The sequence below is a fragment of the Bacteroidota bacterium genome, from assembly GCA_016714535.1.
GTDB lineage: Bacteria > Bacteroidota > Bacteroidia > AKYH767-A > OLB10 > JADKFV01.
In genome coordinates this window covers 288,358-749,730 of the sequence record JADKDR010000001.1, presented here as the reverse complement: position 1 = coordinate 749,730, position 461,373 = coordinate 288,358, and the positions used below count along the sequence as shown (strand labels likewise).

General features: G+C 37.9%; 364 protein-coding genes, 2 tRNA genes, 14 pseudogenes and 1 riboswitch. Of the genes and pseudogenes, 192 read left to right on the top strand and 188 right to left on the bottom strand.

The window, feature by feature from the left end:
• Positions 1 to 253: 253 nt before the first annotated feature.
• The 14 genes and pseudogenes from IPO27_03100 to IPO27_03035 all read right to left on the bottom strand — a co-directional run bounded on the left by IPO27_03100 (position 254) and on the right by IPO27_03035 (position 12,989).
• On the bottom strand, positions 254 to 1,033 hold the full coding sequence (locus tag IPO27_03100; protein ID MBK8845588.1) for a tail fiber domain-containing protein: 780 nt from the start codon (positions 1,031 to 1,033) through the stop codon (positions 254 to 256).
• A 161-nt stretch (positions 1,034 to 1,194) separates the two neighbouring features.
• Positions 1,195 to 1,764 (bottom strand): hypothetical protein, encoded by a 570-nt coding sequence (locus tag IPO27_03095; protein MBK8845587.1) that lies wholly within the window; start codon positions 1,762 to 1,764, stop codon positions 1,195 to 1,197.
• On the bottom strand, positions 1,761 to 2,090 hold the full coding sequence (locus IPO27_03090) for a hypothetical protein (protein ID MBK8845586.1): 330 nt from the start codon (positions 2,088 to 2,090) through the stop codon (positions 1,761 to 1,763). Before IPO27_03090 ends, IPO27_03095 begins: the two co-directional genes overlap by 4 nt.
• A 373-nt stretch (positions 2,091 to 2,463) precedes the next feature.
• Positions 2,464 to 3,069 carry a response regulator transcription factor gene (locus IPO27_03085; protein MBK8845585.1) on the bottom strand — a complete coding sequence of 202 codons (606 nt, stop codon included), beginning with the start codon at positions 3,067 to 3,069 and terminating at the stop codon, positions 2,464 to 2,466.
• A 227-nt stretch (positions 3,070 to 3,296) separates the two neighbouring features.
• On the bottom strand, positions 3,297 to 3,800 hold the full coding sequence (locus IPO27_03080) for an ATP-binding protein (GenBank protein ID MBK8845584.1): 504 nt from the start codon (positions 3,798 to 3,800) through the stop codon (positions 3,297 to 3,299).
• A gap of 13 nt (positions 3,801 to 3,813) precedes the next feature.
• Positions 3,814 to 4,809 carry a hypothetical protein gene (locus IPO27_03075; GenBank protein ID MBK8845583.1) on the bottom strand — a complete coding sequence of 332 codons (996 nt, stop codon included), beginning with the start codon at positions 4,807 to 4,809 and terminating at the stop codon, positions 3,814 to 3,816.
• A 301-nt stretch (positions 4,810 to 5,110) separates the two neighbouring features.
• The gene (locus IPO27_03070; protein ID MBK8845582.1) at positions 5,111 to 5,488 is read right to left on the bottom strand and encodes an HIRAN domain-containing protein; all 378 of its coding nucleotides are present in this window, start codon (positions 5,486 to 5,488) and stop codon (positions 5,111 to 5,113) included.
• Positions 5,485 to 6,033: pseudogene (locus IPO27_03065) on the bottom strand (transposase). The gene IPO27_03070 and the pseudogene IPO27_03065 overlap by 4 nt, the downstream one beginning before the upstream one ends.
• Before the next feature lie 242 nt (positions 6,034 to 6,275).
• A pseudogene (locus tag IPO27_03060) lies at positions 6,276 to 8,678 on the bottom strand (enoyl-CoA hydratase/isomerase family protein).
• A gap of 233 nt (positions 8,679 to 8,911) precedes the next feature.
• Entirely contained in the window at positions 8,912 to 9,796 is an 885-nt protein-coding gene (locus IPO27_03055; GenBank protein MBK8845581.1) for a hypothetical protein, read from the bottom strand.
• Positions 9,797 to 9,910: 114 nt separating this feature from the next.
• On the bottom strand, positions 9,911 to 10,309 hold the full coding sequence (locus IPO27_03050; protein ID MBK8845580.1) for a biopolymer transporter ExbD: 399 nt from the start codon (positions 10,307 to 10,309) through the stop codon (positions 9,911 to 9,913).
• Positions 10,310 to 10,316: 7 nt separating this feature from the next.
• A complete protein-coding gene (locus tag IPO27_03045) occupies positions 10,317 to 11,015 on the bottom strand; it encodes a MotA/TolQ/ExbB proton channel family protein (protein ID MBK8845579.1) in 699 nt (232 codons plus the stop codon).
• A gap of 286 nt (positions 11,016 to 11,301) precedes the next feature.
• Entirely contained in the window at positions 11,302 to 11,733 is a 432-nt protein-coding gene (locus tag IPO27_03040) for a nuclear transport factor 2 family protein (protein MBK8845578.1), read from the bottom strand.
• 128 nt (positions 11,734 to 11,861) lie between these two features.
• Positions 11,862 to 12,989, bottom strand: a complete 1,128-nt coding sequence (locus tag IPO27_03035; protein ID MBK8845577.1) for a glycosyltransferase family 4 protein — start codon at positions 12,987 to 12,989, stop codon at positions 11,862 to 11,864.
• 199 nt (positions 12,990 to 13,188) lie between these two features.
• Here IPO27_03035 and IPO27_03030 point away from each other — a divergent pair, with 199 nt between their 5' ends.
• Positions 13,189 to 15,273 carry a T9SS type A sorting domain-containing protein gene (locus tag IPO27_03030; protein ID MBK8845576.1) on the top strand — a complete coding sequence of 695 codons (2,085 nt, stop codon included), beginning with the start codon at positions 13,189 to 13,191 and terminating at the stop codon, positions 15,271 to 15,273.
• 495 nt (positions 15,274 to 15,768) lie between these two features.
• Here IPO27_03030 and IPO27_03025 read toward each other — a convergent pair whose 3' ends face one another.
• From IPO27_03025 to IPO27_03015, 3 genes are all read right to left on the bottom strand, one after another.
• Positions 15,769 to 18,846 carry a DUF4397 domain-containing protein gene (locus IPO27_03025; GenBank protein MBK8845575.1) on the bottom strand — a complete coding sequence of 1,026 codons (3,078 nt, stop codon included), beginning with the start codon at positions 18,844 to 18,846 and terminating at the stop codon, positions 15,769 to 15,771.
• Positions 18,847 to 19,192: 346 nt separating this feature from the next.
• On the bottom strand, positions 19,193 to 21,307 hold the full coding sequence (locus IPO27_03020; GenBank protein MBK8845574.1) for a T9SS type A sorting domain-containing protein: 2,115 nt from the start codon (positions 21,305 to 21,307) through the stop codon (positions 19,193 to 19,195).
• A 129-nt stretch (positions 21,308 to 21,436) separates the two neighbouring features.
• Positions 21,437 to 23,539 (bottom strand): T9SS type A sorting domain-containing protein, encoded by a 2,103-nt coding sequence (locus IPO27_03015; protein MBK8845573.1) that lies wholly within the window; start codon positions 23,537 to 23,539, stop codon positions 21,437 to 21,439.
• Positions 23,540 to 23,764: 225 nt separating this feature from the next.
• Between IPO27_03015 and IPO27_03010 the strand changes: the two genes are divergently transcribed.
• Genes IPO27_03010 through IPO27_03000 form a run of 3 tightly spaced genes read left to right on the top strand, consistent with a single transcriptional unit; the run spans position 23,765 to position 27,007 of the window.
• A complete protein-coding gene (locus tag IPO27_03010; protein MBK8845572.1) occupies positions 23,765 to 24,700 on the top strand; it encodes a polyprenyl synthetase family protein in 936 nt (311 codons plus the stop codon).
• 28 nt (positions 24,701 to 24,728) lie between these two features.
• Positions 24,729 to 26,234 (top strand): hypothetical protein, encoded by a 1,506-nt coding sequence (locus IPO27_03005; GenBank protein ID MBK8845571.1) that lies wholly within the window; start codon positions 24,729 to 24,731, stop codon positions 26,232 to 26,234.
• Positions 26,231 to 27,007 carry a class I SAM-dependent methyltransferase gene (locus IPO27_03000; GenBank protein MBK8845570.1) on the top strand — a complete coding sequence of 259 codons (777 nt, stop codon included), beginning with the start codon at positions 26,231 to 26,233 and terminating at the stop codon, positions 27,005 to 27,007. The genes IPO27_03005 and IPO27_03000 overlap by 4 nt, the downstream gene beginning before the upstream one ends.
• Positions 27,008 to 27,023: 16 nt before the next feature.
• Here IPO27_03000 and IPO27_02995 read toward each other — a convergent pair whose 3' ends face one another.
• From IPO27_02995 to IPO27_02985, 3 genes are all read right to left on the bottom strand, one after another.
• Entirely contained in the window at positions 27,024 to 27,434 is a 411-nt protein-coding gene (locus IPO27_02995; protein ID MBK8845569.1) for an EVE domain-containing protein, read from the bottom strand.
• A gap of 16 nt (positions 27,435 to 27,450) precedes the next feature.
• Entirely contained in the window at positions 27,451 to 28,194 is a 744-nt protein-coding gene (locus IPO27_02990; GenBank protein ID MBK8845568.1) for a hypothetical protein, read from the bottom strand.
• Positions 28,195 to 28,290: 96 nt separating this feature from the next.
• Complete coding sequence (locus tag IPO27_02985) at positions 28,291 to 30,327, bottom strand: Omp28-related outer membrane protein (protein ID MBK8845567.1); 2,037 nt, start codon at positions 30,325 to 30,327, stop codon at positions 28,291 to 28,293.
• A gap of 526 nt (positions 30,328 to 30,853) precedes the next feature.
• Here IPO27_02985 and IPO27_02980 point away from each other — a divergent pair.
• The 3 genes from IPO27_02980 to IPO27_02970 are packed head-to-tail and all read left to right on the top strand — an operon-like array spanning position 30,854 to position 34,088.
• The gene (locus tag IPO27_02980) at positions 30,854 to 32,371 is read left to right on the top strand and encodes a T9SS type A sorting domain-containing protein (protein ID MBK8845566.1); all 1,518 of its coding nucleotides are present in this window, start codon (positions 30,854 to 30,856) and stop codon (positions 32,369 to 32,371) included.
• Between the two features lie 12 nt (positions 32,372 to 32,383).
• On the top strand, positions 32,384 to 32,647 hold the full coding sequence (locus IPO27_02975) for a hypothetical protein (GenBank protein MBK8845565.1): 264 nt from the start codon (positions 32,384 to 32,386) through the stop codon (positions 32,645 to 32,647).
• Positions 32,634 to 34,088: a T9SS type A sorting domain-containing protein gene (locus IPO27_02970; protein ID MBK8845564.1), complete on the top strand. Its 1,455-nt coding sequence runs from the start codon at positions 32,634 to 32,636 to the stop codon at positions 34,086 to 34,088. Before IPO27_02975 ends, IPO27_02970 begins: the two co-directional genes overlap by 14 nt.
• 170 nt (positions 34,089 to 34,258) lie before the next feature.
• On the opposite strand, the gene IPO27_02965 is transcribed toward IPO27_02970, so the two are convergent.
• The 3 genes from IPO27_02965 to IPO27_02955 form a co-directional block, all read right to left on the bottom strand.
• A complete protein-coding gene (locus IPO27_02965; protein MBK8845563.1) occupies positions 34,259 to 35,224 on the bottom strand; it encodes a bifunctional methionine sulfoxide reductase B/A protein in 966 nt (321 codons plus the stop codon).
• A gap of 171 nt (positions 35,225 to 35,395) precedes the next feature.
• A complete protein-coding gene (locus IPO27_02960; protein ID MBK8845562.1) occupies positions 35,396 to 36,406 on the bottom strand; it encodes an SDR family oxidoreductase in 1,011 nt (336 codons plus the stop codon).
• Between the two features lie 63 nt (positions 36,407 to 36,469).
• Entirely contained in the window at positions 36,470 to 37,243 is a 774-nt protein-coding gene (locus IPO27_02955; protein ID MBK8845561.1) for a sulfite exporter TauE/SafE family protein, read from the bottom strand.
• A 118-nt stretch (positions 37,244 to 37,361) separates the two neighbouring features.
• Here IPO27_02955 and IPO27_02950 point away from each other — a divergent pair, with 118 nt between their 5' ends.
• The 6 genes from IPO27_02950 (at position 37,362) to IPO27_02925 (ending at position 47,071) form a co-directional block, all read left to right on the top strand.
• Positions 37,362 to 39,314: a histidine kinase gene (locus IPO27_02950; protein MBK8845560.1), complete on the top strand. Its 1,953-nt coding sequence runs from the start codon at positions 37,362 to 37,364 to the stop codon at positions 39,312 to 39,314.
• Entirely contained in the window at positions 39,307 to 40,053 is a 747-nt protein-coding gene (locus IPO27_02945) for a response regulator transcription factor (protein ID MBK8845559.1), read from the top strand. The genes IPO27_02950 and IPO27_02945 overlap by 8 nt, the downstream gene beginning before the upstream one ends.
• A 22-nt stretch (positions 40,054 to 40,075) precedes the next feature.
• A complete protein-coding gene (locus tag IPO27_02940) occupies positions 40,076 to 41,044 on the top strand; it encodes a hypothetical protein (GenBank protein ID MBK8845558.1) in 969 nt (322 codons plus the stop codon).
• A 38-nt stretch (positions 41,045 to 41,082) separates the two neighbouring features.
• A complete protein-coding gene (locus IPO27_02935; protein ID MBK8845557.1) occupies positions 41,083 to 41,985 on the top strand; it encodes a hypothetical protein in 903 nt (300 codons plus the stop codon).
• Positions 41,986 to 42,305: 320 nt separating this feature from the next.
• Positions 42,306 to 45,392, top strand: coding sequence for a tetratricopeptide repeat protein (locus tag IPO27_02930; protein ID MBK8845556.1), 3,087 nt, complete (start codon positions 42,306 to 42,308; stop codon positions 45,390 to 45,392).
• A gap of 38 nt (positions 45,393 to 45,430) precedes the next feature.
• Entirely contained in the window at positions 45,431 to 47,071 is a 1,641-nt protein-coding gene (locus IPO27_02925) for a hypothetical protein (protein ID MBK8845555.1), read from the top strand.
• Here IPO27_02925 and IPO27_02920 read toward each other — a convergent pair.
• Positions 47,054 to 51,343, bottom strand: coding sequence for a response regulator (locus IPO27_02920; GenBank protein ID MBK8845554.1), 4,290 nt, complete (start codon positions 51,341 to 51,343; stop codon positions 47,054 to 47,056). The two genes, IPO27_02925 and IPO27_02920, sit on opposite strands and share 18 nt — an antisense overlap.
• Positions 51,344 to 51,574: 231 nt before the next feature.
• Here IPO27_02920 and IPO27_02915 point away from each other — a divergent pair, with 231 nt between their 5' ends.
• From IPO27_02915 to IPO27_02890, 6 genes are all read left to right on the top strand, one after another.
• Positions 51,575 to 53,464, top strand: a complete 1,890-nt coding sequence (locus IPO27_02915; GenBank protein ID MBK8845553.1) for a gliding motility-associated C-terminal domain-containing protein — start codon at positions 51,575 to 51,577, stop codon at positions 53,462 to 53,464.
• A gap of 208 nt (positions 53,465 to 53,672) precedes the next feature.
• Positions 53,673 to 54,383, top strand: coding sequence for a T9SS type A sorting domain-containing protein (locus IPO27_02910; protein ID MBK8845552.1), 711 nt, complete (start codon positions 53,673 to 53,675; stop codon positions 54,381 to 54,383).
• 38 nt (positions 54,384 to 54,421) lie between these two features.
• Entirely contained in the window at positions 54,422 to 56,293 is a 1,872-nt protein-coding gene (locus IPO27_02905; protein MBK8845551.1) for a T9SS type A sorting domain-containing protein, read from the top strand.
• Positions 56,294 to 56,418: 125 nt separating this feature from the next.
• Positions 56,419 to 57,024, top strand: coding sequence for an RNA polymerase sigma factor (locus tag IPO27_02900; GenBank protein ID MBK8845550.1), 606 nt, complete (start codon positions 56,419 to 56,421; stop codon positions 57,022 to 57,024).
• A gap of 6 nt (positions 57,025 to 57,030) precedes the next feature.
• Positions 57,031 to 58,476, top strand: a complete 1,446-nt coding sequence (locus tag IPO27_02895; protein ID MBK8845549.1) for a hypothetical protein — start codon at positions 57,031 to 57,033, stop codon at positions 58,474 to 58,476.
• A gap of 32 nt (positions 58,477 to 58,508) precedes the next feature.
• The gene (locus IPO27_02890) at positions 58,509 to 59,108 is read left to right on the top strand and encodes a hypothetical protein (GenBank protein ID MBK8845548.1); all 600 of its coding nucleotides are present in this window, start codon (positions 58,509 to 58,511) and stop codon (positions 59,106 to 59,108) included.
• Positions 59,109 to 60,004: 896 nt separating this feature from the next.
• Here IPO27_02890 and sprA (IPO27_02885) read toward each other — a convergent pair.
• The 3 genes from sprA (IPO27_02885) to rfbB all read right to left on the bottom strand — a co-directional run bounded on the left by sprA (IPO27_02885) (position 60,005) and on the right by rfbB (position 68,671).
• Entirely contained in the window at positions 60,005 to 62,617 is a 2,613-nt protein-coding gene (gene sprA, locus IPO27_02885; protein MBK8845547.1) for a cell surface protein SprA, read from the bottom strand.
• On the bottom strand, positions 62,566 to 67,251 hold the full coding sequence (gene sprA, locus IPO27_02880) for a cell surface protein SprA (protein MBK8845546.1): 4,686 nt from the start codon (positions 67,249 to 67,251) through the stop codon (positions 62,566 to 62,568). The genes sprA (IPO27_02885) and sprA (IPO27_02880) overlap by 52 nt, the downstream gene beginning before the upstream one ends.
• 349 nt (positions 67,252 to 67,600) lie before the next feature.
• Positions 67,601 to 68,671, bottom strand: coding sequence for a dTDP-glucose 4,6-dehydratase (gene rfbB / locus IPO27_02875; protein ID MBK8845545.1), 1,071 nt, complete (start codon positions 68,669 to 68,671; stop codon positions 67,601 to 67,603).
• A gap of 510 nt (positions 68,672 to 69,181) precedes the next feature.
• On the opposite strand from rfbB, the gene IPO27_02870 reads away from it, so the two are divergent.
• The 11 genes from IPO27_02870 (at position 69,182) to IPO27_02820 (ending at position 80,104) form a co-directional block, all read left to right on the top strand.
• Positions 69,182 to 70,846 carry a hypothetical protein gene (locus tag IPO27_02870; protein ID MBK8845544.1) on the top strand — a complete coding sequence of 555 codons (1,665 nt, stop codon included), beginning with the start codon at positions 69,182 to 69,184 and terminating at the stop codon, positions 70,844 to 70,846.
• Entirely contained in the window at positions 70,843 to 71,289 is a 447-nt protein-coding gene (locus tag IPO27_02865) for a hypothetical protein (protein MBK8845543.1), read from the top strand. The genes IPO27_02870 and IPO27_02865 overlap by 4 nt, the downstream gene beginning before the upstream one ends.
• Positions 71,290 to 71,370: 81 nt before the next feature.
• Positions 71,371 to 71,580 carry a hypothetical protein gene (locus IPO27_02860; GenBank protein ID MBK8845542.1) on the top strand — a complete coding sequence of 70 codons (210 nt, stop codon included), beginning with the start codon at positions 71,371 to 71,373 and terminating at the stop codon, positions 71,578 to 71,580.
• The gene (locus IPO27_02855; GenBank protein MBK8845541.1) at positions 71,516 to 72,565 is read left to right on the top strand and encodes a T9SS type A sorting domain-containing protein; all 1,050 of its coding nucleotides are present in this window, start codon (positions 71,516 to 71,518) and stop codon (positions 72,563 to 72,565) included. Before IPO27_02860 ends, IPO27_02855 begins: the two co-directional genes overlap by 65 nt.
• A 240-nt stretch (positions 72,566 to 72,805) precedes the next feature.
• Positions 72,806 to 72,988, top strand: coding sequence for a hypothetical protein (locus tag IPO27_02850; protein ID MBK8845540.1), 183 nt, complete (start codon positions 72,806 to 72,808; stop codon positions 72,986 to 72,988).
• Between the two features lie 70 nt (positions 72,989 to 73,058).
• On the top strand, positions 73,059 to 74,546 hold the full coding sequence (locus tag IPO27_02845; protein MBK8845539.1) for a hypothetical protein: 1,488 nt from the start codon (positions 73,059 to 73,061) through the stop codon (positions 74,544 to 74,546).
• Positions 74,543 to 76,114, top strand: coding sequence for a hypothetical protein (locus tag IPO27_02840; protein ID MBK8845538.1), 1,572 nt, complete (start codon positions 74,543 to 74,545; stop codon positions 76,112 to 76,114). The genes IPO27_02845 and IPO27_02840 overlap by 4 nt, the downstream gene beginning before the upstream one ends.
• Positions 76,083 to 76,277 (top strand): T9SS type A sorting domain-containing protein, encoded by a 195-nt coding sequence (locus IPO27_02835; protein MBK8845537.1) that lies wholly within the window; start codon positions 76,083 to 76,085, stop codon positions 76,275 to 76,277. The genes IPO27_02840 and IPO27_02835 overlap by 32 nt, the downstream gene beginning before the upstream one ends.
• Before the next feature lie 440 nt (positions 76,278 to 76,717).
• Complete coding sequence (locus IPO27_02830) at positions 76,718 to 77,200, top strand: hypothetical protein (protein MBK8845536.1); 483 nt, start codon at positions 76,718 to 76,720, stop codon at positions 77,198 to 77,200.
• 52 nt (positions 77,201 to 77,252) lie between these two features.
• Entirely contained in the window at positions 77,253 to 78,386 is a 1,134-nt protein-coding gene (locus IPO27_02825; GenBank protein ID MBK8845535.1) for a hypothetical protein, read from the top strand.
• 83 nt (positions 78,387 to 78,469) lie between these two features.
• Positions 78,470 to 80,104, top strand: a complete 1,635-nt coding sequence (locus IPO27_02820) for a T9SS type A sorting domain-containing protein (GenBank protein MBK8845534.1) — start codon at positions 78,470 to 78,472, stop codon at positions 80,102 to 80,104.
• 215 nt (positions 80,105 to 80,319) lie between these two features.
• Here IPO27_02820 and IPO27_02815 read toward each other — a convergent pair whose 3' ends face one another.
• From IPO27_02815 to IPO27_02800, 4 genes are all read right to left on the bottom strand, one after another.
• The gene (locus tag IPO27_02815; protein MBK8845533.1) at positions 80,320 to 80,688 is read right to left on the bottom strand and encodes a hypothetical protein; all 369 of its coding nucleotides are present in this window, start codon (positions 80,686 to 80,688) and stop codon (positions 80,320 to 80,322) included.
• Between the two features lie 98 nt (positions 80,689 to 80,786).
• Positions 80,787 to 81,953 (bottom strand): aminotransferase class V-fold PLP-dependent enzyme, encoded by a 1,167-nt coding sequence (locus IPO27_02810; GenBank protein MBK8845532.1) that lies wholly within the window; start codon positions 81,951 to 81,953, stop codon positions 80,787 to 80,789.
• Positions 81,954 to 81,965: 12 nt separating this feature from the next.
• Positions 81,966 to 82,295, bottom strand: a complete 330-nt coding sequence (gldC, locus tag IPO27_02805) for a gliding motility protein GldC (protein ID MBK8845531.1) — start codon at positions 82,293 to 82,295, stop codon at positions 81,966 to 81,968.
• A gap of 29 nt (positions 82,296 to 82,324) precedes the next feature.
• Entirely contained in the window at positions 82,325 to 83,338 is a 1,014-nt protein-coding gene (locus tag IPO27_02800) for a hypothetical protein (GenBank protein ID MBK8845530.1), read from the bottom strand.
• A gap of 127 nt (positions 83,339 to 83,465) precedes the next feature.
• Between IPO27_02800 and IPO27_02795 the strand changes: the two genes are divergently transcribed.
• The 5 genes from IPO27_02795 to IPO27_02775 all read left to right on the top strand — a co-directional run bounded on the left by IPO27_02795 (position 83,466) and on the right by IPO27_02775 (position 88,297).
• Entirely contained in the window at positions 83,466 to 84,161 is a 696-nt protein-coding gene (locus tag IPO27_02795; protein MBK8845529.1) for a PorT family protein, read from the top strand.
• A gap of 114 nt (positions 84,162 to 84,275) precedes the next feature.
• Positions 84,276 to 85,949 (top strand): NAD+ synthase, encoded by a 1,674-nt coding sequence (locus IPO27_02790; protein MBK8845528.1) that lies wholly within the window; start codon positions 84,276 to 84,278, stop codon positions 85,947 to 85,949.
• 415 nt (positions 85,950 to 86,364) lie between these two features.
• Positions 86,365 to 87,069: a hypothetical protein gene (locus tag IPO27_02785; protein MBK8845527.1), complete on the top strand. Its 705-nt coding sequence runs from the start codon at positions 86,365 to 86,367 to the stop codon at positions 87,067 to 87,069.
• A gap of 2 nt (positions 87,070 to 87,071) precedes the next feature.
• A complete protein-coding gene (locus IPO27_02780) occupies positions 87,072 to 87,230 on the top strand; it encodes a hypothetical protein (protein MBK8845526.1) in 159 nt (52 codons plus the stop codon).
• Entirely contained in the window at positions 87,209 to 88,297 is a 1,089-nt protein-coding gene (locus IPO27_02775; protein MBK8845525.1) for a T9SS type A sorting domain-containing protein, read from the top strand. The genes IPO27_02780 and IPO27_02775 overlap by 22 nt, the downstream gene beginning before the upstream one ends.
• A 179-nt stretch (positions 88,298 to 88,476) precedes the next feature.
• Here the strand turns inward: IPO27_02775 and IPO27_02770 are convergent, their stop codons facing one another.
• The gene (locus IPO27_02770) at positions 88,477 to 89,859 is read right to left on the bottom strand and encodes a T9SS type A sorting domain-containing protein (protein ID MBK8845524.1); all 1,383 of its coding nucleotides are present in this window, start codon (positions 89,857 to 89,859) and stop codon (positions 88,477 to 88,479) included.
• 461 nt (positions 89,860 to 90,320) lie between these two features.
• Between IPO27_02770 and IPO27_02765 the strand changes: the two genes are divergently transcribed.
• Positions 90,321 to 92,747, top strand: a complete 2,427-nt coding sequence (locus IPO27_02765) for a transketolase (protein MBK8845523.1) — start codon at positions 90,321 to 90,323, stop codon at positions 92,745 to 92,747.
• A gap of 34 nt (positions 92,748 to 92,781) precedes the next feature.
• Positions 92,782 to 93,105, top strand: a complete 324-nt coding sequence (locus IPO27_02760; protein ID MBK8845522.1) for an aminoacyl-tRNA hydrolase — start codon at positions 92,782 to 92,784, stop codon at positions 93,103 to 93,105.
• A gap of 500 nt (positions 93,106 to 93,605) precedes the next feature.
• Here IPO27_02760 and IPO27_02755 read toward each other — a convergent pair whose 3' ends face one another.
• The 18 genes and pseudogenes from IPO27_02755 to IPO27_02670 all read right to left on the bottom strand — a co-directional run bounded on the left by IPO27_02755 (position 93,606) and on the right by IPO27_02670 (position 107,449).
• Positions 93,606 to 93,938 (bottom strand): alkylphosphonate utilization protein, encoded by a 333-nt coding sequence (locus IPO27_02755; GenBank protein ID MBK8845521.1) that lies wholly within the window; start codon positions 93,936 to 93,938, stop codon positions 93,606 to 93,608.
• Positions 93,939 to 94,242: 304 nt separating this feature from the next.
• On the bottom strand, positions 94,243 to 95,391 hold the full coding sequence (locus IPO27_02750; protein ID MBK8845520.1) for a lycopene cyclase: 1,149 nt from the start codon (positions 95,389 to 95,391) through the stop codon (positions 94,243 to 94,245).
• Positions 95,392 to 96,027: a carotenoid biosynthesis protein gene (locus IPO27_02745; GenBank protein ID MBK8845519.1), complete on the bottom strand. Its 636-nt coding sequence runs from the start codon at positions 96,025 to 96,027 to the stop codon at positions 95,392 to 95,394. It abuts the gene before it with no gap.
• A complete protein-coding gene (gene crtI / locus IPO27_02740; GenBank protein MBK8845518.1) occupies positions 96,024 to 97,511 on the bottom strand; it encodes a phytoene desaturase in 1,488 nt (495 codons plus the stop codon). The genes IPO27_02745 and crtI overlap by 4 nt, the downstream gene beginning before the upstream one ends.
• A 4-nt stretch (positions 97,512 to 97,515) precedes the next feature.
• The gene (locus IPO27_02735) at positions 97,516 to 98,217 is read right to left on the bottom strand and encodes a hypothetical protein (GenBank protein ID MBK8845517.1); all 702 of its coding nucleotides are present in this window, start codon (positions 98,215 to 98,217) and stop codon (positions 97,516 to 97,518) included.
• A gap of 45 nt (positions 98,218 to 98,262) precedes the next feature.
• Positions 98,263 to 99,195 carry a class I SAM-dependent methyltransferase gene (locus IPO27_02730; protein ID MBK8845516.1) on the bottom strand — a complete coding sequence of 311 codons (933 nt, stop codon included), beginning with the start codon at positions 99,193 to 99,195 and terminating at the stop codon, positions 98,263 to 98,265.
• A 90-nt stretch (positions 99,196 to 99,285) separates the two neighbouring features.
• Positions 99,286 to 99,747, bottom strand: coding sequence for a MarR family transcriptional regulator (locus tag IPO27_02725; GenBank protein ID MBK8845515.1), 462 nt, complete (start codon positions 99,745 to 99,747; stop codon positions 99,286 to 99,288).
• Positions 99,725 to 99,958 carry a hypothetical protein gene (locus IPO27_02720; protein MBK8845514.1) on the bottom strand — a complete coding sequence of 78 codons (234 nt, stop codon included), beginning with the start codon at positions 99,956 to 99,958 and terminating at the stop codon, positions 99,725 to 99,727. The genes IPO27_02725 and IPO27_02720 overlap by 23 nt, the downstream gene beginning before the upstream one ends.
• Positions 99,959 to 100,129: 171 nt before the next feature.
• Positions 100,130 to 100,906 carry a DUF2490 domain-containing protein gene (locus tag IPO27_02715; protein ID MBK8845513.1) on the bottom strand — a complete coding sequence of 259 codons (777 nt, stop codon included), beginning with the start codon at positions 100,904 to 100,906 and terminating at the stop codon, positions 100,130 to 100,132.
• Positions 100,907 to 100,925: 19 nt separating this feature from the next.
• The gene (locus tag IPO27_02710) at positions 100,926 to 101,579 is read right to left on the bottom strand and encodes a leucine-rich repeat domain-containing protein (protein MBK8845512.1); all 654 of its coding nucleotides are present in this window, start codon (positions 101,577 to 101,579) and stop codon (positions 100,926 to 100,928) included.
• Between the two features lie 73 nt (positions 101,580 to 101,652).
• Positions 101,653 to 102,136: pseudogene (locus IPO27_02705) on the bottom strand (hypothetical protein).
• 286 nt (positions 102,137 to 102,422) lie between these two features.
• Positions 102,423 to 102,569, bottom strand: coding sequence for a hypothetical protein (locus IPO27_02700; GenBank protein ID MBK8845511.1), 147 nt, complete (start codon positions 102,567 to 102,569; stop codon positions 102,423 to 102,425).
• A 121-nt stretch (positions 102,570 to 102,690) separates the two neighbouring features.
• The gene (locus IPO27_02695) at positions 102,691 to 103,527 is read right to left on the bottom strand and encodes a hypothetical protein (protein MBK8845510.1); all 837 of its coding nucleotides are present in this window, start codon (positions 103,525 to 103,527) and stop codon (positions 102,691 to 102,693) included.
• Between the two features lies 1 nt (position 103,528).
• Positions 103,529 to 103,675, bottom strand: a complete 147-nt coding sequence (locus IPO27_02690; GenBank protein ID MBK8845509.1) for a hypothetical protein — start codon at positions 103,673 to 103,675, stop codon at positions 103,529 to 103,531.
• Between the two features lie 307 nt (positions 103,676 to 103,982).
• The gene (locus tag IPO27_02685) at positions 103,983 to 104,225 is read right to left on the bottom strand and encodes a hypothetical protein (protein MBK8845508.1); all 243 of its coding nucleotides are present in this window, start codon (positions 104,223 to 104,225) and stop codon (positions 103,983 to 103,985) included.
• A 10-nt stretch (positions 104,226 to 104,235) separates the two neighbouring features.
• A complete protein-coding gene (cutA, locus tag IPO27_02680; protein MBK8845507.1) occupies positions 104,236 to 104,547 on the bottom strand; it encodes a divalent cation tolerance protein CutA in 312 nt (103 codons plus the stop codon).
• Positions 104,548 to 104,565: 18 nt separating this feature from the next.
• A complete protein-coding gene (locus tag IPO27_02675) occupies positions 104,566 to 106,002 on the bottom strand; it encodes an NADP-dependent isocitrate dehydrogenase (GenBank protein ID MBK8845506.1) in 1,437 nt (478 codons plus the stop codon).
• Positions 106,003 to 106,672: 670 nt separating this feature from the next.
• The gene (locus IPO27_02670; protein ID MBK8845505.1) at positions 106,673 to 107,449 is read right to left on the bottom strand and encodes a prohibitin family protein; all 777 of its coding nucleotides are present in this window, start codon (positions 107,447 to 107,449) and stop codon (positions 106,673 to 106,675) included.
• Between the two features lie 85 nt (positions 107,450 to 107,534).
• On the opposite strand from IPO27_02670, the gene IPO27_02665 reads away from it, so the two are divergent.
• Positions 107,535 to 108,458, top strand: coding sequence for a LysR family transcriptional regulator (locus tag IPO27_02665; protein ID MBK8845504.1), 924 nt, complete (start codon positions 107,535 to 107,537; stop codon positions 108,456 to 108,458).
• A 637-nt stretch (positions 108,459 to 109,095) separates the two neighbouring features.
• On the opposite strand, the gene IPO27_02660 is transcribed toward IPO27_02665, so the two are convergent.
• The 8 genes from IPO27_02660 to IPO27_02625 form a co-directional block, all read right to left on the bottom strand.
• Positions 109,096 to 109,557 (bottom strand): DUF2306 domain-containing protein, encoded by a 462-nt coding sequence (locus tag IPO27_02660; protein MBK8845503.1) that lies wholly within the window; start codon positions 109,555 to 109,557, stop codon positions 109,096 to 109,098.
• Positions 109,558 to 110,117: 560 nt separating this feature from the next.
• Positions 110,118 to 110,618 carry a hypothetical protein gene (locus IPO27_02655; protein MBK8845502.1) on the bottom strand — a complete coding sequence of 167 codons (501 nt, stop codon included), beginning with the start codon at positions 110,616 to 110,618 and terminating at the stop codon, positions 110,118 to 110,120.
• Between the two features lie 12 nt (positions 110,619 to 110,630).
• On the bottom strand, positions 110,631 to 111,062 hold the full coding sequence (locus tag IPO27_02650) for a hypothetical protein (protein MBK8845501.1): 432 nt from the start codon (positions 111,060 to 111,062) through the stop codon (positions 110,631 to 110,633).
• Between the two features lie 122 nt (positions 111,063 to 111,184).
• Positions 111,185 to 112,141 (bottom strand): aldo/keto reductase, encoded by a 957-nt coding sequence (locus IPO27_02645; GenBank protein ID MBK8845500.1) that lies wholly within the window; start codon positions 112,139 to 112,141, stop codon positions 111,185 to 111,187.
• A 449-nt stretch (positions 112,142 to 112,590) separates the two neighbouring features.
• Entirely contained in the window at positions 112,591 to 112,983 is a 393-nt protein-coding gene (locus IPO27_02640; GenBank protein ID MBK8845499.1) for an ACT domain-containing protein, read from the bottom strand.
• A gap of 1,068 nt (positions 112,984 to 114,051) precedes the next feature.
• A complete protein-coding gene (locus tag IPO27_02635) occupies positions 114,052 to 114,492 on the bottom strand; it encodes a T9SS type A sorting domain-containing protein (GenBank protein MBK8845498.1) in 441 nt (146 codons plus the stop codon).
• Positions 114,450 to 115,562: a hypothetical protein gene (locus IPO27_02630; protein ID MBK8845497.1), complete on the bottom strand. Its 1,113-nt coding sequence runs from the start codon at positions 115,560 to 115,562 to the stop codon at positions 114,450 to 114,452. The genes IPO27_02635 and IPO27_02630 overlap by 43 nt, the downstream gene beginning before the upstream one ends.
• A gap of 851 nt (positions 115,563 to 116,413) precedes the next feature.
• Entirely contained in the window at positions 116,414 to 116,866 is a 453-nt protein-coding gene (locus IPO27_02625; GenBank protein ID MBK8845496.1) for a GNAT family N-acetyltransferase, read from the bottom strand.
• Positions 116,867 to 117,463: 597 nt separating this feature from the next.
• Here IPO27_02625 and IPO27_02620 point away from each other — a divergent pair.
• The 3 genes from IPO27_02620 to IPO27_02610 are packed head-to-tail and all read left to right on the top strand — an operon-like array spanning position 117,464 to position 120,045.
• Positions 117,464 to 118,594, top strand: coding sequence for a cysteine desulfurase (locus tag IPO27_02620; GenBank protein MBK8845495.1), 1,131 nt, complete (start codon positions 117,464 to 117,466; stop codon positions 118,592 to 118,594).
• Positions 118,595 to 118,638: 44 nt separating this feature from the next.
• Positions 118,639 to 119,259 (top strand): threonylcarbamoyl-AMP synthase, encoded by a 621-nt coding sequence (locus IPO27_02615; GenBank protein ID MBK8845494.1) that lies wholly within the window; start codon positions 118,639 to 118,641, stop codon positions 119,257 to 119,259.
• 3 nt (positions 119,260 to 119,262) lie between these two features.
• Positions 119,263 to 120,045, top strand: coding sequence for a hypothetical protein (locus IPO27_02610; GenBank protein ID MBK8845493.1), 783 nt, complete (start codon positions 119,263 to 119,265; stop codon positions 120,043 to 120,045).
• A 13-nt stretch (positions 120,046 to 120,058) separates the two neighbouring features.
• Here the strand turns inward: IPO27_02610 and fdhD are convergent.
• The 9 genes and pseudogenes from fdhD to IPO27_02565 form a co-directional block, all read right to left on the bottom strand.
• Positions 120,059 to 120,875 (bottom strand): annotated as a pseudogene (fdhD, locus tag IPO27_02605) (formate dehydrogenase accessory sulfurtransferase FdhD).
• Positions 120,872 to 121,459 carry a molybdenum cofactor guanylyltransferase gene (locus tag IPO27_02600; protein ID MBK8845492.1) on the bottom strand — a complete coding sequence of 196 codons (588 nt, stop codon included), beginning with the start codon at positions 121,457 to 121,459 and terminating at the stop codon, positions 120,872 to 120,874. The pseudogene fdhD and the gene IPO27_02600 overlap by 4 nt, the downstream one beginning before the upstream one ends.
• The gene (locus IPO27_02595) at positions 121,456 to 121,950 is read right to left on the bottom strand and encodes a hypothetical protein (GenBank protein ID MBK8845491.1); all 495 of its coding nucleotides are present in this window, start codon (positions 121,948 to 121,950) and stop codon (positions 121,456 to 121,458) included. Before IPO27_02595 ends, IPO27_02600 begins: the two co-directional genes overlap by 4 nt.
• A gap of 2 nt (positions 121,951 to 121,952) precedes the next feature.
• Entirely contained in the window at positions 121,953 to 122,930 is a 978-nt protein-coding gene (locus IPO27_02590) for a hypothetical protein (GenBank protein MBK8845490.1), read from the bottom strand.
• A gap of 53 nt (positions 122,931 to 122,983) precedes the next feature.
• Entirely contained in the window at positions 122,984 to 123,379 is a 396-nt protein-coding gene (locus tag IPO27_02585) for a hypothetical protein (GenBank protein MBK8845489.1), read from the bottom strand.
• A gap of 751 nt (positions 123,380 to 124,130) precedes the next feature.
• Positions 124,131 to 124,843, bottom strand: a pseudogene (locus IPO27_02580) (DUF2071 domain-containing protein).
• Positions 124,844 to 124,894: 51 nt separating this feature from the next.
• Complete coding sequence (locus tag IPO27_02575) at positions 124,895 to 125,263, bottom strand: DoxX-like family protein (protein MBK8845488.1); 369 nt, start codon at positions 125,261 to 125,263, stop codon at positions 124,895 to 124,897.
• A gap of 9 nt (positions 125,264 to 125,272) precedes the next feature.
• Positions 125,273 to 126,694, bottom strand: a complete 1,422-nt coding sequence (locus tag IPO27_02570; protein MBK8845487.1) for a sugar transferase — start codon at positions 126,692 to 126,694, stop codon at positions 125,273 to 125,275.
• Positions 126,695 to 126,703: 9 nt separating this feature from the next.
• The gene (locus IPO27_02565; GenBank protein ID MBK8845486.1) at positions 126,704 to 127,561 is read right to left on the bottom strand and encodes a hypothetical protein; all 858 of its coding nucleotides are present in this window, start codon (positions 127,559 to 127,561) and stop codon (positions 126,704 to 126,706) included.
• Between the two features lie 242 nt (positions 127,562 to 127,803).
• On the opposite strand from IPO27_02565, the gene IPO27_02560 reads away from it, so the two are divergent.
• On the top strand, positions 127,804 to 129,051 hold the full coding sequence (locus IPO27_02560) for an ABC transporter permease (GenBank protein ID MBK8845485.1): 1,248 nt from the start codon (positions 127,804 to 127,806) through the stop codon (positions 129,049 to 129,051).
• 2 nt (positions 129,052 to 129,053) lie between these two features.
• A complete protein-coding gene (locus tag IPO27_02555; GenBank protein ID MBK8845484.1) occupies positions 129,054 to 129,398 on the top strand; it encodes a hypothetical protein in 345 nt (114 codons plus the stop codon).
• Positions 129,399 to 129,638: 240 nt separating this feature from the next.
• Here the strand turns inward: IPO27_02555 and IPO27_02550 are convergent, their stop codons facing one another.
• Positions 129,639 to 130,178: a DUF1572 family protein gene (locus IPO27_02550; GenBank protein MBK8845483.1), complete on the bottom strand. Its 540-nt coding sequence runs from the start codon at positions 130,176 to 130,178 to the stop codon at positions 129,639 to 129,641.
• 77 nt (positions 130,179 to 130,255) lie between these two features.
• The gene (locus tag IPO27_02545) at positions 130,256 to 131,935 is read right to left on the bottom strand and encodes a glutamine--tRNA ligase/YqeY domain fusion protein (GenBank protein MBK8845482.1); all 1,680 of its coding nucleotides are present in this window, start codon (positions 131,933 to 131,935) and stop codon (positions 130,256 to 130,258) included.
• 111 nt (positions 131,936 to 132,046) lie between these two features.
• Between IPO27_02545 and IPO27_02540 the strand changes: the two genes are divergently transcribed.
• Entirely contained in the window at positions 132,047 to 133,522 is a 1,476-nt protein-coding gene (locus IPO27_02540) for a hypothetical protein (GenBank protein ID MBK8845481.1), read from the top strand.
• A gap of 67 nt (positions 133,523 to 133,589) precedes the next feature.
• Here IPO27_02540 and IPO27_02535 read toward each other — a convergent pair whose 3' ends face one another.
• Positions 133,590 to 134,330, bottom strand: a complete 741-nt coding sequence (locus tag IPO27_02535) for a polyprenol monophosphomannose synthase (protein MBK8845480.1) — start codon at positions 134,328 to 134,330, stop codon at positions 133,590 to 133,592.
• Positions 134,331 to 134,661: 331 nt separating this feature from the next.
• Here IPO27_02535 and queA point away from each other — a divergent pair, with 331 nt between their 5' ends.
• From queA to murQ, 3 genes are all read left to right on the top strand, one after another.
• Positions 134,662 to 135,711 (top strand): tRNA preQ1(34) S-adenosylmethionine ribosyltransferase-isomerase QueA, encoded by a 1,050-nt coding sequence (gene queA / locus IPO27_02530; protein MBK8845479.1) that lies wholly within the window; start codon positions 134,662 to 134,664, stop codon positions 135,709 to 135,711.
• Between the two features lie 153 nt (positions 135,712 to 135,864).
• Positions 135,865 to 136,530 (top strand): 2-C-methyl-D-erythritol 4-phosphate cytidylyltransferase, encoded by a 666-nt coding sequence (gene ispD, locus IPO27_02525; protein MBK8845478.1) that lies wholly within the window; start codon positions 135,865 to 135,867, stop codon positions 136,528 to 136,530.
• 41 nt (positions 136,531 to 136,571) lie between these two features.
• The gene (gene murQ, locus IPO27_02520; protein MBK8845477.1) at positions 136,572 to 137,375 is read left to right on the top strand and encodes an N-acetylmuramic acid 6-phosphate etherase; all 804 of its coding nucleotides are present in this window, start codon (positions 136,572 to 136,574) and stop codon (positions 137,373 to 137,375) included.
• 112 nt (positions 137,376 to 137,487) lie between these two features.
• Here the strand turns inward: murQ and IPO27_02515 are convergent, their stop codons facing one another.
• Positions 137,488 to 137,868, bottom strand: a complete 381-nt coding sequence (locus IPO27_02515) for a VOC family protein (GenBank protein ID MBK8845476.1) — start codon at positions 137,866 to 137,868, stop codon at positions 137,488 to 137,490.
• Positions 137,869 to 138,155: 287 nt separating this feature from the next.
• On the opposite strand from IPO27_02515, the gene IPO27_02510 reads away from it, so the two are divergent.
• Genes IPO27_02510 through IPO27_02500 form a run of 3 tightly spaced genes read left to right on the top strand, consistent with a single transcriptional unit; the run spans position 138,156 to position 139,546 of the window.
• On the top strand, positions 138,156 to 138,716 hold the full coding sequence (locus IPO27_02510) for a sigma-70 family RNA polymerase sigma factor (protein ID MBK8845475.1): 561 nt from the start codon (positions 138,156 to 138,158) through the stop codon (positions 138,714 to 138,716).
• Positions 138,717 to 138,752: 36 nt separating this feature from the next.
• Positions 138,753 to 139,094, top strand: coding sequence for a hypothetical protein (locus IPO27_02505; protein MBK8845474.1), 342 nt, complete (start codon positions 138,753 to 138,755; stop codon positions 139,092 to 139,094).
• Positions 139,091 to 139,546, top strand: coding sequence for a hypothetical protein (locus tag IPO27_02500; GenBank protein ID MBK8845473.1), 456 nt, complete (start codon positions 139,091 to 139,093; stop codon positions 139,544 to 139,546). Before IPO27_02505 ends, IPO27_02500 begins: the two co-directional genes overlap by 4 nt.
• Before the next feature lie 494 nt (positions 139,547 to 140,040).
• Here the strand turns inward: IPO27_02500 and IPO27_02495 are convergent, their stop codons facing one another.
• The 3 genes from IPO27_02495 to IPO27_02485 form a co-directional block, all read right to left on the bottom strand.
• A complete protein-coding gene (locus IPO27_02495) occupies positions 140,041 to 140,859 on the bottom strand; it encodes a UDP-3-O-(3-hydroxymyristoyl)glucosamine N-acyltransferase (protein ID MBK8845472.1) in 819 nt (272 codons plus the stop codon).
• 82 nt (positions 140,860 to 140,941) lie between these two features.
• On the bottom strand, positions 140,942 to 141,700 hold the full coding sequence (locus IPO27_02490) for a hypothetical protein (protein ID MBK8845471.1): 759 nt from the start codon (positions 141,698 to 141,700) through the stop codon (positions 140,942 to 140,944).
• Positions 141,701 to 142,155: 455 nt separating this feature from the next.
• A complete protein-coding gene (locus IPO27_02485) occupies positions 142,156 to 143,472 on the bottom strand; it encodes a polysaccharide biosynthesis C-terminal domain-containing protein (GenBank protein ID MBK8845470.1) in 1,317 nt (438 codons plus the stop codon).
• A gap of 118 nt (positions 143,473 to 143,590) precedes the next feature.
• Between IPO27_02485 and IPO27_02480 the strand changes: the two genes are divergently transcribed.
• Together IPO27_02480 and IPO27_02475 are read left to right on the top strand one after the other, a co-directional pair.
• The gene (locus IPO27_02480; GenBank protein ID MBK8845469.1) at positions 143,591 to 146,155 is read left to right on the top strand and encodes a PKD domain-containing protein; all 2,565 of its coding nucleotides are present in this window, start codon (positions 143,591 to 143,593) and stop codon (positions 146,153 to 146,155) included.
• A 40-nt stretch (positions 146,156 to 146,195) separates the two neighbouring features.
• A complete protein-coding gene (locus IPO27_02475) occupies positions 146,196 to 147,653 on the top strand; it encodes a PKD domain-containing protein (protein MBK8845468.1) in 1,458 nt (485 codons plus the stop codon).
• Here the strand turns inward: IPO27_02475 and IPO27_02470 are convergent.
• Genes IPO27_02470 through IPO27_02455 form a run of 4 tightly spaced genes read right to left on the bottom strand, consistent with a single transcriptional unit; the run spans position 147,650 to position 150,932 of the window.
• Positions 147,650 to 148,534 carry a glycosyltransferase family 2 protein gene (locus tag IPO27_02470; GenBank protein ID MBK8845467.1) on the bottom strand — a complete coding sequence of 295 codons (885 nt, stop codon included), beginning with the start codon at positions 148,532 to 148,534 and terminating at the stop codon, positions 147,650 to 147,652. The genes IPO27_02475 and IPO27_02470 overlap by 4 nt on opposite strands.
• Entirely contained in the window at positions 148,524 to 148,877 is a 354-nt protein-coding gene (locus IPO27_02465; protein ID MBK8845466.1) for a glycosyltransferase family 4 protein, read from the bottom strand. The genes IPO27_02470 and IPO27_02465 overlap by 11 nt, the downstream gene beginning before the upstream one ends.
• A complete protein-coding gene (locus tag IPO27_02460; GenBank protein ID MBK8845465.1) occupies positions 148,796 to 149,641 on the bottom strand; it encodes a glycosyltransferase in 846 nt (281 codons plus the stop codon). The genes IPO27_02465 and IPO27_02460 overlap by 82 nt, the downstream gene beginning before the upstream one ends.
• On the bottom strand, positions 149,634 to 150,932 hold the full coding sequence (locus IPO27_02455) for a hypothetical protein (protein ID MBK8845464.1): 1,299 nt from the start codon (positions 150,930 to 150,932) through the stop codon (positions 149,634 to 149,636). Before IPO27_02455 ends, IPO27_02460 begins: the two co-directional genes overlap by 8 nt.
• 345 nt (positions 150,933 to 151,277) lie before the next feature.
• Between IPO27_02455 and IPO27_02450 the strand changes: the two genes are divergently transcribed.
• Both IPO27_02450 and IPO27_02445 read left to right on the top strand, forming a co-directional pair.
• On the top strand, positions 151,278 to 151,544 hold the full coding sequence (locus IPO27_02450; GenBank protein ID MBK8845463.1) for a hypothetical protein: 267 nt from the start codon (positions 151,278 to 151,280) through the stop codon (positions 151,542 to 151,544).
• A 34-nt stretch (positions 151,545 to 151,578) separates the two neighbouring features.
• Entirely contained in the window at positions 151,579 to 151,770 is a 192-nt protein-coding gene (locus tag IPO27_02445; GenBank protein ID MBK8845462.1) for a hypothetical protein, read from the top strand.
• On the opposite strand, the gene IPO27_02440 is transcribed toward IPO27_02445, so the two are convergent.
• Both IPO27_02440 and asnB (IPO27_02435) read right to left on the bottom strand, forming a co-directional pair.
• Positions 151,754 to 152,542, bottom strand: coding sequence for an FkbM family methyltransferase (locus IPO27_02440; protein MBK8845461.1), 789 nt, complete (start codon positions 152,540 to 152,542; stop codon positions 151,754 to 151,756). The two genes, IPO27_02445 and IPO27_02440, sit on opposite strands and share 17 nt — an antisense overlap.
• A 121-nt stretch (positions 152,543 to 152,663) precedes the next feature.
• Entirely contained in the window at positions 152,664 to 154,379 is a 1,716-nt protein-coding gene (gene asnB / locus IPO27_02435; protein MBK8845460.1) for an asparagine synthase (glutamine-hydrolyzing), read from the bottom strand.
• A 65-nt stretch (positions 154,380 to 154,444) separates the two neighbouring features.
• On the opposite strand from asnB (IPO27_02435), the gene IPO27_02430 reads away from it, so the two are divergent.
• From IPO27_02430 to IPO27_02340, 19 genes are all read left to right on the top strand, one after another.
• Complete coding sequence (locus IPO27_02430) at positions 154,445 to 155,395, top strand: NAD-dependent epimerase/dehydratase family protein (protein MBK8845459.1); 951 nt, start codon at positions 154,445 to 154,447, stop codon at positions 155,393 to 155,395.
• 71 nt (positions 155,396 to 155,466) lie between these two features.
• Positions 155,467 to 156,918: an oligosaccharide flippase family protein gene (locus IPO27_02425; protein ID MBK8845458.1), complete on the top strand. Its 1,452-nt coding sequence runs from the start codon at positions 155,467 to 155,469 to the stop codon at positions 156,916 to 156,918.
• Complete coding sequence (locus IPO27_02420; protein ID MBK8845457.1) at positions 156,915 to 157,997, top strand: glycosyltransferase; 1,083 nt, start codon at positions 156,915 to 156,917, stop codon at positions 157,995 to 157,997. The genes IPO27_02425 and IPO27_02420 overlap by 4 nt, the downstream gene beginning before the upstream one ends.
• Positions 157,998 to 158,001: 4 nt before the next feature.
• The gene (locus IPO27_02415; protein ID MBK8845456.1) at positions 158,002 to 158,868 is read left to right on the top strand and encodes an FkbM family methyltransferase; all 867 of its coding nucleotides are present in this window, start codon (positions 158,002 to 158,004) and stop codon (positions 158,866 to 158,868) included.
• Positions 158,850 to 159,833 carry a class I SAM-dependent methyltransferase gene (locus IPO27_02410; protein MBK8845455.1) on the top strand — a complete coding sequence of 328 codons (984 nt, stop codon included), beginning with the start codon at positions 158,850 to 158,852 and terminating at the stop codon, positions 159,831 to 159,833. The genes IPO27_02415 and IPO27_02410 overlap by 19 nt, the downstream gene beginning before the upstream one ends.
• Positions 159,834 to 159,838: 5 nt before the next feature.
• On the top strand, positions 159,839 to 160,468 hold the full coding sequence (locus tag IPO27_02405; GenBank protein ID MBK8845454.1) for an acetyltransferase: 630 nt from the start codon (positions 159,839 to 159,841) through the stop codon (positions 160,466 to 160,468).
• A gap of 60 nt (positions 160,469 to 160,528) precedes the next feature.
• Positions 160,529 to 162,469, top strand: coding sequence for a hypothetical protein (locus IPO27_02400; GenBank protein MBK8845453.1), 1,941 nt, complete (start codon positions 160,529 to 160,531; stop codon positions 162,467 to 162,469).
• A 39-nt stretch (positions 162,470 to 162,508) separates the two neighbouring features.
• Positions 162,509 to 163,405 (top strand): class I SAM-dependent methyltransferase, encoded by an 897-nt coding sequence (locus tag IPO27_02395; GenBank protein MBK8845452.1) that lies wholly within the window; start codon positions 162,509 to 162,511, stop codon positions 163,403 to 163,405.
• 2 nt (positions 163,406 to 163,407) lie between these two features.
• Complete coding sequence (locus IPO27_02390; protein ID MBK8845451.1) at positions 163,408 to 164,532, top strand: DegT/DnrJ/EryC1/StrS family aminotransferase; 1,125 nt, start codon at positions 163,408 to 163,410, stop codon at positions 164,530 to 164,532.
• 4 nt (positions 164,533 to 164,536) lie between these two features.
• On the top strand, positions 164,537 to 165,940 hold the full coding sequence (locus tag IPO27_02385; protein MBK8845450.1) for a hypothetical protein: 1,404 nt from the start codon (positions 164,537 to 164,539) through the stop codon (positions 165,938 to 165,940).
• A 25-nt stretch (positions 165,941 to 165,965) separates the two neighbouring features.
• Positions 165,966 to 167,804 carry an asparagine synthase (glutamine-hydrolyzing) gene (asnB, locus tag IPO27_02380; GenBank protein ID MBK8845449.1) on the top strand — a complete coding sequence of 613 codons (1,839 nt, stop codon included), beginning with the start codon at positions 165,966 to 165,968 and terminating at the stop codon, positions 167,802 to 167,804.
• A 95-nt stretch (positions 167,805 to 167,899) separates the two neighbouring features.
• Positions 167,900 to 168,823 (top strand): glycosyltransferase family 2 protein, encoded by a 924-nt coding sequence (locus IPO27_02375; protein ID MBK8845448.1) that lies wholly within the window; start codon positions 167,900 to 167,902, stop codon positions 168,821 to 168,823.
• Positions 168,820 to 169,506: a GNAT family N-acetyltransferase gene (locus IPO27_02370; GenBank protein MBK8845447.1), complete on the top strand. Its 687-nt coding sequence runs from the start codon at positions 168,820 to 168,822 to the stop codon at positions 169,504 to 169,506. The genes IPO27_02375 and IPO27_02370 overlap by 4 nt, the downstream gene beginning before the upstream one ends.
• A 4-nt stretch (positions 169,507 to 169,510) precedes the next feature.
• A complete protein-coding gene (gene rffA, locus IPO27_02365; protein MBK8845446.1) occupies positions 169,511 to 170,635 on the top strand; it encodes a dTDP-4-amino-4,6-dideoxygalactose transaminase in 1,125 nt (374 codons plus the stop codon).
• A 20-nt stretch (positions 170,636 to 170,655) separates the two neighbouring features.
• A complete protein-coding gene (locus IPO27_02360) occupies positions 170,656 to 170,961 on the top strand; it encodes a hypothetical protein (protein ID MBK8845445.1) in 306 nt (101 codons plus the stop codon).
• Positions 170,871 to 171,527, top strand: coding sequence for a DUF3473 domain-containing protein (locus IPO27_02355; GenBank protein MBK8845444.1), 657 nt, complete (start codon positions 170,871 to 170,873; stop codon positions 171,525 to 171,527). Before IPO27_02360 ends, IPO27_02355 begins: the two co-directional genes overlap by 91 nt.
• Complete coding sequence (locus IPO27_02350) at positions 171,475 to 172,572, top strand: GNAT family N-acetyltransferase (GenBank protein ID MBK8845443.1); 1,098 nt, start codon at positions 171,475 to 171,477, stop codon at positions 172,570 to 172,572. The genes IPO27_02355 and IPO27_02350 overlap by 53 nt, the downstream gene beginning before the upstream one ends.
• 226 nt (positions 172,573 to 172,798) lie before the next feature.
• Positions 172,799 to 173,713: a hypothetical protein gene (locus IPO27_02345; GenBank protein ID MBK8845442.1), complete on the top strand. Its 915-nt coding sequence runs from the start codon at positions 172,799 to 172,801 to the stop codon at positions 173,711 to 173,713.
• Entirely contained in the window at positions 173,710 to 174,306 is a 597-nt protein-coding gene (locus IPO27_02340; GenBank protein ID MBK8845441.1) for a hypothetical protein, read from the top strand. Before IPO27_02345 ends, IPO27_02340 begins: the two co-directional genes overlap by 4 nt.
• Positions 174,307 to 174,459: 153 nt before the next feature.
• On the opposite strand, the gene IPO27_02335 is transcribed toward IPO27_02340, so the two are convergent.
• The 6 genes and pseudogenes from IPO27_02335 to mgtE all read right to left on the bottom strand — a co-directional run bounded on the left by IPO27_02335 (position 174,460) and on the right by mgtE (position 177,696).
• Positions 174,460 to 174,654 carry a T9SS type A sorting domain-containing protein gene (locus IPO27_02335; GenBank protein MBK8845440.1) on the bottom strand — a complete coding sequence of 65 codons (195 nt, stop codon included), beginning with the start codon at positions 174,652 to 174,654 and terminating at the stop codon, positions 174,460 to 174,462.
• Between the two features lie 21 nt (positions 174,655 to 174,675).
• Positions 174,676 to 175,047, bottom strand: coding sequence for a hypothetical protein (locus IPO27_02330; protein ID MBK8845439.1), 372 nt, complete (start codon positions 175,045 to 175,047; stop codon positions 174,676 to 174,678).
• A gap of 3 nt (positions 175,048 to 175,050) precedes the next feature.
• Positions 175,051 to 175,494: a hypothetical protein gene (locus IPO27_02325; protein MBK8845438.1), complete on the bottom strand. Its 444-nt coding sequence runs from the start codon at positions 175,492 to 175,494 to the stop codon at positions 175,051 to 175,053.
• A gap of 207 nt (positions 175,495 to 175,701) precedes the next feature.
• Positions 175,702 to 175,857: a hypothetical protein gene (locus IPO27_02320; GenBank protein MBK8845437.1), complete on the bottom strand. Its 156-nt coding sequence runs from the start codon at positions 175,855 to 175,857 to the stop codon at positions 175,702 to 175,704.
• 203 nt (positions 175,858 to 176,060) lie between these two features.
• Positions 176,061 to 176,219, bottom strand: a complete 159-nt coding sequence (locus IPO27_02315; GenBank protein ID MBK8845436.1) for a hypothetical protein — start codon at positions 176,217 to 176,219, stop codon at positions 176,061 to 176,063.
• Positions 176,220 to 176,414: 195 nt separating this feature from the next.
• A pseudogene (gene mgtE, locus IPO27_02310) lies at positions 176,415 to 177,696 on the bottom strand (magnesium transporter).
• Positions 177,697 to 177,999: 303 nt separating this feature from the next.
• Here mgtE and IPO27_02305 point away from each other — a divergent pair.
• The 5 genes from IPO27_02305 (at position 178,000) to IPO27_02285 (ending at position 183,321) form a co-directional block, all read left to right on the top strand.
• The gene (locus IPO27_02305; protein MBK8845435.1) at positions 178,000 to 178,581 is read left to right on the top strand and encodes a glycosyltransferase; all 582 of its coding nucleotides are present in this window, start codon (positions 178,000 to 178,002) and stop codon (positions 178,579 to 178,581) included.
• Positions 178,530 to 179,183 (top strand): glycosyltransferase, encoded by a 654-nt coding sequence (locus IPO27_02300; GenBank protein ID MBK8845434.1) that lies wholly within the window; start codon positions 178,530 to 178,532, stop codon positions 179,181 to 179,183. Before IPO27_02305 ends, IPO27_02300 begins: the two co-directional genes overlap by 52 nt.
• 5 nt (positions 179,184 to 179,188) lie before the next feature.
• Positions 179,189 to 179,986 carry a glycosyltransferase gene (locus tag IPO27_02295; GenBank protein ID MBK8845433.1) on the top strand — a complete coding sequence of 266 codons (798 nt, stop codon included), beginning with the start codon at positions 179,189 to 179,191 and terminating at the stop codon, positions 179,984 to 179,986.
• A complete protein-coding gene (locus IPO27_02290; protein ID MBK8845432.1) occupies positions 179,952 to 180,410 on the top strand; it encodes a hypothetical protein in 459 nt (152 codons plus the stop codon). Before IPO27_02295 ends, IPO27_02290 begins: the two co-directional genes overlap by 35 nt.
• 115 nt (positions 180,411 to 180,525) lie before the next feature.
• Positions 180,526 to 183,321 (top strand): S8 family peptidase, encoded by a 2,796-nt coding sequence (locus IPO27_02285; GenBank protein MBK8845431.1) that lies wholly within the window; start codon positions 180,526 to 180,528, stop codon positions 183,319 to 183,321.
• Between the two features lie 13 nt (positions 183,322 to 183,334).
• On the opposite strand, the gene IPO27_02280 is transcribed toward IPO27_02285, so the two are convergent.
• The 3 genes from IPO27_02280 to IPO27_02270 form a co-directional block, all read right to left on the bottom strand.
• Positions 183,335 to 183,997 (bottom strand): nitroreductase family protein, encoded by a 663-nt coding sequence (locus IPO27_02280; GenBank protein MBK8845430.1) that lies wholly within the window; start codon positions 183,995 to 183,997, stop codon positions 183,335 to 183,337.
• A 111-nt stretch (positions 183,998 to 184,108) separates the two neighbouring features.
• Complete coding sequence (locus IPO27_02275; protein MBK8845429.1) at positions 184,109 to 185,134, bottom strand: threonine aldolase; 1,026 nt, start codon at positions 185,132 to 185,134, stop codon at positions 184,109 to 184,111.
• 42 nt (positions 185,135 to 185,176) lie between these two features.
• Entirely contained in the window at positions 185,177 to 185,872 is a 696-nt protein-coding gene (locus tag IPO27_02270; protein ID MBK8845428.1) for a L,D-transpeptidase family protein, read from the bottom strand.
• A gap of 83 nt (positions 185,873 to 185,955) precedes the next feature.
• On the opposite strand from IPO27_02270, the gene IPO27_02265 reads away from it, so the two are divergent.
• Genes IPO27_02265 through IPO27_02255 form a run of 3 tightly spaced genes read left to right on the top strand, consistent with a single transcriptional unit; the run spans position 185,956 to position 187,738 of the window.
• Positions 185,956 to 186,726 (top strand): polyphosphate polymerase domain-containing protein, encoded by a 771-nt coding sequence (locus IPO27_02265; protein MBK8845427.1) that lies wholly within the window; start codon positions 185,956 to 185,958, stop codon positions 186,724 to 186,726.
• A 3-nt stretch (positions 186,727 to 186,729) separates the two neighbouring features.
• Entirely contained in the window at positions 186,730 to 187,311 is a 582-nt protein-coding gene (locus IPO27_02260) for a DUF4956 domain-containing protein (GenBank protein ID MBK8845426.1), read from the top strand.
• A 52-nt stretch (positions 187,312 to 187,363) separates the two neighbouring features.
• Positions 187,364 to 187,738: a nucleoside triphosphate pyrophosphohydrolase family protein gene (locus tag IPO27_02255; GenBank protein ID MBK8845425.1), complete on the top strand. Its 375-nt coding sequence runs from the start codon at positions 187,364 to 187,366 to the stop codon at positions 187,736 to 187,738.
• Between the two features lie 6 nt (positions 187,739 to 187,744).
• Here IPO27_02255 and IPO27_02250 read toward each other — a convergent pair whose 3' ends face one another.
• The 6 genes from IPO27_02250 to IPO27_02225 all read right to left on the bottom strand — a co-directional run bounded on the left by IPO27_02250 (position 187,745) and on the right by IPO27_02225 (position 198,626).
• On the bottom strand, positions 187,745 to 188,467 hold the full coding sequence (locus IPO27_02250; GenBank protein MBK8845424.1) for a DUF2071 domain-containing protein: 723 nt from the start codon (positions 188,465 to 188,467) through the stop codon (positions 187,745 to 187,747).
• Positions 188,467 to 191,544, bottom strand: coding sequence for a glycosyl hydrolase (locus IPO27_02245; protein MBK8845423.1), 3,078 nt, complete (start codon positions 191,542 to 191,544; stop codon positions 188,467 to 188,469). The genes IPO27_02250 and IPO27_02245 overlap by 1 nt, the downstream gene beginning before the upstream one ends.
• A gap of 82 nt (positions 191,545 to 191,626) precedes the next feature.
• Entirely contained in the window at positions 191,627 to 192,358 is a 732-nt protein-coding gene (locus tag IPO27_02240; GenBank protein ID MBK8845422.1) for a hypothetical protein, read from the bottom strand.
• Positions 192,359 to 192,544: 186 nt separating this feature from the next.
• Positions 192,545 to 194,611 (bottom strand): hypothetical protein, encoded by a 2,067-nt coding sequence (locus tag IPO27_02235; protein MBK8845421.1) that lies wholly within the window; start codon positions 194,609 to 194,611, stop codon positions 192,545 to 192,547.
• 166 nt (positions 194,612 to 194,777) lie between these two features.
• Positions 194,778 to 197,240 (bottom strand): carbohydrate binding family 9 domain-containing protein, encoded by a 2,463-nt coding sequence (locus tag IPO27_02230; protein MBK8845420.1) that lies wholly within the window; start codon positions 197,238 to 197,240, stop codon positions 194,778 to 194,780.
• Positions 197,241 to 197,435: 195 nt separating this feature from the next.
• Positions 197,436 to 198,626 (bottom strand): PQQ-dependent sugar dehydrogenase, encoded by a 1,191-nt coding sequence (locus IPO27_02225; protein ID MBK8845419.1) that lies wholly within the window; start codon positions 198,624 to 198,626, stop codon positions 197,436 to 197,438.
• A gap of 342 nt (positions 198,627 to 198,968) precedes the next feature.
• Here IPO27_02225 and IPO27_02220 point away from each other — a divergent pair, with 342 nt between their 5' ends.
• From IPO27_02220 to IPO27_02200, 5 genes are all read left to right on the top strand, one after another.
• Complete coding sequence (locus tag IPO27_02220; protein MBK8845418.1) at positions 198,969 to 200,564, top strand: hypothetical protein; 1,596 nt, start codon at positions 198,969 to 198,971, stop codon at positions 200,562 to 200,564.
• A gap of 68 nt (positions 200,565 to 200,632) precedes the next feature.
• A complete protein-coding gene (locus tag IPO27_02215) occupies positions 200,633 to 200,956 on the top strand; it encodes a hypothetical protein (GenBank protein ID MBK8845417.1) in 324 nt (107 codons plus the stop codon).
• A gap of 56 nt (positions 200,957 to 201,012) precedes the next feature.
• Positions 201,013 to 202,320, top strand: coding sequence for an O-antigen ligase family protein (locus IPO27_02210; protein MBK8845416.1), 1,308 nt, complete (start codon positions 201,013 to 201,015; stop codon positions 202,318 to 202,320).
• Positions 202,274 to 203,353: a glycosyltransferase family 4 protein gene (locus IPO27_02205; protein ID MBK8845415.1), complete on the top strand. Its 1,080-nt coding sequence runs from the start codon at positions 202,274 to 202,276 to the stop codon at positions 203,351 to 203,353. The genes IPO27_02210 and IPO27_02205 overlap by 47 nt, the downstream gene beginning before the upstream one ends.
• Before the next feature lie 10 nt (positions 203,354 to 203,363).
• Positions 203,364 to 204,278, top strand: coding sequence for a hypothetical protein (locus IPO27_02200; protein ID MBK8845414.1), 915 nt, complete (start codon positions 203,364 to 203,366; stop codon positions 204,276 to 204,278).
• Here the strand turns inward: IPO27_02200 and IPO27_02195 are convergent.
• A complete protein-coding gene (locus tag IPO27_02195) occupies positions 204,254 to 207,373 on the bottom strand; it encodes a hypothetical protein (protein ID MBK8845413.1) in 3,120 nt (1,039 codons plus the stop codon). The genes IPO27_02200 and IPO27_02195 overlap by 25 nt on opposite strands.
• 50 nt (positions 207,374 to 207,423) lie before the next feature.
• The gene (locus IPO27_02190; GenBank protein MBK8845412.1) at positions 207,424 to 207,747 is read right to left on the bottom strand and encodes a hypothetical protein; all 324 of its coding nucleotides are present in this window, start codon (positions 207,745 to 207,747) and stop codon (positions 207,424 to 207,426) included.
• A 453-nt stretch (positions 207,748 to 208,200) separates the two neighbouring features.
• A riboswitch (SAM riboswitch) is annotated at positions 208,201 to 208,319 on the top strand.
• Between the two features lie 135 nt (positions 208,320 to 208,454).
• Here IPO27_02190 and mnmD point away from each other — a divergent pair.
• Both mnmD and metH read left to right on the top strand, forming a co-directional pair.
• The gene (gene mnmD / locus IPO27_02185) at positions 208,455 to 209,150 is read left to right on the top strand and encodes a tRNA (5-methylaminomethyl-2-thiouridine)(34)-methyltransferase MnmD (GenBank protein ID MBK8845411.1); all 696 of its coding nucleotides are present in this window, start codon (positions 208,455 to 208,457) and stop codon (positions 209,148 to 209,150) included.
• Positions 209,151 to 209,291: 141 nt separating this feature from the next.
• Positions 209,292 to 212,939: a methionine synthase gene (gene metH / locus IPO27_02180; protein MBK8845410.1), complete on the top strand. Its 3,648-nt coding sequence runs from the start codon at positions 209,292 to 209,294 to the stop codon at positions 212,937 to 212,939.
• Positions 212,940 to 213,112: 173 nt separating this feature from the next.
• On the opposite strand, the gene IPO27_02175 is transcribed toward metH, so the two are convergent.
• Complete coding sequence (locus IPO27_02175; GenBank protein ID MBK8845409.1) at positions 213,113 to 214,279, bottom strand: hypothetical protein; 1,167 nt, start codon at positions 214,277 to 214,279, stop codon at positions 213,113 to 213,115.
• Positions 214,280 to 214,527: 248 nt separating this feature from the next.
• On the opposite strand from IPO27_02175, the gene IPO27_02170 reads away from it, so the two are divergent.
• Positions 214,528 to 215,541 carry a hypothetical protein gene (locus IPO27_02170; protein MBK8845408.1) on the top strand — a complete coding sequence of 338 codons (1,014 nt, stop codon included), beginning with the start codon at positions 214,528 to 214,530 and terminating at the stop codon, positions 215,539 to 215,541.
• A 144-nt stretch (positions 215,542 to 215,685) separates the two neighbouring features.
• On the opposite strand, the gene IPO27_02165 is transcribed toward IPO27_02170, so the two are convergent.
• Positions 215,686 to 217,050, bottom strand: coding sequence for a dipeptidase (locus tag IPO27_02165; protein ID MBK8845407.1), 1,365 nt, complete (start codon positions 217,048 to 217,050; stop codon positions 215,686 to 215,688).
• 761 nt (positions 217,051 to 217,811) lie between these two features.
• On the opposite strand from IPO27_02165, the gene IPO27_02160 reads away from it, so the two are divergent.
• Together IPO27_02160 and IPO27_02155 are read left to right on the top strand one after the other, a co-directional pair.
• Positions 217,812 to 220,679 (top strand): gliding motility-associated C-terminal domain-containing protein, encoded by a 2,868-nt coding sequence (locus IPO27_02160; protein MBK8845406.1) that lies wholly within the window; start codon positions 217,812 to 217,814, stop codon positions 220,677 to 220,679.
• Positions 220,680 to 220,735: 56 nt separating this feature from the next.
• Positions 220,736 to 222,943 (top strand): T9SS type A sorting domain-containing protein, encoded by a 2,208-nt coding sequence (locus IPO27_02155; GenBank protein MBK8845405.1) that lies wholly within the window; start codon positions 220,736 to 220,738, stop codon positions 222,941 to 222,943.
• Positions 222,944 to 223,384: 441 nt separating this feature from the next.
• Here IPO27_02155 and IPO27_02150 read toward each other — a convergent pair whose 3' ends face one another.
• On the bottom strand, positions 223,385 to 224,884 hold the full coding sequence (locus IPO27_02150) for a T9SS type A sorting domain-containing protein (GenBank protein ID MBK8845404.1): 1,500 nt from the start codon (positions 224,882 to 224,884) through the stop codon (positions 223,385 to 223,387).
• Positions 224,884 to 226,113, bottom strand: a complete 1,230-nt coding sequence (locus IPO27_02145; protein MBK8845403.1) for a T9SS type A sorting domain-containing protein — start codon at positions 226,111 to 226,113, stop codon at positions 224,884 to 224,886. The genes IPO27_02150 and IPO27_02145 overlap by 1 nt, the downstream gene beginning before the upstream one ends.
• A gap of 440 nt (positions 226,114 to 226,553) precedes the next feature.
• Here IPO27_02145 and IPO27_02140 point away from each other — a divergent pair, with 440 nt between their 5' ends.
• The 9 genes from IPO27_02140 to IPO27_02100 are packed head-to-tail and all read left to right on the top strand — an operon-like array spanning position 226,554 to position 234,868.
• Complete coding sequence (locus IPO27_02140) at positions 226,554 to 227,540, top strand: AAA family ATPase (protein ID MBK8845402.1); 987 nt, start codon at positions 226,554 to 226,556, stop codon at positions 227,538 to 227,540.
• Positions 227,541 to 227,578: 38 nt separating this feature from the next.
• Positions 227,579 to 228,451, top strand: a complete 873-nt coding sequence (locus tag IPO27_02135) for a DUF58 domain-containing protein (protein MBK8845401.1) — start codon at positions 227,579 to 227,581, stop codon at positions 228,449 to 228,451.
• A 16-nt stretch (positions 228,452 to 228,467) separates the two neighbouring features.
• Positions 228,468 to 229,454, top strand: coding sequence for a hypothetical protein (locus tag IPO27_02130; GenBank protein ID MBK8845400.1), 987 nt, complete (start codon positions 228,468 to 228,470; stop codon positions 229,452 to 229,454).
• Between the two features lie 17 nt (positions 229,455 to 229,471).
• A complete protein-coding gene (locus IPO27_02125) occupies positions 229,472 to 230,458 on the top strand; it encodes a VWA domain-containing protein (protein ID MBK8845399.1) in 987 nt (328 codons plus the stop codon).
• A gap of 4 nt (positions 230,459 to 230,462) precedes the next feature.
• Entirely contained in the window at positions 230,463 to 231,521 is a 1,059-nt protein-coding gene (locus tag IPO27_02120; protein ID MBK8845398.1) for a VWA domain-containing protein, read from the top strand.
• A gap of 20 nt (positions 231,522 to 231,541) precedes the next feature.
• Positions 231,542 to 232,267 (top strand): tetratricopeptide repeat protein, encoded by a 726-nt coding sequence (locus IPO27_02115; GenBank protein MBK8845397.1) that lies wholly within the window; start codon positions 231,542 to 231,544, stop codon positions 232,265 to 232,267.
• Positions 232,268 to 232,276: 9 nt separating this feature from the next.
• A complete protein-coding gene (locus IPO27_02110) occupies positions 232,277 to 233,725 on the top strand; it encodes a protein BatD (GenBank protein MBK8845396.1) in 1,449 nt (482 codons plus the stop codon).
• A complete protein-coding gene (locus IPO27_02105; GenBank protein ID MBK8845395.1) occupies positions 233,650 to 234,132 on the top strand; it encodes a hypothetical protein in 483 nt (160 codons plus the stop codon). The genes IPO27_02110 and IPO27_02105 overlap by 76 nt, the downstream gene beginning before the upstream one ends.
• The gene (locus IPO27_02100) at positions 234,113 to 234,868 is read left to right on the top strand and encodes a tetratricopeptide repeat protein (protein MBK8845394.1); all 756 of its coding nucleotides are present in this window, start codon (positions 234,113 to 234,115) and stop codon (positions 234,866 to 234,868) included. Before IPO27_02105 ends, IPO27_02100 begins: the two co-directional genes overlap by 20 nt.
• Before the next feature lie 250 nt (positions 234,869 to 235,118).
• Here the strand turns inward: IPO27_02100 and IPO27_02095 are convergent, their stop codons facing one another.
• The 6 genes from IPO27_02095 to IPO27_02070 form a co-directional block, all read right to left on the bottom strand.
• On the bottom strand, positions 235,119 to 238,469 hold the full coding sequence (locus IPO27_02095) for a T9SS type A sorting domain-containing protein (GenBank protein ID MBK8845393.1): 3,351 nt from the start codon (positions 238,467 to 238,469) through the stop codon (positions 235,119 to 235,121).
• 68 nt (positions 238,470 to 238,537) lie between these two features.
• Positions 238,538 to 241,024, bottom strand: a complete 2,487-nt coding sequence (locus IPO27_02090) for a T9SS type A sorting domain-containing protein (GenBank protein MBK8845392.1) — start codon at positions 241,022 to 241,024, stop codon at positions 238,538 to 238,540.
• Positions 241,017 to 242,588, bottom strand: a complete 1,572-nt coding sequence (locus tag IPO27_02085) for a hypothetical protein (protein ID MBK8845391.1) — start codon at positions 242,586 to 242,588, stop codon at positions 241,017 to 241,019. The genes IPO27_02090 and IPO27_02085 overlap by 8 nt, the downstream gene beginning before the upstream one ends.
• Positions 242,589 to 242,614: 26 nt before the next feature.
• A complete protein-coding gene (locus IPO27_02080; GenBank protein MBK8845390.1) occupies positions 242,615 to 246,625 on the bottom strand; it encodes a hypothetical protein in 4,011 nt (1,336 codons plus the stop codon).
• An 86-nt stretch (positions 246,626 to 246,711) separates the two neighbouring features.
• Positions 246,712 to 248,262, bottom strand: coding sequence for a T9SS type A sorting domain-containing protein (locus IPO27_02075; protein ID MBK8845389.1), 1,551 nt, complete (start codon positions 248,260 to 248,262; stop codon positions 246,712 to 246,714).
• A gap of 15 nt (positions 248,263 to 248,277) precedes the next feature.
• A complete protein-coding gene (locus IPO27_02070) occupies positions 248,278 to 250,722 on the bottom strand; it encodes a hypothetical protein (GenBank protein MBK8845388.1) in 2,445 nt (814 codons plus the stop codon).
• 158 nt (positions 250,723 to 250,880) lie between these two features.
• Between IPO27_02070 and IPO27_02065 the strand changes: the two genes are divergently transcribed.
• A complete protein-coding gene (locus IPO27_02065; GenBank protein MBK8845387.1) occupies positions 250,881 to 251,525 on the top strand; it encodes a ribulose-phosphate 3-epimerase in 645 nt (214 codons plus the stop codon).
• Between the two features lie 371 nt (positions 251,526 to 251,896).
• Here IPO27_02065 and topA read toward each other — a convergent pair whose 3' ends face one another.
• From topA to IPO27_02045, 4 genes are all read right to left on the bottom strand, one after another.
• Positions 251,897 to 254,332 (bottom strand): type I DNA topoisomerase, encoded by a 2,436-nt coding sequence (topA, locus tag IPO27_02060; protein MBK8845386.1) that lies wholly within the window; start codon positions 254,330 to 254,332, stop codon positions 251,897 to 251,899.
• Positions 254,333 to 254,668: 336 nt separating this feature from the next.
• Complete coding sequence (locus IPO27_02055) at positions 254,669 to 255,526, bottom strand: dienelactone hydrolase family protein (protein MBK8845385.1); 858 nt, start codon at positions 255,524 to 255,526, stop codon at positions 254,669 to 254,671.
• A 3-nt stretch (positions 255,527 to 255,529) separates the two neighbouring features.
• Positions 255,530 to 256,735 (bottom strand): glycosyltransferase family 4 protein, encoded by a 1,206-nt coding sequence (locus tag IPO27_02050; GenBank protein MBK8845384.1) that lies wholly within the window; start codon positions 256,733 to 256,735, stop codon positions 255,530 to 255,532.
• On the bottom strand, positions 256,732 to 258,096 hold the full coding sequence (locus IPO27_02045) for an LptF/LptG family permease (protein ID MBK8845383.1): 1,365 nt from the start codon (positions 258,094 to 258,096) through the stop codon (positions 256,732 to 256,734). Before IPO27_02045 ends, IPO27_02050 begins: the two co-directional genes overlap by 4 nt.
• 157 nt (positions 258,097 to 258,253) lie before the next feature.
• Here IPO27_02045 and IPO27_02040 point away from each other — a divergent pair, with 157 nt between their 5' ends.
• Complete coding sequence (locus IPO27_02040) at positions 258,254 to 258,841, top strand: hypothetical protein (protein ID MBK8845382.1); 588 nt, start codon at positions 258,254 to 258,256, stop codon at positions 258,839 to 258,841.
• On the opposite strand, the gene IPO27_02035 is transcribed toward IPO27_02040, so the two are convergent.
• Positions 258,828 to 259,208, bottom strand: a complete 381-nt coding sequence (locus IPO27_02035; protein MBK8845381.1) for an SRPBCC domain-containing protein — start codon at positions 259,206 to 259,208, stop codon at positions 258,828 to 258,830. The two genes, IPO27_02040 and IPO27_02035, sit on opposite strands and share 14 nt — an antisense overlap.
• Before the next feature lie 256 nt (positions 259,209 to 259,464).
• Between IPO27_02035 and IPO27_02030 the strand changes: the two genes are divergently transcribed.
• The 8 genes from IPO27_02030 to IPO27_01995 all read left to right on the top strand — a co-directional run bounded on the left by IPO27_02030 (position 259,465) and on the right by IPO27_01995 (position 267,645).
• Complete coding sequence (locus IPO27_02030) at positions 259,465 to 260,109, top strand: SCO family protein (GenBank protein ID MBK8845380.1); 645 nt, start codon at positions 259,465 to 259,467, stop codon at positions 260,107 to 260,109.
• A 140-nt stretch (positions 260,110 to 260,249) separates the two neighbouring features.
• Complete coding sequence (locus tag IPO27_02025; GenBank protein MBK8845379.1) at positions 260,250 to 260,909, top strand: hypothetical protein; 660 nt, start codon at positions 260,250 to 260,252, stop codon at positions 260,907 to 260,909.
• On the top strand, positions 260,899 to 261,924 hold the full coding sequence (locus IPO27_02020; protein ID MBK8845378.1) for a cytochrome-c peroxidase: 1,026 nt from the start codon (positions 260,899 to 260,901) through the stop codon (positions 261,922 to 261,924). The genes IPO27_02025 and IPO27_02020 overlap by 11 nt, the downstream gene beginning before the upstream one ends.
• Before the next feature lie 91 nt (positions 261,925 to 262,015).
• The gene (locus IPO27_02015) at positions 262,016 to 262,507 is read left to right on the top strand and encodes a hypothetical protein (GenBank protein MBK8845377.1); all 492 of its coding nucleotides are present in this window, start codon (positions 262,016 to 262,018) and stop codon (positions 262,505 to 262,507) included.
• Positions 262,508 to 262,727: 220 nt separating this feature from the next.
• Positions 262,728 to 263,732 (top strand): hypothetical protein, encoded by a 1,005-nt coding sequence (locus tag IPO27_02010; GenBank protein ID MBK8845376.1) that lies wholly within the window; start codon positions 262,728 to 262,730, stop codon positions 263,730 to 263,732.
• Positions 263,654 to 265,633 carry a hypothetical protein gene (locus IPO27_02005; GenBank protein MBK8845375.1) on the top strand — a complete coding sequence of 660 codons (1,980 nt, stop codon included), beginning with the start codon at positions 263,654 to 263,656 and terminating at the stop codon, positions 265,631 to 265,633. The genes IPO27_02010 and IPO27_02005 overlap by 79 nt, the downstream gene beginning before the upstream one ends.
• Positions 265,634 to 265,684: 51 nt before the next feature.
• On the top strand, positions 265,685 to 266,671 hold the full coding sequence (locus IPO27_02000; GenBank protein ID MBK8845374.1) for a hypothetical protein: 987 nt from the start codon (positions 265,685 to 265,687) through the stop codon (positions 266,669 to 266,671).
• Between the two features lie 155 nt (positions 266,672 to 266,826).
• A complete protein-coding gene (locus IPO27_01995; GenBank protein MBK8845373.1) occupies positions 266,827 to 267,645 on the top strand; it encodes an energy transducer TonB in 819 nt (272 codons plus the stop codon).
• A gap of 1,145 nt (positions 267,646 to 268,790) precedes the next feature.
• On the opposite strand, the gene IPO27_01990 is transcribed toward IPO27_01995, so the two are convergent.
• From IPO27_01990 to IPO27_01980, 3 genes are all read right to left on the bottom strand, one after another.
• Complete coding sequence (locus IPO27_01990) at positions 268,791 to 269,828, bottom strand: 2-oxoacid:ferredoxin oxidoreductase subunit beta (GenBank protein ID MBK8845372.1); 1,038 nt, start codon at positions 269,826 to 269,828, stop codon at positions 268,791 to 268,793.
• A gap of 119 nt (positions 269,829 to 269,947) precedes the next feature.
• A complete protein-coding gene (locus tag IPO27_01985) occupies positions 269,948 to 271,792 on the bottom strand; it encodes a 2-oxoacid:acceptor oxidoreductase subunit alpha (protein ID MBK8845371.1) in 1,845 nt (614 codons plus the stop codon).
• A gap of 254 nt (positions 271,793 to 272,046) precedes the next feature.
• On the bottom strand, positions 272,047 to 272,760 hold the full coding sequence (locus tag IPO27_01980) for a pyridoxine 5'-phosphate synthase (protein ID MBK8845370.1): 714 nt from the start codon (positions 272,758 to 272,760) through the stop codon (positions 272,047 to 272,049).
• Positions 272,761 to 272,898: 138 nt separating this feature from the next.
• On the opposite strand from IPO27_01980, the gene IPO27_01975 reads away from it, so the two are divergent.
• From IPO27_01975 to IPO27_01950, 6 genes are all read left to right on the top strand, one after another.
• Positions 272,899 to 273,099: a hypothetical protein gene (locus IPO27_01975; GenBank protein MBK8845369.1), complete on the top strand. Its 201-nt coding sequence runs from the start codon at positions 272,899 to 272,901 to the stop codon at positions 273,097 to 273,099.
• A gap of 116 nt (positions 273,100 to 273,215) precedes the next feature.
• Positions 273,216 to 276,128 (top strand): T9SS type A sorting domain-containing protein, encoded by a 2,913-nt coding sequence (locus IPO27_01970; GenBank protein ID MBK8845368.1) that lies wholly within the window; start codon positions 273,216 to 273,218, stop codon positions 276,126 to 276,128.
• A gap of 163 nt (positions 276,129 to 276,291) precedes the next feature.
• Positions 276,292 to 276,816 (top strand): GNAT family N-acetyltransferase, encoded by a 525-nt coding sequence (locus tag IPO27_01965; protein MBK8845367.1) that lies wholly within the window; start codon positions 276,292 to 276,294, stop codon positions 276,814 to 276,816.
• Between the two features lie 111 nt (positions 276,817 to 276,927).
• On the top strand, positions 276,928 to 277,500 hold the full coding sequence (locus IPO27_01960) for a hypothetical protein (protein MBK8845366.1): 573 nt from the start codon (positions 276,928 to 276,930) through the stop codon (positions 277,498 to 277,500).
• Between the two features lie 188 nt (positions 277,501 to 277,688).
• On the top strand, positions 277,689 to 278,228 hold the full coding sequence (locus tag IPO27_01955) for a hypothetical protein (protein MBK8845365.1): 540 nt from the start codon (positions 277,689 to 277,691) through the stop codon (positions 278,226 to 278,228).
• A 72-nt stretch (positions 278,229 to 278,300) separates the two neighbouring features.
• Entirely contained in the window at positions 278,301 to 278,888 is a 588-nt protein-coding gene (locus IPO27_01950; protein MBK8845364.1) for a T9SS type A sorting domain-containing protein, read from the top strand.
• A gap of 72 nt (positions 278,889 to 278,960) precedes the next feature.
• Here the strand turns inward: IPO27_01950 and IPO27_01945 are convergent, their stop codons facing one another.
• Complete coding sequence (locus IPO27_01945) at positions 278,961 to 279,830, bottom strand: hypothetical protein (GenBank protein ID MBK8845363.1); 870 nt, start codon at positions 279,828 to 279,830, stop codon at positions 278,961 to 278,963.
• Positions 279,831 to 279,990: 160 nt separating this feature from the next.
• On the opposite strand from IPO27_01945, the gene IPO27_01940 reads away from it, so the two are divergent.
• The 4 genes from IPO27_01940 (at position 279,991) to IPO27_01925 (ending at position 285,410) form a co-directional block, all read left to right on the top strand.
• The gene (locus IPO27_01940; GenBank protein MBK8845362.1) at positions 279,991 to 280,455 is read left to right on the top strand and encodes a redoxin domain-containing protein; all 465 of its coding nucleotides are present in this window, start codon (positions 279,991 to 279,993) and stop codon (positions 280,453 to 280,455) included.
• Positions 280,456 to 280,468: 13 nt separating this feature from the next.
• Complete coding sequence (pdeM, locus tag IPO27_01935) at positions 280,469 to 281,125, top strand: ligase-associated DNA damage response endonuclease PdeM (GenBank protein ID MBK8845361.1); 657 nt, start codon at positions 280,469 to 280,471, stop codon at positions 281,123 to 281,125.
• 267 nt (positions 281,126 to 281,392) lie between these two features.
• The gene (locus tag IPO27_01930) at positions 281,393 to 282,817 is read left to right on the top strand and encodes a hypothetical protein (protein MBK8845360.1); all 1,425 of its coding nucleotides are present in this window, start codon (positions 281,393 to 281,395) and stop codon (positions 282,815 to 282,817) included.
• Positions 282,818 to 283,007: 190 nt separating this feature from the next.
• Positions 283,008 to 285,410 (top strand): TonB-dependent receptor, encoded by a 2,403-nt coding sequence (locus IPO27_01925; protein ID MBK8845359.1) that lies wholly within the window; start codon positions 283,008 to 283,010, stop codon positions 285,408 to 285,410.
• 88 nt (positions 285,411 to 285,498) lie between these two features.
• On the opposite strand, the pseudogene IPO27_01920 reads toward IPO27_01925, so the two are convergent.
• The 6 genes and pseudogenes from IPO27_01920 to IPO27_01895 all read right to left on the bottom strand — a co-directional run bounded on the left by IPO27_01920 (position 285,499) and on the right by IPO27_01895 (position 290,402).
• Positions 285,499 to 286,327, bottom strand: a pseudogene (locus tag IPO27_01920) (TPM domain-containing protein).
• Complete coding sequence (locus IPO27_01915) at positions 286,328 to 286,762, bottom strand: TPM domain-containing protein (GenBank protein MBK8845358.1); 435 nt, start codon at positions 286,760 to 286,762, stop codon at positions 286,328 to 286,330.
• A 20-nt stretch (positions 286,763 to 286,782) separates the two neighbouring features.
• Positions 286,783 to 287,301 (bottom strand): LemA family protein, encoded by a 519-nt coding sequence (locus IPO27_01910; protein ID MBK8845357.1) that lies wholly within the window; start codon positions 287,299 to 287,301, stop codon positions 286,783 to 286,785.
• Between the two features lie 115 nt (positions 287,302 to 287,416).
• Entirely contained in the window at positions 287,417 to 287,890 is a 474-nt protein-coding gene (locus tag IPO27_01905; protein ID MBK8845356.1) for a hypothetical protein, read from the bottom strand.
• A gap of 31 nt (positions 287,891 to 287,921) precedes the next feature.
• Positions 287,922 to 289,277 carry a tRNA lysidine(34) synthetase TilS gene (gene tilS, locus IPO27_01900; GenBank protein ID MBK8845355.1) on the bottom strand — a complete coding sequence of 452 codons (1,356 nt, stop codon included), beginning with the start codon at positions 289,275 to 289,277 and terminating at the stop codon, positions 287,922 to 287,924.
• Between the two features lie 12 nt (positions 289,278 to 289,289).
• Positions 289,290 to 290,402: an anthranilate synthase component I family protein gene (locus IPO27_01895; GenBank protein MBK8845354.1), complete on the bottom strand. Its 1,113-nt coding sequence runs from the start codon at positions 290,400 to 290,402 to the stop codon at positions 289,290 to 289,292.
• A 267-nt stretch (positions 290,403 to 290,669) separates the two neighbouring features.
• On the opposite strand from IPO27_01895, the gene IPO27_01890 reads away from it, so the two are divergent.
• From IPO27_01890 to IPO27_01840, 11 genes are all read left to right on the top strand, one after another.
• Positions 290,670 to 295,307: a hypothetical protein gene (locus IPO27_01890; protein ID MBK8845353.1), complete on the top strand. Its 4,638-nt coding sequence runs from the start codon at positions 290,670 to 290,672 to the stop codon at positions 295,305 to 295,307.
• Between the two features lie 103 nt (positions 295,308 to 295,410).
• Positions 295,411 to 297,030 (top strand): T9SS type A sorting domain-containing protein, encoded by a 1,620-nt coding sequence (locus IPO27_01885; protein MBK8845352.1) that lies wholly within the window; start codon positions 295,411 to 295,413, stop codon positions 297,028 to 297,030.
• A gap of 59 nt (positions 297,031 to 297,089) precedes the next feature.
• Positions 297,090 to 297,503 (top strand): hypothetical protein, encoded by a 414-nt coding sequence (locus tag IPO27_01880; GenBank protein ID MBK8845351.1) that lies wholly within the window; start codon positions 297,090 to 297,092, stop codon positions 297,501 to 297,503.
• 158 nt (positions 297,504 to 297,661) lie between these two features.
• Positions 297,662 to 298,825 carry a hypothetical protein gene (locus IPO27_01875; protein ID MBK8845350.1) on the top strand — a complete coding sequence of 388 codons (1,164 nt, stop codon included), beginning with the start codon at positions 297,662 to 297,664 and terminating at the stop codon, positions 298,823 to 298,825.
• Positions 298,780 to 299,493: an ATP-binding cassette domain-containing protein gene (locus IPO27_01870; protein ID MBK8845349.1), complete on the top strand. Its 714-nt coding sequence runs from the start codon at positions 298,780 to 298,782 to the stop codon at positions 299,491 to 299,493. The genes IPO27_01875 and IPO27_01870 overlap by 46 nt, the downstream gene beginning before the upstream one ends.
• Positions 299,494 to 299,533: 40 nt before the next feature.
• On the top strand, positions 299,534 to 300,418 hold the full coding sequence (locus IPO27_01865) for a MerR family transcriptional regulator (GenBank protein ID MBK8845348.1): 885 nt from the start codon (positions 299,534 to 299,536) through the stop codon (positions 300,416 to 300,418).
• 70 nt (positions 300,419 to 300,488) lie between these two features.
• Positions 300,489 to 300,563 (top strand) — tRNA-Val (locus IPO27_01860).
• A gap of 383 nt (positions 300,564 to 300,946) precedes the next feature.
• Entirely contained in the window at positions 300,947 to 302,425 is a 1,479-nt protein-coding gene (locus tag IPO27_01855; protein MBK8845347.1) for a T9SS type A sorting domain-containing protein, read from the top strand.
• A gap of 95 nt (positions 302,426 to 302,520) precedes the next feature.
• On the top strand, positions 302,521 to 302,925 hold the full coding sequence (locus tag IPO27_01850) for a hypothetical protein (GenBank protein ID MBK8845346.1): 405 nt from the start codon (positions 302,521 to 302,523) through the stop codon (positions 302,923 to 302,925).
• Positions 302,922 to 303,257, top strand: coding sequence for a hypothetical protein (locus IPO27_01845; GenBank protein ID MBK8845345.1), 336 nt, complete (start codon positions 302,922 to 302,924; stop codon positions 303,255 to 303,257). The genes IPO27_01850 and IPO27_01845 overlap by 4 nt, the downstream gene beginning before the upstream one ends.
• Positions 303,257 to 304,183, top strand: a complete 927-nt coding sequence (locus tag IPO27_01840) for a DNRLRE domain-containing protein (GenBank protein MBK8845344.1) — start codon at positions 303,257 to 303,259, stop codon at positions 304,181 to 304,183. The genes IPO27_01845 and IPO27_01840 overlap by 1 nt, the downstream gene beginning before the upstream one ends.
• A 33-nt stretch (positions 304,184 to 304,216) precedes the next feature.
• On the opposite strand, the gene lpxB is transcribed toward IPO27_01840, so the two are convergent.
• Entirely contained in the window at positions 304,217 to 305,311 is a 1,095-nt protein-coding gene (gene lpxB, locus IPO27_01835) for a lipid-A-disaccharide synthase (protein MBK8845343.1), read from the bottom strand.
• 8 nt (positions 305,312 to 305,319) lie between these two features.
• A complete protein-coding gene (locus tag IPO27_01830; GenBank protein ID MBK8845342.1) occupies positions 305,320 to 305,607 on the bottom strand; it encodes a hypothetical protein in 288 nt (95 codons plus the stop codon).
• Positions 305,608 to 305,920: 313 nt separating this feature from the next.
• Between IPO27_01830 and floA the strand changes: the two genes are divergently transcribed.
• The gene (floA, locus tag IPO27_01825; protein ID MBK8845341.1) at positions 305,921 to 306,898 is read left to right on the top strand and encodes a flotillin-like protein FloA; all 978 of its coding nucleotides are present in this window, start codon (positions 305,921 to 305,923) and stop codon (positions 306,896 to 306,898) included.
• Positions 306,899 to 308,031: 1,133 nt separating this feature from the next.
• Here floA and IPO27_01820 read toward each other — a convergent pair.
• A complete protein-coding gene (locus IPO27_01820; protein ID MBK8845340.1) occupies positions 308,032 to 310,311 on the bottom strand; it encodes a PQQ-dependent sugar dehydrogenase in 2,280 nt (759 codons plus the stop codon).
• 648 nt (positions 310,312 to 310,959) lie between these two features.
• Between IPO27_01820 and lpdA the strand changes: the two are divergent.
• Positions 310,960 to 312,349, top strand: a pseudogene (gene lpdA / locus IPO27_01815) (dihydrolipoyl dehydrogenase).
• 890 nt (positions 312,350 to 313,239) lie between these two features.
• Here the strand turns inward: lpdA and IPO27_01810 are convergent.
• Positions 313,240 to 316,593 (bottom strand): gliding motility-associated C-terminal domain-containing protein, encoded by a 3,354-nt coding sequence (locus IPO27_01810; GenBank protein MBK8845339.1) that lies wholly within the window; start codon positions 316,591 to 316,593, stop codon positions 313,240 to 313,242.
• Positions 316,526 to 318,244: a hypothetical protein gene (locus tag IPO27_01805; protein MBK8845338.1), complete on the bottom strand. Its 1,719-nt coding sequence runs from the start codon at positions 318,242 to 318,244 to the stop codon at positions 316,526 to 316,528. Before IPO27_01805 ends, IPO27_01810 begins: the two co-directional genes overlap by 68 nt.
• A 750-nt stretch (positions 318,245 to 318,994) precedes the next feature.
• Here IPO27_01805 and IPO27_01800 point away from each other — a divergent pair.
• The 3 genes from IPO27_01800 to IPO27_01790 are packed head-to-tail and all read left to right on the top strand — an operon-like array spanning position 318,995 to position 323,307.
• The gene (locus IPO27_01800; protein ID MBK8845337.1) at positions 318,995 to 319,867 is read left to right on the top strand and encodes a hypothetical protein; all 873 of its coding nucleotides are present in this window, start codon (positions 318,995 to 318,997) and stop codon (positions 319,865 to 319,867) included.
• A gap of 4 nt (positions 319,868 to 319,871) precedes the next feature.
• On the top strand, positions 319,872 to 321,869 hold the full coding sequence (locus tag IPO27_01795) for a T9SS type A sorting domain-containing protein (protein ID MBK8845336.1): 1,998 nt from the start codon (positions 319,872 to 319,874) through the stop codon (positions 321,867 to 321,869).
• A gap of 52 nt (positions 321,870 to 321,921) precedes the next feature.
• Positions 321,922 to 323,307, top strand: a complete 1,386-nt coding sequence (locus IPO27_01790) for a T9SS type A sorting domain-containing protein (GenBank protein MBK8845335.1) — start codon at positions 321,922 to 321,924, stop codon at positions 323,305 to 323,307.
• 51 nt (positions 323,308 to 323,358) lie between these two features.
• Here IPO27_01790 and IPO27_01785 read toward each other — a convergent pair whose 3' ends face one another.
• Both IPO27_01785 and IPO27_01780 read right to left on the bottom strand, forming a co-directional pair.
• Entirely contained in the window at positions 323,359 to 324,456 is a 1,098-nt protein-coding gene (locus IPO27_01785; GenBank protein MBK8845334.1) for a DUF1972 domain-containing protein, read from the bottom strand.
• Between the two features lie 292 nt (positions 324,457 to 324,748).
• A complete protein-coding gene (locus IPO27_01780) occupies positions 324,749 to 326,746 on the bottom strand; it encodes a tetratricopeptide repeat protein (GenBank protein ID MBK8845333.1) in 1,998 nt (665 codons plus the stop codon).
• A gap of 182 nt (positions 326,747 to 326,928) precedes the next feature.
• On the opposite strand from IPO27_01780, the gene IPO27_01775 reads away from it, so the two are divergent.
• On the top strand, positions 326,929 to 329,274 hold the full coding sequence (locus IPO27_01775) for a choice-of-anchor B family protein (GenBank protein MBK8845332.1): 2,346 nt from the start codon (positions 326,929 to 326,931) through the stop codon (positions 329,272 to 329,274).
• A 53-nt stretch (positions 329,275 to 329,327) separates the two neighbouring features.
• Here the strand turns inward: IPO27_01775 and IPO27_01770 are convergent, their stop codons facing one another.
• A complete protein-coding gene (locus tag IPO27_01770; GenBank protein ID MBK8845331.1) occupies positions 329,328 to 331,172 on the bottom strand; it encodes a PKD domain-containing protein in 1,845 nt (614 codons plus the stop codon).
• Between the two features lie 85 nt (positions 331,173 to 331,257).
• Between IPO27_01770 and IPO27_01765 the strand changes: the two are divergent.
• The 3 genes and pseudogenes from IPO27_01765 to IPO27_01755 all read left to right on the top strand — a co-directional run bounded on the left by IPO27_01765 (position 331,258) and on the right by IPO27_01755 (position 336,062).
• Positions 331,258 to 332,524, top strand: a pseudogene (locus IPO27_01765) (aspartate kinase).
• Between the two features lie 48 nt (positions 332,525 to 332,572).
• A complete protein-coding gene (locus tag IPO27_01760) occupies positions 332,573 to 333,634 on the top strand; it encodes a COX15/CtaA family protein (protein ID MBK8845330.1) in 1,062 nt (353 codons plus the stop codon).
• 67 nt (positions 333,635 to 333,701) lie between these two features.
• Positions 333,702 to 336,062 carry a TonB-dependent receptor gene (locus IPO27_01755; GenBank protein MBK8845329.1) on the top strand — a complete coding sequence of 787 codons (2,361 nt, stop codon included), beginning with the start codon at positions 333,702 to 333,704 and terminating at the stop codon, positions 336,060 to 336,062.
• Here the strand turns inward: IPO27_01755 and IPO27_01750 are convergent.
• Together IPO27_01750 and IPO27_01745 are read right to left on the bottom strand one after the other, a co-directional pair.
• On the bottom strand, positions 336,053 to 336,292 hold the full coding sequence (locus IPO27_01750) for a 4a-hydroxytetrahydrobiopterin dehydratase (GenBank protein MBK8845328.1): 240 nt from the start codon (positions 336,290 to 336,292) through the stop codon (positions 336,053 to 336,055). The two genes, IPO27_01755 and IPO27_01750, sit on opposite strands and share 10 nt — an antisense overlap.
• Before the next feature lie 7 nt (positions 336,293 to 336,299).
• A complete protein-coding gene (locus tag IPO27_01745) occupies positions 336,300 to 337,343 on the bottom strand; it encodes a hypothetical protein (protein MBK8845327.1) in 1,044 nt (347 codons plus the stop codon).
• Positions 337,344 to 337,464: 121 nt separating this feature from the next.
• Between IPO27_01745 and IPO27_01740 the strand changes: the two genes are divergently transcribed.
• On the top strand, positions 337,465 to 338,436 hold the full coding sequence (locus IPO27_01740) for a hypothetical protein (GenBank protein ID MBK8845326.1): 972 nt from the start codon (positions 337,465 to 337,467) through the stop codon (positions 338,434 to 338,436).
• Between the two features lie 10 nt (positions 338,437 to 338,446).
• Entirely contained in the window at positions 338,447 to 339,421 is a 975-nt protein-coding gene (locus IPO27_01735) for a serine/threonine protein kinase (GenBank protein MBK8845325.1), read from the top strand.
• Between the two features lie 32 nt (positions 339,422 to 339,453).
• On the opposite strand, the gene IPO27_01730 is transcribed toward IPO27_01735, so the two are convergent.
• The 12 genes and pseudogenes from IPO27_01730 to IPO27_01675 form a co-directional block, all read right to left on the bottom strand.
• Positions 339,454 to 339,606, bottom strand: coding sequence for a hypothetical protein (locus IPO27_01730; protein ID MBK8845324.1), 153 nt, complete (start codon positions 339,604 to 339,606; stop codon positions 339,454 to 339,456).
• 85 nt (positions 339,607 to 339,691) lie between these two features.
• Positions 339,692 to 339,907, bottom strand: a complete 216-nt coding sequence (locus IPO27_01725) for a hypothetical protein (protein MBK8845323.1) — start codon at positions 339,905 to 339,907, stop codon at positions 339,692 to 339,694.
• Positions 339,876 to 340,049 carry a hypothetical protein gene (locus tag IPO27_01720; protein MBK8845322.1) on the bottom strand — a complete coding sequence of 58 codons (174 nt, stop codon included), beginning with the start codon at positions 340,047 to 340,049 and terminating at the stop codon, positions 339,876 to 339,878. The genes IPO27_01725 and IPO27_01720 overlap by 32 nt, the downstream gene beginning before the upstream one ends.
• Before the next feature lie 116 nt (positions 340,050 to 340,165).
• Positions 340,166 to 341,355: pseudogene (locus tag IPO27_01715) on the bottom strand (pyridoxal phosphate-dependent aminotransferase).
• Positions 341,356 to 341,464: 109 nt separating this feature from the next.
• Positions 341,465 to 342,103: an NUDIX domain-containing protein gene (locus IPO27_01710; GenBank protein ID MBK8845321.1), complete on the bottom strand. Its 639-nt coding sequence runs from the start codon at positions 342,101 to 342,103 to the stop codon at positions 341,465 to 341,467.
• A gap of 62 nt (positions 342,104 to 342,165) precedes the next feature.
• Positions 342,166 to 342,981, bottom strand: a complete 816-nt coding sequence (locus tag IPO27_01705) for an NAD(P)H-hydrate dehydratase (GenBank protein MBK8845320.1) — start codon at positions 342,979 to 342,981, stop codon at positions 342,166 to 342,168.
• A gap of 30 nt (positions 342,982 to 343,011) precedes the next feature.
• Positions 343,012 to 343,650, bottom strand: coding sequence for an NAD(P)H-hydrate epimerase (locus tag IPO27_01700; GenBank protein ID MBK8845319.1), 639 nt, complete (start codon positions 343,648 to 343,650; stop codon positions 343,012 to 343,014).
• Positions 343,651 to 343,751: 101 nt separating this feature from the next.
• Complete coding sequence (locus IPO27_01695) at positions 343,752 to 344,444, bottom strand: exonuclease (protein ID MBK8845318.1); 693 nt, start codon at positions 344,442 to 344,444, stop codon at positions 343,752 to 343,754.
• The gene (locus IPO27_01690) at positions 344,441 to 345,025 is read right to left on the bottom strand and encodes a dephospho-CoA kinase (protein ID MBK8845317.1); all 585 of its coding nucleotides are present in this window, start codon (positions 345,023 to 345,025) and stop codon (positions 344,441 to 344,443) included. Before IPO27_01690 ends, IPO27_01695 begins: the two co-directional genes overlap by 4 nt.
• 15 nt (positions 345,026 to 345,040) lie before the next feature.
• Complete coding sequence (locus IPO27_01685) at positions 345,041 to 346,948, bottom strand: LTA synthase family protein (protein MBK8845316.1); 1,908 nt, start codon at positions 346,946 to 346,948, stop codon at positions 345,041 to 345,043.
• 75 nt (positions 346,949 to 347,023) lie between these two features.
• Entirely contained in the window at positions 347,024 to 348,586 is a 1,563-nt protein-coding gene (locus IPO27_01680) for an energy transducer TonB (GenBank protein MBK8845315.1), read from the bottom strand.
• Between the two features lie 197 nt (positions 348,587 to 348,783).
• Positions 348,784 to 349,719 carry a bifunctional riboflavin kinase/FAD synthetase gene (locus tag IPO27_01675; GenBank protein ID MBK8845314.1) on the bottom strand — a complete coding sequence of 312 codons (936 nt, stop codon included), beginning with the start codon at positions 349,717 to 349,719 and terminating at the stop codon, positions 348,784 to 348,786.
• Positions 349,720 to 350,139: 420 nt separating this feature from the next.
• On the opposite strand from IPO27_01675, the gene IPO27_01670 reads away from it, so the two are divergent.
• The 15 genes from IPO27_01670 to era all read left to right on the top strand — a co-directional run bounded on the left by IPO27_01670 (position 350,140) and on the right by era (position 367,045).
• Positions 350,140 to 350,601, top strand: coding sequence for a division/cell wall cluster transcriptional repressor MraZ (locus tag IPO27_01670; GenBank protein ID MBK8845313.1), 462 nt, complete (start codon positions 350,140 to 350,142; stop codon positions 350,599 to 350,601).
• 3 nt (positions 350,602 to 350,604) lie between these two features.
• Positions 350,605 to 351,504 (top strand): 16S rRNA (cytosine(1402)-N(4))-methyltransferase RsmH, encoded by a 900-nt coding sequence (gene rsmH / locus IPO27_01665; GenBank protein MBK8845312.1) that lies wholly within the window; start codon positions 350,605 to 350,607, stop codon positions 351,502 to 351,504.
• 10 nt (positions 351,505 to 351,514) lie between these two features.
• Positions 351,515 to 351,895 (top strand): hypothetical protein, encoded by a 381-nt coding sequence (locus IPO27_01660; GenBank protein ID MBK8845311.1) that lies wholly within the window; start codon positions 351,515 to 351,517, stop codon positions 351,893 to 351,895.
• Between the two features lie 91 nt (positions 351,896 to 351,986).
• On the top strand, positions 351,987 to 354,080 hold the full coding sequence (locus IPO27_01655; GenBank protein ID MBK8845310.1) for a transpeptidase family protein: 2,094 nt from the start codon (positions 351,987 to 351,989) through the stop codon (positions 354,078 to 354,080).
• A gap of 28 nt (positions 354,081 to 354,108) precedes the next feature.
• Positions 354,109 to 355,572 carry a UDP-N-acetylmuramoyl-L-alanyl-D-glutamate--2,6-diaminopimelate ligase gene (locus tag IPO27_01650; GenBank protein ID MBK8845309.1) on the top strand — a complete coding sequence of 488 codons (1,464 nt, stop codon included), beginning with the start codon at positions 354,109 to 354,111 and terminating at the stop codon, positions 355,570 to 355,572.
• Entirely contained in the window at positions 355,572 to 356,825 is a 1,254-nt protein-coding gene (locus IPO27_01645; GenBank protein ID MBK8845308.1) for a phospho-N-acetylmuramoyl-pentapeptide-transferase, read from the top strand. The genes IPO27_01650 and IPO27_01645 overlap by 1 nt, the downstream gene beginning before the upstream one ends.
• Before the next feature lie 24 nt (positions 356,826 to 356,849).
• Complete coding sequence (gene murD / locus IPO27_01640) at positions 356,850 to 358,187, top strand: UDP-N-acetylmuramoyl-L-alanine--D-glutamate ligase (protein ID MBK8845307.1); 1,338 nt, start codon at positions 356,850 to 356,852, stop codon at positions 358,185 to 358,187.
• Between the two features lie 15 nt (positions 358,188 to 358,202).
• Complete coding sequence (locus tag IPO27_01635) at positions 358,203 to 359,339, top strand: FtsW/RodA/SpoVE family cell cycle protein (GenBank protein MBK8845306.1); 1,137 nt, start codon at positions 358,203 to 358,205, stop codon at positions 359,337 to 359,339.
• 17 nt (positions 359,340 to 359,356) lie between these two features.
• Entirely contained in the window at positions 359,357 to 360,439 is a 1,083-nt protein-coding gene (gene murG / locus IPO27_01630) for an undecaprenyldiphospho-muramoylpentapeptide beta-N-acetylglucosaminyltransferase (GenBank protein MBK8845305.1), read from the top strand.
• Complete coding sequence (locus IPO27_01625; GenBank protein MBK8845304.1) at positions 360,439 to 361,773, top strand: UDP-N-acetylmuramate--L-alanine ligase; 1,335 nt, start codon at positions 360,439 to 360,441, stop codon at positions 361,771 to 361,773. The genes murG and IPO27_01625 overlap by 1 nt, the downstream gene beginning before the upstream one ends.
• Positions 361,774 to 361,815: 42 nt before the next feature.
• On the top strand, positions 361,816 to 362,679 hold the full coding sequence (locus tag IPO27_01620; GenBank protein MBK8845303.1) for a hypothetical protein: 864 nt from the start codon (positions 361,816 to 361,818) through the stop codon (positions 362,677 to 362,679).
• 30 nt (positions 362,680 to 362,709) lie between these two features.
• A complete protein-coding gene (ftsA, locus tag IPO27_01615) occupies positions 362,710 to 363,993 on the top strand; it encodes a cell division protein FtsA (GenBank protein ID MBK8845302.1) in 1,284 nt (427 codons plus the stop codon).
• A gap of 170 nt (positions 363,994 to 364,163) precedes the next feature.
• A complete protein-coding gene (gene ftsZ, locus IPO27_01610; protein MBK8845301.1) occupies positions 364,164 to 365,879 on the top strand; it encodes a cell division protein FtsZ in 1,716 nt (571 codons plus the stop codon).
• A 165-nt stretch (positions 365,880 to 366,044) separates the two neighbouring features.
• Positions 366,045 to 366,116: transfer RNA gene (locus IPO27_01605), tRNA-Met, on the top strand.
• A gap of 50 nt (positions 366,117 to 366,166) precedes the next feature.
• Positions 366,167 to 367,045, top strand: coding sequence for a GTPase Era (gene era, locus IPO27_01600; GenBank protein MBK8845300.1), 879 nt, complete (start codon positions 366,167 to 366,169; stop codon positions 367,043 to 367,045).
• A 300-nt stretch (positions 367,046 to 367,345) separates the two neighbouring features.
• On the opposite strand, the gene IPO27_01595 is transcribed toward era, so the two are convergent.
• Both IPO27_01595 and IPO27_01590 read right to left on the bottom strand, forming a co-directional pair.
• Positions 367,346 to 368,920 (bottom strand): choice-of-anchor B family protein, encoded by a 1,575-nt coding sequence (locus IPO27_01595; GenBank protein ID MBK8845299.1) that lies wholly within the window; start codon positions 368,918 to 368,920, stop codon positions 367,346 to 367,348.
• A 39-nt stretch (positions 368,921 to 368,959) separates the two neighbouring features.
• Positions 368,960 to 370,693, bottom strand: coding sequence for a carbohydrate binding domain-containing protein (locus tag IPO27_01590; protein MBK8845298.1), 1,734 nt, complete (start codon positions 370,691 to 370,693; stop codon positions 368,960 to 368,962).
• 222 nt (positions 370,694 to 370,915) lie between these two features.
• Between IPO27_01590 and IPO27_01585 the strand changes: the two genes are divergently transcribed.
• The 11 genes from IPO27_01585 (at position 370,916) to rplT (ending at position 383,091) form a co-directional block, all read left to right on the top strand.
• Positions 370,916 to 371,464 (top strand): TlpA family protein disulfide reductase, encoded by a 549-nt coding sequence (locus tag IPO27_01585; GenBank protein ID MBK8845297.1) that lies wholly within the window; start codon positions 370,916 to 370,918, stop codon positions 371,462 to 371,464.
• Between the two features lie 216 nt (positions 371,465 to 371,680).
• Positions 371,681 to 371,887, top strand: coding sequence for a hypothetical protein (locus tag IPO27_01580; GenBank protein ID MBK8845296.1), 207 nt, complete (start codon positions 371,681 to 371,683; stop codon positions 371,885 to 371,887).
• Positions 371,881 to 372,279 (top strand): nucleotide exchange factor GrpE, encoded by a 399-nt coding sequence (locus IPO27_01575; GenBank protein ID MBK8845295.1) that lies wholly within the window; start codon positions 371,881 to 371,883, stop codon positions 372,277 to 372,279. Before IPO27_01580 ends, IPO27_01575 begins: the two co-directional genes overlap by 7 nt.
• Before the next feature lie 17 nt (positions 372,280 to 372,296).
• Positions 372,297 to 373,457 carry a molecular chaperone DnaJ gene (dnaJ, locus tag IPO27_01570; GenBank protein MBK8845294.1) on the top strand — a complete coding sequence of 387 codons (1,161 nt, stop codon included), beginning with the start codon at positions 372,297 to 372,299 and terminating at the stop codon, positions 373,455 to 373,457.
• 319 nt (positions 373,458 to 373,776) lie between these two features.
• Positions 373,777 to 375,897 (top strand): tetratricopeptide repeat protein, encoded by a 2,121-nt coding sequence (locus IPO27_01565; protein MBK8845293.1) that lies wholly within the window; start codon positions 373,777 to 373,779, stop codon positions 375,895 to 375,897.
• Positions 375,898 to 375,970: 73 nt separating this feature from the next.
• A complete protein-coding gene (locus tag IPO27_01560; protein MBK8845292.1) occupies positions 375,971 to 376,612 on the top strand; it encodes a response regulator transcription factor in 642 nt (213 codons plus the stop codon).
• A gap of 341 nt (positions 376,613 to 376,953) precedes the next feature.
• On the top strand, positions 376,954 to 378,804 hold the full coding sequence (locus tag IPO27_01555; GenBank protein ID MBK8845291.1) for a tail fiber domain-containing protein: 1,851 nt from the start codon (positions 376,954 to 376,956) through the stop codon (positions 378,802 to 378,804).
• A gap of 585 nt (positions 378,805 to 379,389) precedes the next feature.
• Positions 379,390 to 381,318 carry a threonine--tRNA ligase gene (gene thrS, locus IPO27_01550; protein MBK8845290.1) on the top strand — a complete coding sequence of 643 codons (1,929 nt, stop codon included), beginning with the start codon at positions 379,390 to 379,392 and terminating at the stop codon, positions 381,316 to 381,318.
• 58 nt (positions 381,319 to 381,376) lie between these two features.
• On the top strand, positions 381,377 to 381,937 hold the full coding sequence (locus tag IPO27_01545) for a translation initiation factor IF-3 (GenBank protein ID MBK8845289.1): 561 nt from the start codon (positions 381,377 to 381,379) through the stop codon (positions 381,935 to 381,937).
• A 28-nt stretch (positions 381,938 to 381,965) separates the two neighbouring features.
• Positions 381,966 to 382,160: a 50S ribosomal protein L35 gene (gene rpmI / locus IPO27_01540; GenBank protein MBK8845288.1), complete on the top strand. Its 195-nt coding sequence runs from the start codon at positions 381,966 to 381,968 to the stop codon at positions 382,158 to 382,160.
• Between the two features lie 85 nt (positions 382,161 to 382,245).
• Positions 382,246 to 383,091: a 50S ribosomal protein L20 gene (gene rplT / locus IPO27_01535; protein MBK8845287.1), complete on the top strand. Its 846-nt coding sequence runs from the start codon at positions 382,246 to 382,248 to the stop codon at positions 383,089 to 383,091.
• Between the two features lie 671 nt (positions 383,092 to 383,762).
• Here the strand turns inward: rplT and IPO27_01530 are convergent.
• From IPO27_01530 to IPO27_01510, 5 genes are read right to left on the bottom strand one after another with little or no spacing between them, the layout of a single operon-like run.
• Positions 383,763 to 384,752: a MoxR family ATPase gene (locus IPO27_01530; protein ID MBK8845286.1), complete on the bottom strand. Its 990-nt coding sequence runs from the start codon at positions 384,750 to 384,752 to the stop codon at positions 383,763 to 383,765.
• Positions 384,753 to 384,754: 2 nt separating this feature from the next.
• Positions 384,755 to 385,963: a hypothetical protein gene (locus IPO27_01525; GenBank protein ID MBK8845285.1), complete on the bottom strand. Its 1,209-nt coding sequence runs from the start codon at positions 385,961 to 385,963 to the stop codon at positions 384,755 to 384,757.
• Entirely contained in the window at positions 385,960 to 386,742 is a 783-nt protein-coding gene (locus tag IPO27_01520) for a hypothetical protein (protein ID MBK8845284.1), read from the bottom strand. The genes IPO27_01525 and IPO27_01520 overlap by 4 nt, the downstream gene beginning before the upstream one ends.
• Positions 386,743 to 386,763: 21 nt before the next feature.
• Positions 386,764 to 387,654: a hypothetical protein gene (locus IPO27_01515; protein MBK8845283.1), complete on the bottom strand. Its 891-nt coding sequence runs from the start codon at positions 387,652 to 387,654 to the stop codon at positions 386,764 to 386,766.
• Positions 387,647 to 388,600 (bottom strand): stage II sporulation protein M, encoded by a 954-nt coding sequence (locus IPO27_01510; protein MBK8845282.1) that lies wholly within the window; start codon positions 388,598 to 388,600, stop codon positions 387,647 to 387,649. The genes IPO27_01515 and IPO27_01510 overlap by 8 nt, the downstream gene beginning before the upstream one ends.
• Positions 388,601 to 388,828: 228 nt before the next feature.
• Here IPO27_01510 and IPO27_01505 point away from each other — a divergent pair.
• Positions 388,829 to 389,780, top strand: a pseudogene (locus IPO27_01505) (DUF561 domain-containing protein).
• Between the two features lie 211 nt (positions 389,781 to 389,991).
• On the opposite strand, the gene IPO27_01500 reads toward IPO27_01505, so the two are convergent.
• The 20 genes and pseudogenes from IPO27_01500 to IPO27_01405 all read right to left on the bottom strand — a co-directional run bounded on the left by IPO27_01500 (position 389,992) and on the right by IPO27_01405 (position 416,675).
• Positions 389,992 to 391,413 carry a T9SS type A sorting domain-containing protein gene (locus tag IPO27_01500; protein MBK8845281.1) on the bottom strand — a complete coding sequence of 474 codons (1,422 nt, stop codon included), beginning with the start codon at positions 391,411 to 391,413 and terminating at the stop codon, positions 389,992 to 389,994.
• 467 nt (positions 391,414 to 391,880) lie between these two features.
• Positions 391,881 to 392,411: an ATP-binding protein gene (locus tag IPO27_01495; protein ID MBK8845280.1), complete on the bottom strand. Its 531-nt coding sequence runs from the start codon at positions 392,409 to 392,411 to the stop codon at positions 391,881 to 391,883.
• Between the two features lie 348 nt (positions 392,412 to 392,759).
• Positions 392,760 to 393,320, bottom strand: coding sequence for a nicotinamide mononucleotide transporter (locus IPO27_01490; protein MBK8845279.1), 561 nt, complete (start codon positions 393,318 to 393,320; stop codon positions 392,760 to 392,762).
• A 2-nt stretch (positions 393,321 to 393,322) separates the two neighbouring features.
• Complete coding sequence (locus tag IPO27_01485; GenBank protein MBK8845278.1) at positions 393,323 to 394,054, bottom strand: geranylgeranylglyceryl/heptaprenylglyceryl phosphate synthase; 732 nt, start codon at positions 394,052 to 394,054, stop codon at positions 393,323 to 393,325.
• A gap of 105 nt (positions 394,055 to 394,159) precedes the next feature.
• Positions 394,160 to 396,720, bottom strand: a pseudogene (locus IPO27_01480) (ATP-dependent Clp protease ATP-binding subunit).
• A 280-nt stretch (positions 396,721 to 397,000) separates the two neighbouring features.
• Entirely contained in the window at positions 397,001 to 397,180 is a 180-nt protein-coding gene (locus IPO27_01475) for a T9SS type A sorting domain-containing protein (protein ID MBK8845277.1), read from the bottom strand.
• A 17-nt stretch (positions 397,181 to 397,197) separates the two neighbouring features.
• Complete coding sequence (locus IPO27_01470; GenBank protein MBK8845276.1) at positions 397,198 to 399,111, bottom strand: hypothetical protein; 1,914 nt, start codon at positions 399,109 to 399,111, stop codon at positions 397,198 to 397,200.
• A 14-nt stretch (positions 399,112 to 399,125) separates the two neighbouring features.
• Positions 399,126 to 400,703, bottom strand: coding sequence for a T9SS type A sorting domain-containing protein (locus tag IPO27_01465; protein MBK8845275.1), 1,578 nt, complete (start codon positions 400,701 to 400,703; stop codon positions 399,126 to 399,128).
• Positions 400,704 to 400,892: 189 nt separating this feature from the next.
• Positions 400,893 to 401,129, bottom strand: coding sequence for a hypothetical protein (locus tag IPO27_01460; GenBank protein MBK8845274.1), 237 nt, complete (start codon positions 401,127 to 401,129; stop codon positions 400,893 to 400,895).
• Positions 401,130 to 401,179: 50 nt separating this feature from the next.
• Positions 401,180 to 402,520, bottom strand: a complete 1,341-nt coding sequence (locus tag IPO27_01455; protein ID MBK8845273.1) for a hypothetical protein — start codon at positions 402,518 to 402,520, stop codon at positions 401,180 to 401,182.
• A gap of 1 nt (position 402,521) precedes the next feature.
• Entirely contained in the window at positions 402,522 to 404,015 is a 1,494-nt protein-coding gene (locus IPO27_01450) for a T9SS type A sorting domain-containing protein (GenBank protein MBK8845272.1), read from the bottom strand.
• Between the two features lie 155 nt (positions 404,016 to 404,170).
• Positions 404,171 to 406,273, bottom strand: a complete 2,103-nt coding sequence (locus IPO27_01445; GenBank protein MBK8845271.1) for a T9SS type A sorting domain-containing protein — start codon at positions 406,271 to 406,273, stop codon at positions 404,171 to 404,173.
• Between the two features lie 4 nt (positions 406,274 to 406,277).
• Positions 406,278 to 407,849: a T9SS type A sorting domain-containing protein gene (locus tag IPO27_01440; GenBank protein ID MBK8845270.1), complete on the bottom strand. Its 1,572-nt coding sequence runs from the start codon at positions 407,847 to 407,849 to the stop codon at positions 406,278 to 406,280.
• 16 nt (positions 407,850 to 407,865) lie between these two features.
• Positions 407,866 to 408,006 carry a hypothetical protein gene (locus tag IPO27_01435; protein ID MBK8845269.1) on the bottom strand — a complete coding sequence of 47 codons (141 nt, stop codon included), beginning with the start codon at positions 408,004 to 408,006 and terminating at the stop codon, positions 407,866 to 407,868.
• 39 nt (positions 408,007 to 408,045) lie between these two features.
• Complete coding sequence (locus IPO27_01430) at positions 408,046 to 409,536, bottom strand: hypothetical protein (protein MBK8845268.1); 1,491 nt, start codon at positions 409,534 to 409,536, stop codon at positions 408,046 to 408,048.
• Positions 409,533 to 411,101, bottom strand: coding sequence for a T9SS type A sorting domain-containing protein (locus tag IPO27_01425; GenBank protein MBK8845267.1), 1,569 nt, complete (start codon positions 411,099 to 411,101; stop codon positions 409,533 to 409,535). Before IPO27_01425 ends, IPO27_01430 begins: the two co-directional genes overlap by 4 nt.
• 16 nt (positions 411,102 to 411,117) lie before the next feature.
• A complete protein-coding gene (locus tag IPO27_01420) occupies positions 411,118 to 412,590 on the bottom strand; it encodes a SprB repeat-containing protein (protein ID MBK8845266.1) in 1,473 nt (490 codons plus the stop codon).
• 333 nt (positions 412,591 to 412,923) lie between these two features.
• Positions 412,924 to 413,334 carry a hypothetical protein gene (locus tag IPO27_01415; protein MBK8845265.1) on the bottom strand — a complete coding sequence of 137 codons (411 nt, stop codon included), beginning with the start codon at positions 413,332 to 413,334 and terminating at the stop codon, positions 412,924 to 412,926.
• An 849-nt stretch (positions 413,335 to 414,183) separates the two neighbouring features.
• On the bottom strand, positions 414,184 to 414,945 hold the full coding sequence (locus IPO27_01410; GenBank protein ID MBK8845264.1) for a hypothetical protein: 762 nt from the start codon (positions 414,943 to 414,945) through the stop codon (positions 414,184 to 414,186).
• Between the two features lie 257 nt (positions 414,946 to 415,202).
• A complete protein-coding gene (locus tag IPO27_01405) occupies positions 415,203 to 416,675 on the bottom strand; it encodes a sodium:solute symporter (protein MBK8845263.1) in 1,473 nt (490 codons plus the stop codon).
• 200 nt (positions 416,676 to 416,875) lie between these two features.
• Here IPO27_01405 and recR point away from each other — a divergent pair, with 200 nt between their 5' ends.
• The 3 genes from recR (at position 416,876) to IPO27_01390 (ending at position 419,467) form a co-directional block, all read left to right on the top strand.
• On the top strand, positions 416,876 to 417,493 hold the full coding sequence (gene recR, locus IPO27_01400) for a recombination protein RecR (GenBank protein MBK8845262.1): 618 nt from the start codon (positions 416,876 to 416,878) through the stop codon (positions 417,491 to 417,493).
• Positions 417,494 to 417,622: 129 nt separating this feature from the next.
• Positions 417,623 to 418,441, top strand: a complete 819-nt coding sequence (locus IPO27_01395) for a 1-acyl-sn-glycerol-3-phosphate acyltransferase (protein MBK8845261.1) — start codon at positions 417,623 to 417,625, stop codon at positions 418,439 to 418,441.
• 99 nt (positions 418,442 to 418,540) lie between these two features.
• A complete protein-coding gene (locus tag IPO27_01390) occupies positions 418,541 to 419,467 on the top strand; it encodes a GNAT family N-acetyltransferase (protein ID MBK8845260.1) in 927 nt (308 codons plus the stop codon).
• Here the strand turns inward: IPO27_01390 and IPO27_01385 are convergent.
• Complete coding sequence (locus IPO27_01385) at positions 419,445 to 420,857, bottom strand: HAMP domain-containing histidine kinase (protein ID MBK8845259.1); 1,413 nt, start codon at positions 420,855 to 420,857, stop codon at positions 419,445 to 419,447. The two genes, IPO27_01390 and IPO27_01385, sit on opposite strands and share 23 nt — an antisense overlap.
• 254 nt (positions 420,858 to 421,111) lie before the next feature.
• On the opposite strand from IPO27_01385, the gene IPO27_01380 reads away from it, so the two are divergent.
• On the top strand, positions 421,112 to 421,753 hold the full coding sequence (locus IPO27_01380; GenBank protein MBK8845258.1) for a YihA family ribosome biogenesis GTP-binding protein: 642 nt from the start codon (positions 421,112 to 421,114) through the stop codon (positions 421,751 to 421,753).
• A gap of 3 nt (positions 421,754 to 421,756) precedes the next feature.
• Positions 421,757 to 422,539, top strand: a complete 783-nt coding sequence (gene surE, locus IPO27_01375) for a 5'/3'-nucleotidase SurE (GenBank protein ID MBK8845257.1) — start codon at positions 421,757 to 421,759, stop codon at positions 422,537 to 422,539.
• 352 nt (positions 422,540 to 422,891) lie between these two features.
• Here surE and IPO27_01370 read toward each other — a convergent pair whose 3' ends face one another.
• Positions 422,892 to 425,243: a fibronectin type III domain-containing protein gene (locus tag IPO27_01370; GenBank protein ID MBK8845256.1), complete on the bottom strand. Its 2,352-nt coding sequence runs from the start codon at positions 425,241 to 425,243 to the stop codon at positions 422,892 to 422,894.
• Positions 425,244 to 425,982: 739 nt separating this feature from the next.
• Between IPO27_01370 and IPO27_01365 the strand changes: the two genes are divergently transcribed.
• The 9 genes and pseudogenes from IPO27_01365 to IPO27_01325 all read left to right on the top strand — a co-directional run bounded on the left by IPO27_01365 (position 425,983) and on the right by IPO27_01325 (position 434,178).
• The gene (locus IPO27_01365; protein ID MBK8845255.1) at positions 425,983 to 426,633 is read left to right on the top strand and encodes a response regulator transcription factor; all 651 of its coding nucleotides are present in this window, start codon (positions 425,983 to 425,985) and stop codon (positions 426,631 to 426,633) included.
• A 39-nt stretch (positions 426,634 to 426,672) separates the two neighbouring features.
• Entirely contained in the window at positions 426,673 to 427,062 is a 390-nt protein-coding gene (locus IPO27_01360; protein ID MBK8845254.1) for a hypothetical protein, read from the top strand.
• 154 nt (positions 427,063 to 427,216) lie between these two features.
• Positions 427,217 to 428,206 carry a pyruvate dehydrogenase complex E1 component subunit beta gene (locus IPO27_01355; protein MBK8845253.1) on the top strand — a complete coding sequence of 330 codons (990 nt, stop codon included), beginning with the start codon at positions 427,217 to 427,219 and terminating at the stop codon, positions 428,204 to 428,206.
• 184 nt (positions 428,207 to 428,390) lie between these two features.
• Positions 428,391 to 429,386, top strand: coding sequence for a 6-phosphofructokinase (pfkA, locus tag IPO27_01350; protein ID MBK8845252.1), 996 nt, complete (start codon positions 428,391 to 428,393; stop codon positions 429,384 to 429,386).
• Positions 429,387 to 429,397: 11 nt separating this feature from the next.
• Positions 429,398 to 431,004: pseudogene (locus IPO27_01345) on the top strand (NADP-dependent glyceraldehyde-3-phosphate dehydrogenase).
• 26 nt (positions 431,005 to 431,030) lie between these two features.
• Positions 431,031 to 431,888 carry an N-acetylglucosamine kinase gene (locus IPO27_01340; protein ID MBK8845251.1) on the top strand — a complete coding sequence of 286 codons (858 nt, stop codon included), beginning with the start codon at positions 431,031 to 431,033 and terminating at the stop codon, positions 431,886 to 431,888.
• A gap of 799 nt (positions 431,889 to 432,687) precedes the next feature.
• The gene (gene ruvX, locus IPO27_01335; protein MBK8845250.1) at positions 432,688 to 433,125 is read left to right on the top strand and encodes a Holliday junction resolvase RuvX; all 438 of its coding nucleotides are present in this window, start codon (positions 432,688 to 432,690) and stop codon (positions 433,123 to 433,125) included.
• Between the two features lies 1 nt (position 433,126).
• Complete coding sequence (locus tag IPO27_01330; protein MBK8845249.1) at positions 433,127 to 433,687, top strand: peptide deformylase; 561 nt, start codon at positions 433,127 to 433,129, stop codon at positions 433,685 to 433,687.
• A gap of 2 nt (positions 433,688 to 433,689) precedes the next feature.
• Entirely contained in the window at positions 433,690 to 434,178 is a 489-nt protein-coding gene (locus tag IPO27_01325) for a shikimate kinase (GenBank protein ID MBK8845248.1), read from the top strand.
• Between the two features lie 18 nt (positions 434,179 to 434,196).
• Here the strand turns inward: IPO27_01325 and IPO27_01320 are convergent, their stop codons facing one another.
• From IPO27_01320 to IPO27_01305, 4 genes are read right to left on the bottom strand one after another with little or no spacing between them, the layout of a single operon-like run.
• Positions 434,197 to 434,946, bottom strand: coding sequence for a response regulator transcription factor (locus IPO27_01320; GenBank protein ID MBK8845247.1), 750 nt, complete (start codon positions 434,944 to 434,946; stop codon positions 434,197 to 434,199).
• Between the two features lie 28 nt (positions 434,947 to 434,974).
• Positions 434,975 to 437,245: a T9SS type A sorting domain-containing protein gene (locus tag IPO27_01315; GenBank protein ID MBK8845246.1), complete on the bottom strand. Its 2,271-nt coding sequence runs from the start codon at positions 437,243 to 437,245 to the stop codon at positions 434,975 to 434,977.
• Positions 437,246 to 437,248: 3 nt separating this feature from the next.
• Positions 437,249 to 438,664, bottom strand: coding sequence for a hypothetical protein (locus IPO27_01310; protein ID MBK8845245.1), 1,416 nt, complete (start codon positions 438,662 to 438,664; stop codon positions 437,249 to 437,251).
• 50 nt (positions 438,665 to 438,714) lie between these two features.
• The gene (locus IPO27_01305; GenBank protein ID MBK8845244.1) at positions 438,715 to 441,486 is read right to left on the bottom strand and encodes a TonB-dependent receptor; all 2,772 of its coding nucleotides are present in this window, start codon (positions 441,484 to 441,486) and stop codon (positions 438,715 to 438,717) included.
• 453 nt (positions 441,487 to 441,939) lie between these two features.
• Here IPO27_01305 and IPO27_01300 point away from each other — a divergent pair, with 453 nt between their 5' ends.
• From IPO27_01300 to IPO27_01280, 5 genes and pseudogenes are all read left to right on the top strand, one after another.
• A complete protein-coding gene (locus IPO27_01300; GenBank protein ID MBK8845243.1) occupies positions 441,940 to 442,137 on the top strand; it encodes a hypothetical protein in 198 nt (65 codons plus the stop codon).
• Positions 442,134 to 442,949, top strand: coding sequence for a phosphatidate cytidylyltransferase (locus IPO27_01295; protein MBK8845242.1), 816 nt, complete (start codon positions 442,134 to 442,136; stop codon positions 442,947 to 442,949). The genes IPO27_01300 and IPO27_01295 overlap by 4 nt, the downstream gene beginning before the upstream one ends.
• A 159-nt stretch (positions 442,950 to 443,108) precedes the next feature.
• Positions 443,109 to 444,326, top strand: coding sequence for a bifunctional 3,4-dihydroxy-2-butanone-4-phosphate synthase/GTP cyclohydrolase II (locus IPO27_01290; GenBank protein ID MBK8845241.1), 1,218 nt, complete (start codon positions 443,109 to 443,111; stop codon positions 444,324 to 444,326).
• A gap of 303 nt (positions 444,327 to 444,629) precedes the next feature.
• Positions 444,630 to 444,686: pseudogene (locus tag IPO27_01285) on the top strand (hypothetical protein).
• A 93-nt stretch (positions 444,687 to 444,779) separates the two neighbouring features.
• Positions 444,780 to 445,103 carry a hypothetical protein gene (locus IPO27_01280; GenBank protein MBK8845240.1) on the top strand — a complete coding sequence of 108 codons (324 nt, stop codon included), beginning with the start codon at positions 444,780 to 444,782 and terminating at the stop codon, positions 445,101 to 445,103.
• A 40-nt stretch (positions 445,104 to 445,143) separates the two neighbouring features.
• On the opposite strand, the gene IPO27_01275 is transcribed toward IPO27_01280, so the two are convergent.
• From IPO27_01275 to IPO27_01225, 11 genes are all read right to left on the bottom strand, one after another.
• The gene (locus IPO27_01275; protein MBK8845239.1) at positions 445,144 to 446,244 is read right to left on the bottom strand and encodes a hypothetical protein; all 1,101 of its coding nucleotides are present in this window, start codon (positions 446,242 to 446,244) and stop codon (positions 445,144 to 445,146) included.
• A 189-nt stretch (positions 446,245 to 446,433) separates the two neighbouring features.
• Entirely contained in the window at positions 446,434 to 447,822 is a 1,389-nt protein-coding gene (locus IPO27_01270) for a T9SS type A sorting domain-containing protein (protein MBK8845238.1), read from the bottom strand.
• A 119-nt stretch (positions 447,823 to 447,941) separates the two neighbouring features.
• Positions 447,942 to 448,097, bottom strand: coding sequence for a T9SS type A sorting domain-containing protein (locus IPO27_01265; GenBank protein ID MBK8845237.1), 156 nt, complete (start codon positions 448,095 to 448,097; stop codon positions 447,942 to 447,944).
• Between the two features lie 11 nt (positions 448,098 to 448,108).
• Entirely contained in the window at positions 448,109 to 448,990 is an 882-nt protein-coding gene (locus tag IPO27_01260; protein MBK8845236.1) for a hypothetical protein, read from the bottom strand.
• 608 nt (positions 448,991 to 449,598) lie between these two features.
• Positions 449,599 to 450,888 carry a T9SS type A sorting domain-containing protein gene (locus IPO27_01255; protein MBK8845235.1) on the bottom strand — a complete coding sequence of 430 codons (1,290 nt, stop codon included), beginning with the start codon at positions 450,886 to 450,888 and terminating at the stop codon, positions 449,599 to 449,601.
• A 112-nt stretch (positions 450,889 to 451,000) separates the two neighbouring features.
• Entirely contained in the window at positions 451,001 to 452,848 is a 1,848-nt protein-coding gene (locus tag IPO27_01250) for a hypothetical protein (GenBank protein MBK8845234.1), read from the bottom strand.
• A 2-nt stretch (positions 452,849 to 452,850) separates the two neighbouring features.
• Positions 452,851 to 453,858 carry a hypothetical protein gene (locus tag IPO27_01245; protein MBK8845233.1) on the bottom strand — a complete coding sequence of 336 codons (1,008 nt, stop codon included), beginning with the start codon at positions 453,856 to 453,858 and terminating at the stop codon, positions 452,851 to 452,853.
• 328 nt (positions 453,859 to 454,186) lie between these two features.
• Positions 454,187 to 454,534: a hypothetical protein gene (locus IPO27_01240; protein ID MBK8845232.1), complete on the bottom strand. Its 348-nt coding sequence runs from the start codon at positions 454,532 to 454,534 to the stop codon at positions 454,187 to 454,189.
• Positions 454,535 to 454,547: 13 nt separating this feature from the next.
• Entirely contained in the window at positions 454,548 to 456,098 is a 1,551-nt protein-coding gene (locus IPO27_01235; GenBank protein MBK8845231.1) for a pilus assembly protein TadD, read from the bottom strand.
• 97 nt (positions 456,099 to 456,195) lie between these two features.
• Positions 456,196 to 456,666: a GNAT family N-acetyltransferase gene (locus tag IPO27_01230; GenBank protein MBK8845230.1), complete on the bottom strand. Its 471-nt coding sequence runs from the start codon at positions 456,664 to 456,666 to the stop codon at positions 456,196 to 456,198.
• Entirely contained in the window at positions 456,663 to 457,457 is a 795-nt protein-coding gene (locus IPO27_01225) for a diaminopimelate epimerase (GenBank protein MBK8845229.1), read from the bottom strand. The genes IPO27_01230 and IPO27_01225 overlap by 4 nt, the downstream gene beginning before the upstream one ends.
• A 239-nt stretch (positions 457,458 to 457,696) precedes the next feature.
• Here IPO27_01225 and IPO27_01220 point away from each other — a divergent pair, with 239 nt between their 5' ends.
• From IPO27_01220 to rpsO, 4 genes are all read left to right on the top strand, one after another.
• Positions 457,697 to 459,139 (top strand): trypsin-like peptidase domain-containing protein, encoded by a 1,443-nt coding sequence (locus IPO27_01220; protein ID MBK8845228.1) that lies wholly within the window; start codon positions 457,697 to 457,699, stop codon positions 459,137 to 459,139.
• 230 nt (positions 459,140 to 459,369) lie between these two features.
• The gene (locus IPO27_01215; GenBank protein ID MBK8845227.1) at positions 459,370 to 459,888 is read left to right on the top strand and encodes a putative metal-dependent hydrolase; all 519 of its coding nucleotides are present in this window, start codon (positions 459,370 to 459,372) and stop codon (positions 459,886 to 459,888) included.
• A gap of 190 nt (positions 459,889 to 460,078) precedes the next feature.
• Positions 460,079 to 460,798, top strand: coding sequence for a hypothetical protein (locus tag IPO27_01210; protein ID MBK8845226.1), 720 nt, complete (start codon positions 460,079 to 460,081; stop codon positions 460,796 to 460,798).
• 164 nt (positions 460,799 to 460,962) lie between these two features.
• Positions 460,963 to 461,232, top strand: a complete 270-nt coding sequence (gene rpsO / locus IPO27_01205; GenBank protein MBK8845225.1) for a 30S ribosomal protein S15 — start codon at positions 460,963 to 460,965, stop codon at positions 461,230 to 461,232.
• Positions 461,233 to 461,373 lie beyond the last annotated feature (141 nt).

Sequence of the window (461,373 nt, the reverse complement as noted above, 5' to 3'; positions counted from 1 at the left end):
AAACCAATTTTATCATTGAATTTTTCATTAACGAAAACCTCCTGCGCTTACTTTTATCATCAGAATATTCAATTTTAAACACATATTAATTGTAAGTTTTGATTACAAGGTCGATATCCTTTGATGCATTGTCTATAATGAATATCCTAAGTTATTAACAGCTGGACTGTCTATTTGCGGTTTATTTGATTTTTTTTAACAAAACAAAAACATCTCGCGCTATAAACGCGAGATATTTTTATTTCTTGATGTACTATTTTGTAAGTATCATTTGCTTGCTATCTATAACCAAACCATCAATAAATAATGTATAGTTATAAATGCCAGATTGTAATTCACTGCCTTCAATAGTAATAGTATTTAATCCTTTCGATTGTATGTCAACAGTTTTCACCGTTTGTCCAGTGGCTGAATAAACCATCAATTTTGCTGTAACAGTTTTTGCAGGTATATACACCTTAATAGTTGTGTTTTGATTGAATGGATTTGGCGCATTCTGCTCTAACTTTGCTATATCAGATACAACTATATCAGTATTAGTAGCTTTTTCGTTGTGGCTTAAACAGCATTGCGATAAGTCCTTTTCCATTTGTGTAAGGCGATCTTCTAAGCCAACAATTCTGCTATCGCGCAATTTTATTTCTGTTTGTTGCTCTTGCATGCCCTTTATTAATACCGGAATTAAATCAGAATAAAAAACACCCAACTGCTCTGCTGGTATTTTGGTGCGCTCTCCGGTTATTTCATCGGTCTTATATTCCCAATCGCGCACAACCTCGGGCACTATCTTTTGTAAATCTTGTGCTAATAACCCCAATTTTGTTCCATCCTCTTGATTGTAATTCCATTGGTAAGAAACAGGATTCATTTTCATAATTTCTTTGATGCCATATTTCAATTGAGCAATTTTATCGCGGGCATCGGAGGTATTGATTACTCCATTGCAGGCATAAATTATATTCCAACGGTTGGTAGAGTTACCAATGCTACGAGCACAATTGGTGGTAGGAACCAAATCGGAATTGATAGACATAGTAAATGAACCACCATCAGTAAATTGTTCTACACTGCCAAAACCTAAATATCCGGAAACATCTAAATTACCTGTGCCTAAAAAGTTTTTAGAATTAATATTATTTGAAACATAAACATTTCTCCATCTTCTATCAACACCAACTGTGTCTCCTAAATCTCTTAAATTATCAATTGTAGGAACAAAATCAGAATTGATGCGATAGTATTACCCCCGCCATCTGATAATGTTTCAACAGAACCAAATCCAATAAAACCAGAAACGTCTAAATTGCCAGTTGCTGCAATATTTCCAACTACTTGCAATTCGGCAGTTGGTAGGTGCCAAGCCAACGCGATTGTCGTCCCTTGAACAACTAATGCGGCTGAACTCATATTGATATCACCTCCATCAGCGTTCAATAAATTTGAAACTGCCCCATTGCTTCGAGCCATAATTTCGTTGTCATCAATTACGATATTTGTTGAGCCAATTGCTCCGAATACTGCGTAACCTCCACTACCTAATTTGGCATCCGACCCTCCGGTAACGTGTAGCATTGTGGTAGGCGTTGTTGTTCCAATTCCAACTTTTCCTGAACTGCTTATAGTCATACGGGTAAGGTTGTTGGCATTGCGAAATTGAAGTGTGCCCGTGTTACCTGAATTAAATATAATACTTGCATAATCAGTGTTAGTTGGTTGACCAAACAGCACACCAGTTGAGTTTGCTGCTGGCGATAATAAATTCAAACAGCATTGCCATTATTTTGAGCGGAGATAACACCACTTGCATTGGGTGTCATAAGTACACCCGCATTTGCCCCACCATTTGCAACGTGCAAACGCACAGTGGGTGAAGTTGCAGAAAACAATGTTCCAATACCAAGGTTGCCCGAAGTATTAAGTACTGCCTGTTGCACATTGTTTGTTCGAATACGCAAATCTTGAAAACATGTAGTTCCAAGAAACTGTGTTCCTGTAGGGCAATTTCCGGTTACAGACCATTGGCCGTTGGCCTGGTAAGTGTAACTTGTAAGCATTATTGCCAATGCTAATTTTGAAATTTTGTTAAACATAACTTTTTTGTTTTAATTGTTTAGAAATTTGTTTTTAACTAATAAAAAATATTAAGAATTAAGTAACCGCGGTTTTGTTTTTAAATAATGATTGAACGAAACAATTTATGTTTCACTTTTCGCAGAACAAATATTAATAATGGTGCATGAAACAATGAGGCTAATAAGAACGGGTAAATATGAATCACAAGCGGCCGTAATTACCCTTTAGGTGTATTTTTTGTAATTCCATTTATGAGGTAAATCAAAAGAAACATTTATTTATACGGTTGAAGTAAGGAATGCAAAAAACTATTTTGCAAAAAGCATGGTCGCAATATTTTATTTGCACACAAAAGGAGAAAGCTTCATTCATATAAATAAAGTGTTTTTATTACCACCGTAGAAAAGAGAATGAAAACAAGCTAACTCTTGTAAGCCTTATTGATAGCATCGGTGCGGGTTTGCACTTGTAACAGCTGCAATTTCTTTGTATAGATATCCTTTGGCGAGGTGGTCTAATATCTCCTTTTTCTCTTGGTGTTAGGATTTCAATTTTTCGTTTGTTTTGTTTTTTATTTTGAAGTGATGCCACTACTCGCCTTGCTATTTCGCCACTCATGGGTGAGCCACCGGCCATCAGCTCCCTTATTGATTCCAGGATGGCAGCAGGCGATGTGCGCTTAAGTATATAACCTGTTGCACCGCCTTTCAATGCAGCGAAAATATTTTCATCATTATCATATACGGTGTACATCATAAAGTGTGTTTGTGGCATAAGTGGCTTAAGTTTCATCGTGCAGTCAATGCCACTCATGCCAGGCATGTTAATATCCATGATAATCACATCTATTTGTTTTGAAGGTAATTCGACTAAAGCCATTTCACCATTCTCAAACACATCCACACAGCTAAAACCCATTGAGCCGTCAATTAATACACGCAGGGCTTCACGTATTTCGTTCAAATCTTCAACTATAGCAACTCTGATATTATCCATGGAATCCCGAAAAATTATTTATGCAAATTAAAATAGTTAATGGCAGTAACGCAATAACCCTTTAGGGTGATAGGATATAATCTATACTGGTAATGGTATGCTGATGATGATAGTAATACCATCATGATTTTGTATTTGAAAGGTGCCGCCAAAACAGCAATTCGATCTTTCATGTTTTAATAAACCATTGCCTCCATACCCAAGTTTTTCCTGAATAGGGTTACAATTCAAGGACAATGCCTTCCATTATCACTAATAATGATCTTGAACCAATTATTATTACAACTAAAGCTGATTGACACTTGGGTGGCCCGGGCATGTTTCACAATATTATGACAGGCTTCATTTACCACTAAAAAAATATTTCTTCGCTGCTCGCCCGAAATGATGCATTGGGGAATTTCATCCGGCATGTTAATCATACAAACAATAGTAGTATTTTCAAATTGCTCGGCAATTTTCTGACGCATGTAAGCAATCAAATTTTTAAGATCATCATTCTTAGGGTTGAGACTCCATATTATCTCTTCAATTCGCAGCAAAGCATCCTGTGCCGATTCAGCAATACTATTCAGCTGCTCACCAAAGCCATTTTTACCTGCATTGATTTTCAGCACTTCGCTGAGTAATGCAATCTTGCTCAGATCGCTTCCAAGGTCATCATGCATATCGGCACTTATACGTTTGCGTTCGCCCATTACAGCTGCATGTTTTTCGGTAAGGAGCTTCAATTTCTGCCGTTGCCTAAATGTAAAAAGCCCCTGCAATAAAGACTGTCAGTAAACCAAATAAGATGTAAGCAAGATTACGTTCAGTATTTCTGCTTTCCTGCTCATCAGCAAGCAGTATAACTGCTTTGGTTTTTTCCTTTTCATTTAAAGTGGATTGAAATTGAGCCAGTTGTAATTGCGCCTTTTTATTTTCTATCTCAAGTGCATTGAGGTCAGCCAGTTTTTTCTGTTGATCAGCCTCATACCCAGCATTTATTAAATCGAATTCACGTTTTTTAATTAGCAATGCTTTGAGTTGATTCTCCTTTGATAACAGCTCAATTTCTGACTGCTTTTCCTTATTCTTATATTTTTCTTCAAGTTCCTTTACAGCAATGGTGTGCTTGGCAGTATGCAAACTGTCATTAAAATTTTTTGCTTTAACCAAGTGTTCATAAGCAAATTTATAATCGCCTTGTTTCAAATATACATCTGACGAAATTCCATTCAGTATGGACATTGAAAAAACCTGGTTCCTTTTAGTGGCTTCATCCAATCCCAGTTTGCAATAAATTGCAGCACTATCCAATTTGCCCATATCGCGATATACGCAACATAGATTCTGATAAGCAGGTATTATTTGCTCGTCATTTAATGATGCTAAAATTTCAACAGCTTTTAACGATGCAGCAATTGACTCAATATAACTTTTGGTATGCCATGTTACCACTCCAACATTTGTATATGCAGTGGCTATCCGTTTTTGCGAATTTGTTTGTAAAGCCACTTCAAGTGCCAATGAAAAATATTTTTCGGCACTGTCATACTGCTGCTGAATATCATAGCAAATAGCTATCCCCCTGTATCCGTTATAAACATTAACCGGCAGGTTATATTTTTTTCCATCAGCAATTAGCTGCTCGTTAATTGGAATGGCATCAGGGCAACTACCCGATTTGCGGTACATATCGGCCAGCCTATACATTGCCCATCCTTTTATATCTGGCTTATAAGCAAGTGCTGTATCCACTTTAGCAGGAGCATACTTCGCGGCATTGTGTTTGTATTAATATTTTTTTCTTCTCATTACCTGCATTATAAAGCAGGTTTTTAAGACTGTCAACATCAGGCTGGGCTAAGTAAATGATGAATTAAATGCAAATAATATTACAAGGAAAAAAGCGGGTATTCGATTCTCGGTTCTATTAAACATTGGCATGTGGTATAAATGCGACTGTAAAGTATAAAATAAAGAATTAACATTGCTTGACTTTCAAATATGCTTCTCAAACTCACAATTCTCATCACACTCAATTCGTGCTATGGAATTATCAGAAAGTTTGATGCTGTGGTAGCGAGGTGTTTCTAAATGTGTTAAGCATAATGCTTCGGATTGATTTGCTGCTTTCAATTTTTTCTTTCAAAACATAAATGGCAATGGCAACCTGCTCCCAGTAAGCTGCTTCGGTTTTGAGATGTGTTATTTCTACCATCATTTGTGGCGTGCCAATATCAATTAACCGCGCCAGCATTTCATTGCTTTCAGCAGGCACGAAACCGATTTTCTTTGAATTGAAATGCAAGGCAACGGCAAACTCATCGTGTTTGTTACCGGGTTCGCGAACCAGCTCAAGCATACCCCCCCGCTGGCGCGAGCTTGTAGCTCGTGCCGCCAAATAATTTAACTTCCCATTACCAATATTTATCATTCAATTAGGGTAATTTTTACCAGTCCTTTGCCCTCAGAATAATCGATAGCACTGCTATCTCTCCAATGCAGCGCCTCAATTACAAAGCCTGATTCAACAGGGTTTTGATGTATATAATTTATTTTTTGGTCAAACACTTCGTTGCTCCATAATTCAATCGGTTGGTTATGTTGCTGCCAAAATTGTCTACCAGTTATATTGGTGTTTTTTTTACCGGCTCTTTCCATCATCCACAACATCCATTCTTTTCTGCTTTCCTGAATATTCTCTTCCATTGCAGTTTGTATTTTCTTTGATGTGTGCGTTTTAAATTCCTTTAATAATTTACCAGGATTGTTGAGACTATCAGAAAAAAAATTAGATGCAGATGACTCGGCATTAAACACCACGTATATATTTTCATTCCTTTGTTTTCAGTACAATAATTTAAACTTTTGATAATAATATTGGTATAGCAGTCTTATTAATACATCCATCCAATATACTTTAGCAAAACTCACGAAGTAAATCCCGCTTGTATAATGAAATTTATATTTTCTACTCAAAGTTTTTCAATATTAATTACGATATAATGAGGCACGAGCTACAAGCTCGCGCCAACAATGGAAAGTTATATTTTTCTACTCAAAGTTTTTCAATATTAATTACGATATAATGAGGCACGAGCTACAAACTGGCGCCAGCAATTAGGACTTAGCAATGCCAGACAAAAATAAAAAAATTGGCCTTAAATACTATTCGTTTTCAGGTCAAAATTGGAAGGATGAAAAAAAAAGAATTGGAGGCATTAATTGCGCAGAGGCTTTCCGGTAGTCAATATGCTTTTTATACGTTCAAGAGTTTTACGTGTGCCACAGAGCGAAAGAAAGGCCTCTTTTTCAAGTTCAAGTAAATAGTTTTCTGATACCAGCGAAGGTGAAGAAAGGTCGCCACCACAAAGAACATAAGCAAGTTTTTCAGAAATGAGTTGGTCATGATCGCTTATATAATTGCCTGCACGCATATTGCCAGCGGCTGCGGTAATAGCTCCAAGTCCCTGTTTGCCCAATACTCTGATATCCTTTCGAGGGGTAAGTGGCTTATATCCTTCATTCATTAATTCAAGCACTGCACGTTTAGCTTCGCTAATTAATAATTCTTTATTGATTACAATTTCATCCTGACCGGGCCTGTACAATCCAAGATCGAAAGCCTCGTGTGCCGAGGTCGAAACCTTGGCCATGGCTATGGTCATAAATCGCTCCTTCAGATTATTGATTTCGATATCACCATCGATAAATGAATCGCTAAGCCTTAAAGCAAACTCTTTGGTGCCTGCCCCAGCGGGAATGAGACCAACACCCACCTCAACAAGTCCTGTATACGTTTCGGCAGCTGCAACTACTTTATCGGCATGCAGGCTCATTTCGCAGCCTCCGCCCAAATTTAAAGCAAAAGGCGCAACCACTACCGGAATGGATGAGTACCTGATTCGCATAGTCATTTGTTGAAATGCCCGAACAGCTAACGCTATTTCGTCCCAGTCTTGCTCTATTGCAAGCATGTATACCAATGCAAGATTGGCACCTGCGCAAAAATTTGTTCCTTGATTTCCAATTACCAATCCTCCAAAATCCTTTTCTGCCAACTCAATCGCCTTGGCTACGCCTTGTAAAATTTCGCTGCCTACCGTATTCATCTTGCTATGAAATTCACAGCACAATACATCATTGCCTAAATCGATAATACTGCAACCTGCATTGCCCCATATTTTTTTAGAAGGCCGCAAATAATTTAGAGTAATATGATTTTGCTTCGACTTTATTATCTGCTGTGTTTTGCTTTCAGGCATGTAAGCGCATTGGCCATCAGCACGTAGTGAATAAAATGTATTGATACCACTTGCCAGCATGTCGTCTACCCATTTGCCGTAAGTGATTTTCTTTGATTGCAATAATTCGCAAATAGTTTTAACCCCAAGTATATCCCACATTTCGAATGGACCCAACTCCCAACCAAAGCCTGCCTTAAGCGCACTATCAATAGTTGCAGGGCTGTCCGAAATTTCGCCAACACGTAAACTTGCATAATGGAATAAGTTGAGCATTAACGTTTGAAAAAATTGACCTTCTGCTCCGGGAGTATTAAAAAGTAGTGGCAACCGTTCGGCCCTTGATCGATATTTTTAGTTGCGTCAAGTGCAATTAATTTGCGCTTCGTTTGTGCTTATATGCTAACGTTAAAGGTCGAGGCTAAGGATTTCACTCTTACCTGTTTCGCTTTTCTGTTTCTTATAAAATCCTTGTTTTGCTTTATCACCTATCCAGTTATTTGCAATCATTTTGCTGATAAATTCCGGCAATTCGAAAGTTGCTTTGTCATCATCAGCTATTAAATTTTTACTTAAGTCATTAGCCACACGCACTAAGGTATCTAATCCAACCACATCGCAGGTGCGAAAAGTAGCTGACTTAGGTCTGCCAAGTACTGGCCCTGTTAATTTATCTACATCTTCAACCGAGAAATCAAAATTTTTCATTTGATGAAATAAATCCATGATTGCAAAAACACCTATCCGGTTTGCAATAAAGGCGGGTGTATCGTTACACAATACGGTTGTTTTACCTAATTGTTTTTCTCCAAACTCTAATAAAAAGGACGTTACATCGCTTGTTGTTTTTTTAGTTGGAATAATTTCAAGTAAGGGTAAGTAACGTGGTGGATTAAAAAAATGAGTGCCTGCAAAATACGCTTGAAAATCTTCACTTCTGTTTTCGATGAGCAAGTGAATTGGAATTCCTGAAGTGTTGCTGGTAACTATGGTTCCTGGTGTACGGTACTTTTCAACTCGTTCAAAAAGCGATTTTTTTATCTCCAAGTTTTCAACCACTACCTCTATTATCCAATCGCATAATCCAATGTCTTTGAGGTTATCGTCAAAGTTGCCGGTATTAATACGTTGCGCAAAAGCTTTTTTGTATAAGGGTGATGGGTTTGATTTTATGGCAGCTTGCAAGGCATCATTCACTATTCGGTTTCTAAATACTACTGCTGTTTCGTTTATCCCATTTGCTTTTTCTGCTTCACTTAATTCACGCGGAACCACATCGAGCAGAAAAACCTGCATGCCAATATTTGCAAAATGACAGGCAATGCGACTTCCCATTACACCTGAACCTAGAACGGCAATTTTTTTAATTCTTTTTTTCATACTGCAATAATAGGCAAAACCCAACAAGTTTTAGAACATCTATTAATGCTTCTAAAAAAACTAAAGGCGCAATAAAAATATTGACTAATAAAAATTTTTAGCATCATCATGAAATGAAAGATAATTCGCTTACCTTTAAATAAATTGCAATTTAGGAGGCTAGAATTTTTTTAGTAAAATAAAAAGTGTGTTGAAAGCGAATAGCTAAAGTTGTGTGAAGCTATAAAGTATGATTACTTTTTGTATTTATAAACAAAGGTAATGGTGCCTTTTTGTAAAATATTGTCAGGATTATTGGTTACATCAAATTGACATTCCAAAGCCTTCAGTTTGCTAAGATCATATAAACGTTTTGAGGTAGTGGTAGAGCCTTGTCCACCGGGCACTGCCGACACGACTTTGCCATTTTTGTCAACGGTTATTTCAACTACCACAGTGCCGGTTTCTTGCGAATTGTCGGTCACATTGGGGCGCTTCAAAATTTTGCGGCCTTTAAGGTTAACATTAATACCAGTGCCACCACCACTGCCAGGGCCAATTCCATCACCGTTGCCTCCACCAATTCCATCTCCTTTGCCACCTCCATTACCATCACCATCTCCCGATCCTTGTCCATAGCCGCCAAACGGATTTCCATCTGCAGTGCCTTGCACTCCGGTGCCGGTGCTTGCGCTTCCTTTAGAGCCACCATCTTTTTGCTTGCCTGGATACAGAGCTTTTGCTTCCACTTTAGGCTGAGCTACAACGGGCTTTGTCGTTACTATGGGCTTCTTTACCGGTGGGGTAATTACAGGTTTTACTTTTTCCTTTGGTTTTTCGGGCTCATCAATTGATGCCGACTCCTCATCGTCTTGCGTTAGTATTTCCTCGTCAGGCACAGTTTGATTGACTGCCGTTTCTGGTTGAATGGTTTGTGGAGCAATATCGGGACTAGAAGGAGGCTCGTTGCCACTTGCAAGTTCTACGTAGCCCAAGGCACCACCACCGCCACCACCACCGCCAAAAGGTGGTATCGTAGTATATAGCTTTAGAATGAATAATAGAATTAACATTAACGTCACCACTATGGTGGTTAATATTGTTGAGCGTTGGCGTATTTGAGTGTCAGTAAGAATCATGATTTATTATTACAGATGCATTCTTTAATTGCTTTTCATACCGCAAGGTAATTTATTTTTTGAGTTTGATCTTTTTTTTGTTCAAGTTAACGGTTACCATATACGATTGCTTTGTTATTTCGCACTGTTGGTGGCCAGTACCATTTTTATTTTTAAACGGTTTCCAATATCAAGTATGTCAACCAGATTTTGCACCTGAATAGACTTGTCTACTTTTAATATTGCCGTGGGATCGGTTTGACCTGCAATTTGCGCTGCAATGGTGGCTTCCAATTGTTCCAAAGGAACAATTTGATTATTTACGGCATATTGTAAGTCTTCGCTAATAGCAATGGTAATGGGGTGCTTTACCTGCTGAGAACTTGTTTTGGAATTAGGCAATAGCATTTTCAATACATTGGGAGTTGCCATTGTTGCAGCTATAAGGAAAAATAACAACAAAAAGAACATGATATCGTTAAGCGAGTGACTATACACTTCGGAGGCTATTCGGTTTCTTCTTCGCAGGTTCATGATTTATTTATTTTACAGGTTCTTCTAGTAAATCAATAAATTCTACTGCATTTATTTCCATTTTATTTACTACTCGGTCTATCATTAGTATTAGGTAATGATAGGCTGCATATGCACATATGCCTACCAACAAGCCTGCTGCGCTTGTAATCATTTTAATGTATAGCCCTCCCGAAATGGTGTTAATTTCAAGGCTGTTTTGAAGCGAGATTTGATAAAATATTTTTATTACCCCGAATATGGTTCCTAGAAATCCAAACATGGGGGCAATACCAGCAATGGTTCCAAGTATTCCCAGGTTTTTTTCCATTTTATAAATTTCAAGCTTGCCAACATTTTCAATAGCCCCTTCTATTTCGCGTATCGGTCTTCCAAGGCGCATTACTCCTTTTTCAACCATACGTGCTACGGGAGAATTTGTGTTTTTGCATAACGACCTGGCAGCATCTATTTTATTGTTGTGCACATAATCTCTTATTTGATTCATAAAGTTCATGTCGATATTACTCGAGCGTCTGATGGTAAAAAAACGTTCGAAAAAAATGTAAATGGCAACTACCAGCAATAGCGCAATAGGGATCATGATGGGCCCGCCTTTCATAGCTACTTCAAGGTAGGGCATTGATTGCTCCTGCACCGGAGCAGTAGCTGCAGTATCTGCTGCATTTGCAATTGTATTCAGTTGCAACAAAATGGAATTTATCATCGGCACTTAATTTATTTTATTTTCCAAAATTACCTTTAGTGGATGGTAGGTTTTTTGCCGATAGTTATATTTATTAACAGTGTGATGTTAGTGTGATTGAACGCGGTTAATGCCTGCTTTATTGTTTTCGAAAAGTTGGTTTGACTAAATATTGGTTTACAAACAACTACAGCTTTATGCCACAACGCTCGTTTTTGTTTTCTTAAACAAGAGCATTTTTACGTTTTGAAAACTCAAAACAAATTAGGAAGTGATAGTTGTGATCTTCGTTTCGTAATTGACCAAATCACGAACTATGGTCGGTTACAATTACCCATTTCGAATCAATTTTTTTCCATAACAATGTGTAATAGCCACTTACAGGTTTTTCTTCGCGCTCAAGTTTCCATTTGCCTACAACATAAGCATGTTGTTCGTTTAAAACTTCTACTTTCAAGATTTCAAAACTCAATAGCCCCATTGTTTTTTTATTCGGGTACGATTTTTTATAACGCTCCAGGCAAGGTTTCCATCCATAGGTTATTCCATTGCTACCAATAAAAGCCAGGCTATCATCTTGCCAGTAGCCTATCATAAATTTTTCTAGGTCTCCTTCGTTCCATGATTTTTCCTGCGCTTTCATTATGGCAATTATTTGGTCGCTATCAGATTTGTTTTGTGCATGCACATAGGCTATGCTAACAATAAGAAGGAGCAAGGCAAGTTTGATTTTTTTCATTTCTTTTATTCTTAGTTTAAAATGGAAATTATTCGATGATAACCGATAACTAAATTAGTGCATATCATTTTGAGATTGATTTAAAGTGCAAAGCGAGGTTAATTGCGCCATAGTTTATGAAACCAATATTATGCAATAGATTGATGAAATAGCCTGAAAAAATCATAGTGCTGTCGCGCAACAATTTCCCAGGTATAGGAGCCCGCAACTTTGTTGTAGGAGGCTTGCGACATCAACGCGCGCTTAGATAAAGGTAGATTAATAAAATCCACAATTGACCGATAGAGTTGATCCTGATTGTTTTTTTGAATTAAATATCCATTCGATTTATCAACCTGCGTAGAGGTAGCACCCACATCGCTTACAATTATCGGCATGCTATGTATCATAGCCTCCAGCACCACGGTAGGCATGCCTTCAAACAATGTTGGGAAAACAAAAATGTGGCATTCGCGATATAGTTTTTCGAGCAATAAATCATCAGCAAAACCATGATAAATTACGTTTGGCAATGCATAAGCTGATTTAAGGTTTTCGTACAATGGGCCTTTGCCAACCAGGTTGAATTCGCATTTATGTTGATAGCCATTTTTGTTAAGCTTACTTATAACTTTAAGCAAAACATCAATGCCTTTATTATGCGCAAATCGTCCTACAAATAGAAAGCGCATAACCGGTACCGAATAATCTTTGCTTGCATAAGGCCTATGTGCAACGGCATTCGGAATAGTGATAATTTTTTCTTCCGGCACTCGTGCCTGGGTTACCAATACATCTGAAAGCCCGCCACCTAACGATATAATTTTTGCAGCATATTGAAATATCTTGTTTTGGTAAATGCGCAATGGGTAAGTTGAGATTTTATCACGAAGTGTTAGTCCTTGGTAAGGCTCTAATCCATGCGGATTGATAATGGTTTTATATCCCACCTTTTTAATGCCTGAATACACGGCAAGGCCTTGAGCATAGATGATGTCAGGATTTATTTTTTCAACAATTTCCAACACAGTTTTGGAGTATCTGGCACAATTAAGTGCATATACCTTGGAGTTGAATTTTATATCGATATCATATTCTTTGATAGCCGGATTGTTAAATACCAGTTTATCGGTATGTGGATGAATAACGCTGATTTCTAAATCATATTTACGTGCAAGTTCTTCTATCAGAAGCCTTGAATGACGCTGAATTCCGCCAACGTTTAGTGGAAAAATCCCATCGGTGCAAAAGGCAATATGTAATCTCCGGCTGTCCATATTGAACAAAAAGGCGAAAGTAGAAAGGATTTAACTCATTCACTATCAAAATCAAACCACTGCCCCCGTTTTTAAAGTCAATTCCGTTTTTGCTTATCAACAAATGACAAGTTTTTGGGAAAAAGCAAAAATAATTTTGAAATGATGCAGCTTTTTCGACTATATTTGAATCTTATTGCCATAGACCTAGTTTGTAAACATGCCCCTGCAACAAACAATTGCCTCAGCAATTAGATTTTTTTTGATTGCTGTTATTGCCTTTTTTTCAGGTAATCTGGAGAGTATTGGTCAATGGAAACCTGTGACATCGCTATATGGAGGCAATAATCTTTGCATGGATAAATATGGTGATTTATTAGTTTGCGCTATTGAATATGGGGGAGTTTTTGTATCGACAGATAATGCACAGTCATGGAAAAAAACGGTTGTTCAACCATTGCCTTCATTAAAAACAAAAGCTTGGGCAGCCATAGAAGGTGCTAAAATAATTGTTGCTAACGATGCCAATAGTCTTAACATTGCATTAAGTCAGGATACCGGTAATACATGGCAATATCTTAATTTCAACAAGCAGTTGTATGATTTAGCATTGTTTAAAGGTCGCCTCGTTATTACTGATTTGTACGGGGTGCATACATCTTTTGACAATGGCAGCAGTTGGATAAATGATAGTATTGGTATTGGCCCTTTTTATATTGAAGAGTTTGAAGACCGCATTTATATTATACAACAAAGCACAAACCCGGGGAACCGTATGTATGAAACCAATGATACTTGCCAAACCTGGATTAACCGAAACAGTATTCCGGCTAAGTATGAAACCATTACGAAATCCGGTGATACCATTATTTGTGCTGATAGCTATTCACAAATGTATTTTACTTACAATAATGGTGTAAACTGGAATTCTTATACCATGCCGTTTACGCATATTAATAGTAATAGCGAACTTCACCTCAATGCCGGTATGCTCTATCTTGCCCATGGCGATTCATTGTTTTCATCTATAAATGCTGGCAATACCTGGAATTTTATTAAAGTGTTCAAAGGGTTGTCGGCCACTCAATGCTTGCCTTCGAACGGTGAGTTTTTTATCAGTTCGCAGAATCATGCTGTTGTTAAGTTTTCTTATAATACAATTAACCTGGGAGTATCGGCTCAAGGTATCAATTGCATTTATGTACGCGAAATTCTTTGTGTTAGCGATACCTTTCTTGTAGCAAATGGAAGCAATCTGTTATACCTTTCATTTGATGGTGGAATGAATTGGAATGTGCTTATGCCTGCTAATAATCGCGAATATCTTAATGGACATTTCGCAATGGACTCGAAGCAGATTCTGGCAACTTACAAGCATTACGTTTACAGAACATTTAATTGGGGAACCACGTGGAGTTTAATTGATAGCGTGCCCGGAAAATCAATTATTAATAAAGCCGTTATTCATGGTAATGATGTGTACTATGCAACTACCGGGGGTGTTTATGTTTCCAAAAGCGCAGGGTTGTTTATGACCAAACTTGGTTCCATAACCAAGAATATTCTAAGCATAGATTCGCACAAGAGTTTTATTTACATATCAACCCATAATAAGGTTTACAGAACTGTCGCAGGTGGTACTGGCGTTTGGAAATCTATTGATAATGGCCTGCCGTCTTCTCACAATTTTTATTTTATCGATTCTAACAAAGATAAAGTATACATGGGCGGCAACAAAGGTATATACAGTTGCACTACACCTGATACCTTCTGGTCGTTTACTGGAATGAAAGGACAAAATGTATTTGACTTGTATGGCAGAAACGATGAGATTTTTGCTTCGTCCGGTAACCGTAAAATTACCTTGTTACCAGATACCATAGGAGGCAAATGGCAGGAAATTAATTATGGAATAACGAATAGCATTTTTACTACCTATCAGATTGCGGCTGGCGAAAATACTTTGATGATGGCTGGGGGATATTTTACACGGGGTGTTTATATTCGTAACATATGGGATGTGATTCCTACTTCAATTGTTTCGTATGCCTATCAGAGTAATTCGTTGATGTGCTATCCTAATCCTACCAATGGAGAAATTACTGTTATGCTTAAGCCTGTTAATAGTGAAGGCCTAATTACAGTGTTAGATATACATGGAAGATATATTATTACCAGGGAGGTAAAAGCCAACTACGCCAATTCAATAGATCTTGACTTAAGCCATCTTGCTTCGGGAGTTTACAAAGTTATTTACACTGCTGACCAAGTGCAGCAAACAGCCAACGTACATATTCTAAAGTAAAGGCAGTTAACTTTCGTTAATTATTTTCGTCCATTCAAACCTACGCTATTAGTACTTGTTTGTTTCTTTATTTTCAACTAAGTGTTTGTCAGTATCCAATTCAAATTGCAATGGTCACACCTACTGAGCAATTGAGATGGACAATACTATCAATAAAGATGGTGATCGGAAAATTGGCTTTAAGGGGGGGGGGGGGGGGGGGGGGGGGGGGGGGGGGGTCCCTTTCATTAAGTAGATAAAACAAGTTGTTGAATCTAAAACAGGCTCAAATATTGAACGTTGGTTTAGCAGTAAAAAATTACAGCTGCAACCTAGCTAAGCGAAAATTTTAGGAAGAGATACTGAGGACTAAAATTACCTAATCTTGAAATAACAGTAAGTGAAAAATGCCAAACTATTTTTTTGCAAAGGTCAACAACCTTCTTACACTATTGAATTACTTTCATCAAAGTAAATCAACCTATAATGCAAAATTCAATAACAGGAATTGAATTTTTAGTTTTTTATAATGCGCTTGCTGAAATGATTGTTACCAGCAACTACCGAAATACCATAAATACCTGAAGGCAGCGTTTGGATATCTAATTTTAATATGTTGCTTGCGGTTTCAGTTTCTGACTTAATGATTTTTCCGGTTAAGTCATAAAGCGAAATGTTTATGATGCCTTTTATATTTTCAGGAATAGAAATGAAAATTTCCTCGTTGGCAGGATTAGGAAAAACCACAATATCACTTTTTGATAAGGCTTCATTGATTCCTGTAAATAGTTGTAATGGGAAAGTAAATCCATCAGGCATGGTACACCACAAACCAAATGGAAAACCATTTTGGTTAACACTTGGATTGTTGTATCCAGTTGTATAAAGTACTCCACTCATTCCACCAAAGGCTTGAAAGTCGGCTATAAAAGTTGCAAAAGCAGTAGTGCTATTCCAGGGAGTAGCATCAAATAAATACTGTCCTGCCGGCAATGACACATAGTTATCTACATCACTATATTTAATATCATTATTTAAAATAGTAATTGATTGAGCTGCAATATCAATAGCGCCTAAGTCGGTAGTAGCGTGCAAAGTGCGGAAATCAAAATTTCCTGCTTGAGTCGATTTTTCGCGAAACCCATCATGTAACCAAACATCAAAAGCTATTGTACGTCCATCGGGGTTTAATGCAAAATTACTGGTATCAACCATCCCGCTTGCCATGGCAACATATGACTTGCCATTTTCAAGAGTAACCTTTCGGTTTAAAAAAATATCATTGCTATCTACACTGTTTTTAGGTGCTATTCCAACTTCAAACTCAACATTTGCAGCTAATGCAATAAAAGGGGTAGCAGAGTGATAGGGGAAATTATCTACCAGAAGCAAGGTTTTGTTTATGTAAATATCAACGCTATCTAAGCTTGGATCTGACGAATTATGAATAACCTGTATTTTAGCTTCAGCTATTTCGGGCAAAGGAATTACGGTGCCATTAGGAAAAACTAACCAAAGACCCAACGGTTCACTTTGTCCGGGTGCCGTGTTGTCTATAAAGCCGGATGCAATTATAATTACAGCCTGACCACCTAGTGCAGTAATATCAGCTTCAAAAGATTTTAGAATAGAATTGTTATTGTTCTCAGGAGTTATATCAAGAATGTAACGTGCTGTATCGAGCGAATTATATCCGCTAAAGCTTCCATATTTAATATCGTTTACCAACACCGAAAAACTGCGGGGTAAAACATCAACCCCAGCTGCATCGGTAACCCCATGAAATACATTAACATCAAGTTTTGCCGGATCTATTCCCAATTCGCGGGCATCATTTATACGATAAGCTGCCAACGAAATGTTGTAGCCGTTTGGGTTTGGATTGAACGTGCCAGGATTAATTAATCCTGATACTACCACTGCATAATTTTTTGCTGCATCAAATGTTATTTGAATATTTTTTACAGTATCTAAAACCGAAGTACTGTTTGCAGGGGCAATACCAATATTGGTTAATAAGGCTGCACCTAGGTCAGTAAATGGCGTGGCGGTATGATAACCAAAGTTATCATATGCAAGTATGCTGTTAACATACACATCAACTTGTGCTGCTGCAGGATCAGAAGCATTATGTATCAATTGTACTTTTGCAACTTGTCCTGTATATATGGGCAGCTTAACTACATTTCCTGCCGGGGTTGCCATATATAAACCAAAGGCATTGTTTGCTTGATTTGGTGCTAGTGTATCCATAAAGCCGGAGGCAAACACAGTTACACCATTATTCGTATAAGGATTAAGGTCAGCAATATAGGATTCATAGATGTTTGATGAGTTGGCACCTTCGGTTACATCTATTACATACGTATTTGGTGCAACCGATACGTAACCTGATGTATCTCCAAAACTAAGATTATCGGCAAGGTTGCCTATAGTACCTATCATGTCTAAATTGTAACCATCTGTGCTTCCATGAATGGCAGTAACATCAACATTGCCAAGAACTAACGATGCTATACGTGCTTCGTTTTTTCTTATTAATTGAATAGTGGTGCTTTTTCCATCGGGATTAGGAGCATAATTAGCAGGGTTAATTACTCCACCCAGCATCACTGTATAGTTTCCTTCAGGAAGATTCAAGGGGAAATTTCTAAACGTGTCGGCAACACTATTGCTGTTGCCATATCCTAAACCCAAATTAATATCAAAATCGGCAGGCAGGTCAAGATAGGTACTTGCATTACGATAGCCGATATTATTTAATATGCGTTCCCCATTGATGTATATATCAGCTACTGGCAAACTCAAAGCAGGACTATTGTGAATGAATTGAAAATTGGCTTTTTTCATAATAGGAATTTCGGTCACTGTTCCATTGCTTAGTACCATAAACAAGCCTAGAGGTGCGCCATTTTCATTTATTGATGGATTGCGAAAACCGGATGTAAAAATTATTGCTGCTGAACCAACGTAAGGTGATAAATCGCTAAGTGCAGAATAAAAAGGAGTTTTGGTAGTCAGATAAAAAGCAAAATCAAAAACCATTTTGCCAGGCACGAAAGATATATAAGGTGTAACGTCTTTATAAATAAAGTCATTAGCAAGTTGAGTTTGATAGCGCGAATATGCATCGGAACGCGAAACATCCGTGCAGCCTTGATATAAGATTATATCCATTTCGTTAGCATTTAAAGCCTGGTTGCGCAATCCTGTTACAAGGTCTACCTTCAATCCTATTCCTACAAAATTCGTATTTGGAGCATATTTGTTAAGGTGATAAACACCATTGATAAACGCGGCAACGCGGTCATTTGCAGTTAAGGTAATAGTGCTTTGCTTAATGGTGTCGTTAACAGAGGTGCTATTATCGTATGCTATACCAATATCAATTGCAACTCCCGATGAAACCTGGAAAAATGGAGTAGCCGAACGATACGCAAGGTTGTCGTAAGCTAATACCCCATCTACGTAAACATCAATTGAGGCTAAATCAACATCGCCTGAGTTATGCACTATTTGCAAGTTTGCTTGTGAATATAAGGTGCCCGAAGCGAATAAAAAAAGAAGTGCGTTCAGTAAGATTTTGTTTTTCATTTTGTGTTTGATATTTTCAATTATAATTTAAATTCAGGTTTCGATTTCGGTTTGTTTAAGCTAAAATTGCTTAAATCAAAATGTGTTAAGCTATCGGTTTATAGGTTTATTTTGGAACCGCGAATATCCTACAAATAGCGGAAAATAAAAAGTATTGGTGAAATTTATTGCATATATTTGTGTTATCAATTCATGCAACAGTTAAAACTATTTAGGTTGTCCAAACTAATCCTGCTACTTTGCCTTATAATAGCGGTAAGTAGTTGTAAGTTATTTAAGAAAAAATGTGATTGCCCTAAATTTGGTCATCAAAAACCATCAGAAATTAATCGGCATAGTTAGCTCATTAATGTTGGCAAGAGTTTTCAGTATCAAAACTTGAAATGGCAAATTTTTGTGTAAGCATTAGTTTTTTGCCATCAGTCACCCTTACTATATACAATCCATCACTACAATTATGCAAATGCATGTCATGCGTGTTAAGGCCTTCGGTTAACCGAACATTGGGATTATGTTCTATTATTTTACCCTGCAAGTCGAAAACATCAATAGTTGCATCCACATCCTTCTCTGTTGTAATTTTCAATGTCTTATGATGCGATTCGCCATTAGGTAAAACAGCAAGTTGTAAGTTTTTTTCGTTCATCAGTGTTGTCCATGAACGACTGCTGCTGCTTCCAAATACAATAGGATTGCTGCATACATATATTTTTCCTGTATTGTCAGTAACAGTTACTCTAACAAATGACTCTTGCGACCGGTCTATCATAGGTGGGTTGTTAGGATTAAACACAACATCTTTGGCCAGATAAGTTACATTTATTCCAGATTGAATTAAGCCATGCGTATATCTAAAAGTTGATCCCTGAAGTGGGGTTGTCATTACCACATTCAATGGAGCCGTTATAGGATTTAAACCTACAAAACGATCGCCCATATAGGCGCTATCTATATTAAAATAAAAGTTCCCATCCCACTTAATACTGTTACCAAAATATAACCGGCCTTCTTTCATATTCCTTATTAAATCTTCGGATGCATTGGTTTCGCTCCATACCCATGTATTTAAAGGGTTTTCATTGTCGAACCAGTTGCCTCCATGGCGGTCTCCTACCGCATTTGCGTATAAAAATAATCCGTTTGCAGTTAACTTGTCCCAAAGGCTTATGTGATGCGCTAAATCGCATTGTCCTCTAGCTTCATAACCAACTTCCATTAAGTCACAATCAAAGGCATTTACACTCAGTATGTAATTGGCAGTTTGATCGGTATACGTGTCTTGCCAGGAATTCTGTCGCACGGTGAGCCTTGCAGTGCCAAATGGATGGTTGTAGCATGTAATCCCACCGGCATCTTTCACTTTACTTGTAAATGCATTTACGGTGCTTGATTTATATAAAGTGCTGTCATGCATGAATTTCTGGTTGCTTACACTGTCAGCAACAAAACCATTGAAATGTGTTTTGCTATTATTCAAATAAGTAAATGAAAACTCCGATCCAAAATAATTCTTTACCGGGTATTCGCTATCGTATTTATTGCCAAATGTTTGAATAGCATCCCATTGAAATATGCTTGACTTGCGAGTTGCACTTATTGCCATATCGCTAAATTCGGCACTTACTGCCATACCACTTTTAGCTTCAACACGAGGACGATAGTCGCTTATTACATTATCAAACCCATCTTTAAGATAAGGTGCCAGAACACTAAAATCAACGGTGATTGAGGTGAGTACTCCATTACTGATTGGTCTGTTTACAATCACTGTCATACTATCATTGGTATAGGTTGCTGAGGGCAAACCCGCAGGAATAAAATTAAATATCACTTGTTGTTGCTGATTGTTGCCATTGTAATTGTGATAGTTTAAAGGAATGATGAATTGAACTTTGGTATTGATGGTGCTTGTAAGGCCACTTACCTTTACTTTGAAGCTAAATAGGGGGTAGCTTGATAATGGCCTTACCCATAAATTTGTGCCGGTAAGTAAGCCATCTTTTGAACGTGGAAATCCTTCGAGATAACATTTATTTCCAGATAAATCAGAATTAATACCCATGGTAAGTTTCGTGCCCGAACCCGCTATGTTATAAGTGCCAGTTCCTATAAAGTTATTAAACTCCCATCTGTTTGGTGTTTGGCCATTATTAGAACTTAAGCCGGTAATCTGAAATGTGGAGCTTTTAAAAACTGCATTTGCAAAGCTAAAAGTAGCCGTTTTATATTGATGATAAGAGTGCATATGTTCGCTCCACCAAACAACATCTGTATTGGTTTGGCTCGCATAGTAGTTGTGAAACTGCATGGACCCTGGTAAATCATTCCCATTATGATTACTAATTCCATGAATATGCATTTGCACACAAAACGGATTTTTGATTGAATAAGGATTTTGGCAATAGCAAAATATATGTATAGCAAATAGCAAAGTTGCTAATGTAACTTTCTTTTTAAGCATAGATGATAAGTTATTCGATGTGGCGCCAAAAATATAAATTAAGTTTATTGCTCAACTACCTTTAAATGCACAATTTCTATCTTTATTTTGACTAAATATATTCAAAGAATTTCAAAAAACGCACCGCTGTTAGTGCCTACATGGAGTTGCGGGATTATGTCGCGCAATGGTCATCTTTGTTGAGGCTTCGTAAGCGGCTGATTTGTAATGCACTAGGTAAATGCCTTCGATAATATTTTGCAATGACATTTCAATTTGACTGGTTCCTTTTGGGACATCTAAGTTGTTTATTCTAAACACCTCTTTGCCTTGCAAATCTACAATTGAAACATCCGCTTTTTCTTCAATTATTGAATTTATAGTAAGGGTCTTATTATTTACATCTACCGTTGGCTGTACCGAAATCTCTACCGCTACATGAGATGTTGCACAGTTTCTATCTGGTAGTTCATTAAAATAAATTATCGGATTAGAAACCAGGTAAACTTCGCCTGTATTATCTGTTACTGTAACATAAACAAATCCGGGTTGCGATCTATCAATAACAGGTAGTTGGTTTAATGTAAATGTTGAGTCTTTGGCAAAGTACTTTACATTTAATCCCGGTTTTATTTTACCATGTGTGTATTTAAAAGTAGAACCAGGCAATGCGTTGGTAATAATCACTTCCAACGTGTCAGGGTTATTTTTGTACGATATGTTTTTATCTCCCATAAAGTTGTTTCCAATCTTTATATAGAATCGTCCATCATACTTAATATTATTGCCAAAAAACATTCTGCCTTTTTTTATACTTGATATCAGATTTTCAGAAGTTCTGTCGATGCTGAATATCCACGTGCTTAAAGGATTCTCATTGTCAAACCAATTACCACCATGACGGTCACCTACTGCATTTGCATACATAAAGAGTTCATTGGCATTCAATTTATCCCAAAGTTGAATGTGATGGGCAAGGTCGCAATACCCGCGCGATATATATCCAATCTCAATCATATCACAATCATTGCCATTTACGCTTAATATATAATTGGCAAAAACATTAACCAGCGAGTCTTGCTGTACATCAGAAAGTACATTGTATCGCGCTGCGCCAAATGGATGATTATAACTTACAACTCCACCAGCATTTTTTATTAAGGAAATAAACGAGGAAGCCGTACTGGCATTATACACGGTGCTATCATGCATAAAATCTGCATTGGCTGCACTTTCAGGTACAAACCCATTAAAGTGTATATAATTGTTTTGAACAAAATTAAAAGAAAACTCAGAGCCGAAATAATTTTGCACCGCATATTGTGTCTTGTAATTATTGCCTAGTTGTTTTAGCCCATTCCATTGAAAGGTGTGACTTTTTTTATTCGAAGTAATTTGGATGGCGCTGAAACTTGCCGAAACCGTATCTTTATTTTTTGCTTCTACTAAAAGTCTATAATCGCCAATTGTATTGTCTTTGCCATTCTTAAGATATGCCGCCATGCTTGCCATATTAATGGTGATGGTTGTATCTATGTTGTTTCTGACAGGTACATTAACGGTTACCGTATTACTATCCGTGCTCAGGCTATAAGTGCCAGCTGCTCTGATGAAATTATAAACAACCTTTTGCCTTTTGGCGCTGCCATCGTAATGGTGATAACTAAGATAGACTATCAATTTTATTTTGGTAGAGGTTGTGGCATTAAGCCCACTTGGCTTAATGTTAAAAGTTATAACAGGTTCTGATAAAAGTGTACGACCAAACTCATTGGTGCCTGTTAACGGCCCATTTCCACCACGTGGAAATGCCTCCATAAAACAGCGCTTGGTTCCGCTCTCGGCACGTAACGCTAAGTTAATTTTTGTGCCTGATGCGCTTACGTTGTAAGTGCTTCCACCTATATATTTGTTAAACTTCCATCTATCAGGAAAACTGGCCGTAGGTGCTGTTAGCCCTTGCAGCTCAAAGGCGTTGCTGTTAAAGGTTGCTCCGCTAAAGTTAAATAAACTGGTATTGTACTGATGATAAGCATGCATATGATCGCTCCACCATATTACATTGGTATTGGTTTGAGTGGCATAGTAGTTATGATATTGCATACTGCCAGGTAAATTATTGCCATTGTGATTGCTTATTCCATGAATATGCATTTGTACGCAATTCGATTTAAGATTAGTGAATGGGTTTTGCGAATGCAAAACGCAACTATTATAAGCAATCGCTAATATAACTAAACTGGCTTTTTTCATTGGTTTGATACAAAATTTAAGTTGCTGCTAATTTAGATATAAATTGCGGTTCAATGCAGCTATGTGCAATATTGCGTATGCATACCAATTGCTGATTTCCTGAAAAATGACAGTTTTATTTATTTTTATGAAAGCATCTACGTCATAGTATTTACATTTGACCACCTATAAATATTTTGTGTGGCGCTGCATATCGATCAAATAAAAAAACCAATTGAAAAGGAAATGCTTGATTTTGAAAAAAAATTCAAGCTTGCTATGCAGAGCAAAGCGCCATTGCTGGATAAGATTATGCATTACATCGTGCAGCGCAAAGGCAAACAAGTTCGCCCTATGTTTGTATTTCTTACTGCGGGAATGTGCGGAGGCATTAACGAATCTACCTTTGATGGTGCATCACTTATCGAGTTGTTGCATACCGCTACCCTGGTGCACGATGATGTGGTAGATGACAGCAACATGCGCAGAGGTTTTTTTTCTATCAATGCATTATGGAAAAATAAAATTGCTGTGCTCGTGGGCGATTATTTGCTTGCCAAAGGATTGCTTCTTAGTGTTGAGCGTAAGCATTTTCATTTGCTAGAAATTGTTAGCAATGCTGTGCGCATGATGAGCGAGGGCGAACTCCTTCAACTTGAAAAAGCACGCAATCTGGATATTGACGAAGAAGTGTATTACACCATCATTAAAAATAAAACGGCTTCACTTATAGCTTCCTGCTGCGCCATTGGCGCAGCAAGTGCACAGAAGGAGAACCCTGAACTTATTGAGCGTATGCGCGAGCTTGGCGAAACCATTGGTATGGCTTTTCAGATAAAAGATGATATGTTTGATTATGAAAAAACTAATAAAACAGGGAAGCCGGTGGGTATCGATATTAAGGAACGAAAAATGACCTTGCCGCTAATTTATACCTTGAATAAAGTGCCACGCACCACCCGCAAACACTTAATTAATATTGTGAAAAATCACAATACCGATGCCACTAAGGTTGAAGCCGTAATAAACGAAGTAATGCAAAGTGGAGGTTTCGATTATTCGGTAAATAAGATGAATGTGTTTACGACCAAAGCAAAATCTATACTCCATGCTTTTCCCGAGTCAGAATACAAAAACTCGCTAATCAACCTAATTGATTTTACCATTATGCGTACGGTATAAAATTTATTCCGATACATTTGCGTTACACATGATGAAAGAGAAGGAAATGAAATTTAAAGCTATTATAGTCTTATCAAGTATTTTGGTTTTGCTTTTTTTACATGCTTCATTATGTGCTCAATCATTTAATATTTCGCCACAGGCTTATGATGATGATGGATTTGAATTTATGCGCGTATTAGGCAGTACCAGCAATGGAGTATATGTATTGCAAAGTAATATTTCGCTTGATAAAGGTTATAATCGCCTTGGTTTTAAGTTGCGCAAAAGCAGGGTGGTGTTTTTTAATTTTGATGCAAAGGAAAAGTGGCGATTGCCCATTGATATCGAATTTGAAAACAGTACCCTTATGGGTATAGAATTATTTAACAACCAGCTTGTGCTGGCTTATACCCAAGAGTTGAAGAATGACAATTATCGAATCAACTTTCACCTTATAAATGACAAAGGCAAAATAAATAAAGATACGCTCCATCGCTTACAAGTTACCCTTGCAGATAGCCGTGCCATTGACCGAATTTTACTAACACGTTCCTCCGGCAATAATTATTTTGTTGTTTCATTACAGGCTTTCGAGCGCAGCAATCAAACCTTTCACTTCTATGTGTGTGATACAGGATTGCAACAATTTTCTCATCATACCATTGCTATCGGACTCGATGAGTCACATTATATCCCCGATGCATTTGATGTTTCCAATTTTGGCGATGTGGTGTTAACAGGTGTTGAAAGCCAGAACAAACGAATTCGTGATGATCGAATGAATGATAGTGCAAAGTATGTTTTGCATATTTCTCCTGCAGGAGGAGATAATAGTATTGCTTATGAATTTGTTGCAGCGAGTAAAGTTATTCACGAAGCATCAGTAACTTTTGATAACAAAAACAGGCAAGTAGTTGTGGTTGGCTTGTATGTTGAATCCACTGGTGAAAGTGCAAGCGGTGTAGCCTTAGGCAGATTTTCAGTAACCACTCCTGCACCGGTACAAATCACTTGCGCCCGGTATATTGAAAATCCACTAGCTGCAAGAAGCCGCGAAGAAGGCATAGGTCAATTTACGATTGATAAAATAATATTACGCAACGATGGTGGCGCTCTCCTAATCGCTGAAAATTTCTTTAAAGAAGAATTTCAGTATTACGATTATTTTACGCAAACCTTCCAACATCGTTTCGAGTATCATTACGATAATGTGGCCATTGTATCCATTAACAAAGATGGAAGTATTGACTGGGCGCGGAAAGTAAAAAAGGAACAAAACAGCACCAACGATGGGGGAGTGTATCTCTCATATGCTACTGCTAATAGCTTTGGTAAGATAATGATTTATTACAATCGCGATTGGGTTCGCAATAATGAAGTAATTGGTGCAACCATCAATAATATCGGAGAACTTGCCGATACGGATGTTTTTAGGGGCATAGACAAGGTGTTGATTTTGCCACGCGAATCAAAGCAGGTAAGTATTGATCAGGTAGCTGTGCCAATCATTGAAAAGAAAAAACTAAAGCTTGCCATTGTAACATTTGAATGAATGCATTACAAAAACTACTTGCTTATTTAAGCTATTGTCGCAAAGCAAATGGAATTCATGCGGCACAAAGCAAATTTATTTACAATTTTCTTCAAGCTGTTTTTTACGATCATAATCCGTATCCCGATTTTGAATTAATTGAGCATGCACGTAAGCAGATGTTATGTAACGCTGCGAGGATAAATGGAAAAAGTATTGGAGCTACTCCCGGAAAAGATTTAGGCAGCGTAAGTCAACTGGTAAGCCGCACTGCCAAGCCCCAAAAATATGGTCGCTTACTTTATAACCTGATGCAATACGTAGCTCCTGCAACCGTGGTGGAACTTGGCACCGGAGCAGGCATTAGTACTTTTTATTTGGCTGCAGCACGCCCCCTTGCATCCGTTATTACGATAGAAGGAGTTAAAGAAATTCAGCAAATTGCAATTGAATATGCTCACCGTCTATCATTGCATAATATTACTTTTATACATAATGATTTTGATATAGCCCTTCCAAAATTGATGCAGGAAACGCGTACAGTGGACCTTGCATTTATTGATGGTAATCACACTTGTAAGGCTACCCTGCATTACTTCGATTTATTGCTAAGTAAAAAAAATGAAAAGAGCATATTTGTTTTTGATGATATTAACTGGAGTAAGGATATGCAACAATCATGGAAAATTATTAAAGCACATGAACAAGTAACTTTGTGTATTGAATGTTTTCAAATGGGAATGGTGTTTTTTGACAAAGCACTAAGCAAGCAGGTTTTTACTGTTCGCTATTAATGTTAAATAAAAAGTGCTACGCTCCCATGTTTACAATACAGTCAAATTCATCTTTTGCTAAAGGCATTACAGATAATCTTCCAATTCGTACAAGCGCAATATTTTGTAATTTTTTCTCTGCTTTTATTTTTGATAGCGGTACACTGTTTTTTAATTTTTTATGTGATGTAAGTTCTACCGCTACCCATTTACCTTCATTATCTGTTGGGTCAGGAAAGGCAGTACGTACAACTTTTGCAATGCCCACAACTTCCGTAGCATCCATGCTGTGGTAATATAAAACCAAATCATTTTTTTGCATACCATTAAGATGAATGCGTGCTGCATAATTGCGCACTCCATCCCACACCGTGCATCCATCGGCAGCAAGTTGATCATAACTATATACACTTGGTTCAGACTTTACAAGCCAATGTTTGAGTGCCATTAAAATTAATTTTACGTTACAGTTTTCTAAAATAGCCTTGAAAAAAATCTCCGCCAAAAAGTGATTGTACTTTTTCGGGCTTGTCGCTAAAGAATTCATCACATGCGGGCTTCACGCCTTTATTGATGTTCCAGAGCGAAGGGTTGTTAGTTTCTGCATAATCAACCAACACACAAACTGCATTAGTACTCATACGTGGATATACATGTTGAAGCAAATGCTTAATAACATTTTTATGATCGTCAGGATTACCTCCAAAGCCACAGTCAATATTTGCAAAGCAAATGCTATCAGGTAATTGAGCCGGAATAGTTTTGTAGAAATCTCCTTCGTGCAAATGCGGCATTGCTATATTGTATTTTTTAAAACTGTCTACGAATGCTTGTTTTGCATCTTTTTCGCCTAGTGCAGAATAAAAACTATCGTAAGCATGCAATTGCACCTGTGGATTATAATGCTCAATTATTTTTTTGAGCAATACTGTTGTCTGTCCATTGAAACAGCCAAGGTCGCACACATCTCCAGGCACATTAAATATCAGATTGCTACTGAGCAAATGAAAAAGATTCATGCGCATTTCGCGGGTGGTCATTTCACCGTACTGGCAAGGATGCTTAAGCTGCATCTTCGAATTCATAGCACCCAGCACCTTATTTGCCAATTGCATTTTTCTGCTGCCCTTGCCATTCCAATTGAACATCGTTGCTATCACATTGCCATCCATTGGATTGGTGCGAGTCGTTCTCGTATCAGTCATCATATTATCTAATAAATAATTGTTTTATCATCATACATCAAAGGAAATGATTTTATCATTTCGTACGGTCAATGATTTATGCAAAAAATAATTGAGTTATTAACGCTGCATTATTACAACACGGCCTTGTTTAGTTCCTGTTTTGGTTACACCACGCATGGTATAAACTCCGGTTGGTTGATTACTTAAATTTATAGATAGGATATTTAAAATTGTTGACAGCCCTTGCGCTTGCCATACCACCCTGCCTTGATTATCATAGATTGTAACCTCAGAAAAATTTTCGCCTTTAATAGTAAAATGGCCATCCGTTGGGTTTGGAAAAACTATCATATCATTCTCTCCTAACTCCTGCAAGTCAGCAGCAATAGTAGTAGATGCTGCATTTAATATTTTTCCGGTTGAATAGTCTTGCACCCATGCTATCATGTTTATTTTGGTTTCGTCATATGCCAGAGGCAATGTATAAGTAAAGGTGTGCGTATATATGCTATCAGCTTTAGGATTAAGAGGCAGGCTGTTAGCCTGCCCATCAAAATCTCCGAGTAAGGCGCGAGCCACATGGTGATATTGCATTTGCGAGGCTGGCACCGGATTGCTATCAAGTTGCCAATTGTGACCCGCTCCTACGAGTGGCTGGTTTTGCGACATAAAACTATAGTAATTCACTTGCGCATAACCTTGAGTAAGGGCTGTTACTTCATTTTCTGTAATAGCAGCATTAAACCGATAGTCACCATCAAGCGAAATAGTAAATTTAGAATGTACATTCATGGTAACAATTCGTAACGAAGCATTGTAATTAGTTGTCATCCAAACTTCGCAGTAAGGGGTGTCGGTAATGTGTTTGTTGTAGTAGGTCAAAAAATCAGAAGGATCAATATCCAGATCATTGCGATCTACCATGCCACTGGGTATATTGGTTATAAGCGGTAAGAAAGCAGAGTCGTAACCCTGCACTACCATTGGGTCGCCATTATGCACAGCAATAGGAAATGCAGTTGCCGGAAATTGAGTGCCTAAGTTGTACATAGCCACTATGCCCTTAGGGCAATAGCCACACCAAGTGCCTGTTAATTCTTCAAACACAATTTTTTTTGGTGCCAGGTAACTGAAAGTGTAAATGGTATCATGTAACGTATCGTCTGCTTGCACCAAATCGCCTGCAAGTTCTATCCAGCACGTGATAGGATTTATTTGCGCATCGTATATGGTTACCGGTATAATATGTGAAATATTCAAATAGGTACCGGGCAAAATATTCAAGCTAAATTTTTGATCGCTAAGTGTAAGGCTATTATATTTATATTTAATAGTAATAGAGTCTATCGTGTTTATTCCTGCATTGTAAATTTTCCATGTAGTAGTTTCATTGGTCGGTATCAATGCGCTGTTTACAAGGTCTAGTTTTTCTAATGCTGCCTGCCACTGTGGTTGTGTACCTTGTATAAATTCGTAATAGGTATTGTCTGTAATAAAAATGCCGCTGCCTGTGGTGCCATTAATTAATGGCGAACCCGCTACACTTATGGCCGTGTTGGAATTAATCTGCAAGCCAACCGTTAATTCTTGTGCGCATCCTCCATTGCGTTGATCAACAATAAAAATTTTATTTGTTGTTTCTTCCAGCACAATGGACCAAAAAACATAACAGCCATTTGCATTGGATGTATATGAGTTGAATGAAATCCAATGTTGTCTATTAGGTGTGGTACCTAATGTGCGTGTTACAATTTTATCATTGCTGCCTGTGCCGGCTATACCCCATAAGCATATAGCATTATCAGGAATTAATGCAGATGGCAATGTTGAATTTTGATAGGATGGTGCAGTCATTAAAGTAAGTGTATCAAAACTAACTATGCCAGATGTGGATACGATGTAAGAGCCAAAAGATGTTCCATTAAATATAAAATTAAATGGAAGAGGTTGTATTGATGACCAGGCAGGTGTAGCAGCATTTCCATTATGTATAGATAACCATGCTGGATGTAGCCCAAAGCCATACAAATTTTCGTTTTCGTTGTTGACCAAACCCGGATTTTGACCTGTATTAATATGTGGCAAATAGTAATATTGCGCCATGGTGCTTTGCACCATGCACACAAAAAGGAAAAACAAAAACCGTGGTTTCATGAAAATCAAAGATACGAAATAATTGGTTTGAAAAACAGGAAGCGAGTCTTAAACGGAGTGGATATTGATTTAAAATAAAATTTATTTTTTATCTTGTCATGAAATAAGGCCATAGCAAAAATTTGAATTTATTTAACAAGGAGTATAAGCACAAAGCGAAGAAGAATAAGGAATGGTTTTGTTCGAAAAGGTTTGTGAAGATATTACTTAGGAAAAGTTTTCTGTTTAAAACTTTACTTGACATAAATAGATTTTTTTGTAAATAACTTTTTTATCTTTGGAATAATAAAGTTCCTCTATTTTAAAACAATTTAAAACTTTATCGCTATGGAAAATTCAACAATTGGCCAAACAAAGGTTTTGGCCTATACATTTTTATTAGATACTGAAAACGGGCTGAACCAACAGGCAACAGGCAACAGGCAACAGGCAACAGGCAATTAAAAATAATTTTTAACATAAAGGCTCGTGATTAATATCATGAGCCTTTTTTATATTTAATAATTAAAATGAAATTTCTTTTCTCATGTTAGTATTATTAGTTGGCTTCCAGCAATTATGCATATCGCAATTAAGCAATAAATGGATTTTGGGATATGAGAGTTGGGGTGGGAGCCCATTTGGAAATGTAAACATGGATTTTAGCAACCACCATTTTGATTCGGCATATTTTTTTTATCGCGATATGAATTTCGAATTTGCTAATGCCAGTATATGCGATAGCAATGGTACACTTTTGTTTTATACCAATGGTGTATACATTGCCAATGCCCAAGATGATACTATGCTAAATGGCAGCGGTCTCAACCCAAGCTGGTACACAACTCAATGGAATTATTATGGGTTAAAAATTCCACAAGCCGACTTAATAATTACAAAACCTGGTAGTGATAGTTTGTATTATTTGTTTCACGAAACCAACGATATTGATATTTTTTATAGACCAAATTTTTTATACTATTCCATTATAAATATTAAAAGTGATAGTGGTGAGGGTGAGGTGATAGTAAAGAATAATATTTTAATATCGGACACATTAGTTTCTGGATGCCTCACTGCAACCAAACATGCCAATGGCCGCGATTGGTGGCTTGTTGCACCAGAGTACGGCAACGATGGTGGTTATTATGTTTTGCTAATAACACCAGATACTATTATTGTAAATCATCAAAATTTTTATTTGAATCATTTAGGAATTGGCCAAGCTTGTTTTTCGCCTGATGGTAGTAAATATATTTGGAATCAAACTTGGGATCACACATATTTTTATGATTTTGATAGATGTACTGGTTTACTAAGTAATCCTCAATACTATTTGTATATAGATAGCTTTTATTGGATAGGTAGTTCTACTTCACCTAATTCAAGATATGGCTATGTTTCACACGGCCCATACATATTCCAATTCGATTTGCAGGCAAGCAACATGGCAGCCAGTCTTGATACGGTTGCTGTAAACGATGGTTTTTATGACCCTAACCCACCGTGGCCAACCTCTTTTGTATTGCATCAACTTGGCCCCGCTGGTAAAATATATATTAGTACTGGTAATGCTACTTTCTCTTTACATGTAATAGACCAACCAGATAGTGCAGATACCTTATGCAATGTTTTACAACATTCCTTGTCGCTTGGTAGGTTTAATGTTACTATACCCAATTTTCCAAATTATGATTTGGGGCCTTTGGCGGGGAGTCCTTGCGATACGCTTGGGTTAAACCTCACCCCAGCCCTCTCCAAAGGAGAGGGAGCAATACGACTTGCGCCCAATCCTGCCAATAATTCTTTTTACATAAAGTATGATATTCCTACAAATGAGAATTTACTTTTTGTGCTGTACGATAGTTATGGTAAAGAAGTTATGCGCAAAAATTTGTATGGGAGTTTTAAAAATTTGTTGGTGCATACGGAGCAATTGGATAATGGTATTTATTTTTGGCGGGTGGTATCTGATAATAACTCCAAAAGCCAGCCGAGCATAGGTAAGCCCCTTCAGGGGTTTGGGGTGTATTGTGCGAGCGGAAAAATTGTTATCTTGCACTAAGGAAAATATGAAATGATGCCATTTAATTCTTTAAGAAAAACCTTTTTGCACGTAACGTATATTGTTACCGTTGTGTTTTGTTTTCAATTTGAAATTGATGCACAGAATAAACTTCAAACAAAACTTTTAATTCAAGACGTTTCACAAGCGCAACAAAATATGCACAAAATGATGGGCACAAAAACTGAATCCATAGCGGGTGGTGAAAACACCAACCGAAGGCAAATGTTTAATCATTACACTTCTATTTTGTATTTATTCTATGCATATTTTTAGTCAAGGTAGAAGTAATTATTGGCCATTGGGATATGCCAGCTACTCAGTAGATACAAATTTAGGTGGCATGACTGTTGAATACCCTAATAATTCGTTTTATTTATACAAGCACCCACGTTGGCTATATGCTAGCCGAGCAAATGCAGCCATAAGCAACGATACGGGAGCCATTCTTTTTTATACAAATGGTGTTTATGTAGCAAATGCAAAAGATGACACAATGAAAAATGGAAGTGGGCTAAACCCAAGTGCCTATACAAATACTTATTATATCGGTGGATTATTTATTCCACAGGGCAATATTATTATTCCCAAACCCAATAGTGATAGTTTGTATTTTTTGTTTCATGAAACCATTGATTTTCCGCTGCCTTTAAATAGGCCAAGATACCTTTATTGTAGTACTATAGATATGTCATTAGATGCCAACAGGGGCGAAGTCATTATTAAAAATGAAATATTAATCGATGATACATTATTTGTTGGAGGAATTACAGCCTGTAAGCATGCCAATGGACGCGATTGGTGGGTTTTAGTGCCTGAAAGTAGAAATCAACTGCAATTGGGGTACTATGTTTTGAATATACAGCCAGACACTATAATCATTGCAAGTCATTTAAATTTTCCAGTAGATAGTGCACAAATAGGCCAAGCATGTTTTTCGCCAGATGGCAGCAAACTTATTTTAAGCTACATTCAAGGCTGTGCTTTTTTTGATTTTGATAGGTGCAGTGGCACATTAACATTAATTGATACCATTGTTTATCCTACTAATTCCTTTAGCATTGGCGCAAGTGTTTCTCCTAATTCAAGGTATGCTTATGTAAATCTTGATGCTATCAATATTTTGCAGTATGATTTGCAAGCTGCAAATATACCTGCAAGCGAGGTAACTGTTGCTGTATATGATGGTTTTCAGGCGCCATTAGGAATCAATACTGTATTCGTATTGCATCAAATAGGAGTGGATGGTAAAATTTACATTACTACATCTACTGGCACATTTGCTATGCATGCAATAGAAAACCCAGATAGTGGTGGGCTTGCTTGTAATGTAAATCAACATGCAATTATTTTGCCTCGGTACAATTTTTCAATCCCCAATTTCCCCAATTATGATTTGGGAGTGTTGCCGGGGAGTCCTTGTGATACCTTAGGGCTTTCACTCCTATCTCCCACGGTAGAGAGGTTGGGGGTTAGGTTGTTTCCTAATCCTGCAAACAATTCTTTCTATATAAAATACAATATCCCTACCAACGAGAATTTACTTTTTGTGTTGTACGATAGTTATGGCAATGAAGTATTGCGCAAAAATTTGTATGGCACTTTTAAAAATTTGTTGGTGCATACGGAGCAATTAAATAATGGGATTTATTTTTGGCGGGTAACTTCAAATAAAAATGAAAGACGCGAGAGTGGAAAAGTTGTTATCTTGCGTTGAAAATAAAAGCAAAAAAAAGTGCAAAAAGCAGGAGGCCAAAATACTTTTCACTAGCGGGACACGAGCGAGTGCAAAGAGCGCACTATTGCTTGAATACAAGCGCAGCGCATTACCCCTCTCCTTAAGGAGAGGGGTAGGGTGAGGTTTGGTCTGCTTTTACTTTAGAATTTTTATCTCTTTATCCTCTCCTTAAATACTTTTTCAAACTTAGCAATCTTAGGTTGAATAACCATGCGGCAATAGGGCTCTTCTTTATTTTGGCTAAAGTAATTCTGATGATAATCTTCGGCCTTATAGAAAACTGAAAATGGTGCTACCTCCGTTACAATTTTCTGATCATATACCATCGCTTTGTTCAGCTCGTCAATTATTTTTTCTGCACTTTCTTTTTGTTCAGGGGTGCGATAATATATCGCACTACGGTATTGTGTGCCAACATCTGCACCTTGTCGGTTGAGTGTGGTAGGGTCGTGCACGGTAAAAAACACTTTAAGTATTTCTTCGAAACTTGTTTTATCAGCATCAAATGCAATTTGCACTACTTCGGCATGGCCGGTAGTGCCATTGCAAACCTCACGGTAGGCGGGGTTTTTAATTGTGCCTCCGCTATATCCTGACTCTACACTTATTACGCCATCCAGCATTTGATACACGGCTTCTACACACCAAAAGCATCCACCGCCAAGTGTAACGGTGTCCATATTAGTTGAGGTTAATTCTTTATTAGTAGCAGCAACAAATTCTAGCGAGAGCGAGTTTACGCAATAGCGATTTCCGGTCTCGGTTGGCCCATCGTCAAATATATGACCAAGGTGTCCTCCACATGTACCACAGGTAATTTCGGTGCGTGTCATACCATGCGTACCATCGGTAGTTTGCACAATCTTGCCGCCTTCAATTTCACGATCGAAGCTTGGCCATCCACAATGAGAATCAAATTTCATTTCATCGGTAAATAGTTCGTTGCCGCAACCTGCACATGTATAAACACCTTTTTCTTTATTCATCAGCAGTGCCCCGGTAAAGGGCCTTTCGGTTCCTTTTTCGCGCAGTATATAATATTGATCTGGAGATAGCTGTTTCTTCCATTCAGTTTCTGTTTTAGTCACAGTAGGTGCATTTTTATTATTTTCCATTTCGACTTTATTGTTTATTACTTCTTCCTGCTGGCAGCTTGCGTTTAGCGCAAGCAGCATCATCATTGTATAAAATTTTATAACACGCATTTTTTCTTCAGTTTTAAAGATTAAGACGTTTATAAGTCTTAATACTTACATACAAACGGAAATCTATGGATTAAGGTTTTGTTAAGCCTGCAATTTGTTTCCAAAGGTGGCTTCAAACCATTGATATGTAATTCGCAATCCTTCGGCCATATCAAATGATGGGTTGTAAGCCAGGTGTTTCCTGGCCAAGTCGACCGAAGCAAGAGAATGCTTAACATCTCCTGCACGCTCTTCACGATACACAGGATTTTGCGTGCTGCGTGCAATGGATTTTAGCATCGTAAACAATTCGTTGAGCGATGTGCTTTTTCCAACAGCAATATTGTAAACACGTGTAAAAGCATTATCATCAGTAGCGCAAAGTGCTCGTATGTTTGCTTGAACAGCATTAGCTACAAACGTAAAATCGCGGGTGGTACTACCATCGCCATTAATAAAAACAGGCGTATTGTGCAGCAGGCCGTTCATAAAAATGGGAATTGCCGCAGCATACGGTCCGTTTGGGTCTTGCCGTGGTCCAAATACATTAAAGTAACGTAGGCCAATGGTTTTAATGCCATACGTAAGGCCAAAAATGTTTCCATACAATTCGTTGGTTAATTTGCTTACGGCATAAGGCGATAGGGGAGTGCCCAGATCCGCTTCATGTTTCGGTGATGCTATACTATCACCATATACCGAGGATGAACTTGCGTATACAAATCGTTGCACGTTAGCCTGACGGGCCGCATTTAGCATATTGATAAATCCGGTGGCGTTGGCATTGTGCGTTGCTAGCGGGTTTTCAATAGACCGTGGCACAGAGCCTAATGCAGCCTGATGCGAAATTAAATCAACACCAGCGCATGCCCTATGGCAATCATGGTAGTTAACTATATCTCCATGCATGTATTCGAAATTGGGATGTGAACGAAAAAGGTCAATATTCTTTTGAAAACCATTTGACAGATTATCAAGCACACGCACTTTTTTTGCACCGTGGTGCAAAAGGTATTCTACAATATTGCTTCCAATAAATCCGGCTCCTCCGGTAACTAATATTGTTTTGTCTAACAGATAAGATGTGTGATAAATTTCTTTATATAAACTCATATACAATGATGTTAAAAAATTCTTTGCTAAACTATTAAAGATTGTGCGAATTTATAGCTTAAATTAAATTAATCCGGCTCCAAGACAAAGAGAAATTACCAAAAGCATTATCGCAACAAAGCGCTGTAAAAAGGTGATGGTAATCTTCTTTAATAATTTATTACCCAAAATGGCGCCCGCTATAGCAGCCATAGCAGCACCAATTATTAATGGAATGTTTTGTAGTAATTCAGGTTTTAAAAATTCAGCCGAGTAAATGCTTAGTCGCGATATGTCTACACATGTGCTGATGACACACGTAGTGCCAATAAACGCCTGTTTGCTTATTCCTGTTTTAATTAGAAAGGCGCTGCGCAGGGCGCCCTGATGTCCTGATAGCCCTCCAAAAAAACCACTTATAAATCCTCCGGGTACAAGCCATTTTTTTCCAAACTGCATTTTCTCGAAGTAAGGAATTACATCCATCAGCGAAAAAATTACAAGCAATGCGGCTATTACTAATTTTAAAACTGTTATCTGAAACAAATGGTCACCGATTGAATAAGAATGTATAACAGGCATATGAGAAATTTTGGTGAGCAGCCATGCACCCATAAGGGCACCGGCAACTGCAGTAATTCCAAAATAGAGCAAAATCTTTTTGCTCGCACTTTTACCTACCAGAAAAATTTTAAAAATATTATTAATTAAATGAACAATGCCGGTAAGTGCAATGGCAATCTCGACCGGAAAAAATAACATAAACACGGGCGACAATAAGGTGCCGAGTCCAAAGCCGGAAAAGAAGGTTAAGAGCGATGCTCCAAAAGAGGTTATACAGATTATAATAAATTCCATAGCGTATTTACAAGGTAAAAGTAAGCCAATTTTGAAAGCAAATATAGAAATGGTATTTTCGTGCATGCCATTTAAAATCATTCTTCTTATTGCTTTCTTATTGTTGTTTAAATGTAGTATGCTACACGCTCAAACCGAAACGTATATTGATTCGGTTTTAGATGTTGTTTCAAATACTAGCAATGATTCTGCAAAGGTTGTAATCATGACCTTTCTGGCCGATCGTGTTTTGCAATCGAATAAGGAGCTTTCACGGGCGCTCATTGATTCTGCTAAGCATATTAATGCTAAATCAGGAAACATGTTTGCCTATTTAAATACGCGAATTAGTCAGGGTAATCTTTTTACTTTAGAAGGCAAAATGGATTCGTCAATTAGTTGCTTTGTTGAAGTAATGCAATACAAAGGCAAAGTTGAATTTGAAATTTTAGTAGCACGGGCGCAAACTAACTTGGCCAATAATTACCGGCAACAAGGCAATCTGAAAACGGCATTAATTAATTACCTTGAAGCAGAAAAGTACTATGTACGAACCAATAATATGAAACAACTTGCACAAATATATACGAATATTGCGGGTTTGTTTTTTGATTTAAACGATCTTAAAAAGGCGCTTGATTATGATTTTAAAGCACTAGAAATTGCCAAACAAATTGGATTAACCCTTCAGCTTTCGCAGTTATATAATAATGTTGCTTCGGCATATGGCGAAAGCAACAATCACGATTCAGCCATGTATTACTATCGAATGGCTTTGCAAACAGCCGAAAAATTTGAAAATCTTGATGGGTATATCATGGCAACCCAATCAATAGGAATAGAATACTATGAAATGGGAATAATCGATAGCGCACTTATGTACCTCAGCAAAGCAAAAGAAATCTATGATAGGCAAGAATATTATGATGAATCGTTGGTAGTAGTTTATGAATACCTTGGGCTATGTGAGCTAAAGCGAAAAAATTATAATAAGGCATTGCATTATCTTACCATAGGAGATTCAATAGCAACTGAAGTTGGTTTTATTATTGATAGAATAGAAATAAAGAAAGCACTAAAGGAAACCTATGCTGCTATTGGAAACTGGCAGGAAGCCTACAACGTACAACAAGCATATGTTGTGTTAAATGATAGTTTGCAACGCGATGAAAACATTCGCATTACCCGCGAACTCGAAAGGAAATACGATACTGCCAAAAAGGAAAAGGAAAACATTGAGCTACAGGCTAAAAATGACATTCAGCAATCGCAATTAAAATCAAGGAATCGAATTTTGCTGGCAACAGGGATTGCAGCGCTTCTACTGTTATTGCTATGCTACTTTATTTATAGAAATTATCAATTCGAAAAAAGGCATTCGTCAATCCTTGATAAACTGAACGCTACACTTATAACCCAACGGGACGAAATTTTGCATATCAATCAACTATTGCAGTTAAAAGTATTGCGTACCCAAATGAATCCTCATTTTATTTACAACTGTCTAAATGCTATAAACAATCTTGTAACCAAAGGTGAAAATGAAAAGGCTAGCAATTATCTGGTACGATTTGCCCGCTTATTAAGAATGATACTGGATTGTAGCGATAAGGCATTTATTGATCTTGATGAAGAGGTTAAGTTTTTAGATTTATATCTTTCGCTGGAGTCGATGCGTATGGGTAACGATTTTCATTATTTCATTTCCATTACAAAAGAGTTGCAGGATGATGATATTTCCATTCCTTCGTTGCTGGTGCAACCTTTTATTGAAAATGCCATTTGGCACGGACTGCTTACTAAGGAAGGAGAAAAAAATTTGCATGTACAATTTAATTCTGTGAGCAGTAATGACAAGATAGAATGCATCGTAACTGATAATGGCATTGGTCGACAGCGGGCAGGCGAATTAAGACAGCTAAAGCATGGCATGCATCATGAAAGCAAGGGAATAAAGATCACACAGGAACGTATTGCCCTCTTAAGCTATCAGATAAAGGATGATGTATCGGTAACCATAAGCGATTTAAAAGACGATGCGCAACATACCTCTGGTACTAGGGTTAAACTAATTTTGCCGGTAAATGGATAAACCAATTGATATACTTATACTGGATGATGAACGCGATGCGTGGGAATACTTACAATCGATGCTTCGCATGCAAGTGCCTGATGTGGGCAGGCTGTTAGCAACATCGTCTATGGATGAGGCCTCCGAGTTTATGATTCATGTAAAACCTCAATTACTTTTTCTAGATGTGGAAATGCCTGGAATGAATGGGTTTGAATTTTTGCGTATGCAAAAGGAAAAAAACTTTGGTGTGATATTTACAACTGCCTACAGCAAATATGCCATACAAGCCATTCGTTTTAGTGCCATTGATTTCTTATTAAAGCCTGTGCAAGTGGACGAATTTAAAGATGCGGTGCAACGTTTTCGCAATGCCATGCAACACAGCCCTTTACTTGAGCGATACAGCCACTTATTTGAAAATCTTGCTAAAACAAATGAGAGAGAATTCAAAATCTCGCTCACTAAAAGCAACCGTCAATTCCTGATAGCACCTGCCGATTTTTTTTATTGCACGGCAGATGATAATTATACGCGCCTGTATTTAATTGACAATACCGAATTTTTATTGTCGCGTACCTTGCGCGATATTGAAGAAATGCTTACTCCGCACGATTTTATTCGTATTCATAAGTCAACACTGGTAAACAAGCATAAAATACAATCGCTTTCTAACGAACGCATACTCACACTGGAAAATGGTGTGCAATTAGAAGTATCGCGAAGACGAATTGCCCAAGTGCGTGAATTATTAATTTAGTTTTGCAACCCATTCAAAATATATGATAAGCAGAATAAAAAAAAGATTTCGTGTAAAAGCAGATAACGATATTGGTTTTGGTACGCACGTATTGGAACAGGACCGTTTGCTAAATAAAGATGGAACCTTTAATGTAATCCGCAAGGGAATTCCTTTTTTCGACCGTTTTAATTTTTACCACTTGCTCATTTCTATTTCCTGGGTTCGGTTTATTACAGTGCTCTTTTTGGGTTATGTTTTTATCAATTTGGCATTTACAGTAATCTACTTTGCAATTGATACCAATGAGTTTGCAGGTTTAGAGTATAGTAATGCATTTACAAGATTTAAAGAATTGTATTTTTTCAGCACACAAACATTTACTACGGTTGGTTATGGAAGAATCAACCCGGTAGGTGGTTTTGCAAATCTTGTATCATCAGTAGAATCGTTTACCGGCCTGCTCGCTTTTGCTTTGGCAACAGGGCTTTTATATGGGCGGTTTTCAAGACCAAAGGCAAATTTCAGATTTAGCGAAAATATTCTAGTGGCACCATTTAATAATGGTACGGGGTTAATGTATCGCGTTGCAAATGTTTACAATCACCAATTGATTGATGTAGAAGCTCAAATTAATTTTACAGTAATACGCGAGGAAAATGGTGTTAAAGCAAGAAAGTATTTCAACTTGCCTTTGCAATTAAATAAGGTGTTGTTTTTTCCTACAAGTTGGACGGTCAATCATGTAATTGATGAAAGCAGCCCATTGTATGGTATGACTATGGAAGACTTTATTGCTGAAGAAGCAGAGTTCCTGATATTGATGAAGGCTTTTGACGAAAATTTTTCGCAAAGTGTTCATTTGCGATATTCCTATAAACATACAGAACTAAAGGTAGGAGCAAAGTTTACAAGTATGATGGATGAACCACGCAATGGCAAACAAGTAATGGATTTTAACAAATTGAGTAATACGATAAATGCTCCTTTGCCGTTAGTAATTGATATTTAATCTTTATTTTTGCCCGAAATTTATAAACCAATAATATTATGAAGAAAACACAAATTTTCAATCTTTTAGTAATTATTATGTTACTTGGCATTCAATTGATAAATGCGCAAGACATTATTGTAAAAACAAACAGAAAGGAAATTAAGTGCAAAGTAATTGAAGTAGGATTAGAAGAGATCAAGTACAAATTTGCAAATGACAGCACTAGTCCAACTATGGTAATTGCTAAAATGGAAGTGTATAAGATTAAATTTGAGAATGGACAAGTTATGGATTTTAAGGCGGACGAATACGATGTAAACCAAAGTGTTGAGTTGCGCGATTATGACAAAGCACTAAAGCTCGATTTTTTTTCGCCTTTGTTGAGGCACCTTACACTTGGGTATGAGCAAAAAATAAAGGTAGGCCTTAATTTTGAAGGCAAACTTGGCCTTATTGGCCTGGGAATTCCAAATGAAAGGCGAACCAACCTGATTGGATTTTTTATTAATCCGGGGATAAAATTAGTGGGCAAAAGCAGCACCTATGTTGAGAGTGGAAAAAAAAGAGCACACGCCTTAGCTGGTGGATATATCAGGCCTAACTTTACTTTCGCCTACCATCATTTTGACAGACGATTTGATACCTATGATGTCTTCAATGGTGAACCCTATCAAAGCAAAGCGTATCGTGTAAACGTTTACAACTATGGGCTTGGCGTAGATTTTGGATTTCAAAGCATAGTGGCTGGTAGATTTGTTACTGATTTTTTCTTTGGACTCGGTTACTGTTACCAAACTAATAATCTCGAAAAAATTTACAGGGATGCCGAACAAAATAATGATTACTACGGGTTAATACAGCCGGAATACGAAACCTACAATCATAACTATTTTACATTTGGTAAAAAATTTCCAATGACCATTCGTGGCGGGTGGATGATTGGTTATCTCATTGACTAAAAAAAGCCTTTAACGGCTACCATATACGTTTCTGACAAGCGGGGAATTGCTTTAGCAATTCCCCGTTTGTCTTTTTACTACCTTTTGATATTATGTTGGGCAGCGTATGCTTATTCACATAAAGTTTCCGAAATAAAAATATTAATCATACTAAAGAGATGTTGAACGAAGCAGCCAATTTTGACTGCGGGTGTGTATTGTGTGAAATGCCTGATTTATCAAAACTTTAATGTTCATAAAAACCCTGAAAGCCATAATAATTAAAGATTGCAACACGTTTGATACTATTAATTTTGAATCCATTGTAAATTATGCGATCAATGAAATGGTTAACCCTGATTTTGATGTCAGTTATGCTGACAGGCTACGCGCTATATGGCCAGCGTACACCCTATTTTTCTGAAGATGAAAAACACTTTAGGTTAGCCATTGAGCTGTATGAAAAGGAAAAATACAGCGCAGCACGTATCGAACTTGCTAAAGTAATAGAAAGTAAACGCTATGTTCCTGAGCAGTTACGGGTAAATGCAAAATTTTATAATGCAGTATGTGCATATGAGTTGTATCACCGCGATGCAGAAAAATTACTACTTCAATACATGGTTGATCATCCATCTGAAACAAGAGTTAGTACAGCCTGTTTTTATACCGGATTATTGTATTACCGCGAAAAAAAATGGAAGAGTGCTGCCGACTATTTTGATAAAACGGAAGTAGCTGATTTAAGTGGCGAGCAGGTTTCAGAATTTTATTTCAAAAGTGGCTATTGCTATTTTATGAAGGCCGATTACCTTAAAGCGGCTGCCGCCTTTAGGCAAATAACAAATGGCGGCAGCAAGTACACCAATGCCGCCAAGTATTACTTTGCCTATATCAGTTACTTGAATAAGAACTACGAAACAGCATTGGAGCAATTTGCCAACCTGAAGGGCACCGAACCATTTGCCTTATCAGTAATGAATCACATAGTAAACATTCACTACATGCTTGGCAAATATGATCTAGCAATCAGTGCAGGTAACGAAGCGTTGCAGACTCCTGGATTTCAGAACACCACCGATATCAAGCATTTGATGGCAGAATCTTACTACCGCAAAGGGGACTATAAAGATGCAGCTGAGTGGCTGGAGAAATATCAGCAAGCTTCGAAAACCCTTACGCGCGATGATCTGTACAAGCTTGGCTATTCGTACTATAAGGGAGAAAATTTTGCAAGCGCAATTGTTAATTTTCAAAAGGTAGTTAACCTGAATGATACCATGGCACAAAATGCATATTATCATTTAGGCGATTGTTTTTTGAAAACAAAAAACAAACAGAGTGCGCGCAATGCATTTCAGTTTGCAAGTAAACAGAACTTTGTTCCCGAAATAACTCAGGATGCGCTGTATAATTTTGGTAAGCTTAGCTTTGAGTTAGGCTTTCAGCCCCAAGCTATCAATACCTTTATGGAGTATCAGAAAAAATACCCCGGCTCTAAAAACAATAACGAATGTAACGAATATTTGGCGCAACTGTACTTGCAAACCAAAAATTATAAAGAAGCCCTCTCGCTATTAGAAAAAATAAAGGAAAACAACCCACGTATGCAACAGGCATATCAAAAAGTTGCTTACTACCGAGCAAACGAGTTATATAATGATGGCGACTATCCTAAGGCAATTGCTTTGTACGAAAAGGCCATTGTAAATAATGTAGATGCAAGCCTGGCATCGAATGCAATTTATTGGAAAGCTGAAGCATTATACAAGCAGCAAAAATATCCTGATGCCATCAAGCAATTCAGAACCTTTGTGTTTTATCCGTCTGCTGTTAGTCTATCCAATTATAGCAATGCGTTATATGACCTGGGTTATTGCCATTTCAAAACAAAAAATTGGGCCGAAGCAAGCGACTGGTTTCGCAAATACCTGAATAATAAAATGAGCGCTGATGATAGCCGCTCAAGTGATGCCATGGTCCGCATAGCCGATGCCGCTTTTATATTGAATAATTATCCGGTTGCCATTGAGTATTATACAGCAGCTATAAAAAATAATAGCAACGCCTCTGACTATTGCCTTTTTCAACGCGGTATGATTGATGGAATAAATGATAATCACGAAATCAAAATATTCACCATGCAAAACCTAGTTGAAAATTATCCTAACTCTACTTATTTAGATGATGCCATGTACGAATGTGGAGATGCCTACTTTGTAAATACCGATAATCAAAATGCGTTGATACAATTTAATAAGTTGATTGATAGCAAAAAGGAAAGTTCATATAAAACAAAAGCTCTTTTGAAAAAAGGACTTATCTATTTCAATCAAGGTGAGAATAAAGTTGCTTACAATACTTTTAAAACAGTAGTAGAAAGTAATCCCAAGTCGCAGGAAAGTATGGAGGCGCTTATGCAAATGAAAAATATTTCGGTAAAGGAGGGTAACCCGGATGCCTTTATCGCATTTATGAATGAGTTGCCGCTGCCCAAAGCAAGCGATGGTGTGCAGGATACGCTCTACTTCGAAACTGCTCAAAACTTTATCGAAAAACAGGATTATCCGAAAGCGCTGGAATCGTTATCGTCTTATTTACAAAAGTATCCGAACGGAGTGTTTGCAAGAGAGGCAACCTATTACAAAGCCGAGTGTTTGGTAAAAGAGAACAAACTAGAGGAGGCACTTCCTCTGTATGAAAAGATTTTAGCAGGTAATAAAAGCGGATTTACCGAGCGCTCATTATTCAGAGCCGCTGCTATTCATTTTAAAAACAAGAACTATTCTAAATCGCTGGAGCAATTCAGTTTGCTGGAACAAATTGCAGAGTATAAAGATAATATTATTGCCGCCTATGCGGGTCAAATGCGCAGTTGTTATTACCTTGATAATTATGATGGTGCTATTACTGCTGCACAAAAGTTATTGAAAACCGAAAAGCTGAGCCCTGAGTTAGGTAACGAGGCCCATTTAATTTATGCCCGATGTGCAGTTGCACGTGAGGACTATGCAGCCGCGCAACGTGAATATGCCGAGGTCGAAAAAATTGGTAACAGCGAGCGTGCGGCCGAAGCCAAGTATCACCTGGCTCTTATACAACATCTGCAAAAAAATTATAAGGAAGCCGAAAAGCTGGCGTATGTTGTAATTAACCAGGTTCCTAGTTATGATTTCTGGATAGCTAAAAGTTTTATTCTTCTGGGCGACAATTATTATATGCAACGCGACACATTCCAGGCCAAGTCTACTTTAAAAAGTGTACTTGATAATTATAAAGCTGCTGCAGATGACAAGGAGGATATACTTAAAATAGCCAATGAGAAATATCAGTTTATCATTAATCAGGAAAATAATATTTTCCGCAAGGAAGATAATGATACAATAGAATTTGACAGCGATTCGGTGTCTACCGATGGACAGCAATAATGGTTAAGCAAATGCATTTTAAAATAGTGATCTACAAAATGAAAAGAGTAATAAATATAACTGCTGCATTGTTAACTATAACTATGTATGTTGCTGGGCAGAAAACCGGAAATGATTTGGGTGACGAAACCATTGTGATCGATAAGGGCTATAAACCTCAGTTGGCAGATGGACTTAAAATAAGTGATTCGCCTAAGAATGACACTGCCGTATCTATTGCACCAAAACTTACCTACGAAATTTCTAATATTCAAAGCGAAACCAACTTTCAGATAACTCCTTTAAAGCCTGTTAGGGTAAAGGAAGATAATATCAAAGAGTTATATCGTGGTTTTATTAAGGCGCAATATGGATATCCTGGTTTTACGCAGGGAGATTTTGCCTACAATGCCTTACGGAGCAAAGAGTTTGATGCAGGTATTCACATTGGGCACCTGGCTGGTAAAGGGAGTATAAAGGGATATGGTTTTCCAGGCTTTAGCAACAATGTAATAGACGCAACCGCGGCAAAGTTTATGGAGCAAGCTGATTTTAGAAGCAACATTGGTTATGTGCGCGACTTGTATCATTATTATGGATACGATGGCGAGCAAACCATTTATAGCAAGAAGGAAACTCGTCATATTTTTAATACCTTTTTTGCAAATGCAGTTTACAAAGCTCGCCCCGATGACAGCGAATCGCTAGACTATACTGCCCGAATAGATTATTATAACACACGTGATAATCTCAATGCCAATGAAAATAATTTTGGCATCAATGGTGAGATTGCAAAGCCTATAGGCAAAGGCAAAGTTGGTGGTGAGATTGCACTTTTGTATAATAAAATAGATCAAGTAATAACCACCTATTCAACTACACTAGTATCTGTAAAGCCAAGGTATAGCATAAAGTTGCGGCCATATAATATTGATGCGGGGGTAGATTTAATTTTTCGAAGTGAAGATAGTGCTACCAAGGTCAGTTTTTTTCCGGCTTTAAATTTTGCATATACCCTTGTCGAAGGAAAGTTATCAGCCTTTGGCGAATTAAATCAGCGTGTAAAAATGAACACGTTTCGACTTACCGGTGCTGAAAATCCTTTTCTTGATGCAGCTAATCTATATCGTTTTACCTATACTCCGTTTCATGGCAAAATTGGAGTTAGTGCTAAGCTTGATCGCAATATACAGTTTCGTAGCTATGTAGATTATTCGCGCAACCTCGGTTCTTTGTTCTTTGTAAATATGCCCGTTGAGCCGGTTAAGTATAGCATTACCTACCGCGATAATCAAGTGGTCAATGTGTATGGTTCGTTGTTGTATGAGCAAAGTGAAAAATGGAATGCCGGAGTGTTTATTGATTACTATAGCTTTATTATGGATCAGGAAGGTGTTGAGCCAACATATACACCTACCGTTAGAACCGGTATTAAAGCAGGATATAACATGCAGCAAAAGATTGTTGCTAACCTGGAACTATTTCTGAATAATAAAGCTTTTTATTATGATTATGAGCAAAATCAGTATGCAAAACTTAAAGGATGGGTTGATGTGAATTTGAATGTACAATATCGCTACAATAAACTTTTAAGTTTTTCTGTAACGCTTGATAATCTTGGCTTTAGCAAGTTTCAGAGATTTTATAAGTATCCCGTTTATCCTTTTAGTGCAATGGCAGGTTTAAGCTATTCTTTTTAGCAATGCTACATTATGCATTTGCATAATGTGTAAGTTGTCGAGTATTTCTTTTACCTTATTAAAATCGAGCGGCTTGGGAAGGTAGTAGTCCATGCCCGAAGCATAGCAGCGTTGTATATCTTCGTTAAGCGCGTTGGCTGTTACCGCAATAATTATTGAGCGTGCAATTTTATTTTTTTGCTCATAACTGCGTATAGCCATGCTCGTTTCCCAGCCATCCATTCCGGGCATATTAATATCCATAAAAATAACATTGTATGGGTGTTTCATATGCTTTTCAATTGCATCAGGACCGTTGGTTGCTATATCTGATTTAAAACCATGAAAGCTAAGTTGCTTGTTTAGTACCATGCAATTAGTTAGCACATCGTCCACTACAAGAAAGTTAGAAAGTTGAACTGAAGTATTGCGTTGCAATACATCCGGTTGAATAATGGATAAGTCGTTAAGACGGTTTAATTTTCCTAATAAATATTTGAAAAATGCCCTGTAGCGAATTGGCAACATGTACCTGTCAGTATTTCCAAGAATCGGATTGTTTATCAAACGCGACTCATTTGATATGATTAATAAACCAGGCATTGGCTTTTTATTCTGCAATAGCCATTGCAGTACCTTCTCATTATTGGTAATGGTATGCTGGTGCAAAATTACTAATTGCGATACAGCAATTTCCGGATGCTCCAAAAATTCGGCAACAGTAAGTTGATTTGCTTCCATGCCCAACTTCTTGCATTCAGCTTCTAAGTAAAGTAAAGAAGAAACCTTATTGGCAAGGATGTGGATGGGGCGTCCTTCCAGTTGTTTGTGAGTAAATTGCTCCTCTGCAATTAGTTTCTGAATGCTTTGGTTTTCGAAAGATGCTACTGCAGGCATTTCAAAGGTAAAGGTACTACCGCTGCCCGTAGTACTTGACACTAATATGTTTCCATTCATGAGTGTGGCAAGCCTTTTAGAAATTACCAGCCCGAGTCCGGTACCACCACGGTTTACAGATTTTTGCTCTTTAAGTTGTGTGAATGAATTAAATAATTTCGAAAGTTTATCTGACGCAATTCCAATACCGGTATCTGAAACTGCAAACTGAATTAGCTGCCCTTCACCACTGTTCTTAAGTGATACAGTCATAGCAGCACCTCCAACATCGGTAAACTTTATGGCATTGCTGAGCAGATTTAAAAGAACCTGTTTTACACGAATCGAATCAATTAATAATCCGCGTGGAACATCCGCATCTATATGATACGAAAGGTCGAGTTTTTTTTCATGCGCCTTTGATGATACAATTTCAAACACTTCATCAATCAGTTGAGGTAAAAATACCGGCTCCTCCATTAATTCCATTTTCCCGGCTTCAATCTTGCTGAAATCAAGAATATCATTTATTAATGCAAGCAATGTTTTGCTGCTCTGTTGAAGGCCATTTACAAGTTCGGTTTGCTCCTCATCAAGGGTTGTATAATTTAGCAAATCAGATAAACCAATGATGCCATTAAGTGGTGTTCTGATTTCATGGCTCATTGATGCAATAAAATTACTCTTTGTTGCAGTTGCTGACTCGGCAGCTTCTTTTGCTTTGGTCAATCCAATCGCATTTAGTTTCATTGATGTTATATCATGAAACATATTTACCATAAACACCTTGTCCTCTTCAGGCATTTCTACAAACGTGCGGTTAATCTCCAAAAACTTTTTTTCGCCATTGACAATTATGCTGCTCTCAAATCCTTTATAATCTTCACGCTCTGCAAATAATCTCTGATAAGCTTGCATATCGAGGTGATAATCAAATTGAAAATTATGCGATAGTTGAATGAGATTAATACTGTCAAATGCACTTTGGTTCGCTTCAATCAAAGTAAAGAATGCATTATTACTACTTATAATATTAGCATGCTCATCAGTAATTAAGATACCATCATTACTATGTTCCAGAATGTTGCGAAGCCTGGCTTCCGAGGCTTTTAAAAAGATAGTTCTTTCATCTACCATTTTTTGCAATATACCGGCATTGCGTTTTTGTTGCATGTACTTTAACAAGGTGTAAAATATCCCGGTAGCAAAAGCTACTACAAGTAAATAAAACCACCAACGGTTGTAAAAAGGTCTGTTAATCGTAATTTGTGATGAAGTAACTTCATTACTCCATAAGCCATTTGCACCTTTGGCTTTTAATTTCAGAAAATAATTTCCTGGTGGCAGGTTAGTATATCGTATATCATGCACATCGGCATTACTTAGGGTAATCCAGTCTTTATCAAATCCAATTAATTTTGCTTGTATCGAATTTTTCTTTTCGTTGGTTAACGATATAGCATTAAAGTAAAATGTAATGCTATTGGCAGCGTGCTTTATTTTAAAATCGTTCCGGAGGCCGTAAAATTCACCTATCGAATTTGTTGCGCCTAATAAGGTAATAGCAGGTTTTTGCAAATTGGATAGCACATACTCTGATTCGTGAACCGACACTCCTTCGTTAGTGCCAATCCAAACACGTCCTTTGCTGTCAACAATGCCGGACGAGCGGTTGGTTTCGCGTCCTGCAAGCCCATTTTCAATGCTATAGTGCCATGCACGATAACGATTTATTTTCCATGCCCCATCATTGGTGCCAAGCCAAATGTTATTTTTTTTATCATTAACTATGAAATATACTGGGTAGCGGTTATCAAAATCTTTATGTGTAAACTTAGTTGCTTTGCCATTATGATATAAGTACAGCCCCGATTTTGTTCCGATAAAAATGTTCCCTTTGTCATCGTCCTTCATGTAAAAAGTAGAATGATCGGTTGTGTCGGCAAACAAGATTTCTTTAGCCATGGATATTCCGGAACATATATAAGCACCGTTACCTGCCCCTATCATTAAATTATTACTGGCATCAAAAAATATTTTACGTATATAAAACAGGTCTTTAAATAACTGTCCGTCTGCAACTGCTTTGTCTTTTTCGATGTGGAATAAATTGTTGCTACATATATAGTATATGGTTCCATATTTGTCAGCGCAAAGCGAAGTAATTGGTTTGCTGTTGTCGTATTCGGAAATAATTATTTTGTAAGAGTTATCTGGAAGAAGTTTTGCTATTGCATTATTTCCAACCAAAAAATAAGCATTACCCGATTTATCCAAAGCAGCATCTATAATACGGTTGCTCGAGTTAGATTTTTGTGGAGATGCAATAAACGGATAAGGTGTAATGTTCCGGTCATTAAATATGTAATACCCATACATGGAGCCCATAAATAATCGGTCGGGCCCAATTTCGAGAATGCAGGAAACTTCGTTATCGCTATTGTATATGGGAGGAAAGTAGTTGACAAAATTGAATGAAACTATTTTGCCAATGCCTCTTAACGATGAAAACCAAAGATTGTTTTCTCGATCAAAAAGCAGGTTGGTAAACCAGGTTAAGGTTTGATGGTCGCGTACCGAAAAACTGCTAAAGTTGTCGATTGAAATTTCGTAATAATAACTATTTAGATGGGTGCTAATATATATACGGTCATTGCCATCGGCTATAATCAGGTCATGACCGGTGTCGTAGTTGCCCGTAAGTTTTAGATTTTCGCGAATAATACTGAATTTAGAATTCTCAATTTTCCCAAACCAGGTATCGCCATATACAAAACTGATTGGGGTATTCGTTTTGGGTAGGCGGCTTTCTACAAGACCACGAATTTGCTTGCCATTTAGCATACTGGCTAGTTCACTAACTAGTTTGCCTTTCTGCCATTGATATACAGAATTTGCACCGCATATAACGACCGAATTATTGAATGTTGAAAAACTTAAAACCCGCTGAGGAGTAAACCCTGAATTTTGGTCAAGAATATGCCATTGTTTATCGTGATAGATAAAAACGCGATTTTCAGAACTTTGAATAGCAACATGGTTTTCTCCATTTATGGCAGTTGCAAAAGATTTAACTGCGGTTTCTTTTGCTTTATTTTCGGGTTTGGAAAGCGAGGTATATTTTTCACCATCAAATTGAACAACAGGGTAGGCTAAACTAGTTGGAATAAAATACACTACCAAGTCGCGCGTACCACAAACACTGCTGTATGCCGAAGCGGGAAACCCTGCAATGGAGTCGATCGTTTTCCACTCCGATCCGTTGTAACTGACTAATCCATGGGAGGTATATACCCAAATCTTACCAGTGCGATCTTGTGCTATAGCATAAGATACACTGGTTAATAAACCAGGCGATTCATTGTATGATTTATACTGAAATGTTTGAGAATGAGCATTATAGCTACAAGCCAACATCAGAAAAACAAAACAAAACCCCCAGTAAAATAGATGCTTCCGGAGAATACTCGGCATATGTGGCAAAAATAGAGAAATTAACAACAAAACAAATTCTATTTAGCCTAAAATGCTGATTAGTAGGCGTAGTGGTTTTTTTAGTTGTTAATAACTTGGCTTTTACTTGTTCACTTAACCATGTTTAAAAGTAGCTGATTGGCAAAGTAAGACCACGTATAGGTACGCATACTTTTGAAAACTAAATTTTTAGCTATGTGGGCTCCCGGGTTGTATCGATGCTTATCCTACCTTATCCTCTTTATTATTTTTATACAAAATAGCTTTGGCCAATTAACGACAAACTCTGGTATTACGCCAGCAGTATTGGTTAATAATTACTTGCTAGGCCAAAATGTTACCGTTGGTAACATCACCTATACTGGTGCCCCTCAAGCAATTGGCACTTTTAACGGTGCCAATTCTAACCTTGGAATTAATAGTGGAATAATAATAACAACAGGAGATGTTGCGTTTGCTGCCGGAGTCAATAATACAACGAGTGCCGGATTTGATAATCAATTGCCTGGTGATAGTGAGCTAACTGCCATAGCTAGTTTGCAAACTTTTGATGCAAGTACGCTTGAATTCGATTTTGTCCCCGAATTCAGCAAGATAAAATTTCGATACATTTTTGGAAGTGAGGAGTATAATGAGTTTGTGTGTACCGGTGTTAACGACCTTTTCGGATTCTTCATTTCTGGCCCTGGTATTATCGGTTCTCAAAACTTGGCAGTAGTTCCGGGTACGTCCATTCCAGTGTCTATAAATACTATAAACAATGGTGTTCCTATGGGTAACGATCCTAATTGCAACTTAGGCAATACCGGTTATTTTGTAGACAATACATTAGTAATAAGTACCACCGTACAATACGATGGGTTTACTACTATTCTTACTGCTGAAGCAAATGTTATTCCCTGCGAGACCTATCACATCAGGCTAGTAATTGCCGATGGAGGAGATGGAATATATGATTCAGGGGTATTTTTAGAAGCAGGAAGTTTTTCAGGCGAAAATTTTCTCAGCATTACGAATATTGGTAATACAATTGACAGCGCAGCTATTGAAGGATGTGCGGCATCAAAATTTCAGTTTAGCATACCCGACCCGCTGCCGGTTGATTATGTTGTAAAATTTGCAATAAATGGAACTGCTACAAACGGAACCGACTATGTAAAAATTAATGACAGCATTATTATTCCGGCAGGACAAAAAACAGCTTTATTAAACATTACTCCCATTCCCGATGCATTAAGCGAAGGCACAGAAACGGTTACCCTTACGCTCACATTAAACAGCGCTTGTAGCACCGATAGCATTTTTGCAACTGTAAGGATTAAGGATCTTGATAGTCTTAATATAATTATGCCTACTGATACTTTTACATGCCTTAACACCCCCATTACTTTATTGGCCACCACCTCGGGTGGGCATGGCAGTATGCAATACCTTTGGAATGATGGTAGCATAGGAAATGCAACAATTGCATTGGGAACCTCGGCTCAAACCTATACAGTTACTGTAAAGGATGGCTGCCAGCAAATACGACAAGATTCAATAAAGGTAAACATTCTGGAAAAAGCTTCTTTCGATATTCAAACAGGGCCAACTACGTGCAACAATGTGCCAGTGTCTATTACGCTGATAGGATCGCCAAGTGCCAATGCTTTTTATACATGGAATTTTGATGGTGGGTCGGTTACTAGTGGCAGTAATCAAGGGCCGTTTGAAGTTTCTTACCCACGCGGTGGGGTGTATAATATATTAGCAATTATTATTGATGGCCCTTGCATTATCATCGACTCCGTCCAAGTTGAAATTGAAGATTGCGAAGTTACTGCGCCTAATATTATTACACCTAACAATGATGGATATAATGATGCCCTTATTTTTGGAGGGCTCGAAGCATTTCCCGGCAGCTTATTGCAAGTGTATAACCGTTGGGGAAATCTGGTTTTTGAAAATGCCAATTATGCTAATAATTGGAAAGGCAATGAGTTGCCTGAAGGTACTTATTTTTATGTGTTGAATGTAAATGGAGGCAAACCGGTTTCAAGCAGCCTAGCTATTATCCGCAACTAAAGGGCTTTTTCATTTGGCAAGCATCAATGTTTGTCATAAAATTGTTGTTTTTTGGTAAACAAGTAGAATAAAGGCTATAAAATGGTGTAATCTGCCATTTTTTATAGTGTTTATTTTTAAACAACCACTTGCCTGATAAAGTAATAAGTCTATTTTTGCAGGCATTAAAAAAGTCCAAATAATTTAATTTTTTAAAATAAATAATCTAATGAAAAAATTTACTTTAAGTTTATTTCTATCAGTTATGAGTTGCTTTGCAATTTGTGCGCAAAGTTTTACTATTTCTGGTAACCCAACTTCGCCCGTAATTGGTGATGCCAATGACTTTATGGTAGCAGCAGAGTGTACCGTGCACAATGCTAGTAACGCAGATAAGATGGTTATGTGTGAGCGCACAGTAAATATGGTTGCGCCCGGCCACGAAAGCTCTTTTTGTTGGGATCAATGTTATCCTCCTTTTGTTTCTGTATCATCTCAAGCAGTTAATATTTCTGCAGGTGGATTAACAACAGCATTTATCGCTGATTTGAGACCTAACTTAAACACAGGTTTTACAACGGTTAGTTACAAATTTTACGACCAAGCTAATCCTGCTGACTTTGTAACAGTAGATATTCAATATAATATCACAGCCTTAGGATTAAATGATAATTTAACCGCAGTGCAAATAGCTTCACCACGACCAAACCCGGCAAATGAAGCTACGTATATCTCTTACCAAAACCGCAATAGTGCAAGCACATTTTCGCTTCAAATTGCTGATTTACTTGGCAAGGTATATCTTGACAAAATCATTGTAGACCAAGCCGGTGTTGCCATGCTTGAAACTGCCAATATTCCAAGCGGAGTTTATTTTGTAAGAGCACTTAGCAATGGTAAGGTTATTAGCACCAATAAGCTTGTAATTTCTCACAAATAATTTATCTCATAATAATTCATAATAAAAAAATCAAATCAATGAAGAAAATTTTTACCTGTATGGCATTAGCTGTTGGAATAACTTCAACACTATTTGCCCAAGTTCAAAGAAGAGTTTTAGTTGAGCAATTTACGCAAGCTTCTTGCGGACCTTGTGCAACAACCAATCCTCCATTCAATGCATTACTTGATGCAAACGAAACAAAAGTTACTCAGATAAAATATCAGACATCATGGCCGGGTGTTGATCCTATGAATGCCCACAATCCAACACAAGTTGCAACACGTGTAACGTATTATAACGTTGGAGGTGTGCCCGATTGCGCGGTGGGTGGAAACGACTATAACGGGCATCCGGGAAGTGTTACACAGGCCACTATTGATGCAGCATATAACAATGTAATGTCGCCAATGGAAGTAAAGGTTTCGCACACTGTTTCAAATGATACCGTATTTATTCATGCAGTATTTACCGCAGTGCAGGCAATGACCGGTACTTTAAAGGGTCATGTTGTTATTACCGAGCGTCTCATCGTATTTGCAAATGCTCCCGGTTCAAATGGCGAAAAGGAGTTTCATGGAGTTATGAAAAAAATGTTACCTTCTGATCAAGGCACTTCTCTAGGTTCTTCTATGAATGCTGGCGATTCAATCGTAGTTGATGCCTTCTGGAAAATGGCAAACGTTTATAATACAGCTGAAATTGGTGTTGTTGCATTTGCTCAAAATGATGCTGATAAATATGTATTTCAGTCTGAATACAGCGAGCCACTGCCACTTGCTCTTGATGCTAAGGCAATTGATTTAGCCGGACTTGGTTATACGTGCAACACCTCTGTAACGCCTATTCTAACAGTAGAGAATACAGGAGCAACAACCTTAACAAGCATTGATTATGAATACAAAGTTGGTAATGGAGCTGCAGTTCCTCAATCATGGGCTGGTTCTTTGGCACCTGGTGCTACCACCACAATTAATATTCCTACAGTTACGGTAGCGAACGGTAAAAATACCATGTCTGCAACTATCAAGAATATTAATGGAGTTATTGATCCAAATACTTTTGGAAATACATTTAGTGGAAATATCTATGCTTTCGTAAACCCTTCGGTAATGACTCCGTTGGTTCAAGGATTTACTGCAGTGGCTATGCCTGCAGATTGGACTGTTGATAATCCGGATAACAATCAAACATGGACACGCGTGTCATCTAACGCATATGCCGCACAAGGTACCGGAAGTACCCGTATCGATTTCTACAACATTACAGCTGGAGGAATAGATTATCTGGTTTCGCCAAAATTTGATTTATCAGGTTTGACTGCTCCAATAGGATTAAATTTCGATATGGCTCATAAGGGCTATAGTGCGCAGTATATTGACCAGCTTGATATTATGGCATCTTCTGATTGTGGAACAACATGGAATTTGATTTGGTCTAAATCAGGTGCACAGCTTGCCACTACTACCGGCTTTACTACTGTAGCCTACGCCCCAGTAGGTGCTGATTGGAAAGCACAGTCAATTAATCTTGATGCTTATATTGGTCAGGCGAATGTTTTAGTTGCTTTTAAAGCAATATCAGGTTTTGGAAATAATTTATTTATTGATAATGTAAATATTGCTCAAGGTCTTTCAATAAATGAAAATGAGTTAAATAACAGTATCAGCATTTCTCCAAATCCAAGTAACAATGGATTATTTACTTTAAATTTTGATCTTGAAAAATCTACCGTATCTGAAATATCTGTTTTAGATGCTCAAGGAAAAGAAGTGAAGAATTTTGAGTTGAAGCGTAACTTGAATGGTAATTTCTTGTTGGACTTGAGCAATCAGGCTGCAGGTTTGTACCATGTAAGTTTAAATGTTGATGGTAAGTTTGCTACCAAGCAAGTGTCTATTATTAAATAGTTACTTTCAGTAAAATAAATATTAAGAAGGCCCTCGCATTTGCGAGGGCTTTTTTTTTCTAAAAATTAATACGGCAACCCAACCTTTAGTCTGCGACTTGCATCTATGTAATTAAATAAGCAATTATGTTGGTACATTCACAGGTAATAAATTTAAGTGGGCCTTTAACTTCTAAAATTGCTGTTTCTGCATCAATGCAAACTATGCAAGCACAAAACTTACAATCAATAATAGCTGGATGCATTAAAAACGAAAGAGTTTGCCAGCAACAGCTATTCAAGATGTATGGTAGTAAGTTACTTGGGATTTGTTATAGATATACGCGAAACAGGGAAGAGGCAGAGGATCTTTGTCAGGAAGCGATGGTAAAAATATTTTTGAATCTGAAGGGCTATGATTATAGGGGCAGTTTCGAAGGATGGATAAAAAGAATAACGATAAATACGGTATTCGAATTTTTTAGAAAAAAGAAAATATTATTTGACACAAGTGATTACGAACTGGTAGTTGCAGAAGACCAAACTCCCGATTATCAAGCGAATGCATACGAGTTAGCACAATTGATACAGCAACTGCCACCTGCTACCCGCCTTGTATTTAATATGTATGCTATAGAGGGATACAAGCATGCAGAGATTGCGCAAATGGCAAATATTAGCGAAGGTACCTCCAAGTGGCACTATGCCAATGCTAGGAAATTATTGCAACAAATGTTAAACGACAAAAAATAATTAGCCATGAATATAAAAGATCAGTTTGAAAATTTTGAACTACCCGTTTCCGAAAATATGTGGAATGAAATTGAAAAGCAATTGCCACCAGAAAAGAAAAAGCGAGGGTTTATATTTTGGATTTCGGCAATAGCTTTAGTTGGCAGTGCAATTGCTTGGTTTGGATATAAGTCAATCTACAATGATAATTTTCAGTTTTCGAGTAAAACAGAAAATCAATTGTATAGAAATGAAACTAAATCAAAATCTATCATTTCAAATGAAAGCAGCAAAGAAGTAAACACGCCTGGTATTCAAGAGATAAAAACAATAATTGATAAACCAACCCAAATGCAAAAGATGAATTCAACGGCTGCCAAAAAACATAATGTTGGCAATGCCGATAATGAGGCAAGCAATGCAACAATCAAACGGGGAACTTTACATTCAATAAAAAAGTTACAGAGGCATCAGCTTTATGCGGAGGCCAAATTAAAAGATAAGAATACCGCTGCGGCACTTGCAGATGATAATACTAATATGTCTATGGCAAGGCTTAAATCAATTGCAGGATTAAATGTAATTCCATATGAAATGAATATTGTGCATAGACATCAGCATCAGCCTGAATCAGTTGATAGCAGCGCGAATGAACATAGTGCGAAAGATAAGTTGCCAAAGCAGTTAGGTGAACGCGCATTTAGAGTTGGTTTCAATGTAGTACGTTTGCACAATGAGAGTGAAATTCTTGCTGAACAATATGAGTATGAAGGAAAAGAGTTTCTATCAAGGGTCACTGCTTCTCCGGGTGAAAACTCAATGGGTTATTATATAACAGGCAGTTACGCAAGCAAGCGATATTTCCGTGCTGAGATAGGCATTGGATTACGATACTTTAATCGCGCTGACTTTGTTCCGTCCATTTGGAAAGATGCTAATGGGAATTATTTTGCCACAACTAGTATTGGCAATCTGATCTTTGATAAATCAATAATACACATTTCTGGATTAGCTATTCCGGCTGCCTCTTTAGAGCAAGTCATACTTCCCAAATACAATGATGCTGGAGATACTACTCGTTTGCTAACCAATGAACAAACTAAGTATATCGATATTCCTTTGCTTGCCGGTTGGCAGATGACCAAAAATCGCAAATTAACTCCTTATGCATTGGCAGGTGTGCACTACTTACTTCCAATATCTAAAAAGGCAAGTATGATAAATACTTTTACTAAGAAAGAAGTTGTGGCAAAATATACATCAGGCCTTAACTATAAGGCTGTGTGGGCACCAACACTAAAATTAGGTGCAGAATATGATGTATTGCCGCGCTTATCTATTAACGCACGTGCAGCATATACACTCTTGGTTACACCAGCTGTGTCTATGGAATCATCAGTGCAAATGGCAAGAAAAACCTACCGGTTCGATCATTTTGAATATTGGATAGGAGTATCCTATCGCCTTAAATAAATTATCTTCTAAAATTTAAAATCAATTAGCTTATGAAATTAAAACTAGTAAGCATGGCAGTGCTTTGCCTAATGGCAACAGCCGCATGCAAGAAGGAAAATGTGGAGCCCCTGAAAAGTGAAGTGTTCGCTTTGGATAGACCAGCCAAAGTTAAGTTCGAACTAGATGGAAGCACTTATTTTATGGAGGGAAATAATGTGCCTGTTTTATATGGTGACCTAAACAAAGGGTCTCAGAGTTATGGATCAAGGTTCGATATTATTAATAGCTGCACAATGACTAATGAAATAGGTAAGGACTTTTTCCTCGAGATTGAAAAAGGAGATTTGTTGGTGCGTAAAATTACTGACGAAACTTCATGGTATAACTACTTGCTGTCAGCAGAAGATAATAATATTTCATCATGGATGAACGAAGGTGTTCAATTGACATTGCAAAATGAACACGATAGCGAAATCTTTCGTTCATTGGACAGTGATAAATTTACTTTCAAAATTTTAGAATATACAATTAATGATCAAGATCAGCTTATTGTTCATGCACTATTTGAAGCTGATTTATTGGGCAACAATGGAAAGGTGCATCAATTGCGCAATGGAGAAATGGTAGGGGTGTTTTGGGACTTTGAGTAACGTCTCCAACTCAACAGAAAAAAATATTGCATCGATAATATAAGTATCAATCCAAATTAATCAACCGCGAGTAATAGCTGCCGCTTCCAATAAATGATGCGGCAGTTTTTTTTTGAAACATAGTTAATGGAATGCTTTTCCTTAAAAGCAGTATGGTTAGTTTCGAAATAAAGACAAATGCTGCTAAATGATATTCGTAAACAGGGCTTGCTATTTTTTATAGGTTGCGTGTGTAATTTTTGATGACTAAATGCAATGGCGCACGGAGACACAGAGGAACACAGAGAATTTCTTTTTATATTTAGCGCTTGCTATTTTTTGATTATTAAATGCAATGGCGCACAGAGACACGGAGGAACATGGAGATTTTTTTTTGAAGATTAAATACAGCTGCGCAAGGAGACACAGAGGAACACAGAGAATTTCTTTTTATATTTAGTGGTCGCTAATTTTTGATGGTTGCATATGTACTAACAAGTCGTCCCGTTTGGGCTGTTATTTTCCCTTTTTTTATTAAGATGCAGGCCTGCTTGGGTTTTAACAGCAGCATAAAAAATCTTAGAGCTCCGTAGGAGCAACACCGTTTTTCTCGAAAATGTATTCAGTTCTAGAATCAATTTGATAGAAGTTATTTGGTGCGCCAAAAATTCCTTGCAATTAGCAAGGGATAGCTGCGGATTACTGTATGTTGAAAATCCTTACATGCTTGATAGCTTTCGAGCCCACTAACACATGAAGTGATACATGACTTTTTGATACTTTGGCCTTTTTCCTTGCACTGATTTTTTTATTTCCACTACTATATTATTGATTTTGATGGATGTCAATATTAAACAGCAAGCCCAATTTATTTTGGAGAATCGTAATTTTGATATTGCCCCGAAAAAGTTAGAGGCTTACTGAGCAAGTGTAAATCTTACTGCAAAACCAACCTGTGTATTCGAATTGGGAAAAGAGTTGGCAATTTCTGGTCTGTTGATTACCTGATCATAATAGAATCGAATATTGAATCGCTCGTTCAAAATATAATCAGCTGACAGTTTAATGTTGTATGTGTTCATACCAGCACTGGGAATATTTGTTTTTTCAATCATCTTGCGGATAATTGTAAGGTTTTTGCGCATACTGAAATCAGCAGTAACATTTAAATCATTTTTCAATTTAACCTTTTTTCCACCTACTTTGAAAGGCAAGGTGAATTTAGGAATACGGTATCCGGCACCTATGGTAAGGTCGTTGCTTCTAACTTCGGTAAGTTGTATGCCGGTAAAAGTTAAAGACAAATTGCGATCACGTTTAATTTCCATGCGCGTAAATAATCCATTTTTTTTCCACGTCATGTCTATACCAATCAATGGACTGAAAGATTCAGTAATGCTTACTTGTTGTGCTTCGTATTGTGGAATAAAATTTCCTGATGCATCGCGCACCGAACTAAAGCCATAATCTTGCGGATCAGTATAGTTAATGTTAGTAATAAACGAATTGATATTATAGGTGCTGCGATATCCATGCGTAATATTTACACTGTTCCATATTTTTTTGCTCCATGCCAATTTGCTCAAGCCATCAAAGGTTATTCGCCAGTTAGGTAAGGGCAGTTTGAAGAATTGTGTTTTTTCAACCTTTTTTGGATTGCGACCGGTATAGGCTGCCAGAAACGCATAAGTTAATACTTCCTGTTGTGCTCCGCCATATCCATCTACATAACCGCTATCGGTTAATAGCCAATTCGAATAGGGGTTTTCTATTCCTATAATTTGAGAAATTATTTTCCGGTTCTCATCAAACTGTTCGAAAATTTCATTGGTTTTGTTTTTACGGTCTTTAATAAAAGCCGTATTCCAGGTAATATACGATACACTAAAGTTACCCGATTCCATCGTTCCCACACCACGATAAACTCCTGAAGTATTGGCTCTGTAATTTTCGGTAAGGTTGCGGCTATAATTGCGCGTTGCATTTAATTCGATACGTAAGCCGGTAATGGGCTCTATGGTACTTCGTGCCTGAATATTTTGTGTGAAATTGCGCGTATATTGAGCATTAAAGGAAGTATCAGTGCTTAACCATAAATTTTGCGCAGCATCAAATCTTATGTCCTTTTGACTTCCAAACACAAATCCAAATCCGGGTGCAGTTACCTGCTCTCCTTTTGAATTTTGATAATAGTCTTGACCAAGTATAACCGATGGCCTGCGATATCCCGGAAACATGGTTCCATTGGTTTCGCTAAATGTGCCTCCAACGTTTTTAACAGCTAGTATAGCTTTGCCAATAAAACGCACTACACCTGGTATTTGTCCCGGAGGCTTTGGAGGTTTTGTTTTGGTAGTGTCGTTTTGGTTCTTTGGTTGTTCGGCCGATTTATTTCGTTGTGGTTGCTGAGGGGCCTTGTTAGGTGGTGCAAGTAATTTTTTGAAAAACGGTAGCTTGTTATACAACTGTGTAAATGTTAGTGTTGCATTCAAGCTTTTGGTATTCGAATTTTGAATGGTATTTCCTAATGCACTACTTGGTGTGTTTTTATTTAATACACTATCAAAACGCAATGGGGCTGCTGCCCAACTATAATCAAATCCGTAGCGGGCATTAAGCGAAATCCAATCGACCAACGGCAGCTTATTTAAGGGTACCTGATAGCTTGCATTTCCATTGTGTCCATAGTTGGTGTTACGTCCAAAGTTTTTCAAATTTGTTTTAACCGAATCTTTTTTAGTCTCAGTGTCGAGGCGACCAGCCGGTTCATCAACACGCGATTGGTTATTGGCAGCAAAGTCAAGCTTTAGCGACTTGGTTAAGTCCCATCGCATATCATACTGCCGCACCCAGTTAAAAAACTTATTAAAGGTAGTATCTAAAATTGCACGATAGGTAGTGTTGTTGCGAAGAAGTTGCTCACCATATTGCCTATCAAGATCGTTGCGAATATTGATGGATGCCGGCAAAGGGGTAACATTAAAATCTTTAACTAGTTTTATCCATTTGCTATTACCTACGATTTTCGATTTTTTAAATGGTTCGAAAGGTTTGGGACTTGCATTAAAATTATAGCCCAGCGAGCCTCTGTAATTTCTCAAAACATCAAATTGCATATTGATGTTCCGTCTAAAAATTTCGGAGTATGAATAGCTCACATTAAAATTCTCAATGTCATAAATATGCGATTTGCCTCCGGTTTTGTTTTTGCGAACATTGGTAAAACTAATGGTTTTACGTTGGGTAAAGTCTTGCGCATTTCTGCGCAACTCATCACGATCTTGCTTGGTTTCAAGTGCTTGCAATGCAGTTTCAAAAGGCACATCAGGATCAAGCGGATTAAACTGTGGATTGCTTATTACCTGTCCGAAGCTATAGTAGAACGGAAGGGATAATGAAACTTTATCAGGGAAAAATTTTCCTAACTCCAACGTGGTTGCGATATCATACTGCGTAAAATTTTCGCGACTGCGTTCATTTACTTTTGCTCCAAACCACCAAACCCAATCGTCTTGCGGCTTCCACTTAATGTAAGGTTACCAAGGTGAGCTAACTTGGCAGCTACCCTTGCGGTGGCTGCATATCCGCCACGCTCGTCAAAGTCGGTAAGGCGTAATTCATTTACCCATATTTCTGCACATTTGGGTTCGCCATCATCTTTTCCAAAAGCAACAATGCCTCCTTTTTTAGGGTTACGCACCCCAATCATAATGGTACGAATGTTACTCAGGTTAGGCGATCCAACAATGTAAATGTTTCGGTCACCATCTGTTTTGTATGGCCGGTATGCAGATAGGGTGGAAGAGCCATTTTTTAATTCGCTGTTTCTTATAAGTTTGGCATCTACCAGGTCTTTGAGATTAATATCAATCTCATTTGCCGATGGCCAAATGAGTGCAGGGTCTTCTACTTCACCTTTCGAAATATCAGTAACCTTTATTGGCATTTCGTATTCGTAGTAATTCTGACTATTGTCAGTTCCAAAACGCACAAACAATACTAAGTCGTTATCTTTTACATCGGTAGGACCGCAATTAAAGTCTTGCGTGCATTGCGCATTGGGCTCAGCATGCACATACATCTTTACACGGCCATAGTTACGCATATCAAGATCAAGCGTTTTAAAAGTAGCACGTGCATCACCATCACATAGTCCGCATACACGCAACACCATACTTTGCTCATTCAACCGTTGTTGTTGGATGGATGCTGTATTAATTTCGCGTTGTATGCCCGGAGGTATTACATAATTACATGGTATTTTATTTTTATTTTCTTCGAGCGAGATTGCTGATACTTCAAAAGAAGTATTAGAGTTTGGACAAACATCAAAGTATAGTCCCGGCCCTTGCAATCTTTTGGTATATCTGCGCCATTCGCCCCTGGTAAGGTCAAGGCGGGCAAAACGTAATACGATGCTGTCAGAAAATCCTTTCATAAGTACGCGTATGAAGCCAACACTACGAAGGTCTTGGATATCGCCAAACTTTTGGCGGGTTTCATCATTTACCGGAATGCGAAATTGATACCATGTTATTTTACGATTGCCACCTGAAGCAACTTCAGGATTAGATTCGCGCTTATCTACAATATAATTGCTGCCAACCTCCAACCCGTTTTTACTAATCTCAAGTTCGTATTGAAAATAGTTTTCGTAAATATCCATAGTACCATCCCTGTTAATGTCTTCCATTTCAGGAAAGTTGGTGCTTTGCGTAATATAGGGCTCGCTCGATTGTTTAGACGTTTTGCTGTTGCCATCAGGTACACTAAAGCGCTTATAGCGTTGCAGAATGTCAAGTTGTGCATTGTCAAAATCTGTTCCTCTGAAATAACGGAAATTATCACTCGAAGGATCGGCTAAGGCAAGGTTGTAAGCAGCACTTGCAGTGCCAAATGCCGCAGCAATGTTGTCAAGAAAAAAAGGTTTGGTAAAAACTTTTTCGGTGTCTGTCGGCATTCCATCATATCCTACATCCTGAAAGGCGCGGCAATCATCATCGGTGTCAAATGCATTGGTTGGGTTAGTAGGATTACCAGGAAATAGCCCCCAAGGTCCGGGAAAATTTATTAAAGTATTATTGGCGCAGTTCAATCCGTTTTCAAACATCTTAAAACCATCGTGCAAAATATCTTCCGAAATCTGACCTAAATGAAAGTACAACTTTCCCGAATTGTTTTGACTAGAATAGTCGTCATTAAATGGATCCATAAGCCAGAAAGAAATAAACTCCACGTTGGCAGCTTCAAAATCATTGTTCTCAATTCTGCGCATCATGCCTCCCCACCTGGTTTCGGGAGCAAGCAGGAATCCATCCGCATCAATTCCCTGAGAATAGGCTGTTGGCAACGCATCAAAATTATAGGCACCTCGCTCACGTGGGTAATAGGCGAGGTTTAATACCGGTATGCGTGGAATTATTCCCACAAAGTCGCGTGCAAATAATTCGTCTTCATTTATCTGACGTACCTGGTGATTACTTAATGCATTATTATCAATGCCCGGTGGCAACAATCCGCTATTGGGTGCAAACACCGTGGGGTCAATATTATACCAGGTAAGTAAAGCCCTGTTCAATCCCCAACTGCGCTGATTCGTATCTTTGGTTTCCGGAAACAAGCTTAGGTTGTTTTCTGGAACACTGCTTAAAAACCAGTTGCCCGGATTGCGAATATCAATATTGCTTTGGCTTCCTTCAAAATCATCTATGTACGAAGTTCCTGCCTTTGTTATAACACGAGGATGACCCGGTATAAACTGTGCAAACTCGCCACTTACAGTTATGTTACTTATTTCTTTGGTGCTAATAAAAGGAAGCTTGTCAATCATTTTTGTAATGAAGCGCGAATCGGTTCTGTAATTTCCATTTAAGCCCCATATCGTGTTGCTAATAGGCTCATCACCAAAATTTATTTTTTGGGTAATAGGACGTTCGCTCAAATTTAAAATGGTAGCACCCAAATTAAAATCTTTACTAAATTGGTAATCGAGGTGGGTACCCATTAGCCTCCTTGTTTGCAAGGCAAATAAGGTGTTGCTTTCTACCTGCACCTGCAAGGGTGTTGCACTATTAAGATAGGCCTGATTTATTATTTTTACTTTACCTAAATTATAATCAACGGTAAAGTCTACGTTTTCAACCAAAGGTGTGCCACCACTCGATACCTTAACCGAACCTTGCGGAATGTTTATCTGATTTAAACTTATCTCGGAGCTAACCGAGCTGGAGTATGTTCCGGTAATAAAAAATTTATTCTTTTCGGTGTTCTGTTGTGCCGCAATTTTGGTCTGCCTGTACAGGTCAGTGTATAAGTATTTTTGCGCTACTTGCTGGCTTTTGAATAATGCGGCCAGCGATTTGCCAAATGGTTCTACCAATGGTAAATAGATTCTGCCTTCTTGCGAATTAATAGTTATTCCTTCTATGTAGTCAAAGACACCATCTGGCTGAGGGTCATTATTATTATTCAATCTATCAAGATTTAACACCCTGATTAATTGCTTGCCAAACAAATTGGTTTCGGAAGAAGAAACGGGAAGAAAATTTACATTGGTGCCTGTACTGTCATCAAAATAAAGGATGTTAAGTTTGAAATCTTTTGCCTGTAGTCCATAAGCCTGAATGTTGTAAACATTTTTCATCATCAAGTCCCAAAGGGGCAAGGTTACATTGGTAACCGAGCTCTTAAGTATCTTAACAAACAAACGTTTAGGAGGTTCAATTCCACTATTGGTAAGGTCGCCAACACGATACACCTGGCCACCAACCTGATATTCGTAGGCTACAGCCAATGCTTGATTCGGATTAAGTGTTGATCTTAATGACAACGTACCAAGCCGCGGGTCAAAAGTATATTCACTTGGTTGTAATCGCACTGCATTATCCATACGTTCAAAATCCTGAGGCGCATTAAGACCTAAGCCATTCAGAACATTATAATTGGCATAATTAATATCACGTAGTTGATTGTAAGGTGCTAAATTCAGATTTGCATACAGCGTGTTGCTATTATTGTTTGGAAGGTTGGGGCCATTGGGATCGGTAAGCCCAGTTTTGTTAGGCTTTTTCTCGCCTAAGTCGCCAAAACCTATCAGTGTGCGGGTATCTACTTGTCCGGGTTTTACAACCCAAACTTCAATTTTGGTAACAATAACAGGTGATTGAATTAAAGGAATCTGACGCATCGCATAATCATAATTATCGCGAAAATATTGCGCGATAAAAAAGTGGCGGTTAGCTTCATAGTTGTCGCCCGTAATTTCAAATGGTTGTGTCTGTGCACCGTTCTTTACTTCTATGGTTTTTGATTGTCCTTTTTGCTGCGAGAATACACTTGTTACTGAAAGGTGCCCAAATTGCAATTGCGTTTTTATTCCAAACAAGCTTTGGCTTCCTTGTATGAGGGTACTATTTAAAGGCAGTGTCACATTCCCGGCTTCTATTTTCTTGATAATGTCATCTTCGCCACCTGTAAATTCAAGTTTCATCCTATTCTCGAATTCGAAACTTGCTTCGGAATTATAATTGATGCCTGTTTTTAATTTGGTCCCAATATTTCCTATTACATTTAATTGTATTTTTTGTTGAAAATCGAATGTGGTAACGCTTCGCTGTTTCTCGGGCAAAGCGGGATTTTCGTTGCGGTTTGTTTGGAGTCCAAATCTTAACTCCACCGATCCTTGCGGACGTATGTCAATCGTATTGCTTCCAAATATACTTTCAAATAGCCGACCCGGTACATACAACTTTGGATTGAGGTTTTTCTTTTGTGAGATAATATCTGCCCCATCTGCCAGTTGTTTCCAGTAAGCTTTGGTTGACCGCTTATTTTGATCTTCGTTAAATTCCTGAAAGGTCATGTAATTTGGATTGCGAAAAAACTCGTCTCCAATTCGGTCATTTATGTTGTACTCATTGCTGGTAGGGTCGTATTCAATGGAGGTGCTTATATTAGAAGGATCTTTTAAATAAAGTGGCGAATTGTCGAAAGGCAACGAATACGGGTCGCTAATGCGGTCATCAAAAGGATATTTAAGTGAGTCGGTATCGGGAGCGAAAACAGGCGGTTCGTTTATTTCTATAATCTTGTCGCTAAAATGATTTAATGGCCCTTCCATTGCACCAGTAATCAAACTGATGCCGGATACGGCTATTAACGACAAAAGACTATATTTAAAATAATTGCTTATTTTCAATTTGATGATGCTTAAATAATTCAGTTCTAAGGTTTTAGTTATTTCATGCTATGCGTTAGGTGCAATTAAACGATAAAGTTGTTTAAGTTACTAATTCATAAAGGAACACTATCTTCAGAAACAATCCACAAATGTAAACAAACGCAGTAAATGGGGAAAAATTTTGTCTGGTTTGTAATAATTTTAATTGCCTGAAATAATTTAACATAGCACCGTTTGGCGGGGTAATTTGGTTTGCTTTTTAAGCGTTGAGAAGCATTGCTCACCATTTATCTAATAAAGGTTATTAAAACAAAAGATATGCAACTATATTCTGCTAAAATCTCTTGGCATATTGTTCCTGATAGTAGTGCGAATAATTGCCCGAAATAACATTCTCCATCCAGCTTTGGTTGGCCAGGTACCAGTCCACGGTGTGTTCCAGCCCTTGTTCAAATTGAATGGAGGGCGTCCAACCCAGCTCATGTTTTAGTTTAGAGGCATCAATAGCATAACGTAAGTCATGCCCTTCGCGGTCTTTTACAAAGGTTAGCAGCTTGGCACTTTCACCCTTAGGTCTGTTTAGTTTATTGTCCATTATATTGCACAAAAGATGCAGTAGGTCAATGTTTTTCCATTCGTTATTGCCCCCAATGTTATACGTTTCCCCTTTTTTTCCTTTATGAAAAATTAAATCAATAGCTGCTGCATGATCCTCTACCCAAAGCCAATCGCGAACATTTAAACCTGCCCCATAGACAGGAACCGGTTTGTTATGCATGATATTATTAATTGCCAATGGAATCAGTTTTTCGGGAAATTGATTAGCTCCATAATTATTGCTGCAATTGCTAATGACCACCTGCATTTGGTACGTATCGTGATAGGCACGTACAAGGTGATCGCTACCTGCTTTGCTGGCGCTATATGGGCTGTGTGGGTCATAGCTGGTAGCTTCGGTAAATTTACCTGTGGCGCCCAGGGTTCCATACACTTCATCGGTGCTTATGTGATAGAATAAACCAGAGGACAATAGACCGTTTTTTTTCCAAATTGATTTTGCAGCATTTAATAGATTAACGGTGCCTAAAATATTGGTTTTAATAAAATCCAAAGGGCTCAGAATGCTACGGTCTACATGACTTTCGGCAGCAAGATGGATCACACTGTCAAATGCATGTTTTTCAAAAAGTTGATTGATTTCATTTTCATCGGTTATATCAGCCTTAATAAATTCGTAATTGGTAGATTGCTCTATATCTTTTAAATTTTCAAGATTACCCGCATAAGTAAGTTTATCAAGGTTAAATATTTTATAGTTCTTATAATGGGTAATAAACCTGCGTACTACATGGCTGCCAATAAAACCGGCACCTCCGGTAATTAGAATGTTTTTTTCAAAAGTCATTTTTACATTTAATAAGCAGCAAATATATACACATCTGCACAACTCATACATACGGTAGCTATTTGGACGGTATGCCTTGGCATACCGTTACAGTTTATTTTTTCGCCTGCCAATCAAACATGGTGAACACACAAAAATTAGTTAGGATTTTTTAATGCCTATTAGTTACAATATACCAACTCAAAAAAAATTAATTTAATTGAACACATCGGTTTAATATTTTATCAAGAAAAAAAAGCAATTCATTTTTCTTTTTTATTTAAAACAAGCTCTTCTTACTTAGATAGGGTATGGAGGGGATTGTTGAAGGGTACTATGCGCTTTGATATTTTACAACATAGGCTACGGTTAAAAAAAATATTTGCCCGTTCAAAATATTATTTATATTTACATCGTAACCAATTAAAAAATTATACAGGATGAAAAAAATCACTAAGCCTGAAACCCGCACAGGCAAAGTATTTGCGGGGGGGGGCAATTTTAGTTGCTCTTTGTTTGCTTAGCAATGTAATGGTAGCGCAGTTTAAGGCAGCAACCATACCGGAAACGAAATGCACAAAAAGTGTAGGGCCAACACCTAATTACCCTTACGTTTATCAAACCTCAAATGATATACTTATAACCAATGTTCTTGGTATACTAACTGAAATGGATTTGGTTGTATGGGCTGGTAACCCTGGGAGTATGTTTTGGAAATATTCTACTCCGGGGAACAGTTACTTTGATATTTTAGATTTGCCGGTCAATATCACAGAAGCAGATGTGGCCTTAATCCAACGAAATAATATTTGGTTTGCATTAATTGCTTATTTGAATGGGACAACTCCAATGTTGTTAGTTGAACAATTTAATCCGGGTAATCAAACATGGACACAAGTTTCTAATACGGCATTAGGAAATGGTACTGCATGTCAAACAGGAATACATATTGACAGTGATCAGCAAGAACATTTTTTTATTGTGTTTGATCAAATTAATGCTCAAGGCCAACAAAAAATATTTGGGGCTGCCGGCACCTTTTGGAATAACTCTATAACATTATGTATGACGAATTATGAATTTCCAATATTTAATGACCCTACAGGAACATATACAATTGACCCTCCATACTATACCCCTGATGTTGCAATTATGGATGTGCCTACAATAGCAGGGCAACAATTCAGCAATCCTGGAAAAGTTAAGATTACTTTTATGGCTCCTACTATCGGAAATCCAAATTCAATCAGTCAAATTTGTGTAAGTAATGATCTCGTATTTTCTCAATATCAGAACTGCGCTTTTACCGGACCTTCTGTAAATTTAGAATATTTAAAACTTGCAACCGGTAGTAATGTTTTCTCCCATCCTCGCATAGCAAGAAACAGGCGAAACCTTTCGATAAGTAATGTGCAAGAAGGTTATACAGTGGTTTGGGTTGGCCAAGACTTACAGGACTTTAATATTTATGGCCATACTGTTTTTTATGATTATGTTACACAACCGGGGCCTTGGCCTAAAATACTGAAAACAGATAATACGTATACCGATGGAAGTTGTTACTTTCATGGCTCCATTTCTGACGTTTTACCAGATATTAGTACATATCAAAAATCCCAACCAGTTGTTTCCTATGAAAGAAAAAGTGGGTTGGTAAATCCAAACTCCGGCCAAATAATGTGTATTGGTTTCAATTATTCAGATCCGAATACCAATAATTGGAAATCGGCATGTTTTTATGCAGATAATAGCGATGGAAGACCTGTTAAAACTACATTCTTCAATAATTACGAGTATTATACAATACAACAAAATATATCAGGTAACAACTTTGGTATTTCAATTACCGGTGAACTAAGCGAAAGTTTTATCTACTCATGGATGAAACAGCCAACTCAGCCAACTGGTGAAGCTTATTATAAAGTTGTAACCTCAGGTGCTGATTTACGTATGATAGGTTCAAATAATAATTACACTGAGGAAATGAAGTCAATTGTTATTGCCGATGATAATTTCTTACCAATTGAATTAAATTCAGTAACAAAAATCATTACATGGATAGGTGCACAAGGAGAAATTTATGCAGCTAATTGTGGTGCAGAAATTTTAGATAACAAAATTCCAAAAGGCCTTTCTTTTATATATTATTTAAATAAAAATGGTCAGAGTGAGCGAGTAAAAATATTAAAGCTATGACGCGCATACTATACATTTTACTTGTAGTAATTTTAATCCAACTCAAAGCACATGCGCAAAAACCTGTATTTGCCAAGGAGTGGGAAAAAGTTTTAGGAAGTTCAACCTGGGAGTTTGGGAATCTTAATATGTTATCAAAAGATTCAAGTGGGAGTTTTTATGTAGCCGGATTATCGGAGGGGTTATATCCAAGTGGAACAAAAACCAACCACAATTGCAGCTCCATTGACTCTAACCTTGCTTCGGCAGATATTTGGGTTACTAAGCTCGATGCCAATGGAAATATTATGTGGGATAGAAGTCTTGGAGGAGAACAGGACGAAGGCTTCAATTATTCCTTTTCCGACAACAAAAACAATATTTATCTTATTGGGTCGAGCAATTCAAAACGCTTGCGAAAAAAAACAGAACCACGCTATTCAAAAAGCAAGACTGGTGGATAGTGAAATTGAGATGATAGTAATGTTGTACAATGGGAGAAGCGCGTAGGTGATATATGGGACGATAAAACGTATTGCGGGGCTATGATTCCTGATAATAAATTACTCATTGGAGGATATTCAAATGGCTACATACCCGGTGGAGATGTAACAGATACCTTTGTTGGTTTTATTGATATTTGGATTGTAAAGATGGACACCAATGGCACCAAAATTTGGGATAATAATTATGGTAGTTCAAGTTGGGACTATGCTGGCAATATTTGCCAATTTCCGATTCAAATACTTAATTAGCGGCACTACCAATGGTACCTATTCTGGCCCAAGCTATGGTGATGTAAGTGATTCTTCATTTTCTCTTGTATTTGATTCAACTTATTGGAAGTATGACAACTGGTTACTGTTAATTGACTCAGCAGGTAACAAAATATGGGATAGGCGTTACGGGTGCCTCAAAGCGGATGATTTTGCAATCTGTGCAGCTTTAAGTTCTAATGGTAATATAGCTATAGGAAGTAACTTGGGAATGGCTTCACTGCAAGGTAATTTTTATCCATGTAATGATGGCATACAAGATACTTTGCCACGGGGTTATTTGGATATTTGGGGTTATGTAATAGAAACTGCAAAAGGGAACATGTTAAAGCAACGCAGAATTGGAGGAAATTCCCAAGATCAAATATGGCAAATTATTGCAACTACCGATGGGGGTTATTTATGCGTTTGTTTGTCAACATCTGACTCAAGTTTTGAGAAAAGTGAAAACCGAAAAGTAAACCTTGCTGATCCAAATAATTATGATTTTTGGTTGGTACGTATGGATAGCAATCTCAACATCATCTGGGATAAAACTATCGGCAGTGGCAAAAGAGATGAAACGCCATCGTTGATTCTTTTAAATGATAGTACATTTATTCTTGCAGGAGTGGTTACTGCAGGTAACTCAGGAGATGTGGGTGCGCCATTGTATGATTCATTAATTAATGATGCCCACGACTTTTGGGTAAGTAAATGGCATATCGTAAATCCAAGCAATATTGATGAACTCAATAGGTATAGTTTCAACCTATACCCAAATCCTATTAAAGATATTTTGTACATCACATTGCAAAATGCAAAAAACAAAACCTACCACCTGCAAGTGCAAGATATAACAGGGCGCATGATAGAGCAAAAGGATATTGTACTTGCAAAATCAAATACAGTAATGCTTGAAACTAATGCTTGGTTGCCGGGCGTGTATGTAGTGAATATAGAAGGTGTGAGTAAAAAGTGGTAAAACTGTGAAGTAACGGTACGTGTAAACGTTCTAAGTATTAAGTAATCGCGGGCGAGCCTTTGGCTCGCCCGCAGTATTTTGGAGTAAAGATTTTCTCTTCCTCATAGGTGTTATCACTTGTTTATGGCACAATCATTCCTACCACGAAAAAGGTTTGCCGCTTCCATCAATCTTAAAAATAACATTTGCCAGTTCAAAAACTTTTATAACTTTACAACATCATTTTAAAAATCTAATAATATGAAAAAAATCACTAAGCCAGAAACCCGCACTGGCACAGTATTTGCGGGGGGCAATTTAGTTGCTCTTTGTTTGCTTAGCAATGTAATGGTAGCGCAGTTTAAGGCAGCAACCATACCGAAAGAAATGCACAAAAATGTAGGGCCAACACCTAATACCTTACGTTTATCAAACCTCAAATGATATACTTATAACCAATGTTCTTGGTATACTAACTGAAAGATGTTGGTTGTATGGGCTGGTAACCCTGAGTATGTTTTGGAAATATTCTACTCCGGGGAACAGTTACTTTGATATTTTAGATTTGCCGGTCAATATCACAGAAGCAGATGTGGCCTTAATCCAACGAAATAATATTTGGTTTGCATTAATTGCTTATTTGAATGGGACAACTCCAATGTTGTTAGTTGAACAATTTAATCCGGGTAATCAAACATGGACACAAGTTTCTAATACGGCATTAGGAAATGGTACTGCATGTCAAACAGGAATACATATTGACAGTGATCAGCAAGAACATTTTTTTATTGTGTTTGATCAAATTAATGCACAAGGTCAACAAAAAATATTTGGAGCTGCAGGAACCTTCTGGAATAGCACCATACAATTGTGTATGACCAACTATGAATTTCCGTTATTTAAAGACCCAACAGGCACATTTAACATTGACCCGCCATATTATACACCAGATGTTGCAATTATGGATATGCCAACCGTACCAGCACAAGAATACAGTAATCCCGGAAAAGTTAAAATTACTTTTATGGCTCCTACTATCGGAAATCCAAATTCAATCAGTCAAATTTGTGTAAGTAATGATCTCGTATTTTCTCAATATCAGAACTGCGCTTTTACCGGACCTTCTGTAAATTTAGAATATTTAAAACTTGCAACCGGTAGTAATGTTTTCTCTCATCCTCGCATAGCAAGAAATAGACGTAACCTGACAATTAGTAATGTGCAAGAAGGTTATACAGTGGTTTGGGTTGGCCAAGACTTACAGGACTTTAATATTTATGGCCATACTGTTTTTTATGATTATGTTACACAACCGGGGCCTTGGCCTAAAAAATTGACTACTGACAATACTTATACGGATGGGTCATGTCAATTTCATAATGATCCAAATTTTTTGATAGATATAAGTACATATCAAAAAAAGGAACCTGTAGTTTCATATGAAAGAAAAAGTGGATTAGTAAACCCTAACTCCGGACAAATAATGTGTATTGGTTTCGATTATGTAGATAACACAAACAATGAATATAAATCAGCATGTTTTTATGCGGACAATAGTGATGGAAAGCCTGTAATGACTACTTTGGCCAATAATCACCTTTATTATACAATACAACAAAATACCACAGGGTCGAATGCCGGCATTGCTATTACTGGTGAGTTAAGTGAAAGTTTTATATACTCATGGAGTAAACAGACACCAGGACCAACTGGTGAAGTTTATTATAAAGTTGTCAGCTCTGGCGCTGATTTACGCATGTTGGGTTCAAATAATAATTACACTGAGGAATTGAAATCAATAGTAATTGCTGATGATAATTTCTTACCAATTGAATTAAACGCAATATCCAAAATCATTACATGGACCGGTACACGAGGAGAAGTTTTTGCAACTAATTGCAGTGCTGGAATTTTAAATAGGGAGATACCAAAGGGACTTTCATTTATATCGTATCTTAATAAAAATGGACAGAGTGAGCGACTAAAAATATTAAAGTTATGATTCGCTTATTATGCATTTTACTTATTTTGGTATTAATCCAAATTAAGGCACATGCTCAAAAACCTGTATTTGCCAAGGAATGGGAAAAAGTTTTAGGTAGTGCAACATGGGAGTATGGCAATTTTAATATGTTATCAAAGGATTCAAGCGGCAATTTTTATGTAGCAGGACACTCTAGTGGTAAATACCCCAGTGGTACAAAAACTGATCACAATTGTTATTCTTTCGACTCAACTACAACTCCAGTGGATATATGGGTTACCAAAGTAGATGCCAATGGAAATATTATGTGGGATAGAACGCTTGGTGGTGTACTAGATGATGGTTTTAGTTATTCCTTTTCTGACAATAAGAACAATGTTTATATTATTGGAGTAAGCAATTCAAAACCTGACTGTGAAAAAACAGAACCACGCTATTCAAAAAAACAGGATTGGTGGATAGTAAAATTAAACGAGAGCAATGTGGTACAATGGGATAAGCGCTTGGGTGATATATGGGATGATAAAACATATTGTGGGGCTATGACTCCTGATAATAAATTACTTATTGGAGGATATTCAAATGGCTATATTCCCGGTGGTGATGTAACAGATACTTTTGTAGGTTTTATTGATATTTGGATTGTAAAAATGGATACAAATGGAACAAAAATTTGGGATAATAATTATGGTAGTTCAAGTTGGGACTTAGTTTATAATATTTTGCCAATTTCCGATTCAAAATACTTAATTACCGGCAGCACCAATGGCACATACTATGGCCCAAGCTATGGCGATGTAAGTGATTCTTCTTTTTCTCTTGTGTTTGACTCAACTTATTGGAAGTATGACAACTGGTTACTGTTAATAGATTCAGCCGGCAACAAAATATGGGATAGGCGTTATGGTTGCCTCAAGGCAGATGATTATGCATTATGTGCAGCTTTAAGTTCTAATGGTAATGTAGCTATAGGTGCCACGTTAGGAATGGCTTCTCTGCAAGGTAATTTTTATCCATGCAATGATGGCATACAAGACACCTTGCCTCGTGGCTGGATTGACTCATGGGTATATGTGATTGATACTGCAAATGGGGATATATTAAAGCAACGCAGATTTGGTGGAAATGTAAATGAGCAAGTAATTCAAATTTTAACAACCAATGATGGTGGTTATTTATGTGTATGTCATTCGAATTCTGATTCGAGTTTTGAAAAAAGTGAAAACCGAAAAGTAAACCTTGCTGATCCAAATAATTATGATTTTTGGTTGGTACGTATGGATAGCAATCTTAACATTATTTGGGATAAAACTATAGGTAGTGGTAAAAGAGATGAAACTCCTTCGGTCATACTACTAGATGATAGTACATTTATTTTAGCAGGTGTAGTTACAGCGGGAAATTCAGGAGATGTGGGTGCGCCATTGTATGATTCAATTATTAGTAATGCCTATGACTTTTGGATAAGCAAATGGCATATAGTCAACCCATCAAATATTGAGGAGATTAATCACTATAGCTTTAGCCTCTACCCAAATCCTACTACTGATATTTTTGTACATCACTTTACAAAACATAAAAAATAAAACCTATCACTTACACGTGCAAGATATGCAGGGGCGTACAGTAGCGCAACGGCAACTTACTATAACAAATTCAAACACAATCATGCTTGAATCGCATGATTGGCAACCCGGTGTATATGTGGTTAACATTGATGGAGTGAGTAAGAAGGTGGTAAAGTTGTGATGTAACGGTGAGTGTAAACGTTCTTAGCATAAATTAATTGCGGGCGAGCCAAAGGCTCGCCCGCATTGTTTTGGAGTAGAATGTTATTGCGTTAGTTTGGCCTCTTTGTCCGCGTACAACATTTTTGATATTGTATTTCTTATGGTGCTTATTTTTGGCAGTACCATCAAAGCTTGCCTAATTATCACACTGCAGCCCAAGTTGGTGTCCTCCCTAACATGCAAAACTTCAAGTACAACATATATTTACTCACCCACCCCAAAACTACATCTTCCAACAATCAAGAAAAAACATTTGCCAACTTAAAAACTTTTATAACTTTACAACATCATTTTAAAAATCTAATAATATGAAAAAATCCGCTAAGCCAGAAACCCGCACTGGCACGTCATTTGCGGGGGGGGGCAATCTTAGTTGCTCTTTGTTTAATTTCTAATGTGATGGTAGCGCAATATAGGGCAGCATCAATTCCTGAAACTATTTGCCAAAGTTCTTCTGGCCAAATTAATTTCCCGACTACTTACCAAACAAGCAATGATATTTTTATTGGAAATGTAAATGGCGTGAATACGGAATTTAGCATTGTTGCTTGGGCTGGTGTCAATGGCGCAAGTTATTTTCAATGGCGATACAATAATAATGGCACCATATTTACAGATGTTTTTAATATTCCCTATAACATGAATGATCTTGATGTATGTATTTTACTACGGCCTAATAATTGGTTTGTTCTAATTGCATATAAAGATGTTTCTATCCCCAAATTACTAGCTTATAAATTTAATCCCATAAATAAAACATTTACGTTTGTGTCTAATACCACTTTAGGCAATGGAAACGGAATTTATACAGACATCCAAATAGATAGTGATCAATCAGAACATTTTTTTGTTGTTTGGGATCAACCCAACAATACTGAGTAATTAAAATTTTTGTGCTTCAGGAGGAATAGCAAACAATTCTATTTCTATTTGTATGACAAATTATGAATTTCCATTATTCAATGATCCAATAAGTGGAAGCACTGTGAATCCCCCTTATTATTTTCCGGATGTTGCGGTTATGGAGCTCCCTATCCCGTCTGTTGTAGATATTCAAATGCAGGCTAGAATTACTTTTGTTGGAACTAGTTGTAGTGCTTATCCAAATTCAAGCGGGATAGTTTGTATTCCTAACGATTTTAAATCAACAGATTGGATAAATTGCACATACAGTAGTTTAAGTAATACACTTGCTTACATCAAACCATCGCCATCGGGTACTATCTATACAACTCCACGTATTGCGCGCCATCGCAGAGCTACTTCAATATCTTATTTACAAGAAGGATTTACCGTAGTATGGAGTGCTTATTCAGGTGGGTCTGGCAATATTAAAGGATTTACAACTTTTTATGATTATATAACCAATTCACCAAATTTATTAATTCAAACTACTGATAATACTTATACAGATGGGTTGTGTGTTTTCGACAATATACCACCAAAGACATTGCCAAACATTAGTTCGGATTTAGGTAGCACGAGTATCTTACCAGTTGTAAGTTACGAAAGAAAAAGTGGCCTTGTAAATCCACTTTCCAAGCAAATCATGTGTATAGCATTTAATTTTACTGACCCTTTTAGTGGCTATACATCATGTGCTTCATTCTATGCAAGAAATTTAAATGGCAAGCCATATTGCTCACAAACAGGAAATTTGCCGCAGAACGAATATTATCGTGTTCCAGCAAACGTGATTGACAAATGTCATGGTATTGCCATTAGTGGAGAGTTAAGCGAAAGTTTTTTATATTCATGGATTGCTCCTGCCCTAGTACCACCATCAACAAACATATACTATAAAATAGTACAGTCGGGTGCGAATCTAAAGTCAGGTGATATGCAACATACTTCTGTGAATTATGAAATATTGAATGATCAATTTATTTCAGTAAATTTAAGTAATGCGACCAAAATAATGTCTTTAATTGATATACAAGGCAAAGTAGTATTAGATGCAGATAAAATGGAGGTTAACAAATTACAAGCATTAAATAATGGATTCTACTTGTTAAGCTACTTAGATGCAAATGGTGCCCCGAATACCGTAAAAGTACTTAAGCTGTGAAAACCAGGGCGATAATTTTCTTATTGTTTTTTTTTCCGAATTTTATTTTAAGCCAGCCAACATTTGTTAAGGTTTGGGAAAAAATGTTAGGGAGTCAAAGTGTGGATGGTAACCAATCGTCTAACAATTTTTTTTACAGAGATAGTATTGGTAATATATACCTTGCTGCTATTTCAATTTCAGGTTCGCCATCAGGCACAAAAACTGACCCTAATTGCATTCTAAATGATACTACCATTCCTCCGCACGATATGTGGATAATTAAGTTAGACAGCAATGGCAATCAAATATGGGATAGGACCTTAGGAGGAACAAACTCTGATGGTGGTTTTTGTATGTATCATAGGCAAAATGGTAATTTATTAATAACCGGCTTTTCAAATTCTAAACAGAGTTGTGAGAAATCGCAAAATAATTACCAGAATGATTATGATGGATGGACGGTGGAATTGACTACTGATAGCGAATTGGTATGGAATAGAAGATTAGGCACCAATTGTCTTGATAATTTTTATGTAATAGCAGAAGCACCAGATAGCAGTATATTATTAGGAGGGTATGCAGATTGTTTAAATCCGGGGCATGATTTAACCGATACCAATGTAGGTTTTTTTGATGATATCTGGTTTGTAAAGTGCGATAAAAATGGAAAAAAGATATGGGATCAAAAATACGGTTCTACAGGGATTGATTATATATCTTCAATTATTCCATTGTCAGATTATAGTTATATAATAATTGGTCGTACAGAAGGGCAGAAATCGGGAGATGTAAGTGATTCCTCGTTTTCAGAAAAATTTGATCCCACTTATTTTAAGTTAGACAACTGGATATTAAAAATTGACTCTTCTGGAAAAAAGATTTGGGACAAACGATACGGTTGTTTAAAAGCCGATGACTTACCTGTTACTGCCATATTAAATAGTCAAGGTAATTTAGTGATTGGTGCTACATTAGGTTTGTCATCATTACAAGGGATATTTGAACCTTGCAATGATGGTGTTACTGATACAAGTGCTCGAGGCGCATGGGATGCGTGGATATATACGATTGATACAGCAAGTGGAAATATCCTAAATGAAAAACGATTTGGTGGCGATATAAATGATAACGTCAGGCAAATAATTGAAATGCAGGATAAGGGTTACTTACTTGTTTGCTCGTCCAATTCACATGCAGGGTTTGAAAAATCAGAAAACCCAAAAGGAAATCAGCAAGTTACTAATTATGATATTTGGTTGGTCCGTATGGATTCGGCACTCAATATTATTTGGGATAAAACAATAGGAGGCCTTGGCAATGAATATGGTAATGTAATTGTGTTAAACGATAGTACTTTCATATTAGCAACAACTGTTGATTCGGGCGATAATTATGATATTGGAGTTAGCTCGATTGATACAGTTGGCTTTCCCTGGAAGTACGACATCTGGGTATCCAAATGGTACATCCCTAACCCGGCACAATTACAAGAAATGAGCTTAGCCAGTTTTAACCTCTATCCCAACCCTGCGCAAGATTTGGTTTACATTACCTTGCAACATGCTACCAAAGAAAAATACCAGCTACATGTACAAAACATGAAAGGTGCTACCATTGCAATGCAAACACTTACTTACCAAAATAAAAGCACCATATCCCTTTCAACTGCCACATGGCCACCGGGTGTGTATGTGGTAAATATTGAGGGAGTAAGCAGGAAGTTGGTGAAGTTGTAACTAATACGATATACGTTGCTAAAATTAGTTTGAAGTTTAAAGTTGAAAGTTTGAAGATGGAAGTTTGAAGAATGATAGTTTGAAGATGGAAGTTTGATTCTGGTTTGAGTTATCACATTTATTTTGTTGATGAAAAAACCAACATAAGGCAGAAGCACCTTCAAAAAGCCAGCGACCGGCCTTATTAAATTTATTTGAACAGATGCCTTTGAAGATTAGCTGGCAGGCTTGCGCCAAGCAATCCGCGAATGAGCTAAGGGCAGGAGGTGGGTGGTGCGAATGGCTCGGGTTGTGGGCAAAAATCTGAAAAGTGCAGATGTCAAAAAATTTATGAAGCCTTGAACTTTTGTTACTTTTGGTTCAAGCCAAAAGTAAAAGAATGTAATATAAAGCAAAAAATAGTTTGAAGGTAAAAGTTTGAAGTTTGAAGAATTGTACTTGTTGGGATGACATGCTTCTTTTTCTGTTGTTGGATAACTTATAACTAATACGATATACGTTGCAAAAACAGGAAGGCGGGGCGCTTCGCGCCCCGCCCTAATTCTACATTCAATTCCTCTCTTTTTAATGAAAGCATCAAACATCGTTAGCTATAAAATAGTAACTGCTAAACAGACAATAATAATTCAATTAATGGAAGTGTTACTACTGCAACACAATAGTATAATAAGCCAAACTCCAGTTATGATATGAAATTTCTGCTCGCCATTTCTGTTGTAAGAGCAGCATGCAATTTTTCTAAATCGATGGCGTTATTAAACGCATTGATAGAATAGCGAATATACACTTTGCTACCCAGGCGCATTACTGGAATTTCTATTTTATATTTTTCGAATAAATGGCGTTGAAATTTTTCTGGTTCCGATGTGTTTAGTTCAAGACTAAGCATTTGTAAAATGAAATCGTCCGTTAAAGGTGCCAGCGGTTGGGTTTGTAATAGTTCGGCTAAGACGGAAGCATGGTTTTTTACCAGTTGCCTGCAACCGTTGCTTACATGCTCCCAATTATGGTCAGCCATAAATTGGATAGAATCAGGAATGGTAAGGTAAGCAGAAAAATCGCGTGTGCCGTTAAACTGATGCAAGTCTATAAATTGTGAGTGCGATGGAAACAGTGCCTTATATCCCCAACTAACGATTAAAGGCTCGAGCAGATGTTGGCTTTCTTTATGTGTGTATAAAAACGAACAACCTTTGGGCGTCATCATCCACTTGTGGCAAGCTCCTGTATAAAAATCAGCTTGTAATTGTTGCATGTTCAATGGCACATGCCCGGGTGCATGCGCTCCATCAACAAAAGTAAGCAAGCCATGTTTTTTGGCTTCGGTACAAATTTCTTCAACCGGCAATCGCAGGGCGGTGCTACTAGTAATGTGGCTTATAAAAACCAACTTGGTTTTTGATGTAAGACCTTTAAAAAATTCTGCAACAAATTCTTCTTTCGTTGTTAATGGTAGGGATATATGCTGTTGCACATACTTTGCACCGCTTGCGGTACAAATAAAATCCCATGCTTTGTCGCAAGCACCGTATTCGAGGTTGGTAGTAAGAATTTCGTCACCGGGTTGCAGGTGCAGGCTTCGTGCTACAAGGTTTACGGCATGCGATGGGTTGGGCACCATTACCACATCATCTGCATGGCAGTGGATATACGCACCAAGGGACACTCTGCTTTGGTTTAAATATTTGGGGCCAATCGTTGTAAAAAATTGTACCGGTTCCGATTCTAGTTCATATTGATACTTTATATAGCTATCAAAAATTGGTTTGGGGCATGCACCAAACGAACCAAAGTTTAGATAAGTAACATCTGGAGTTAGCAGGAATAACGATTTTAGATTAGTCTCCATGGTTGATGATTATTATTTAAGTAAGCCGGTTTTCTTTCCAAACGATTCTGAAAAATTGCGGATATCATCAGCAATTTCTTTTTCGCCAGTGGCACGTACATAGGTATCGGCAAGGCTACGCATGGTTTCATAAATAAACTGTTGCATTTCGTCAACCATCATTTCTTTTGTCCAGAGGTCAATACGTAAGGTGCCTTGCTCGCGCGCATCAAAAACGCTTAGCAATAAGGCCTTTGCATTTTTTATGCCTTCGAGGCCCGAGTCGGTGGCACTCCAGTTAATAAGAACAGGCGTGTGCGTTTCGTCTAATTGTATATCAAATTCAATTTTCGATTTTTTCATTTTTTAATATGAGATTTATTGTTTTAAAATCAAGGTTTATACCCCGACTGATTAAATATTTTTAGATGATCGGTATTACTCATGAGTTGAGTAAGCGTAATATCCTTATTGTTTTTTAAGTAGGCTACTATAATTTTATAACCGATGTAGCATCCCAGCCTTGGTGGCGAGCCTTCGGGAAAACCGCTAGTTGTTGGCCCATCGCTTATCAGTTTCATAAACGTTTTATAATCGGTACTGAACAATAACTTATTCTCAATCATAGCTGCCCAAATATTCTTTTCGTTTTTTGCAGCAAATTCCACTTCGGTTTGGCTATAGCCAAACCGAATACTATCGGGCATAGAAGGAGCCATGGCTTGCAGGTAATACCACATTTTGCCGTAATATATCATGTAGTCCATGCATTGATTTTTTGCTAAATCCTGCGGATATTCTTTTTGAAAATATCCGGTTATGCAGTTGGGAGCAATGTATTGGCGCGATAGTTTGCGAATCATAAAATTTGGAAATTGAAGCGAAGGATAAAATTCGCAATCTGCTCCGAGGTAAAAATCGAGCCCGATACCAATGCTGCTGTCTACTGTTACGGTAGCATAATTAAATGCCGAGATGTAGGAAATAAAATTAGGGACAGGCTTTTGCGGATAGTAATATGTGTAGTGCTTTACAAAATCTGTTAACTGTGCCTGTATATCATCCATTTGCGAAAAGGCGGAATCAGTTTTGCTTTTGATAGTTTTTACATCTCTGTCACTGATAAATTTATTTAGAGCGTCAAGCAGGATGGTGTCGTTTTTTATTGGCAGCCGCAACATGCGGTTGCAATAAATGTCGAAAAAGTCTTTGTAGTTGGCACGCAGTTCAGAAAGGGTGTCATAGGTAATGCTGTCTTGTTTAAACAGGTCATTATCCAGTTGTTTAATAACCGCCTCCGAAGTTATTTGCGAAACATCGATTTCGAGTGGATTACTTTTGCACCCGGCAAGCAACAGTATGGCATAAAATATGCAATGCCGGAAATAATAAATTTGGTGGCTCATAAAACGAATGCTTGTGTTTCTATTCAGCAAAGAAAATTTTGAGGCAAAAATGTGTATTTAAACTTAAATAAGTAAACTTGCGCCATATTTTAATCAACGTTAAAAAAATCAATTCAAATTATAAATTATGATGAAGAAACTAATTATCGCATTTGTTCTATTTTCCATGTCGACACAAACGTACGCACAGAAATTCAGATATGGATTAACCGTAACCCCGCTCATGTTTAACTGGCTAAAATCGAATGCCGATTCCATTGAAAGCGATGGCATAAAAATGGGCTTTACCTACGGAGCAACATTTGAAATTAAGTTATACGAAAATCTGGCGCTTAGTTCAGGAATACATGTAATGTACCGCGGAGGTAAACTAACTTACCTTGATACGCTAAGAAAAAGTATAAATGGAATAGATTCGATGACCAGTGCCAATTACAATTGGAATATTACCAGTCAGTACCTTGAACTGCCTATTTGCCTTAAGATGTCAACTAAAGAAATTAACCACTTTAAATACTTCGGTTTGTTTGGTTTAGGTATTGGGTATAACATAAAGGGCAATTCGAAGTTGGAATATGATGGCAAAACCATAGAGAACAAGAAGTTTAACGAAAGCCTGGTGGGTTTTCACACCGCACTACATATAGGTGGAGGAGCTGAATACAATATCAGTGGCAGCACCTGGTTGGTGGGCAGCATTTATTGGAATAATGGATTTACCGATATACTTGATGCCAAGTCGAAGCCGGCAAATCGTTTAGAAACTAAAGATGCCAAGGTAAATACGAACAACATTGGAGTAAGCGTGGGCGTGTTATTTTAATAGCACATCCGATAAATTTTTAGGGCATCCCGTGCAGTTACTGCACGGGATGTTTTGTTTACTGTACTATCAAGTTTGCTTTTCCTACTTTTGCATAAAAATATTTCGTTTGTAATGAGGATAGCCTTAGCTCAATTAAACTTTCATATTGCTAACTTTGAGAGCAATACTCAAAAAATAATAGATGCCATACAACGATGCAAGGTGGCAGGATGCGACCTTGTTGTTTTTTCGGAGATGAGCATTTGTGGCTACCCTGCACTTGATTTTCTAGAATTTGATGATTTTATAAATCGTTGCAAAGCAGCTGTTGACAGCATAGCCTTACATTGCAACGGTATTGCAGCAGTGGTAGGTGCACCTACTCATAACCCGGTACTTGAAGGTAAAAACCTTTACAATTCTGCTTACCTGCTTGCCGATGGTAAGGTGGCTCATGTGGCACACAAGGCGTTGCTGCCAACCTATGATGTGTTTGATGAATACCGATACTTTGAACCTGCTACCGAGTTTAAGTGTGTTGATTATAAAGGTGTAAAGCTTGCCATTACCGTTTGCGAAGATCTGTGGAATTTGGAAGATGACCCCCTGTATAAATCATGCCCTATGGATACGCTAATATTGGAACAGCCACAGCTAATGATAAACATTGCGGCATCGCCTTTCAACTACCAACACTCGGAAACACGGCACCAGATTTTAAAGAAGAATATTGCCAAGTATGGTTTGCCATTAATTTATGTAAATCAAGTGGGAGCCAATACGGATTTAATTTTTGATGGAAATTCACTGGTAATGGATAGTGATGCTAAGGTGTTGTATCGTGCCAATGATTTTGAAGAAGATATAACCATAGTAGATGTTGAAGTAGGCAATAACAATATTGCTCTTACAACGTGCGAACATTTGCTTACTTATGATGGCAATAACCCGGAGGTAGAAGAAAACAGAATACGCAGAATACATGATGCCCTGGTGCTTGGCATTCGCGATTATTTTGAGAAAATGGGTTTTAAGAAGGCCGTGTTTGGTATGAGTGGTGGTATTGATAGTGCATTGGTGTATTACCTTGCTGTAAAGGCCTTGGGAGCAGAGAATGTATTGCCGGTAATGATGCCTTCACAATACTCGAGTAGCGGCAGTGTGAGCGATAGCGAGCGCATGATTGAAAAGCTTGGAACTGCAAGCGAGTTGATTTCTATCAAAACTATTTTTGATGAGTTTTTGGTTGCGTTGCAAAAATTGTTTAAGGCAATGCCCTTTGGCATTGCCGAAGAAAATATACAGGCACGTATACGAGGTGTGCTGTTAATGGCTATAAGTAACAAGCATGGATATATATTACTTAACACTAGCAACAAGAGTGAGTTGGCTGTAGGTTATGGTACCTTATATGGCGATATGTGCGGTGGCCTTTCGGTAATTGGCGATTTGTACAAAACCAAGGTGTATGAACTTGCCCGTTTTATAAATGAAACGGAAGAAATAATTCCACATACGATAATCCATAAAGCGCCCTCAGCCGAGCTAAGACCTAATCAGAAGGACAGCGATTCGCTACCCGATTATGATATACTTGATAAGATACTGTTTGAGTATATAGAACAGCGCATGAGTATAGACAAGATAATTAAACTGGGTTACGATGAGGCGTTAGTAAAACGTATTTTGCGTATGGTGAATAACAATGAGTATAAACGTTTTCAGTTTGCACCAGTTTTGCGTGTATCGCCTCATGCATTTGGTTTGGGCCGCAGGATGCCGTTAGTGGCAAGGTATTTAAGTTGATTTGGTTTTTTAGCTGCTCGACATGTTCCGCAAGCCATGTCAAAGTTACGAGAAACAAGCATTTTCGATGATTGGTTTTTTTATATAACAGGTTCACATATCAGGAATTCCAACCGCGGATAGATTTTTTTTGCACAAGGCATTGACTTTAACTGCTCAATAGTTTTTAACAAACCACTAAATTAATCATCATTAAATTTTCTATTAACATTCCAAATTCTAAAGTCAAATTCAATTTGACAAGCATGAATGCTTGAAATGCCACCTACACAAAGGTTTGGGAATGGTTTGTTTTTTATTTCATCTAAATAAAATTTATTTTGGATAATAATATATAGATAAATTTAGAACAATGATTGCCTAATACAAGCATGCGAATATTGCAACCGTAATTTATTAATTCAAAAAAAAATTTATGAGAAAAAATCAATTCCTGATTAAAACACTTATGGCTACAGCAATAGCTCTAAGTTCAAATGTAGCAATGTCGCAAGGCTTTGTTACCGAAGAAACGCCAATGATGAAAGGTGTAACAAAAAACATCAAGAACAATTGGAAAGTGCGCCCACTTGTTACAGTAGGCGAAACTAACAATGCCATGCAAGATGTAAATAGTGCTGAACTTGGTTATCGTTTGCCAGGTATATTGGATGGTATTGGTGCGTTTTACCGTAGCCCATATCGCGTGCAAGTGCTAGTGAATAGCGAGTTAAGCGGAAATGAAGGTTATACGTATTCCTTATCAAATGGAACACCATTAACCGGGGCTCGCATTACCAGTGTTGATATATTTAGAAAGACTCGCACAATAAAAAAGATGTCGTTAGCTTACGATCGTGTTTTTGATCGTTTTGGCAAAATAGTTACCAATGCATCACAAATCAATGAAGGCTCAAGCACCGGACCAAACGATGGTTTTTCTCGTTTATGTTCAGCAACTGGGATAAAGGCTGGAGCTTTAGGATTTACACGTGATGTATTCTTTGCAGGTGAAGAAACATCAAATGGACAGATGGCTGCACTTGATGTAAATGCTCGCGATATTTATGTTGTGCCAATGATGGGTCGTCCGGCTACGAGAATGTTGCTGCTATTGCTAATTATGGTACCAACAAGGTAGTCATGATAATTGCTGACGACCGTGGTGGTGCTCCATTATTGTTGTATGTTGGCGAAAAAGGTACCGTTGCTCAAAACTATCCGGTAAACCTTAGCTTTTTGAAAAATAATGGACTTGCCAATGGGCAGTTGTACGTGTGGTGTCTGACGACTTTGCAGTAAATGGAGAGCGTGACTATACCACCTTTAATGGTACAGGCAATATCAGAAACGGACGTTTTGTAAAGTTCGATCATTTTTTACCAGCATTGAAAGGAACTGCAGGTTTCGATGCTTTTGGATTCCCTTTTCAAACACAGCAAGATTCGTTAGCTAACCTTAAAAATTATTTTAAATTTTCACGTCCCGAAGATGTGGAGACAAATCCAAATGACCCTACGCAGGTTATTTTTGCCTCTACAGGTTTAAGCTCTATATTTAATGGAGTTGATAGCTGGGGTACAACCTATTTAATTGACTTTAACGATAGCAGCCTTATGGCAAAATTAAATATGCCATTATCGCAAATAGACAACATTGAAGCAAGTTTAAAAGTAGTGTACGATGGTAATGATGCTGGTGGTGGTTTATTTTCAGGTCCTGATTTTGGTTTGCGCTCACCCGACAATTTAACTTGGGCATCTAATGGAATGGTGTATTTGCAAGAAGACAAATCAGTAACAGGATTTGGATTAACAAGCGGCATGGAAGCTTCTGTGTTTGAGCTTGACCCAATGTCTGGCGCTATGGCACGTATACTTGAAATGGATCGTAATGCTGTACCTTTTATGCAATCGGATGTTGCAATTACTGATTTAGGCAATTGGGAATCATCAGGAATATTGGATGTAACAAACTTATTTGAAACCAAGCCAGGCGAAGTTGTATTATTGTTTGATGTGCAAGCACACTCAGCAGCAAATGGTTTAATAAATGGAAGTGCCAATTTAGTGCAGGGTGGACAGTTATGTTTGGCAACCAAAATATTTCCAATGGTACAATCAAGCAATAAGTCGATTGCAACTTCTAACGTTACAGAATCTGAATCAAAAGAAGATTTAGTATTTCCTAATCCGGCTGTTGATAAACTGAATTTTATAGAGCGTAATACAGGTACAGTTAAAAATGCCGAAGGAAAAGAAGTTTTGAAATTTACAGCAACCAACAATATTGATATACAGACTTTACCGGTAGGTGTTTACACTGTTATTTTTGCAAATGGCAGCGAAAGTAAGTTTGTAAAAAAATAAGGCTACCTTTTTTTAAAATATTCAATTAACAGAGCAAGGAGGCCCGTAAGCCTCTTTTTTGCATTTTATCCTTTGATGGAGTATATCAGGTACACTAACTAAAAGAATTTTGTTATGAACGAATGAGGAGTGTATTTAATCAGACCAACTTAGCACTAAGCATAGTTCATTCTAAAAAATTATTGTACCACCACCAACTTGCTTTTGTAAGTTTTGCTGCCTGCAATGTTAACATAATAAATTCCTTTGGGTAATGCAGAGGTATATAAGGCCATTTTACGATTGGTAACATTATTATGCATTGCATGCATTTGTCCTTTCAAATCGTATATGGTAATGGTTACAGATTCATCGGTGAGGTACGACCAATCGATAATAGCATGTGTACTTGATGGATTTGGATAAATAGAAATACGGTTACTATTGGTAAGTTCTTCCGTGGCCGTAACAAGGGTGGTAGTAACATTCGAGAAGATGTAAGCATTGCTCGATACTTTGCTTGCTGTGCATGGGCCAGTTTGCAGAATTCCAATAGTATATTGATTACTACCTTGCGGTGCATAAATATCGGTGTAGGTAATAACCTGATTAATAGTGCCAATGCTATCTATGAGTTGCCATCCACTGCCATTAGAATTTCGGAAGATGTAATAATAAGGTGAACCTATTAATGCATTCCAAAGCAATTGTGCCTGATTGTTGCCACCTGGGAAAGATAATAAATGTATTGTTGCCAATGTTTTGACAATATTGCCAGCAAGATAATTTCCACAAGAATCAACCGCTTGTATTTTGTATCTAAACGAATGTTGGCTCGGGCTTGAGGTTAAATCTACAAATGTGCTAAGGCTATCTATTGTTATGGTAGCAATGGAGTCGTAAGTAAGACTATTAGATTGACCAAAGATAATAGTTCCTTGAGCATTTTGACCTGGTTTGTCTTCCCAAATCAACTCACATTTGTTTATTGCGGTATCTACACCTAAATAGCAAAAGTTAGGCACTTCTATTTGTGATACTTTATCGTTGCATTCAAAGCAAGGATGTTCTTTCATTTGAAAGGGTAAATTAATATTCAATGCTGTTGCTGCATTATCAAAAGAATTGTTGGCTGTAATAACGTAGTAATAATAATTTGGCGCCATAAGTGAATCTTGAGGGTAAAAATCGATTGTGCTTCCAATATCAACATCAAACGTGCCACAAAATAATATTTTGCTACTGTTGAAGTCGGTAGCATTAGTAACCTTAGAGTTAAATGGTCCATAAATAATAATTCCTAGTGAATCTGAATTCGAATTGGAATATAAGATGCTATAAATCTTAATAGAATTTAAACTATGATCGTAGCAAGCTGGTGAGTAAAACCAAGTTTGTCTCCCTGTAAATGGGAGGCAACCATAGTCGGGCCCAACAATGCCCGGTGTGCCTGGTGGCGGCACTGGAGCTAAGTTATAGCCTGCATTATACCATTCTAAGACAGCATTAGTAAAACTAGATTGTGCTTGTATCGAAAAAGCGAACAGAAATGCAAGGCATGTTAAAATAATATGTTTTTTCATCGTGATAAATTTTTAGAGTTTAATTACAATACGTAAACAAGTATTAAATGTGAGTAAGAAAGATGAAAAAGGGAAATTTTAGTCTATGATTGGAGCGCATAGCTGTGACGCCAAACATGGACAATTGCATCACCAAAATTTGCGGCTGTAAGAATCAACTTGTAAATTTGACCGATTAGATAGTAGGTGGTGTAGTTTGGGTTGTATTGATTTTTAGGAGAATTGTTGCCCGATGTTGTACTTACTAACCATAGCAGGCTTGCGCAAGGGATAGTAGCGGATACCCCGCAGTATGCGAAGGTTGTGGGATGCACGAGGAGTAGCAGCGGATAGCCCGGCCGCGCATGTACAAAAAGGGGGCAGGTATTGGCGCAGTTGGTTTTGTACATAAGAGGTGCGCCCACATGTTATCATTAAAAAATAATAAACGACCATTTTGCATTAAATAAAATATAAGGAGTATGCGTAAAAAGAACACAGCAGTTGATACTGAGAAAATGAGTTTCGAGGATTTTAAGCTAACCGTGCTGAACGATTATTATATAGGGCAGTTGAGCAGGCATGCCAGTTTGATAGGGCGTAAGGAAGTGCTTACCGGAAAGGCCAAGTTTGGAATTTTTGGTGATGGCAAGGAGGTGGCGCAACTGGCAATGGCTAAAGCGTTTAAGAACGGGGATTTTAGGTCGGGATATTATCGCGATCAAACGTTTATGATGGCAGCAGGCTTGCTTACAGTAGAGCAATATTTTGCGCAGTTGTATGCCAACACAGATAGGGATGCCGATGTGTGTTCGCAAGGTAGGTTGATGAATGGGCACTTTGCTACACGCCTTGTGGACGATGCCGGCAATTGGTTGCCACAAACGCAGATGAAAAATTCTTCGGCAGATATTTCGCCTACTGCCGGGCAAATGCCACGCTTGCTTGGATTGGCGTATGCATCGAAATTGTATCGCGAAAACAATGAGTTGAACACTGCCGATTTCGAAAACTTTTCGATTAATGGAAATGAGGTGGCCTTTGGTACTATAGGTGATGCAAGTACAAGCGAAGGTTTGTTTTGGGAAACGATGAATGCCGCAGGTGTGCTGCAAGTACCTTTGGCCATGAGTGTGTGGGATGATGGGTATGGTATTTCGGTATCGAAAAGGTATCAGACTATTAAGCAAAGTATAAGCGAGGCATTGAGTGGTTTTGCCAGAACAAATACCAAAGAGGGATTTAATATTTACTCGGCACCGGGTTGGGATTACCCCACCCTGTGCGAGATGTATAGCGTAGGTGTGGCTGAGTGCAGAGAAACACACACACCGGCATTGTTTCATGTGATGGAAGTAACGCAACCACAAGGGCATAGTACCAGTGGATCGCACGAGCGTTATAAATCGAAAGAGCGGCTTGAGTGGGAATCGGAATTTGATTGTCTGATAAAAATGCGCGAGTTTATTCTAAGCAATGGATTGGCCGAAGATGCGGAGCTTGATAAGCTGGAAGCAGAAGCGAAGGCGAATGCCAATGCAGGAAAGAAAAATGCGTGGGATAATTTTGTAAAATCTGTAAGTGCCGATAAGGCGCGAGCGACCACAATATTGAATGCACTGGCAGCACAAACTAGTAAAGGCGAACTTGTAAATAAAGTAGTTGCGGAGTTTGAAGAAAATAAAGAGCCTGAACGTAAAGGAATTATGGTGGCAATAAAAAAATGTTTGCGAGCAACTATAGGCGAGCACAGCGAAGCGCGAGAGGCCGCAGTGCAATTTATGAATGACTTTGCTGCCGAAGCACATGACCGTTATAGTAGTTTCTTATACAGCGAATTTGAAGGCAATGCACTTAACGTAAAGCCGGTGGCACCGGTGTATCATGAACCGCAGCACATGGCTGATGCACGCGAGGTATTGCTTGCCAACTTTGATGCATTGTTAAATAAGTATCCCGAAATGTGTGTGTTTGGCGAAGACGTGGGTAAAATAGGAGGCGTAAATCAGACCTATGCAGGCTTGCAGCAAAAGTATGGAGAGTTGCGTGTACAGGATACCGGTATACGCGAGGCCACTATTATTGGCCAGGGTATAGGGTTATCGTTACGTGGTTTACGCCCCATTGCCGAAATTCAATATCTCGATTACCTGGCTTATGCCATACAAATATTGTCGGACGATGTTGCTTGTTTAACCTATCGTACTAAGGGCTATCAGCGGGCGCCACTTATTGTGAGTACGCGTGGTCATCGCCTAGAAGGGGTGTGGCATAGCGGCTCGCCTATGCAGTTTATACTTGGTGCATTGCGAGGTATGTATGTGCTGGTGCCGCGCAATATGACACAAGCAGCAGGATACTACAATACGCTGATGCAAAGCGACAGCCCGGCACTTATTATTGAATGTTTGAATGGCTATCGCCTTAAAGAACAGATGCCTGCCAACCTTGGTGAGTTTACGCTAATACCCGGAGTAGCTGAAAAATTATGCGTGGGTACGGATGTTACCATGGTATCGTACGGTAGCACCTTGCGCGTAGCGCAAGATGCCATACAACAACTAAATGAGTTGGGTATAAGTGTAGAGTTGATAGACCCGCAAAGTCTTATACCTTTTGATACCAATAATCTGATTATAGAAAGTTTGAAGAAAACGAATAAGTTGGTTTTAGTAGATGAAGATGTTACGGGTGGTGCAACAGGATATATGTTGCAAAAAATAGTGGATGAGAAAAATGGATATCAATATCTTGATAGTAAACCAATAACGATATCGAGTAAAGATCATCGCCCTGCTTATGGCAGCGATGGTGATTATTTTTCGAAATCGAATGCTGAGCAAATTACCGAAGCAGTATATAACATGATGCATGAGTATGACCCTGCAAGGTTTGGTAAGATGTATTGATAATTATTTACATCGATTTTTTTTAAAGTAGCTGATGCAAATTCCTGATTCGGAAATAGAATACCGCACCTCACGTAGTGGTGGTAAGGGCGGACAAAATGTAAATAAAGTAGAAACAAAAGTGGAACTTTTGTTTGATATAAACGGCAGCAGTCAATTTGATGAGGAACAAAAACAGCTGATAAATAAGATACTGGCTAAGCGGCTAAATGAAAACGGCAAAATTAGTATTACTGCACAGGCTGAACGCACTCAGTTGGGAAACAAAAAATTAGCTTACGATAAATTATTACAATTGCTTACCCGGCTTTGTATAAGAAAAAAGAACGCAAGGCAACAGCGATGCCCGAAGAAGTGAAGCAACAGATAAAGGCGAATAAGCGACAACGAGCCAAACAAAAAGAGCTTAGAAAAAAACCGGAACTGGAATAATTACAATCGCATCATTCATTAAATTTTTTTGAGCAAGGGTATTCGCCCTTGATGTAATTGTAAAATAATTTAATGTAGTAGATAAGGTTTGCATAGACAAGATTTTGACGGAGGCAAATGTCAACAATGCAAATTGAGTACAGAGGATATACGAATCATGAAAGAAGATTTTATGGATTGGATGATGGTTGATTGGGAGTTGATTGTTGGGGGATTTGTTGTTGGTGGAGCAATGCTGTTATAGCTGCTATAATTATTAAATTGGGAAGTAAAATAAATGTAGCGCCAACTACTATCACTCATCTTGTACCTGAGTTACGCGAAACGGAATTGTGAATAATATGATTAGTTCTGTTGTGCACATTTTAATATTCGTTCACCGAATCATGTACGTAAGAAATATTCTTTAATTTAAGATTTATTAAACTAAGCTTTTCGAACGAATTCAGATTTTAAAGCCATCGAACCAAATTCATCAATCTTACAATCAATGTTATGGTCACTATCAAAGTTTAGACGAATATTCTTAACCTTAGTGCCTGATTTAACATGTTTAGGAGAGCCTTTAATAGGTAGATTTTTAATTATGATAACACTATCTCCATTTTGAAGTTCGCTCCCATTTGCGTCTAAAATTTTATTGCTCTCTATTTCAACAATTTCATCTGCATTCCACTCATTACCACATTCGGGACAAGCGTATAATTCGTTTCCCGTTGCGTAGGCATAAGGTGATTTGCATTGTGGACAAGGTTTCATTTTATTATATTTAGTTAGTTTTTTATTAGGATGAGGTATGGTGTAAGCCTTTAAAAAAATCAACTGCCCACAGCAACACATTGATAAGATGTGGTGAAGATAAAAATTACTATGAGACTATTGGCATGCTAAAGCAAAAGGGAAGAATATTAATGCAACACATTCTTACAAACTGGTGTAAGCTCGGATTTATCAAGTTTGGATTGCGATATTGGAGCAGAAAAGATTATGTTCTTTAATGTTGACTTGCATCTAAAAATGAAGGTATGATTTATTGTTCTATGTAAACAAAAAGTTAGATCCGTTAAAAACCATAAATTATTCTTTTCAGCATAGCCTTAGCAAAACGTGTTGACGGCATTGATTTAATGATTTTTAAATCTTCATTGAATGTTGATTCCTCATCTAAAAATTTAAAAATAGTTTGAATTTTAGTTTTTCTAAATAAACTTGAAAACAAGTTTGGGCCTTCTTCATTATGCTGCGCAAGCACGTCTAAAAAAAGCAAATCGTAAAACCAAAATTTAGATGGTTTCGCAAACTTGCTCAGGTTTTGTTCTCCCTTTAAAAATTCTATCAGTTGCTTTGTTTTTCTGGTGGTATTCCTAAAAGTGTAACCTGTGCTGGCCTTGGTCCAACCTCCGGCTGTTCCAATGCTGAGAACGTTCCTGGTGTTATACTGCTGAAACTTATAAGAAGTCATTGGTATAGCGCCACGCTCGGTTTCTTCTATCGTGTAATTTTCTATGCGCTTATCTTTTAAATAGGCAAGTATGGCTTTTTCGTAAGCATCTTTTGTAAGTAATTTTTCAGAAAATAAGGTGTACTCAATCAACGCTTCCGTTTTTGAAATTGGCAATACGTACATAAATGCCGTAGTTCCATTTTGTGGAATATCAAAATCCATAAAAGTTGCTACATCATCATCAAATTCGTTTTGTTGAGTTTTAATAAACCAACCTATAAAATGTTGTTGTAGCACCGGATATTTTTTTTGCGTTAGGTACTGCTTATTAAACTCGATACTATTAATGACCTTTGAGGTCTTAAAGCTACCTTCATCTGTAATTACCTCAACATCGTTGTCGTGCTCCTGAATAGATTTAACTTCAGCGTTAAGAAATTTAATATTCACTTTTTTATCTATGACCTCCCAAAGTTCTTTATAAAACTTTGCACTCCTTATCATTTTATAGTGATAAGGAGTTGCATCTATGACCTTTGAATAATCATTGCTGCCAAAATATATTTTTGGCCATGTTTTATGCAAAAGTTTTTCCCACTCACCTTCGCCATTTTCCCAAAAACACCAGGTTCGGTTGTTAGTGAGGTTTTTATTTTTATCAATAATAAGAATAGATTTATGGTCATAATAAGCATCACCAGCCATTCTGTAGGCTAGAATTAATCCGGCAGCACCTGCTCCAGTAATGATATAATCAGTCTTTGTCATTTATGTGAAAAGAAAAACGGTGAAAAAAATAACAATAGAAATAAATACATGCCACGAAATTAATTTATTAGACAACACATTCAGTCTTTGGCAACATAAATGTGAAAAAAATGCAATTATAAGCCAACCTAAGTAATTTTGAACAGGTACAACAGTGCCTTCGAATTGCCAAAAATCAAATCGCGGAGCCGATACTTCAATAATCAGGTCTAGTGCGGTCATAAGCACAGCACCAATTATGGCCGAGAGCCAAATGTTTTTTGAAAAATGCTTAGTTATATCTGCAGTAATAAATGTAAGAATGGCCCAATTCGCACAAATCACAAGTGGTACACCAAAAACTTTATATCCAAGGTTATTGCCATAGGTATAGCTTCCAAAAATAGGTCCGTAATTAACCCCTAAAGCTTCTGAAACAAAACCTAAAGTGAATGGTATAAAAAATGCCAGCACTGTTTTTACACTCCAGTTTTCAATATTCCATAATACGATGAGCGCAGTTAATAATAAATTGAGTGGCGTTAGTGATAAGAACCAATCTTTATGCTGCGATAAAATTCCAAGAATACCCGAGATAGTAAAAAGCCATATAAGACCAATGCTTAAAGCAATTTTATATTTTGAAACCAAAATCATTTTAAAACTGATTTTGAAATTAATTCAGAAACAATTTTACCGGATAGTAAACAAAGTGGAATGCCTCCACCGGGATGGACGCTGCCACCGCAGAAATAGAGGTCATCTATACTTCGTTTAAAATTGGGATGTCTTAAAAATGCACCAAATTTATTATTGGATGAGGCTCCATAAAGTGCTCCCTGGTAGCTTTGTGTTTTAGACTCTATTGTTCTTGGATCTAAAACAGATTCATAAACAATAAGTGGTTCGAAATCTTTATTCAAAAGTTTACTGATTTTAGAAATAACATTGGTTCTGGTTCTTGCGATTATTTCGTCCCAATCCTGACCTTTGTTACATGGAACATTCACCATGGTAAACCAGTTTTCGCAGCCTTGTGGCGCATCGGTTGGTTCATCTTTCGAAGTGATGTTAATATAAACTGTGGGGTCGTTGTGCACATCATTTTTATTAAAAATATAATCGAACTCTGTATGGTAATCTTCTGAAAAAAAGATGTTATGTAATTCTAATTGCTCAAAGGTGTGTGCTATTCCCCAATAAAATATTAAAGCTGAACTGCTGCGTGGCTGAGACAGCATTTTTTCGGGTGCCTTTTGCTTTGGTAATAAAGTTCTGTAGGTTGGAACTACATCAGCATTTGACACCACGATATCGAAATGTTTTATTCCATTATTTAATCGAATGCCGGTGGCTTTATTATTTTTGATAATAATCTCTTGTACTTTTTTATTAAACTGAAATTCAACACCAATATCTTTTGCCAATTCAAATAAGCTCATTGTTATTTGATGCATTCCTCCTTTTGGAAAATAGGTTCCATAATGTTGCTCTAAATGCGGTATCATTGACATTATTCCGGGTGTCTGATAAGGATTGGAGCCATTGTAAGTAGCAAATCTGTTAAAAAACTGAACTAATTTTTTATTGTTGAATGAATGAGCATTGTAGTCTGCAAGCGTTGTATCAATATCTAAACTTGTAATATTAAAAACAGCTTTAATTACATCTTTACTAAAATAGGTAGCTAATTTATGAAGTGATTTTTCTAAAAACAAACTTGCTGTGAGATCGTACTTCTTTTTACTTCTTGCAAAATAATTAATGAGTAATTGCTCTTCAACTCCGAATACTTTTGCAGCAGATTTCGCAAAATCGCTTGTATTTGCCAAAGCAGAAAACGTAGTGCCGTCTTCAAAAAAATAATTACAAATGATGCTTTTTCTTTTATAGCTGAAGTATTTGGCCATTGGCTGTTTGGCAACACTGAATAATTCTTCAACGTATTGAGGCATTGTAAATAAAGAAGGACCCATATCAAAGCGATATCCCTTTTCTCTAAAAGCGGTAAGCTTACCACCGGGATAATCATTTGCTTCAAAAACAACTACGTGATGGCCCATAGCTTGCAAACGAATTGCTGCAGCCAAACCTGCAATACCTGCACCAACTATAGCAATATTCTGAGCAGCTGTTTTCATTAATTTAAATTAAATTTTTAACGTTCACTCCGTTCCAGATGCCTTCAAATTTGCAGGGAACAAACCGGGCAAACATTTCTTCTTTATACCAATTTAATTTTCTGGTTAATAAAACTACCTCCCGGTGTTTAGGATTTTTATAGGCATAATCAAGCATTTCGGCTTGTGTTTTCCATATGCTTATTGTGGCCTGCTGAATTAAAGGCCACTCGCCAACACCAATAGATAAAGCAAGGCCATCGTAACCTTCTAAACTCTGACTTACCGCACCTACCTTACTCCAAAAAGACCATAATTTATTTAACCTAATACTTGCCCTTGTTAATACAATTACCGGTTTGTGAGATGCTAATTTTGCACTTTTTTCAAACGGCTGAACGCCATCCCACAGACCATGAACTTCGGCAGCATTCAGATAGGCGGTAAATAATTCGCTGCTGCGTTTTCGATAGGCTTTGAAAAAGGAATTTTCTTTAAAAAACGCCTGTGCATTTGCTTCCGACTGCCATACGCAAAAAAGAACATACGTTCCAAAATTGGGTATAGCACTAAATCCATTTTTAGCACCTGAACCCAACAACTTATAAAAAGTTAAACCTTCAATGTTTTTTAACGAGCTATGACCAAATTGCATTTGTGTAAATGCCCACCATTTATTTCTGAAATTTTCGACCTTAAAAAATGTACTTGTAATTATCTGACTCATTAAAAAAGAAAAGTTTTACAGCTACTGTTATTTGAAATCATATGACTATTTTTTTTCAATTACCACCAGTTGTATTCCCATTGGAAAAAATTTTTCAAAAAGAAAAAATGGAAAGCATACTATTTTTAGAAATACCAATGGCCAAAATTTACCTTCCATATTACCCGACCAGTTTATTTGTTGCTGTTCCATTTTTCCTAACCACCATAGCGTGAATGCGTCCAACGTACCGTGATTTTGATGATATATTATTTTCCATTTATCGCTTTTGAATAGCACGTGAAAACCTTTTTCAGAAAAAAGTGTCATGTGCCTAGGGCTGTGCCACCCTTGCCAGTATTGTTTTTGTTTTTTTGCGCTTATACTTTTGTAATCAGGCACTTCAATAATTAATTTACCACCGGTGTTTAAACAATCGTAAAGTTTATTCACTGTTTCTTTTAGATTATAATCATGTTCAAGATAATGCCAAAGGGTTATTATATCAAACAAACAAGTGGGCTTAAAGTTTGCAATTGATGTTTTAATAAGTTGTAATTTGTCAAACGGGTTGTTCTTCCAGCCATTGTCAGAAAAATCTATACCTGTACCTTCAGCATTTAATTTTTGCTGCGCTAAATTTAAAAAACTTGGGTTACCACAACCTACATCAAGGATAGAAAATACTTTTTTAGATTTTGTATAGCGAGCAACTAATTGTACCCTCTTTAAGTCAAGTGTTTGCTGGCTTCTTGCAACAAATGAACTGTATTTGCCCCATGCGGCAGCTCCTTTGTATGGTAAATAATTATCAGTATAGTACGCATCTAATACTTCTTCTTTTACAGGATTAGTTAAAAAAACAGAATCGCAAGCCGAGCATTTATTGAAAATATAGTGCTCTTGATTAGCTTGATGCATCATGGCCTTGGTAGCAATGTAATAGCAGCTTTTATTACTACTGCAAACCGGGCAATTTACTATCAACATTTCATTCATTCTATATTTTTTAAATTGGTATGATTAAGTCCGCTGTTGCTGCAAGCGTCTTATGCCTTATCTAAAGCGCCATTTTATATTAACTTAATATCATGTGTCGATTTTAAATTCAAGCAGTATAATCAATTTATTATTAAAATCTTTTGTGGGCTTGTCAAGTGAAGCAAAAAATTGTTTGTCAAGCTGTTCTACTGTTTTGATTGCTTTTTTAATATTTTTTAATCCAGTTCCGGTTAGCTCAACAGTTTTTGCTCGTGTGTCTGTTTTGTGTTCTTGCCGCTTAATAAGTCCCTTTGTTTGTAAAGTTCTCAAAACAGTTGAAGTTGTCATTGGGTCAATTTTGGTATGTGCCGATAAAACAATTTGTGTCGCCCCATGATTTTGACTAGTCAGCCTGTGAATGCTCGCCATTAGAACAAATTGTGAATGAGTTAGTTTATATTGTTTTAAAGCTTTATTAATTTCTCGTTGCCACAAGTTGGTCACTTGCCGCAATAGAAAGCCGGTACTATCTTCTGTTTTTGTAAAACTAAAATCTGTTTCTGATATAATTTAAGTTTTTTTCTGCAAGTTCAATTAATTTCTCAACTGCAATTGGAAGTCCAACATTGATTTTGCTACCAATAATTTTTGAAAAGAGAAAAGTCATAAAACCTGTCATTACAACTTTGTGGGTTATTTCAATGCCATTTTTGGTTTCGGTCATTGTATGGATAAAGTCCATTTTACAAAGCAGTAAAAAACTTCTGTCATTTTTTGCCAATAATATTTATGGCTAGAAGTTTCTGTTTACATTACCGTTAAAGGTTTTGCGGCAATGCGAAGAAACGGATTAGGGAGTGCAAAACTGTCTGCCAACACTTAACTTGATACAAGGTAGAATGCTCAATTAACAACTAAACCGGCTTTTGCTAAATGTCTGCAATTGGATATTTTAGTTCTTTTTTGTCAGGGCAAAATTAAAATTCAAATTTGCTATGATTCCGTTGTTTTGTTGAAATACATTTCTATTGTTTACCTCACGGCTAAGTTGTAAAGTCTGATTCAAATATCCTGCTTCAATACGTAGTAATGCACTAAATCTGTATCCTAATAATATCCCAACTCGGTTTTGGTCAAAAATATTTTCATTCACGTTTTTACCAAAACCTATAAAGACTTCATCATATAGTGCAAAGTATGGTGTTTTATCCTTAATCTCTTTACCTATTAGTGGTATTTGCATTCGGAACATATATCTAAATCTATACAATAGTGGAAATTCATCTTCGCTTGCAAGGTTAGTATTTGAGTATCTTCCAACCCAACGTTGTTCAAGCATAAAGCGGTGTGATAAATCTACAATGGAAACCTTATCAGTTATGGTCGTCATTTGAAACAAACGGTGTTCTGTAAAGTCTTTGCCCATTCCGTTGATAGGAACTTCTCCATAAGGAAAAGTTTCTATCCAGGCATATCCAAGTCTCAATTGTACTTTTGGGTTCAATTGATAATTAACCCCCAAGCGTAATAAGCTCTGTTGCCATTCAGTAATTATTTCGTTTCTTCGAAACTGATATTCAGTATGAATGCCTAATTTTTGAGAAATCTTGAATGTTCCAAAATAATTGTACCAACCGATGCTATTACTGTTAATTAAACGACTATTCTGTGCTATTAGGATTTGTGAACACCCTAAAGAAATAATAGCAAGAATGATTTTGATTTTCATCTATAAATTTTGCATTTATTCAAAATCTTATTTTTGACCCAAGATTTTGATTTTGATTAAACTGATCTGGCAATTTCAACTTATTGTCGTGTAAGTCTAAAAATTTCAAGTTTTTTATTCCTTTTATTTCTAATGGTACTTGTTCAAACCGGTTGTTATTAAGGTATAATGACTCTAAACTATTTAGTTGAGAGATACTCTTAGGTAACTTTTTTAGAGAATCATTTTCTAAGTGAAGCGATTTAAGATTAGGTAATTTACTCAATACAGGAATGTTTTTATCTAATTGAAAATATTTATCATCGTTCAAATACAACTCCTGTAGGCTTGATAATCCTATAAAGGATTTAGGCAATATTTTGAAATCATTACCACTTAAATCAAGCACTTTCAGATTTTTTAGATTGCCTATTCCCTCTGGAATGTTTTTCAAATGATCGTTTTTCAAACTTAAATACTGCAGGTTGGGAAATTTTGACCAAATAGAATCTGAGAATTGTATATTTTGATTGCTCAAATTTAGTCTATAAACGTTTTCTGGTTCTTTTAAGGCTTCGTCTATAGTAAGAAAATCTTTGCTAAGCATTGCTGAATCTGTCAGTGTTTGTGCTTTTACACTTTGAAATAAAAGTGTAATAGGTAACAAAATCATACCTAATTTTTTTATCATCATTTTGTTATTTGTAGTGTAAGAATATTAAATTTGATAAGGCTACAAATTTAATGTAGCCTTATCAAACTTCTGCCTATTTGGGGCTAAACGGAAGTGCCGATTTGTGAACGATAATTTTCAATTTTCCATCTTTGCCTTTTTTTGAAAACCCAGGTTTTGTCAACCATTACTTCTTTGCCGTCCTTGTTTGTTACCCAAACATTACCCATTGTAATTGCAACAGAACCGTAAATCTGAATCCCTTCATTTTTTTCACCAGAATTGTCATAGCGAGCCTTTACCCACGGAGTAAGGGCAAAGCCTTTGTCATTTGGATAGTCGGGGTCTCCTCCGATAAAATAGGCTAATGCACCTTTTTTGTCGTTTCTAAAAGTTTGTTCGCCAAATGCAAGTGTGGGTTTGAAAAACACCTTTCCATTATCATAATTGTAAGCCTCAGAAAGTACTTGTTCGGCAAATCCTTTATAGTCCCCGCCTTCTTCTTTCAGTTTGCCAATTTTCACTAAAGCATCACACCAAGCTTGTTGAGCTGCATTCACTTCGTCATAGGTGATGATAGTTTGTGCACCTTCTTCTACATAAACCAAACCTAAGTCATCAATAACTTTTTGAACACTTTCGTTTGTTTGTGAAACTACTTTCGTTGCTTCTTCTTTTATTTTCTCTGTTGCTTGGTCACAAGATGCTGTCAAAACAACCAATACGAGCATCCCTAAAATCATTCTTTTTGTGTTCATTTTTCTATTTATTTTTTTGCCTACTTCTTAAAACGGTTTTCGGCTCGCCCGTCTATTTAAAACAATCAAATTTTAAGTTTGTTTTTTCGATTCGCTTTTATTCACACTAAATAGCATTATTCTGAAGCAAATGTGTTTCCTGTTGCGCAGTCACGTGCATCATGTGAAGTACTGCCTTGTGTTTGTTGGCTTTGTCAATTTCACTTTTTGTTGCTTCATAACATACCTTTTCATCTATAGTTGCTGCATTCATAGGCAAGAGAGAATTTGAAATAATTTCAATTCTTTCACAATTAATTAATACAGCTTGAGCACTGATGTGTTCTTCATTAACTATACTTACTCACTTCATTTTTTTCTTTTCATAAAATCAGTTATGGATTACAAATATCACAGTACATAGGATCTTCAGTTTGTTTTCCCGTGGGATATTTTTCTTCTTTTTTATAATTACAGTTTTGACAAGTATAGAAATAGCTTAAAGTTGATCGTGTAGGAAAATGGCATTGCTCACAAGGTAGACCTTCTTTTCTATCAGTTATTCCAAATCCCGGGGTCTCACATTTTGGACATATTGATTTTATCTTGTCAACCAATTTGTAGGTAGCTTTTTCAATCACCTTCATCCGGCTTGGGTTATACATAGCCCGCATATCGGTTTCTACGTAAGCTGTTCCGTATTTGGTAATGAGCCTAAAAAAAATATCGTTTAGCTCCTCTGTATTCGTTATTCCTTTTGTAATGTCTCTAAAATCATTTTTTGATTTTCTAAGAATCAACCCATGTGTCGGGAAATTAGCATTCGTAGCAAACTCTTTTAGTTTCTTTTCAGTTTTAACTTCAGCACCATTAAAATTGGTTTCTGCACTTAGCTCTCTAACAATTATTTCTAAATTATTTTTCTTGTCAATAAGGAGTAAGAATTCATCATCGGCAGGGACAAAATAAATACTTGGATGTGGGCCAAAAGCCCCTTCGCTTGCAATAGCTAAATCGCAATTCGTTAATTCCATTGCCATCAGGCATTTATTCCTCGCAGTAGTTATGGGGTCATCTTTTCTTTCAACCTCTCCTGTAAAAGTGCCAAGTTCATCAGTATCTAAATCTGGGGTAACATAGCATTTTACACCCAATTCTTTTTCAAGAATTGGAGAAATCACTTTTTCTTTTTCGTGCTTAGTAGCTATCACTATATTCCTTCCTTTGAACATTTTAAACTACGCCTGCTAGTGTGATATTTGTTTCTGAGCTTACAGTAAGTCTTTTGTTGTTTGTTTCTGCTTCAGCTATTATCAGTTTTAATTTTTCCATCTCTTTTTTTAGTTTAGGAATTGTTTTTTGGTCTTTTTCATCATCCACTCTGAACCTTACCTGCGATCTCCAATTTTTTGTGGTGTGAAAATTAATTTTGAACGAGAACAAATTCGAAAGAAGTTACCTGGCTTCACCAGAGGTGAAGTTGCCATCAATTAGTAATGATGTTTCAGTATTTTTCATAAGTTATGCTATTTTTATTTGATAATATTTTAAGTGTATAATTAGCAGGCAATATTCCTAAAGGTCAAGTGAGTCGGCTATTAGCAGCATCTTTTGTTATAATGGCAGTGAGCAGAAGGGCGATAGTCAATATAAGAAAAAAGCTGTTTTTAGTATTTTTATATCCATCTTATTCAATTTTTATGGTTCCGTCTATTTTATAATTTTTGTTTTTCAAGTTAAGGCTTGCGCTTAATTCGAAAAGTTCTTTTTGGAGTCTTTGTATTTTTACCTCTTGAGACTTTATAACTTTTTCATTCCTTTTATTTAACACCTTTTCTTCGTGAAACTTTATTTTAAGATGTATCATTTTAGTTAGCAAGTCTAAAGTATCTTTAGCGTTAAATTCTTCATTTATAAGATGTATGGTCATGTTTTAGTTTTTAAATTGCTATTGTTTTAGTTCTGACAGTATCATCAAAAATGCCATTAGAGCCTACTATTGGCGTTGAAATGATAGAAATATTTTTACCTGCTTTTGTTTCTACGGCCTTTACAATGTCACTAAATAAAAGCGATTTTGTTTGCGCTGTAATTACAGTGAATATCTCTTCAGAGAAAACCTTGTTTTCCAATTTGTAAGAAATATTGTTCTCGTCAATTGTAGCTGATGCAATTAATTTTTCTTCTAAAAGAAATTTTACCAATTCCATTGCACTATCATTTTTGTTTAAGTAAATAATAATGTTAACCATTGTTTTATTGTTTAGAAATTATTGTCCTTGTCCTAATGAATATCCAGCCTTGCCATCAAATGAATAGAGATTTTCTGTTTTAATGTTATCAATGTTTTCATTGAGTGCATTTGTCAAAAGTTCGATAATGTTTGATTTTGTTATTTCAGCATTTTCCGAAGGCTTAAAACGACATCTCCAATGGTCAGTACAAAATGTTTCCTTAAATCCATCGGGCCAAACTTTAATTCCTCTATTTGTAATCATAGAGAGTTTTATGCCACTGATTTCAATTCTTTTCACTTTCTCTGCTAGTTCGTTAGGATCAGAACCGTTCCAGTGAACAAAAATGTCAACACCAACTAATTCCTTTTTTGCAGCAGGTTTGCGGCTATACTTTGGTAAGTTAAGAGCCGAATTATTTGCATAAGAAACAGACTTTAGCATTGTTGGTTTTTGACCAAGATTTGAAATTATAGCTTTTGCAAATTCCTTCGTTCCTAACTTTTGCTTACTAGTTCCTTCCTTAAAAATATCATAAGTATGTAAACCATCTTCCAACGTTTTAAGCCAGGCATTTTGAACTTTTTCTGCTATTTCCGTTTGCCCAATATGATTAAGCATCATAATAGCCCCTTGTAATAAACCCGATGGGTTGGCTACATTTTGTCCTGCCCTTCTTGGTGCAGAACCATGTATGGCTTCGAACATAGAGCACTCTTCGCCTATATTGGCTGAGCCTGCTAAACCAACAGAACCAGTTATTTGTGCTGCCACATCACTAAGTACATCTCCATATAAATTGGGCATAACAATTACATCAAAAAGTTCTGGTGTGTCTGCCATTTTAGCTGCACCAATATCAATAATCCAATGTTCGTTTTCTATTTCAGGATACTCTTTTGCAATTTCATCAAACACTTGGTGAAACAAGCCGTCAGTTTGTTTCATGATATTATCTTTAGTAAAACAAGTTACTTTTTTACGATTTTGTTGTTTAGCATACTCAAAAGCATAACGTACTATTTTTTCGCAACCTGGTCTGCTAATTAGTTTTAAGCATTGCACTACTTCGTCTGTTTGTTGGTGTTCAATACCTGCATATAAGTCTTCCTCATTTTCTCGCACAATTACAATATCCATTATGGGGTGCTTAGTACTTACAAATGGGTGCAAACTCATGCATGGTCTAACGTTTGAGTATAAACCCAAAAACTTACGAGTGGTAACATTTAAGCTTTTGTATCCACCTCCTTGTGGAGTTGTGATTGGAGCCTTTAGGAAAATTTTGTTTCGCCTTATTGTTTCCCATGATTCTGATGCAATACCAGAAGTATTGCCAGCAAGATAAACTTTCTCACCAACTTCGATTTCATCAATTTCGAGTTTTGCACCTGCTGCTAAAATTATTTCCAATGTGGCGTCCATTATTTCAGGGCCAATTCCATCTCCTTTTGCTACTGTTATTCTTGACATTTTATTTTGTTTTTATATTTTAAAATTTATTCTTGTTATTTTTTTTTGTGATTAATTTTATGATAATACTTTGTAAATGCATTTTACGGAAGCACTGCACCGTCTTTAAGACATTTATATTTTTGATCAACATGCCAAAAGCGGGTTTCAGTGCATAACTTGTAGCGTCTGTCTTTGAAATATTTTTTAATCTTATACATATACTGGTTATATAGTCTTATTTATTTTTATTTTTTAATGTATCTTATCTTTCTTGGTTTCATCAGAATATCCTCAAAAGAGGAATTAAGATGGACTATGTTTTTTGTCTCAAAAAAAGTATTAGCTCTTGTATCCATAACTTGAGATAATTTAAATTGAATGGCACATTAGCTTATAACGAATCTCCTTAAGTGATGCCATAATATAACTTCTAATATTTCCATGACTTTTCAAATTATTATCATAAATTGAAAGGTAATGTTTGATGGAAAAGGAACCCGAAAGCAATCAAAGTTCTTATCAAAATATAATGATGTTTGGCAAAGTCAAAAATTAGGCATGTTAATAGCAAAGTGGAAGAGAGAACAAATAGCATTTTTGCTAATGCGTTTACTTTTGCTTGTGATTCGGTTGGCAGTATTCGTGTTTCCTTTCTTAAATAGTTTTTGCAGAATGATAGTTTAGTTACTTATTCGATTAAGTATGGCACCTTCCCATCTGTGATTATTATTTTGCTATTGGTAGATTTCGACAATTCTATAAAAGCTTCTATACTTCTTACTTTAATAATTTGATCTGTTAACCCTTCTGAAAGTATTTTTTGAGCATCTTTAGTACCAGTAGCTTCAATGATTTTTCTTTCAGCTTCCAGTTTTTCCTGTTGAAGAATAAAAACCATTCTCATTGCGTCTTGTTCAGCTTGTAATTTTTGTTCTATAGAACTGGCAAGACCTCCTGGTAACTGTATGCTTTTCATAAGAACAGCCTCAACTAATATTCCTTGCTCAGTAAGGGTTTCTCCCATTTTAATTTTAATGGCATCTTCTATTTCTGCTCTCATGCCTGAATGCATATCTTTGGCAAAATATTTTGAGCATACATCAGCCGATGCAGATCGGAAAACGTTCGAAATAATATTTTCGTATCCTAATCCTATGCTGCTAATTACCTTTGGAACACTATTTTGATCGATTCGGTAAAGGATAGATATTTGTGCAACCACACTTAAGCCTTCTTTACTCGGTAAACTAAGCGATAGTTCAATATCATTTATTTGAACGTTCGTTTTAATTACTCTGGTCGTAAATGGGTTAAACCATACAGAGCCCTTTGTGTGACTTTTGTCGGAAAGTGTACCAAGTTTTTGCTTTACTCCAACTTCTCCGGGTCTGATTACTGCACAATTTGAAAGTAGTAAGACACATACAGTGCCTAAAATAATTTTGCTTGTTTTAATATTCTTCATTTTTTAAAATTTGGAAGTGCAAATTTGAGAATTATATATCATAATTATTTATTTATCTTTGTAATGAAATCCATAAAATATATTTATGAACTACACATTAAACCAATTGCAGATATTTTTAAAAATCGTACAAACACAAAGTGTCACAAGGGCTTCGGAAGAGCTACACCTAACCCAGCCAGCGGTTTCTATTCAGTTGAAAAATCTTCAAGACCAATTTGATATACCATTAACAGAAGTGGTGGGGCGAAAAATTTACATTACAGAGTTCGGATTAGAAATTGCAGAGGCGGTAGAAAATATACTTAACCAGGTTTATGCCATAAACTATAAAACCTTAGCCTACCAGGGACAGTTGACAGGGCGTTTGAAAATTGCAGTAGTTTCAACCGGAAAGTATGTAATGCCTTATTTTTTAGCTGATTTTATGGAGCGGCATTCTGGTATAGAACTAATCATGGATGTTACCAATAAAACTAAAGTCGTGGAGAGTTTGGAGAATAATGAAGTTGATTTTGCTCTTGTTTCTATTTTACCAAATAAATTAAATATTGAGAAGCTGGATTTGCTTCAGAATAAATTATACCTGGTAGGCAGTGTCAAAACAAAATTTCAAAAGGCAACAAACACAAAGGAAATATTTAAAGATTTACCTTTAATATTTAGAGAAAAGGGTTCGGGGACAAGACAAACAATGGAGAGTTTTATTGAACGTAATAACATATCAGTCTTAAAGAAGATGGAGTTAACATCTAATGAAGCAGTTAAGCAATCGATATTGGCAGGTTTGGGATATTCTATTATGCCGTTGATAGGAATTAAGAATGAATTAAGCAACAATGAGTTACATATTATTCCAGTCAAAGGTCTTCCATTGAAAACTACTTGGAGTTTAATTTGGTTAAGAGTAAAAAAGCATTCTCCAGTTTCTAAGTCTTTTTTAGAGCATCTAAAAAAGGAAAAATCACAGATCATACATGAGAAATTTAGTTGGTATGAGGAGTATTAGGAGATTGGCTCTTTTGAGATTTGCTGTTGGGTTAGCATGTGTGTTGGGGCAAACCCCAAATGTACCAATGTGTTCAGGCATTGAATTAGTTTTTAAAATGTAGGTTGGGAAAATTTTGAAAAACCTTGTGTTTGATTGAGTATAGGCAAATAGATTTATGTTGTGTCGAGCTACAGCGAAATTATCTACCCAGATAAGGTTGCCCGATAGTTTGTTTAGAAGTAAAAAGCTTGGTCGTTAGTATGTCAGCCCGATAGTTATTGTGTCGTCCTTTACGCTTGCAGGTAGTGTGGCTGCAGATTTTGGATGGGTGGTAATTTTGCTGCAAATATTAATGCGAAGAGCTAGGCTTTTGGTTACCGCAAAACTGTAGTTGGAGCGCGACCGCGAAACAGCATCGAAGGTAATTCACACCTATTGCAAACATGCTGCTAGCAATCGTTTATTTCTTTTTAACTTCATATTTACGGCTCCATTTAATAATCAATGGTATCAAAATAATTGTCGGCAAAACCCAGTATACAAAACTTGGTATTTGTTCGGGAAAGTATTTTGCGTTCACAACTAAAAATGCTGTTAATGCTGCAATAAAACTGCCTATCATTCTTTGCAAGTGTCCAATGAGCCAATAATTTTTTTATGGTCGTTTGGTCGTTGTAGTTTTTAAAGTCTTGTCGCACAAAAATAGCCCTAGACTACCGAAAGTCATAAATACAAGTCCAAATAAGTTTGATTTTATTATTGTTAAAACGCCAATGCCAATAAACAATAGTCCTGCAAGCAACATAAGAATAGTTATTGTCCATTCTATTTGTTTTGAGCCAAGTTTGTCTTGTTGTTTATGTTTTAAATAGCGTTGTCCAGAACCAACCATATAAAGTGTAAACACTCCAACCATAAATAAAAAATAGTTCGGGTGAAGACAGGAAAGGACAAGCGATGAAGTTCCCGCTGTCAGCATGGAAATAAAAAATATTTTTCCGATTAGTTTGTGATTTTTGTCGCCTTTTGGTCTTATTATATTTAGCATTCCCGATAGCAGCCCAACAGAACCACCAACTATGTGCAGAAGTAAAAATACTTTGAAAATCATGTTCATCTGGTTTGTCTTTTAAATGTATGCTAACATCAGCTTGTAAAAAAACTATATAGTCCACAGCAACATGTTAAAAGCATGCGGTAAAAATAAAAATTACAACAACGCCAATGACCTACCTCAGAAAACAAAGAACACTTTATGCATAACCTGCCAACTGGCAGATAAAATCAAATGTAAATATCAAGTTTAGAATGCAGCATCCATACTGAGTATGTTGTACGCTTTATTGTGCTTTTGTTCGCAAGTTCGATTTAGTGAAGTTGAAATTTGAAAGAATAAAAGTTGCATCCGTATTTTATGCTGCAAAATACCAAAAATTGTATATCGTTACCGTTACGAAGCTGTTTCGGCCGCCAAAATTTTCGACATTGAGTTTTTCACATCCTAATGTTTTGCAGATTTGCGATGGCCGGGAGAGTTACCACAAAACTTGATTTCAAAAACTAATGTTTGATTAACCGCAAAACTATCTTTGGAACACGAAACCCCGCCTGTTGGGTAAGTGATGTTAGCGGTTATTTGTTTTTTCATCTGCTCAGTCTTCAATGTTACTTAGCTTATTAATGTATCCTAAAATATATTGTTAAAGTATGAAAGTTGTGAAAGGTCAGAAATACAAATGATGTAAAAATAAATAGCCAGCGTCTATAAGGCAAATTGAAATAAAACGCACTTCCAATTAGTTCAATTCCTGTTAGCCATAACAATGGAGTATATGCAGGTGCCATAAATCCTAACATACTATTACTCCATCCGCTGTCAGGAAAGTAAATCAAGATAAGCCAGGAAGCAAAGTATAATATTATCCCACCAATATATAAAAACAACCCCTTCTTTTGTGTGCTTGTCAAAATACTTAAAGGCATAAGAAAAGTAAGCGTGAAAACAATTATCCGTGAAATGTTTTCTCCATAAGTCAAGAAAGATGGGATGTCGTTCCAAAATATTTCTGGTTGAAAGGCTTTTGGTAATTTGTTTGTCAGGAGCATATTCCAAATCATAATTGGAAGTGTCAAAAGAAAACAATTAAGCGAATATTTTTTTATAATGCTGAGGTTCATTTAGGTTAAATTTCAAGTCGTTTTTGCTTTGCCCAGCATCCAAGCTGAAACACCACAAGAAATTGTCATTGAAAATGCGCTACATGCTAAATCGACAAAAACACTTGGTAGTGAAAAAATATTTTGAGCAGAAAATAGTCCGAAATTAATAGCTGTCCAAAAGAGTAAACCAATTATGAAGCCATACCTCAAACCAGAACCAAAGGTTTTCGCACGAGACCATTTTATAACTATGGTGATAAAGAAGCCAAATGCCAATGAAGAAACAAGCAATGCCCAAATAATTAGTTGGTCAGGTGGCCGGTTAAGTTGATTTAAGTACTCTATAGAACCAGGTGGATGGGATTTATAGAAATCCTTTAGGAAAGAAAAAAAAACACCAGCATGAAGTATGAGGTTTGTTATCGAGGTTACAAGGCCTGTCAAGATAAAATTTTTGCTCATTTATTTTGCATGTAGTGTTTATTGTAATTATTTACTTTCAGTTTGGGTGACACTCTGCAATGACCGTAAACCCCATGTTAACAATGGGCTTGTCTGTCTGAGGTTGAAATTGCACAGTCAAACTAATAACGACTTCCAATTGTTTGTGATGGCATATAATTTTGCATTGTAGCCAAATCAGTATTTGTTAATTCCACTTTAAATGCACCTAAGTTATCTTCAAGACGGTGAACTTTTCTAGTACCTGGAATAGTAACAATTTCATCGTTTTGACTTAGCACCCATGCAAGAGCCACTTGAGCTTTGGAGACTTTTTTGTCTTGAGCAATTTGCTCAATCACTTCCACAAATTTTAGATTTTCCTTAATGGCTTCGTCTGTAAAACGAGGAAGTGTAAGTCGCCAATCACTTGCTTCTAAATCTGCTCTACTTTTGATTGCTCCTGTTAAGAAACCCCTGCCAAGAGGACTATATGCAACAAAAGTGATTCCGAGTTCTTGACACACATCCAAAATTTCTTGTTCAGGTTCGCGGCTCCACAAAGAATATTCGTTTTGCACGGCAGTAAGCGGGTGAACTGCATGTGCTCTTCGAATCATTTCTGCATTCGCTTCGCAAATGCCTAAGTGTTTTACCTTTCCTTGTTTTACCAAGTCACTCATTGCACCAACAATTTCTTCAATTTCTACTTTCGGGTCTTGTCGATGCATGTAATACAAGTCAATTGTATCAACTCCCAAATTTTGAAGACTTTGTTCGCAAGCTTGGTTGACGTATTCCGGCTTACCATTAAGTCCAAGAAACTCACCATTTGGTCCGCGCATTACTGCAAACTTTGTCGCTAAAATTATCTCGCCCCACCGTCCTTTAAATGCTTTTCCTAATAGACGTTCATTCGCTCCCCAACCATACATGTCGGCTGTGTCGAAAAAATTCACTCCCAAGTCGATAGCTTTGTGCAATGTATTTATTGATTCTTCTTCGTTAAAAGAACCATAAAACTCTGACATACCCATACAGCCAAGTCCAATTCTGTTAACTGTTAGAGTACTGTGTCCTAATGTTGTTGTTTGTTTCATTCTGTCTATTTTTTAAAATAATTAATTTTGAGTTCTTGTCTGTCGTTGTTTTGGCTGCTTTTTTGGGAGTCGTTGTCTAAGCTTACTGCTAAATTCAGCCTGTGAAAAAACCCAACAGCCCACACCTTCACGTTAACAACATGTGGTAAAAATAAAAATTACAACGACACCATTGCCATACCTTAGCAAAAAAAATAAATATATATCACATACCAGAGCACTGCCGGCATCAAAAGGAAATATCAAGTTTAGATTGCAATATTGATTCGGAAAATGTTTTACGCTTTATTGATGCTTTTGTTTGCAATCTCGATTTTGTAAAATTGAAATTTGAAAGAGGAATGTTGGCCTGATATATTAAAGAGCTAAAAGTGCCACAAATCGTATTCAGCCATAGTTAAACAATCTTTCGTCTATACGGCTAAGTTTAGTTAGGTCACTATTTATATTTACGCTGAAAATTTATTTAGAATTTCCATTGCTTTTTTTGCATCTTTTTTGTCTACAAAAATATGGTCGTGATAAAATGCCGCTACAACATTACAACTAATTCCACTTTCACTCAATGCCTTCGAAAAAGCAGCTGTTAATCCAACTGCTGCTAAAGCAGAATGAATTGTTAATGTAATCCAAGAAGTAGTAAAAGAGTAATGCAAATTTAAGTAATCAGCAACATTTTTTTCGATAATTATGGTTACTCCTTCATTTTCTCTGAAAGTCATTAAAATTTCATTCAGATTTAGTTCTTCTAAATTTTCCACTGTGCAGAATACATATTCTCCAATATTCAATCTAGGCATCATCTGTTTTAAAAGTGTTTCTAAGTTTTTTTCTCCATTCATTTTTTGTTTATTTATTTTAATAATCCAAATATCGAAACAATTGCCCAACTTCTTTCTAAAATTACAAATGGTAAATATTTCATTAAGATTGAGGCAAAACAAGCAATTCCGGACCCAATAAAATTTATTAATAAATATACCAAGTTGTTTTTGCAATTCTGTTTGTCAAATTTAAAAATATGCAAGTAGTAAAATAATAACTCCAATAAACCGATAAAATCCATTTGGGTCATATTTTTAAATTGAATTTAAATTTATAAGAATAGCGTAAATTCTTTCCATTTATTCAGCTATCGCTCGTAAGGGGATCACAACGCAATGACATACAAATGTTTTTGCACTAGTGTAAGCAGTTTGTCGCTTTCATTTTATTTTACAAAAATACTTTATCAAAAGTATTGTGTTTAGCAATAGGTTAAAGCGCAGCTGGGTATATAAACAGTGTATATTTCATTTTTATTTTGTTTGGGAGGATATGGGCGAATCTATTAGTGTAGTAATAAATTGCTAAAACATTGTTGAATTTTGTTCTTGGTTCGGGTTCTCGCCAACCGGCTTGATCCATTTTCCACATCCTTGTAATCTATCAACACATCAGGAAAATTCATAATAGCGAGTTAACCAGCCAAAGACATCTATGTTGGTTTCATAAAGGTCGGCATGTGAAAATTTGTAGTCAGATGGTTTAGTACATAACTCCATTTTGGACGCCAAGGATTAAAGTGAATATACTCAAGTTGTTGCTCTGCAATTCTCTTACTGGTGCAGATTATTTTTACCCATAACGTTCAGGCAATGCACGAATTATTTACGGAGGAAACTTACTATAATACATTCATGATATTCGTTGAAGGCACAGCTGTATTAAGTTGCTGCACTGTTTGTGCAATGCGATTTACGTTCATTGCCATAATGGTAAAAGATGCACGAATGTGTACGCTGTCAGGGGCGCTGTCTTGCGTGCTGATTTGTTTTCAGAGGTGGCGTAGCTGTCCGAATAAAAGTTAATGGTGCTTGCAAGTTTGGGGTATGCTTAAGGGGTTGTCACCTGAGGGCAAAATTATAAGTTTATTGTTTTACAAACTTGAGTGTTTGTATTATTCCTTTTGATTTTATTTGACAGAAATAAATTCCCGTGTGTAATTCTGAAAAATCAATAGCAATTTTATTTTTTCCTTGTTCAAGATTATTGGTTGGTATTGTTCTTATTTCTCTTCCAACAACATCAATAATTGAAATCGATATGCTTTTTGTTTCTATTAGTGTGATTTCAAAAAATGCTTTTGTTGTAATTGGATTAGGGTAAAATGTAAGATGCTCGAGAGAATTGTTTTCTACAAGAGTGCTTGTCAAGCACAAATTTGTCTGTATGCATCCTGAATTTGCAATGGTTGCAGGCATTGACATTACACCACCAGAAGAAACAAGCGTAGGGGGCGCAATAACTTGTGGCAATAAATTGGAAGTTACCGTAGCTGCATTCCCTTGATTGCAGCCACTATTGCCCAAAGAATCCGTTTTAATAACATAGAGGTTTTTAAACCTACGCCAAAGCCAAACATTGATTCACCTGTTATAATATATCCACCATCGATAGTTTGTTGTATGGAATTTCCAATGTCATTGGCTGAACTGCTACTTGAGTTGCCATAAGTTTTAGACCATTGTACAACACCTTGAGAATTAATTTTTACAACATACACATCGTAATCACCCAGTGCACTAAAACTGAATGATTTACCGCACATTATGTAACCTCCATCAGAAGTTTGTACCACTTCGTAGCATTCATCTATCAATGCACCGCCATATAGTTTAGCCCATAGTGTATCGCCACTAGCATTCGTTTTTATTAAGCACATATCGAAACCCAAGTTGCCAAGTGTATCTTCCGAAGATCCACCTATAATATATCCTCCATCTGAAGTTTGTTTGACTGTAACTCCACCCTCTGTGCCCGAGTGTCCGTATGCTTTTGTCCAAACCACATTACCTACCGAGTCAGTTTTTACTAAATAAAAATCTCCGCCTCCGGCACCAAAACTACCAATTTCCCCAGTTAGAATATAACCACCATCGCTAGTTTGTTGAACTGCTGAGCCAATTTCAAGTCCTGAACCACCGTAAGTTTTTGTCCAAGAAATATTACCACTAGAATTTAGTTTAACCAAATAAGCATCGAATCCGCCTGCACCAAATGCAGGAGTTTGTCCAGTTATGATAAACCCTCCATCCAATGTTTGTTGTACATACGCCCCCCATTCGTAGCCAATACCACCATAAGTTCTTGTCCATAATGTATCTCCAGTGGCGTTCAATTTTATTAAATACATATCTCCGGCAACATCATCAAAAGAAGAAGCAACACCCGATACAATATAACCACTGTCACTTGTTTGCTGTACGCAAAATCCGTATTCGTTATCCATTGCACCACCGAAAGTTTTTGTCCATGTAGTATCTCCCACTGCATTTGTTTTAATGACTAATATATCACGACCTCCCGAGCCATAGCTGGTTGTAGTTCCAGCTATGATGTAGCCTCCATCAGTAGTTTGTCTTACAGATTTTCCCTTCATCCATAGCCACCCCTCCAAATACTTTTTGAAATGTTATTTGTGCATTTATAGTGAAGCTTGTTAAAGTAAACAATAAAAAAATTAGTAGTCTCATTTTGTGTATTATTAATAATACTGCAAGTTTACACTTATCTTCTCATTTCAATTATGATTTTTATCATCGGAAAAAATGATTTATTTTAGAATCTGTATACAGGAATCGCCTTGTATTCGAATCAATGATTTATAAGAGAAACACTGTACTGCGGGTAAATAAAATGTGATGAAATGTTACGATTGGTTTCTGTGTTAGGTTGCATATTTTCTCTTTTTATTTAGCAAGGTGATAACCAATACAGCTTTGCATACTCTGAACCCCTGTTTGTTTTTTACAGAGATGTTCAAGTGCGAAGCATAGCGAAAGGGTAACGTAGTATGTCAGCCTGTGAAAAAATTAATTCCGCAACAGCTACTTGTTAATTACAATAGTTAAAAAAAATTGCATTGACAACATCGCTAAGCCTTGCCGAAAAAAATAAACATGCATGCTGAGGGCTGCCGCAATCAAATGGAAATATCAAGTTTAGATTGCAACATCGATACTGAAAATGTTGTACGTTTTATTGTGCTTTTGTTCGCAAGTTCGATTTAGTAAAATTGAAAGAGGAATTGCTGGCCTGATATATGAAAGAGCGAAAAACGACACAAATCGTATACGGTCATAGTTAAGCAATTGCAAAAAGTTAAAAAGATTTACCAAAACAGTAAGCAATCCTTCCATTAAACCCCGCACGGCACAAAGGTGTTGCTTGAGCACTGTATAGGCAAAAGCACCTCGTTTGCTGCGTTGCAGCGCCTACCGTACTTACGGCTTAATGTAAGCGGCTTTGGTTTGTTGTCCAGTCATTATATGTCATTTCAAATTTAATTTCTTTTGTACCGTGTGTTCCAACTTCTTTCCAACCTGCTTTTCTATAAAACTTTTCTGCTCGTGTATTAAAGGCTGTTCCTAGCCAAGCTTTTTCTTTAGTCTGCGTAAAATACCAGTCCAACATAGTTTTGTGTAATCGCTGACCAATACCTTTTTTCTCAAATGTCGGGTCTAAAAATAACGCCCAAATATTATTTTCTTTCAAGTCAGCAATTGCAAAGCCCACAATTTGTTTGTCAATTTCGCAAACCCATCCTTTTCCTCTTTTGGTAATAAACTCTTCACAATCTTCATCTGTCACCAAGTTAGGATTTGACAACGTATTTTCTGTTACAGAATTTCTTACGATTTGAATTTGTTTTATGTCGTCTATTTTAGCTTCTCTAATAATCATAATTTATTTTGTGAATTATTTTATAACATAGGTGATGTCACAAATTCTCAAACGCTAATTGTGGTGAGGTCGTGTTAACGGTTCGTTGTTTTTCTGTTTTATTTCAGTTCAATGTATAAAAGATGTGCTACAATTCAGTATATGGGATTTGACTATGAATGGTGCAATATATAAAATTGATTAACAACTTACCTTGCTTATGGTTATCAAGATGAAGCGTATTTTAAAGATTAAACCGAATACAGTGCACCTATTGTTTAAAAAAATACTCTTCGCGAAGTTGTTGTATAACTCCACCATATAGAATTTTAAAAAGCATCTATCTGCATAATTTTGCTCGGGTTATCTGCTTTTGCTTTTAACTTCAAAGCTTAAGAACTAGCACTTATTTGGCTGTTTTTTTCGTTTTCGTGAGTACTGTTTATTGTCCCAAAAGTTTTGGGCATTTGGCCTCAATTGTCAGCCCTGTTTTAATAGTTGAAAGAAGTTAGTTCTTTCAACTATTAATAATTCCATCGTATGCATTTATTAACAAACTTAAGCGGGTCTATATTCTTACGTTTTTTATACCTTAGCCGCCCTTAACCAAAATACTTAATGAAAGTATATTTAGACAATGCCGCCACCACCCCCATGACACCTGAAGTTGTGGCATGCATGGTAGACGTAATGAATGATAAATTTGGTAACCCATCGTCCATACATTCTTTTGGCCGCGAAACCCGAAGTGCATTAGAGGCAGCGCGCAAGAGAATAGCAGCATTGTTATCTTGCTCTCCTGCCGAAATATTTTTTACCTCCGGTGGCACCGAGGCAAATAACATGGCCATACGCTGCACTACCGAGCAATTGGGCATAAAACACGCAATTACATCTCCAATTGAGCATCATGCGGTGCTGCACACCCTCGAAGACCTCCAGCATCAGGGCAAAATAAGGTTAAGTCTTGTTAATGTGGACGAAAAGGGCAATATAGACCTGGCCCATTTAGAAGAACTATTGAAAAACAATGAGCGCAGTTTTGTTTCATTAATGCATGCAAACAATGAAATTGGTACCTTACTACCATTTGATGAGGTAGGAGCGTTGTGTCAAAAGTATGATGCTATTTTTCACTCCGATACGGTACAAACGATGGCGCACATTCGTCATGATTTAAGCAAAACACACGTACATTTTATAAATGCTGCAGCACATAAGTTTCATGGTCCCAAAGGGGTTGGCTTTATTTATATCAATAAGAATATAAAGATAAAACCATTTATAACCGGAGGTGCTCAGGAGCGTAACATGCGTGGCGGCACCGAAAACGTGTATGGCATTATCGGTATGGCCAAAGCACTCGAAATAGCCTATGCCGACCTCGATACAGAAATAGCCTACATACGTAGTTTAAAAGATTACATGAAGGAGCAACTACTGCAATTGTTTCCCGGTGTAAAATTTAATGGAGAAACCGGTGATAGGAGTCTCTGCACGGTTCTTAATGCAAACTTACCACCAACACCCATTGCCGAAATGATGTTGTTTAATCTCGATATACGCGGCATAGCAGCTTCGGGTGGCAGTGCTTGTAGCAGCGGCAGCGAAATAGGTTCGCATGTTTTGCATGCTATTCACAGCGACCAATCGCGACCTTCGGTGCGATTTTCTTTTTCGAGATTTAATAAGAAGGAAGAGATAGATTTTGTAATAGCCCAACTAAAAGAATTATACGCAAGGTTGTAACACCGAACATTTTATAATAACAATAATTTTTATTTTACTTTTTTATGTATTTGGAAATAGATGCGCATCACTTAGATGCAACAAAAGTTAACTGGATAGTAGATCAATTGAAAAGCGGAGCCATCATTGTAATGCCAACCGATACGGTATATGCCATGTGCTGTGCATACAGTCGCAAAGATACCATGGATCGCATGGCTGCACTCAAAGGCAATCACAAAAGCAAAACACAGTTCTCCATCATTATTGATAATCTGGAAAAAATATCCACCTATACCAAACCCTTCGACCGTAGTATTTTCAGAATATTGAATAAGGCATTGCCCGGTCCTTATACATTTATATTGGAAGCCAGTAACGAAGTATATCATAACTTTAAAAAACAAAAACATACCGTAGGTATCCGCATGCCCGACAGTGAGTTGCTTCATGCAATTATTTCGCTGCTTGGTCAGCCACTTGTTACCACTTCGATAGGCGATGATAGCATGGGTGTTGAATTTGCAACCGACCCTAAGTTGATAGAATCAAAATATGGTGACAAGGTAGAAGCTATTGTAGATGCAGGTTTTGGCAATATTACGCCAAGTACCGTAATAGACCTTACAGGCGAATCGCCCGAAGTAATTCGCGAGGGTGCAGGTTCGCTCGAAGTATTGAACTAAACAATGAGTCGCGTAACAGTAGTCATATACGTTTTAATTGCCATGTGCAGTGCCAAGCATTGCCTCGGGCAGGGCGATGTATATCGGGTTTACAATCCCGAAGATTATCCCAAAGAAAGTTTCAGAACTCAGGTGGAGAGCCACCGAATAAAGAATGTTGAAGTTAAACTGATTGAGGTTTTTAATAATAATTATTTTACCAATAAGTCGTTGTACTGCCGCGCATGGATGCATGTGTTACTTGCCGATACCATTTATGAGCGATTGTATTTTGATAACATGAATGCGTATCGCGGCTGCTCCGGTATTTATTTTGACAAAGATCAACCGCCAAATTTTCTTGTGTTTTCAAAGTTTGGCGATTACGATGGCCGCACCATTATCATTGATACCAATGGCACGGTGCATAATCTTAGCGGGGGCAATTATTTCATTTCGCGCGATGGCCGTTTTTTATTTTCTATTTATGATAGTGATAAGAATGGCTTAACTGTTTTTGATTTTCGTTTGGTAAAAGTTGCCTTTGCCGATGATGATATGTTTTCGCGAATCGATAACTGGTATTTTCAAGGAGGAAAATATTTTAGTATAGATCAGGAAGGGGATGAGATGCTGGAAGAAGAAACCACCAACCCGAATTTCCTTCCGCAGTTTAGCATTCAGGTTTTTGATTTTACCAAGCGGGCTTTAAAAAAAGAAAGACTGCCTTTTGAAAATCTTATCGAAGATAACCGTATCGATATTATACCGCGTTTTAAAACAGTGCAACAATGTCAATGCGATTAATCAGTATGGTGCCTTATAACACACGCTCAGGCATGGTATAGCAATTAAATTTTTCAGACTTTAAAAATCCTACTAAGGTGATATTTCTTTCGGCAGCAAGTTGTATGGCCAAGCTGCTAGGGGCGCCCACCGCAACAACAACAGGAATTCCCGCCATCGATGCTTTTTGTATCAACTCAAAACTTGCACGTCCGCTTAATTGCAGCACGGCTTGTTGCATAATATTTGCAGTTGGCAGCAGGCTGCCAATTAGTTTATCAAGAGCATTGTGTCGGCCAACATCTTCGCGCAGCGCAATAAATTCTCCGGCAAAAGTAAACAGTGCTGCGGCATGCAAGCCACCGGTTTGGTCAAATGCTGCCTGCTGAGCCCGCAACTTATCAGGCAGGCCAAACAACACTTCGCGTTTTACAACATCGCCATGATTGGTGCTTGCAGGTGCTACCGTATGCACTGCATCAATGGACGTTTTGCCACAAACACCGCAACTCGATGTGGTATAAAAATTTCGTTCGAGCCGCTTCCAGGTCAATATCAGTGTCTGGTGTCAGTTTAACTTCAATCTGGTTTTGCCCCAAGTCTTTATGCCTCACATGTTCCAGTTGATTATAATGCTGTATGATGCCTTCGGTAAAAAGAAAGCCGGTGGCAAGTTCCTCATCGTTGCCAGGTGTTCGCATGGTAATAGAAAGTGTTTTTGTTTGCCACTCCTTGTCATAAAATGAAATACTTATTTCTAAAGGTTCTTCGCAAGCAACCATATCCAACACATCTTGCTTGCCCTGTGCATCAAATTTGGTAATGGTAATTTGTTGAATGGATTTGCTCATGGTTTTATTTTTTTAATGGCTTCATCGCGCATGCCAGGTGTATCAATACTGCTAAATTTATCAGGAGGTTCCATGGCTACTTTATCGGCTGTTACCTTTTGTAAAAATTGCTGTAACGATCTGTTGCCTTGTTCGTACCGTTGTTTCATTCTTGCATATAGGGTATGCGGATAAATGGCAATAACGGGTTCATAGAGGTTGTGATCCGCAGAGTAATAGGCCACGCAATTTTTGGTATTTATAAATTGCATTTGCAATTTATGCAAGTCGGCAGTTTCTAAAAATGGATAATCGCAGCCAAGAACAAAAAGATTTTTTTCGCCAAGGGTTTCGAAACTACTAAGCACTCCTCCCATAGGGCCCGATTGTGCATAGCATTCGAGGTCAATAATTAAATTATTCTGATTGCCAAATGCATGTGCATTGGTGCTGTTGCAGGATATATATACTTCATCACAAACATTACTTAGTAAGCTTGCGGCATGCAGGTATTGCTGCGTTCCATGAAACTGGATAAAACTTTTATCGCTACCCATGCGGCTGCTGCGCCCTCCACTAAGTACTATTCCGGTCAGGTTATTCATGCTAGTAAGGTATCAAGTTTATCGCTTATTTCTACTTTACATTCATGCATGTAATTTTCCAGAAAATTGTTCAATAAATTTTCGCGAACCACAAGCAGCAATGTAGTGTTGTTAGGTTGGTTAAGATGGATTTGTAAAATTTGAACCAAGGTATGATGCAATCCTGTTTGTTGTTCTACTTCGAGTTTGCCAATTTCATCTATGATGAAATAATTTTTTGAGTTAGTATAATTTTTTTCGAGATAAGCAGAAGCAGAATCAAACGCTTTTTTACTAAAGCAAAATTTGCCTACGGATATTTTTTCTTCGTTGGCTTTACGGTCTACTTGTGCAGGCAGGTAAATGCTTGAATTGATAAAATAAAAATTTCGCACATCGTTTACATCCGGCATTAGTATTCCATCGGCTTGGTGGTGCATCTTGCACCACTCCATCAGCTCGGTGGTTTTGCCCGTCCGTATAGCTCGCGAAAAAATTTTTACCGCTCCCATTATTATTTAAATAAAACCATTACCAAAAGATTTTCAGCAAATCGCTTATAGCGTGCAATAGGGTTTCCCTTGCCTGCCTGTGCCAATGCACGTGGTATCGTAGTTTTTATTTCTTCCATTTCGGCAAACAGATGGTTGATGCGTTCGGCCCACGCATTGTCCGATTTCAATATGCGGGTTAATAAATACTTTATCAGCAGTGGCAATAAGTAAAACAGAAAAATGATGGCTAAGCAGGCTCTCCCTAAAACATATAAAACTGATTGATTTTTTCCGGTGATGTACAATACTGCTGCAATGGAAATTGCTGTAAGCATAATCATAATGAACTTAACATAGGGATTGCCGCGTTTCGCATCCATCGAAATAGAATTTGAATTTGTTGCGGCATCAAGGTTAATGGATTCCGAAAGTTTTACAATCCTCACAGGCAAATTTCCGAGCCAGCTTCCAATGGCAATACCTACAAGCAGGTAAAGCAGCACATAGCCAATGGCCAGCCATTTAGCGGCTTCTACTCCGGCATTTACATGCAACAGTTGCATTATTCCATTTACAAATGCATCTATGGCTTGTGGCAATGATTTGCCAAACAAAAGCAGGAGGATTAGAATTTTTTGTATGGCACTCTGCACCAGCGCAATTATAGCAGCAACCAATGCTGCTACACGAAATTTTGGTATCAGCATATAGATGAGGGCTCCCGAAAGTCCCTGAAAGGCAACAGCAATATATGCAGCAAAAGGTGTAAACGGGCTTGCCAGCATTTTTGTTACCATTACCATAAACGTTGCTACCAAAATGTCTTTCCATTTATTTTTGGAATAGAAACCAATAAGGCCAATTAGCACAACTGCAAAACCTCCCACCAATATGCCTGTAAAAGGAAATTTAAAGGCATGCAGCATTCCACCCAGCAGCGATTCATTTAACGCCCATAAGGCTGTAAGCCTGAATATAATCTGTTTGTGGTTATTCATTTAGCTGACGAAGATAGAATGAAAATTGAAGATTGTCATTTCCCCTTTTTAGCTTACACAAAAGCGCATCTATAAAATAAGAAAACCAACCAAAGCCAGAACAAGCTAAAAACAATATGCACGGTTGTTTCAAATATTTTGCCTCTCCATAATTTGGATGAGTAACCAAAAATCTGCAAGGTCATGCGCAATCCCCAGAATAGCATAAGCCCCAACGATATTCGTTTTCCAAGCGCGGTGCTGTATAATTCTGTAGCGGATGTAAGGCAAAGCAACCCCATGAGTAATACGGTTATGGCAATAAATAGCGAATGAATATACATCATCTGCCTGTTCATGATGCTTAATGAAGCGAGTTCTGTTTTCCACTTGAAATATGATGGAAATATAACATGAATAAGTGCGAGTGCTATAAGAAGCCCTCCTGTAATTTTAATTTGTATTTCCATTTTTAGTTAAATAATAAACAGTAACAAAGGGAGTGATTTTTTGTACGTCTGAGATTGCTAATCCACTTTTGGCAAATGCCTTTTTCCATGTTGAAGCCGACTGGAAATGAAATGCTCCCAGGTTGTATGCCAAAAAATTATTCACATCGCGAATATGTTCTACTAAAATCACCTTGCCATCTATAGCCAGCACACGGTTAATTTCGTTAAAGAAAACATCGCGCTCCGTACTGTTGCGAATTTCGTGTGCAGCCATCCACAGCATTACAAAATTAACGCGCTTGTCAGCCATGGGAATAAGGGATGTTTCTATAACCACGGTTCCCGGGTAGGGTGGGTAAACCTTGCGTGCTCTTTTTATCGAAACTTCGGTATGCGTGGCAGGATTGTAAAAGTCGAAAACATGCATTGTTGCATGTTTAAATTTTTCTTGAAGCAGTTTGCTCGTTTCATCGAACCCTGCATGCATGTTGACCATAATGCAGCCGCTATCACACTTCATGTTTAGCCACTGCATCGTATATAATGGTGATGCATCATATACATAGTACGTTACTACCAACGAAACGATCATCGTCATCGTCAGGCCAATTAAAATCAGATTGATGAATGGCGAATAGGTTTCTGACAACAAGTATTTCGATAGGGCAATCATGATAAAGGCAATGATGACCAATACATAAAAATGCCAGTTAAACCTTAATACATTCAAAAGGCCTTGAGCCGGTTTACGTTTCATAGCAATTCCTTTCTTCCTTTTTTTCCAATAGTATGGCACGTGGTCAATTATAAATGCATTGGCCAGTGTACAAGGAATATTTAACGCTCGAATAAATTTAAAATCAGCATGTATTATACTTACCGGAGCAGGTTGCCAATTGGTTCTAACACCTTCAATTATTAAAACGCTTTTGTTTTCTTTATCTGTAGAAAAGGTAAATGGCAAGGGTCCTGCAAATTTTCGCGCTTCGGCCCAGTTGGTAAATGGAGAGTGCAAAGGCAGTAATGTGTTTTCATTACCTCGCATTATGTGTACTTTTATTCCTAGTGTATGCGAGTGGATTTTTATTTCGGTTTCCGATTCATCTATTTTTATGTTCCCGGTTTCATACTTGTAACTTGAAAAAATATTTCCCATAACGGACATTAGTCGGCTATCAGTTTCTGATTTTAAAATGTAAAGGCCGCGCAGTCGCTTTTGCTCTTTGTTATGATAACGCACAAACACACGATAACCGGTAAGAAAAAATCGCGACCACACCATTCCGGAAATCCTTTGGGCCTGAGGTTTTTGGTTTTTACCATAGCCACTGCTATAAAGGCATGTTGGTTCTTAAATGTATCAGGCTGCAAACATGCTGGTATTAATTTTACAGCATCAGCTATGTTGATGGCAAAAGTAAACACTAATGAAAAATCAAAAGTTGCCTCAATTGCAAAAGGATGATCTTTAAGCCATGACATAAGACAGGAATATTATTTTTTTGTGTCCATAAGAAAACAGGCAGTTAAATCTTAATCAGTCCATAAGTAGTGCAGCAATATTAGACCCACAAAGCAAGCAGCAAATATGCTATTGCACTTGCCCCAAAGCAATAAGTGAGGCACCAGAAAAAATTCTAATAAATTCATAGTTGTAACGATCAATATCTGTATTGCAGTATTTAGTTTGGAAAATAGTTGCGATATAATCCAGATAGCCATTACAATTTCAGCAATGCCAATTAATATGGTTAGTTGCGCAGCATATTCGCTTCCTAATATGGAAGCTACAATATCGCGGTGTCGTGGCACACCATTTAGCACTTTGCAATACAAACCATTAATTAACCATACTGCAGCAATGCTGTATCTAAGTAATGTGATGATGTGTTTTTTTTGCAAGCAAAAAAATTATTTTCCTCTACCTTCAATAATAGTTTTGAGGGTGTAAATCATAATTTTAATATCGAGCGCAATGCTCATATTTTCGATATAGATGATATCATATTTTAGTCGCTCTATCATTTGATCAACATTTTCAGCATAGCCAAACTTCACTTGCCCCCATGAGGTTATACCCGGACGCACTTTTTGCAAGTGGCGGTAGTGTGGGGCTTTTTGTATTATCTGATCAATATAATATTGCCGTTCGGGTCGCGGACCTACCAAGCTCATATCGCCTACCAGCACATTATAAAATTGCGGTATTTCGTCTAACCTTATTTTACGCATAAACCAACCTAACCTTGTTATCCGCGAATCGTCCGATTTGGAAAGTTGTGGGCCCCGTTGTTCGGCATCAATAAACATGCTGCGAAATTTGTAAATCATAAATGGATTACCATGCAACCCGATACGCTCTTGTTTGAAAAATACAGGGCCTCGCGTTCCAATCTTGATTAATATGGAAAGCACAATAAATACCGGAGCTAGTATGATGAGTGTAATGAAAGAAACTACGATGTCAAAAATTCGCTTCAAGCTCTGTTGCCATACCGGCATCAGATATGGATTAATTTCAATTAGCAGCGCTCCAAATATGGCATTCATCTTAACTGTTCCTGTTAAGATATCGTACATGTCGGGGATAATTTTTATAACTACATTGGTGTCTTCGAGCTCGTTTAATATACGTCCAACTTTTTCGTGTTCTGACGACTCAATGGCTATAATTACTTCTTCAATTTTATGCTTGGAAACAATATTGCGAAGTTCTTCAATGCCTCCTAGGTGCTGAAGTTTTTCTTTGAAAAACTTTCCATTGCTATCATCCACATGCACATAGCCTTTGAAAAAATTTCCGTAGCTAAACTTGGCCGATTCGAATTCGTTAAAAAGATTTACAGCCTTTTGATTGCTGCCAATCATCAGCGTATTAAAACCAATTTTTCGATTGCGTAGCCGATGGGCTATGCCGGTTGAAAGTGTAAAACGAAATGTAGCAGTAAAAAGAAAATGTAAAAAAAGTAATGTAAAAAAAGTTGCATAATAACTCCGATAGGTAATGATAGTATCGTCAAGTAACAGAGTAAAAAATAAAATCAAAACCCCAATTACAGAAAGATAGGCAGTTTGTCCCAGTTCGCGTAAGCGCGATCTGCGCATCACATTGATATACGTGCCTACAAGGGCATAGGTCAGTATCCAAAAAAGAGGAATTGCCACACAGCCAATGTAAAATTTCATATCCAGGTTGATAGCAAATGAGTGTCCATGCTGCCCTCCTTCGATATATAATTTGCGGTAGCTGTAAAACAAACCCCAGGCAAGTGCAGCAGCAAAAAAATCTGCAACAATATATCGTATAGTTAATTTGCGCCTAGCCGGTGTCATCAATGGCTTTTAATTATGTAGCAATTTTATATTGTCAATCATGATGGTACTTGAGGTATTGCCTTCGTCAAGTTTTGCAGTAAACAAAAGTTTAAAGCCTACCGCATCTGTGCTGCTCGAAACAATGCTGCTTAGATTGATGTAAATTTTATTCCAGGTTTCTGAAGGTTTTAATGAAATATAAATCACCTTTTCTTCTGCACCAGTAAATTTTACGCGCGATAAGCCTACGTTAAAAGAATTGGTGCTTTTGTAATTTAACTCCAACATGTTGACCGTGCTTTTCGACAATGGGTAACTCAACTTGGTTGTTGCTATTAACGTGGGACGCGCAGTATCAAGATATGCAATAGCACTATATGGTCCTTCGAAAGCGTTGGTGGCGGTAGTAGAAAATATGGTATCGCAGTTAGGGTCGCGGGTAAAGTCTATTCCTCCATCATCAAAGTCTTCAATATATTCAAACTTTGCTCCATCTATATATTTCACACGGGGTTGTATGTGGGTTACTTCTCCTTTCTTAAAAAATTGGATAGTATCAAAAAAATCGATGTAATCATATTGGTCATGCAGGTTTACTTGCCCATCTACATGTATGCCACCACGAATACTTATTTCATGTGGCCCATCTTCAAGCAATAGTGGCACGGTTGCAGGTACTTCGTAGGCACCGGCAAGTTGCTGGTCTATATATACCCATGCATCGGTAAGCGCATTGGACGAGGTGCCTTGCGAGGCATAATCGGTACTTAGTACAAATTTATCTAAATGCAGGTAAACCGGTTGCGGTTCTTCGGGATTAATCAGTTCGCATGAATTAAAGAGTACAAGTAAGATGCAACCAATCAATAAATTAATAACTTTCATTAACTTGATTTTTCGGGCTGCAAATGTAGCCTAAATATTGAATTTGGAAAAAAGCAACAGGCTACCATATCTTACCGCAACCTAAGCTTATCGCCCTTATCGTATGGTTATTTGTCAAACAGCATGTTGGGTGTAACAACTTAGCTGCATAATAGTCAAAGCATGAAACCCGCACGTTAACTGCAAAAACAAATGTTAATTCAAATTTCGGCAATCTGGAATTTATACCTTTGTGCAACCATATGAGATTATTCATCACATTATTTAAGGAGAGCTTTTTATTTGCCATGCATGCATTGCGGGTTAACAAACTGCGAACTTTTCTGTCCTTGTTAGGCATTACGATTGGAATTTTTGCCATTATACTGGTGTTCACCATGGTGGATGGAATGGAAAACGATATACGAAAGAGTATTCAATCGCTTGGCGATAATGTGATATATGTTCAAAAATGGCCCTGGTCTTTTGAAGATAATTACCCATGGTGGAAATACTGGCAACGCCCGTTGCCGGGCTATTCAGAAATGGATGATTTAAAAGAGCGTGTACAAAGTTTTGAAGCCATTGCTATAGGCGCCAATGTAGGAAACGAAACCATGAAGTACAAAGACAACACCGCTACCAATGCCATCATATTTATGGCCTCGCATGATTATGATCGTATCGAACCTTTTAAAGTTATACAAGGCCGTTATTTTACTCAGCAGGAGTCGGATGCCGGTATTAATGTGTGTCTGTTAGGTGCTACACTCAAAGAAACATTGTTTGGTAGTTACGATGCTGTAGGTAAAGATGTAGTTAATCATGGACGCAAACTACATGTAGTTGGAGTATTAAAGCGCGAAGGAAAAAGTTTGCTCGGTAATGGATTTGATGAAGTAATGATAGTGCCAATCAACTTTGCACGCAAGGTAATTGATATTCGCAGCGATAGGCTCGACCCCTTTATTATGGCAAAGGGAAAAGAAGGAATAGACAACGAACAACTTAAAGAGGAATTGCGTATAGCAATGCGCGGTGTGCGTAGGTTGCGCCCTATCGAAGAGGATAACTTTGCCTTGAATGAAAGCAAATTGCTGTCGAAAGGAATAACACCGGTGCTTGATGTGTTGCAAATAGTAGGTTGGATAATTGGTGGCTTCAGCATTTTAGTTGGAGGTTTCGGTATTGCAAATATTTTGTTTGTATCTGTTAAGGAGCGTACCAATCTGATTGGGATTCAAAAATCGTTGGGAGCAAAAAATTATTTTATTCTGTTTCAGTTTTTGTTCGAAGCCGTATTGTTATCAGTAATTGGTGGTGCCATTGGGTTGTTAATGGTATTTGGTGTTACAGCAGCCCTTGCCGGAGCTTTGCCTTTCCCTGTTTCGCTTACTACGGGCAATATAGTTCTTGCCTTTACCATCAGCGCTAACATTGGCATTATTGCAGGTTTCATTCCTGCCTACACCGCTTCGCAATTAGACCCTGTTGAAGCTATCAGAAGTTAATTATGGAAAAAGCTGCTAACAAAAAACCTGCTTTACTTCTACTATCCTTAGTTATTGGATTTGTTGTAATTGTATTACTCTTTCCAAGTATTTTTTCTCCATTTATTAAAAAGCTTGGCACATGGTTTCCTGCTTTGTTTGGCTCGCTTGTCTCGCTACGTTTTATTAGCCTTGTGGGGGTTTTATATTTAAAAAAATGGGGACCTCTTATGTATCTAATCGTATTTGCTGTGTACGAATTAGCGTGCATTATTACCGATTCGTTCGGGTACTTCGAGTTCTTTACCTCTGCTTTTATTGGTGTGGTTTTTCTATTCTACTATCCACGAATGAGTGGTAATTTGTAAGGAATAGAAATCTGATATTATATGGTAGGTAATCGTAGGATAAATTATTTTTCTCAGCTTTTTCTTTAATTTCTCTTTGGTTACTGATTTTCAATCTGGCAACTAATCAAAGAGTAAAAGTAAATGAGGCTACTTGCGTTCAATTAAAAACACTGTTTCTATTTTGCAATTTTCCAGCATAGCATAAAGCTTTTAAAAGCATCTGTTATTTTTTAGCTGTTATTTTTTTGCATTAAAATGTTAAGTATGTTTTGGTTTGTAAACCAAGCCTGCGTAATATTTTTTTGAGTCTCGCTTCGGAATAGAAAGCGAAGTCCAGTTTTCGTTGCACAGTAATTTTCCAATAAATACAATTTGTCCAACATGATAAGCATAGTGAGCAAGTTGTCTGTTGATTGCTTCTGTAATGGTATGGCCTTGATTGCGAATGAAAATTTCTTTTGTTAAATCATCTTCAGTCAACGGATTTATCGCGTTAAATAAACAAGCCCAGCCTTCATTCCACATTGCTAAAAGCGCTGCCCTGTCAACAAGGTCATTCTCAAATTCGGCATCTCTTTGTCGCCATTCTTTTTCTCCATCAGTAGTTAAAAAATCTGTCCAACGAGAAAGCATATTTCCCCATAAATGTTTTACAATGGTTGCAATGCTATTACTTTCTTCATTCATATGTCTGAATAGCTGCTCATCGGTAAGTTGCGAAAAAGTTTTTTCGCCAAGCATTTTGTAATACCCGAATTGTTTTTTCGAACTGTCTAAAAAGTTGTTTGTCGTTTCCATTGCATATTGTTATTTCTCTTTCAGTTTTTGGTTGTAGAATTAATATCAACAATGAATAAAAAAGAGCGCCTGATAATTTAATGTTTGCCTTTGCTCCAACTGTCTTTTAATCCAACCGTTTTATTAAAAATGAGATGCTCGCTCGTGGCGTTTTTATCGAGACAAAAATAACCTAGACGTAAAAACTGAAATCGATCGGTGGTGGTTGCTTGCATTAATGCTGGTTCAATAAACGCCTTGGCAACAATGGTAAGCGAACTTGGGTTTAGGTATTGCAAAAAATCCTGTTCCTGTGCATCGGGCAATTCTACATTAAACAAACGATCGTATAGTCTAACCTCTGCTTGCTTGCAGGTAGCTGCATGCAGCCAGTGCAATGTTCCTTTTACCATAATGCCCGAAGTATCATGACCACTGCGGCTTTCAGGAATATAGGTGCAACGTAATTCAGTAACTTTTCCATCTGCATTTTTAATTACCTCATCACAACGAATGATGTAAGCATGCTTTAGTCGAACTACCGCTCCGGGTGCTAGTCTGAAATATTTTTTAGGTGGATTCTCCATAAAATCTTCCTGCTCAATGTACAATTCGCGACCAAAGCTTAATTCGCGCGAACCCGAACCTTCGTCTTCAGGATTGTTTTCGGATGTCAACATTTCTGTTTTGCCTTCATCATAATTGGTAATCACAACCTTTAATGGATCAAGAACCGCCATTCTTCGAAAAGCAATTTTATTGAGGTGCTCGCGCACACAAAATTCAAGCAACGATACATCAATTACATTATCTCTGCGTGCCACACCTACTTTGTCGCAAAACATTCGCACTGCTTCAGGAGTATATCCGCGCCTGCGTATACCTGATAGGGTAGGCATACGAGGGTCATCCCATCCATCAACCAACTGCTCATTTACCAAACGCAGTAATTTGCGTTTACTCATTACGGTATAATTCAGGTTGAGACGTGCAAATTCGTATTGTGTACTTGGAAAAATTTCCAAATGGTGAATAAACCATTCGTACAATGGGCGATGCACTTCAAACTCAAGTGTACATAGGGAGTGAGTAATCTGTTCAATGCTGTCACTTTGCCCATGGGCAAAGTCATACATGGGATAAAGGCACCATCTATCGCCCGTGCGGTGATGATTTGCAAATTTGATACGATACATAAGAGGGTCGCGCAAATGCATATTCGTGCTTGCCATGTCAATTTTGGCGCGAAGCACACAAGTACCTTCGGCAAATTCTCCCTCACGCATTCTTGTAAACAGCGCTTTGTTTTCTTCAACACTACGCGCGCGGTATGGGCTGTTAGTGCCTGCTGAGGTTGGCGTTCCTTTTTGCGATGCTATCTCTTCGGCTGTTTGGTCATCCACATAGGCAAGTCCTTTATCAATTAAGGTGTGTGCAAACTGATAGAGTTGTTCAAAATAATCGGATGCATAAAATTCATTTTGCCAGCTAAACCCAAGCCATTTGATATCTGCTTTTATTGATTCAACATATTCTGTTTCTTCCTTTTCCGGATTGGTATCATCAAACCGAAGGTTGGTATGGCCACCATATTTTTTTGCAACACCAAAGTTTAAGCAAATCGATTTGCTATGGCCTATGTGCAAGTATCCGTTTGGTTCAGGTGGAAATCGTGTAAGCACACGTCCACCATGTTTTCCAGCAGCCTGATCTTTCTCTATAATTTCTTCAATAAAATTCAGCGAAACATGTTCTGAAGGTATATCTTTCTCTTCCACGGTTTTGTAATTTTTGAAGGCCAAATGTAGGGAATAGTTACGTTATCGTCATTTTTAAACCTTGTTTGCACAATAAATCTCTGGTTTCAACTTTATAGTTATTTTTGAGGCATGAAGTATTTAGTTTACCTGTTGGTATTGTTAACCGTAATAGTATGTGCTTGTAAAAAGGACAAGATTATTACAGATAGAGGAGCAAAGCTCGGTTTCAGTACCGATACCATTCTGTTTGACACGGTTTTTGTCACCTTTGGTAGCACCAACTCGCAGTTGATTGTATATAACAAAAACGATCAGCCTATCAATGTATCGAGCATACGCCTTGCTTCAGGCTCTTCTTCGTATTATCGTATCAATGTGGATGGCATGCCGGGAGCTAGTTTCAGAGATATTGAAATTGCAGCTAATGATAGTTTGTTTATTTTTATTGAAGTAACCATTGATCCTAACAGTGCACAGTTGCCTTTTGTTGTTGCAGATAGTATCTTATTCGAAACCAACGGCAACCTGCAGGATGTTGACCTGGTGGCTTGGGGGCAAAATGCGCGCTTCATACGTGCCGATCAGAATATACCAGGGCTCCCGCCAATTTCAGTTATTCCTTGCAATGGAAATGTTGCCGTGTGGGATAGCGTGTTGCCTTATGTTATATTTGGTTATGCTGTTGTTGATAGTGGATGTATGCTGGAAATAAAAGAAGGCACAAAAGTTTACCTCTACAACAACAGTGGTTTGTGGGTGTACAGGGATGCTACCTTAAAAGTAATGGGAACGCGCGAACATCCGGTAAAATTCAGAGGCACACGGTTAGAAAGCTACTATAATGATAAGCCCGGACAATGGGATCGCATCTGGATAAACGAAGGAAGTGTTAATAATGAAATTAATTATGCCGAAATTAAAAATGGGTTTATCGGTTTGCAATTGGAGAATTTGATTTTAAATGGAATTAGTGATACAAGCATTGCAAAAAAGATTGTAGTAAACAACACCGAAATAAAAAACATGAGCGGTGCCAACGTATTTACGCGTTATTACGATGCAACGTTTAATAATTGCGTGTTTGGCAGTACAGCCTCTTATGGGTGCGCTATAACTTTTGGCGGCACTTACGAATTTAATCATTGCACCTTTGCCAACTACTGGAGTTTTGGCCAACGTATAGACCCCCTGTTATACATCAGCAATTATTTTGAAGATGAAACAAAAGCTGTTTTTGATTTTGAATTAAACAAGGCCTTGTTTCGCAATTGCATTATCTATGGCAATAATGAGTCGGAAGTAAAAATAGATATAAAGTCAAGTGCAACAAGCAATTATCTTTTTGATCATTGTATTCTTAAGGTGAAATCAGATTTTGATATCACCAATGCCACGCATTTTACAAATGTCTTTAAAAATACGGAGCCCCAATTTAAAGACCCCAACGATGGCAACTTTGAACTTGATACCATGGCCAACGCCAAAAACAAAGCGAGCAACATCAGTTGCCCTGCACTTTATCCTATGTTGCAATTTGACCGCAACGGTACCGACCGTTGCATTTATTTGCCTGCCGACTTGGGTGCTTATGAAAGGAAAGATTAAGAAATTCGGGAAATTAATAATCGCTATTTTGTAAACATACAGCGAAAGTTAAATCTAAAAACAGCATTTAGGAATCAAATCGTTTATACTTTCTGAAAATACTTTTCCAGCGCAATTCAAGCACTCCAAAAAAAGCTTCACTAAAAATACCGCTGCTCATTTTAGATTTTCCAAGTTTTCTATCCATAAAAATAATAGGCACTTCAGTTAATTTAAATCCGTGCTTAAACGCGGTAAATTTCATTTCTATCTGGAAAGCATATCCCGTAAATTTTATCCGGTCAAGGTCAATGGTTTCAAGCACAATGCGTTTGTAACACTTAAATCCTGCCGTGGTATCATGTATATTAATGCCAAGCACCATGCGCACATATACCGATGCATAGTAGGACATAATCACTCTTCCTATGGGCCAGTTAACTACAGTAACGCCCTGGCTATAGCGCGAACCAATAGACAAATGTGCACCTCCAATGTTACATGCCTCAAATAATGGTATGAGGTCGTTGGGGTTATGTGAAAAGTCGGCATCCATTTCGAATATATATTGATAAGCACGTTGCAAGGCCCACTTAAAGCCTGCAATATAAGCTGTGCCCAAGCCCAACTTTCCTTCGCGTTCGTGAATAAATAAGCGACCATCGTATTCACGCATAAGCTCTTTGACCTTTGCTGCGGTGCCATCACGCGAGTTATCATCTATAATGAGCACATCAAAAGGGATAGGTAATGTAATCACTGCGCGAATAATGTTTTCCACATTTTCGATTTCGTTGTAGGTAGGGATTATAACCAGCCGTTCGCTCATTCAATAATTGAAGGCTGCGAAAATAGAAAGATTATAGAAAGTGGAGTACCATTTAGCAAAGATTAATAGTTATCTTACTTTAAATGACGAGCACTACTCGATAATCGCAAGGGCTCTAAACAGGGGATAATGCATCTAAATGTATTCCTTAACGATAAATTATTTTGGGTTTCTTGTACCATTCGGAGATTTTGATACTATATTCGCACCCGCAAAAAAATTAAGCTGCATCCGATTTTTATACAAAATTGAAAATCAAATGACCTGTAGGTGTTTGTTACCACAGTTCCCGCTTAATATTCTAAAGAACTAAATTTTAATTTTTTATAAAATGAAACTTTCGCAGTTTAAGTTTAACTTTAATGAAAACCTGTTAGCCAATTACCCATCCAAGAATCGCGATGAATCGCGCTTGATGGTTGTTCACAAAGATACCGGCAAGATTGAGCACAAGGTGTTTAAAGACATTATAGACTACTTTGATGATAAGGATGTGATGTTGCTCAACAATACACGTGTATTTCCGGCAAGGTTATTTGGAAATAAGGAAAAAACCGGAGCCAAGATTGAAGTTTTTTTGCTTCGTGAGTTAAATCAGGACAGCAAATTATGGGATGTACTGGTGGACCCGGCCCGCAAAATCCGTATCGGAAATAAATTATACTTTGGCGATAACGAGACATTGGTAGCCGAAGTAATAGATAATACAACAAGCCGTGGCCGTACGCTACGATTTTTATATGATGGCACCCATGAGGAATTTAAAAACCTGATTAAGACCCTTGGGCATACGCCTCTTCCCAAATACATTAAGCGCCAGGCTGAACCAGATGATGAACAACGTTATCAAACCGTGTATGCAAAAAATGAGGGTGCTGTTGCCGCTCCTACTGCCGGCTTGCATTTTAGTCGTGAGTTAATGAAGCGCCTCGAAATCAAAGGCGTTGAGTTTTCCGAAGTAACGCTGCATGTAGGTTTGGGTACTTTTCGCCCGGTAGAGGTAGAAGATCTTACCAAACATAAAATGGATAGCGAGCAATTTGAAATAACAAGCGAAGCTTGCGAAATTGTGAATCGTGCCAAGGCAAATAAAAAGAAAGTGTGTGCCGTAGGTACTACTACCATGCGTTGTGCCGAATCATCGGTGGCCACTACAGGCGAGATGAAACCGCTTTCTGGTTGGACTAATAAATTTATTTTCCCACCATACGATTTCAGCATAGCCAATTGTATGGTTACCAATTTTCATATGCCGGAGTCAACTTTGCTTATGATGACATGCGCATTTGGCGGTTACGAAAATATTATGAATGCATACCGCATAGCCGTAAAGGAGAAGTACCGCTTTTACAGCTATGGCGATGCCATGCTGATTATATAATTTTTTGGAAAAACTGAATTACTTGCACATCATAACCTTATTTAATTTGGGATTCATTTTTAGGTTAAGTATGCGCAAGTCTGATTCAACATCATCAGTTATTAGAATTATGGATGGGGTCTTCTCTAAAAAATATATAGTTGACTAACTAATTTGAAACGCACAGCCATTATAGTTGCCGGTGGAAGCGGTAGTCGCCTCAATAGCGATATTCCCAAGCAGTTTCTGTTGCTTAATTTTAAGCCTATTTTATTTTACAGTATCGAAAGATTTGCAGCTTGCAGTGCCGAAATTATTTTGGTAATGAATGCCCAATATCTCAACTATTGGAATGAATTAATATCCAAGTACAATCTGACTGTACCTCATGCTTTAATCAATGGAGGCGATGTGCGTGCGCAATCGGTTCTTAATGGCCTAAGGGCTGTTCAAAGTATGGATGGTATCGTGGCGGTTCATGACGCTGCCCGTCCGCTTGTTTCAGAAAAACTTATTAATCATTGCTACGATGCCTGTCAGGTTAACGGAAGTGCTATTCCCATTATTCCGGTTGCCGATTCTATCAGGAATATTACCTCCAGAAAAAACAAAGCCGTTAATCGTGATGAGTATTTTCTGGTGCAAACACCACAATGCTATCCTGCAAGCGAGTTAATGGCTGCATTTAATAAAGTGGAATACCGCAAATTTACCGATGAGGCCTCTATGATGGAAGCGGTAGGTTATACTAACTTTATGGTACATGGTGAAGCGGATAATTTTAAAATAACACGCGAGCGCGATTTGCTTATTGCAAATGCCATATGCAAAGGTATTTAGAAGCCTTGTCGGGCAAATGATTTTAGTTTATTTTGCAAAGCATGAAAACAACCGAATCAAATTCCAAATACGATTTACTCGAATTGCTCAGCACCGAAGAGTTGTTGCGAGGTATAAACCACGAAGATAAAACAGTGCCCTTGGCAGTAGAAAAGTGCATTCCACAACTTATTGCTCTGGTTGATGTTGTTGCATCTAAGATGCAACAGGGAGGACGATTGTTCTATCTGGGAGCCGGTACTAGCGGCAGGCTCGGGATTGTTGATGCCAGCGAATGTCCGCCAACCTATGGCATAGCACACGGCAGGGTAGTGGGTATAATGGCCGGAGGAGATGGCGCTATGCGCAAAGCGGTAGAGTTTGCCGAAGATGATGCAATGCAAGGTTGGAACGACTTGCAAGCGTATACTATTACCGATACGGATGTGGTGTTAGGCATAGCTGCATCAGGAACAACTCCGTATGTGATAGGTGCATTGCTGCAAGCACAACAGCATGGTATTACCACCGCTTGCATTACTTGTAATGCAGAAACTCCGGTAAGCAAGGCAGCCCATTATCCCATAGAGTGTATTGTAGGGCCCGAGTATGTAACAGGCAGCACAAGAATGAAGGCAGGTACTGCACAAAAATTATTGTTGAATATGCTTAGCACTTCGGTCATGATTAAGTTGGGTCATGTAAAGGGAAATAAAATGGTGGACATGCAATTAACCAACAATAAGTTGATAGAGCGTGGCGCGCGCATGGTTGCCGAAGCTTTGAATATTGAAATGGACAAGGCACAAGCGCTATTGCTCAAGCATGGCAGTGTTCGGCTGGCGGTACAGGCAGGTAGTTTGTAGTTTCTTTTACAAAAGAATAGACAAAAACTTTTTCAGGATATTGTTTCAAAAAAAAAACGTGGAGCCCTGTATAAGAACGCCACGTTTGTTGTTGGTGAAGTCAAGTGGCCGATTATCTGTTGCTATGCAAAGCCACCGCGTTGCCTTCGGAGTCAACAAAAAATGCCATGAAACCAAACTCGTCAATTTGTGTTTTTGGCATCATGATTTGTCCTCCTGCTTCTTCTACCCGGCCAAGCGCATCAGTCAAATCGGGATCGGCATTCAGATAAATTTTTGCGCCATCCATGCTTGGCTTATGCATTTCGCCTTGAACCAGGGCACCGGTTGCTTTACCATTTCCCGGTGTCCATGGAAAGAAAGCCATGTGCATGCCCATCATTTCCATGACTTGCATTTCGATGCCGAATACATGCTCATAGAAAGTTTTTGCGCGGTTGATATCTGTTACTGAGATTTCGAACCAGTTGAGTGAATTAGAATTTCCATCCATTTTAATTAAAAGTTTTAGCGTTTATTTTATTTAGAACAATTTTAATAGGTAGCTTCTAAAGAACGTATTTGATGAATACGTTTAGGGATACGCAAGTAAAATAATTTTTTATTATGGCAGATTTACATTATTGTTAAATTCTTGGTACAAAGGATATTTATTAGTTTGAGAAGGAAAAATCAAGCGCTTGAGATTTCGTAACAGAAAAAATAAAAAAAATAAAATATTTGTTCTAGCATTGCGATTAACACAATATGACTACTGTTGCACTACCCAATCAATCGAATATGGCGCAATCGCAAAATGACTTTATTGGCCGCATAGTGGCTGCGGAAGGAAAGCGATTACGCGATTTTATCCGCAAGCGCGTGCCTAGTGACGAGGATGCCGAAGATATTGTGCAGGATGTATTTTATGAGTTCATCGAAGTAACACGCCTTATGAAACCCATAGAACGAGCAGCTTCCTGGCTATACAGCGTGGCACGAAATAAAATTATTGATCGATATCGCAAAAAGAAAACCACCTTGCTCGAAGACATCAGCGCTCACCTGAGCGATGATGATGGCGAGACCTTAAATATTGCCGAACTTGTGCGAGACTATCATGGTAGTGCTGATAAGCGTTTGTTGAATGACCTGTTTATGGATGCATTTGAAGATGCCCTTGCCGAATTGCCTGCCGAACAACGCGATGTTTTTGTGGCAAATGAAATAGATGGAATACCCTTTGTTAAAATTGCTGAGGCTACCGGTACAACGCTCAATACCCTGCTATCGCGAAAGCGATATGCGGTGTTGCACCTGCGCCAACGTTTAAAACAATTCTATTCTGAACTTGGCGAGTAACCCGAATAATAATTAAACTGATTAATATGTAAACCAATGCGTAGTTTTAAAATTTTAAAAATAACCTTTCTTATAATAGCCGGTATTGCACTGTATGCGCTAGCCATTCAATTACTATGGAACTTGCTGTTGCCATCGCTGTTCAAGTTGCCACTAATTACCTTCTGGCAGGCTTGTGGGCTCATGTTGCTTAGCAAATTTTTGTTTGGAGGCTTTTATGGCTTTTTCAAAACAAAGAACGATAATTCGCGTCATATATGGAGGGCTAATTACAAAGACCGAATGGAGCAAATGAGCACCGAAGAGCGAGCGCAATTCAAACAAGATTTTCGTAGTAAAATGGCTGCATGTTTTAACGCTAAAACCAATCAACAATGAAATTATTTTTAGCTGCAATGTTTTTAAGTATGACCATGCTTGGTCATGCTCAGGATTTTAAAATCGACAATTTTGATGGCGTTTTCGTCTCAAATGCTGAGGGAGGCGCCATGCAAGAACTTTGGACAAAAATTAATGATACTACCTCGCATGGGCAATCTGTCATTATATCGGCAAATGGCGACACCACTTTTCTGGAAAATGTTTTGGTTAAAAAAGTAAAAGGTGTTTGGTATTATGCACCAACCGTTACTGATCAAAACGAAGGGAAGGAAGTGTTGTATAAACTGATAAGTGCTGAAAGCAATACGTATACATTCGAAAATAAGAATCACGATTTTCCGCAGCGAATAATTTATTCCTTTACTGATAAGAAAATTGTAAACGCTCGCATAGAAGGCGAAGTTAAAGGCGAACTCAGGGGAGAAGATTTTCAGTTTAGTCGCAAGTGAGATATAAGCAGAAGGCAAAAAATTAGCCATTGCGCTTATTCAATTCCTTCATATTAAATCTTCACTCAGTAGCAAACAGAAACTGAAACGTAGGGATTGCTTATTAATATAAATAGTTAGACAAACTAATATTTGGGTTAGGCAAAGAAAAAATAAGTCACAAAAAATTGGTGAAGTATCAGCAGCTCATGAATCAAGAAAAGAACAATTGAGTTCAATACAACTAACCTAGAGATAACTTAGAACGCAACATGCTGAACAGCCAGCGAATGATAATAGAAGGGTGATTTTTGCACACTATGTACATGGTGTTTTTTAAGGTTCATCATATTCATTCTACTCCCGATAATATTTTCAATGCCATCGACTTGCTTTAGCTATCCTTATAGCCAATTGATGCTAAAGCTTACAATCGGCATCATTACAGTGGCATGCCATTTACGCATTGGCCTTAAATATTGTTGTAAAGATTATAATGAGTGATTTCTGTGTGGTTATAACAAGTTTTTGTTTTTTCCAGGGTTGCCTAACCATACTTCTTTTTCTGGCACAGATTTGGTTATAACAGCACCCATCCCAATAACAGCATTTTTACCAATCTCAATTCTATCTCTCAGTGATGATGATGGTGCAACCCAAACATTATCGCCAATGATGGTGCTGCCGCCAATCATTGCCAGGGCTATGATCATACTGTTTTCGCCAACCGTTACATTATGAGCTATATGAACCAGGTTATCAATTTTTGCCCCTCGTTTTATAATCGTATTGCCTAGCGTTCCTTTATCTATACAGGTATTTGCCCCAATCTCTACATTGTCTTCAATAACCACGCCTCCAATATGGGGGAATTTTTCAAATTGACCTTCATCATTTTTAGCATAACCAAAACCATCTGCCCCAATAACGCTTCCAGCATTAATTGTTACATTATTACCAATGATGACATTGTCATACAAAAAATTATTTCCCATAATTGTTACATTGTCACCTAATGTACATTTGCCTATATAACAATTAGGCCCTATATGTATGTTGCTTCCTGTTATTGCCTCACTATGTAAAGTGGATGTTGGATGTATGCTTCTTTCTATTTTGTCAATAAAATATGCGGAAACTATTCTTAAAAAAACTAACTTAGGATTTTCAACAACTATAAAGCATTTGTTTGTCGTTTTTATTTTTTCAAAGTCCAGTGACTCGTCACAAATAATAACACTTGCTAAGGTAGTTGCAATAATCTCTAGTTTGTCTGGTTTAGTTGGTGAAATCCATACAAGGGAATGCGCATTCGCATTCTCAAGAGGTTGCACGTTAGTAATTAAAATATCATTAGTATCACCATAAACTTTATGGCTTCCAATTATTTTTGCAAATCAGTTATTGTGTATCTTTTCATTTATAATCAATGTTAAGCATTTTACTTTCTTTTAAAAACTCTAAATAGTGCTGCTTGGCAAAGTTTGCCCGCCCATTTATAGCTCGTTGTATTTTTTGCCAAGGGCTCATGACTTCATCCGTCCACCATTCGCAATGTGTGAGTAAGTGCAAGCTTCCTCTTTCTTCGTTTATAACGTCTTTCATTCTTTGGTATCTCCAATATCCATTGCTGTCGCTGCAATATTTTAATTCTTCTTTAAAATAAGAAGCATAGGTGTTTATTAACCCCGCATATTCCCATTTGTTGCAAGTAAGTATAAATGCATTTGTATTGTGAAATGAAAAAGTTTTTATATCAACGTTATATAAATAGTTCAAAAAGTCTCGCTCCTTGCCTAAATGCTCAATAATTTCTGCTTCAGATTTAATATTGTAAAAGTGGGTATCAAAATGCACACCTATATCATGTCCAAGTTCAATTATTTCTTTTATAATATTAAATACATTTTTCTCCAGAAGATTATAATATTCGCTGTGCAAATGCAAAAAATATGTTCCCTTTACGCCTTCGCTATTTTCAATTTTAGCACAAGCCAAAGCGCGCTGAGGCGAAAAGTCGATATCGTGTCTCCACAAAACAAATTGTTCGGTTTTTGCAAAATCGGCAAATCCCCTGAACGTATATGATTTAGCCTTTAGAGCTTGAATTAATTTGCGGAATTCATTCGTAGTAAAGTCGCTAAAAAGATATTTGATTTCGTTTTCAGTATTCATTTCTTGTTTTGTTTTTAATTCAATCTTGAAATAGCAATATAATCTATCAATTAGAAGCAAATATATTTAAAAGTTTATTCCTATTGCTTACAAATAAATTAGAGTAAAAAGTAATCTGTTGAATTTGTGTTTTATTCCGTTTTGATCTTTGATAGTATATCATTAAGCAGGCAGATAGAGTCCGCTGCATTTTCTAAAGTAGTGATATTTTTATTGCAATGTTAGCTGAAGGAAAATTTTAGGCAGTATTAATATAGTTAAGCATTGTATAGCTGAAATGTAGCGTTGAAAAGCAAACTAGATTAAACCAATTAGTTCTCAACATCGTAGTTACAATCACTTTAATATGCATGTAGTAGTAAAAATAATTGATGATGTTTTCGTTGTGTTTGAATTGAATTTAAAGAGGAGGCAGTGCCATGATTATTCAAATTTATTACCAAAAAACTACGCTATTAACCATTTACAGTTTGTTTTATTAGTAATACATCTTCTTTTGAAATGAAGAGAAGTCTGTTAATAGATATTTTATGAATTCGTGCAAAGATTATCAAACTTAACAGGGTGCTTAATGTATAGCTAATAGATGAGCTGATTGCCGCCCCCTCGCTGCTTTGGGCGGGTATAAGCAAAAAATTGAAACCCATATTTACGATAGCGCTTATAATGGTAATGGTCAAATTAATTTTTATTTTGTTAGCTCCGGCAAAGTAACCTCCCAATACCTTTGTAAGAGAAAATAAAATAATACCAGGCAAAAGTAACAACAGCAAGTAAGAAGCTTGCGCATATTCACTTCCAAAAATAAAATTAGTAGTAACGCCAAATAGAGCATAAAGCACTATGCCCGACACCAGACTTATAAAAAATGTAATACGGCAAAGTGTTGCTGTTTGTGCAGCATTATTTGCTTGATTGGCCGAAGTATGCGAAAGCAAAACGGTAGCTATAGCAGAGGGTAGCATCCAGATAATTGAGCCAATCATAACGGCTATAGAATATATACCCAATGGGGCCTTGTCATGATAATGATCGATAAACCAATAATCAGATCGATAACTCAGATACTGGATTATATTACTAAAATAAGCAAGTGTGGAATAAAACAGCAATTCTTTTACATTTAATTGGCTGAGGTTAAATCGAAACGTAACAGCCTTAATTCGAATTAAAAAGTATATGGCTACCGTTACTTGTAGAAGGTATCCGGCCATGGTAATTAGCAGAGCATAGTTAACGATAGGGGAATGTAAAGCCACATCTTTATTCGATAAAAAGTAAAGAGACCCGATGCCTATCGTAACTGCAGCCGGATTAATAAATCCTATTATACCTGAGGTGATAAATTCTTTACGAGCATTGAATATGGCCATTATGCATTGGCTAAATTGAAGTAGGAAACAAAACAAGGTGAAGATGGCAGCATTTTTCATGGTGAAGGCGATGCCGCTCATTTTGTAAAACAAATTGAATGAAGATGTTGACATCAGCAGGAAAAAAAAGAATAAGCCGCTTATTGAGGTAAACATAAGCGAAACCCAGAAGGCAACTTGTGCAGTAATTTTGCCGGAGGCATGGTAAAAGGTTATGGCTGACGATAGACCTAGCCCAATAAGCAAAACTATAAAATTTACCGAATTAAAATAGAGGGAGTAAATGCCTCGTCCTTGAGGCAAAAGGTATCTTGCAATAAGTACCGTTGAAAGAAACATAAATGCTGCAGTTACTATTTGCAGAATAAATGCAGAGCCTATGTTTCGTTTTAAAGTCAAAAGGTTTGAAGTGTTGGGGCAAAACTATTAATTCCCTTTAAATGGGATAGGAATAATTATTGCTGTATCATGGTTGGCATGGCAATTTTAGCTAATTTTGTAAAAGAACTTGTTAGATATGACCGTCACCATAAGAATTATTATACTCATGAAATTCATTACGCTAACAATCGTTTCATTTATCATTTCCAGTGCCTCTCTCTACTCGCAATGCAGTATTGCAATCCCCGTGGTGAAGGATACTATTTGTCCATTATCAATTAATCAGGCTCAGCTCGATAGTACTTATGTAACTCAGGTAACATGGGACTTTTGTCCTGCAGGTCTTGACAGTTTGCCCTTAAATATAAGTACGACCGCAAGTTTCGGAAATGCCACGCGACAATTACAGGTAATATATGAAGATGGAAACTATTATGGTTTTACTGTAGCGCCAAATATTGATGGGGTGCAACGAATCGACTTTGGGAACTCGCTTTCTAATACTCCCACAGTAAAATTGATTGCCTCTGGAATGATGGGAGCTACCCAGCTATGGGCGGTAGATATTGTAAGAAAAGATAATGCGATTTATATTTTTGCAGCCGATAATGTTCAGGGAAAGTTGTTTCGGTTAACATTGTCTTCTATAACAGATGTGAATCCGCAAGTAAAGGAAATTCTGGCTGGACAGATTACCCCTTATGCAATCGACATTATTGGAGAATATCTCTTTATTGCAAACTACAACATAAGTAACATTTCGCGATTAAAATTTACCTACGGGTTTGATAGTATTCCGGATATACTTACACCTATTCCTTCCCCTGGGCTGCCAAGTGACATTACCATGATGTATGATTGTGTCAAACAAAAATACATGGCAGCAGTTGTTAAGTTAATATCTAAAGAAGTGACTTTGTTGGATTTTGGAAATAGTTTTGAAAATGTCCCAACTGAAAAAATAATATATTTAACCGCAGAACAAGATTTCTCGATAGTTTCGGCCCATACAAGGGAGGGATGGTATGTGTTCTGCACTGGTACATCCGGCTTCATACGCGGTTTAAAGCTAACCGAAGCGATGGATAGCATACAAACAGTTTTGTTTGATTCTGACTTTGGCGTAACAGTGGGACAGCCAATAGGAATGTCCTACATTGATGCAGCTGGCGAGCCACAACTTTTTGTCAGCCATTATTCTTCCGGGGCCTTAAGCAGGTTTAAATTTCCTGACCCATGCGCAGTAACGCCTCACGGCTCCTTCAGTGCACTTACAAGCTTTAGCATTGATACCACCTTAGGGCAAAAAATTTATTACACAGTAAATTATTTAGACTCTGCTAATCTTCCTCAACTTACGGTAGACTCCTTTTATACTGATAATACTAATTCGGAGATTAATATTGCTTTAACGAATAATTGCGAAGGCCTTGTTGCTCAATTTAACGCTACCGAAAGCATTTGCCTCGACACCATTATATTTAGGCATTGGGATTTTGGTGATGGTGCTGAGGATTCTTTAATAACTAATCCAACGCACACCTATGCTACTAGTGGCACTTTTCAGGTTCAATATTATGCATTAACTTCAGGAGGCGATTCCATCTATTATACGTTAACGATTGAAGTAAAACAAAAGCCAACTGCTAATTTCACGTTTGTTAATAATCAATGCGCGAATTTGAATATACCTTTCACAAACACTTCCGGTCAAGGTAATGATAGCATTGTATTATATAATTGGTTTATAAACAATGTGGAGGTTGGCAATGATACTATATTGAATTATACGTTTACATCAGGTGGTCAATATAATATAACCTTAATGGTAACTAATACTGTTGGTTGTATGGATTCCATTACGCAGGTGATATCCATAGCTGATGCGCCACAAGCCGCTTTCAATGCTACCAATACCTGCATAGGCGGCCAGGTTCAGTTTGTAAATGCTACGGATACCAATGGGTTGAATGTTACCTACTACTGGGATTTTGGTGATACGTTTTTTAGTACGGATACGAATCCACTTCATTCTTACGCAGGTTTAGGTGCTGACTATACGGTTATGTTGATTGCCAGTGGGAGCAACTCATGCATTGATACCATCTTGCAAAACGTACATTTATCTGTAAAACCAACTCCGGTGATATCCATAGTAGGCAATACATTTTGTCAGAATCAATCATATACATTTTACGATAACTCATATAGTAATGGAAGCGATAGCATTTACTATGTGCGCTGGGATATGGGCAATGGCGACTCATTCATTTCAAGCGATTCGTTGTCTTATGCATACACCTTACCCGGAACGTATACAATTACGTTAACAGCTGCAACACCCACCTTTTGCGATAGCGCGGTTACTGCAAGTATCATCATAAATGCACAACCAGATGTTCAGTTTTCAGCTCCTGACGGATGTCTTGGCGATACGGTTTACTTTATCAATCAAACCACCTTTGCACAAGACGATACCATATCAAGCTACCTTTGGTTTTTTGATTATGGCGGTATTACTGCAAACAGTAACGACACCTTATTTTATTATCCCACATTTAGTATTTACTCAGTAAGCCTTACAGCAATTACCGACAAGGGTTGCGCAGATACTGCATACAAAAGCTTGTTCGTTTATCCTCGCCCGGTAGCTGACTTTTCTTTTACTACTCCTGTATGCACCAATTTCCCTGCAATTTGATAATTTATCTTCATCACAATTTGATACGATTACAAATTATTTGTGGAATTTTGGTGATACAAATACAAGTGCCGATTCATTGGCTACGCATATCTATACTGCCCCAGGGCAGTATAGCACATCGTTATTAGTAACTACCAAAAATAATTGCAAGGATACTGCCTATGCACAGATTAATGTGCTTAAGTCGCCAGAGCCTTACTTTACATTCCCTTCAATTTGCCAGCTCGAGCCTGTAAAATTTAATAGTTTCGATACCAGTAATCACCCATTTCCAATTGTATCCTACTTGTGGTCGTTTGGCAATAACTCTACCAGCCCTTTCCCAAATCCTACCATGCAATATTCATTGCCAGGAACGTATACGGTTACCCTTACAACGACCGATGCCCAAGGATGCCAGGCATTAGCAAATGACACTGTGCTTGTAAATGCTAAGCCTAAAGCTGATTTTTCATATACTCAGCCATGTACCAATCAGCCATTGTTACTTTACGATGCCAGTAATTACTTCAGCGATAGCAACAGTTCGATTTTATTTTATTGGAATGGCGCAATTGCAGGCGGTGATAGTAGCAATATAGCGCAACCACAACAAGGATACAATAGTGTAGCTCTGACTGTAACAAGCAATAAAGGTTGTGCCGATTCTACTGTCGAAAATATATTTATCAATCAGGCACCACAAGTAAATTTTTCAGTATTCCCTACGGTAGGCTCCGTTGGACAATTGGTTAATTTTAGTAATCAAACCCTTGGTGCAACATTCTACACATGGAATTTTGGAGACAATACCGCTAATTCGAATGATGAGGATCCCATGCATGCTTATGGCGCTATCGGCAACTATCAGATTCTGCTTTCAGCAGTCAGCGATTCGGGATGTATTGACTCTGCAACAGCGCTCTTTAGTGTAGTGGATGTGTATCTTGATATTGCAGTTAGATTATTGGAGTTTTCGATAAAGGATAATGCAATTAAATTTTCTGCATTGTTAAAGAACAATAGCAACGTTGAAATACTTAATTATAAATTGAAATTAGATGTTGAAGGGTTACCATCAATAATTGCTGATAATAAAGAGCCACTTGCTTTGGTAAACCCTTTTTATAAATTTCAGTTTCAAAATCAGGTGGTCATTAATGGGAATTTCTTACCTGAATATTATTGTGTAGAAGTGTTTAGTGTAAATGGAGGCAAGGATGAGGAGCCGGCCAATGATAAACTATGCACAAGCCTAACAGGTATATTCAATGTAGGTTTAGTATATCAGGATAACACAAATGTATATGCTGATATTTATAGTTTAGCTAATGAAGAACTATTAATTACAGCTTATGACAATACAGGGCGCATGGTATTTGAAACGAGTAAGCAGGTGTTGCGTGGTTATAATAAGATTATGTTGCATAACGGATATTTGTCCAGTACGTATTATACCTTAAAAATTTCAAGGGAGGATGGAGAGTTGCTTTATAAAAGATTTTTTATCCGCTAAAAAATATTTTTTAGCAAGCCCAAAAATTTCACATCAAATACAAAGGCAGGATATTCTTTAATAATTTTCCACAGGTAGTTGCGTGCTTCTTTTTTCTTATTGCTAATGGCAAGATGTATAGCAATATAAGCATCAAAATAGGCATTGAATTTTTTGGCTTTGCCTTTGAACCGCGATTGCACATGCGCATTGTTCAAAATTGAGTGAAGCGAAATATTTTTTCGAGATAGTAATTTATTTTCATCAAAATGAAATACACTTCGCTTGTCATGAATGAGCAAGGCTCCCGTAATTGTTTGAGAGGTACGCAATCCATATTGGGCAGCCAATCGCACCCAAAGTTCCCAATCTTCGCTGCCGGCAAGTTCACGGTCTTCTATAAAGCCGTTGGCTTTAATAATTTCTGACTTTACAAGTACACCCATACAACTTAACGGGTTGCCTTCAACCAGCAATTCACATTGATTGTCGGGTACCACCATGGTAAGCTCAATTTTGCCATTTTGGATATTTTTAATTTCATAACCCTGATGAAAAAAAGGTGGCCGTTGCATTTCATTGAGTACCTGGTTTGCATTCGATAAATAATTGGGGTAATACAAATCATCGCTGTCTAAGAAAGTAATGTAGTCGCCTTTGGCAAGTTCAACACCACGGTTGCGCGCTGCTCCTCGTTCCCCATTTGCAAATTTTTTGTACATCACTGTTTCATTCAAATATGGGGCAACTATATCTGCTGTATTATCAGTACTGCCATCGTCTATTATTATTAATTCAAAATGACGGTAAGTTTGCGCAAGCACACTGCCAATGCTTTTGGCTATAAAGTCAGCACGGTTATACGTGGGTATAATTATTGAAAATAAAATATCACGTTCCATATATTTCTTCAAGAAGTAAAATCATTTGCGAAATGTCGAATTTTTCAAATACATCTTTCTTTCCCTGCTTTACAATTGCATCTATGATATCAGGATGAGAAAGCGTGTAGATAATTGCTTCATAGATCTGTTCGGAGTTTTTAAAGTCAACCACCAGCGCGTTTTTCATATTCTGAATATACTCGGAAGCAACTCCAGATAACGTAAAGATAGAAGGAATTTCTATGGCCATGGCTTCAATATAAATTTGACCAAAGGCCTCTACATATTCATCAACAGGAACATGTACAAAAACATCAAAGCATGCATATAAATCAAAAACATTTTTTTCAAATTCAATGATACGATAATTTTTTCATCCATATCGGCACACATTTCCAGTATGTTGGTTTTGTAGTCGCCTACAGCATTTGCCATAATTAACACCGTGTTAGGGTGTTGAGTAAGCAATTGCTTGAATGCGGGAATGATGTACTGTATGCCCTTGAATTCAGTAAAGCGGCTGATCACGCCAATTATAGGATGATTGTTCTTAAGATTGTATTTGGCAGGAATGTATTCTTTGTTTTTGTTAAAGCTTAGCATTTCGTCAAAGTTAAAACCATGATGCAGCAGCGTGGCTTTAGATGCCGGTACTTTTTCCTTTTCAATGAGTATGTTTAATACATTTTGCGAAATGGCAATTATTTTATGCGAAAGAAAGTTGTTCAGTTTGTCATATTTTATGGCATGTGGAAATGAGTCGTGATGAATCATACTATGATGGCGCGTATGCACGCGCATGGGTACGCGCAGCAGATATGCAGGTATGAGCGATGCTATGCATGCATCGAACAAGTGTGCATGTACTACATCCGGTTTTATTTTCAGAAGTAGTCTGAATATTTTTGGAATAACTGTTAACAGATCATACTTGTTGCGATAAGGTATATAATACGTATCAATATTCGCTGCCTTTAAAATATTTACCAATTGAGGTTCTTGATGGAAGAGGAAAAAGAAAGTAACATCATACCGCTCTCTGGGCATAAACTCTGCAAGCCATTTTATGCCATAACTAAAATCTACACTCGAAACAAAGTATATTATTTTTTTTCGTTTAAGCATCTGGTTGTCCTTGTAATAATTTGGCCATGTTAATTGCCTGGTTTTTTCGGGAGTAAAAATAAACTTTTGTCATATCATGATGCGTAGTACAATGTCCATTTTGTTTCCATTCATAATACCAGTTGTTCATTATTTCAACAAACTCCGATACGGAGTTTGCTATTTTACCTGCTTTGCATTCTAGTATTACTTTGTCTAAAATGTCATTATCTCCTGGTGCTACCAGTATGTTATTTCCAGAGGCAAGATAGTCTAATGGTTTTACACCAATTTGGCCGTAGTATCCTTTCCATGCTGGATAAAAAAGAACATCACTTTGCCTGGTAATATGGGTAGCCTCTTTTTTTGGAACCCTTCCACTAATAGTTAATATGGTTGATGGAATTACTTGGCGCATTGTATTTAAAAACACATCCGAATTGTCTTGCCCAATCATATTTATCTGAACTGTTTCTGCTGATTTGTCTTTAATAAATTCCTGTAAGCCAGCTATTAATATGCTCGTATCTTGCAATGGATAAAGGCTGCCAATCATGCTAAAGGTAAACTTATAGTTGTTGATGCGGGCAGGCGCATTCAAATGATACTCTTCTTCGAAACCATTAAAATTAACTTCAACCCGACCCTTAAAAATGCTTTGTACCAAGGGAACAAAGGCTGGTGTAATTACAGTAACTATATCAGCATGGCGTAACCATTTCTTTAAATAAAATTCGTCAACAGCATTAAAAATTCTTTTTGTAACGGTAGGCCTATATGCCGGACTTCCTATGTAATTGTCCCAAACATCACGAAAGTCGGCAATAATTTTTGCTTCGCTATTTTCATGAAGCATGGGTATAAATTTGAAAACATTATGCGGAGGACCGGTTACAATGATGAAATCGAATTCTTCGGTTGACACTAATTTTCGCACATAATTGTAAAACGAATAATAGGCATCCACTTCGGTGCTAAAAACTCCCAGTAGTTTTGAAGCAATAAAATAAACCGGTCGCACACATTTGCTCAAAAAGTTTTGTTGATTTACAAAACGGTATAGCCATCTTTTTTTTGATGGCACATTAATGGTTTTATAATCCGTTGTTTCATTAATTTCAATTGCCTTATCAATGTCGTTAATATAGTCAGCCCATTTTTGCTCGGTGCCTAGCCAATGCCGTGTAAGTAAGGTTGGAAATATGCCAAGCTCTTTAAAATAGGTAACCCAGGAGTAGCTGCGCCAGGGTGCTGAGCCATGGCAGGGAGGGAAATAATAACTGATAATGAGTGCTTTTTTTGTTGAGGGCATATAGCAGAATTGGTGCTTACTTCACCTTGGTCAAATTACGTGCAATAAATTATACTATACAATATGAAATATTTTTTTCTACATTAGACCAACCCGTGAAATTGATGTGTGAATAATCAATAATACCTAATGCGTACCCCACAAACAGATAATGGCGAATCGTGATTGTGGTGGGCCCATAGCCAAAATGGTGAACGAAGGAAAGAAGTAAATTCTAATGCATTTTTCAATTTGTACCAAGTCGATGCCACACGAAACAATTGTGTATGGCTTGTAGATTTTGTCTTAAGCAACCAATTCAAAAAGAAGAAAATCAAAGGCGAATAGATTAGTTGTTACTAATACTTGTTTGGTATTTGCCTCTATTATGGTGATAATAGTATTGACTATGCTATTCCCGGAATTGAAAAAAGTGATAGCATTGACGAAACAGCTCTTGTTGCAAAACCTTACTGTCTAAGTTGCAATGTGATGATAGAAGCAGGTGTAATCATTGAGGCCGATTGTGTTATTCAGCGCAATACTTGTTTCTTAAAGCATACGCAGATTGGCAACCGTAAATCAATAGCGGGTAATATTACCTTTATTTGCCTATGCAATAATTGCAGGTAGTGTAAAAATTGGAGACAACACTTGGGTTGCACCTTTGGCAAGTAGTAAAAATCAGGTAGAGGTGGGCCATGCAAATATGATTGGACTGGGTGCCGTGGTGCTAAAAAATACTCCACCTAACTCCACCTATATTGGTAACCCTGCCGAAACTATTGATGATTACAAAAAATGGAGTGCTGCAAAAAAAAATATTGCTTCAAAAGCAATAGCTATGCAGTTGCAATAATATCAAAGTGACAGTGTTCGAAGTCGCTATTTAAGTCAACCATTTCAAACGTATCAGAATGTACAAAGCGCGTATAGCCCGCTTTAACAAGTAACTCAATTAATTGGCGGGCAGTATGATTATTCTTGCGCATGTCGTCATCATCTAGTTCAATTAAAAAAACAGGTTTATGCCTGGCAATCATATCACTTGCGCCTTCCATAACCTGATAAGCAAATCCTTCAACATCTATTTTTACGAAATCAATGTCAGTTAAGTTGAGTTGCTTGCAAAAACTATCGAGGGTATCAATTTCAATTATCGTAAAAGGATAATTATGTTCACCTGAAATAATACGGTTCATCCCAGGGTTGCTTTCATTTACCTCATACATGCGTAATTGCTCTTTCTTAGCACCGAGGCCCGATTTGACTAAATAAATTTCATAGTTGTTGTGCGAAATATTTTGTTGTGCACGCTTGAAGTTTGCCGGGTGAGGTTCAAACGATACAACCCTTGCCTTTGGATTTAAAGAAGCAAACAACAATGCTCTCCCACCAATATTGCCACCAATATCAAGAATGGTTCTGGCTCTTTTAATATATTCCACTACATATTTAAGTTCAATTAATTGCGATTCCCAAAAAAGGTGATGATCTACTACTTTGCTCAAGTCAAGCTCAAGCGTTAGTCCATCGCGGTTTACTTGCCGTAATTTGCCTGACTGGTAGGTGTAATTTGGTGGAATTAACTTCTTGATATAGTTGTTGTCGGTAAGTTGTACAAGCTTCAAAAGTAAAGACTCAAAGATGGAAAAATGAAAAACAGTTCTCAGTAAATTTAAAAATTTAGTTTTGTTACTTACTTTTAGTTCAAGGTTAGACATTCGGGTCTTATTTTTTTATTGCGATTTCTTAGCGAGCAAATTGATTAATAAACGAAACTGCGAACATATTTAAAAAATGATTGGTGCAAGGAATGATTTTGTATGCCCTTAGAATTTCGGCAGCTGCTTTCCCTTTTTCTGTAATTTTTTTATCTTTTAACCACACATCTTCGCTTGTTTCGAATCCGATTTTAAGCGTACGCTTATAAATCTCTTCCGGCAAAATTGGTTTGCACGCTTCACGCAAGATATACTTATTATACCCATTTCGATAAAGAAGATGGTTGGGCAAGGATAAGCAATATTCTACTAGCTCATGGCTCAGAAAGGGCAGCCTTATTTCTATGCCATGCGCCATGCTGCTGCGATCGGCATAATGCAGCAATTCGTTTAGTTCATGCTTTAATGCAAATACCAACCGGTCTTTAAAAGTGTACCCTTCATTAAATATGCTACGTCTTTTTCCAAACAGATTTAGTAACGGGTCAAACAGAAATAAATAACCAAGCTTGGCCTTTCTATCATACTTTGATTTTAATTCACTACGCTCATGCCATAGCTTAAGCCAATGCAGGTCGCGGTAATATTGCCATATCAAAAAGTATTTCATGTGGTCGTAACCCGAAAGATATTCATCAGCTCCCTGACCATCAAGAAGAACTTTTACCTGATGCTTTTGTGCAGTTTGCATTACATACCATTGAGCAAAAATACTTGTTGATTTAGGAATATGCTCCTGAGAATAAATGATTCGATCTATTTCATGCATCGTGTTGTCTATATCTACATACACTTCAATATTTTGATAGCCTGTTTGGGCTATTACTTTCGATACCCAATACCCTTCGTCTTTTGGATGGTTTGGGAATCGCGCAGTAAATGTTGCGTAGTTTTCGTGATTAAGCTGGGCAAGTTTACAGGCAATGGCAGATGAGTCCATGCCCCCAGAGAGTGAAGTGCCAACCGTAACATCGCTGCGCAATCTTCTGGTAATTGATTGGGTAAAGAGGAAGTTGAATTTTTCGATGCAGGCCACTTCGGTTGATTCTGCAAATGCGCTAATCAGACTTACATCATAATATTTTGTGATAGTTGTCTTTCCATTTTTTAACCATAAAAAATGCCCGGGGGCTAGTTCTGCTAAGTTGGTAAACATATGATTATACAAAGCATATTTGCCCGAATCCAATAAAAACGAATTTATTTGGTTGAAGTTGACACCAATTAGTTTTTCAACTTTATGAATAGCTTTTATTTCAGAGGCAAATAGAAATTTACTTTGGCTATGAAAATAATAGAATGGCTTTTCGCCAAATCGGTCGCGTGCACAAAACAACTCACCACTCAGTTCATCAAAAATTACAAATGCAAACATGCCATCTAACATTGCCAAACATTTCTCGCGGTATTCAGCAAATAATGCTAAAAGAACTTCGGTGTCACTTTTGCTGTTAAAGCTGTATTGTTTTGTTAGTAAATGACTCCGGAGCTCAACATAGTTATATATTTCGCCATTAAACACAATGGTATATCGCCCATTTTGATAGTGCATGGGCTGATTGGCAATGGTCGACAAATCAATGATAGAAAGACGTGCATGTGCAAGCGAAATTTTTTTTGCTTCATCCGTCCATATGTTTATTCCATCTGGCCCCCGATGCGAAATGGTTTGAATCATTGCCTGGGCCGTTTCTTTGATATCTGGTAATGATGTTACCGAAATAACCCCCGCTATTCCACACATATAGTAATTGTAGTCAAATTATTCAATGGCATAAAATTGGATATTTATTTTCATATTTGCCAATTATGCTTCAAAACAAACGAATATTTATTACCGGTGGTGCCGGTTTCATTGCTAATACTATTATCAGCAGACTAATTAATGAAAATGAAATTACTGTTTACGATAATTTTCATCGGGATACGCTGTCAACATCGGTGTATGCAAATCATAAAAACCTGAAAATTATAAAAGGGGATGTACTTGACTTACAGCAACTCACCCAAAGCATGAAAGGTGCTGAAACAGTGATTCATGCTGCCGGCATTGCCGGCATCGATACCGTTATAAAAGATCCGGTTCGAACCATGCAGGTGAACATGATAGGCACAGCCAATGCGCTGGAAGCAGCATGCACCAATGCCATAAGTCATCGCTTTATTGATTTTAGCACCAGCGAAGTATTTGGCTCAATGGCTTTTAAAAGCAGCGAAACCGATCGCACAGTTTCGGGCAGTGCAGGTGAAGCTCGATGGGTGTATGCTGTTAGTAAGCTTGCCGGTGAACATATGGCGCACGCTTATTATAAGCAATACAAGCTACCCGTGGTTACAGTACGGCCATTTAATGTTTATGGCCCCGGTCAAACCGGTGAAGGCGCTATACAGATATTTATAAAGCGAGCGTTAAAAAATGAAGACATAAACATCTATGGCGATGGCAATCAAATCCGCGCCTGGTGTTATGTTGACGACTTTGTAAACTGCCTATTGTTATGTCTCGAAAACGAAAGGGCAGTAGGCGAAAGCTTTAATTTAGGTAATGCAAGAGCAGTTATCACTACACTTGGCCTGGCGCAAGCCGTGTGCAGAGTGCTTAACTCTAAATCTAAAATATTATTTAAGCCTGCCCTTAGTGCCGATATCGAACTAAGGATTCCCAGTGTGCTAAAGGCCGAAGAATTATTAGGCTTTAAAGCAAAGGTAGATTTAGATGAGGGCATCGAACTTACTGCAGCATATTTTAGGACTGTATAATTGTCGAATATAAGTTTCGATTAGTTATACTCCTTCCCCAAATTTATTTAAAATCAATCGCCTTCCCTGTTATGTCAACTTTAGCCCGTATTAAGCAACTAACCGGAGATAGCCTTATATATGGTGTTGGAAATATTCTTATAAAATTTATTAGTGTATTCCTGATACCCATATACACACGTTTTTTTCAACCTGCCGACTACGGAATTATTTCAATTGCTAATAATGCTTTTGCTTTATTATCAGTGTTTCTGGTAATGGGTATGGACAATGCAATGGCTATTTTTTTTTATGATGAGCAACTGGATTCTAAGCATCGTACGTTAAACACACGAACCTTGTTCAGCTTATCAGTCGCAGTATTTGCGTGCCTGTGTTTGCTTGTTTTTTACCGCCCGCTAGCCTATTGGCTGTTCAATAATCAAACTTATAATGCAGTTTTCATTTATGCCGCCCTGAATGTGATGTTCATGGTGTTTCCAAACATACTAATGGGGTGGTTGCGTTTACACAAAAGGGCGCTTCATACCATGTTTTTTATCGTAGTTGGCACTTTATTCAATGTTGCTTTAAGTTTGATCTTGGTCGTATATTACAAAAGAGGTATTCAAGGACTTTTTCTTGCGCAATTAGTTTCTTCCATTTTGCAAACAATCTATGCTGCTTATGTCCTTAGAAAAGAAATCAATATTGTATGGTTCGAAAAAAGTTTGCTGAAAAAAATGCTGAAATTTTCACTTCCTTCAGTTCCCGCTGCACTTGCAATTTGGGTTGTAACCTCTTCGGCTGCATTTGCAATAAATTATTTTTATGGTACCGCACAAGTAGGCTTGTTTCAGGTTGCATCCTCCATTGCTTCGGCTATGTTGTTGTTGGTTGGTGCCTTTCAAATGGCCTGGGGGCCATTCGCTTTTTCTATAAAAAATGAATCTAATGCGTTTGAATTTTACAACCTTATTTTCTTGCTTTATTTATGCATATGCGGTGCGTTAGCAATTAGTATTGCCTGCATGAGCCAATGGCTTCTTAAAGTTTTTACGACCGAAGCATATGAAAGCGCCTACGCTGTGCTTAGCTTATTATCCTTAGGTTACATTCTTAATGGCACGGTTTATATTGCTGCTCTTGGATTAAATTTTGCAAAAAAAAATACTCCCTTTGCTGTGTGTAATATTGCTGCTGCATTATTCACACTAGGTTGTCTGGCACTATTGGTTAAGCCTTATATAGCCTTAGGGGCTGCTATAAGTATTATTGCAGGGCAGCTACTCTTAAATGTATTTTTGTTCTATGTTGCTCATCAAAAATATCCAATGCCCTATCAATATACGCGAGGGGGTATACTTTTTGGCGCTACTGTGATAATGGTGGTTGGTGCTATTTACATACTAAAGAATAATTATTTGCCCTGGTATTTATTGTTGTTTGTATCCAATGCGTTATTCTTATTTCTTTGCTTTTTTGTTTTCGAACGGAGTTTGGTTTTAAAATTATTACGGAGTAAATTTTCTAAAGAAAAGTGAAAGTCTTTCATTTACCATATAATATGGCTTCTTTTATGAGCGAGACTACTCAAGGTTTGGAGGCCATTGGTGTTGAAACAAGAGCGCTGTGTGTGCATCCGCCACATATAGGTATTAAAAGTTCCAGTATTACTCATGTCTTTACTGATAAGGATATGTCCTTTTTGCAAAGGGTGAAAAGCAGAATTGCAAAATATTATTTGATATTAAGAAATATTTTTTGGGCCGACATTGTTCACTACTATTGGAACAGTGATATATTAAGCAAAAACCTGGACCTCAAACTTATCGTGTGGCTTAACAAACCTGTTGTGATAGAGTGGGTGGGAAGCGATATTCGGAATCCAGATATTGAAGTAAAGGAGAATCAAAAATATGCGGAGGCTCTGTTGCGAAAAAATTCGAAATATATTAAACTTGAATCAGCATTAAGGTCAAAACAAATACAACAAAAGTTTCATGACATTGGCGCCATTCCTGTTTTGTGCACAGATATGATTAGCTACCTTGACTTAAATTTGTTTCCGGTTTATTTCAGAGTGTTTCAGCGTCTTACTGTATCCAATTACAAGTCAATGCCGCCAAGTCCATTGGTAAAGCGTCCGGTTATTGTGCATGCTTCAACCGACTTTGTTGCTAAGGGTACATTTTCAATTAAGCGTATTATTAATGAGCTAAAGCAAATATATGACTTCGAGTTTAAGTTGGTAGCCAGAGAATCGCGCGAAAATTTGCAACGTATTATTAGTGATTGCGATATTTATATAGATCAAATAATATGTGGTGCACATGGACTTGCAGCTGTAGAAGCTATGGCCATGGGAAAGCCGGTTATAACCTACATTAAAAAATCGTTGATAGGTAAGTACCCTGCCGATTTGCCCATTGTGAATGCAAACGATGATAATTTGTACGAAGTGCTCGAAAAGTTAATTGTAGATAGTAATTTGCGACACCAAATAGGATTGAATTCGCGAGCTTATGCCGAAAAATATCATGACACAGAAAAGGTTGCTATTAAATTCAAGCAGATTTATCAGGAGGTGATTAACATGAAACAACGAGCCAATACCCAATAGCCAAATGCTGAGGTCTAAAACCAAAATACTTAACGCCTTTCGTAAAGTCGGTATGAATCTTTCGGTCGAAAGGATGATGATGCAATATACCCAAGGCCGCTCGCATAAAACTTTTGCCGCCCGTCTTCTTCCTCAAAATTATCAATATCCAAAAAATGCCAAAAGAACCATTTCGCGATATGGTTTTAAATGGGAGCTCGACATTTCCGATTACATGCAGTATTGCCTGTACTTTGGTATTGTTACTGAGCCTCGTAAAAAGTTATACGACCTTGTGCCTGATGCAGGCATTGTAATAGATGTGGGCGTAAACTTTGGAGAGACACTCCTGCACTTTAGTAAACTAGCCCCCAAAGGAACAGTTATTGGTTTTGAGCCAATACCGTTTTTATACCATCAGTGTAAGCACCATCTCGAAATTAATCACATAACCAACGCACATTTGCATAACCTTGCACTTAGCGACAAGCCTGAGAAACTAAACTTCAATCTTGCGGTAGTCCACAACACCGGAGGGTTTAGCATGCAAAAATCTACAAACGGGCAGGGAATAGTAAATGCTGTAAGATTGGATGACTTTTGCCTTGAAAATAAAATTGAGAAAGTAGACTTAATAAAAATTGATGTAGAAGGCTTTGAGTACAATGTATTACTAGGTGCACAGCAAGTACTTGCAAGACATAAGCCCACGTTGTTTATAGAACTTGACGATACGAATTTGAAAAAACACAATAGCAGTGCAAAGCAGTTAGTAGCTTTGCTGCTAGCTGTTGGTTATCGCATTACCAATGCAGAAACTGATGATGCATTAGACGCAAATGCTAATTTTGACGCTTGTCACTATGATATTATATGCAGGATAGAAAATTAATTGAAATAATACACCCAGATACCGGTAATCCATTGTTGGAGACCACCAATGGATTAGTTGATGCTGATGGCAAGGTAGCATTTCCATATAGTAATGGGGCTTATAGACTTGTATCTGATAATAATTACACAGCAAACTTTGGCAAAGAGTGGAATACCTTTGCAGCAACCCAGGTTGATAAGCATTCATCGAATTCGATTTCTGAAGTGCGTTTGTTTGCACAAACAAAATGGCAAAAGGGTTTTGGTAACGGCCTTAATATCCTGGAGGTTGGTAGTGGTGCCGGAAGGTTTTCGCAAGTAATACTGCAACATACACAGGCGCATTTATACTCGGTAGATTATAGCAGTGCGGTTCAGGCAAATTATAAAAACAACGGACCTCATGAAAGGCTGCACTTATTTCAGGCAAGTATTTACGACTTGCCCTTTGCTCCTGCACAGTTTGATAAAGTAATTTGTGTGGGCGTGTTGCAACATACTCCGGATGTTAAGAAATCAGTGCAATCACTTATAAGCATGGTGAAACCAGGTGGCGATTTAGTAATTGATTTTTATCCGGTAAAGGCTTGGTATTCTAAAATAAATGCAAAGTATTTATTAAGGCCATTTACAAAAAAAATGAATCATGATAGGTTACTTAGTTTGATTAGAGCAAATGCTGGTTGGATGATTAGTGCCTATAATTTTTTCGAAAAAATTGGTGTAGGAAAATTCGTTAACAGATTTATTCCCATTTGCGATATAAAGCGAACCATCCCCTCCAATTTGCCATATGAGCAACTTAAGGAATGGGTAGTGCTCGATACATTTGATATGTTTTCGCCCGAGTACGATCAGCCACAAAAACTTAGTACCATGAAAAAGTATTTAGAACAAGGTGGTTTTGGTAAGGTGGAAGCAGAGTTTGTAAATTATGCCGAAGATTTTATTGCTGCCACAATACGCGGCCTTAGCAAAAAATAAATAACCTGATGAAAAAAAAACTGATTTTATTTCCTTTTAGTGGCAATTCGTTCGAGGCTGTGGATTGCGCACTGCATGAGTTTGATATTATTGGTTTTGTTGATGATCATCCTGATAAGCAAGGTGCTCAGGCGCTGGGTATAATAAACTATCAGCGCGATTTTATTGATAATAATAACGATGCATTTGTATTGGCGTTGCCCGGCAGCCCCTCAACTTATGAAAAGCGAAATCTGATTATTGCTTCACTGCAACTTGACAGCAGCCGTTTTGCTACTGTTATTCATCCATCGTCAAGTGTAAGCAAACATGCACGCATTGGATTTAATACATTGATTATGGCAGGGGCGGTAGTTACCAGTAATGCCATTATTGGTAATCATGTAATTATTTTGCCCAACTCTGTAATCCATCACGATACAACTATAGGAGATTATACCTGCATTGGCAGCAATGTAACTATTGCCGGCAATGTGACTGTTGGCAATCAATGTTATATAGGCAGCGGAAGCAGTATTATTAATGGAATAAGCATTGCATCAGGCACCTTGGTTGGTATGGGAAGCAATGTAATCAGACCTGTAAATAAAAAGTCGGTGGTTGCAGGAAATCCTGCGCGGGATATTATTCAATAATAACATCGGGCCTATTAACATTACCTGCTCAGTTGTGCGATAGTTAATTTATTTTTATTCATGCTATTTAATGAGATTTATGCATATTATTTTTCGGGATTGATTGCCCTATGCATTCTTTTTACTTCGGCTTTAGCAACCGGTTATGTTTTCAAATTAAATAGTTATAAACCTCTTTCCAATTATATTATCTCGCTCGCATGTGCTTTATGTATATTGGTTTCATTATTCGGTGTTTATCTCACACATGGTAAAACTATTTTATGGGGTGGACTAGCTGTGGTGGGGTTATATTTATTTCAACTGCGCAAGCAAAACCTAGCTCACGCATCAACGATTGACTTTTCCTTCTTTAAGAATTTTATGCTTAATGTGGTGCTGTATACACTATGTTTTGCATTTAGTGCATGCACCTTTTACTTTAAAGATGCAGGAATTTTTTATAATAGCCTTGGCGACCATTATGCCTATTCGCTTTTGGGAAATATTATCAAACATACGCATATCGAAAATGCTTATTACTACACTTCGTTTGGAAAGCAGTTTGAAGGCACTGCGCTTTACCATTATTATGATATATACTTTTCGAGTATCATTTCTTTTCCTTTCAGGCTGAACAATCTATTTACCTACAGCATTACTGCCAATGCTTTAATGAGTTCATTTGTTATGTTGGGGCTGTGCGCGCTGCTTCAGCAGCGCGTTAGGTGGAGGCAGGTTTATTTGGTGTTCGTTTTTTTGTTTATTCATTTCACCGGTTTTGTGTTGCCTCTTTATTATTTCGAAAAGGTAAACCCCATTTTAATTGGTGCATTTGATTTTCCTTATTTAAGTGCTGCAAACTTCTTAAGAAGCAGTTGTATGAGTTTGTACGTAATTTTATTTGTGCTTGCCTATAAAAAGGAATTGCGTTTTTGGACTTTTACTCCTTTGCTCTTATTGCCTTATATTAATATTGTTACATTACCCGGTATTGCAGGTGGCTTAGCATTATTAATGCTTCTCTATTTTATCTTTGAAAGAAAAGGTTGTGATACCCCTTATTTCAGGTTTGCCCTGCTGTTTGTACTTGCGATGATTTATTTTTCAGTGTTTAGTCTGCTCACCGGATCGGCATTTGGTGTTGCCAAACTTATAATTACGTATAAAGAACTTTCTTTCTATATATATTATTTTTTATGCATTGGTAAATATTCCCTACGAATTCTCATTTTTTATTTTCCTGTATTTATTTTTCTGTGGTGGTATTTCAGCCAAGGTAAATTTTCATTTAAGTTAATCTTTACCGAGTATTTAATGTATACCACACTTGCTGTTATCTTATTGGTTTCGTTACTAACTGCATGCATCTTGTGGCAAAACTATGATGGCATGCAGGCATTTACCAACCTTGCTCGCGAGGTAATGTTAACCTTACTCGTATTAGTAGCTGCCTTTGCTATAAAAAAATTCAACAACCTTAGAGGTGTTTTTAAAACGGGCATAGTCGTTATCCTAATCTGGTTTGTAATCAATGCAGGGTACAATATTTTTTCATTTAATCTAATGCATAATCATCCGCAAACGTTCAATCAATGCACCTACACATATCCCTATTTACAGTTGGTGCGCAATGGACTTAATGCGGTAAAAATTAACGGAGAAATGATTACTTGTGCTGTGATGCAGCATACCATTAACTCGATACCACATCCGGTATCAGGAAATATTGATAACGACCTGTTACCTCTTACTATTTATTTTAAACAATACCATCCAACCAATAAAAAAGTAGATTGGAAAGAATTGTACACCCGATCTCCAATGGGGCAATATTTTGAAAAATTTCCTGCAACCAGCCAAACTGATAGTTTGCAGCGTTATCGTGATTTTTTGCAAGAAAACAAGATTAAGGTAACGCTTGATCATAATGTTGATTTATCGTCCCGTTTGTATGAAAAGAGCGCATGGACTTTTGTATCAACAAGCGAAGGTGGCACCATTTTTTATGTGCATAAATAAAACACTATCTTGCTGCACCAATCTATCGTAAATAAGCCAATGCCAGAAAAGTATCAAGAGTTTGAAGCCTGCACACTTTGTGGAAGTCATAACTTGAGTACTTTGCAGGGCTATGCCAAAGCTTATCTGTGTAAATGCATCAACTGTAACTTTGTATTTGTAAAGCGAATACCCACTGATGCCGAATTGCAAGAGCATTACAGTCGTTACCCCCGCAGTTTTGATATTTCCCCAATCACCTTAAAGAGATATAATGAGTTGTTGAATTATTTTGAAAAATTCAAGAAGACCAATCGGCTAATGGACATAGGTTCGGGCAATTGTCTTTTCCTTTTGGAGGCTAAAAAGCGCGGCTGGCAAGTATATGGGAGCGACTACGAAAAAAATGCCGTTGCAATAGGCGAAAAAAACGGCATCGTAATGAAACATGGGAAGCTTGATGCTAATTGGTTCGACAGCGGTTTTTTTGATGTCATTACTTCCTTTGAAACCATCGAACATGTTAACGAACCTAACCACATGATTCAGCAAATAAATCTTTTGTTGCGAAAAGGTGGTGTGGTTTATTTAACTACTCCCAATTTCGGTTCTATCGAAAGATATTATTTGAAAGCAGATTATAATGTGATAGAGTATCCGGAGCACCTTTCTTATTTTAGCAAAGGTACTATGCAAAAGCTGCTTACACAGAATGGATTTGAAAAATTGAGTTTGCAAACAACCGGTATTAGCCTAACAAGATTGAAAACAAGTTGGCAACGAAAAAATAAAAAGCCGGTTACCGAGTTATATACGAGCAATGAAAATACAGATGAAAAAATTCGTAACAAGATAGAGACAAATATTTTTGCTCAGGTGAGCAAAAAGGTTATCAATAGCCTGCTTACTTTTGCCGGTACAGGCAATTCTATTAAAGCAACATTTATAAAAAAGTAAAAATGATGATTCCGATAGCAAAACCATACTTAACTACCGAAGATGCGCAGGCAGCTTACGATACCATACTTACAGGATGGATTACACAAGGGCCACGCGTTCTAGAGTTTGAACAGAAGTTTGCCGCCTACACAGGAAGCAAATATGCAGTAGCTGTTTCTAATTGCACTACTGCTTTACATCTTGCATTTATAGTAGCAGGTATTAAAGCTGGCGATGAGGTTATATGTCCTAGTATGAGTTACATTGCCAGTGCAAACTCTATTACCTATGTTGGTGCCACTCCGGTGTTTGCCGAAATTGATCCGCATAACTACAACCTCGATATAGCTGATGTGGAGCAACGCATTACGAATAAAACAAAAGCGATTTTATTAGTGCACCAAATTGGCATACCGGCCGATGTAGAGGCATGGGAGCGCCTGTGCAAGAAATATAACTTGTTGCTTATAGAAGATGCGGCTTGTGCTGCAGGGGTTTCAGTAAACGGCAAAAAAATAGGAGCCGACAGTCTGCTGGCATGTTTTTCTTTTCATCCTCGAAAGGTAATAAGCACCGGAGATGGAGGTATGATAACAACAAATAACGAAGCCTTTTACAACCGTATGCGATTGCTTCGTCAACATGGTATGAGTGTAAATGACAGAGTTAGGCATGAATCGAAAACACTGATTTTTGAAGATCATGTTGAAATTGGATACAACTATCGCATGACAGATATTCAGGCTGCGGTAGGTATTAAGCAATTGGAAAAACTCGATTGGATAGTTGCGGAGCGAAATAAAATTGCGACAGTATATAATGATGCGTTAAGCAAAATAGCATGGATACAACTTCCGTCAATTCCTGAAAACTGCGTATATAACTATCAGTCATATTATATTAACCTTACAAACGATGCTCCTATAGGTCGCAATGAGTTAATGCAGCTAATGATGGATGCAGGCATTAGCACACGCAGAGGAATCATGTGTGCCCATCGCGAAACCGCATACAAACACCTTAACATTTCGTTGCCGGCAAGTGAAAAGGCAGCAGATCAAAGTTTATGTTTGCCTTTATACATTCCCATGGATATGAATGATGTCAATATAGTTATTGATTTTTTAAAAAGTATAGCCTCTTAGTAACATGATGGTTGGACACGTTCCAATATTTACATTTTGGCTCCAGTTTCTTTCGATGCTGGATGTGGTGGTTATTCCTATTTACTTTTTCTTGTTATGGTTGTTTGTAAGAATTACGGTGTTCATATTTAATAAGAATAATCCTACCTATAAATACTTTTGGCCAGGATTATTGTGTAAGTTGTTTGGAGCAATTGGAGTGTGTGTTGTTTATAGCTTTTATTACAATGGTGGCGATACTACCACCTACTTTGTGGATAGTATTGTAATGAATAAACTTATTTTTATTAACCCCGGTGCTTATTTTCATATCTTATTTAATCACGAGGGTGTAGTTGATTACTATGCATTTAATTCAGCAATTGGATTTCCCGAAAATCTGGATGACCCTAAAAGTTTCATGGTAGTAAGAATTATATCACCTATTACTTTTATTTGCTTCAATTCGTTTTTCCTTACCACCATGGTGCTTGCAACATTGGCCTATGTTGGTGTGTGGCGTATGTACCGAACATTTATGTACGAGTTTCCACAGCTACGCTGGCAAATTGCTATTCCCATCTTATTTTTTCCTTCGGTTTTCTTTTGGGGTAGTGGCATTTTGAAAGACACCATTACATTTAGTTGCCTTGGTCACTTAATATTTTGTATTTACATGATTTTCATACGTGGTGAAAAAAAATTCGTTCATACCATCCAGTTATTAATAGCCATACTGATTATTCTTGCTATTAAACCATATATTTTTGTTGGCGTGGTCCCTGCCTTTTTGGTATTTGTTTTGTCGGTGGCTAATTCAAGATTCAAAAACGAAGTGCTGCGCTATATGTTTTTTCCCTTCATGGCATTTTGCATTTTTGGTGGCGGTTTTGGTTTGATGAGTTTATTATCATCAAGTTTAGGCGCCTACTCATTCGATCATATATTTGACCGTGCTGTTGAAACACAAAAGGATTTTAAAAGCGAATTTTACCAGGGCAATACGTTTGATATTGGTGAACTTGAGCCTACCTTTACCGGACTCATCAGTAAGTTTCCATTGGCGGTTAATGCTGCCTTATTCAGGCCTTTTATTACGGAAGTAAGAAATCCGGTAATGCTGCTATCGGCAATTGAAAATTTTTATGTGTTAGTGATAACCATCATTGCCTTATTACGAAGCCGTATTTTTGGGTTTTTTAAAGTTTGCCTTACCAATCATCTGCTTCTATTTTCGTTTGTGTTTAGTATGTTCTTTTCTTTTTCGGTTGGCATTACCACAGCAAATTTTGGTAGCCTTGTTCGTTATAAAATCCCGATGTTGCCTTTTTATATTGTTTCGGTGCTCATTGCAAATGCGATGTATACCAAGTTGTACAAAGAAAAGCAGGAGGAGGCTAAAATGTTGAATGAGCCTGCAGTTTCATAATGGTATTTAATTTGTTTTTGATGGTATGTGTGGTATAGCCGGTTATTATTTGTTTAGTGAAAGCCATGCAGGCATAGACCTACTTGGAATGAATAAGTCTATGCAACATCGCGGGCCGGATGCCAATGGGTTTTTTGAAAATAACACCATTGGTTTAGCACACAACCGATTGTCTATTATTGATTTGGATGCAAGAGCAAATCAACCACTGCAAGATAGCACAGGCCAATACCGAATTATTTTTAACGGAGAATTGTATAACTACAAGTTCCTTAAGGACTATCTTGCTAAAACATTCAATCAGCAATTTACAACAAGCAGCGATACCGAGGTGCTATTATATTTGCTTATACATGAAGGCGAAAGTGCATTAAATAAGTTGAATGGCATGTTTGCTTTTGCATTTTATGATTTGCACAGGGAAGTATTATTAATTGCGCGCGATCATGTTGGCATTAAACCTTTGTATTATGCATCAAGCAGGAGTGATGTTGTTTTTTCATCCGAGTTGCAAGCATTAAAGTTATTGAACAGGAATTTCGAAATTGATCATTTGGCTGTTAACTATTATTTGCATTTAGGATATATACCAGCACCATATACGTTGTATAAGGGTGTTATGAAACTGGAGGCCGGACATTATTTAGTGATTGATAAAAATGGAGTAAAACAAAATAAATTCTGGACACTGGAGTCAACAGCAAGAGTTAATCCAGGATCTTCAACCTCAATAGCTATTGGAAAACTTGAAGAGTTATTGTTGCAAAGTGTTTCCTTGCAACTTCAAAGCGATGTGCCTATCGGAGTTTTTTTAAGCGGAGGTACCGATTCGAGTGTTGTTGCGGCATTGGCGCAACAGGCGCATGGTAAGCAGATTGACACTTATTCTATCGGATTCAATGAGTCTAAGTATAACGAAGCGCCCTTTGCCGAAGCTATTGCTGCACATATTGGAAGCAATCATCACCGGTTAGACCTCTCGCTTAATGATGCGCTTCATCTTGCTGAAAAAGTTTCTGGTATATATACCGAGCCGTTTGCCGATAGCAGTGCTTTGCCAACTTATATTGTTTCGCAAATGGCTGCAAAACATTGCAAGGTGGTATTGTCAGGCGATGGTGGCGATGAATTGTTTTTAGGATATGGTTCGTATCAATGGGCCATGCGATTTCAAAATCCGTATAAGCGTCATGCATATCAGCGTATTCACCCAGCATTGAATTTGCTCTCATCAAGGTATAAGCGTATTGCTCGTATGATGGATTGGAAAGATAACTTTTCGCTGCACAGCCATATATTCTCGCATGAGCAATATTTTTTTAGTAAAAAAGAAATACATCAACTACATACTACGCCAACCGAAAAGTTGCATTTCGATTTATTTGCTCCCGGCCGTTCGCTCAACTTTGCGGAAAAGCAGGCGCTCTTCGATTTTCATTATTACCTGCCCGAAGATTTATTAGTAAAAGTGGACCGTGCAAGTATGCAACATTCAATTGAAGTACGGGTGCCTTTGCTTGATAAGCATGTGGTAGAATTTGCATTTTCGTTGCCTTACAACTTGCGTTATCATAAAGGGATTGCTAAATATTTGCTCAAAGAGGTAATGTATAAATATATACCCAGGCAAATGATGAATAGGCCTAAATGGGGTTTCTCGGTTCCGCTTGCAGCCTGGCTGCATCACGATTTGCAGTACATGATTAACAAATACCTTTCGGCAGAAGTAATAAAGCAAACCAATCTATTGAATGTGACTTATGTTGAAGAGTTAATCAGGCGATTCAATAATGGCAAGAACGATTTCCTGGCACAGCGAATTTGGAATCTGATTATTTTGCAGCAATCGTTAGCAAAGAATTAAGTCGCTTAATCAGCTCGAAGCACACTGATTTATCCATTTGAGTTATTTATGCATTTATTTAGCTTTGCACATCCGAAAATAAATGTCTTCCCAGTATGATGCTTTCTGTAGTTACTGCGGTATATAATGCCGAATCAATTGTTGATACATTGGTTGATGAACTTATCAAGCATATTACTCCCGTATTTGATTCGTTCGAAATTATACTGGTAGATGACTTTAGCCTCGACAACAGTTGGGAGAAAATAGAAACATTGAGTGAGCGCTTCCCTGTTGTTAAGGGGATAAAACTTAGCCGCAATTTTGGACAGCACTATGCTCTTACAGCCGGCCTCGATCATGCTAAGGGCGATTGGGTTGTGGTAATGGATTGCGACTTGCAGGATCATCCTTCCGAAATTCCAAAAATGTATGCCATAGCTAACCAAGGTTATCATATGGTAGTAGCAAGCCGCCAAAACCGGAAAGACTCATTTGATAAGCGTTTTTTTTCTTACCTCTTCTGGAAAGTATTATCCTACTTTACCGATTCAAAAATAAACGGAACAGTCGCTAATTTTGGAATATATCATCGCAAGGTGATAAATGCGATTTGCAGCATGCGCGAACAAAATCGTTTTTTCCCTACCATGATTAACTGGGTAGGCTTCAAGAGAGGCACCATGATGGTGGAGCATAATAAACGGCACAGCGGCAAATCAAATTATACCATGAAAAAGCTTTTAAAATTAGCAACAGACATCATCCTTGTTAATTCAGATAAGGTAGTTATGCTTTTTGTAAAATTAGGATTAGTTATATTCCTATTGTCAATTGCTGTTGGCGTATTTTATTTGGTTCAGAAAATTTTAGACCGCACCACCGTATTAGGATTTACAAGCATAATGATCTCTGTCTGGGTACTAGGAGGTTTAATCATATTTATTCTCGGTATTATAGGATTATATATAGGCAAGGTATTTGAAGGCGTTAAAGGACGTCCGGTTTACATTATTGAGAAAACTTCCAACACAGCATGATTGACATAGCCACGTGGGATTCCGATTTTTTTAACCTTCGAGTGGGTATTGTTCATCCCGGGAAGTTTCAATTGGAAAAGTTTCAGCAAGAAAAAAATAATTTTGATTTAATTTATATCAGCGAACATTCAGGAAACGCAAAAATGATTTCCGAGATTGAAAGATTGAATATAAAGTCTCTTGATGTAAAGCTGATATACTCCAAGCATGTGACAGTGCAGCCGATGCAGGAAAATATTATGCAATATCAACTTACTTATGTAAATACCAAGTTGCATGAACTATCGCTTGAGTCAGGTATTTATTCGCGATTTAGAAATGACCCGCGCATGGGATACGAAACCTTTGCACGCATGTACACGCGTTGGATTGAACGATCGGTAAATCGTGAAATTGCTGACATTATATACATACATGGTAGTCATGATGCAATAAATGGATTTGTAACAGTGGCTCGTAATAGCGATTGTTGTCAAATTGGGCTTATAGCTGTAGATGATACCATGCGAGGCAAAGGAGTTGCACAAGCGCTTATAGCTTGCTGCGAAAATTATACAACAGACCAACAACTTTCTTATTTGAAAGTTGCTACACAACTTGCTAATAAATCTGCTTGCAACCTCTATACCCGCTGTGGTTTTGTTATTGAAAGTAGCACAAATATTTATCATTATTGGAATTGAGAAAATGAAAATACCATTCAACAAGCCATTCATTATAGGCAACGAAATACAATACATTGCTGATGCCGTTGCTCGAGGAAAAATTTCGGGAGATGGACATTATAGTAATCTATGTCAGAATTTTTTTGAGGAAAAATATGGATTTAAAAAATGCCTGTTAACTACCTCATGCACCGATGCGCTCGAAATGACAGCGATACTTGCAGATATAAAAGAGGGAGACGAAGTAATTATGCCTTCCTACACTTTTGTAAGTACCTCCAATGCATTTGTACTAAGAGGGGCAAAATTAAAATTTGTAGATAGTCGTCCCGATCATCCTGGCATGGACGAAAGCAAAATTGCAGCGCTTATCACACCAAGCACCAAAGCCATTGTAGTAGTGCACTATGCAGGTGTAGCATGCAATATGGATTTGATATATTCACTTATTGAAGGAAAAAATATTCTCATTATTGAAGATGCTGCACAATGCATTGATAGTTATTATAAATCGCAGCCACTTGGTGGCATTGGGCACCTGGCAGCATTTTCTTTTCACGAAACTAAAAATATTATTTCGGGCGAAGGAGGTATGTTGGTTATAAACGATGAGACGCTAATAGAACGTGCCGAAATTATCAGAGAAAAGGGAACCAATCGTGCTAAGTTTTTTCGTGGGCAGGTTGATAAATATAATTGGGTAGATATTGGCTCCAGTTTTTTACCTTCCGAAATTATAGCTGCATTTCTGTATGCGCAGTTGCAAAATATTGAAACCATTCAAAAGAAACGGACTATGATTTGGGAAAAATATCATGCAGTATTCAGTGGATTGAAGGACAAAGTGCAATTGCCTGCGTTGCCTGACTTTGCTACTAATAATGCCCACATGTATTATATGGTATGTCGTAATCTGGATGAGCGCCAGGCGCTCATCGCACACCTTAAGGCCAACGATGTGTATGCAGCATTTCATTATCAATCGTTACACAAAAGCCCTTATTACCTGCAGCATGCTGAAGATATAAGCTTACCGCATTGCGAGCACTACAGCGATTGCCTGGTGCGATTGCCGTTTTATTTTGAACTATCCAATGCCGATCAGGAGCATATTATTAATGCGATTATTTCATTTTATAATAAGTAAATCTTAGATATCCTTATACAATGAATAGTGTATTTGATAAAGCTGTTTTCTCTATTGATCTCGAAGATTGGTATCAGGGCATAGAGTTGCCTTATGCTGATTGGGGAAAATATGAAAAGCGAATAGAAAAAGGTTTTTATGCCATTTTTAATTTACTCGAAAAATACCAGACCAAAGCTACCTGGTTTACGCTCGGTTGGGTAGCCGACCATTATCCACAATTAATAAAAAAGAGTTGCATCAGGCAGGACATGAACTGGGCTCGCATACGTACAAGCATGAAAAGGTTTATGACCAAACTCCTGCACAATTTCGTGAAGAAGTAAAACGAACCCGCCATGCCATTGAAAATATTACCGGAAAAAAAATAGTTACTCATCGCTCACCTTTTTTTTCAATTACTTCAAAAAGTTTGTGGGCTCTTGATGTGCTTGCCGAAGAAGGTTTTGCGATCGACTGTAGTATATCTCCCATTAAAACATGGCGATATGGAATTGCTACTTGCCCCGATACCATTTTTAAAATAAAAGAGAATAACCTCATTGAATTTCCAGTTTCGCGATTTAAATTTTTGCATAAGCAACTAGGAATTGGCGGTGCTTATTTTCGTTTGTTCCCATACAGCTTTACCGGCAATTCGCTAAGGCAAAGGCAACACGATAAGCTTCCTAATATGTTTTATATACATCCCTGGGAGTACGACCCGCTGCATCCAAGTGTAGGATTAAACTGGAAATCAAAAATTACGCATTATACCAATCTGTCAACCACACTTGCTCGTACCGAAAGAATGCTTAACGAGTTCAAGTTTGTAACAGTTTCTGATTATATCGACCAATATGCCAAACAGCAGCCCATCATCACCATCCCCGTTGCAAATTTGCAAGATTGATCTTAGCAAAAATCAGCAGGAGTTGGTTGACTACGTTCAGCGTGTGTTGAGCGAAACAGATTCGCACAAGTCAAGCATTATGAATAGTGGTTTTTGGAATTGGCAGTATGCGCAATCTCCCGGACAGCATTCCTGCGTTTATGTTGCTTATTCCGAAAATAAAATTGCAGGATATTATCATGTTCCCGTGTATGCAGGTTTCGTAGATAAAAAGCCCGCCCTGCTTGCGATGATACAGGATGTAGCTGTAGATGCTAATTTACGCGGGCAGGGGCTGTTTAGAAAACTGGCAACCTTTGCCAACAACGATATTGATGCGCAGCAAATTGCAGCTTGTTATACTTTTCCCAACACAAAAAGTATTCATACTTTTTTAAAATATAATGCCTTTGCCATTACCAAAACCTTTGCAACGTATATGATGCCTGTTAACACAGGACTGATACTAAGAAAGAAACTAAAAATTCCCCTGTTGAGTGAATGGGCCGGTACCCTAGTTGATTTTTTTTTAGCACCTGCTAAAAAAGGCAATACCCAAAACATCCGATTGATTAAGGAGTTTGATGCAGAAGTGGAAAAATTATTTTCCAGTTATTGCGAACGTTTTCACAACTACACTTCACGCAGTATCGAATTTTTAAAGTGGCGCTACATGCAACGACCATCCTCGTTATATTTTTCGTTGGGATATTACCATCAGGAGCAACTTACTGCCATTGCCATTTTTAAGTTTGACTACATGTTTGATGTGCCGGTACTATTACTTATGGATTATGCCTTTACCGACTCCAACCAACTTATGCAATTAATAAGCAGTGCAGCACTGTACAGCAAGGATTATACAAATGAAAAAATAGCCTTTGTTTTTACAACTTGTTGTGATGTTAATTTTGAAAAGGCAAATAAAGGTAAGTTTATACGTATTCCGGAAAAATTAAATCCTCGTAAGCTCAATATGCTTACGCGCAATGTAAGTAGCAAAAGCGAAAGTATAAGTCAAGCTAATAAATGGTTTGCTACATTGGGCGATTGGGATGTGTTTTAATACATTGGTAGTGATAGTAGCTTTGTTATTACAAAGGCTGCAGTGCAGCAAGCAAAACCATGTGTAACGATTTTCTTTGACAAAAAATTTATACAGGATGTTTTAATTATTAGTAATATTGAATCGCTTTCATGGTGAAATGCATGGAAGCGTTATTCAGATTGATGCATGTAAAGTGCAGTATTTCTATCGTAATTTTTTGTTTGTATAATTTAGTAATCAAATAATGCCATCCTATCCAGAGCTAAACAAGTTGCGTGCGGTTTCATTCACCTTTGATGCCCAAAGCTTAGATAAAAAGATAGAATATCTTTTGCTTGCAAACAGGAATATGATAGAGCATCCTGAGTTTGTTAAGCAGTATTCAGAACTTTTGCTATTTCATTTAGAATATCCACAAAACAAAAAAGTATTTATGCTTGCTATTCATGGAGTGGTTTGTATCACCAATGTATTAAGAAGCAACAAGCAGCTTTGTGGTAAATTGAAGGATACTTGTTTGCCTTACACCTCGTTCACCACCAAGTATACGCATGACTTAATAAGTTGGCTTAATCAGCAACCTGAATGCGCCTTGTGTATCGATAGCTTTGGCGATAACAAGGTTTCGTTATACCATTGGTTGGGTGCTTGCATAAATAAATTTGGCAAGAATCATTTAGCTGTTGCAACCTTGCCTGAAGATAGCTTGATGCAACTGGAACCTCGCAAGGAACGACAATTGTCGTTCTTACTAAGAGAAGTGGCACGATTAGATAATCAACCCGAAGTAAAAGATCTGCTATGGAGCAATTTAAAAATCTGGATTTCTATTACTTCAAAAGCAAAAGATTTCTCATTGCTTTTCAACCGGATTGAAAAGTCAAAAACATTTTATAACTCCGTTTTATTAAAGACGTTCGATTATCAGCAGCTGTATGAAGCACCGCTGCCGCCTGCAAGTAAACTCACAAATGCTAAAGCGTTAGACTTGCAAAAGGTGATACGTTATTCTCTTACATTAACCTTTCGCGAAACCGATCCTGCAACTTACTTCGATATAAGGTCGTTGCAGTATTTTAAATTCCACTATTTAAAAATGGTTATCCTGTTTCGTATGGTGGTTCGTGGATATTTGGCAATTATGCGCGCTTCGGAATGAATATTTTTTCACCATACAGAGGTGGGGAGTCAGGTTATATTCTGTGTCAGATAATAAGAACGTACAAGTATTGTTTTAGGTTGGAACATATAGCAGTTGACCCTTATATGTTTGGCAAGGGAAACCCTGAAGGAATAGACACCGGAGCCTTTTGGTTTTATTTTAAGTTTGGATTCAGGCATGTGGATAAGCAATTGAATAAAATGGCCAATGTTGAGTTTAAGAAAATTAAGGCAAATAAATTATACAGAACTCCACGTAAAACTCTGATTGAGTTTGCCACAGGTGACATTGAAATAAGTTGGACCAATGAGAGGCACATCAAGCGTGCCCAAATTTTAGAAAACGTGGAAGCGATAATAAAAGCAAAACATCAGGGTAATTATAACAAAGCCCTCGATGCATCCCGCCTCTTATTTAAGAATAAAAGGTTGATGGCATACGCGGCCTTTGCCGAATGGGCATTGTTTGCAAGCGCCTTTCATTGCAAGAGAAAGCAGCTTGAAGAGCTTTCAAAAATTATCAGCGAAAAACAAAAAAACGTTTACCGATACAATACAAAGCTTATTCATTTCCTTAAAAGTATTTCTTAATAAGGCTCTTGGCAATTGGAAAATAATACATATCAGCAAGCGCATCAAACGCAAGCCCCTTAAAGGGTTTGGGGTGTATTGGCTTTGAAATGTGTCACCTCTCGCCTTAGCACAGTTCTCTGTTTTTTACCCCTCCCATATTAACTCTAAATGTTATTGCGAGTCAATGACCATAACACGTTTACAAGTATTAATCCCTTTGCCTGTAATACGCAACATATACACTCCTGTTGACAAGTGCGGCAAATCCCATCGCAACGAGGCAAAGTGACCATACAACATGCGTTGGTCTATGCGGTTGCCCATCATATCGTACAACACAGCCATTGCTGATGTATGCTGCGGCAAAGTATAGTTGATATAGAACCATCACATAGCCGGATTAGGGCTAATGCGTAAATCCTGCAACACTGCAGTAGGTGTTACCCCAAGGCCTAAGCTATCGCATACACTACCCAACACAGGGCCTAAATCATAATTAGCCCAATTGGGGCAAGAACGTTGATTAAGCTTAAGCAAGGGCAACCCATGCTGTTGTACATCACAAGCAAGTCCAAGGCTATCCGGTTGGTTTATCACATTCATAGCTTTGTAATATGCCTGTGTAATTACATACAATTTATTATCCGCAGCTAAAAGCTGCATGTAGAATGTATTCATTGCTGGTGAGCTTTGCAGTATCAAAATATCAGTATGAGCAACATGTATTTTAGTTGTTCCCATATTGGTAGAATCTTCCAAATTCTATTGATATAAATCGAGCCAAGTGAATACATACATGAATTTATTATTTGATGAAAACCCAACCCCGCCAAATTGCATGGTTAGCATAGTATCATGTATTGGATTGCTAAACATGCCGGTGCAGCGGTCAAATTGCATAACAACTACTCCGGTAGTTGCATCTGCTCGTGCATACCAGTTGCCATCGTTGCTAAAATTGCTTTGCCCTGACCATGAGGTAGTGTCAAACACAGGGCCTATCTGCTGTTCACTTACCATCATGGTATCGGGCGTTACCAATATTTTATAGTATTTGTTTGTAAAGGATTCATTGCAAACAATCCACCAATCTCGGCCATTAGCATGTTTTACTCCGGTAAGGTAGCCACCTAAGGTATCATATACAATATCTTTTCTACAAGTTACTACATCGCCAAGTCCACCATTACCATCCATATCTACCACATGATAAAATAGCTATGAACCTCCTATAATTTTAGTATAATCGGCCCCTGTTTGAAATAGAATATATTTGTGGGGTCTTCCAGGATGCGGTATTACGAAAAATCCTTGCGATGCTTGAATTCAGGCACCAATCCATACTGAATCCTTATAGACAATTGGATTGCAAAGAATGGAATCGCAACCGGATATCTGGTAATGCTGGCGGTTCTATAAAAATATCCCATTCGAGTAAAACAACAATTCTCCTGTACTGTCACTCATGTAGCCTGTTGTCCACCCAAAACCTAAAATAGTTGGTATTGGCGTTTGTATCGGAGTTCCGAAACTATAATCGATTATAGTTGACCCGCACACAGGTATCATTTTGGTCCATAACCGTAAATAACGTTAGCTTTCATACCTTGTCCCGAAACCGCAAAGCACTTCGTAAACAGAATAATAATAATAAACCTTCCCATTACTTTGTAATATTTAGTTTATGCGAGTGTGTTTTGCCGCTGCCGCGCACAATTTGTATTATATATATTCCATTTGACCATGAAGCTGCATTTACAGGGCATTGTGATTTAATAATGTTTATTGAAAATAGAAGTAAAAAAATTAAAATTTACGGGGGGGGCAATTAATAAGCTTTTTTTCTTTCGAAAAAATTTTTTAACATTGTTTGATAAAAAAGGCTGGGAATTTTCTTCTGCAAGCTGTCGCAATGTGATTTGATTTTCCATTGGATTTAATTTTTTTAATGTTTGGTAACCCTTATAACTTTTAGGCAATTACAATATAAACGAAAATTATTTTTTATGTACAAGCTATTTTTAAAAAATAAAATAGTCGATCTATATTAGGAATTTAATAAGGATGATAAAAACGTTCACCTAACGTAAAAGTATTTGCCAAGATAAATGAGGTAAAAAAATAGCTTACAACAAGCTGCCTTTTAGCAAAAGCATGGCAATGCTAAAATAAATCATAAGGCCTGTTACATCAACCAAAGTTGCCACAAAAGGATTGCTCGATGTAGCTAAATCAATACCAAGCCTCTTTAATAATAGCATCGAATAAATAAATCCGAGCAAATCCAACCACTCCTAAAATAGTACCTAAGGCTAGCCCTGATATAATTTCCCGTTTCATTATTCGATACCAATCATGAATGGTTACCTCTCCCAGTGCCATAGCACGTATAATAAGTGTGCTTGCCTGCGAACCACTGTTACCACCACTTGATACGATAAGCGGAACAAATAGCATAAGCACAAGTGCTTTCGAAATTTCGTGCTCATAATATTTCATGGCACTTGCTGTAAATAATTCGCCTATAAAAAGAACGATTAACCACACGGCACGTTTACGTATCATGAGTGGCAATGGAGTATCCATGTAAGGGTCTTCTAGTGCTTCTACCGCACCTATTTTTTGTATATCTTCGGTATCCTCATCTTCGGCAAGTTGCAATACATCATCTATAGTTACTATACCAAGTAATAAACCCATAGCATCGGTTACAGGCAAAGCAATACGGTTATGTTGCTTAAAGGCGCTAATGGTAGTTTCTTCGTCATCCGTAACATTTAGAGCGGCAAATTTGCCATCGAGCAAGGTGCCTATAATCACGTCTGTTTGAGCTAGCAATACTTCGCGTACACGAATGTCGTCTATCAACTTTCCCTTATCATCAACCACATATAGCACATTGAGGGTTTCTTTGTCTTCACCGTTTTCACGAATAAAATCAAGCGCTATTTGTACCGTCCACTCGGGCTTAATAGCAATATAATCGGGTGTCATTAAACGGCCAATAGAATTTTCAGGATAGCCCAACAACTGAAGTGCTACCGCCCGTTCCTTTACCGTAAGCAGTTTTAAAAGGCTATTGATTTGGTCAGCCGAAAGTTCTTCGAGCAATGCTGTGCGCTTATCAGCCGACATGTCATTCAATATGAGCTGCAATTGCCTGTTGGGAAGCTCGTCTACTAAAATTTCCTGTGTGCTTATTTCCAGGTTTTCAAATGTCTGATAGGCCGTTTCGCGATCCATGCATCTGAACAGCAATACTTGCTCATGGGTATAAAATATGGGTATAATATCAATCAACTCATGCACCGATAGGTTTTCGATGACATTGGTAATACCAGCTTTATCTCTGCTGTACAGCAATTCAGAAAGAGGTATGAGAACTTGATGGTCTACATTTTGCAGCATTGAAGTAACACAAATTACACAAGGGTAAGAAGTGTGGTACAAAAGTAGAATTTCAATTTCAAAAAGCCACAATCACAAATAATTAATATGACGCCTTGCATGCCCTTAGGCTATTGTCAGTATTTAAAGTTATGGTGTTGTTTTTATTATTTTAATAAAAAAAAGTTGCGATACTTGTCGAAAATATCAATGGCTTATTCAACCTGGTTTTGAGAAATGCGAATTGGAGTGTTTTTTCACAGGAATAGAAGATGGTAACATTTATTTTACACGTGTATTTGAATTTGTTTAGCAAACTTCCTTATGCCTAAAGTATTGCGTATTATCAATAGACTTAACCTGGGTGGCCCTACCTATAATGTAGGGTACCTGTCTAAATACCTTGCTCCTGAGTTTGAAACCCTTCTTGTAAGCGGCATGCGCGATGAATCTGAAGGAAGTAGTGAGCATATTATTGATACCTTAGGTATAAAAGCGCAATATATCAACTGCATGCGCAGGGAGATAAGTTTGGTAGATGATGTGAAATCATACTATGAAATAAAAAAAATTATCAATCAGTTTAAGCCCGACATTGTACACACGCATATGGCTAAACCAGGAGCGGTAGGCCGCTTAGCCGCTATTAATTGCAAGGTACCTGTGGTGCTTCACACCTTTCACGGACACTATTTTCACTCTTATTTTTCTCCATTAAAAACCAAAATATTCCAGCACATAGAACAGTATCTGGCACGCAAAACATCGGGTATTATTGCCATCAGTTCTGAACAACAAAAGGAACTCTCGCAAGATTTCAAAATAGCCCCTCCCGAAAAAACTTTGTTGTCCCTTTGGGTTTCGATCTTTCACGTTTTTCTATCGATACCCTTAGTAAGCGGGTAGCTTTCAGACAAAAATTTGGAATACAGGACGATGAAATAGCCGTTGGAATTATTGGCAGATTGGTGCCCATTAAAAATCATGGTTTGTTTTTAAGAGCCATTAGTGATGTTTTAAAAAACACATCGCAAAAAGTTAGGGCAATAATAATTGGCGATGGCGAGAACAAGCAAGAAGTAATTGATTTGTGTTTTAGGTTTAAATTACCATACAGTACAGCTAACTTTCAGGAGGAGAATCACCCAATTGTTTTTACCTCCTGGATATTGAATGTGGACGAAGCCCTTGCAGGACTTGATATTGTTGCGCTTACTTCCCTCAACGAGGGTACTCCTGTAAGCCTCATCGAAGCACAGGCTGCCGGCAAGCCAATTGTAACCACTGATGTAGGCGGTGTACGCGATGTGGTAATAGAAAACAAAACCGCTTTGCTGAGTCCAATTTCGCAGCCACAAAAGTTTGCCGACAACCTCCTCTCACTTGTTAACGATGAGGCTATACGTTCAAACATGTGTCAGATTGGACAAGCTCATGTAAACGAGAAGTTTCATTACACCCGTTTAGTCCAAAATATGAGAACCTTGTATCACCAATTACTTACCTGATTTTTATGGCCAATGTCCTTTACCTATCGTACGATGGCATGACCGACCAGTTGGGACAGTCGCAGGTGTTGCCTTATTTGGTGGGTTTAAGTAAATTGGATTTTCGTTTTCATTTAATCAGCTTCGAAAAGCAGGAGCATTTTTCCAAATCTAAAAGTATTATTGAACGCATTTGTGCCGATGCACAAATTACCTGGCATCCATTGGTATATCATAAGTGGCCTCCCGTTATTTCAACTATGTACGATATTAGGGTGATGACAAAAAAATGTTTTCAGCTACACCAGCTTTATAATTTTAAAATTGTTCACTGTCGCAGTTACATCACTCCCTTTGCAGGCCAAGCATTGAAGAAACACTTTGCGGTAAAATTTATTTTTGACATGCGCGGCTTTTATGCAGACGAACGGGTTGATGGACATATTTGGAATCAAAACAACCCCATCTTCAAGTGGGTTTACAATTATTTTAAGCGTGCCGAAAAAAATTTTCTGAAAAATGCAGACCATATCATCAGTCTCACTTCTAAAGCTGAAAAAATAATTCAATCTTGGAGTTTGAAGAACGAAAAATTGCCCATCACCGTAATACCCTGTTGTGCCGATTTAAGTTTATTTGATTATCATAAAATAACAGAAGAATCGAAAACTGCACTCAGGAAAAAATTAGGTATCAGCATGGATGCTAACGTTATAATTTATTTAGGTGCAATTGGATCCTGGTACATGCTTGACGAAATGCTTGACTTTTTAACGCTTATCAACAAAAATGCCCAACGCAAAATTCTTAGTTGTAACCAATGACTTACCTGAACCTATTTTAGAAAAAGCTGCTTTAAAAAATATTGCTGGTGGCGATATTATAATTACTTCGGCACCGCGAGCGCAGGTACCCGTGCATATTGCTGTTTCTGATAGTGCTCTTTTTTTTATAAAGCCTGTTTTTAGTAAATCAGCTTCTTCGCCTACCAAGCAGGGCGAAATTATGGGTATGGGCGTGCCGATTATTTGCAATAATGGAATAGGAGATACCGATGAAATAATCCTTGATAGTAATGCCGGAGTGTTAATTGATAGATTTGATAGCGGCCAATACGATAAGGCGATAGCGGCTTTAGCAGCTACTAAGTTCGAAAAGGAAAAAATTCGCCAGGGTGCTCAGAAGTATTATTCACTTGATAAAGGGGTAGCTTTGTACCATTCGATTTATGCTGCATTAGTAAATTAAACTAGGGTTATTTTGCTGTAGGACCTTAGATTTTTTTAATAAATTTATTAAAGCATAAAAATCCAACAATATTACTACTTTCACGCCTCATAAATTTTAAAATTATCATAAGCAAATGAAACAATTTTTCACGTTGATATTCGCAGGAATGGTTTGTGCTGCCAGTGCCCAGCAGAAGATTGCCTTAAAACGGGATTTTAGTTTAAATGAATCTGCCCCTTACGAACCGGGAGTGTTGATAGTTAAACTTAAGCCTGCCCATAGAAACCTGATGGTGAATGGCAAGGTGCAGCACCCAGCACTGTCGGCAGTGATGAATACACTAAAGGCTGCTTCAATCAATCGTATCTTTCCACTTGCTACCCCTCCTGCAACCTTGCGCAATGCGCAAGGAAATGAGTTAGTAGATTTATCATTGATGTACCAAATTTCTTGTAACGGTACTAATATACCTTTCGCTATTAAACAATTGCAAAAAACATGTTTATTTGAATATGTTGAGCCTAAGTATATCATGCAAACATTTTATACACCCAACGATCCAAGCCTAGGACAATGCTACCACCTGGGTAAGATAAATGCCTATACTGCATGGGATACGCAAAAGGGAGACACCAATGTGGTAATAGGAATTGTAGATAGCGGCACCGATTGGGATCATCCTGATCTTGCTCCCAATTTAAAATTAAATTGGGCCGACCCAATTAATGGTGTTGATGATGATAACGATGGATATATAGATAACTTCCGTGGATGGGATATTAGCGAGAATGACAATAATCCCGTAGTTGATAATAGCTCGCATGGATCGCACGTTTCAGGATGCGCAGCAGCTGCTACCGACAATAACATAGGTGTGGCAGGCACTGGTTTTAACTGTAAGTTTTTGCCCATAAAAGCTTCAAAGCAAGCAAGTACAACCCAAATTGATAATGGTTACGAAGCCATTGTATATGCTGCCGATCATGGTTGTGATATAATTAATTGTTCATGGGGAGGAGCGGGTGGCAGCACCTTTGGTCAAGATGTGATTAATTATGCCACCTTTAATCAGGATGCATTGGTAGTGGTATCTGCCGGCAACACAAGTACAGAGCAAGATATTTATCCCGGTGCGTATGAAAATGTACTCGCTGTTGCTGCCACAGGCTCTTCGGATGCACGCGCATCGTACTCAACTTTTGGCTATTGGGTAGATGTTTGTGCTCCAGGCACCAATGTGTATTCTACCTATTACAATAATACGTATTCAAATCAGTCAGGTACAAGTATGTCTTCGCCTGTTACTGCCGGTGCTGCAGCCATTGTGAAGTCGCAGTTCCCTGCCTATACTGCCAAGCAGGTAGGTGAGCGTATCCGTATGACAAGCGATTATGTTTACAATCTTCCTCAAAACATCAATATCATGAATAAGATTGGCAAAGGAAGAGTGAATATGGGCAATGCCATTAGTGCTGCTACTCCTGCAGTACGATTCGAAAATATTTTACTCACTGATAATAATGATAACACATTTGTGATAGGCGATACCATCAATGTTACCGGTATACTGCGCAACTATCTCGACCCAACGGTAAATTTATCAGTTACGATGAGTTCCACATCAACTGCTGTCACTGTATTGAACAGTACAGTTTCTCCGGGAGTAATTAATACGCTCGATAGTTTTGATGTTTCGCCAACTCCCTATAGTTTATATGTAAAACCCAATGCACCAAAAAACACGAAGGTAATTTTGAAATTTACGTTTACCGATGGCACCTATGACGACTGGCAATATATTACCCTTACTGTAAACGTTGATTATATTAATGTAATGGTTAATCAAACCTGGACTACCATTAGCAGCCGCGGCCGCATTGGTTATAATAACGATAATCAGGTGGAAGGGCTAGGTTTTGTTTATAAGCAAGATGATAATTTGATGTATGAAAGTGCATTGATGATTGGGCGCAGCACCTCCTCTGTGTCTGATGAGTTTCGTGGCACATCCGGTAGTCCAAATGATGATGATTTTGTTTCGCAAGTGACTGTGCAGAAAGTACCAAATGTTCTTTCCGATTTTGATTTGTATGGCAAGTTTAATGACAATGCAGCAGTGCCACAAATAAAGGTGGATGTTACCCATAAGGCATTCGCATGGGACGATGCCGGCTTTGATAAGTTTGTAATAGTTGAATATACCATTACCAATAAAAATACTACATCACTTAGTAATATCTATGCAGGTATAGCTACCGACTGGGATATTCAAACCTACGCCAACAACAAGTCAGCCGAAGATCAAAACCTCAAGATGGGATATTCATGGTGTACCGATGCCGGAGGATTGTTTGCCGGCACCAAGTTGCTTACTACTGGTAGTTTCAAGCATTATGCGCTTGATAATATCAATGGAGGCGGGGGAGGAATTGACATTGCTAATGGCTATAGCACCAGCGAAAAATACACATCACTTTCGACCAACCGTGCCACCGCAGGTGGTACCGGTACAGGTAATGATGTTATTGATGTAGTTAGTAGCGGGCCATTTACCATACCAGTTGGCGATAGTATAAAGGTTGCTTTTGCATTGCTGGCCGGTGATAGTCTTGGCGATCTGCTTGCCAATGCTCTTGCTGCTCAGATTAAATATGATGGTATCATATCAGCAGGAATTTATGATGGCACAGGGCAGGTGACGTCCATCCGCGTTTTTCCAAATCCTACCAAGGATAGATTGTATATTGCAAGCGAAGAAAAAATTGTAACGATAACCGTATATGATGTAGCAGGCAAGTTGATTGCTGCATTGCCGTCAAATGGCAGCGCATTGCAGATTGTTGACCTAACCACATTGCCACTGGGAGTTTATGCGGTAAAAACAGAAACCAAAACGGCTGTGCAGATTACGCGTGTATTGAAACAATGATACTAGCGCATCATTAATCATAATAACAAATTACTTCACTGCCCGGTTTGCGTTGCAAATCGGGCACTGTTGTTTTTTCTACAGGGTAGCCAATGGGAATAAGTAAAAAGGGTTTTTCGTTTTTTGGGCGATTAAGAAGGTTGCTCAAAAAATTCATGGGGCTTGGCGTGTGCGTTAAGGCAACCAATCCGCAATAGTGAATGGCTTCAAGCAAAAATCCACAAGCTATGCCAATGCTTTCGTTTACATAATAATTTAATCCGTTTTTGCCTTCGTTAAGGTGGTATGTTTGTTTGAAAACAATAATCAGAGCAGGGGCAATTTCAAGAAAAGGTTTATGCCAGTCGGTGCCAAGTACGGCAAGGTCCTTCAGCCATTCTGCACTCATGCGGCCATGATAGCTTTTATACTCTTCTTCTTCGGCAGCTACACGAATTTGTTTTTTTAGTTCAGTATTGGTAACCACACAAAAGGTCCAAGGTTGCTTATGCGCACCCGATGGAGCGGTTGATGCTGCCATGATAATATTTTCAAGCACCTCTTTTTCAATTGGCTGGTTACTAAACTCGCGAACGGTTCTACGCTTATCCATGTATTCAAAATGTGAACGACTACGCTCAAGCGTTTCGGTAGCTGTATAGGTTTCTTTTTGGTAAGGAATAAATTTTGGTTCCATTTATGGTTGGGGTTTGGTGACTCTTTTTTTTCGTGACCAGTTCGCTTTTACAGCGAGTCTATTCAGCAGGACTTAGCGTTTTTTACTTGAAGTACCCGGTATAATTTATTTTTATTTATTGGTGAGTCCGGTTAATGTAGCAATTGTATAATCAACCATGCTCTGGTTGATATCAAGATGCAAAACCATACGTAGTAGTTGCTTTCCAAAAGGCACGGTTAAAATCCCTTTCGATTTTAATAGCTCTAGTATATCATGGCTTGCTATTTCGTCTTTTATTTTAAATACAATAATGTTCGATTCAACCGGCATTATGCTTTCTGTAAAATAACAAGCACTTAGTGCTTTGGCAATAGCTTGTGCACGTTGATGATCTTCGGCCAGTCTAACTACATTATGTTGAAGTGCATATAAGCCTGCTGCGGCCAGAAATCCTGCCTGACGCATACCGCCACCAAATACCTTGCGTAGTCGTCTCGCCTTGTTTATGGTTTCGGCATTTCCAAGTAATAAGCTGCCCACGGGTGCTCCTAGTCCTTTGGAAAGGCATACAGATAGGGTATCCACACAATCTCCAATTTGGGCAGCAGTATATTGGCTGGCAACAATAGCATTAAATATGCGCGCACCATCTAGATGTAACTTTAGGTTATTAGCACTGCATACCGCTTTTATTGCTTTCAACTCATCCATTGTGTAACAACTGCCTCCTCCTTTATTGCTTGTATTTTCAACCACAACCAGGCTCGTAATGGGATAATGCACATTATCGGGATTAATGCTATCAACAATTTGCAAAGCACTTATTTTTCCATAATCACCCTGAAGTAATTTTACACTTACACCTGAGTTAAAGGCCATTCCTCCACCTTCATATAAATATACATGCGAGTGCTCGTGGCAGATCACTTCTTGTGCGGGTTGTGTATGCACTTTTATAGCAATTTGATTTGCCATAGTACCCGATGGACAAAATAGGGCAGCTTCTTTTTCGAATAGTCTGGCTGTATGGTGTTGTAGTTCGTGTATCGTTGGGTCTTCATCAAATACATCATCGCCCACCTTTGCCTTCTTCATGAATTCGAGCATGGTCGCATTTGGTTGGGTTAGGGTATCGCTACGTAAGTCAACTATCATTGCTTTTTTATTTAATGCAAATTAAGTTGATTATTGTATTTCTTACAGTGTTTTATTTTTTTCAAATTGAAAATAGCTGCCTTCAAGTTGGTTCCAAAAGTTGATATAATTTTTGTTGCCTTTATAAGTTGACTTTAATTTAGAATAAGCATCGGTATTCATATAGCAAGGATAAATATGTACTGGGATATTTTGTTGCCCATTGTTTTTTGTAATAACGCACATCATGTATAACAGTTCAATGCCTTCATTGCCCAATGGTACGCAACCTATGGTAACACATTCCCCATGTATAAAAATATCGCCTCCGGCATTCAGTCCTTTGCTTCGCTGCTTATCCTCATGGTTGGGATAATTTATCTTTAGCGACAAATGGAAATTACTTTGATGATTAAAAAGATTGATGCGATAGTGGCCTTCGGGAGTCTGCCTATCACCTTGCTTTAGCTTATAGCCCACCGTACCTGAAGAGGCACATACGTCCACTTTTTCGAAAAGCTTAAATGTTACTTCGCCCTTATTGCGAACATATATCTCCAGTATTTCTTCTTGCTTCAATACTCGTATAAAAACTTCCATTTTCGATTCCTTAATGTTCAACTCCGAAAGTTTTGAGATCAAGGATTTATGCGGCTTGGCAAAAGGTGCTTTTACCCTGCTGTATTTTTTTTGCTCCGAAATAAAATTCTGAGCCGATGCCAGACTAATGGCAAAATGAAGCAAGAACAAAATTATCATTGCTTTAAAGCCTACTTTTAATTTTACGGTAAAATGCATGTCACAAATATTTATACTTTTGGCAACGTTTTTTATAAAGGTACATGAACAAAGAAAGTCTAATCAGAAAACTTCTGGAAATTTTTGAGCCCATCTCGCTAGAGAAAATGGACAGGGTGGCCTTGCTTGACCGCACCGATACCAAGTATGTACTTAACGAAAATATTCTTCAAAATATTTTGCCTGAACTAGCTAAGTATTACTATGTGCTGGATATTGACAATTGCCGATGTTTCGATTATCAAAGCCTTTATTTTGATAGCCCGGAGCTTAAATTTTTTTATGAGCACCACTGCGGCTTAGCTAACCGATATAAAATCCGTTATCGTAAGTATGTGCAGAGTAATCTTCATTTTTTTGAAATAAAATTTAAAAACAATAAAGGGCGTACCATAAAAAAACGTGTTATGACTGATGGGATAGGCGCTAATCTTGGCGAAAAAGAAATAAACCTCCTTAGTAGCCTTACTCCATATAAAGCAAGCGAGCTTCAACCATCAGCCAAAATTGACTATGCACGCATGACACTTATTTCGAAGAACATGGATGAGCGTGTTACCATCGATGTTAATCTGGAGGCCGGGCTTGATAACGGAATGAAACCTGCCGAGCACCTGGTTATTGTTGAAGTAAAGCAAGCAAAATTTAATTACAGTTCGCCTGTAAACCGAATGCTAAAGCTGCGGCATTACCTGCCCGCTTCGCTTAGCAAATATTGCTGGGCCATTATGAGCATACACCCGAATATTAAAAAGAATAATTTCAAAATGCAGATACATTACATGAATAAAGTTATTAATAAAATAAATTTTTAATCGATGAATATTGAATTGCTTGACAAGGTTAGCGATAAGTTTTTTATCCGACTGCTGATTGACCTGATTTCTGTGGTGGTACTAATCCGCTTCGTTTATTTTCCGATCCACAAAAAGAAGGATTACTTTTTTACGTACTTTGTTTTCAACATCATCATATTTATGATGACCTCTTTTATGAATAAGAGTGAATTCAGCACCGGAGCAGCATTCGGTCTATTTGCTGTTTTTTCGCTGTTACGCTATCGTACCGAGAATATTTCCGAAAAGGACATGACCTATCTCTTTATTGTAATTGCTATGGGGCTTATAAGTTCGGTATTAAAGGGTACTTATTTTGAATCGGGTCTCATCATGGGAATAATTATTCTGACAGCGTACTTGTTGGATGGCAGCATTTTAATAAAAAATGAGAAGTTTCAGCTTATTCAATATGAGTTGATTGAAAATATTAAACCCGGTAATCGCGAAAAACTTATTGCCGACCTGAATGAGCGCACAGGGCTCAACATTCATAAAATTGCTATTGAAGAAATCGACTTTTTGCGCGACCGTGCTTTTTTAAAAGTTTACTACTATGAATAACCTATATTAATAAGGAAATAAGATGACTGCAGAACAAACCTTATTGGATACGATGCATAAAGTGCTCGATTTTCATCGAGTATTCGGGCTGGGGTATTTTGAAACTCCTGAAGCACAATTAAGTGAAAAAGTAATAGCATTGCGGCACCGCCTTATGCAGGAAGAAAATGATGAGTACCTGGAGGCCGCTCAAGAAGGCAATCTTGAACTCATTGCCGATGCCTTAGGCGACAAACTTTATATCTTATGCGGTACCATTATTGCTCACGGACTGCAACATAAAATAGTTGAAGTTTTTAATGAGATTCATCGAAGTAACATGAGCAAGCTTGATAGCAACGGTAAGCCCATTTACCGCGATGACGGAAAAATAATGAAGTCAGAAAATTATTTTCTGCCTGACATAAAAAAGGTGTTAGCGCCCTAAAGCAATCTATTCAATCCAACTTCTGTCCATCACACTTATTTCCGAGCCTTCGGCAAGCATAATACCATCGGCATTCAAGTGGCTTAGGAATTCAAAGGATGGCCCATATACCGTTTCGTAATTCACTTTCAATTGGTGCTCTATCACTTTGTAAATATTCCAACGTGGATGTTGCACCTGGTACTCAACCGTGCCATTGCCGCTTGCTTTTGCATAGCCCCAGTAGTGTTCGGTAATAAATTCTTCTTTGCTGTCGGCCATTATGGGTAATGGTTTATTTTCTGCCTTTAAGTAAATTAGTTGCTCGGCATTTTTTTCCTTCCACGAGTATTGCACTTCAAGTGTATCAGGATGTTCCTTTATGAAGTGATCCATTGGTCGAGCTACATAGCTTTCCTTATAAATAGAATTGGCAACCAATGTAAGAAGAAGTTTAGGTACTATTTCCTTAATGAAAACTACACCCCGCTTCCAGGTTCCTTTTTCATTATACCTAACGTAAAAGCGCAGATTAACTTCTTCAAAATTGCGATGGAACGGAATTGGTATGCCTCTTAGCTTCGTATTTAGAAACATAAAGCCAACAAGGCTGATGTAGCATTTATTATTCCAGCTATCCAGTTCGGTATGTGCCGGCACTAACGGTAATAGTATACGAGGGTCAATTGTATAATTGACAAATACCAGTTTGCGCCACTCAGCAGTAAGGAATTTTTTACTTTGATGCATTATTTTAAAGCATCATATTCACTTCTTATGGCAATGTTAATAGGGTCCATTTTATACTTGGCCAATAATGTATTTACCTTCTTGAGTTCGTTATTATAATAACCGTTAACAACTGCTAGCGCGTCATCCATTTCTTTACGCAAACCTTCGGTCCTGTCCAACTGCGAAGCTGTTGGTTTACCTTCCTGATAGCACACGGTGCCATACAGGTTGCTCAGCTTTTCGCGTATGCGCTCTTCGCCTGTAATAGCTGTACCACCAGTAGTTGCCACATACATCGCCCGCTGTTTTTCCATTCGTGTTACCAAGTCAGTCAGTGCTTTTTGTAAATCTTTCTTATCTGTGCTTTTAGTCATTCGCGCGCGTGCAGTATCGGCAACGCAAATTACCTGATGATTCATAAAAGCCAAATCTTCGCACATGGCATACAATTTCAATGTGGTTGAATTAGCTAACGCTCTTTCTTCTTTACTATACGGAGTATTAGGTAATGCTTTTAATTCAATCGTTCCATCGTAAGACTTATCACCTTTTATTAATTTGATATTATAGGTGCCTTCGGTAACCATAGGTCCTACAAAGCCGCCAAAATCAAGGCGCACGCCCTTGGCGGTGCGTGGTGGCTTGGTGCGCATTCCCCACGTAACACGGTTCAGTCCTTTACGTTTACTTCCCGGAATTTTTTCAAGTAACTTTCCTTCTTTGTCATAAACCTCCACTCTAACATCACCGCTCATTACTCGGTCTTTAAGATAATAATAGATAACGGCATCTTCGGTGCTGTTATCGCCTGTATATCCACCGGCACCGGGAAATCCACTTCCATATTGCCCCATCGATAAATAATTGGGACGTGTGGGTAATAGTGCAACTTCTTTATCCAGTATTTCTGGCGTTAGTGCGCGTATCGGAGTGAGGTCGTCTATGATTAGTATTCCACGTCCATGTGTCGCTAGTACTACATCATTTGTCTTTTTGTCAATTACAATGTCGCGCACAGGAGTCATAGGAACCTTGCCTGTAAACTGTGTCCAGGTAACTCCACCATCAAGCGTGATATACAGACCCATTTCGGTGCCGGCTAACAAAATATTTTTATTAGACAGGTCTTCTTTTATTTTGTGTACAAAACTCTTTATATCGCTTGTGGCAATGTTGGTCCACGTGGCTCCACCATCTGCAGTCTTAAGTATATAAGCACGAAAGTCACCACGTGTATGATTTTCAAACGAGGCATAAATTACATTTTTATCAAAACGACTGGGCTCAATACTGCTGCACCATGTATTAGCAGGAATTACTTTAATATTTGAAGTGAGATTTTTCCATGACTTGCCACCATCGTTTGTTACTTGCAAATTCCCATCATCGGTACCAACGTATATGGTGTTGTTGTCAAGAGGCGATTCGCAAATTGTAAAAATGGTACAGTGATTTTCAGCACTCGAATTATCTACTGTAATACCACCCGACTCTTCCTGTTTTTGTTTTACAGGATCGTTGGTAGTAAGATCAGGCGATATGCGCTCCCATGAGTTGCCACGGTCTTTTGTTTTGTATAAAAATTGTGCGCCACAATATAATACAGCTTTATCATTTGGGCTGGCGTATAAGGGTGTATTCCAGTTCCAACGCAATTTTGGCTCGCCTGCTTTGGGATAGGGTTGTATGTCTTTATACTCATTATTTTTTTTGCAAAAACGGGTAATATTTCCTCCTTGCGATTCACTGTATACATAGGAGGGATCAAGTAAATCGGGTTGAACCCAGAATCCATCGCCACCGCCAACATTTTCCCAGTCTTTATTTTCAATTCCGTTCGAACTTTGCGAAGGCGCCATCCACGAGCCATTATCCTGAAGGCCACCATATACATTATAAGGTATTTGCTCATCAATGGCTACATGATAAAATTGAGAAACAGGAAGGCTGTTTAGAAATATAAAATTTACGCCTCTATCCATTGACATATAAACGCCACCATCTGTGCCTAAAAATAACTGTGAAGGGTTTTTTGGATTGATCCACAATGCATGATGATCGCTATGCACCCAACCACCATCAAAACTTGATTGACTGAATGACTGACCGCCATCATTGCTATAGGAAAGTGTTAGCGATGGTCGATAGATGCGATTACTATCGGTAGGGTCAACAACAATGCAGCTAAAATAAAAAGGGCGCCAGCTTACATTTTGATTGTTGCTTTGTTTCGTCCATGTTTCGCCAGCATCGGTGCTGCGGTAAAGGGCGGTTTCTTTCGCTTCTGCTATTGCATATAAATTATCGGGAGCCGAAGGAGCCATGGCCAGGCATACGCGACCAAGCATTTGGCCATCAAACCCTTTTTGAATTTTACGCCAGGTTTTTCCTCCATCGGTGCTTTTAAATAATCCACTTGTTTCGCCACCACTTGCAAATGACCATGCGGTTCTTCTGAATTTCCACATCGATGCATAAACCACATTGGTGTTGCGTGGGTCTACCATTATATCAGCACAGCCGGTGCCAGCGTCTTTATATAAAATTTTTTCCCAGGTTTTTCCACCATCGGTAGTCTTGTACAAGCCACGGTGCGGACTATCGCTCCACAAAGCTCCCGGTGCGGCCACATACACCACATTGCTGTTTGTTGGGTCTATTACGATTTTACTAATATGCTCAGTGCTATCAAGTCCGGCCAGTGACCATGTTTCGCCTGCATCGGTGGTTTTATAAAGCCCGTTACCTATGCTAACACTGTTACGCATATTACTTTCTCCCGTACCGGCAAAAATGGTTTTCGGATTTTTTTGGTCGATAGCAAGGGCACCTATCGACTGTGCATACTTATCGAAGATAGGCTTAAAGAGACTTCCTCCTGTGGTTGATTTCCAAATGCCGCCAGCTGCGGTGCCCACATAAATGGTGCGGGCGTCTTTATCAACTCCTTCTATGGCCGTAATGCGACCACCCATTACGGCAGGCCCTATGGCTCGTGCTTCATATTGCCCGAACATAGCACTGTTCATTTTTATCTGGGCGTATACGGTGGTGGTTAACAACACCATTAAAGACATTACGTAGTGCTTAGTCATTTTTTTTTGATTTAAAGTTTGAATACAAAAGCCGCCACAAATAAATTCATGGCGGCTCATATATTTATGAATTAACATTTATTTATTTCCCCGGCATTAGGAACATGGCATCTTCCATGTCCAAATTGGGTTCGATAGAAGTAATGGTCATCTTTTGACCTTCACTTTCGCCTACCGCACGCGACTCCATGCCGTAAGCCATAATAATTCCTGTGCCAGGCAGTTCTTTGTAATCGCTGAATATGGTTTCTGACTCTACTTCCTTGCCTTGAAAATTTTTCTTCGATAAAGATTTCAATAAATAATAATTTCCTGCATCTAAAAAGTAATACTCCACATCACCCGATTTCTTTATGATCTTAAGTTTATAAACATCGCTGCCTTCCATTTCCTCCTTGCCTGCAAGTTCAACTGTATTGCCTTTAGCTTTGTAATCGTATAATGGACCATTTATATCCGCCTGGTCTTGCACTTCGCGAATCTCTTCTTCCGACATTTTATGTGGAACGGTATCTCCCTGAAACGGATTAATAGACCATCCTGTTTTGCCATCATAGCCGGTGCGCATATTCATTCCCTGCACGGTTACGGTAGTATACATCATGTTGGGTTTTTTTATGCTTATTTCGATTGGTATTTCCATTGGGCCAGCCATCATACTCATTTTCATGCGCATTGATTTTATTGCATCCAATTTTTCTTTGCCGCCTATTGCTTTAAAGTATTTATCAATTACTTCATCTACCGTTTGGGCATTCGATAGCATTACCCCTAAGGATAAGAATAGTGTCAGGATAAGTTTGTTCAATTTCATTTTTATAATGTTTATTGTTTTATTTTAGAGATGCCAAAAGTACTACTTTGTTACAAATAACCTGATGCTGCGAGGTTAAAATATGCTGAATAGTAAAATTGGTGTTTTCCAATTGCTAAAGCAATTGGACGCAAATATTTATAGGTATTCGAATATGATTACTGTTGCCGCGCAACTTACACTCTTTTAGTACACAACAAATTTATAAGGTTTTGACTGTTCGTTTTTAGTTATGATAATACACGTATAAATACCAGAGGCTAATTTACATGGGAATTGATAATTGGTGGTTCTTATTGCAGGTGAGCAACTCATAATAAACCGGCCGGTATTATCAAACAGACTTAATCCTTGGAGCGATACGTTTTTATCAACCACATGTAAAACCCCATTGCCCGGCTGATAGCAAATGCTGCCTGTGTTATCATCTAGCGAAATTATGGAAGTAGAAATGCCAATAACTCCCGAGGGTACACTGCACTGCAAAGTATCTGTAATGATTACATAATAGTTGCCGGCAACTCCAGGATAAAAATTTTGCGCAGTTGACAATACAAGTCCGGGATTATTCACATTAACCCACGCATAGGTTACATTGGTTGTAAGGCAATACATTGTATCATTAGAAACAACCACTTGTGGTGTAGGAGGTAATTGAAATTCGTTGATAAAACCGGGGAATAAAACCGTATCGCACCCAATTGCATTGCAGGCTATTAGTTGCACATCAAAGCTCCCGTAGTTGTTGTAACATATGCCGGTTGGATTCTGATCGGTGGAGGTGTTAGGAGCAGCACTGGTGAATGTCCATTGCCAGGAAGTTGGCGAGTTTAAAGAGAGGTCGAAAAAGTCAATACATGCCTTATCGCAAAAATTAGTGTCGGTACAGGCCAAGTTTGCAATAACCCCGGCACATGGTATTACAGTTAGCACCAGAGTGTCATTGTTGCTGCAAGTTAAATCTGTTACGGTAACAATATACGTTCCGGTAGTAGTTGGATTAATGGTTTGAGAAGTATCACTCGTGCTCCATAGATAGCTGGTAAAGACTCCGGGGTCAAGCATAATCGATTGTCCGTTACATATGGTGGTGTCATTGCCCAAAGTGGGTGTTGGTTTATTTACGATAGTTACAGAAAATATGAGGGTGTCGCTATATGGCGGAAAAATACTTGCTCGAATTAACTGAACATTATAATTACCAGGTGCAGAGAATACATGGCTACTCATGGCATCGTACGAAGTATTGAGCGGGCCGGTTATAGGATCGTCAAATGTCCATTGATGTGCGATGTAGGAGGTAGAGTCATTTGCAATAAATAGGGTGGTATCGCCAAAGCAAAATTTATCGATGGTGATAGCTTCTGAATAAACAAGCACCGTGTTCCATATAGAGTTGTCCTGGCTTACTCCATTGGCATGATCAAAAACAATGTTTATCGAAGTGTCTCCGGGATTTACAACACCATTTAGCGTGGAGGTTACATCTGGCCCATTGATGGCCATGGAAGCATCATCATCATATACTCCTACCGGTACACCATTTTCGTAAAAGAAACTGGCAAAGGGTCCTCCGCAGCTATTTGGTATTGAGTTGATGTCAGGGCCAAAGCCTGTTCCGAGATTGTTACCATTTACGGTTACAATTTCGCCATCGCTCGGATCGCACATATACCCCATATGAAAGCCTGCAACAATATCTCCGGTGCCCGGCAAAGCCGGACTAAAATTCAACTGATGGGTAACCGTGGGCGACATATCCTTATCATTGCCAAATAAATGCACATTTATTAATTGCAAGTTGGGATTGCTATACATCACAATAAGGTAAAAGTCGGTATAAAAGTTGGCACCTAATCCACTTTGAACTGAAACAAGTGTATAAACTGTATCGGTAGGCGAAATTATATTAGTAACATCTACAGCGTGTGGGGCTGCTACTCCTCCATAATTGGGATTTAAAAAGTAAGGAGCAGTGTTGGTGCCATTGTTTGTAAATTGCACAGGCTGCCCATCAAGTTGAAAAGTAGGGTTACCTCCGTTTCCTAACTCCCCCGCACATAAAAATGCTTTATGAATGCTACTGCCAGGTGGAATATGAATGGTGATATCATTAGTAAATGTGCCATTTATTCCTCCCGAAAAACCATTGCAACTTATACCGCCTTTATATTTGGTGGAATAAAATTTTACCTGAGCAAATAAGGTAATACTAACAAAGAGAAATGCAAATGCGAATGTTACAGCCTTCATATTTTTTAGGTTTATCGAATAGCAATAATACTAATATTTTTCAGAAGCAATGAAGATGGTTTATCATCTGATGATATTGATCAGAAACGAAAGTTTCATACTTAGATGTAGCCTTTGAAGTGCTGCCACTTTTTAATTGCCAAAACGCATTGTCTGATTAAACAAACTAAAGTTGTTTTTTCTTGAAATATTTTCTCAAATATAACCAATCGAGAAAATAAAGCGCCCTAATGCTGATGGTGTTTGTGGAAGGCAGATTGTTGAATCGTGCCAAATTCTTTCCGTAGGCGGGAGGTTTTGCCTCTATGCCGGTTTCGTCTTCGAGGGTATATCGGTAAAAAATAGAAAGATTACTGCCGGGTGCAAATTGCCAACTGAATAGCACATCGATATTGGCAAAGTTGTAGCTAAAGCTAGCATTGTTAGTATACTCATTGGTCAAGAGTAAATTTCCATCGTTTTGCAATTTAAAGTAGTTTAGATATTGGACCGTATTCCAATAGTGCCTTGCATTCAGATTAATTGCAAGGTTATTTTTGAAGATGAACCGGGCTCCAATTTGTGGTACATAAGTATTTGTTCTGCGCTCACCAATAAGGGGGGCATTATTAAAAAAAGTAGCAAATCCAACATTATGTGGATCGAAATAATAAAACATGCCGGCATTAATTGTTAGTCGGTTGCTGATGCGATAGCGAAGCATAGGCTCAACATTATAACCTTGGCCTAAAAATTTATCAAGAAAATTAGAAGTGTTTAAACTTAAATCCAATGCCAGCTTTTTGCGGTAATCTGTGCTAATGCCCCAGTAGGCATAATAGTATCTTAGGGAATTAAAATACAAGCCTTCTACCCGTGGTTCAAAATAATCTTTACTTACAAATGGCGCAAACCCAGCACCAAAGAAATAAGCGGTAAACTTACGTGTCATGTAAAAGTTGTTGTAGTTGACTTCACTGTTAGTACGTTCGCGTGTTAGGTAGTCGATGTTATAGTTGAAGGATAAGTTACTATTGCCGAAATTGAGAAATTTCCATGGATTGTATAAATTGAAACGTATATACGCACTGTTACTTACCAGGCGGGGAATATTCTGAAAGCCAAGGTCGCGGGCAAAATATTTATCGGAGCGCACCTCTTGCTCAACACCATATTCGTATTTGCCCCCCACTTTATTTATTCCTACATAGTATTTAAATCCCATCTCATCATCGGTACTGGCCTCTGCGCTGTCCTTATGCAGTTTTTGCGAAAAGGCTGCATTCCCTTCTATAAGAATGGTGTTTTCCTTATTGCGATAACGACCACCCAATGCAGATACATTGGAGTCATCATATACTTTGCCTCGTGTTGTATTCAGGTTCATAAAACTTACACTACTTTGATTAGGTAGTTGCTGCTCTAAGGATATCACATTATAATTAGTTCTGGGGGAGGTCAATACATTGCGGCTTTCGCCTGCTTCGTTTTCTATGGTTGCATAAATATTATCAGTGACAGCATTTATAATGCCTACTCCAAGCCCTCCGGGTGTGCGGCCGGTAAGTTTGGTGGCATTTAGTAATTTACTCTGACTCGGATTTTTTATTACACGTTCATCATTATCCAATTGCGAGTAAACATCAAAAAAACCGATGGGTGTATTTCCAATTCTGCGCGAATAAAACAATCCATACTTATCAAATAATTCGACCCCTTCTTTAAAGAAGGGTCTGTTCTCATCAAAAATAATTTCGCGATAGGTAAGGTTCTTTTGTTTTTTGTCTGTCACCACCTGACTAAAATCGGGAAACAAAGTCATGTCAACCGTAAAGCTTTCGTTTAAGCCAAGCTTTACATCTGCACCAGCCGCATAACTATATGAGCTGGTATAGTCAAATTTTTCGTTGGTCGTAAAAAACGGGCTGCGCTCAAGTATAAGCGTAGCATATGGTGTTAGTGACAAACGCAACGGAGGCTTAATGTTTTCAATGCCTTTTATGGTTCCGAAAAATTTAATTGGATTATTTTCCTTTTTAGGAGTATAGCTCCATTGATCGTACTCGCGGGTGCGTCTGATGGTGCGTGCCACCTGAATGGCCCATTCTTGTTTTTCTACATTTGGAAAACGAATAGATGAATATGGAATTTTAATTTCGGCTGTCCAGCCCTTGTCGTTGATTTTTGTATTGCTTATCCAAACGGTGTTAAACTGATTGTCGTTCCACTTAAAATCTAATTGCACCCCGGAAGCATAAAGGTCGAAAAAGAAGGCATCTTGACGGGTATTATAAGGGTCGATTACAAGGCGTACTTTATCAGCATTTAAGTCACCATCATCGTAATTGCCAAGTTCGCGCAATATGCTATCGGGATGTGGATCGTAGCACCATGCTGCAAAATAAATGGCCTCGTCATCATAGAGGAGTTTAAATTCAGTGCGCATGCCCGGTGCCGCTGCTTCTACCGGTTCAAATTGTATAAAATCCCCAAAGGCCACTGCATTTGCCCAATCACTTTCTGTAAGGTTCCCATCAATTTTAATATTCCCTTTAGCGCGTGTTGCTGTGCATTCACGGTTCGATTGTTGCGCCACGCTTATGCTTTGGAAAATAAAGAGTGCAAATAGGAATGGTAGAATTACACGCATACTTGGTTTTTTGTTTTATGCAAAAAAGGATAGTATTAAGAGATGACTAGAAATTTGTTTGTAAATAAAAAAATAATTTCTTGTAGCGCAACGGTCATTAACCTGTATTTAACCCGTTTTGAAAAACTTTTTCATCAAATTGGGTTTGATGCGTAGCATGTTTAATGATCAGAAATGAAATTTGAACAGTACGAATTATTTTTTCGAAAATACCAACTTGAAAATTTTTCCTCCATTGTTGCGCGGACCTGGTCCTCGCTGTGCCAGCACATAAAGTTCTCCCTGCTCATCTTCGCCAAAACTGTTGAGTTTATGCTCGATGTCGTTCGTTGATTTCGAAGTTATCATCAGGTTGTAGCTTTGCCATTCATTTTGTTGCTGTTGCAACAAAAATAATTTACCATTATAATCACCATACACATACATCCCTTGTAATGCCTTGTAACTGCCACGATATACGTAGCCACCACAAACGCTAATCCCTACCGAATGTGGATACTCGTAAATAGGGTAGGTAAGTCCAACACGATCACATTCATTAGCATCATAGCAATGATCACCTTCCATAATGCGCCAACCGTAATTTTTTCCTTTTTCTATGATATCGATTTCTTCGAATTTGTTTTGTCCAACATCCCCGGCAAATAATTTGCCGGTAACCCTATCAAACGATATTCGCCATGGATTACGAAGACCATAAGCATAGATTTCTTTTCGCGCATTTTGATTTATAAAAGGGTTGTCAGTAGGAATGGCGTAAGGGGCCTTGCCATCTATATTTATACGTAATATTTTTCCTAGAAGCGTTTGCAGGTTTTGGCCGTTACCTAGTGCACCATGTTGGTCGCCACCACCCCCTCCATCTCCGCTTGCTATATATAGCAAGCCATCTTTGCCAAATACAAGTGTGCCTCCGTTATGATTGCTTTCGGGTTGTTCTATTTCAAGTATTATCCGCTCAGTCGTTTGTGCAACATTTGCATTGGCCGAAACACTATATTCAGCAATCACACTTTTATGGTTGCTTTCATTAATTGATGATGGTGCGCTGTAGTAAATAAAAAACCTTCCATTAGTTTTGTAATTAGGATGAAAGGCAAGTCCTAACAGTCCTTTTTCGCTATAACCAATGCTGAGGTTATCTAGTTTTTGCGAAATATCAAGAAAGGGTTTTTCTAATATAACCCCGTTTTTAATAATTCGAATTTGTCCGCTTTGCTCCATCACAAATAACCGATTGGTTCCATCATTTGCTGTTGCCATGCCCACAGGCGACTGTAAACCTGACGCGATAAGGTTGAGCGAAACAGTTATATTAGGATGAATAGATTTTTCTATTTGGCCCTGAAACCCTGTATTTCCGGGTGTTTCGAACGATGTGCACATTGTTAATAAAAACGCAATTGAGCACGGGATAACCGCAAGGTATTTGAAGTAATTTTTCACCGCAAAATTTTGGTCGCTAAGGTAGCCAAGTTTAATGATTGACGGGCAAACATAATGTTAACGGATTTATAGTTGTAGGTAAATTGTGGAAGGTGAAATAAGCATTATCATGAATTTTATACCATTACCATTTTCAACCTCCCGGTTATGTTAACTTATATTTTAACGAGCATAAACATTGTAAATAAACTAAAGGCATTAAATTGTGTTTTTTAAAATTAGTTGCAAGAAAAAATAAACCACAGCCCCCAAAAAAATAAGTTACAGAAAAAATAAAACATAATGATAGAGAAGAAAATTGAGAACAGTGTACTCCGCATAAACAGTATTGAACTGAGCAAAGAAGAATTGGCACTGTTTACTCCGGCATTCGAATCGCTTTTGGTAGTGCTGCACGAAGAGTTGAATGAAGAGCGTAAGCGGTTGCTGTCAGAACGTTTTTTTATGCACAAGGCTCTTGAAACTGGTCATGTAAAGCGGTTGGTTGATACCCATGCTGAAGTAGAGGGTAAATGGCAAATGCCTGATGATGTGCGTGCTAATGTGCGCAAAGCCGAACTATGTTGTGCGGCAGACAATGATGTATTAATGCGCAGACTTTTGCAACAGCCATTATCCAAAGCCCAGGGCTTAAACATTGTGGTTGATTTTGAAGACTCCCTTAAGCATACATGGAAGCATCTGCTAGCCGGTATGCGGATGATACAAACGGTGATAGTGCCACGATATATGAATGGCAACGAGCGATTAGCTTATAAAGCTCCGGGCATTAGTTTTAGAATAAGAAGCATGGCTGCTATCGAAGAAAATGTAACCATAAACAATGAGCCCGTTTGTGCAGGATTATTTGATTTGGCCATGAGTTTTTGCCTTGCAAATAAAATGATGCTGCAAATTCAAGTTGAATATTACATTCCCAAAATCGAACACTATCAGGAAGCACGATGGTGGAATATGATTATTACACTACTTGAAAATTTTAATGAGATTGCAGATAATGCAATAAAGACTATTTTTATTATTGAAACATTGCCTGCTTCGTACCAGATAGAAGCAATATTGTATGAAACAAGAAATCGAACCATCGCTTTAAGTTGCGGTTACCGCAACCGAATAACCAGCGACCTCAACATTGTAAAAAGAAAACCTGATTTTATCTTGCCTGAGCGCCTTCACCTTGATTTGAAAAACAACTACCTAAGCGATTTTGCCAATTATATAATAGCCGTTTGTCACAAGCATAAAGCCTTGGCTATTGGTGGCCTTACTTTGAATGCATCGGGAATGACAGAAGATGGCAATGACGAGTTTGTAACCAAGAACAACAATGATATACAACAGCAGCACACGCTTGGTTTTGATGGATGCTGGACCGCCCACTATGCACACATCCCCTTCATACTAAAAACCTTTACTGAAACGCATCAACTTGAAAAAATTCCATTAGGATATGACGATATTCCCGATTTGTTGAACATAAATTTGTTTCCGGTTACAATGGAAGGATTGTGCGATCATGTGCGCACCATTATTACTTTTTTGCAAGCCTATAATGAAGGGTATGCAAGCCTCATTGTAAATAACAGACTTGAAGACGTTGCCACCTATGAATATGCAAAAACGCAGGTAATAGATTGGTATAAGAAGGGAATCACACTTGATTCAGGCGAAAAACTAAATTCCCGATTGGTTAAGGATATTATCATTCAGGAGTCAGAAAAACTTCAGGAGCTGCTTGCCCGCGAGTTTGAAGGAAATCCAACCGGTGAATTGGGAGCAATAATTAATACCTATACTCAGGCTGCCATCAATTTTGAGCAGATGGTAATAAATTCAGTAAGCGAGGACATGCTTTATACCAAACAGAATGTGGAGTAATAGATACTGCGTTAAATTTTATCATAAGCGTTTCTATTTCAAATGTTGTATTTCATTTTTTAAATCAGATGATAAAGGCCCCGGTCATATTTATTAAGATGCTGCGCAGGCAAGGGATAACGTTGTGGCCATTTATTCTTATTCATGCACGATATAAAACCGACACCATCTTATTGAACCATGAGCGTATTCATTTGCGCCAGCAAATTGAACTTTTGGTGCTCCCATTTTACGTTTTGTACTTGTTGCATTATCTGGTCAACCTGCTACGGTATCAAAATCATCAGCTGGCATATGAAAATATTTTTTTCGAACGCGAAGCATTCGAAAACGAAAGTAACCCGCAGTATCTAAAGCATCGAAAGTGGTTTGCAAGTTTCCGTTTTTTTTAAAGCATAGATTAGGTTTTTCCACACCAATTTTTTTTGCAAGTTTACAGCCTCATTCTATGGTAGATTATCTTAAACGTTATTTCGAATTTATTCTGGTTTCGCTTGCATGGGTTGTGGCAGGAGTTTATATAAACGACTTCCTTGCGCTTGGCCTTGCCTGTGGTTCGTTGGTCTTGTATAATTACAAAGCACGCTACTCAGAAATGATAATGAGCCTGATACTTGTTTGCGCCCTTAGCGATAACCGACACTATTCAATGAGCTGGACATTAGACACCAAAAATGTAATGATGGTGCTGATGGCTGTTTTTTATTTACTTAATCGAAAATTGTTTACCCATCCCAATAAATTCTTTTGGGCTTTTATTCCCATGTTTATGGTAGCGTTATTCCTGGTGTATCGCAGCCCCGATCCTTTTAAAAGTTTTCAGAAAACAATGAGTTATGCATTGTTCTTTATTTGCATTCCGCCATACTTTTTTAAACTATTTGAAGAAAAGGGTTTTCAGTTTCTCCGCGACTTTATCTTTTTCGCTATCGGTTTGCTTTGCCTTGGATTGGTGTATGCAGTGGTGCGCCCCGATTTGGCTTATCTCATAGGAAGGTACAATGGAATTCTTGGCAATCCCAATGGAATAGGGATTTTTTGTGATGTGGTATTTTTTGCCTTCTTTATTGTTAATGACAAGTATCCTGATTTGTTTTCGAAAGTTGAAAGGCAGTTTATTTATGGAGTAATAATAATTAGCTTACTTCTTTCAGGTTCGCGCACCGGTATCATGTCCATTTTTATCCTGCTGTTGTTTGCACGATTTCATAAGCTATCTCCATACTATGGTTTTGCTTTACTTATTTTTATAGGTATTTCTTATCAGATGTTTACAGATAACATAACAGTTATCTTGCGAGACCTGGGCCTCGAAAAATCGTTCCGTAGCGAAACCGTAGAAAGTGGCAGTGGCCGGTTTGTGGCCTGGCAGTTTGCCTGGTTGCATATTCAGGAAAACTATTTGTTGGGAATGGGATGGGATTACGATAATTATCTTTTTGATAAATACCGCGAAGTCTTGAGCAAGTTAGGGCATAATGGTGGAGTACATAATATAGTACTTGGTTTTTGGCTCAGCCTTGGTGCCGTTGGTTTGGTATGTTTTATTTTTGGATTTATTCGCTCATACCTTCTCGTTTTTAATAAAAATAGGCTGGCATTGCCTTTTATGTATGCTGTTTTGTTTTCTACTACATTCGAAGCCTGGTTAATGGGATCACTCAATCCGTTTACTGTGTTTTGGATTTTTACCTTTGCTTTTTTTAATTATGAATACCAATTCCAACCGAAAGCGCGCACTGTTCCTGTATTATGAACTGGCCGGTTATTTTATTGCATCGGCACAGCGGCTAGCATCGCAATACCCGGTGGATGTTCATATTGTTCGCTATCCTATTAATAGTGTGGCTCCTTTCAAGTTTGAAAACTATGAGGGTATTACCTTTTACGAACGCAAAGATTTTGATAGAAATAAATTGATGGCACTTGCCAAAGAATTAAATCCTGAATTTATTTTTTGTTGTGGTTGGATGGATAAGGATTATGTTGCTGTTTGTAAAATATTTAAAGGCATCACTACCACCATTATTAGTTTAGATAATCCCTGGAAGGGAAATATGAAGCAGCACGTAGGTGCATTGGCAGGTCGATTCTATATTCCTAAAATATTCAACTATGCCTGGGTGCCGGGAGAGATTCAAAAAAAATATTGCCTAAAACTAGGATTCAAAAAGCAACACATTTTTACTGGCCTCTATGTTGCCGATATCAGCATGTTCAATAAGCAATATGAATATGATCGCTCAGCCAAGCAACTAAACTTTCCTCATAAAATATTATTTGTTGGTAGGTACACTGCACACAAAGGTGTGCAGGAAATGTGGAATGCCTTTGTGCGATTGCATAAGGATGTTCCAAACGATTGGGAGTTATGGTGCATTGGTAAAGGCGAACTGGAACATCTATTGCCGGTGCATGAAAAAGTGAAAAATTTTGGATTCGTACAGCCTTCCGAATTGGGGCAGTTTATATCGCAAACAGGGGTATTCATACTTGCAAGCAGGCTTGAGCATTGGGGCGTGGTAGTACAAGAATTTGCTGCTGCCGGAATGCCCGTTATTAGCACTACTAAAACGTATGCAGCAAGCATGTTTGTAAAAAATAATAGTAGCGGAATTGTTTGTGAACCTTCAAGCGAAGAAGCGCTTTACCAAAGTTTTATAAAGCTTGTATCACTGGATCATAAGACACTGTTGCAAATGGCAGAACAGAGTCATGTTTTAGCACAACAAATTAATGCGGACACTTGGGCACAAACCGCATGGAAATTTATAAATAGCCATAAATAAGGAAAGGAAAATGGCCACCTCATTATTCAAGCAAGTTGCAGCTTACCAAGGTCATAAAGGAGGCGTTTATGGTTTAGCAGTAAACACGCTGCAGCAAAAAATTTACACAGCCGGAAGCGATTCTTTTATTGTTGAATGGGACTTGGACGGTACCGATGGTAAGCTTATTGCCCGTGCCAATGGCATCGTATATCGTCTTAGTTACATAAATGCTGGCCATTTATTATTAGCAGGAAACAGCCTGGGAGGAGTGCATGTAATTGACACAAAAAACAATGCAGAAATTCGTCTGCTAAAACCCTTTGAGAAAGAAATATTTTGCATTGCATGGTTTCAAGAAACGGAAACATGTGCTGTAGCCTCTGCAGATGGGCAGGTTATATTTTATAACAGACAATTTGAACCACTTGCTCACATAAGAATTTCGAATGCGAAAATCAGGAGCATGGTGTATCATGCCGGCACGCAGCTCTATTATGCGGGCACAGCCGAGGGAAAAATTATTGCCATAAATGCATCGCGGTATAAAGTAGTACAAGAGGTGCAAGCTCATCGCCCCGGCTGGAGCGTAAACTGTATGTGTGTGAGTGCCGATAATTCCATGCTCATAAGTGGAGGGCGCGATGCCATGTTAAATTCGTTTGATTTAACCACAGGGCTAACTCCTGTTCTGAAAATTCCGGCACACAACTATGCAATCTATTCAGTAGAACCTTCGCCCAATAAAAAGTATTTGCTTACTGCAAGCCGCGATAAAACCGTTAAGGTGTGGGATGCTGATACCATGCATGTTATACAACGATTAGAACCTGTTGGCGATAAAGCGCACAGTTATTCTATCAATTGTGCAGCATGGATTGATGGGCGCCATTTAGTATGTGCCGGTGATGCACGCGAAATTTATATTTTTGATTGTGCCGAATAATTTAGCTCAACAAGTGTTTGTGTTCCTTTGCCGGGAGCTGAGGTAATCGAGTATGTTCCACTAATTGTTTCCATCCTGTTTTTCATGTTTGACAAACCATTACCAAATTTGCCTATGTCTTGCATATCGAATCCTTTGCCCATATCATCAATCAGTATTTTTAATTTCCTGGGTTGCGAAGTGATTAGGATTTTGACAACTTTTGACCCCGAATATTTTACACTGTTGTGCAATGTTTCTTTCACTACTAAAAAAACATTTTCGCGCATGCGTGCATCTATGTAATCGTGCGGAACCTCTCCTTCGGTTTGCATTTGTAATTGCATACGGTTTTTTCGCAAATACTTTTCTGCATAGTTCTGCATATACGATACCAGGCTATCAACATTATCATGCTTGGCACTCATGCTCCATATAATTTCGCGCATGCGTGTTACCAGTTCATTGGCTTCGGTTGATATATCACTTGCATGTTGATGGGCATCATTATTTTCAACCAGGTCTTTCATCATATTGGTCATCATGGCTATAGAAGATAAGCCTGCACCAAGATCATCATGCAAGTCGCGAGATATACGGTTACGTTCGCGTTCTACTGCAAGTAATTTTTCCTGCTCTGCAATTTTTTGTTTTAATTTTATTTGCGAATAATAACGTACTACATAGTAAGCAATAACAATAGCAGCAAGCAACAGCAGGCCAATAAACTCAAGGCTGCGATACCACACGGTTCTTATCACTATCCGCATTGGAGCTTGCATCTCGTATGTTTGCCCTGCCTCATTCATAGTACGTGCAAGCAGGGTATATGTTCCCGGAAAAAAAACAGAGTTATACCGTGGCGATACATCGGTATAAAATGCTTCCAACACGGTGCTGCGCTTCCAGGCTGCGTCATAACCTTCGAGCATATACATAAACGTAAATTTATTTGAAGGCAAATGTGTTACTACACTGAATGTAAAGTGTAAGTCATTTTGATTGTAAGTAAAAACCAGTGGCTCTGCATCGAAATATTCCTTTTTGAATTTCGAAGTTTCAGGGTCAGCATTGTTAGCTAGCAGGCGGGTTGTGTTTACAGTAAATTCATTCAGATAGGGGATAGCTTCTTGTTTGCTATACGCAACATCAGCGGGTTTAAAAAAATTAAGTCCATTATCTGTAGAAAAGCAAAAGGTAGAATCGGGAAGCATAAGCGCCCGCTCGCCATCAATAGTAAAGGCATTACTTAGGATGCCATTTTGCGATTCAAATAAAACCAACTTGCCGGTCTTAATCTCATAGCGGCCAAGTCCAATTCCTTCTATCGAAATAAAAAGCGTGTTGTTTTCATATACTAATAGGGATTTGATGATGCTGTCAGCACCAATCAAGGTATTGCATTTATTCGTTGCAGGATCGAAAGTAATTAAACCGGAATTGGTAGCAATATATACTGTATCGCCAATTATTGCGAGGCTATTGACAAAGGAATTGCGAGTGCATTCAATATTGGTAGCCGTAGCATTTAACAAATCGTATTTAATAAGCACTGCACCTAAGTCGGTGCCGGCTAATACAGTGTTGTTGTCAAGTTGGGCAAGCGTGCGCGGGCGTGCATACTTCAGGTAAGAAGTACCCGGTTCAACCTTAGTAAGTTTATTGCCATGTCCAAAACGGTAAACTCCACTTGCAGATACTGCCCAGGCTTCTCCCTGCATGGTTCGCAATCCATCAAATGCAAAGGATTGGTTTAACGTTTCTATCTCTCTGTTTTTGTTAATCAATAAAATACCATTGGCTGCAAAACATAAGTAGGTGCGGTCATCTAATTTAAGCATATCATTTACCTGCATTCCTTCCAGTTGCTTCCACTTGTTAATTACATTGGGTTGATAGAGGTTTATGGTAATAAATTCATTGTTACTTGTTGTTGCCCATACCATTGTATCGTTTAGTAAACCCATGTTATGTATTACATAGCTGCTATTAAGTGTGCGCAAAAGCATTTCAAAATTCTTTGATGATTGAAACAGCAATCCATCGGTACGAAAAACAAAAACATTTTTTTCGGAAGTAAAATAAATCGAACCACCATCATCGTGAAAGATATAGTTGATAGCCTCATTCTTAAGAAAATATAAATTATCTTGATTAGGTGAAATGGTATCCGTAAGAATAAAATTATTTTCCACCGTGCGCATGTAATGCAGTACATCGTTGCCTCCTGAAGCTATCCATACATCATGCTTCGAGTTCTTACAAAAGTAGAATGGCGCTAATGTATTATCTGCTACTCTAAAAGGTTTGATTAGTTCAGATGTGGTAATTACATTTTGATTAACATGATCCTTAGTAGCTGTATAAATTGCATTAATAGTTTTGAAATAAAAAAAGCCGGAATCAGTTTTCAGTTCCTCTATATTAAGAAGAGCATCACCGTTGGGCAATTTTAATAGAACTTCAGTTTCCGAAACATGGTTGACTAAATTAACACGCAGCACCTTATTGTTATTAGTTACAACCCACGCATGTTGCTCAGTAAGCGCAAGCGTGAAGTATTTAAAGGTGGCAAATCCCTTTTCGTTTACCTGTAAAGAGTTTGAAATAAAAACACCATCGACAAGCGTAGTTTGAAATATACTGTTGCGCGAAGTCCAAATAATGCTTCCATCAACAGCACATTTGATATTCGAAATTTCGTTGAGAACACGATTCAGCGTGTCGTATAATAAAGGCATACGGAAGAAGGAATCCGTTTTTTTATTGTAAACACAAATTCCATTTTGGCTGCCAATCCACAAACGATTTTTTTTGTCTTCGGCCAAACACCAAATGCGGTTATCGCACAAAGAGGTAGTATCATTGATGTTGAACGTAAATGTTTTTGTGCGCACACCATCATATCGTACCAGGCCAAAATTACTTCCAAACCAGCGCATACCCAAAGCATCTTCAACAAAACAATTAACTCCTTTTATAGGAAGTGTTTGAAGCTGATAAATGGGCGCTTGCGCAATCGAACAAAAGGTATTGCACACATTAAGCACAACAAGAAGCATCCATGCAACAACACGCAGACAAAGCCTGCTATGGTTCGATTTTTTTTTCTGCATTATGCCTCTGTCTGCACTACCTGGCTATCAAGCAGTTTTTAATGCTTGCATCATTTAATTTGGATTAGCGAGTCAATCTTAGTTTCATCACTTGGTATGGTTACAATAGTTGGAGAAACTGTACGGGCACAGTTAGAACTGGGTGGGCATTTTCTTACTCCACGCTCACTGCTTGTTTGTGCTATTACACTTGTAAAAAGTAACTCATTAAACGATTTTAGGAAGGAAGATTCCGCTTGCTCAAATGCATACCATTTTCCTACGGCAATATCTGATACTGCTGCACGTTCAAATTTGTTCTCTGAAAGAATAAATTTATAACGTGTAGGCCTACCTTGTTCTGTGTCCTTGTATCTTGGTTCAATAAGCAGCATTTTTGAACTGCTTAAAGAGTCAACAACAAGCGCTATTCTGTAATCTATGGGGGTGGTAATCGAAACGTCTTGATTTGGAGTAAAATCGTAGAAACATGAAGAATCAAGAGTTGTTTCAAAGTGGAGTAGTCAAGAGTAAGTCCACCAAACGAATTTTTGTTACCGGAGTCGAATCCTGAATCAAAGACCTTAAAAAAATCTTCAACTGTAGATTGTTGTGGTTTTTTTTCTATGTTAATGGGAGGATTACAAAGAGTTCCCAGAAAGAAAAACAAGGCCGAGCATAAGGCTAGTAAAATTAAAGTGCGCTGCTTCATATTGATTTAGGTTTAAAGTTAATAATGACTGCAATGTAAGCGATGAAACAGGCGATGTCAAGATTTTTTTTGCAGATTTTTGTTTTTGATAAGCGAATAGATACTTTTGCCCCCGGTTCTTATAAATATTAAAAAACACTTATCAAGAAAGGCGGAGGGACTGGCCCTATGATGCCTTAGCAACCGACCATGGTTTTACCACGGTGCTGGTGCTAATTCCAGTCATGACCAAATTTGGTCATGAACAGATAAGCCGATGTACGATTGATAAATTTATTGAAGTAAATAATATGTTTAAATCTCTCCGGCTTAACTGTCGGGGAGATTTTTTTTTGACAAAAACTTTAGAACAATAGTAATATGATTGAAACGATTTATGCCGAAGATGTAATGACACCGCTGCAAACTACCTATGGTATCAATACGCAACATTTATCTGTAATAAAAACGGAAGAGGGAAGCCACACCATCTACAATGCTGATATATGCGAACATTATCATTCGTTGCATGGGGCTATTCAGGAGAATAAGCATGTGTTTATTAAAAACGGTTTATTACCATTTTTGAATAAATCTAAAATTTCAATTTTGGAAATGGGATTTGGTACCGGACTCAATGCCTTGCTTACCTATCATGAAAACAGTTTAGCTAAGAAGCAAATTGAATATACAACGATAGAGATGTTTCCTTTGTCTGCCGACTTTGCCACTAGTCTCAATTATTGCGAGTTAATAAACCCGGCTTTAAAAGGAGTGTTTAATAACATGCATCAATGCAATTGGAATGAGCGGGTGCAATTCAATAATTTCAATTTGCATAAAGTATATGCCGATATGCTCGAAATTCAATTTGAAGATAAATTTGATCTGGTGTACTTTGATGCATTCTCTCCCGCGCATCAGCCATTATTGTGGAGCAAAGAAGTGTTTAAAAAAATAGCCGATGCATGCACGAGCCATTCGGTGCTAGTTACATACTGCGCCAAGGAGGATATACGCAATGCGCTGCAAGAGGTAGGTTTTGAAGTTGAAATATTGCCCGGTGAAAAAGGAAAGCGCGAAATGATTTATGCAAAAAAGAATTAAGTATTTAATAAAAGAAAATCAGAAACCGATAAGAAATTGTGTGCAAGGCAACTATAAAAATGTAGTTTATGCATGTATAGATAGTATGTTTTGCAATAGGATATAACAAATTCAAGGTGATCGTATACCTTAATAGTAGTGATGAAAATAAAAGAGATATTAAAGAAAAAAATCCTCGTAATTGACGGGGCTATGGGCAGTTTGATACAACAATATCGTCTGTCAGAAAGTGATTTCAGAGGAGTGCAATTTGCCAACTGGCACCGCGATTTAAAAGGTAACAATGATTTACTCAGCCTAACCAAGCCGGAGGTTATCGAAGAAATTCATTTAAAGTATCTGGATGCCGGAGCTGATATTATTGAAACTAATACATTCAATGCAACCTCTGTAAGCCTTGCCGATTACGATATGCAGGCATACAACTACGAAATCAACCTGGCTGCTGCCAGGGTTGCCAAGCAAGCGCTTTCAAAGTATATTGCTTCGCATAATTTATCGGCCGAAGAGGCACAACAAAAATTTGTTGCCGGAGCATTGGGGCCAACCAATAAAACATTATCCCTTTCGCCTGATGTAAATAATCCCGGATATCGCACCGTTACATTTGATGAAGTGCGTGAATCGTATGCCGATGCCCTGCGTGGACTAATTGATGGTGGTGCCGATTTGATATTAGTAGAAACCATTTTTGATACGCTAAATGCAAAAGCAGCCTTGGTTGCCATACAAGATGTTTTTAAAGAAAAAAATTGCGAGTTACCCATTATGGTATCAGGTACCATAACCGATGCTAGCGGGCGTACCTTGAGCGGACAAACCGTTGAAGCTTTTCTTAACTCGATTTCGCATCTTCCATTATTGAGCATAGGTCTAAATTGTGCACTCGGTGCAACTGAAATGCGCCCATATCTGGAAGAACTTTCTTCCAAAGCGCCATTCTTTATTTCGTGCTATCCCAATGCGGGTTTACCAAATCAGTTTGGTGAGTATGATGAAACACCTGAGCAGATGTGCAACCATATTGAAGATTTTTTGCAAAGCGGATTTATAAATATTATTGGAGGTTGTTGTGGCACAACACCATCACACATCAGGCATATTGCTCAGCATGCACATAACCATAAGCCACGTGTAATTCCGCAAGTAGAACCTTACTTGCGCTTAAGTGGCTTGGAGGCAGTTACCTATCGCCCCGATAGTAATTTTTTAAATGTTGGTGAGCGCACCAATGTCACAGGTTCTAAAAAATTTCTTCGACTTATTAAAGATGAGAAGTATGATGAGGCATTAAGCGTAGCCCGCGAGCAGGTAGAAGGAGGTGCACAGGCTATTGATATTAATATGGACGAAGGGATGCTTGATGCTGTGTATGCCATGACCACTTTCTTAAACCTGGTGGCAGCCGAACCCGACATTAGCAAGGTGCCCGTAATGATTGATAGCAGTAAGTTTGAAGCTATTGAAGCCGGATTAAAATGTTTGCAGGGAAAGGGTATTGTAAACTCCATTTCGCTAAAGGCTGGCGAAGAGCAGTTTATGCATGAGGCAAATATTATTAAGAAATATGGTGCAGCGGTTATTGTTATGTTGTTTGATGAGAAGGGGCAGGCAGATACTACCGAACGCAGAATTGAAATTGCACAACGAGCATATACGGTGTTAGTTAACAAAGTGAAATTTGCTCCACAAGATATCATTTTCGACCCCAATATTTTTCCGGTGGCAACGGGCATGGAAGAACATCGTAAAAATGCAATCAGCTACTACGAGGCTACCAAATGGATAAAAGAAAATCTGCCGTACGCTAAAGTCAGTGGTGGGGTGAGCAATGTTTCATTTTCATTTCGTGGCAACGACCATGTGCGCGAAGCCATTCATGCCGCCTTCTTATATCATGGTATCAGGCATGGTATGGACATGGGCATTGTAAATCCTTCGCAATTGGTGGTATATGACGAAATTGAAAAGGACTTGCTTGAAAAGGTTGAAGATGTATTGTTTGACAGGGATGAGGATGCAACCGAAAAGCTTATTGCTTATGCGGAGAAAGTAAAAGGCACATCAAAAGAAAAGGAGGCTAAGGAAGGAGCATGGCGTGCGCTGAGCTTACAAGAGCGCATTACACATTCCCTCGTAAAAGGAGATGCAGATTATATAGAACTTGATACAGAAGAAGCGCGACAGCAATGCAACCGGGCATTGGAAGTTATAGAAGGCCATCTCATGAATGGCATGAGCGTAGTGGGTGATCTATTTGCTGCTGGAAAAATGTTTTTACCACAAGTGGTAAAAAGCGCAAGGGTAATGAAAAAGGCTGTGGCTTTTCTTACCCCTTATATTGAAGCTGAAAAAGTGAAAGGGCAGGCAAAGGGAAAAATTGTGCTTGCAACCGTAAAGGGCGATGTGCATGATATTGGAAAAAATATTGTGGGAGTAGTGCTTGCCTGCAATGCCTATGAAATTATCGATTTGGGAGTAATGGTTGCTTGCGATAAAATACTGAAAGCTGCGCGCGAACATCAAGCCGATATCATTGGCTTAAGTGGATTGATAACGCCCTCGCTTGACGAGATGGTGCACGTAGCGCACGAAATGGAACGCGAAGGATTTACCATTCCCCTTCTCATTGGCGGTGCTACCACCAGCAAAGTGCATACCGCTGTAAAAATAGAACCCCATTATTCGGGTGTAACGGTGCATGTAAACGATGCTTCGCGAAGTGTGCCTGTGGTGAGTCAACTGCTATCGAACGAGAATAAAGATGCATACATAGCCGAAATAAAAGCAGAACATGAGCGTACACGAGGGTATCACAAAGCAGAACGTGCAAAAGCCAAATACCTCAAGTTGGATGAAGCAAGGAAAAATAAATATCAAATTGATGTTTCTATAAATGTTGCAGCGCCTAAACTTCCGGGCATCCATGTTTTTGAAGAGTATGACCTTGCCGATATTGCTACTTACATCGATTGGACGCCCTTTTTTATTTCGTGGGAAATGCGTGGTTCCTATCCCAATATTTTACAAGATAAAATTCGTGGCGAAGAGGCACGAAAATTATTTGCCGATGCACAAGACATGCTTCAGAAAATTATTACCGAAAAATGGATTACCGCCAAGGCAATAATTGGATTGTTTCCTGCTGCAGTAGAAGGGGACGATATAAAGGTGAATGATGTAAGTGGCAGCCAACATCTTTGCACCTTCCATACGCTGCGACAACAAACACAAAAATCGGATGGGATGAAAAATATTGCATTGAGTGATTTTGTGCAGGATTACATTGGAGTATTTGCCCTCGCTACCGGTTTTGGAATTGAGAAGTGGATAGAAAAATTTGAAGCAGATCATGATGATTATTCAGCCATCATGCTAAAGGCGCTTGCCGACCGCCTTGCCGAGGCCTTTGCCGAATTAATGCACAAAAAAGTACGTACACATTATTGGGGATATGCAGCCAACGAAAATTTATCGAACGATGAATTGATAAAGGAAAAGTACGATGGCATTCGCCCAGCACCCGGCTATCCGGCACAACCCGACCACACCGAAAAAATTACTTTATGGAAATTACTGGATGTGGAAAACCACACAGGCATTAAGCTAACTGATAGTTTGGCTATGTATCCAACTGCAGCCGTGAGTGGTTTGTACATCGCTCACCCCGAATCACAATATTTTGCCGTAGGCAAAATAGAAAAAGACCAGGTTGAAGACTATGCACGAAGAAAAAATAGGAGCGTGCCAGAAATTGAAAAGTGGCTTGGGCCGGTATTGGCTTATTAATCAAAGCAACGTATATAGTTACCGCTATAAGAGAAAAGCAATACACAAGGAATCATTACTGCAATTGACCAAATATTGCAGCCGGCTGTGTGTGCCTCTGGTTGATGCCGTAAGTTCTGCCTTGTGTATTGGAGCTATTTAGTGAAAACTGTTTAAGTTAATAAACTATCTCTTTATTTGAGATAATAGTTAAGGTCTCTGTTACTTTTATTATTGCGTTGTTTCTTTTTTGCATTAAAACCAAATGATACCCCAATGCGGAGGCCCTCTTTATATGGCATTGCATAGGCGTTTAGAGGTATGTTCAGCTTTCCCGATTTTAGTGTTAACCCAACTGCGAAAATAAAGCCTCCTTCAAGGACAGGTGTACCACGGCTATCCAGGCGGGTTTGCAAGGCGTAAGGATTAGCTACTCCAAAGCTATCCGGAACATATTCACCTTTCAATTGCCATTCGTTTGCTGCATCATAGTATCCTTCAGCTTTACGTGCCATACGAATACTAGGGCCAAACGCAAATTCTATCCCGTGCCTGTAGTCGCGCACACCGTGCAATATGGTCAGGCTTGGTATAAACAATCCCTGATCAAGTCCGCTAATCATGGGAAGAAACTCAAATAGTGCCTGCAATCTTCCTTGAGTTAGATATTGCTTCTCGAGTTGATAACCAAACTGAAACATGTATGGATACCCATCGAAACCGCCTTTATTTCGCGGTGCACTTAAAACCTTTCCTGCTTCGCCACCAATATACACAGCACCAAAACGAGGGCCATCTAGTCCCAATGTTTCTTCCTGCGGATTATTAATGTAACTCTCCTGATTAAATTTTCGGGTTAGTTGTCTCACCATCTCGGCATCATTGGGTTGACTAAACATATCATTTACGCTTAGCTTAATTATGTTAGCCATTTCATCGGGAAGATTGAGGTATTCTTTGACACTCGTTTTTTCAATGGTTTGGGATTTTACATCAACCAAGTTAAGCGTGAGTATAATGGTTTGTCCATAGTCATCAATAAAACCACTCAACATTTTGGTAACGTCAAGGGCGGTGCCAGCTTCGCACAAACAAATTTTGCCATAGCAATTATCAATGGTCATATTTTTTTGTTTCAGAATATATTCCATGTCGTAGCGGTCCATTACTTCCAACTCAGTAACTTTCCCCAATTCGTTTCGGACATAAGTACCTAGAAGTTGTGGAGATAGTTTTTCATTTTTATAGTCGATACTTATTACCGCTATTTTGCTTTTAGCCGTACCTTCCTGAGCTTGCAGTGCTAGCGCACTTGCAATTGCTAATACCAGAATGCTTAGAGATTTAATTACCTTTTTCATTTCGATTAATTTTTTATAATTTTTTAAAAATCATTTTTAAAAATTGCGACACAAAAGTTGCATGCCTGCAAGAGATTGAAAAACGGGAAAAAGTGTGGATATGTCGTTTTATATGAAATTTCACAAAAGGGTGTGCTTGTTTCGTTATCGATTTATTGAAATTTGCAGTAAATGACAGTATGTATCCCCCAATTTGCAATTTTTAGTTATTTTTGAAAAAGCAATAATTGAAATTCAATAAAACTAAGATGGCAAAAATTAATACAAACGAAATTCAATTGCGTTTTATCAACGAATTAAAGAAGTATGCCGGCAATCTTTCGATAGCAGATATCATGTGCGATGTACTTAACCTAAGTGCAGATAGCGCGTACAGACGCATTCGTGGAGAAACAGTTTTGGGCCTGGATGAAACGATATTGATGTGCAAGCATTTTAATATTTCGCCCGAAATATTAATGGAAAGAGCAAGTAACAAGGTTACCTTTTCATACAAGTCTATTGCCGGCCCTGATTTTGATTTGGATAATTACCTGCAAAGCATCATCGATGATATTGAGCAAAGCAGGCAACTAGATATTCGACAACTTTATTTTGCAGCCGAGGATGTTCCTGTATTTCATCACATGGATTTTGATTTGCTTACTCCGTTCAAATTTTTTTACTGGCGCAAATCCATTTTAAATGACCCTGCCTTGCAGGGCAAAAAGTTTGAGCTAAAGCATATAGGCAAGCGCACCTTGCAATTGGCACAGCGCATTAGTTTTTTATACAACATTATTCCAGCTACAGAAATATGGACCGAAGAGACCATCACTTCCACCCTGAGCCAGATAGTTTACTATGCCGAAGCTGGGCTGTTTCAAAATAAAAAAGATGCCATTGGAGTATGCCAGGATGTGCGATTATTAATGCAACACTTGCAACATCAGGCAGAGTTGGGTACAAAATTTTTACGTTCAAATAAAAAACCTACCATACTTAACAACTTTAACCTCTATGCTTGCGAAGTGCAAATAGGCAACAATAGCATATTGGTAGTAAGCGAAACTTTGAAAACTTCATTCTTATCGTTTAATACATTTAATGGTTTACAAACTTTTAATTTAAATTACTGCAACGAGAATGAGCGATGGATAAATAATCTTATTCAGAAAGCGATGCTTATAAGTGTGGTGAGCGAGAAACAGCGATTACAATTTTTCAGAGCAGTAAGTAAACTGATTGATGCAGCGCAAGAAAAAGTAGAACGAAGTTTTTAATCAAGGTGCACCGGCAGCATTATGTAAAAATAAAACTCCCGCATGGCACCTGCCATGCGGGAATATATGTTGTTGCAAAACCATTCGAAATAAAACGCTTATGATGGTTTTTACTATTATGGTAAAAACATGTAAGAAGCAGAATTACCCCTTTGCAAAGTTTGCAAAGAAATGAGGGATGGTTTCTATTCCTTTCAGAAAATTAAAAACACCAAAATGTTCATTGGGCGAATGGATTAAGTCGCTATCAAGACCAAAACCCATCAGCACAGATTTTAATCCTAATTCTCTTTCGAAAAGCGCAACAATTGGAATGCTGCCCCCGCCTCTTGTTGGTATTGGCTTTTTGCCAAAAGTGGTCTCAAGTGCTTTGGCCGCTGCATGGTAGGCAACACTATCGGTAGGGCATACATAAGGTTCGCCACCATGATGTGGTGTAACTTTTACCTTTACTGAAGGTGGAGCTATTTTTTCAATGTGCTTGGCAAATAGCGCAGTTATGGTATCATGTTTTTGATTTGGCACCAGACGCATCGAAATTTTAGCATAAGCCTTTGATGGCAATACGGTCTTGCTTCCTTCGCCTGTGTATCCTCCCCAGATTCCATTTAATTCGAAAGTTGGTCGAATGCCTGTGCGCTCTATGGTAGTATATCCTTTTTCACCGTGTACATCTCCCACATTCAAATCTACTTTGTATTCATCAAGATCAAATGGTGTTTCGTTTAGCTCAGCACGTTCGGCTTCATTAAGCTGTAATACTTCGTCATAAAATCCGGGAATGGTGATGTGGTTGTTTTCATCTTTCATAGAAGTAATCATTTGTGCCAAAATCTGTATCGGATTTGCAACAGCACCGCCATATACTCCTGAGTGTAAATCCCGGTTTGGGCCGGTTACTTCTACTTCTACATAACTTAGCCCTCGCAATCCAACATCGATAGATGGGGTATCGTTGGCAACAATGGATGTATCGGAAATCAAAATCACGTCAGCCTTGAGCCGCGACTTATTGTTTTTAACAAATGTTCCCAGGTTGGCACTGCCTACTTCTTCTTCGCCTTCAATCATGAATTTTACATTGCAAGGCATTTGATTCATTTGATTCATCAAATCAAATGCTTTAACATGCATAAACACCTGACCCTTATCATCGCAGGCACCACGGGCATATATTTTTCCATCACGTATTTGAGGCTCATAAGGTGGCGTGGTCCACAATTCAACCGGGTCGGCAGGTTGCACATCATAGTGCCCATACACAAGAACTGTTTTAAAGGTGGGGTCAATAATTTTTTCTCCATAAACGATGGGGTGTCCGGCTGTAGCACAAATTTCTACCTGATCGGCTCCGGCTATTTTTAATTTATCAGCCACAAATTGTGCAGCACGTGCCACATCTTCTTTATACTTGCTATCGGCACTTACCGAGGGAATGCGCAGCCACTCCATCAACTCTTTTAGATACTGCTCCTGATTTTTGTTAATATGTTCCTTTAGATTTTCCATCTTAAAAATAAAATTTGATAATTTTGCAAAGGTGGACACAATATGATTAAGTTCAAAGTTTGACAATTAGTATTTTGGCTTGCTAAAAGTATCTGTGACACCGGTATCCTAATAATGAAATTTCAAACTGCTAATTCTTCGATAAATCTGTCAATGAAAAAATATTTAGTCTTTGCTTTGTTGTTTTATTCAATAGCTGCTTATGCTCAGCCTTCTAACGATGAGTGTTACAATGCTATTCCAATTGTAATTCCTGCCACTGGTCAAATTTGCCTCACCGCCACCAACCTAAATGCCACCCCCGATGCCATTGCGCCCAATGCTTGTAATGCACCTACCGGAGGCAACGAAGTTTGGTTTACCTACATTACCACGGGAACAAATAATCTGATAGCAGTATCGCCAACAGGTGGTAATCCGGCTCAAACAGTTAGTATTACCATTCCAACGGGAGGATGTTCGGGTAACATTCCCCTCGATTGTAATACTGCACCTGGTCCCAACGGCACAGCGCTAGTCAACCAGTTATTACCTATCGGAACTCAAGTGTGGTTTGAAGTTACTTCGCTTACTGGCGATGGTGAATTTACAGTTTGCATAACTTCTATCGACAATTTACCACCTTACGGCCCCGGTATAGGCGACTCTTGTGTAAATGCCATTCAGGTTTGTAATAAGCAAACAGTGACCACATTGGGTGCTCCTGCTTTTACCTCTTCGGGCGATACCATATCATGCTACAAGTTTGGCCCCAAAGCGACATGTACTTTAAGTTTGATGTGGCAAAGACCGGAACGCTTGAGTGGTTGGCAACACCTAGTGGAAATATTAACCTTGATTGGGAAGTGCTTGATATTACCGGAGGTTGTCCTGGAGTTTCCATTGCGTGTAACTATGTGTACACCCCACCCGGTGGGCAAATTACGGGAATGCAAGACACCTCAACTACGCCATGTAGTAGCGGACATATTTGTCAGTCGGTAATAGTTACAGCAGGTAATACGTATGTTATTCATATTAACAATGCTTCGTGGTTGCCCGGTGTTGGCTATACACTTTCGTGGGGTGGAACTTTCGAAATGGCACCATACTCCGGTTTCGCTATTAGCAGTGCCACCGGCTGCGGTTCGTTAACTACAACCGTGCTTGACAGCAGTGTGGGGGTTACAACCTATAACTGGATCTTTGGCAATGGTAATACATTTGCAGGGCCTAATCCTCCGGCACAAACGTATATTGCCACCGGTACCTATCTGATTTCTTTAGTTGCTTCAAATAGCAATAATGGTTGCTCACACACAAGTAGTGCCTCTGTTACCGTCTATGATAAGCCTACAGCTGATTTTATTTTTACTGATACCACTATTTGCCTTACCCAAACCACAACAGCTGTTTATGTAGGCAATGCTGATACAACCGCAGCGTATAATTGGGATTTTTCGGGAGCGACTATTGTAAGTGGTTCGGGGCAAGGTCCCATTACCGTGCAGTGGCAATCTGCAGGAACTTTTCAGGTAAGTTTGTATGTTGTAAAAAATGGATGTAGCAGCGATACAGTAATTAAAAATGTTTATGTAAGTGCACCACCCGATTCTAATTTTAATATGCAGGCAACGGTTTGTACAGGCGATACCATCATGATTGCCTATACCGGAATTGTGAATAACGGCACCATCTACACCTGGAATACCGGAAATGCCTTTGTGGTTGGCGGTAATGGAAACGACACTTTGATGCTTACATGGAGCACCCCTCAACTTGACAGCATCGGCTTACAAGTAAACGATGCCGGATGTATAAGCGCGTTAACTTATCAGCTAATTACGGTTAATGAAAAACCTACTTCTTCCTTTTTTATTACGGATACTGCATGCACCAATCAACCTGTGCTAACAACATATACCGGTACCGGTACAATAGCAGGTTTGTATAACTGGATATTCGGAGGAGCTACTGCCGTGCCGGGTGGCACAGTGCAGGGGCCACATGCCCTTACCTTCGCTACTTCAGGTACGTATATTGTTGGGCTTGCAGTGCTTGAAAACGGTTGCATTTCGAAACCCACAACGGATACTATATATATTCAGGATTCTCCCGATGCAAATTTTTCTCTTAGTGATGACACACTTTGCACCGGAGAAACAGTTACAATTACCTACACCGGTTCAACTCCGGGAGCCACTTATTTTTGGGACTTTGATGGCGGAAATATTATTTCAGGCAGTAACCTTGGACCATTTGACATTGACTGGGCAACTTCGGGCCCACACATTGTTTCGTTAATCATGATTAATAGTAATTGCAATGATACCCTTACCGATACTATTTATGTAGGCATAACTCCGGTGGCCGATGCAGGAATCGATCTTGCCTTTTGTTCGCTCGATAGTGGACAACTTGGTGCTCCAATCATTCCATTAATTACATATGCATGGTCGCCTGCTGTTTCGTTAAGTTCAACTTCGGTAGCCCAACCGTATTGCAATTTGCAAAACACCGGAAATACCGCGCTCGTTCAATCCTATTACCTAACGGTGAGCAATACCTATTGCTCAGCTACCGATACGGTAACCGTTACGGTTACCGCAAACCAGGAAGCGGTTATAGGAAGTACTACCTTGTTAACCCAGTGTATTAGTAATAACAGTTTTGATTTTACCATAAATGCCCCGTTGGTTCAGGGTGCCGGAATCATTTGGGATTTTACGGCCAATGCTGCCCCTGCCAATGCCAATACTGCGACTGTAACAGGAGTTACTTATAATCAGATTGGTACCTATATTGTTAGTCTGATAACTTCGGCCAATGGTTGCCCTCCCGATACGGATACTGTAACGGTAACCATATTAGATGCACCTACGGTTGATTTTGGTGCCGATACGATTTTAGGTTGTCCACCATTGACTACCAATTTTACTGATAGCAGCAGCGCACCACCGGGTAGTACGTACCTCTGGAATTTTGGAAACGGAGATACATCTTCTTTGCAAAACCCATCGTATACCTATACGGTATCAGGAGTTTACCATGTAAGCCTAACGGTTACATCACCAAATGGTTGCAGTACAACTTATACAGATAGCTCCTTGGTTAATGTAACACAAACGCCTATCCCGGGACTTGATGCTGACCCATTGGTAGCCACTATTGCCAATCCTTTAATCCAGTTTATCAATACTACTCAATATGGCGATTCGTGCCTGATAGATTTTGGTGATGGCACAACCCATTTAGGTTGTGACAATGTCTTACACACCTATCAGGATACAGGAACGTATATTGTATGGTTATACACAACCAGTGCAGGAGGATGCAAGGATTCGATCAGCATTGTAGTTGAAATAAATCCATTTTATGCCTTGTATTTGCCTAATGCTTTTACTCCGAATGAAGATGGATTCAATGATGTATTAAAGGCTGTTTGGGAAGGTGTAGATAATATTGAATTCAGTTTGTTTAACCGTCTGGGCCAAATGGTGTTTAACACAAAGAACAAAAATTTTCAATGGCGCGGAACTGACTTTGCCGGAAAGCGAGTTCAGCAAGGTGCTTATGCTTATACCATTTTTATTCAGGATGATCTTGGTAAGAGGCACTACCGTCAGGGAATTATTAATGTTGTCTATTAAAATCAGACATCAAACACTTTTGCTTTAAATTCGTTTATAAATAAAATCACTTCAACATGAATAAAATTTTGTGTACAGCTTTTGTTGTACTGGTAATTGTAAAAATTTCTACGGCCCAATTTTATTTTAGGGCTAATCCAATGGTTACACACAATGGCAATACGCTTGCCGACCCTTGGGCAGGTGGGCTTAATAATTGTATTCCTTCTGAAATTGATATTGACTTGGATGGAAAAAACGACTTGTTGTTTTTTGATATGAAAACAAATAAGCCTTCTGTTTTTCTTAATAAAGGAAGTGCCGGAAATACCAGCTATCAGTACGCTGTAGAGTATGCTCAATACTTTACCCAATTCAAAGATTGGATACTTTGTCAGGATTATGATTGTGATGGCAAGGCCGATATTTTTACACATAGCAATATACAGGGCAATGTGGCAGTTTATAAAAATACATCCACTACGGGCAATGTGCAGTTTACCTTGGTTACCTCTCAACTTATGACAAACTTTGGACCACTGCCCACCAATATATATGCAAGCTCCGAACAAGCAATTACTTTTTGGGATTTGGATAACGACACCGACCTTGACATTTTTGCCTGGCCTAATTTTCCAGATGGAACCGTTTTCTTGCATCGCAATAAATCAAGTCAGTTAGGGTTTGGTTGTGATTCTCTCATTTTTGTTACCGATACATTTTGCTGGGGCAAAATGGTTTTATGTTTAGGAACAAATGGAGTATGCCAGTTTAATGCCACATGCAGTTTGTTTGCAAAAAATCCGATTGATGAATGGTATGCTGATTACAACCCTTCGGATGCAGCTAAGCGTGATGACACACTGAGCAGCCTTACCGCTTTTGATGAAGATGGTGATGGTGATCCTGAATTATTATTTGGTGATGTGAATTCAGAGTTTTCACTTATGGCGCACAATGGTGGCGATAATTTTTTGCCCATTGCCGATAGTCAAGATCAGTCGTTTCCTTCGTACGATAAACCTGCAGAAGTAAAAACATTTATTCAACATGGTTTGAGCGATGCCAACAATGACGGACGCAAAGACATTTTGTTTTGCGCCATACGCGATTATAATAATCATTCTGTTTGGCTTTATACAGATACATCGACTACACAGGATCCTTATTTTCATTTTAACGATAGTCTTTTTCTGCAACGCGATATGATAGAAACGGGAGCGTATGCATTCCCACAATTTTTCGATTATAATGGCGATGGTCTGATGGATTTAGTGGTCGGTAACGAAAAATATTTTCCAGAGGAAAATGGAATAAAAACCGGATTGATGTTATTGAAAAATATTGGTACCGCACAAGCACCACAGTTTGAATTAATAGATCGCAATTTTGCAGATGTTAATTCACTTAACCTCGCTACCGGAGGAGCAACACCTTCGTTTGGTGATATGGATAACGATGGAGATATAGACATGATTATTGGTACTGAAGATGGGCAGTTGCATTATTTTGCAAATAACCCTATTGGTAGTGTTGCCAATTTTGTATTGACAAGCCCAAACTATTTTAGCATTGATGTGGGTAATTATAGCATGCCGCAGATTATAGATTTGAATGCAGATGGTAGACTCGATTTAGTAATTGGAAGGCGAAGAGGTTGGATGCAATATTTTGAAAACACCGGAACTGCAGCAAGCCCACAGTTCAGCAATATACCAACCAAAGATACCTTAGGGGGCATAAATGTGGCACCCATATTTGCCATAACCGGATATGCAGCACCGGCATTTTATAAAGAAAATGGTGTAACTAAACTTGCTATAGGCAGCGAATCGGGTAATGTGTACATATATGACAATATAGATGGCAACATGATGGGCAATTATAATTTGGGACAAACATTAATTAATGGTACCGAAGGGCCGAATATAGCTCCCGCAGTATTTGATATTAATGGCAATGGATCAATGGATTTATGCATTGGTAACCGCAGCGGAGGACTAGGCATCTATTACAACAGCGCTAGCGCTGTTGAAGAGCAGGTAGCTTCATCAGCGTATTCCGTTTTTCCAAATCCGGCAACTAATACGGTTACCGTTTCAAAAACTATTTTGAATAACACATCTTCCTTTATGGTAAGAATTTTTTCATCGCTTGGCCAGGAAGTAAAAAGTGCAAGGCTAACGGCCTACAACAACGTCATTGATATCAGTAGTATGTCACCGGGAGTATATACGTTGGTCATTGAAAATGCAACGGGTGGGTATAGGTTGATAAAATTGTAAATTAACATAGCCCATGGCAGATGCCATGGGCTGTAATTTGCATTCCAAAAGGAAACTAGTCGATTTTATTAACCTTCAGGCTATAGGAATTTTCCTTTGTTCTAATTCGTGCAACTCACATCTCCCGCAAGCGTCCACGCTTGTGGCCTATAGCACGTTTGTGTAATATCCATTCATTTTTATTACTTGTCATAGAAATATTTCATTGAAAGCATTGCGATAATAAACGGCCACAAGTGTGGACGCTTTCTGTAGCGAGGGAAAATTTGTGATACCCATTATGATTTTATTTGTGTCGCCCCGCTGGGGCTATGTTGATGTTTTTTGCATTTTCTATTAACCTGTCGCTCTGGTTTGGCTATTTAATCAGTTGCTTATTTATTCACTTCTCACCATAGTGCAGTTCTATGTTTTTCACCTCTCCCGTATTACCTCCCAATATTATTGCGAGTCAATGACCATAACACGTTTACAAGTGTTAATCCCCTTGCCTGTAATATGCAACATATACACCCCTGTTGACAAGTGCGGCAAATCCCACCGCAGCGAAGCAAAGTGGCCATACAACATTCGTTGGTCTATGCGGGTGCCCATTATATCGTACAACACTGCCAATGCCGAAGTATTCTGTGGCAAGGTATAGTTGATATAGAACCATTCCATAGCGGGATTGGGACTGATACGTAAATCCTGGAACACTGCATTAGGTGTTACCCCAAGGCCTAAACTATCGCACACACTACCCAACACTGGGCCTAAATCATAATTAGGCCAATTGGGAGCCGAGCGCTGATTAAGTTTAAGCAATGGAAAAGCATGTTGCTGCACATCGCATGCAAGGCCCAGGTTATCGGGTTGGTTAATAATATTGATGGCTTTGTAGTTGGCCTGTGTTATTACATACAGTTTATTATCAGGCCCCAGAAAATGCCTGTAAAAGGTATTAAAGAAAGGCGAACTAGGCATAATGAATGTATCAGTATGCGCTACGTGAATTTTAGTAGCTACCATATTTGCCGAATCTTCTAAATTGTATTGATACAAATCGAGCCATGTTGACACATACAAGAATTTATTATTTGGCGAAAAGCCGACACCCCCACATTGCATAATAAGCGTGGTATCATGTATGGGATTACTAAACATGCCGGTACAGCGGTCAAATTGCATTATTACAATTCCTCCGTTAGCATCGGCACGTGCATACCAGTTGCCATCGTTGCTAAAATTTCCTTGCCCGGTATATTCAATAGAATCTAAAATTGGTCCAATGAGTTGTTCACTTACCAGCATGGTGTCGGGTGTTACCAATACTTTGTAGTATTTATTGGTAAAGGCCTCTAAGCATACTATCCACCAATCGCGCCCATTGGCATGCTTTACGCCTGATAAAAAACCATCGGCAAGCGTATCGTACACTACATTTGTTTTACATGAGATAACCTCCCCACGACCACTGTCAGCATCCATGTCCACTTCAAAATAAGTAAGCCGTGCATCCTGATAAAAAATACTGAAATCATAGTTTAATTGGAACACAAGATAGTGATGGGGAACGTTGGGTTTTGGTATAGAGAAAAGCCCATCCGCTACACCTAAGCCTATGTCAAGATAAAACGGGTCAGTATAGAAAGTTGAATCAATAAATACTGAATCACAGCCTTTTATTCGATTATGGAATCTATTGTTTACATACAAGCCATTACTATAAAAAAGTAAGTTGCCGCTTGAGTCATTTGCTGCTAATGAAGTCATTGTAATTCCAAAACCTGAATTAATGGCATAATTAGTAAACACTCCATTCGAGTATTTTATAATAGCAGGACCCCACAACGGAAAAGCATTTAAGCCTGACCCATAAATAATATTGTCTTTCATTGATTGTGAAAAGCCTATGGCTGACAACAAAAACAAAAAGGCAATTAGATAGATGCGCTTCATTACTTTACTAGATTAAATTTGTAATTTCGAGAAGTACGGTTTTTTCTAATCACTTGCAGCACATAAATTCCATTAGGCCAAGAAGTAGTGCCTATTGTATTCTTGTTAGGGTTGGTTTTTTCTATCACCTTTCCATACATGTCGAACACATTTATTTCGATATAATCTTGCATTATCTCAATAGGCAATGAAATTACTTCATCAACAATTGAAAATGGAATGTGTTGCCCTTTATCATTTACAACATTCGAAGCTTTATAATTAATGCCAACCTGTGTACAATTATATTTATTGTCTGCTACAAAGGTATGGTCAAGCGATTTTATTATACCTTGTGCATAGTTAACAGCAACACCATCAGTATAAGGGCATGCATTGGCAAGCGTTGTAACAAGTTCAATGTCCCCTTGGGTTAGTGAGTATAAATTATCAAATACTATCTTATTTAATATTGGCGTTAATTGTTGAAGATTTGTAGTCATTAATGTATTATCGGTAATAGAACTGATACTATTGCTCCAGTTGGTTTGCAGAGCGTCTAAGATTGGCTTTTTTAATAAATAAGCATTTCGCATTGCAATTTCACTTTGTTGTATATTACCTTGTATTACAAATGTATTTGTTAAGGTTGTCTTGTAAGAAATCAAATTGCTGTTGGTGCCGATACTAGCCAACAGAAGGCTTTTATTTTCCAAATAACTTTTTATTAATTGGATTTGTGGTTCATAATCTAAGTGTAAATCATCTATTGCTTTTGCAAAATCTAGACGTAAATGTGATGCATCAGCAAAATTATTGTAACGGCCATTTTGATTTAGACTATAAAAATTCTGCAAAACAGTGCTTGTATCAATATCTAAAATACTATCGCGTATTCGTTGATAAAGTGTAGTCTTGGCTAATTCTAAAATACCCAGCTCATATTCAAGGGTAACAGGTATATCCTGCGCAATTCTCAATTCGCTTTCTAATATGTTTTCATCATCTTCATTTTCAATTGTGCCATCGTTTATGAATAAGGTACTGCCGGGGTTCACTATTATTCTATTGCCCGGATTCATTTGGATAATTGTGGAAGCGTTTATTTCGACTGTGGTAGCATTATCAATAATAATGTCATTATAAGTGCCTGAAGGTAAAACAACGGTTCCTCCTGCATTGATTAATGTTACATTGGGATTTACAGGACACTGTGATTTAAGAATGTTTATTGTAAATAGAGGTAACAAAATTATAATTTGCGCAGGGGGCAATTAATAAACTTTTTTTCTTAGGAAAAAAAGTTTTACGCTTGTTTGATAAAAAAGATTGGGAATTTTCTTCTGCAAGCTGTAGCAATGTGTTTTGATTTTCCATTGGATTTAAGTTTTTAAATGTTTGGTAACCCTTATAACTTTTAGGCAATTACAAATTAAACGAAAAAGTTTTTATTAGAGCAAGCTTTTTATAATTCACTCAATATTATTTTATTAATTCTCTCACCCTTCTGCTTTAATTTCCCCAACAAAAAAATAATTGAAGAAAACCCAAGGCAAAGCATTATGGTAGGTCTACAAAAAAAGCCCGCATATCATTAACAACATTTTAACTCAATGTAACGCAAGTGTAACAAACGTTATGGCCTCAAAGTGTTAAAATTGCACCTCGTAAAAATTACGCATTCAAACTTATGACTGATATAAAAGAAATAAACGAGCGTATCCAACAGGAAAGCGCTTTTGTAGATTTGATTAACCTTGAAATAGGAAAATCCATAGTAGGGCAAAAGTATATGATAGAGCGACTGCTAATTGGTTTGCTAAGTAATGGGCACATTTTGCTCGAAGGTGTTCCGGGCCTGGCTAAGACCTTAGCCATAAAATCGCTTAGCACCGCCATCGAAGCAAAGTTTTCGCGTATTCAATTTACTCCTGACTTGTTGCCTGCCGATTTAATTGGCACCATGATCTACAATCAGAAGAAGGAGGAATTCTCAATACGCAAAGGCCCTGTGTTTGCCAACTTTGTTTTAGCCGATGAAATTAACCGCGCTCCTGCCAAGGTACAAAGTGCCTTGCTCGAAGCCATGCAGGAAAAACAAGTAACCATAGGAGAAAACACCTTCGAATTGCCGCAACCATTTTTAGTGCTTGCCACACAAAATCCAATTGAACAAGAAGGAACGTACCCCTTGCCCGAAGCGCAGTTAGATCGTTTCATGCTCAAGGTGGTAATTGGTTATCCGAGTAAGGAAGAAGAAAAATCCATTATCAGACAAAACTTAAGCAACGAAGAGAACAAGATAAACGCGGTAGTAAGCACACCGCAAATTATGAACGCTCGCAAGGCTGTGAGAGAAGTGTATATGGATGAAAAAATTGAAAAGTATATTGTAGATATTGTTTTTAGTACACGTTTTCCAAAGGAAAACAAACTTCCTAAATTGGCGCAGCTGATTAACTATGGAGGCTCGCCACGTGCAAGTATTAATCTGGCTTTGGCAGCCAAGGCATTTGCATTTATCAAGCGTAGAGGATATGTAATACCCGAAGATGTGCGTGCGATAGCGCATGATGTGTTGCGCCATCGCATTGGGCTTACCTATGAGGCCGAAGCTGAAAACGTTACTACCGAACAAGTAATTAACGATGTACTTAATGCAGTTGAAGTACCATAAGATTTGTTGGCTCAAATAAGTCTTAAACTATTACAGGGATGGAAACGCAGGAGTTAATTAAAAAAGTTCGAAAAATCGAAATTAAAACCCGTGGTCTGAGCAATCAGATTTTTTCGGGCGAATATCATAGTGCCTTTAAAGGTCGTGGTATGGCTTTTAGCGAAGTTAGAGAATATACTCCCGGTGATGATATACGCAGTATCGATTGGAATGTAACAGCACGTTTCAATAATCCGTACGTTAAAGTTTTTGAAGAAGAGCGTGAGTTAACGGTTGTGTTATTAGTTGACATAAGTGGAAGCGGAGAGTTTGGAACTCAATACCAGTTTAAGCGTGAGTTAATTACTGAGATATGTGCAGTACTTTCTTTTTCTGCAATAAAAAATAATGACAAGGTAGGAGTGATTTTTTTTAGCGACCGTATTGAAAAATTTATTCCTCCTAAAAAAGGGAAATCGCATATCCTCCGTATTATTCGCGAACTGATAGAATTAAAACCCGAAGGTCGCGGAACCGATGTGGCTATGGCCTTGCGATATTTTACCAATGTAATTAAAAAAAGGTCTATCTCTTTTTTGATTTCCGATTTTATGTCGCCCGATTATAAAGATGCGCTTAAAATAGCCGCGCGAAAGCACGATTTGGTTGCCTTGCGCATATACGATGAGCGCGAGCAACAATTACCTAATGTAGGTTTAATGCAAATAACCGACTCTGAAACTAAACGTAGCATCATAGTGGATACAACCAATGCATCGTTAAGAAATTATTATGCACGGTTTTTTGAAAAACGTGTTGCACAGCATAATGATACACTTATCAAATGTGGTGTAGATGGTGTGGACTTGCGCACTAACCAGAATTATGTGAAACCATTAATGGCATTATTTAAAAAACGTGAAAGAAGGTAAACGAGAAATAATGAACATGTTTAATGTAAAATATCACAATGTATTTTGTTTCGCTTTTTGCTTGGCATGGTGTATTGGTTTTTTTACATTGGTAAATGCCCAACCACAGGTTTCTGCAAAACTGGATACCAATTTTATAAAAATTGGTGATCAAACATCGTTGCGTTTAAGTGCCACCTTAACGCAAAAAGAAAAAGGAATTTGGTTTGCAGTGCCTGATACTTTTAATACGATTGAAGTGATATTGCGCGACACCATAGATACGATTGCAAGTGCCAATGGATTTCTATTAAGTCAGCGAATTGTAATCACTTCATTTGATAGTGGGTTGCATACCATTCCGCCTTTGTATTTGCGAAGCAACCTTGATTCTTCTGCAACCGGCATTGGCATAGGCACCCAACCAATCATGCTTGGTGTACAAACAATTCCTGTAGATACTACCAAGGCTATTAAAGATATTAAAGGGGTAATAGATGTGCCGTTTGATATTATGGATTACATCTGGTATATAGTAGGAGCAATAGCATTGGTGGTGCTGGCAGGTGTGCTTATTTATTTTTTACGCAAAAGAAAACTGAAGCCGGTAGTTTTAGAAAAGAAAATTCCAACAAGGCCTGCACACGAAATTGCATTTGAAAAATTGAATGAATTGAAAGAACAAAAACTTTGGCAACAAGGAAACTACAAGCAGTACCATACTCAACTGACAGATATAATGAGGCAGTATCTTGAACATCGCTACCGAATAAATGCAATGGAGTTTACTAGTGACGAAATAATGCAGAGTTCTACCATTCAGCAATTGGCTGCTACTGATAACATTAAGTTGAGGGAGATGCTTACCCTTGCCGATTTGGTAAAGTTTGCCAAGACCATTCCTATAGGTGGCGAGAATGAGCGAAGCATGACCGATGCTTTTGATTTTATTAAAAGCACTATGCAGGTACAGGTTGCTAATGCAACTGCATCAAATAATCAAAACAATGGCAATCAACAATGATAGAATGGTATAACGATATACGATTTTCGCAACCACATTTTTTATGGTTGTTCCTGACGTTGCCCATCATGTTAGCCTGGTATTTTTTTGTGCTTCGCAAAAAAAAAGCAACCATAAATTTCAGTCAGACCGCCCCCTTCCAATTTTTTAAACCAACCCTAAAGCAACGGCTGGTAAATATGCCATTGGTGCTGCGCTTATTAGCAGTAAGCGCCATTATACTTGGTTTGGCACGACCACAATCAAGCAGCAAGGGCCGCAATGTAAGTAGCGAAGGCATTTCAATTGTAATGGCACTGGATATTAGTGAGTCTATGTTAGCCGAAGATTTTAAACCAAATCGTATAGAAGCTGCTAAGTCAGTAGCAATAGATTTTGTAAAAGGCCGTGCCACCGATCAGATTGGTTTAGTGATTTTTAAAGGCGAAAGTTTTACCTCATGCCCTATAACAACCGATCATTCGGTATTGGTTAACCTGTTAAGCAAGCTTAACAGCGATCTTATTCCTACACCACAAACAGCTATTGGCGAAGGTCTTGCTACCGCTGTTGCGCGAGTGAAAGATGCTAAAACAAAAAGTAAAGTAGTTATACTTCTTACCGATGGGCAGAACAATGCCGGCAGCATAGCACCAGCTATGGCGGGAGAAATTGCAAAAACATTTGGAGTACGTGTATATACCATTGGTGTTGGTACCAAGGGTTTTGCACCTTATCCCATGCGCACGCCTTTTGGAATTCAATATCAGAACATTCCGGTCGAAATTGACGAGGATGTGTTACAAGCAATAAGCAAACAAACAGATGGAAAATATTTTAGAGCTACCAATAAGAAAAAGTTGCAGGAGATTTATGCAGAAATTGATAAGATGGAAAAAACAAAGATCAATGTAACTGAGTTCAGAAGGTATACCGAAGAATATTTGCCCTTTGCAGTTGCTGCTGCTTTTTTATTGTTACTTGAGTTTTTATTAAAGTATTTAATATTGAAATCATTGCCATAAGCGAATGAAAGAGTTTAGAATAGCACACGAAGTATGGATATACGCATATCTTGCCATTCCGGTTATGATAGTGCTTTTTCTATTGTTTTATCAATGGCGAAAAAATGCATTGCGTAGGTTTGGCGAGAGGCAAGTGATACAGCCTTTGTTTGCTACCGTGTCCAACGCTAAGTTGATAAGTAAATTTGTTTTAATTACGATTGCAATGCTTTTCATTATTACTGCTATAATTGGACCTCAACTTGGAAGTAAACTGGAAGAGGTAAAACGAAAGGGTGTTGATCTGGTTGTTTGTCTGGATGTATCCAACTCTATGAATGCTGAAGATTTAAAGCCTTCGCGTATCGAGCGCAGCAAGCAGGCATTGTTCCGCCTGATAGATAAACTGGATGGCGACCGTTTAGGTATCATCGTATTTGCAGGGCAATCCTACACCCAACTTCCCATAACTACAGATTATGGTGCTGCCAAGTTGATGGTCTCAACTATAAATACAGATATGGTACCTACGCAGGGTACTGCCATTGGCAGCGCCATTGAGCTGGCCGTGCAATCGTTTGGTGATAGTATACGCAGGCATAATGCAGCCATTGTTGTAATTACTGATGGCGAGAATCACGAAGACGATGCTATAGAAGCAGCAAAAGAGGCAGCCGAAAAAGGCATTGTAGTGCATACCATAGGCATGGGCTCTGCAAGTGGCGCACCAATCCCAATTATGCAGTATGGTCAGCGTGTTGGTTTTATGCAAGACGAAAGCGGGCAAACTATTATGACTAAACTAGATGAGAATAACCTGATGCAGATAGCCGATGCGGGCAAAGGAAAATTTATTCGCGCCTCTACCAGTGATGATGGTTTAGCCATAGTATTTAAAGAGTTAAGCAAACTTACCGACCGCGAATTCTCTTCACAATTATTTACAGATTATGAAGATCAGTTTCAGTGGTTTCTTGGCCTTGGATTGTTATTTTTGATTCTTGAATTTATATTGAGCGAAACCAAAAGTAAATGGATAGAAAGTTTGAATTTGTTTGGTGATAAAAAAACAAGCGTAAAATGAAATTGGGAAAGTATATACTAATGTTGACATGCCTGCTTGCAGGCATGAAATTGATTGCGCAACAAACTACGGAAGAAAAAAAGAATGTGCGCAAAGGGAATGAGTTGTATAACAGCAAAAAATACAACGAGGCCGAAACACAATATCGCAAGGCCCTGGATGCCAATAGTGGTTCATCGGCAGGTACCTATAACCTTGGCAATGCCTTGTACAAGCAAAAGAAGTTTGATGAGGCGAGTAGTCAATTTCAAAGTACCATTAATAGCAAAGCACCTAAGGATGTAAAAGCGAAGGCGTATCACAATATGGGAAATTCGTTGATGCAACAGGAAAAGTATGAAGAGAGTGTAAGTGCGTTAAAAGAATCGTTGCGTCTCAATCCGAAGGATGAACAAACGCGTTACAACCTGGCCTATGCCATGAGCAAACTGCAACAACAGCAGCAACAACAGCAACAACAAAATAAGAACGACAAGAATAAGCAGGACCAGAAACAAGAACAGAAGCAGGATCAAAAGCAGGATCAAAAGCAGGATCAAAAAGATCAACAACAACAGCAAGAACAGCAGGCACAAAATAAAGAACAACAAAAGGAACAACAAAAACAGCAAGAGCAGCAAAAGCCAAAAATATCTAAAGAAGATGCTGAGCGAATGCTGCAGGCACTGAAAGATGATGAAAAGGATTTGCAAAAGAAAATGCAAAAGAAGGAAGCAGTAAGAACATCAATAAGCAAAAACTGGTAACCCATGGTAATGGAAAACATAAAAAGACTACTGACTCATTCCATAATCCTTTGTGGGGCGATGTTATTCTTTTATCAGTTTGTTGGAGCACAATCGTTTACAGCTACCGTTAACAGAAATCAGGTTGCCGTTGGCGACCGTTTTCAAATAACTTTTACCATTGAAGGAGGAAATGGCAATGCCTTTAAGCAGCCTGACTTTAAAGATTTTCAGGTAATTGGCGGACCTTTTCAAAGCAATAATTTTACCATGGTAAACGGGCGTACTACCGTATCCTCATCATACAGCTACTACCTAACTCCATTAAAGGAAGGCTCATTGAAAATAGGAAGTGCCAGTGTGAATATTGATGGCAAAACATATACCAGTAACGCAATCACGATGACCTGCACCAAAGGTCAGGCATCTAATCAGGCACAATCGCAAAATCCGGGAGTAAACAATGGAGCTAATAATGCTACATCGGCAACTTCCAATAAACAAGTATTTATACGTGCCTCCATAGATAAAAGTAATCTATATATAGGCGAGGGAGTACTTATTACCTATAAACTATATACTAGTGTTGCCTTGTCTAGTCCCATGATTTCCGATCTGCCATCCTTTAATGGATTTTGGAGTTCAGAAATTAATGTGCCCGAAAACACACCTGCTACTTACGAGAATTATAATGGGACGCGTTACGCAACATTGGTAGTTAAGAAATTTATTTTATTCCCACAGCAAAGTGGTACCATCACCATAGACCCTATGAAGGGCGAGGCTATTGCGCAGGTGCAGGTAAAACGCAATCGTAATCCGAACGATCCATTTGATATTTTTAATGATCCTTTTTTTGGAGGAGGATATCAAAATCAAAAAGTTGAGATACGCAGCGATGCTTTTAAGATAAATGTAAAAGACTTGCCGGCAAATGCACCTGCATCATTTAATGGAGCTGTAGGCCGACTGCAGTTTGATGCACAACTTGACAAGGGCGAAACCAAAGCCAACGAAGCGGTTACCTTAAAAGTAAAAGTTAGTGGTAAGGGAAATTTGAAATTAGTTGAAGCCCCAAAAATAAGTGTGCCGGGAGATATAGAAACTTATGACCCCAAGGTGGATGATAACATCAATGTTTCTGAAAGCGGAACAAGTGGAAACAAAACATTTGAATATCTGCTTATACCCCGACATGAAGGGGAATACACCATTGATGCATTGCGATTTTCCTACTTCGACCTCGAAACAAAAACATATAAGGAAGTGGCCAAAGGCCCCTTCACCATTAAAGTGGCCAAGGGCGATGGCAATAATGCAACGGTGATAGAAAATGCCGGAGCCAACAAAACAGATGTAGCTGTAATAAGTAAGGATATACGTTATATAAAACCGGTGAGGCTTTGCAATCGGCCGGAGGCAACGACTTTTATGGTACATGGAAATTTTATTCGCTGCTATTATTGCCGTTGCTGTTAGGGGCAGGAGCTATAGCTTATAAGTCGCGACTAAGCGAATTGCAAGGTAATGTTGCCTTAGCAAAAAGCCGGGGTGCCGGACGCATTGCTTCAAAAAAATTAGCACTAGCCAGCAAGTTTCAAAATGAAAATAAAACTAACGAGTTTTATGATGAAACATATAAAGCACTGATAGGATATGTAAGCGATAAAATTACTTTGCCCCTAAGTGATTTTAGTAAAGAGAACGCAACCGAAAAATTGCAGGCAAAGCAAGTGCAGTCCGAAACCATTGCCATGCTTACCCAAACGCTTGATAAATGCGAGTTTGCGCGCTTTGCTCCAAATGCTGCTACCGAAACAAAGCTCGTATACGAAAATGCGGTAAAGGTGATTACTCAAATTGAAAATGAAATTTCGAAAGCATAACATAGTGCTCTTACTTGGCATGCAGCTAAGTTTTCTATTTGCCATGGCAAATAAAGAAAACGATGCTGCATTGTTTTATAAGAATGGCGATTTTGAAAAGGCTGCCATTGCATATGAGCAAATGATAAAGCAAAGCCCGGCTAATGCTGCTTTATATTATAATCTAGGAAATGCTTATTACAAATCAGGCGAAATAGCTAAGTCGATTTTAAACTTTGAGCGCGCTTTAAGAATTAATCCTGCTGATGAGGATGTTATTTACAATTTGCGTTTAGCAAATTTGCAAACAGTAGATAAGATAGAACCGGTGCCTCAGGTGTTTTATCAAAAGTGGTGGTATGGATTTATTGCAGGTACATCGCTTAACATACGCAGCTATACCGTTATTATATGTCTTTGGCTTACGCTTATTTTTTTCATCGTTTATTTGTTTTCAATCAAATATGGATTGAGGCAGTTTTCGTTTTTTGCATCGTTAATTTGCCTGGTGCTTACACTCACGTTTTGGTATGTTGCCTCTTCACAAAGCAAAATTCTGAACGATACTCCCGAGGCCATCATTTTTGCAACCAATCCATATGTGAAAAGTTCGCCTGACGATAAAGGCGCAAACCTATTTATGTTACACGATGGTACCAAGGTTACTATCCTCGATGAATTAAAGGGATGGAAAAAAATTCGCATTGCAAACGGCAATGAGGGTTGGATAGACGAGAAGGCCTTGGAGAAAATATAAAGGGCACCACATTTTTTTTTACGATATGAATTAATTATCTGCATCTTCATTTTGGCGTAATCTCTGACTACCCCCCAATTTAATTAAATCTCCGATTTATTTATTTGCAAAAAAAATGAGTAAAGACTAACAAAGGGCAAAGCTAAACTGAGAAATTAAATTGTCTAACACAATGGGAAATTGTATTATAGAAAGACGTAGTCGGAGACTACGCCAAACGCGGGATACTTAGTTAAAATATAATTGCCACTTACTTTTTAATAAACTTTTTTATCATTTTTCTATTCCCATTCTTGATTTCGACAAGATAATTTCCTGATTGCAAAACGGAAGTATCATAGCAAATAAGTTCTTTATCAAATGCAAATGAAGAAACCTGCACCCCAGACTCCGTATAGATAGTTGCCCTTGACAATGGCATAGAAATCATATTGAATTGAATGCATAACTCATCCGTGACGGGATTCGGAAATATTTTGAAATCAAAACGTTTGATTGTATTGGTTAGCGCAGTTACTACACTTAAGTAGGTATTCATAATGCTGTCGCAGCCATATACTGAAACTAAATTTCCTGAATAGACTCCAGTAGTTGATTGCCAGTTTCCAAATAGAAAAACACTGTCGCCAACTGCAATTTGTAATGTATCATATACCATATACGTTGGGTGGAAAAGTACATTTGTTGTCACCAAACTATCGCAGCCATTTTGAGATGTATAGTTGTCAAAATAAGTTCCGTTAGTTATTTGCCATTGCCCGCCAGCATAAATGCTATCGCCCATACATAGGTTATAAGATAGGATTGAATTGAAGGTTTGATTAACTGCTAATATGTTTTTTAGAATAGAATCGCAACCATAGTATGTTGCCAGGGTATCATAATATATGCCTGCTTGCGATTGCCAGGAGGTACCAAGTAAAACGCTGTCGCCATTACAAATTACACTGTTAGTTATGAGTAATTGTGTGGGATACACATTTACCAAAATCATATCGGTGTCACAAACGAAATTATTGCTGTCGCATTCTATTAATATCATTTGCTTCAATCCTGCACTTTGCCATTTTATATCAATATTATTTAAGGTAGAATCACCAATAATAAAAGCATCTGGTATAATCCATTGATAAAGGGAGCCGGCATTTGCGTCTGTTTTATAGTTAAATATTAAACTGGTATCAAGGCAAACATTAATTGCCCCCGAAATATTAGTTCCAAAGAAATTTTCAGGCATTTTAAAATAGGTAGTGGCAGTATTGGTTACTACCGCAGCATTAAAATCAAAATATATGCTTGCTACACTATGTATAATACTTCCATCTTTGGTAGATTCCTTTGGTTTTATTCTATACGTAACATACCCATGGCTGTTCTGTTCATCAATATTGCTATCTGGAAGTAATATATTGTCGAATTGAAATTCCATAAATTGAGTGCTTGCCTTAAACGTAGCATCTATGGGGTGTGAATTGGCAATTAATTCAAAAGATGTGAGATCAAGAATTGCTGTGTCTATCGGATTAACTACACGTATATTGAAGGCTGTATCATTTCCAGTGTTTTGAAAATTGATATGATAATATAAAAATGGAGGATCATTAAGCTGAGTTGTGAATATTGTATCAATATTTACACTTATATCATTGGGATCGTATGAGCCTGTTACAATAACTTCCCATGCATGCGTATTATTAGATGTAAAATAATCTTGACTCATGGGATCTATTTTACAAGACGAATTTAATAAAGAACCAATTTGGACTAAGCCAACATTAACACTTATCGAAATAGTTCCTTTCCCAAACACAGGCAATATACCCAGTGACCAAATTACTGAATCACTATAAATTGAACTTGGAGTTTGACTTGCAGCTAAAAACGTAACGGAATTATGTGGATAAAAAATAATTGTAGGGGCAATAGCAGTATTTCCGATATTTTCATAGGTAATAGTATAACTGGCATCGAAGCCGGGACGAAATGCGGAAGTAGGCGTAATCGTAATTCTTAAATCAATTAATTGTGTATCCGTATCATAATAAAAAGGACTTAGGTTATATATTCTATTAGAATCGGTGGAGATGGAAATTGAATCTGGATGCGAAGTCCACAAGTTGACAATCTCTGGCTTCAATATGTATTGGCCTGAATCAATTACCGTTATTTCATAATTGCCGATTGAATTTGTTAGTACAAATTGTGAGTAATCAGAAAGGAAAACATTGCGATTTGCTGCAAAAACATCATTTCCATTTTTAATTCCATCTTGGTTTAAATCATAAAATAAATTTCCTCTAAACGTATAATATTTGTCGGAAGCGTTGCATAGCCAAATATCAGTATTGCTCGAAACACATTTTTTTTCAAAACCTGCATTTGAGGCTGATTGCCCTACAAACATCATTTGGTATTTTCCGAAGCAAGAAATTGCAGTAGGGATATCTGCCTGGGTTCCGCCTATTGTGTTTTCATAATTAATATTTCCCGAAGCATCAAGACCTACAATCCAAAAGTCTGAGAAACCGCGACAATTTTTCTTTTTATCACCACCTACATTTGAAAATGATGAACCAAGAAGGACAATTTCATTATTGATTTTTTCTGAAAAGTCTACAAGATTATCATCGGCATTGCCTCCAATTGTTTTTTGCCAGATAATGTTGAGCATGGTGTCTGTTTTCATTATCCAATAATCATTGGCTCCTTTTGAAGCATGGGTTTTGTCAAAGCCAGCGCCTGATGCAGAATATCCGGCAACAATTATGCTTCCATCAGTTGATGGAGCTGCCTTTTTACAATAGTCACTGCTGTTGCCTCCAATGCTAAATTGAGAAAGTATATTGCCACCGTTATCAATTTGCAAAAGCCAAAAATCATAACTTCCTTTATTTGTGCTTGTTTTGTCTCCACTCACTCCGCTTGTACTGCTAGATGCAATAATGATGTTGCCATTGGGCAGCTGATGCATCTTGGCACACAATTCATTTCCTGACCCACCAATGGTATTTTCCCAAATTAAATTCCCATTGGCATCTAATTTTACCAACCACAAATCGAACCAACCAATATTGGCTTCCGTTTTTAAACCAGAGATTGGCGAGTCAGAAATTCCACCTATCAAAAAACCTCCGTCAGATGTTTGAATTACATTTGCTAATTCTTCATTTGATGAGCCGCCTATTGTCTTTTGCCAAAGTATATTTCCGGCATCATCTATTCTAATAATCCAAAAGTCATTAGAATTTATTGAGCCATAGTTGTGTTCGTTTTTATCAAAGCTGCTGTCGCTTTTTGAGTGGCCGGCTAATAAAAATCCTCCTCCTGATACAGAAATAACTTCTATCAGAATATCGTCTGCAGAGCCACCGTAACCTTTGTCCCAAATTTTTACATTATTTGAGTCGAGCATTATAATCCAATAATCATAGCCACCACGAGAATTTTGCGACTTATCGCCACCAATTCCAGAATTTGTTGAACTGCCAACTAATTTCGATTCGTAAGGCAATAATACCATGCTTGGTTTCGATTCTTGACCAGTGCCACCTATGCATTCTTGCTTCACAATTACTTGTCCATGCAATGTTATTTGCATCATTAACAGAAAGCAAATTGCGGTTGTTTTTTTTATCGATTGCATATTAAAAATAGATTTGGAGTTTATACTTAATGAATTATTATTAATTTTTTATTTGCATAGTTTCCATTACCGAGTTGTATCTGAATTTGATAATATCCGTTTGGGAAATTTTCGGTTTGGATAGTAAATCTATTCGAATTTGAATTTGCGGAGAAAACATTTTTACTGCTTGAGTTATAAATCTTAATGGCTTTGATTATGTCATTAGAAGAGCTGATTGAAACTTCATTTTTAGCCGGATGAGGATAGATAATTATATTGTCTTGCAAATGTGTTTCATAAATACCTACAGGCAAAAAGGTAAGTGGCGTAATTGATTGTGAGCATGCTATTTGTAATTCATTTGAAACATGAGCCGTATAATTATTAATAGCTGGAGCAAAATTCACTACTTGCGATAGGGAGCTCGCAACATCGAATGAAATGGTAAATAGTTCTCCATAAACATTTGGAAACCCATATTTATAATTACCAAAAGCTACATCTATTTGAAAATTAGTATCTGATTTAACAAAGAAATACCCAAAAGAAAAGTTTGTTAAAAAATTATTTTGTGAGCTTAAATTAAATGTGCCGGGCTCAATAACTTCTTTAGGAATAAATGTCTGTGCAGCAAAAGCGCGTAGAATATAAAAGGGGTTTGATTGCGTGCCTGCATAATAATTCAGTACCACTTGATTGCCAGGCATAAACTGTGATGCATTGGCAGTAACATATAGCTCAGGCCCTTGCGGATTTAATTGCAGGTTGTAATTTTTCTTGCCTGTAACATCATAGTTTAGAGTGATAGCCGCAGTGTCTTTTATGTTGATTATTCCATTTCCGTCTGTGTCTATATGTTTGCAATTTATATTGTTGTAAAGCTTAGTCCCATTCCAATCATATGCCGGAAAGATGGGATGCCAAGCAATAGTTGTATCAACGCGAGTTGCTCCTGTACGGCCATCTTGCAGTAGCAAGGGTACAACATCATAATTGTCAACAAAGCCATTATTATCAGCATCGCCAGGCCATATTGTATCGTAACTTAGTTTGTAGTAAAACGCAGAGTCTATTACAAATGTACATCCTTTATTATCAGTTAGTGTAGCCTTATAATTTACATCCTGACAAAGTGCAGTCAACGGGGCACTTGGAATAAGCGAAGTTTGATAAGGTGCAAAGCCTCCGATAATATTAAAGGCAATTGTTCCGTCACATATGCCAAAAGAAGGCGTTGTAGTAGTTGCAATTGCAGATACCGGAGTGCTGTTGCCCAACATGAAATTAAAACTCTTACTGCAGCCCGGTACGCTAACTGTAACTGTATATGTACCTCCACAGAAATTGTAAGCGGTTTGATTGGTTTGGGAATTGCTCCACAAGTAATTAAAGTTGGTAGGGTTATTAGCGGTGATAGTTGCACTGCCATTGCATGGGCTGCAAGCCGAGGGCGTTGTAGTTATGGTTGCGTTTAGGTTAGAATTGTTAGATGTAATTTGCACAGTATCAGAAATCACAACACAAGTTTTCGAAGACTTTGTAAAATAGTAATTCCCAACTGCTAACGGGCGATAAAAGTAAGTATTGCTATATACAAAGCTGTTACCTACCCTTTTCCATGCATATACATAATTGGTGTCAAAATTATAGTCGAATAAGAATATAGAGTCAGCATCGCATAAATTGGTAAAATTATTTAGCTTAAATATTTCGGCCGGCACTGAATCAGTCTGAATATAGACAGTGTCTGAATATAAAGTATCGCAACCATTTATAAAGGCTTCACAATGAAAGTTACCTGATACCCCTGTGATAACGGTATCATTGGTGCTAAAAAAAAGTCCATTTCTATACCAAGTATATAGCACGTTTGCTTGCGGGCTCATTACATTTAATGTCACTTTTTTATTACACACTGTGTCATTGGGTGATATTTTTATTTTCAAACTATCATTCATTTTATCAATAACATATATTGGCAAGGACCATGTAGTGCAGTTGCCTGTTGTGTACTCATATTTATATGTTCCCGGCTTGCTAATATAAAGTGGTAGCGTAACATTGTTTGTGTAAATTCCATTGAGGTACCAATAGGTGCCTCCTGTGCAAAATTCAATACTATCATTAAAGCACAAAATCGCAGTATCGTTTGCCATGCCACATGCAAGAGTTTGTTGTTGCGGTTCCAAACTATAGTAAGCATAAAGTGATGTATCGGTGCCGCAGGCAGTAACTGCCACCACATGCCATATACTATCATTCCCATAACTTGGATTTAAGTATTGAGATTGACTTGAATCTATAAGGATTCCATTATTATACCATTTGAATAAAGTGTTTTTGGTGCTGGAAGTTGCCGACAATTGCGGAAACATTTTATTGTTACAGTAAGGGTAGTAGGTGCCAATTGAGGAATTAAGTGATACATTAGGTGGAGTGGAATCATTTATAAATACTGGAGCTGAGAAGATTGTATCGCAGGAATAAATAAAAGCGCAACGATAATTTCCTGTAGCAAGTACTTTATACACTTTTTTTAGTAGCACCAGGAATATCTATTCCATTTAGTTGCCATTGTAATTGAACATATATGTTTGAATCAACTGATAAAAAAAGTGAATCACCGGCAAGTCTGCAAAATTCTGATGGGCCATTTACTTTTATTGAGGAACTTGGCACAGTGTCTTTAAAATATATATTTCGTATCTCACTTAATATCAAATTGCTGTCAATATCATAACATACTGCAAAATAATTTCCAGTACTCTTAACATAAAAGCTATCACCTTTATGGTAGAATTTTCCATCATTTGATATCCAGTTGGTGTAAAGTTTTTTGTTTGTTGTAATATATAGTAAGACTGAATCACCTAAGCACAAAGTGTCACCGGCAGGAACGTTTACTGTTGGTTTACTATTACTGTAATTAAGATTACAATTCTGATCGTACTTAGATATTATAAAATCTAATCCCATGCTAGAATTCATTGATTTTTCAAAAGCAGCTACGAACCCTTCTTGACTATTTCCTATCTCATACCAACTCAATGGGGCATTCCCTTGCAAAAGGTAAAACAGAGTTTGGTCATTAAATATATAAAATTGTTTATCAATGACCATCTGACTAGCAGTGTCTTTAAATACATAATATTTACCTGAATATTGATAATTTGAAACAATTACCTTGTTTGTAATTTTGGAAGCGCTTATTGATTTTGGATAGTTGCTATATGAACTGTAATTATTAGAACCTGTCAAAGAAAATGAACTGTCAAAATTTAAAATTGCAACATTCGAGCCAAGAGAAACTCTTCCGTTTACTACATACGTATCATTTTTCATTTGAGTAAACACACCGTCCGATCCAAAGTACGAATTATTTGCGAAAATGGTATCGCCATTCAAATCAAATTTCAGAAACCAAAATTTTACAAATTGGCTATTACTATTGGTGTTTCCAAAAACTGCTATTAAGGAATCGTTGGTATTTATTATATGACTAAACCTATCGCTTGGCGTGCTACCATATAGCTTGATAAATTGAAAATCACCAGCCGAATCAAGTTTCATAAAAAAATTGCTAAAAACACCTGCGGCATTTCTATTAAGACCTACAATTGCAATACTGCCATCAGGCAAACAAATTGCATCATGACAATATTGGGTATCGGGTATGGCTATAATTTTGTTCCAAATAAGCTTGCCGTTAGATGCTAGTTTAGCAACAGCTACTTGGTCTCCATTATTTCCCCAATAAGAAACATCTTTCGCGTCATTGCTGCCAACCAAAATTATCTCACCATTGCTCGAAATATCCATAGCAACCAACTTCTGACTTTCGGCCGCACTCACATAGGTTTGCCAAATCAATTCGCCATTTGAAGAGTCCACTTTTATAACATAAAAATCTGCAAGTAAGTTAGTGTCGGGATTAATTGAATGACCTGATGCAATATAATGGCCATCATTTGCTACCTTTATTTCTTTGATATAGTCGTGAAATTGAGTTCCATGTGCCCTGCACCAGGTAGTTACCTGGGCTTTGGATTGAAACCCAAAAATCAATAACAAAAAAATTAATAGTAGTTGTTTCATATAGGTTTTATAAATCTTAAACTTAGCTAATGTAAAACAGTGATCCTTTTATTTAATTTAATATTACTATTAAGATAGATGTTGCAATAATAATTACCATTGCTTATAGATTTTAAATTTATTCTGTAGTTGTTTTCTCCAATCATAAATGTATATATCATGTTTCCTTTTGTATCAATTAAATCAAGTTGATTAATTCTCTCATTCGGGGAATAAATATCGACATAATCTTTTGCAGGAATAGGATAGATTGAAACTCCGTGAGTTTCTAAAAAATCGACATACAAATATGAATTAAAAGTCAGTGTTAATGGTATCACATTCATTAATATGGCAGTATCAAAATTATTTATCGCCAAATAATTTTTTATTGAAAAGGTATGTGAAAGATTAGATGGTAAATTTGAATTCAATTTAAATTTTATTCTAAATAGCTCTCCGTAAGATTGATTAAGGTAGATGTTATCAAATATACATTGTGCAAAATCGACTTGGTAAGAAGTGTCGTAATTTAACATTTTATAATTTTCAAGATAGTTGTATAGCTGATTGCTCGAATCAGTGGCAACAAAGGTTCCCGGTTCAACAAGGTAAGATGGGATTTCTAGTTGAGCCCCTATAAACTTTAGGCCTTGTACTTTTTTTATAGAAGAACCTCCAGTTACAAGCAAGTCTACATATTCGCCATTTATATAATTTAATTTTGTCGTATTTATTTTTGATGGTGGTCCGGTTAAATCAGTTAGTAGGGGATAATTCGTTTTGCCTGTTATATTGTAATTTAATTTAATTGCGGCAGCATCATTGGTGTCAATTACACCGTTGCCATTACAATCTACATGTTTGCGATTTTTTCCATTTTGCTGTAATATTCCTAACCAGTCAAAAGTAGGAGTAAGGGGTTGCCAGGAGATAGATTGATTGGTGCGTATAAAGCCGGTTTCATCATGATGCATTATAATTGGTAATAAATCGTAGTTGTCAACTATGTTATTGTTATCGGCATCGCCAGGCCAAATGGTATCATTAATGGTAGCAAAAAAATATGCCTGGTTATAGCTTACAACACACCCAAGACTATCTGTAATATTTATTGTATAACTAGTATTCTGGCATAATGTAGTATCTGTGGCCGGAGGAATGCACGTAATTGAATAAGGCGGCTTACCACCTACAATGTTCGCATTAAGTTTGCCATTGCAAATATTAATATCAGGAGGCTTGGGATTAAAAAATGCGGAAATAAATGGCATGCTTAGTATATTTATTCCTAGCGTTTTGGTACAATAGGTATTCGAAACTGTAACGGTATACAAATTCTGACATAAATTATTTATTGCATTTATAGTTTGACCTGTCGACCACAAATAATATAATTGCAAAGCTGAATCAGTAGTCAATTTAATTGAGCCATTGCAAGTTACACATGACGAATTGGTAATATTTAAAGAAGTTGCTATATTTTTGTAAGTTGTAATCATTGGAGAGTAACTGTTGCATAAATATTTTTCCTTTTTTACTTGATACTTACCCGAATCAGTTACCCACAAACTAAAAGTTGGGTTTGCTAGTGCTACTTGAAAATTGTTTTTATACCAAGTGTAGGTAGCATCTGTGTCAGGATAAAGATCATATATCAGTATTGAATCTTTGCAAAGATTCAAATTGGTGTCTAAGGTAGTTAAATTTGATTTGAAATTGACAATCTTAATAAATATACTATCTGTATATGCAGCCGGGCAGCCATTTACTGTGGCACTGTTTTTATACCAGCCATCTTCATTAACTGACAATATGGTAGAATCTAATATCATTACTCCATCTTTATACCAGGTATAAATACAGTTATTTACCACCGGTACAACATTTAAGGTAGCGATGCTATCGCATACTGTATCATTTGGTGAAGAAATGATTTGCAAATTCTTTGGTAAATTATCAGTTATATAAATCGGCAAAGACCACGTAGTGCAGTTGCCTGTGGTATATTGATATTGATACGTTCCTGTCTGCTTTATATACAATGGTAGTTGTACATTCGGAATCAATAAGTTGTTGCGTTTCCATGCGGTTCCTCCACCACATAATTCAATGCTGTCAGCTAAGCAAAGGTCAATCGTATCTCCTGCAAAATTACAGGCAATAGTTTGTTGTAGAGGTTCATCGATATAATACGCATATAGAGAAGTATCGGTTCCGCATCCAGTAACGGCTTGTATATACCATATGCTATCATTGTAATTGGCTATAGGCAATGTTGTTCCTGTATAAACTAAAGAATCATTATTATACCAATTAAAAGTAGCATTATTGTTAATGGTAGTAAATTTTAATAATGGATCCATTTTAGGGATGCAATAGTCGCGGTATATTCCTAATGACGTATTTAAGTCAACTTTAGTTTTTGATGAATCGTTTATAGCAATTAAATTTGAGACTTGTTGTGCAAATCCAAAATTATATAGGCATTGGTAAGTTCCGATTCCATTAGCTTTACAAACATTATTTATTGCTCCAGGTATATCAATGTTATTCAATTGCCATTGGTAGGTTGCGTTTCCATTAGCCGTTGCGGTTAATATTGCCGTATCTCCATCATATTTACAATAGTTTGCAAGTCCGTTAATTCCTAATATGGGATTGATAGAGGTATCCACATATTGAATTGTGGCAATTTGTCCAACCACATAATTGCTATCATCATCATACGAAATTGGAACATATTCATTCGTGTTAACTACATAAATTGAATCATGATTGGCAACCACATTTCCATTAGGATGAACCCAAGTGGTATATTTTTTTTTATTCGTTTTTACATACAATAAGGTTGAATCACTTTCGCAATTCTTTGCAGAAGCAATGTTCGGTATCGGCTTACTAACATCGAAATTTAAAGCGAGGTTCTGATCAAATTTCATTACAACATAATCATAAGTCCCATTGCCCCCATATTTAGCTGAGCCCAAAGCAACTAATCCCTCAGTTTGGAAATCAAGTAAGTAGAAACTTACATCAATGTGATTCTGAAATGTCCAAATCCAATCTTTTATAGGCCCTACAACCGTTGCATATTTTTTAAACTCCAGGTTGAACGAATCTTTATATATACTCACACCTACTCCGTAATGTGTGCCTTCGCAAATTGCTGCGCTGCAAGAAATTAATGAGGGTGATGCAACGCCACTAAAACTATAATACGTACCATAGTCGTCATAATCTTTATAGTTACCAGTGCTATCATGACGTACAATATGAATCCAGCTCCAAGTATCCGAATACTCTTTCGACTGAATAAAGTTGTTACATAATGTTTGTACCATTGGAAACTTGGCATTACTCTTATAAAATGACGTCCATTTAACCTTGGTAGTGTCACCTTCATCATTCAATGCAATCATCCATAATATACTTGAAACTGATAATTCATTACTCATTGCATTTACCATAAGTATTGAATCATGGGTAAATACTATTCCCAGGTAAACAATTGGACTTGAGTAAATATGTTTTTTGATGGCAATAAATGTTCCAGCTGAATCTATTTTCAAAAACATTCCGGATTTTACATTTTGCGGACTCAGGTTATATCCTATTATACATATACTATAATCCGGAAGCTCAACTAAGTCTTTGCAAAATTGTGTATCGGGCAACTGGTAAGTTTGTTGCCATAGTAGGTTGCCTTGTTGCGATATCCTGCAAACTATTACATCTTCAAATTTTATGGGATTTCCGATAATAGCAGCTTTAACGCCTGCAGCAATAATGTCTCCATTTTTACTGATTTTCATTGCAGTCAAATTTTCATATCCGCCATCACCAATTGATATACTCCACAGTTTGTTTCCATTTGAGGAATCCAATTTCATAATATAAAAATTATTGGTGCCAGTGGTATCGCTACCATTTGAGGTTCCGGCAACTATGAAATTTCCATCTGGCGCAACTTTTATAGATTGGGCATAGTCTTGTCCTGATGTCCCATGAGCCCTGCGCCAAGTATTGACTTGCGCTGAAGCATTAGCGAAATTCATACATATAAATATAACAATTATAAACTGCTTCATATAAAGGTAGAATTCATATTTACTTAGCACAATTATTGTGCTGCCTTTTATATCTAATGCATTATATTCACTTTTGACTTTATTTCTTGATCATTATTCAATATTATTTTGCATTGATATAATCCATTGCTAACATCGCTTATGTTTAATTTAATTTGGTTTTCCATTGTTGCCAATTGTACAATTGCGCGGCCTGCTGCATCTGTTAGTTCAACATAGCGTATCATTTGTTTGTTAGCGTATATATTAAGCTCGCCATTCGCAGGGTTAGGGAAAATACTAATACCATTGTCATGCATTTGATCGGCTATCGAAACCGGATTGAATGCTAGGGTTAATGGCTGGTAATTCATTATTATTGATGCATCAGTCATATCAATTAGTCTGTAGTTTTTAATTTCAACTTGATGTGATTGAACACTTTGCAAATTATTTGCAACCTGAAAACTTATTCTGAAAACTTCTCCATGCCAGTTGAATAAATTAAAATTATTAAAAACTGCATGTGCAAAATCACATTGTATGGCACCATCACTCTGTGCAAATTTATAATCATCCCATAATGGAAATGACTGATTGTAAATATCAGTCGCAGATATTGTTCCTGGCTCAATTACTTGTAATGGCAATTCAACTTGTACGCCCAGAAACTTTTGTTTGTATATTGGTTTTTGGCTTGTTCCGGCTACTACAATTATTTCAACCATTTCGCCTGCTGCATAGTTGGTTTTTGCAGAAATAAATTTCAATTCCGGCCCGGCAGGATCAAACGGTTTTGCATAACTGTTTTTTCCTGTAATACCATAGTTTAAAATAATTGCATCAGCATCAATGGTGTCTATCAGGCCATTTCCATTGCAATCAGAATGTTTGCGATCAACATTATTTATTTGTAAAGTCCCCATCCAATTTATTGTTGGAAATATGGGTTGCCATTGTATGGTCAGTGTATTGCGTGCAATACCGTTTTCATAATTATGCATTACGATAGACATTAAATCATAATTGTCAACATAGCCATTCTTGTCAGCATCGCCTGGCCACAAGGTATCATTGTCGCTATGGTAATAATAGGCATTGGTTTTTGTAACTATGCAACCTTTGCTATCTTCAACTAGGAAGTTATAAGTAGTATTTACGCAAAGTGTGCTGTCTGTTGCAATTGGAATAAATGATTTGTTGTAGGGTGGAGTTCCACCATAAATAATGGAAGAAAAATTACCATCACATCCTGCTGCACTTGGCGGGCTTGTAGAGTAGTTGGCATCAAGATTTATTCCTTGCAGAATAGAGGTGGTTATAACTTTGCTGCATGTGCTATTTGTTACTGTTACATAATAAACACCAGGGCAAAGCATTTCATTTTTGTTTGTGGTATTGCTATTCGACCATAAGTATTGTGGTTGCAAAACGGAATCAATTAGTATACTAACACTTCCATTACATGGTACACAAGTGTTTGTATCTGTATCTATCAACTCATTAAAGCTTGCCTGAGTTAATATCGTATTTGAATTCAAGTTGCAGCCATAAATGGTCTTAGTAAATTTGTAGTTGGCAGCTTCATTTGCTAATATCTGCGTGGTATTTGAAGGCAACTGCATGTTACTATTGTTTTTCTACCATACATAATTTGCATTACTATCTGGACTTGCATCTTTTATTATTACACTATCGGTGCAAGTGTTATACATTGAATCCTGTGCAATACATTTTGCAGCTGACCCCAATTTTACAATGTATATACTATCCACTATTTGTTGCAAACAATTGGGAGAATGAACAACACACCTATACCATCCGGTACTGTCGGCAGTTATGCTGGCAGTGTCGTTTAAATAGTTGCCTTTATAATACCAGGAGTAGGTTGATAAATTATTATATGGCAAGGCATATATACTAACCTTACTTGTACATACTGTATCATTAGGATAGGTATTGAAATTAATACTGTCAGGTAAATTATCTACAATAAAAATGGGAATAGACCAAGCCCCGCAGTTTCCGGTTTGATAATAATATTGATACGACCCGGCAAGTGTAGCATAAAACGGCAATGTAACGTTTGGTATGGTAGTTCCGTTTCGCTTCCAGTTTGTACTTCCACTGCAAAATTCTACGCTGTCATTGTTGCAAAATTCTATTGTATCACCAACATAATTACATGCAGTGGTTTGTTGTAAAGGCTCATCAATATAATACGCAAATAATGATGTGTCTATACCACAGCCATTTACAGACACTACATACCAAATACTGTCGTTTTCTTTGATTGTAGGCAAATTAGTACCGGTATTAACTAAGTTACCGTTATTGTACCAGTTATAGGTAACATTGTTTGATGCTTGCATTATTAATAATGAAGGATCCATTTTGCTTCCACTACAATAACTACGGTATATCCCAGTTGAGGTATTCAAACTAACAGTAATTGCAGCACTGTCATTTATATATACAACATTGGAAACCTTGGTGGCACAACCAAAATTATACACACATTGATAGTTTCCGGTGCCGTTTGCTTTTACCTGATTGCTTGTTGCTCCGGGAATATTTACCCCATTCAATTGCCATTGATAAGTTGCCTTACTATTCAAAGGTGCTATTATGATTGCTGTATCGCCATCATATTTACAGTATGGTTTGTTAATACTAATGTACATAGAACCTACAATTGACGTGTCTAACACAACAACACGTGCACTGGTTCCTGCTATAAAATTCTGTTCAATATCAAAACCAATTGGGGTATAAGACCCGCTGTGTTTAGCATAAATTGAATCTCCAAGTCCATAAATTGTATCGTCATTTATCAGCCAGATATTATTCAGCTTGTCATTCAGCATAACGTAAAGCAAAATAGAATCGCTTTCGCATATGGTATCGGTAACAAAATTTGGTGTAGGAGTTAACGTATTAAAATTTAACTTAAGTGAGTCGGAATATTTTACCAAACAAAAATCAAAAGAGTTGTTGAGGTTAAAAGTTGTACTGCCTGCTACAACAATGCCTTCCTTCGAATTATTTATCGCGTAGTATTTTGTAGACAGGGCAAAGTCAATACCGCCACCATAAAATTTACTCGGGCGAAATACCTGATTATAACTCATTAAATCTTCAATTGCACCCGTATCTTTATAATGCTCAATCATGAGGCCATATGAATCAGACCTGCCCACCGTAAATTTTTCATTAATCCCTGAAACGGATATACAAAGAGGACTGCTGTAATAGTTTGCCCAATTTAAATCGTCTAACAAATTAAAATTGCTATCATACAAAAGGATGTGTACCCAAGACCAAGTGTTTAATTCGCGCACATTCAAGATAAAATTTCCATTTATATTTTGCACTAATGGTACACCGGTGTAGTACTTATAAAACGTATTTAATTTAGTAAAAATCGTATCTCCATTCCAGTCGAATTTTAGCATCCAAATTTTGTTGCTGGCAGGAAATGGTTGAATACTTGTGCCGTTTACAGCTAGCATGGAGTCTTTTGTAAAAACAATTCCTGAAAAATATTCGCTTCCTATAATGTCATACAGCTTAAAGTCAATTAAATTTCCTGTTGCATCAACCTTCATAAAAAATCCGGAAGAATCACCGGCAGCAGTACGATTCAAGCCAACCAAGCAAATATTGCCATCAGGTAGAATAGCAATATCATTGCAGAATTGCGAATCTGGCAATTGATATGTTTGTTTCCAAATCAAATTTCCATTTGCTGAAACCTTGCATAGCATAACATCACTGGACAAATAAAGTTGGACTGGTGATGTATTTCCGGCAACTAATAAAGCACCTGTTTTTGTTTCTTCTATAGTTGTTATTGTTTCCTGGCCACCATTACCTTCTGACCAGGTCCATAATAAATCTCCGTTGGTTGAGTCCACTTTAATCATATGAAAGTCGGCTGTACCAAGGCTATCAGTACCGTAACTATAGCCGCAGGCAATGTAATTGCCATCCTGTGCAACTATTACGTTATTGCAGTGATCATCTTTGCTTGTGCCATGCGAACGCTGCCAAGTATTTACTTGTGCATGCAATAGGTTTTGCATGAATATAATATATACTAAAAGAAAAAGAGTGATTTTCATTGATATAGTATAGGATTAATTTACAGGTAAAGCTATACAAAATCTCAACAACCGAAATCAATTTTATTAATTAATGATTGTATTGCATTTGACAACCTTTACCTTTGCCAAAAAAAAACATGCACATAGTAGCCCCCTCTATACTTGCAGCCAACTTTGCCAACTTGCAAAGCGATATCGAAATGTGCAACAGCACCGCATGTCAGTGGTTACATCTGGATGTAATGGATGGTGTTTTTGTTCCTAATATTTCGTTTGGTATGCCGGTAATAAAAGCCATACGTAAGCATACAACCAAAACGCTTGATATACATCTGATGATAGTGGATCCGGGTCGGTATGTAAATGAGTTTCGCGATTGCGGTGCCAATGTTTTGACGGTACACCTGGAAGCATGCACACATCTGCATCGTGTGGTACAATCCATTAAAGCTGCGGGTATGAAAGCCGGTGTAGCATTAAACCCACATACACCTGTTCATTTGTTAGAAGATATTATTTCGGATGTTGATTTGATTTGTATGATGAGTGTAAATCCCGGGTTTGGTGGACAAAAATTTATTGAGAATACGTACAACAAAATTACCCAAGCCAGAGAACTTATTGCTGAAAAAAAATCTTCGGCACTTATAGAGATTGATGGCGGAGTAGATTTGAATAATTATAAAAAGTTGATTGACACAGGCGCAACTGTATTAGTTGCTGGCAATACGGTGTTTAGTGCACAAGACCCTGCAGAAACTATCAAAACATTGTTGATGTAGTTTTTGCTCTTCGTCCTTTTATCACTTATCAGATTCTTGTTAGACCATCATAATTTTAAATTCACTTTTCTGTATTTAATAGATAGATTATGGTGGTATTAAATCACCTAATAGTTGGCGGTCGCATTCTTATTAATGATTTCACGCTCCGTTATTTCGCTAAATTTTCTATGTGATTTTTTATTGTAAAAAGTCATAGAAATTTTCATGCAGTATTCCTTTCGAGTTATCTGATATTCATTATGATTGATGCAGCAGGTTAGCGCGAGCTAACTTCAAATAAATAGATGAATACGAGGAAGTGTATAATCTTTTGAGCAATTAATAAATGCAACTCAAGGTTGCATTACAGATTGCAAAGTGAACCATACTTACTCTGTTTTCTTTTTTGCTGACGTTTTTTTCGAAGGCGCTTTTTTTGCTGCTGCTTTTTTGGATGGAGTTCCTGAGTTTGCTGAGGCTTTTTTTGCAACTCTGCGTGTAGCAGCCTTTTTTGCTACAGGGGCTGTTGGTTCAGGTGCTCCATTAGCTATCTGTACGATGTCTTCATAGGTGAGCGATGCCGGTTCGGTGCCTTTAGGAATTTTCAGGTTCAATTTTCCATACGATATAAAAGGTCCCCAACGACCTTTCAATACTCTCACATATTGATTTTCAGTATAGGTGCGTATTACTTTGTCAATATCAGCTTGTCGTTTGTTCGTAATTATTTCAATGCAGCGCGGCTCATCTACTTCATAAGGGTCGTCTGTTTTTCCTAATGAGTAAAAAGCACTATCGTGCCTGATGTATGGACCAAAGCGGCCAATACCTATAGTCATATCCTTATCTTCGAACATGCCTGCAACACGTGGAAGTTTAAATAGTTCAAGCGCTTCTTCCATGGTTATGGTCTCAAGCCTTTGTCCTACACGTAGTTTGGCATACTGTGGTTTTTCGTCATCGGGGCCGGTACTTAATTGTACAAGCGGGCCAAACCTGCCTATACGAGCACTTACTATTTTTCCACTAACGGGATCGGTACCAAGTATACGCTCACCGTTAGCACGTTCACTTTCTTTTTCTGTTATAAGAACGTCTTTATGAAAAGGCTCATAAAATTCATTGAGCATATGTTCCCATTGTTTTTCGCCACGCGATATTTCGTCAAACTCTTCTTCTACTCTTGCAGTAAAACTGTAGTCTAACACATCATCAAAATTCTTTACCAGAAAATCGGTAACTACCGTACCAATATCTGTTGGGAATAATTTGCTGCGTTCTGCACCAGTGATTTCTGTTTTTACTTCACTTGTAATTTTATCATGCTGCAATATCATCATGGTATAACTGCGTTCGCGCCCTTGCCGGTCTTCCTTTATAACATATCCACGTTTTTGTACCGTGCTTATTGTTGGTGCATAGGTTGAGGGTCGACCAATGCCAAGCTCTTCTAGTCGCTTTACCAGGCTTGCCTCGGTAAAGCGTGCAGGTGGATACGTAAATTTTTGTGTTGCTATGGCATTTTTAAAATCAATTACTTGCCCTTTATTAACCGGAGGCAACAATCCCTTTACATCATCATCTTCGGTTTCTTCATCGGTGCTCTCCATATATACTTTCAAAAAACCATCAAACTTTATTACTTCTCCTGTAGTAATATATCTTTCGGTGGCAGTACTTATAGCAATGGTAATAATGGTTTTTTCTAAAATGGCATCGGCCATTTGCGAGGCTATGGAGCGTTTCCAAATCAACTCGTATAATCTGCGTTCATTATTTTCTCCTTCTACGGTGCTGTTCTCAAAGTAAGATGGGCGTATGGCTTCGTGGGCCTCCTGTGCATTGGCACTTTTGTTTTTATATACACGTTTGTAATGATAGTTGCTGCCATAACTTTGTGTAATGGTATTGCGGGCAGCATCCAACGCAAACTCCGATAGGTTGACACTATCGGTACGCATGTAGGTTATTTTTCCGGCCTCATAAAGTCGTTGGGCTACCAGCATGGTTTGCGCTACTGAGAAGCCGAGCTTGCGGCTTGCCTCTTGTTGCAAGGTGCTTGTAGTAAATGGTGCCGAAGGAGTTTTCTTTCCAGGTTTGGTTTCTATATCCGTTATTGTATAAGTAGCACCTTTGCATTTTTCTAAAAAATTTTGTGCTTCAACTTCGGTTGGGAATTTATCCGACAATTCTGACTTTAATATCGTAGAATTCCCCTTGCCATCAGGCACTGTAAAGTAACCTACCACTTTAAATGCTGAAGTAGAATTGTGTGATTCAACATCGCGCTCGCGTTCTACTATTAAACGCACTGCTACCGACTGTACCCGACCGGCTGATAGGCTTGGCTTAACTTTTTTCCACAACACAGGCGATAGTTCAAATCCAACAAGGCGATCGAGTATCCTGCGTGCTTGTTGTGCATTTACCAAATCCATATCGATGTTGCGCGGTTTCTGTATGGCTTCGTTTATTGCTTTTTTGGTAATTTCATGAAATACGATTCTCCTTGTTGTAGGAATATCAAGTCCAAGTACTTCGGCCAGGTGCCACGATATGGCTTCTCCTTCGCGGTCCTCATCCGTTGCCAGCCATACATGCTTAGTGGTTTTGCATAGCTTGCGCAACTCTGCTATTACTCGCTCTTTGTCTTCGCTTATTTCATATGTTGGCTTAAACTGATTTTTTATATCAACTGCCTTGTCTCCTTTTGCCAGATCGCGAACATGACCGTACGAAGATTTTACGATAAAATCTTTTCCTAAAAAACCCTCGATTGTCTTTGCTTTGGCAGGTGACTCTACTATTACTAAATTTTCAGCCATGTATATATTATTACTACTTATTAATGTGATGCGATCCTCAAAATTTTGGCGGGCAAATATAAGTTTTGATTTTAATAACAACTGCCAACCCTAAAAAGTTATCATGTGCTGTTTTGTAAACGAATGCATTAACAGTGATGAAACACTGGCAATAAGGAGCAACGTGTAAACATGCAGATTCAACCTTTAATCAAAAATTGTGCTGAAATTTTTTTAGCGCCTTGTACAACCTGTTTTTGATGGTGTAAATCGTGCAATAAAATCTCGATTACCTGCGGTGCAAAGCACCACAGGTTTATAGAAGCAGCAAAGTTTTTGTTAATCAAAAAAAGGGAATTATTTCACTTGAAGTTTTTCTTTTAGAAAGGCAATTTCTCTTTTATACGCAGCAGCTGCGGCTTCTTTATCATAGTTGGGATTGCTTGGATTTGCAAATGCATGTTCAGCATCAAATTCAATTAACTCCATGGATTTGTTCATCTCTTTGGTAAGTTTGTATTCGAAGGCTTTATACATTTCGGGAAGTATCCACATGTCTTTCTTTGCAAAAATGCCAAGAACAGGAGCGCTAAGATTTTTTAATTTCGTATTATCCTCTTCGGGCATACCGTAATACATTACGCATGCCTTGGCATTATTACCTGCAATCATACTTGCCTGCAATGACCATCCACCACCGAAGCACCAGCCGGTGGTTGCTATTTCAGCTTTTTCGCCCAATGAATATATTACGGCCTGCAACGAAACATAGGCTTCTTCGTTCGAAACTTTTTGCATCAACTCGCTGGCAGCTTCGCGATTATCTGTAACCGCGCCTTTATATAAATCTACTGCAAGAATGTTAACTCCCGGCAATGCCCCGGCATACTTATCACATGCTTGTTTTACATAATCGTTTAGTCCCCACCACTCATGCACTACAATAAGGTACTTATTGCTGCCGCTGCTTTCAACCAGGTAGCAGTTCATTTCTGTACCTGCTGGGTCTATCACAATTCCTTTCATGGTGCCTTTGTGTTTTTCGCCATCGTAAGGAATGGGTTCTGCATGTGCATTCTGAAATGCGATGTTACTGGCAAACACTGCCATACCTGTGTTTGATTTAGGTTTGACACAACAGCTTTGACCATGCAATAGTTGAAAGCTTGTAAGGCTCATTACCAGGAGAAGAATAATTCTTTTTGTAGTTAGCATTTTCTATTTAGTTATTAATGATGAATAAAACTCACATATATTTTTAGCGATAACCTTATTATCGAATTTTTCGCGGGCTGTAAAAATAGCATTCTCCGAAATTCGCAACATTAAATTTTTGTCAGTAACAGCCAGCTTTATTTTTTCTATAAATGCTGATGGCGTGTCAGCAATTAGAATGTCTTTGCCATCTACCGTGCCGGTACCTTCGGCACCTACGGTAGTGCTTACAATAATTTTTCCCGCAGCCATGCCTTCAATAATTTTTACCCGCATTCCTCCACCACTCAACAAGGGTACAATCATTATTTGCTTGTCATGTACAAATTCTAGTGGGTTGTCAATGCCACCATATACGAAGCATGAAGTGTTATCATGTAAATTGAAAAATGCCACAGGCATATGCCTGCCTGCAAGATGCACTTCGATGTTAGGCAGTGTCTGAACTAAGGGTTGAAGTATGCTATCGGCAAACCACTGAATGGCTTCAACGTTAGGTAGCCAGTTCATGGAGCCTAAGTGAAACAATTTTATTTTAGTGTTGAATGTTAATTCTTGTTTATAACGGCCTGTATCAATTCCAATAGGGAAACTTTGAATGGGTAAAGTGCTTCCCATTAGCTGCATCAATTTTTTATCTTCCGGTGTAAGTGCTGCAATAGCATCAAACTGTTGCAACATTTTTTTTTCATATTGGTCAAGCTTGGCAGTGAGGTAACCGAGGTATTTTCTTTTTAAAAAATTTTTTTCGCCAGCTGCTAACCGCTGCCATATAATGGTTTCTACATTGTGAGCATGCAACACACACTTGGCGCTGCTGTATTTGCGCGCTACAGCAAGGTAAGGTGCCATAAATAAACTTTCAAATTGAATAATGTCAAAAGTTTCGTTTATCAGGAGCTCGCGCAATACAGTTTCCATCTCTGCTGTATGAAAGCGGCTAATGTGATAAGACTCGTTAGTGAAAAAATTTTTGACCACACCCATTGCAGTCACATCAGCATTTAGATAAACCCACTGCAACTGAAAGCGTTTTTTCTTATCAGCGTCAATTTCATTTTCTTTTAGAAAGTGTTTCTTCGTATTAAAGGCAAGCATCTTCACCGTGCAACCTGCATCCACCAGACTATCGGCAATATTGTACATGGCAATATTACCTCCATCAGTTTGTTGAAAAGGAATACGAAGGCATAATTGAAGTACTTTCATGTTGTAGGGTTAGCAGTTTTATTTCGCTTCGCAAAAAGAGATACCATCCAATTCCAGGCCTTCTTATAGACTTCGCTATTTATGATAACCGAATCTTTACTGGCAAGGTATATTAGGAATAAGCCCACAGGTGCAAGTACGAGGGTGCTTAGCCACATGCCAAACAATGCGGTAGATTGCATTTCGCGAGCCATCTTTTCGCCACTTATACTTAGTACATGAAAAATGAGAAAGAATAATATGGCAATAATAATGGGCACGCCCAACCCCCCTTTACGTATGATGGCACCCAACGGAGCTCCAATCAGGAATAAAATTATACACGCTATTGATAATGTGAATTTGCGATGCCACTCAATTTTATAACGTGCAATGTTTTCTTTTTTCATTCCGTATTCAATCTTGAGCACATTAAAAATATCTTTAATAATATTGGTTTGTGTTAATGCTTGTGCTTTGCATTGTGCCATACGTGCAGGCCCAACAATCAACTCCGGATTGACTGCTTTGGCTGCAGGGTAAGCTTTATAAAAATTTTGAGAGTCGCTTATAATGGTATAATAGATTCCTGCTGAGCGAAGGTATGCCTCATGGCGTTCTTCAATTTCTACCTTCATGCTATCCATAATGTTTTGCAATTGCCAAATATTAAGCATGCCTTTGTTTTCTTTAAAAAGCTCTTTGTCGCTTCGCTTCAAAGCAAATTCACTCAAGTCAAAGCGCACTTGTTCGTATGCAAATTGGGTACGTACCATCGGTCGTGTGTATCGTCCTTTGCGGCCTTGGTGCAACTCCTCGTAGCTGCTGCCATTGCGCAAAGTTACCATGAGTATATTGCCATCGGTCGACATTTGCATAGAGCCCGAGTCGGCCATCATTACTTTGGTGTTGCCCATGTTGTCACTATGATCGTATATGATGATGCCATAAAGTGTTTGTCCGTCTTTGGCTTTGCTCTTTACACGAATGCTATAGTTTTCTATTCCCTTGTAAAAAACATTTTCCTGTATGTTAAGTGCCGGTTTTTTGTGTGTAACATCATATAGCAATGCGCCTTGTTGCAAATTGGCAATTGGTAAAATATAATTGCTAAAGTAAAAAGCAAACAGGCAAATAAGTGCACTGGTAACAAACATAGGTTGCAGTAATTGCAAAAGCGAAACACCTGAAGCTTTGGCTGCAACAATTTCATAATGCTCGCCTAGCGAACCAAAGGTCATAATGCTGCTAATTAATATAGCCAGCGGCAAAGCCAGCGGCACCATTTGTACTGCTGAGTACATAAGCAACTCCATCAGGATTGATATTTCAAGGCCTTTACCTACCATATCATCCACATACTTCCACAAAAATTGCATCAATAGTATAAATACGCTAATGCTAAAGGTAAGCAAAAAGGCCTAACCATGCTCGTAATACCAGCAAGTGTAGTTTCTTAATTGGCGACCAACCGTATTTGCCGGAAGGCTTATTCGATTTTTTATCCTCCACGTATTCTATTTCTATACTTTTGTCCTCATGGTACAACCATTTAGTGAGGAAGAACTAAGTTTAATTTCGGGTGATTATTTCTTTGTGCAAAAGAATAAAATATTCGCTTCGTTGCACGAACGCTTTCTGCAAATTAACAACCATATAAATAAGCTTAAAGAAAAGTATAATCAAAACCTGCCTGCCGAAGTGAATCGTAAGCAAGGAAAGATTTCGCGTGGCGAGAATTATAACAACCTGCCATATATGGTACTCGACAATCCAAATGTTTTTAGTAACGATGGCATATTTGCCTTTCGTTTGATTTTTTTATGGGGCAAGTATTTTACATTAAACATAGCAATTTCAGGGAAATATTTCTTGCACTATCAACCTTACTTACCTGAAGTAATAAAAAGTTTTAGCCAAATGAATGTGTATCAGTTGCATGATGACCAATTGTGGCAACACTATATTACATCGGGCTATCGGGAAATTTCGGAAGATTCCAATTTCACTCCGTTAAACGATTTTCTAAAACTTACAAAGGTGATTGAGTTTGATAAGGTAGAAACGTTAAAAATAGAAACGCTTAATTTTTACGAAATGTTTTTACAAAACATTAAGCACCAATAATGCTTTTTAAATCGTGAATCTGCTGCTCCCAAAGCATGCGCATTTCATCAACATCTTCAGGTGCCGAAAAGTCCGTAACAAGCAATGCAACTTCTCCGGTTATTTCATCGGTAATAATTTCAATTTCAAAATATGGATGGTCTTCATCATCGAGCCAATTAAAACGCACCATTTGATTTTCGCGCTTATGCGAAATCTTTGCTCGCGTTTCTTCTTCGCCCCAATGAAAAGTATAAATATTATCCCGCGTAGTTACTTTTTCTGCAAACCAATCGTTTAGGCCTGCGGGTGTGCTAAGGTAGGAGTATATGATTTTAGGTGATGCTTTAATCGGAAATTCCAATTTTATTTTATTAAGTGTGGTCATAGTTACATTTGTTTTTTCTTTATCTGTGATAAAGGAATGAAAATATTTTAATATCAACCTAATTGTTAATCATGTTTTATTGCAAAAAATATTTTTTAATTTTCGTTTATGATAATTATCATTTCACCATATGAAATTAAACACAACGTCAACTTTAAACTTATTTAACCTTTATACGTTTAAGATTTTATCATTTGAATCTTTAAAAGAAAAATAAGTAGTAGTTTTACAAACGAAATCTTGTACTAACATCATCATGAGTGGCAAAAGGAATACCTGGACATATGGCATTATCATCATTGTATTGATTATTTCGAGTTCCATTTTTGCTGCCTATAACATTCAGAAGCGTAATACGAGACATAAGGCGCTTCCGGTGTTTGGGCCAAAGGCAGAAGATGGCCGCAATCATAAAGTGAGCCAGTTTAACCTTACCAATCAATATGGCGAAACAGTTACCAATGAAACGTTTGATGGAAAAATATATGTAACTGATTTTTTCTTCACTACCTGCCAAACCATTTGCCCCAAGATGAGTAATAACCTCAATATAGTATATAAAGCATTTGCAAAAGATGATGATGTCCGTATATTATCTCATACTGTTGATCCGGAGACCGATTCGGTAGCAACATTAAAGACCTATGCCGATGAGCTGGGTGTAACCGACAAACGCTGGTTGTTTGTTACCGGTGATAAGAAACAAATTTATAGTCTGGCCAGAAAATCGTACTTTGCAGCTACCGATGATGGTGATGGTGGAGTGGATGATTTTGTGCATACTCAAAATTTAATTTTAATAGATAGAGATTTTGAAATAAGAGGGTATTATGATGGCACAAACCCCGCTGAAATTACCAAGCTAATAACAGATATCAGGAAATTAAAAACCGAACATTAAAAAATTTAAAAAAATGAAAATTAAACTCACAATTTTATTCATGCTATGCAGTAACATTTAATTCTTGTAAAAAGGATGATGATGATGACAAAGATATTCAGCCCCCTGTAACCGTTCAGGAAGGGTCGGTTGAAATTAACGTGCTTAACACCGTTGATGGGGTAACAGCTGTTACCGATGGCAGCGTGAATTATACAAATCCCAATGGTGATATTTATACCATCAACAGGCTAAAGTATTATTTATCGAATTTTGAATTAACTACTTCCAGTGGCAGCAAAGTAAAATTACCTGACACTTATTTTTTAATTGATGATGGCAAAGAATCGTCTAAAAAACTTGTGATTAATAAAATACCGGTTGGCGATTACACCCAAATGTCTTATTTGATTGGTGTTGATAGTGCTCGAAATACTACCGGTGCTCAAACAGGAGCGTTGGATCCCTCCAATAATATGTTTTGGTCATGGAGTACAGGTTATATATTTTTTAAACTAGAAGGCACTTCGCCTCAAGCTAGTATCAATGGAAATAATATTGCCTTTCATGTTGGTGGTTTTAAAAATCCATATATGAATATTGTAACAGTTAACTTGCCCTTAACTGCCACTCAACTTAAGATTAGCAACGGCAAAACAAGTATAGTTACCTTGCAGGCAGAAATAAACGAAGTATTTAAAACACCTAATCTGATTGATTTTGCTTCACAACCTTTTTTAACCTCGGCCAAGGATGGGGTTTACATTTCTTCTAATAGTCAAGATATGTTCTCAATTCAAAATATAGTCAATGCGCAGTAAAACAATAGTTTATATTTTTATTTCAATGCTTTGCCTTGCAGGTTGTAAGGTTGACCCGGATTTGGAATCAGATGAAATAAAAGTACCAATTGTATACGAACATCCGGAGGGATTTCCGCAAGCTGTATATGATTTTGTTCAAAATCCGGTTACTACCGAAAAATTTTTGCTGGGCAAAAAACTTTTTTATGATACACGCTTATCTAAAGATAACACTATCTCGTGTGGCGAGTGTCATCAGCAACATGCTGGTTTTGCGCATAGCGAGCACGGAGTGAGTCACGGCATTAACGGGCTTTTAGGCACACGCAATGCTCCTCCAATATTTAATCTGGCATATCATGCAGAGTTTATGTGGGATGGAGGAATAAATAATCTGGAAGTGCAACCTATAGGGCCCATTACCAATCCGGTTGAGATGGACGAAACCATCGAAAATGTTGTTGCTAAATTAAAAGTGGATGCCACCTATCGCGAAATGTTTCGCAGTGCCTTTGGCACTGACGAAGTCAATAGCCAAAGAATGTTGCGTGCTTTAAGCACGTTCATGGTGATGATAACTTCGGCACAATCGAAATTTGATTTATACAAAAAGGGAAAGGAAACACTTACTGCTGCCGAGTCAGATGGCTATACTATTTACAAAGCTAAATGCAGTACCTGTCATAGCGAACCATTGATGACCGATTTAACCTATCGCAACAATGGGCTAGATAGTTATTTTGATAAAGACCCGGGAAGAGCTAAAATAACTTTTGACCTTGGCGATAGCGGCAAGTTTAAAGTTCCTTCGCTTCGCAACATTGAAGTTACGGGCCCCTATATGCATGACGGTCGTTTTCTTACTCTTGACAAGGTTTTGACACACTACGGCAATGTAAAACAAAGTTACACGTTAGATACTTTGTTAACCAACGGTATAACACTTACTCAAATTGAAAAAGAAAATTTAACAGCATTTTTATTGACGTTAACCGATAAGAACTTTCTTCAAAACAAATTGTTCAACGAATAATTTAACAACATCTATTTTTGCCGCAATGTTCACACGGAATAATTTACTTAAAATTTTTTTCGCTTTAGGTCTTTTGCTAGGTTTATCAAATATGAGGGCAACTGCACAGTCAGCTACCAAGAAACCAAAAAAGAAAGCCTACCAATGGGGCAACCTTGCTTTGGGATTTACCATGGAACGCCTTGGTAGCGGTGGCAATGGGCTCAACTATTATTTTGATTACAACCGTGCATTAGGTAAAATTTATTTGCAAGGTGGAGTAGAAAGTTTCAGCATTTTTCAAAGTGAATACTCTGTTTACTCCTTTCACCTGGCTGCCGGCTACGTGGTGCGCAATCGTTTATTCTTATATGGTATGTTTTTAGGCCCTGCCGTACAAAGTGGTTACGATATTGAAGGCAAGTTCTTTCGAACCATTGGCGCTAGCGCCAACATGCCTATTGTTGTAAAACCTCTCGAAGATTTGGGAATAGGTATTGCCTTATATAGTAATATCAACAGCAAAATTACTGATAACGGCATCCGCATAATGTTGCATATATCCAGCAAGTACGATAAGCGCCCGGCATTTATCAGTAATTAATTACAGCTTTTTAGCACGAATAATTTACAAACATTTATCCAACGTTTAAGGAAACTATTCATTTAGTGGTTTGTTTATTAAAGCAAATACTTTCCAATTTTCCTGTTTTAAATGTTTTAGCTTCAATGCTTCCGCGATTTTTTTTTCAGGCTTTCAGTGTGTGTTATATCTTATTGAAAAAGATTCTCTACTTTTAAAAAAAAATAAATCCATCATTCATATGAATAAAATAAAATACGCCATTAAGCTAAGTATCATTTTTTCAATTCTCCTTAGCACTGCGCACTCACAGTCATTCTTTAAAAGAATTGGTCGCCCTGTTATTTCCGGAAGTTTAGCAATGGATTATCCGGTTTCGACAAGTTACTATAGCATTGATTTTGATGCAGTAAAATCCGAATTAAATAAGGCGCCACAAGAGTCGTTTGATGCAAAGCCTTCTCCGGGTCTGCGGTTTACGCTTCCTTTTCCGGATGGCAGTTTGCATCATTTTGAAGTTTATCATTATAACCTGATTATTGAAGAAGAGGAAAAGGCATTTGAAATAAAAACTTTTCTTGCAAGTGAGATTGGAAGCCGTCATATAAAAGCAAGAATTGATTATACACCATGGGGTTTTCATGCAATGGTTTTTGGTGGTGAGCAATGGATATTGATTAACCCTTGTATTCATGGTAACGAAAAGTATTATGCCGTGTTTGATAAAAACCAATGCAAGCGGCAGTATCCCTTTGTTTGTGAAAACGATGATGTGGTAGATATGAATGAAATTAAATCGGTGGCCAACAACAGCAACCGAAGCAGTGGCACACAGTTGCGTACATACCGACTGGCTATGGCTGCTACGGGTGAGTACACCACTTACTATGGTGGTACTAAAGCGGGTGCTTTGGCAGGTATTATTACTTCTGTTAATCGTGTAAATGGAGTTTATGAATCAGAAGTGGATATTCGCATGTTACTAATTCCAAATGATACGCTAATTATCTATACCGATGGCGCAACAGATCCTTATACCAATAATAGCGGTAGCACTATGCTTGGACAGAACCAAACCAATTGCGATGCTGTTATTGGAACTGCTAACTATGATATAGGACATGTATTTAGTACCGGTGGAGGAGGTGTTGCCTCGTTAAATTCTCCTTGCAGCAGCACTTCAAAGCACGTGGAGTTACCGGAGGTGGTAACCCCATTGGCGATCCATTTGATATCGATTATGTAGCTCATGAAATAGGACATCAGTATGGTGGCCCGCATACTTTTAATGCCATTACCAATTCTTGTAATGGCAATCGTTCTTCTTCATCTGCATACGAGCCCGGCAGTGGAATAACCATTCAGGCGTATGCAGGCATTTGTGGTGTAAACAATCTGGCGCCTAATAGTATCCCAACATTTCATGCAAAGAGCTTTAATGATCTTGTTACCTTTACTCAAACCGGAAATGGAAATACGTGCGCTACTATTATTGCTACCGGAAACACCCCTCCTGTAATTACTTCCTTACCAGTTAATAAGACCATTCCCCGAAATACACCATTTAGCTTAACAGGTGCTGCCACAGATGCAAACAATGATGCCTTAACTTATTGCTGGGAGCAGTTTGACCTTGGGCCAGCAGGTACATGGAATGTACCTGCTGGTAATGCCCCATTGTTCAGGCCTTTTATTCCTGTAGTAAGTGCTACGCGCACTTTTCCCAAGATTTCGGATATAATAAACAATACTACAACGATTGGTGAAATACTGCCAGGTTATAATCGTAACATGGCATTCAGGCTTACTGTGCGCGACAATCGCACGAATGGTGCAGGCATTACTAACAACGATACATTGGTTGTATTAACGGTTGACAGTGCATCAGGGCCGTTTACGGTGACCGTTCCAAACACAGGTCTTACCTGGCAGGCTGGCACTTATCAAACCGTTAGTTGGAATGTAATTAATACCAACCTACCTCCGGTAAACTGTGCCAATGTTAGAATATTACTTAGTACCGATGGGGGAAATACTTATCCCATAATTGTTAATGCAAGTTCACCCAATGATGGTAGTGAAGTACTCATTGTACCCAATAATCCCGGAAGCACTAATCGTATAAGAGTAGAAGCTGCAGATAATTATTTTTTCGATATATCAAATACCAATTTTACTATAACAGCACCTGCACCACTTGTAGTTGACAGTGGCAACGTTACAGATGCCGGATGTTTTGGGCAAACTAATGGCAGCATTAATATTTCTGCAAATGGAGGTATGCCTTTGTATAGTTATCTTTGGAGCAATGGTGCAACTACCAATCCTGCAGGCAATCTTGGTGCAGGAACATATACTGTTACCGTTACCGGAACAAATGGCGTAAGCACCACATCCTCTTTTACAGTAAGTCAGTTTACTGACATTGTCCCTAATTTAACGCAAACTATTCTAAAATGTTTTGGTAGTAAAAATGGTATAGCCACCGTATCCCCTTCGGGAGGTGGAGGTTCATATTCCTATTTGTGGAGCAATAATAAAACTACTGCCAGTATTAATAATCTCGTAGCTGGCACCTACACCTGTACCATTACAGATGCTAATGCTTGTACCAAATCGATTGCAGCAACATTAACACAGCCCGCACAAATACAAATAGCAATGAGTAAAACCGATGCCACAGCACCATTATTTAACAATGGAACAGCTACAGCCACACCAACCAATGGATTTACACCTTACCGATATACCTGGAATACCAGTCCATTGCAAACCACACAAACTGCCACCGGATTGGTTGCTGGAAATTATATTGTTACCGTAAAGGACAATAAAAAGTGTGCGCGAAATAATTCTATCAGTATTGTAAATATAAGGCAAGGCGTTACTCAAGGTTTAATAAATATTCAGGTGTATCCAAATCCTGTGCAACAGGTTATGTATGTAAACTTGCCTGCCACTGTAAAAAATAAAAGCCTGATTTGTACTATTTACAGTGCCGCAGGTAAAAAGGTTTTTGAAAAATATTACCCCTTTGCCGCTGCGCAATTGGAAATTGATCTAAGCTATTTTGCTTCAGCCTATTACTTCATGGAGATTAGCAACAGTGAATTTGCCGAAAGGGTTATGTTTTATAAGGCTGATTAAAAGTTAGAAAACGAAATCGTTATTTAGCGCTCAAATTGACAGTATAACGAAATGAAATTTAAAGCAGGTGAGTTTGTAACCTTTAAAAACGAAAAATTAGAAGGAACGATACTGTCTTATAATAAGGATGGTTCGGTAAAGGTTGAAGTGGATGGCGACTTTCCTATCGATGTTTCGGAAAATGAGTTAGCCGCAGTATTCATAAAACCTGCTGCTGTGGAAAGTATTTTTCGTGAACGAGAAAACGAAGAAACAGTAAAGCAAGCAGCAGATAAGTATACCAGCCTTGCGCCTGATGGAACTGTGGCATTGATATCCCTGCCCGCTGACGATACGCAGATTAATCTGGGGCCGATAGAAATAGCTATTGTAAACCGGACTAACTGCCGCATAGCCATTGGTGTTTCATTAGCTGTTGAGCCCAAAATTCCATTGTGTTTAGAGTTGATTGAATCTGGAACGTATAAGGTTATTGATAACAAGGAAAGAAAATATTTTTCGCAGGTTAGTGCACTGCAAGTTGATTTGCTTTTGCTCGACAATAATTTGACTAACTATTATCGTCCCCAAGCAAGCACTATCCCTTTTCAAATGCCCGGGCGTGATGTGGTTGACCATCAGCATAAAGGTAGATTTGCGTTTGTGCGCATGCAGTTACTCTATAACTTTATAAAAGAAGAAATAGATATTGAACTATTAAAAAATCTGGGCTCCATCAAACACGTTCCCATTAAGGATGTTTCGTATCAAAGAGAACTGTCAGCTCCGGTTGTTGTTGATTTGCATACCGAAGCGCTGAAGGTGAACACCAATAACACCCCTAACGAAACAATCATTTGGCATCAGATGCAAGCGTTTAAGATGGCTCTTAACAACTTTATAGTTAAGAATGGAGAGCAAATTATTTTTATTCATGGAGTTGGGGACGGAGTGCTGAAACGATTAATAAGAGAAGAGTTAAGGCAATTTACGTTTCTTAGATTTCGCGATGCTGATAGCTTGCGCTTTGGGTCAGGGGCTACCGAAGTTTACCGGTAAATTTTTCGTGCTCCTGCAAAATCAAACCCTGCACATTTTAGTTTCCCATTATTCGTTTGTCAAAATTATGTAACTAAACATGATGTTATTATAGTTGCTTATGGAAAATTAAATGCCTTTTCATCTTATGATTAAACCACTCAAAAAAAAAGAAGATGAAACAACAAGGCATTTATTCGAAAGGCTGGTGTGACCAACTTTTCGAAAACAAGAACAAAGCATACGGAGCATATGAGTTGCGCACAAATGCAGCTGCGCGCACGGTAAAAGGGATGTTAGCTGCTTATGGATTGATAGCTACTGCAATTATTATGGCATTTGCATGGCAATATTTTAATCCGGTTACCAATGTGCAAGATAAATTTGTAAGCATTCCGCATATTATGGAAGACATTTTTATAGCGCCAAAGGAGGAGTTGGCAACGCCTAAACAAGAACAAGCTGCTGCGCCTGCACCAGCACCCAAAGAAAATTTACAACCTTTGATTGTTGCAGACGATTCGCTCAATGCAGATGACGATGATCTGGCAAAGCTAAATCTGGACGACAAGTCTGTTAATACGAGCGGCTCAACGGGCAAGGGTACTGATAGTCTTGCAATTATTGATAATAGCGGAGGCAAGGGTATAGACTCAACAGATGTTGGCAACAATACCAATCATCGTGTTGTACAGAATATGCCGGAGTATCCCGGAGGATATGAAGCTATGTTGCAGTTTATTCAGAGCAAGGTAAAGTACCCACGCCACCTGCTTGAGATAGGTGCAGAAGGAACTGTGTATATGAGTTTTGTGGTACGAAAAGACGGAACCATTAATGGCATTGAAGTTTTAAGAGGGGTAGCAGGAGCAGCTGATTTTGAAAAGGAAGCTGCACGATTAATTGGCATCATGCCTAAATGGAAACCAGGAATTCAGAACGGGCAAAGTGTTAATGTAATTATGAACTTACCCATTGCATTTAAAACAAAATAAAAAAACTTTGCGGATGGCACTAACGAAAATTGAAATGCGTTCGTACTTTCATACAAAGAGGCAATAACTTGGTAGCGTTAAATAATGCTTAACAATAAAACAAAGCATAAGGCCAATCGTTCTAATAATGTACTTGCCAATTAAGCACTACAAAAAATTGACAATATAACTTTTCTAACATATAAAAAATTAAAAGGGGTAGTTTTAATTCTAAGCGGTGATTGTCAAACCAAACGACATCTCCGCTTTTTTATTGGTGCATATTTAAGTTGCAACAAAGACAAAAAAATCCGAAGTAATTCGGATTCCTTATTTATAGGTAACCAAGAAAATCTTTTACTTCAAATAAAAGGTAAAGGCGTTTATAGATTTTTTAATAGGCCTTGTAATGAAATATCCTCATCTAGATCCGCTGCTGGCGCGAGCGTTTAGCTCGTCCCAGCAAATAATTTATCTTCTAGTTTTCTTGTTTTCAAAATTCTGTTACTGTTAGTTTTATTAAACATTAGCATGGCTAGCATAAGCTTGCAGCTCACGTCAACTATAGGATGGCCTGCTATCTTCTAAGAATAATTAATGAACTGAATGAAAAATTATTTTTATCGGATTCTCTATGAAGTAAAAAATTCAAAATATGTAGCTGGAAGTTTCTGCAATAAAAAAGCAACATGAATTCGATTTTGATTTTATAGCCTCCTGGAACTTTTTTGTTTTACAAAATTATTAACCATATACATTTCAACTGCGGACGGAAAGCAGCAGTTGATTTTGAAATGCTATCCGCTTGATTTGCGCAATACCTAAATAGAAACCAGAAGTACAAATCAGCCAACGTTTAAATGTTAAATTGAACTTGCTTTAAAAATAAAAAAAAATTTGAATATGCACTAACGAACTATGAAATGCGTTCGTACTATTATACAAAGAGGCAAAAACTTAGTACCGTTAAAAAATGCTTAACAATAAAACAAAGTATAAAGTCAATCGTTATTACATTGTACTTGAAAGCACTACAAAAAAATTGACAATGATACTTTTCAATCATATAAAAAATTAAAAGGGGTAGTTTTAATTCAAAGCGGTGACTGTCAACCCAAACGACATCACCGCCAAAATTTTTATTTTTAGTTTACTAAAAAAATATTTTAGGCTTTGATTTCCCAAACATCCCTGCCACGCAGCAAGTCATCTAGTTTGCCATTCCCTTTTTTAGTTATCACATCTTGTATTTGTTGATTCAAATCATCTTCGTAGCACTTGCGGTTTTCGCGCCAGAAAATTCCAAATGGACGTGGAAAATGTCCGTCAGTCATTGGATTATCAAAAAAGCGAGAAATGATTCCCGCCTTTACACGGTCGGTTTCATCATGCACCCATAAATCGTCAACACTAACGCTGTCACCAATATCAACAATGGTTGGTGTAAATCCATCAAGCTTGATTCCCTTTTCACTAGTAGCGCCAAACACAAGTGGTTTGCCATGTTCTATCATTAAGGTCTCTTGCTTCTTCGAAGATTTTTCGGTAAAAATTTCAAATGTACCATCGTTAAAAACATTGCAGTTTTGATAAATCTCGACAAACGAGGCGCCCTTATGAGCATGTGCTTTGCGAAGCATATCTTTCAAATGTACCGGATCGCGATCCATACTGCGTGCTACAAAGGTGGCATCAGCGCCCATAGCAAGTGCTATTGGATTAAAAGGATGATCGAGTGAGCCATAAGGTGTCGACTTTGTGATTTTGCCCTCTTCGCTAGTTGGTGAATACTGCCCTTTGGTTAATCCATAAATCTGATTATTGAATAACAGAATATTCAGATTAAAATTTCTGCGCATCATATGTATAAAATGGTTGCCGCCAATCGACATGGCATCGCCATCGCCTGTTACTACCCATATGCTTAATTCTGGCCGGGTACTTTTAATTCCACTGGCAAATGCCATAGCACGGCCATGTATGCTGTGCATGCCATATGTTTCCATATAATAGGGAAAGCGCGATGAACATCCTATACCGGATATAAATACAATATTCTCGCGTGGTATTCCTAATTCAGGAATAACAGTTTGTGCCTGTTTTAAAATGGAGTAATCTCCACACCCCGGACACCAGCGCACATCCTGATCGGTTACTAATTCTTTTGACGTAAAGGTCGTTAACGAATTTGGCTTGCTTGACATATCTTAGTATTTCTTTAATTCTGGTTTCATTTTATTTTTTTTGAATGGCTTAAAATCTGATTTTCATTTCGTATTCGCCATTCCCTGTTTACGAAAGTTTTTTCTTGGCATGCAATCAATTATTGCCCTATCATTTCTTCTATTTTATTTAAAATCTCACCTGCTTCAAATGGAATTCCTTTTATTTTATTTAACCCAACAGCAGGCACCAGGAATTTACTGCGAATCATCATGATTAATTGCCCTGTGTTCATTTCGGGAACAAGTATTTTTTCGAAATTATAAAACAACTCTCCTAAGTTTTTTGGGAAAGGCGAAATGTATTTTATATGTGCATGACTAACATCGTATCCTTTGGCACGCGCCTGCAATACTGCACTTTTTATGGCGCCATAGGTGCTTCCCCAACCAACTACCAGCAATTTTCCTTTTTCATTTCCATTATCCATTTTTTGCAACGGAATATAATCGGCCACTTTATCAACCTTACTCTGACGCAATTTTACCATGAACTCATGATTCTCATTGTCGTAACTAATGTTTCCTGTTTCGTGTTGTTTTTCTAATCCACCAATGCGATGCTCTAAGCCCGGAGTGCCGGGAATTGCCCAAGGACGTGATAGCTTTTCATCACGCTTGTATGGCAAAAATTTATCCCCATTTTTCTCTTGTAAAAAAGAAACGTTTATAGCGGGCAAATCTTTTTGTTGCGGAAACTGCCATGGTTCGGCTCCATTTGCAATGTAACCATCGCTAAGTAACATTACCGGGGTCATAAACTCAACTGCTATGCGGCAAGCTTCTAATGCTACATGAAAGCAATCGGCTGGTGTTGATGCAGCTATCACAGGCATAGGTGCTTCTCCATTGCGGCCATACATGGCTTGCAACAAATCGCTTTGTTCGGTTTTGGTTGGCAGGCCGGTAGAGGGTCCACCACGTTGTATATTGCAAATTACCAAAGGTAATTCGAGCATGACTGCAAGGCCCATAGCTTCGCCCTTTAAGGCTATACCCGGACCTGACGAGGCAGTAATTCCCAAGGCACCGCCAAAACTTGCTCCAATAGCACTGCAAATTGCTGCTATCTCATCTTCTGCCTGAAAAGTGCGTACTCCGAAATTTTTATATTTAGATAATTCGTGCAAAATATCGGAAGCCGGAGTTATAGGATAGGTTCCATAAAAAAGTGGCAGCTTACTTTGCTCACTTGCAGCTACCAGACCTATAGCCAATGCCTGATTGCCCATAATATTGCGGTAAATGCCGGGCTTCATAGGCGCAGGATTTACCTGAAAGCGTGTTTCGATAGTCTCCGTTGTTTCACCATATGCATAACCTGCTTGCAACAACTTAATATTGGCGGCAAGTATATCCGGCTTCTTTGAAAATTTTTCTTCAAGAAATTTTATCGACAGGGTAAGGTCACGGTTATACATCCAATAAAGGAATCCTAACACAAACATATTTTTACTGCGATCAATCTCTTTGGTTCCAAGGCCGCTGCCTTCGAGTGCACTGCGGGTAAGTTTGGTTACATCAATTTTTATAAGCTTGTACCCATCCAGCGATCCATTTTCTATCGGATTTTCAGCTTCGGGTATGTGGGCCAATCGTAGGTTTTTTGGATCAAAGCCATCTGTATTGGCAATGATGGTGCCTCCTTTTTTTACATTTTTTATATTTGCTTTTAGGCCTGCGGCATTCATGGTTACAAGTACATCGCAGCTGTCACCTGGAGTGTATATGTTGACCGAACCAAAATGCAGCTGATACCCCGAAACACCAGCTAATGTTCCTTGAGGTGCACGTATCTCTGCCGGAAAATCAGGAAATGTACTTAAGTCATTTCCAAACAAGGCAGTCGTATTTGTAAATTGTGTGCCGGTAAGTTGCATACCATCGCCACTGTCTCCTGCAAATTTGATAATTACCTGTTGAAGGGTTTGTGTCTGCTTATCCATAAGTAAACTGAAATTTTTCTGAATCATCCAATTAAGGATGTATTATTATTTAAACCACAATATTAAGGCTTTTGTTTTAATTGAATTGTGTGTTAATAATTTTTGAGCCCAATTATTTTTGGAAACTTCTTCTACCAGCCTTTGTAAGCTCAAAGCTTTGGCCGCGGTTACAAAGGAAAAAGGTCTGCTTTGAAATTTGCACGTGACCGTTTTCTTGTATCAATCTGATTTATATTAATATAGCAGTAGTTTGGCTACTGCAATAATCGTTTATACATAGGCACTGCATTCTGCAGGCCGTAGTAAATAGCATCGCAAATTAACGCATGCCCAATGCTGACTTCGAGTAAGTTGGGAATATGCTGTGCAAAATATTTTAGGTTATGCAAGTCAAGGTCATGGCCTGCGTTAATGCCCAAGCCATGCCCGAATGCTACCTTTGCTGCGTTCAGATAATTGGCTATTGCCAGTTCTCGCCTTTGTGCATAATGCGTTGCATATGCTTCGGTATAAAGCTCAACACGATTGGTGCCGGTATTTCCTGCATGTTCCATCATGTCTGCATCAGGGTTCATGAAAATTGACACTCGCATACCTGCTTTTTGCAAATCGGTTATAATGGATTGCAACATTTTTTTATTGGCGATAACATCCCAACCATTGTTACTTGTTAGCACATCAGGAGCATCGGGCACCAGCGTTACCTGATGCGGTTTAACATCATGAACTAATTGTAAAAATCGGTCGTCAGGATACCCTTCAATGTTGAATTCAGTGGTTACTATCTTTTTTAATTCATACACATCGGCATAACGGATGTGACGCTCGTCAGGTCGTGGATGAACCGTAATTCCATCAGCCCCGTAACTTTCTATGTCTATAGCGGCTTTTAGTAAATCAGGATTATTGCCACCTCGAGCATTTCGTAGGGTGGCAAGCTTATTAATATTTACACTCAACTTTGTCATGTGGCAATGTTAAACTTTTTAAATCTCTTTTTGTTTATTTGAAGAGATAAATATTGTATGATGTATTTAGTTTGCTGCAATCCACCAAACTGACAGAATTGCACGTATACTTTATGATATAATAGATAGCAGTAAAACATGAAAAATTTCCAACAAACAGGTACGACTTTTTTTGCAAATGGCAAAAGCATGCTTGGCACTTTAGCTGCTAATATCAAAAAACCAATCATAGTGCGATTGCGCAACATCAAGCATGAAAATCGTCAAGGCTTATTGGCAGATACGTGGTCAATGTATTACATCCTGCCTTTCTCATTATTTGGAACAGCCAATGCTTAATGGCTGAGATCCAAAGCATTGAAAAAAAAAACTACCCAACGCTCTTTAGTCAAGATACAATATATGATTTGTGTTATATTTGCGCTACCAAACAATTAAATACTAATTTAAAAAATATGAAAAAAAATCTGACAGCAATGTTTTTGTTATTGTCGTTTATGATTGCCAATTCGCAAGGTCATGTGCATGAAAGCGACCCATTGAACAAAACATTTATCACGAAAACAAAACGCACTGCAAACATGCAAGTGCAGCAGCAATTGCGCAACGCGCCATCATGGCAATCTTTTTTGAGCAAGCATGCCGGTTGGGGTGTTACCTTCAATGAAGACAATGCTTTGCCACAACGTGCCTATGGCAATGCCATACATACCGGTTATACCGGTGCGGCTTCAGAAATAGCTATGCAGTTTATGTCAAATGACCTTGCTGCTTTTTCATTACCAATTAATGAACTCGAATTACGAAGTTCGGTATCTAATACCAGATTTAACTATCTGCATTTTATACAGCGTCATAAGGGATTAGAAGTGTTATGGAGCGATGCCTATATTAAAATGCTTGCCGATAACAGCATTATTACTTTTGGTTTGGATGTATTTTCAAAAATAAGTGTTGATGTTTCACCTAAACTATCGCCTGCTCAAATTGAAGTAATTGCAAAAAAAGATATGGTTTACCCCGTAGTTAACTATACTGCCGATGCCTCTCTATATATACTTCCTGTTCCTTTTGTAGGTTCTTACGAATTTAAATTAGTTTATAAGGCAACCGTTTCAACTATGAGTGAATACAAAGTGCCTTCGAGATATCTAACGCTTATTGATGCACATAGTGGTCAAATCCTTTACCGTGCCAATGAAGTATGTCATGCAAACATGGATGTTCATGTAAAGGGCACCTATTATCCAACTCATAATTATAATCCAACTCAATTTTTGCCATTAGCCAATATGCGTGTCAATGTAGGAGGAACAAATTACAATACCGATTCAATAGGATATTTAGGCCTTAGCAACACTGCAGCTATAAATGCAACATTTTATTTAGAAGGGTTGTGGAGCACCACAAGAACCAACAGTGTTGTGCCTCAATTTACACAACAAATTACTCCGGGTGTAAATAATATTAGTTTTGATAATAATTCAAATGATAAGGAAATGTCGGCCTATGCAGCCGTGAATGTCGTACACGATTATTGTAAAAGCAAGTTTCCGAATTTTACAGGTATGGATTTTTCTTTGCCAACCAATATTGATGTTACTGGTTCGTGTAATGCTTTTTATGATGGGTCATCTATTAACTTTTTTGATGCAGGTGGTGGTTGTAATGCTACATCAACTGTAACCGATGTAGTTTATCATGAATACGGGCATGGCATAAACGATAAATATTATCAATCGATAGGCACCTCATTTGGTAATGGTGCTATGGGCGAAGGATATGCAGATATTTGGGCTTTAGGAATTACGGGCAGTCCTGTATTGGGAATTGGATTTTTTACAAATAATGCTCAAGGCTTTGTACGCAGGTATGATGTCAATAAGAAAGTTTATCCTCAGGATCTTGTTGGTCAGGTGCATGCAGATGGCGAAATTATAGCCGGTGCCTGGTGGGATCTTGGACTTTATTTAAACGATCTTCAATTGTCTGTAGATATATTTAAGCAAACCTATGATGCCGGTATTACCGGACCTAATGGCAGCGAAGGAGCACTGTATACCGATGTGCTTATTGAAGCAATTACCGTAGACGATAATGATGGAAATTTAAATAATGGAACGCCACACTTAAATGAAATTTTAGATGCATTTGCGGATCATGGAATATACTTAATTCAAAATGTAAATTTTGCACACACAGAATTAAAGAACAATAATGGATGGGCACCTATTACGGTAGATGCCACCTTGAGTTATACCTCGCAGTTTCCTTGGTTTGGCCTTAAAGGAGTAAGTGGATATTACCGCCTCAATAACCAAACTACATGGAATCAATTTCCATTGGCTAACACTGGTGGCAATAATTATCAGGGACAAATACCCGGACAGCCGGGTGGTACATTGGTAGCATACTATCTTGTAGCCGAAGATAGCAGTGGCAGTGCAGTGAGTGTATTGCCTTTCAGTGCCAACGATACCAATGCAAATATTCCTTATTATATTTTGGTAGGATATACACAGTTGAGTAACGAGGATTTTGACAACCTGCAAGGCAACTGGACCATAGGCCTTCCTAACGATGATGCCACAACAGGCATGTGGGAAGTAGCTGTACCTATTGGAACATATACTACAAGTGGTGCTCTGGTGCAGCCTGATAATCAGGTAACACCAGGAGGAATTGCATGTGCTGTAACACAAGCCGACCCGGGAACCGGCATTGGATCATTTGATATTGATGGTGGTGTTACCACCATTATTTCACCAGTATATGACCTTACACAATATACCAATCCGGCCTTTAGCTATTACCGCTGGTATGTGAATGATGCTGGTGCTAACCCCGGCAAGGATTTTTGGGATGTTAGCATTAGTAACGATGGCGTAAACTATGTACCCATTGAATACACCAATGTTTCAGACAACAGCTGGCGCAGATATGCTTTTAGACCGCTTGATTACATAACAGCAAGCAATAATGTTACTGTAAAATTTGTTGCCAGTGATATACCGAATCCAAATCTTAATCCGTCTGGAAGCTTAGTGGAGGCCGCCTTAGATGAACTGGTAATTTGGGATGGTCCACCACTTTCTGTAAACGAAGTAAACGCCAATGCTGCCATTGCAGTAAGCCCCAATCCAGCGCAAGATGTATTGTCTATCCGCTGGCAACAAGACAACGCAGAGCCTGTAACCATGACCATATACGATGTAGCAGGAAAAGTAATTCGCTCTATGTTTATTACCTCAACAACAGGAAAGAACAGGCAAACTATTGACATAGCGGCATTGGATGCAGGTATGTATCAGATAGTAGTAAGCAACGAGAAAATATTCGGCTCAAAGAAGTTTTCGGTGATTCATTAATAAGTGCCATCGTAAAACGTTAGGCTTATTTTAATCCGAGATAAAAAGTAAATACTAATTTTAAAAACAGCCATTGCTTAAGTTGCGATGGCTGTTTTTTTTGTTTTGATTTGCATCAAACAAAAGGCAATTTGTCTTTGCAAAAAAGAAATAGTTTTGTAAAATGGTTCTACATGTAAGCAGCAACATATATCTTGAAAGTTTAGCCCAGCATCAGGCCATACCATTATATGATTTGGCAAATAGGAATAGAGCATACCTTGGCAAATGGCTGCCATGGGTTGAACACATGCACGATTCAAGTTTTATTTCCAATTTTATAAAAAACTCCTTGCAACGATATGCACAAGGCACAGAAGAGGCATTTGTTATTGTTTTCGAAAATAAAATTGTTGGCAGGATTGGTTTATATAAAATTGACACCTACAACTGCGCTTGTGAGATTGGATACTGGATTGGAGAAGAGTTTGCAGGCAATGGAATTGTTTCCGATTGCACAAAGGCACTCATGCAACATGCGCATAACGTGTATCATATACACCGGGTAGAAATACGCTGCGCAACAGACAATGAGCGAAGCAAAAAAATTCCTGTTCGTTTGGGGTTTGCATTAGAAGGAACTTTAAAAGATGCAGAAAAAATGCACGGCAATTATCTTAATATCGAAGTTTATGCCTACTTACAATAGTCGCAATAAACAAAATACTGTACCCAAAAAAAATATTTAAAAAAATAAATTCGCAGATAAAGACTTTACAATTGGTTAATAATTGCGGTACTTTTGCGTTAAGATAATTATATGCAGGATATAGAGCCATATTACCGCTGGCGCGATTTGTACGATGCTTCCATGGATGAGGGGTCTCCTTTTTTTGGGCGCGAATACAACGAGTTTGAATTTACAAATACGATATACAATTATTACATACACCCGCAATGGGATGATATAGGATCCCCAACACTGTATATCAAATTGCTTTTTGTAGATTATGAGTTGGGCTTTGCCATTATCGAAATGATAGGAGAATGGAATGATGCCATAAACAATGATATTATGACCCTGAAAAGAGATATTGCCGAAGAACTAATGTCGCAGGGTATCAAACACTTTATTTTTATAGGCGAGAATGTATTAAACTATCATGCAAGCGATGATTGTTATTACGAAGAGTGGTATGATGACCTTGCAGATGATAACGGGTGGTTAGTGATGCTTAATTTTCGCGAACATGTACGCAGAGAAATGAACCGAAATAATATTGATAGCTATTTTATTTCGGGAGGTGAGATGGATGATTTAAACTGGCGTATATATAAACCGTTACAACTTTTCGAAAAACTGCAAAATCTGATTTCGAGACGACTCAACTGATTGCCATGCCATAGGCATGTGCTTTGCCATTTATATGTAAAGAAGTGATTACATCATTGCACATGATATTAATGATGAGTAGATTTGTTTTAATTAATTGCATTGTTATGAAAGTTCGATTACTTCTCAGTTTTGTTGCCTTGGTCTCAGGCTTAAACATAATGGCTTAATCCTACGGTTGGTACAAAGTGGCAGGAGCGCCTGATTATGGCCGGTTTGAAGATATTAGTTTTATTAGCCCAACAAAGGGATGGATAGCACAAGCAGATTCCATTTACATGACCAATGATGGTGGCGACACATGGAATATCATTTGTGATACCATAAAATTTGGCTATATCCGTAGCATCGAGTTTTTGGATGATAGTGTTGGTTTTGTTGGTACTTTGCCTTTAGGATTAAACACTACCAATATTTTTCGCACAACTGATGGTGGTCTTAGTTGGAAATTATTAGACTCATTACCGGGCCCTAATGCCGGCATTTGTGGTATGGCACATTATAAGGATATGGTTGTAGCTGTAGGAAGTGTTAATACTCCGGCACAACTGTATATTTCACATGACCGCGGCATTAACTGGGCTTTTCATGACTTGTCTTCATTCTCTTCTTGTCTGATAGATTGCTATGTATTCGATTCGTTACATATACTTGTTGGAGGCGCTGCAACTGCAGCAAATAGCTTTAAGGCCAATATGCTTTACACTGATAACGGTGGTCTAACATAGTCGCAAAATGCAATAGCACCTAATGTGGGTACATATACATGGAAGATATTTTTTCAACCAAATGGAATAGGAGTGGCCTCGATCGAAAATTTTTCACTTGGCGAATTGCTTACTACTTCAGACAGTGGTAAAACCTGGACACATCATGTAATGAACGGAACTAATGTGGGTAATTTAGGAGGTATTGCTATTATGAACGACAGTGTGTTATTTACTGGCGATCAGCATTTGCCTGGCATGGCCATTAGCAAAGACGGAGGCAACACATCGTTAACCGGAAATTTGTTTATTAGTATCGATCGGATTCACGCACTTGATAGCACCAATTTAATAGGCAGTGGTCGCACCATTTATAAATTCCATCCCGATACCATGCTTGCAAGCATACCCTCAACTCCGAACATCACCCATGAGTTTCAACTTACTGTTAACAACGATGAGTTATTTTTATCTATGCTCTTGTTTCGAAGAACGAAGGTTATGATGGAACTATTTTCCGCTGATGGAAAATTTAGCTCACAACCGATAAAAAACTTTTATGCTCATGGAGATAATATCGAAAGCATTAACGTGAGTCACTTAGCACAAGGTGCCTATTTTGTTGTTATCAGAACGAACGAAGGACATTTTGGAAAGCGTTTCATAATTGACAGAAAATAAATCCTTTTATCTACCAATTCATTTAACTCGTTTTTTTGGTTTCACTAAAGTTAGGCTATGAACGTAAATTGATTATTTAAAAATAAATTCGCTAATGGGATGAATTTCCCACGATGTATTAGGCTTATGGATTCCTGTCCCGATAGTGCCGGGATTGTGCCCTATGTCATAAAATATAGTGCCGGCTATAGTGGCCCTTATGGGAGGGGTAAAAACACTATAAGCTCCACTACATTTTTCACCAAAGAAATTTTCGAATACCGTACGCGCATGTTGTATCGTATCGCTTGAAGCATTAGCAGGATTGGGTAATCCTGCTATTTCAACTATAATAGACCGTCCAGCATTGAATGGTACAGTATCGCCTACAATAACATGGAAGTCGTTATCCGCCTCGCGGCTTATGGCGTAAATAAAGGCAGTGTTAATTCTCACATTTCTTTTTTCTTGTTGTACACGTGACGAGTTACTGTCAGTAGTTATGGGAGGTGAAAGATTTTTCATAACCGAATCAGATGGAAAACTTTTTCGCAAGGCATTAACCGTTGCATAATTTTTCATCAACTTTATAAGAAAAGTTGACTTTTGTTTTTTACGCTCTATTCCTAAGAACAAATCAGTGCTGCAGTATAATGGGTTAACTGATTTTTCCTGATACGATTGAGGAGTAACTAAATTGCCATCTTCATCAGCCAGTTCAACTTTGTAAACATTGCCATCAGGGGCTCTAAACCATGCAGCACTGCTTTGTTGGTCTTGTAGTTTGCTAATGGTATCGTTTTCAAAACTATCTTCGGTCGTGGAAGAGCCTTGTCGGGCTTCTGCCGTGGAGGATGTGCTGCTATCAGTTGCATTTTTATTTTCTCTTTCTGTTGGCGCACCACAACTACATGCCAATACAATAGCGGTAACCTTTAGTAAATTACAATTGAATTTGTTCATTTTAATTAAGGGTTTGGTTTAGCAAAATTATAAATATTAGTTAGTTAATTTGAAGAGTAAGCCAGGACGTTTTAAAATAAAAACAAACCGCCCAATATTATTTAAGCTACCACCATTAGCTAATTAGCGAAATAACTACATTCGCAAAAAAAATGAAATTATGAGTTTAAAAATTGGTGATAAGGTGCCAGCCTTTTCTATGTTCGATAGTCAAAAAAAGGAATTTAACAACGATACTATAAATGGGAAGAAAGCCCTTTTCTTGTTTGTTCCAGCCGCTTTTACAAGTGTATGTACCAAAGAGTTTTGTGGCGTGCGCGATGATATTGCCTACTATAATAACCTGAATGCAGTCGTAGTAGGAATTTCTACCGATAGCCTTTTTACGCTAGCACGGTGGAAAGAAGAACAAGCTATGAATTTTATCTTAGCAAGTGACTACAATAAGGAGGTAACCGCAGCCTTTGGAGTAGCCTACGATGTATTTGCCTTTGGCATGCGCGGTACCAGCAAGCGTTCGGCTTTTGTTATCAATGAACAAGGGGTAGTAACATATGCTGAAGTATTAGATAACGCCAGTGAGGTGCCCGATTTTGAAAAAATAAAGGCGGCACTCGAGTTATAATCAACCGTGCAACATGGTTGAAATTTTTCGACAGCAGCATTCATTCAAATACGGTGATCAGTATTTTACCTTGTTGAAAGAAAAGTGTGTGCTGTGGCAAAATACGAGTACTCTCATTTTATCGGATTTGCATTTTGGCAAGACCGGTCATTTCAGAAAGTCAGGAATCCCTATTAGTTCGGCAGCCGCTATAAGCGATTTGCACAAGCTTACAACTTTAATTACACAGCATCAAGCCGGCCGTTTAATAATTACCGGTGATATGTTTCATAGTCATGCTAACGCGGATTTTATTTTTTTTGGCGCATGGAAAAAATCTTTACCACCACTCGAAATAATTTTGATAAAGGGAAATCATGATATAATCGATCATAGTATGTATGAACAACTGGAAGTAAACGTATATACCCATAGTTATCTGGAATCAGGTATTTACTTCAGTCACGAAGCAAAAGGCAAAGGAGATTGCTTTAGTTTTTCGGGCCATATACATCCGGCCATTACCATTGCCGGTAAAGCACATCAACATTTGAAATTGCCTTGTTTTTATATCAACCAAACGCATTGCCTCTTGCCGGCCTTTGGCAACCTTACTGGAGGCGTTAGTATTAAAGCAGAAAAGGGTGCAAGCATTTTTGCTATTGGCGGTGATAAAATTTTGAGTTTATAATTCTTTTTTTCGACATGTTCTACCTGTCATTATGCATATTCATAAAGAAAAGGAATCAGGCATTTGCTTCTTAACTTTGCAGGAACATGGCGCTGGCTTAAGCACAGAGTCAAAATGACTTGGCGAAAAATTTAGTATCAGTAGTATACACTTACCGTAACAAGCAATAGGCTACAACATATGCCCATTTATAATTTGATTAATTAATTGGTTAAAAAGAAAACATGGCAGCTTTAAATAAATAATTTTGCCCTTTAATTAAACGTCATGAAAAGGGTATATCTCTACTTCATCATTCTCATTGCACTTTTGCCTTCAGGCAAAAGGTTAATAGCGCAAGAGTGGTTGGGCATAGCAGGAAGCAACTTTGCGGGCAATACCGGTTTAAATATCAATCCGGCCACTGTTGTCGGTGCTCCGTTTAATAAGGAATTTCATCTTTTTTCGATGGGATTATCTGTTCATAACAATTATGTGTATTTGCCTCGTTATTCTAAAAGTATTTTCAAACTGACCAAGGGCGATATTAAAAAACAATCGGTAAGCGATCGTTATACACAAAGCCCCGATAAGCAAGCATACTATAAACTTGATGTAAGAGGGCCGGGTAAAATGCGCTCCAGCGAAAATTCAGGCTTTGCATGGAATTTAGCATACAGGCATGCAATGAGTGCTCGCGATGTGGACTATCACATTGCCAAGTTTATGCTCGAAGGGTTTAATTATTATCCCCAACATAAAATTAATTTCACCACCGACCCTTACAAGTTGAATTTTATGTCATTCTACGAAATTGGGATAACCTCTGGAAGAAGCCTGATACAAAGCGATTTGCATTATCTTACTACCGGAGTAACCGGATCGCTTGATATAGGTAATGCCGCTTTTTTTGCCGATGGCAAAAACATGGATTATTACCTTCCCAATTCCGAAGAGTTGAATGTTAGTAATGTAAATCTGGATTATGGTTACGCATTTGGCGGGCAACGCATAACTCCGTTTGATTTGTTGCGACCTCGAGGCATTGGCGGCCATTTCAATATTGGATTAAATTATATGAACGGTCGCAACCCATCGGCATACAATGGTAAGGCAAAGGCTAAACTGTATAACTACCGGGTGGGAGTCTCTTTGATAGATGTAGGAACGATACAATACATGAATCAAACCAAATATTTTTCATACACAAATCGTAATACCGTATGGTTAGGAATAGACACAACCGATTTTAAGAATCTGGCATATAACGATAGTATGCTCGGAGTAAAATTTACCGGAGCCCCTGATGGTGCGTACATCACAGATAATTTCCGAATGTACCATCCGGCCGCATTTAGTATTCAGGCTGACTATGCTGTCACTAGGCATATATATGTTGGTGCCACGTGGGTGCAACACATTAATCTATTTGCACATCAGGTGCAACGAAGCGATATAATCGCCATAACCCCGCGATACGAAACACGCAAGTTTGAGATTGCCTTGCCTTATAGCTTTTACAATTACTATCAGCACCGGCTTGGGTTAGCATTCAGGTATAAGTGGTTTTTTGCAGGCAGCGACCGCCTTGGTGCTTTTACTGGACTTTATAACCTTGATGGAATTGATATCTATTTTGGATTCAAATTTTTTGCAAGCACAAAAAAGAAAAACACCAAGTTTAAACCAAGCGATTGTTATAATCGATTTTAACATGGCAAACAATTGTTTGCCACCCTTAAATTAACAATACTTCCTCTATATATTTAGATATTGAATTTACAATAGGACATGTTGTTATGCTTGCTCTGTAAAAAATGGAAATCCATTTTTCGTACGTACCACACTGTGGTATCACATATTTTGTTTTTTTTGCAGAAACAGAATTAAACTATTCCCTACAATGAATTACCTTAAACACCTACTCCGTATTTCTTTGGTATTCCTGATTCCGCTTTTTGCCTGGTCACAACGCATACAAAGCGTAAGGGGGATTGTAATTGACAGCGACATTAAGTCGCCACTTTTTGGAGCTATAGTAAAGCTTGCGGGAGATAGTGCCACTACAACAAGCACCGTAACTGATGTAAACGGACAATTTAAAATTCCCAACGTTCCCATAGGTCGTTATGCGTTATCAATTAAAATGTTAGGGTATAGCCAAAAGCAAATTTATTTAAATGTAACTTCGGGCAAGGAGGTGCAAGTGACTATCGAATTGCAACAGCAAGTGGAAGACATAGCGGCTATAGAGGTTTCAGGAAGCAATAAACAAGGGGTAAATAATGAAATGACCTTAGTAAGCACGCGCAACTTTACGGTAGAAGAAACCGAACGCTATGCGGGCAGCAGGCAAGACCCTGCGCGCATGGCAAGCAATTTTGCAGGCGTGCAAGGTGCCGATGATTCGCGCAACGATATTGTGATACGTGGCAATTCGCCCTATGGAGTTTTATGGCGCATAGAGGGAATAGATGTTGTAAATCCTAACCACTTTGCTGTACCCGGCACTACAGGTAGCGCCATCAATCTGCTTAACAGCAAAACGTTTGCTAACAGCGATTTTCTTACCGGAGCATTTCCGGCAGAGTATGGCAATGCCATTGCCGGTGTGTTTGACATTAAGCTACGCAATGGGAATGCTGAAAAACATGAGTTTTCAGGTCAGTTTGGATTATTGGGTACTGAGCTTTTTGCCGAAGGACCGCTTTCTAAAAAAAGTGGAGCATCTTACCTTGTAGGTTACCGATATTCCACCTTAAAAATATTTCAGGATATTGGAATTAAGATTGGTACCAATGCTGCGCCTGCATATCAGGATGCAAATTTTCGTATCAATCTTCCGGCAGGCAAAGCAGGAACGTTTGCCATATTTGGTTTTGGCGGTACTAGCAAAATTGATATTGTGGTTAGTAATCAAACTGATCCGGGAGGTGAATTATATGGTGATAAGGATCGCGATCAATATTTCAGAACCCGCACGGCTGTTACAGGTATTAGTCATACCAAGCAGTGGAATGATAATACGTATACTAAAACCGTTATTGCAGTGCAGCAAGCCAAAGCCAAAACTATGCATGAGTTGGTGTTCCGAAATCCTGATTTTACCGTAGATACCCTGGTACATAAACTTGATTATTTGTTTATCACCAATAAGGCCACATTTAATTTCACACTCAACAAGCGACTATCCAAGAAGAGTATGCTACGAGCAGGTATTATTGCCGATGGATATCAATATGATTTAAGCGACAGTACATTTTTAGAAGATATTGGCGTATGGAATTTGCGACTCGACTATAAGGGTATGGCGGTGATGCTGCAGCCCTTTATATTATTTAAACACAAATTTAATGATCGCATTACTATGCAGGCAGGCGTCCATGGGCAATGGTTTTCGGTCAATAAAAACTCAACAGCTATAGAGCCACGCTTTTCCATAGCTTATCAAACCGGCAATCGAAGTTCCTTCTCTTTAGGATATGGTCTCCATAATCAGGCAATTCCCTATTACCTTTATTTTGCACAGAAAACCTATGCTCCCGGAGTGTCTAGCATGCTTAATTCGGAGCTTGGATTTTTTACCAACCAACATGTTGTTGCAGGTTACGATTATGCTATCACTCCCTTTTCCAGAATTAAGGCCGAAGTTTATTACCAGCATCTTACCAATGTGCCGGTGGATATTATTTCTTCTTCTTACAGTATTCTAAATCAAGGGGCATCATTTTCGCGCATCTTTCCGGGTAAACTTGTAAACAAAGGCACAGGCGATAATTACGGGATGGAGTTTACTCTTGAACGATTTTTTACTCGTGAGTTCTTTTTTCTCCTAACTACATCGTTATATAATTCAACTTATAGTGGTAGCGATGGCATAAAACGTAATACAGATTTTAATGGAAATTTTGTTGTTAATGCGATGGCAGGTAAGGAATTCAATTTGACAAAGTCAAAATCAAAAATGATTTCGACAGGTGCCAAGGTAACCTGGGCAGGTGGCCAACGCTATACACCGGCTGATGTAGTTGCTAGTAATGCGCAAGGCGAGCTGGTGGTTGTTGATTCGTTGCGAAACATCAAGCAGTTTAGAAATTATTTTCGTGTCGATGTAAAACTTGGATATAAGTTTCAGGCAAAAAAAGTTTCGCATGAAGTTGCTGTTGATCTGGTGAATGTATTAGGTATAAAAAATATTCTTGGTTTAACGTATGTACCGGTTGCAGTCACTTCTACCCAATCGCCCTTAAGAGAAGAATATCAATTGGGCTTTTTGCCTTTGTTTTATTATAAGATAGATTTTTGATGCTATTACTAATTCACAAAAAAACTATTGCTTAAATTGATTGCGAGGCTAAATGCATAAGCAAGGTAAATGCTAACGGTTACTGCAATTACCAATCGCCACTTGCACCACCGCCACCAAAACCACCGCCACCAAAACCACCGAAGCCGCCACCACCACTACCTGAGCTGCCACCACCACCTAAGAAACCTCCAGGAAAGAACATGCCACCACTGCGGTCGTTAAATTTTTTCCATTGGCCACGCTTACGCGCTTGGGCTGCATTTAAGATTTCCCATGCCGTCCAGAACGGAACACTATTCAAGTGCGCATACCTTTTTACTTCTATAACCTTTAACCACATTACCACACCAAAAATGAGGAGCATAATGGCTATCACAAAAAGAAATCCGTAAGGATTTTCAGCGCTTTTGGGAAGGTCATTTACATATTCACCACTAGCAAGTGCTATAGCCTTGTCGGTTGCAGCATCTAGCCCCTTGTAATATTCGCCTTGTTTAAAATATGGTTTTATTTGCTCGCGGATAATCCTGTTTGCGCTTATGTCAGGTATAGCGCCTTCAAGGCCGTAACCCACTTCAATTCTTATTTTACGGTCGGCAATAGCTGCAAGTAATAATAAGCCATTGTTTCTTTTTTCTTCCAATTCCCCACTTACTTGCAAGCTCGTTTGCGTAAACTTCAATCGGATACCCATCCAATGAATTAATAAGAACAATGGTAAGCTGGGTGGAGGTGCTGTCATCGTAAGCCACCAGCTTTTGCTCAAGCAAAGCTTTTTCAGCAGGTGAAAGCACATTGGCATAATCATTTACCAACCTGGGCGGATTTGGAACTTCAGGTATGTTTTGTGCCCGGGCACAAAACATCGAAACAAGGATTAGTAACCATAACCCTATATGTTTTAATGTGATCATTTAGTTGTTACCAAATATAAGGTTGTTGGGTAACTCGTTTTGGTCGCTTTTTTCAAATGGAAAATGTTTGCTTAGCGCATTGCCAGCTTCTCTTACACCGGCAATAATACCTTCGGTTACTTTATTTGTTCTTAGGTGCTCCATAATAATATCGCGGGTGCTGTGCCAGAAACCATCACCAACTTTATCATGAATACCTGTATCACCTATGATAGCAAATTTTCGGTCTTGTATGGATAAATAAATCAGCACACCGTTTCTAAGTTTTGTATTATACATTTCAAGCTGATTAAATGTATAGGCCGCTTTGTCGAGTGGCGAACTTTGGTGGCAATGATCATCAATAAACACACGTATCTCGCCCGAAGTATTTTTTTCAGCTTCGGCTATAGCAGCAAGTATAGCATTGCGTTCTTCTTCGGTAAAAATGGTGATGTCGGCCAATGGTCTCGTGATTATCGTTTGAATAATTTGTCTACATCAGGAGCTTTATCAGCACCGGCTTCGGCCTGAAAATAAGGACGCTCGGTAAAATTGTACATGCCAGCTAATAAGTTACGCGGAAAGCTCTTAATATAAACGTTATAAATTTTGGCAATGTCATTAAATTTCTGACGCTCAACGGTTATCCTGTTTTCGGAGCCTTCTAATTGTTTTTGCAAATCCATAAATTGCTCATTCGCCTTAAGGTTTGGGTATTGTTCACTCACCACTAACAACCTGCTTAATGCTGAAGTAAGCTGCCCTTGTGCCTCCTGAAATTTTTGCAATTGCTCAGGAGTGATATTGCTGGCATCAATTTTTATTTGTGATACCCTACTACGCGCTTCAATTACTGCGGTCAGGGTAGATTTTTCAAACTCTGCGTATTGTTGTACAGTCGATACCAGATTGGGAATAAGGTCTGCCCTGCGCTGATATACGTTTTCAACTTGTGCCCACTGAGACTTTACATCTTCGCTATACTGAGTCATGCTATTAAAACCTCCAGCAAAAAATCTGTAAAGAATAAATGCCAGGATAACCAGGCCAATTAAAAGACCAATTTTTTCATATGCTTATTTTTTTTAAATGTTATCGAACGAGCTATTATAATATTTTAAAGGTACTAATTATTTTTTCAGGGATAATTTCATTAATCAGTTTAAGAAGTTCGGTTCCGCGTTGGGTACCTATCAGGTATTCCTGTTGATCTCTATCAATGAGCTTAATGGCTTTGCGACCATACGTATAAAACCGTATAATATTTTTGAAATGAAGATTGTAGGCAGTGTTGTTGAAAAGGTAATTACTATAATCGGTTTCTACAGCTGTAATAATATTGTTTAAGTCAATTTTCACCTTTCGCAAACTCCAAGCACCGGTAAGCACCATCTTAGTTCCATATACGGTTGTATGAAGGTGGGTTATGAAAAAGAGCATAATAGAAACTACCAGAATCACTATTCCGATGAGCAACAATAAATCGCCATTTATTTCGCGATTATCCGTGTAGTAATAGGCAATAAAACAAAATGCAGCTAGTGCTAGTCTGAATACCAGCGAAAAAAGGTTGAAGCCCATCCGCTGTTTTTCTTCAAAGATTATTTTGTAATTAGAAGCCATCAGGTGCAAATGTACATTTTAATACGTGGGTTGTATCACGCGTAATCTTATAATCTTCACTCAGGTTAAGTCCTGCTATCCAAAATATTTTTTCACGGGAGCACAGCAAGGGAGTAGTTTGTTTCTTTACCAGATGATATCCTGCATCAATAAATATATCGCTAAGTTTTTTTTGCTTACCATTCATTCCAAGAGGTTTTATTTTATCACCATTTTCAAAATAACGTACGCAAATTTGATTGTCAAGTTTGTCAAAGTCTACATGCGCAATATTTTTATTGTTATCAGATTTTATCGCAGCCATGTCCACTTCTGCAATTGGTGTTTTCGTAAAAAACAAATTGCCACTTACGCTGCTAAATTCATTCAAGTTATTTTTTGAAAATGAGTTGGATGTTAGTTTCGATTTGGGATATGGGTTAATAATCCATTCCGTTCCGGTAGTAAGCAATTCATATTTTTCGGAATAAAAGCGTTTACCTTTTTGATTACTGCGTAATAAGATTTCTTTTAAGGTGCTGTTTTTAAAACCAAATTCGCTCAAGAGATAAAAAGCTAAATCTTCGGCCAGGTCATGTTGAAGGCAATTTTCAGAGGGGATAGTAAAGTAGCCTTTTCTCATAGAAACATGCTCAGCCTCCCAAATTTTGAATTCAAAATTTGAAAGAGAGAGATATGAATTTACTTTGTGCAGGGCTACATTTAAATTTGACGTTATACCGGGGCTGATTTTTTGTAATGCCGGTATTGTTTTAAGTCTAATTTGATTGCGCAGGTAATCAGTTTTTTCATTGCTGCTATCTTCGCGCCATGCAAGTTTGTTTGCCTTTGCATAGTTTAAAATCATTTGCCTGGAAATTGTTATCAAAGGCCTGACCACATTCCCTGCCTGGCCTTGAATACCACCGAGGCCTCCAATACCCGTGTTTCGCGAAAGATTTATTAATATCGTTTCTAGCGAATCGTCTTGATGATGTGCGGTTATTATTGCTTTGTAGTTGTAGGTTGCAGCCAGCTGCTGAAACCAATCGTATCGCAACACTCTTGCTGCCATTTGTGTCGAAATCTTTTGTGCTTTTGCAAATGCAAAAGTTTCAAACCGTGTTGTGTGGCAAGTAATTTTTTTCTCTTTGCAAAACAGTGCTACAAAAGCCTCATCATCATCCGACTCTTTATTGCGTAAGCCAAAGTTGCAATGTGCTATAGCGAACTTAATATTTAATTTATACAGGATGGTTGCAAGTACCATGCTATCCAAACCTCCGCTTACGGCCATCAAATAAATAGCGTCTTGATTCTTGGCAGGCTCAAGTACAGAATTGATATGCTGTTCAATTTGGTGCAACTTCAAAATAAGTTAACGGTTAATTTCCAGGGCATTCAATATGGGTTTCATCTTCAGGAGGCATTCGTTATATTCATCCTTAGCATTGGCGTAAGCAGTGATAGCACTGCCCGCCCAAACCACACCTTTTTTTGACAATTTATTATATATTAAGCATCTAATATTTACGCTTAAATCAAAATCGCCATTTTCATAAATAATTCCACTGCAACCCGCAAACCATTCGCGAGGCGCATGCTCAGTTTGTTCTATTAAATTCATAGCACTGTGTTTGGGTGCCCCTGTCATACTTCCGGTTGGAAACATGGCTTCTATAATTTCAGAAAACCGAATATTATTTTTAAGCTCACAGGTTATGGTCGAGGTCATTTGGTGCACAGTAGCAAATGTTTCAACTTCAAATAAGCCTGTTACCTTCACTGAATTTGGCTTGGCAATCTTGCTCATATCGTTTCGCATCAGGTCAACAATCATCACATTTTCGGCACGCTCTTTTACACTTGAAGCAAGTTCTTGTATTAGGGCATTGTCTTTATCCTGATCATCGTGAATTCGTTTTCGTGTTCCTTTCATTGGCTTGGCTATAAGGGTATTTCCTTTTTTTTGCAAAAATAGTTCCGGGCTAAAGCCCATAAATAACTCGTCTTTTGTTTCGGTATAATTACAATAAGGCGCACGTGTTACTGTTAGCAGATTGGCAAAAAGTCGCATTCCATCTAACTCCAAATTATTTATTTGAGCTTGTATGCAATAGTTAACTTCATATATGTTTCCAAAGCGAATTTCATCCATCAGCGTGTTAAAGGTTACTTCATACTTTTCGAATGGCGTTATAATTATGCTCTCAAAGGTCGGGGCTTTTTTTTCTTCGGGTTGCGGTAAATTGAGAGCCAATCGTATTTTCTTATCAATGTCAAGATCATTGAGTTTCTGGTTTAGTAAATCATCCAATCCGAATTTTTGACTCTTGGCTGCCGAGCCAATTATCAATCCCGATTTATTAACAATTGACTGTTTTGGATAACCAATTTGAATTTGAACCGGACCTAATTGGTTTTCTAAAATAAAACTCTCTAGTTGTGATAAGTTTAAAAAAGTATCCTTGTTTGAAACATTAGCAAACATTGGTTTGTTTCTATGAAGTGTAATGATCATTTTAAATAAAAAAGTGATGATGAAAGTAAATGTGAAGATAGATTCCACTTTTGAAATAAGCCTCTTCTTGTAGTTATGAATTTACAATTTGGCCAAAAAAAATAAAAAAAACTTAACATAAGTTGCGCAAGTTGTCAAAATATTTATATTTGCGGTTAATAAAGTTCAAAATCTTATCTGTCTTCCCCTTCTATGGAACTTTAAAAGCTTTAAAAAAAATAACAATAACAATATACGATGGTAAAAAAGTACATTAAGTATACGAAAAACAGCTTCAATCAAGCAGTTTTAATTATTTCATTGTTTGTGTTTTCGGCCACAACAACAAAAGTTAACGCGATTACGGTAACAGACAACATTACTGTTGCCACATTAGCAACTAATTTTAACATGGTGCAATCCAATGTAATGTATCCCTGGGGCACACCAAGTTCTTCGCCTTTGGCTGGCAGCGCATGGTCTATGTTTACTTTTGGAGGCCCTTTTTGCGCAGGGCAAACCTTTGGTGGGGCAGGCAGTTCACTCATGTTTAATAATGTTGTTAATGGATGCACCGCTCCTCCGTATAGTGCTTCGGGTATCGACTATGGCTGCGCTTATATTGTATCCAAAAATCCAATGGACATGTCAGGTCGATCAGGTGGAGTTGCCAATGTTAGCTTTAGAATGTGGCATGAAACCTATCAAAATACTCGTGTAGGAATTCCTTTCCCATGGGGTGCAGCACAGCAAAACCGCACCAGCGACACGGTTGCTGTATACGTTGGTAATACGCAAACGCTTTCTGATGCTGTTTATGTGGGTGCTACCTGTGCCGATGTTACCTGTACCGGAGCCGGATGGCAACAACATACCTTTGCGCTACCACTAGGCAATGGGGTTGATGCCAATGCTTTTAATAGTTGTAAGCAGGTTTATATTTTTATTGTTGGTAAAACCTGGTTTAGCCGCAGAAATATTTACATAGACGATATTTCTTACGATTATTTCCCTACACGAATGGGTCCTTCCTCAGCAACCATTAATACACAGAATACCTTAACCGTTTCGCAAAGTCAAACAAATTGTAATATAATAGGTATTAAAATAAATACATGTGGCTCGCTAAATGGTCCTTGCGGGCGCCCGGTACGTCTTGATAGTATGTTGTTTCTGGCAACCGGTACCAATCCAAACAATGATATATTAAATGCAAAGCTTTATTATACCGGTAGCAGCCCTGTTTTTGCAACAGCAACACAAGTGTTTGCAACCGCTACCAGCTTGACTAATGCCACCAATGTGCCCTTGCTAGGCTTTGGCGATGGGGCAGTGCTAGGTACAAGTCCAGGACCAAACCTGTTGAATGGCGATAATTACTTTTGGCTTACCTATGATATAAAAAGTACCGCTACTGTAGGAAATATTGTTGATGCCGATTTTATGTATTGTAAACTGGATACCTGTGGAACTACATGGGGGTCCGTTCCGCAGGTTTTTGTCTATGGAACGCAAGGTACGCTGGCCGGAGGATGTCAAATAGGAATAAGTTACGGTGTTGGCACCTATATTACAGGAACTGCATGGGCTGGTTATACCAACAATGATTATATAAGTAGCGTATATGTTACAAGTAACGGTGGAGGCGACCCTTTACTTAGTCAAAGGCATGACAATAACATTCCATATAATACGAATGGAGGCTCACCTATTTGCAGTGGAATTGGAGGTTCGGGAGGACAATGGTGCGAAAGACACTCACCCCATCAGCCTGATTACACGTTATTCCCTCCTGCTAACCCGGCTGTAGGAAAAGATAGAACACTTATCTTAAAAGCCGGGCAAGGAAAACGGACATCTACTGCCAACGAATTAGTTTATGTGGCGGCCGGAACATGGTTTAGCTCCAACAATATAAAAGTATGGGTAGATTGGAATGGAGATGGTGACTTTGCCGACAGTATAAACGGTGCCGGAGGTTGGATAAGTGAGTATATAGGGTATGGAAGCTTTAGTACAAACACAAATATGTCACCTCTTGGCTACCCGGCCACAGGTCCCAGCCGTCCTTTTGATCCGGCTTATATTGGAACTCAATGGAATTCAATGCCACTACATGTACCTCAAATAGGAGATGCTGTTACCGGAGGGTCAGGAGCAAATGCAACAATTACCCCAAAATCGGTGCGCATGCGTGTAAGAGAAGTTTGGGCAACAAGTACTTTTACCCCTACTTCGAGCGGGCATGGCTATGGCGAAACTGAAGATTATGATATTACCATTGTTGAAGATTGCCCTTTACCAGGAAGCAAGCAATGCAAATGGCTTGGTGGAGCTGCCGGCAATCCGACCGATTGGTTTACAGCAGCTAACTGGTGTCCCGGTATTCCAACTAATCAGGATACTGCTATTGTAGGAGCGGTGACACAAATCAATGGAATCTCTTATTATCCTATTATTAAACAGAATCAAAATCCGGTGTGTGCCACATTGAAGATTAGAAACCCTGCAACAGTTACCATAGACGCATCTGATGTGTTTACCGCAGGAAATCCAAACACACTAACAGTGCCTACAGGGTTTTTCAAAATACATCATAACGTTGAAATTGGAGAAACACCAAATACAAGCACAGCACAATTGATTCATAATTCAAGTTATAACACAACCGTTGTTTCAGGAGCACCTTCTGTTAGTGGTAACCCGCTTATTTCTCCATTCCGTCCCGACAAAACAGATAACAAATTGCAATGGATTTTTACTCCAACAGAATTACAGGTTATGGGTATAAAGAGTGGCGATATTCTAAATAGCATCACTTTTCAGTTAAGAAATTCTGCAGCTATGGGTTCTGTAAATACCGGAACTTCAACCATACGTTTTTGGCAAACAGATAATGATCCGGTATTCCCTGCTGTAATACCTGCTGCAACCGAAGTTGCGGTTAATAACCATTTACCTAATAATGTACCTGCTACCGGTGCAATGAATAACTCTTTTACAGTATTTGGGCCTGCAGCAGTAACTACGCCTGCATTAGTAGCAAATGTTACAACGCCTTTTACTATTAATTTTACAAACCGATATGTTGTAGATAATAGCAAATATCTGGTAGTAGAGTATACCAAAGATGGAAGTTTTACCGGTGCTGGAACTCCAGGTATTCCAATATTGTATGAAGCCACCATTCCACGAAATTGTTTGTCCATTACACCTTCAGTTAATGGTGTTAGTGGACTTGTTGCTGCAACCATGGCTGGAACGTCCGGGGGAGCTTTTACGTCTGGAATTACCACAGTAAACACGAATGCAGCAGCATTTGGAGGAGTACTTACAGCCAATGCCTTTGTGTTTAGACCAAATACTACTTTTGGCGTTACCAGAAAGTACTCAGACTACACCATAGAAGTGCATCATAACTGGACTAACAATGGGCCTAATGGAGGTCTTAATTTCATTGGAGGAAGATCAAGGGTTAAATTTATTGCTACTACAGCGCCTGGGTTTGCAAACGGTGATACCATCAATGGATCGCAGGCCACTACTTTCAATAAGCTTGAAATAGATGAGCCAGTAGGATTAATTCCTATTGTTTCTACAAATATTCTTGGCGGAGGCGCGTATCCATTTAATACTGCTGGTTTGGTAGTTGACTCTAATTTGTTCTTAACAAACGGAACTTTGAATTTGAACCAACATTTGCTTCAGGTAAATAATCCCTTAGTCAATGCAATGTCTAGAGTTAACGGGCGTATATTGAGCGAATTGGCCTCAAATAATAATCGTGTAAAATGGAAAGTTGGAACCACCACCGGACTTCATACTTTTCCTTTCGGAAATCCCTCGGGATATATTCCATTTACCTTTGAGCTAAAGTCTGGTACTTTTGGTGATGTCATTGCCTCGACTTACCCAACGGCTTCAAATAATCTTCCGTTGCCGGCTACTGTAAATAACTTATTTAATCAAGTTAGTTGCTTAGCTGATAATTCGCCTAACACGGTTGACCGTTTTTGGCAAATAGATGTATCTAACCCGGGAGGAGGAGGTAACAGTAAAGTAGAATTTACATACCTGACTACTGAACTTACAGGCAATCTTAGCGCTGCTAGCATTGGTGATATGAGGGCTTCACGTTTTAATGCCTCTGGAACTCGTGCGCTTGCTTGCGGAGGCATTATTCCTGCTGGTTTTGGAGTTTGGGCTAATGGAAATGGAAGCTATTCGCAAGGTAATTTCAGCACAGGCCAAACCACAGGAGCCGCATATAATGGACAAGCAAATTCGGTACAGGCAGATAACGTAACTTCATTTTCTCCATGGACCTTATCAAGCTCAGCAACAGGACCGCTTCCGGTTAATCTTGTAAACTTTAGAGCTAAAGCCATTGAGAAAAAAGTGAAGGTTTATTGGACCACATCCAACGAACTTAATATAGACAAGTACGATGTAGAAAGAACAATAGACAAGGAGTTGTTTACCTTTATTGGAATGAAAAAGGCAATTGGCCCAATGGCTAATTATAACAACTATGAATTGTTTGATCATGAGCCAGTTGATGGAACACAATATTATCGCCTTAAAATAATTGACAATGATGGTATAGCCAAGTACAGTCAATTAGCTCCTGTTAATTTTAGTAATCAGCAGTTTGGAATAAACTCCATTTTTATTGACCGTGCCAGTGACATGAGTGTTTCGTTTAATTACGATTCCGAATTGCCATATACCTATATGATAACCGATATGTTAGGACGCGTAATTATGATTAGCTCTGAAAACTCAGCAGTGATTGGAACCAATCAGTTAACGCTTCCGGTTAGCTTGTCGCAAGGCATGTACTCGTTAACTATACGAAATTCAGAAAAATCAACATCTAGAAACTTTGCTTTCTAATTTTTGATTTTTTAAAAATCATAAAAGACCACTCTGAAATATTGAGTGGTTTTTTTTTAAATTTGTTCCGTCAATTAATCTAACTTCAAAATAATAAATTTTAATGAGAAAAATTTTACTGGCAATAGTGCTATTTTCTTTTGCTGTTAATCACAGTTTTAGTCAATACAATTGGGGTGCAGTTACTGCATTCGGTGGGTCTACCTCGCAAACTTCGCAAATTCGTTCTGCAACAGATGGTGCCGGAAATACTTTTGTTACAGGAATTTACGATGGTTCATATAGTTTTGGCCAGATTCCGCTGACCTGTGTAGGCATTAATGCGGGCTTTGTTACCTTAATAAATAATGGAATGGTTATTTGGGCTAAGAGTTTTAGCGAACAAAACGCATTTTGCGATGTGGTTGATATTAAATACCATAATGGATTCATCTACTTTGCCGGCAATTTTTCATTTTACCTGACATTGGATGGAACCACAATTTACAGTGCAGGTGGCAATGATGTATTTTTGGCAAAAATGGACATGAATGGTGGTCTTATATGGATGAAAGCATATGGCTCCACAGGCGATGAGTATGCATCTGCTATGGATTTAGATGCAACTGGTAATATTTATGTTGCCGGCAGCTATTATGCCTCAACCACCTTTGATACCCAAACAATAACAAGTGCAGGAATGCTGGATATATATACCGCTAAGTTTGATTCAAACGGATTATGTGGCTGGCTTAAATCGGCTGGTGGTACCAATGTTGATGGTGCTTCGGGTATTGTAGTAAAAGGCAGTGATATTTATACATGTGGTACTTTTAAAGGAAGCAATGTTAGTTTTGGCAATGGAGTAACCGTAACAGTAAGTGGTTCCGATTTTGGAATTTATTTAGCCAAACAAGATTTAAACGGGATAGCTCAAAGCGCTAGCAAAGTGGGACAATCGCCCAACCTGACCATAAAGAATCTGTCAATAGATAATAATAACAGGTTGTATTTTGGAGGACTTTATGTTGGAAGCATCAACCTGGGAGGCAACCTTCCGGGTGCAGGAAGCACCAATGTATGGGCTGCTTGCTACACAAATAGCTATGCAAAAGCATGGGCAAAAACCGGAGGAAATGCTCAATTGGCTGATGATATTGGAGGGATGACCGTAACTCCAAATGGTAATTTTGCAATCGTAGGTAATATTTCGGCCCCAATGACTTTTGGCCCTATCACCGTTCCATTTAGTGGAAACAACACCGATGTTTATACCGTAATCTTTGATGTTAATGGCACAGCAGTTGCCTCTCAAACTGCTACAGGTGCCGGTGAACATAAGGGAGCAAGCGTTAGCAGCAGTGGTGTTAATCAGCTAAACTATTGCGGTATGCTTGCGGGGCTTACTAATTTTGGAACTACGTCTTTTACACCTTCAACTTCTAACAACATGTTTTTTATTTCTGATTTGTCGTTAGGGGTTTTAGATAATGAGGAAATAACTTCAAGTAGTAAATACATTATTTCACCAAACCCTACTGCTGATTTTGTTAGCATAACCATTCCCACAACAACAGAGGATACCCGTGTTGAGATTATGGATGCAAATGGCAAGATGCTTGCTATACACCGCCTCAGTAAGGTAAATAATGTAATAGACCTTAAAACTTTTGAGAACGGTATTTATTTTCTCAAAGTAATTAACAGCAAATCAACTGAGGTTAAAAAAATAGTAAAAAAATAAACTTTTGTATCACATAAATAGTTATCTTTGAAATTAAAATAATTCAAAACATAATAATGATGAAAAAAACAATAACACTCCTGTCACTAATGACCATTGCGATTATCTCTTTTGGTCAAAACGAAAAGGTTGTTTCTGCACCTGTATACACTTTTGATGGACCTCACAAAGGGATTGTGTTTACTCCAAGCCCAACAGCAAATGTTGAGTTAGCTAAGGAAGCAGACGGAAGTTTTAGTTTTTATGTACTCGATAAATCAAATGTAAATGCGGAGATGCCTGACCTTGCAAAAGCCGAAGTTATTATTGGTTATGAAGACGAAACATTAAACGAGCGTTTTGAAATGACCAATAGCAACAATAAGTTTAACTTCCGCAGTGGACGAACTGCAGATTTGTTGTATTTTGTTATTACTTATGAATATGCAAATAAAGTTGTGCATGCGCGTTTCCTTGCTAAGGATCTTAAGTAAGCAATTGCTCTATAAATAATAACTGTGCCTTGCCTTCAGCAAGGCATTGTTTTTTTACAATATCCTGTACTTGATTCATAAGTACTCAAATATTGCAAAACCCTGAATGGTAACTACTGCATAAAACTTACTTTATATTTGCTCAAAAAAAATACGGGTTGAAAAAGCTTTTCGCTATAATTGATAATGTTCGGGAATACTACTTGTATGCAGCTTTAAACATCATATTTAATATACTTAGTGTAATAGCTGCACTATTTTCTATTGCACTTGTTATTCCGTTTTTAGACTTTTTGCTTAACTCAACTGATCACACTATTGAAGGCATAGGCATGTTTGCCAACCTAAAGCGATTTTTTTATCAGTATCTCCAATCTTACATTAATGCCCAGGAACAGTATTCGCCAGGAAATGGAAAGCTGCGTGCTTTAATGAGTATATGTATAGTAGCTGTTTGCGCTATGTTTTTAAAAAACCTCTTCAGATATCTGGCAATGTATTATCTGGCAGTTATTCGCAACGGTGTCATACGCGATATACGAAACAAGATGCTTGCAAAAATAATGAAATTACATCTCAGTTATTTTTCAGAATCGCGCAAAGGAGACATCATGGCTCGCATTACCAACGATGTTACTGAGATAGAATGGTGCATTATGGGAGTATTAGAAAGTATTTTTCGGGATCCGGTTTCCATTATACTTACCTTAATTATTTTGTTTTCTATTAGTCTTAAGTTGACATTAATTGTCTTTATGATCTTGCCATTAGCCGGATTAATAATTGGAATAGTAGGAAGAAGCCTGCGCAGAAACAGCACCCGGGCTAGAGCCTTGTTTGGTCAATTGGTAACCATAATTGAAGAAACTTTAGGGAGTTTAAAAATTATTAAATCATTTACGGCAGAGAATTATGTACTCAAAAACTTCTTTGCAATAAATGAAAAGTACAATACTACGATGTTAAAGGTTTACCGAAGAACAGACCTTTCGGCTCCTTTGTCCGAATTTGTTGCTAGCATTGCTGTAATGATAGTCATGTATATTGGAGGCTCTATGGTCCTTGTGGGCAATGCAGCATTAAGTGGAAGTGACCTAATAGGTTACATAGCTATGTTTTCACAAATAATTCCTCCTGCTAAGGCGATTACCACATCATATTACAATATTCAAAAAGGTATTGCTTCGGCCGAGCGTATTGATCATATTACTGGAGCTCAGGAATTGATAGTTGATCAGCCGACAAGTAGTGATAAAAAGAATTTAATAATGCCATTGTGTTTGAGAATGTATCATTCAGCTATGATGAAGGGAACGTATTAAAGAATATAAACCTGACTATACCAAAGGGAAAGACACTGGCAATGGTTGGTGCAAGTGGTTCGGGCAAGAGCACATTATCATACCTTATACCTCGTTTTTACGAAATAAGTTCAGGCCGTTTATTAATGGATGGCATCGAAATAAAGGACATTAAACTAAATAGCCTACGCCAATTAATAGCTTATGTTTCGCAAGAGACGGTGCTGTATAACGATACCATTCGAAACAATATACTTTTTGGTTTGCAAAACAAATCGGATGAGGAGATCGTACATGCATCTACTCTGGCACATGCCAATGATTTTATAATCGAATTGCCCGAAGGATATGATACCATTATTGGTGATGCGGGTAGTAAATTGTCGGGTGGGCAGCGGCAACGAATTGCTTTGGCGCGAGCTATATTAAAAGATGCCCCAATAATTATTTTAGATGAAGCTACCTCGGCACTCGATACTAACAGCGAAAAGATTATTCAAAATTCGATTGAAACCATTATGAAACACAAAACCTGTTTGGTAATAGCGCATAGGCTGAGCACGGTTCAGCATGCCAATGAAATTGTTGTACTTGATAAAGGCGAAATTGTAGAGCGAGGTACACATGCCGAGCTTTTGGAAAAAAACGGATTTTACAAAAGGCTATGTGATTTGCAAGAAATAGTTTGATGATTATAAAACTAAAGCCGAATTAAGTTGTTTTCTTACTATGAGCACTTTTAGTATAAAAGATATAGAGACCCTTACGGGAATAAAATCTCACACCATAAGAATTTGGGAACAGCGATATGAATTGCTACAACCCAAGCGGACTGATACCAATATCAGATATTATGATGATGATGACTTAAAATTCTTATTGAATGTTTCTTTGTTGAACCGCAATGGGGTAAAAATTTCTAAGATAGCTGGACTTAGTCTAATTGACCTTGAAAAGTTAGTAGGAGAAATCACCAGCGATTCAAGTGATATTTCTATTCAAATTCATAAGCTTACTGCTGCAACGCTTAATCTTGATGAGCATGAATTTACATTAATCATTAATAATCACTGTAGCCTCAATGGATTCGAATATACTATGTATAATCTTATATTCCCATTCATGTCGCATCTTGGTGTTATGTGGCAATCAGGTACTGTAAATCCTGCATTCGAGCATTTTATTACCAACATTATAAGGGCACGTCTGGTTGTAATGACGGAGATGCTTGGAGCACGTCCCTCTTCATCAAGCATCAAAAAAGCAATCTTGTTTTGTCCCGAAGGAGAGTATCACGAAATAGGTTTGCTGTTTGCAAACTATATGCTGCGAAATTATGGTTTTCATACCTTATATCTAGGTCAAAACATCCCTGTTCGTGATGTAGAAGTTATAGCAGCCTCTTTCAATCCGTCCTTAATATTTGTGAGTTTTACTTCATCTAATAATGCCAAAACGCTTCGCAAAAATATTGAGGCACTCGAAAATTTCAAGGCAAATGTTCCTTTGCTACTTTCAGGGCGCATGATTTCTGCCCAGTTAATGCAAATTCCAATTCAAGCCTCGGTGATAAATAATCTTCAGGATTTTTATCAAACCATTGAAAAGGTGTAGCCCATACAAAATAATTAAAAAAAATTTTGTTTAATTATTTTAAGGGCTATATTTGCACTCCCAAAAAAAGGGGAGCTTAGCTCAGCTGGTTCAGAGCATCTGCCTTACAAGCAGAGGGTCACTGGTTCGAATCCAGTAGCTCCCACACAAAATATGGGGATCTCCCAAAAGAAAAAAATCCTGACTGTTCATAGCCAGGATTTTTTTTTGCACCTGTGCCATCTTTTATTCTTAGACAAACTTCTAATAATTTCGTTGCATGCCTAATTATCGCATTTGCTTTACACATGTACTGGGCAAGAGCGAATTATCGGCCTACCGAGTGTCTAAGCGCTTCTCTTTTAGTTAAACGGAAAAATAAAAGCTAGTGCATCAGGTATAGCGAGTAAATTTTTACAATCATCAAATTCGAGCAAAAGTAAAAGTGCTTCCTGTGCCTAAATAGGGAGGTTGCTTTCATAACTTATGCATTGCACCACGCTTAATATTCAATTGTTATTTTATATTTGCAATTTAAAGGCTACTAAAATGAAAAAGGCACTGTTTGCTTTCTATAGTTTTATGCTCATTTGCATGTTTGCAAATGGACAATTCCAAATTGGACATACTGCAATAAATTTTGTTGATAGCAGCCGTAACAATCGGGTTATACCAACCGAAATTTATTACCCCGCAGTTGTTGCTGGCGAAAATGTTCCTGTGGCAGGAAGCGAAAAGTTTCCATTGGTTGTGTTTGGTCATGGGTACTTGACTATTTTCTCTGCTTATCAGAATATTTGGGAGGCATTAGTCTTGCAAGGTTACATAGTAGCATTGCCCCGAACCGAAGGCTCTCTCTTCCCATCTCATTTGCAATTTGGAAACGACCTTGCTTTTTTACCCAAGGCATTTAATGAACTAAATGCAACCTCCACGAGTTTGTTCTTTAAAAGGTACTCCGAAAAAGTGTGTGTTGCCGGACATAGTATGGGCGCAGGTGCCACCTTCTTAGCATCTGCCGGCAACAATGCTATAACAGCGCTAGCGGTTTTGGCACCTGCCGAAACCAATCCTTCGGCTGTGGCAGCTTGTAACGGTATAGCTATACCATGCTTGATATTTGCCGGTAGCAATGATTGCATTACCCCACCATCCACAACCTCTCAAGTAATGTATGACTCACTCGATAGTCAATGCAAAACATACTTAAACATTAATGGAGCAAGTCATTGTCAGTTTGCCAATTATAACTTCAACTGTTCGTTTGGAGAAACAACATGCATAACCCCGCCAACCATAACAAGAGCAGTGCAGCATACCACCGTTAATAAATACCTGATTCCCTATTTAAATTATTTCTTAAAAAATAATTGTCAATCCTGGTTTAACATGCAGGACTCGCTATCAACTGCCACCGAAGTTATCTGGCAACAGGCATGCCTGCCCCAGGTTAATTGCACCGCTCCAATTAACCGTACTACCAAAAATATTACTTCCACCTCTGCCAAACTACAGTGGTTAAAGCCAACATGTTGCCATACAATTGAACTGCGCTATAAGCTATCAACTGCTCAGGCATATTCATGGACCAATGTTATAGGTGCTGTTTCTTCTTATTCACTTACCGGCTTGCAGCCGGCTACCGGTTACACATGGCAAGTACGCACAGTGTGCGATGATGATGCTACGGTAAAGTCGCCCTGGAGCGCAAAGCGAACCTTTACAACAGCTAGCAACCGAATAGGCGATGAGGGTACTGATGATGTTGCTGAGCAGTCTGAGGAGATAGTCATTTCTCCCAACCCCGGTAATGGTAAGTTTATCGTATCGTGCGAAAATTATACGGGCTACTCTATAAAATTTGTAGTGTACAATTTTGCAGGTCGAAAAATGTTGCAAAAAACAGAACCCGTATTAAATCATAATTTTGAAGTTGAAATGGATATGACCATGCACCCAAAGGGCATCTACATATTACAGATTTTTACACCGGATGAGATTGTAACAAGAAGGTTGGTGATAGAGTGAGGTTGGTTTTTTGTAATGTCCAATTCATTTCTAAAATACTTAATTTCATGTAATTAAATATTTAGTTTTGTAAGATAATTAGATAAACAGATTTTATGGCATTTATAGATAGGGTAATGGATGTTTTTTTTACTATCAAAGGCATTTCATTATCGCTGCGCCTTGGTTCATTTTTAGGATTTCTTTCGAAACCCTTTGCCTTTTTTTCAAATTATTTAGCCCTAACTAAATTCATTTCTAAAAACAACAAAAGAGGTGTTATGAATGATTTCTTCGTGCCCATACGAAGGAAGGGTGTGCGGGATGAATATTACCAGTACTTGCTAATGCAACATAAACTAAATGAACAGAATATTACTTATTTAGAATTTGGTGTATATAAAGGCAGCTCAATGCGCTGGTGGGTAAATCAAAATAAAATGGAAGGTTCATTTTTGCCGGATTTGATACGTTTGAAGGATTGCCTGAAGCGTGGGGGCCTTATGCAAAAGGAGGTATGAAGGCAGATATGCCTGAAATTAATGATGATAGAATAGAATTTGTTAAGGGGCTGTTTCAAGATACGTTATATAATTTTATTGAAAGAAATAAAACCAAACTAGCAGGACGTTTAGTAATAAACCTCGATGCTGATTTATTTTCAGCAACAATTTTTGCATTAGCTACTTTGAATCCATACTTGAAAAAAGGCGATATTATTATGTTTGACGAGTTCAATGTTCCTAATCATGAATATTTGGCATACAAAATATTTACTGAAAGTTTCCCAATAAAATTAAAGCTTGCTGCAGCAAGATTGAATTTTTATCACACAGCATTTGTGGTTGAATAATGAAATTTCTAACAGCATTCATACTAGTTTCAGGTAATTTGATTTGCTCAATTGGCATGGCCCAAATGGGCAATTTTGTTGATAGTATTGTTGGACAGTTTGGCTCAGCATCATATAAGCAATATAATATAGGAATAGCCACTCCTACAACAGCGGATAGTGCGCAACTCGAAATAGTTTCAGAAGCTTGGACATGTTTTCCTGTTATTTGTAATTTTAGGAGTATTATTTGGTTTGATGTTTCAAAATTTTCTCAAAGCTTGTTTTTGGATAGTGCGAAGTTGATGCTGACACCAACGCTTAATAACATTAATGGAATTCCCGGCACACCAATGTATGGCACTGCAAATGCATCTGAGGTTTATTTAAATATTTCGCCAATCCCTGGAATTGTTACCTGGAATAATCAACCTCAAGTTGATTTGGGAAATGTTTCAATCATTAAAGCAACTAACAGTAATTCAATAACTGACATTGATATTACTATTTTTGTTGAGAAATGGATAAAAGGACTTAGGCCAAACTATGGAATCACTATGAGACTCCAAAATGAGATTCACTATAATTCTATGATTTTTCATTCTGGTAAATCAACAATACAAAACGCTCCCAAGTTAAAAATATACTATCACACAAACGACTCTGGTATTGCACAAACTCCAAACACCACCACATACATTGGTTACAATTATACCGATGATGGGTTTACAATTTTTTTTAACGATGACATAGGTTCCTTAGCCGAAAATATAGAGGTAGAAATATTTGATGACATCGCTCGCTTGGTATATGCTCAACCTTATAACTTCAGAGCATCCAATCAATTAAGCCTTTCGGCCAATAAAATTAACATGGCTGCGGGTAATTACTTTGTACGGTTAGGTAATGAAAAGTATCAAAAGGTATTGCGATTATTGGTCAATTGATTTTATTTTAAAAACACCCTTTCATTTATTTTGCTAAATCATGAAATTTGCAATTTCAGTAGCAGCCTTATCGCTTGCGCCACTGTTACCAAGTAGGGTAATGAGCTGGTCGTAGTCAGCAATCATTTGTTGGCGTCCGTTGCCTGCAATAATTTTTTCTGTTTCGCTTCTTAATCTTTCAAAATTAAAATCTTCTTGTATAAGCTCGGTTACAATCTTTTTATCTGCTATCAGATTTACAAGCGATATGTATTTAATATCAACCAGGCGTTTTGCAATTTGTATGCTTACCCAATTGCCTTTATAACAAACAACTTGCGGTACACGGAATAGCGCTGTTTCAAGGGTTGCGGTGCCACTGGCAACTATGGCAGCATGTGCTATGTTAAGCACATCGTATGTTTTATTGCGCACTATTTCTACACTGGCGTTGTTTATAATGGAAGCATAAAAAGAATCATCTATAGAAGGTGCAGCAGCAAGAACAAATTTATAATCAGGAAATTCTGCCGGCATACGCAGCATTAAAGGCAACATTGCATTTATTTCTTGTTTTCTGCTTCCGGGTAATAGCGCAATCACCGGTTTGTCAACCTGCAAACTTGATTTTTGTTGCGATCGATATTGTTGCACTGCATCAAGCAACGGGTGTCCAACAAAACACGCCTCCACATTGTATTTTGCATAAAAGGCCTTTTCGAATGGAAGGATAACCAGCATCTTATCAATGGTACGTTTTAATTTATGAACGCGCGATTTTTTCCATGCCCAAACCTGAGGCGCTATGTAGTAAATGGATTTAATGCCTTGATCATGCACAAATTCGGCAATTCGCATATTAAAGCCAGGATAATCAATAAAGATGACACAGTCAGGTTGATAAGCAGCAATATCTTCTTTGCAAAAAGAGAGATTATTAAGAATGGTACGAATGTTAAACAACACTTCGGCAAAACCCATAAAGGCAAGTTCGCGGTAATGTTTTACAATGGTAGCTCCTTGTTCTTGCATTAAATCGCCTCCCCAACTTCTAAAATTAGCTGTTGGAAATTTATGCTTTAAAGCTTTGATAAGGTTACTACCGTGCAAATCGCCCGAAGCCTCTCCTGCTATGATATAAAACTTCATTCCCGTGTTTAAAAGAATTTAAAATAAATAACCACCAGCGCATACATAAATGTTGAAAGCAAAACTCCGCGAGCACTATGTTCCATGTCTTTGTGTAAAAACAAATAAAATGCCCCACCATTCAACAATAATGATAAGCTAATAAATGGGCTAAGCATGCGATGTTCAAGTAATACAGGTAATATAGAAGTAAACGAGGCATCGCCCCAAAAAGTGATTTTAAAAAACACGGCTCCTATTAATGGCATAAGCAAGCCTACAAGGATGCCAAGAAAGAGGTTATCAAATTTGTTCAAGTAATTTTTTTTTGAAAGTCGAGCAAAGGTAAATGATTTGGTTGTTCAAGATAACACGATTAAGAAAAAGCGATGCATTTAATTTTCATTTCTTTCAAATTTATTGCTTGCTTTGCACATACGCTAACTTGAAAAAGCTTCACATTATATTGAAACACGTACTTATATGCTGTTATACAGGCTAGTATCTTATTAAGTTAACTCAAGATAATTTCAATTAGCCTTTTTATTGAAGGCACCGTTTTAAAGCTGCATAAAATAGAAGGCAATCAGGCGTACAAAAAATGATAATAACAAATAAAAATATTTTATAATGGCCACACCCGCATTCTTTATTATTTCGGTAATAGGAGGTTTAGTCCTCCTGTTCATGTTCTTCTATTTTGTACCGGTCAATCTATGGATTACCGCTGTGTTTAGTAATGTACGCATAGGCATTCTTGATTTAGTTACCATGCGATTACGAAAAGTACCACCTTCCATCATTGTAAATGCACTTATTACCAGCAGTAAGGCAGGTCTCGATATTACCTGTAATGAGTTGGAAACGCACTTCCTTGCCGGAGGTAATGTAAACAATGTGATTAAGGCCATGATTAGTGCCGACAAGGCGAATATACCCATGAGCTTTAAAATGGCAACTGCCATTGATTTGGCTGGTCGTGATGTTGCCGATGCCGTTCAGTTAAGTGTTAATCCACGTGTAATTGATACCCCACCTGTTAGTGCGGTTGCAAAAAATGGAATACAACTAATAGTAAAAGCTCGTGTAACTGTGCGCACTAACATTAATCAGTTGGTTGGTGGAGCAGGCGAAGAAACTATACTTGCCCGTGTAGGCGAAGGCATCGTAACTAATATAGGTAGTACCGATGATCATAAATTAGTTTTAGAAAATCCGGATCAGATATCGAAAACAGTTCTTGCCAAAGGGTTGGATGCAGGTACTGCATTTGAAATTCTGTCTATAGATATTGCCGACATTGATGTTGGTGATAATATTGGTGCCAAGTTACAACAAGATCAGGCAGCGGCAGATTTAAAAGTTGCGCAAGCAAAAGCTGAAGAGCGCAGGGCAATGGCTGTAGCAACCGAGCAGGAAATGAAAGCAAAGGCGCAGGAAGCCCGCGCCCGTGTGATTGATGCAGAAGCACAGATTCCGCTTGCCATAGCCGAAGCATTTAAAAATGGCAGCCTCGGTGTAATGGACTATTACCGCATGCTAAACATGCAAGCCGATACAAACATGCGCGATTCCCTAGGCAAAACGGATAAGGACAATAAAAAATAATATTGATTTCTTAAACAAAAAAAATCCACTTCAAGCGAAGTGGATTTTTTTTTTGATAATAAAATACAGTTGCGCATGGGGAGACGAAGGAGCACAGATAATTTCTTTGTTTGATGATAAAATACAATTGCGCACAGAGGCACGGAGGTGCACGGAGAAATACTTTGTTTGATGATTGAATGTGTGGCGCACGGAGGCCCACGAAGAAATTCTCTTTTTGATGGTTAAATGTTTAGGCGCATGGAGACACGGAGGGGCACGGAGAAATTCTTTTTGATGATTGAGTGTGTGGCGCACGGAGGAACGGAGGATTACGGAGATTTTTTTTGGATGATAAAAACACAGTTGCGCACGAAGAAATTCTTTTTTTGATGATTAAATGTAAGGGCGTACGATGGCGCAAGGAGAATTTCTTTTTATATTTGAGGGAGCTGTTTTTTGCCGGTTGCATATGTACTAACATATTGCACCACCCGGAATTTTTATTTTTTCCTTTTATATAAAGATGCCGACCCTCATGGGTTTTAATGGCTGTATAAAAAATCTTAGAGCTCCATAGGAGCGACATGTTAATAGAAGGAATTGGTGCCGCTGTAACATAGTCCCGTAGAAGCGACCTATAAATGGAATGAATTCGCGCCCCAGTTGTTGAGCTCCGTAGGAGCGACACCGTTTTTCTCAGAAATGTAGTCCATTCTGGAATCTATTTGATAGAAGTTATTTGGTGCCCCGAAAAGCCCTTGCAATTATCAGGGCATAGTTGATGATTACTGTATGTTGAAAATCCTTGCATGCTTAATAGTTTTCGAAGTAGTGTTTTAATATGATTAAGTTTTAAAGATTTGCCTATAAATATAAAGTTTTTTTGAATCTACAAGCAAGCTTGTAAAAAAATCGGTTTAAAATAGACATAATCTACTGTTGGTATATCAACAACTCCCATAAGTGCACTCAAAAATTTTTTTTTAATATTAAGTTATTGGTGTTTAATGTTTAGATTATAACGTAGGCAGCAACAAAGTACATTTTTCTATCACAAAATTAAAAGCTTGTCATGATTAAGGAGTAATCAACTTGTGTTTATAAACCAAAGCCCCGCAATTGCGGGGCTTTGGTTTAAGTGTGCATAATTTCTAACGTATAAATTTGGCGGAGCTCATTTTTTTGCCATCTGATATACGGATAAAATACATTCCTCCTGCAAGCGAGTTTTTAAAGTCTATTTGTATAATATTATTTTTTTGAACACTTAATATATAGTCATAGTTATTAAGTTTTTTGCCATCCATACTATAAATATCGGCAATTACGCGAGGTGCATTTTTAAGGTTGCTATTGTTTAATCTTACAAACAATTGATTGCCCTGCATGGGATTGGGATATACCAAAATTTCTGCATTGGCCTGGGCAAGAAACTGTTCTATACTTTGCGCACATGCCGGTGCAATGTTAACCACATCGCAGCTCTCCATGCCTTGCGGATCCTGTATGCATAAGTGAACACTAAACCAGACCGTATCGCCATCATTATACAAGCAGTTTTCGCAATCAACAATGCAATAGTCTGCACTATCGTATGAGTCGCACTGTTCTTCGGGATGGAAGTGCAAGTTATGCTCCTTGTGCACAAACCAATAGTAGCTAAGAGCGCTATTAGGAGACTCGGCATCGCTTACTTGTGCTGCTAAATTTAATAACGACTGACCAGAACATAGTTGAGTAGGCGATGGACTGGTAATGTTTACTACAGGTGGGGTGTTATTAATAAAGATTTTAAATACTTTACAACCAACAAGCCCTTGCGTATCGTTTACGCATAGCTTAACATCATACGTAACCGGGCCCACATTTCCTGGTGAAAAAGTGTGCATAACCAATGGCCCCGATCCAATAGCACCATTATCATCAAAATCCCAATCATAAGTGAGTGGACTGTTTTCCGGATCGAAAGAAGCAGTACCATCAAAGTTGATTGTAGTGCCCGTTGGTCCGTAGTTTACGTTTGCAGTTGGAATGGATATAGGCGGATTATTGATAAATCCCGGAAAGCAATATTTGTAAACCTCATTAGGATATGCAACATAATAAATACAACCGTTATTTGGATTAAATTTAAGGTCAACAATATTTTCGGCAGAGCTATCAAACAATACCACACTATCGGGTACATAGTTGCTATTTACTTTTAAAAAGCGAATCCAACCTTCGCCATAATCGCCAAACCAGATGGAATTACGGAAATCTTCAGGCACCAGCAACGAGTTTAAGAAGAAGCCACCCATAGCCGCATTGCCGGGATACATAGCTCCCTGTATGGGCGAGCTGATGTTGCTAATATCAATGGGTATGCCTTTGCCGGTTTGGTTTGAAAAAATAGGCGCACGGGCATTAGCAGGAAAGTTTGCATTTTTATGATGCCATTCAATTAAGGGTCTTGTATGTTTCCATTGATTAGGAGTTAGCTGATTTGTATCGCAAGGGTCTTTAAGCACGTGAGGAATATTGTATTCCTGATCTATCAAATCATTAAACTTATAAAAGGGTGCTCCACAACCCGGATAAAAACTATTAGGAACTTCGGTGTTTTCAACCTTAGCATTTTTTAATTTAACGGTAGCTGTCATTCCTTCAAAAACGGGCCACCCACAATTAAGGCCTTTCGTTTTTACAAGCGAAATTTCTTCCCAATCGCTCCAGCCCACATCGCCCACAATAAGATAACCCGGATTTCCTGCTGTAATGTCGGTATCACCCGAATTTGGTATTACCTGAAAGCGGAAAGGGTTTCTAAAACCGATGGTCCATATACGCGACTGCGGTGACTTAGGCTTGTTAGCATCCCAATACGGATTTGTACTTAGTCCATTTCCATTGGCCGGATCGAGGCGTAAAATTTTGCCTGCCAGTGTTCCGAGCATTTGCGCTCTATAACATCCTACATTTTGACCAGGAGTAATGGTGCCATCTACTAAGCCCTGCTGCCACCAGGTATCGCTATTGCTGCCTGTATCAGGGTCAGAACCATAACTTGCAGCATCGGCCATGGCACAAATTAAACTTCCATCAGTACCAAACTCGATAGCTCCATTGCTATGCGAAAAATATACAACCGGAAAACCATCTTGCATACTATCGCCCAACAAAATATACCGTGAACTGTAAATGGTAGATTTTAAATCGTTTGTAGCATCGGCAGTGTAGCGTGTTATACGACCAAAGGTGGCTGTATCATTCCATGTTATAGCAGGATTGTAATTCAATGAGTCAGAATATTCATAGAAATAACGGTCAACAGAATAAGCCAGATAAAAATACCCATTGGTTAAAAAATTTGGATCGAGTGCAAAACCATTTAAGCCATTATCACCCACCAATCCAATCTCTTCTGAAATATTAATAAGCGTATCGGGCATGAGTTGATCATTTTGGTCTAACAGAAAAACATATCCTTTCTTATCCCAAATATATCCACGTCCATTTTTATCCCAGGTAATACCTTCTATAGATTTTAAATTGTTGGAAGATGAAATTACATTGGCTTTGAAGAAGCCGTTGGGTAAAACTTGCGAGTAGGCTTGTACAAAGCATAGTAAACAAAAGCGCTTAGTAAAACTCTTTTCATTGTTATTTTTGATTTTTATTTTTTGTTCCTGAATTATGCAAAGTCGTTGTTTTTTGTGTTCGTATGATTAACTTATCAGACGGGTTCTTAAAATATTAAGGAATACATATTTCTACGTAAAAAGCAAGCTAGGGCTGTTGCCTTGTAATTATATTCAAGCTTGTTGGTTTCTTTGTTAATCATGTTATTATAACACCTTTGCAAAAGTACGTAAGAAATCAGGTTTATATTAGTGCTTGTCCTAAATAGTCGGAAATTTATAAACACCCAAGCTTGTATTTTCGGCATTTGTAAAACTTTTTTCCCGAAAAAAACTCCCCTCATTAAGCCACCATCTCCCACTCGTCAAATGAACGTTGTTTTTTTTATAAACCAGCTAACTTCTGTTACATTTGCCACATTCATTTATCATTTAAAAAACTAATAAAAATCATTTTATATGGGTTACGATGTCATAGTAATTGGAAGCGGTCCCGGTGGATATGTGGCCGCTATACGTGCCTCACAGTTGGGTTTAAAAACCGCCATTATTGAGCGCGAATCATTAGGAGGAGTATGCCTTAACTGGGGTTGCATACCTACTAAGGCGTTATTGAAGAGTGCACAGGTATTCGAATACTTGCAGCATGCAGCAGATTATGGTATAACCGTTAGTGGAGGCAGTGCAGACTTTACCAAAGTAGTTAACCGCAGTCGCGGTGTAGCCGAAGGTATGAGCAAGGGGGTACAATTTCTGATGAAGAAGAATAAGATTGATGTCATTATGGGTTCGGCCAAATTAGTTGCCGGCAAAAAGGTTGAAATAACTGCACCTGATGGCAAAAAGAGAACCGAAGAGGCCCCAAATATAATTGTTGCAACGGGTGCGCGTAGCAGGGAGTTGCCAAATCTTAAACAAGACGGAAAAAAAATAATCGGGTACCGTGAAGCCATGACCTTGCCCTCGCAACCCAGGTCGATGGTAGTAGTTGGAAGCGGTGCCATCGGTAGTGAATTTGCTTATTTTTATAATGCCATGGGTACCAAAGTTACCATGGTTGAATTTATGCCTGCCATAGTGCCTGTAGAGGATGAGGAGGTGAGCAAGCAACTTGAAAAATCATTTAAGAAGTCGGGTATAACGGTGATGACTGAGTCGAGTGTTGAGAGCGTAGACACAACGGGAGATGGATGTGTTGTAACCATAAAAACTAAAAAGGGAGAAGAAAAGATCAGTTGCGATATCGTGCTTAGTGCCGTAGGAATAATCCCCTAACATTGAAAACATCGGATTGGAAGATGTTGGCGTTATTACGGATAAGGGAAAAATTCTGGTGAATGAATATTCGCAAACCAACATACCGGGAATATATGCTATTGGCGATGTTACCCCCGGTCAGGCACTGGCACATGTGGCAAGTGCCGAAGGTATTATTTGTGTAGAGAAAATTGCAGGACATCATCCTGAACCTGTTAACTATAACAATATACCCGGCTGCACCTATTGCAGTCCCGAAATAGCAAGTGTAGGCTATACCGAGAAAGCTGCTAAAGAAGCAGGATACGAAATTAAAGTGGGTAAGTTTCCTTTTAGTGCAAGTGGTAAAGCAAGTGCTGCAGGTGCCAAAGATGGTTTTGTAAAAGTAATATATGATGCTAAATATGGGGAGCTATTAGGCTGCCACATGATTGGCTACAACGTTACCGAAATGATAGCCGAAGCCGTAGTGGCGCGAAAATTAGAAACCACATGGCATGAAATTCTTAAGTCCGTGCATCCCCATCCTACCATGAGCGAAGCCATGATGGAAGCCACCGCTGCTGCGTATGGCGAGGTGATACATTTGTAAAGCCCCATTGGTAAGATTTATAAATGTCTTTTCCATTGGCTATTGAATTTTAGCAAATAATAAATTCTGAAGCGAATTGAAAAAGTCCTACCTACAGGATTTATTTCTTACCTAAAATTTCACTCCTACATACAAACCTGCCGCAAGGCTTGAAGCATACATTCCACCGGCCTGCCATTCTAAATTTGTACCGATAGCCACTTTTTTATTGAGCATTCGTTCAATATTCATATTTGCTATTCCGCAAATATTATTAACAATATATCGTGTATACTGCGGCTCTAGTTGATATCCAAAGACATCAAAGTTGTCTTTGGATTCTTGCCAAATCTCATCAATGTAATCCAACTACAACATAGCCCCAACGGGGCGAAATTTTGGAAATAAAGGAACGTTACTTTAACGAAGCTATATCGGGGAGAATTTAATTTCATAGCTAAAACTTTTACTTAAATTTCAATTCAATCTGTTTTGCAGTTGAAAACTGAGTAAATATTTATTTCTCATTTGAAGAGCTTCAACCCGAATTAGCATATTAAAAAGCATCAGAATTTTTGATGTAGAATTCAAGTAAGATTTATTTGTTTGAATTTTACAACTTATGTCAAATGTCGCCCCGATGGGGCTATAGCATGCTCATTTATTCAACATTACCAAAGTTTCAGCCCTACGGGCTTTATTCGAATAGCAGTATGGCTAATATATATTTAGAGAAGATGCAGATTTCATCTTGTTAGAATTAAGCAAAAAAATATTTTAGCATTTAGCCCTGTTAGGGGCGAAATTTTGGTAATAATGGAATCCAACTTCAACATAGCCCCATCGGGGCGACATTTTGGTATTGATGGAAAGGTACTTCAACAAAGCCAGATCGGGGAGAAATTTATTTCTCAATCTCGAATTAATGTCAAACTCCCGGTAAAACTTTTTGGCTTATTATAAAAATCAATTGCATCAATCAAATAGTAATACACACCTTCGGGCGCAAAAGCACCATCTTTATATGTGCCGTCCCAGCTGTCTTCTACAGAATTTAGAATTTTTATTTGCTGCCCCCATCTGTTTAATATCTGTATAGAAATTTGTTTTACACTTCCATAGTAAACCTGCCAGGTATCGTTGAAGTTATCATTATTAGGTGTAAATACATTTGGAATAAAAATATTACAATCAAGCCAATGCAGATAGGTACTGTCTGCAGTTTTGCAACCCTGATTGTCAATTACCAGTATCACCCAACCACTATCGTTGGCGGTATAATTATTTGAATTATATAGTAGCCCATTCCAATTGTAGTTGGCATAGCCAATGGGCCCTAAAAAATCTATAGGTATATTTATACACTCATATTTCTCTTCGCCCAAATCAAAATTTGGATAGTCATAAACGCTGATGCTAAAAGTGTCTGATATATTTGTACAGCCATTCATGTTGGCTATTAACTGATATTGCCCGCCATTTCCAGATTGCAACGAGTTGAAGAATAAATTAGCATTTGAAGAAAAATTATTCCCATTGAACAGCCATTGATAAGTTGTGTTTGCTTGTGTAGCTTGATTGATAGAGATAGAGTCGCCAACGCATTTTTCAATTGATTGAAAATTATTTACAAAAGGTAATGGCTTTACTAAAATTAAAACTGAATCCTGCGCTTTGCATCCATTTGCAGTAATGCTAAAAGTATACAGACCACCCATAGTAAGATTATTTGCAGGTAACAGCAAGGAGGTGTAGCCAGCTTGTATTCCTAATAGATAATTCCATAAATAGGTACCCGTATCTGCAACAAGTGCTTGTAATTTAATTGTATCACCCATACAATAAATTGTATCTCCAGTGATAATAGGCAAAGCAGGAACTGGAAATACACTTACAGGAATAGATATTGAATCCATCAAGCAATTAAATTGCGTAGCATTTAGAATGTAAGTGCCGCTATCTGCCAATGTAGCGGGGTAAATTAATAATGTATCATTGGTGGTATGGGTGCCTAATGGAGATGTCCATGAGTAAGTTGTACTTGAAACAGAATTGGCAATAAGTAATAGCGTATCACCATTACAAAGCTGCATGTTTTCGGTAACAGTTATGGCAGTTGAATTAATCAAATTTAAAAATATAGAATCTAATCCACCAGGGCACAATGAATCAGAAAATTGCAGAAAATAATAACCAACATTAGTACTATCAAAATTATAAATGATTAAAGAATCATTGGTAGCAGTAATATTTCCGGGTCCTGACCATTGATAATTCACTTGCGGTAAATAGGTAGCGTATAAAATTATTGAATCTCCTTTACAGATAATAGTATCATCAAGTAGGATGCTCAATAATGAAGCAGGGTTAACATATATACTCACCGGTACAAAATCACTAAAACATGGAGAGTCGTTAGCAGCAATATAGATTATTGTATCGTTGAATATAGCGGAGGTTTGAAAAGTGTCTGCAATGGAAATCAATGAATTCAGATCGGCTTGACTAAACCAGGCAACGGGATTGGTAGCATTAATGAGCAACGAGTCACCTTTGCAGATAGTAAATTGCAAAGCCGAAGGGGGGCTAATTGTAGGGAGAGTATCAACGATAACAGTGTCCATAGCAGTGCAGCCAAATGAGTCTGTAATCATTACCGTATATGTACCAGCATTGGTTACATAATTATATGGCTGTGAATTTCCACCGGGCTGCCAATCATATAATATCATGCCGAGGTTGGCAACAAGCATAGTGCCGCTATTCTGGCAAATTTGAATAGGGCCCGAAGGCACAATTGTAGCTTGCAAATTGGAATTGGTAATAACTATAGACAGAGTTGTAGTAATACCGCAAACAGTAACATCGCAACTATAAGTACCGGCCGAGTCAATTACCTGTGTAAGCATGCTGCCACTCAATGGGGGGTGCCAGTTGATTACTGAGCTATCATTGGTAGAAATATTCAAGGTTATAGTTCCACCCTCACAGAGTTGATTGCCTGGGCTTGCAGTAATAAATGGAGAGGTATAAGCGATAATTTCCATAAAGTTAGAGGTTAACGTGCATCCTCCTGTATCTGTCCATACATAATGATATAACCCCGGGGATGTGGCATAGATACTTTGTGTATATCCAATAATAGTGCTGAGTGGGCCATACCATACAAATGCAATACCAGTGTCTGCAATTAATAAAACACTATCACCCGGGCAAAGTAGGGCATTGTTAGGAATTGCAGTTATATCGGGAGTTTCAATTTGGTCAATACTAATAGTTTTGGTTTTCGTTACTGAACATCCTGTAAGTGTATCGGTAAGTGTATATGTTGCAGAGTAAGCGCCTCCTTTATAAATCAGAATAGAGTCGCCATATTGAGAAATGTATGCAATGCCGGACCCGGCCACTGTAAAACTATCACAACCTGTGAGGTAAACCAGTTCTGTATCGCCCGGGCAAATAATGGCAGGGGCATAAGCGACAACGGTATCAGCGGGTGGTTGATTTACTTTTAAATAAAAGTCGCGCGAAATGGTGGCTATCACTAATCCTGAAATCAGGTGGTGTATTATAACCTCGACATTACAAAGAGAAGTAGAGTCTGCAATATATTTTTGATAGTGAAATTCAAAAGTATGTGTGAATGAACTGTCAAGCTGCCAATGAAACCCTCCGGTTATTTTCCACTCCATCAACACATCAAGCAGGGTTGTATCATTGCCGTTATAATAATCAATACTGTCGGCCACAAACATTTTAAAACTTTCACCTGCGCATAAGGTAACAGTATCCGTTGCCTCATGTAGTGAGTCAACAAAATATATCTGCGGATAGATAGTGTCCCCAATGCATTGGCTTGAATCGCCATTATAGGCGTAATAGTAAACTTCAATGCAATCATTCTTGCTGCATATACCTCCTGGGGCAGTTACATTATACGTGTATGCTCCCGGTTGCCATACTTGTAAACTATCGCCATTTTCAATGCCATTTGGCGTTTGCCAATAGGTGCTATATCCTTGATTAGAATTGATACCAACTAGCATTATGGTATCCGGAAAATTTACAAGAATGTTTTTTATGCAGGTGTCTATTGGTATTGCTGTAAATGGAATGCCACCGTAATTGGTAATGGAAGGAAGATTAGGAGCGGGATAAAGTATGATGTAAATGCTATCCTTATAACTCATGCAATTATCATTGGTACTTATTGTTACATACAAGAACCCTGTATTGGTTGCATATACTTTGCTCGGTCTTTCCATTTGACCATAGGAAATTATACTGTGGCCCTATTACTGCATTTTGTCCTGTTGGCAGCCACACGCTTACCGGCACAGAGTCGCACCCGATAATGGTATCCTTACCATTAATAAATGGAGAAACTACCGGATGAACACAATTTGTATCTGTACGAAAATAGTAATCGTAAATTGCTCGTGTTGAATCAAATGGTTGAGCAAAAAATATGTCCTTATTTCCATTGGTCAAACAAGAAATAAATTTCCCATACCATGCTTCGCCACAATGATTGGGTTTAATGCCCGGCCCTTGCGAAGATACATTTGAATTACTTCCATGAGGTTGAAAATTATTTCCATCGGGAACATTGATGATATGTTCGAAGCTACCACAGAGTGTAGGGTGATATTTATTTTGCATGGTCACCGAGGCGCAATTATCTTTTCCATGCCCACCTATGTGCCTTGCGTAAAGTCGGTTGGCAAGCGTATCATACGCTGCATAGAACACATCGTACTCTCCAACTGATTTGAAAAGCGCATCTCCAAACTCTTGGTTAAGTGCTGTCATTTCGCATTCAAAAACTCCACCAATACAAGCAGTTCCCTGAGCATCTGACGCAAGCGAATAACAGTGCAACTGATTATTGCTGCCTGTGGCAAATGCATTGGCAACCGAGCCATCCGGACGCATTCTAATTAAAAAAAGTTGATTAATAAATGGCGTCTGCAGATAGCTAATTGGATTTTGAGGAAGTATCATTTTTCCAGAATAATCTCCCGCCATGTAAATGCTATTCTGAGCATAAGCAAGGTTATATAAACTCACACTTGATGCAATAAATTTTTTAAACCAGGTGATATTTCCATTTTCATCCATCTTGCATAAGGCTGATGCATTAAAGCCGATGTTGTTATAAACAGTGCCGAAGTCGAGCGTGTCGCTAAATTGGAATCCAAGATAAATTGAATTCTTTTCATCTATGGTTAAAGCCAGGCCACGGTCATCATACTTGCTACTCCCCGTTTTAGACCATACGATATTTCCAGCCGAATCGCACTTGGCAATAAACATATCAAAAGATACGGAGTTAGTAATTGGATTAAAGGCACTCAGATAGCCGTTGTTGCCAAAGTAAATAGAATCTTTGAACTGACCTGTAAAAATTACATTGCCATTGGTGTCGGCCATGCAGGATAACGAAATGTCAATATCATTGCCACCAAAAAGTTTAGCCCAAAGAAAATTCCCGCCACTATCAATTTTTGCAATAAAAATATCCTGTGTGTTATTTTTTGATAGTAATGTAAAATTGCCAAAGGAAGCAGAGTCAGCAAACACACCAGTGATAAACAGGTTACCCCATTTATCGCTTGATAAGCCATAAGCCCTATCACTACCATTGCCGCCCGCAGAGATAGACCAAAGTAATGTGCCTGAAGCATTTTGTTTGCAAACAAATATATCAGCGGCTCCCTTAGAAGTAAGTGTTACCGTATCAAATTTGCACGTATTGCTAAAGAAGCCTGTTGTGTAAACATTGCCCCATATATCGGTTGTGTTTTTTAATGCTTCATCTGTGGCGGTACTTCCAAAACTTTGTAAATAGTTTGATTGAGATTTAGTATGAAAGCACAGAAGTAACATAAAAAAAAGCAAGTAGATTTTAAGCATGGTGGTAGTTTTAAGGTTGCTGAGACAAAACTGCCAAAATTTTTAGTTTCAAAACTGATATTGCATTTATATTGCGATAAGTTTACTTTATCAGAATTATGCAATTATTTTTACTAAAAAAGGCCGTTACAAACATTTGTAATGGCTTCTATATACGTTCTTTTAAGAATTAGTTAGCAGTCATTTATCTTGGTAAAAGGGTAAAAACCAAATTAATTGATGCAAAAAATTATTTCTTCCCAATTACCTCCTTAAACATCCGCTCGTATTGATCCGCAATTTTTTGTCAGTTGTATTCATTTTTTATTTTATTGAGATTATTTGCTGTAAATGAATCTCGTTTGGTTTTTACTTCATCATAATTGTCAATCATGTTGGCAACATCGGTTGGTGATTTAAAATAAAGGGCATTTGCAACTTGTATTATTTTCTATTTCTTTTAATTGGTTGGGGTTAGTGGTTTATTTTTCTAGAGAAAAAATTAATACTTACAATACCGGTTCATAAGTTTATTTGCTATTTAACATTTCTTTTCTATAATTTCACATTCATAGTTTGCAAACTACACGGTTCTTATTTTAATTAATTTTCCTAAAACAAAATCAAAACAAATGGATTCAACATTAAAATTTAGTTCTATTGTATCAGAAGGTATAATGAACAGGCAACAGGCAACACATCAAATTTACTACATTTATTTTAATACTTTTTGCAATTTTTAATACTAATTATACAATAGGGCAAGGAGTAATGTGGTCGCAAACCATTGGTATCAGTAGTCGAAATGAAACTGGCAATGCTATCATAAATACAATGGATGGTGGATTTGCAATAATTGGAAGTAGAACAAGCGAAAACAATGGATTGAAAGATGTGTATTTGGTTAGAATTAGTAATGAAGGAGAAGAACTCTGGTCACATGCTTATGGAGGAATATATAATGATGAGGGAATGGCAATACGCGAAACTGCGGATGGGGGATTTATTATTGCAGGCTATACGAATAGCTTTGGAAATGGTGCGGCAGATTTTTTTCTAATAAGAACAGAATCAGATGGTGATGAAGTATGGTCAACAAGTACCGGTAGTGCATTAGCAGATGGCAGTTATAGCATTGTTGTTGATGGTGTAAATTACCTTGCCTTTGGTTATACTAATGCCGGAGTTCATGGACAACGTGATATGGTAGCTGCTAAATTTAATGACCAAGGAACTAAATTGTGGTCATATAATTATGGTAGTACAGATAATGATGTATGCTTTGCAGCTTGTAAATCAAATGATGATAATGGGTTTATTTTAGTAGGCAGTACAGGTGCATTAGCACAACAAGATGTAATGGTAGTAAAGATTGATGGAGATGGTACAAAACTATGGGATAGTACCTATAACGTTAATTTGTCTCAATTTGCCTATTCAGTATGTCCCGGTCAATTGCAGAGTTATGTCATTGCAGGTAAAAGTTGGGATGCATCAGCCAATGTATCTCGCATGTTTTTATTAAAAATTACAGATAATGGCAACAAAGTATTTTATACTGAATATGGTGATGGCACTACTGACCAAGTAGCATTTGGTGTAATACAAACAGAGAACCTCAGGTTATACACTTGTAGGTTATAAAAATATGGAGGCTGGCAAGTTGGGATGTGCAGTACATACCAACGCTTATGGTGAAGTTACATGGGAAAATTATTTTGAAAGCGAAACAATAGATGAGTTTAAAGGAGCCTGTGTAGTTGATGATATCAACTTTGCGGTGGTAGGCACATCGTTAAATGAAGAAAACAATACGCCAGCCGATATTATAGTTGTTATGCTTGCAAATTGCAACTACAGACTTCCACGCAAAATTTGGATGCAAGATAGTTGGCGATATCAAGAACCTAACAATTCTAACAATTATCAGTTAACCAAACGTGACGAAATGATATTATTGGATGATGTAGTACCTTGTACAAATGGAGTAAGTTGTTGGCAAGATAAGGCAAATCGATTTATACAATTATGTAAAGAATTAAGGATTTCGACCGTTATTCTTGGGCATTTAGAAGATATAGTGAGAGAAGATAATGGAACATTTTCAAATTATCAAGATCATGATGCTGTGCATCCATTGCCCATTCCAACCATATTAGCAGATTATGATGGGACTGTATTAAGACAAAGATTAAAATTATTTATTCAAATGTTGCATAACGGTGGTGTTGACAATATTTATGCACAAGTGCGTGATAGGGAAATTGGACCCGGCCAATATGATTACACTTATACCTATGACGAGCCCAATGTTGCTATTACCAATAATACACAAATACTTAATGCCCTTTGTAGCCTTAACCGTAGCGTAGCTGATGGCGGCTTGGCCTTAGGTTTTGATGGTTTACTTTTAGACTATGAATACTTTGCACCCGATTATGGTAATGCATCACCTAATTGGGTAGAGCAATTTGGAGAGGTAAAAGATGGATGGGACCATTGGAAAACCTTAGCTGACGCTTATATTGACAAACGATATAAAGTTGTTGGTAATAATAAAAATTATTACCGCTTAAGAGCAGTTGATTGCTATGTGAGTAGAATTGTATTTATGATGGATATACATACAAGCACCAATAATGGATTTACCAATGGAAAATTTGATATAAATAGTTCAGGGGCTACTACTTTAGCGGATTCTCGTTTGGAGATTGATATTATAGATGAAAAAGGTTTTAATCAAATTGCACATGCATATTTTATTGAAGATAAAATGGACGGATTTGTTTACAATGGAACTAATAGAAGAACGCCTTGGTGTCCTACCAATTTCTTAAAATCAGATCCATTATCAAATGGAGATTTATCAAATCCACAATTATACCGCTGGGCTATGCTACTATTTGGCAATGACCACGAAGGAGGAGGCACACCACGCAAAACACGTATCAGTCCTGAGTTTTGGCCGCAGGAGCAAGATGGATTAAATTGTGCTAATCCAACAGGAGATACCAAGTTTGGAGATGTATTGTTGCAACAGTGTTATTGGAGTACGCATGCATGGCCATTAGGCACTTCCACTATCCAACCTCACTTTTTACCTGAAATTGAACAAGAATATGTAAGTCAGTTTAATGATTATACGGGTTCATCTGATTTCTCTACTGACCCAACAGTTAATGATGCTGGGCAGGTTAACTATCAGTGGTGGGGCAACGTAAGCGTCTTTGGAGGTTTTTATTATCATCAATACGGTAACGGCAATACTTCATTAAATGTACTCGATCTTCCAACCCGGACAGGTGACCGCACTCAAGCAACTATTGTTGCACCATATATTTATTGTACTGCCTTACGCAAACCAAAGACAAATAAATCAATTGAAACTCAAACAAATTATTCAATTGTCCCCAATCCGTTTATTGATCAAGTCACTATTTCAACAACAGAATTAAAAAGCTCGTTGAATTTAAAATTATTTGATTCGGAATTTAGAGAATTAAATGCTATTAGTAGAATAGGATCGAACGTAAAAGGTTCTAATCAAGTTACTTTATCATTTAATCAACTAACCAACGGAATTTATTTTCTTGGGATTATTGATGAGGAAAAAACTTCATGGTTAAAAATTATTAAATCAAATTAATTTGAACATACAAGCCTTGAAAGAAATATCAAGGCTTGTTTTTTTGTAAACTATGATGAAAAAAATAATAATATTAATCACATTGTTTTCTATTTATTATACTAACTCAAAAGCGCAATGTAGCTTTATTAAAGAATTAGCAACCGGCAATAGCACATGGGGATTCGATGTGATCGAATTGAGTGATTCTTCTATAATTGTAAGTGGACGAATTAATTTAGGTCAGGGTCAGAATCAAATTGGATTTTTAGCAAAATTTGAGCCATGTGGTGATACAATATGGACATTGCCTTATATAAATAAATTCGGGGGAATCGTAAATATCGAACAATTTGATTCAAACAATATTGTAGCATTTTCATTTATTTTTGATACAATTAATCAAGCAATTTCCTCATTTAATTTGATTGATAAAAACAATGGAAATTACTGTTGTGTAAACTCGCCTTTTAAATCTCAAAATGGAGGCAAATTCCGCCAAGCCAGGCGCAGCCCCCGAGGCAATTATTTATTAACCATCCATCCCTTTTTTGACCCAGTACACGCTATTAGTATATTGGATAGTAATTTAAATTTGAAGTATTATACCAATGCATCTACATGTTGTACAAATGCTCCAATTGAAGACCCTGAGGGCTATATTTATGCTGCATCATCAACAGGGGCGCAGTTTCCCAATTACCGCATAGAAAAATTTGATAGTACCTTGACTTTGCAATGGCAATATGATTATGGCAATATTCCGTATCCAACTAATTTAGGGTATTTTCTTAATTATGACATAGCCTTTAGTGCAGATACTAATTTGCTAATAAGTACCGCTGGTGATGATTACCAGCTGTTAAAAGTTAATCGTTACACAGGAGATACTATTTGGTCGCGATATTATCCTGATAGCAATTTATGGCATGACCATTCTGATATATGGTATATGACTCGAACAAAAAAAAATGTATTAACCGCTATAATGGACTACGGCATGACGGTAGCTGCTTTAGATGAATTAGGTAATATAATTTGGAAAACACCCAATTTGGGAATGGAAATACGATCAATTCAACCAACGCTGGAAGGTGGGGTAATTGCAGTTGGTACAAGAGGAAACCCAAGCAAAATGACAGTAGCCAAAATAGATTCAGGTGGCAACATGGTATTTACAAGCGAGTATGAGTTGCCTAAGCAAATAAAGGTGATGTCTATTTATCCAAATCCTTCAGATGATAAAATAACAATTAAAGCACAAGCATTGGAAGGAAGGGATGTAATGGTAACGGTATATGATGCAAAAGGAAGTAGAATGTTTGAGCGTATGTGGTTTGACGAAAATGAAAAGTATTTTGCAATTGACATTGATTGTGTAAATTGGAATAAAGGGCTTTATGTTGTAACAATACAAACGGAGAAAGAATATTTGAAAGGTAAATTTGTGAAGCAATAATATGTATGCTTATCGAGAAGTAACTATTGGGCACAAATCAATATCAAATGTCTAATTCCCTATTACCTCCTTAAACATCCGCTCATATTGATCAGCAATGTTTTGCCAGTTGTATTCATTTTTTATTTTTTCAAGATTGTTTGAAGTAAAAATAGCGCGCTTACTTTTTACTTCATCGTAGTTATCAATCATAGTTGCAACATCAGCAGGTGTTTTAAAATATAAAGCATCGGGGCCGGTAACATGGCGATTAAATACATTATCATGTGCAGCTATAAAAGCCTTGCCTGCCATAGCTTCTAATAGCGAGGGGTTGGTGCCTCCTACTGAGTGCCCATGAAAATACAAGTTGCTGTAGTTTCTTATTTGATGTAAAATTTCTTGCCTTGCAACCCAACCCATAAAAACAATTTTATCGCAATTCTTATATTTATCCTTTAAATAAAATCCATACTTATGTTCGTACGAAGCACATACGTATGTTTTCATGTCAGACTTTGAAAGTGCCACTCCATCCAAAATAATTTCGATATTGTTTTCAGGCTCAAGCCTGCAAATCATGGCATTATATTTAAAAGGTTCAAGGTTAAACTCCTTTAAAATTTCTGGCTTGTCATTTTCGAAAAGATCTGCTGCATAGGCAATAAAATAGGAGTCGCGTTTATAATCCTTAGTAACATAATCCTGTATGCCAATATTATCACTTATAATAGCATCCGAATTTTTTATCGAAAGTTTTTCGGTCCAATAGGTAAATTTCTTAACCAGATTGTTGTGTTTACTGCGCCACCATTCCATCCCATCTATATTGGTTACCACTTTGCATTTTGGTTTTACCAGCAGGTAAGCAAAGGTCATGGTAGTGTAGCCACATACCAATATAGCATCGCAGTTTTGTTTAGAGGCATGATGATAGCTTAACAGGTCATAAATGAAATTTCCACCTGAGCCAATCTTTTTTTCGGGGTTATATTTTTTTATCACGCGCACGCCATGATATTCCGGTTTATCATACGGATGGTGCGATGCATTATAAACCAGCACTTCATGTCCTTTTTTTACAAGTAATTCCGACACGCGTTCGGCAAATTGCTCAAGCCCTCCATAATTGTTGGGAATACCACGCGTACCTATAATTGCAATCTTCATATAGCTTTTTGTTTATGTATTAATAATATAGTTTTTTAAAAAAAAAATGTTTGGCCGTCAGTATGTTGAATGTTGTAAACAAATCTTAAAATGTTATGCAGTCTAAACTTACAGCCTGATTTATTAAAATTAATATTTAATTAGTTAGAAAGGTTAACTATTCAACATAGCTCTGAATAGAACTCGCATGCCGAAATGAAATACCTCTTGCAAAAGTGAATTTTATTTTTTCTGTTATGCAGATGATAAAAAAAACTTTTTCACAACTTAAAACGTGAGCTGAATCTCTTGGTTACTTTCTCAACTTTGGATCGAGTTCATAAGCACGGTTTAAGTAGCGATTGCCATTCATGGCATCGCCTTTATTATTGTAGGTGATACCGAGGTAGTAGTTAATAGTAGCATCATTTGGCTTATACTCCAACCCTTTTAAAAAAGCACCTATTGCCTGGTCCAACTGCCCCATGGTACCATAAGTACTTCCCAGATTCTTATATGCATCGGAATACGAAGGTGCTATACTGATAGCTTTGTTAAAGGCTGCAATTGCATTATTAAAATCTTGTTTGGCAAAATATGCTGAGCCCAGGTTGTTAAAACCTTCGCTATACTGTGGATTTACAGTAACCGCTTTCGTAAGTTCGGCTATCGCATTATCATACTGTCCCATTTTAAAATAACAGTTGCCAAGATTATTATAAGCATTTCCAAAATTTGGATTTCGTTTTATTGCCGCAGAGTAAATATCAAGCGCCTCTTTAAACATACTTTTGCGCACATAACAATCTCCTAGACCCATGTAAGACTCAAGGTAGTCAGCATGACACTCGATGCTTCGTTTTAGTTCGCGCACAGCTATTTGCCAGTGTTCTTCCTGTTCGGCAGCAGGTACCAGATTTTGATTTAAGTCTTGCAAAAAATGGTTGCCATACAAATAATGAATTCGTGCACTTCCCGGAGCATGTTCGGCATCGGAACTAAAAATGGTGGTGTCGTTTTCCCAATCTTGATTGCGGGCAAATGTTTTTACACTTGCTATAAGCAAAAGCACACCAATTATTCCGGTAAATGCTTTATGGTAACCAACCATGTTTCCGATAGATGGAAAATTAACTGCGCTCGAAAAATCTATTTTTAACAATCGCGATAGCAGCACAATCAGGGCGATACAAAATCCGAGCGAGGGCATATATAAAAAGCGATCGGCCATGGTGGAGCGGGTTAGGAAAAATAAATTAGTAACCAGAATAATGGTTCCTAAATAAAAGATAATGCCAAATGAAACAGGATCTTTCTTTTTTATGCCCATCAAGGCATAAACACCCATGCCTAAATGAAGTAAAATAGAAACGATTACAAACCAATTATCGAAACCAACAATCTTAATTTCGTTATACGAATAGTCGCAACTCATTGGATGTGGAAATACCAATAGCTTTAAGTATAGGCCCATGATGTAGATAGCGGTAGCTTTTTGCATGCCTACATTGGATGTAGCAACCAGCGAATTGTCACTGATTAAAATACCTTCCTGTGCTGTTTGCGATGTAAGTACATTGCCGCGAGCAATTAAATAAATGCCAGCTGCTGCCATCACCGGAAGCATGGCGTAAGCATATTTTTTAATATCGCTGTTGCTAAAAAAGTATATCATTACCGGTACAACACCAAGTATACTTATTGCACTCTCTTTGCTGAAAGAGGCAATCAGAAAAAATAAAAATGCAAGAGCCAACGAAATCATTCTTTCGGCCTTTATGTATTGCAGTATCTGGTTTAGTGTAAGTATGGAGAAAAGGAACGTAAGTATTTCGTCACGGCTTTTAATGTTGGCTACTACTTCGGTATGAATAGGGTGCGCTACAAATAGCAAGGTAATTGCAAACGGCAGAAGTATGTTTTTTCCTTCAAATAGGTTTTTCATAAAACGAAATAGAAAGAAGCCGGTAAGTCCATACATAAGCACATTTATCCAATGACCTAATATGGGATTGTTGGGTGCCAATTCCCACTCAATAGCAAACATGATCATACTCATGGGGCGGTACAACCAATCATTTTTTCCATCAAGCCCATACCAGTAAGAGGTTTTAAGTAATGTTGAAATGCCATCAAACCCCTGTTGAGTTACGGCATTCCCATAAATGGTTGGAAAATCGTCCAATGCCCATTGATGGCCCAACGTATTGGCATACAGTAATAATGCAAAAACACCACAAATAGCCGAGCACAGCCATACGATACTGTTGGTAGAGTTTTTTGTAGCCACCGGTTTACTTTGCTTTTTCAATGGCTTTTTTTCCTTGTTCATAAATAAAATAGCAGGTTATGTTAAGGTTGGCTAAAGTAGCTATTTTAGAATGTGAATAAAAGTTTAATTTCGCACGGCATTTTTAAACCGCATCGGCCGTAGGGTCGATGTTCTTGGTCTGATTTCGAAAGAACTTTAATTTAAATAATAAAATATATCAAATGAAAAAAATTGTACTTAGTACTATTTGCATGCTTGTTTACACATTCGCTTTTGCGCAGTTAAACATGACTTTTAAAAGCAAGAAAACTTACAGCGGTGAATTGTCTAACATTGGGGGCTATGTAGATTCTCTTGGCAATGAGTATGCGCTTGTTGGCTGGGAGTTTGGTTTGTCTATTGTAGATGTAACCGACCCACTTAATATTTTTGAAGTTATAAATATTTCAGGACCTCAGTCTATTTGGCGCGAAGTTAAAACCCATGACAAGTATGCCTATGTAACAACCGAAGGTGGTGGTGGATTGCAAATTATTAATCTCAGCAATTTACCTGCAAATAATCTTCCTGTAAAAAACTATTTGGGTAATGGCGCCATCAGCGGGCAAATTGACAATATACATGCACTGCACATTGACGAAGGTTATATTTATCTATATGGAACCAGCTTATTTAATGGTGCTGCATTAATCTGTGATTTAAATTCCGACCCATGGAATCCAAACTATTTGGGCCATACGCCTGGTACGTATATTCATGATGGATATGTGCGCAACGATACCTTGTTTTCCTGTCATATATACGATGGGTACTTTACCATCTTTGATGTTAGCAATAAAGCAAATCCAATTGCTTTGAATACGCAAAATACTCCTGACAACTTTTCGCATAATAGCTGGTTGAATGATGCAGGCACTGTGCTCTTTACCACTGACGAAGTAGATAATAGCGTGCTTGCTGCTTACGATATTAGCAATCCTCAAAACATAAAATTGATTGATCAATACCAAACAGCACCAGGGTCGCAGGCCATTGTTCACAATACGCATACATTGAATGATTATGAAGTAGTATCGTGGTACACCGAAGGAGTTGTTGTTGTTGATGTTGCCCGTCCTGATAATATGATTGAGGTAGGCCATTATGATACTTCACCCTTTAGTGGTGGCGGCTTTAATGGTTGCTGGGGCGTATATTGTTATCTTCCCTCAGGCAACCTGGTAGTTAGCGATATAGAGGAAGGATTGTTTGTAATCGCCCCCGACTATATTCGTGGGTGTTATCTTGAAGGCTTGGTAACTGACAGTATAACAACTTTACCTATCAATGGGGCTACGGTAACTATTGTTAGTTCTAATAAAACTAAATTCACCAACACCATGGGTGTATATAAAACAGGATTAGCTGCCGCAGGCTTGTACGATGTTACCGTTTCAAAAGTTGGCTATATAACCAAAACCATCACAGGGGTTTCGTTAGCTAATGGTATTGTTACCGCATTAAATGTGGAATTAGTACCAGTACAAACCTTGAATATTACCGGCAACGTAATTGATGCCGGAAATGGAAATCCAATAGCTAATGCGAATGTTAATATTAGCGATGGGCAGTATAATTGGGATGTTATCACCAATGGCAATGGAGATTTTTCTATTAATAATTTTGTAACGGGAACATATACAGTTACAGCCGGACAGTGGGGATATATTACCTCATGCAACACAGCACCAATTAATGGGGGCAATGTTACCATTGCACTTAGCAAAGGCTGGTATGATGACTTTACATTTGACAATGCCTGGAGCACACAGGGCACTGCAACTACAGGTTTTTGGGTGCGCGAAGAGCCTATAGGAACAACTAGTAATAACACGCAGGTAAATCCCGATTTTGATGTTATAACTGACTGTAATGATAAATGCTTTATGAGTGGCAATGGCGGTGGAAGCTCGGGCAACGATGATATTGACGATGGTAGTGTAACACTTCGTTCGCCTTTCTTTGATTTGTCAAATTATACAAATCCGGTGTTATATTATTCACGATGGTTTTATAATGGTGGAGGTCAGTTTGGTAGCACCCCAAACGATACCATGTATGTATACATTAGCAACGGTGCTACTGAGGTATTGCTCGAAAAAATACATGTCAACACACCAGGCATGTCTAATTGGATAAATAAATTGTATGCGCTTAACAACTACCTCACTCCAACTACTACCATGCGTGTGCGCGTAGTTGCCGAAGATTTTTCGCAAGGAAACGTATGTGAAGCAGCCTTCGATAAATTCCAGGTAAGTGATGGATTCCTAAGTATTGACCACACAGCAGTTGCAACTGATTTTACGGTTGCTCCTAATCCTGCAAGCATCGACTTTTTGCTAAGTACAAATCAAGCAGGCGATCAATTAACTATTCAGGATATAACAGGAAAAATAATTGAACAACTTACTATGACTTCGGCCAGCATAAGAATTGGCGCTGCATATCAGGCAGGTTTATATTTTGCTACGCTTACCAATAAGAATGGTGGTAGCAAAACGCTTAAACTTATAAAAACGCAATAGTTATAAAGTCGAGTTGAAAAATATGCGCCTTGCTTTTAGCAAGGCGTTTTTTTTTATGGTTTAATCTTAATCAGTGGAATTCGAGTCAAGGTGTTTCGTCCCCAAACTGCAATGGTATAATAGCCGGGTGGCAGGTGTGCAATATCCATACTAAATGGGTTGGTATAAATTGTTGTGTGCGTTGTTACTTCTTTTCCGCTCACATCATATAGGGTTACCGAAACAAATTTATCTGCCGAATTACTGTATAGTGTAATTTGATCGTTTGCGGGGTTAGGATAAACAGCTAACTGTGCTGTATGTGGCTCTGCCATTGCCGAATTGGTAACCGCAACAAGCCCACTAGCGTTTTCGCATCCATTGGTATCGGTAATAGTTACATAGTAGTTTCCCACTTGCGTTGCCGTATAGCATATGTTAGTTGCATTTGGAATGGGTAGGTTGTTATAAAACCACTGATAGCTTACCGCTGTCGAATCGCAGCATAGCAAGGTTCCGGTAGCAGTTATGGTTGGCGTATTTGGTATAGGGACAACACTAATAAATTGTTGAATGGTAACAGAATCGTTGCCAAATGAATTGCTTACTTTTAAAGTAACAGGAAAAGTACCATATTGAGCATAATATATTCCCATCGGATTTTGATCGGTAGCAGTAGATGGTGATGCACCGGTGAATGTCCATTGCCAGCTTGTTGGATTTCCGGTGCTGAGATCATTAAAGTCAATCGCTTGCTTTTCACACAATACCGTATCCGAAGAGCTGAACAATACCTGTGGGGCCTGCCCGGTACCGTAAGTATACAACGATTGATATAAGTTTGGTAAACCATATTGGTTGTCACCAAAGCTAAGTGTAAAGGCATTGTCGATAAAGTTGCAGGCGGCACCTGCTTGATTGGGCTCGTTTATTACACCCATTTGATTACTGAACCTGTTTGCCAGATATATATTACTATCGGTTCCTAATTGCAGAGCAGCATATGCCTCAAAACCTACATTGCCCGGTAAGGTTACTTGAGAAGCTATTATTGCTGCTGCTGAACCCGCATTTAAATCCCACTGAAAAATTTCCATCGGGTTTTCTAAGGTTGCATATAGTTTGCTGTCATCGCCCGAAAACTCGAGCCCATATGCCTGCGATACATTCGGAAACGTAATCGCATTACTAATTATTCCGGTGCTGTTGTCAAAATCAAATAGTTCAACTAAATCCATTCCCAAGGTAGAGGCATAGGCAACCTTTTGTCCGCAATGCGAAGCTTTCATATAGCCGGCAAAGCCCAATACGCCCTGTATAACACTACCACTTGTGCTAATAACAGGTGTGTTGCTAACTCCTGCCGATGTTACTAAGTAAGCATAAAAATCGGCTGTGTTAAAAGTGTGTCCAATTATCCAAATATCGGTTCCATTGGAGTGTGCAACGGCAGTAACTTTCTCGGTAGAATTATTTACTATTGGTGTGTTTTTTATTACCACATCTCCTAATCCGCCATTTAAGGTCATATCAATTATCGAATAGTCCATGGTGCCAAGACCATTGGTTGGAGTAGTAACAATAATATAAGCAGCAGTATTGCCGGGGTATGGAATGATTAGTGCCGCCTGTGCAGAATTATTATTACCCGATAGTCCTGTGCCATTGGGCATAATGGTGTTATTCGCGTTCCAAACCGTGCTGCCATTGGTATAAAACAGTAAGTTGCCACTAGCATCAGCAATAGACGAAACGCCTTCGAGCATGGCCATGGCACTAGTACCAATGCTTACAGGTGCGCCACTCATAAAATCAAGAGCAGCGTAATTTCCGAAATACCATTGCGAAGCCTGATTTTGACCCGACAATTGATTAAGAGAAAATAAAACAAACAGTAAAGCGATCAAGCAGTTATTCATAGCAAAATGGTTTTTTACAAAGCAATTATTTTTTTTTAGAAAACTCAAATAGAAATACACCTACTTTTGCTCCATATTACGAATTATGAAAGTCTTTAAGTTTGGCGGGGCCTCAGTAAAAAGTGCCGATGCAGTAAAAAACATTGCAGGTATACTAGCATATTTTGAAAAGGAGCAGGTTGTCACTGTTATTTCGGCTATGGGCAAAACTACCAATGCGCTTGAGCGCATTGTAAATGCTCATTTTAATAAAAGCGGTAATGCATCTTTGTTGTTAGAAGAAATAAAAAAATACCATACCGATATAATAGAGGATTTGTTTGATGCCAAACATAAGGTAATAGATGAAGTAACTAATTTTTTTGTTGAAGTAGCCTGGACACTCGAAGAGGAGCCACGCAGCTACGATTTTCTTTATGATCAGATTGTAAGTGTTGGTGAGTTGGTAAGTACCTGCATTGTCAGTAATTATTTGGAAAGTACAGGTCTTAAAAACAAATGGCTCGATGTACGCGATGTTATTCAAACAGATAATTCGTACCGCAGTGCCAAGGTGGATTTTGCTAAAACCGAAAGCATGGCAATGCGTAAAATACCATCGTTGTTTGCGGGGAATAATTTGATAATCACCCAGGGCTTTATTGGCAATACCAGCGAAAAATTATACTACCACATTGGGTCGCGAAGGTTCAGATTATACGGCTGCAATACTTGCTTATTGCCTCAATGCTGAATCGGTATCCATATGGAAAGATGTGCCTGGTGTACTCAATGCTGACCCTCGATATTTTGAACATACGCAAAAGCTTAATCAGATAAGCTACCTGGATGCTATAGAAATGACCTATTATGGTGCCACGGTTATTCATCCTAAAACTATTAAACCGCTTGAGAATAAAAAAATTCCATTGTATGTAAAATCTTTTATTGAGCCTCGAGCGGATGGAACATTGATAGGGCATGGCCTGACTACCACCCCTTTTATTCCTAACTTAATTCTTAAAGAGGAACAGGTGCTTATTACGATAAGCGCCACTGATTTTAGTTTTATAGCCGAAGACAATTTGAGCGATATATTCGAAATTTTTGCTACGCATAAAACAAAAATTAACATGATGCAAAATTCAGCCGTAAGTTTTTCGGTGTGCATCGATTTTCAAGAACATCGTTTTGAAAACCTGGTGGCAGCTTTAAAATTGAATTATCAGGTGCGTTACAATAAGTCGCTCATGCTTTACACCGTGCGGCACTATACAAGTGACTCGATCAATCAATTAATGAGTAAAAACGAATTAATGCTGGAGCAGCGAAGCCGTCATACAGTACAATTGGTTATGCGAAAACTTAATTAAATTTGCATTGTTTCATTAGTGCATAGAAATTATAAATTTTTCACACTGATGGAGGGCACAAATAAAACCAATGAATTGAAACGAGATAGTGGAATACTAATTTGGCTGTATAGCGGATGCTTCCTCATTTTTGCTATGGTTATTATAGGAGGAATAACCCGCTTAACGGGCAGTGGTTTAAGTATAACCGAATGGAAAGTTATTACCGGAACATTGCCACCATTGTCCGAAGCCGCATGGATAGCTGAATTCGAAGCATATAAGCAATCTCCTCAGTTTCAAAGAATAAATTCACATTTTCAGTTAAGCGATTTCCAACAAATTTATTGGTGGGAATACATTCATCGTCTCGTAGCACGCATACTGGGACTTGTATTTATTTTTCCGCTTATCTATTTTATTGTCAAAAAGCGCATTAACAAAGCATTGGCTCCCAAGTTGGGTGTCATTTTTTTGTTAGGTGCATGGCAAGGTGTTTTGGGATGGCTCATGGTAGCAAGTGGATTGCAAAGCAATCCGCATGTTTCACATATAAATTTAGCAACTCACCTGGTTAACGCTTTTATTTTGTTTGGCTATATCTATTGGGTAACGCTCGACTTGCAATATACCAACGACTCACTTACTTCGTATCGCCCCAAGCGCGAGGCAATGAAATTTTCATGGATACTGCTTGCTTTGTTTGCTATACAATTGACCTATGGGGCTTTTGTTGCCGGGTTAAGAGCAGGCAACATATTCAATACATGGCCACTGATGGATGGTCAGGTTATTGCCGATTCAGTTTTTATAGCTTTCGAAAAAACAGGTTTTGCCAGTTTAGTTAACAATCACGCAACCGTGCAGTTTATTCATCGTACGGTAGCTATTATATTTTTGCTAGCGGTTGTCTATTTTTGGTATAACCGCAACACGAGTGCTTTTAGTTTGAAAGGCGAACAAAAAAATGCCATAAACATATTACTCATCGTTACCTTGCTTCAAGTGTTGTTAGGTATTACCACCTTGCTTTTGTATGTGCCATTAATATTAGGAGTGGTGCATCAGGCAATGGCTTTTGTGTTGTTTGGTTTATTGATTTTTATTTGGCACAGGTTAAAGTTTGCTTGATACTTTTGCGTAACAAAATATCAGTGCTTAAATCCAAACTCACAAACGAAGAGTACAATCTATTTACATGATTAAAAAATATTTCGCGTTAATTTTAATTTTGATTTTTGTTACGAATGCACATGCCCAGCAAGGTCAAATAGTAAAAGGCAGAGTTACCGACAAGCAGACAAAGCAAAGTTTGCCCGGTGCCAGTATCGTTTTGCTAGATAGTGCTGTGTTTGTAGCAACTACTTCCGATGCCAATGGCTATTACAAACTTGCGAATGTTGGACTGGGGCGTAAAATTTTTAGGGTATCTTACCTTGGATATAAAGAGAAAACGTTTACAGTAATAGTTACAAGCGGCAAGGAAGTAGTAACTACGATTGAATTGGAAGAAAATGCTATTCAAGGTAAGGAAGTAGAAGTATCGGCTACGCGCGAAAAAGCGCGCAGTAATAATCAGATGGCCACGGTAAGCGCACGTTCGTTTACCTTTGAAGAAACATCGCGTTATGCAGGTAGCCTTAATGACCCAGCACGCATGGCCGGCAACTATGCCGGTGTTAGCAGCAGCAATGATAGCCGTAACGATATTGTTATACGTGGCAACAGTCCTGCTGGTTTATTATGGCGACTTAATGGGGTAGATATTCCAAACCCAAACCACTTTGGCTCGCTCGGAACTACCGGAGGGCCTATCAGCATTCTCAATAATAATCAACTTGATAATTCTGATTTTATCACAGCGGCATTTCCGGCTGAATATGGTAATGCATTGGCCGGTGTGTTCGATTTGCAAATGCGTAATGGCAATGATGAGAAACATGAGTTTCTCTTTCAGGTAGGTTTCAATGGCTTTGAAGGTGGTGCCGAAGGCCCCATTAATAAAGCATCTAAAAGTACCTATTTAATTAATTACCGTTATTCTACCTTGGGTGTTTTTAAAGCAGTAGGCATAAATTTTGGTACCGGTAATGCGGTACCGCAATATCAGGATGTGAGTTTTAATTTTCACTTTCCTACGAAGCGTGCCGGACGCTTTTCTTTTTTTGGTATCGGAGGCAAAGCCTATGTAGAAACGTTGGATAGGGACAAAGATTCTACCAAGAACAGCCTTTACGATAATGAAGAACGCCAGAATGGATATTTTGGCAACAGCACCGGTGTAGCAGGTTTACAACATTTATATGTGTTTGATAACGGCATGTATATTAAAACCACTCTTGCTGCCAGTGCACTTTTTCAAAACTGGAAGGTAGATAGCATTGGCAACGATAACAATATTCCTTATCCGTTTTATAGAAACAACTCTTATAATATACGTTCTACCATTACTTCAACTTTAAACAAGCGATTTAACTCTCGTAATTTTTTAAAATCAGGAATTATTGTGGAGCATTATAACTTTCAATATGCAGATAGTATTTCGCGTGCTTTGAACTTTAGAGTTATAACCAATACTGAAAGTGCAACGCAATTACTACAAGCATATTCGCAATGGCAGCATAACTTAAGTAGCAGGCTAACGCTAAATACGGGACTACACTTTCAACAGTTTATGCTTAATAAAACTTTCAATATAGAGCCACGCATAGGCATCCGATATGAGATCAATAAGCGCAATACACTTTCGTTTGGAACCGGCCTTCACAGTCAAATACAGCCCATTTACATTTACATGGTAAAAACGAAAGTTAACGCTACAGATGATGTACAAACCAACCGCAACCTCGACTTGACCAAGAGCGCACACTTTGTATTTGCGTATGACTATAGCTTCAAAAAGGACTACCGCATAAAGGCAGAGTTATACTATCAATATATCTATGATATTCCCATCGAAACACAGCCTTCCAGTTTTAGCATAGTAAACGAAGGGGCCGATTTTAATTACAGTAGCCGCGATAGTTTGCGCAATAACGGAACCGGGGATAATAAAGGAGTTGAATTGACTATAGAAAAATTTTATAGCCAAGGTTTTTATTTTTTAGTTACTACCTCTTTATTTAATTCAAAGTATGAGGGAAGCGATAAGATACGAAGGAATACCGCCTTTAATGGAAACTATATTTTTAATTTTTTGGCGGGCAAAGAATTCACCATTCACCAAAGGCATGTATTTGCTATTAACATTCGCACTACCTATGCCGGAGGTAAACGATTTATACCAATCGATTTAAACCAATCATTCTTATTAAATGAGTCTGTTTACGATCAGTCGCGGGCGTATGAGAATAAATTTAAAGACTATTTCCGAACCGATGTAAAGTTTAGTTACCGCATCAACTATAAAAAGGCAACACATGAAATCTCACTCGACATCAACAATATTTTTAGTACAAAAAACATCTGGCAGCAACAGTTTAATCCTCGCACAGGTAATACGATAACTGAGTATCAGATTGGTTTTTTCCCGATTCCTTTGTACAGGCTCTACTTTTGAGGATACACGGAATCTATACGCTGGGCAAGCATTCGGTCTTTTTCGGTAATCATGTTGCCTGCATCATGTGTCGATAGCTTGATGGTTACTTTATTGTAAACATTCGTCCATTCAGGATGATGATTCATGGCTTCAGCTTCAAAGGCAACCCGCGTCATAAACGAAAAAGCATCAGCAAAATTTTTGAACTGAAACGTTTTTACCAACGCATTGTTTTCTTCATTCCACATACTCGTATTAATTTGATATTGCTTTGTATAAAACCAGGTAAGTTGGAAAATGGTCGCTGTAACCACCTATATAATTATTAAAATCAAAGGTGCGCTTTGGATAACCTTTGTATCGTCCGGTTTGTTGAGACATAAATGGTTTATTGAAAATAACAGCACGTTTAAAGAAAACACCTTTTTGCTTCGAATCGGTGAGCTCTTCTGAAATTATTATTTGATCAAATAAGTTCCAGGCATCGTTGTAAGCTAACGTGCCTATTCCATTTAAGTAAAAATCCATCCACGGGTTATACAGGTCGCTATCATTTACTTTCTTTAAATCGCCTTTGGCGCCTAAAACTTTTGCAACACTCGGACTTGTTGGGTCATCATTCAAGTCACCCATAAGAAAAATCTTTGCCTTGGGAGATGCCTGCAATATGGAGTCGATTTTTAATTTACATACCAAAGCTGCTTTTGCTCTGCCGGGTGCTGAGGCTTCTTCACCACCTCTGCGGCTTGGCCAGTGATTTACAAAAACATGTATCGCTTCGCCTTTATAATCGCCCCAAACATATAGCACATCTCTTGTTTTGCGGCTTGCTGTATCACCTTCCTGACTCAGATTTACAAATAATTTTTCGCTCCCTTTCGAGCTAAAATAACGGGGGTTATACAACAGCCCAACATCAATACCTCGTTCATCCGGTGAGTCATAATGTATAATTTTATAATGTCGGTCTTTTAGCTTTGGATTTTTTACAAGGTCTTCGAGTACGCTGCGGTTCTCTATTTCTGCAACGCCTATCATAGATAATCCTTCGGGACTTTCTTCTATGCCTATCTGCGAAATCACGTCTGAAAGTTTATTTAGTTTGTCCAGATAAACTTCGCCCGTATAATGATACGATCCGTTAGGCAGAAAGTCTGCATCGTTGTTTGGTCCATCTATGGTATCAAATAGATTTTCGAGGTTGTAAAATCCTATTAATCCTACCTCATATTTTTTTTGTGCAAATGTACAACTGCTGCATAGCAGCAGCATCATACTCAGAATGTGTTTGTTTATCATCTTTAATTTTAACCACCCAAAGGTAGTTTATTTGATAAAGCAGCAAATGATTCAAGGGTTAAGTTTTTATAAAATAAACAAAAAAATATTACTTAATTGCGCTTACAGTAAGAAAAAGGAAATGATAAAGAAATACATAGCCTTATGTATTCTGACTTGTGTTCAGATTTTTTATTATGGATGCCAACGCAACCATGCCGAAGTTCATTACACAACTATCGAATTAAATTCGGCTTGCAACTTCTACTCGATGCATAAGGATAGCACAGGCGCAATATATGTTTGCGGAGGCAATCAGGACAGGGGAGTTATTTATAAAAGTACAGACTATGGTCATATTTGGAAGGTATATAGTGATAGTTATAGTAAACAGATATACGATTTTGCAATATTGCAGGACGGTAATTTAATAGCGAGCTCCGGAGACTTGGAGTTGTTGTACTCCACTACCAAAGGGAAAGGTTGGAAACAGGTTATTCCTTCTGACAGGCCCAAAACCGGGCATCAAAGCGAGATGTATAAAATAAGCCGTGCACCTGACGGTGCCTTTTACTTTTGCGGGGGCGAAAAATTATATGACGGTGTAATTTATTACACCACAGATACTTTGAGAACCTTAGGTTTTGCACACCGAAATCATGAAATAAGAAGCATGCATTGGCTTGGCAATCACGCCATAGCCGTGGGCTATGGCGCCATTCTTTATTCAGAAACGATGAATAACGATTGGCAGTTTGCCAATGCGCCTGATGATTTTTATACCGGAAGCACTTCGCACAAAAATATTTTTTACTCCTGTTCGTTTAATGGTGGTATATACCAAAGTTATGATTTTGGGAAGAACTGGAATTGCATAAATGGTAAAAATAGATTGACAGGTAAAAGATTTTTTTATAATTGCATGGCATTACAGAACCAGCATGGTGTGGCCCTTGGCAATGATGGTAGTGTGGCAACTACATCCAATTATGGCACCTCATGGAACGAAGCATATAGTTTTGACAACGCTGACATCAATTGTGTTATAAATGTTTATGATAATTTATGGATCGCTGCCGGAGATGACGGTAAAATTTTTAGGTTTTCCTTTTAATATCTGATGCATGAATTTGCTAAATACCAATAATGGAAGTTACTTATTCGATCCCGGAAATGATAACCTGGTTCTAAAGAGGAATGGAAAATTCAGTTCCGTTTACATTGGGTATCAGTTGCCTGAGAAAAACAAAGTGGTGATTAAAGTAATGAACCCTGCTCTTAATAATGATGCTCCATCCATTATCAGGTTTCATAAGGAGGCGCTAAAGAGCTTTGAACATCCCGACCTTCAAAAAACTATAGATGCCTATAACGATGAAACAGGCTATTACTTAATTAAAGAATATATTGATGGACAAACATTGTCGCAAATAGTATATCAGCAGCGCATTACCGATATTGACTTTTATTGCAGGGTTTTTATAAAAGTACTTAAAATAATAGAAGTCCTTAACGATAAGGAAATATTTCATTGTGATATACGGTTAGAGAACATCTTGCTATTAAATAAGCAGGGATCGAACGAAACTGATTTCGATAGTTTGCAAGTGGTATTGCTCGACTTGGGCCTTGCTAAAATTCCCGAGACATTTAATAAACGCGAGCTGCAACCTTTTTCATTTGTGTATTCGCCACCCGAGCAGGTGTTAAATTATGGAGAGCTTATAAATAAAACGACTGATCAGTACAGTGTTGCGATATGCATGTATGAGTGCATTACCGCTACCAAACCTTTTATGAATGAAAACCCCGAAGTAGTAATGCACCTGCAACTAAATACCAAACTCCTTCCTCACAAAAATATACCCGAACCATTATTTAAAGTATTGCTTCATGCTACTGAAAAGGAAAAACTTCCATTGCCTCCATCTCAGTTAAGCGAAGAACAATTAATTAATTATTTAAAGAGCGGACAACAAAAAAGATATGAAAGTGCAACTGCATTTAAACATGCCATCTTAAATGCCATGGACGAAATGGAGAAGCAAAAATCAACTAACAACACTAAAGGATTTTGGGCAAAATTATTTGGTAAATAAATTAGCGTGGCGAGCTTAATTTGTTTTGGTTATTACCATTTCTTCACACGTTTTTGTTCTTCCTCGGTTGCGCTGTTGCGCTTACGATTGTTATCGCTGTTTCCGAATCGATAGGTAAAAGAAAGGTGAACTCTGCGTGTTTCATTCTTATCACGAAGGTAAATGTCCATATTTTGAAATTGCACATCTATCAGGTTTTGCCTGATGTTGAATACATCGGTAACGCCTAAACGGGGTAGTGCCTTTTTCCTTCATCTCCTTTTTCGAAATTCACAGGTCTATGCCATATTGAGGGCGAATATTGAGAATGCCATAGGCCGCTCCGGTCATATAATCTCCCGACACTTGCGCCACCAGATTGTGGCCAAGGTTGATTTCATTTTCACACTGTAGGTATCCTGTCCATCGTTTATTAAATAAATCTTCTCCTTCGAATTGCGAGGTATAGCTCTTATTAAATGCGGATATAGTTTGTGCTATCGGCATGTATTATCAACCCTTTGGTAGCAAAGGCAGCAGGATCATTTTGCGGAGTAACAACGTTTTCTTTTATATCTGTTGAAGTCACCACTTTTGATAAAAGCAAAAGTATGCCCAAGGCCATAATTGTCTTTAGACCATCAATCATGTGTACAAACGTTTTGGAATTTATAGATGTAAGATGAATAACGATTACAGAATGTAACACCATAAAACAAAAATGCCCGAAATAATTTTCGGGCACCAATCCTTTTAAGGTTTATTTTATTTAAGTTTTTCCAAAGATTCTTTGATGCGCGAACAAGCTTCTACAATCAGATGGTCGCTGGTAGCATAGCTAAGTCGTATACATTTTGGATTGCCAAAGGCCTCACCGGTTACAACGCTTACTTTGGCATCGCGCAGCAAATACATCGTCAAGTCTTCGGCAGAATTAATTACACCTTGATCTCCCGTTTTGCCAAAATAATAACTCACATCTGGGAAATAATAAAAGGCTCCTTTGGGATTATTTACCTTAAGGCCGGGAATCTCGCTTAGATTTTCGTGCATTAATTTTTTCGCACTTTAAATGCATTAAGCATTGGCGCCATTTGTTCAGAGGTGCTGTTTAAAGCGGCAATAGCAGCTTTTTGGGTTATAGAGCAAGTTGCAGAAGTAAATTGTCCTTGAATTTTATCGCAGGCTTTAGCTATCTCAACAGGTGCAGCTATGTATCCCAATCTCCAACCAGTCATTGCATAAGCTTTGCTCACACCATTTACAATGATAATTCGGTCGCGAATGTTTTCGCAAGATGCAATACTATAGTGTTTTGACTCGGTACGAATGTGTTCATAGATTTCATCACTAATAATGTAGATGTCTTTGTATTCTTCGAGCAGATTGGCAAGGTCATTCAATTCTTGTTGCGAAAATACTGAGCCACTTGGATTGCACGGTGACGAAAAAATTAGCATTCTTGTTTTGGGAGTAATTGCATTTCTAAATTGCTCTATACTCGGCTTAAAGTCATCTTCGATATTTGCGTTTACATACACTGGTATACCACCTGCCAGTATTATTATTTGCGAATAGCTCACCCAATACGGAGTTGGCACAATAACTTCATCGCCCGGATTTATTAAACTTAAAACAGTATTGGCAATGCTTTGCTTGGCACCTGTACTTACTACTATTTGTTCAGGCGTGTAGTTGAGATTATTTTCGCGTAAAAGTTTTTCGCAGATTGCTTTACGCATATCTGAATAGCCGGCAATAGGAGTGTAGTGTGTATAGCCTTCGTCAATGGCTTTTTTTGCTGCACTTCGTATATGGTCAGGGGTAACAAAGTCGGGCTCACCCAGTGTAAGGTTAATTATGTCATGTCCTTGTTCCTGCAATTCGCGGCTCAACTTAGCCATGGCAATGGTTTGCGATTCGCTTATCTCACTTAATCTTTTAGCTAATGTCATCTATGAAAAATAAAGGGCGCAAAGCTATAAAAATAATATTACAGCAAGTATTTAATTGGATAGCGCCAACCTGATTGAACCAACTGACTATCAGCGGTTTTGTGTTAAATTATTTGGTTGTATCAGGAAGGGGTGAAAAAATCCTGGACTGATTTTTCTTTATCAAATCTGAAATAGAGCTATAGGTATTGGCATATAGTTCATCAAGTTCGTTTTCGCCAAACCATCGTATAAGCGATATATCTTCATCAAGTTGTGGGGTAAGCGTGTCAGTTAGGCTTCCTTGCATCATAAACCACGAAGTGCGTTTAAGTATGGGAGCGCCTTTTAACATGTACGAGTGATAGGTTTGATCGAGCAAATACATTACATGGCAATGCTGCAAGCCGCATTCTTCAATTACTTCGCGAATAGCACCGGTTTGGGTGCTTTCATTTCTTTCAATTTTTCCTTTGGGGAGGTCCCATTTTTTATGTCTGAAAATGGCCAGCATTTTTTGCTGATCGATAACCACTCCTCCTGCTGCTTCTATTAATTCAAAATAGGTGCACGCATCTTCCCAAAGTTCATCGATATTATTCGAATATAGCTCCACATGAGAAAAATTGTTCTTGTGATGCAGCAGTTTTATGCATTGCTGTAAAGTATCGTGGCCCATATACTCTCTCGAAAGCAATCCCGGATTAACAACTCCACGATTTTTATAATCGGTAAATACCAATCTTTTATCATTAATATACATATGCATTGGGCAAAGATGATATTAAATATTTCAATACAAAAAATATAGCGTAAACTATAATTTATTTTTTAGAAAAAGACCGGAAGCGCGTCAATAATGTCGCCTGCAACCATAGCTGTTTGCGACAACATATCGGCAGCAATATCTCCTGCTGCCCCATGTATATATACCCCTGCAAGTGCTGCTTCGTAAGGGTGATAGCCTTGAGCAAGCAAAGAGGTAATAATGCCGGTAAGCACATCGCCACTGCCCGCAGTGGCCATACCCGCATTGCCTGTAATGTTAAAAACGAGTTTGTCTTCTGGCGAAACGATTAGCGAGTAATGTCCTTTAATAATTAAATAACAATTGTGATTGCGGCAAAATTCTTCGGCCAATGTTATTTTTTCAAAGTCATTTGCCCAGGCTCCAATCAATCGTTGCAATTCACCAGGATGAGGAGTAAGTATGCTTTTAGGTGGTATATGTGGCAGCAGTTGTTTATGCGTGGCTATCAGATTAATAGAATCGGCATCAATGACTATGGGTTTGCTATAATGTTGCAGAACAAATTCAAGTAGTTTAATTGTGTCGGTAGTTTGTCCTAGCCCTACACCTATACCTATTGCATGAAAGTCGGCAATTTTATTCTCGTTATAAAATTGTTGATCGGTAATCATGCACATTACTTCGGCTACAGCAATTTGTATGCTTAGTGCTGAAAGTTTTTCGGTTGCCACTGTACATAACCCAGCACCTGAGCGCATGCAAGCGCGGGCAGCCAATTGCAAAGCGCCCGCTTTACCCAACATTCCACCAATAAGTAAGGCGTGTCCAAAGTTTCCTTTATGCGAAAATTTATTACGTGGTTTTAAAATTCCGATGATGTCTTCGTGCTCCAGCAAAAAATATTTGACTACATTGTTTTCATAAAACTACCGCGAAAGGCCAATATCAACAATATGCAATATACCCAAGTACTGATGTGAATATGGCAACAGGCAAACCGGTTTTGACGATTGGAAGGTGAGTGTATGATTTGATTTTACAATTGTAAAATCATTAATGGCTGCAATATCTGCCGGTAAGCCACTTGGTAGATCAATGCTCACGATTTGCGCTACGGTGCGGTTTATCTGATGTATGATGCCCGCATATTTTTCATCTACTTTGCCCTTTAAGCCTGTTCCAAATAAGGCATCTACAATTACACAATTTGTATTGTCAAAGGTAGCAATGCAGTCTATATCAGATTCAAATAAAAAAAGCGAGTCTAGTTTTGTGAAATTTATTAAGGCATCAGCACTTAATTTATTTTTATCGAAAAACGGAATAAATACCCGAACAAAATATCCGGCATTGAGCAGCATGCGGGCAATGGCAAGGCCATCGCCTCCGTTATTGCCATGGCCACATATAATTAAGTAACGTGTGCCAAAGTCATAATTCGACACCAACCAGCGGAAACATTTTCCGGCAGCACGTTCCATTAGTGCATGCGAAGCGATGGGCTCATGCTCAATGGTGTAAGTGTCCCATGCTCTAAATTGGTCTGCGGTAAATATTTTTTCCATTTGGCTACAAAACTAAAAACTCTTTGCCACTTCCATCAAAATGTTGTGCAAGTAACTTTCCATCGCCATGTAAGGTAACCACTTTTTGCGCTCCACTGGTTTTAATCAGCAAAATCAAATCGTTCCAAAGGAATCCAGTTTTCTAGCCGGATGCCTTGTTGCATATAAACTTTGTGGTAAGGTGTAATGTTCGCATGTGTTAAAACTAATTTATTGTTATAGTGTGTTGCTATAAGTTGTGAAATGCGCTGAGCCTTACCTATCATATAGCAACCAATAATTACCGGAATATCAGTATAAGCATTAAGCTTAGCTATTTCATCTTGTATAGGTGGGTGTATATGCTCGGGGGTAGCAAAGGTACATTCGGTTACCAGCACATCACAAGGCACCGGTTCATATGCTGCACAGGTTGGGTCGTCCTGGGTTTTTATATCTCCTGTGTACAAGATTCGTTTTCCGCTTAGGTTCATCAGCACTTGCACACTCCCAAGAATATGTCCGGCATTATAAAACGAAATGGGTATTCCATTTATATGGAATGCTTTGTGTACTTCTTTTAAATGAAAATGCGAATTGAGTTTATTGCCAAACCTTGCTTTCATAAGTGCAGCAGTACCAGCGGTGCAGTAAATTTCTTTGTGGCCTAAGGTAGCATGGTCGGCATGAGCATGTGTAATAACTGCTGTTTTACAAGGCTTTAATGGATCTAAAAAAAAGTCGCCAGCAGAGCAATACAGGCCATATTCCATTTGATAGAATTCATCATCAAGTTTTGTTTGTGTGCGTTTCATATTAATAGTTGGGCATGTACTTGCATTGTCTGTGTTATGAGGCTTTGCTTTTCATCATTGTAAATAATAAAATCTGATTTGCGAATTTTTTCTTCTTCGGGCATTTGAGAAGCTATTACTTTTAAGACTTCTTCGCGGTTGCGGCCATCGCGTTGCATTACCCTGTTAATGCGCATTTCGAGCGGAGATGATACCAGGATAATTTTATCGCAATAAGCATCGCTTCCGCTTTCGAATAAGATAGCTGCTTCTTTTATTACATAATTATGCTTGGAACTTAAGACATAATTTTTTCCATTTTCAATTACTACAGGATGTACAATTTCATTTAACTTTTTTCGTAAAGTTTCGTCTTGGTAAATTTTATCTGCCACATAGGTTCGGTTTAAACTACCATCAGCATTATAAGATAAAGCACCCAATAAATGTTTAATGTGTAAAATAATGGTCGCATCCTCTGTCATCAACTTCCGGGCAGCTGCATCTGCGTTATAGATATCAGCACCAAGCATCGAAAATATTTTTGCAACCACTGTTTTTCCGGTACCTATTCCTCCTGTTAGTCCTATTGTTTTAGCCATTACTCATGCTCATTTTTATTTTTTGTTATCAAACAACCATTGCGCGCTTTGCACAAAACTAGTGGCGTATTCTTTCAGCTTCTTTTTGTGTTCTTTATTCATTTCAACCTTTAACTTTTGCTGCGATGGCAATGCGATTAAGTCTTCTTCAAATCCCCTGTTATTCAGATACAGGAATTCGGAATCAATAGCACATAAAACGGCATCGCGGTTAAAGTAGGTAACGTTGCTTTTTTTAGAAAACAAACTTTGGCCTAAGCCATAGTCTGTATAACTTATATTCAAATGATCCATGAGCGTAGCCCATACATCAGCCTGATTGCCATAAGTTGGAAGAATACTATCGATACTATTAAGTGAAGGATCGTAAAGTATAAATGGCGAGTGATTTTGCATTAATACATCACCGGGCATGTAAGGAATTACAAAACCATGATCGGCAGTAATTACAAAGATAGAATTGGAGTACCAGGGTTTATTTTTTGCGATAGCAAAAAATTGTTGCAAGCTCCAGTCAGCATATTCAAAACTCGCGTCAAAATCATTTTTTGCTCGTGCTTTAAAAACCGTATTGGGTGGCACTTGTTGTGGCTCGTGTGTACTAATCGTAATTATTGAACCAAGAAAACTTTTCGATAACTGATGGATGGAGTCAAATTTTGAAAGAGCAAACTCATACATGTATTGGTCACTTATGCCCCATGAATTTACTTTTTCGCTGGCAGGATAATCATTGCTGTGAAAAACTCTGTCTACTCCATTCTTGCGTAGAAACATACCTAAATTATCAAATGACTCGTGATGCGAACAAAAAAAAGTAGTTGCATAATTTTTAGATTTCAATGTTTGTGGTAGACCAATAAAACTTTTCGAAATAGCATTATTATCGGCCATGGGATGCATGGCTCCTAATCCGGGCAATCCATACAAACTACTGTATATTCCCTGACAACTATGAATACCGGTGCTGTAAAAATTTTTGCAAACAATGCTGCGGTGCGAAAGGCTGTCTAAAAATGGGGTAAGTTTGCTTTGCAGGTTATAATAACCCATCATTGGGGCGCACATGCTTTCCATCAAAATGAGAACAATGTTTTTATGCTGCGCACTATCTTTAAAAATTATCTCCCTATGGCCTGGTTGTTCCGTATCTTCCAAATTCACAAAGCCTCTTACATTATTCAACGCAACCTCGCTATTCATATCCGTTAGTTTTACAAATGTGTAACTATCCACATAAGCATGTAATGGGTTAAGTGCTGCCTGACTGTGCATGGCATTGTTTAGCGTAAATGCTTTACGCACCGATAATGGCCGGCCGGTTATGCCATTGCGCATAGTGATAATAAGCAATAGTAGCAGGATTACACTTGTGATTATTTTAGGTTTTATAGTAGCAATTTCGTTAGCAGGCAACATGGTTTTCTTGATAATCTTAATTGATAAAATGATTAGAACCAATGTCCAAAGCACGAAGAAAATAATATGAGGATAAAGGGCCTGATCGGTAAATATAAATTCGAGCGACTGACCCATGTTTTGATTCCATAAATGAATAGACTTAGTGATACGTGTATTAAAATGTTTGAAATACGATTCATCGGCCGCTATACAAAGTGAAACAATAAGAGATACAATAATAAAATAGATGATGGTGACGTATGCAAAAATATTTCGTAAGCGAAGTATCCATAAACTAACAATGAAGAGCAACACCGGAATTGCCATCAGATAGGCAGCAGCTACGCTGTCAAACTGAAAGCCTAGTAGCATGGCCTCCCTTGGTAATTCAATATGAGAGATGGTGTATTGATAAAAGAAAATCCGGTACGCTGCAAAAGTGCCAAATAGCAACGCAAACAATAATAGTGATGCAACTATTGCAGGTGTGTAAAGAATTTTTTTTAAAAAATCTGTTGGCAAGTGAATATTTTTTTGAAGAGGCAAAGGTAGAGAAAGAAAAAAGAAGAGGTTATTTAAATTGAATAAACCACGTTATCAGTTTATCGATATTATTTCGCCCCGCGATAATCGGTAGGTCTTGTTCATAAACCGAAAAGTATCACGGTCTTGCAATTTATGCAATCCCGAAAGGTCTTCGGTCATGGTATGCACGCTTCCTTTTGTATTGCGAGCAAGACCTATGTAATATTTGTTGGCATGCTTGTAGGCGCCACACAAAATCACATGTACAGGTATTTTTAATTTTTCAAGTAATTCAATATCGCGAGGGGTAGCATAATTATCTGCAATCATCACAATACTCTTGGCCCAGGGTGCATACTGCAATGCTTTCAGGCAAGCTTCAATATTATTTTCTGGCGTGTCGCCACCGCTCCCTTTACGCATCGTATTAAATGCTACTTGCAGCAACGTATCAAAGTTGTCGGTAGCTACATGATACACTCCACCGGTCTCTCCCATAAGTTTATCATTGTCTGCCTTGTCATCACCATCATTAAAGAAGGTAGCTGCTATTCTAACCTTGCCTTTCATTTGATTTTGAAGGTAACCTAGTGTTTGTGAAGTATACGGACTCATACTGCCAGTAACATCACATACATAGATGGCATTCTCAAATTTTTGTCGCAAAAGAATTTTTGTAACCGCACTATCAGTTTCAAGGTCCTGAAGGCTCATCGACACATCATCGCTTATGCTATCAGGTATCATTTCAATATTGCGTCCTGTGTTTTTATATTCTCTATACGATTTTCGCTCGAGGGTGCATTCAACCTCTATGCGTTTATCGGGCAGGATAAAGTAAAAAATCAGTGTGTCGCGAATAATTGCCGGTTTGCGATTTCGCAAACCGGGCCCCCACAAGGGCATTTGGTTGCATAAGGCAATGGCTGCTGCATTGCAGGATTCATCTATTCCGCTAATAATTTTTGGTGCAATTAGGTTTCCATTCTGATTGATGCTAAAGGTTACATAAACCGCTCCTGTGTTATTTTGCTTAATACCTTTGGCCGGATATTTTGCATTCTTTTTTACGAAGGATTTTAAAGCTTCACATCCATCGCGATAGATGGGCGGAGTAATTTCATCATAACGCATTTGCCGCATAATAAGTCGCTTGGGGCGTTTTAGTTTTCGCAAACTGTCAAGTGTTGATGGATTTTTTATTAGGTCGCTAATCTTTTTTATTTCGTCTTCGATTTTTACCGTAGCCGGAGGAAGTCGGTATGTGAAAATAAATCCGTGAAACAATTGCTTGCCCTCCCGTTTGTTCGAGGCACCTGTGAGTGCTATTTTCCCCCATTCAATCATGTCATCATCGAAAAATTGAGGATATATTTTTTGTAAATTTTCTAATCGCTTTTTATTCAGACTATCCTGATTAAATGTTGCCGATTCGCGATAGGTGGTATATATTAATTCAATTTTATAAATTACACTCGTGCTTATTTTATCAAGGGTTTTATCTTTTTCAAGACTGGCTTTTGCAAAAGGCGATTCAAGATAAAATTGATTTTCTCTTATTGAATCGCGGGTGTAGCTTAAAATTGTGTCGGGTTGGAGGGCATTTATTTTTTCAATACTATTCTGGCTATGCACTGCATGGTTACCCAGAACCAGCAAAAAGAAAATATTGCAGAGCTGTTTCACACTAAAGTAAACGAACATATTATTTACTTTATTATGGCTATAGTTCAATTGATATAGATAAGTGTTGTACAAAGGTAACAGATTTAAATGAAGGCCCAAGCCTGGTGCATAGAATGCATGCTCGCGTAGTTGAAGTGGATTCGATTTTATCGTACCCCGAATATTTCCTCGGCCTGTACTTTGTCTTTTTTCATTTGCGTAATTAGTTCATCGGCCGAATTAAATTTTTGATCGGTGCGCAGAAAATGTTGAAGAGTAACTGTGATGGTTCTTTCGTAAATATCCCTATCAAAATTTATTATAAAAACTTCTACACTTTTTTCACCGTTGTCAAAAGTAGGGCGGTTACCTATGGATAGCAATCCATAATAGGTAATGGGTTCATCGTTTATAGTTACCGTTACAGCATATACACCATTAGAAGGGATTAATTTCGTGTTAACCACAGCCATATTGGCTGTGGGAAATCCAAGAGTGCGGCCCAGTTTTTTACCATGTATTACAGCACCCGTTAGTGCGTAACTATAGCCAAGATATTTATTGGCTACTTCTACCTTGCCATCAAGTAGTGCGTTTCTGATTTTAGTACTGCTGATAACCGTGTTGCCAATAGTAACCTCATTTAATTGTGTAACTTCAAAATCGTATAACGGAGCAAGTTCTTCAAGTTCAGCGATGCTGCCTTGGCGGTTGCGCCCAAAATGATGATCGTGACCGATAATTAGTTTTTTTACCTTCAACTGATTATGCAATATGTTTCGTACAAAATCAGCCGATGATAACCTCGAAAATTCTTTAGTAAAGGGATGTATAATTAAATGCTGCACTCCACTTGTACGAAACAATTCAATTTTTTCTTCCAGCGTATTAAGCAATTGCAATCCATTATCATCAGGAAATATTACCAGTCGCGGATGTGGATTAAACGTAAGTATGACCGCAGTAAGTGATGACTCAAACGCTATTTTATTCAGTTCCTGAATTAAAGTCTTATGACCAAGATGCACGCCATCAAAAGTTCCAATGGTTACGATGGTTTGAGTAGGAGTGTTACACTCGCTTACAGAATGATAAATGTGCATCTATTATATACCGCCTTATTAAGGTTGCGAATATAGTATGTGTTTGCAGGTTTTTTTTAAAAAAAAGCTGGAGTAACGTAAAAGGATGCGCAATTCTATAGCCATATTGATTATACTTTTTTTTAGTAAAATAGTTGCTTTTTCAATAAATTTTGTAATTTTGCCCCACATTGTCCCACCACTGTTTAGAACAGCAGATTTCTCGGGATTAATGCAACTTGATTTGAGTTGAAGTCTTAAAAGTAGTATAAAATCAAGTTTTTGCCGTGTATTGAGGCGCAATCAATACTTTTTCGCCAAATCCAAACGGAATATTGGCAGGCAAAAAAAACTTATGAACAATTTTAGTGGGATTAGTTGGAGTTTAGTGGGAAATTGATTTTCTTCGTCCCGCGATTGAATTTTTCGCACCCAAACAAATTGAATCCACTTAAAGGAACATACTACTGCAAGCTCGATAGCAAAGGCCGTATATCACTGCCCGCAGCCTTACGCAAGCAATTGCCACCTGAGTGCAATGATGTGTTTATCATCAAGAAAGGATTTGAAGGTTGCCTTGAGTTGTATCCACTAAATGTATGGAATAGCATGTTGGATGATATGAGCAAACAGAATTTGTTTGACCCACGTATGCGATTATTCGAACGCAAGTATAAGCAGGACGCCATCGAAATTACCCTTGACTCTGCCTCCAGGTTACTACTTCAAAAGCATCTGCTGTCGCTTGCAGGAATCACAGATGAGGCGATGATTTTTTGTCGTGGAAAACTGATTGAAATATGGAATCAGGATCTTTATAATAAGTCGCTTGAACAACTTACTGAAGAAGAGTATAACGAAATGGCTATGAAATATTTGGGCAATGCATTATCCAATATATAAATAATGAGCTATCACCAACCTGTGCTATTGAGCGAAAGCATTGAGGGTCTGAATATAGTAACAGGAGGTGTATATGTGGATGTCACATTTGGAGGAGGAGGTCATTCAAAGGAAATAGTAAAGAGGCTGTCAACTGGAAAGTTAATAGCGTTTGATCAGGATGCCGATGCAAAGGCAAACGCTTTACCTGACAAAAATTTTGTTCTTATACATAGTAACTTCAGCATGCTGCTGCAATATCTGAGGTTTTACAGTGCCTTGCCGGCTGACGGAATCCTAGCCGACCTTGGAGTTTCATCGTATCAATTTGATACGGCAACCAGAGGTTTCAGCATTCGTTTCGATGGCCCCTTAGATATGCGCATGGACAAGCAGACAAAGCAAACCGCAGCGCATGTGCTCAAGACTTATAACGAGCAGCAGTTGCAGCAAATGTTTTCGCAAAACGGAGAGGTCATCAACTCAAAAACGTTAGCAAAGTGCATAACCGCATGGCGCACCAATGCATTTGTTGATTCAATCTTTGCATTTAAGGAGGCCATTGCAAGTTGCGTGCGAGGTGCAAATCCGAATGACTATTACGCACAGGTTTTTCAGGCACTAAGGATTGAGGTAAATGATGAGATGGGCGCGCTGAAAAAGTTTCTTCAGCAGTCAATAGAAGCACTTAAACCCGGAGGGCGATTGGTTGTAATCTCATACCATAGCCTGGAAGACAGAATGGTAAAGAATATAATGAAATGTGGTAATGTGGAAGGTAATGTGATTAAAGATTTTTTTGGAAATGCAGAACAGTCGCCCTTTAGAATAATTTCAAAAAAACCAATTGTTCCTACCTCCGAAGAAATAAAAAGCAATTCGCGGGCGCGAAGTGCAAAACTCAGAATAGCAGAAAAAAAATAGCAATAGCCTAATGGCAAATAAGTATAAAGAAAAAATAGCAGTTGCACCGGCACCTGAACAAGGCAGAACCTTTAGGCTAAACCTATGGAATATTTTTAAGCCATTGAACCTTGTTGGAAAAGTTGATAGCAGCCTGGTGTCGAAACAATTGCCCTTTATGCTATTTCTGGTAACAGTGGCGTTGGGCTATATTTATTACAACTTTCGTGTAGAGCAACTTACACGTGACATAGACCGTACCGGAAAAGAAATAAAAGAATTGAGATCAGAATATATCGAAAGCAAGTCAGAGTTAATGCGTAAGAGTAACCAGTCAACAGTTGCAGATAAGGTAGGGCCTACAGGGTTGAAAGAATCGGTAACTCCTCCCGGAAAGCTTCTTGACAAATAATTGCCAGCTATATTTTTTTCAGAATTCCCCTCGATATAAACCTATATTAAAATAATCAATTGCCTTACTGGCATAGAAACGTATATTTTCAATGGATGTAAAAAAAGACATACTGTGGCGCGTATATACCATTTATGGTTTAATATGTCTATTTGCCATTTGCATATTCGGACAGATTATTCGAATCAAATTTGTTGAAGGCGAAAAATGGAAAGCGGCAAGCGATAGCCTTAGTATTCGAAGCACTGTAATTGAACCAATGCGAGGTAATATCTACTCAAGCGATGGAAAGCTTATGGCCACATCCACGCCCTTGTACGACTTACGCATCGATACCAAAGCACCAGGTTTTTGCGGCAAAATTTATTCTGAAAAAATTGATTCGCTTACACGTGGACTGGCCTCACTTTTTTCTGATAAAACAGCCTACGAATACAAGAGCATAATTAAGGAAGAGCGCTCAAAAGGCAACCGATACTTTCTTTTAAAAGACAGTGTATCATACAAACAATATAAGGCAGCACAACAATTACCATTGTTCAACATTGGCAAGTATAAAGGTGGACTTATTGTAATAGCGAAATCAAAACGTGAGCGCCTTTATCAGGAACTTGCCAAGCGCACAATCGGATCAAATCGCACTAGCAAGCCATATGGTATCGAAGCATCTTTCGATAGCATATTAAAAGGAGAGCGTGGCGAGCGCCTTGAACAGCGCATAGCCGGAGGTATATGGAAACCGTTAAACGATGAAGATGATTTTGAAGCACAAAATGGATTGGATATTGTTTCTACCATTGATCTTAATATTCAGGATGTAGCAAGCAATGCATTGCGCAAGCAGCTAAAGGAACACAACTCTTCGCGTGGCTGTGTTGTTTTAATGGAAGTAGCAACGGGAGAAATAAAAGCAATTGCCAACTTAAAAAAGGGAAGGGATGGCGAGTATCATGAAGAATACAACTATGCAACAAGTTGGCTAAGCGAGCCCGGCTCAACATTTAAACTTCCCTCGTTGATGGCGGCCATGGATGATGGGTATATCAATCTAAATCAGATAGTGGACATTGAAGGTGGCGAAACTTTCTTTAATGATATACGCGTAGCCGATCACGACAAAGGAAAGTATCAGACACTTTCTGTACAGAAGATTTTTGAAATATCAAGTAATGTTGGGGTTACTAAATTAATACATCAGTATTATAGCAAGCAGCCTCAAAAATTTATCGATAAGCTACATAAGTTTCATCTAACCGATAAACTGGACATTCAGTTAATTGGTGAGCGCAAACCGATAGTAAAAAGTCCAAAAGCAGAAGGATGGACGCCCCCAACTTTGCCTATGATGAGTTATGGATATGAAGCTCAGTATACTCCTTTGCAAATTTTGAATTTTTATAATGCCGTGGCGAATAACGGAAAAATGGTAAAACCATTTTTCGTAAAACAGGTGTTAGAAAATGGAAAAGTAGTAAAAACGTATACACCTACTGTAATTGATGAAAAAATCTGCTCGCAGTCAACCATCAATCAGGCCCACAAAATGCTCGAAGGCGTGGTGCTCAATGGCACAGCCAAAAATTTGAAGTTCGATACCTATTCCATAGCTGGCAAAACAGGTACTGCCAAAGTAAAGAATGCCGAGGATGGACGCAGGCTGGTAGATTCCGTTTACTATCAGGCATCCTTCTGCGGTTACTTTCCGGCTGATAGACCTTTATATAGCTGCATCGTTGTAGTGTATGATCTTGGCAAAGATTTTTATTATGGCAATGTAGTAGCCGGTCCGGTATTTAAGGAGATTTCTGATAAGGTATATGCTACAAGTATCGAAATGCATGGAGCTATTCCGGTTGATTCCAACCTGGCCAACAAGCAACCGGTTATAAAGAGTGGATCAGTAACAATGGCCAATACAGTACTAGCAGGTTTAGGAATGAACCGGGTAAAAAACTCAACTTCAGGTTATGGGATTATTTTTAATAAAGGAACGCAAAAAGCAGTGAATGCTTTTTCTACACAGATGCCCGATGTAGCTGGTATGCCATTGCGCGATGCCGTTTTCTTGCTTGAGAGTTGCGGAGTTACTGTTGCTATTTCAGGCAGGGGTAAAGTCATATCACAGTCGGTTCCTTCAGGTACACCTATACGTAGAGGTCAAAAAGTGTATATTCAATTAAGTTAACTATAAGCATATACGTTTAAAAAAGATAATGAAACTGTTGCAGGATATATTGTATAAATCGCCAATGGAAGCAGTGCATGGGGATACCTCCATTCGCATAGCCGATATTGCCGTCAACAGTGCCGATGCAGGTATAGACAAGCTATACGTAGCTATAAAAGGTTACAGCGTTGATGGTCACCATTTTATTGATGATGCTATTGCAAAAGGTTGTCATGCGATTGTTTGCGAAGACATGCCAACAACACTTGTACCGGGTATTACATACGTAAAAGTAAAAGATAGCCGTGCCGCATTTGCATACATCAGCTGTGCCTGGTTTGACAATCCTTCGGAGAAGTTAAAGCTTATAGGGGTAACAGGCACCAATGGCAAAACTACAAGCGTTACCTTGTTGTATAACCTCTTTACTGATGCGGGATTCGATTGCGGTTTAATATCAACTATACATGTACGTATTGGTAGCGAATTGCTCGAAGCAACACATACCACACCTGATGCTTATCATTTAAATCAGTTATTGTTTCGCATGGCCAACAATGGCGTTACGCATTGTTTTATGGAAGTTAGCTCGCATGCAGTTGTTCAACAACGCATTGCATGTATTTGTTTTTCGGGAGCTTTGTTTACTAATATAACACATGATCATCTTGACTTTCATAAAACGTTTGCTGCATACATAGAGGCTAAGAAAGGCTTTTTTGATGCCCTTCCGGCTGATGCTTTCGCCATAACCAATATGGACGATAGAAACGGAATGGTGATGCTGCAAAATTGTAAAGCACGAAAACTTACGTATTCGCTTAAGAGCGACAGCAGATATAAATGCAGGATTGTAGAGTCCAATTTCAATTCGCTTATTCTTAGCTTAGATGGAATTGAAACCATTTGCAAATTGATAGGCAGCTTTAATGCCTATAACATTACCGGAGTTTACGCAGTTGCTATTGAACTAGGTATGGAACCTTTGCAAGCGCTCACCATTTTGAGCAACTTAAATCCGCCCGAAGGACGCTTTCAATCTTTTACCACTGCACAAGGTATTACCGGAATAGTTGATTACGCACACACACCTGATGCATTAGAAAATGTTTTAAAAACCATTAACAACATTGCAGAAGGTAATGAGCATATCATCACCATTATTGGATGTGGTGGTAATCGCGATGCTACTAAGCGACCTGTTATGGCCCGCATTGCTTGCGAACTTAGTGGTCGTGTTATTCTTACTTCCGATAACCCACGCAACGAAGTACCCGAAGATATTATCAAACAAATGGAAGAAGGTGTTAGCTTGAGCATGCGAAAGAAAACACTTTGCTTAACCGATCGCAGAGAAGCTATCAAAGCTGCATGCAGCCATGCAAAAAAAGGAGATATCATCTTACTTGCTGGCAAAGGACATGAAAAATACCAGGAAATTAACGGAGTTAAATATCCGTTTGATGACTTCGAGATATTAAACCTAACCCTTCAACTCTTCCAAAACTAATGCTTTATTATTTTTTTAATTATCTAAATGATAACTGGAATGTACCGGGAACAGGCGTTTTCAGGTATATCTCGTTTCGCACTGCATTGGCAATTATTACATCGTTGGTATTTTCTTTTTTTATAGGCAAAAAACTTATAGGTGTATTGCATCGCAAGCAGGTGGGCGAAACCATTCGCGACCTTGGCTTAGAAGGAGAGAAACAAAAAAAGGGAACTCCCACCATGGGAGGATTAATTATCTTATCAGCCATACTTATACCAACCGTATTGTTTGCAAGGTTAGATAATGTATATATCGTAATCATGATTGTAACAACCATCTGGTGTGGAACCATTGGTTTTATTGATGATTATATCAAGGTGTTTAAGAAGGATAAGGAAGGCCTTGCAGGTAGATTTAAAATAATAGGGCAGGTTGGCTTGGGATTAATAGTTGGTATTACCCTGTATACAAATCAGTATGTGGTGGTGCGTGAAAAAAATACAAGCAGCAATGTTTCTATTTCTATTAATAGCACATTGATAGATGATGTAAGCAAAAGCTCTAACTTGTACAGTGGCACCAATGTTAAATCGACAGCTACCACGTTGCCATTTATAAAAAATCAGGAATTCGATTATGGTTGGATTATAAGTTGGTTTGGAGGCAATGCCAAAAAGTATTCCTGGTTAATATTTATACCAGCCGTTATCATCATCATTACTGCAGTGAGCAATGGAGCAAATATTACCGATGGCATCGATGGACTTGCAACAGGCACATCAGCTATTGTAGGTTCAGTATTAGCTGTATTAGCGTATGTAAGTGGTAACACGGTGTTTGCCAACTACCTTAATATTATGTACCTGCCAAATGTTGGCGAGCTTATGGTCTTTAGCGGTGCATTTGTTGGAGCCTGTGTTGGATTTTTGTGGTACAACTCCTATCCGGCTCAGGTTTTTATGGGCGATACGGGGAGCCTTGCGCTGGGAGGTATTATAGCAGCATTTGCTATCAGTATCCGAAAAGAATTTTTAATACCCATCATGTGCGGAATATTTTTGATAGAAAACCTAAGCGTGATTATACAGGTAAGCTATTTTAAATATACCCGAAAAAAGTATGGCGAAGGACGAAGAGTATTCCTCATGTCGCCATTGCATCATCACTATCAAAAACTCGGCTATCATGAAAGTAAAATCGTCACGCGCTTCTGGATTGTTGGAATCATGTTAGCTGTACTAAGCATAATCACTTTAAAACTAAGATAACACAAATAGTATACGTTGTAAGCAATGAAAGGCAAATTAATTATATTAGGAGCAGGTGAAAGCGGAGTAGGTGCGGCTATTCTGGCAACGCATTTGGGTATGGAGGTGTTTGTGAGTGATAAGGGAACTATTAAACAACCATACAAAATAGAATTACAAAATAGAAATATAGCCTTTGAAGAAGGTGTTCACACCTTCACGAATTTTGAAAATGCTACCGAAGTAATTAAGAGCCCCGGCATTCCCGATAAGTCAGATGTTGTAACCTATTTTACAGCAAAGGGTATTTCTGTTATTAGCGAAATTGAGTTTGCTGCACGCCATACCACTGCAAAAAAGATTTGTATAACAGGTACTAACGGCAAAACGACTACTACGCTGCTCACGTATCATTTGCTTAAAAAAGGAGGGCTTAATGTAGGCCTTGCAGGCAATGTAGGAAAAAGCTTTGCCTGGCAGGTGGCTGAAAATAATTTTGAGTATTATGTACTCGAGTTAAGCAGTTTTCAGATAGATGGTTTAAAAGATTTTAAGGCAGACATTGCTATTCTTCTAAATATTACTCCCGATCATCTTGACCGATACGACTATTCGATGCAAAAATATATAGATGCCAAATTTGGCATTCTCCGAAACATGGATGCTTCAGGAGCATTTGTGTACAATGATGATGATGCTATTATCAAGCAAAATTTATTACGACTAAATCCACCCTGCATGTTTTATCCGTTCTCGCAACTGCGAAGCGATAATGTAAATGCATGGGTTGCCAACCAAGAAATACACGTAAACACTAAATCAAATAAATTCACTATGTCTATCTATGAAATTGCCATACATGGCAAACACAATTTGTACAACAGCATGGCAGCATCAATCCCTGCCTCGTTGTTGGGAATTCGCAACGAAACCATTCGCGAAGCGCTCATGGATTTTAAAAATGTAGAGCATCGTCTCGAATTTGTTGCCAACATTAATGGAGTAGAATACATTAATGATAGCAAAGCTACTAATACTAACAGTGCATGGTATGCACTGGAAAGTATGCATAAACCCGTAATCTGGATTGTGGGTGGAGAAGATAAAGGAAACGACTATAGTGAATTAGAAGAGCTCGTTCGCGAAAAAGTAAAAGCTATCGTTTGCCTTGGAGTTGATAATAAGAAAATTGCAAAAGCCTTTAAAGGCATTGTGACCGACTTTCATGAAACACGCAGCGCAGCAGAGGCAGTGTCTGTGGCTCATGCCATTGCACGCAAAGGCGAAGTAGTTTTGCTTTCACCTGCTTGCGCCAGTTTCGACTTATTCAAAAACTATGAAGATCGCGGCCATCAATTTAAGGCTGCTGTTAAAATGATTTAATCTCTCTACCACTAAATGGAAAACAATTTAATAAATAAGTATCTAAAAGGCGACCGAATGATTTGGCTTGTAGTTGCTATCCTATCGGTGTTTTCCATTTTGGCGGTTTACAGCAGCACAGGCTCGTTAGCATATCGGTTTCAACAAGGAAATACGGAGTACTATGTACTTAAGCATCTGGTAATTTTAGTACTTGGTTTTGTTATCATCTATTTTACGCACAAAATTAATTATATCAATTATGCAAAAATTGCTCGCTTAGGTTTAATTGTGGTGGTGCCTCTTTTGTTTTTTACACTTCTAAGCGGACATAATGTTAATGAAGCAAGCCGATGGTTAAAGCTTCCGGTTATGGGACTAACATTTCAAACATCTGACTTTGCAAAAATCGCCTTGCTTTTATTTCTCTCACGTGCTTTATCAAAGAGGCAGGATCAGCCCATTGAACTAAAAGATTTTATCATTAACATTCTGTTACCTGTTCTTGTTATTTGTGCTTTAATTGTTCCAGCCAATTTTTCTACTGCTGCTGTATTGTTTGTTACCTCACTTACAGTCATGTTTATAGGGCGTATTCCATTTAAGCATATGGCCATGCTGTTTGGTGCAGGAGTTATTTGCCTCGTTTTATTTATTGGCGTTTCTAAGTTGGTAGGCTACGAGGGACGCATAGCCACCTGGATGGAGCGTATCGAAAACTTTAGCGAACCAAAAACGGACGAGATAGATCAATCCACACAAGCAAAAATAGCCATTGCTAAAGGAGGTGCATTTGGGGTAGGTCCCGGCAAGAGTACACAGCGGAATTTTTTACCGCAAGCATTCAACGATTTTATTTTTGCTATTATTTGCGAAGAGTATGGTGTGTGGGGAGCAGCGCTTATCTTATTTATGTATATCATACTTATGTTTAGGGCAGTAAGTTTTGTTCGCAAAAGCCCAAAGGCTTTTGCCTCGCTTCTTGCATTTGGCTGTTGCTTCAGCCTCGTATTTCAGGCCATGATTAATATGGCCGTTGCTACTAATTTGTTTCCGGTTACCGGACAAGCATTACCAATGGTAAGCATGGGTGGAACCTCCATTTGGTTTACCAGCATTGCCATCGGAATCTTATTAAGCATCAGCAAATCGTTTGAGCAGGAAGGAGGGTGACCTTGCCATCGAGTAACATGCGTGTCATCATCAGCGGTGGAGGTACTGGTGGACATATATTTCCGGCTATTGCTATAGCAAATGCGTTACAATCACTTGTCAACGGTGTTGATATACTATTTGTAGGGGCGCTAGGTAAGATGGAGATGGAAAAAGTGCCTGCAGCAGGCTACAAAATTGTTGGGCTACCCATTGCCGGTATTCAACGTTCGTTTACTCTCAAAAATATTTTATTCCCATTTAAATTAATAGGCAGTCTGCTTAAGGCCCGAAAAATAATTTCCGATTTCAACCCAGATGTTGCGGTTGGTGTTGGTGGCTATGCAAGCGGACCCCTGCTTTTTATAGCAACACAAAAGGGCATTAATTGCCTTATTCAGGAGCAAAATTCGTTTCCAGGCATAACCAACAAAATGCTGGCTTCGCGTGTCAGAAAAATATGCGTGGCATACGATGGTATGGAAAAATTTTTTCCGAAGGAAAAAATTCTTTTGCTAGGCAACCCGGTGCGCGAAGAAGTAACTGCCCTGTTGCAACGCAAAGACGAAGCACTTGACTTTTTTAAATTAGAAAAGGGTAAAAAAACCGTATTGGTAGTTGGTGGAAGCTTAGGTGCCCGCACTATTAACCATAGTATAGCAGCATGGTTACAAAACCTACCGGGAGATATTCAGATTATATGGCAAACCGGAAAGTCATATTACAACGAAGGTAAAACAAAGGAAAGTGATACCGTGCGTGTATTGGATTTTATTTATAGAATGGATTATGCTTTTGCTGCGGCCGATGTCATTATCTCCAGAGCAGGTGCAAGCACCATTTCGGAGTTATGTTTAGTTGGTAAGCCTGTTGTGTTGGTGCCTTCGCCTAATGTAGCCGAAGATCATCAAACAAAAAATGCTATGGCTTTAGTAAATAAAAATGCGGCACTATTGGTAACGGATAAAGATGCAGTAGTGCAACTTGGTGATGTTACTGCAACATTATTGTCCAACAAAGTACAACAGGATATGTTGAGTACGAATATTAAAAAACTTGCATTGCCCGGCAGTGCCCGTCAAATAGCAGAAGAAGTAATTAAACTTAGCAAAGTAGCGTGATTGATTTGAATAACATACGGTTTGTTTATTTCCTTGGTATAGGAGGTATTGGTATGAGCGCCCTTGCACGTTACTTCAATACAATGGGTGTACATGTGTATGGTTATGATAAAACACCAACACCATTAACCGCTCAGTTGACTTCCGAAAATATTTCGATAGGATATGAAGATACCATTGAATCGTTACCCGATTTTTTGCAAAGCGAATCTCCGGAACATATATTAGTAGTGTATACTCCTGCTATTCCAATTGATAGCAAGCAATATAATTTTTTAAAGCTCAATCATACACTATATAAGCGTTCGCAGGTGCTGGGGATTATTACCCGCAATTTCAAGACTGTGGCTGTAGCTGGCACGCATGGTAAGACAACTACATCTTCGCTGGTAACTCATCTGCTTATGACCAAAGGGCTTAAGCCATCAGCTTTTTTGGGGGGTATTTCTAAAAATCTTGGCTCAAATTTTATAGCCGGCAATACGCAGAGCAGCGACTCAATTGTTGTAGTAGAGGCTGATGAGTTTGACCGCTCCTTTTTGACGCTACATCCGTACCTGGCTATTATTACAAGTACCGATGCTGATCATCTCGATATTTATGGCAATGCAAATGCATTGCTCGAGAGCTACCAGCAATTTGCAAAGCAAGTTGTACCCGGTGGTAAACTGATATACAAAAAAGGCCTCGATCTGGGCGCGGATGGTCTGTCTTATTCTATTACCGAAAAGGCAGATTGTAACGGTAATAATATACGTATACAGAACAATCAATATGTTTTTGATTATCAATGGGGCGATGTCCTGATAAGGGATATAACTACCGGATTGCCCGGGCGTCACAATGTTGAGAATGCGGTAGCGGCAATTACCATAGCCTTGCTTTTAGGTGCAGGTGTTGATGAGATAAAATATGGTGTGTCAAGTTTTAAGGGCATAAAGCGCAGGTTTGATATTCAAGTTAATACGAATGGCATTACCTACATTGATGACTATGCCCATCACCCCGAAGAGATAAGTGCGTTTCTAAATAGTGTAAAGGAAATGTTCACAGGTAAAAAGATTACAGTTGTGTTTCAACCTCACCTCTACACCCGTACCCGCGATTTTGCCATGGGCTTTGCCAGTAGCTTATCTATTGCAGATACTACTTACTTATTGCCACTATATCCTGCTCGCGAGCTACCTATTGTCGGAGTAAGCAGCAGTTTAATAGGAGACATGATGACCAATAGGGTTCGGTATTGTCATATGAGTGAGTTAATAGATCATCTTAAAGATGAACCAATCGAAGTTTTGCTCACGATAGGTGCAGGTGATATTGATACTTGGTAGAGCCTTTGCACGATTTTATTTCTCAAAAAACAAAAGAGTCAAATGCAAAAGATTAAAAAGTATATACCCTTAGTTGTATGGATACTGGTTGGAGTAACCTGTATTACGTGCCTTGCATTTATTGAGCATGATAGTGCAAAGCTACGCTGCAAAGGCGTTTCAATCGAAATAACTGATGCAGCTTTGCTTTCATTTGTCGAAGAAAATGATATAAAACGAATGGTGAACGAGTCTGCTCATGCGCCACTCGATAAATTGATGAGTGATATTAACACGGCTATGTTAGAAAATATCATCTATACGAATCCATACATCAATAAAGCCGAAGTACTTTCAACGCTTGATGGAAAGGTGGTAATTACTGCTTCGCAACGTGTTCCGATACTGCACATTTCATGTAAAAGCGGTGAGAATTTTTTCTTCGATACGATGGGAGTAGTAATGCCTGTACACAAAAAGTTTGCTGTCAATGTTCTTTGTGCTAATGGAAATATTCCTTGTTTGTCTTCGGGTACCGAATTGCAACCTATGCCCGAAAGCATCATGGACACTGCACGTGAGGCAAGCATACATCAGCAACTATATTATATTGCCCGTTATGTAAGCAACCATCCGTTTTGGAGCGCACAACTAGGTCAGGTGTATGTTACAGAGAATTACGAAATCGAATTAATACCACGTATAGGCGATCATATAATCAAACTAGGCAGTGCAACCCACTTAAAAGAAAAATTAGATAAGCTATTCGTATTTTATAAAAATGGATTGAACAAGAAGGGGTGGACAGACTACGAATCGCTTGATCTTACGTATCAGTCGCAAGTGGTGTGTGTTAAGAAGAAAAAAAGGGAAATACCAACGGATACAGCCACAGTTACTAAACAAACTACCAATAGCATTCAATAGTTTTTTAAACCTTATAAATATATTTTAATAATGAGCGAAGAATTAATAGTAGGACTAGACATAGGCACAACCAAGATTTGTGCTATGGTTGGCCGTAAAAATGAGTTTGGCAAAATTGAGCTAATAGGCAAAGGGCAGGCCGAATCGCATGGAGTGAGCAAGGGCGTAGTAAGCAATATTGACGATACAGTAGAGTCTATTGTGAATGCAGTAAAGCAGGCTTCGGATGCTGCCGATGTTGTGATTAAGGAAGTATATGTGGGCATTGCAGGTCAACATATAAAGAGTTTGCAGCACACCGGTATGCTTATGCGCAAGAATCCCGATGACGAAATTCGTAAGGCAGATATTAAAACCATTGTCGAAGATATGTATCGTCTTGCTATGCAACCTGGCGAAGAAATTATTCATGTTATTCCTCAAGAGTATAATGTAGATAACGACAAGGGCTTGAAAAACCCAGTGGGTATGACTGGTGCGCGCCTTGAAGCCAGTTGTCACATTGTTACAGGATTGATAAGTGCAGCAAAAAATATTCAACGTTGTGTTTCGCGCGCGGGGTTAATACCTGTAGGCTTAATACTAGAGCCATTAGCATCGGCCGATGCCGTACTATCTGCCGAAGAAAAGGAAGCCGGAGTTGTATTAGTTGATATAGGAGGTGGCACTACCGATATTGCAATTTTCCAGGATGGCATTATACGTCATACAGCTGTTATTCCTTTTGGTGGCAACATTATTACCAATGATATTCATGAGGGTTGTAAAATAATTAAGTCGCAGGCCGAAATGGTGAAGGTAAAGTTTGGAAGCGCAATGGCAAGTATGGCAGACGAAATGAAAATTGTTTCGATTCCAGGATTGAATGGACGTGCACCAAAGGAAGTGTCATTAAAAAATCTTGCTAATATTATTCAGGCACGCATGGAAGAAATATTTGAGCAAGTGTATTTTGAAATTAAAAGTTCCGGATGGGAAAAGAAAATTATCCTCGGAGCTGTGCTCACCGGTGGCGGTTCGCAATTGCAACATATACAGCACTTGTTTCAATATGTTACGGGTATGCAATCACGCATTGGTTTGCCCCATCAGCATTTGGGTAAGGATACTAAGGAGATTCAACACCCCATGTATGCAACCGGTGTAGGGCTTGTTATAAAAGGGTTTGCCGAGTCGGCTAGTGGTTTCAATACCAATCAGAATAAGCCAGAAGAAGTGGTGGAGAGTAAGAAGGGTAAGTGGTTTGAAAACTTTTTTAAGAAGCCGATTATCAAAGCCATTTTTGATGATGATGATGATAAAGATTTAAAATAATAAGGCGATAAGTAAAATGCATGTAGTTGCGCATTTAGGAACAGCGGCAAAAGCATCATTCAATTTGTAAAAAGGAAAAATTAAATAAAACGTATATATCTATAGTTAACTGTGCAGTCGAAAAGCTATTCTTTACTGATTAAATTAACTAACTAAATCAAACAAAAAAAATGAATTTTGAAATGACAAACAAAGAACCTTCTATTATTAAGGTAATTGGTGTAGGAGGTGGAGGCAGCAATGCTGTTAATCACATGTGCCGTCAAGGCATTCGGGGTGTTGATTTTATTGTATGCAATACAGATTTGCAAGCCCTTGAGATTAGTCCGGTGCCAATTAAAGTTCAACTTGGACCAACACTTACTGAAGGAAGAGGCGCAGGAAGCATTCCTAACAAAGGTCGCGAAGCAGCCCTCGAAAATGTGGAAGACGTAAGGAAAATTCTTTCAGATGGTACCAAGATGGTATTTATTACTGCAGGTATGGGTGGTGGCACCGGTACAGGCGCTGCACCGGTTATAGCGGGTATTGCCAAGTCCATGGGCATACTTACAGTAGGTATTGTAACCATCCCATTTGTATTTGAAGGAAGGCGTAGAAAAGATCAGGCAACCAATGGCCTCGATGAGTTAAAGCGCAATGTGGATACATTGCTTGTGATAAGCAATGACAGGCTGCGCCAAATTCATGGCGATTTAAAATTGACAAATGCTTTTGGAAAGGCTGATGATATACTTACGATAGCAGCAAAAAACATTGCCGAAATTATTACTGTATCAGGATATATCAATGTTGACTTTGCTGATGTTGAAACGGTGTTGCGTGATAGTGGCGTAGCAATTATGGGACGCGGTATGGCTTCAGGTGCCGACAGAGCACGCCTTGCAGTGGAGCTTGCAATGGATTCACCGCTACTAAACGATCGTGAAATTACAGATGCCAAACATATTTTGCTTAACATAACTTCGGGTAACGAAGAAATTAGCATGGACGAGGTAGGTGAAATTACCGATTTCATTCAGGAGAAGGCTGGAGAAGATACACACCTGATACTTGGTACCGGATACGATGAGGAGTTGGGCGACAATGTTTGTATCACTTTAATAGCAACAGGGTTTAAAACAAGTGATGAAATTATTTCAGCCAAGAATGCTCCTAAGCGTGAAGTAATAAATATGGTAGATGCACCTGCTGCTGCCATATCGCAAACTGTTATAACCAATAATAATAATATTGAGCCGGTAATGATTTCGCAGTTGCAAACAAACGTGCTTCCGGTTAATAAGGTTGAAAGCCCAGCGCACGAAGTATTCAATTTAAATGATGAGATAAAGCCCGAAGCTATTTTTAATGCGGTTGCTGAAACCAACATGATTGTAACCGATATGGAAGGCACGCTTGTAAATGGTCAAAGTATGCAGGAAGAATTAGTCAAAGTTGAAACCGAAGTTCAGAATGAACCATCATTTCAAGAGGAGGTTATTGAGTTGCCTGTAGAACCCGAAGAAGAGTCAAATAGCTTTGTGTTTAATCTAGTTCCGCCTGCGGAAGAGATAAAGCAGGAAGAAATAGTAATAGAAGAAGCACCAAAGCTTGAATTTCTTTTACCTGAAAATAAACAGGAAACAGAAGAGGCACCAAAGGATGATGCCATGGAAGCCACCCGTCAGCGAATAATGAGATTGCGCGAGTTAACCTATAAGTTGCAAAACAATAGCACAAACGATAACAAGGATATACCTGCTTATATACGCAAGAATACCGTCATGCAGAATACTCCACAAAGTAACGAATCAAATGTGGGAAGGCATACCGTGGGGCCGGATGCAAATGGTAATAATGGAGTTAGAGAGAACAACGCATTCTTCCACGATAAGGTGGATTAATAACTGAAGGTTTTGATTTTAAAAGATGGGGCGCGATATTTATCGCGCCTCTTTTTTTTGCTGTACCTTGTTAACAGTGGGTTTCAAGCACAACCGGAGCGAAACACTATTTTTTAAAATATAGTTTGTTTCTTGAAAATATATATTACTTTTGCGCCTCGATAATGCGGGATGGAGCAGTGGTAGCTCGTTGGGCTCATAACCCAAAGGTCGTCAGTTCGAGTCTGGCTCCCGCTACTAAGTAAAAGGCGATAATCATGATTATCGCCTTTTTTAATTTTAAATAAATGCCCGAATTATTTAAATCAGGTTTTGTAAACATAATTGGCAAACCCAATGCTGGCAAATCAACGCTTATTAATCTACTCGTTCAGCAACCCCTATGTGTAGTTAATCCCAAAGCGCAAACCACAAGGCATCGCATTAGAGCAATTATTAATGGCGAAAACTATCAGGTTGTTCTTAGCGATACTCCCGGAATAATGAAACCTGCCAATAAGTTGCACGAGCGCATGTTGCAAAGCGTAGAAGAAGTGTTTGATGACAGCGATGTAATTTTATTCGTACATGATATTCGCGATACCATGTTGGACGATGTCTGGGTGGATAAAATTTCAAAATCAACAGCTGTAAGAATTTTGCTTCTTAATAAAATTGATACCATCGAGCAAGAGCAGCTTGAGAAGGCTATAGAACAATACAAGGCAATGAACTATTGGAACGAGATTTATCCTATAAGTGCATTGCATAATTTTAATACCACTCACCTGATTGATAGCGTTGTAAAACATCTGCCCGAAGGGCCGCGATATTTTGATGACGATCAATTGACTGACCGCAATGAGCGATTTTTTATTACCGAGATTATTCGCGAGCGCATTCTTGCATTATACGATAAAGAAATTCCTTATAGTAGCGAAGTGGCCATAGAGCGGTATAAGGAAGAAAAAAGTATTGTAAAAATATATGCCACTATTTTTGTAATGCGCGAATCGCAAAAGGCCATTATGCTTGGCAATAAGGGACATATGATAAAAAATCTTGGCATTGAATCGCGCAAGCGTATCGAAGAGTTTATACAACAGAAAGTATATCTTGAACTTACCGTAAAAGTAAAAGACAACTGGCGCAATGATGATAATTCGTTAAAGAATTTTGGTTACTAGCATTCGGATTCTATGCGCAGCGCCTTAGTTATTTCATAGGTGTTATAAAGAGAATGATTGGATTTTTCGGACTAAAAATTTTACAATAGCAATTAGAAAAGTTTCGATTACTGATATTGAAGGAAACTAAAATGCAGTTATAGTTAGCCGGTTCATTTTAATGAACCGGCCGTTTTTTTTAATCAAGTTTATATTGGTTTTAGATTAATTAATACCTACAAAACGCTTAGTTAATGCCATTTTGAAAAGTAGTGCAAGTCTAAATGCAGTCTTGTATAAATTCAAAGAAGCTAATTAGAATTACTTCAAAACAGAAAAATTCCCATTCGAAAGCAGCTCATTATTTTCATTCAGGATAGAATAAAAATAAACACCTTTGCTTAGAGGCAAAACAATTTTATTATCATCTAGCGATTCAATGTTTGAATAAACCAAACGGCCGCTTGCATCCACTATTTGCAAATTTCCTATTTGTGTTTTGTTGCAATTTTCTTTGTCAATAGTCAACAACCCAAGTGCATTTTGATAAACTACTCGGAGGTTGTTACAACCTGAATTGTCAGGAATAGAAAAATTGTTTGGTAAGAGAGCAACGTTTAATATTGTTTTTACACCTGTAGTTAAACTGATGTTGGTTGCGGTATAGGTTTGATATCCGGGATAAGAAAATTCCACATCATAAAGTCCTGCATCGGCAACTCCTGTTTTATAATCACCTGTAAGGTTGGTGCTATCAAGTTTAGCTAGAGATTTAATAAAGACTTTGGCATTAAGCAAAGAGATTCCGGTTAAAGAATCTTTTACATTACCTTCGAGATAACAAGCGCGAACATAATTTACATCAAAAACAAAAAAACCTGTACTCATGTTAGTGGCAATCACAACACCCGATGGCAGGTAAGGATCGGCATCCCAACTAAGTGCACCACCACCCATGGGGAAGTGTGCAGTTTCAACCAGGTTGTCGGGATATTGTGCATCAACAATACTAATGTGCGATGCATAATTTGCATTCACAAGAAAATCGTTTAGCACACGTACGTTATGCACTTCGCCTACAGGTGCAGTTTCCGAAAGATAGGTGTCGAGCAATTTGATGTTTTGTAAATCGCTTACATCATAAGCAGCTAGCGGTGCACTGGGCTTTTCATCGGTTGTAAAAAATACATTGCCTGCATTGTTAAACCAGCCATTATGATTAAACAGCGAAGGGGTGAGCTGCGACTGCAGCAATACCGGGTTTGCCTTATTAGTAATATCAATGGCGCTAAACTGACCAGCCCAAATTTCGCTGCTCCAGATGGTGTCATTTTTTAAAATACAATCATGCACATAGAAATTGGAATATGAACTCACATACTCAGGATTCCACGGGTCGTTAAGGCCGCAAATTAAAATACCGCCCCCAAACAATTGAGAGCCGCTAATGTAGAGGTAGCCGTTGTCAACGGTTACCGTATGTGCCCGCGTAAGTTGATTGGCTATTGCCCCATCACCTTTGTAAAATTTGTATGTCACCGGTCCGGGCAGGTTGCTCAAGTCAATTATCTGAATACCATTTAATACCCCGGTAGTATCATAACCCTCGGTAGATACATACGCATACTTGCCCCATACTTTTACCTCTCGCCATATGGATGGCGTTCCCGGTGTAGAATCAACAATGATTGGATTGGCAGGGTTGGCCATATCAATAATGCTAACCCCATGGTAAGTGCCAACAATGGCAAATTCATGTCCCGTAGAGTCCACATAATGCCAGCAACCCGCAAGCTGATAGCCGTAGTTGATATTGGCAAGTTGGGTGATGTTTTTTTGTGAATGCGCAATTGTGCTGCAAAGAATTAATCCGATTAGGTAAAAAATCTTTTTCATGATAATTAAATTATTAGTGGAACAAAGTTACTACTTAGATTAATGATTAACTATTAGTTTCTTTAAGTATAAGCCTGAATTTGTCAATACCTTGCAATAATAGAATCCTGGAATTTGTGGTTTAGCAAGCTCTATACGTTTTGTGGGCGTAGTAATTATTTCGGAGGAAATTAATTTAGGTGATACATCATATAGCAACACCGATTGGATGTTTTCATTGGCGCTGGAGGTTTCGATAAGCACCAAATTATCTGATACGTAGCAATTGATGTATGCGCCATCCATTTCGGCAAAGCCTACATTGCTCGAATAAGAGGCCGAGGTAGCGTTGCACTCATTGCTGTCAGTAATAGTTACATAGTACTGTCCTGCTTGTAAGGGGTAATAATAGCCGGTGGTGGCCAACACTGTATTTGGGTTATTTACATTATACCAATTGTACGTAACATTAGTTGCGAGGCAATAGATGGTATCGTTGCTCATAGTTAACGAAGGTGGTGTAGGCGAGGCGAACTCATTAATAAACCCTGAAAACAGAATGGTATCGCATCCGGCTCCATTGCAGGCAATTAATTGAACATCGAAACTCCCGTAGTTGCTGTAATAAATCCCAGCCGGGTTTTGGTCAGTAGAGGTGTTTGGAATGGCTCCGGTAAAAGTCCATTGCCACGAAGTGGGATTATTGATTGAAAGATCAAAAAAGTCGATGGCTTTTTTTTCGCAAAAGTTAGTATCGGAACATGCAAGGTTTGCAATAACACCTGAGCATGGCATGTAACTGATTTCGATGGTATCGGTATTGGCACATCCCGATTGCGACACGGTTACAATATACGTCCCCGAAGCATTTGCATTCCAGGTTGCATTGGTGCTTCCCGTGTTCCACAAGTAATTGCCCGAAATGCCGGGGCTGAGCAAAATAGATTGCCCCAGACAAAGCATGGTGTCGTTGCCTAAATTAAATTGTGGTTGATTAACAATTGTAACCGGATAAATTACCGTATCGGCATAAGGAGGAAAGGGAACAACCGTTATCAACTGTACATTGTAGTTTCCGGGTGCCGAAAAAACATGGGTAGCAAAAGCATCAAAGGCACTATTAAGTGGACCGGTGGAAGGGTCGTCAAAATTCCATCCAAACGATATAAAACTTGTTGAGTCTAAAACAATAAATTCAGTTGTATCACCATAACAGGTTTTGGAAATAAGAGCACAAGTTGTACTTACCGAAACGGCATCGAGAAAATTTCCTACCGTTGCACCACCCGCTGCATAGGTAGGTGTAAACATCACTCTGAAGTTGGTTCCATTATTTGGTATGGTATAGGTTACTGAGTAATACCCCCAACTTGTTGTACCATCGGCAACTTTAATTACTTGAGTATAGGGGCCGCCTACCGGTCCTACTTTAACAACCATAGTGTCAATGCCCGAACGGCCACGGTGCGCAAATGAAATAGTCAGTTTACTTCCCGGCAATACCGTAATATCTTGCCATGCAGATGAATAAGTGCTACCATTCAATTCAAGAAAACACTGCCCATCATATGAAGGTACACCAACATATCCAGTGCCCCAAATCTCGAAAACCTGACTTGGGTCGTCAGTATGCCAACACGGTACCTGACTGGCAGTAGCATAAAATATCGTGTTGGGTGCAGCCAAGTTAAGGCTGTCAAAATCGCCATTACAAAACAATTCGCAACTTTGAGACTTCAGCATCCCTATGTTTAATGTAACTAATAATATCAGTGCAGATATTTGCTTTTTCATCAAGTCAGGTATTTGTTTTTGGAAATTTATAAGCAAAGGAAAAAAAAGTCCCCCAATTTCATAGCCCAAGGTCAATTTATATCATTCGAAAAGGGTTAGGCTTCTAGTTAGCAGCTATCTGGCCGGTTTTGAATTCTGATTTTTTCATTAATTATTATCGTAAAGTAAACTGAGGTATTATCTTTGCGATTCGAAAACTTCTTTTCAAAATAAAATAAGAATATGAAAAATGTAGTTCTGTCATTGGTTGCTATGGTTATTTTAACCTCAACCGTTACTTGTGTAAATAGTCAGCAACAAAAGACAAAAGTTGCACAAGGGGTACAGGTGGGAAATGAAGCCATCGACCTTACTTTTAATAGTCCTGAAGGAAAAGCAATCAAGCTTTCTAGTTTGAGAGGCAAAGTCGTTTTGCTCGACTTTTGGGCATCGTGGTGCGGCCCTTGTCGCAAAGAGAATCCCCATGTTGTGGAGGCTTACAACAAATATAAAGATGTTAAGTTCAATAAAAATGCTAAGGGCTTTACCGTGTATAGCGTATCGCTAGATCAAAACAAGGATAAATGGACTCAGGCAATATCGGCAGATGGACTGGTGTGGCCATATCATGTTAGTGACCTGGGCGGTTGGTATTCGAAAGCAGCCGAAACCTATGGGGTAAATTCCATTCCTACCAATTGGCTAATAAACGAAAAGGGCATTATTGTAGGAATAGGCCTTCGCGGACAGGCATTGACAGATGCACTTGAAAAACTCAAGACAGCTAAATAATTTAACAATCAGGGGCAATAGTATTTAATAACCGGTTGGTTTAGTAGATAAATCAGCCGGTTTTTTTGTGTGACAATTTGACCATAATTTGCCGATGGCAAAATATTTGAATCAGGCCAGCAAAAGCAAAAAAAACAGGAGTACGCAGCTATTGCTGTTGCATCATTGGGCTTTTTTAAAAAAAAGAGCCCCTAAACATTTCTAATAATCAACAACTTGTTTAATATTTTTAAAAATAAAGAAAAGGCAAAAATGGAAGATAATAAGACGCAAGAACCCATAGAGCACACAAAAAATGATGAAAATACCGAGGGACTGCCTATGCACGAGCAGGATGAAGACATTATTGGTCAGATAGAAACCGAACAAGAGGAACTGGCAGAAGCAAGACAGCAAGCCGGTGAAATGCGCGATCGATTTTAAGACTCAATGCAGAGTTTGATAATTACAAAAAGCGCACATTAAAAGAACGGATGGAACTGCTCGCAACAGCTTCAAGCGATATGATGGTTGCTATGTTGCCGGTGATGGATGATTTTGAAAGAGCTATAAAAGCAATTTCGGTAAGTGATGATAAAAGTGCTCTGGATGGAATACATCTCATTTATAATAAACTGAAATCGATACTTGATAACAAAGGGCTTGAGGCTATGAACTGCACAGGCACCGTATTTGATGCCGAGTTGCACGAGGCCATTACAACGATGCCCACAGCTGATGAGGCAAAAAAGAATACCGTAATTGAAGAAGTAGAAAAGGGTTATTTATTAAAAGGAAAAGTTATCCGACATGCCAAAGTGGTAGTGGGCGGTTAATTATGTAAGGAAAGAAAATGTCAAAACGCGATTATTACGAAATACTGGGTGTAAGCAAAAGTGCTTCGGAAGCAGAGTTGAAAAAAGCTTACCGACAGTTAGCAATCAAATTTCATCCCGATAAAAATCCTGGCGATAAAGCAGCCGAAGAAAAATTTAAGGAAGCAGCCGAGGCTTACGAAGTACTTAGCAACCCCGAAAAAAAGCAACGCTACGATCAATTTGGACATGCCGGAGTAGGTGGGGCTGCAGGTGGTGGTGGCAATGGCTTTGGTGGCGGCATGAGCATGGATGATATCTTCGAGCATTTTGGCAGCGTATTCGAAGGGTCGGGATTTGATGGATTTTTTGGTGGCAACCGCAGGCAGCAGCGAGGACAGGGCCGCAAGGGCAGTAACTTGCGCATAAAGGTTGCACTTACGCTGGAAGAAGTTGCTAATGGATGTGAGAAAAAAATAAAAGTGCATAAGCAGGCGCGTTGTACTTCATGCAGTGGCTCAGGAGCGCAGGGCAGCAGCGGCTTTAATTCGTGCAGTACCTGTCAGGGACGTGGGCAGGTAAACCGTATAAGCAACACCATTTTTGGTCAGATGCAAACTGCTACCATTTGCCCTACATGCGAAGGCGAAGGGCAGATTATTACTAATAAATGCAAAACTTGCTACGGTAGCGGCACTCGCCCTGCCGAAGAAACCATCAGCATTAATATTCCGGCAGGTGTTGCCGAAGGTATGCAGCTCAATGTTTCAGGAAAGGGCAATGCTGGCGAACGTGGCGGCATGGCAGGCGACCTCTATGTGCTTATTGAAGAAGTGGAACACGCACATCTTAAACGCGATAATCATAACCTCATTTACGATTTATACATCAGCATAACCGATGCTGCACTTGGTGTACAACTCGAAGTACCTACCATTACCGGAAAGGCACGCATAAAAATTGAGCCGGGCACACAGGCCGGTAAAGTACTGCGCCTTAAAGGCAAGGGAATGCCGGTAGTTAACAGCTATCAGCATGGTGACCAGCTTATTAATGTGAATGTGTGGACACCACAAAGCCTAACAAGCGAAGAGCGTAAAATTATGGAGAAACTTGGACAGTCGGAAAACTTTAAACCCAAACCCGGCAAGAATGAAAAAGGATTTTTCGATCGTATGAAAGAGTACTTTCAACAGTAATCCTTCCATTAAGTCTTCAAACATATAACGTTACCGTTAGCTTCATTTCAGGTATCTTATTAAAGTACTCTTTGAAAAAAATCAGACATCATCCTTGCATGTTGGTGTAAACTATGTTCATATATTATCAATAGTTTGATAAAACAATGGTGCTTGTAAAAGATGGAATAAAATTCTAACTAACCGATTTATTGACCAGGTGATTTTTACTGCCCGGTAAGGTAAGTTAGTAAGGGGAATACAAGTGACTTCCTTTTATCAATTTGTATAGGTTTTTTTAAAGTTAATTTTATATTTGCCTAAAATTAATTTTACACGGATGACCAAGCATACCGCCCTTTTTATAGGTATCTTATTACTCATTACTGTTTGTATTAATGCAACCTATGTGAGCGCACAAAAAAATCGGCCAGTAATAGATTCGTTACTTGCCTTTAACACAAAGCCAATGCATGATACCTCGAAGGTAATTTGCAACTGCAAGCTTAGTGATGCTTATAAACTATATAAGGCAGACTCTGGCATGTATTATTTAAATATTTGTGATAGTATAGCTCAAAAAGTCAACTATAATAAGGGTCGAATGATGGCATTAACTTATTATGCACTGTTTACTCTTGACAAGTCCGATTACAAAAAAGCGCAACTGTATTTAGATACTTTGCATAGACTGATGCTTAATAACCATGATTCTACTTATTATGTAAGCTATGCAAATAGTAGCGGTATTTGCTATAATAGGTTAGGCAATTATAATGCAGCTCTTGACATGTACATTAAGGCAATTAAATATAGCGAAGCGCATCACGAATTTGCTAGGATTCCTGCCATGCAAATAAACATTGGCACCATATATCGCAGGCAATTAAATGATTATAAAATGGCATTGGCATATTTCGAGAAAGCGCGCACAAACTTACTAACGTATCCTGATGAACAATTATCATGGAACTTGAATTCTGCTTTTGGCTCTATCTATTTGGAACAATATAAAATTGATAGTGCTGTTTATATATATAAAATGAATGTTGATATTTCATTAAAACGGCAAAATAAAGAGCAAATAATTATTGGATACCTAAACATAGCTAATGCATTCAAAACAAGTAGAGTATATGACTCCACTTTTTATTATGCTCAAGAGGCATTGCATATCTCGAAAAATGAAAAACCTACAACATGGCATGCACGGGGGTTGCATTTATATGCTGAGGCTACCGCTCATCTCGGCAATACGGATACAGCTATTAAATGTTGTGCTGAGGCAATACAAATTTCAAAAAATGTAGGAGATGTGCAACGGCTATTGGCAGCATACAAAAGCATGGTAATTATTTGTAAATTGCATAAAGACTTTGAATCGGCATTAAGTTACAATGATTCCCTTGTGCATATTAATGATTCTATAAATTCCAACAGTGTTGCTCAGAACTTAAATGAATTAAATTTAAAATATGAAACAGAAATAAAAGATGCAACAATTAAACAATTTGAAACAGCAAAAAAAATATCGAAACTTGAGTTAGAAAAACAAGAAGCCATTATAGCGGGTAATTATAAAGAGGCACAACAAAAAGAAACTGAAATTAGTTTGCTAAAACAAACCAGTGAACTCGGTGAGCTAAGAATAATACAACAACAAAATGATCTGCAACAAAAATCATTACAGACCATAGCACAAGAGCAGCAATTGCAAATAGCTGCGCAACAAGCTCAAATTGATGAACGCCAAATTCTAAATCAAAAATTAATACAGACGGGTATCATTGCAGCATTTATAAGTGCACTGGTATTTGGCTTTGTATTTTTTAATCGTTATCAATTAAAGAAAAAACTGGAGCAGCAACAGCTACTTGAAAAGGAACGCACACGTATTTCGAGCGACTTGCACGATGAGCTAGGCAGCGGCCTTACAGCCATTGCCATGATGAGCAACAACCCACGCACATCCGGCAACAATATGAATGATATAAGTGGCACAGCTAATACGCTTATAGATAATATGCGCGAGATGGTATGGGCCTTGAATACAAAAAATGACACACTTGAAAATTTGATTAGCTACATACATGAGTATGCGCAACAAACCATACAGCATTCATCTGTAAAATTAAATATGCAATTGCCAGCAACTATAGCTGATAAAAAACTAACAGGAGAAGTACGTAGAAATATACTGTTGACGGTAAAAGAGGTAATTAACAACGCTTTAAAATATTCAGATGCAACGGAGCTTAATCTAAAAATAATGTTGCAGCAAAATCAATTACAAATTAATATTGCAGATAATGGAAAAGGGTTTGACATGAGCAACGTAAGAAAAAATGGAAGCGGCCTCAAAAATATACAAGAGCGAATGAAAGAAATAGGAGGTAGTGCACAAATAATTACAAAACAAGGGAATGGAACTGATGTTAAATTACAAATTGAATTAAAGTAAAGATTAACACGAAAGTTGTATTGCTTATCAAATTGCCGGTAAATATTTTTGCATCACATTAATTTAAACTAAAATGGACGATATACGTGTTGCAATAGTAGAAGATACTGATTTAATTAGAAAATCTCTGATTGATATCGTAAATCATGCCTTTGGATTTAAACTAATAGCAGCTTATGAAAATGCAGAGGACGCAGTTGACAACCTAACAACGCAAAATGTAGATGTGGTGCTAATGGATATTAATTTACCTGGTATGAATGGCATAGAATGTATTCAAAAACTAGTTAAGCTAAATTACAAAACCCAGTACCTCATGTGTACAGTATATGAGGATGATGAAAAAGTGTTTGATGCATTGCAAGCTGGAGCACACGGCTATATACTAAAAAAGACACCACCTCAAGAACTACTAGAAGCAATAAGCCAACTGCATGCAGGTGGCTCCCCCATGAGCAGTCAGATAGCACGTAAAGTTGTTGGTTCATTTTCGCAACCCAAAAAAACAAAGTCAGGAAACACAGAAATGCTAACCGACCGCGAGCACGAAATATTAGACTTGCTTGCAAAAGGATATCGATACAAAGAGATTGCAGAAAAATCTTTTATCAGTATAGAAACAGTACGCAGGCATGTACATAACATATATCAAAAACTGCATGTAAACACACGTACCGAAGCACTAAATAAAGTAAACAAATTCTTTTTCTTTTAGGTATAAAGTTGTTTTCGTAAGTCCCAAAAACTATCACGCATAAAAAGGCCTCTAAAAATTTGCAAAGGCAATAATCAATTGTATTGCTATGTTATTTTTTGTCCTTTAACCCTGAATTTTTTTTTGAGCAGTCACTGAGCACCTTAGCTATGAGGTGCTTGTTTGCATAAAGGCAGTCTAATTTATTAAAACGGCAACTATATAAGTCGCTTTTGCAGGTTACGAAATTATCACAAAGTTGATTTGCCATTAAAATTACAACTTTCGTTGTATTGACTTGGGCATGCCTTGATGCACATATTTGCATCAGAAACTTAAACATCAAAAAATTAATCAAAAAAATGAGAAAAATAAAAATTGTTGCTTCCGCCATTATAATGGCATGTGCAACACAAGTAACACAAGCGCAATGGGCGCTAACAGGCAATGCAGGCACCGACACGGTAAACAACTTTGTAGGGACTACTGACAGTCGTGCTTTAAAATTTCGAACTAATAACACCCAACGTATGGTTATTAGCAATCAAGGTAGGGTAGGTATTGGTACCAACTCGCCAGCTACCTTATTGGATGTTAATCCTGCTTCGGGAGGAGCTGCGGTGCAGATTAAAAGCAATACCGCAAGTGCATTTATTTACATGGATAAGAAAAATCCAACAGATGTAAATACAGTAAGCTATCGTACCAATGGCACCGCAGTATGGCAAACAGGTGGTCTTAATAACAACAACTATTCGATTAGAAACTTTGGATTAGGTACAGATGCTATAACATGTTTGAGCAGTAACAATAATGTTGGTATTGGCATTGCTACACCTACCTACAAATTACATGTTGCTGGTAATGCCAGTATAAAAGATGCCTTAAGAATAGATGGCTTTGCACCCAAAATAGATTTTACATTTGGGGGAGGTACTGAAGCCTCAATGGAGGATGTTGCCGGAACAAAATTTTTAATCTCAACTAAATTCAACATTCCTATTCAATTTACTGCAAATGGCACAACTGGATTATATGTAAAAAATGATAGTCGCATGGGTATGGGAACAACAAACCCGCAATCAAACCTGCATGTATATGGAATCTATCCTGATTTAAGAATACAAGGACAGAATGGATTGGGAACATTTAACCCTGTGCGTATGTCGTTTTGGAGCGATCCACAAGGAAGTGCGCAAGAATGGCGTCCGGGCTATATACAATCCGATGATTCTGCAGCAGGAACATGGACAGGTATTATGCGATTTTTTACTAATGGTACATCATACGCAAATAGACAAAACTCTGTAGAAGGAATGCGTATTATTAATGGCCGCGTGGGTATTTACGATACTGTGCCAGATGTAGACTACCGCTTATCAGTTGGAGGCAACATGCGAGTAAAAGGCAACAGAATTCATTTGGATAACAAGTGGATAACTTCGCCCGGGTTCTACGAACTTGAATTTGGTGCTGATGTTACAGCAGATGCTGATAACTTATATTATTCAGGTTCAAGTTTTAAACGTTGGATTGCAGTATATGCTACAAACGGCACTATTCAAACTTCTGATGCCCGCATGAAAAAAGAAATTAAAGACTTACCTTATGGCTTGAATGAAGTAATGAAATTACAACCTATCATTTACAAGTGGAAAGATGAGAAAATGGGTGACGATAATAATCTCGGTTTTGTAGCACAAGATTTACAGCAAGTGGTAAAGGAAGTAGTTGTTGATCACACTACACGCTTCAATCCTGAAACCCAAAAAATGGAAACTACAAAGAATGATGTATTAGGCGTAAAATATTCTGAGCTTATACCAGTTTTAGTAAAAGCAATACAAGAGCAACAAGAACAAATCACAACATTGCAAGCTGAAAATGTGGAGTTGAAGGAATGTGTATCTACCATTTGCAACAACACACAAAAGCAAACAAATGATGTAGCAACAAAATCAAATGTGTTGATGCAAAATCAGCCAAATCCATTTAATCAATCTACTACTATACGTTACCAATTAGCTGATGCTAATGCCAACGCAACAATCGTAATTCGCAGCTTGAATGGTGAGCAAGTTAAATCATTGAAACTTACCACTGCAGGCACTATTACTGTAGATGCAAATGAACTGGCACAAGGTACTTACACCTATACATTAATTATCAATGGCGAAACTGTAGATACAAAATTGATGGTAGTAACGAAGTAAAATAGAGTTCATAATTGAAAGTCGCAATATAGAGTTACTATAAATAGAAATTCACGTCAAAGCCTCCGCAGTCCTGCGGAGGTTTTTTGTTTAATTCATTTTCATAATTATTGTTTTGGTGATAGGGAGCGTTGGTCAAAGCGCTTGTAAATGTATCCCATCTTTCAAATAATATTGCACATGTTTTTCATAGTTAACTACGATACACCAATACAAAAATAGAAGGCTCAATCCCACAAGTCATCTTTTGACAAGAGAGCAAAGGTTAGTACCATATTAATATATCAAGCATTCGCATATAGTTGCCAAGGTGTTTTTTTTCAAAAAAACAACCCAATATTGTTTTCGCTTTTTCTGAAATCATTGCTTTGCTATAATTTCAATAAGATGTGTAGTACAGGCACAGTGCTAAGTTTTTCAACTTTGCTTTCATTTTTTTAATACATTCGCACTCCGAAAAAAAATGGGTGGCTTACCTAACTAATGTTATTAAGTAAGCTATGCATTAAATAAAAAAACCAGAAATAATGTGGCGGTCAAGTTTGTAGTTGATTCAAAGCATATTTTCAAAATATTTTTTAACCAATGAATATAACTTTTCCAGATGGCGCGGTGCGCGAGTATGCTCAAGGTGCATCGGCTATGGATATTGCCAAATCGATAAGCGAGGGCTTGGCGCGCAATGTACTTGCGGCAAAGGTAAATGGGGAGGTGTGGGATGCCTCGCGTGCTATTGATGGCGATGCCACACTTGAATTACTTACATGGGATCATCCTCAAGCCAAGTCAACTATGTGGCACTCATCGGCACACTTAATGGCCGAGGCGCTCGAGTTTTATTATCCCGGCACCAAGTTCGGCATTGGTCCACCCATCGAAAATGGATTTTATTACGATGTTGATTTTGGCGACCATGCTTTTACCCCCGATGATTTTAAAAAGATAGAAGACAAAATGCTGGAGCTAGCCAAGCAAGCCAGTAAATACGAACGCAAAGCCGTAAGCAAAAGCGATGCGATAGCATATTTTACAGAAAAGGGAGATAACTACAAGCTGGATTTGCTGCAAGACTTAGCCGATGGAACCATCACCTTTTATACGCAGGGAAATTTTACTGACTTATGCCGTGGCCCTCATATACCAGATACAAGTTTTGTAAAAGCAGCCAAGGTGATGAGTATTGCCGGTGCCTATTGGCGTGGTGATGAAAAAAGCAAGCAACTTACCCGTGTGTATGCCATCACCTTTCCAAAACAAAAGGAACTGACCGAATACCTAACCTTACTTGAAGAAGCCAAGAAACGCGACCACCGTAAGTTGGGCAAGGAACTTGAGCTTTTTACATTTAGCGAAAATGTGGGAATGGGTTTACCACTATGGCTTCCCAAAGGGGCCGCCTTGCGCGAGCGTCTTCAGTCATTTTTAAATAAAGCACAGGTAAAGGCAGGCTACATGCCTGTTGTAACCCCACATATCGGGCATAAAAATTTATATATCACATCGGGCCATTACGAAAAATATGGGGCCGACTCTTTCCAGCCAATCAAGACACCTGCCGAAGGCGAAGAATTTTTTCTAAAACCAATGAATTGCCCTCACCATTGCGAAATATACAAAAGCCGACCAAGGTCTTATAAGGAATTGCCCTTGCGCCTTGCCGAGTTTGGCACCGTTTATCGTTATGAGCAAAGTGGCGAATTGCACGGCCTTACCCGCGTTCGTGGATTTACCCAGGACGATGCTCACTTATTTTGTCGCCCCGATCAGGTGAAGGAAGAGTTTTGCAAAGTAATAGACCTGGTATTGTATGTATTTAATGCCTTGGGATTTGAGAATTATACAGCACAAATAAGTTTGCGCGACCCTGAGAATAAGACCAAATACATTGGGTCGGACGAGAATTGGCAAAAGGCCGAGGCCGCCATCATAGATGCAGCAGCCGAAAAAGGCTTGAAGACTGTAATTGAACTTGGCGAAGCTGCATTTTATGGACCCAAACTCGATTTTATGGTGAAAGATGCCCTTGGCCGCAAGTGGCAGCTTGGTACCATACAGGTGGATTATAATTTGCCCGAGCGTTTTCAGCTCGAATATACAGGCAGCGATAATCAGAAGCATCGCCCGGTAATGATTCACCGCGCTCCTTTTGGGTCGTTAGAACGTTTTATAGCTGTACTGATCGAGCATTGTGCAGGCAATTTCCCGCTGTGGTTATCACCCGATCAGGTGGCGGTTTTAAGCATTAGCGAAAAGTACAATGACTACGGAAAAAATGTTTTACAGAATTTAAATAATTACGATATTCGCGGCCTCTTTGACGAAAGGGATGAAAAAATCGGTAAAAAGATTCGCGATGCCGAGATTTCGAAGATACCTTATATGATCATTGTAGGTGAAAAGGAAATGACAGAAGTTATGGTATCGCTACGTAAACATGGCCAGGGAGATATTGGATCATTTACCTTTGACCAATGTGTGGCTTATTTGCAAAAGGAAATAAACGCTAGTATATAAATATTAATTTTTAAAAAAAGGAGGACACATCGCTACACAATACAGACCGGGTGGATTTATAAGAAGTAATAAACCCCGACCCCGTGGGCCTTTTCGGGTAAGAAAAGAAAACGAGCATAACATAAACACCGACATCATTGCAAGCGAGGTAAGGCTTGTAGGTGAAAACGTTACCCCAGGTGTATATTCGCTTCAGGAAGCCGTAAAATTTGCCGATCAATTAAATCTTGATTTGGTAGAGATTAGCCCTAATGCTGACCCACCAGTATGTAAAATTGTAGATTATAAGAAGTTCCTTTACGATAAGAAAAAGAAGGAGAGAGAAGTTAAAGCAAATGCTGCCAAAGCGGTGATGAAAGAAATTCGCTTTGGTCCGCAAACCGATGATCATGATTTCAACTTTAAAGTAAAACATGCTCAAAGTTTTTTGGAAGATGGCAACAAGGTGCGCGCGTATGTGCACTTTCGTGGTCGCAGTATAGCATACAAGGAGCATGGCGAAGTGTTGTTGCTCAAGTTTGCTGAGGCATTATCAGAATATGGAAAGATTGAAGGATTGCCAAACCTTGAAGGGAACAGAATGTTCTTAAATATGGCCCCGCTACCTAAGAAAAAGTAATAGAAAGTAACGATTAAAAGTATATAAAATGCCAAAGATGAAATCAAATTCCAGTGCCAAGAAGCGTTTCAGCATTACCGGTACAGGAAAAATCAAGAGGAAAAAGGCTTACAAAAGCCATATCCTCACCAAAAAGTCTACAAAGCGTAAGCGTAATTTAACTCATGCCGGATTGGTTGACAAGACCGATATGGTACGTGTAGAGCGCATGCTTTGTATCTAAAAAAATCAATTAAGTTAAACCGGAAGCCAGCACCAAAGATTTTTTATAAAATGAAAAACGCTGCCTGCCAAAATCAAAAAACAAAATGCCACGTTCAGTAAACACGGTAGCGTCACGTGCAAGACGAAAAAAGGTACTCAAATTAGCCAAAGGTAATTATGGCTCAAGGGGCAATGTATGGACAGTTGCCAAAAACACAGTAGAAAAGGGGTTGCAGTATGCATATCGCGATCGCAGAACCAAGAAGCGCAATTTCCGTGCTTTATGGATTCAGCGTATTAATGCAGGTGTTCGCGAATATGGTTTATCATATTCAACTTTTATGGGTAAAGTACATGCTGGTAATTTAAATCTTAGCCGCAAAGTATTGGCCGATCTTGCCCTTAATAACCCGGAAGCATTTAAGGCAGTTGTAGAACAAGTAAAAGACCTTACACCCCAAAAAGCTGCGGATACAAAATTAGTAGGTGCAGGTCTAGTAGTTACTGCCGCACCAAGATCAGCAAAACCAGTAAAGGAAGCCGGTCCTAAGCAAGTAAAAGCTCCAAAAGCTGAGAAACCAGCCGCTCCAAAAGCTGAGAAACCAGCTACTCCAAAAGTTGCAAAGGCTGCTGCACCAATAGTTGAAGAACCTATACCTGTAGCTCCCGAAGTAGAAGAAGCACCTGTGTCAAGTGATGGTGATAATCTAAAGCTAATAGAAGGAATAGGACCTGCTATTGAGAAAATATTAAATGGCAGTGGTATTACTACCTGGGCGCAGTTAGCTGATAAATCAGCAGATGAGTTGCGTGCCATACTTGAGCAGGCAGGAAGCCGCTACACCATGCATAAGCCTGATACATGGCCTAAACAAGCTGAATTAGCTGCCGCTGGTAAGTTTGATGAGCTTAAAGCTTGGCAAGATGAATTAGATGGTGGAAAAGAGTAACAGATATCAGTTTTAAAAATACAAGGCCTCACTTTAGTGAGGCTTTTTTATTGGGTTAAAGTTGGATGTTTTGTCCTGGGAATAAATACGGGGGCGCACAGAGGCACGGAGGAGCACGGAGAAATTCTTTTTAATTAAATGTAAGGATCACACGGAGGGGCAAAGAGAAATTCTTTTTTATACTGTGAACTTTCTTTTGTTATCGGTTACATTTTTTTGCATTGTCGTACCACTGAGGCTTTAAGTTATTCCTTTTCAATTTAAATTTAGGTATCGCACTGCTTACATTTTAACGGCTACATTAAAAATGGCATAGCTCCGTAGGAACGACCGGTTAATAGAATGAATTCGCGTTCCTGTTGTTTAGCTCCGTAGGAGCGACACCGTTTTCTTTCAAGCTAATCTGTTTTGAACTCACATATGCTTGTATTGATGCATGAGTTTTTTAATGCCTTAGCCATTTTAGAGAACTTAATTTTTTTTCACCAGCGAATTATTGAATTTGTTGAATATGAAAAGTAAACAGCACTCCTTATTTAATCCCCGGCAAGTGTTACTTATCTAAAATAGATGAGCCATCATTAGACTTGTTTTCTTTCTTCAATTGGGATGGTGAATAATATCTATGAAAAAGAATTCTTATAGACCATTATTTCGGCTGTTAAAAAAAACTATCTGGGAACTTCCACTTTTTCCAGCATCTGCTTTATAACATCATCGGCCGATGCGCCTTCCATTTCTCTTTCGGGTGTAAGAATAATGCGGTGCCTTAATACGTTGGGTAATATATACTGAATATCGTCAGGGGTAACAAAGTCGCGTCCACTTAGTGCTGCCAGTGCTTTAGATGCTTGCAGGCACGCCACAGCTGCGCGTGGCGAAGCACCCAGGTAGATGTGCTTGGCAGTGCGTGTATGCTGTATGATGCTTACTATATAATCGATGAGTTTTTGTTCCACATGCACTTTGCCCACATTGGCTTTGTGCGTTACAAGTTGCGTTTGCGTTATAACAGGTTGTATAGAGTCAACAGGCTTTTGCGAACTTTGCGGTTGGTGATGCAGTAACAAGATTGCTGTTTCTTCGTCCGTAGTGGGGTATCCCACTTTTAATTTAAACATAAATCGGTCAAGTTGTGCTTCGGGCAAACGGTAAGTGCCCTCGTGTTCTATCGGATTTTGTGTTGCTACAACCATAAACGGTTCGTTAAGTAAATAGGTGTGATGATCATAGGTAATCTGCCGCTCTTCCATCACTTCGAATAATGCCGATTGTGTTTTGGCAGGAGCACGGTTTATTTCATCAATCAAAATAATGTTGCTAAAAATTGGACCTTGCCGGAATGTAAAGGATGATTTTTCGGGATTGAAAATATTTGTTCCAATAACATCGCTGGGCATAAGGTCAGGTGTAAATTGAATGCGGCTAAAGTCCGCATCAATAATGCGGGCAAAGGATTTTGCCATCAGTGTTTTGGCTACACCCGGAACTCCTTCGAGCAATACATGTCCATTGCTCAATAAGGCAACCATCATCAAATCGCTTATTTTATCTAAGCCAACTATTGCTTTCGATATTTCGCTGCGGGCACCAATTGCGCTTTCATATAAACCTGCAAAGTCTATCCTCGACTCAAAAGTTTGTGATTCGTTATTCTCCATTTTCAATTATTTGTGTTTGCTATTTTTTCAAATTTAGTAATCAATGTATTTAATTCCAGCAAAGTAGTACCATCAATACTTTCGTTGTGCCGTACCAAATTTATCTGACTATTTATGTCGTTAATCATTGCTAACGGCACTCCACTTTTGCCTGATAATTCAGCAAGTGTTTCCTTGTTAAATTCTGTGGTGTTTATACGATAACGCTCGCGCAGCATTTCCAAAAACTGCTCTGCTTTTTTAATAGCAATACTCCGATGGTCGCGTTTTCGCAGGTAGAGCATGCTTATGGTTTTTGAAAATGCAATACTGGTATTTGCCGGAGGTGTTAGCACAGGTATAACCCGCTGCAGCCGTTTACTGTAAAACAACATATATAGTAATAGTAACACAATGATGATATAATACGACCATTGGAGGGTGGGGTTAAAAAATATTACCCGGAGGGGGCTTTGTCCACCTTCGCGGCCCAGCTTAGCATACTCGTCATACCATATATCATATTGAGGTAAATATGCTAAGGTTTGTAAGGCCAGGTTATTCTTCAGGTCTTTCATGACATAGTAATTCGAAAATATTTTTGGTATCACACTCAGATAGTAATAGCCGCTTCCGTGGCGATACCTTACAAAAAGTGCATATCCCAGACTATCAGTCATAAGCACTTCGGCAGCACTGCCTTCTTGTAAGTCAAGAAAATTAGCGCAGTCGCCTACTGGCATTCGAAAAGGGTTTTTTCTTTCCACATCCGAAGCTGCGTATACTTTTATTGTATCACTGTATTGCAATGTATCCAGATCGTAATAATAACTGTGCATTTGTAAGCCGCATTCTTCTAGTAAATAGTCGGGCAGATCGTAGGTGCCTGATATAAACACATTGTTGCCTCGCAACACAAAATTGCTAAGAGCTTTTTTCGATAGCGAATCGCTAGCGAAGCTTCCTATAAATAAATAATTGACTGGGTGGTTGGTAAGCAGTGTGTCAGACTCCAGTATTGCATTATATGGGGGTATGCGCAGGTAAGAGATTTTTTTGTTCTTAAATAAATCAGGAAGCATCTCATATAACGCATACAAATCATATGGATTTTTTTTGTCCTTGAGGTAGGTTTCATTCCAGCTTATCGTTTTAGGCCCAAATATCTGCGACAGTATAAGCAGTAGCATCAGCACTACGATCACTATGGTAAATATTTTATTGCCTTTCAATTTGCTGTAGTAATTAAATTTGTATTAAGCTCCTTAAGCAATTTAGACATACGCTTATCAATAAGTTCAAAAGTAGATTCATCGAGGTCAAAATCGCCATACCACACATATTCGAAATCGCGAACAATACTTGCAAATGACTTGCGATAGTCGGTACTGATTTCCTGAATATAGTGCATGTTGGTTTTGTCCGGTTTCCATTTAATAAAGCCACTATCATTAGCTGTTTTTAGCAAATTTAAAAAACGGTAGCGGGTAGCAAGTCGGTAATTCTTTTGTTGTAGTGATTGAGAGTATAAATCGTCAAGCATCAGCTCATGAATGTTTTCAATCCCCGCGGTATACTCAAGCTCATTTTTCAACCTCACATTTTTTAATAAAAAACTAAGGTCAAGTTTGAAAAGCTTAAGCAGTAGAAAAATAATTACAATGGCGGTAAAGAAATACCCTAATCCTTTCCAGGGAAAAACTTCTACGCTTTTTCCGGCAGCTTTAGCTTTTTCTTCAATTGAAAATAAATCTTCAAGCCACTTCAAAAACTTACGCCATGCGCGCGAAATAAAATTTGTGCTTCCGTCTAAATCTACATTATAATTAAGGTCATCGTCAGCTTGTAGTTTTTCAATAGTGGCAGTAGTAGGTTGCAACACTTGTATACTGTCTTGAAGAAGAATGCCATCAGCCCTGACAAAAATAGTTAGCAATAACAGACATGCTGTTATCAACAAATTCATTGCATGATTGCTGCAAGTATATTGTATGCCTTTTTTAGTTATCAAGTTTAGTTTTTAAAATCGATATTAATATTCTCCTTCGTTAATTTGTTGACGTGTTCCTATCTGACTCATTAGTTTTTTTATTCCATCGCCATCTTGCCTTTCTTTCAGATTGTAATATTGCAGGCACATAGCAACTCCCGGAATAATAAGTAATATTAACCGGAATAGCATGTTCACGGTAGTGCCAATCATATTTATCGTTACCATTTTTTCTACATCCCATTGCAAAAAGGTACTTGCAAGCGACAACATCATAACGGGAACACCAATAATGGAACTTACCAATGAAACGATAATGCTCGAAACAATAAATAGCCCAAAGGTGCTTAACCATTTATCTTTTATTAATTCGAAACAACGCTTAACTGAAGATGCAAATCCAAGTTCTTCGTTTATATAAATAGCATTAAATAGCATGAAGACACCGGAAAGATAAATGCCCGGAATAATTAAAAAGGCAAAACCAATAATGGTAATTACAAGCAGGATTAATTGAAAAAACAGGATGGGTAAGATAAATTTTCGCATTTCGTTCCATACCATTGTAGTAGTAATAGTGGTGGTCATTTGTTGATTGTAAAGTTTCATATACACAACTACCACCATTGGTATTAATTGATAGGCAATGTAAAATAATAGCCCAACAATAACCATAATGCCAATCATCTGATCATTAAACATCCAAAATGGGTCATTGGTCATATTTGCATTATTTACCATTCCTGTTACGGTTCGCATATAACTGGCAAAGATGGTTGCAAAGGCCGTAGAAGATAAAATGATTGCAGGAGCAGAGATATAAAAAACTGCACCGAAAAGTGCGCGAAAATTTTGAGCAATAAATGTAAAGGTACTATTTAGTTTTTCGCCAAAGTCGCGCTCTTCTTCAAGCATCAATTTTGTTTCAAGCATTGGATGTAATCTTTTTATATAATTGTATGGGGTAGTATATAAAGTACCAATAAATAAATGCAATTGAAAGTAAGATAATGCTGGCACTAATATGCAATGAAACTGTAGAATGCCTGGTGACGAAGCTTTCGAGAAACCCTGCTATTATAAAAAGTGGAATACAACCGGCTACCAATGTTAGCCCTTCTACCGCTCCGCGTTTAAAGGATTCGAGCCTGCTGTAAGTTGATGGAAAAATTAATCCATTGCCCAATCTAAATCCTGCAGCACCGGCAACTATAATGCTGCTTATTTCCAGTACGCCATGTATCCACACAGTAAGCACGCAAATGAGCAAGTACTTGTGTTTGTAAAATAAAAATTGAAATGCTCCTAACATAATTCCATTTTGTAACATCATGACCAGCGTGCCTACCGAAAGAAAAATTCCCATCACAAAAGCATAAAATGAAACCGTGATGTTATTTATAGTAATCATAAAAAACATATCTTGTTGCGAAGCGCTTGAGTAGATAGCCATAGGTTCTCCGGCTTCTATATTGGCAATGGTTTTATTTACATAATAGTCGCCAAGTATAAGCCTGATATAGGTATCGTCTTGCGAAGCACTAAGCCAGCCAATACAACAGCTAACTAGAAAAATGAAAAAAGTATTGCGTAGCAAAGTGTGATTTGCATACACGGTAAGTGGCACTGTGCGGGTCCAAAATTCAATCAGATTTTGTAGCGTTTCGCCTTTATTTCGATAGATGCGATGATGAAAATCGCGTGTCATATCATTAAGGTATCGTGATACATTGCTACCCCGATAAAAGGTGGTGGCATAACTTAAATCGTCTGTAAGTTCTATGTAGCGCTCGGCTAATTCATCGGCACTGCCATCGCTCTCGTTTTCATACGACTCCCATTTTTCTCTGTTTTGCTTTATGAATGCTGCCTCGCGCATAAATACGTTAACGGTGTTTAATTGGTAAATGAAATAAATTTCCCGCGAACAGCAATAATTAAGGTGTCTAAAATGTAAAAGATCAATAATACCGGTTGTTTGGGTATCAGGACTTGGTAGTAAATTTGTGCCGAATTTAGGTAATGAAATTATTACCGGTTTTATACTTGTCTGTTTTCTTTTGCATGTAGTAAAGCAAGTATATTTGTCGCGTTAAAAAAAATTGGAATGAAAAACGCGATTTGCGATTTATTTGGAATACAGTATCCTATAATACAGGCAGGCATGATATGGTGCAGTGGCTGGGAACTTGCAAGTGCTGTAAGCAATGCCGGAGGTGTGGGCTTAATAGGAAGTGGCAGCATGTATCCTGATATGTTGCGCGCACACATCCAAAAATGCAAAGCTGCAACCACCTATCCTTTTGGTAAATGTGCCATTGCTTTACCCAGATATTGATAAGCATATGGCTGTTATTATAGAAGAAAAAGTTCCTATCGTGTTTACATCAGCTGGCAACCCCAAAACGTGGACCAGTATATTAAAAAATGCAGGCTGTATAGTGGTGCATGTAGTAAGTAATTTAAAATTTGCTTTGAAGAGTCAGGAAGCCGGAGTAGATGCAATAGTTGCAGAAGGGTTTGAAGCCGGAGGGCACAATGGACGAGAAGAGACAACCACGTTGTGCCTTATTCCAAATATTGCTCAGCATATACAGGTACCGTTAATTGCGGCCGGTGGCATAGCCACCGGCCGTGCTATGGCAGCTATGTTTTGTCTCGGTGCGCAGGGTGTACAAATTGGAAGTCGTTTTGTAGCAAGTGCCGAATCATCGGCACATGTCAATTTTAAAAACGCTGTAATTAATACCAACGAAGGCGATACCCAGCTAAGCCTTAAGCAGCTTACACCGGTAAGGTTGATAAAAAATAAATTTTTCAAGCAGGTGCAAGAAGCTGAATTACAAGGAGCCGATAAGGCTACCTTAGAAACGTTGCTTGGGCGCGGACGCGCCAAGCTGGGTATGTTTGAAGGTAATATGGACGAAGGCGAACTCGAAATAGGGCAGGTGAGTGCTGCACTGGATGATATTTTGCCCGCTGCTCAAATTGTACAGAACATTTGGAATGAGTATACACAAACCATCAAGAGTTTGGCTCAATTAGATTTGGGAGCTTGATTAACAAGGCCACTCAATTTGTTATAACGAATAGTCGAATTTACACACCAATCAATATTGCATACAAGGCCTTGTGCAAGGTCTTGGTAAGGACACTCTCAATGGGTTAAAAAGCGAAACCCGGCAATGCCGGGCTTCAATTCAAACTACTTATATGCTATGACTGAAAATTTAATCCATTTATCTTCAAAAGATACTCACCATGTTGGTATTACATTTTTACTATTCTTCGAAGAATCGATTTTCCTTCGCCTATTAATTGCAATTGATAAATTCCTTTATCAAGTTGCGACACGTCAAGTGTATTATTTGTAGGGCTAACACTAGAAACTAACTGCCCATTGGTCGAGTAAATATTTATCATTTCAATTTTATCTGCATTACTTATTTGCACCAAATCCACAGCCGGGTTGGGTTGAAGCGAAATGGATTCCATGCCATTTTCTGAATCGGTTATCGAAGTGGGGAATTTGCTTACGTACTTTAGTATGTTTATACACGAGCTATCGTAAATGGCATAGCTAATAAGTCCACGCGTTATGTCATCATAGCCATCGTAAATTTTTGTTTCAAGCAATATCTCATCTGTATCGCAAAAGCAATTTGTAGGGATGTTTAGATTTAGGTCGGTTAGGTTCTCTATATTATATAATGAGTTACCACAAATTTGGTTGTCAATTACAGTTGGTGCAGGTTGCCCAAAAGTCATAGCTCCCAATTGCACACCCACTGTATTTTGATTGATAATATTATTTTTTACAATTGCACCCATGGCAGTTATCACTGCTTTTGCATTTCCAGTAAAAGTATTTTCTTCTATGGTTGCATTTGTTCCTCCTGACACTGCATCGCCATTGTTGATAAAACTATTGAAGCGTACATTTCCGTTTCCAACATTGCCGCATGCAAGGGCATTATTAGTAAAAGTTGAATGCTGAATGGTCATTGCATTAAAGGGTACAGAAGCAAAATTGATAGCCAAGCTATTATTTTTTAATATACAACTATCGAGAATAAAGGAATTGGGGTATACCGATATAGCAGCACTGTTGCTGTCAAATATGCAATTGATTATTTGAAAATCAGGCCAGCCGCTAATTGCCGAATTATTTCCATAAAATGTACAATTTTTTAAGTTGGCACCTGTACCGGTGCTAATGGTATAACCATTAAAAGCAAAATATGAATCGTTAAAGGTAAGTGGATATCCAATTACAGCGTCCCAATTGAAAGCAATCTGAGTATTGCTAATACTTACATAATCTGTATTAATGCTGCCGCCTTGAGAGTTCTTTATTAAAAAGCCATTCCATGCACCTACCGGAGTGGTAAAGCTATCGCATTTAAAGGTAATAAGTTGTGATGGTGTTCCAACCATATTTAGTGCGCCTCGTACTTCAAAATAATAAGCAGGCTCACCATTCATAATATCGGATTCTTTTACATTTACAACTACACCCGGTTCAATGGTAAGTGTAACTCCGGGAAACACGACAATACTGCCGGTCATCTTATAGGGTGAGTTTGCCAGTGTCCAGGTAGTGTTTTGATAAATGCCACCTCCGACAATTGTTTGCGCTCCGGCAATACCAGCTACAAACAAGAGAATAATTCCAAAAATAATTTTTTTCATAGATAATTTGTTTTTATGATAATTTGTTTTTAAAAGTATAATCATAAACAATAATCGTTTTGAATTGTTTTCAGATTCTTTTTCTTAAGATGTTAAATTATACTTTTTAGCAATGCTGTTTAATCTTTTGATTTTTTTAATTTGATTGCTGAAACAGAAAATTTTGAAAACATCTTATTTGGAAAAGAGTGCAAGAAAGTAAAAGGATCATGGCTCTTATTCTGATTGCTTTTTAATATCCTAGTTCCCTCAGTCTAGTTATGGTTATAAGTTGAACAAATGCAGCAAACTAGTTTGTTAAAAAAAGGAAACTAAAAAAGTATAATTGAGATAATAGTGGATGCCATTTATTTCCTCCGGCAATAAGCAGTTCACTGTGGTATAGGCAAGATTTAGCTTACCAAATAAAAGGGCAGATGAGGCAAGCTGCATTTGCAGCTTGTTAGGTAAGTAATTATAAAACGGAATTAGGCGTTTTTATTCTTTTTCAAGATATACTTATCGAGCACCTCGGTCATTTGTGCTAGTCGTTCTTCGGGTGTGCCACGTAAAACCGTATAACGCACTTGTTGCTTTTTCATTTCTTCGATATAAATATCGAATAATTCTTCGCGCTTATTGGGGTGTTCGCGAAGTGGATCGGCATCCCAGGGCATATCAGGTGCACAAACAAAATGATGGTCGTAGTAGCGGCTGTTAATTACATTCAATATCCATTCGGCACAAAAGCCATATTTATATTCGCTCCAAACTTTCATTACCGTCATGTTGGTGTCGCATATCAACAAGCGGTTGGCTTGAAACAGTAATTGGTTTTCTAATTGTATCTGACCTTTTGCTATAGGTAATAAGTCCTTCGGGCTATAAGGCCTGTTAAGTTGCATGATGTATTCGCGTGCATACTCAGGAACAATGATGGTTTTATAATGGGCTGCCAGCATTTTTGCCATCGTAGTTTTTCCGGTAGATTCCGGACCAATAATCGCAATGCGTTTTATAGCTACTTCGGCACCAGTTTTCTTGCGCTTATTAGAGCGTTTTACAGGAGCAGGGATATGTGGCCCTCCTCTGTAAGGCCCCGGACGTCTTGTGCCTCCTGCACGAGGCCGTGTTGGTCGGTTACCATTGTTAAATCTTGTAAACATAGTTACACTTGGTGTTTCAATATATTTAACTGCAACAGAGATTCTTGTTCTTTAACTTTAAATACTCCAATCAAAAAGCGCAGTGGTTAATACTTTTGTTTATTAAGTGGGGCGAATATAGTAACAGTTTTATTGGAACAAGTTTTTTTTAAATAATTGCACACAATATTTTTTTTACAAAAATCGCGATAACTTATTTCATTAATTGATAAATGGTTGAATTGTATTTTTTTTCCAGGCAAGCAATCCGACAATAGCTAGAAAAAAATAAATTATCGAAAGACCACAATAAGCATAAAGCTCTTTTGCAAAGAATAAGTAAGTGTATAAGGAGTTAACAATTAACCATAAGTACCAGTTTTCAATTTTTTTCCGAGCAATCATATATTGTGCTATAATAGCCATGGCAGTTCCGGCAGCATCAAGCAAGAGGTACGCATTGGGATTGAATCGATATAGTAATACCGACAAGCAAGCACTTAAAATTACTATGGCTACAAAGTATAGTATGCGCTCATTAATGGTGCTATGATAAAACTGTTGTTGTTCCTGTTGGTGTGATTTGTTCCAGCTTAGCCATCCAATAACCAATACGATTAAATAAAAAAATTGTTGCACCACATCTGCATACAGGCCGTTTATAAAAACTATATAAGCAGTAATTAAAACATTTACAATGCCCACCGGAAAATTAAAAATGTTACCTTTTGCCGTAAGAACTATTCCGGCTATTCCGCAGGCTACTCCAATTATTTCAAGCAAGATCATTTGATTGCCTCAGCAATTTCTTGTATCAATGCAGGATGATGTTCAAAGGCTGTACCTATTACTAAAACATCAGCACCTGCATCAGCCATTAGCTTTGCTGTGTTTGCATCACGTATTCCACCACCGCATAGTATAGGTAGCGATATAGATTTTTTTACCGCAGCAATCATAGCAACTGGCACATGAAGTTTTGCACCACTACCGGCTTCAAGATAAATGCACTTATATCCTATCATCTCAGCTGCCATGGCCGTTGCTGCTGCTATTTCGGCTTTTTCGCGTGGTATGGGATTACTATTACTTAGGTAATGTGCAGTGGTATTGCTTCCCCCTTCTATTAGCATATAAGCAGTACTTATGGTTTCAATATTTTTTTTTCTGATGTAGGGTGCTGCCTGTATGTGCTGACCAATAATCATATCTGCATTGCGGCTGCTTACCAGTGAAATAAATAGTAATGCATCAGTCAATTCTGAAATTTGTAAATGATTGCCTGGAAAGGAAACGATTGGTATTGAGGTGTTTTTTTTTATTTCAGAAATTGTAAAATTCAAATCACCATGCGTAATCAAACTGCCTCCAACAAAAATTAAGTCAACGCTGGCCCGGTTGCACATAGAACATATCGTTTCAATGGAATTAGCATCCGCTTTGTCGGGGTCTATTAATACGGCAAGTTGCTTTTTATGGTTATCGCACTTTTGTAATATGGAGTTTAGTACATTCATAATATGATTTTACTGCAATGATCATACTTTTTGTTACCATGTTCAAATATATTTTAATAAAAAAGCCCTGCATTGCAGGGCTTATACTTCTTACCAATTTACAAGTTATAGGGTATTCTTCTTCGATTTTTTTCCGTTGCCATTACCATTACTACTATTAGGCTTTGTAATAGTGGCCTTAAGCATATTTGTGTCTTTATCAAAACTTAGTTCTATACTATCACCTTCGGTTAGTTCTGATTTTATTATTTCTTCGGCAAGTTGATCTTCCACATATTTTTGAATGGCGCGTTTCAAAGGTCGGGCTCCAAAACTGCTGTCATAGCCTTTTTCGCTAATAAAGTCTTTTGCTTCATCGGTCAGCGAAAGTTTGTATCCGAGTTCTTCTACACGCTTATATAAGTGTGATAATTCAATATCAATTATCTTATGTATGTCAGCTTTTTCAAGATGATTGAAGATGACAACGTCATCAATACGATTCAGAAACTCAGGTGCAAAAGCTTTCTTCAAAGCGTTTTCAATTACACCTTTCGAATGATCGTCAGCGCCTTTTATTTTTGCCGAAGTTTGAAATCCTACTCCTTGTCCAAAGTCTTTTAATTGACGCGAACCAATATTGGAAGTCATGATGATGATGCAGTTCTTAAAATCAACTTTACGCCCCAGGCTGTCGGTAAGTTGGCCATCATCCAATACTTGCAATAATAAGTTAAACACATCCGGATGCGCTTTTTCTATTTCATCCAACAACACTACCGCATAAGGTTTACGTCTTACTTTTTCAGTTAGCTGTCCGCCTTCTTCATAGCCCACATATCCCGGAGGTGCACCAATGAGGCGACTTACAGCAAATTTTTCCATATACTCACTCATGTCAATACGTATGAGCGAGTCGTCATTATCAAATAAATATCGGGCAAGCACTTTTGCCAATTCTGTTTTTCCTACACCGGTAGGGCCAAGGAATACGAATGAACCTATGGGGCGGTTTGGATCTTTTAATCCTGCACGGTTGCGTTGTATGGCTTTCACTACTTTCGAAATCGCTTCATCCTGCCCAACCACTTTGCCTTTTAACTCTTCCGGCATTTTTACCAAACGAGCGGTTTCGGCTTGTGCCACACGGTGCACCGGTATTCCACTCATCATGGCTACTACTTCGGCTACATTATCTTCGGTAACAGCAAAACGTTGCAATTTGGTTTCTTCATCCCAACGAGTTTTCGCTTTTTCTAACTCGTCTAATAGATTTTTCTCCGTATCGCGGAGCTTGGCAGCCTCTTCGTAACGTTGACTGCGTACCACACGATTTTTTTTCGTTTTTAACATCATTGATTTTATTTTCCAAATCGGAAATATAGTCAGGAACAACAATGTTACTAAGATGCACACGAGAGCCCGACTCATCTAATGCATCAATGGCTTTGTCAGGCAAGTAGCGGTCGGTTATGTAACGTGCTGTTAGGGTAACACAAGCTTTTATAGCCTCGGGAGTATAGCTTACATGATGATGCTCTTCATAGCGTTCGCGAATGTTATTCAGTATTTCGATAGTTTCATCAACCGAAGTTGGGTCAACTAATACTTTTTGAAAACGTCTGTCTAAAGCACCGTCTTTTTCAATGTATTCGCGATATTCATCGAGGGTAGTGGCGCCTATGCATTGTATTTCGCCACGGGCCAGGGCAGGCTTAAACATGTTGCTCGCATCTAGCGAGCCCGAAGCACCTCCGGCACCAATGATGGTATGTATTTCATCAATAAATAAAATTACATCAGGGCTTTTTTCCAAGCTCATTCATCACCGCTTTCATACGCTCTTCAAACTGACCACGGTATTTTGTACCAGCCACCAACGATGCAAGGTCGAGCGTAACAATGCGTTTGTTAAATAAAACACGTGAAACTTTGCGCTGTATAATGCGAAGTGCCAAACCTTCGGCAATGGCAGATTTACCTACTCCGGGTTCTCCAATCAAGATTGGATTATTCTTTTTGCGTCTTGCAAGAATTTGAGACACACGCTCTATCTCCTTTTCGCGGCCAACTATGGGATCAAGTTTACCATCTTCGGCACTCTTGGTAAGGTCGCGACCAAAGTTATCAAGTACCGGTGTTTTGGATTTATTATCTCCGGTCTTCTTAGGTACCTGATAGCCACCTCCCGGCTCATCCTGCGGATATCCTTCATCTTCGCCCTGCTGTGGTGCTTCACTTTTAAATCCATTATTGCGCATTACTTCGAGTTCTTCGCGCACCAACTCATAATTTACTCCGTACTGATTTAAAATTTGTGTGGCTATATTGTCTTCGTCTTTTAGTATACTCAACAATAAATGCTCTGTACCAATGATATCGCTTTTAAAAATTTTTGCTTCCAGATAGGTTATTTTTAAAGCTTTTTCGGCTTGTTTGGTCAAGGGGATGTTGTTTAAGTTGCTCACATTGCCGGTGCTGCCTTTTACAGCATTCTCAACCGACCTGCGCAAGTCAACCAGATTGAGACCAAGCGTTTTTAAAAACTTGATAGCCATGCCCTCGCCCTCTCTAATCAGGCCAAGTAACAAATGTTCAGTACCAATATAATCCTGCCCTAACCTTAACGCTTCTTCGCGGCTGTATGTAATAACATCCTTAACCCGTGGTGAAAATTTTGCTTCCATATTTTTCCCTTTTTACTCTCTTGTTTGATAGTTTACAATCAAATAGTATGCAAGTATAAGTGATAGAACAATATGGCAGACTTTTTTGACAGAAATTTTATAAGGAAATTGAAAAATGACTTGGTTGAAAAGTTATTGAGTGGAGATTGGAAATTTGGAAAGGTGACTTAACGCATTTGCATCCTCGTGACTACCGCGCTTGGCTTGGGATTTAGGCGTTGATGAGGATAGGGATGAATTATTCAAAGCAAATTATTTGTTCAATATTTTTATCAAGACTTTATCGCACCACAATCTTTTTCATTTGCACATTATTTCCTGTGTGTGCTTTGATAAAATAAAAACCACTACCATATCCTGTTAAATCAAGTGCATGTGGTGATTGAGTAACCATGCGCGATTCAATCAAATTGCCCATTGCATTATAAACGGATAAAGCATACTCACTTCCATCATGCACTGGATAATAAACTGAAACTACACCATCACTTGATTTGGCAAAGCCATAAAAGGAGATAAATTACTTTGCGTTTGTTGCAGTGTTTGTTGAGGCTGTATAGTTTTGCTGCCTCCATTACCATTTACCAAAGGCGGGCAAGTTGGTGGGTTTATTGCCGGTTCGCATTTGGCTTTAAATGTACAACCTGCCTTGGCTCCAAATCCATCGCGTAAACTAATTACTTCTTCCGCGGTAAACTGCACATTGCCACCAGGCTTAATGTTGTAAAAGTCTTGTTGTTGGTCTCCATCAGGATCTACAGCGCTACCTGCATATATCTCATTTTTGGCAACATAATGCAATAAGTATGGTTGATCTATTTCTCCATTTTGAATATACTGAATATCATCATAGTTGCGAAGTATAGCCCCCTTACGACCCTGCACCTTGTAGCGGCCAAGATTGCTACTTTTGTCTTCATAGCCTAAATTAGTAGGATGGTTTTCAAATATTAATGTGGCTCCCTCATTTACATCAAAGGCTGCATCATAAATATTGCAGCATGCATCTATAGTAAGTTTACTACCACCCTCCAAATAATAACGTGAAGCAAATACACTGTGCTCAGGATTGTTAGGATCATTAGGGTCATTAGGGTTTTCGCTGCGTAGGTCAGTGCGTACAGGCACATTGCGCAGGTCTGTGTAGGGGCCACCACATTGCGGGTCTTGGTTGTCTGCAATTACATCTGCTGCTTTGGGATAAACTCCACGTATAGTTTTAAATGTATAATAAGAAGGAAAATGTAAATCATTGGCACCACTTGTAATGTTAACCTCACTTGGATTGTAAATTGTCATTTCAGATGGATTGATAATGTTGAGATTGATGTTTTGGTCGATGTGGTATTGGTGAGTGATCCCTTGATCGACTGAAAATTCAATACCTCCCGCTTGACCCAAATTAGTGCTTGAACCTGACCATTTCAAACCTGCAATATAGTTACCCTTATTGTTAAGAATGGGAGCACTAAATAATGAATAAGGCGGTGGAAATACATTATAAAATGACTGAACGTTAACTCCATTAATATTAGCCCAGTCACTAAAAGTTTCGTTTGAAAGTGGGTAATTAGCACCAATTTCGTTACAATTGGTAGGGTTCGGAATTTCATTATATGGAAAATAATTTATCGTCCCGTTTTGCAAAAGAAATAAATTATTAGCTTCATCGTATTTATGCGGATCTACAATAATCTGATTACTAAATAAGGTTGGCATAAAAATGACATCATGCATAGCTTGGCTGCTACCAAAATTATTAGTATTTGTAAATGGATAAAATCTCATCCTACCCCTTGTATTATCATAATACCATGAAAATGTCTTAATAATGTCATTGGTTGTTGAATTCCCACAATGAAGATTTATGGTATGCTTAATAATTGAATGAGGTAATATTGATCTTGTTGAAAAGTCTAATGCTGCATTCTGCGTAAAAGCATAGCTTACCAAAGTCTGATGATTATCATTAAGACTAAAACCAAAATGGCAAATCCCTGGTAGCTTTCTTGATAAGTTGTCCCATTTATCAATTCCGTTATAAGATTGATTTGTTGGCAAAAACAATTCTCTAAATAAACTAGGTGATGCACATCCATTTGTAAGCCATGCACAATCAATGGTGAAAGGAAATGAAACAACTTCCATTGTAAAACTGGTGGCTAAATTTGGATTAACTTTATTCCAATAAAACCTATCTAAAAATATTTCATATTCTCCAAAATACCCTGGTGCGAAATCTTGGTTTACCCAAGTATATGGAAAAGATGGTACAGAATTTTTATACAATTGAGGATACCCTCCACCATACCAAGTTGGAATAATTTTCTGATAATTGTTTAAAATTTCTTGACTAATTCCTACTTGAAAATTTAAAATTATCAAACCCAATATTAATAGCCTTTTTATTGCTTTATTATCTTTAAATGTTTATTAAGCCTGTTGATTCCGTTTATTTGCAATATATATATACCTGGATTAAGTTGTATCAAGTTTAAAGTAACGTCATTTACATTTAACTGACTATTATATTCAATCTTATTTGTTGTAATGTTAATTATCGAAATTTCATATTTATTAATTTCATTAATGCTAGCTAATTTTAAGTTTACTAAATCAATAAATGGATTGGGATATAATGATACCGAATAATCATCAGTCAAAAAATCCTGGAAACCTGTATTTAAATCACAGTCAATTACCTTAGGCATATAAATTGTGTCTTGAATAAACTCCGTAACAGGTATTAAATTTGCCTGCTTTGTACTTGTTAAAGGCAAAATAGTTTGCATAGTTGGAAACACCTGATAGGAAGGGAACGTATAATTTTGGGTTTCACATCTATTCATTGTGCTATCCGCCTTAGTCAATATAATATTTGCTTTGGGGTAATTCGTGTTATTAATTATTGAAGAAACCATAAGAATTCCCTTGTCGCTTGTAAAAGTGAAATCAGTGGATCCTCCAAAAATTGAGAAAAAGCCTGGATTAAGGTACATTTTTGAATCTGAAACAAAATTCCCATTGCTATCTATTTTTGTAATGCCAATATTTCTTACTCCCCAAATGGCACCTAATTGATCTCTATGCATCTCGCCTAAACAAGTAGAACCTGCGCCAATTATTTGTTTAGCCCATAGCATATTTAATCCACTATCATATTTTACTACTAATTGAGCGCCACTATTTGCACCACCGAGTATGCTGCATGCTCCCAAATAAAAATCATTGCTACTTGTCTTAAAAATGGAAGTAAAATTTATAGAATCAATCTGCTTTGCCAACAAAATATTTCCTATGCTGTCAATATTTACCACTGTACCTTGCTGAGTATTTAGGGTATTTTGATGACCATACCCAGCAATTAATAATTGTTTGTTATCTAACTCAACAGCACTATACAAAGATGTTGTATTAGGGAAGGTATAAACCTTACACCAAATCGTATTGTAAAGGCTGTCTGTTTTTAAAATAATTGGGTTTTGATAACTAGGAAACGATGATATTTGTCCTCCACTAAAGACTAAATCGCCATTGCTCATCTGTAGTTTTGGGAAAATAAAATTTACAGAGTCATCAAATAAAAAAGATTTTACTAAGTCACCATTTGTATTTATTTCTAAAAAATAACTCACCCATGATGTGCAATTAGAATCGCGACATGAAATAGAATTTACAAGAAAGTTTCCATTTTGTAATTTAAGTAAAGTAGACGTTGAATTGTCGCCTTTTCGATGATAATACTTTGACCATAATTTTTCACCTTTATCATTTACCTTCATTAGCAAATGTTGACGGCCATAAGAATTTGTCATCTCTCCAGCAATTACGAAGGTCGAATCATTTTCATTGGTTATTCGAAAGGCAACTTCATCAACACTTTCTTGACCATAACTGTATTGAAAAATGTGCTGAGCTAATGCTGTATTAGCCATACTGCATAATGCTAGCATTATTAAATAAGCAACTATTATTAGTCTCATAACGAAAATTATTACTTAAGTTTTTCCTTCCAACATCTCCACCCTCTCCATCAATTCAAGTACATACCGATAAAGCTCTTCGGTAGTTAGTAGTTGTAGTTGTTGCATTCTGCCTACATCGTTTTGCCTCATGTCATTTTTCATATTTCAATTTCTTTTAAATTATTTCTACCTCACCACATTTTTTTCTTACAAGTGGCTACTTTTGTCTTCATAGCCTAAATTAGTAGGATGGTTTTCAAATATTAATGTGGCTCCTTCATTTATTACATCAAAGGCTGCATCATAAATATTGCAGCATGCATCTATAGTAAGTTTACTACCACCCTCCAAATAATAACGTGAAGCAAATACACTGTGCTCAGGATTATTTGGATCATTGGGGTCATTAACATTTTCGCTGCGTAGGTCAGTGCGTACAGGCACATTGCGCAGGTCTGTGTAGGGGCCACCACATTGTGGGTCTTGGCTATCTGCTAATACCTTGACTTGTGGGGTAAAACACCATTAATTGTTTTGAATGTATAATAAGAAGGAAAATGTAAATCACTTGCAGTTGCTTTTACATAAACCTCGCTAGGGTTATAAATTGTCATTTCAGATGGATTGATAATGTTGAGGTTGATGTTTTGGTCGATATTAAATTTATTGGGGATACTATTTAGTGCTAAATAAGTAAATGTGTTATTAAGATTATTTACATAACCAGCAGGTCCATCCCCATTTTTATTTTTTAATGAAGCAGATAAAAGACTATAAGGTGGAAAGAAAACACTTTGATACAGATGGGCCCTCAGTTCAGGGTTAAATGGTGCTGCAAACCAATTAGGCGTAAATTGATCAACATATAAATCAAATGGGGTGGGGTTAGTAACATATTGATTGGTACTTTGACAACTTGTATTGCTATTTGCAAGAGGGAAATAGTCTAATGAACCACCATCAAACCAATCATCATTGCTATTTCTGTTAAAATCACATTGGTAAACAGCACTACCATCATCAATGTTGGTCAATATCTCTGGTCGAAAAAAAACATCGTGATCGGCATTATTTGTAGGTGGAACTGTATTCTCTGCTCTAAATGGATATGTTTTCATATTACCTCTGGTATTATCGTAATACCAAGAAAATTGATTTATTATTGGAGAAGATGTGTTGTTTTCACAATGCAAAAAAACAGTATGTTTGATAATTGTGTGCGGAAGCCAAATGTCGGCACTTGGATTGCTAACTGGGTCATTCATAAATTGTCTTGATACTAAAGCGGTTGGCGATGAAATGTCGTAGAGTGGTCCTGGAAAAGGTCCCTCAAAGGTATTAGTTAGATTATTCCATTTTCCGGAAGCAAATGGATCATCTGGCATGTATAAATCGCGTGTTGTATTAGTACCATAATTGGGATAAGTACAAGAACTGGGCTGATCCCAACATGGCATAGTAAATGGAAAAGACACAACTTCTAATTTAAGTGATTTCCCTAACTCCTTAAAGTTTGATTCTATTAAACAAAGGCCTTGCGGACATGGACCATAATATTCAAAGTTCCAAGGTAATTGATCTAAAATTATCTGATATTCACCATCATATTGTCCCGTACCTATTTTAAACCTAGCTGCTGGTGTATATAAAAAATCATCAAGATTTGGAGCATTATAATTTGCTTGAGGTGGATATTGATAAATACAATTTAATGGAAAGTTAGGATTTTGTTCAGTCCAAGTATTTTGGAATTCCTGATAAGGATTAATTAAATCCTGAGTTCTTGCTCTCAATATCAAACTAAATAATAAGCCAATGATTAAGTACGTTTTCATATTAATTTAGAATTACTGGTTTTACTTGATTTTTTATTTTTAGCCAATACAGCCCACTTGGCAATAGTTCTACTCGTATCTCAATTTCTTCTTTAGTGTTTTGCGAGTAATTGAATGGTACATTCATTCCAAGATTATTAAACAAACTTAAATCTTGAAAATAAATTGCTTGGCTAGCACGAATGTAAAAATAATTAGTGGTCGGATTTGGATATAAAGTTAATAGTTCGGTTGTCACTTCATTTGATTCAAATCCTATGCTCGTTGTGCAGTGCATACTATCAGTTATTTGAATGCTGTTGCTATAAAAAATATGCTTATAGGATGGATTGTAAATCACATGCGAAAGGCCAAAAGTGTCTTTGTTAAAATTAGTAATCGGCAAAGATGAAACACTTACCGGAGTTCCTTCACAGCAATTAAAATTTGAATCGCATTTATTCAAGCTAAACCCCACGTTAGCTCCACTATACAAATTCCAATCTGCATCAAATCCAAAATAGTGTCCGCTCATTAATACATCTTTTGTTTTAATCACATTGGCATTGCTATCTAACAAACAAAATGTACCCGGTGTGATAAAAAAGTTTTCTTTGAAGGGATACATCCTACCTTCTGCATGAAAGCCATTACCAATTAATAATCTCCACCATTGGATGTTTCCAGTTGTATCTAATTTTAAAATAAAAGTGCCACTTTGTATTGACACAATATTTTTATGATTGCCGCAAATATATACTCCATCATTAGCCATCATAACTTGAAAGCCGGCAGTTTCATTACCATCATCATACACATTGCTCCAGATAATATTCCCCATGCTATCCAATTTACAAACTATATTTTTATAGTAAAGGGTATCTAATCTTGTACCGGTAACGTAAAGATTACCTAGTGTATCATTCTTGAACCCATTCCACTGTATATTTGAGTATCCATTTTCAAACTTAGCTTGCCATATATTATTCAATGCTGTATCTAGTCTTAATAATGTTCCTCGTACATAGTGATTTCCGGTATTAAATTCATTGCCTAATATGAACAACTCACCACTATTACTTTCCACAATACATGAATAGTTACCTCCTCCATAATCATTTGCAATCTTTGCATGAATAACTGCGCCCGTATTATTATCTATTTTTGTAATAAACGGATTGCCACCTGTAAACGTACAATTTGTTACTGAATCGTTGGCTCTACCAACAGCATAAATAAACCCATCCGAAGCAACAATTAAGTCTTCGATAAAAATATCATTACAATGTGATGATATTTCGGCAGCCCATTGCGCATTTCCAGCAAAATCTGTTTTTAGTATTACTGCCTTTCTCTGGGTATAGTTATTAAACCCAACCAAATAGAGGCTACTATTAAACTGAAATATTCTATCAGAGACATAATTGGGTATGAAACTTTTTTTATAAATAGGTTGTGCTTGCATAGCAAAACAGCCGCATAGAAATAATATAAAAGCAATGAATTGTTTCGTCATCGTTGTTCATTTTGCTTACCTTCCAACCTCTCCACCCGCTCCATCAGTTCAAATACATAGCGGTAAAGTTCCTCGGTGCTTAGTAGTTGTTGCATTTTGCCTACATCGTTTTGCCTCATGTCATTTTTCATATTTCAATTTCTTTTAAATTATTTCTACCTCACCACAATTTTTTTCATTTGCACATTATTTCCTGTGTGTGCTTTGATAAAATAAAAACCGCTACCATATCCTGTTAAATCAAGTGCATGTGGTGATTGAGTAACCATGCGCGATTCAATCAAATTGCCCATTGCATTATAAACGGATAAAGCATACTCACTTCCATCATGCACTGGATAATAAACTGAAACTACACCATCACTTGGATTTGGCAAAGCCATAAAAGGAGATAAATTACTTTGCGTTTGTTGCAGTGTTTGTTGAGGCTGTATAGTTTTGCTGCCACCATTACCATTTACCAAAGGCGGGCAAGTTGGTGGGTTTATTGCCGGCTCGCATTTGGCTTTAAATGTACAACCTGCCTTGGCTCCAAATCCATCGCGTAAACTAATTACATCTTCCGCGGTAAACTGCACATTGCCACCAGGCTTAATGTTGTAAAAGTCTTGTTGTTGGTCTCCATCAGGATCTACAGCGCTACCTGCATATATCTCATTTTTGGCAACATAATGCAACAAGTATGGTTGATCTATTTCTCCATTTTGAATATACTGGATATCATCATAGTTGCGAAGTATTGCCCCCTTGCGGCCCTGCACCTTGTAGCGGCCAAGATTGCTACTTTTGTCTTCGTAGCCCAAATTAGTAGGATGGTTTTCAAATATTAATGTGGCTCCCTCATTTACATCAAAGGCGGCATCATATATATTGCAGCATGCATCTATAGTAAGTTTACTACCATCCTCCAAATAATAACGCGATGCAAATACACTGTGGTCAGGATTGTTAGGATCATTAGGGTCATTAACATTCTCGCTACGTAGGTCAGTGCGTACAGGCACATCGCGTAAGTCTGTGTATGGTCCTCCACATTGTGGGTCGTTGTTGTCAGCAATTACCTTGCTTTTGTATGGTAATTTGCCACTGATAGTTTTAAATGTATAGTAGGATGGAAAATGCAAATCATTTGCTCCACTTGTAATGCTAACTTCAGTTGGATTGTAAACAATCAATTCACTTGGGTTAATAACTGATAGATCAATATTTTTATCAATAAAATAATTATGTCTTATTCCATTTCTTATGATGAGTGAAGTGTTGCTTGAAACCGGCAAGTAGCCTGCAAGGGTAGACCCTTCTTCTTCATATGGAGGACTAGCAATTAGTATAGTGGGTGGTAAATATGCATAATTAAATGATTGTACTGCCTCCTCCCAAAATTTGTCTGTAGAAGTTGGCATAACAACGCAACTGTTTGGAGCGATTTCACTAAACTTAAAGTAATTGATTGTGCCTGATTGTTCTGTCCAAGAAGCATTACTGCTAAAATCATCGTAATTAAGAAATGCTGAACCGTTAATATCCAAAGGTACTACTACCTTGGGACGAAATATTATATCATGCTCTGCTTCTGACGAGGAACAATTGTTTGTAACAAAGGGATAGTCGCGCATACGCCCTCTGGTGTTGTCCGTATAGAATGAAAATTTATTAATAACAGGACTACTTACAGAGTTATTACAATGTAGATAAATGGTTGTTTTAATTATACTGTGCGGCAGCAATGTGCTGTGCAGTGGTGCCCAATTCTGCTGGTAAGTTGCAGTGAAAAAAGAAGAGATTAGCGAAGTGTACTTTTTATATAAAAAACTTGTGGGGTAATAGCTAAAATTGCCAATCAAAAATTGCCCTTGGCCTGATACATTGGTAAGATAACTATCCCACATAATGTCATTAGAATTATATGCGTTTGGCATATATAAATTTCTTATGGCAGGGTTTAGATTACAATTTTTACACTGTAATGGAAAATTGGCACAATCAATAGTAAAGGGAAATCCTACTAGCTCATGTTTATAGCTAATGGCATTATTAGGATATTGCGTTCGCCAAAACAAGTCACCAATAAAAATTTCATACTCACCTGTGTAAGAAAAAGATGAGCCTGCATTCAACGAGGTGAATAATTCCACTTGCGCATTATTTTTATATTTTGGGGATAGTTTTCCAGCAAAATTATCGTATTGATTAATCAGTATTTGCGCTTGCATACCTATGGTTAGGCACGTAAACAGCGTGAGTAATTTTAATTTCATGGTATTATATTTTAATAAATTTAAAATTCAATTTTATATCATGTGTAGTAATAAGATAGATGCCAGGTGGTAAGTCGCTAATATCAATGGCATTATTTGTATTTTGAGTGCAAGTAATGTAGCGGTAAATGCGTCCTGTAAGGTCGTAGATTTTAAATTGCGTATACCTGCTATTGTTAAGTATGAATAGCTCATTGGTGGCGGGGTTTGGTGAAATTGTAAAATGCGAACCATGGTAGTAATCTTGCGCCATCGATACAGTGTTATAACACCAATTGGTATCAACCAATGTTATTTGCCCCGTGCTATAGGTGCTATCAAGACTGATATTATATGGTGATAATGCAGACGGAATATATGCCGTAATTAACGACTCATAGGTGGTTGCAAAATTAAGGGACTGCTGAAAGCACCCGCTGTTCAGCATAGTATCCGTTTTAACATAATAAGCTTCTGCATCAAAAAACCACTGCCCCGATTGCCCTACTAAGTGCAACTGTTTATGGGCGTCAAAATGAAAGTCGTACAAGTCAGTTTGACCACTTTGGTTTATATAACGCTCGGCTTTTACACAGGTGCCATTTGTATCTATCATAAAGAGAATTAAATCTGCCATAAATGCATAACCTCCGGTATCTAAGTTTATAATTTTTTCGCCCGAGTAATAATTGGGGGTAGAATAGTTTGCATAATGTGTTACATTCAAATTTGCATCTAACTCTAACAGAAAGGGCTTGCTCTTCATGTTTGATTTTTTCAGAATGCTGCCGGTAAATGCAAATTTATTGTTAGCAAATTTACTTGCGTTGCCATGTATTAATAATCCCGATGTGTCCTTCAATACCAGGTGACTAACCACATTCCAGCCCGAATCAATTTTGATAATGCCCGCATAGCGTTCATTTCCTAAGCTATCCTTATACAGGTGATTAATAACCAAGGCGGCATGTGCATTGTCTATTATTACAAATCCGTTGCCAAGGGCATTTTGGTTCGATATAAATGAGTGTGTTATGTTACCCGATGTATCCAACACAACCAGTACAGGGTAATAGGTGCTATCTATACCATCATTATGTGTAGAGCCCACAACAACTATTTGGTTTGTATTAAACCCAAAACCTATGTCCTGTGGCTGGAAATGTTGTTGGAGGTCTTTGATTTTTCTAATCCAAATGAGATTACCCCACGTATCAAATTTCGCCACACCCTGCTCACTCTTTGCTGATATGGATGTGCTAATGATATATAAGCTTACATATAAATTGTTACCATCGCGCAATACATTTAATACCAAAGGTATATTATAGCCGGGAATAATTATTTTTTTTGCAAACATCTGGTTGCCGGCAGAATCTAACCGGGTAATGATTAAATCAAATTTTTGAGTCATTATATAATTATCAATGCCAAAAATAATAACACTGTTGTCATCCAAAATTTGCATAGCTGTAAACTTGGGCTCATTGTTGCTTGCTGGTATATCATATGTTTTTTGCCAATAGCTTTGTGCTCCCATTTCGAAAATATTTGCCAATTGAAATAGAATAAAAAATATAACAAATTTAATTTTCATACCTGTTATTGAATAATTACCTAGCATTGTTCTTCTCCAACTTCTCCACCCGCTCCATCAATTCAAATACATAGCGGTAAAGTTCCTCGGTGGTTAGTAGTTGCAGTTGTTGCATTCTGCCTACATCGTTTTGCCTCATGTCATTTTCATATTTCAATTTCTTTTTAAATTATTACTACCTCACCACAATTTTTTCTTACACGTGGTTACTTTTGTCTTCATAGCCTAAATTAGTAGGATGGTTTTCAAATATTAATGTGGCTCCCTCATTTACATCAAAGGCTGCATCATAAATATTGCAGCATGCATCTATAGTAAGTTTACTACCACCCTCCAAATAATAACGTGAAGCAAATACACTGTGGTCAGGATTATTTGGATCATTAGGGTCATTAGGGTTTTCGCTGCGTAGGTCTGTGCGTACAGGCACATTGCGCAGGTCTGTGTAGGGGCCACCACATTGTGGGTCTTGGCTATCTGCTAAAACCTTTGACTTGTAAGGTAAAACACCATTAATGGTTTTGAAGGTGTGGTATGATGGAAAATGCAAATTATTTGCTCCACTTGTTATAGTAACTTCGCTTGGATTAAAAATCGTCATTTCTACTGGATTTACTAGAGTCAATTCAAAATTGTTATCAATAAAATAGTTTTGCCTAATACCCACATTATTTATGAGTTGAGTTGTTTGTGAATTAACATTTAAATAACCCGCAAGCGTTGATGCTTCTTCTTCATAAAGTGGGGACGCAATAAGTGAAGTAGGTGATAGATAAGGAAATCCGAAACTTAGTCCATTATAATTGTAAAAAATATCGCTTGCAATAGGAGGTGCTATGCAATTATTAGTAATTATTTCAGAAAATTTAAAATAGTTAATTGTCCCGCTTTGTTCCGTCCATGAACTATTGTCTTTAGCATCATCATAATCAAGATTTTCATCAAGTGGCACAATTATTTTCGGGCGAAAAGTAACATCATGATCTGCTTCTGATGACGTGCAATTATTTGATGAAAAAGGGTAATCTCTCATCCTTCCTCTCGTATTATCATAAGTAAAACTAATCTTTGAAATTACATCACTGTTTGGTGACGAATTACAATGTAAAAACAATGTGGTTTTGATAGCGGTATGTGGTAACATTGTACTATGATCAATCGCCCAATTTGGGTCCCAAATTTTAGTAAATTTTGCAGAAATGAGGTTTGTGTATTTATGAAAACCTAAATTAGTTGGATAATAACTGTTGCCACCAGAAAGAAACAAACCCATCTCAGATTTTCTTGTTAAGTAATCTCCCCATCTATCTAAACTATAATCAAATGCTTGTGTTGGCATATATAAATTACGCTCAGGACTGGGGTTATTGCAATCCCTACAATCAAACGGTGCCAAATGCAAACATTTTAAAGTAAATGGGAATCCAACAACTTCATGTTTGTAAGTAATCGCATTGCTAGGAAAAAAATTCCACCAAAAAAAGTCTGCGACATATATCTCATATTCCCCTGTATAAGATAATTTTATTGAATTAAAAGTGGTAAATAATTCCTGTTGTTGCGAGTTAATGTAGGATGGGTATGGTTTATTGGGTAATGAATAATCATCATATGGATTTACCGATATTTGTGATATTGCAAATTGATTGACAATTTGGAATATCATAATAAATATTATTCGTTTCATTTTATTTTAATTAATTTATAAGTTAAATAATTCACACCCGTAGCATTTCTGATTAAAAACAGGTATCCTCCTTCGGGCAAATAATCTGTGCCTAAAATATTTTTTCCAACCGTGATTTCCTTCTCTAGCACTTGTTGACCATTTAAATTAAAAATGTATAGAATTGAATGCTCCTGAACTTCAATGATGACAATTTCTGAAAATGGATTTGGATTAACCATATCCTTTACATCATTTTTTTCAACTATATCTGTATAGTTGATGCACCAATTTGTGTCTTTTAAAATTATATTTGAAGCTGCTAGTTGCAAGCTATCTGTATTTAGTTGTAAAGGGTACAATTGAAAATTAAAATTAGTATCATATACGCTTACCAAAGCCTCTGTATGCACATAATCTTGCTGCCAACAACCACTGTTATAATTAGCATCAGTTTTTATGTAATATGCATCACCAGTACCCCAAAGGCCTGAAAAGCCGGCCATATGCCACTGATCATTTTTATCTTGAAACAATGAAGAAATTTGGGTTTGGCCACTTTGATTGATATATCTTTTACTAAATTGATAGTTACCTGTACTATCCGTTTTAATCAGCATCAATGTCGCCCAAACTACAAACCCATTGTCATTTGTTTCAATTATGTTATCACCATAATATTGTGTTGGTATATTGAAATATCTAAAAAAAACAGGGTTAAGGGCAGAGTCAACTTTAAGTATAAAAGGCTCAGAATCATTTACTCCTAAATTACGATATGACCCTGTCAATGCGACACCATTATCTTTTAATTTGGTAGAAGCTAATGGAGCTATATATTTTCCATTTGCTTTAATTATTTTTGTTTGGGTTATAGTAAAGTTGCTATCAATTCTAATAAAAGCGCAACTACCATAATACTGCAAACTGTCTTCTTCTCTTAATGTTGCTGTAATTAAGCAACTATTATCGCTATAACTAATTATTCCAGTACATAAGACATTTGTATCCGTTACTGCAGCATATTGTAGGTTACCATATAAGTCTACTTTTAATACAAACCCAAGGTTGGAATCTTTATCAAAATGTTGGGTTAGGCCAGTCATTAATATTGCGCTGCTATCATTTGTAAAACTGTAAACGTGAGTATTGAAATGAAATTCTGGCATTTTATAAACCTTAAAAAAATTAAAATTGCCATCGATGTTTAAACTTAAAATACCTAAATTCCTAAGCCCATTTATGCTGTCTAATTGAAAGCATGAAAAATAAATTACAGAATCTTTCATTAATGACGAAGCATTCATAAAAATTCTTGATGTTCCACTTGTAGCATAGCCTTTAGAAAACAACACAATGCCATTTGAATCTAATCTTGTGACTATTATCTCAGGGACTATTGTAAAATCATGACGAACACCACCAAAAACTATGCTTCCATCATTTAGTCTTTGAATACATTTAAATTCTTCGTGATCAAAAGGATTTAATGTTCTCAAATTTTTTTGCCAATAGCTTTGTGCTCCCATTTCGAAAATATTTGCCAATTGAAATAGAATAAGAAATATAACAAATTTAATTTTCATACCTGTTATTGAATAATTACCTACCACTGTTCTTCTCCAACTTCTCCACCCGCTCCATCAACTCAAATACATAGCGGTAAAGTTCCTCGGTGGTTAGTAAGTGTAGTTGTTGCATTTTACCTACATCATAGCTTCCTGTAGTTGTTATTTCGGCAGCGCTTGGTATATGTGGCAGGTGGTGGTTGGTGTTTAAGTAAGCTTGCAATTCCTTTATCGGCATTAGTTTATAATCAGGATGAAACACATAATCGGGCCACACACCTGATGCCTTTACATTAATTTCGCGTGCACCAATTTTACCATCAACTACTAATCTGTATTGCGGGTTATCTTGAGGCAGTGTGCCAATACCAACATTGCCATTCATATTAAAAGTTAATATTGCTGTATTTGATGGCTCAACATTTATACTGCCTTCGCCCAAGGCATTTACTTTTAAACTATACCATCCATTGGGTCCGCTTTTTAATATTAATCCAGCAGTTGCACCTTGAGTATTTGTTGACCCAATCCAAACCAATGCATCGTTTGCGGAGGTTACTGTTAGCTTAATGCTTGGATCAACTGAACTTACTCCTATGCCCACATTACCCTCTACAATCATTCCATTATTAGGTGCTGCATTTACACCTGCATAGTTCTCTCCTATTGTTATGCCGCCTTTAATATCTACTAAACTTTGGGGCTGGTATGTGCCTATACCAACCTTTACCGGCAAACAAGTAAATACAGTAAGTGGATTTGTAAGACCTTGCCAAAACGCCACCGGATTGTTACATGGTGCTAAGAAGCCATCAGCATTGCCGCTTCCTACCTTTCCATTTTGGTCAACAATTAATGGCCCGCTTTTGCCAATTAAATTTGACAAAATCAAGTTACCATCGGCAGCAATTTTTAATCGTTCAATATTATTAGTTCTTACATTAAAATCTTTGTTATCAATTGTTCCAATAAAATTAATTGAGGGATTAGCGTTGCTATTGCCAAGCATAGTCCAATCGCTTCGTTCCGGTTGGCTTATGTCGGTACGTGTTATATTTACATGGCAACCGTTTAAGTCGGTAAGCTCAGCTTCAATAGCACCAGCACCAAGGCTTGTTCGGTTAATATTGGTATTGCCATCATCCCACAATGCCGTGTATGGAGGTGTTCCTCCGTATATGGTTACAGTTGCGCTCCCATTATAGCAACTGTGGCAACTTACATTGTATCCATTAGGATATTCATACACCTGCAATTCATAGTTAAGTTGTTCTGGTTCGGTTAAAGTAATTTCGCTAATAACAGTATTTAATGCCGCATCTCGCACAGTGAGGCGATAATATCCTGCCGGAAGTTCAATTGCATTGGGACTATTAAACCCATTACTCCAACTATACGTGTAAGGTGGAATACCTCCACTAACAACTGCATTTATACTTCCATCCTGCGCACCAAAGCAACTGATGTTATTACCATTATAATTACTTGGAGTTAGTGTTACGTTCATTTGAGCAAACGTGCTGTTGCTATTTATTACCAAGAATAAAATAATAAATAATAATTTAGCAAGCCTCAGTTTGAACTTTGAACTTTGAACTTTGAACTTTGAACTTTGAACTTTGAACTTTGAACTTTGAACTTTGAACTTTGAACTTTGAACTTTGAACTTAGTGTTGTGTGCATGACTATATAGTTTTAAAATTTAAGGATATGTAAAGATATAGAATAAATATAATACGAAGTACAAAAGGTTGAAATTACTTTTTGCGTTAAGCAATCATTAATAATTAAATTTCAATCATTAGGTAGCATGTAAACACGTTCCCATTCTCCGTAAATGTCAATCCATCAAATAAAACCTTGTTGCAAGTTTTTTCACTATCCCCTCAGGAAAAATTCGCTTGTACACAGTACCATTCATCCATTTAATAAATTTCCAATCATGACCTGCTCCACTTTTAATGGCCAGCATGGTACTGATGATGGTTAAAAAATATGCGTCTGCTTTTTTATCGTACTCTACATTATCATCGCCATATCTACCTTTCAATACATTCAACATAAACTTTACTGTTTTTTTACGCTTATGCTCATACTTCTTATCGTTTATAGTCTCTTCAGCTATAATGCGTTGAAGCATATCCTCTTCGCGGTCGAGGCGCATACGCAGCGAGTATTCAATTTTTGAAAATTGCATTTTATCTATTTCAAATATGCCTGACACAGCAATTACATCCTTACCAATTATCATGTTTTGAAACTGTGCAATTTAAAAACCTCTTTCATTCGACTTTACTTCCCTTCAAGTGCCCCTCGTAAGTGCAATCAAGAATGCCATCTATCAAGTAGCAAGCATTAAGATCTCAATCCTTTCTAATAGTTCTTTAGTATGGTTAGCTTGGCTCAACATATTTGATTAAAAAATTAGCAGGCTTAAATTGATGTGTAAAAAAACCAACTTGGCAAAAGATAATATACTGAAAAACTCATTTCAATTTTTGATTAATTGTCCTAATCCAATACTGACAAAATAAACATCATTCTTTAACGAATTTGCCAAGCCAGGATTGTTCTTTGCTAATAAGCTTAATCAGGTAAACACCCTTAAAGGCAGCAAAGCCTCCCCGTTGTTTTCTAAATCACTTACTGAGCTTATAACAAAAGTGGGCCCAACCCCAGGTTATAACTTGATAAGCAAATGCAGGACTGCTATATAATGTATCATTGCTGTAGGTTACGGTGGGCAAAGGAGGCGATTGAAGTACTGTAATAAAATTATTGAGTAAAAGCGTATCGCACCCTAAACTATTGCAAGCAATAAGTTGCACATTGTATGTACCGTAGTTGTTAAAACAAATACCTTGGGGATTCTGTGCAGTAGAAGTATCGGGATTTGCTCCACCAAATGTCCAAACCCACGAAGTATTGTTAATAAATCAATAAAGTTGATGCATTTTCGCACCAAAGGAATCAGTGAACTAAAGTTTAAGGTCACGCCGGGATGAGCCGCAAGTTCGGGATAATACGCAAGCCCTACAACCGCAAAAAAAATTGCCCAGGCTATCTTGAAAGAGAAACCGCCAAAATCACTAACAGGGTATTACCGGCGACGGTACGCCTGATGCCAACAGCAGGCATGCCGGCGCTGACATCCCCCCCCCCTGCAGGTAGCATCAAAACTCCAAACATCACTAAAGAAACCATGTTGAATATCCATACCACCGAAGTTAATAAAGTGATTTCCAAATGCCCATGTTGCCCTGTTCTCAATACGCCCCCAAGGATATTGTATGGTGTCGGGAGAGCATGTAGTTGTAAAATTGCTTGTTTGATTAGGACCTGCTACTCCGCTAACCCAAGTCCATAAATTTGTTGTTGGATCATATTTCCATACATCGTTTAAGGGGGAATAAGCTACGTTATTAAATCCCCCAAACACAAAAAAATTCCCATTAACATCTTTGAATGGAGTATAGACTGCTCGTCCGGCAGGAGCATTGGTGGGACTTGCTACACCTTTTATACCGTAGCTGGCGGTAGCGTTGCCAAGGCTCGACCCGGCCATCCATGTCCACCATGTCCACTCTTGTGTATAAGGATTATAACGCCACATATCATCTACATCCTGACCAAAAATCCAAAAATTACCATCTTTATCGGTCCATCGCGCACCCTCGTATACTGCTTGTGGTTTATTCGAAATACTTGGCACACCCATGATACCATATACAGGTGATGGCAAAAATTTATCTCCACCTATCCAAGCCCATTGCGATTGTGGCAGTGCATCATTACAAAGAAAAAAAATGCATATCCCTATTAAATAAATTATCCTATTAATGAAGCTGTGTTTCGTTTTCATGTTCCTTTATTTTTTTGAATGTAGTTTTTCTGTTTTGAGATTTTCCATCTAATTAGCATGATACACTTATCCGTAGATATATTACCGTTTTTGTATTCACTAATACATTTGTAAGCCGAAAGATAGCTATTTTTTACTCACACAATTTTGACTGGAAGTTTAAAATGTTCAACACCTGGAGTTTGTAAGAAGCATTAAGTTTAATGCTAAGCTTCGCGAAAAATAAATCAAGTGATCAGCATATGCCAGAGCTTGTATCAGTGATTACTCTTCTTCAACATTAGTAATCCCAAAAAAGTTATTCCTGCATTAACAATCAATAATTCGAATCCAATTTTATAGCCCAATAAATACTCTGCACTATAGTTGCTGATAAGATAACAGATAATTGGCGATAGAATGCACGGAATCCAGACCAGTGAATCCCGAATTTTATATTTTGTAAAAAAGCCAAATACATATAATCCTAACAATGGGCCGTAGGTAAGTGTTGCAGCTTTAAAAATGGAAGAAATCACAGCATCGTTATTTACCAACTTAAAAATCACTATAGTCAATAGTAGCACTAAAGCAAAAGTAACATGGACAATATACCTTGCTCTTTTTTTATTTGCTTCGGTTAGTTTCTTATTCTTATCTAATTCTAAAAAATCGAAGCAAAATGCTGTAGTGAGCGCAGTAAGAGCACCATCGGCACTTGGGTATGCCGCACTTATTAAACCAACTAAAAATATAATTGCAGGAATAGCTCCCCAATGATTGAGGGCAACGGAAGGAAACAAATCATCGGTATGCTTAGGGTCAATAGTTAGGCCATGCTGACCAGCATGCATGCATAATGCAGCGCCAAGAATGAGAAACAAAAAATTGACAACCACCAAAACGGCTGTAAAAGTCATCATGTTTTTTTGCGCTTCGCGAATGTTGCGACAGCTAAGATTTTTTTGCATCATTTCCTGGTCAAGCCCAGTCATAGCAACTGCTATGGCTGCACCACCCAAAAAATGCTTTAAGGCAAAGTTGCTCGCTTTGAAATCAGTTACCACAATTTTTGAATAGGGTACACCGTCAGCATTGGCAATTGAAAAGAGCTTACTAAAAAAATCGCCCAACGAAATATTCATGCCGCTAAGAATAATCCAAATACCTGATAGCAAAGCTATCAGCATAAAAGTAGTCTGCAAGGTGTCGGTTATTACAATGGTTTTTACACCACCTTCGTAGGTGTATAACAGTATCAATAAAATAAAAACCAATACCGTTACCCAAAATGGCACGTGTAGTGCATCAAAAACAAATGTTTGCAATACATTAATTACAATGTACATGCGAAATGATGCACCTATTACGCGCGAAATGATAAAAAACATGGAGCCCGTTTTGTATGATACTTTTCCAAAACGCTGCTCGAGGTATGTGTATATGGAAGTGAGTTGCAACTTATAATAAACAGGCATTAACACGAAAGCGATAATCATATAACCTAAAATATACCCCAGCACCATCTGAAAATATGAGAACTGGCTAGTAAAAACAGCACCAGGAACTGACATAAACGTAACCCCAGAGAGGGAAGCCCCTATCATACCATAGGCTACCAAAAACCAGTTGGATGAACGGTTTCCGATAAAATAACTTTCGTTATTGGTTTTGCGACTGGTAAACCATACTACTGCAAAAAGCATGGCAGAGTATATGGCTACCGTTAACAATATCAGCGTGGAGCTCATGTGTGTTTATTTAGCAGGCAAACATATTTTTAATACTGATAGGCTTTAGTGAGGAAGTTTTTTTTTCTGCACATCATTTTGTTGGCTAATAATACTAGTGGCAGCTATGGCTGTACGCAGGATATATACTTGTTAAATAATCACAAGAAACAAGCAGCCTTACCAAGGAAAAATTGTATTTTCGCAACAAACAATACAGAATGAATTCTTACCCATCACGCTTATTCGAACAGGCAGTCAACGAGTTTTCGCGATTGCCGGGAATAGGTAATAAATCAGCGTTGCGCATGGTTTTGTTTCTTTTAAGGCAAGATAAAACGCTGGTCAAAAATTTTGGAGAGATTATTAGCCGTTTGCCCGAGGGCATCATGTATTGCCGTAAGTGCTATAACATTGCCGAAACAGAGTTATGCGAAATTTGCAATAATCCTCAGCGCGATTCAGCTACCATTTGTATTGTTGAAAATGCCCGCGATGTTATAGCTATTGAGCGCACCCAACAATATAAGGGACTATATCATGTATTGGGTGGGGTAATTAGCCCTGTTGAGGGAATTGGTCCTTCGCAATTAACTATTGATTCGTTGATAAGCAAAGTAGATGCAGGCGAAATTAAAGAGGTAATTATGGCCTTAAATGCCAATATGGAAGGGGATACTACCGCTTTTTATTTGTACAAAAAGTTAGCGCCATTTTCTGTAAGAGTCTCCAGTATAGCACGTGGTGTTAGCATAGGTGGCGAGTTGGAGTTTACTGATGAAATTACCCTTGGACGAAGCATTGTTAATCGTACTCCTTACGAAAGCCTCGTTACCTGATGAAACAAGAACGTTATTTTATTGTCTATTTGATTAAAATTTTAGTTAGTTGATACATGAATTATTTGAAGCTGTATTTTGTTGGCGGTTCTTATACAGAAGTTAGTAATAAACATATTTTTGCTCCCTATGGATACTCCTTCTAAGTTTATTGATATTGATAAAGTGTTTTACGAAAAAAATCCTGCGGTATATAAATGGATACCTCGGTTTGTTATTAACTATCTCAAGCGCATAACACATCAGGATGAGATAAACGAATTTATATTAACGCACGGGCATCAATATGCCTTCGATTTTGTAAGAGCTATAGTCGAAGATTTTAAAATAAGAATTTCGTACAAGGGATTGGAAAACGTAACTCCTACGGGTAATTATATTTTTGCTGCCAATCATCCTCTTGGCGGACTTGATGCAATGGCATTGCTTCATGTATTGGGAGGAAAGCGCAATGACCTCAAATTTATAGTGAACGATATTCTTCTGAATTTAAAGAACCTGGAGCCTTTGTTTGCCGGAGTGAATAAGATTTCAGGTAATAGCAGACAAATGCTTGGTGCAATCGATAAACTTTATGGAAGCAGCGACTCGGTGTTGATTTTTCCGGCAGGCTTAGTTTCGCGCAAGCAAAATGGTGTTATAAAGGATTTGGAATGGAAGAAAAGCTTTGTAAGCAAGGCTCGCAGGTACAAGCGTAATGTAATACCAGTTTATATTTCGGGGCGCAACTCCATGTTTTTTTATAACCTTGCCAACATACGCAAAAGCGTTGGTATTGGCGCTAATATCGAAATGTTGTATTTGCCCGATGAAATGTATAATTATAAAAACAAGGAAATTGGAATTGTTATTGGAAAGCCTATACCTTGCACCACATTTGATAAATCGATGTCGGATGAGGCATGGGCTCAATATGTTAAAGAGCGTGTCTATGAACTTGATAATTAAATAAACTTGTTGATTAATCCTTGATAATTAAAAAATCCGATTGAAAAAAATGCGAGAATTTTACTTTTTTCGTGTTGATATTTTTTTTGAATTTGGTGTATGCAAAAAATAATTGAACCCATTCCGGTAGAAGCAATTAAAAGCGAATTAACCCATGAGGTTTTTATGCGCCAAACCAATAATGGCCACAACGAAATATATATAATTGACCACATCAATGCGCCACAAACGCTTCGCGAAATTGGTCGCTTGCGTGAATTAACCTTTAGGGCTGCGGGTGGCGGTACAGGCCTCGATTGCGATTTGGATGAATTTGATTTAAATGACCCCGCTTACCAACAACTTATTGTTTGGAATCCAATTGAAAATGAAATAGTGGGAGGCTATAGATACATTCATTGTAGAAATGCTATAAATGAAAAGGGTGAAATCCTGCTGGCAACTACCGAATTGTTCGACTTTAGTCAGAAATTTTTAGAAGAGTTTATGCCCAATACCATCGAGTTGGGACGTTCGTTTGTACAACCTAAGTATCAGCCATCATCTGAAAACCGTAAGGGCCTCTTTTCACTTGATAATTTATGGGATGGCCTTGGTGGGTTAGTAGTTGACTATCCTGATGTAAGGTATTTTTTTGGAAAAGTAACCATGTACCTTCATTACGATAGGCAAGCACGCGATATGATTCTGTTTTTTATGAATCACCTGTTTCCCGATAAAGAACTATTAGTAACTCCAAAGCATTCATTGCCTTATACCCATAATATGGAAAGTTTCAGCGTTGAACTTGAAGGCAAATCATATAAGGAAGCACATGCAATACTTAATCATCATGTGAGGGCGTTGGGCGAAAATATTCCACCGTTAATTAACTCATACATGAATCTTTCGCCAAGCATGAAAACTTTTGGAACGGCTACCAATGAGCATTTTGGAGATGTGGAAGAAACCGGAATTTTAGTAACCATAGAAGATATCTACCATAGCAAAAAAGACCGGCATGTTAATACATATCAGAAAAAGTAGGTCTTTTCTCCTTAGGCTTACCTGACAAATCTTTATTAATAAAGTCTTTAATTTCAAGCTCATCAAATGAAGTAAGACTAAAACGAAACGCGCTTCCGGCATCAATATCGCTTTCAACACTTAACTCTCCATTATTAACTTCCAGAAAATCTTTACAAAGAATAAGGCCAAGTCCTGTTCCTTTTTCATTGTTAGTGCCAAAGGTTGAAAAGCTTATTTTAGTTTTTATCTTATTCAATTCAATAGGCGTAAGTCCCTTACCATTATCGCGAATACTAATTGAAACCTTGTCGTTTATTTTTGCTCCACTTATTTGTATATGTCCATCTTCATTAGTGAATTTAATAGCATTGCTTGCCAGGTTGCGAATAACAAGCTTTATCATTTCTATATCTGCATAAGCCACCAGGTCATCTTCAATATCAACAGTAACCTGAATATACTTCATGTCATATTGTGGTTTAAGATGAAGCAATACGGAATTTACCAGGTGCTTCATATTAATTTGCACCATATTAGTTTGCATGCCGTTGAGTTGACTGTTAGCCCAGTTTAACAGGTTGTCAAGCATTTCCTGGGTGTGCACAAGACGGTCTTTAGCGTTACGCATAATGGATGTGCGTTCTGCTTCGCTCAACTCGGTTTCATTTAATATATTAATAGCACTATGCAGCGTTGACAAAGGCGAACGAAGATCATGAGATATGATGGAGAAGAGTTTGTTTTTTAGATGATTTATTTTTTCAAGGTTTTCAAATTGTTCCAATATCACTTTATGCTGATTCGAAATTTCTTCTTGCTGATTTTCCATCATGCGCCTGTCGCGCACATAGCTTGTTTTAAGCAAACCAATTATCAGGAAAATGAAAATCAAACATTCAAAGGTGGTAAAAAACATATCGAACAATCTAATTTGATCATCGCTATACTGCACTACCCAATCGCTATGGTAAGCATCAATATAAAAAAGAAAAAGCAAGGTGATTACCTGTGTTATTAATATAAACGAATATTGCTTACGTGGACTTACTATTAGCAATATAATCATGTTGAGCAAAAAGTAGATTGTAGAGGGGCCATTGCTGCCACTACCTAAAAACCAATTTAAAGATAACATAGCAATACTGGCAATAATAAATATGGGCAATACCTCTAAATAATTGTTGTGGAATCGCGATTGCCAATAACAATATAAAACAACAATAGCGCAAATAAGAATAGAGGTGTTGAGCCAAATATTAAGGCCGATGAAATAATTAACAATAATCCCAACAAAGAAAAGACAGCCAATCAATAATGCCGAAAGATTAAACATTCGCACTTCAATTGCGAATTTCTCCGAGGTACCACTTACATTATTTAAAAACTTCTCAAAAAGATCCTTATACATTGATTCACCAAAAAAAGCATTCTTTACAGAAAGCGATTTAAAAAAATTATTTATAAGCAGAATTATCTGCACTTAACTTAATAATAAAATAGAATTTAGAATAGCGAATTAATGTTGGTTTTCAAATGGAATATAAAGCTAGTAACTATAAATTCCGAAAAACAATGTTGCAAAGTTAACTTATTAAGCACAACCTTCTATATTTGCACAACATCTTTTCAACCATTATTTGGTGAATAAATATTTTTATCCCTATGTCAATCAAAGCTGAATTTGTTAAAAGTGCTGTTACTTTGGAGCAATGTCCATTAGCAGATAGGCCAGAGTATGCATTTATTGGACGTAGCAACGTTGGTAAGTCTTCGTTGATTAATATGCTTGTTAATCATAAGGGTTTAGCAAAAACATCTTCATCGCCAGGCAAAACACAAACCATAAATTATTTCAATATTGAAGATGCCTATTACATGGTTGATTTGCCGGGATATGGCTATGCCAAGGTTTCGCAAGCACAGCGTAAGCAATGGAGTGCCATGATTTGGAATTATCTTTCAGAGCGAACCAGTCTAATGTGTGTTTTTATTTTAATAGATTGCCGTGTGCCCCCGCAAAAATCTGACATTGATTTTATAAATCAATTGGGCGAAGCAGAAATACCTTGTATTGTTATTTTTACTAAAAGCGATAAACTTGGAAAAACCACCTTGGTAGCCTCTGTTTCTTCTTTCAAAAAAAGCTTGTCGCTATATTGGGATGAACTTCCATTAATGATTATTTCATCAGCCGAAAAAAAATTGGGTAGGGAAGATGTGATGCAGTTAATTGAAACTTCGAATAAAAATTTTGTAAAAGATGTAGATGCTTCGAATTTGTCAAACTCTAAAAAAAACATATAACAAATGCCGGTGATTAAAAAGGAAAAGCCTGTAATTTTAGTAGTAAATGATGATGGTATATCGGCACCTGGCATTAGGGCATTGGCCGAAGCCATGAGCAAAATTGGCCGGGTAGTGATCGTTGCGCCTGATAGCCCTCAATCGGGTATGGGGCACGCAATTACGATGAACAAGCCATTGCGGCTTGATAAGGTTGATGTACATGGCCATATAGAAGCATGGCAATGCAGCGGAACACCAGTTGATTGTGTTAAACTTGCCGTAAACAAAGTGTTGCACCGCAAGCCTGATTTGTGTGTGAGCGGTATAAATCATGGTAATAATTCGTCTATTAATGTAATCTATTCGGGCACCATGAGTGCCGCCATGGAAGGCGCTATTGAGGGAATACCTTCGATAGGGTTTTCATTAAATAACTTTGCTTATAATGCAAGCTTTGAAGCAGCATCTCATTTTGCATTAAGAATTGCACGAAACGTGTTAAAACACGGACTACCTCGCAATGTGTTATTAAATGTAAATATTCCGGACCTGCCAATAAAATCAATTAAAGGAATAAAAGTATGCAGGCAGGCATTAGCAAAATGGTATGAAGATTTTGACGAACGTTTCGATCCATCGCATCGTAAATATTATTGGCTTACAGGTAAGTTTGTTAATCATGATTTAGGAAAAGATACCGATGAGTGGGCGTTGAAAAACAAGTACATTAGTGTTGTGCCTGTAATGTTTGATTTCACTGCTCATCATGCCATTGCTTCGCTTAACACCTTCGATTGGAAATAAAATTCATGCCTAAGTTTGTCAATAGTAAAGATTCGATTCTTACCGGAATAACTATTTCATTATTGCTTGCAGCATTGTCTTTTCTATGCGTTTTTTTCAGTAGTCTTTCTTTATTAAAGTTTAAGGTGGTTGCTAGCCCAGTTCCAAATACCAAGTTGTTAATGGCATCCATGGTCTCGGTGGTGATTTTTTTTAGAATGAATTACATTAAATGGAATAAGCCAAGTACTGCTAATGGTGCTTTATTGGTTTTATTCGCCTCTGCAATATTGTTTATTTTGTTGTTGAGGCAGCAATAAAAAAACCGCTCATTAAGCGGTTTTTAAGAAACTATAAAGAAAGGGTATTTTTGTTATTCGATAATAATTTTTGAAACTAGCATTTCGTTTACTAGTTGCATTTGCATCATATACACACCCCGTGACAAATGTGTTAAATCAAATTCCAGTTTGTTATAGCCTGCATTGACTTGCAGCGACTTATTAAAGCAAGTTTTGCCGGTAAGATCGATGATTTTGATTACAGATTCTTGTGCAATATCACTTTCAAACTCAGTGTAGCACAATCCATGCGAAGGATTTGGCACTACTTGCAGCGATTGGCTTCCGTCATAGCTTGCCATTAAGCGTGGATTACCTTTAGTAGTAAAAGTGATTGTGCTGCTTGTAGCACTTTTAATTCCGCAATTGGTCATTACATTGATTTGATAAGTTGTATTAGGTTTTAGCGATGATACAAGTGCAGAGGTTACATGTGGATTGCCGTTTACAGTAATCGAGCTCCAAATGGTTGAAGTAACAGGCTTGTACTTGATAATAAAAGTTTGTGCTGTTGATGCCGAGCCCCAAAAGATATTAGCACTGGTAGCTCCAATATTATTAATAATTAATCCGGTAGGTTTGGTGCAAGTATAAGTAAGCAATGTGGTTGCTTTAGCTTGATTGCTGCAGCCATTGATATCTGTATATTTATAGGTTAGCGAGTAAGATGCTGGTAGCAGGTTGTATGGATTCCACGATGTGCCTGCTACACCCGGCCCGGTAAAGCTTCCTCCTGCAGGAGATGCAAATAGTGGAACGCTCACTGTGTTATTATGATAAGAGGATAACAATGGAGTAAAGCTAACTACCGGTAATGGCAGCACCTGCATAGCCATCGATGCGGTGGCGGTGCATCCATAGGCATCTGTACCCGTTACAGTATATGTTGTGGATGTTGCTGCTGCACAAGTTACAGTGCTTGCAGTAGTACTGTTGAGACCTCCGCCTGGCGACCATGCAAAAGTGCCCGCACCTTGCGCTTGCATTATTGCCGATTGGCCACTGCATATTTTTGTGCTCGGTGCACTTATGGTCAAATTTAAGGTTGATACATTAACCATTGCTGTTGCTGTAGCAGAGCAACCTGATGTGTTTGTGCCGGTTACTGTATAGATGGTTGATACGGCAGGTGAAGCAGATGTTATAGCCGCACTTGTGTCGCCCAAAGACTGCGTTGGTTGCCAGGAGTAATTGATTGCTCCGTTTGCCTCGAGTGTGGCACTGCCACCGGCACAAAGGGTTGACGAACCGCTTGTGCTTACCGTGGGTGACGAATCAACTTGCACCGTTACATAATTTGTATCTATGCATCCAGTTCCGGCACCTTGGCCGATAACTGTATATGTAGTTGTAGTTGCAGGAGATACAGTAATCTTATCTCCAGTTGCATTAAAATTATTGGCCAGCCATTTGTAATTAGAAGCTCCGCTTGCATTAAGTTGTACGCTATTTCCAGAGCACATGGTTTGACTTGGCGATACCACTATTTCAGGTTGTGGACGTTGCTTGGTTATTGTAAAAGGTACAGCAACAACATTGTTTTTTTCATTCGATTCTTTAAAAATATTCAGCGGATCAATTTCTACAACAATCCAATAATCTCCATTGCACATTAACGTATCAAGTTGCATTTGCATTCCGTCAAGGTATTGATAATATATATCCAGATAGCCAGCCGAAATTCCTTGTACCACATTGCTGCAAGAGTATGTTGCACCTCCTAATCCATAATTGGGAATATTTGAGCTGGTAAGCGTATTGCCTAGTGTATCCTTGCAAGCCTGATTATAAATGCTGCAATAACCATAATCCATTAAACAAAAAGCCAGCTTAGTTCCTTGCGTTACCATGGGCCAATTTAATGGGTTAGGATCAGCGGTTGCAGTTCGTAGCGAAAAATTTGCCCAATTGTCCACATGCATATGTCCATGCGTTGGATGAAAAGTCATGGAGCCCGCAGGCTTTGAATAGTAGCTCATTGCATTTTGATTCTTCTGATAAATGCGTTGTTCTATAATTTGCTTTGGGGCAACGCCTGTATTCGGGCAAAGAGTTGGTGGTGTGCCAATAATGGTATCGGTGCCGCACACATAGCTGTTTGTTGTTCTAACTTCTAGCGGTCCGCGCCCTATATTTGGGGTAGATACACTGATTCGTAACTGGCTTTTCTTTGACGATAAATCGTTATAAGCGTATTCCATAACACCATATGTACCGCTAGTTAACAGGGGCTGTGTAGCAACAGTAATGTCTGGCAATAATTCGCAGTTTACCTGATTTGGATTTGCACATTGGCAACTGGTAGCATTTGATGTGGTGCATTGCGCATTTGCTTCAAATAGGGCAATAAAAACCCATACCACAATCGTGATAATTTTTTTCATTTTTTATATTTTGATTTAGATGAACAGTTGAAAAATGCACTGATTTTTTTCAACTGTTGACTAGTTTTGTTTTGGATTACAAAACCAAGGTGACCCTTTTCAAATTCAGTTCCAAAAAATGAATCATATACCCTAATTGTCCAAAAAATGTGGTAAATGGATAAAATAATTGGATTGAATTAAAGAAAATAGTGGGTAAAATATATGCAGAAACATGAAGATTATTTCATTTGGGAACGAGCAGTATTTGTTAAAAGACATTTTGATAAAAACCGGTATGCCAACTTATATCGGATAGATAAAAGTAGAACAGAGCGAAAAGGGTGCATTAACCCAAAAGGAAATTGACATTACCGGCTTTTTTCTTGTATGGAATTGTTTGCTATAGCAGCGATTGAGTATAGACTGGTGATTTTTCAATCATTCTGCTGCAAGTTCCTGTTTGTTTGTATAAGATGCGGCTAATGTACATATCCGTTTCAAATAGAAAACTTTTTATTTTCTCGGTTTTAAATAAATTCTTGCAACTCTCAAAGATTAATATTTTTCAACATGAAACCACAAGCATTACTTAAAGTTGCTTTTATTTTATCCTTTCTTTAAGATTAAATTTAATTTTAGAGACCTCGTGGTAAGTAATATAATGTATAGGTAAAAAATTAACTTTGTGGCGTTGAACGGTTTGAAGATTGAGAACGTGCAACTTTATTTTTTAATACAAACGCTACTTTTTTAGTTTATGTCTTATTCCATATTAATTGCCGATGATCATTCGCTTTTTCGTAAAGGCCTAGAATCAACATTGAAGCTTATTCAAGTAATTAAAAAAATTGATCAGGCTGAAAATGGATTAAAGGTTATTGAACATTTGCGCAACAATCCGGTCGACCTTATATTTATGGATATTAATATGCCGCAACAAGATGGCATTGCAACTACAAAAATAGTTAGTAAGGAATTTCCTTCGGTAAAGGTTATCGCCTTAAGCATGCTTGATGATAAGGATAACATAATTGAAATGTTTAAAGCAGGAGCTTCGGGATATTTACTCAAGAATACTAACAAGACTGAGATTCAAGAAGCAATAGAAGAAGTAATGGATGGTGGTAAATACTATTCGCGTGAAGTGAGTGATATATTGCTTCAAAAAATGATCAATTTAAATTTGCATAAACCAACTCATTACATCGAACCTTTAACCGATCGCGAAAAGGAAGTGCTGTGTTTGGTTTGCGAACAATACTCAACGAAAGAAATTGCCGAAAAACTCTTCCTAAGTGAAAAAACCATTGAAGGACATCGGTTAAAACTGCTTCAGAAAACGCAAAGCAAAAATATGGTTGGCCTGGTTATTTTTGCCTTAGAGCACAAGATTTATGAACCTCATTAATTTAGTTAAACTTTTTTAATTAATAATTGTTTCATACTAATGAACAACAATTCACCATATATACCCGGTCTGTGTAACATTGGACAAGTTGAAATTAAAGTGCGCCTTGTTATGTGCCTTACAACTGCCATTTTAAGTATTGGTTTACTGTCTTTTTTTATTGCATTCCCGCAGCATTGGATTGTTGCGGTTCTTTTTTTTCTAAGCTTAAGTAACTTCATACTAACATTGTTACAAGTTAAGTATAGGTTTTGTGTTAAGTATGCATTCGATGGAGTTTTTAACTTTTCTGAGTTTGGTAACAAGCAGGAAGTTGGAAATCCTCAGTTTCATAAAATAGATAAGCAAAGGGCGCGAAAATTTATTATTGGTTCTTATCTGGTTGGCTTAATTGTTACCATAGCTGTATATTGGCTGTTCGCAAGTTAATTTTACCTTCCCATTTTATTCGTACTAAATCAATTTTCGATAATTACATTTTCGTAATTAAAATTCATTACACATTATGTTCAGTTTCAAAAAGCAATTACAATTGATTGTTATTTCAAATTAAATTAGATTTGCCACCCCTAAAAACAATAAGATGAGAGAAGTACAATTTAGAGAAGCATTACGTGAAGCATTGAGTGAAGAAATGCGCAGAGATGAGCGCGTATTCCTTATGGGCGAAGAGGTGGCAGAATATAATGGTGCATACAAGGTTTCGCAGGGAATGCTGGACGAATTTGGTCCCAAGCGAGTGATTGATACTCCAATTGCCGAATTGGGTTTTGCAGGTATTGGTGTTGGTGCAGCCATGAATGGCTTGCGACCTATTATTGAGTTTATGACTTTCAATTTCTCGCTGGTGGCAATAGATCAGGTAATAAATAGTGCTGCCAAAATGATGAGTATGAGTGGTGGTCAATTTACTGTACCTATAGTTTTTAGAGGACCCACTGCAAGTGCCGGTATGTTGAGCTCGCAACATTCGCAGGCTTTCGAAAACTGGTATGCCAATTGTCCGGGGTTAAAAGTTGTTGTTCCTTCTAATCCGGCCGATGCCAAAGGATTATTAAAATCTGCAATTCGAGATAATGACCCGGTCATTTTTATGGAGTCAGAACAAATGTATGGCGATAAAGGAATGATTCCGGATGGGGAATACCTTATGCCAATTGGAGTAGCTGATATAAAACAGACTGGCACCGATGTTACCATTGTATCCTTTGGCAAGATGATGAAGGTGGCCTTAAAAGCTGCAGAAGAATTAGCCAAAGAGCAGGTAAGTGCCGAAGTAATTGACCTGCGCTCAGTTAGACCCATCGACTACACAACGGTTATTAACTCAGTTAAGAAAACTAATCGACTTGTAATTGTTGAAGAAAGTTGGCCTTTGGCAAGTATTGCCTCCGAAATAACCTTTATGGTACAACGCCTCGCTTTTGATTACCTCGATGCACCTATTATTCGTGTTATGGGTGGAGATGTGCCGCTTCCTTATGCTCCCACGCTTATCGAAGCCTACTTACCTAACCCTGCTCGTGTTATCGAAGCCGTAAAGAGTGTAATGTATCATAATCAAAATGCATAGAACCTGCGTTTGCAAAACCATTCCATCTTTCCTTTAGTTACAGCATTTTTCTTTTTAGAATTTTTTAATCACATCATAGCAACTCTTCCATTAAAATAGAGTGGCTCATATTTTTAAAAAAAAATATTTCTACTCTTTCATAGTGTAGAATTTACACTATCTTCGCCACTCCATTCTTTTTTTTATGGTAAAAGATTTTGCAAAACCCATTAATAAAATAGCTGTATTTACTTCTGGTGGCGATGGTCCCGGTATGAATGCAAATATACGCGCAGTGGTGCGCACAGCACTTTACCATAACAAAGAAATAGTAGGCATCATGCGTGGGTATGAGGGTATGATTGACAATGAGTTTATACCGATGGATGCACGCAGCGTTAGCAACATCATACACCGTGGTGGTACCATTCTTAAAACTGCCAGAAGCGAGCGCTTCCGCACCAATGAGGGTAGAAGATTAGCTTACGGAAATCTTATTGCCAATGGAATTGATGGAATAATTGCCATTGGTGGTGATGGAACTTTCACCGGTGCCGAAGTTTTTTTTAGCGAGTATGGAATACCAATTATTGGCACTCCCGGAACAATAGATAATGATTTGTATGGTACCGATTATACCATAGGTTATGATACTGCTATCAATACAGCAATAGAAGCAATTGATAAAATTAGAGATACAGCAGCTTCGCACAATAGGTTATTTTTTATAGAAGTAATGGGACGCGACTCCGGCTGCATAGCGCTTGCCGCTGGTATTGGCGGTGGTGCCGAGCATATATTATTACCAGAAAGAAGTACGAGCGTAGAACATTTGGTTGAAGTACTTGAACGAGGAGCGAAAAATAAAAAAACATCAAGTATCGTCATTGTAGCCGAAGGTGAACAGGGCGGAGGTGCATATAAGATTGCTGAAAAAGTTAAAGAGAGAGCAAGCGATTATGATGTTAAAGTTACTGTGTTGGGACATGTGCAGCGTGGTGGTTCGCCAACATGCTTTGACCGTGTTTTAGCAAGTAGGTTAGGGGTAGAGGCAACCGAGGCACTCATACGTGGAGAGTGTCGTAAAATGGCCGGTTTAATAAATAACAAAGTTGTTTTTACTCCATTTGCCGATGCAACCAACAAAGATTTTGTACTTGATAAATCGCTCTTAAGAATTGCTGAAATTTTAGCAATCTAAAAATTTGCAATATGATTGTATTCCCATCCTACAATGAAATTCCTGAATCAATAAAATTGATTACTCCTATACACCAAAGTTGTTTTTGGCAGGTGGTAAGTTAGTGGAGTGGAAGGGAGCTACTGAAGAAGTGCATTCGCCTGTATGCATTCGCGAGGAGGATGGAACGCATCGCCCATTTGTGCTTGGCTCGCAACCCATGATGGACAAGCAAGCAGCCATGATTGCTTTAGATGCTGCAAAAGCCGCCTGGAACAATGGTTGTGGCACTTGGGCAACTATGACGGTTAAGCAACGGATTGAGACCGTGGCATCATTTGCACGTCAAATGAAAGAGAAAAGGGAGCAAGTAGTTAATTTGCTCATGTGGGAAATCGGAAAGTCTTTAGCAGATTCTCAAAAGGAATTTGATCGAACCATAGAATACATTCAGGATACGATTGAATCGCTAAAAAATCTTGATCGTGATAGTAGCCGTATACAAAATCAGGGCGGCATTTATGCGCAGATAAGAAGAGGCCCCTTAGGAGTTGTTTTGTGCATGGGTCCATATAACTATCCCTTGAACGAAACATTTTGCACTCTAATTCCTGCCTTAATAATGGGAAATGCTGTAATCTTTAAACCGGCCAAATATGGTGTGCTTTTACATTTTCCATTGCTCGAAATATTTAGAAGAACGTTTCCTCCGGGAGTAATTAATATAATTTATGGACATGGTGCAGAAACAGCCGGAGCATTAATGGAATCAGGTGGTATTGATGTGTTGGCATTTATTGGTTCTTCACGTGTGGCTAATATTTTAAAAAGGGGACATCCGCAGCCCAACAGACTTCGATGTGCACTTGGGCTTGAAGCGAAAAACCCGGTAATCATTATGCACGATGCCGATATACTAAATACAGTAAACGAAGTAGTTGCAGGTACGCTCTCATACAATGGTCAGCGATGCACTGCTTTGAAAATTGTTTTTGTGCACAATTCAATTAAGAACAAATTTGTCGAAGCATATTGCGCCAAGCTAGATACCCTTGTTGCTGGAATGCCATGGGAAAAGGATGTGATGTTAACACCCCTTCCCGAAAAAGGGAAAGTAGATTACCTTAAGGAGCTAATTGATGATGCCGTTGATAAAGGAGCAATTCTATACAATAATAAGGGTGGCAACATTTGGCATACCTACATGCATCCTGCTGTATTAGTTGATGTAACCAGCGATATGAGAATTTATTACGAAGAGCAATTTGGCCCCATTGTACCCATCATAGGTTTTGATGATGTGCAAACATGTGTTGACTATATTGTGAATAGTAAGTTTGGGCAACAAGCAAGCTTGTTTGCCAGCGATAGTACCAGTATTGCTGACCTCATAGACCCACTTGTAAATCAGGTGTGCAGGCTCAATATTAATGCACAGTGTCAACGAGGTCCCGATGTTTATCCGTTTAATGGTAGAAAAGATTCGGCCGAAGGTACATTAAGTGTAAGCGATGCCTTACGCGTATTTAGTATACGTACCATGGTGGCGGCAAAGTCAAGCGAAACTAATAAGCGTATATTGAGTGAGATTATTGAAAATAGAAATTCGAATTTTTTGAATACCGATTATATACTTTAAACTAATACCTTTAAACAAACTGTAGGATGATACTTGTATGTGACAGCGGAAGTACCAAAGCAGATTGGAAGCTCGCTCACCAGGGTGTTGAGATTGCTGCCTTCAGCACCATTGGGCTGAATCCCTTTTTTCAAAGCAGCGAGTCAGTTGGCGAAGTAATGCTTGCGGTAGATGTTGTAGCCAAACATAAAGAGCAAGTGCATTCCGTTAAGTTTTATGGTGCGGGGTGCTCACATGAATCCCGCAATGCCATCATTGTATGCGGATTGAAAAAAGTTTTTGCAAAAGCAGAGATAACCGTAGGGCACGATTTGTTGGCTGCTGCTTATGCTACCTGCAACGATGAGCCCGGCATTGCTTGCATACTTGGAACAGGAAGCAACTCCTGCTTTTTTGATGGAACTAGAGTTGTTGAACTAAATCATGGCCTTGGCTATATACTAGGTGATGAAGGCAGTGGCTCTTATTATGGAAAAAAACTTTTAGCATATTATTTTTATAACGTGATGCCCGAAGATCTGCGTTTAGAGTTTTACAAAAAATTTAATGTCACGAAAGAGGCAGTGCTCGAAACGGTTTATTTTCAGCCTAATGTAAATGTTTACCTGGCATCTTTCAGTAAGTTCTTATCTGAACACTCTTCGCATCCCTGGATAATAAATCTTGTTAGCAAAACGATGGGTGAGTTTATGGATGTGAATGTGTGCAACATACCAGATTATAAAAAATACCCTGTACATTTCATTGGCAGTATTGCTTTCCATTTTGCGGGCATTCTTAAGTTAGAATCCGAAATAAGACACATTAAAGTAGGGCAAATTATTTCGAAACCTATCCAAAACCTTTTGGAGTATTTTCTTAAAAAAGAAAAGATTCGTCAGTGAGATAACACGCAATTGATTTCCTAATTAGGGCTTTCTTTTTTATATCGGTTGCATAAGGAATCTTTGATCATCAAATGCAAATGCGCACGGAGACAAGGAGGAACACGGAGAAATTCTTTTTTTTTGGAGATTAAATGCAAGGGCGCACAGAGACATGGAGGAACACGGAGAAATTCTTTTTTTGAAGATTAAATACGGGTGGCGCACGGAGACACGGAGCCACGGAGGAGCACAGAGAATTTCTTTTTATATTTTGGGATCGCTGTTTTTTGCCGGTTGCTTATGCAATCTTTGATAAATAAATGCAGGGGCGCACGGAGAAACACGGAGAATTTCTTTTTTTTTTGGGATCGCTGTTTTTGCTGGTTGCATTTGCACTAATATGTAGCTCCTCTTTGACTTTAAATTTTTTTACTTTTTATATTAAGATGCCGACCTGCTTACGTTTTAACGGCTGCATAGATAAAATAGAGCTCCGTAGGAGCGACCTGTTAATAGAATGAATTAGCCCCCCCTAATGTTTATCTCCGTAGTAGCGACACCGTTCTCTTGAAAACGGAGTTTAATCAGCTAGCCCTAATTAGCTAATCTTGTTTTTTTTTGAATTCGGAAGATTACCCAATAGCTTGTTTTATTAAGTCCATCATTGCTTAAATTACAGTTCCAGTTTTTTTACGCTTTCTAAAAAAAAGTGTAACCGGGATTTATTAAAGTATTCGCATTACCAATGCCTAATTTGATATCGCCTCACATGCAGAAATAGTGGGTAATAGAAATCTAAATAAATTACCTTTGCCGCATGGCTCGAATATTGGCAATTGATTATGGAACCAAGCGCTGTGGCATAGCTGCTACAGATTCCCTGCAACTAATTGCTTCGCCTTTGCAAGCTGTAAAGACGAGTGAGTTATTACAATTTTTACAGACATACATTGGCAAAGAGCAGGTAGAGGCAATTGTAATTGGAAAGCCATTGCAGAATAACGGACAACCAAGTATAATTGAACCACAAATACAAAAGTTTATTAAGGAATTGATGCCTAAGCTCAACCACATTCAATTGGTAAGATATGACGAGCGCTATACAAGCAGTCTTGCCATTGATGCTCTTATTAGCTCAGGCACCACACGAAAGCAACGGCAGAATAAAAGTTTGATTGATGTTACAAGCGCAACAATAATTCTGCAATCGTTTTTGCAGGAGAAAGAAATATTAAAACAAAGACAAAGCAGCTGATATGATTTTACCCATTCTAGCTTATGGTGATCCGGTATTGAAAAAAAAAGCGACCGAAGTAAAAAAAGATTACCCGCATCTTAATAAGATTGTCGAAGACATGTTCGAAACCATGTACAGCGCCCATGGCGTGGGTCTTGCTGCACCTCAGGTAGGCTTGTCTATACGGATTTTTGTAGTGGATGCATCTCCCTTTAGCGAAGACGATCCATCGGTTGATGGTTTTAAACGGGTATTTATTAATCCTACTATAACCGAAGAGGATGGCGAACCATGGAAATTTAACGAAGGCTGCCTTAGTATTCCGGGTATCAGAGAAGATGTGATGCGAATGCCGGAGCTTACGATTTCCTACATGGACGAAAATTTTAAGCCTTGTAAAGAACATTTCGATGGAATAATTGCACGTATCATTCAGCACGAATTTGACCATTTGGAAGGGGTATTGTTTGTCGAAAAAATTTCGCCACTGCGAAAGCGCCTGATAAAAAATAAACTGGAGAAAATTGCTTCAGGTATTGCAAGTGCTGATTACAAGATTAAGTTTTATCATAAGCGTTAACCATGCTTATATACCTTATAGGGTTTATGGGTAGTGGTAAAACCACAGTTGGTCGCAAGCTTGCAAAAAAAATGGGGTATAAATTTCTTGACACCGACCAAATGATAGAAGAGCAAACCGGTTTTTCTGTTTCCGAAATTTTTAATTTAAAAGGCGAAACCTATTTTCGGGAAATGGAAAAACTTACACTTACTCAAACACTTCAATACAACAATCATATAATAAGCACCGGAGGGGGAATGCCCTGTTATTATGATAACATGCAGTGTATGCTCGACCATGGAACGGTTATTTATTTAAAGATGAGCCCCAATGCCTTGTATCAGCGAATAGTGAATAGCCGCAAAGAACGACCATTGTTTGCAAATCTCACGCGCGAGCAAACTCAAGAGCGAATAGCATCTTTGTTAAGTGAGCGGGAAAAATATTATGAAAAAGCGCATACGAAACTAGATGCACTTAGTTTGGATATTAATTCGATGGTGGTGTAAGCAACAGAAAAAAATAACTTACTCCGAAATTCCCATCATGCGCAGGAACCAGTCTTTTCTGCGGGTCGAAATTGAAACTGATTCGCCATCGCTCATCACACAATAACCTCCACTGCCTTTTACATATTTAGTAATGTGCAGTTTGTTAAGCAGATGCGAATTGTGTACCCTGATAAAACTATCTTCAGGCAACATGCTTTCATATTCTTTCAGATTTTTACTTGCCAGTATTTTCGAACGTCCCTGCACATGAATATACGTGTAGCTTCCCGAAGCTTCGAGGCGAAGTATTTGCTGAAAAGGAATAAAGTTGAACCCTTCATTATTGGCAACCGGTAAAAATCCGGAATTACGATTTGTGTTTTTTAGCGAATCAATAAATTTGCTAATAAATTGGTGATCGTTGCTTACTGTTGTTTTTTGAACTTTGTCTACTGCCTTTTTTACTTCTTGTATGTCAAGTGGTTTAAGCAGGTAGTCTAAGGCAGCATATTTTATTGCTTGCAACGCATAGCTATCATAGGCAGATGTAAAAATAATATGAGGCGAGGTATATTTAATTTGCATTAGAAAATCAAAGGCGGTGCCTCCTATCAACTGCACATCTAAGAAAAGTAAATCAGGATGTAACGTGTCGTTAAGCTCCACTGCCTCACTCACACTTGCTGCAATACCTATAATGTCAACTTGAGGGCAATTGTCTTGCACGATAAGCCTTAAGGTATTCTGGCTTTGAATCTCATCTTCAATCATTAATGCGCGTATCATAGCTTATGTATTTTAATGGATACAAATATTAATATTTAACCAGTCGGCCATGGGCCTGAAGGGTTCCTGATACTTCAATATGATAAATACCTTGCGGCAAAAAATCTACATTAATTCGGTCTTGCAATTGTCCACGGGTTTGAAATAGCTGCTGTCCTTTACTATTATATATGGTTACCATTACCAAAGACCGGTCGTTTGATATAATCGCAAATTCGCTTCGAGTAGGATTAGGAAAAATTTGTAGCCCATGATATGTGTTATCATCGTTTAAGCCTAAGCCACCGCCACTTTCATTAAATCGTGAGACAAATTCCTGATAGTACTGATTGGCAATAGAAGCATCATGCACCATCAGCGTGTTTTCATCATTTTTGCTGTTTGCGGTAGAACTAAAATTGTGAGAGCCTGTTAATACCAATGCATCATTAGATGCATTGTCCTGATCGATAATCATATACTTGTGATGCAAAATTCCCGGCAGTGCAGCGTGATCATACATAACAATTTTGTTATGCATAACCGCTTCCATTATTAAAAAGCTGGTGCCACCTCCATTGGCACTGTCGTCAAGAATGGCGTTAGCATCTACTCCCCAGCCTACCGTTGCAGCAATGGCATATGCAAGATCATAGCGGGTTATAACCATGGCAGCAAGTTGCAATTGCGTGTTGGCAGTTAATATGGTACGCTCAATTTCCGAATTCACTTTATCCGAAGGTGAAAAATAACATTCTACACGTTTGCCATTAATATTAAACTCATGGGGAGTATTATCCATTTTATCGGGGCCAAATTTTGAATTACTTGCATTTGGAATTGCTGTGTTGCTTCCCCACATTTCTTCAAATTCAATGGTATAAGCTTTTGCCAGTGATTTATCTTGAATAATAATCACATTGTTGGCATCGGTGTTTAGTTGATTGCCGGTCCAATTGGTGCTACCTGTCCATACTACAGCCTTATTTACATCGCTATGATTTGCATCTATTACCACAAATTTATTATGCATGATAGAATAGTAAAACAATGGAAGCTGCGGAGATAATACCACCGGAATATTTGAATTTATAAATGGCAGGCCGTTGTTAGCATTGCTGCCATCGGCAATTATGCGCACCTGTACCCCGCGTGCATAAGCATCATTTATCCCTTGAATGATGTTGCTCGTATTATTATTATCCAGGTTATAGATGGTTATGTCAATAGTGCTTATAGCTCGGTCCATGTATGCTTTAAGGGTATCGTCTATTGCCGAAGTCAATTGCATAGCAAGATTAGTAGGAGGGTTGGCGCGCGTATGATCAACACTGCGGTTGAAGTAGCATTTAATATCTCCCGAACTGCCACTTGCCGTTATATAAATTTCTGAATCGCTAAAGGCAGTATCAGTGCCGGCAACGCTAAAACATTGAGCATAGTAAACTTCGGAAGGCAATCCGCCTGTAACGGTAACTATATGCGATGTAGTATTGCTGTTTCCATATATCACACCTAACTCTAGCAATGGCGTTTTGCCATACTTAATAAAGGACGAAGAGTTGATGTTGGTTTCCCAATCTAGTTCGAAACCCGAAGTGGTTATGTTAACCGGATAGGGCGTCTGTGTAAAATATAAGGAGCCAACAGGCACAAGATCGGCCATCGAGCGCAGCAGGAATTGATAGCTGCTTTGATATTGTGTGCAAATGCCGGTAGCATTCACATTGCCCAAGGGCAATGTTTGTCCAATAAGCGGACTGCCTCCGCGCACATACATTACTCCGGTTTCGCCATTGCTATTCGAAAAATTATAAGTTGCGTTTCCTCCTATTACTGCTCCCGCGTTTGCAAATGATATATTGTCCATTTTAATTAACCAGGACTCATGCATTTCGTCTAATTGAAAAGGAGTTATTAAAGCAGCCGCAGGCAAAAGGTTGCCCGATGAGTTTATGGTGGCATTAGTCAAAGTTCCTACTTCAAGTAAATTTTGAAATTGAACGGTGGCACCTGTTACGGTTATTTCATCTCCAGTAGTTGAGGTGCTTACCAAGTTGCCAAATATTGCAATGTAACCGGTACCATCATTTATATAGCGTATGTTGCTGCCCAATTCAGCTCCGTTTAGACAAACTCCTGTTACCGTTACTGTGCTGCCTACGGGCAATGCACGTGCAGCAGCAATCGAAATGTTTTGCCCACTTAGCGAATTAATAAACGCAACGTATATGGTTATGGTTAAAAAAATATTTTTCATCATCATTTGTAAAACAACAAAGCCCCGATAATTCGGAGCTTTGAATATGATTTTTTTCAATTCTTATTGTACATCATTTATATTGCGTATCATCAATTGCATCGTATTAAACGTGCTAATCAGGCAAGTAACATTCTTTGGTGTAGTTGGTGTAAGCGTGCTTCCAAAGGTAGCCTGGGTGCGGGTGTACAAGATAGCATTATTGGTGCCATCACTAATAGGTAATCCGCTACTGCCACCACTATTGTATCCTACAGCAATACCATTGTTGATGGTTGCATTAGAAATGATGACCAGTGTTGATTCCCACGCCTCCTGATTGTTTATTATATCCTGAACAGTTGCTGCCTTAGGTGTGATGGTGCCGGTACCGGTTTTGGCAGCATTGGCATTGGGCACATTGGTTATTTGCAGTAAACCGTTAAACTCAGACAAGGTCATGCCACTAACATCCACTTCTACTTCATCGTTTAATGCAAAGGCATGCGTTGCTGCAAATCGAACCACTATACCACCTTTGCTATCCTGAATAAACATGTTGCGTGTATCTACATTTCCATTGTCTTTATCGCTGATTACAATGCCTTTTATTTTTTTCGAACCATTCACTACCGTAATTCCATTATTAAAATCGGTGCGAATGGAATCAAGCGTGGTAAGTGTTGGTGTTCCTCCGCTGCCATTGCAGCGTAGTTTCGTAAATGCTACATCACGGGTATCACGTATTTTTAATTGAAAGTCATTGTTATATCGTTGACAAATAGCTGTAATAGTGCCGTTTAATTTGGGTACCGTATCGCCTGCAAATTTTGAATACCCACTACTGCGCAGTATTATCGTATTTCCATTGCAGTCATTAATGTCTTTGTTTAAGTCTAATTTATTTATTGCATCTGCATAGGTGCTGTTTATGGAGGCTGCATCAAATTCAACATTTTTCAAGCATACCAATGTGTTCATATGGTCGTCAGTAATGTTGGCAATGTCAACCGTATCAACCATAACAGGATGATAATAGCTGCCTTTTACTATTATGGAATTTACTAAAGTTAATGGTATACGTGCAATACTTCCTTGGGTGTCTATATAACCGCCAAAAGTTATCAGTTCATTTGTTTTATCCATCCAAAGGTCTTTGCACTTAACAAATACTCTGCGGCCCACCGGATAGTCGGTATAAAAGTTTGACATGTCTATTTGGATTGACATACCACCTGTTTCATCTTGTATAATGAGCTCTTTGTAGATGTTTCCTTCGCGATCATCTGCTGCAACTATACCTACTACGTAAACATCAGTTTTTATTTTTGTGGTATCGCCATCATACAATGCAAGCAGGTTTTTTATACTAATTCGTACACCGCTTACTACAGGATCTGAACCACCAGTTGGCGGAGGGTCAACTTCGTTTTTTACACAGGAGGCAAACGCACTAATTAATAGTAGTGCGTAGATTAATTTTTTAAATTGATTTTTCATATGATGAATGTTATTTGTTTCTTTATTTTAATTGGACAATCTTATTGGTTTTAGTTCATTCGGAATACAAGGTTAATAAAATAGGTTCTGCCAAAGCCATAATATAAGCGTGGTTGCGCATTTTCGGCAAAGGTTGTAAGCGATTTGTCGAAACGCAATGGCTCAAATGCACCGGTAACTAAGTCGGTATTATTCAGCAAATTATTTACCCCTACATTAATAACAATATACATAGGTCGCTTAAGCGATTTTATATTATTATTTAATCGATAACTCCAGCCTCCAAAAAAGTCGATGGTATATTGACCATCATATTGAGTTTGTTTTAAAATGTCGTTCCACAATTGCGAACCGGGTTCTACCAGGTCGGTTGCTGAGGTAGTTCTTCTGTATTGATAAACGTCAGCATATATTTGAGCAAAATAATTTGCATTTAAACTTACAAACCAAAAGTTTTTAGAACGGTAACTAATGCCAGCCGTGTAAGCAGATTGAGGGCCTGTGGCTACATGGAAATTTTTAATATAAACTGTTTCGTCTTTTACCAACTGCTCAGCAGTATTATCTTGCGTGATGGTTAGCTTGGGACGATCGGTGTAAACGAATTGACCAATGGATGCTGCTCCGCTTAATGTTATACCATGTGGAAGCAATGATTCGAGTGCAAGCTCAATTCCTTTGTGGGTCTTATTTATAGCCGTGTTTGTAAAATTTACAAAGGCATTTTCTTCAAATGTAAAGGCACTAAAGGTGTTATATTGATTTTCGAATGTTGTATAATATGCTACTGCACGACCTCTAAGTTTGGGAGCACGCAAAAAGTAGCCGGCTTCTAACCCCATTATATTTTCGTTAATAAGGTTTGATGCAATTTGATTGCGAACTCGTGGTGCAGCATAAACATTGTCAAACAAGGGTGCGCGCGTTAAGGTCATTGCATTTGCGAAAACATAATTGCGTCCGTTTATTTTGTAGGTAGCACCTCCCTTAAGTGCATAGTTTGTAAACGATTGTTTTGCCGATTTGCCGTAGCTTTCATCAGCAAAATTTCCATTTCGCATATTTCCATTTCTGTAAAATCCGGTGTTTGATAATTCGGCAGAAGCAAACAAATCAATCTTTGCAAATCTTGCTGTTGCCGATGCCCATCCGGTGCCTTTGCCTACTACCGCGTCATAGTCATATCCAAAGCGGTCGCCTTCTTTTAAAATGCGGTTAGGATTATTAAGATCGCTTTGAAATAATGGCAGCGAATAATCAGTGCTGTCTAAGCTTGCAAATCGATTGATGTCTACATAATAGTCAGCTCCCATTAAATCTCCTATTACCTTATAGTAGTTTGATTTTTGGAATTGATAAGTTAATCCTCCGTTTACCGAAATATTATCACTAATCATTGTATTGATATATGTATTGAAGTTGAAAATTGTATGGTCAATTCTTCTTTCTTCTAAAACATAACGTGCATAAGCACCGGTTATATTTTTTCCGGCTACTCCATCCACATTTTCAAATGTTTCAACATTGAGGCGATTTGCTTCGTACAATTGATCCCATTGCACCTGCATCATATTTGGATTGTCTTTTAAATAGGTGGCTACTGCATTGGCAGCTTGCGGGTCATTATAGTAGCTAGGTAAATTTTTATAATACTCAGGTCGTGGGTCAGGCGCATTAAACCAATCAAAAGCTGAACGCGAATTTCTTCCTACCGTAATGGTTGCTGCGCTTATGACTTGCGTGCGGTTATTTATATTCCACTCATGGGTAAGTATGGCAGTAGGGTCAAAAGATTTTGCAACCGAAGAATTACGCATTTTTCCGTTTTGGTAACCCCAAAACGAATTATAATATTTATCGCCAGCAAGTTCTATTTGCTCCAGGGTAGCAGGAGCCGCACGCCCCGAACTGTTTGGTGTGCCAAAGGTTGTGAGGCTAAGCATGTGCTTAGCATTTATTTTTTTATCAATAGCTAAAAAATAGCTGGTACCGTCAAAAAAAGTGCCTTTTATAAAGCCTTCTTGTGCCCACCTGCGCGAAATGCTGGCAGCAATAGACCAATTACCTTTTAACCATCCACTTCCATATGTTAACATAAATCGATTATCGTAGGTGCGGTTGCTTATTGCATAAGATGCCTGCAATTGCTTACGCTGATGCGAGGCTCTGCTGTCTATTGAAAAAGAACCTCCAACACCACCAAACGTATAGGTGCTTTGTGCCAAGCCCAACGATGTCTCGCGACTTCGCATTACATCATTCAACCCACTCCACAAAAAGAACATGGTGCGCCCGGTAACAAGGTCGGTGGTGGGGCTGCCATTCATAAGGGTTACAAAATTTTCGGCATCATAACCACGCAAGCGAAAACGTGCTGCACTAAAATTAAATGAGGTGGCTGCAACAAAAACATCGCGCGATGCATTTAGAACACTTGCCACCATTTGAGATGAACCGCTGCCGCCATCATCGGCAACTACAACGGTGGTGCCATTATCTATTTGTGCTTTATAGTCGTCTGCCTGCAAGGTAATCAGGCTTAACACCATTTCGGGTTGGTCAACCTTAATTACTTTGGTAATCATTTCAAAGCCTTCACCTTGTATTTGCATGGTATAACTACCATAGTTAATGTTGGTAATCTCGAATTTTCCTGTTGCATCAGCAGAAACTTTTTGATTAGACTCTAGTAGCAAAATGGTTATGCCTGATAGGTTTTCATTGTCGGCATCGCTGCCTATCTGGCCTTTAAGTTTTGCCTGTTGTGCCTGCAGGCTTAGTAATCCGAATAATGCGAGCGATAGTGCAAATATTTTTTTCATAAAAAATAACTAATTTTATTGAAGGGACCGCAAATGTAAAAGTTTAATGTTAGGCTAATATTATTATCTTTTAACAGTAGTCTAATTAAAAATTGCAAAAGGAAGTTGCTTTTTGCCTCAATAATACTATTGCCCAAAGCCAATAGGCAGGTAATCTTAAGGTCAATACCTTGTTTAATAATAATAGTGGGGTAAGAATGAAGTGATTGATACATATGTTACACTGTACTTTATACTTATAGCTTAAATTGGAGCTATACATTGATGGATGTCAATAGTCAAGGTGCATAAACAGTTAAATTTTCTTATAATGGGTTTGCCTCCATAGTCTATTTTGAATTGTTTGTTGCACCTTAAAAATGTATTAGGTCAATGCAGGGCAAATATGATAGTGGTTAGGCAATAATTTATCCGGTTCAATTTTATACTATTGCAGCACTATAAATTTAAAGTATGGAATGGATACGATTGATGGTGCTGTCAGATTTGCTGCAAGCAAAAGTTATATTGAGCAAGCTTGAGAGCAATAATATTGATTGCAATTTGATTGAAAAAAAAGACTCTTCGTACGATTCGCTATATAGTGAGTACGAGATCTATGTTGTTGCTGGGCAGGAGCATCTTGCTAAATTAGTAGTTGAAAATCAATGAGTAATTTTTGGCAACGCACCTTTACCGGGGCGGCATTTGTAATAGTTATGTTAGGCGCAGCTTGGCTGCATGCATATGCTTTCATTTGTCTGTTTTTGCTAATAGCACTTACAGGTTTAAAGGAATATAGCAACCTGATGCAAAGGCATGTGCCATTTAACTCCACATTATTAAGCATTATCGGGGCAATTGTTTATTCATCTTCCATTTATGCTAGTCATCAACAACCCAATTATTTACTTCCGGTTTTTGTAGTTTGTTGTTTTGTTATTTTGTTATACGAGTTATTTGCTGCAAGGCAACAACCTTTTAGTTCTGCTACGGCTGCTATGGGAGGCTTAATGTACGTGGTCTTGCCCTTTGTTGTATTTGTAAACATGAGTATGAGAGGAGGAGATTATAATTTCCATTTTGTGCTATGTTATTTTATATTGCAATGGACAAGCGATACAGGCCAATATCTTGCAGGGCGAAGTTTTGGTAGAAGTAAACTGTTTGAGCGTATATCACCAAAAAAATCATGGGAAGGATTAATAGGAGGGTTGATATTGACTATTGCCGTTGCTTGGTACTTGAGCACCCGTTTTGATTTTATCTCCAAGGTCGATTTTGTAATTATATCCATTATCATAGTTGTGTTTGGCACCTTGGGCGATTTAATAGAAAGCATGCTAAAGCGCAGTGTGGAGGTAAAAGATTCGGGAAATATTATGCCTGGTCATGGCGGAATACTCGATCGCTTTGATGCATTAATAGGGTCAGCTCCTTTTGTGTACTTTTATCTTGAGCTTTTAAAACCATTATTGCCTTAGATATTTATTAATTTAGCTTTTGCCGAATGTAAAAAAGTTGCCCTTGTTTACGCTTTTATCTAGCAACAACTAAATATAAACCATTCTTCCTAAGCCTATATATTGAATGTAATTTTTTCCACGTTTATCATTCACTATCTTTGCGGTAAATAAAACAGCATGTATAATTTTAACAGCATAGAAGAAGCGCTTGAGGATATAAGAAAAGGCAAGGTAATCATAGTGCTTGATGATGAGGATCGCGAAAATGAAGGAGATTTTGTGTCTGCTTCGCGCAGTGCAACTCCGGAGTTAATAAATTTTATGGCAACACATGGCCGTGGTTTAATTTGTGTTTCGCTTACCGAAGAGCGCTGCCAACAACTAAAGCTTGACATGATGGTTGATAATAATACCTCCACAAATACAACAGCGTTTACAGTTTCTGTTGATTTGCTCGGGCATGGCTGCACAACTGGTATTTCGGCAAGCGACCGTAGCAAAACCATACAGGCATTAATAAATCCGAGTATAAAGCCGGAAGAACTTGGCCGCCCCGGACATATTTTTCCGCTTAAAGCAATGAATGGTGGCGTACTAAGAAGAAGCGGACATACCGAAGCGGCAACCGACCTTGCTCAGTTGGCAGGTTTTGAGCCCTCGGGCGTGCTGGTAGAAATTATGAATGAAGATGGCACCATGGCACGTACACCCGACCTGATGATTATTGCCAAAAAATTTGATCTTAAAATAATCACGATAAAAGACCTTATCAAATATAGGCTTGCCCATGAATCTTTGATTGAGAAAGAAGTGGTAGTTAAGTTACCGACTCAGTTTGGTGAATTTGATTTGCACGCTTATAAGCAAACCAATAATGATCAGGAACATTTGGCTTTGGTAAAAGGAGAATGGAAAAAAGACGAGCCGGTTTTAGTCCGTGTACATTCCTCATGCATTACAGGAGATGTTTTTGGCTCGTGCCGGTGCGATTGTGGACCGCAATTGCACAAGGCCATGGAAATGATAGATGCTGCAGGCAAAGGCGTTATTGTGTATATGAATCAGGAAGGGCGCGGCATTGGTCTTCTGAACAAATTAAAAGCTTATAAACTGCAGGAGTTAGGTCGCGATACGGTAGAGGCCAACCTTGAACTTGGATTTAAAATGGATGAAAGAGATTATGGTGTGGGAGCGCAAATACTGCGCGATTTGGGTGTAAGTAAAATGAAGTTAATGACAAATAACCCAACTAAACGAGCAGGGCTTATTGGTTATGGTCTGGAGATTGTAGATAATGTTCCCATATACATTCAATCAAATGTTCATAATCATTTATACCTTCAAACAAAGAGAGATAAAATGGGGCATAACATTCAACTTGACGAGAAGTCGTAATCCTTTTTTAAAACGAATGCAAAGACCTTTAATTATTTTAGCAGCACTAATCATGACAACCATGGTTGCTTTGTCGCAAAAGACTAGCGATAAAAAAATTGTAAACATTTATCATGGCGACACCATTAACCGCAAAGATGCTAAGGGATGGAAGCAGGGAAGTTGGTATAAGTTTCATAAAAACGATACCGTGTTTTATAAAGGGCAATTTGCTGACGATACGCCTTATGGCACTTTTACTTATAACTATGCGACCGGAAAAAAGGAGGCTGAATTAAAATTTGATAACACCGGAAAAAAGCCGAAGCCGTTCATTATTATGAAAATGGCAAAATTAAATCGAGAGGCAACTACATTAATCAGCTTAAAGATAGTACATGGTTATTTTATCAAGAATTTGATTCCTTAGCATCTATCGAAAATTATAAAGCCGGAAAGTTAGATGGTGAATGTGTGGTTTATTACCGAAATGGAAAAATTTCAGAAAAAAAGAATTATGCAAACCAAAAACTTAATGGCTCTTTCCGCACGTATTTTGAAAATGGCAAACCCAAAGAAGAATCAACTTATAAAAATGGGTTGTACGAAGGATACTTTAAGTTGTACCATCTAACCGGTTTTGTCTATTTAGAAGGCCCTTATAAAAACGGCAAGCGACAAGGCACCTGGAAACTGCATAAAGAAGATGGAAGCATTATTGCGACCGATGTTTATAACGAAGGACGATGTCCTGAAAAAAATATTGATAAGGCAATGGATAGTTCGGGAAAACAATAAGCCGCAAGTTATTGGGCAATGCTACTGAGAGGCAAAAAGTTTAAAGATCTTTTACAAATCCAGTTAAGTTACTCCAATTAGCTTCGAACAAAGCGCGCTGATAAAAGAATGCCTGAGAGCGCGAAATTTTTTGTCCATTAATGGACGAAACAATGTAATTGAATTTCTTTCCCTTCAAAAATGTAAACAAATCTGTTCCTTGAAATTCGATTTTGTAAGAGGCTATGCGCTGCTCATTAATCGGATTAAGTGGAGTTTCATTTATGTGAATAATGAGCTCCATTGGAGCAAAGATTATTTTACTGCCAGCGCCTTTGCGCCATATTTCGCGCACTTCGCAGCGGTTTACTTTAATATCAGGTGCCGAAAGATTGGCAATATCAATATTGCCAAGTTCAGCAATTTTGTCCAGATGATTGAGTAAATATATTTCAAGCGCATCTAAAAATAAATCTCCGTTTTGTGCAAGTTCATCGTCTAGTTTTACACTACGTTCAATAAAATAGGATACCATTTTTTGTGGTTCGCTGCTGGCAAATAGCGTTGTATTAAAACCAAGGTTGCCTATATATTCTTGTTTAATCTTCTCACTATCTATACTAGATTTTACTGGCTGACCGGCAAATTGCAAAATGTCAAAATTGAATTTTTTGGTATTTAGCAAAAGCGCAAGCGTTTGGTTATGGTTTCCATCTGCAGCAACCCCTAATTTTATTTTTTGCAAAACACTGCTTATGTCCTTGTATTCGATATAGCCATACGAAACATCTTCGCCCGCTGCGGTTTTATTGGTAAACATAAATCCAATGGTGGTTGCCTGAATTTCGCGGGTCGAGCGTTTCCAGTTTTCGAAAATGTAAACAAACTTTTGATCTTTAAAGCTGGTTTTAGAATTTCGCTCTATATCTTGAAGTGTGCTACCCATCAAGTATATGTCTTTGCTATGCGAATCCCAAAGTACAATGCGGTTGTTTATTATTTCGTTATATACCACTTCATTAAAAAGTTTAACAAAGTCGCCATCGTCAATGTCTTTACTTGCATTGCTTGATGCTCTAATTAATACAGGAATAGTTTCTTCCTTGGCATAAGCAAACACAATATTTAGTAACAATAAAGCTAAAAGAATTAATCTTTTCATCCTGCTATTTTCCTCTTCTTATTTTTCATTTGCTAAATTAGAAAAAAAATGTGTTGAAACCTTAAATTTAATAAATATTAAGGAAACGAGTGGTTGGCTTTATTTTATTAAAATGAAATTGAGTACTTTTTTAAGAATAAATAATTGAACTTTCTGAAAAAAGAATCAAAAAGCCCAATCTCAAAAAACCTAATGCCCCACCACAAACTTTTGCCAATACCTACGCTCCTCACTTTGTATGCTGATAATGTAAATGCCATTTGATAAACTACTACAATCAATTTGAGTAGCATCCGTATTTATCTTCAAACTTTTAACTTCTAACTTCAAACTCCCCAATGCATCATATACTGTTACCGTTACATCTGTGCCCTGCATATCTATTGGCACTTGCAAATTTAATATATCGCTTACCGGATTTGGATATACCGTTAGGGTCTTCTCCTTAAATATTGCCATATCCTCAGCACTAAGGGGTACACTATTGCCAAGTGTGTCTATTTTGATTACCGTGGGTAGGCGTACATTATTATTGCTTCCAGGAACCGTAACTCCGGCTATTGCAATACCGCCATCTTGTGTAAGAACTGATGATGAGGGTAAAAACCGCTTATTTGGAATAGGGATAGGCTTACTATAAAGCAAATCTCCATTATTATCATAAAACAAAAAGTCATCATAACTACATCCAAACAATATATCAGGACTAATGCGAATAACAGGACGGGGGTTGAAATAAGATGTAGTTTTTGTTTTAAGTGTGTCGCCAGTAGCCCTATCAATTTTAACATAATTATATTCTGGATAGCCACCCCCTTCACCTATAAGCGCAAAGTTACTATCAGGTAATAAGAAGATATAACCTGCTCCTATATTTCCAGAAAATGAAATATTATTTCCATACCATTGATTCCAAATTAAATTGCCTGCCGAGTCGAAGTAGTTGAGTATAAACGGTTGCAGTGTTTGCGAAGGAGCATTGCCAGAGGTTAGTATGTTGCCGAGACTATCTTCCAATATTTTGTATGCCCCACCCTGACAAAACTGTGTCCATTTTATATTAAACAAACTATCGGTACGTATGAGGCCGTATAAACCTGCACTGGGACCTGTACTGCCTATAAGCACATCGCCATTGCGTGCACGATACACACAAACCGGATAGGCAAAACCAAGTAAAGCATAAGGCACGGTATCACTTATTTGCCATGTTTTGGGATTGATAACTGCGCTTTGTATGCCATGCACTCCGTTTTGTGATTGTACAGCTGCTAAGATTAAGGAGTCGTTGAATGTGATGTGATTCCATACAGCATATATAGGTGGTGATGCTACAAATTTACTGATAGAATCTCCTAAAGAATCTAAATGGAAAAATACTGTTTTTGAGGGCACCCAATTAATACCGTAAAAAACTAAACTACTATCTCTCTGTTCTGATATGGAAAAAGTGGAATACTCTCCTGAGCTATCATACATTTTTGTAAAAAGATTTTGCGCATTGCAACGACTTTCAAAAAAAACTACTGCCAACAAGACTAATAGTCTTGATGGCTTAACAATTCTAAATTTTTTCATTTCTATTAAAAAAACTATTTGATAACTGTAAAAGGTATATTCTTATTTGAATTTTTGCCAGTGGTTGGTGTTATCACCAACAACTGAAAATTGAATCTCTCCAACTACTTCTTTTTTTTTCATTGTTTTTTATTATTAGTTTTTTTTTCACAACATTTTTTCCTCACCACAAACTTTTGCCAATACCTTTGCTCATCACTTTGAATACTGATAATGTACAAGCCATTTGATAAACTACTACAATCAATTTGAGTAGCATCCGTATTTATCTTCAAACTTTTAACTTTTATTTCAAACTCCCCAATGCATCATATACTGTTACCGTTACATCTGTGCCCTGCATATCTATTGGCACTTGCAAATTTAATATATCGCTCACCGGATTAGGATATACCTTTAGGGTCATCTCCTTAAATATTGCCATATCCTGTGCGCTTAGTGGCACACTATTGCCAAGGGTGTCTATTTTGATAACGGTGGGCAGGCGTTTGTTTATGTTATTAAGATCAGGTACGGTGGTGCCTGCAATTGCAATACCTCCATCTCTAGTTAATACTGCTGAAGATGCAGTAAAATGTGGAAATGGCATTGGAAGTGGCTGGCTGTAAAGTAAATCGCCATTTAAATTATAAAATTCAAAAAAGTATTTGCTACATACAAATAACTTGTCGGAACTCACTCGAATGGCTGGGAAGGGCCTACTATTATATAATGTTTTTGTACTTATAGTGTCTCCCAAGATACGGTCAATTTTAATAAAATTGTATTCAGGACTCCAACCTCCATATTCACCCATAAGTATAAAGTTACTATCTGGTAATAAGAAAATATTACCCGAACCTATATTTCCGGAAAAGGAAATATTATTTCCATACCATTGATTCCAAATTAAATTGCCTGCCGAGTCGAAGTAGTTGAGTATAAACGGTTGCAGTGTTTGCGAAGGAGCATTGCCAGAGGTTAGTATATTGCCGAGACTATCTTCCAATATTTTAAATGCACCACCAGAACAAAATTGTGTCCACTTTACATTAAACAAACTATCGGTGCGTATGAGGCCATACATACCTGCACTGGGGCCTGCACTGCCTATAAGCACATCGCCATTGCGTGTGCGATACACACAAACCGGATAGGCAAAACCAAGTAAAGCATAAGTTGTTATCACTTATTTGCCATGTTTTGGGATTGATAACTGCTTTGTATGCCATGAACGCCATTTTGCGATTGTACAGCTGCTAAGATTAAAGAGTCGTTGAATGTGATGTGGTTCCATAACAGTCCAAATAGGTGGTGATGCATTGAATTTTATAATTGAATCTACCAACTGAATTAAGTATGTGAAAAATAATTTGGCAGAAATTTGATTGTATTCATCTAGCATAAAATACGAGACTACTATCATTTAACTCTGATATTGAATATGCAAAATACTTGCCTACTGAGTCATACATTTTAGAAAAAAGGCTCTGTGCTTTACAACGACTATCAAAAATCAATTGTGCAACAAGACTAATAGTCTTGATGGCATAACAATTTAAATTTTTTCATTTCTATTAAAAAAACTATTTGATAACTGTAAAAGGTACATTCCTATTTGAATTTTTGCCAGTGGTTGGTGTTATCATCAACAACTGAAAATTGAATCTCTCCAACTACTTCTTTTTTTTTCATTTTGCCAGTGGTTGGTGTTATCACCAACAACTGAAAATTGAATCTCTCCAACTACTTCTTTTTTTTTCATTGTTTTTTATTATTAGTTTTTTTTTCACAACATTAATGCCCCACCACAAACTTCTGCCAATACCTTTTATCATCACTTTGAATGCTGATAATGTAAATACCATTTGATAAACTGCTGCAATCAATTTGAGTAGCATCCGTATTTATCTTCAAACTTTTAACTTCTAACTTCAAACTCCCCAAAGCATCATATACACGCACCGTTACATCTTTACCTTGCATATCGTTTGGTATTTGCACATTTAATATATCACCTACCGGATTGGGATAAATAGTTAGAGTGGCCTCCTTAAATATTGCCATATCCTCTGCGCTAAGGGGTACACTATTGCCAAGGGTGTCTATTTTGATAACCGTGGGGAGACGTACATTAATATTACTTCCCGGTACTGTAACCCCAGCTATTGCAATACCTCCATCTTTTGTAAGTACTGATGATGAGGGTAAAAACCGCTTATTTGGAATAGGAATAAGCTGTTTATAAATCAAATTGCCTGATGCATCATAAAATCTAAAGCTATCGTAATCGCACAAAAAATATTTATTTGGGGAAACTTTCAGTGCCGCAGCAGGACAACAAGTTTTTAGTTGGTTCGTATGTATAGTATCACCCGTTGCTCTATCAATTTTTATAAAGTCATATTCTGCCGAAGTATTGGACTCGCCAAATAAAATAAAATTACTATCAGGCAGCAAAAAAATATAACCTGCGCCTATATTTCCGGAAAAGGAAATATTATTTCCATACCATTGATTCCAAATTAAATTGCCTGCCGAGTCGAAGTAGTTGAGTATAAATGGTTGCAGTGTTTGCGAAGGAGCACTACCAGAGGCAAGTATATTGCCAAGACTGTCTTCCAATATTTTAAATGCCCCACCCTGACAATATTGTGTCCACTTTACATTAAACAAACTATCGGTACGTATGAGGCCGTATAAACCTGCACTGGGACCTGTACTGCCTATAAGCACATCGCCATTGCGTGCACGATACACACAAACCGGATAGGCAAAACCAAGTAAAGCATAAGGCACGGTATCACTTATTTGCCATGTTTTGGGATTGATAACTGCACTTTGTATGCCATGAACGCCATTTTGCGATTGTACAGCTGCTAAGATTAAAGAGTCGTTGAATGTGATGTGGTTCCATACAGTCCAAATAGGTGGTGATGCATTGAATTTTATAATTGAATCACCAACTGAATTGATGTGAAAAAAATTGGCAGAAATTTGATTGTATTCTCTAGCATAAAATACGAGACTACTATCATTTAACTCTGATATTGAATATACAAAATACTTGCCTACTGAGTCATACATTTTAGAAAAAAGGCTCTGTGCTTTACAACGACTATCAAAAAAACTACTGCCAACAAGACTAATAGTCTTGATGGCATAACAATTCTAAATTTTTTCATTTCTATTAAAAAAACTATTTGATAACTGTAAAAGGTACATTCCTATTTGAATTTGCAATTCGAACTACAAAATGACCAGTCATGTAATTATCACAAACAATTCGTAACAAAGAATTATCCAGTTGTTTTAATTGAAACTGATTAGTTACATTTTGGCCAAGGTGATTGTAAATTTCAATTTGCGAAATTGATATTTGTTCCCCGCTAATATTACTAATATCAATGTTGTTATTTTCTTGCATGGAATTTAATTGCAAAATGGCTTGTTCATTTTTATCTCTTCCATTAATGGCATTAATATCATACTGTGTTACAGATGGAGCCATTATTTTTTGGGGGTCTTCGGTACACCATAATATCGGTGATCTATCAAACAATCTGCCATTGGTCAAAAGATTATGATTTGCATCTAACAATGCATCGTGCCGCAATACACGTTGGTCTGTATTACCTTCGGTACGATAGGCAAAAAAGTCGAATCCATTGATACGGACGTTGTTGTATTGTAAATAGTAATCATTTTCAGGCCATTGTAGTTGGCTATTATAATCAATTCCCGCTAAGTTATAGAATTGCGTTAAAAACTCATTAGCTACTGTTGGTAAAGAAACATAAGTAGAGCCAAAATCAGTAGCATCACCGCCTGTTTGACACGTACCATTATAATTACATATTTCAATTAATAAGTTGCCAAGGGAGGCTTTAATCGCATTATTTCCATTCAAACAATCGTATTGAGAATTATTGCCCAAGTCCAAAGGAACATTTACAGTTCGCAAATAGGGCACTATGCGTGTACGAATATTATTAATATCATGCCCCAAGTATTGCAATCGCCTGCGGTCGCGCTGCTGGTCTGTTTCTACACCATTAGCTATTTCACCAAGCATAAAACAATCGGGGCGGTTGTTTACTAATTGATTGTTTTCACACATATCATCATTATTGCTAAAGTTGAGGCTGATATAATTGAAGCGATAGGCATCTATGGTGTCAATATGTATTCTTGAATCAGTAGAGTCTGTAATTGTATCAGTGTTGCGGTTAAAATAATTGTTGGTTATGCTATGCTCATCAGTAAATAGCATATTAGTATGATAGATGGCAGCTAATTCAACATCATTATTTGCTCGTGCAAGTGTACATCTTGATGCGAGTGTTTTCCATAAGTCAGCTCCTTTTGCAGCATCTTTATTTGGGTCCCTAGGTGCACCGGCACCATAATATGGTGCAAACCATTCATAATCGAGCATGATGCCATCAAATTTATAACCTCCCGTTTGCAAATTATTCCAATCAATAAATGCAGTAAATATTTCATCGTTATTTGTTGTAGTAGCCGCATCTTCATCAGCAGTATAAGTAATGCTGCAAAGGTTGTCGCATGGCTTATACACTTCGGGTGTTTGATCAAGCCACTGCGCCAATACGTATGTTACCCCTGTTTTGTGCAATTCGTTTACCAAATTGGCAAGTTGCACGCGCAAGTCTGCTCCAGCAATATTAAAATTTAAAGTACACGCTGTACATTTGTTGTAGGCAGTATAATTTGAAAAGTCGGTCATCGTGCCATTATTATTCCATTGATTATCCTCTCTGATAATATCTTCTAAATGGCCCAAAACAACTGTGCGTATTCGCATGGCTCTGCAATACTCTATAAAATTTTCTGTTTTTACGGCTGCTGCTGGATTGGCTCCATTACCATCTAAAAATAAGCATGCATTTTTATTGGCTCCTGAATTGGATGAGTTAAATGCCCAACAATCCATATTCCATAAATTTTTTGGATAATATGGGCAATTATACGCTACTACCAACCAAGCCAAATTTGCAATAGTGTTAACTTTAGTACCTGCCATTGCTATGTTATTATCCGCATCAACATACACCCCATTAAACACTCCTTGGTACTCTGAAAAACTTTATTCGTCAGCAAATCTCCATAGTCATTAGTCATTATACAAAGTGGTGATGTGCCTTCGGGTGTGCTATTACTACCAACCAGATATACGGCACCGTTTTCATTTTGGTAGCAATCTTTAATCTCATCATCGCCTGTTATATCATACTCTTGTTGCCATATAACATGCCCCGTAGCTGTAAGTTTTATTAACTGGGCATTAAGCCTATTTGTAATGGATTTGTTACCAGCAAGCAATATGCCTGTTTTGCCAACTAATGACACAGAATTAATTATATCAATACCTGTTTCATAAATTACTTTTGTCCATAATGTATCACCGTTTTTATTTGTTTTAATGATATACGGATTCAAATCGGACGAGCCAAAACTAGTTGTATTGCCAACAATAATAATACTGCTATCCTGATTTTGTACTACATCGCATGCCACATCATTGCCCGAGCCTCCATAGGTTTTTGCCCATTGAAATGTACCCGTTGCACTTAGCTTAAGGAGGTAAAAATCTTTTAATCCTGCTCCTGAGCTATTGGTATAGCCTGCTGTAAGATAGCCACCATCTAAGGTGGCAATGATAGAATAGCTCCCATCTTTAAGTACACCGCCACTTGTTTGTGTCCATTGTACTACACCGGTTGCATTTAGTTTGGTGATAAAAAAATCGGATAATCCATTGCCATAGCTTTTGGTATAGCCTGATACAAGTATGTCATTATTTGCATCTTCAATAACACAAAATGCTTCATCATCTGATATACCTCCCAATTGTTTTGTCCAAAGCGTGTCGCCTATTGAATCAACACGTAGTATTAAAATATCTAAACCATCTGTTGTGGTAGCTATGCTGCCACCTACTAAATAGCCACCCAATTTGCTATGTATTACACTGTATGCATTGTTGGATAATGCACTGTTGTATTCCGCTTCCCAAATAATATTTTGTCCCATTACACTACTAATAAAAAATAAAATTAATAAAGGACTGATTAATAGGGAAATAAACTTAGATGCTCTCTCTCTCTCTCTCTACAACTACCACGCCAAAGGCGCTACTGCAGCTACTTTCAACTTCGCATACAGTAACCGATACACAATCGGGTTTTGAAATCTGTTTTTTCATTTCAGTATAGTTTAATTTGTTAATATTATAAGTAAATACATCTAGAGATTTAAAGAAAGAACTTGTTGAAATTATTTGGCAATACAAATAAAACGAAAAGAAATTTAAATGTGCAAGCAAAAAAAGCAAGATATATCCATTAATAGAGCATGTTCCTTATTTAACTGCTTGTTCTATTTTCCTTAGCGTTGTTTTGCTTTTCTTTGCATTCGGATGATGTTTTATAAAAAATTCCAATGCTTCGGTAGCCTCGTACCAGCGCGATTGCGATGCATATACCGCAGCTTTATTTATATGCGCCTGCTCATAATCAGGGTCGAGGGCTATTGCTTGGTTAATATAATTGAGAGATGTAGTTGCATCTGAGTTTATCATCATTGTTAAATACCCCAAATTGCTTAGTCCCTGCACATGCTTGGGGTTCAATGTTACCATATTCTTAAATACAGCAAGTGCTTCTTTGGGTTTGTTTAAGGCAAATAGTATGTTGCCATATTTATTCAAAAAATCAAGATGCTCAGGGGCAAGCTCTGCCGCACGCTTGTAAAAGCCAAAATGCTTGTTGCGGATTGGCTGTTTCCAACATTTGAGCAATGCGATATGCTGTGTAAGCATGGTGGTTATCCGCTGATTTTAGCCTAAGTATGGTAAGGTTTTCTTTATACGCGTTTAATAACCTTTGTAGCTCATTATAATCATCTTGCAGGTAAGCCAGATGCACCAACTCATGAAAGTTGGTTTTTATATCAGCATGGGTTGCACCGGGTAAATATTTTTTAGCACTATCAAGCATCTCTTTTCCTAATGCAAATTTTTCATAATAGGCTATAAAGGCTTTGCCTGTGGTGCGCTTGTCAACATGCGGATTATTAATACATGCAATGGTTACAAATTTTTTTATCTCATTTTTATCTTGTTCGTTTAACGGAACGGATATGCGGTGATCATGCACACTCACATGTGGAATATCGGTTGCACCCGATGTTTGCATGTGGCATGAAACACAGTTGTTATTTTTTTTCGATAATTCAATTTTGTCAGCGGTGCATACGGTTTCTTTTCCACTATGGCAGGCAATACATTTTTTATTGAAAAAATCTTTTTCTGTTTTGCGTACACTCACATGCGGGTCATGACATGTAACACACGTTAACGCATCTTTATAAGGCTTCAAGTTGTTTTTTGTCGCACTTGATTCAGATTTTTGCATCGATACCAAATAGCATTTGCTCTGTTTAAGACGTTCGGCATGCGATGCCATAATGTGCTTATTTGAGTTGGAATAAACCGGCATAAATACATTCATTACTTCGCTAAGGCTCATGCCGGGTTTAAAATCAAAAAAACTTTTTCCTTCGTTAAGTACAGCATTGCCTTGTATATGACAACGCTGACAAACATCAAATTGTTTGTCTATCGGTAGCTTGGCCGGATTTACTATCGTATAATCAATTTGAGAATTTATATCAACAATATTTCCGGCAATTTTTTCACGCACATGCATTGCTCCGGGCCCATGGCATCGTTCACAGGTAATTCCGTTCGGAACATTGGTATACTTGTTTTGGCTGCCAGGCACAAAGTCAGGAAATGAGTTATGACAGCTCATACATTCAAGACCAATCTCTCTTGAAAATCGCGAGTTATTTCCATCTTCAAATCCAGGTGGCAAATCCCAAATTCCTTTTTGAGTATAATAGGTCATTGGTGCCTGATTAAAGTAGCCATTCGTATTTGTCATATGCGAATTGGTGTGTTGCCCCGACCCAACAATATAGTGTATAGTTTCCACGCGCTTATGTATGGTGTCTTTACCATCCATGCGATATTCCATAAATTTTAAACTGTCGCCTTGCCAATAAGAATGATAGTAGAAATTTTTATGCTTGTCGTAAATGGTTGAATTTGTGAACGAAGCTTTTGATTTATGCACCGATGCAATATCAAACGACTGGCCCATACCGGTTTCGATATAGGTATTATAAATAGATTCATGGCATTGTTTGCATGCCTGCATACCCACATATTTCACTGTGTCGGTTAGCGATGCATAACTTGACAAAGCCACTGATTTATTGCTATGTTGCGAAGTGCAATAAACCAGCAAGCAAACACTGCTTATGAGCAATATAAAAATGCCCCCTCGTTTCAACTTATTTTTTTATTCATTGTAATGGTTCCCTCTTCTTGCACCTGCAGTCGATTAGGTAGCCGCATTTTTCAAACAGTATTTTACTGCCTTCATTTCCTTGCTCTATGCGACAAGCTAATGTATTTAAGCCAAAATGATGAATGGCAAATTGTTCCAAATGGCGCAGTGCTGAGGTAGCAATACCCTGTCTACGGTTTTCTTCAGGATATACTATAATGCCAACGTAGCCAAGTTTATTTTCCCGGTCCATTTCATACAAATCAATATAGCCAAAAGCAAATCCGGAATAAGTGTTTTTTATTGTTAATCGGATTTGCCTTGTTGCCTCGTTTATTATTTTATTGTTCTCAATAAAAATAGTGATGTCGCTTAACGAAACATTTTTTTTAAATCCTAAATTATTAGCCCACGCACACTCAAGCTCAAACATATAAACCGATTCATCTTTAGTTGGAAAATCTAAAGCAATTACTGATTCGTTCATATTGTAATTTCACCTTTAAAAATAAACGCAGCCGGTCCGGTTAGAGTTATTTCAGAAAATAGTTTACCATCAGTATAGAAATTTACTTGCAAGGGTCCGCCTAATGTTCTTACTTCTTGAAAATGTTTGCCGGATAGGTTGTGTTTTATTGCAAAGGCTAAGGCCGCTGCTGTAACACCTGTGCCGCAACTTAAAGTTTCGTTTTCTACACCCCGCTCATAAGTGCGCATAGCGATATGGCCGTCATTTTCTTCCACAAAATTCACATTAATCCCATCCTTAATAAATTTTTCCTGATTGCGAATAGCCCTCCCTTGCTTGGTTACATCCATAGTAGCTATGCCGCTGCAGAATTCAATGTAATGAGGTGATCCGGTATTTATTACAAATTGGTCTCCGGCTCTTTCGGCATTATTAACATCATTCATCGAGATTTCGATAACCAGCGAATCAGAATTTTCATCCTCCATAATATTGGCATAGTGGATACCATCACAGGTTTCAAAACGTGTATGCATTTTGCTTATAATGCCTGCTTTGTAAGAAAATGCTACCGCACACCTTGCACCATTACCGCACATGCTTCCTTCTTTTCCATCCGAGTTATAATAAATCATTTTAAAATCAGCCAACGTGCTGGTTGCAATCAGCATTAAGCCATCGGCACCAATGCCAAACTTACGATCGCAAAGGTTTTTTACCGTTTTAATATCAAGAATTTCTACATCCACATTACGGCCATCCAGCAAAACGAAATCGTTGCCGGTGCCCTGGTATTTTTCAAATCTGATTTGCATTTTGCGCGCTAAGGTTAAACCACAGTTAATTTATTTGTTTGCAAAAATACTTTATTCCTTTCTTCGTCAAAGAACATAATGCCTATTGAATTTGTTATAATGATGGTGTAAGAATGATTAACAAAAATCTAACTACACATTTCATAAATGATTCATAAGCGTGTATAAAATTTGCAGAAAAATTTTATCCTAATTCTTAAACATTGTCTAATAAACCAAAAATTTAAATTCATATGAAAAGCAACATCAAATTATTTTTAATCGCCATAGGCGCAGCTTTTGTTGGCGGCTTGTCTGCGGTAAAGTTCAGTCAACATACCGATTCAAAAAATTCTATTGCCAGAGCACAAAGCACACCAGTGCAGTATGTCAATAATATGCCGGCAGCGGGCGAAATGGATTTTACTGTAGCAGCAGAACATACAGTGCCTGGAGTGGTGCATGTAAAAACGATTTACGGAGAGAACCAAAATGTAAATTACTTTAACCCATTTGAGGACTTGTTTTTTGGCAACCCAAACCGTGGTATGCAGCGCGAGATGGCCGCAACCGGCAGCGGAGTTATCATTAGCGATGATGGCTATATTGTAACTAATAACCACGTAGTTGCTAATGGAGAGAAAATTGAAATAACATTAAACAATAACGAGAAGTTTGAGGCCAAAGTAATTGGCACCGACCCTTCAACCGATTTGGCATTGGTAAAAATTGAAAGCAAAGGCTTACCATATATTCCATATGGAAATAGCGATGATGTAAAAATTGGACAATGGGTATTGGCAGTTGGAAACCCTATGGAATTGAACTCAACCGTAACAGCAGGCATTGTAAGTGCCAAGGCTCGTAACATTAATATAATACAAGGAGGTACGGCACCCATTGAATCATTTATTCAAACCGATGCTGCAGTAAACCCCGGAAATAGTGGAGGTGCACTTGTGAATACACGGGGCGAATTGATTGGAATTAATACTGCCATTGCAAGCAACACAGGGAGTTATTCAGGTTATTCATTTGCTGTGCCTGTAAATATTGTGCGTAAGGTAGTCAACGATTTTATGGAGTTTGGCAATGTACAACGTGCCTTTTTAGGTATTGTTAGTAAGGAACTAGATGCAGATTTAGCCAAAGAGAAAAACCTTGACGAAGTTAAGGGCGTTTATATACAAGGCACAAGTGAAGATGGAGGCGCTGCCGAAGCCGGTCTTAAGCCTGGTGATGTAGTTTTGAAAATTGATGGTCGCGAAATAAATTCTACAGCTGCATTGCTCGAAACAGTTGGCAGCCATCGTCCGGGTGATCGAGTTAAAGTTTCTTACTTACGAAATGGTGATTTAAAAGAATCAATTGTTACTTTGAAAAACAAAATGGGTACAACAACTGTTGTTAAGAATGAGACCTTTGAATTACTAGGAGCTAAATTTAGTCCGGTAGAACAAGGAGAGCTAAAAAGACTAGGAGTGTCAAGTGGTGTAAAGATAAGCGCACTCTCTGCAGGAAAATTGCGAAGCTCAGGATTAAAGGAAGGCTTCATAATTACTGGAATAGATCGCCAACCAATTAGTGGAACATCAGATGTTCAGGCAATTTTGAAAGAGAAAAAAGGTGGCGTTCTTATTGAAGGGATTTATCCAAATGGTTTGCGTGCTTGGTATGGGGTTGGTTTAGATGATTAAAGGAATCGCGAGTACTAATAGTTGTAGTTCTTTTTTTAAAAATAATTCAAATATTCATAATCGTAGATTAAATTATGTTGTATGTTTGTATCGCTTTTAAAAAAGACTATCAATACTTCAAATAGAATTGATAAAATGGTTTAGGGTTGTAATACTTTTCGTAGAGCCGGTCTCCGCTCGGAGCCGGCTTTTTTAATTTGATAAAATTCTAAAAAACACATTCCTCGCTTATGGAAAACTTGCAATACCCAATTGGTAAATTTCAATTTCAAGATTTTTTTTCAGCAGATACAGTTGCTCATTGCATTTCCGATATTGAAAAATTACCAGGGCAAATGCAAAAATCCCTTTCGCACATTGCGAAAGAAAAATATGCCATCCCGTATCGTCCTAATGGTTGGAATGCTGTTCAATTAGTAAATCATATAGCTGATAGTCATGCCAATGCACTTATCCGGTTTAAATTAGGAATTACAGAAGATTATCCAACCGTAAAACCTTATAGAGAAGAGTTGTGGGCAACACTTCCTGATGGAATGAATACGGACTTAATTCCCTCATTAAACATTATTGATGGGGTGCACAAAAGACTTGTTCTTGTAATCTCGAATATGCAAGAGTCAGATTTTCAACGCAAAGTTTTTCATCCCGAGAAAAATGCTGATTTATCCCTTTATTATTTGCTTCAATTATATGCATGGCACGGTAAGCATCATTTAGGTCACCTCGAAATTATTGCTCGCAATTAATTATTGCTCGCACAATTATTTTTGTTCAATAGGGTTTTACTAGATTATAGATTATTTTTAAACAATAGCGCCTGCTTGTTTAGCTATAAATCAAAAAAATATTTTTGTCCGTCATTTTTTGGTAAAAAAGCTGGGATGGAGTAACTTTTTCCATTTTCGTTTGTCAAATTATTGTTAAAAAAAGTTAAACATGAATACTCAGAACGAAAAAATCTTTCATTTGATGTCGAATTTCAACCACATGACACGATTTGCATTCATACTAAGTCTCGTTACTTTCTTCTCTGTCAATTGGGGATGTGGATACGAGCGCATAGATAGGGCGGCCATGCAATTGAAAGCAGTGCAAACCGAAATAAGGCAAGATCAAAACATAATTGCTACCAATGTGACAAATGCTAATGCCTATTCTCCTGTCACCAAAAAACAAAGTAAAGAAAGCAAAGACGACAAAGCAGATTACAGCCAGCGCACCTATGCCCTAATAGCAATGGCCGATGCCAGAGCCCATATGGTTGAGATTGCAAACACAGTTCAGAATTTTTCAGAAAAGGATAGTAACTGCATTATTCATGCTATGAACTCCACCGCTATATCCGAATCCATGGTTGATGATAACCTAATTGTTTTTGCAGCAGATAATGGCAAACCCTGCTCACGCGATTTAATTGTAAAGTACAGGACACGCGAAGGCTTGTGGTTGATGACTGTTCAAATGCAAGACTATTGTGATGGAGCCTCATCAGCAGGAAACTCGATGCAGATACCTGAATATAAATGTGTTTTTGTAACCAAAGACGAATCTACACCGCTTTTCTATTATGATTCAAAGAGCCAACATTCGGAGTTGGTTAACCGCAACGGTAGCCGCATTTGTACCTTCAACAATGAAGTGGAGTGTTTTAATTAATTGCAATAGCCATTTCCAAAACTAATATGTCTATTCTTTCGCATATTTTAAGGCCTTTGTGGCTCCAACAAACTTTAACCCGATTATTTTTAATTTTTTAGTTTAAAAAACTGGCATTTGCGAAATAAATAATACTATATTTGCACCCTCAAAAAAATAGACCGATGATATTAACGGCAGAAGCAAAAAAAGAAATTTTCAAAACCTATGGTGGCAGTGATTCTAACACAGGAAGTGCCGAATCGCAAATTGCCTTGTTTACTCAACGCATTACCCACCTTACCAGTCACTTACAAAAACAACCTAAAGATTTTGGTACACAGCGTTCATTGATTAAATTGGTTGGTAAGCGTAGAAGTTTGTTAAATTATTTGCATAATACAGAGATTTCTCGCTATCGTGCAATAATCAGCAAATTAGGTATAAGGAAGTAATTACTTATACAATCTTGACTATAATATAAGCATAATGAAGGCAGTTCTCGAAAGAGAATTGCCTTTTTGTTTAACCAGCAATTCAAAATAGAGGGACATTCATATGCCCGTGTTGCTTTCTCCCGAAGCAACATCATTTCA

Excerpts from the sequence above, each read along its gene's own strand:
- IPO27_02515 (MBK8845476.1), bottom strand. The coding sequence starts at position 137,868 with ATGGATGGAAATTCTAATTCACTCAACTGGTTCGAAATCTCAGTAACA.
- rffA (MBK8845446.1), top strand. The coding sequence starts at position 169,511 with ATGAAAATACCATTCAACAAGCCATTCATTATAGGCAACGAAATACAA.
- IPO27_01690 (MBK8845317.1), bottom strand. The coding sequence starts at position 345,025 with ATGGCTAAAACAATAGGACTAACAGGAGGAATAGGTACCGGAAAAACA.
- IPO27_02815 (MBK8845533.1), bottom strand. The coding sequence starts at position 80,688 with ATGTTTGATGCTTTCATTAAAAAGAGAGGAATTGAATGTAGAATTAGG.
- IPO27_02730 (MBK8845516.1), bottom strand. The coding sequence starts at position 99,195 with ATGAATGAAATGTTGATAGTAAATTGCCCGGTTTGCAGTAGTAATAAA.
- IPO27_02665 (MBK8845504.1), top strand. The coding sequence starts at position 107,535 with ATGAACTACACATTAAACCAATTGCAGATATTTTTAAAAATCGTACAA.
- IPO27_02985 (MBK8845567.1), bottom strand. The coding sequence starts at position 30,327 with ATGAAACCACGGTTTTTGTTTTTCCTTTTTGTGTGCATGGTGCAAAGC.
- IPO27_01555 (MBK8845291.1), top strand. The coding sequence starts at position 376,954 with ATGAGAAAAATAAAAATTGTTGCTTCCGCCATTATAATGGCATGTGCA.
- IPO27_03010 (MBK8845572.1), top strand. The coding sequence starts at position 23,765 with ATGCTTGATTTTGAAAAAAAATTCAAGCTTGCTATGCAGAGCAAAGCG.
- IPO27_01790 (MBK8845335.1), top strand. The coding sequence starts at position 321,922 with ATGATGAAAAAAATAATAATATTAATCACATTGTTTTCTATTTATTAT.
- IPO27_02370 (MBK8845447.1), top strand. The coding sequence starts at position 168,820 with ATGATTGACATAGCCACGTGGGATTCCGATTTTTTTAACCTTCGAGTG.
- IPO27_02905 (MBK8845551.1), top strand. The coding sequence starts at position 54,422 with ATGAAGAAAATTTTTACCTGTATGGCATTAGCTGTTGGAATAACTTCA.
- IPO27_02030 (MBK8845380.1), top strand. The coding sequence starts at position 259,465 with ATGAGTGGCAAAAGGAATACCTGGACATATGGCATTATCATCATTGTA.
- IPO27_02870 (MBK8845544.1), top strand. The coding sequence starts at position 69,182 with ATGGTAGCGCAGTTTAAGGCAGCAACCATACCGGAAACGAAATGCACA.
- IPO27_01930 (MBK8845360.1), top strand. The coding sequence starts at position 281,393 with ATGAAAAGGGTATATCTCTACTTCATCATTCTCATTGCACTTTTGCCT.
- IPO27_01660 (MBK8845311.1), top strand. The coding sequence starts at position 351,515 with ATGGCAAATAAGTATAAAGAAAAAATAGCAGTTGCACCGGCACCTGAA.
- IPO27_02840 (MBK8845538.1), top strand. The coding sequence starts at position 74,543 with ATGATTCGCTTATTATGCATTTTACTTATTTTGGTATTAATCCAAATT.
- IPO27_02765 (MBK8845523.1), top strand. The coding sequence starts at position 90,321 with ATGCGTAAAAAGAACACAGCAGTTGATACTGAGAAAATGAGTTTCGAG.
- IPO27_01695 (MBK8845318.1), bottom strand. The coding sequence starts at position 344,444 with ATGAAACGCACACAAACAAAACTTGATGATGAATTCTATCAAATGGAA.
- IPO27_02750 (MBK8845520.1), bottom strand. The coding sequence starts at position 95,391 with ATGACAAAGACTGATTATATCATTACTGGAGCAGGTGCTGCCGGATTA.
- IPO27_02620 (MBK8845495.1), top strand. The coding sequence starts at position 117,464 with ATGAAAGTATATTTAGACAATGCCGCCACCACCCCCATGACACCTGAA.
- IPO27_01220 (MBK8845228.1), top strand. The coding sequence starts at position 457,697 with ATGAAAAGCAACATCAAATTATTTTTAATCGCCATAGGCGCAGCTTTT.
- IPO27_02965 (MBK8845563.1), bottom strand. The coding sequence starts at position 35,224 with ATGGAAAATAATAAAAATGCACCTACTGTGACTAAAACAGAAACTGAA.
- IPO27_02100 (MBK8845394.1), top strand. The coding sequence starts at position 234,113 with ATGAAATTTCGAAAGCATAACATAGTGCTCTTACTTGGCATGCAGCTA.
- lpxB (MBK8845343.1), bottom strand. The coding sequence starts at position 305,311 with ATGAAGTTTTATATCATAGCAGGAGAGGCTTCGGGCGATTTGCACGGT.
- IPO27_02270 (MBK8845428.1), bottom strand. The coding sequence starts at position 185,872 with ATGATAATTTTGTTCTTGCTTCATTTTGCCATTAGTCTGGCATCGGCT.
- IPO27_01445 (MBK8845271.1), bottom strand. The coding sequence starts at position 406,273 with ATGAAATTAAAATTACTCACGCTGTTTACGTGCCTAACCATAGGTATG.
- IPO27_02990 (MBK8845568.1), bottom strand. The coding sequence starts at position 28,194 with ATGATGACTGATACGAGAACGACTCGCACCAATCCAATGGATGGCAAT.
- IPO27_01275 (MBK8845239.1), bottom strand. The coding sequence starts at position 446,244 with ATGAAAAGATTAATTCTTTTAGCTTTATTGTTACTAAATATTGTGTTT.
- IPO27_01310 (MBK8845245.1), bottom strand. The coding sequence starts at position 438,664 with ATGAAAAATCAATTTAAAAAATTAATCTACGCACTACTATTAATTAGT.
- IPO27_02535 (MBK8845480.1), bottom strand. The coding sequence starts at position 134,330 with ATGAGCGAACGGCTGGTTATAATCCCTACCTACAACGAAATCGAAAAT.
- metH (MBK8845410.1), top strand. The coding sequence starts at position 209,292 with ATGAAAATAAAAGAGATATTAAAGAAAAAAATCCTCGTAATTGACGGG.
- IPO27_01595 (MBK8845299.1), bottom strand. The coding sequence starts at position 368,920 with ATGAAAAAGATTTTTTACCTAATCGGATTAATTCTTTGCAGCACAATT.
- IPO27_02645 (MBK8845500.1), bottom strand. The coding sequence starts at position 112,141 with ATGAAACAAACAACAACATTAGGACACAGTACTCTAACAGTTAACAGA.
- IPO27_01925 (MBK8845359.1), top strand. The coding sequence starts at position 283,008 with ATGAATTACCTTAAACACCTACTCCGTATTTCTTTGGTATTCCTGATT.
- IPO27_01655 (MBK8845310.1), top strand. The coding sequence starts at position 351,987 with ATGGATGTAAAAAAAGACATACTGTGGCGCGTATATACCATTTATGGT.
- IPO27_01465 (MBK8845275.1), bottom strand. The coding sequence starts at position 400,703 with ATGAGACTAATAATAGTTGCTTATTTAATAATGCTAGCATTATGCAGT.
- IPO27_01250 (MBK8845234.1), bottom strand. The coding sequence starts at position 452,848 with ATGGCAGGTACTAAAGTTAACACTATTGCAAATTTGGCTTGGTTGGTA.
- IPO27_01970 (MBK8845368.1), top strand. The coding sequence starts at position 273,216 with ATGAAAAAAAATCTGACAGCAATGTTTTTGTTATTGTCGTTTATGATT.
- IPO27_01795 (MBK8845336.1), top strand. The coding sequence starts at position 319,872 with ATGGAGGCTGGCAAGTTGGGATGTGCAGTACATACCAACGCTTATGGT.
- IPO27_01395 (MBK8845261.1), top strand. The coding sequence starts at position 417,623 with ATGGATACTCCTTCTAAGTTTATTGATATTGATAAAGTGTTTTACGAA.
- IPO27_01585 (MBK8845297.1), top strand. The coding sequence starts at position 370,916 with ATGAAAAATGTAGTTCTGTCATTGGTTGCTATGGTTATTTTAACCTCA.
- IPO27_02115 (MBK8845397.1), top strand. The coding sequence starts at position 231,542 with ATGTTGACATGCCTGCTTGCAGGCATGAAATTGATTGCGCAACAAACT.
- IPO27_02160 (MBK8845406.1), top strand. The coding sequence starts at position 217,812 with ATGTACTTTAAGTTTGATGTGGCAAAGACCGGAACGCTTGAGTGGTTG.
- IPO27_03050 (MBK8845580.1), bottom strand. The coding sequence starts at position 10,309 with ATGAACCTGCGAAGAAGAAACCGAATAGCCTCCGAAGTGTATAGTCAC.
- floA (MBK8845341.1), top strand. The coding sequence starts at position 305,921 with ATGGCCACACCCGCATTCTTTATTATTTCGGTAATAGGAGGTTTAGTC.
- IPO27_02920 (MBK8845554.1), bottom strand. The coding sequence starts at position 51,343 with ATGTTGGCTTGTAGCTATAATGCTCATTCTCAAACATTTCAGTATAAA.
- IPO27_02015 (MBK8845377.1), top strand. The coding sequence starts at position 262,016 with ATGAGGGCAACTGCACAGTCAGCTACCAAGAAACCAAAAAAGAAAGCC.
- mnmD (MBK8845411.1), top strand. The coding sequence starts at position 208,455 with ATGACACCGCTGCAAACTACCTATGGTATCAATACGCAACATTTATCT.
- IPO27_01330 (MBK8845249.1), top strand. The coding sequence starts at position 433,127 with ATGATTTTACCCATTCTAGCTTATGGTGATCCGGTATTGAAAAAAAAA.
- IPO27_01245 (MBK8845233.1), bottom strand. The coding sequence starts at position 453,858 with ATGGGACAAAATATTATTTGGGAAGCGGAATACAACAGTGCATTATCC.
- IPO27_02735 (MBK8845517.1), bottom strand. The coding sequence starts at position 98,217 with ATGAGTCAGATAATTACAAGTACATTTTTTAAGGTCGAAAATTTCAGA.
- IPO27_02290 (MBK8845432.1), top strand. The coding sequence starts at position 179,952 with ATGCCCAACGCAAAATTCTTAGTTGTAACCAATGACTTACCTGAACCT.
- gldC (MBK8845531.1), bottom strand. The coding sequence starts at position 82,295 with ATGAAAAAATCGAAAATTGAATTTGATATACAATTAGACGAAACGCAC.
- IPO27_02460 (MBK8845465.1), bottom strand. The coding sequence starts at position 149,641 with ATGCTTAAACGAAAAAAAATAATATACTTTGTTTCGAGTGTAGATTTT.
- IPO27_02615 (MBK8845494.1), top strand. The coding sequence starts at position 118,639 with ATGTATTTGGAAATAGATGCGCATCACTTAGATGCAACAAAAGTTAAC.
- IPO27_02800 (MBK8845530.1), bottom strand. The coding sequence starts at position 83,338 with ATGAGCCACCAAATTTATTATTTCCGGCATTGCATATTTTATGCCATA.
- IPO27_02210 (MBK8845416.1), top strand. The coding sequence starts at position 201,013 with ATGGTAGATTATCTTAAACGTTATTTCGAATTTATTCTGGTTTCGCTT.
- IPO27_02830 (MBK8845536.1), top strand. The coding sequence starts at position 76,718 with ATGGTAGCGCAATATAGGGCAGCATCAATTCCTGAAACTATTTGCCAA.
- IPO27_01405 (MBK8845263.1), bottom strand. The coding sequence starts at position 416,675 with ATGAGCTCCACGCTGATATTGTTAACGGTAGCCATATACTCTGCCATG.
- IPO27_02760 (MBK8845522.1), top strand. The coding sequence starts at position 92,782 with ATGCAAATTCCTGATTCGGAAATAGAATACCGCACCTCACGTAGTGGT.
- IPO27_02065 (MBK8845387.1), top strand. The coding sequence starts at position 250,881 with ATGCACATAGTAGCCCCCTCTATACTTGCAGCCAACTTTGCCAACTTG.
- IPO27_01500 (MBK8845281.1), bottom strand. The coding sequence starts at position 391,413 with ATGAAAAAAATTATTTTTGGAATTATTCTCTTGTTTGTAGCTGGTATT.
- IPO27_02430 (MBK8845459.1), top strand. The coding sequence starts at position 154,445 with ATGCTTCAAAACAAACGAATATTTATTACCGGTGGTGCCGGTTTCATT.
- IPO27_02590 (MBK8845490.1), bottom strand. The coding sequence starts at position 122,930 with ATGAATAACCACAAACAGATTATATTCAGGCTTACAGCCTTATGGGCG.
- IPO27_02175 (MBK8845409.1), bottom strand. The coding sequence starts at position 214,279 with ATGAAAAAGGTAATTAAATCTCTAAGCATTCTGGTATTAGCAATTGCA.
- IPO27_03025 (MBK8845575.1), bottom strand. The coding sequence starts at position 18,846 with ATGAAAAACAAAATCTTACTGAACGCACTTCTTTTTTTATTCGCTTCG.
- IPO27_02595 (MBK8845491.1), bottom strand. The coding sequence starts at position 121,950 with ATGGGAGCGGTAAAAATTTTTTCGCGAGCTATACGGACGGGCAAAACC.
- IPO27_01980 (MBK8845370.1), bottom strand. The coding sequence starts at position 272,760 with ATGACAAAGTTGAGTGTAAATATTAATAAGCTTGCCACCCTACGAAAT.
- IPO27_02020 (MBK8845378.1), top strand. The coding sequence starts at position 260,899 with ATGCGCAGTAAAACAATAGTTTATATTTTTATTTCAATGCTTTGCCTT.
- IPO27_03020 (MBK8845574.1), bottom strand. The coding sequence starts at position 21,307 with ATGCTTAAAAAGAAAGTTACATTAGCAACTTTGCTATTTGCTATACAT.
- IPO27_02480 (MBK8845469.1), top strand. The coding sequence starts at position 143,591 with ATGACCGTCACCATAAGAATTATTATACTCATGAAATTCATTACGCTA.
- IPO27_01775 (MBK8845332.1), top strand. The coding sequence starts at position 326,929 with ATGAAAAAAATTGTACTTAGTACTATTTGCATGCTTGTTTACACATTC.
- IPO27_02230 (MBK8845420.1), bottom strand. The coding sequence starts at position 197,240 with ATGCGTGTAATTCTACCATTCCTATTTGCACTCTTTATTTTCCAAAGC.
- IPO27_02715 (MBK8845513.1), bottom strand. The coding sequence starts at position 100,906 with ATGAAAATCAAAATCATTCTTGCTATTATTTCTTTAGGGTGTTCACAA.
- IPO27_01760 (MBK8845330.1), top strand. The coding sequence starts at position 332,573 with ATGGAGGGCACAAATAAAACCAATGAATTGAAACGAGATAGTGGAATA.
- IPO27_02305 (MBK8845435.1), top strand. The coding sequence starts at position 178,000 with ATGCCTAAAGTATTGCGTATTATCAATAGACTTAACCTGGGTGGCCCT.
- IPO27_01420 (MBK8845266.1), bottom strand. The coding sequence starts at position 412,590 with ATGAACGTAACACTAACTCCAAGTAATTATAATGGTAATAACATCAGT.
- IPO27_02385 (MBK8845450.1), top strand. The coding sequence starts at position 164,537 with ATGATGGTTGGACACGTTCCAATATTTACATTTTGGCTCCAGTTTCTT.
- IPO27_01290 (MBK8845241.1), top strand. The coding sequence starts at position 443,109 with ATGTATAATTTTAACAGCATAGAAGAAGCGCTTGAGGATATAAGAAAA.
- IPO27_02010 (MBK8845376.1), top strand. The coding sequence starts at position 262,728 with ATGAATAAAATAAAATACGCCATTAAGCTAAGTATCATTTTTTCAATT.
- IPO27_02995 (MBK8845569.1), bottom strand. The coding sequence starts at position 27,434 with ATGGCACTCAAACATTGGCTTGTAAAGTCTGAACCAAGTGTATATAGT.
- IPO27_02810 (MBK8845532.1), bottom strand. The coding sequence starts at position 81,953 with ATGGAGACTAATCTAAAATCGTTATTCCTGCTAACTCCAGATGTTACT.
- IPO27_03015 (MBK8845573.1), bottom strand. The coding sequence starts at position 23,539 with ATGAAAAAAGCCAGTTTAGTTATATTAGCGATTGCTTATAATAGTTGC.
- IPO27_02240 (MBK8845422.1), bottom strand. The coding sequence starts at position 192,358 with ATGAAATTGAACAAACTTATCCTGACACTATTCTTATCCTTAGGGGTA.
- IPO27_01770 (MBK8845331.1), bottom strand. The coding sequence starts at position 331,172 with ATGAATAACTGCTTGATCGCTTTACTGTTTGTTTTATTTTCTCTTAAT.
- IPO27_02455 (MBK8845464.1), bottom strand. The coding sequence starts at position 150,932 with ATGCCCTCAACAAAAAAAGCACTCATTATCAGTTATTATTTCCCTCCC.
- IPO27_02910 (MBK8845552.1), top strand. The coding sequence starts at position 53,673 with ATGAAAAAATTTACTTTAAGTTTATTTCTATCAGTTATGAGTTGCTTT.
- IPO27_01355 (MBK8845253.1), top strand. The coding sequence starts at position 427,217 with ATGAGAGAAGTACAATTTAGAGAAGCATTACGTGAAGCATTGAGTGAA.
- IPO27_03005 (MBK8845571.1), top strand. The coding sequence starts at position 24,729 with ATGATGAAAGAGAAGGAAATGAAATTTAAAGCTATTATAGTCTTATCA.
- IPO27_02395 (MBK8845452.1), top strand. The coding sequence starts at position 162,509 with ATGCCAGAAAAGTATCAAGAGTTTGAAGCCTGCACACTTTGTGGAAGT.
- IPO27_02195 (MBK8845413.1), bottom strand. The coding sequence starts at position 207,373 with ATGCAGAAAAAAAAATCGAACCATAGCAGGCTTTGTCTGCGTGTTGTT.
- IPO27_01565 (MBK8845293.1), top strand. The coding sequence starts at position 373,777 with ATGACCAAGCATACCGCCCTTTTTATAGGTATCTTATTACTCATTACT.
- IPO27_02400 (MBK8845453.1), top strand. The coding sequence starts at position 160,529 with ATGCTATTTAATGAGATTTATGCATATTATTTTTCGGGATTGATTGCC.
- IPO27_02000 (MBK8845374.1), top strand. The coding sequence starts at position 265,685 with ATGAAATTTAAAGCAGGTGAGTTTGTAACCTTTAAAAACGAAAAATTA.
- IPO27_02235 (MBK8845421.1), bottom strand. The coding sequence starts at position 194,611 with ATGAAGGCTGTAACATTCGCATTTGCATTTCTCTTTGTTAGTATTACC.
- IPO27_02350 (MBK8845443.1), top strand. The coding sequence starts at position 171,475 with ATGCCAAACAGCAGCCCATCATCACCATCCCCGTTGCAAATTTGCAAG.
- IPO27_02280 (MBK8845430.1), bottom strand. The coding sequence starts at position 183,997 with ATGGAACCAAAATTTATTCCTTACCAAAAAGAAACCTATACAGCTACC.
- IPO27_01385 (MBK8845259.1), bottom strand. The coding sequence starts at position 420,857 with ATGTATAAGGATCTTTTTGAGAAGTTTTTAAATAATGTAAGTGGTACC.
- IPO27_02315 (MBK8845436.1), bottom strand. The coding sequence starts at position 176,219 with ATGGAAAATCAAATCACATTGCGACAGCTTGCAGAAGAAAATTCCCAG.
- IPO27_02345 (MBK8845442.1), top strand. The coding sequence starts at position 172,799 with ATGCCATCCTATCCAGAGCTAAACAAGTTGCGTGCGGTTTCATTCACC.
- IPO27_03100 (MBK8845588.1), bottom strand. The coding sequence starts at position 1,033 with ATGTCTATCAATTCCGATTTGGTTCCTACCACCAATTGTGCTCGTAGC.
- IPO27_02745 (MBK8845519.1), bottom strand. The coding sequence starts at position 96,027 with ATGATTTTGGTTTCAAAATATAAAATTGCTTTAAGCATTGGTCTTATA.
- IPO27_01455 (MBK8845273.1), bottom strand. The coding sequence starts at position 402,520 with ATGAAAACGTACTTAATCATTGGCTTATTATTTAGTTTGATATTGAGA.
- IPO27_02255 (MBK8845425.1), top strand. The coding sequence starts at position 187,364 with ATGCATAAAGTGCTCGATTTTCATCGAGTATTCGGGCTGGGGTATTTT.
- queA (MBK8845479.1), top strand. The coding sequence starts at position 134,662 with ATGAAACTTTCGCAGTTTAAGTTTAACTTTAATGAAAACCTGTTAGCC.
- IPO27_01295 (MBK8845242.1), top strand. The coding sequence starts at position 442,134 with ATGAGTAATTTTTGGCAACGCACCTTTACCGGGGCGGCATTTGTAATA.
- IPO27_01965 (MBK8845367.1), top strand. The coding sequence starts at position 276,292 with ATGGTTCTACATGTAAGCAGCAACATATATCTTGAAAGTTTAGCCCAG.
- IPO27_02930 (MBK8845556.1), top strand. The coding sequence starts at position 42,306 with ATGAAATGGTTAACCCTGATTTTGATGTCAGTTATGCTGACAGGCTAC.
- IPO27_02610 (MBK8845493.1), top strand. The coding sequence starts at position 119,263 with ATGAGTCGCGTAACAGTAGTCATATACGTTTTAATTGCCATGTGCAGT.
- IPO27_02625 (MBK8845496.1), bottom strand. The coding sequence starts at position 116,866 with ATGATTATTAGAGAAGCTAAAATAGACGACATAAAACAAATTCAAATC.
- IPO27_01855 (MBK8845347.1), top strand. The coding sequence starts at position 300,947 with ATGAAAAAGGCACTGTTTGCTTTCTATAGTTTTATGCTCATTTGCATG.
- IPO27_02790 (MBK8845528.1), top strand. The coding sequence starts at position 84,276 with ATGAGGATAGCCTTAGCTCAATTAAACTTTCATATTGCTAACTTTGAG.
- IPO27_02150 (MBK8845404.1), bottom strand. The coding sequence starts at position 224,884 with ATGAAGCGCATCTATCTAATTGCCTTTTTGTTTTTGTTGTCAGCCATA.
- IPO27_02895 (MBK8845549.1), top strand. The coding sequence starts at position 57,031 with ATGAATATAAAAGATCAGTTTGAAAATTTTGAACTACCCGTTTCCGAA.
- IPO27_01270 (MBK8845238.1), bottom strand. The coding sequence starts at position 447,822 with ATGAAAAAATTTAGAATTGTTAAGCCATCAAGACTATTAGTCTTGTTG.
- IPO27_02340 (MBK8845441.1), top strand. The coding sequence starts at position 173,710 with ATGAATATTTTTTCACCATACAGAGGTGGGGAGTCAGGTTATATTCTG.
- IPO27_03085 (MBK8845585.1), bottom strand. The coding sequence starts at position 3,069 with ATGGATAATATCAGAGTTGCTATAGTTGAAGATTTGAACGAAATACGT.
- IPO27_01745 (MBK8845327.1), bottom strand. The coding sequence starts at position 337,343 with ATGATAAACAAACACATTCTGAGTATGATGCTGCTGCTATGCAGCAGT.
- IPO27_02245 (MBK8845423.1), bottom strand. The coding sequence starts at position 191,544 with ATGACTAAGCACTACGTAATGTCTTTAATGGTGTTGTTAACCACCACC.
- IPO27_03030 (MBK8845576.1), top strand. The coding sequence starts at position 13,189 with ATGCCCCTGCAACAAACAATTGCCTCAGCAATTAGATTTTTTTTGATT.
- IPO27_02865 (MBK8845543.1), top strand. The coding sequence starts at position 70,843 with ATGACGCGCATACTATACATTTTACTTGTAGTAATTTTAATCCAACTC.
- IPO27_01975 (MBK8845369.1), top strand. The coding sequence starts at position 272,899 with ATGAAAAATTTCCAACAAACAGGTACGACTTTTTTTGCAAATGGCAAA.
- ftsA (MBK8845302.1), top strand. The coding sequence starts at position 362,710 with ATGAGCGAAGAATTAATAGTAGGACTAGACATAGGCACAACCAAGATT.
- IPO27_01985 (MBK8845371.1), bottom strand. The coding sequence starts at position 271,792 with ATGGATAAGCAGACACAAACCCTTCAACAGGTAATTATCAAATTTGCA.
- IPO27_02970 (MBK8845564.1), top strand. The coding sequence starts at position 32,634 with ATGCATATTTTTAGTCAAGGTAGAAGTAATTATTGGCCATTGGGATAT.
- IPO27_01725 (MBK8845323.1), bottom strand. The coding sequence starts at position 339,907 with ATGCCGATAGCACAAACTATATCCGCATTTAATAAGAGCTATACCTCG.
- IPO27_02950 (MBK8845560.1), top strand. The coding sequence starts at position 37,362 with ATGCTACACGCTCAAACCGAAACGTATATTGATTCGGTTTTAGATGTT.
- IPO27_01450 (MBK8845272.1), bottom strand. The coding sequence starts at position 404,015 with ATGACGAAACAATTCATTGCTTTTATATTATTTCTATGCGGCTGTTTT.
- IPO27_02585 (MBK8845489.1), bottom strand. The coding sequence starts at position 123,379 with ATGGAAATACAAATTAAAATTACAGGAGGGCTTCTTATAGCACTCGCA.
- ftsZ (MBK8845301.1), top strand. The coding sequence starts at position 364,164 with ATGAATTTTGAAATGACAAACAAAGAACCTTCTATTATTAAGGTAATT.
- IPO27_02130 (MBK8845400.1), top strand. The coding sequence starts at position 228,468 with ATGTTTAATGTAAAATATCACAATGTATTTTGTTTCGCTTTTTGCTTG.
- IPO27_02900 (MBK8845550.1), top strand. The coding sequence starts at position 56,419 with ATGTTGGTACATTCACAGGTAATAAATTTAAGTGGGCCTTTAACTTCT.
- IPO27_02055 (MBK8845385.1), bottom strand. The coding sequence starts at position 255,526 with ATGCTAACTACAAAAAGAATTATTCTTCTCCTGGTAATGAGCCTTACA.
- IPO27_01785 (MBK8845334.1), bottom strand. The coding sequence starts at position 324,456 with ATGAAGATTGCAATTATAGGTACGCGTGGTATTCCCAACAATTATGGA.
- IPO27_03045 (MBK8845579.1), bottom strand. The coding sequence starts at position 11,015 with ATGATAAATTCCATTTTGTTGCAACTGAATACAATTGCAAATGCAGCA.
- IPO27_02415 (MBK8845456.1), top strand. The coding sequence starts at position 158,002 with ATGCTGAGGTCTAAAACCAAAATACTTAACGCCTTTCGTAAAGTCGGT.
- IPO27_01805 (MBK8845338.1), bottom strand. The coding sequence starts at position 318,244 with ATGCTTAAAATCTACTTGCTTTTTTTTATGTTACTTCTGTGCTTTCAT.
- IPO27_02890 (MBK8845548.1), top strand. The coding sequence starts at position 58,509 with ATGAAATTAAAACTAGTAAGCATGGCAGTGCTTTGCCTAATGGCAACA.
- thrS (MBK8845290.1), top strand. The coding sequence starts at position 379,390 with ATGAATATAACTTTTCCAGATGGCGCGGTGCGCGAGTATGCTCAAGGT.
- IPO27_02640 (MBK8845499.1), bottom strand. The coding sequence starts at position 112,983 with ATGAATGGAGAAAAAAACTTAGAAACACTTTTAAAACAGATGATGCCT.
- IPO27_02275 (MBK8845429.1), bottom strand. The coding sequence starts at position 185,134 with ATGATAGTTGACTTACGTAGCGATACCCTAACCCAACCAAATGCGACC.
- IPO27_02935 (MBK8845557.1), top strand. The coding sequence starts at position 41,083 with ATGAAGAAAACACAAATTTTCAATCTTTTAGTAATTATTATGTTACTT.
- IPO27_01750 (MBK8845328.1), bottom strand. The coding sequence starts at position 336,292 with ATGTGGAATGAAGAAAACAATGCGTTGGTAAAAACGTTTCAGTTCAAA.
- IPO27_01885 (MBK8845352.1), top strand. The coding sequence starts at position 295,411 with ATGAGAAAAATTTTACTGGCAATAGTGCTATTTTCTTTTGCTGTTAAT.
- IPO27_02650 (MBK8845501.1), bottom strand. The coding sequence starts at position 111,062 with ATGAGCAAAAATTTTATCTTGACAGGCCTTGTAACCTCGATAACAAAC.
- IPO27_01360 (MBK8845254.1), top strand. The coding sequence starts at position 426,673 with ATGAACAACAATTCACCATATATACCCGGTCTGTGTAACATTGGACAA.
- IPO27_01410 (MBK8845264.1), bottom strand. The coding sequence starts at position 414,945 with ATGAAAACGAAACACAGCTTCATTAATAGGATAATTTATTTAATAGGG.
- IPO27_01340 (MBK8845251.1), top strand. The coding sequence starts at position 431,031 with ATGATACTTGTATGTGACAGCGGAAGTACCAAAGCAGATTGGAAGCTC.
- IPO27_02700 (MBK8845511.1), bottom strand. The coding sequence starts at position 102,569 with ATGAATGCAGCAACTATAGATGAAAAGGTATGTTATGAAGCAACAAAA.
- IPO27_02770 (MBK8845524.1), bottom strand. The coding sequence starts at position 89,859 with ATGAAAAAACATATTATTTTAACATGCCTTGCATTTCTGTTCGCTTTT.
- surE (MBK8845257.1), top strand. The coding sequence starts at position 421,757 with ATGCCGGTGATTAAAAAGGAAAAGCCTGTAATTTTAGTAGTAAATGAT.
- IPO27_01850 (MBK8845346.1), top strand. The coding sequence starts at position 302,521 with ATGGCATTTATAGATAGGGTAATGGATGTTTTTTTTACTATCAAAGGC.
- IPO27_01650 (MBK8845309.1), top strand. The coding sequence starts at position 354,109 with ATGAAACTGTTGCAGGATATATTGTATAAATCGCCAATGGAAGCAGTG.
- IPO27_02220 (MBK8845418.1), top strand. The coding sequence starts at position 198,969 with ATGATAGAGAAGAAAATTGAGAACAGTGTACTCCGCATAAACAGTATT.
- IPO27_02540 (MBK8845481.1), top strand. The coding sequence starts at position 132,047 with ATGAAGTATTTAGTTTACCTGTTGGTATTGTTAACCGTAATAGTATGT.
- IPO27_01820 (MBK8845340.1), bottom strand. The coding sequence starts at position 310,311 with ATGCCCGATACGCTTATTAATATTTCAGAAGAGATTGGATTGGTGGGT.
- IPO27_01380 (MBK8845258.1), top strand. The coding sequence starts at position 421,112 with ATGTCAATCAAAGCTGAATTTGTTAAAAGTGCTGTTACTTTGGAGCAA.
- IPO27_01720 (MBK8845322.1), bottom strand. The coding sequence starts at position 340,049 with ATGATTGATGGTCTAAAGACAATTATGGCCTTGGGCATACTTTTGCTT.
- IPO27_01530 (MBK8845286.1), bottom strand. The coding sequence starts at position 384,752 with ATGGAGAATAACGAATCACAAACTTTTGAGTCGAGGATAGACTTTGCA.
- IPO27_01800 (MBK8845337.1), top strand. The coding sequence starts at position 318,995 with ATGTGGTCGCAAACCATTGGTATCAGTAGTCGAAATGAAACTGGCAAT.
- IPO27_01230 (MBK8845230.1), bottom strand. The coding sequence starts at position 456,666 with ATGAACGAATCAGTAATTGCTTTAGATTTTCCAACTAAAGATGAATCG.
- IPO27_01865 (MBK8845348.1), top strand. The coding sequence starts at position 299,534 with ATGAGCACTTTTAGTATAAAAGATATAGAGACCCTTACGGGAATAAAA.
- pdeM (MBK8845361.1), top strand. The coding sequence starts at position 280,469 with ATGGTTGAAATTTTTCGACAGCAGCATTCATTCAAATACGGTGATCAG.
- IPO27_01370 (MBK8845256.1), bottom strand. The coding sequence starts at position 425,243 with ATGAAAAAAATTATCACGATTGTGGTATGGGTTTTTATTGCCCTATTT.
- IPO27_02320 (MBK8845437.1), bottom strand. The coding sequence starts at position 175,857 with ATGATACCTGTGTGCGGGTCAACTATAATCGATTATAGTTTCGGAACT.
- IPO27_02155 (MBK8845405.1), top strand. The coding sequence starts at position 220,736 with ATGAATAAAATTTTGTGTACAGCTTTTGTTGTACTGGTAATTGTAAAA.
- IPO27_02945 (MBK8845559.1), top strand. The coding sequence starts at position 39,307 with ATGGATAAACCAATTGATATACTTATACTGGATGATGAACGCGATGCG.
- murD (MBK8845307.1), top strand. The coding sequence starts at position 356,850 with ATGAAAGGCAAATTAATTATATTAGGAGCAGGTGAAAGCGGAGTAGGT.
- IPO27_02855 (MBK8845541.1), top strand. The coding sequence starts at position 71,516 with ATGGTAGTTCAAGTTGGGACTATGCTGGCAATATTTGCCAATTTCCGA.
- IPO27_02205 (MBK8845415.1), top strand. The coding sequence starts at position 202,274 with ATGAATACCAATTCCAACCGAAAGCGCGCACTGTTCCTGTATTATGAA.
- IPO27_02265 (MBK8845427.1), top strand. The coding sequence starts at position 185,956 with ATGAACAAAGAAAGTCTAATCAGAAAACTTCTGGAAATTTTTGAGCCC.
- rsmH (MBK8845312.1), top strand. The coding sequence starts at position 350,605 with ATGAGCTATCACCAACCTGTGCTATTGAGCGAAAGCATTGAGGGTCTG.
- IPO27_02225 (MBK8845419.1), bottom strand. The coding sequence starts at position 198,626 with ATGTGCACATCGTTCGAAACACCCGGAAATACAGGGTTTCAGGGCCAA.
- asnB (MBK8845449.1), top strand. The coding sequence starts at position 165,966 with ATGTGTGGTATAGCCGGTTATTATTTGTTTAGTGAAAGCCATGCAGGC.
- IPO27_02850 (MBK8845540.1), top strand. The coding sequence starts at position 72,806 with ATGAAAAAAATCACTAAGCCAGAAACCCGCACTGGCACAGTATTTGCG.
- IPO27_01990 (MBK8845372.1), bottom strand. The coding sequence starts at position 269,828 with ATGTCAAGCAAGCCAAATTCGTTAACGACCTTTACGTCAAAAGAATTA.
- IPO27_02505 (MBK8845474.1), top strand. The coding sequence starts at position 138,753 with ATGCGTAGTTTTAAAATTTTAAAAATAACCTTTCTTATAATAGCCGGT.
- IPO27_01645 (MBK8845308.1), top strand. The coding sequence starts at position 355,572 with ATGCTTTATTATTTTTTTAATTATCTAAATGATAACTGGAATGTACCG.
- IPO27_01710 (MBK8845321.1), bottom strand. The coding sequence starts at position 342,103 with ATGCATATGTATATTAATGATAAAAGATTGGTATTTACCGATTATAAA.
- IPO27_02975 (MBK8845565.1), top strand. The coding sequence starts at position 32,384 with ATGATGCCATTTAATTCTTTAAGAAAAACCTTTTTGCACGTAACGTAT.
- IPO27_02600 (MBK8845492.1), bottom strand. The coding sequence starts at position 121,459 with ATGAATAACCTGACCGGAATAGTACTTAGTGGAGGGCGCAGCAGCCGC.
- IPO27_01895 (MBK8845354.1), bottom strand. The coding sequence starts at position 290,402 with ATGTTTGCTAATGTTTCAAACAAGGATACTTTTTTAAACTTATCACAA.
- IPO27_02360 (MBK8845445.1), top strand. The coding sequence starts at position 170,656 with ATGAATAGTGTATTTGATAAAGCTGTTTTCTCTATTGATCTCGAAGAT.
- IPO27_02940 (MBK8845558.1), top strand. The coding sequence starts at position 40,076 with ATGATAAGCAGAATAAAAAAAAGATTTCGTGTAAAAGCAGATAACGAT.
- IPO27_01390 (MBK8845260.1), top strand. The coding sequence starts at position 418,541 with ATGCAAAAAATAATTGAACCCATTCCGGTAGAAGCAATTAAAAGCGAA.
- IPO27_02390 (MBK8845451.1), top strand. The coding sequence starts at position 163,408 with ATGATGATTCCGATAGCAAAACCATACTTAACTACCGAAGATGCGCAG.
- IPO27_01425 (MBK8845267.1), bottom strand. The coding sequence starts at position 411,101 with ATGAAAATTAAATTTGTTATATTTCTTATTCTATTTCAATTGGCAAAT.
- IPO27_02215 (MBK8845417.1), top strand. The coding sequence starts at position 200,633 with ATGATAAAGGCCCCGGTCATATTTATTAAGATGCTGCGCAGGCAAGGG.
- IPO27_03040 (MBK8845578.1), bottom strand. The coding sequence starts at position 11,733 with ATGAAAAAAATCAAACTTGCCTTGCTCCTTCTTATTGTTAGCATAGCC.
- IPO27_02095 (MBK8845393.1), bottom strand. The coding sequence starts at position 238,469 with ATGATGCAAATAACATTGCATGGACAAGTAATTGTGAAGCAAGAATGC.
- IPO27_02710 (MBK8845512.1), bottom strand. The coding sequence starts at position 101,579 with ATGATGATAAAAAAATTAGGTATGATTTTGTTACCTATTACACTTTTA.
- IPO27_02555 (MBK8845484.1), top strand. The coding sequence starts at position 129,054 with ATGGAAAAAGCTGCTAACAAAAAACCTGCTTTACTTCTACTATCCTTA.
- IPO27_01675 (MBK8845314.1), bottom strand. The coding sequence starts at position 349,719 with ATGCACATTTATCATTCTGTAAGCGAGTGTAACACTCCTACTCAAACC.
- IPO27_02550 (MBK8845483.1), bottom strand. The coding sequence starts at position 130,178 with ATGGAAACGACAAACAACTTTTTAGACAGTTCGAAAAAACAATTCGGG.
- IPO27_02925 (MBK8845555.1), top strand. The coding sequence starts at position 45,431 with ATGAAAAGAGTAATAAATATAACTGCTGCATTGTTAACTATAACTATG.
- IPO27_02860 (MBK8845542.1), top strand. The coding sequence starts at position 71,371 with ATGATTCCTGATAATAAATTACTCATTGGAGGATATTCAAATGGCTAC.
- IPO27_01325 (MBK8845248.1), top strand. The coding sequence starts at position 433,690 with ATGCTTATATACCTTATAGGGTTTATGGGTAGTGGTAAAACCACAGTT.
- IPO27_02785 (MBK8845527.1), top strand. The coding sequence starts at position 86,365 with ATGAGAAAAAATCAATTCCTGATTAAAACACTTATGGCTACAGCAATA.
- IPO27_02070 (MBK8845388.1), bottom strand. The coding sequence starts at position 250,722 with ATGCAAAACCTATTGCATGCACAAGTAAATACTTGGCAGCGTTCGCAT.
- IPO27_03090 (MBK8845586.1), bottom strand. The coding sequence starts at position 2,090 with ATGTTTAACAAAATTTCAAAATTAGCATTGGCAATAATGCTTACAAGT.
- IPO27_01430 (MBK8845268.1), bottom strand. The coding sequence starts at position 409,536 with ATGAAACGAATAATATTTATTATGATATTCCAAATTGTCAATCAATTT.
- IPO27_02660 (MBK8845503.1), bottom strand. The coding sequence starts at position 109,557 with ATGAACATGATTTTCAAAGTATTTTTACTTCTGCACATAGTTGGTGGT.
- pfkA (MBK8845252.1), top strand. The coding sequence starts at position 428,391 with ATGGTAAAAGATTTTGCAAAACCCATTAATAAAATAGCTGTATTTACT.
- IPO27_01510 (MBK8845282.1), bottom strand. The coding sequence starts at position 388,600 with ATGCGCGAGGCAGCATTCATAAAGCAAAACAGAGAAAAATGGGAGTCG.
- IPO27_01365 (MBK8845255.1), top strand. The coding sequence starts at position 425,983 with ATGTCTTATTCCATATTAATTGCCGATGATCATTCGCTTTTTCGTAAA.
- IPO27_02780 (MBK8845526.1), top strand. The coding sequence starts at position 87,072 with ATGATAATTGCTGACGACCGTGGTGGTGCTCCATTATTGTTGTATGTT.
- IPO27_01995 (MBK8845373.1), top strand. The coding sequence starts at position 266,827 with ATGAAACAACAAGGCATTTATTCGAAAGGCTGGTGTGACCAACTTTTC.
- IPO27_02040 (MBK8845382.1), top strand. The coding sequence starts at position 258,254 with ATGGTACAACCATTTAGTGAGGAAGAACTAAGTTTAATTTCGGGTGAT.
- IPO27_02375 (MBK8845448.1), top strand. The coding sequence starts at position 167,900 with ATGATGCTTTCTGTAGTTACTGCGGTATATAATGCCGAATCAATTGTT.
- IPO27_02035 (MBK8845381.1), bottom strand. The coding sequence starts at position 259,208 with ATGACCACACTTAATAAAATAAAATTGGAATTTCCGATTAAAGCATCA.
- IPO27_01910 (MBK8845357.1), bottom strand. The coding sequence starts at position 287,301 with ATGACTCAGTATAGCGAAGATGTAAAGTCTCAGTGGGCACAAGTTGAA.
- IPO27_02200 (MBK8845414.1), top strand. The coding sequence starts at position 203,364 with ATGGCCACCTCATTATTCAAGCAAGTTGCAGCTTACCAAGGTCATAAA.
- IPO27_01635 (MBK8845306.1), top strand. The coding sequence starts at position 358,203 with ATGGAAAACAATTTAATAAATAAGTATCTAAAAGGCGACCGAATGATT.
- IPO27_02490 (MBK8845471.1), bottom strand. The coding sequence starts at position 141,700 with ATGAATACTGAAAACGAAATCAAATATCTTTTTAGCGACTTTACTACG.
- IPO27_01515 (MBK8845283.1), bottom strand. The coding sequence starts at position 387,654 with ATGCTTGAAACAAAATTGATGCTTGAAGAAGAGCGCGACTTTGGCGAA.
- rpmI (MBK8845288.1), top strand. The coding sequence starts at position 381,966 with ATGCCAAAGATGAAATCAAATTCCAGTGCCAAGAAGCGTTTCAGCATT.
- IPO27_02685 (MBK8845508.1), bottom strand. The coding sequence starts at position 104,225 with ATGACCATACATCTTATAAATGAAGAATTTAACGCTAAAGATACTTTA.
- IPO27_01960 (MBK8845366.1), top strand. The coding sequence starts at position 276,928 with ATGCAGGATATAGAGCCATATTACCGCTGGCGCGATTTGTACGATGCT.
- IPO27_02085 (MBK8845391.1), bottom strand. The coding sequence starts at position 242,588 with ATGAAACAACTACTATTAATTTTTTTGTTATTGATTTTTGGGTTTCAA.
- IPO27_02695 (MBK8845510.1), bottom strand. The coding sequence starts at position 103,527 with ATGTTCAAAGGAAGGAATATAGTGATAGCTACTAAGCACGAAAAAGAA.
- IPO27_01880 (MBK8845351.1), top strand. The coding sequence starts at position 297,090 with ATGAAAAAAACAATAACACTCCTGTCACTAATGACCATTGCGATTATC.
- IPO27_02675 (MBK8845506.1), bottom strand. The coding sequence starts at position 106,002 with ATGTCAAGAATAACAGTAGCAAAAGGAGATGGAATTGGCCCTGAAATA.
- IPO27_02170 (MBK8845408.1), top strand. The coding sequence starts at position 214,528 with ATGGCAAAAATTAATACAAACGAAATTCAATTGCGTTTTATCAACGAA.
- IPO27_03055 (MBK8845581.1), bottom strand. The coding sequence starts at position 9,796 with ATGATTCTTACTGACACTCAAATACGCCAACGCTCAACAATATTAACC.
- asnB (MBK8845460.1), bottom strand. The coding sequence starts at position 154,379 with ATGTGTGGAATAGCGGGGGTTATTTCGGTAACATCATTACCAGATATC.
- IPO27_02425 (MBK8845458.1), top strand. The coding sequence starts at position 155,467 with ATGTCAACTTTAGCCCGTATTAAGCAACTAACCGGAGATAGCCTTATA.
- murG (MBK8845305.1), top strand. The coding sequence starts at position 359,357 with ATGCGTGTCATCATCAGCGGTGGAGGTACTGGTGGACATATATTTCCG.
- IPO27_02050 (MBK8845384.1), bottom strand. The coding sequence starts at position 256,735 with ATGAAAGTACTTCAATTATGCCTTCGTATTCCTTTTCAACAAACTGAT.
- IPO27_02980 (MBK8845566.1), top strand. The coding sequence starts at position 30,854 with ATGTTAGTATTATTAGTTGGCTTCCAGCAATTATGCATATCGCAATTA.
- IPO27_03000 (MBK8845570.1), top strand. The coding sequence starts at position 26,231 with ATGAATGCATTACAAAAACTACTTGCTTATTTAAGCTATTGTCGCAAA.
- IPO27_01305 (MBK8845244.1), bottom strand. The coding sequence starts at position 441,486 with ATGAAAAAAATATTTGCACTATCGCTCGCATTATTCGGATTACTAAGC.
- IPO27_02140 (MBK8845402.1), top strand. The coding sequence starts at position 226,554 with ATGACTGATATAAAAGAAATAAACGAGCGTATCCAACAGGAAAGCGCT.
- IPO27_02260 (MBK8845426.1), top strand. The coding sequence starts at position 186,730 with ATGAATATTGAATTGCTTGACAAGGTTAGCGATAAGTTTTTTATCCGA.
- IPO27_02285 (MBK8845431.1), top strand. The coding sequence starts at position 180,526 with ATGAAACAATTTTTCACGTTGATATTCGCAGGAATGGTTTGTGCTGCC.
- IPO27_01740 (MBK8845326.1), top strand. The coding sequence starts at position 337,465 with ATGATAAAGAAATACATAGCCTTATGTATTCTGACTTGTGTTCAGATT.
- IPO27_02295 (MBK8845433.1), top strand. The coding sequence starts at position 179,189 with ATGGCCAATGTCCTTTACCTATCGTACGATGGCATGACCGACCAGTTG.
- IPO27_02250 (MBK8845424.1), bottom strand. The coding sequence starts at position 188,467 with ATGCATCAAAGTAAAAAATTCCTTACTGCTGAGTGGCGCAAACTGGTA.
- ruvX (MBK8845250.1), top strand. The coding sequence starts at position 432,688 with ATGGCTCGAATATTGGCAATTGATTATGGAACCAAGCGCTGTGGCATA.
- IPO27_02960 (MBK8845562.1), bottom strand. The coding sequence starts at position 36,406 with ATGAGTTTATATAAAGAAATTTATCACACATCTTATCTGTTAGACAAA.
- IPO27_01735 (MBK8845325.1), top strand. The coding sequence starts at position 338,447 with ATGAATTTGCTAAATACCAATAATGGAAGTTACTTATTCGATCCCGGA.
- IPO27_02410 (MBK8845455.1), top strand. The coding sequence starts at position 158,850 with ATGCAGGATAGAAAATTAATTGAAATAATACACCCAGATACCGGTAAT.
- IPO27_01440 (MBK8845270.1), bottom strand. The coding sequence starts at position 407,849 with ATGAAAATTAAATTTGTTATATTTTTTATTCTATTTCAATTGGCAAAT.
- IPO27_01320 (MBK8845247.1), bottom strand. The coding sequence starts at position 434,946 with ATGATACGCGCATTAATGATTGAAGATGAGATTCAAAGCCAGAATACC.
- IPO27_02570 (MBK8845487.1), bottom strand. The coding sequence starts at position 126,694 with ATGACACCGGCTAGGCGCAAATTAACTATACGATATATTGTTGCAGAT.
- IPO27_01255 (MBK8845235.1), bottom strand. The coding sequence starts at position 450,888 with ATGTATGACTCAGTAGGCAAGTATTTTGTATATTCAATATCAGAGTTA.
- IPO27_02655 (MBK8845502.1), bottom strand. The coding sequence starts at position 110,618 with ATGAACCTCAGCATTATAAAAAAATATTCGCTTAATTGTTTTCTTTTG.
- IPO27_01905 (MBK8845356.1), bottom strand. The coding sequence starts at position 287,890 with ATGGGCTTCAACCTTTTTTCGCTGGTATTCAGACTAGCACTAGCTGCA.
- topA (MBK8845386.1), bottom strand. The coding sequence starts at position 254,332 with ATGGCTGAAAATTTAGTAATAGTAGAGTCACCTGCCAAAGCAAAGACA.
- IPO27_01485 (MBK8845278.1), bottom strand. The coding sequence starts at position 394,054 with ATGAATGTACTAAACTCCATATTACAAAAGTGCGATAACCATAAAAAG.
- IPO27_02190 (MBK8845412.1), bottom strand. The coding sequence starts at position 207,747 with ATGCTGCTTATTGAACCAAGATACAAGGACACAGAACAAGGTAGGCCT.
- IPO27_03070 (MBK8845582.1), bottom strand. The coding sequence starts at position 5,488 with ATGATAAATATTGGTAATGGGAAGTTAAATTATTTGGCGGCACGAGCT.
- IPO27_02820 (MBK8845534.1), top strand. The coding sequence starts at position 78,470 with ATGTTAGGGAGTCAAAGTGTGGATGGTAACCAATCGTCTAACAATTTT.
- IPO27_02075 (MBK8845389.1), bottom strand. The coding sequence starts at position 248,262 with ATGCAGTTGCCTTCAAATACCACGCAGATATTAGCAAATGAAGCTGCC.
- IPO27_01890 (MBK8845353.1), top strand. The coding sequence starts at position 290,670 with ATGGTAAAAAAGTACATTAAGTATACGAAAAACAGCTTCAATCAAGCA.
- cutA (MBK8845507.1), bottom strand. The coding sequence starts at position 104,547 with ATGGTTAACATTATTATTTACTTAAACAAAAATGATAGTGCAATGGAA.
- recR (MBK8845262.1), top strand. The coding sequence starts at position 416,876 with ATGAATTCTTACCCATCACGCTTATTCGAACAGGCAGTCAACGAGTTT.
- IPO27_02135 (MBK8845401.1), top strand. The coding sequence starts at position 227,579 with ATGGAAACGCAGGAGTTAATTAAAAAAGTTCGAAAAATCGAAATTAAA.
- murQ (MBK8845477.1), top strand. The coding sequence starts at position 136,572 with ATGAAAACAACCGAATCAAATTCCAAATACGATTTACTCGAATTGCTC.
- rplT (MBK8845287.1), top strand. The coding sequence starts at position 382,246 with ATGCCACGTTCAGTAAACACGGTAGCGTCACGTGCAAGACGAAAAAAG.
- crtI (MBK8845518.1), bottom strand. The coding sequence starts at position 97,511 with ATGAAAACAGCTGCTCAGAATATTGCTATAGTTGGTGCAGGTATTGCA.
- IPO27_01810 (MBK8845339.1), bottom strand. The coding sequence starts at position 316,593 with ATGGAAAGACCGAGCAAAGTATATGCAACCAATACAGGGTTCTTGTAT.
- IPO27_02670 (MBK8845505.1), bottom strand. The coding sequence starts at position 107,449 with ATGAAGAATATTAAAACAAGCAAAATTATTTTAGGCACTGTATGTGTC.
- IPO27_02500 (MBK8845473.1), top strand. The coding sequence starts at position 139,091 with ATGAAATTATTTTTAGCTGCAATGTTTTTAAGTATGACCATGCTTGGT.
- IPO27_01845 (MBK8845345.1), top strand. The coding sequence starts at position 302,922 with ATGAAGGCAGATATGCCTGAAATTAATGATGATAGAATAGAATTTGTT.
- IPO27_02955 (MBK8845561.1), bottom strand. The coding sequence starts at position 37,243 with ATGGAATTTATTATAATCTGTATAACCTCTTTTGGAGCATCGCTCTTA.
- rfbB (MBK8845545.1), bottom strand. The coding sequence starts at position 68,671 with ATGACTTTTGAAAAAAACATTCTAATTACCGGAGGTGCCGGTTTTATT.
- era (MBK8845300.1), top strand. The coding sequence starts at position 366,167 with ATGCCCGAATTATTTAAATCAGGTTTTGTAAACATAATTGGCAAACCC.
- IPO27_01945 (MBK8845363.1), bottom strand. The coding sequence starts at position 279,830 with ATGAACAAATTCAATTGTAATTTACTAAAGGTTACCGCTATTGTATTG.
- IPO27_01700 (MBK8845319.1), bottom strand. The coding sequence starts at position 343,650 with ATGGAAAAAATATTTACCGCAGACCAATTTAGAGCATGGGACACTTAC.
- IPO27_02080 (MBK8845390.1), bottom strand. The coding sequence starts at position 246,625 with ATGAATTTCGCTAATGCTTCAGCGCAAGTCAATACTTGGCGCAGGGCT.
- IPO27_01590 (MBK8845298.1), bottom strand. The coding sequence starts at position 370,693 with ATGAAAAAGCAAATATCTGCACTGATATTATTAGTTACATTAAACATA.
- IPO27_02755 (MBK8845521.1), bottom strand. The coding sequence starts at position 93,938 with ATGAAACCTTGTCCACAATGCAAATCACCTTATGCCTACGCAACGGGA.
- IPO27_02845 (MBK8845539.1), top strand. The coding sequence starts at position 73,059 with ATGTTTTGGAAATATTCTACTCCGGGGAACAGTTACTTTGATATTTTA.
- IPO27_01300 (MBK8845243.1), top strand. The coding sequence starts at position 441,940 with ATGGAATGGATACGATTGATGGTGCTGTCAGATTTGCTGCAAGCAAAA.
- IPO27_03035 (MBK8845577.1), bottom strand. The coding sequence starts at position 12,989 with ATGGACAGCCGGAGATTACATATTGCCTTTTGCACCGATGGGATTTTT.
- rpsO (MBK8845225.1), top strand. The coding sequence starts at position 460,963 with ATGATATTAACGGCAGAAGCAAAAAAAGAAATTTTCAAAACCTATGGT.
- IPO27_02795 (MBK8845529.1), top strand. The coding sequence starts at position 83,466 with ATGATGAAGAAACTAATTATCGCATTTGTTCTATTTTCCATGTCGACA.
- IPO27_01415 (MBK8845265.1), bottom strand. The coding sequence starts at position 413,334 with ATGATAATTGGTAAGGATGTAATTGCTGTGTCAGGCATATTTGAAATA.
- IPO27_01940 (MBK8845362.1), top strand. The coding sequence starts at position 279,991 with ATGAGTTTAAAAATTGGTGATAAGGTGCCAGCCTTTTCTATGTTCGAT.
- IPO27_02630 (MBK8845497.1), bottom strand. The coding sequence starts at position 115,562 with ATGAAGGGAAAATCTGTAAGACAAACTACTGATGGAGGCTACATCATA.
- IPO27_02165 (MBK8845407.1), bottom strand. The coding sequence starts at position 217,050 with ATGGAAAATCTAAAGGAACATATTAACAAAAATCAGGAGCAGTATCTA.
- IPO27_01210 (MBK8845226.1), top strand. The coding sequence starts at position 460,079 with ATGAATACTCAGAACGAAAAAATCTTTCATTTGATGTCGAATTTCAAC.
- IPO27_02565 (MBK8845486.1), bottom strand. The coding sequence starts at position 127,561 with ATGAAAGTTATTAATTTATTGATTGGTTGCATCTTACTTGTACTCTTT.
- dnaJ (MBK8845294.1), top strand. The coding sequence starts at position 372,297 with ATGTCAAAACGCGATTATTACGAAATACTGGGTGTAAGCAAAAGTGCT.
- IPO27_01215 (MBK8845227.1), top strand. The coding sequence starts at position 459,370 with ATGGAAAACTTGCAATACCCAATTGGTAAATTTCAATTTCAAGATTTT.
- IPO27_02110 (MBK8845396.1), top strand. The coding sequence starts at position 232,277 with ATGGAAAACATAAAAAGACTACTGACTCATTCCATAATCCTTTGTGGG.
- IPO27_02825 (MBK8845535.1), top strand. The coding sequence starts at position 77,253 with ATGACAAATTATGAATTTCCATTATTCAATGATCCAATAAGTGGAAGC.
- IPO27_01840 (MBK8845344.1), top strand. The coding sequence starts at position 303,257 with ATGAAATTTCTAACAGCATTCATACTAGTTTCAGGTAATTTGATTTGC.
- IPO27_01755 (MBK8845329.1), top strand. The coding sequence starts at position 333,702 with ATGATTAAAAAATATTTCGCGTTAATTTTAATTTTGATTTTTGTTACG.
- IPO27_01620 (MBK8845303.1), top strand. The coding sequence starts at position 361,816 with ATGCAAAAGATTAAAAAGTATATACCCTTAGTTGTATGGATACTGGTT.
- IPO27_02510 (MBK8845475.1), top strand. The coding sequence starts at position 138,156 with ATGGCGCAATCGCAAAATGACTTTATTGGCCGCATAGTGGCTGCGGAA.
- IPO27_01560 (MBK8845292.1), top strand. The coding sequence starts at position 375,971 with ATGGACGATATACGTGTTGCAATAGTAGAAGATACTGATTTAATTAGA.
- IPO27_02120 (MBK8845398.1), top strand. The coding sequence starts at position 230,463 with ATGAAAGAGTTTAGAATAGCACACGAAGTATGGATATACGCATATCTT.
- IPO27_02470 (MBK8845467.1), bottom strand. The coding sequence starts at position 148,534 with ATGGAACGTGATATTTTATTTTCAATAATTATACCCACGTATAACCGT.
- IPO27_02560 (MBK8845485.1), top strand. The coding sequence starts at position 127,804 with ATGAGATTATTCATCACATTATTTAAGGAGAGCTTTTTATTTGCCATG.